The organism is Butyricimonas muris (assembly GCF_046365375.1).
In the GTDB taxonomy this organism is placed as follows: Bacteria; Bacteroidota; Bacteroidia; order Bacteroidales; family Marinifilaceae; genus Butyricimonas; species Butyricimonas muris.
In genome coordinates this window covers 1-461,373 of the sequence record NZ_JBKEIT010000002.1, presented here as the reverse complement: position 1 = coordinate 461,373, position 461,373 = coordinate 1, and the positions used below count along the sequence as shown (strand labels likewise).

Annotated in this window: 363 protein-coding genes, 8 tRNA genes, 1 rRNA gene, 1 other RNA gene and 2 pseudogenes (1 of these 375 only partly in view); 135 read left to right on the top strand and 240 right to left on the bottom strand. The window is 43.0% G+C overall.

Annotation, left to right across the window (positions count from 1 at the left end; translation table 11 throughout):
- From ACK8P8_RS04880 to ACK8P8_RS04860, 5 genes are all read right to left on the bottom strand, one after another.
- Positions 1 to 47: the 5' end (the start) of a hypothetical protein gene (locus tag ACK8P8_RS04880; RefSeq protein WP_369859259.1), read on the bottom strand. The gene continues 478 nt to the left of window position 1, outside the view; the window shows 47 of its 525 coding nt (coding positions 1-47); the start codon lies at positions 45 to 47; the stop codon falls past the left edge of the window.
- A gap of 22 nt (positions 48 to 69) precedes the next feature.
- Positions 70 to 804 (bottom strand): hypothetical protein, encoded by a 735-nt coding sequence (locus tag ACK8P8_RS04875; protein ID WP_292270808.1) that lies wholly within the window; start codon positions 802 to 804, stop codon positions 70 to 72.
- A 395-nt stretch (positions 805 to 1,199) separates the two neighbouring features.
- Positions 1,200 to 2,255 (bottom strand): DUF3871 family protein, encoded by a 1,056-nt coding sequence (locus ACK8P8_RS04870; protein WP_292270805.1) that lies wholly within the window; start codon positions 2,253 to 2,255, stop codon positions 1,200 to 1,202.
- Positions 2,256 to 2,506: 251 nt separating this feature from the next.
- Positions 2,507 to 2,959, bottom strand: coding sequence for a JAB domain-containing protein (locus tag ACK8P8_RS04865; protein WP_369859260.1), 453 nt, complete (start codon positions 2,957 to 2,959; stop codon positions 2,507 to 2,509).
- A gap of 257 nt (positions 2,960 to 3,216) precedes the next feature.
- Positions 3,217 to 3,687 (bottom strand): hypothetical protein, encoded by a 471-nt coding sequence (locus tag ACK8P8_RS04860; protein ID WP_369859261.1) that lies wholly within the window; start codon positions 3,685 to 3,687, stop codon positions 3,217 to 3,219.
- Between the two features lie 220 nt (positions 3,688 to 3,907).
- On the opposite strand from ACK8P8_RS04860, the gene ACK8P8_RS04855 reads away from it, so the two are divergent.
- From ACK8P8_RS04855 to ACK8P8_RS04840, 4 genes are all read left to right on the top strand, one after another.
- Positions 3,908 to 4,084, top strand: coding sequence for a hypothetical protein (locus ACK8P8_RS04855; RefSeq protein ID WP_157237428.1), 177 nt, complete (start codon positions 3,908 to 3,910; stop codon positions 4,082 to 4,084).
- A complete protein-coding gene (locus ACK8P8_RS04850) occupies positions 4,081 to 4,563 on the top strand; it encodes a DUF6036 family nucleotidyltransferase (protein ID WP_292270797.1) in 483 nt (160 codons plus the stop codon). The genes ACK8P8_RS04855 and ACK8P8_RS04850 overlap by 4 nt, the downstream gene beginning before the upstream one ends.
- A gap of 201 nt (positions 4,564 to 4,764) precedes the next feature.
- Positions 4,765 to 5,526 carry a Fic family protein gene (locus ACK8P8_RS04845; protein WP_292270794.1) on the top strand — a complete coding sequence of 254 codons (762 nt, stop codon included), beginning with the start codon at positions 4,765 to 4,767 and terminating at the stop codon, positions 5,524 to 5,526.
- Positions 5,527 to 5,781: 255 nt separating this feature from the next.
- The gene (locus ACK8P8_RS04840) at positions 5,782 to 5,961 is read left to right on the top strand and encodes a hypothetical protein (protein ID WP_292270792.1); all 180 of its coding nucleotides are present in this window, start codon (positions 5,782 to 5,784) and stop codon (positions 5,959 to 5,961) included.
- Positions 5,962 to 6,063: 102 nt separating this feature from the next.
- Here ACK8P8_RS04840 and ACK8P8_RS04835 read toward each other — a convergent pair whose 3' ends face one another.
- The 7 genes from ACK8P8_RS04835 to ACK8P8_RS04805 all read right to left on the bottom strand — a co-directional run bounded on the left by ACK8P8_RS04835 (position 6,064) and on the right by ACK8P8_RS04805 (position 13,882).
- Positions 6,064 to 6,354 (bottom strand): hypothetical protein, encoded by a 291-nt coding sequence (locus ACK8P8_RS04835; RefSeq protein WP_292270790.1) that lies wholly within the window; start codon positions 6,352 to 6,354, stop codon positions 6,064 to 6,066.
- Positions 6,355 to 6,512: 158 nt separating this feature from the next.
- Complete coding sequence (locus tag ACK8P8_RS04830) at positions 6,513 to 8,441, bottom strand: hypothetical protein (protein WP_369859262.1); 1,929 nt, start codon at positions 8,439 to 8,441, stop codon at positions 6,513 to 6,515.
- A 515-nt stretch (positions 8,442 to 8,956) separates the two neighbouring features.
- Positions 8,957 to 9,955 carry a hypothetical protein gene (locus tag ACK8P8_RS04825; RefSeq protein WP_369859263.1) on the bottom strand — a complete coding sequence of 333 codons (999 nt, stop codon included), beginning with the start codon at positions 9,953 to 9,955 and terminating at the stop codon, positions 8,957 to 8,959.
- Positions 9,956 to 10,074: 119 nt separating this feature from the next.
- Positions 10,075 to 11,277 (bottom strand): phage integrase SAM-like domain-containing protein, encoded by a 1,203-nt coding sequence (locus ACK8P8_RS04820; protein ID WP_369859264.1) that lies wholly within the window; start codon positions 11,275 to 11,277, stop codon positions 10,075 to 10,077.
- 115 nt (positions 11,278 to 11,392) lie between these two features.
- A tRNA-Ser gene (locus ACK8P8_RS04815) sits at positions 11,393 to 11,480 on the bottom strand.
- A gap of 464 nt (positions 11,481 to 11,944) precedes the next feature.
- The gene (locus ACK8P8_RS04810; protein WP_369859265.1) at positions 11,945 to 12,226 is read right to left on the bottom strand and encodes a hypothetical protein; all 282 of its coding nucleotides are present in this window, start codon (positions 12,224 to 12,226) and stop codon (positions 11,945 to 11,947) included.
- Positions 12,227 to 12,649: 423 nt separating this feature from the next.
- Positions 12,650 to 13,882, bottom strand: a complete 1,233-nt coding sequence (locus ACK8P8_RS04805) for a tyrosine-type recombinase/integrase (RefSeq protein ID WP_369859266.1) — start codon at positions 13,880 to 13,882, stop codon at positions 12,650 to 12,652.
- A gap of 485 nt (positions 13,883 to 14,367) precedes the next feature.
- On the opposite strand from ACK8P8_RS04805, the gene ACK8P8_RS04800 reads away from it, so the two are divergent.
- Together ACK8P8_RS04800 and ACK8P8_RS04795 are read left to right on the top strand one after the other, a co-directional pair.
- Entirely contained in the window at positions 14,368 to 14,904 is a 537-nt protein-coding gene (locus tag ACK8P8_RS04800) for a DUF5063 domain-containing protein (protein ID WP_227217333.1), read from the top strand.
- A gap of 17 nt (positions 14,905 to 14,921) precedes the next feature.
- On the top strand, positions 14,922 to 15,521 hold the full coding sequence (locus ACK8P8_RS04795) for a 3'-5' exonuclease (RefSeq protein WP_099290503.1): 600 nt from the start codon (positions 14,922 to 14,924) through the stop codon (positions 15,519 to 15,521).
- On the opposite strand, the gene ACK8P8_RS04790 is transcribed toward ACK8P8_RS04795, so the two are convergent.
- A complete protein-coding gene (locus tag ACK8P8_RS04790; protein WP_303180380.1) occupies positions 15,518 to 16,648 on the bottom strand; it encodes a hybrid sensor histidine kinase/response regulator in 1,131 nt (376 codons plus the stop codon). The two genes, ACK8P8_RS04795 and ACK8P8_RS04790, sit on opposite strands and share 4 nt — an antisense overlap.
- The gene (locus ACK8P8_RS04785; protein WP_227217331.1) at positions 16,632 to 17,720 is read right to left on the bottom strand and encodes a PAS domain-containing protein; all 1,089 of its coding nucleotides are present in this window, start codon (positions 17,718 to 17,720) and stop codon (positions 16,632 to 16,634) included. Before ACK8P8_RS04785 ends, ACK8P8_RS04790 begins: the two co-directional genes overlap by 17 nt.
- Before the next feature lie 228 nt (positions 17,721 to 17,948).
- Here ACK8P8_RS04785 and ffs point away from each other — a divergent pair.
- From ffs to ACK8P8_RS04770, 3 genes are all read left to right on the top strand, one after another.
- An RNA gene (gene ffs / locus ACK8P8_RS04780) (signal recognition particle sRNA small type) lies at positions 17,949 to 18,048 on the top strand.
- A gap of 8 nt (positions 18,049 to 18,056) precedes the next feature.
- Positions 18,057 to 18,130, top strand: a tRNA-Thr gene (locus ACK8P8_RS04775).
- A gap of 24 nt (positions 18,131 to 18,154) precedes the next feature.
- Positions 18,155 to 18,226, top strand: a tRNA-Thr gene (locus ACK8P8_RS04770).
- Between the two features lie 113 nt (positions 18,227 to 18,339).
- On the opposite strand, the gene ACK8P8_RS04765 is transcribed toward ACK8P8_RS04770, so the two are convergent.
- Positions 18,340 to 18,564 carry a transposase gene (locus ACK8P8_RS04765; RefSeq protein WP_369859267.1) on the bottom strand — a complete coding sequence of 75 codons (225 nt, stop codon included), beginning with the start codon at positions 18,562 to 18,564 and terminating at the stop codon, positions 18,340 to 18,342.
- Here ACK8P8_RS04765 and ACK8P8_RS04760 point away from each other — a divergent pair.
- From ACK8P8_RS04760 to ACK8P8_RS04750, 3 genes are read left to right on the top strand one after another with little or no spacing between them, the layout of a single operon-like run.
- Positions 18,524 to 18,820, top strand: a complete 297-nt coding sequence (locus ACK8P8_RS04760; protein WP_369859268.1) for a nucleotidyltransferase family protein — start codon at positions 18,524 to 18,526, stop codon at positions 18,818 to 18,820. The two genes, ACK8P8_RS04765 and ACK8P8_RS04760, sit on opposite strands and share 41 nt — an antisense overlap.
- The gene (locus ACK8P8_RS04755) at positions 18,804 to 18,983 is read left to right on the top strand and encodes a ribonuclease HepT family protein (RefSeq protein WP_369859269.1); all 180 of its coding nucleotides are present in this window, start codon (positions 18,804 to 18,806) and stop codon (positions 18,981 to 18,983) included. The genes ACK8P8_RS04760 and ACK8P8_RS04755 overlap by 17 nt, the downstream gene beginning before the upstream one ends.
- Positions 18,952 to 19,152, top strand: coding sequence for a HepT-like ribonuclease domain-containing protein (locus tag ACK8P8_RS04750; protein WP_410025593.1), 201 nt, complete (start codon positions 18,952 to 18,954; stop codon positions 19,150 to 19,152). Before ACK8P8_RS04755 ends, ACK8P8_RS04750 begins: the two co-directional genes overlap by 32 nt.
- Before the next feature lie 135 nt (positions 19,153 to 19,287).
- On the opposite strand, the gene ACK8P8_RS04745 is transcribed toward ACK8P8_RS04750, so the two are convergent.
- The 34 genes from ACK8P8_RS04745 to ACK8P8_RS04580 form a co-directional block, all read right to left on the bottom strand.
- Positions 19,288 to 19,494 carry a hypothetical protein gene (locus ACK8P8_RS04745; protein WP_369859270.1) on the bottom strand — a complete coding sequence of 69 codons (207 nt, stop codon included), beginning with the start codon at positions 19,492 to 19,494 and terminating at the stop codon, positions 19,288 to 19,290.
- Between the two features lie 208 nt (positions 19,495 to 19,702).
- A complete protein-coding gene (locus ACK8P8_RS04740) occupies positions 19,703 to 20,974 on the bottom strand; it encodes a thioredoxin domain-containing protein (RefSeq protein WP_369859271.1) in 1,272 nt (423 codons plus the stop codon).
- A 25-nt stretch (positions 20,975 to 20,999) separates the two neighbouring features.
- Entirely contained in the window at positions 21,000 to 22,169 is a 1,170-nt protein-coding gene (locus ACK8P8_RS04735; RefSeq protein ID WP_227216078.1) for a PDZ domain-containing protein, read from the bottom strand.
- A 6-nt stretch (positions 22,170 to 22,175) separates the two neighbouring features.
- Positions 22,176 to 23,876: a S8 family serine peptidase gene (locus tag ACK8P8_RS04730; protein WP_369859475.1), complete on the bottom strand. Its 1,701-nt coding sequence runs from the start codon at positions 23,874 to 23,876 to the stop codon at positions 22,176 to 22,178.
- A gap of 110 nt (positions 23,877 to 23,986) precedes the next feature.
- Positions 23,987 to 24,988 carry a TlpA family protein disulfide reductase gene (locus ACK8P8_RS04725; RefSeq protein WP_369859272.1) on the bottom strand — a complete coding sequence of 334 codons (1,002 nt, stop codon included), beginning with the start codon at positions 24,986 to 24,988 and terminating at the stop codon, positions 23,987 to 23,989.
- A 95-nt stretch (positions 24,989 to 25,083) separates the two neighbouring features.
- Positions 25,084 to 26,052: a hypothetical protein gene (locus tag ACK8P8_RS04720; protein ID WP_410025575.1), complete on the bottom strand. Its 969-nt coding sequence runs from the start codon at positions 26,050 to 26,052 to the stop codon at positions 25,084 to 25,086.
- 12 nt (positions 26,053 to 26,064) lie between these two features.
- Positions 26,065 to 27,573 (bottom strand): RagB/SusD family nutrient uptake outer membrane protein, encoded by a 1,509-nt coding sequence (locus ACK8P8_RS04715; protein ID WP_369859273.1) that lies wholly within the window; start codon positions 27,571 to 27,573, stop codon positions 26,065 to 26,067.
- An 8-nt stretch (positions 27,574 to 27,581) separates the two neighbouring features.
- Positions 27,582 to 31,121, bottom strand: a complete 3,540-nt coding sequence (locus tag ACK8P8_RS04710; protein ID WP_369859274.1) for a SusC/RagA family TonB-linked outer membrane protein — start codon at positions 31,119 to 31,121, stop codon at positions 27,582 to 27,584.
- Between the two features lie 145 nt (positions 31,122 to 31,266).
- On the bottom strand, positions 31,267 to 32,442 hold the full coding sequence (locus tag ACK8P8_RS04705; RefSeq protein WP_369859275.1) for a FecR family protein: 1,176 nt from the start codon (positions 32,440 to 32,442) through the stop codon (positions 31,267 to 31,269).
- A 195-nt stretch (positions 32,443 to 32,637) separates the two neighbouring features.
- Entirely contained in the window at positions 32,638 to 33,174 is a 537-nt protein-coding gene (locus ACK8P8_RS04700) for an RNA polymerase sigma-70 factor (RefSeq protein WP_227216089.1), read from the bottom strand.
- Positions 33,175 to 33,571: 397 nt separating this feature from the next.
- Positions 33,572 to 34,663, bottom strand: a complete 1,092-nt coding sequence (locus ACK8P8_RS04695; protein WP_369859276.1) for a redoxin family protein — start codon at positions 34,661 to 34,663, stop codon at positions 33,572 to 33,574.
- 7 nt (positions 34,664 to 34,670) lie between these two features.
- Complete coding sequence (locus tag ACK8P8_RS04690; RefSeq protein ID WP_369859277.1) at positions 34,671 to 37,316, bottom strand: zinc-dependent metalloprotease; 2,646 nt, start codon at positions 37,314 to 37,316, stop codon at positions 34,671 to 34,673.
- Between the two features lie 143 nt (positions 37,317 to 37,459).
- Positions 37,460 to 38,335 carry a hypothetical protein gene (locus ACK8P8_RS04685; protein WP_410025574.1) on the bottom strand — a complete coding sequence of 292 codons (876 nt, stop codon included), beginning with the start codon at positions 38,333 to 38,335 and terminating at the stop codon, positions 37,460 to 37,462.
- Between the two features lie 20 nt (positions 38,336 to 38,355).
- Positions 38,356 to 39,864 carry a RagB/SusD family nutrient uptake outer membrane protein gene (locus tag ACK8P8_RS04680; RefSeq protein ID WP_099290510.1) on the bottom strand — a complete coding sequence of 503 codons (1,509 nt, stop codon included), beginning with the start codon at positions 39,862 to 39,864 and terminating at the stop codon, positions 38,356 to 38,358.
- Complete coding sequence (locus tag ACK8P8_RS04675; RefSeq protein ID WP_176554914.1) at positions 39,861 to 43,427, bottom strand: SusC/RagA family TonB-linked outer membrane protein; 3,567 nt, start codon at positions 43,425 to 43,427, stop codon at positions 39,861 to 39,863. Before ACK8P8_RS04675 ends, ACK8P8_RS04680 begins: the two co-directional genes overlap by 4 nt.
- A 145-nt stretch (positions 43,428 to 43,572) precedes the next feature.
- On the bottom strand, positions 43,573 to 44,739 hold the full coding sequence (locus tag ACK8P8_RS04670) for a FecR family protein (RefSeq protein ID WP_369859279.1): 1,167 nt from the start codon (positions 44,737 to 44,739) through the stop codon (positions 43,573 to 43,575).
- Positions 44,740 to 44,844: 105 nt separating this feature from the next.
- On the bottom strand, positions 44,845 to 45,396 hold the full coding sequence (locus tag ACK8P8_RS04665) for a sigma-70 family RNA polymerase sigma factor (RefSeq protein ID WP_099290513.1): 552 nt from the start codon (positions 45,394 to 45,396) through the stop codon (positions 44,845 to 44,847).
- An 884-nt stretch (positions 45,397 to 46,280) separates the two neighbouring features.
- On the bottom strand, positions 46,281 to 47,423 hold the full coding sequence (locus ACK8P8_RS04660) for a redoxin domain-containing protein (protein ID WP_369859280.1): 1,143 nt from the start codon (positions 47,421 to 47,423) through the stop codon (positions 46,281 to 46,283).
- Between the two features lie 15 nt (positions 47,424 to 47,438).
- Positions 47,439 to 48,569, bottom strand: a complete 1,131-nt coding sequence (locus tag ACK8P8_RS04655; protein ID WP_410025573.1) for a TlpA family protein disulfide reductase — start codon at positions 48,567 to 48,569, stop codon at positions 47,439 to 47,441.
- Between the two features lie 17 nt (positions 48,570 to 48,586).
- Complete coding sequence (locus ACK8P8_RS04650) at positions 48,587 to 49,525, bottom strand: hypothetical protein (protein ID WP_369859281.1); 939 nt, start codon at positions 49,523 to 49,525, stop codon at positions 48,587 to 48,589.
- A gap of 27 nt (positions 49,526 to 49,552) precedes the next feature.
- Positions 49,553 to 51,118 (bottom strand): RagB/SusD family nutrient uptake outer membrane protein, encoded by a 1,566-nt coding sequence (locus ACK8P8_RS04645; protein WP_227216103.1) that lies wholly within the window; start codon positions 51,116 to 51,118, stop codon positions 49,553 to 49,555.
- Between the two features lie 12 nt (positions 51,119 to 51,130).
- Positions 51,131 to 54,640 carry a SusC/RagA family TonB-linked outer membrane protein gene (locus ACK8P8_RS04640; RefSeq protein ID WP_369859282.1) on the bottom strand — a complete coding sequence of 1,170 codons (3,510 nt, stop codon included), beginning with the start codon at positions 54,638 to 54,640 and terminating at the stop codon, positions 51,131 to 51,133.
- Positions 54,641 to 54,778: 138 nt separating this feature from the next.
- Positions 54,779 to 55,927, bottom strand: a complete 1,149-nt coding sequence (locus tag ACK8P8_RS04635; protein WP_369859283.1) for a FecR domain-containing protein — start codon at positions 55,925 to 55,927, stop codon at positions 54,779 to 54,781.
- Between the two features lie 85 nt (positions 55,928 to 56,012).
- Positions 56,013 to 56,576, bottom strand: a complete 564-nt coding sequence (locus tag ACK8P8_RS04630; protein ID WP_227216107.1) for an RNA polymerase sigma factor — start codon at positions 56,574 to 56,576, stop codon at positions 56,013 to 56,015.
- Positions 56,577 to 56,971: 395 nt separating this feature from the next.
- Positions 56,972 to 58,243: a thioredoxin domain-containing protein gene (locus ACK8P8_RS04625; RefSeq protein WP_369859284.1), complete on the bottom strand. Its 1,272-nt coding sequence runs from the start codon at positions 58,241 to 58,243 to the stop codon at positions 56,972 to 56,974.
- Positions 58,244 to 58,248: 5 nt separating this feature from the next.
- Complete coding sequence (locus tag ACK8P8_RS04620; RefSeq protein WP_369859285.1) at positions 58,249 to 59,418, bottom strand: aspartyl protease family protein; 1,170 nt, start codon at positions 59,416 to 59,418, stop codon at positions 58,249 to 58,251.
- A 3-nt stretch (positions 59,419 to 59,421) separates the two neighbouring features.
- On the bottom strand, positions 59,422 to 60,561 hold the full coding sequence (locus ACK8P8_RS04615) for an aspartyl protease family protein (protein ID WP_369859286.1): 1,140 nt from the start codon (positions 60,559 to 60,561) through the stop codon (positions 59,422 to 59,424).
- A 14-nt stretch (positions 60,562 to 60,575) separates the two neighbouring features.
- Complete coding sequence (locus ACK8P8_RS04610; protein ID WP_227216352.1) at positions 60,576 to 62,276, bottom strand: S8 family serine peptidase; 1,701 nt, start codon at positions 62,274 to 62,276, stop codon at positions 60,576 to 60,578.
- A 98-nt stretch (positions 62,277 to 62,374) separates the two neighbouring features.
- Positions 62,375 to 63,373, bottom strand: a complete 999-nt coding sequence (locus ACK8P8_RS04605; protein WP_227216112.1) for a TlpA family protein disulfide reductase — start codon at positions 63,371 to 63,373, stop codon at positions 62,375 to 62,377.
- A 56-nt stretch (positions 63,374 to 63,429) separates the two neighbouring features.
- Entirely contained in the window at positions 63,430 to 64,338 is a 909-nt protein-coding gene (locus tag ACK8P8_RS04600) for a hypothetical protein (RefSeq protein WP_369859287.1), read from the bottom strand.
- A gap of 26 nt (positions 64,339 to 64,364) precedes the next feature.
- Positions 64,365 to 65,849, bottom strand: coding sequence for a RagB/SusD family nutrient uptake outer membrane protein (locus ACK8P8_RS04595; protein ID WP_227216116.1), 1,485 nt, complete (start codon positions 65,847 to 65,849; stop codon positions 64,365 to 64,367).
- Between the two features lie 16 nt (positions 65,850 to 65,865).
- Positions 65,866 to 69,441, bottom strand: a complete 3,576-nt coding sequence (locus tag ACK8P8_RS04590) for a SusC/RagA family TonB-linked outer membrane protein (protein ID WP_369859288.1) — start codon at positions 69,439 to 69,441, stop codon at positions 65,866 to 65,868.
- A gap of 105 nt (positions 69,442 to 69,546) precedes the next feature.
- A complete protein-coding gene (locus tag ACK8P8_RS04585; RefSeq protein WP_227216120.1) occupies positions 69,547 to 70,710 on the bottom strand; it encodes a FecR domain-containing protein in 1,164 nt (387 codons plus the stop codon).
- Positions 70,711 to 70,789: 79 nt separating this feature from the next.
- Entirely contained in the window at positions 70,790 to 71,335 is a 546-nt protein-coding gene (locus ACK8P8_RS04580) for an RNA polymerase sigma-70 factor (protein ID WP_227216121.1), read from the bottom strand.
- Between the two features lie 120 nt (positions 71,336 to 71,455).
- Here ACK8P8_RS04580 and ACK8P8_RS04575 point away from each other — a divergent pair, with 120 nt between their 5' ends.
- Positions 71,456 to 72,538 carry a linear amide C-N hydrolase gene (locus ACK8P8_RS04575; protein ID WP_369859289.1) on the top strand — a complete coding sequence of 361 codons (1,083 nt, stop codon included), beginning with the start codon at positions 71,456 to 71,458 and terminating at the stop codon, positions 72,536 to 72,538.
- Between the two features lie 37 nt (positions 72,539 to 72,575).
- Here ACK8P8_RS04575 and ACK8P8_RS04570 read toward each other — a convergent pair whose 3' ends face one another.
- The 11 genes from ACK8P8_RS04570 to ACK8P8_RS04520 form a co-directional block, all read right to left on the bottom strand.
- Complete coding sequence (locus ACK8P8_RS04570; protein ID WP_410025571.1) at positions 72,576 to 73,634, bottom strand: thioredoxin family protein; 1,059 nt, start codon at positions 73,632 to 73,634, stop codon at positions 72,576 to 72,578.
- 28 nt (positions 73,635 to 73,662) lie between these two features.
- The gene (locus tag ACK8P8_RS04565; protein ID WP_369859291.1) at positions 73,663 to 75,195 is read right to left on the bottom strand and encodes a hypothetical protein; all 1,533 of its coding nucleotides are present in this window, start codon (positions 75,193 to 75,195) and stop codon (positions 73,663 to 73,665) included.
- 4 nt (positions 75,196 to 75,199) lie between these two features.
- Positions 75,200 to 75,730 (bottom strand): TlpA family protein disulfide reductase, encoded by a 531-nt coding sequence (locus ACK8P8_RS04560; RefSeq protein ID WP_369859292.1) that lies wholly within the window; start codon positions 75,728 to 75,730, stop codon positions 75,200 to 75,202.
- A 6-nt stretch (positions 75,731 to 75,736) separates the two neighbouring features.
- Positions 75,737 to 77,272 (bottom strand): PKD domain-containing protein, encoded by a 1,536-nt coding sequence (locus tag ACK8P8_RS04555; RefSeq protein ID WP_410025570.1) that lies wholly within the window; start codon positions 77,270 to 77,272, stop codon positions 75,737 to 75,739.
- Positions 77,273 to 77,288: 16 nt separating this feature from the next.
- A complete protein-coding gene (locus ACK8P8_RS04550; protein ID WP_410025569.1) occupies positions 77,289 to 78,077 on the bottom strand; it encodes a DUF4843 domain-containing protein in 789 nt (262 codons plus the stop codon).
- A 12-nt stretch (positions 78,078 to 78,089) separates the two neighbouring features.
- A complete protein-coding gene (locus ACK8P8_RS04545) occupies positions 78,090 to 79,511 on the bottom strand; it encodes a RagB/SusD family nutrient uptake outer membrane protein (protein WP_186976702.1) in 1,422 nt (473 codons plus the stop codon).
- Between the two features lie 14 nt (positions 79,512 to 79,525).
- Complete coding sequence (locus ACK8P8_RS04540) at positions 79,526 to 82,759, bottom strand: SusC/RagA family TonB-linked outer membrane protein (RefSeq protein ID WP_410025567.1); 3,234 nt, start codon at positions 82,757 to 82,759, stop codon at positions 79,526 to 79,528.
- A 144-nt stretch (positions 82,760 to 82,903) separates the two neighbouring features.
- A complete protein-coding gene (locus tag ACK8P8_RS04535; RefSeq protein WP_369859295.1) occupies positions 82,904 to 84,094 on the bottom strand; it encodes a FecR family protein in 1,191 nt (396 codons plus the stop codon).
- A gap of 342 nt (positions 84,095 to 84,436) precedes the next feature.
- Positions 84,437 to 84,982, bottom strand: coding sequence for an RNA polymerase sigma factor (locus ACK8P8_RS04530; RefSeq protein ID WP_369859296.1), 546 nt, complete (start codon positions 84,980 to 84,982; stop codon positions 84,437 to 84,439).
- Between the two features lie 111 nt (positions 84,983 to 85,093).
- The gene (locus ACK8P8_RS04525) at positions 85,094 to 87,703 is read right to left on the bottom strand and encodes a hypothetical protein (RefSeq protein ID WP_369859297.1); all 2,610 of its coding nucleotides are present in this window, start codon (positions 87,701 to 87,703) and stop codon (positions 85,094 to 85,096) included.
- Positions 87,704 to 87,720: 17 nt separating this feature from the next.
- The gene (locus ACK8P8_RS04520; protein WP_369859298.1) at positions 87,721 to 89,874 is read right to left on the bottom strand and encodes a cation:proton antiporter domain-containing protein; all 2,154 of its coding nucleotides are present in this window, start codon (positions 89,872 to 89,874) and stop codon (positions 87,721 to 87,723) included.
- A gap of 115 nt (positions 89,875 to 89,989) precedes the next feature.
- Here ACK8P8_RS04520 and ACK8P8_RS04515 point away from each other — a divergent pair, with 115 nt between their 5' ends.
- Positions 89,990 to 92,353, top strand: coding sequence for a GH92 family glycosyl hydrolase (locus ACK8P8_RS04515; RefSeq protein ID WP_369859299.1), 2,364 nt, complete (start codon positions 89,990 to 89,992; stop codon positions 92,351 to 92,353).
- Between the two features lie 51 nt (positions 92,354 to 92,404).
- Here the strand turns inward: ACK8P8_RS04515 and ACK8P8_RS04510 are convergent, their stop codons facing one another.
- Entirely contained in the window at positions 92,405 to 93,421 is a 1,017-nt protein-coding gene (locus ACK8P8_RS04510) for a 2-oxoacid:ferredoxin oxidoreductase subunit beta (RefSeq protein ID WP_099290538.1), read from the bottom strand.
- Positions 93,422 to 93,423: 2 nt separating this feature from the next.
- Complete coding sequence (locus tag ACK8P8_RS04505; RefSeq protein WP_369859300.1) at positions 93,424 to 95,268, bottom strand: 2-oxoacid:acceptor oxidoreductase subunit alpha; 1,845 nt, start codon at positions 95,266 to 95,268, stop codon at positions 93,424 to 93,426.
- 393 nt (positions 95,269 to 95,661) lie between these two features.
- Here ACK8P8_RS04505 and ACK8P8_RS04500 point away from each other — a divergent pair, with 393 nt between their 5' ends.
- Both ACK8P8_RS04500 and corA read left to right on the top strand, forming a co-directional pair.
- Positions 95,662 to 97,212: a mechanosensitive ion channel family protein gene (locus tag ACK8P8_RS04500; RefSeq protein ID WP_222621185.1), complete on the top strand. Its 1,551-nt coding sequence runs from the start codon at positions 95,662 to 95,664 to the stop codon at positions 97,210 to 97,212.
- 20 nt (positions 97,213 to 97,232) lie between these two features.
- Positions 97,233 to 98,294, top strand: coding sequence for a magnesium/cobalt transporter CorA (gene corA, locus ACK8P8_RS04495; RefSeq protein ID WP_186976727.1), 1,062 nt, complete (start codon positions 97,233 to 97,235; stop codon positions 98,292 to 98,294).
- A gap of 124 nt (positions 98,295 to 98,418) precedes the next feature.
- Here corA and ACK8P8_RS04490 read toward each other — a convergent pair whose 3' ends face one another.
- From ACK8P8_RS04490 to ACK8P8_RS04415, 16 genes are all read right to left on the bottom strand, one after another.
- The gene (locus ACK8P8_RS04490; RefSeq protein WP_099290541.1) at positions 98,419 to 98,736 is read right to left on the bottom strand and encodes a DUF3467 domain-containing protein; all 318 of its coding nucleotides are present in this window, start codon (positions 98,734 to 98,736) and stop codon (positions 98,419 to 98,421) included.
- Positions 98,737 to 98,795: 59 nt separating this feature from the next.
- On the bottom strand, positions 98,796 to 103,040 hold the full coding sequence (gene rpoC, locus ACK8P8_RS04485) for a DNA-directed RNA polymerase subunit beta' (protein ID WP_369859301.1): 4,245 nt from the start codon (positions 103,038 to 103,040) through the stop codon (positions 98,796 to 98,798).
- A gap of 91 nt (positions 103,041 to 103,131) precedes the next feature.
- Positions 103,132 to 106,944, bottom strand: a complete 3,813-nt coding sequence (gene rpoB, locus ACK8P8_RS04480) for a DNA-directed RNA polymerase subunit beta (RefSeq protein ID WP_186976731.1) — start codon at positions 106,942 to 106,944, stop codon at positions 103,132 to 103,134.
- Between the two features lie 93 nt (positions 106,945 to 107,037).
- Entirely contained in the window at positions 107,038 to 107,412 is a 375-nt protein-coding gene (gene rplL, locus ACK8P8_RS04475; RefSeq protein WP_186976733.1) for a 50S ribosomal protein L7/L12, read from the bottom strand.
- Positions 107,413 to 107,454: 42 nt separating this feature from the next.
- Positions 107,455 to 107,973, bottom strand: a complete 519-nt coding sequence (rplJ, locus tag ACK8P8_RS04470; protein ID WP_186976735.1) for a 50S ribosomal protein L10 — start codon at positions 107,971 to 107,973, stop codon at positions 107,455 to 107,457.
- Between the two features lie 29 nt (positions 107,974 to 108,002).
- Positions 108,003 to 108,698, bottom strand: a complete 696-nt coding sequence (gene rplA / locus ACK8P8_RS04465) for a 50S ribosomal protein L1 (protein ID WP_186976737.1) — start codon at positions 108,696 to 108,698, stop codon at positions 108,003 to 108,005.
- Between the two features lie 24 nt (positions 108,699 to 108,722).
- A complete protein-coding gene (gene rplK / locus ACK8P8_RS04460) occupies positions 108,723 to 109,160 on the bottom strand; it encodes a 50S ribosomal protein L11 (RefSeq protein ID WP_099290547.1) in 438 nt (145 codons plus the stop codon).
- Between the two features lie 23 nt (positions 109,161 to 109,183).
- Positions 109,184 to 109,732: a transcription termination/antitermination protein NusG gene (gene nusG, locus ACK8P8_RS04455; protein ID WP_186976739.1), complete on the bottom strand. Its 549-nt coding sequence runs from the start codon at positions 109,730 to 109,732 to the stop codon at positions 109,184 to 109,186.
- Positions 109,733 to 109,750: 18 nt separating this feature from the next.
- A complete protein-coding gene (gene secE, locus ACK8P8_RS04450) occupies positions 109,751 to 109,942 on the bottom strand; it encodes a preprotein translocase subunit SecE (RefSeq protein WP_099290549.1) in 192 nt (63 codons plus the stop codon).
- Positions 109,943 to 109,961: 19 nt separating this feature from the next.
- Positions 109,962 to 110,034: transfer RNA gene (locus ACK8P8_RS04445), tRNA-Trp, on the bottom strand.
- A gap of 97 nt (positions 110,035 to 110,131) precedes the next feature.
- Complete coding sequence (tuf, locus tag ACK8P8_RS04440; protein WP_186976741.1) at positions 110,132 to 111,319, bottom strand: elongation factor Tu; 1,188 nt, start codon at positions 111,317 to 111,319, stop codon at positions 110,132 to 110,134.
- A gap of 171 nt (positions 111,320 to 111,490) precedes the next feature.
- A complete protein-coding gene (gene hpf, locus ACK8P8_RS04435; RefSeq protein WP_186976743.1) occupies positions 111,491 to 111,787 on the bottom strand; it encodes a ribosome hibernation-promoting factor, HPF/YfiA family in 297 nt (98 codons plus the stop codon).
- Between the two features lie 18 nt (positions 111,788 to 111,805).
- Positions 111,806 to 112,717, bottom strand: a complete 912-nt coding sequence (locus tag ACK8P8_RS04430) for a tyrosine-type recombinase/integrase (protein WP_303182348.1) — start codon at positions 112,715 to 112,717, stop codon at positions 111,806 to 111,808.
- A gap of 70 nt (positions 112,718 to 112,787) precedes the next feature.
- Positions 112,788 to 112,979 carry a 30S ribosomal protein S21 gene (gene rpsU / locus ACK8P8_RS04425; protein ID WP_018339628.1) on the bottom strand — a complete coding sequence of 64 codons (192 nt, stop codon included), beginning with the start codon at positions 112,977 to 112,979 and terminating at the stop codon, positions 112,788 to 112,790.
- A gap of 545 nt (positions 112,980 to 113,524) precedes the next feature.
- Positions 113,525 to 113,803, bottom strand: a complete 279-nt coding sequence (locus ACK8P8_RS04420) for a tetratricopeptide repeat protein (protein ID WP_099290554.1) — start codon at positions 113,801 to 113,803, stop codon at positions 113,525 to 113,527.
- Positions 113,804 to 113,881: 78 nt separating this feature from the next.
- Positions 113,882 to 115,555, bottom strand: a complete 1,674-nt coding sequence (locus ACK8P8_RS04415; protein WP_369859303.1) for a M23 family metallopeptidase — start codon at positions 115,553 to 115,555, stop codon at positions 113,882 to 113,884.
- An 88-nt stretch (positions 115,556 to 115,643) separates the two neighbouring features.
- Here ACK8P8_RS04415 and ACK8P8_RS04410 point away from each other — a divergent pair, with 88 nt between their 5' ends.
- The 3 genes from ACK8P8_RS04410 (at position 115,644) to rny (ending at position 118,036) form a co-directional block, all read left to right on the top strand.
- Positions 115,644 to 115,934 carry a coiled-coil domain-containing protein gene (locus tag ACK8P8_RS04410; RefSeq protein WP_099290556.1) on the top strand — a complete coding sequence of 97 codons (291 nt, stop codon included), beginning with the start codon at positions 115,644 to 115,646 and terminating at the stop codon, positions 115,932 to 115,934.
- A 2-nt stretch (positions 115,935 to 115,936) separates the two neighbouring features.
- Positions 115,937 to 116,224: a cell division protein ZapA gene (locus tag ACK8P8_RS04405; protein ID WP_099290557.1), complete on the top strand. Its 288-nt coding sequence runs from the start codon at positions 115,937 to 115,939 to the stop codon at positions 116,222 to 116,224.
- A gap of 276 nt (positions 116,225 to 116,500) precedes the next feature.
- The gene (gene rny / locus ACK8P8_RS04400) at positions 116,501 to 118,036 is read left to right on the top strand and encodes a ribonuclease Y (RefSeq protein WP_099290558.1); all 1,536 of its coding nucleotides are present in this window, start codon (positions 116,501 to 116,503) and stop codon (positions 118,034 to 118,036) included.
- A 90-nt stretch (positions 118,037 to 118,126) separates the two neighbouring features.
- Here rny and ACK8P8_RS04395 read toward each other — a convergent pair whose 3' ends face one another.
- Positions 118,127 to 118,675 carry a hypothetical protein gene (locus ACK8P8_RS04395; protein WP_369859304.1) on the bottom strand — a complete coding sequence of 183 codons (549 nt, stop codon included), beginning with the start codon at positions 118,673 to 118,675 and terminating at the stop codon, positions 118,127 to 118,129.
- 19 nt (positions 118,676 to 118,694) lie between these two features.
- Entirely contained in the window at positions 118,695 to 120,134 is a 1,440-nt protein-coding gene (locus ACK8P8_RS04390) for a hypothetical protein (RefSeq protein WP_369859305.1), read from the bottom strand.
- Positions 120,135 to 120,620: 486 nt separating this feature from the next.
- On the opposite strand from ACK8P8_RS04390, the gene ACK8P8_RS04385 reads away from it, so the two are divergent.
- The 12 genes from ACK8P8_RS04385 (at position 120,621) to ACK8P8_RS04330 (ending at position 133,291) form a co-directional block, all read left to right on the top strand.
- Positions 120,621 to 121,205: a type II toxin-antitoxin system antitoxin SocA domain-containing protein gene (locus ACK8P8_RS04385; protein WP_292268482.1), complete on the top strand. Its 585-nt coding sequence runs from the start codon at positions 120,621 to 120,623 to the stop codon at positions 121,203 to 121,205.
- Positions 121,205 to 121,645 carry a hypothetical protein gene (locus ACK8P8_RS04380; protein WP_369859306.1) on the top strand — a complete coding sequence of 147 codons (441 nt, stop codon included), beginning with the start codon at positions 121,205 to 121,207 and terminating at the stop codon, positions 121,643 to 121,645. Before ACK8P8_RS04385 ends, ACK8P8_RS04380 begins: the two co-directional genes overlap by 1 nt.
- A gap of 331 nt (positions 121,646 to 121,976) precedes the next feature.
- Positions 121,977 to 122,429 (top strand): hypothetical protein, encoded by a 453-nt coding sequence (locus tag ACK8P8_RS04375; RefSeq protein ID WP_369859307.1) that lies wholly within the window; start codon positions 121,977 to 121,979, stop codon positions 122,427 to 122,429.
- A 10-nt stretch (positions 122,430 to 122,439) separates the two neighbouring features.
- Entirely contained in the window at positions 122,440 to 123,069 is a 630-nt protein-coding gene (locus ACK8P8_RS04370; RefSeq protein ID WP_369859308.1) for a hypothetical protein, read from the top strand.
- Positions 123,070 to 123,157: 88 nt separating this feature from the next.
- Positions 123,158 to 123,487, top strand: a complete 330-nt coding sequence (locus ACK8P8_RS04365; RefSeq protein WP_410025565.1) for a hypothetical protein — start codon at positions 123,158 to 123,160, stop codon at positions 123,485 to 123,487.
- Between the two features lie 134 nt (positions 123,488 to 123,621).
- Positions 123,622 to 124,500 (top strand): nucleoside phosphorylase, encoded by an 879-nt coding sequence (locus ACK8P8_RS04360; RefSeq protein ID WP_369859310.1) that lies wholly within the window; start codon positions 123,622 to 123,624, stop codon positions 124,498 to 124,500.
- A gap of 15 nt (positions 124,501 to 124,515) precedes the next feature.
- Positions 124,516 to 124,977: a DUF4293 domain-containing protein gene (locus ACK8P8_RS04355; protein WP_099290560.1), complete on the top strand. Its 462-nt coding sequence runs from the start codon at positions 124,516 to 124,518 to the stop codon at positions 124,975 to 124,977.
- 36 nt (positions 124,978 to 125,013) lie between these two features.
- Positions 125,014 to 126,711 carry a dipeptidase gene (locus ACK8P8_RS04350; RefSeq protein ID WP_099290561.1) on the top strand — a complete coding sequence of 566 codons (1,698 nt, stop codon included), beginning with the start codon at positions 125,014 to 125,016 and terminating at the stop codon, positions 126,709 to 126,711.
- 240 nt (positions 126,712 to 126,951) lie between these two features.
- The gene (rplS, locus tag ACK8P8_RS04345) at positions 126,952 to 127,305 is read left to right on the top strand and encodes a 50S ribosomal protein L19 (RefSeq protein ID WP_099290562.1); all 354 of its coding nucleotides are present in this window, start codon (positions 126,952 to 126,954) and stop codon (positions 127,303 to 127,305) included.
- A gap of 153 nt (positions 127,306 to 127,458) precedes the next feature.
- Positions 127,459 to 129,201 carry a phospho-sugar mutase gene (locus tag ACK8P8_RS04340; protein ID WP_186976770.1) on the top strand — a complete coding sequence of 581 codons (1,743 nt, stop codon included), beginning with the start codon at positions 127,459 to 127,461 and terminating at the stop codon, positions 129,199 to 129,201.
- 249 nt (positions 129,202 to 129,450) lie between these two features.
- Positions 129,451 to 129,837 (top strand): fibronectin type III domain-containing protein, encoded by a 387-nt coding sequence (locus ACK8P8_RS04335; RefSeq protein WP_369859311.1) that lies wholly within the window; start codon positions 129,451 to 129,453, stop codon positions 129,835 to 129,837.
- Positions 129,838 to 130,036: 199 nt separating this feature from the next.
- Positions 130,037 to 133,291, top strand: coding sequence for a hypothetical protein (locus ACK8P8_RS04330; protein ID WP_369859312.1), 3,255 nt, complete (start codon positions 130,037 to 130,039; stop codon positions 133,289 to 133,291).
- A 62-nt stretch (positions 133,292 to 133,353) separates the two neighbouring features.
- On the opposite strand, the gene ACK8P8_RS04325 is transcribed toward ACK8P8_RS04330, so the two are convergent.
- Entirely contained in the window at positions 133,354 to 134,781 is a 1,428-nt protein-coding gene (locus ACK8P8_RS04325) for an ATP-dependent DNA helicase (RefSeq protein ID WP_292268466.1), read from the bottom strand.
- 181 nt (positions 134,782 to 134,962) lie between these two features.
- Here ACK8P8_RS04325 and ACK8P8_RS04320 point away from each other — a divergent pair, with 181 nt between their 5' ends.
- The 14 genes from ACK8P8_RS04320 to ACK8P8_RS04255 all read left to right on the top strand — a co-directional run bounded on the left by ACK8P8_RS04320 (position 134,963) and on the right by ACK8P8_RS04255 (position 146,479).
- Positions 134,963 to 135,613: a hypothetical protein gene (locus tag ACK8P8_RS04320; RefSeq protein ID WP_099290566.1), complete on the top strand. Its 651-nt coding sequence runs from the start codon at positions 134,963 to 134,965 to the stop codon at positions 135,611 to 135,613.
- 26 nt (positions 135,614 to 135,639) lie between these two features.
- Positions 135,640 to 136,482 carry a DUF3822 family protein gene (locus tag ACK8P8_RS04315; protein WP_227216169.1) on the top strand — a complete coding sequence of 281 codons (843 nt, stop codon included), beginning with the start codon at positions 135,640 to 135,642 and terminating at the stop codon, positions 136,480 to 136,482.
- Complete coding sequence (locus ACK8P8_RS04310; RefSeq protein WP_227216177.1) at positions 136,470 to 137,006, top strand: RsmD family RNA methyltransferase; 537 nt, start codon at positions 136,470 to 136,472, stop codon at positions 137,004 to 137,006. The genes ACK8P8_RS04315 and ACK8P8_RS04310 overlap by 13 nt, the downstream gene beginning before the upstream one ends.
- Before the next feature lie 115 nt (positions 137,007 to 137,121).
- Positions 137,122 to 138,102, top strand: a complete 981-nt coding sequence (locus tag ACK8P8_RS04305; protein ID WP_227216179.1) for a porin family protein — start codon at positions 137,122 to 137,124, stop codon at positions 138,100 to 138,102.
- Positions 138,103 to 138,201: 99 nt separating this feature from the next.
- Positions 138,202 to 139,260, top strand: coding sequence for a phosphate ABC transporter substrate-binding protein PstS (pstS, locus tag ACK8P8_RS04300; RefSeq protein ID WP_099290806.1), 1,059 nt, complete (start codon positions 138,202 to 138,204; stop codon positions 139,258 to 139,260).
- Between the two features lie 108 nt (positions 139,261 to 139,368).
- Positions 139,369 to 140,220, top strand: a complete 852-nt coding sequence (pstC, locus tag ACK8P8_RS04295) for a phosphate ABC transporter permease subunit PstC (protein WP_227216183.1) — start codon at positions 139,369 to 139,371, stop codon at positions 140,218 to 140,220.
- Positions 140,221 to 140,227: 7 nt separating this feature from the next.
- Positions 140,228 to 141,091, top strand: a complete 864-nt coding sequence (gene pstA / locus ACK8P8_RS04290; protein WP_186976786.1) for a phosphate ABC transporter permease PstA — start codon at positions 140,228 to 140,230, stop codon at positions 141,089 to 141,091.
- A gap of 68 nt (positions 141,092 to 141,159) precedes the next feature.
- A complete protein-coding gene (pstB, locus tag ACK8P8_RS04285) occupies positions 141,160 to 141,927 on the top strand; it encodes a phosphate ABC transporter ATP-binding protein PstB (RefSeq protein ID WP_227216186.1) in 768 nt (255 codons plus the stop codon).
- 118 nt (positions 141,928 to 142,045) lie between these two features.
- Positions 142,046 to 142,723 carry a phosphate signaling complex PhoU family protein gene (locus ACK8P8_RS04280; protein WP_099290573.1) on the top strand — a complete coding sequence of 226 codons (678 nt, stop codon included), beginning with the start codon at positions 142,046 to 142,048 and terminating at the stop codon, positions 142,721 to 142,723.
- A 10-nt stretch (positions 142,724 to 142,733) separates the two neighbouring features.
- Complete coding sequence (gene phoB, locus ACK8P8_RS04275; RefSeq protein WP_099290574.1) at positions 142,734 to 143,411, top strand: two-component system response regulator PhoB; 678 nt, start codon at positions 142,734 to 142,736, stop codon at positions 143,409 to 143,411.
- Between the two features lie 12 nt (positions 143,412 to 143,423).
- Positions 143,424 to 145,187 carry a sensor histidine kinase gene (gene phoR, locus ACK8P8_RS04270; protein ID WP_369859313.1) on the top strand — a complete coding sequence of 588 codons (1,764 nt, stop codon included), beginning with the start codon at positions 143,424 to 143,426 and terminating at the stop codon, positions 145,185 to 145,187.
- A 279-nt stretch (positions 145,188 to 145,466) separates the two neighbouring features.
- Positions 145,467 to 146,150 carry a NigD1/NigD2 family lipoprotein gene (locus tag ACK8P8_RS04265; RefSeq protein ID WP_099290576.1) on the top strand — a complete coding sequence of 228 codons (684 nt, stop codon included), beginning with the start codon at positions 145,467 to 145,469 and terminating at the stop codon, positions 146,148 to 146,150.
- Between the two features lie 169 nt (positions 146,151 to 146,319).
- A tRNA-Tyr gene (locus ACK8P8_RS04260) sits at positions 146,320 to 146,401 on the top strand.
- Positions 146,402 to 146,406: 5 nt separating this feature from the next.
- Positions 146,407 to 146,479 (top strand) — tRNA-Gly (locus ACK8P8_RS04255).
- Positions 146,480 to 146,599: 120 nt separating this feature from the next.
- Here the strand turns inward: ACK8P8_RS04255 and ACK8P8_RS04250 are convergent.
- Positions 146,600 to 147,334, bottom strand: coding sequence for a hypothetical protein (locus tag ACK8P8_RS04250; RefSeq protein WP_369859314.1), 735 nt, complete (start codon positions 147,332 to 147,334; stop codon positions 146,600 to 146,602).
- 134 nt (positions 147,335 to 147,468) lie between these two features.
- Between ACK8P8_RS04250 and ACK8P8_RS04245 the strand changes: the two genes are divergently transcribed.
- From ACK8P8_RS04245 to ACK8P8_RS04205, 9 genes are all read left to right on the top strand, one after another.
- Entirely contained in the window at positions 147,469 to 148,071 is a 603-nt protein-coding gene (locus tag ACK8P8_RS04245) for an RNA polymerase sigma factor (RefSeq protein ID WP_227216195.1), read from the top strand.
- A 122-nt stretch (positions 148,072 to 148,193) separates the two neighbouring features.
- The gene (locus ACK8P8_RS04240) at positions 148,194 to 149,336 is read left to right on the top strand and encodes a FecR family protein (RefSeq protein ID WP_227216197.1); all 1,143 of its coding nucleotides are present in this window, start codon (positions 148,194 to 148,196) and stop codon (positions 149,334 to 149,336) included.
- A 163-nt stretch (positions 149,337 to 149,499) separates the two neighbouring features.
- Entirely contained in the window at positions 149,500 to 153,111 is a 3,612-nt protein-coding gene (locus tag ACK8P8_RS04235; RefSeq protein WP_369859315.1) for a SusC/RagA family TonB-linked outer membrane protein, read from the top strand.
- A 12-nt stretch (positions 153,112 to 153,123) separates the two neighbouring features.
- Complete coding sequence (locus ACK8P8_RS04230; RefSeq protein ID WP_369859316.1) at positions 153,124 to 154,713, top strand: RagB/SusD family nutrient uptake outer membrane protein; 1,590 nt, start codon at positions 153,124 to 153,126, stop codon at positions 154,711 to 154,713.
- A 21-nt stretch (positions 154,714 to 154,734) separates the two neighbouring features.
- On the top strand, positions 154,735 to 155,652 hold the full coding sequence (locus ACK8P8_RS04225; RefSeq protein ID WP_227216213.1) for a hypothetical protein: 918 nt from the start codon (positions 154,735 to 154,737) through the stop codon (positions 155,650 to 155,652).
- 2 nt (positions 155,653 to 155,654) lie between these two features.
- Entirely contained in the window at positions 155,655 to 156,377 is a 723-nt protein-coding gene (locus ACK8P8_RS04220) for a fibrobacter succinogenes major paralogous domain-containing protein (RefSeq protein WP_369859317.1), read from the top strand.
- A gap of 22 nt (positions 156,378 to 156,399) precedes the next feature.
- Entirely contained in the window at positions 156,400 to 157,593 is a 1,194-nt protein-coding gene (locus ACK8P8_RS04215; RefSeq protein WP_369859318.1) for a thioredoxin-like domain-containing protein, read from the top strand.
- A gap of 37 nt (positions 157,594 to 157,630) precedes the next feature.
- Entirely contained in the window at positions 157,631 to 158,800 is a 1,170-nt protein-coding gene (locus ACK8P8_RS04210) for a thioredoxin-like domain-containing protein (protein ID WP_369859319.1), read from the top strand.
- 128 nt (positions 158,801 to 158,928) lie between these two features.
- Complete coding sequence (locus ACK8P8_RS04205) at positions 158,929 to 159,501, top strand: tetratricopeptide repeat protein (RefSeq protein WP_369859320.1); 573 nt, start codon at positions 158,929 to 158,931, stop codon at positions 159,499 to 159,501.
- Positions 159,502 to 159,711: 210 nt separating this feature from the next.
- Here the strand turns inward: ACK8P8_RS04205 and ACK8P8_RS04200 are convergent, their stop codons facing one another.
- The 21 genes from ACK8P8_RS04200 to ACK8P8_RS04100 form a co-directional block, all read right to left on the bottom strand.
- Complete coding sequence (locus tag ACK8P8_RS04200) at positions 159,712 to 162,492, bottom strand: M16 family metallopeptidase (RefSeq protein WP_369859321.1); 2,781 nt, start codon at positions 162,490 to 162,492, stop codon at positions 159,712 to 159,714.
- Positions 162,489 to 163,766, bottom strand: coding sequence for a thioredoxin family protein (locus ACK8P8_RS04195; RefSeq protein WP_255469541.1), 1,278 nt, complete (start codon positions 163,764 to 163,766; stop codon positions 162,489 to 162,491). Before ACK8P8_RS04195 ends, ACK8P8_RS04200 begins: the two co-directional genes overlap by 4 nt.
- Positions 163,767 to 163,786: 20 nt before the next feature.
- Positions 163,787 to 164,590: a hypothetical protein gene (locus ACK8P8_RS04190; protein ID WP_186976796.1), complete on the bottom strand. Its 804-nt coding sequence runs from the start codon at positions 164,588 to 164,590 to the stop codon at positions 163,787 to 163,789.
- A 10-nt stretch (positions 164,591 to 164,600) separates the two neighbouring features.
- Entirely contained in the window at positions 164,601 to 165,242 is a 642-nt protein-coding gene (locus tag ACK8P8_RS04185) for a hypothetical protein (protein ID WP_369859323.1), read from the bottom strand.
- Complete coding sequence (locus ACK8P8_RS04180; protein WP_410025564.1) at positions 165,230 to 166,777, bottom strand: RagB/SusD family nutrient uptake outer membrane protein; 1,548 nt, start codon at positions 166,775 to 166,777, stop codon at positions 165,230 to 165,232. The genes ACK8P8_RS04185 and ACK8P8_RS04180 overlap by 13 nt, the downstream gene beginning before the upstream one ends.
- A gap of 10 nt (positions 166,778 to 166,787) precedes the next feature.
- A complete protein-coding gene (locus ACK8P8_RS04175; RefSeq protein WP_410025563.1) occupies positions 166,788 to 170,285 on the bottom strand; it encodes a SusC/RagA family TonB-linked outer membrane protein in 3,498 nt (1,165 codons plus the stop codon).
- Positions 170,286 to 170,420: 135 nt separating this feature from the next.
- Positions 170,421 to 171,608 (bottom strand): FecR family protein, encoded by a 1,188-nt coding sequence (locus tag ACK8P8_RS04170; RefSeq protein WP_369859326.1) that lies wholly within the window; start codon positions 171,606 to 171,608, stop codon positions 170,421 to 170,423.
- Between the two features lie 81 nt (positions 171,609 to 171,689).
- Entirely contained in the window at positions 171,690 to 172,250 is a 561-nt protein-coding gene (locus tag ACK8P8_RS04165) for an RNA polymerase sigma-70 factor (protein WP_369859327.1), read from the bottom strand.
- 562 nt (positions 172,251 to 172,812) lie between these two features.
- A complete protein-coding gene (locus tag ACK8P8_RS04160) occupies positions 172,813 to 173,787 on the bottom strand; it encodes a phosphatidylinositol-specific phospholipase C (RefSeq protein ID WP_186976804.1) in 975 nt (324 codons plus the stop codon).
- Positions 173,788 to 173,856: 69 nt separating this feature from the next.
- Entirely contained in the window at positions 173,857 to 175,467 is a 1,611-nt protein-coding gene (locus ACK8P8_RS04155) for an ABC-F family ATP-binding cassette domain-containing protein (protein WP_410025562.1), read from the bottom strand.
- A 256-nt stretch (positions 175,468 to 175,723) separates the two neighbouring features.
- On the bottom strand, positions 175,724 to 176,500 hold the full coding sequence (locus ACK8P8_RS04150; protein WP_369859329.1) for a Cof-type HAD-IIB family hydrolase: 777 nt from the start codon (positions 176,498 to 176,500) through the stop codon (positions 175,724 to 175,726).
- Positions 176,501 to 176,602: 102 nt separating this feature from the next.
- The gene (locus ACK8P8_RS04145) at positions 176,603 to 177,019 is read right to left on the bottom strand and encodes a DUF2721 domain-containing protein (protein WP_186976810.1); all 417 of its coding nucleotides are present in this window, start codon (positions 177,017 to 177,019) and stop codon (positions 176,603 to 176,605) included.
- Between the two features lie 4 nt (positions 177,020 to 177,023).
- Positions 177,024 to 177,866 (bottom strand): patatin-like phospholipase family protein, encoded by an 843-nt coding sequence (locus ACK8P8_RS04140; protein ID WP_099290588.1) that lies wholly within the window; start codon positions 177,864 to 177,866, stop codon positions 177,024 to 177,026.
- The gene (gene zwf / locus ACK8P8_RS04135) at positions 177,863 to 179,365 is read right to left on the bottom strand and encodes a glucose-6-phosphate dehydrogenase (RefSeq protein WP_369859330.1); all 1,503 of its coding nucleotides are present in this window, start codon (positions 179,363 to 179,365) and stop codon (positions 177,863 to 177,865) included. Before zwf ends, ACK8P8_RS04140 begins: the two co-directional genes overlap by 4 nt.
- Positions 179,366 to 179,371: 6 nt before the next feature.
- Positions 179,372 to 180,847, bottom strand: coding sequence for a decarboxylating NADP(+)-dependent phosphogluconate dehydrogenase (gene gnd, locus ACK8P8_RS04130; RefSeq protein ID WP_369859331.1), 1,476 nt, complete (start codon positions 180,845 to 180,847; stop codon positions 179,372 to 179,374).
- A 366-nt stretch (positions 180,848 to 181,213) separates the two neighbouring features.
- Entirely contained in the window at positions 181,214 to 182,122 is a 909-nt protein-coding gene (locus ACK8P8_RS04125; RefSeq protein WP_227216243.1) for a PLP-dependent cysteine synthase family protein, read from the bottom strand.
- 377 nt (positions 182,123 to 182,499) lie between these two features.
- A complete protein-coding gene (locus ACK8P8_RS04120) occupies positions 182,500 to 183,408 on the bottom strand; it encodes a fimbrillin family protein (RefSeq protein ID WP_227216245.1) in 909 nt (302 codons plus the stop codon).
- A gap of 66 nt (positions 183,409 to 183,474) precedes the next feature.
- Positions 183,475 to 184,284, bottom strand: a complete 810-nt coding sequence (locus ACK8P8_RS04115; RefSeq protein ID WP_227216247.1) for a KilA-N domain-containing protein — start codon at positions 184,282 to 184,284, stop codon at positions 183,475 to 183,477.
- A 224-nt stretch (positions 184,285 to 184,508) separates the two neighbouring features.
- Positions 184,509 to 186,269 carry a leucine-rich repeat protein gene (locus ACK8P8_RS04110; RefSeq protein ID WP_369859332.1) on the bottom strand — a complete coding sequence of 587 codons (1,761 nt, stop codon included), beginning with the start codon at positions 186,267 to 186,269 and terminating at the stop codon, positions 184,509 to 184,511.
- Between the two features lie 118 nt (positions 186,270 to 186,387).
- Positions 186,388 to 187,500: a helix-turn-helix domain-containing protein gene (locus ACK8P8_RS04105; protein WP_369859333.1), complete on the bottom strand. Its 1,113-nt coding sequence runs from the start codon at positions 187,498 to 187,500 to the stop codon at positions 186,388 to 186,390.
- Between the two features lie 118 nt (positions 187,501 to 187,618).
- A complete protein-coding gene (locus ACK8P8_RS04100) occupies positions 187,619 to 188,665 on the bottom strand; it encodes a PDDEXK nuclease domain-containing protein (RefSeq protein ID WP_227216252.1) in 1,047 nt (348 codons plus the stop codon).
- A 144-nt stretch (positions 188,666 to 188,809) separates the two neighbouring features.
- Between ACK8P8_RS04100 and ACK8P8_RS04095 the strand changes: the two genes are divergently transcribed.
- Positions 188,810 to 190,447, top strand: a complete 1,638-nt coding sequence (locus ACK8P8_RS04095) for an ABC-F family ATP-binding cassette domain-containing protein (protein WP_227216254.1) — start codon at positions 188,810 to 188,812, stop codon at positions 190,445 to 190,447.
- 61 nt (positions 190,448 to 190,508) lie between these two features.
- Here ACK8P8_RS04095 and ACK8P8_RS04090 read toward each other — a convergent pair whose 3' ends face one another.
- From ACK8P8_RS04090 to ACK8P8_RS04035, 12 genes are all read right to left on the bottom strand, one after another.
- On the bottom strand, positions 190,509 to 192,212 hold the full coding sequence (locus ACK8P8_RS04090) for a thioredoxin family protein (protein ID WP_369859334.1): 1,704 nt from the start codon (positions 192,210 to 192,212) through the stop codon (positions 190,509 to 190,511).
- Between the two features lie 95 nt (positions 192,213 to 192,307).
- Complete coding sequence (locus tag ACK8P8_RS04085; RefSeq protein ID WP_410025559.1) at positions 192,308 to 193,723, bottom strand: BACON domain-containing protein; 1,416 nt, start codon at positions 193,721 to 193,723, stop codon at positions 192,308 to 192,310.
- A 55-nt stretch (positions 193,724 to 193,778) separates the two neighbouring features.
- The gene (locus ACK8P8_RS04080; RefSeq protein WP_227216258.1) at positions 193,779 to 194,885 is read right to left on the bottom strand and encodes a hypothetical protein; all 1,107 of its coding nucleotides are present in this window, start codon (positions 194,883 to 194,885) and stop codon (positions 193,779 to 193,781) included.
- A gap of 11 nt (positions 194,886 to 194,896) precedes the next feature.
- Positions 194,897 to 196,477 carry a hypothetical protein gene (locus ACK8P8_RS04075; protein ID WP_410025557.1) on the bottom strand — a complete coding sequence of 527 codons (1,581 nt, stop codon included), beginning with the start codon at positions 196,475 to 196,477 and terminating at the stop codon, positions 194,897 to 194,899.
- A 12-nt stretch (positions 196,478 to 196,489) separates the two neighbouring features.
- Entirely contained in the window at positions 196,490 to 197,245 is a 756-nt protein-coding gene (locus ACK8P8_RS04070) for a DUF4843 domain-containing protein (protein WP_227216261.1), read from the bottom strand.
- Between the two features lie 21 nt (positions 197,246 to 197,266).
- Entirely contained in the window at positions 197,267 to 198,763 is a 1,497-nt protein-coding gene (locus ACK8P8_RS04065; RefSeq protein WP_227216263.1) for a RagB/SusD family nutrient uptake outer membrane protein, read from the bottom strand.
- Between the two features lie 12 nt (positions 198,764 to 198,775).
- Positions 198,776 to 202,072 carry a SusC/RagA family TonB-linked outer membrane protein gene (locus ACK8P8_RS04060; RefSeq protein WP_410025556.1) on the bottom strand — a complete coding sequence of 1,099 codons (3,297 nt, stop codon included), beginning with the start codon at positions 202,070 to 202,072 and terminating at the stop codon, positions 198,776 to 198,778.
- A gap of 144 nt (positions 202,073 to 202,216) precedes the next feature.
- Complete coding sequence (locus tag ACK8P8_RS04055; protein WP_369859338.1) at positions 202,217 to 203,350, bottom strand: FecR family protein; 1,134 nt, start codon at positions 203,348 to 203,350, stop codon at positions 202,217 to 202,219.
- Between the two features lie 53 nt (positions 203,351 to 203,403).
- The gene (locus tag ACK8P8_RS04050) at positions 203,404 to 203,907 is read right to left on the bottom strand and encodes a sigma-70 family RNA polymerase sigma factor (protein ID WP_369859339.1); all 504 of its coding nucleotides are present in this window, start codon (positions 203,905 to 203,907) and stop codon (positions 203,404 to 203,406) included.
- Positions 203,908 to 204,091: 184 nt separating this feature from the next.
- Positions 204,092 to 206,020, bottom strand: a complete 1,929-nt coding sequence (nagB, locus tag ACK8P8_RS04045) for a glucosamine-6-phosphate deaminase (RefSeq protein WP_227216267.1) — start codon at positions 206,018 to 206,020, stop codon at positions 204,092 to 204,094.
- Between the two features lie 24 nt (positions 206,021 to 206,044).
- Positions 206,045 to 207,229, bottom strand: coding sequence for an ROK family transcriptional regulator (locus ACK8P8_RS04040; RefSeq protein ID WP_369859340.1), 1,185 nt, complete (start codon positions 207,227 to 207,229; stop codon positions 206,045 to 206,047).
- Positions 207,230 to 207,366: 137 nt separating this feature from the next.
- Entirely contained in the window at positions 207,367 to 208,287 is a 921-nt protein-coding gene (locus ACK8P8_RS04035) for a cation diffusion facilitator family transporter (RefSeq protein ID WP_369859341.1), read from the bottom strand.
- Between the two features lie 237 nt (positions 208,288 to 208,524).
- Between ACK8P8_RS04035 and metK the strand changes: the two genes are divergently transcribed.
- Complete coding sequence (gene metK, locus ACK8P8_RS04030; RefSeq protein ID WP_227216269.1) at positions 208,525 to 209,811, top strand: methionine adenosyltransferase; 1,287 nt, start codon at positions 208,525 to 208,527, stop codon at positions 209,809 to 209,811.
- A 138-nt stretch (positions 209,812 to 209,949) separates the two neighbouring features.
- On the opposite strand, the gene ACK8P8_RS04025 is transcribed toward metK, so the two are convergent.
- Positions 209,950 to 210,630 carry a zinc metallopeptidase gene (locus tag ACK8P8_RS04025; protein ID WP_099290811.1) on the bottom strand — a complete coding sequence of 227 codons (681 nt, stop codon included), beginning with the start codon at positions 210,628 to 210,630 and terminating at the stop codon, positions 209,950 to 209,952.
- 186 nt (positions 210,631 to 210,816) lie between these two features.
- On the opposite strand from ACK8P8_RS04025, the gene fusA2 reads away from it, so the two are divergent.
- The 3 genes and pseudogenes from fusA2 to ACK8P8_RS04010 all read left to right on the top strand — a co-directional run bounded on the left by fusA2 (position 210,817) and on the right by ACK8P8_RS04010 (position 216,586).
- Positions 210,817 to 212,976: an elongation factor G2 gene (gene fusA2 / locus ACK8P8_RS04020; protein ID WP_369859342.1), complete on the top strand. Its 2,160-nt coding sequence runs from the start codon at positions 210,817 to 210,819 to the stop codon at positions 212,974 to 212,976.
- Between the two features lie 238 nt (positions 212,977 to 213,214).
- Positions 213,215 to 213,799, top strand: a pseudogene (locus ACK8P8_RS04015) (ABC transporter permease); the annotation flags it as partial.
- A gap of 1,077 nt (positions 213,800 to 214,876) precedes the next feature.
- Positions 214,877 to 216,586, top strand: a complete 1,710-nt coding sequence (locus ACK8P8_RS04010) for a golvesin C-terminal-like domain-containing protein (protein WP_303180451.1) — start codon at positions 214,877 to 214,879, stop codon at positions 216,584 to 216,586.
- Between the two features lie 84 nt (positions 216,587 to 216,670).
- Here ACK8P8_RS04010 and ACK8P8_RS04005 read toward each other — a convergent pair whose 3' ends face one another.
- On the bottom strand, positions 216,671 to 217,135 hold the full coding sequence (locus ACK8P8_RS04005; protein WP_369859343.1) for a hypothetical protein: 465 nt from the start codon (positions 217,133 to 217,135) through the stop codon (positions 216,671 to 216,673).
- Between the two features lie 213 nt (positions 217,136 to 217,348).
- On the opposite strand from ACK8P8_RS04005, the gene ACK8P8_RS04000 reads away from it, so the two are divergent.
- The 4 genes from ACK8P8_RS04000 to folK all read left to right on the top strand — a co-directional run bounded on the left by ACK8P8_RS04000 (position 217,349) and on the right by folK (position 222,092).
- Positions 217,349 to 218,068, top strand: coding sequence for a 16S rRNA (uracil(1498)-N(3))-methyltransferase (locus tag ACK8P8_RS04000; RefSeq protein ID WP_369859344.1), 720 nt, complete (start codon positions 217,349 to 217,351; stop codon positions 218,066 to 218,068).
- A 428-nt stretch (positions 218,069 to 218,496) separates the two neighbouring features.
- Positions 218,497 to 220,767: an ATP-dependent helicase gene (locus ACK8P8_RS03995; protein ID WP_369859345.1), complete on the top strand. Its 2,271-nt coding sequence runs from the start codon at positions 218,497 to 218,499 to the stop codon at positions 220,765 to 220,767.
- 145 nt (positions 220,768 to 220,912) lie between these two features.
- The gene (locus ACK8P8_RS03990) at positions 220,913 to 221,545 is read left to right on the top strand and encodes a DUF4290 domain-containing protein (protein WP_099290613.1); all 633 of its coding nucleotides are present in this window, start codon (positions 220,913 to 220,915) and stop codon (positions 221,543 to 221,545) included.
- Between the two features lie 67 nt (positions 221,546 to 221,612).
- Complete coding sequence (gene folK, locus ACK8P8_RS03985) at positions 221,613 to 222,092, top strand: 2-amino-4-hydroxy-6-hydroxymethyldihydropteridine diphosphokinase (RefSeq protein ID WP_369859346.1); 480 nt, start codon at positions 221,613 to 221,615, stop codon at positions 222,090 to 222,092.
- A gap of 26 nt (positions 222,093 to 222,118) precedes the next feature.
- Here the strand turns inward: folK and ACK8P8_RS03980 are convergent, their stop codons facing one another.
- The 3 genes from ACK8P8_RS03980 to murA form a co-directional block, all read right to left on the bottom strand.
- The gene (locus ACK8P8_RS03980; RefSeq protein WP_369859347.1) at positions 222,119 to 223,120 is read right to left on the bottom strand and encodes a Kelch repeat-containing protein; all 1,002 of its coding nucleotides are present in this window, start codon (positions 223,118 to 223,120) and stop codon (positions 222,119 to 222,121) included.
- 110 nt (positions 223,121 to 223,230) lie between these two features.
- The gene (locus ACK8P8_RS03975; protein WP_369859348.1) at positions 223,231 to 223,989 is read right to left on the bottom strand and encodes a virulence RhuM family protein; all 759 of its coding nucleotides are present in this window, start codon (positions 223,987 to 223,989) and stop codon (positions 223,231 to 223,233) included.
- 24 nt (positions 223,990 to 224,013) lie between these two features.
- Positions 224,014 to 225,321 carry a UDP-N-acetylglucosamine 1-carboxyvinyltransferase gene (gene murA / locus ACK8P8_RS03970; protein ID WP_369859349.1) on the bottom strand — a complete coding sequence of 436 codons (1,308 nt, stop codon included), beginning with the start codon at positions 225,319 to 225,321 and terminating at the stop codon, positions 224,014 to 224,016.
- Between the two features lie 200 nt (positions 225,322 to 225,521).
- On the opposite strand from murA, the gene sppA reads away from it, so the two are divergent.
- The 3 genes from sppA to ACK8P8_RS03955 are packed head-to-tail and all read left to right on the top strand — an operon-like array spanning position 225,522 to position 229,181.
- Positions 225,522 to 227,327, top strand: coding sequence for a signal peptide peptidase SppA (gene sppA / locus ACK8P8_RS03965; RefSeq protein WP_369859350.1), 1,806 nt, complete (start codon positions 225,522 to 225,524; stop codon positions 227,325 to 227,327).
- Between the two features lie 14 nt (positions 227,328 to 227,341).
- Positions 227,342 to 228,394: a tetraacyldisaccharide 4'-kinase gene (gene lpxK, locus ACK8P8_RS03960; protein WP_369859351.1), complete on the top strand. Its 1,053-nt coding sequence runs from the start codon at positions 227,342 to 227,344 to the stop codon at positions 228,392 to 228,394.
- Positions 228,369 to 229,181 (top strand): purine-nucleoside phosphorylase, encoded by an 813-nt coding sequence (locus tag ACK8P8_RS03955; RefSeq protein WP_369859352.1) that lies wholly within the window; start codon positions 228,369 to 228,371, stop codon positions 229,179 to 229,181. The genes lpxK and ACK8P8_RS03955 overlap by 26 nt, the downstream gene beginning before the upstream one ends.
- Here ACK8P8_RS03955 and ACK8P8_RS03950 read toward each other — a convergent pair.
- Positions 229,176 to 229,673 carry a 3'-5' exonuclease gene (locus ACK8P8_RS03950; RefSeq protein WP_099290620.1) on the bottom strand — a complete coding sequence of 166 codons (498 nt, stop codon included), beginning with the start codon at positions 229,671 to 229,673 and terminating at the stop codon, positions 229,176 to 229,178. The two genes, ACK8P8_RS03955 and ACK8P8_RS03950, sit on opposite strands and share 6 nt — an antisense overlap.
- Positions 229,674 to 229,848: 175 nt before the next feature.
- Between ACK8P8_RS03950 and ACK8P8_RS03945 the strand changes: the two genes are divergently transcribed.
- Entirely contained in the window at positions 229,849 to 230,604 is a 756-nt protein-coding gene (locus ACK8P8_RS03945; protein WP_099290621.1) for a Fic family protein, read from the top strand.
- Positions 230,605 to 230,822: 218 nt separating this feature from the next.
- Entirely contained in the window at positions 230,823 to 231,086 is a 264-nt protein-coding gene (locus tag ACK8P8_RS03940) for a type B 50S ribosomal protein L31 (protein ID WP_099290812.1), read from the top strand.
- Positions 231,087 to 231,140: 54 nt separating this feature from the next.
- Here the strand turns inward: ACK8P8_RS03940 and ACK8P8_RS03935 are convergent, their stop codons facing one another.
- The gene (locus ACK8P8_RS03935) at positions 231,141 to 232,316 is read right to left on the bottom strand and encodes a GlmU family protein (protein ID WP_369859353.1); all 1,176 of its coding nucleotides are present in this window, start codon (positions 232,314 to 232,316) and stop codon (positions 231,141 to 231,143) included.
- Between the two features lie 219 nt (positions 232,317 to 232,535).
- On the opposite strand from ACK8P8_RS03935, the gene lon reads away from it, so the two are divergent.
- Positions 232,536 to 234,950: an endopeptidase La gene (gene lon, locus ACK8P8_RS03930; RefSeq protein WP_099290623.1), complete on the top strand. Its 2,415-nt coding sequence runs from the start codon at positions 232,536 to 232,538 to the stop codon at positions 234,948 to 234,950.
- A gap of 158 nt (positions 234,951 to 235,108) precedes the next feature.
- On the opposite strand, the gene ACK8P8_RS03925 is transcribed toward lon, so the two are convergent.
- Positions 235,109 to 235,777, bottom strand: coding sequence for a hypothetical protein (locus ACK8P8_RS03925; RefSeq protein ID WP_099290624.1), 669 nt, complete (start codon positions 235,775 to 235,777; stop codon positions 235,109 to 235,111).
- A gap of 676 nt (positions 235,778 to 236,453) precedes the next feature.
- On the opposite strand from ACK8P8_RS03925, the gene ahpC reads away from it, so the two are divergent.
- Both ahpC and ahpF read left to right on the top strand, forming a co-directional pair.
- Positions 236,454 to 237,020, top strand: coding sequence for an alkyl hydroperoxide reductase subunit C (gene ahpC, locus ACK8P8_RS03920; protein ID WP_099290625.1), 567 nt, complete (start codon positions 236,454 to 236,456; stop codon positions 237,018 to 237,020).
- 58 nt (positions 237,021 to 237,078) lie between these two features.
- Positions 237,079 to 238,632, top strand: coding sequence for an alkyl hydroperoxide reductase subunit F (ahpF, locus tag ACK8P8_RS03915; protein WP_369859354.1), 1,554 nt, complete (start codon positions 237,079 to 237,081; stop codon positions 238,630 to 238,632).
- A gap of 125 nt (positions 238,633 to 238,757) precedes the next feature.
- Here ahpF and ACK8P8_RS03910 read toward each other — a convergent pair whose 3' ends face one another.
- Positions 238,758 to 239,861, bottom strand: coding sequence for an AI-2E family transporter (locus ACK8P8_RS03910; protein WP_186976885.1), 1,104 nt, complete (start codon positions 239,859 to 239,861; stop codon positions 238,758 to 238,760).
- Between the two features lie 177 nt (positions 239,862 to 240,038).
- Between ACK8P8_RS03910 and ACK8P8_RS03905 the strand changes: the two genes are divergently transcribed.
- The 13 genes from ACK8P8_RS03905 (at position 240,039) to ACK8P8_RS03845 (ending at position 254,127) form a co-directional block, all read left to right on the top strand.
- Positions 240,039 to 240,248 carry a DUF4492 domain-containing protein gene (locus tag ACK8P8_RS03905; protein ID WP_099290628.1) on the top strand — a complete coding sequence of 70 codons (210 nt, stop codon included), beginning with the start codon at positions 240,039 to 240,041 and terminating at the stop codon, positions 240,246 to 240,248.
- Between the two features lie 4 nt (positions 240,249 to 240,252).
- Positions 240,253 to 241,809, top strand: coding sequence for a cytochrome ubiquinol oxidase subunit I (locus tag ACK8P8_RS03900; protein WP_099290629.1), 1,557 nt, complete (start codon positions 240,253 to 240,255; stop codon positions 241,807 to 241,809).
- Between the two features lie 153 nt (positions 241,810 to 241,962).
- Positions 241,963 to 243,081, top strand: coding sequence for a cytochrome d ubiquinol oxidase subunit II (cydB, locus tag ACK8P8_RS03895; protein WP_410025554.1), 1,119 nt, complete (start codon positions 241,963 to 241,965; stop codon positions 243,079 to 243,081).
- A 347-nt stretch (positions 243,082 to 243,428) separates the two neighbouring features.
- The gene (locus ACK8P8_RS03890; protein ID WP_227216304.1) at positions 243,429 to 244,031 is read left to right on the top strand and encodes an RNA polymerase sigma-70 factor; all 603 of its coding nucleotides are present in this window, start codon (positions 243,429 to 243,431) and stop codon (positions 244,029 to 244,031) included.
- 288 nt (positions 244,032 to 244,319) lie between these two features.
- Positions 244,320 to 245,381 carry a FecR family protein gene (locus tag ACK8P8_RS03885; RefSeq protein ID WP_369859357.1) on the top strand — a complete coding sequence of 354 codons (1,062 nt, stop codon included), beginning with the start codon at positions 244,320 to 244,322 and terminating at the stop codon, positions 245,379 to 245,381.
- Between the two features lie 69 nt (positions 245,382 to 245,450).
- Positions 245,451 to 248,999 (top strand): SusC/RagA family TonB-linked outer membrane protein, encoded by a 3,549-nt coding sequence (locus tag ACK8P8_RS03880; RefSeq protein ID WP_369859358.1) that lies wholly within the window; start codon positions 245,451 to 245,453, stop codon positions 248,997 to 248,999.
- A gap of 12 nt (positions 249,000 to 249,011) precedes the next feature.
- The gene (locus ACK8P8_RS03875; protein WP_369859359.1) at positions 249,012 to 250,547 is read left to right on the top strand and encodes a RagB/SusD family nutrient uptake outer membrane protein; all 1,536 of its coding nucleotides are present in this window, start codon (positions 249,012 to 249,014) and stop codon (positions 250,545 to 250,547) included.
- Between the two features lie 2 nt (positions 250,548 to 250,549).
- Complete coding sequence (locus ACK8P8_RS03870) at positions 250,550 to 251,458, top strand: hypothetical protein (protein WP_369859360.1); 909 nt, start codon at positions 250,550 to 250,552, stop codon at positions 251,456 to 251,458.
- 25 nt (positions 251,459 to 251,483) lie between these two features.
- Positions 251,484 to 252,191 carry a fibrobacter succinogenes major paralogous domain-containing protein gene (locus ACK8P8_RS03865; protein ID WP_369859361.1) on the top strand — a complete coding sequence of 236 codons (708 nt, stop codon included), beginning with the start codon at positions 251,484 to 251,486 and terminating at the stop codon, positions 252,189 to 252,191.
- A gap of 23 nt (positions 252,192 to 252,214) precedes the next feature.
- On the top strand, positions 252,215 to 252,727 hold the full coding sequence (locus ACK8P8_RS03860; RefSeq protein ID WP_227216314.1) for a redoxin domain-containing protein: 513 nt from the start codon (positions 252,215 to 252,217) through the stop codon (positions 252,725 to 252,727).
- Positions 252,724 to 253,269 carry a TlpA family protein disulfide reductase gene (locus ACK8P8_RS03855; protein WP_227216316.1) on the top strand — a complete coding sequence of 182 codons (546 nt, stop codon included), beginning with the start codon at positions 252,724 to 252,726 and terminating at the stop codon, positions 253,267 to 253,269. The genes ACK8P8_RS03860 and ACK8P8_RS03855 overlap by 4 nt, the downstream gene beginning before the upstream one ends.
- A 24-nt stretch (positions 253,270 to 253,293) precedes the next feature.
- On the top strand, positions 253,294 to 253,845 hold the full coding sequence (locus ACK8P8_RS03850; protein ID WP_369859362.1) for a TlpA family protein disulfide reductase: 552 nt from the start codon (positions 253,294 to 253,296) through the stop codon (positions 253,843 to 253,845).
- Positions 253,846 to 254,127 (top strand): hypothetical protein, encoded by a 282-nt coding sequence (locus ACK8P8_RS03845; RefSeq protein WP_227216319.1) that lies wholly within the window; start codon positions 253,846 to 253,848, stop codon positions 254,125 to 254,127. It begins immediately after the preceding gene.
- Between the two features lie 206 nt (positions 254,128 to 254,333).
- Here the strand turns inward: ACK8P8_RS03845 and ACK8P8_RS03840 are convergent, their stop codons facing one another.
- The 3 genes from ACK8P8_RS03840 to ACK8P8_RS03830 form a co-directional block, all read right to left on the bottom strand.
- Positions 254,334 to 255,749, bottom strand: a complete 1,416-nt coding sequence (locus ACK8P8_RS03840) for an amidophosphoribosyltransferase (RefSeq protein WP_227216321.1) — start codon at positions 255,747 to 255,749, stop codon at positions 254,334 to 254,336.
- An 11-nt stretch (positions 255,750 to 255,760) separates the two neighbouring features.
- On the bottom strand, positions 255,761 to 257,413 hold the full coding sequence (locus tag ACK8P8_RS03835; RefSeq protein ID WP_227216323.1) for a SulP family inorganic anion transporter: 1,653 nt from the start codon (positions 257,411 to 257,413) through the stop codon (positions 255,761 to 255,763).
- A gap of 152 nt (positions 257,414 to 257,565) precedes the next feature.
- Complete coding sequence (locus ACK8P8_RS03830) at positions 257,566 to 257,919, bottom strand: thioredoxin family protein (protein ID WP_227216325.1); 354 nt, start codon at positions 257,917 to 257,919, stop codon at positions 257,566 to 257,568.
- Between the two features lie 209 nt (positions 257,920 to 258,128).
- Between ACK8P8_RS03830 and ACK8P8_RS03825 the strand changes: the two genes are divergently transcribed.
- Positions 258,129 to 258,497 (top strand): YccF domain-containing protein, encoded by a 369-nt coding sequence (locus tag ACK8P8_RS03825; protein ID WP_099290644.1) that lies wholly within the window; start codon positions 258,129 to 258,131, stop codon positions 258,495 to 258,497.
- 163 nt (positions 258,498 to 258,660) lie between these two features.
- Here ACK8P8_RS03825 and ACK8P8_RS03820 read toward each other — a convergent pair whose 3' ends face one another.
- The 3 genes from ACK8P8_RS03820 to ACK8P8_RS03810 form a co-directional block, all read right to left on the bottom strand.
- Entirely contained in the window at positions 258,661 to 259,167 is a 507-nt protein-coding gene (locus ACK8P8_RS03820; protein WP_369859363.1) for a TlpA family protein disulfide reductase, read from the bottom strand.
- 95 nt (positions 259,168 to 259,262) lie between these two features.
- Positions 259,263 to 261,377 carry a type IA DNA topoisomerase gene (locus tag ACK8P8_RS03815; RefSeq protein WP_369859364.1) on the bottom strand — a complete coding sequence of 705 codons (2,115 nt, stop codon included), beginning with the start codon at positions 261,375 to 261,377 and terminating at the stop codon, positions 259,263 to 259,265.
- Positions 261,378 to 261,490: 113 nt separating this feature from the next.
- Positions 261,491 to 262,627 (bottom strand): OprO/OprP family phosphate-selective porin, encoded by a 1,137-nt coding sequence (locus tag ACK8P8_RS03810; protein WP_227216328.1) that lies wholly within the window; start codon positions 262,625 to 262,627, stop codon positions 261,491 to 261,493.
- A gap of 189 nt (positions 262,628 to 262,816) precedes the next feature.
- Here ACK8P8_RS03810 and ACK8P8_RS03805 point away from each other — a divergent pair, with 189 nt between their 5' ends.
- A complete protein-coding gene (locus ACK8P8_RS03805) occupies positions 262,817 to 263,452 on the top strand; it encodes a lactate utilization protein (RefSeq protein ID WP_369859365.1) in 636 nt (211 codons plus the stop codon).
- A gap of 2 nt (positions 263,453 to 263,454) precedes the next feature.
- On the top strand, positions 263,455 to 263,871 hold the full coding sequence (locus ACK8P8_RS03800) for an acyl-CoA thioesterase (RefSeq protein WP_186976917.1): 417 nt from the start codon (positions 263,455 to 263,457) through the stop codon (positions 263,869 to 263,871).
- 54 nt (positions 263,872 to 263,925) lie between these two features.
- Here the strand turns inward: ACK8P8_RS03800 and ACK8P8_RS03795 are convergent, their stop codons facing one another.
- Positions 263,926 to 264,864, bottom strand: coding sequence for a DUF4595 domain-containing protein (locus tag ACK8P8_RS03795; RefSeq protein ID WP_369859366.1), 939 nt, complete (start codon positions 264,862 to 264,864; stop codon positions 263,926 to 263,928).
- 518 nt (positions 264,865 to 265,382) lie between these two features.
- On the opposite strand from ACK8P8_RS03795, the gene ACK8P8_RS03790 reads away from it, so the two are divergent.
- Positions 265,383 to 265,457: transfer RNA gene (locus ACK8P8_RS03790), tRNA-Val, on the top strand.
- A gap of 213 nt (positions 265,458 to 265,670) precedes the next feature.
- Positions 265,671 to 266,975, top strand: coding sequence for a tyrosine-type recombinase/integrase (locus ACK8P8_RS03785; protein ID WP_410025553.1), 1,305 nt, complete (start codon positions 265,671 to 265,673; stop codon positions 266,973 to 266,975).
- Between the two features lie 325 nt (positions 266,976 to 267,300).
- On the opposite strand, the gene ACK8P8_RS03780 is transcribed toward ACK8P8_RS03785, so the two are convergent.
- Positions 267,301 to 268,182 (bottom strand): helix-turn-helix domain-containing protein, encoded by an 882-nt coding sequence (locus ACK8P8_RS03780; RefSeq protein WP_369859367.1) that lies wholly within the window; start codon positions 268,180 to 268,182, stop codon positions 267,301 to 267,303.
- A 461-nt stretch (positions 268,183 to 268,643) separates the two neighbouring features.
- Here ACK8P8_RS03780 and ACK8P8_RS03775 point away from each other — a divergent pair, with 461 nt between their 5' ends.
- The 7 genes from ACK8P8_RS03775 (at position 268,644) to ACK8P8_RS03745 (ending at position 276,685) form a co-directional block, all read left to right on the top strand.
- Positions 268,644 to 269,726 (top strand): FimB/Mfa2 family fimbrial subunit, encoded by a 1,083-nt coding sequence (locus ACK8P8_RS03775; RefSeq protein WP_369859368.1) that lies wholly within the window; start codon positions 268,644 to 268,646, stop codon positions 269,724 to 269,726.
- A 32-nt stretch (positions 269,727 to 269,758) separates the two neighbouring features.
- Positions 269,759 to 270,334 carry a DUF3575 domain-containing protein gene (locus ACK8P8_RS03770; protein ID WP_227216337.1) on the top strand — a complete coding sequence of 192 codons (576 nt, stop codon included), beginning with the start codon at positions 269,759 to 269,761 and terminating at the stop codon, positions 270,332 to 270,334.
- 9 nt (positions 270,335 to 270,343) lie between these two features.
- Positions 270,344 to 271,861, top strand: a complete 1,518-nt coding sequence (locus ACK8P8_RS03765) for a DUF3868 domain-containing protein (RefSeq protein WP_369859476.1) — start codon at positions 270,344 to 270,346, stop codon at positions 271,859 to 271,861.
- 18 nt (positions 271,862 to 271,879) lie between these two features.
- Positions 271,880 to 273,577 (top strand): Mfa1 family fimbria major subunit, encoded by a 1,698-nt coding sequence (locus ACK8P8_RS03760; RefSeq protein WP_369859369.1) that lies wholly within the window; start codon positions 271,880 to 271,882, stop codon positions 273,575 to 273,577.
- A gap of 88 nt (positions 273,578 to 273,665) precedes the next feature.
- A complete protein-coding gene (locus tag ACK8P8_RS03755) occupies positions 273,666 to 274,622 on the top strand; it encodes a FimB/Mfa2 family fimbrial subunit (protein WP_369859370.1) in 957 nt (318 codons plus the stop codon).
- A 235-nt stretch (positions 274,623 to 274,857) separates the two neighbouring features.
- Positions 274,858 to 275,607, top strand: a complete 750-nt coding sequence (locus ACK8P8_RS03750; RefSeq protein ID WP_369859371.1) for a DUF5131 family protein — start codon at positions 274,858 to 274,860, stop codon at positions 275,605 to 275,607.
- Between the two features lie 133 nt (positions 275,608 to 275,740).
- Positions 275,741 to 276,685 (top strand): Rpn family recombination-promoting nuclease/putative transposase, encoded by a 945-nt coding sequence (locus ACK8P8_RS03745; protein ID WP_369859372.1) that lies wholly within the window; start codon positions 275,741 to 275,743, stop codon positions 276,683 to 276,685.
- Between the two features lie 118 nt (positions 276,686 to 276,803).
- Here the strand turns inward: ACK8P8_RS03745 and ACK8P8_RS03740 are convergent, their stop codons facing one another.
- Positions 276,804 to 276,935 carry a hypothetical protein gene (locus tag ACK8P8_RS03740; protein WP_255301864.1) on the bottom strand — a complete coding sequence of 44 codons (132 nt, stop codon included), beginning with the start codon at positions 276,933 to 276,935 and terminating at the stop codon, positions 276,804 to 276,806.
- 555 nt (positions 276,936 to 277,490) lie between these two features.
- Between ACK8P8_RS03740 and ACK8P8_RS03735 the strand changes: the two genes are divergently transcribed.
- Together ACK8P8_RS03735 and ACK8P8_RS03730 are read left to right on the top strand one after the other, a co-directional pair.
- Positions 277,491 to 278,135, top strand: coding sequence for a hypothetical protein (locus ACK8P8_RS03735; RefSeq protein WP_369859373.1), 645 nt, complete (start codon positions 277,491 to 277,493; stop codon positions 278,133 to 278,135).
- 108 nt (positions 278,136 to 278,243) lie between these two features.
- Positions 278,244 to 278,885, top strand: coding sequence for a hypothetical protein (locus ACK8P8_RS03730; RefSeq protein WP_369859374.1), 642 nt, complete (start codon positions 278,244 to 278,246; stop codon positions 278,883 to 278,885).
- A 133-nt stretch (positions 278,886 to 279,018) separates the two neighbouring features.
- On the opposite strand, the gene ACK8P8_RS03725 is transcribed toward ACK8P8_RS03730, so the two are convergent.
- The 11 genes from ACK8P8_RS03725 to ACK8P8_RS03675 all read right to left on the bottom strand — a co-directional run bounded on the left by ACK8P8_RS03725 (position 279,019) and on the right by ACK8P8_RS03675 (position 295,376).
- Positions 279,019 to 280,272 (bottom strand): amidohydrolase family protein, encoded by a 1,254-nt coding sequence (locus ACK8P8_RS03725; RefSeq protein ID WP_369859375.1) that lies wholly within the window; start codon positions 280,270 to 280,272, stop codon positions 279,019 to 279,021.
- Entirely contained in the window at positions 280,269 to 281,357 is a 1,089-nt protein-coding gene (locus ACK8P8_RS03720; protein WP_369859376.1) for a peroxiredoxin family protein, read from the bottom strand. Before ACK8P8_RS03720 ends, ACK8P8_RS03725 begins: the two co-directional genes overlap by 4 nt.
- Before the next feature lie 108 nt (positions 281,358 to 281,465).
- Complete coding sequence (locus tag ACK8P8_RS03715) at positions 281,466 to 283,532, bottom strand: leucine-rich repeat domain-containing protein (protein WP_369859377.1); 2,067 nt, start codon at positions 283,530 to 283,532, stop codon at positions 281,466 to 281,468.
- A gap of 22 nt (positions 283,533 to 283,554) precedes the next feature.
- Positions 283,555 to 285,060, bottom strand: a complete 1,506-nt coding sequence (locus tag ACK8P8_RS03710) for a hypothetical protein (protein ID WP_369859378.1) — start codon at positions 285,058 to 285,060, stop codon at positions 283,555 to 283,557.
- 17 nt (positions 285,061 to 285,077) lie between these two features.
- Positions 285,078 to 285,833 (bottom strand): DUF4843 domain-containing protein, encoded by a 756-nt coding sequence (locus tag ACK8P8_RS03705; protein ID WP_176554931.1) that lies wholly within the window; start codon positions 285,831 to 285,833, stop codon positions 285,078 to 285,080.
- A gap of 10 nt (positions 285,834 to 285,843) precedes the next feature.
- Positions 285,844 to 287,280: a RagB/SusD family nutrient uptake outer membrane protein gene (locus ACK8P8_RS03700; protein ID WP_176554932.1), complete on the bottom strand. Its 1,437-nt coding sequence runs from the start codon at positions 287,278 to 287,280 to the stop codon at positions 285,844 to 285,846.
- Positions 287,281 to 287,291: 11 nt separating this feature from the next.
- Positions 287,292 to 290,579 (bottom strand): SusC/RagA family TonB-linked outer membrane protein, encoded by a 3,288-nt coding sequence (locus ACK8P8_RS03695; RefSeq protein WP_176554933.1) that lies wholly within the window; start codon positions 290,577 to 290,579, stop codon positions 287,292 to 287,294.
- 91 nt (positions 290,580 to 290,670) lie between these two features.
- Positions 290,671 to 291,831 carry a FecR family protein gene (locus ACK8P8_RS03690; protein WP_369859379.1) on the bottom strand — a complete coding sequence of 387 codons (1,161 nt, stop codon included), beginning with the start codon at positions 291,829 to 291,831 and terminating at the stop codon, positions 290,671 to 290,673.
- Between the two features lie 54 nt (positions 291,832 to 291,885).
- Positions 291,886 to 292,467 (bottom strand): RNA polymerase sigma-70 factor, encoded by a 582-nt coding sequence (locus ACK8P8_RS03685; protein ID WP_099290673.1) that lies wholly within the window; start codon positions 292,465 to 292,467, stop codon positions 291,886 to 291,888.
- A 222-nt stretch (positions 292,468 to 292,689) separates the two neighbouring features.
- Positions 292,690 to 293,118: an MmcQ/YjbR family DNA-binding protein gene (locus ACK8P8_RS03680; protein WP_369859380.1), complete on the bottom strand. Its 429-nt coding sequence runs from the start codon at positions 293,116 to 293,118 to the stop codon at positions 292,690 to 292,692.
- A 68-nt stretch (positions 293,119 to 293,186) separates the two neighbouring features.
- A complete protein-coding gene (locus ACK8P8_RS03675; protein ID WP_369859381.1) occupies positions 293,187 to 295,376 on the bottom strand; it encodes a M18 family aminopeptidase in 2,190 nt (729 codons plus the stop codon).
- 424 nt (positions 295,377 to 295,800) lie between these two features.
- On the opposite strand from ACK8P8_RS03675, the gene folB reads away from it, so the two are divergent.
- Both folB and ACK8P8_RS03665 read left to right on the top strand, forming a co-directional pair.
- On the top strand, positions 295,801 to 296,154 hold the full coding sequence (gene folB / locus ACK8P8_RS03670; protein ID WP_369859382.1) for a dihydroneopterin aldolase: 354 nt from the start codon (positions 295,801 to 295,803) through the stop codon (positions 296,152 to 296,154).
- A 64-nt stretch (positions 296,155 to 296,218) separates the two neighbouring features.
- Positions 296,219 to 296,289, top strand: a tRNA-Cys gene (locus ACK8P8_RS03665).
- A gap of 1,027 nt (positions 296,290 to 297,316) precedes the next feature.
- Here ACK8P8_RS03665 and ACK8P8_RS03660 read toward each other — a convergent pair.
- The 3 genes and pseudogenes from ACK8P8_RS03660 to ACK8P8_RS03650 form a co-directional block, all read right to left on the bottom strand.
- On the bottom strand, positions 297,317 to 297,841 hold the full coding sequence (locus ACK8P8_RS03660; RefSeq protein WP_369859383.1) for a hypothetical protein: 525 nt from the start codon (positions 297,839 to 297,841) through the stop codon (positions 297,317 to 297,319).
- A gap of 11 nt (positions 297,842 to 297,852) precedes the next feature.
- A complete protein-coding gene (gene yidD, locus ACK8P8_RS03655; RefSeq protein WP_369859384.1) occupies positions 297,853 to 299,001 on the bottom strand; it encodes a membrane protein insertion efficiency factor YidD in 1,149 nt (382 codons plus the stop codon).
- Positions 299,002 to 299,405: 404 nt separating this feature from the next.
- Positions 299,406 to 299,905 (bottom strand): annotated as a pseudogene (locus ACK8P8_RS03650) (DUF3871 family protein).
- 221 nt (positions 299,906 to 300,126) lie between these two features.
- Here ACK8P8_RS03650 and ACK8P8_RS03645 point away from each other — a divergent pair.
- On the top strand, positions 300,127 to 300,903 hold the full coding sequence (locus tag ACK8P8_RS03645) for an HNH endonuclease (RefSeq protein ID WP_369859385.1): 777 nt from the start codon (positions 300,127 to 300,129) through the stop codon (positions 300,901 to 300,903).
- A gap of 244 nt (positions 300,904 to 301,147) precedes the next feature.
- Here the strand turns inward: ACK8P8_RS03645 and ACK8P8_RS03640 are convergent, their stop codons facing one another.
- A complete protein-coding gene (locus ACK8P8_RS03640) occupies positions 301,148 to 302,428 on the bottom strand; it encodes a type II restriction enzyme (protein ID WP_369859386.1) in 1,281 nt (426 codons plus the stop codon).
- 473 nt (positions 302,429 to 302,901) lie between these two features.
- Between ACK8P8_RS03640 and ACK8P8_RS03635 the strand changes: the two genes are divergently transcribed.
- A complete protein-coding gene (locus ACK8P8_RS03635) occupies positions 302,902 to 303,840 on the top strand; it encodes a DNA adenine methylase (RefSeq protein ID WP_369859387.1) in 939 nt (312 codons plus the stop codon).
- On the opposite strand, the gene ACK8P8_RS03630 is transcribed toward ACK8P8_RS03635, so the two are convergent.
- The gene (locus tag ACK8P8_RS03630) at positions 303,808 to 304,293 is read right to left on the bottom strand and encodes a DUF7004 family protein (RefSeq protein WP_369859388.1); all 486 of its coding nucleotides are present in this window, start codon (positions 304,291 to 304,293) and stop codon (positions 303,808 to 303,810) included. The two genes, ACK8P8_RS03635 and ACK8P8_RS03630, sit on opposite strands and share 33 nt — an antisense overlap.
- A 235-nt stretch (positions 304,294 to 304,528) precedes the next feature.
- Here ACK8P8_RS03630 and ACK8P8_RS03625 point away from each other — a divergent pair, with 235 nt between their 5' ends.
- Positions 304,529 to 304,678 carry a hypothetical protein gene (locus tag ACK8P8_RS03625; RefSeq protein ID WP_369859389.1) on the top strand — a complete coding sequence of 50 codons (150 nt, stop codon included), beginning with the start codon at positions 304,529 to 304,531 and terminating at the stop codon, positions 304,676 to 304,678.
- Positions 304,679 to 304,702: 24 nt separating this feature from the next.
- Here ACK8P8_RS03625 and ACK8P8_RS03620 read toward each other — a convergent pair whose 3' ends face one another.
- A complete protein-coding gene (locus ACK8P8_RS03620; RefSeq protein WP_099290683.1) occupies positions 304,703 to 305,140 on the bottom strand; it encodes a DoxX family protein in 438 nt (145 codons plus the stop codon).
- Positions 305,141 to 305,275: 135 nt separating this feature from the next.
- On the opposite strand from ACK8P8_RS03620, the gene ACK8P8_RS03615 reads away from it, so the two are divergent.
- The 13 genes from ACK8P8_RS03615 to ACK8P8_RS03555 all read left to right on the top strand — a co-directional run bounded on the left by ACK8P8_RS03615 (position 305,276) and on the right by ACK8P8_RS03555 (position 323,315).
- Positions 305,276 to 305,545 carry a LysO family transporter gene (locus ACK8P8_RS03615; protein WP_369859390.1) on the top strand — a complete coding sequence of 90 codons (270 nt, stop codon included), beginning with the start codon at positions 305,276 to 305,278 and terminating at the stop codon, positions 305,543 to 305,545.
- Between the two features lie 9 nt (positions 305,546 to 305,554).
- Positions 305,555 to 306,157, top strand: a complete 603-nt coding sequence (locus ACK8P8_RS03610) for a LysO family transporter (protein WP_369859391.1) — start codon at positions 305,555 to 305,557, stop codon at positions 306,155 to 306,157.
- 278 nt (positions 306,158 to 306,435) lie between these two features.
- Entirely contained in the window at positions 306,436 to 307,089 is a 654-nt protein-coding gene (locus tag ACK8P8_RS03605; RefSeq protein WP_369859392.1) for a hypothetical protein, read from the top strand.
- A 203-nt stretch (positions 307,090 to 307,292) separates the two neighbouring features.
- On the top strand, positions 307,293 to 307,847 hold the full coding sequence (locus ACK8P8_RS03600; RefSeq protein ID WP_369859393.1) for an RNA polymerase sigma factor: 555 nt from the start codon (positions 307,293 to 307,295) through the stop codon (positions 307,845 to 307,847).
- Positions 307,848 to 307,957: 110 nt separating this feature from the next.
- The gene (locus ACK8P8_RS03595; protein WP_369859394.1) at positions 307,958 to 308,890 is read left to right on the top strand and encodes an ABC transporter ATP-binding protein; all 933 of its coding nucleotides are present in this window, start codon (positions 307,958 to 307,960) and stop codon (positions 308,888 to 308,890) included.
- A gap of 17 nt (positions 308,891 to 308,907) precedes the next feature.
- Complete coding sequence (locus ACK8P8_RS03590; protein WP_369859395.1) at positions 308,908 to 311,205, top strand: Gldg family protein; 2,298 nt, start codon at positions 308,908 to 308,910, stop codon at positions 311,203 to 311,205.
- 17 nt (positions 311,206 to 311,222) lie between these two features.
- Positions 311,223 to 312,155 (top strand): ABC transporter ATP-binding protein, encoded by a 933-nt coding sequence (locus ACK8P8_RS03585; RefSeq protein ID WP_369859396.1) that lies wholly within the window; start codon positions 311,223 to 311,225, stop codon positions 312,153 to 312,155.
- A 15-nt stretch (positions 312,156 to 312,170) separates the two neighbouring features.
- Entirely contained in the window at positions 312,171 to 314,471 is a 2,301-nt protein-coding gene (locus tag ACK8P8_RS03580) for a Gldg family protein (protein ID WP_369859397.1), read from the top strand.
- A gap of 264 nt (positions 314,472 to 314,735) precedes the next feature.
- A complete protein-coding gene (locus ACK8P8_RS03575; RefSeq protein WP_369859398.1) occupies positions 314,736 to 315,923 on the top strand; it encodes a FecR domain-containing protein in 1,188 nt (395 codons plus the stop codon).
- A gap of 92 nt (positions 315,924 to 316,015) precedes the next feature.
- Positions 316,016 to 319,441: a SusC/RagA family TonB-linked outer membrane protein gene (locus ACK8P8_RS03570; protein WP_369859399.1), complete on the top strand. Its 3,426-nt coding sequence runs from the start codon at positions 316,016 to 316,018 to the stop codon at positions 319,439 to 319,441.
- 11 nt (positions 319,442 to 319,452) lie between these two features.
- Positions 319,453 to 320,943 carry a RagB/SusD family nutrient uptake outer membrane protein gene (locus tag ACK8P8_RS03565; protein ID WP_369859400.1) on the top strand — a complete coding sequence of 497 codons (1,491 nt, stop codon included), beginning with the start codon at positions 319,453 to 319,455 and terminating at the stop codon, positions 320,941 to 320,943.
- Between the two features lie 16 nt (positions 320,944 to 320,959).
- Complete coding sequence (locus tag ACK8P8_RS03560; RefSeq protein ID WP_369859401.1) at positions 320,960 to 321,652, top strand: DUF4843 domain-containing protein; 693 nt, start codon at positions 320,960 to 320,962, stop codon at positions 321,650 to 321,652.
- 16 nt (positions 321,653 to 321,668) lie between these two features.
- Complete coding sequence (locus ACK8P8_RS03555; protein ID WP_369859402.1) at positions 321,669 to 323,315, top strand: PKD-like family lipoprotein; 1,647 nt, start codon at positions 321,669 to 321,671, stop codon at positions 323,313 to 323,315.
- Between the two features lie 155 nt (positions 323,316 to 323,470).
- Here the strand turns inward: ACK8P8_RS03555 and ACK8P8_RS03550 are convergent, their stop codons facing one another.
- From ACK8P8_RS03550 to ACK8P8_RS03460, 19 genes are all read right to left on the bottom strand, one after another.
- Positions 323,471 to 326,149: a zinc-dependent metalloprotease gene (locus ACK8P8_RS03550; protein WP_369859403.1), complete on the bottom strand. Its 2,679-nt coding sequence runs from the start codon at positions 326,147 to 326,149 to the stop codon at positions 323,471 to 323,473.
- Positions 326,150 to 326,174: 25 nt separating this feature from the next.
- Positions 326,175 to 328,733 carry a zinc-dependent metalloprotease gene (locus ACK8P8_RS03545; protein ID WP_369859404.1) on the bottom strand — a complete coding sequence of 853 codons (2,559 nt, stop codon included), beginning with the start codon at positions 328,731 to 328,733 and terminating at the stop codon, positions 326,175 to 326,177.
- A gap of 42 nt (positions 328,734 to 328,775) precedes the next feature.
- Positions 328,776 to 331,460, bottom strand: coding sequence for a zinc-dependent metalloprotease (locus tag ACK8P8_RS03540; protein ID WP_369859405.1), 2,685 nt, complete (start codon positions 331,458 to 331,460; stop codon positions 328,776 to 328,778).
- 134 nt (positions 331,461 to 331,594) lie between these two features.
- Positions 331,595 to 333,199 carry a PKD-like family lipoprotein gene (locus ACK8P8_RS03535; RefSeq protein WP_186976997.1) on the bottom strand — a complete coding sequence of 535 codons (1,605 nt, stop codon included), beginning with the start codon at positions 333,197 to 333,199 and terminating at the stop codon, positions 331,595 to 331,597.
- A 17-nt stretch (positions 333,200 to 333,216) separates the two neighbouring features.
- Entirely contained in the window at positions 333,217 to 333,915 is a 699-nt protein-coding gene (locus tag ACK8P8_RS03530) for a DUF4843 domain-containing protein (protein ID WP_292268996.1), read from the bottom strand.
- Between the two features lie 14 nt (positions 333,916 to 333,929).
- Positions 333,930 to 335,375: a RagB/SusD family nutrient uptake outer membrane protein gene (locus ACK8P8_RS03525; RefSeq protein WP_410025550.1), complete on the bottom strand. Its 1,446-nt coding sequence runs from the start codon at positions 335,373 to 335,375 to the stop codon at positions 333,930 to 333,932.
- 10 nt (positions 335,376 to 335,385) lie between these two features.
- Positions 335,386 to 338,802, bottom strand: coding sequence for a SusC/RagA family TonB-linked outer membrane protein (locus ACK8P8_RS03520; protein WP_227217513.1), 3,417 nt, complete (start codon positions 338,800 to 338,802; stop codon positions 335,386 to 335,388).
- A gap of 107 nt (positions 338,803 to 338,909) precedes the next feature.
- Entirely contained in the window at positions 338,910 to 340,094 is a 1,185-nt protein-coding gene (locus tag ACK8P8_RS03515) for a FecR domain-containing protein (protein WP_369859406.1), read from the bottom strand.
- An 86-nt stretch (positions 340,095 to 340,180) separates the two neighbouring features.
- Complete coding sequence (locus tag ACK8P8_RS03510; protein WP_186977003.1) at positions 340,181 to 340,753, bottom strand: RNA polymerase sigma-70 factor; 573 nt, start codon at positions 340,751 to 340,753, stop codon at positions 340,181 to 340,183.
- A gap of 169 nt (positions 340,754 to 340,922) precedes the next feature.
- Positions 340,923 to 343,631 (bottom strand): S9 family peptidase, encoded by a 2,709-nt coding sequence (locus ACK8P8_RS03505; RefSeq protein WP_410025549.1) that lies wholly within the window; start codon positions 343,629 to 343,631, stop codon positions 340,923 to 340,925.
- A 12-nt stretch (positions 343,632 to 343,643) separates the two neighbouring features.
- A complete protein-coding gene (locus tag ACK8P8_RS03500) occupies positions 343,644 to 345,968 on the bottom strand; it encodes a S9 family peptidase (RefSeq protein WP_410025592.1) in 2,325 nt (774 codons plus the stop codon).
- Between the two features lies 1 nt (position 345,969).
- Positions 345,970 to 348,309, bottom strand: coding sequence for a S9 family peptidase (locus ACK8P8_RS03495; RefSeq protein ID WP_410025548.1), 2,340 nt, complete (start codon positions 348,307 to 348,309; stop codon positions 345,970 to 345,972).
- A 16-nt stretch (positions 348,310 to 348,325) separates the two neighbouring features.
- Positions 348,326 to 350,665, bottom strand: coding sequence for a S9 family peptidase (locus ACK8P8_RS03490; RefSeq protein ID WP_292269005.1), 2,340 nt, complete (start codon positions 350,663 to 350,665; stop codon positions 348,326 to 348,328).
- A gap of 87 nt (positions 350,666 to 350,752) precedes the next feature.
- Positions 350,753 to 352,420, bottom strand: coding sequence for a PKD-like family lipoprotein (locus ACK8P8_RS03485; RefSeq protein WP_099290716.1), 1,668 nt, complete (start codon positions 352,418 to 352,420; stop codon positions 350,753 to 350,755).
- A 12-nt stretch (positions 352,421 to 352,432) separates the two neighbouring features.
- A complete protein-coding gene (locus tag ACK8P8_RS03480; RefSeq protein WP_099290717.1) occupies positions 352,433 to 353,182 on the bottom strand; it encodes a DUF4843 domain-containing protein in 750 nt (249 codons plus the stop codon).
- A gap of 10 nt (positions 353,183 to 353,192) precedes the next feature.
- Positions 353,193 to 354,710, bottom strand: coding sequence for a RagB/SusD family nutrient uptake outer membrane protein (locus ACK8P8_RS03475; RefSeq protein WP_099290718.1), 1,518 nt, complete (start codon positions 354,708 to 354,710; stop codon positions 353,193 to 353,195).
- 12 nt (positions 354,711 to 354,722) lie between these two features.
- Positions 354,723 to 358,151 (bottom strand): SusC/RagA family TonB-linked outer membrane protein, encoded by a 3,429-nt coding sequence (locus ACK8P8_RS03470; protein ID WP_369859410.1) that lies wholly within the window; start codon positions 358,149 to 358,151, stop codon positions 354,723 to 354,725.
- 258 nt (positions 358,152 to 358,409) lie between these two features.
- Positions 358,410 to 359,588: a FecR family protein gene (locus tag ACK8P8_RS03465; protein ID WP_369859411.1), complete on the bottom strand. Its 1,179-nt coding sequence runs from the start codon at positions 359,586 to 359,588 to the stop codon at positions 358,410 to 358,412.
- Between the two features lie 531 nt (positions 359,589 to 360,119).
- Entirely contained in the window at positions 360,120 to 361,046 is a 927-nt protein-coding gene (locus tag ACK8P8_RS03460) for a tyrosine-type recombinase/integrase (RefSeq protein WP_186977013.1), read from the bottom strand.
- 156 nt (positions 361,047 to 361,202) lie between these two features.
- Here ACK8P8_RS03460 and ACK8P8_RS03455 point away from each other — a divergent pair, with 156 nt between their 5' ends.
- Positions 361,203 to 362,282: a restriction endonuclease subunit S gene (locus ACK8P8_RS03455; RefSeq protein WP_410025545.1), complete on the top strand. Its 1,080-nt coding sequence runs from the start codon at positions 361,203 to 361,205 to the stop codon at positions 362,280 to 362,282.
- A 75-nt stretch (positions 362,283 to 362,357) separates the two neighbouring features.
- On the opposite strand, the gene ACK8P8_RS03450 is transcribed toward ACK8P8_RS03455, so the two are convergent.
- From ACK8P8_RS03450 to ACK8P8_RS03425, 6 genes are all read right to left on the bottom strand, one after another.
- Positions 362,358 to 363,515: a restriction endonuclease subunit S gene (locus ACK8P8_RS03450; protein ID WP_410025544.1), complete on the bottom strand. Its 1,158-nt coding sequence runs from the start codon at positions 363,513 to 363,515 to the stop codon at positions 362,358 to 362,360.
- Between the two features lies 1 nt (position 363,516).
- The gene (dinD, locus tag ACK8P8_RS03445; protein ID WP_186977017.1) at positions 363,517 to 364,350 is read right to left on the bottom strand and encodes a DNA damage-inducible protein D; all 834 of its coding nucleotides are present in this window, start codon (positions 364,348 to 364,350) and stop codon (positions 363,517 to 363,519) included.
- Between the two features lie 13 nt (positions 364,351 to 364,363).
- Positions 364,364 to 365,989 (bottom strand): type I restriction-modification system subunit M, encoded by a 1,626-nt coding sequence (locus ACK8P8_RS03440; RefSeq protein ID WP_369859478.1) that lies wholly within the window; start codon positions 365,987 to 365,989, stop codon positions 364,364 to 364,366.
- Position 365,990: 1 nt separating this feature from the next.
- Positions 365,991 to 367,280, bottom strand: a complete 1,290-nt coding sequence (locus ACK8P8_RS03435; RefSeq protein ID WP_186977019.1) for an AAA family ATPase — start codon at positions 367,278 to 367,280, stop codon at positions 365,991 to 365,993.
- Positions 367,273 to 370,233, bottom strand: coding sequence for a type I restriction endonuclease subunit R (locus ACK8P8_RS03430; protein WP_186977021.1), 2,961 nt, complete (start codon positions 370,231 to 370,233; stop codon positions 367,273 to 367,275). The genes ACK8P8_RS03435 and ACK8P8_RS03430 overlap by 8 nt, the downstream gene beginning before the upstream one ends.
- A gap of 105 nt (positions 370,234 to 370,338) precedes the next feature.
- Positions 370,339 to 370,851 carry a GNAT family N-acetyltransferase gene (locus tag ACK8P8_RS03425; protein WP_186977023.1) on the bottom strand — a complete coding sequence of 171 codons (513 nt, stop codon included), beginning with the start codon at positions 370,849 to 370,851 and terminating at the stop codon, positions 370,339 to 370,341.
- A gap of 376 nt (positions 370,852 to 371,227) precedes the next feature.
- Here ACK8P8_RS03425 and ACK8P8_RS03420 point away from each other — a divergent pair, with 376 nt between their 5' ends.
- Positions 371,228 to 372,406 carry an OmpA family protein gene (locus ACK8P8_RS03420; protein ID WP_369859414.1) on the top strand — a complete coding sequence of 393 codons (1,179 nt, stop codon included), beginning with the start codon at positions 371,228 to 371,230 and terminating at the stop codon, positions 372,404 to 372,406.
- Between the two features lie 54 nt (positions 372,407 to 372,460).
- On the opposite strand, the gene ACK8P8_RS03415 is transcribed toward ACK8P8_RS03420, so the two are convergent.
- Positions 372,461 to 373,012, bottom strand: a complete 552-nt coding sequence (locus ACK8P8_RS03415) for an RNA polymerase sigma-70 factor (RefSeq protein ID WP_099290721.1) — start codon at positions 373,010 to 373,012, stop codon at positions 372,461 to 372,463.
- A gap of 441 nt (positions 373,013 to 373,453) precedes the next feature.
- On the opposite strand from ACK8P8_RS03415, the gene ACK8P8_RS03410 reads away from it, so the two are divergent.
- The 4 genes from ACK8P8_RS03410 to ACK8P8_RS03395 all read left to right on the top strand — a co-directional run bounded on the left by ACK8P8_RS03410 (position 373,454) and on the right by ACK8P8_RS03395 (position 377,052).
- Positions 373,454 to 374,146, top strand: coding sequence for an iron-sulfur cluster assembly scaffold protein (locus ACK8P8_RS03410; protein ID WP_099290722.1), 693 nt, complete (start codon positions 373,454 to 373,456; stop codon positions 374,144 to 374,146).
- Between the two features lie 88 nt (positions 374,147 to 374,234).
- Positions 374,235 to 375,233, top strand: coding sequence for a GGGtGRT protein (locus ACK8P8_RS03405; RefSeq protein WP_099290723.1), 999 nt, complete (start codon positions 374,235 to 374,237; stop codon positions 375,231 to 375,233).
- A gap of 347 nt (positions 375,234 to 375,580) precedes the next feature.
- Positions 375,581 to 376,234, top strand: coding sequence for a hypothetical protein (locus ACK8P8_RS03400; RefSeq protein ID WP_369859415.1), 654 nt, complete (start codon positions 375,581 to 375,583; stop codon positions 376,232 to 376,234).
- 179 nt (positions 376,235 to 376,413) lie between these two features.
- The gene (locus ACK8P8_RS03395) at positions 376,414 to 377,052 is read left to right on the top strand and encodes a hypothetical protein (protein ID WP_369859416.1); all 639 of its coding nucleotides are present in this window, start codon (positions 376,414 to 376,416) and stop codon (positions 377,050 to 377,052) included.
- Between the two features lie 20 nt (positions 377,053 to 377,072).
- Here the strand turns inward: ACK8P8_RS03395 and ACK8P8_RS03390 are convergent, their stop codons facing one another.
- The gene (locus ACK8P8_RS03390) at positions 377,073 to 379,532 is read right to left on the bottom strand and encodes an outer membrane beta-barrel protein (protein ID WP_369859417.1); all 2,460 of its coding nucleotides are present in this window, start codon (positions 379,530 to 379,532) and stop codon (positions 377,073 to 377,075) included.
- A 144-nt stretch (positions 379,533 to 379,676) separates the two neighbouring features.
- On the opposite strand from ACK8P8_RS03390, the gene ACK8P8_RS03385 reads away from it, so the two are divergent.
- Entirely contained in the window at positions 379,677 to 380,378 is a 702-nt protein-coding gene (locus tag ACK8P8_RS03385; RefSeq protein ID WP_369859418.1) for a response regulator transcription factor, read from the top strand.
- 6 nt (positions 380,379 to 380,384) lie between these two features.
- The gene (locus ACK8P8_RS03380; protein WP_369859419.1) at positions 380,385 to 381,752 is read left to right on the top strand and encodes a sensor histidine kinase; all 1,368 of its coding nucleotides are present in this window, start codon (positions 380,385 to 380,387) and stop codon (positions 381,750 to 381,752) included.
- On the opposite strand, the gene ACK8P8_RS03375 is transcribed toward ACK8P8_RS03380, so the two are convergent.
- The 8 genes from ACK8P8_RS03375 to ACK8P8_RS03340 all read right to left on the bottom strand — a co-directional run bounded on the left by ACK8P8_RS03375 (position 381,749) and on the right by ACK8P8_RS03340 (position 396,395).
- Positions 381,749 to 382,645 (bottom strand): lysophospholipid acyltransferase family protein, encoded by an 897-nt coding sequence (locus tag ACK8P8_RS03375; protein ID WP_369859420.1) that lies wholly within the window; start codon positions 382,643 to 382,645, stop codon positions 381,749 to 381,751. The two genes, ACK8P8_RS03380 and ACK8P8_RS03375, sit on opposite strands and share 4 nt — an antisense overlap.
- 238 nt (positions 382,646 to 382,883) lie before the next feature.
- On the bottom strand, positions 382,884 to 385,274 hold the full coding sequence (locus ACK8P8_RS03370; protein ID WP_369859421.1) for a zinc-dependent metalloprotease: 2,391 nt from the start codon (positions 385,272 to 385,274) through the stop codon (positions 382,884 to 382,886).
- Between the two features lie 10 nt (positions 385,275 to 385,284).
- Positions 385,285 to 387,768 (bottom strand): zinc-dependent metalloprotease, encoded by a 2,484-nt coding sequence (locus ACK8P8_RS03365; RefSeq protein ID WP_369859422.1) that lies wholly within the window; start codon positions 387,766 to 387,768, stop codon positions 385,285 to 385,287.
- 15 nt (positions 387,769 to 387,783) lie between these two features.
- Entirely contained in the window at positions 387,784 to 388,755 is a 972-nt protein-coding gene (locus ACK8P8_RS03360) for a hypothetical protein (RefSeq protein WP_369859423.1), read from the bottom strand.
- A gap of 7 nt (positions 388,756 to 388,762) precedes the next feature.
- Positions 388,763 to 390,310: a RagB/SusD family nutrient uptake outer membrane protein gene (locus tag ACK8P8_RS03355; RefSeq protein WP_369859424.1), complete on the bottom strand. Its 1,548-nt coding sequence runs from the start codon at positions 390,308 to 390,310 to the stop codon at positions 388,763 to 388,765.
- Between the two features lie 12 nt (positions 390,311 to 390,322).
- Complete coding sequence (locus ACK8P8_RS03350; protein WP_369859425.1) at positions 390,323 to 393,973, bottom strand: SusC/RagA family TonB-linked outer membrane protein; 3,651 nt, start codon at positions 393,971 to 393,973, stop codon at positions 390,323 to 390,325.
- Positions 393,974 to 394,082: 109 nt separating this feature from the next.
- Positions 394,083 to 395,237, bottom strand: coding sequence for a FecR domain-containing protein (locus ACK8P8_RS03345; RefSeq protein WP_369859426.1), 1,155 nt, complete (start codon positions 395,235 to 395,237; stop codon positions 394,083 to 394,085).
- Positions 395,238 to 395,765: 528 nt separating this feature from the next.
- On the bottom strand, positions 395,766 to 396,395 hold the full coding sequence (locus tag ACK8P8_RS03340) for a nitroreductase family protein (protein ID WP_369859427.1): 630 nt from the start codon (positions 396,393 to 396,395) through the stop codon (positions 395,766 to 395,768).
- A gap of 129 nt (positions 396,396 to 396,524) precedes the next feature.
- Between ACK8P8_RS03340 and ACK8P8_RS03335 the strand changes: the two genes are divergently transcribed.
- Positions 396,525 to 397,391 carry an AraC family transcriptional regulator gene (locus ACK8P8_RS03335; protein WP_369859428.1) on the top strand — a complete coding sequence of 289 codons (867 nt, stop codon included), beginning with the start codon at positions 396,525 to 396,527 and terminating at the stop codon, positions 397,389 to 397,391.
- Between the two features lie 216 nt (positions 397,392 to 397,607).
- Here ACK8P8_RS03335 and ACK8P8_RS03330 read toward each other — a convergent pair whose 3' ends face one another.
- The 48 genes from ACK8P8_RS03330 to ACK8P8_RS03095 form a co-directional block, all read right to left on the bottom strand.
- Positions 397,608 to 398,192: a sigma-70 family RNA polymerase sigma factor gene (locus ACK8P8_RS03330; RefSeq protein ID WP_227217663.1), complete on the bottom strand. Its 585-nt coding sequence runs from the start codon at positions 398,190 to 398,192 to the stop codon at positions 397,608 to 397,610.
- A gap of 57 nt (positions 398,193 to 398,249) precedes the next feature.
- Positions 398,250 to 398,852, bottom strand: coding sequence for a rhomboid family intramembrane serine protease (locus tag ACK8P8_RS03325; protein ID WP_369859429.1), 603 nt, complete (start codon positions 398,850 to 398,852; stop codon positions 398,250 to 398,252).
- A gap of 9 nt (positions 398,853 to 398,861) precedes the next feature.
- A complete protein-coding gene (locus ACK8P8_RS03320; protein ID WP_369859479.1) occupies positions 398,862 to 399,500 on the bottom strand; it encodes a murein L,D-transpeptidase catalytic domain family protein in 639 nt (212 codons plus the stop codon).
- Between the two features lie 59 nt (positions 399,501 to 399,559).
- Positions 399,560 to 400,480 (bottom strand): L,D-transpeptidase, encoded by a 921-nt coding sequence (locus tag ACK8P8_RS03315; protein ID WP_369859430.1) that lies wholly within the window; start codon positions 400,478 to 400,480, stop codon positions 399,560 to 399,562.
- 123 nt (positions 400,481 to 400,603) lie between these two features.
- A complete protein-coding gene (locus ACK8P8_RS03310) occupies positions 400,604 to 401,059 on the bottom strand; it encodes an ATP synthase subunit C-like protein (RefSeq protein WP_065218712.1) in 456 nt (151 codons plus the stop codon).
- Positions 401,060 to 401,101: 42 nt separating this feature from the next.
- Entirely contained in the window at positions 401,102 to 402,937 is a 1,836-nt protein-coding gene (locus ACK8P8_RS03305; RefSeq protein ID WP_369859431.1) for a V-type ATP synthase subunit I, read from the bottom strand.
- Positions 402,938 to 402,952: 15 nt separating this feature from the next.
- Complete coding sequence (locus ACK8P8_RS03300) at positions 402,953 to 403,543, bottom strand: V-type ATP synthase subunit D (protein WP_099290740.1); 591 nt, start codon at positions 403,541 to 403,543, stop codon at positions 402,953 to 402,955.
- Positions 403,544 to 403,582: 39 nt separating this feature from the next.
- Complete coding sequence (locus ACK8P8_RS03295; RefSeq protein WP_369859432.1) at positions 403,583 to 403,957, bottom strand: four helix bundle protein; 375 nt, start codon at positions 403,955 to 403,957, stop codon at positions 403,583 to 403,585.
- Between the two features lie 47 nt (positions 403,958 to 404,004).
- Positions 404,005 to 405,327, bottom strand: coding sequence for a V-type ATP synthase subunit B (locus tag ACK8P8_RS03290; protein ID WP_186977061.1), 1,323 nt, complete (start codon positions 405,325 to 405,327; stop codon positions 404,005 to 404,007).
- A gap of 80 nt (positions 405,328 to 405,407) precedes the next feature.
- Positions 405,408 to 407,168, bottom strand: coding sequence for a V-type ATP synthase subunit A (locus ACK8P8_RS03285; RefSeq protein WP_369859433.1), 1,761 nt, complete (start codon positions 407,166 to 407,168; stop codon positions 405,408 to 405,410).
- Positions 407,169 to 407,189: 21 nt separating this feature from the next.
- Positions 407,190 to 408,017 (bottom strand): DUF2764 family protein, encoded by an 828-nt coding sequence (locus ACK8P8_RS03280; protein WP_303181983.1) that lies wholly within the window; start codon positions 408,015 to 408,017, stop codon positions 407,190 to 407,192.
- A 34-nt stretch (positions 408,018 to 408,051) separates the two neighbouring features.
- Positions 408,052 to 408,666 carry a V-type ATP synthase subunit E family protein gene (locus tag ACK8P8_RS03275; RefSeq protein ID WP_227217675.1) on the bottom strand — a complete coding sequence of 205 codons (615 nt, stop codon included), beginning with the start codon at positions 408,664 to 408,666 and terminating at the stop codon, positions 408,052 to 408,054.
- Positions 408,667 to 409,129: 463 nt separating this feature from the next.
- Complete coding sequence (locus tag ACK8P8_RS03270) at positions 409,130 to 409,303, bottom strand: hypothetical protein (protein WP_176554941.1); 174 nt, start codon at positions 409,301 to 409,303, stop codon at positions 409,130 to 409,132.
- A 6-nt stretch (positions 409,304 to 409,309) separates the two neighbouring features.
- On the bottom strand, positions 409,310 to 409,942 hold the full coding sequence (locus ACK8P8_RS03265) for a DUF6266 family protein (protein ID WP_186977066.1): 633 nt from the start codon (positions 409,940 to 409,942) through the stop codon (positions 409,310 to 409,312).
- Positions 409,943 to 410,078: 136 nt separating this feature from the next.
- A complete protein-coding gene (locus tag ACK8P8_RS03260; protein ID WP_186977068.1) occupies positions 410,079 to 410,660 on the bottom strand; it encodes an N-acetylmuramoyl-L-alanine amidase in 582 nt (193 codons plus the stop codon).
- Positions 410,661 to 410,718: 58 nt separating this feature from the next.
- Complete coding sequence (locus ACK8P8_RS03255; protein WP_255469558.1) at positions 410,719 to 411,069, bottom strand: 3TM-type holin; 351 nt, start codon at positions 411,067 to 411,069, stop codon at positions 410,719 to 410,721.
- 14 nt (positions 411,070 to 411,083) lie between these two features.
- Positions 411,084 to 411,719 (bottom strand): hypothetical protein, encoded by a 636-nt coding sequence (locus ACK8P8_RS03250; RefSeq protein WP_410025543.1) that lies wholly within the window; start codon positions 411,717 to 411,719, stop codon positions 411,084 to 411,086.
- Between the two features lie 185 nt (positions 411,720 to 411,904).
- Positions 411,905 to 412,291: a hypothetical protein gene (locus ACK8P8_RS03245; RefSeq protein ID WP_141560889.1), complete on the bottom strand. Its 387-nt coding sequence runs from the start codon at positions 412,289 to 412,291 to the stop codon at positions 411,905 to 411,907.
- A complete protein-coding gene (locus ACK8P8_RS03240) occupies positions 412,188 to 412,526 on the bottom strand; it encodes a hypothetical protein (RefSeq protein ID WP_292270558.1) in 339 nt (112 codons plus the stop codon). Before ACK8P8_RS03240 ends, ACK8P8_RS03245 begins: the two co-directional genes overlap by 104 nt.
- Before the next feature lie 156 nt (positions 412,527 to 412,682).
- Positions 412,683 to 413,390 carry a tyrosine-protein phosphatase gene (locus tag ACK8P8_RS03235; RefSeq protein ID WP_369859435.1) on the bottom strand — a complete coding sequence of 236 codons (708 nt, stop codon included), beginning with the start codon at positions 413,388 to 413,390 and terminating at the stop codon, positions 412,683 to 412,685.
- Positions 413,390 to 415,750 carry a GumC family protein gene (locus ACK8P8_RS03230; RefSeq protein ID WP_369859436.1) on the bottom strand — a complete coding sequence of 787 codons (2,361 nt, stop codon included), beginning with the start codon at positions 415,748 to 415,750 and terminating at the stop codon, positions 413,390 to 413,392. Before ACK8P8_RS03230 ends, ACK8P8_RS03235 begins: the two co-directional genes overlap by 1 nt.
- A gap of 18 nt (positions 415,751 to 415,768) precedes the next feature.
- The gene (locus ACK8P8_RS03225) at positions 415,769 to 416,539 is read right to left on the bottom strand and encodes a polysaccharide biosynthesis/export family protein (RefSeq protein ID WP_099290749.1); all 771 of its coding nucleotides are present in this window, start codon (positions 416,537 to 416,539) and stop codon (positions 415,769 to 415,771) included.
- Between the two features lie 9 nt (positions 416,540 to 416,548).
- Entirely contained in the window at positions 416,549 to 417,739 is a 1,191-nt protein-coding gene (locus tag ACK8P8_RS03220) for a DegT/DnrJ/EryC1/StrS family aminotransferase (protein WP_369859437.1), read from the bottom strand.
- Between the two features lie 107 nt (positions 417,740 to 417,846).
- Positions 417,847 to 418,437, bottom strand: a complete 591-nt coding sequence (locus ACK8P8_RS03215) for an MBL fold metallo-hydrolase (RefSeq protein WP_369859438.1) — start codon at positions 418,435 to 418,437, stop codon at positions 417,847 to 417,849.
- A gap of 55 nt (positions 418,438 to 418,492) precedes the next feature.
- The gene (locus ACK8P8_RS03210; RefSeq protein WP_227217713.1) at positions 418,493 to 419,104 is read right to left on the bottom strand and encodes a sugar transferase; all 612 of its coding nucleotides are present in this window, start codon (positions 419,102 to 419,104) and stop codon (positions 418,493 to 418,495) included.
- Between the two features lie 2 nt (positions 419,105 to 419,106).
- Positions 419,107 to 419,784, bottom strand: coding sequence for a PIG-L deacetylase family protein (locus ACK8P8_RS03205; RefSeq protein WP_369859439.1), 678 nt, complete (start codon positions 419,782 to 419,784; stop codon positions 419,107 to 419,109).
- Between the two features lie 2 nt (positions 419,785 to 419,786).
- Positions 419,787 to 420,737 (bottom strand): GNAT family N-acetyltransferase, encoded by a 951-nt coding sequence (locus tag ACK8P8_RS03200; RefSeq protein WP_369859440.1) that lies wholly within the window; start codon positions 420,735 to 420,737, stop codon positions 419,787 to 419,789.
- Between the two features lie 45 nt (positions 420,738 to 420,782).
- Positions 420,783 to 421,010, bottom strand: a complete 228-nt coding sequence (locus ACK8P8_RS03195) for a DapH/DapD/GlmU-related protein (protein ID WP_410025591.1) — start codon at positions 421,008 to 421,010, stop codon at positions 420,783 to 420,785.
- Positions 421,011 to 421,236: 226 nt separating this feature from the next.
- Positions 421,237 to 422,298 carry a ketoacyl-ACP synthase III gene (locus tag ACK8P8_RS03190; protein WP_369859441.1) on the bottom strand — a complete coding sequence of 354 codons (1,062 nt, stop codon included), beginning with the start codon at positions 422,296 to 422,298 and terminating at the stop codon, positions 421,237 to 421,239.
- Positions 422,299 to 422,312: 14 nt separating this feature from the next.
- Positions 422,313 to 422,546: an acyl carrier protein gene (locus ACK8P8_RS03185; RefSeq protein ID WP_227217691.1), complete on the bottom strand. Its 234-nt coding sequence runs from the start codon at positions 422,544 to 422,546 to the stop codon at positions 422,313 to 422,315.
- A gap of 8 nt (positions 422,547 to 422,554) precedes the next feature.
- On the bottom strand, positions 422,555 to 423,955 hold the full coding sequence (locus tag ACK8P8_RS03180) for an AMP-binding protein (protein ID WP_369859442.1): 1,401 nt from the start codon (positions 423,953 to 423,955) through the stop codon (positions 422,555 to 422,557).
- A gap of 5 nt (positions 423,956 to 423,960) precedes the next feature.
- Complete coding sequence (locus tag ACK8P8_RS03175) at positions 423,961 to 424,719, bottom strand: SDR family NAD(P)-dependent oxidoreductase (RefSeq protein WP_227217693.1); 759 nt, start codon at positions 424,717 to 424,719, stop codon at positions 423,961 to 423,963.
- A 2-nt stretch (positions 424,720 to 424,721) separates the two neighbouring features.
- The gene (locus tag ACK8P8_RS03170; RefSeq protein WP_369859443.1) at positions 424,722 to 425,483 is read right to left on the bottom strand and encodes an SDR family NAD(P)-dependent oxidoreductase; all 762 of its coding nucleotides are present in this window, start codon (positions 425,481 to 425,483) and stop codon (positions 424,722 to 424,724) included.
- A complete protein-coding gene (locus tag ACK8P8_RS03165; RefSeq protein ID WP_369859444.1) occupies positions 425,483 to 425,713 on the bottom strand; it encodes an acyl carrier protein in 231 nt (76 codons plus the stop codon). The genes ACK8P8_RS03170 and ACK8P8_RS03165 overlap by 1 nt, the downstream gene beginning before the upstream one ends.
- 29 nt (positions 425,714 to 425,742) lie before the next feature.
- Positions 425,743 to 426,375 carry an acetyltransferase gene (locus ACK8P8_RS03160; RefSeq protein WP_369859445.1) on the bottom strand — a complete coding sequence of 211 codons (633 nt, stop codon included), beginning with the start codon at positions 426,373 to 426,375 and terminating at the stop codon, positions 425,743 to 425,745.
- Positions 426,372 to 427,373 (bottom strand): sugar-transfer associated ATP-grasp domain-containing protein, encoded by a 1,002-nt coding sequence (locus ACK8P8_RS03155; RefSeq protein WP_369859446.1) that lies wholly within the window; start codon positions 427,371 to 427,373, stop codon positions 426,372 to 426,374. Before ACK8P8_RS03155 ends, ACK8P8_RS03160 begins: the two co-directional genes overlap by 4 nt.
- Before the next feature lie 22 nt (positions 427,374 to 427,395).
- Complete coding sequence (locus ACK8P8_RS03150) at positions 427,396 to 428,406, bottom strand: hypothetical protein (protein ID WP_369859447.1); 1,011 nt, start codon at positions 428,404 to 428,406, stop codon at positions 427,396 to 427,398.
- 10 nt (positions 428,407 to 428,416) lie between these two features.
- The gene (locus ACK8P8_RS03145) at positions 428,417 to 429,577 is read right to left on the bottom strand and encodes an EpsG family protein (RefSeq protein ID WP_369859448.1); all 1,161 of its coding nucleotides are present in this window, start codon (positions 429,575 to 429,577) and stop codon (positions 428,417 to 428,419) included.
- A 226-nt stretch (positions 429,578 to 429,803) separates the two neighbouring features.
- A complete protein-coding gene (locus ACK8P8_RS03140; RefSeq protein WP_410025541.1) occupies positions 429,804 to 430,862 on the bottom strand; it encodes a sugar-transfer associated ATP-grasp domain-containing protein in 1,059 nt (352 codons plus the stop codon).
- A 32-nt stretch (positions 430,863 to 430,894) separates the two neighbouring features.
- On the bottom strand, positions 430,895 to 432,133 hold the full coding sequence (locus ACK8P8_RS03135) for a sugar-transfer associated ATP-grasp domain-containing protein (RefSeq protein WP_369859450.1): 1,239 nt from the start codon (positions 432,131 to 432,133) through the stop codon (positions 430,895 to 430,897).
- A gap of 28 nt (positions 432,134 to 432,161) precedes the next feature.
- Complete coding sequence (locus ACK8P8_RS03130) at positions 432,162 to 433,175, bottom strand: NAD-dependent epimerase/dehydratase family protein (RefSeq protein ID WP_369859451.1); 1,014 nt, start codon at positions 433,173 to 433,175, stop codon at positions 432,162 to 432,164.
- Positions 433,172 to 434,131, bottom strand: coding sequence for a hypothetical protein (locus ACK8P8_RS03125; RefSeq protein WP_369859452.1), 960 nt, complete (start codon positions 434,129 to 434,131; stop codon positions 433,172 to 433,174). Before ACK8P8_RS03125 ends, ACK8P8_RS03130 begins: the two co-directional genes overlap by 4 nt.
- Positions 434,128 to 435,336 carry an ATP-grasp domain-containing protein gene (locus tag ACK8P8_RS03120; protein ID WP_369859453.1) on the bottom strand — a complete coding sequence of 403 codons (1,209 nt, stop codon included), beginning with the start codon at positions 435,334 to 435,336 and terminating at the stop codon, positions 434,128 to 434,130. The genes ACK8P8_RS03125 and ACK8P8_RS03120 overlap by 4 nt, the downstream gene beginning before the upstream one ends.
- A 29-nt stretch (positions 435,337 to 435,365) precedes the next feature.
- On the bottom strand, positions 435,366 to 436,475 hold the full coding sequence (locus tag ACK8P8_RS03115) for a DegT/DnrJ/EryC1/StrS family aminotransferase (RefSeq protein ID WP_369859454.1): 1,110 nt from the start codon (positions 436,473 to 436,475) through the stop codon (positions 435,366 to 435,368).
- On the bottom strand, positions 436,465 to 437,922 hold the full coding sequence (locus ACK8P8_RS03110; RefSeq protein ID WP_369859455.1) for a lipopolysaccharide biosynthesis protein: 1,458 nt from the start codon (positions 437,920 to 437,922) through the stop codon (positions 436,465 to 436,467). The genes ACK8P8_RS03115 and ACK8P8_RS03110 overlap by 11 nt, the downstream gene beginning before the upstream one ends.
- A 39-nt stretch (positions 437,923 to 437,961) precedes the next feature.
- Positions 437,962 to 438,840 (bottom strand): glucose-1-phosphate thymidylyltransferase RfbA, encoded by an 879-nt coding sequence (gene rfbA / locus ACK8P8_RS03105; protein WP_369859456.1) that lies wholly within the window; start codon positions 438,838 to 438,840, stop codon positions 437,962 to 437,964.
- Positions 438,841 to 438,929: 89 nt separating this feature from the next.
- Complete coding sequence (locus ACK8P8_RS03100; RefSeq protein WP_369859457.1) at positions 438,930 to 439,694, bottom strand: hypothetical protein; 765 nt, start codon at positions 439,692 to 439,694, stop codon at positions 438,930 to 438,932.
- Between the two features lie 108 nt (positions 439,695 to 439,802).
- The gene (locus ACK8P8_RS03095; RefSeq protein WP_369859458.1) at positions 439,803 to 440,324 is read right to left on the bottom strand and encodes a UpxY family transcription antiterminator; all 522 of its coding nucleotides are present in this window, start codon (positions 440,322 to 440,324) and stop codon (positions 439,803 to 439,805) included.
- A gap of 758 nt (positions 440,325 to 441,082) precedes the next feature.
- On the opposite strand from ACK8P8_RS03095, the gene ACK8P8_RS03090 reads away from it, so the two are divergent.
- Entirely contained in the window at positions 441,083 to 441,973 is an 891-nt protein-coding gene (locus ACK8P8_RS03090) for a LysR family transcriptional regulator (RefSeq protein ID WP_369859459.1), read from the top strand.
- A gap of 31 nt (positions 441,974 to 442,004) precedes the next feature.
- On the opposite strand, the gene ACK8P8_RS03085 is transcribed toward ACK8P8_RS03090, so the two are convergent.
- Positions 442,005 to 443,180, bottom strand: a complete 1,176-nt coding sequence (locus ACK8P8_RS03085; protein ID WP_369859460.1) for a multidrug effflux MFS transporter — start codon at positions 443,178 to 443,180, stop codon at positions 442,005 to 442,007.
- A gap of 163 nt (positions 443,181 to 443,343) precedes the next feature.
- On the opposite strand from ACK8P8_RS03085, the gene ACK8P8_RS03080 reads away from it, so the two are divergent.
- The 9 genes from ACK8P8_RS03080 (at position 443,344) to ACK8P8_RS03040 (ending at position 450,963) form a co-directional block, all read left to right on the top strand.
- The gene (locus tag ACK8P8_RS03080) at positions 443,344 to 444,210 is read left to right on the top strand and encodes a helix-turn-helix domain-containing protein (protein WP_186977106.1); all 867 of its coding nucleotides are present in this window, start codon (positions 443,344 to 443,346) and stop codon (positions 444,208 to 444,210) included.
- Positions 444,211 to 444,277: 67 nt separating this feature from the next.
- Entirely contained in the window at positions 444,278 to 445,219 is a 942-nt protein-coding gene (locus tag ACK8P8_RS03075; protein WP_186977108.1) for a YeiH family protein, read from the top strand.
- A gap of 193 nt (positions 445,220 to 445,412) precedes the next feature.
- Entirely contained in the window at positions 445,413 to 446,558 is a 1,146-nt protein-coding gene (locus ACK8P8_RS03070) for a COG1470 family protein (RefSeq protein WP_186977161.1), read from the top strand.
- Positions 446,559 to 446,561: 3 nt separating this feature from the next.
- Positions 446,562 to 447,302: an ABC transporter ATP-binding protein gene (locus ACK8P8_RS03065; RefSeq protein WP_186977110.1), complete on the top strand. Its 741-nt coding sequence runs from the start codon at positions 446,562 to 446,564 to the stop codon at positions 447,300 to 447,302.
- Positions 447,295 to 448,251: an ABC transporter permease gene (locus ACK8P8_RS03060; protein WP_099290784.1), complete on the top strand. Its 957-nt coding sequence runs from the start codon at positions 447,295 to 447,297 to the stop codon at positions 448,249 to 448,251. The genes ACK8P8_RS03065 and ACK8P8_RS03060 overlap by 8 nt, the downstream gene beginning before the upstream one ends.
- Positions 448,252 to 448,387: 136 nt before the next feature.
- Entirely contained in the window at positions 448,388 to 449,053 is a 666-nt protein-coding gene (locus ACK8P8_RS03055) for a MotA/TolQ/ExbB proton channel family protein (protein ID WP_186977112.1), read from the top strand.
- A gap of 30 nt (positions 449,054 to 449,083) precedes the next feature.
- Positions 449,084 to 449,476, top strand: coding sequence for an ExbD/TolR family protein (locus ACK8P8_RS03050; RefSeq protein WP_099290786.1), 393 nt, complete (start codon positions 449,084 to 449,086; stop codon positions 449,474 to 449,476).
- A 174-nt stretch (positions 449,477 to 449,650) separates the two neighbouring features.
- On the top strand, positions 449,651 to 450,316 hold the full coding sequence (locus ACK8P8_RS03045) for a DUF4136 domain-containing protein (protein WP_099290787.1): 666 nt from the start codon (positions 449,651 to 449,653) through the stop codon (positions 450,314 to 450,316).
- Positions 450,317 to 450,354: 38 nt separating this feature from the next.
- Positions 450,355 to 450,963, top strand: a complete 609-nt coding sequence (locus tag ACK8P8_RS03040) for an outer membrane beta-barrel protein (protein ID WP_227217709.1) — start codon at positions 450,355 to 450,357, stop codon at positions 450,961 to 450,963.
- Between the two features lie 72 nt (positions 450,964 to 451,035).
- Here the strand turns inward: ACK8P8_RS03040 and ACK8P8_RS03035 are convergent, their stop codons facing one another.
- The 6 genes from ACK8P8_RS03035 to rrf form a co-directional block, all read right to left on the bottom strand.
- A complete protein-coding gene (locus tag ACK8P8_RS03035) occupies positions 451,036 to 451,770 on the bottom strand; it encodes a LytR/AlgR family response regulator transcription factor (RefSeq protein ID WP_186977114.1) in 735 nt (244 codons plus the stop codon).
- A 172-nt stretch (positions 451,771 to 451,942) separates the two neighbouring features.
- Positions 451,943 to 453,286, bottom strand: coding sequence for a RagB/SusD family nutrient uptake outer membrane protein (locus tag ACK8P8_RS03030; protein WP_186977116.1), 1,344 nt, complete (start codon positions 453,284 to 453,286; stop codon positions 451,943 to 451,945).
- A gap of 11 nt (positions 453,287 to 453,297) precedes the next feature.
- The gene (locus ACK8P8_RS03025) at positions 453,298 to 456,615 is read right to left on the bottom strand and encodes a SusC/RagA family TonB-linked outer membrane protein (RefSeq protein WP_186977119.1); all 3,318 of its coding nucleotides are present in this window, start codon (positions 456,613 to 456,615) and stop codon (positions 453,298 to 453,300) included.
- Positions 456,616 to 456,652: 37 nt separating this feature from the next.
- Positions 456,653 to 459,226, bottom strand: coding sequence for a zinc-dependent metalloprotease (locus ACK8P8_RS03020; protein WP_186977122.1), 2,574 nt, complete (start codon positions 459,224 to 459,226; stop codon positions 456,653 to 456,655).
- A 124-nt stretch (positions 459,227 to 459,350) separates the two neighbouring features.
- Positions 459,351 to 460,826: a histidine kinase gene (locus ACK8P8_RS03015; protein WP_176554946.1), complete on the bottom strand. Its 1,476-nt coding sequence runs from the start codon at positions 460,824 to 460,826 to the stop codon at positions 459,351 to 459,353.
- Between the two features lie 139 nt (positions 460,827 to 460,965).
- Positions 460,966 to 461,076 (bottom strand): 5S ribosomal RNA (rrf, locus tag ACK8P8_RS03010).
- Positions 461,077 to 461,373 lie beyond the last annotated feature (297 nt).

Below are 461,373 nucleotides of genomic sequence, written 5' to 3'. Positions count from 1 at the left end.
ACAAAAATAGAAGTACATAACATGATTAATAACAATATGTTTTTCATTTGATATAGTTTTTAAATATGATTATTCTTTATATGTAATAGTTTGTGTTTCACCACTTTTTATTTCACTGATTTGAGTTACATATCCGTCTTTGTCAAATGTATACTCGTATTGACATAGTCGGGTATGCCATTGAGATTTAGTCGTTAAGAGTAATTTCTTATTTCTATTACCAAAGTATCCACTTCTAAAAAGAATATCATTAAATTCAGCATCTTCTGTAAAGTTAATAGAGGTGATGTCAATATTACTCTTATTTTCGTATTCAGTATAGGTAAATGACATATCATCGCCTATTTTCAGAAGATTTCCGTTACTCCATGTAAGAATTTCTGAATAACCTTCTTTCTCAGCTTTCACCAAGTACTTGTCACTATTGTATAAGAATTTAACGGGTTTTCCATTATAATCATCAGAACTTTCAACGATTACACCGTTTTCTAACGTGTAGGTTATTGTATTGTACAATTCATCATCTTCATAGTCTTTCATTGTGATTGTCTTATCTCCATATGCATATTCTTGCATACAACTATAAGCCTCATCAATATTGTAATATCTGTATTTTGTAACTCTTTTCTGAGAATCATACTCGAATGTTTCTTCGATTTCCTTTATTCCTTTAGAATTTGAAGTAACAATTTTACTAACTAACTTTTGTTTTGTGGTTGGTTTGTCCTTTTCGTCATCGTCATCATCAGAACAAGCTACAAACACAGTAGCGAATAACGCTAATAATAAAAAAATCTTTTTCATTTTGAATTGCAATTAAAATTTACTCCCAACCACCCAAGAAGTAATTAATATAAACAAGAAAGCGTGGTAGTTGTTAGCTTATCTTACAAGAGGGAACGACCAAGAACCCGACTGAAAATAAACAGCAACCCCACGCTAAACCATGTATATAGTAGGTATATATACGGCAAGCATGAACGTTTGTATCTGCTTATCCCTTCAGTCTAAAATTGGTCGTTTTTCTTGTAAAGGATAAAACTAAACGCTTCCATTAATTCAATATGTCTGCCATCCAGTAAACCGAATGACACCACAAAAGTAAATAAATTTCAGCATCTAACAAACGCAATTTAGGGTTGCTGTGTGACAAAATTAGGCTAATCAATGGAATAAAAAGAATTTATTTCCAACGGTTTTCATTCAATAAACCATTTATAGGTATTATCTCCATGTAACGCCCTATCTATTCCTTCCGTTAATTGCGTGGCGTTTAATGACCTATCGAGGAAATTATCTATGTAAGAAGATTTGTTCGCACCTGTAAGCATATTATAGAATTTCCATAAATTAATCTCGTTCTCTCCATGCTCCCTCTTGAAATTGTCATCGTTGTAATATGCCTTCGCCACCATGTTAATCTGGCTATCCGTCAATTCCATGTATGGTAAATGTTTCTTCTCTCTGGCAGGTAAGCATTGATACAACCTACTTTTACCCAAGAATTGTGCGAATTGATGTTGCGTGAGGTAAGAACTAGTGAAACTCTTCATCAACCTTAAATGCTTGTCCGCATCATACTGTTGGAATAACTTCATCACACCTCTAAATAAATCATGGTAACTCATCGCTCTTAAATCAGTCTGGAAACCATCAGTAAATGTACACAAGTTACAACACACCTTGTTCTTGAATCCAATAGCAACACTGAACCTTTCTGATGTCTTCTTTGAATAGAGGTTCTCCCTGTTATACGCCCTAACGCCAGTAATACATAGATTAATCCTGTTACCGTTTATAGATTCATAAATAGTAGGTATTTCAAAAGCGAACGCCATTCTTTCATAATAGATGGTCTTGTCACTTTCCAGTAATTCAGATACTGGTTTATGTATGGCTTCTGGAATCCTACCTTTTATAACGTGGCTAACCATTATATCAGGTTCATCCATGCTTTCCCCTCTAAACAATTCACTCGCCACCTTGTACACCGTTTCAATAAATGCTGGATGGGATATTGTCATCTCGTTATCCTTGCTGAACACTGGCACGATACAATCATTCTTTAAATGTAGCATATCTACTGGTGAAGTGTTAGCTTCAATGAAATGTTTTCTCCTTTTATCTTTTTTAATTGGTTCATTTACCACTTCACAAGGAGTGTAGGTAGGTTCTTCTCGCTTGACGTTATCACTGCCAAATAAAACTGGCAACAATCCTTCATTCTGGCTTGGAATTAATATTGCTGTACTCATAATCTAGTCTATTTAACGGTGGTGGAAATATTTGAAATTTCAGTTTATATATACAATTCAGAAATTCTCCACCAACCTTGATTTATAAAGTTCATTATCACTTTTACTTGTTTTATTTATTCTCTAGCGTTATGCCAGTAAAAAAATAACAATGGAAATATATTTATAGTTTAATTGCCAATGGTGGTGAGAATTATTGTCCTTATTGACTATATATACCAATCCAGACAAAAATTCACCAACTCCAATTTCTAAAGTTTACCGTTAGCTGAATAACTGTAATAACCCTCTTCATAGTAAAGAACGTAATCCAGTAACTCTACATCTATGTATGAAAGTGCAATCTTTACCTGTTGTACCAGTTCATCATCCTGTTTAGTTGGTTCAATATCACCAGAAGGCTGATTTATACAAACTATTAAGCTTTTACAATTAGAGAGTGCAGCCAGTTGTACTATAAACCTTATATCCGTGATGTTGTAAGATAACGCACCTTCACTAATTGTGGATACACCCAGTACTTGATTCCTCCCATTTAACAGGATAACTCTGGTAGAGATATGGTGTTCGATGGTGTCTTTAAATGGAGAAACCAGTAACTCGTGGACATCTTTAGCGGTTACTATTTTATACCTTTTAGAAGGTTTGGTATTGTTCCTGTACACCAGTTCCACTACTGGTACTTTCATTAATTCTTCATTCATGATATTGTATTACTTGATTTTTAATTTGAATACGTTAATGGTAATGAAATTTAGAGTGTCGTAAGTTTATCAGGTTTGGCAATGGAGAGGAAAGATTTTTGTTTATACTACTTGCTAAGAAAGGTGATACTTCCTTCACTTTGGTATAACAATATCTTCCCCCTTCCCACTGCTCTCTCTGTCCCTGTTCCTTCTCCACTAAAGGATTATTTTAGTAGAATAATGCTTTTACAAAAAAAAGAAGTAGAGATTACTCTCTACTCTTCATCAAACAGTATGGCGAATTTCCATACAGTTAGCGTGTACTCGTTCCCGTTGTAACTGGCTGGTGTTTCCATGCTACCACAGCAAATAATAGTTTGCCCGTCTAGGATAGAAAACAAATCCTCGTAACTGGTATTCACTGCCAAGGGGTAAATGTATTGTAGCCTGTCTTTATACTGTTCCTCTATAACTGGATCACACGGGACATCATCGGGTGTTATCCCTGTTTGCTTGGAACCTTTCACCATGTTACGGATTCTAATATCTACCCTTTCATCCCCTTTCATGCAGGAGAGGGAAATACTTGTTGGGTCTTCACCCTTGAACCCGATAACTTTTAGAATATCACCCACTTTTGGAGGTGCTGGTAACGTGACCAGTTTGCCCGCCAGTTTAGATTTACTAATGTCTGAAAAACATTTGGGCATGGTAACCTTGTTCACTTCAAAATCTTTTTTTAACATGATAATTTGATTTCAATTAATTGATTTTTTTCCAGAGATGGGTGGGGGATGTAAATGGTACACTACTCTAGCGTGTAACACTCTTCAATATATAATGCCAACCTGAAATTAAAGGGGGAGGGGTATTTTATAGAGGATTCTCTATTTTAACCACTCTAATTCTCCCTGTATTTAGAATATATTCTTAACTTTGTATAGTTATATCAATCAAAGGAGAAGCATGGAGATACGTTTTGAAACTAAAGCGGAAAGTCAAGCCAGACGAGAGAGGGAGGCTCTGGAAAGAACCCCCAACGAGAGATTTATATTCTTTTTGCGTCTGGTCGCCGAAATCGGCAAGTTTCAAACTTTGAAGGAGAGAACAAGTAACAACTTTATTCTTGAACGGAAAAGATGAGCCTTAATTTCGAAGAAGATGTATGGATGTTTATATCCTTGGCACAAAAGTATCAGGTCAGGATGTTAATGGTAGGTGGTGGCGCTGTCAATTTTTACGGCTACCAGCGTCACTCTGCCGATGTCGATTTCTGGATTGATACCACCCCCTCTAACTTGCTAGCTTTAAGAAATGCCTTGAATGAACTTGGTTACGAGTTCGATGATTTTCCAGAAGACGTGAAAAACGGTCAACAAAATATATCCATAAAGATAAGTCCCGTTATAGACATAGAATTAATCACCTCCTTTAATCCAGGCAGGAGTTTTGATGAATGTTTCGAGCAAAGATACTCTGCCACGAACACTGTAAACGGTCAAACTTTCTCTTATGACGTGATAGCCTTTAACGATTTAATTAATAGCAAAATAAAGGCTGGACGTCCTAAAGATTTATATGACGTGATAGAACTCAGGAAGATTCAAGAGAAGAGTAAGTAACTATTTATATACATGCAGCACAGGCAACTCCACTTTTTTTTGATTGGGCAACTCTCTCCTGTAGGCTTTGATGTTTATCAATGAAGTAAGGGTTGGTGGAAAATTTTTAAAATGTATATACCGACCAGAATTTTATATTTTTCCACCAGATATAAACAGTGATAATTTCTTACCTTTGTAATCAACTAAAAATATGGCAACATGAATAGTAAGTTGGTTGATTTATTAAGAGAGGTAGATTCATTGAAAGTGCGGTTATCCTCTTTGCGTCCTTTACCTATCGAGGCATTAAAGAAAATTCAGGATGCTTTAGATATCGAGTACACTTACGAGAGTAACCGTATAGAAGGGAACACGCTTACCCTGCAGGAAACGGCACTTGTTGTCAACGAGGGAATCACTATTTCTGGTAAATCCATGCGTGAACACTTGGAGGCAATCAATCATGCGGAAGCTATTGACTATATAAAGGAGGTTGCCAAACAGGATATTGAAATAAGTCAAAGAACTATCAAGGAGATTCATGCACTCGTGTTACACGGCATAGATAGGGAGAACGCTGGAAGTTACAGAACCGTACCCGTGATGATTTCGGGTAGCACTCATGTACCGCCTCAACCTTATTTGTTGGAGAAGCTAATGGAAGATTTCATGCTGACATTTCAACGCATGGAAAAAGAAAACGTTCATCCTGTTATTATTGCCGCTTACTTGCATGATGAACTGGTGAGGATTCATCCGTTTATAGATGGTAACGGGCGCACTTCTCGACTTCTGATGAACCTCTACCTGTTGCAAAAAGGTTATACCATTGTTACCCTGAAAAGTGATAACGACATGAAGTTACGTTATTATAAAGCTTTGGAGTCTTCTCACACGGAACAACAACATGATGATTTCTACTTGTTGGTTGCCGAAGCTGAAAAAGCATCTCTAGAGAGGTATATTTCTATTCTAGGATAAAAGTAATTTTATGAACCTATAAATGGTGAATTGGAATAGAAAGTTTAGAGATATTCGTGAGTTCAATTTCCTTGTGTGGTAAAGCTGGAAATAGAATGTCAAATCAATATGTTCTCATTGATATAAATATTTGATATTCTGATATATTTACTTTGTCATACCCAATTCAATAAGTATTTTTGCATATGTAAATGATTGGCCTGATGTTCTTTCCTGAACTAGATACTCTTTTGTTTGTTAGAAAAATTTATTCCTATGAAATTACGTAAAAAAGGAAAAACCACCAATTCAGAATGGTTTGGTGTAGAACACTATCACATTCTCCATGAAATGGATTTATTCAGGCATGTAAACATGGAGAGATTAAAAATGTTATATCCTGATATTTTTGGAAGTTCCAAACCGAAGCTTCTCAAGAAAAGACAGCACAACTAAATGATTGAAGCCAGTACCTCATATGTCCTTAGGGTGCTGGCTTTTTTATGTTACTATTCTTTACTTTCAGCTTCCCAGATTGTATTTAAAACCTGTTGAAAGTTAGCAAGTGGATATCTCTATTGATAAAGATTGTCCCGCACTAGTATCCTTTACATGATAGCAGGGGCTATTTTGCTGGTAAGGATTAAACATATCACCGCTGAAATTTATTTCCGTTAGCTCGTACTTGTCGAATCGTATCGAGTTCACTGGGTCGAGTTTATCGTTAAAGAATCCCAACGTGACCGACCTAGTGTTCATGTAAGTAAAGTTCTGCCATTTATACATTCCAACTAGAATGAAGTAGGACACGTCTGTCATGTCCCACGTGGTAAGGTTTGATCTTACCACGCATTTTTTTAGGTCTTTACTTATATAAATACAATAACATAGAGGGAGAAATGAATCACTAATTGTCATTTTTAACTCTCTAACGGTTTGAAAAAATTCAGCATACTTCATAATCATGTATTGTTTAAAATTTATACTTGGTGATAAATTTGAAAATTTCATTCTCTTGTACCTTTTGCAATTTTTTCCACCAACTCTGGTTTCATGGCGACAAGTTTATACGCCCCTCCATTGGCGTTGGAAACCTTGAACTCGGGGTAATAATCTTCTATCGTTTTATCGGTTAAAGTGAAATACACCTTCTCTAGTCCAGCCTTTACCCCGTACTCTTTAAAAGGAATACCGTGAGCCATGAATATCACTCTTAGCCTCTCTCGAATGGTTTTACTCGGTATATAATCACCATTATTCATTTCTTGCTCGAACGCCTTGAATATATCATGCACTACATCAGGAGAGAATCGCCGCTCTTTAGCCATTTGTTCATGGAACGCTTTCATCATTTTATCTATTTCTCCTTTCTTGTAGTCGGCTTGTTCTATGGCAGCTTTGCCGATAGTATCATAGGCGTTCATTATATACTCGGCATCCTTGAACTCTTTCAACATCTCAACGTCGGGTGTGATATCGTGGTCGGGATTTTGTAATACCATTTGTCGTAACCTGTCGAGGTGATTGACAACCTTTTTCCAGAGTTGTTTCTTGTTAGTCTTTCTCATGGCTATTTTATCATCTTCTCCAATTCTCTTGGTGTCATCGATGAAATTAATATTGAAATGTCCCGTTCCCTCGTACGCCTCGTGCAAGCTTCGGGCGGAGGTGTAATATCCCTTCACTCTTTCCTCGTTGTAAAGGTTATCAACGGAGAAGTAGTTTATCTCTCCTTCCTTGTCCAGTAATTCTTTATACTTGATTTTTTCCAAATCTTCAAGTATGGCGGTTCTATCCGCCTTGGTGGTGGCTTCCTCCAAACGTTGGTTTAGATTCTGGTACGTGGTTTCAAATTGTCGTGTCATGGCGGTAACCTCTTCCTCTGTCATCACTTCCATTTCTTCATCAATGTTACTGATAATAGTAAGAGAATTGTATGTATTTCCATCGGCATACTTGTTCCTGAACCTTCCTTGTGCCTGTATCACCTCTGTGTACGGGTCAACAATAGAGTGTGGGATACTACAATCTGACAATATTAAAATATCAGGCTTCTTGATGGTATAAATATCAACGGCAGAAAAGAACCGACAAGTGAAGAAATTTATCTTGGCTAGCGGTAAATCCAGATTCTCGTGGCTGTTCTTGAAATTGCACTCTCTCAACTTCTTCACGCTCTCGTTAGAACAAAACACTTTATAATCTTCCTCTTTTATCAAGTTATTATTTAAAAGGTAGGTTATCACTTTATTTATTCCCGTGGTGGAATTGAAGAAGACGCATAAACATGGGCTGTTCTGGACTAACTCTCTTAACTGTCCCGTCATGGTGCGGTTGAAACTTCTCGTTACTATTAATGTCATGTTCTTCCTGTAATCGAAATTTGGAGCCACTTTCCAAATCTTGAAATCCTGTCTTTCCAGTTCGGGGTGACGCATTTCTAGTGGAGTGGCAGACACCATCGCTTTCCTCTCGAACTTGAAGAAGTCATTTATCGGTTGTGATATTCTGGGACGGTAATCAACGTCTTGAGTTATCTTCTCGCACTCGTCAAACAGGCAGAAGAACTCTTTATAGATGTCTATTCCCAGTTCCCGTGCCGCTAGCCTGATTTTCTCGAATCCCTCTGGTGTGGTTAATAGCTTTTTGTTGGTGATAGACTTGTTCTTTAAAAAATTCTTTACCAGTGTTTTATTGCATAAAGCGTACACCGCTAAAGAGTTGTCAACCTTTTCAGCTTTACCGATAATAACAGGCACGTTGGGTTCTATAATAATAGAGGGACGTTTAGCCAAGTGTAATTCCCAGTAGGTTGCCCCGATACCTGTTATAGTTTTGTCAAGTATAACGTTACTCCCTATCTCGTGAATACCTTTATTTTTGAACGCTTCTACTAGAGTTTCGTTACTTTCAAGTGTGAAATACTCTGTTCTCATGATATTATCTGTTTACAAGTTACAGGAATCCCGTCTGGTGGTAATTTTGAAAATTTCATGTTGTATATGGTTTTCAAAAATTTTCCACCAACCATGAAAAGGGGACTAGAGCGTTATCTCCAGTTACTTTCCAGATTCCAACCTTTGCCTTCAACACTGCTGAAGACTTGCAGACAATCTAATGAGGTGCGCACCGTTAAGATTGATTTGTCACAAAAGTAGAGTTCAGGGAGAAGGTGTGCCATAAAGAATAATAGCCATTTCGAACGCTATTCTTTAGACTTTCCATTTCCTTCAAGAACTCTATTTTCACGTGGCAAACTAACTTCAAATCGAGAGGTTAAACCATAAAGAATGGAGGTCATTTAGAGGTCTATTCTTTAGATGTTCTCTCTTTATCAATTCGTTCGCCAAGACAAAAATGCGGCAAAAAAGGGAGGTAGGTTATAAAGAAATATAGCCAGTTCAAGGGGTATTCTTTAGCTGGCTATTAATCAGGTATGTACGTGGTAATACTACCAGAAATAAAGTTTGGAAGGATTGTTAGGGGAGGTTCTATAATTACCTTGTGAGGCTGGTATCCATTCTGGTTTGTAACCATGCTTGTCCAGATAAGCTATTTTAGAGTTTATATAGTTCTCGTCGATTTGTTTATCTTCATCCTTTACCAGTCCTATCAATTCCATGTAATCGAGGATAAATTTATATATATCACTTTTTCTCTCCATGCCAGAACGGTTTACCAGTAAACGGTATATCCCTACCATCACGAGATTCTGTGCTGGATTATCCGCCTTACGCCCTTTCCTCGGTGAATAGACTTCTTTCAATTCTTCTTCCGCTTCTTCAATGGAATTTACTCCCAAGTATACATGAAGGTAAGAATCTAGGAGATTGGTAAACCAGCTCTCCATGGCGTTGTTAATGGTAATCTTTTCTTGATTATTACTTAAAGTGATTGATTTATCTTTCTTCCTTTTATCTCTTTCAAGGAACAGGTAGAGTTGTAACATTTCAGGTCTTACTTGCTGGAAATAGGTATCCATGTTATACGTTTCTTCCAGTAATTCAGGGTCGAGGATAGGCTTGAACGCTTCATGCTTCTTGTAGATAATGGCTAGCATCCAGAGAGTGTGAAATATGGCATCCCTATTTTTATCTGGCAATTTACTTGTCAACTCCTCTATTTTCTTTTTCAATCCATCATCTTCCAAAAGGATACCTTTTATGTTGTCTGTCATGTAAGCCAAGGTATCAACCACTTTTATCATCTTTTGCTCTCTAGGAGCGTAACGTTGCCAATCAAACGGGTTATCACTTGTTGCCAGTTCATCTAGCGTATCAGGCACTTCTATCATGTATTTATCCTCTACCTTACCCATGAATCCCCACGTGGCTAGATACATTCTTTCTATTTCTGGATATAACATTGTCCTGTTATAGGCGAAATACTCTACTAGAAATGGTTCTACTTGTAGTAAGGTTGCGACTGGATAGATAATATTGTTTGCCATGGTATGTATACTTTAAACAGGTATAAAGGTAAAAAAAATACCACCTCCCCAGAAAGAGGAAGTGGTATAAAATTTCAAAGTTTTAATCTCTATATGGAAGTGAAAATATTTCCACCAAATCAAAGTAAATTGCTCATTGCTTCATCTATCTGGTCATTCTCGAAACTATCCAGATATATTTGAGTTGTTTTCAAATCGGTATGTCCCAAGGATTCAGAGATTATTCCTACATTTACACCAGAGCGTCGTAATACCGTGGCAAATGAATGACGGGCGACATAGGTTGTAATATCAACATTAAGATTTATTAATTGGGCAATTTCTTTTAACCTTTGATTTGTCTTCTCTAACACATAGTGAATTCTCGTTTGCTTTTTCTTCTTTGTTGGATAAGCTTCATCATTTAGTATCGGAAATAGGTAATCATTAGACCGTTTATACTTGTTTATTATATCCAATGCTTCTGGCAGTATTTTCAATTTAATTTGTTTTCCAGTTTTTTGACGAAGATATATCAATTGCTCTTCAACTATATTACTGTCTTTTAAATGAGCAATATCAACGAAATTAATGCCTCCGCACAAATAGCTAAATACAAATATATCTCTAGCAAAATTCAATTCATTTCCTTTCAAAGCAATATTCATGATTTTCTGAATATCTTTTTTGGATATAGCACGTTTATTTGTTGAGGTATCAAATTTACTGACCTTATATTTCTTAAAAGGGTAATAGCTTTCATTTACAATTCCTTCGTCTATTGCTTTATTATAGGCAGCACGTAACGTTCTAAATTGAATGCTCAAAGTTGTATCTTTATTCTCTCTCTTCCTTAACCATTTCTCGTAATTATTTAACCAAGTAACATCTATATCGGAAAAATAAATATCTAACTTCTTTTTTGTAAACTTCAACAAAGAATTGTATGAACTCACGTATATACGCCAATTTCCTAATTGTTCATCATTTTCCATACTTGTAAGCAATTGTTCATAAAATTCTTTTACAGTCTTTTTTGTAACTTGTCTATGATTAAAAGTTATCAGAGATTGGGCAGAGTAATCTTTATCCTCCACTTGAAAAGTTAGTATTTGTTGTTGATATTTCTTGAGATGCGTTGAAATAACATTTTCTATCTTTTCTCGTTCAGGACAATTACGCTTGGGACGCCCTTTTTCAAAATCCCAATATTTAGGGTTGACGGATATGCCAATACTTATATATTTCTTTTTACCGTCTTTACATACTCTAAGCATTAGGGGATGCTCTCCATTGGCTAGCGTTTTAGATTTGTAACACAACACATTAACCGTTGCATTCATGTCAATTTTCGGTTTAACTCTTGGTTTAACTTTCCATCCAAAAACCACCTAAAATTGTTCTTGTAAGCAAAAAGAAAAGGAGCTACATTTTATCTTGTAACTCCTTGATTTCTTGCGGAAAGAGGGGGATTCGAACCCCCGAAACCCTTTAGAGGTTTACACGCTTTCCAGGCGTGCCAGTTCAGCCACTCCTGCACCTTTCCGGATGCGGGGACAAATATAGAAATTATTTTTGTATCATCACGTATATTCTTATCTATTTTTAACTGGAAATCGAACCGAGGAAGTAATCTATTGAGGAATAACAAATTATAAGAACTCTTTTCTTGTTTGTACAGAAATCATACAAAATACCGCTGGTTAAACGTTATTTTGTCAATACAAAAATAAGAAGAAAACCGAGAATAAAAGCATATAGAGCAAAAAAACATACAAGCAATATGTACAAAAATAAGAAGGTGCCCTCCCGTACGAGTACGGATACTATATATATATTTTGACCATATTTACAAATCTGGTTTAGAGAAAAAGAGACAATAGAATAAATAATCAAAGTGATGCTTTTATATACAATCTAACATCATCTCATTGTGGCGAAAATAAAAGCCGCCAGCATATTCTACTGACGGCTAACCCACTATTTCAGTGGTGACAAAACAACGCTTTTTTAACTGATTATTTTGATATGAAAAGCGCAATATATATCGTCCCTTGGATCACAAGATAAAACGATTTGTTTCCATCCTAAACGTTTAATCAGTTCTAATATCAACTGTTTAGCTTTCCAACGTGACTCATCAATATAAGTCTCGTAAGGAATCGTTATATCCCAACTCCCCAAAGGTACGTACAAATTAAGAAGATCAACGCAATGATCATCGCAATAACTTTTTATCTCGTCAAATGTTTCTAAGGCATCAAGTTCATAAGATTGTAATTCATTTCGCATAACGATTATTTTTTAGTGATAAATTAATTTGATAATGTAACAAACGTACAAGTTAGCAGCACTCTGGCGCAGTATGGCTGCGACAGAGCCACAAAGGGGTATAAGTATTACTATACAAACAGTAATAAATACTCCTTTCCATGAAGAAATAAGTCTCCAGAGTGGTTGCTGCCACGTGCGCTTTCCGATAACAAAGTGTGCAAAATATCGGCAGGGTGCATAGCGTCGTTTTCACTATGTTGAAGTGTGAATCGCAGAATCAGACGTCTACTGTATAGAATAGGGGAAAAACGGAAGCAAATGTTTATTTTACCTAATTGCGAAAGGTCTGGAAGAGAGAATAATCTCCTCCAGTATTCACAAAAACATCCACCTATCTGACTGTAAAACATATACATCGTTGATATTTATTTAACATCAATATCATGATACTCCTAGATGCTGGAAAGTTTCCCGTAGGTTATACCCATCCAGATTTAAATAATTAGAAGTCATCGCTAGGGATGAATGTCCTAACGCTTTTGATATCATTGCTAAACTCACCTCTTTTCTTAATAGCTGCGTAGCATACGAGTGTCTTGCAACATACGTGGTTAAAGGAATTGGTAATTTCAATTGTTTCCCGATCACCTTAAGATTATAATTCAGATTCTGTAATTTATTCCGGATGTGATCATACAATTCTACATATCCCAAATTTTCCATCTCCTTAGGTATAACTGGAAAAATATATTTACTCCCAGTATTACGTCGTTTATATTTTTCTATAATCTGGATGGCACGCTCCACTAAAGGTATAAAAATAGGTCGATTAGTTTTGCGTCTTACATAAGATAAGTTTCCATCAATAATATTCTCTTCGGTCAAATAAGCTAAATCTTTAAAGTTTATACCTGCGGTACAATACGTGAATAAAAACATATCCATGGCAAACTCTTGGTTACACTTCGTAGGCTTATAATTCAACAACTGATGAAGTTCAGCCTCTGATAATCCCCGTTTAGCCGTTACAATTGGTGCTGTTTTAAATGATATATCCCTAGCAACCTTTATACCCTGCTTTCCGGCACGTTCCACTAATGCTTTAAGCTTAGCTATCTTAGCCTTAATAGAAGCTTTTTTATTACCTTTCCGGGTACACCAATCACAATATTTATTAATAAAATCTTGATTAACATTCCGAATTGACAAGTCCTTACCTTCAATAAATCGATGCAGGTCTGCTTTAAGCGTTTCATAGGTTTTAAAATTACCCGTTCCTTTCAGTTTCTCTGATCTTATTATACGGTCAAAGAAAGCCATTAAAGAGCCTTTCGCTTGTTCTTTGCAGGATGATTCCTTGTCATAGTTGATGAGGTCTTGAGCCGTGAAAGAACGTTTTTGCAACTCCCACTCTAAACCGACTTGATCGTAAACATTTATCGTACTTTTGATAAGTTGATTCAATTCGTCAACATGTACACACCCTTTTTTAACGATTCCTCTGTCTTGATCCCAGTGTTGCAATTCCAGTTTCCCTTTAATCTTGTAGCTTTTAAAAGATGTCTTTCCATTCTTGTAAACAGCTAAATTCAATTCAATCAATGTTGTATCTAGTGCGCTCTCTTTCTTTAAACGAGAGTATTCACGGCACACGGTACGTATGGTAAATGCCATATCTATTAGAATTGTGCGGCAAAGTTGTACAAAATTCGTACAAAAAACTAGGGAAAAAGCCTTTATTTTTAGCATTTGCTTTGAATTATTTACTTTTGTTTCACAAAATTACATTCATCAAAACACTATATTTCAACAACTTACCCCCAAATAGGTATTACACTATTTTTTTGTCGATTTTTAACTGGAAATCTAAAACGATTTTTCTCACGGGGCGTATCAATAGTACAATTTCACCGGAGGGAACGTGAGATGAAACGGTGAAACTAAAGAGATTGCTAGCATTAGGAGAGAGGGAATTCCCGGTGTCACAACTAGGAAAAAGTGAATGTAGATTGTTGCTAGTCTCGGTGCGGTTACTTCGCTAATGGACGTAACCGCACTTTCTTTACATGGAAAATTTACCATAATTACCAAAAACTTGTCTGCTTTTTACGTATAGTCTAAGATATTTGGTAATTTCGCGGTAGAAAATAAAAAACGTTATGGACGATTTACAACACGTGGGATACAGCAAGGAGGTCATTGAATTTGTGGCCGTGGCAAAGGAATTTTGCGGGTATTTAGAATCCGCGCAAGAGGAAGAAAGAAATGATTTTCTCTCCAAAGTGCAGAAATTTATCCCGTTAATCTATTTGAAGGGGAGTTTGTTGCCGAATTGCGAGAGTGACGAAATGGGTATGCTAGATGAAGCGGTAACGGAAGAGGATTATAATATGCTGCTCGCATCCCTGCACGGGATACTCGGGGAACATGACGAGTATCTTGAAGTTTTTGACGATAATATGCAATACAGCGAAACTCCCGTCGTGAACTCGATATCGGAGAAGCTCTGTGATATATACCAAGATCTAAAGAATTTTATTTCCTCTTATCGCAGCGGCATGGTCGACGTGATAGCGGAAGCCCTGTGGCAGTTAAATAACAGTTTTGAATTATACTGGGGTAAATCCTGTGCCAGCGTGTTAAGAGCGATTCATCTGGCGATTTTCAAAGTGACCGACACGAGCGAACCCCAATAAAATCCAAGATACTAAACATGGAATACCAGACAAAGATAAGTGAGGAGGAGATAGAGGAGTTACCGCTCTTCACGTTTGACGGAGAAATCGTCGTGATAGATCACGAGAATAAGGTTCAAGCGGCCGTGGAAGATTTGCTCTCGTATCCCTACATCGGTTTCGACACGGAGACGAAACCGGCATTCAAAAAAGGAGTGACGCACCAAGTCGGCTTGCTCCAGTTGGCAACAGATAAGCGGGTGTATCTATTCCGCTTGAACAAGTGCGGATTCCCAAAAGAATTGCAAGCACTTCTGGCAAACGAGGAGGTCACGAAAGTAGGCGTGGGCATACGGGACGACATCCGTGGGTTGAGAAAATTGGGGAACTTTACTCCTGCCAGTTTTCTGGACTTACAGATTTTCGCCAAAGCGTTCAAGATCGAGGAAATGTCTTTCTCGAAACTCATGTCTATCATATTTCATGTAAAGATTTCAAAACGACAACGCACGTCCAACTGGGAAGCCCCGAAACTTACACCCGCCCAAGTTCATTACGCCGCGACAGACGCGTGGGGTGCGCTCAAAATGTATAAAGCGTTGAAATCCGGGAAGAGTCAACTTCAACAAGTGTCCTAATTCGGGACTTTATCGGACACGGGAATGGAAAAATAAAATGTTGTTCCTTTACCCTCCTTCGAGTTAAACCATATCTTCCCGTGGTTCATTTTCACGAAATCCTTGCAAAGTTGCAGTCCTAACCCGCTACCCTTCTCTTTTTGAGTCCCGTAAGAAATGAAATGCAAGCCGTCCGCGAACAGATCCCGTTGATGCTCTTCACTTATTCCTTGCCCTTTATCTCGCACGGACACGATCAGATACCCGTCCTTTTCCTCCCCGTCAATGTTTATTTCCCCGCCCGTGTAACTGAATTTTATCGCGTTTGACAGTAAATTGCGCAACACGGTTTTCATCATGTTTAGATCGGCATGAACCGGAAAAGCTTTATCCAAGTGATTGTATACTTTGATCCCTTTGGCCTCGGCGATATTTTCCTGCAATATCACGACATCTTTGGCTGCCTCGGAAAAAGAGAACGTCTGCAAAACAGGTTTCAATACCCCGTTCCGGCTATTGCTCCACAGCAACAGGTTTTCCAGCAACAAATACGCCTCGTCCGTTGTTTCCTGCAACATCTTGATCAGATGCTTGATATTGGAATCCGGAATTTTCTCTTTCTGGTGATCTATCGCCTCAAGAATCATTTTCAACGTCCCGATCGGGGCGCGCAAATCATGCGCGATAACCGAATACAATTTCTCTTTGGAACGTACCACATTTTGAATTTTCTCGTTCTGACAAGCAATAATTCGTTGAGATTCCAGTAAAAGCAACTGATTGTTTATACGCAGCATCAACTCTTTTTTACTCAGCGGACGGGAAATAAATTCCACTTCCTCGTAATCCGCCACTTTTCGAAAATCCTCGTGCCGGTTGGGAAGCGTCATGTAAAGTATCGGGATATGCTTGGTTAAAGTACTCTCTTTCAATTGACGCACGACAACAATACCTTTGCCGTCTTCCAACCCGAGGCGGACAATGATCAAGTCCGGCATCCTCAATTTAGCGAGTAAAAATACCTCGTCCGCCTCCAGAGTGGTTATCAACTTGAAATTCTCCCCGGCAAGCAGACTCTTCATTTTCTCCAGATTCGAGATGGAATCATCCGCCAAAAGTATCGTGTATTCGCTATGATCTATATGCATGCGCCGCAAATTTATAACCAATTTTTGACAAAAGCTCCTTGTAGAGCCGATTAAATGTCTCCGCCTTACCCGTCAACTCATCCTTTTCATCCGCGTTGGACGTAATCCCCTCATGGATAGATTTCCACATGGGAAACATGGATTCGGAAAAAGTTTGCAACTCCGTCTTCAATAAATTCAACTCGTTCTCCGCCTCCCTGTATTTGGTCACGTTATGCCCGATCAAATGAATCTCGATGTGCTCCCGTCCCAATCGCACGGGATAAGCGTACCACTCGATAAACACCACCTCGTCACGTCGCGCCAATTGGGCATGGAAGGTCAACAAGGTATCGGTATGTTTTGTCACCGCCTCCAACTGCTTGGAAGAGATATCCATTTCCGTCATCAAATCCCCTATCCTGCACCCGATAACATCGTCCGGGCTGTCACCGAATAACGAGTAAAAGGTCTTGTTGGAAAAACTGATATGCAGATGCCTGTTAAGCCTCAAAATGTAGTCCACCCGGTTCTCGATAAAATCCTGATAAAGAGCGTGATGTTTCACCAGCTTGCGCAATATCAACTCTTTCTCCAACGCACCCGACAGTACAGATGCCACCTGAATCAAAAAATCAATCTCCTCCTTTATCCACGGCTCCTCGTCATGGCAGCGGCTCAAGCATAAAAACGAGAAAAGATGACTCGATATATATAACGGTAAAAATATCGCGCACCGTACCTGCATGGCATGCATGATATTCTTTAACCCCTCGTTTGTCACCTCGTTTACATCCCGTATATATATATAATTATCCCTTTCCAACTCCCGCTCGAGTTTCCGGTCATAGTAGAAACTTCTCTTTTCGTCCGTTTCCGGGAACACGGATTCACCGTTTTTCGTCCACTCCTCCGATATCGTGAAAGTCATATCATGGTTAATACTCACGATATACACCTGATCGGCTCTCTCGTGTTCACCCAATCTCCTTAAAGCTTGTTTCACGTTTTTGTTTAATCCCACGTTAGTGGATAATAATACATTCAAATCCGAGAGAAACTCCGCCCCTGTCATGTTATTTTCTGTTTGCATACGTTCGTTTGGATCGTTTAGTCCTTAATAAATGCTTTCAATTGTCACTATTTATACCCGAATTTCACACTTTAGGTTACATAAATCCCTATTTTTATATAACAACAATAAAATACATCTCCAAATAATCAACTATTAGCCAATATATTAAATTCTCCTTCATATTTTCCTGTACAAAAAAGGTAGAAAACATTTGGTAACTGAGAAGATTTTTGTACTTTTGTGCCCGGGTAAGTCCTATGCGACCAGCTCCTGTCGAACTCCCCCAGGGTCGGAAGGCAGCAAGGGTAGATGGTTGTAGCGGTGCGACATAGTCAGCTTACCCTTTTTGGAGACGCCTCTTTAGCTCAGCTGGCCAGAGCACGTGATTTGTAATCTCGGGGTCGTTGGTTCGAATCCGACAAGAGGCTCAAGAAAGTAAAGTTCTTTCAGTTGCTGTTGTAGCTCAGGGGTAGAGCACTTCCTTGGTAAGGAAGAGGTCTCGGGTTCAAATCCCGATAACAGCTCAGGGATAGCAGTCAATTTCTTGGCTGCTTTTTTGTTTTATAGAATTATTGTTCAAATAAGATGCAACATAATGGTTTTCTCGGAACAACTGGAAAATCTGTTTTTTTTCATGTTAAGCGTAAATTTTGCACAGTCGAAACAAGAAAAATTTAATATCTCTAATACCCCTGAATACCCTCCTGAACTCTTTAATTTTGGCATTAAACGATTCGGCGGCCGCGTTTGTACTCCTGTTGTCAAAATAATTCAAAATAGTTTTCTCCTCAACATTCACTATTTTTGCAAAAAGAGCATATATGAAACAAGCTATTGTCAATAAATTAAGAGAATTTTTCATGCTACAACCTGTGGAAAAAGCATGGGAGTTTGGTTCTTACTCGCGTGGAGAAGAATCAAGGGAAAGTGATATTGATATACTTGTACGCTTTGATAAAAATGCAAATGTTACTCTTTTCAAGTATATTAGTATAGTGAACACTTTACAATCTCTTTTGCACAAGAAAATTGATTTGGTGGAAGAGGGACAGTTGAAAGATTTCGCCAAAGAATCAGCAGAACAAGATAAAATATTGATTTATGAGAGAGAAGCCTAAAGATATTAACCGCTTATCCCATATAGTAGAGGCTATTGATAACTTGTTTGAATTTACCCAAGGTATCAATTTTGAAGAGTACAAGGGTAACAAAATATTACGTTTTGCCATTATCAAGAATTTAGAGATAAATTGGAGAGGCAGCATATTTACTAACGAATGAATTTAAAGAAAAGCATCCGGAAGTTGAATGGAAAGTTATAATTGGTATGCGTCATGTTTTGGTACATGGTTATTATCAAATCAGTGATGAAATGGTATGGGCTACCATTCAAACAGAACTACTACCATTAAGGGAGAAGGTTGAACAATACAAACAAGAACTAGAATAAAACACCAGCATGAATAAAATTTACAGGCAATGGACTATCTCCGTTGCTTTTACTGATTATATTTGCAATAATCTAAAGACACCTTTTATATAAAGTTCAAATTCAACCACACACAACAAAAAGATATTAGATAATTTATATACCAATAAAGAAGCATTTAACTATCATTGCAGTACCGCTCATTTCCAAACCTTCGTAGAAAATGTAAAACCATTGCTTGCCGCAGAGATTGATATTCAAGTCTTTTAGAATAAAGAGGGACTGCCGTTTCCGGTCAGTCCCGCGCAGTAATGCGTGCATGTTATTCGTGTAGAGTAACACGCTTTTTACTATCTTAGGCAAGATGTAAAATCCTTTATTATTTCAACGAGCAATTATTATCTACCGTGATTCAAAAGCCGAAAAATGGGGGTACAGTAGTATCACACCTCGCGTTAACCTGCCCTTAACCTGCCCATAAGTTGGTCTTAAGTTGGTCTTAACCCGACAGGGCTATTTAATTACACCCGCTTACCCGTTAGCGTGCCACCTTTAGGCAGGTTTTACACGATTAGTTTTTCAATAACCGCTCTTGGATAATCTTCTCGTATCTCTCCGGTAAAGCACCTGTTTCTACAATCGGTTTACCCCCGACAGGGATAAAAAACAAGGTAGGAAGGGCTACCACGTTAAACTTACCGCACAATTCTTTTTCCTTGTCGGCGTTGACCTTCAAGAAAATGACTTGATCCTTGTATTTCTCCGCCATCTTTTCCAGCTCGGGAATCAGACGCATACAGGGACCACACCATGTCGCCCAGAAATCAATCACGACGGGCTTATCCCCCTTGAAGACAAATTCTTTGTCTTTCCGGTAGTCGTAGACCTGTTCGAGAAAATAATCCCGGGTGATCGGGGTCAGTTTCCCCGCTTCCACGGTAACAGTCGTTCCCTCCCGTGCGTCGTCCTTCACTTCCGCAAGGTCAAAAGATTGGAAATACACTTTCCGTTTCTGGTAATCGATGGAGATAATCCCTTCCCGCAAAATGCCCGTTCCCACCACGGAACGGGGTAATTCATTGTTAAGCACCACGGCAATAATGGAAAAACTGTTTTTCACGAAATCACACTTACCCGCGGTTTTCACGTCTGCTGTCATCACGGGTTTCCCGTAGCCGTTGTACAATGAAGTTTCAGTGCCGACCGAACCGCTCAATTTATCGAAATCCGAGGGAGTCAATGTCACCATACCCCCGTTCCAAGTATCGAAGACCAGAGAAAACGCCGTACCGTCGAGCGTCACGGGCAAAGCGACCGCCGAGCCGGGCAACACGTTCATATCCGCACGATGATCCAACTTCATGTATGACGGGCGGTAAGGCACGGTGGTGGTAATCTTCCGGCGGCGACTGTCGATAGTCAGTACCACGTCACGGAACAATGCGCCGCCAACAATACCGGCAACTCCCAGTTCACGCAAATAAGGCTCGTCTTCCAACACGAAAGCGGCAACCTCGTTACCGAACACGTTGTTCCCGAACGCCATCGTACTGACGGAAACACTACCGGACACGGGCACTTTTTTGTACTGGAACGTATCGTAACGGAAATCCCCCTCGCTCGCGGGATCAATATTAAGCTTCTCCACGTATTCGGGGAGAATGGCGGTATGCCCCGCCAAATCCAGCACGAAGTCGGCAGTCACGCCGTTTACTATCATCTCGATGATCATCTTCCCGTCCGTTTCCCGGTAATCTTTTACTTCCGTCGCCGTGTTCTTTACTTGAGCCGACGTCAATAGCGGCAACAGCAGGACGTATGCCAATAGATATAATTTGTTCATTTCCTTCACGTGTTTAATCTTTAAATCACCATTTATTAATCTCTACCCTCTTTTCCTTCCCGTCTTTCAGAATCACGATATACGCGGTATCCCCCTCGATCGCATCCATCATCGCGTCTATTTCCAACTGGCTTTGCTTCACGCCCGAAAGGTCGTTCCCGTTGATATTGACCACCCGGTCACCCAATTCCAATTTACCTTTCGCGCTATCCCACAGGGTGGTTATCTCGAAATGCCCTTTCACGGGCAATATCCCGACCTCCCATATCCGCGGAGCCCCGCCCATGTCCCGGACGGTATCGTCATAAGGGAAGAAATAAAAACGGTCGCGCATATAGTCGATAATCACCTTGCCGTGTTGCAACATATCCACCCCGATGATGGACGTTCCCATGTTGATCGTGACGCTCCCGATACCCGTGAACTTCTTGCCGAGAAAATCCATCTCGCCGATACTTACCTTGTCGAGTTCTATCGGCTTGTCAAGATTCAGCCCCCCGATCCCAACGCTGCCGACACCAAAAGCGTGTCCCGCTTTCTCGTTTTTCACCCGGTCTTTCAGATCGGCATAATCCCCGGAAGAGAGCAAAAGGAAACCGGAAGCCCCCGTGTCGAACAACACCCGTTTGGTCACGCCCCCGAAATCGACATCAACAATAGAATGGTGTGCCTGTCCCGGGTATATGGCTGTTCCTTCCGTGATTTTCAACCCCAAGGGTCGATAGGGATAATTGATTATCATGATCCGGGCACGGGCATCAAAAGTGATTACCGATTCGGCGAAGGCGTCACCCCCGAGGATTCCCGCCACCCCTAAATCGGCAAAGAACCCGTTCGCCGGGAAGATCATGGTTTCCAGTTTTGCCAGCTTGTAATTCGGGCTCAACTCGATGTCACGCAATATCCCGGTTTCAAACGTCTGCCCCAAGCTATTGACATCGGACACGCTTCTCGCCGCACCGGTACTTGTCGCCCCCATGCCTACCGCTACATTCCGCACGGTTCCGGTCTGCCCGCCCGTGTCAATGATATATTTCACTCGGACACCGTTAACGGTCACCGGGATAATGATCTTGTCATGCACAAATTCGTAAGGGATCGTGTCACAAACACGGCGGGTTGCCTGTTGCGCCCGAACACCGGGTAAGGTAAACAAAACGACAAGAAATGCCCCTACTGATTTTATCTTCCACATACGTTATTATTTTCCTGCCTGTTCGGCTGCCACAATCGCTTGATAAGCATTCAGTATTCCCCCAGACAAGCATAGATCATCGAAAAGGAATAAATCCTGTGTTTGTTTTCCTCCCACCAGAATACCTTTTTCGACTTCAACTCCTTTCCGGGAAGTGACGTTATCCAATAAAATTTCCCGTATTTGCGCTCCTGTCAGATTCGGGTAATAGGCTTTTATCAAAGCCGCCACCCCGGCAACGGAAGCCGTTGCCAGCCCCACGCCGGAACCGGTCTGGTAAGTATCGCCCGTGTACGCGGCATACACGTTGATGCCGGGAGCGTACAAATCCAGCTCTTCCGCCCCGTAATTCGAATTCATGGACGGGTTACCATTTTTATCGGAAGCACTCACGACGATCAAATTCGTCAATTCTTTCGCGCCATCCATCCAACGATTCGGGTAAAATGTCACTTTTGCCAAATCATACGACAATTCCCACGCTGGAACGATGACCAGCACCCCTTTACTCTCGGCATAGCGTAAAGCCTCGCTCATCCATTTCTTTTGAGCCTCCGGGTACAAAGAGTTCTGTTGCGGCAGCACGATGATATCCGCTTTATGCTCCACGGCATACCGGATAGCTAACGCCATATCTTTCAAGTAAGGTTCACCGCCGCTTCCTGCCACGCGCAAAGTCATGATCTCCGCCTCGTCCATAATGCCGTCACCTCCCAAGCCGTTTCCCCGCTTGGCACCGATCACCCCTGCCTGCATCGTCGCGAATGCCGCATCGGAAGTCAGTAGCACGTTATTACCGTATTTGTTGTCTTTTATATTCAAGTAATCGTCACCCGTGATTTCTTCACGCTTGTCGTGACCGTTCTTTTTCAATTCCTGTTCATATTTTTCTTTTCCACTCTCCGTGACGCTCTCCACGAAATTCTTGTATATCACATCGTAATCATCGACCTTATATATTTGAAAACCAAGAGCTATCATCGTGAAAGCGACATCTCTCAAAGAATCTTGAGGGGCTTTCGGGTCATAACACGTTTGAAATTCTTTCAAGGTTATCTTCTGACCGGGGAATTTCGCGTCCAGTTCTTTTTTAAACAAATCCCCGTATTCCCGAATAACATACCCGATCTGCCAACCGCCGTATGCCTTGGCAATTGAAGATTCCGACAACACGCTATTCTTGTAATAGGAGTATTCCGACAGATTCGCCAGTGCGGACACTTTCGTCCGCTTGCCATCTATAATTTTGAAGAATTCGCCGTTACTCGTGATATAATCCGCGTATTTGTCTTTCAATCTCAAAAATTCCCGATTTCCCTCGCTCGTGATGTTTTCCACGACCTTACCATCTTTACCGCCAAGGAAGTTCCAGCCGTTAATATCGTCAATCAACCCGTTTTTGTCGTTATCTTTCCCGTCCGCTTTTTCTCTCGGGTTTATCCAGATCGCCCGCTTCAAATCTTCATGCTCGACGTCGATTCCCGTCCCGACGAGAGCCACGACCGGTCGTTTCATTAATTTCTTTCCTTTCAGAAATTCATAAGCCTTGTTCACTTCCGCCCCGTACACCCCGTCCTCGCTGAAAGAACAATTATACCAATCCAAATCCGATTGTTGTTTCCGGGTTTGACTATCCTGCTTGATCAACTGTGCATTCGCCACGCTCACGCACGCGCTTAACACGAGTAATAATAAATACTTTTTCATCATTTACAGTTATAATATTATACAATACGAAACCTTATTATCCAGTGATTGCCGATTCAATGATTCCGTGATTATATAATCATGAAATCACAGAATTTATAAATCCAGAATTATTCCCGTCTGGCTTTTAAGATCGCCTTTTTCACCTGCTCTCCCCGCAAGCCTCGTTCCACGATACGCCCCTCCTTATCAATTAACACGATAAAAGGAATACTGTAAAAACCATAGGCTTGCTGTATCGTGTTCGGCTTATCGCCCGCCGTGAATCCTTCCTTGTTCCAAAGCATGACCCAAGGCAGATTTTCTTCTTCCAACATTTTCCGCCAATCCTTTTCCCGCTTATCCAACGACACGCTGATGAACTCCAAATCATCCCCTTTCAATTCATTATAAATCGGCAGTAAACTTTTCATCTCTTGCCTGCAAGGTCCACACCAAGACGCCCAAAAATCAACCAGCACGAGTTTCCCCCTGAAATCGCTCAAGCTAACCTCCTTCCCGTCAGAATCAACATAAGTGAAATTATACGCCTCGGCACCAATCGCCCATTTTTTCAAACTATCCACACGTTGCCGCAACCATTGACCGGAATAAGACGCTTTCGCGTCTTCGGGCATACACTCCCACAATATTTTATTCGGTTCATAAACTTGAATATTTGCCAGATAAGCCAACGCGCTGTACATCGAACCGTTCAGTTTCTCTTTTATGCCCGGGAATGTTGCGCCCGCCTTATCGCTTTTCTCTTTGGGCAACCAATTCAGAATCTCGTAATATTCATCAATACCAGCGAAATCAATGGAACTGTTTGAAATATTCTTACTGTCATAGAATCCCTTCACGGTAATCTCCCTGTTGGTTAAATAAACCGGTTGCGTTGTTTTTCCCAAACGTAAAATATACACGTCCGGGGTAATTTCCTTGGGACCCATTGAAAACACTTGATCTTTATTGATTTCCGCGCTCAGGATTACTTTTCCCGTTATCGTTTCTATTTTTATCGTCGTCGGTTCCAACACCCTCAATTTCCCGGATACTTTCAGTCCGGATTGGGCAAAAGCCGACACGTTCGTTACTAATAGTAACAAAACAGTCCATTTCAATTTCAACATGGTGTCTTTATTAAATTAATCCCGGAAAAGGAGTTGCCCGAAAAGCCTCTTCGCCCGATATGACACGTCAAGACTTTTCGAACAACCCATTTTATTTATTGCGCTACTTCCGGTCCCTCGGCAATAGCTTCAAGGTCAACATTGTAATTCTCTTTCACGTAGTCCACAACTTGTTGACGGGTTTCCGCCAGCACGGGGAACTTCGCAGCAAATTGAGTATCAAACTGTTCCTTCGTGTAAAATAAACACATATGGATATAGCATATAAAACACTCCCGCGGATTCATGTCATTAATACTCGTCAAAGCACTTAAACGAAAACCGATAAATCCCATCTTTCCGGGAAAACCTCTCTTCATGTAATAATTCGGATCGTCTTCATTGACAGAACCTGTCACAACGGGAGTCTTATAGTCAAAGTTTCTCCCGAAACCGTTAGGCATCACTATATTACCTCTCTCGACAGCATTCCGAAGAATGATCTGCATAAATTCACCCCTGTACAATCTGAATCTATCGGCAGTCGAAGGCGGTGCAACCTCTCCCACGGGGTTTCCCATTACTTCCTGCACGTACCCCCAGCCAAATGCCCAGTAGTCCAACCCGGAAACACTTAAATTCGGGGTTGACTTCGTGACATATCCCGGCATCAACTCCATGCGAAGAGCCAGATCATACGCCATATACAAGTATGGCGGCATAGCCTGCTGGATGACATCCCGGTTGAGGTAAGCGAATATATGGTTTTTCACGAAATCGACAGCGGCAGCTTCTTGCCCTTCCTGCACATCCTGTCCTTCATAATGTGCCTGCGCACCCCCGCCTCCACCTGTCCATGAACGATCGAAATCATCCACGGTGAAATTTTTATAAATCACGTAAATCCCGAAATCGTCATATATCTTCTGAATATCTTTATCCCAACTCTCGTCTCCCTGCGGGAATTCAAAACGGGATTCAATAACCCGGTCACCGGGAGTCAGGCTGTCTTCATCGTAACATGAAGATAATAGTGCCACTCCCATTATTCCGTATAGTAATTTCTTTAGAATCATAGTATTCATCTTTATTATAAATTATCTAGGATTTGCCAATTTGTTCTGCTCCAATTTCCGGTTTTGCTCGATCACCGCTTGCGGGACCGGTAAGGTGTACGAGGGATCATTCTTCTCCAAGGTGTACTGTTTCACGAGTACCCCGTTATCCCACCATTCGCGAGAGAAAGAAGGCATCCCGTAACGACGCAGGTCAAACCAGCGATGTCCCTCGAAACACAACTCCAAACGACGCTCCCGACGAATCTGCTCGACTAGCTCGTCCCCCGTCAGTCTACTTTCGTCCTGATAGTTAGCGATACGGTTGCGTCTTAACTCGTTCAATGCGGACAAGGCTGTCGCCTCATCGTTGTCCATAGCGGCAGCTTCCGCCAGATTCAGATAAGCCTCCGCCACCCGGAATGCCATACCGAAGACGTTTTCACCGATAGGCTCATGCATATAGTTGAACTTCATCTTACCATACGGCAAGTAACGGCTCTGATCCGCGTATTCCTTCACGATATAACGGTCTTTTCTCAAATCACCTTGCCCGAAACCGTTCAACAGACCTCCGGAGGCATTGAATTTCTTTCTTGTTATAACTTCCGTACCATTCGTCTGACTTATATAAACAGAGGTGTATGTCAGAATATCATTCGTACTGCCAAAGTTCCAAATCACCTCGGGCGAATCCATCGTGAGGAAATTATAATAGGGCTCCTGAGCAGTCGGGGCTTTCAAGGTGTTCAAATTCAACAACCCGAAATTCCAATCATTAATTACCTTACCTGCGTAAGTAGCGGCATCTTTCCAGTTTTCCATGTACAGGTAAACCCGCGATTTCAATAATTGCACCATAGGCAGACTCGTTCTGTAATCCCGTCTGAAACGCACTTCTTCCGGCAAAGCCTCGTAAAAAGCCTCCGCCTTATCCAAATCATCAAGAATCAAATTATAAACTTCTTCCACCGTGTTTCGGGGTAACTCCATGGCCTCCATGGCACTGGTCGTTTTCAGAGGAACGCCCAAAGCTTTTTTATTGTAGTTATACGGCTCTCCCCAAAGGTTCACCAACTGGAAATAGTAGAAAGCACGCAAAGCATGCGCTTGAGCCCGAACAACAGCCTTTTCGTCAGCGGAACCGGTCACGTCGTCCAAGTAGTCCAAGGCGGCATTCGCCCCGCGTATCCGAATATATAATCCCTTCCATGAATTATTATTGTAAAAAACTCCCATGTTATCCATCGTGACGAACATGTCCGGTTGCCACGAATACAACGCGTGATAAGCGGTAAAACTCATCGCACTGTTCGCGTTGGCAGTTCCGGCAAAATCGGAACAAGTGAGATCGTCATCAAACAGCGGCAACATGGCAAATACAGCCTGACCGTCTACCGATCTCGGGTAAGCCTCTCCCAGCAACATCTCGTTCAACGATGTCGCAGTTTTCGGTACAAACTCCGTTTGTGAACTCGGCTCAAGGAAACTGCTGCAAGACGAGCTTCCTAATAAAACCAGCATAAAGAATATAATATTTTTTCTCATCATCTTATCTATTAAAATCCGACATTAATTCCAAATGAATACATCTTCGGCATGACACTATCACCCAACTCGGGATCAAACCCGTTGAAGCGTTTGCTCGCAATCACGAAGAGATTGTTCACGCTCGCATCCAATGACAAACTCTTCAAACCGATACGTTGGCACATTGCCGGAGTCATATTCCAACTCAACGATAACTGACGGCAACGGAAGAATGAAGCATCCACCACCCGCGCGTCGGATTGATTCCATGCCTCGATCCAAGTCGGATTCGTGCCGTCCGGTGTTTGCAGGGTATTAATGGCAGAAGTCACCAATGCCGGAATATTCGTGTGTTTCTCGTCGCCCGGTTTTTTCCAGCGTTTCAGCAAGTCACGGCTCAGGTTTATATCCGGCTCCGGGATTCTGACAGAATAAGGGAAATTCGCGTAAGGCGAGAGTAAACGTTTCTTCCCTCCCACCAGCAAGGCGAAACTGGAAGACAAGTTAAACGATTTATAGCGCAAACCCAAGTTGATACCACCCGTGAACGTCGGTTCACTTGTACCGGAATACACGAGGAACGACGTCGGATCAATGTCCGGATCCGCCCCACCCTCTGGGATGTCCAACAAGTTAAACAAAGGACGTCCGTTCTCCTCGCTCAACCCGGCAAACGAATACGACCAGAAACCGCCCAACGGGTAACCTTTTTTCAATATCTGAGTTCCCGAACCGCCCAAGAACTGACCTAACTTGGCTTGAATTTCTGACTTCCCGGTTTCGTTCCAGTTCTTCGACGAGTTCAACGAAACACTCAATGCCCAATCATCCGTCCTTACCGGGGTAAAACGAACGGTAAATTCCAATCCGCGGTTATGCACGATACCACCATTCAGATTCGTGGTTGAAGTTCCGTATTCAAAAGGCAACTCGTTAGAAACAATCGCATTTGTCCGCTTCGTGTAATAATCAATCTCGAAACTGACCATCCTGAACAGTTCAAAATCGACACCGATATCCCAAGTTTTGGTACGTTCCCATGAAAGATTCGGGTTCGGGATAGAAGATATGGTCGAGTAATATTGATTATATATACTAGCCACACCCATCTGTTTCAACAACAAATCCGGGCTTAAATTGGTCAAGGCATTCCCTTGAATACCATAAGTCACGTCGATATTCAACGTTGAAAGCCAAGGCAAATATTCCTTCATGAAATTCTCCTCGGCGGCGTGCCACGACAAACCGAACGAATAAGTAGGATCGAAACGGTTGTTTTTATCCTGCGCAAAACGGTTGGAAGCATCATTACGAACCGTCACGTTAGCGACATAGCGATTCCTGAACGTGTAGGCGAACGTCCCGAAGAAAGACACGAAATTATCCGTTTTCAACTCTTTTTTCCACCTTCCCTTGTAGATATTATCCAAGATACCCCAACCGGTAGAGGCACCGGAAATAGGCTCAAGGTCTTCTATCGGGGTAGGCTGCACGAGGGCGCCCCCGCGATCCGGGGAATAACCATACACGGTATTGGAATTATTCGATGTCCGGGTGGAACGGATTTCCATCGCGAGCATCACGTTCAGACGATTGTCCGGGTTGAAGCCCTTCGATACGATCAACTTGTTTTGTATATTGTATCCGCTTTGCAAAGCGTCCGAGGTAAATAACTCACCCCCGAAAGGCAATATCGCGGCTTTAAATTCCCGGCTATCCGGATCCACGGAGTTAAAGTCATATCCCCGGTAATCGGAAGCGATCCCGAAAGTTCTCTCCGTGCGGTAAGATTCGTTGTTCTTGTTATCCCGCGTGTATCCTCCCGTAAATTGATATTTCAACCAATCCGTGATATCCCAGCTAAAGTCCAATGCTGCGTTAAAACGGCTGGTTTCTACCGAGGAACCGCTATTATCACGCTCGTTGATAAAGTTATATCCCAAATCCGTCAAGGTATTGTTAAGCGAATAGGAAGCACTTTTCCGGTAGAATAGCAAATCCCCGTTTTCGTCATAAGCCGGCAAGGCTCTTGAAGTCGTGGTAGCGTAAGACATCGGATTTACATCTCGTCCGAAACCTTTCGTTTTGGAAGTCACCGCATTGAACGTGGTGTACAATCGGACATTCTCGCGAAGCCGCATATCTACCGCCACACGACCGGTTAATTTCTCGTCCGAGTTCCCGATTTCCTGCCCTTCGGCGTTACTGTAACCCGCGGAAACATTGTATGTTACTTTCTCCGTTCCTCCCGACACGCTCACGTTGTGATTGTGGCTCACGGCAGAGTGTGTCAATAATTTGAACCAATCGGTATTCATCGTTTCCAATTGCCCTTTACGGTCAAAATACTCGTCTTGCGACAGTTCGCCCGCGAGGTACATTTTCATGATACCCTCGTAGGTATGATACTGCTTGATAGGCTCCTTCAAATATATCGCCTTGTTCGCAAAAGCATCTTCCGAGAACTGCACTCTTTCCTTGGAATTCATCAAGTTGAACATCCCGTAATTCGGCCTCGTATTCACGGTCATGTTGCCTGAATAATTAATCGTCATACGATCTGTTTTACCTTTTTTCGTCGTCACCACGATAACACCGTTAGATGCCCTCGAACCGTAAACAGCCGTGGCGGAAGCATCTTTCAACACGGTAATAGTTTCGATATCCCGCGGGTTCAACCATGAAATCTGACTACCGAGGATATTGGACAAATCCTGCGTCATATACGTGGTAGCGTTCATCTTGATAGGATCTTCTTGGATGATACCATCCACCACCCATAACGGGTCTTGGTTACCCAGAATAGTCGATGTACCCCGTATCTTGATCTTGGGACTTGCCCCGACGCGGGAACTTGTGTTAATCACCATCAATCCGGCCACTTGTCCCTGCAACATCTGGTCTATCGAAGAATAGGCAGGCATCATGATATCCGAAGCCTTCACCGTGGTGTACGACCCCACCATATCTCTCCGGTTGATAGACTGGTAACCCGTCACGACCACCTCGTCCATCTCTTGGGCATCTTCTTCCAATACCACGTTCAACTCTTTCTGCCCGTTCCATTTCACGTCTTTCGTCTTCATCCCGATAAAAGAGAATACAAGCGTCAGACTATCTTTTTGTACCGTCGTGAAGGTAAACTCCCCGTTTATCCCGGTTGCCACGCCCGTGCTAGTACCTTTCTCGATAATGGTCACGCCGGGTAACAGTTCTCCTTTCGAATCTCTTACCGTTCCCTTGATGATGACCATCTTCTTCTTATCTTCATCCTCACGCTTGATAATCACGGCGTTTCCCGAAATCTCGTAAACCAGCCCCGTGCCGCTCAAACATTGATTCAATATCTCGTTTACCGTTTTGTCAGTCACGTCAATGGTCAACTTGTTCACCTTCGCGATGTCCCGAGTCCCGTACATGAACACGAAATCGGTCTGCTTCTGAATCTCCCAGATCACTTGTTCCAGTGATACATCTTCCATTTTCAGCGTCAAGCCGTTACCCTGCGAGTACACCGCAGCGGATAACTGGAAACTGCTGATTAAAATCAATACAAGTTTCAATTTCATTACAAATAAAATTTTTTTCCATTTTCTTCGTCCGAAGAAAACGGTTTCTTGTTTTTTTTTCATAATTTTGAATGATTAAAAGTGTAACAAACTTTAATTTAACAAGATGCGTTTCGTGTATCCAGCACAGAACGCATCTTTTCTTCTATTCCGTACTTGATATATACAACATATCGTCTACTTGTGTAATATTTACTAATCCTGTTTTCCGCAACATCTCGATGATAGGATTCATGTTATCGTACCGTTCCAGCCGCGCACCAATCCGTACCTGCTTCGCCCGGTCGTCAACAAACCGATACTTGAACCCGTACCAGCGGGATAAATAAGACAGCATCTCATCCAACGTCTCGTTCTTGAAAATAAATTTCCCGGTATGCCACGCCGTGTAGAGAGAAACATCCACGTCCTTGATCTCCATCTTTCCCGTTTCCTTGATGTATACTGCCTGTTCACCGGGTTTTATCTCCTTGCTTTCCTTTCCGTCCGACACGGCGACTTTGCCCGATACCAGAGTCGTCGCTATATTATTCTCGCCACTGTAAGAGCGCACGTTAAAGGATGTACCCAGAACCGCAATCTCCACGGTTCCCGTCTTCACGATAAAGGGATGAGCCTCGTCCTTTTTCACCTCGAAATAAGCCTCCCCATCCAACTCCACCGCTCGCTGTTTATCCGTGAACCGTGTCGGGAATCTCAATTTCGTTTCCGCGTTCAGGAACACTCTCGTTCCGTCCGACAACGTCAACATATATTCCATTCCCGTGAGTGTCTGTACCGTGTTTATCACCTCTCGCGCGTTTTCAGTCACTTTAGCCGAATAATCTATTCCCGCGGAATCCGTCACGATTCTTGTTCCGTCCACTTCCTGCAACTCCATCGTCCGGTCTTTCATCACATCCACGGTACTCCCGTCAGCCAGAGTCAGTCTGGCGCCCGTCGTTCCTGCCGCGATCCGGTACATGGCAGGCATTTTCTGTTGTTCTTTCTCCCCCGTGCCATTCCACCAGAAATAGGTACCGACAGCAAGCACCACCGCTGCCGCAGCACTTGCCATCCATCTCCGGAGAGCAATCTTTCTCGCTTTTGCCCCTAATTTTTTATCTATTTTATTCCACGCCTCCTCCACTTGGAATTTCGACAGCGCCTCCCGGTTCCCCTCGAATCTCTCCACGTCCAACAACCGATCGGCAAAAGCCTTGCGCCTATCATTCCCCTCTACCCACGCCTCGAAATCCCGTTCATCCTGTTCGTCTCGCGAACCGGTAAACAGAGCGGCTAATGTCTCGGCTATTTTAAAATGTTTCTTTGTTAATCCCATAGTTACTTTTTATCTCTTTCACGTTAGTATAACAATCTCGTTTCAAAACAGGGGTAGTCCGGGAATTGAAAATTGAGAATTAAAAATTGAAAACTATCATTACATCTCTATATTTCAATGTGTTATTGCAGTATTTTTTCTAAACTTTTTTTCTCGATATCGTTATCCGGCGTAACATGGAATACGATCCATGTATCATACCAACAGTAAAAGATAAAAATGCTCTTTCAACTGTTCCCGCAATTTACGGTAAGCGGTTTTCTTCAGCGCGTGCACCGTACCTTCGGCGATACCCATCTCGACGGCTATCCGGGGATTCTTCATTCCTTCCATCGCGTATTTAATAATCGTACGCATTTGTTGGGGCAGAGCATCAACTGCCTCCTGTACCAACCTGTAAGTTTCCTGTTCTATTACTTCCTCGTGAAAATACTCCTCCGATTCCAAGTTAGCCTCATTCACGTATGCCCGGTTTACTTGTTCCCGTTTCAAGTAATTCAGACACCGGTTACGAGCCACCATATAAAGAAAACCTTTCACTTTATATATATCCTCGAAATCTTTCCGTTTTTCCCAATAACTCAGCAAGGCTTCCTGCGCGATGTCTTTGCATTGCTCGTCGTCCTTCACGTATTTGGATGCAAACACGCATAAGATAGGGTAATAGTCCTCGAAGAACTCTTTGAAAGAGTTCTTGTTACCTCCTCTTATATCTGCTACAATATCCTGCATATTACACTTGCTCTAGACCTTATCCAATTCCATGCGACTCGCGTTGAGTTGTTTTATCCAATAGACAAAAATACGTAATATATTTCAGATACAAAATAAACATTTTCTTTTACGCCTTCCTATTTTCGACATATTTACCTCTCGCCATCTTTATTATAACACTAATATACAATATATTATCAATCACACAACGACATTTTCCTCTCCTAGGGATTACCCCGACCTTTTCGAAATTATAAAAACAATAAGCCGGAAAAGACCGTCCAAAGAGGCAAGTACGCACATCTGTTTCAGTAATCGAAAATATTTGGATTATTCCGGGAAGTAGAAACATAAAACAAGATTGAGGCTGCTGAACAACCTCAATCCCATAAAACTATCACTCCAAACCTTTTCTTCACAACAACGTTTCAATTTTATCACGTAGCATATTCCGACGAAGCCCTTTTGCCACAATTTTGCCCTCTTTATCAATAACCACAATAAACGGGATGGCACGAATCCCCAACATCTTCACGAGTCCTGTCTTTTTAAATCCTTGTGGATTATGCAAACTAATCCAAGGAATCTGCTCTTCCTGACAGGCTTTTTGCCAAGCATCAAGTGAATTATCCAAGGAGATACTGACAATTTCAACCCCTTTATCCCTCCAATCCGGGTAAAATCTTTTCAAACTTGCCATCTCTTCCCGACACGGGGCACACCAAGATGCCCAAAAATCAATAACGGTCACCCGACCCGTCCAAGAAGAGATAACAACAGTATCACCAGCTTCATTTATCCCTGTCACCCGGGGAAAGGATTTACCGACCGCCGATTCCGAAATATCCTCCAACGCTTTTCTCATTCGTTGCCCTTGCGCCGTTTCCTGCATCATCGGGGATAAAGCCCTGTACATTTCTATTCCGATTTCATAATGAAATTTTCGTTCTTTATCAGCTAAATACACAGAATAAACATTATCGGGATGTTTTTGGATAAAACGTAATGCCAGTTTCAGGCGTAACGAATCGTGTTTCATACTTTCTGTCATCATTTCATCCAATAATACTTGATCTTTGGCTTCCATGATCTTGAAATAATTATATTTCTCGTACACTTCCATCAACTTGGATTCATATTCTTCATATAAAATCCGTTCAAATTCCAGACGTAATTCATTTGCAGGAGAGCCTGTCAAACTATCCGCGGAAAGATGTTCGTAATCCGAAACCAACTCCATTTTCTTACCATCCAACAACAAGAATAATTTCTTATCCCCTATCTGCAAGCAAAAGTTACCCGGTTCCGCAGCCTCTCCTTTCAACTTGAATTTTCCCTGTTTCAATTCGCCTGTCGCACTCGTTGTCATTTCCGGTGTAAATAACACCACTTGCCCTGTATCTTTCCCCGCGATATTACCGGAAAGGTAAAAACGGTACCCCTCGGGAGGGGTACACTTCAAAAATAAAACAATAAATATAATCCATATCAAAATTCGTACTTGCATCACGCTATCACTTTAATAATCGGTTCAACGTAAACAAAAGAGACTGGTAATGACGTTTCGCATCACCTGTTGAAGAAGGTAATGTTTCCTCCAATAATTGTTTTACTCTCAACGCCATATCATAAATATAGACCTTTGAATTATCTATTACCTGCCAATTCACTTCATGCTGCCAGCCATAACCATTCCCGAAGCTGTTTAAAGATAACTCCTTCTTTAAATTCAAATCTACAGATTCCGTTTCCAATCTCTCGAACTTTCCGATATACTTTTCAATCATTTCGTTTTCGTCCAATCCATAAGCAATCAGATCATCCGGTGAAGGAGCATAAGCATTTTGACTTGAAGCCAAACTGAAAAGTCCTTTCTCTTTCTTCTCCTGCAAAGTTTCACTTAACAAATCAAGCGCCGTCGTTTGTAAAATCTTATCACCTTCCGTCAAAGCCCTGCCTGTAAGAATATTTTCAAACACTCCTTTATAATAATCATCAAAGAACTCTTCCACCGTATAAGGCTCTTCTTTAGCAACATGAGCGGACAGAATCACACCTTCATAACTCTTTTTTAAAACTTCCGCTATCCGTTTACGAACAACAATACTGGAATTGACTTTCAACGGAAGTTTCTTTTTCAACGTTTCGTTATCCAGCCAATCACAAGTACGGAATTGATTCATCACCCAAGCCAACGAAGCCTTTTGCACCTCCCGGGGTACAGATTGGTAAATATTTCCCGGTGTCCCCTCTTTCACTGAAGTCAAGTAAATACCTCCGATATTATAAAGTACATTACGGATATAACGATAATATTGTCCCGTCAACTCCGAATACAAATCAGCTTTCTGTTTCCCGTTCTCGTCATCCACGATCCATTCATCCATATTCTTCAAGATATACTGCAAATTCTTAACGCCATAATCACCTGCTTTTACAGGATCGTCCCCCAAATCTTCCTCGAGGGCACTCGGGTCATAACGACTGTATATTTGCTGCCGCCCGTAACGATACCTAGGATCTCCGGCTTTCTCGTCCACCCATTTTTCTAAAATCTTACTTTCCTCCTCGGCGTCTTTCGCTTTTGGAAAATACTGGTAAGCCCACTTGATTAAAAATTCATCATATACCCCCAAATCCGGCGGAGTCAACTTCACCCCTTTATCTCCCGGTTGGGCAACATAATTAAATCGGGCATAATCCATGATGGAAGGCGTCGTCCCATACTTTTTCGTGAAAGAAGCCGAACGTAACGAATCCACCGGATAAGCGGCGGATGCCGCCATATTGTGCATAAATCCCAGTGAATGACCTACCTCATGAGCCACCACATAAGCTATCGACTCGGCAATAATCTTATCCGGCATCTTCTTGGTTCGCACGCTAGGATCGAGTTGTGCGGTCTGAACAAAACGCCAACCATTGATAACCTTCACTACATCATTATAGATCAATACGGTAGCAGCTATAATCTCACCCGTGGAAGGATCCATAAAAGAAAGCCCCATCGCATTTTCCGTGGAAGACGGGATATAGCGGATACAAGAATATTTCAAATTATCAGGATCGAACGACGCATCATTCTTCGGGTAATCCTTCACTTGAATAACATTTTTAAAACCGATTTTTTCAAAAGCCTTATTCCAACGTAAAGTCCCTTCTTTTATCGGTTTTTTCCATGCTTCCGGGAATGCATCATCCAAATAAAACACGATAGGTTTCACAGGCTCTACCAATTGACCTTTCGCGTATGCTTTCACGTCTTTCGGTTCTACCCTCCAGCGATGAGCCACGGAATAACTTTGTAATTGATCTTCCTCGGTCGATACATTCAATTTATTGTACAAGAATATTCCCACCCGGGAATCGCTAAATCGGGGGCGCATCTTTTCTTCCGGCAAGAGCATTAACGAGCGGGCAGCGACAACCGTAACATCATTCCGATAAACAGTAAACATGAAATATTTTAATAAAACGGAAAAAGACATCGTCGTCCTAATCGTCAAATTATCGTCAAAAGACTTCATTTCAGACACAAATGGTTCACTATTTCCCATTCTGGAAGAAACGGAATATTGTCCGACCTGTTCTGGCAGAATCGGCAACATTTCATTTTCCTTCAAAAACATACCGGAAACATCAAAAACTACGGCAGTACTATCCGGGTTATAAGCCAATATCTTGTAGGATGCAACTATCGGATCCAGATTATTCCGGGCTACAGCTTTTTTCATCGCTTCCTCCCGTTGCGTGCAGGTCGTTGTAGAATTAACTTTCCGCAAGCAAATCAATGTATCATCTTTCGTGAATTTAACATGATTCGTACTTTTCACCCCGATTTCACACACGAAATTATTGCTCGCGGCAGCCGGTGATGAAGCAAGTAACATTTCTCTCTTTAAATATTTCAACGGAAATTCAAAATAAACTTTGTCCTCTATTTTGTGAATCGTGATAAACGTACTTTTCACGCTCTTACAAGACTTATCTTGAAACAATTTCTCGTAAGCCGTCGGCTTTTTCACTTCATCCTTTTTTTCCTTTACCGTATCCGCTTTGACAACGGTTTCAACCTTTTTACTTTGCAGCGCGGCTTGTACTTCCCGATAAAAAGGAAATACCAACAATAATACCGCACTTACCATTTTCCACTTTTTCATAACATACTTTTATTTATTACATACAAAACCTACTCCCTCCACTTCCCCCTTAAGGAAAGCACAGGATACAAGGAACAATTTTCCGGACTCTACTTCCGTTTATATCAAGGAAGAAGCAGAAGGAGTAGTATATTCAGACATCACTATTTCAATTTCAAACCGGAAAGAGCTTCCAGATCGATACCGTAAATACGCTTCATCTCGTCGACTAGGATTCCGCATTTTTTCTTAATCATACCTTTGGAATCAACACCCCAATCATCCGGACTCGCGAACCAGAAATAATCAAACATAAACTGGTCTTCCGTGAAAATCAACTCGATGAAACCCAACATATCCTCCTTGGCTCCAATACCGGAACTCCATTTCACGATACCCCAGTCCTCGGCATTCTTGGACGTCACTTTAGAGTAATCCACTTCCGCGTAAAAAGCTTCCGGCACGTCCATCTTCTGATAATCGATACAATATGAAATATAAGCAAAATTCAACATCGCCTTGTATTTCTTCTTCCGGGATGAACTCGTAATCAAGTTAATACTCTCGTTCACGTTCCCGATACAAATATTATCAACCGTGTACGTGTAATCGACCAAAGCACCTTCATCCGTCAGACTTTTCTTCCGCAAAACAGTATCCGCCAGTAAAATCTTTTTCGGCAAAGTTGCTTTTAATGTCTCGGGGGAGTACAACCCCAGCCATTCGGAAAATAGCAAACTAACCGCCTTTTCCAGATACTCCTCTTTCGGGAGAGTCACTTTCAACGGGTACGCATTATTGGGATACAAACTTGTCACGTTCCAAACAGCATCAATCAGATCGTAACGATACAACAAAAAAGTACCCGTCGACTGATAAAAATCCACAATCTGGTCATCAAACTCATGTTCGCCTTGCGGCACACTGTATTTTTCCTCGAGTCCCTCCGCGTCAATCTTATCGTCCTCATAACTACACCCGCACAACAAAAAACACAAGGACAAGATTCCTAATCCGATAATTATAGTTATTCTATTCATATCTTTCATTTTAATTCGATTTATAACGGCATTCTTTGAGGTTCCGAGGCTCCCGGATTCTGTTCCAATTTTCCGTTCCGGTCAATGGCTTCGGAAGGAATAGAAAGTACATACATCGGATCACCCTCTCTCAACACGTAAGTTTCATTCTGTTGTTCATTCAACTGCCAGATTTTCTTTATTTCAGGCATACCGAAACGTCGCAAGTCAAACCAACGCTGTCCCTCGAAGCAAAGTTCGCGTTGACGCTCTTCACGATAAATTTTCAACAAATCATCAGCTTCCTGCATCGGAATTTCATCCAGAACTTCACCGTCTCCCGGAAATATTCGCTTAGCCCGCAAGGCATTCAATAAATCCAATCCCTCTTGCCCGGCTTGTGCATCCCCAGTTTTCTTGTATTTCTGCAGTAAAGCCTCACACCCGTTCAGCCAAGCCTCGGCAACCCGGAATGCCTGACCGAAAGTGACGGACTTAGCCGCCCACTTATCCACCTTCTGACCAACCACCTCGCCTGTTATCCAATCCGTAATATCCGAAAAATAATATTCCAAACGGCAATCTTTTGCCGGAGCCGTTTGTTCAAATAACTTCATCAACTCGTTGGAAGGACAGTAGCTATCCGTAGCAGAACCACCCACATTATACCAGTTCTGTTTAGCCCCGTACATCCAGATAATCTCTTTATTTCCATTCTCCAGAACCTTCAATGTTGGTAACTCACCCGTTAAGTCTACCAAATCCTTACGCTCCATCACGTAACGGGAATGCATCAAAGCTGCATCCCAATTTTCCATGTACAAATAAACACGGGAAGCAAGCAAATGAGCGGACAACGCGTTCAAACGGTAAACAGCAGATTCCCTTCCTCTCATTTCCAACAAACGGATACCTTCATTCAAGTCCGACAAAATTTGCCTGTACACTTCGGATACCGTATTCCTCGGCGAACCGGTTTCTACAATATCCGGACTCAAGACAATCGGTACTCCCGGATTCGTCAACGAATCTTTATTGCTGTAAGGCAGTGCGTAATAATTCACCAACTGGAAATAATAGAAAGCCCTTAACACAAGAGCTTCACCTTTTAAACGCTCCTTGTCCTCGTCCGTCCCGATTGAGCCATCCGCGTATTTCAAAGCAATATTACATCCCAGTACCCGTTTATAATAATTCTCCCAACAATTCATCCCGCCAGTCATGCCATATCCGCCTTGTTCTTCCGCATCCAAAGCAATTTCATAAGCCAACGGTTGCCAAGTGTAAAAATTCTGGTATAGCAAAGCCTCATCCGATCTGCCGGAAGAATACAAACTGGTATACTCATCACTCAAATAGGAACAAACCACATCCATGGCTCTTCCCTCTGCCGGATACCCTTCCCCCCACAACAATTCATTGAAAGAGGTCGTCGTTTCCGGAATCATTTCATCCTGAGGTGTCTTCTCCAAAAAACTATCACAAGCAGAGAAACACCCCGCACATAAAATCAATATATATAATTGCTTCATCGTTCTCATAATCATCATAAGCTAATATTAATAGTAAAATTATAAGAAGGTTGTCTCGGTACGGCCGAACTCGATGTTTCCGGATCTTGGTTGCGCAACCGTTTGTTAGCTATCACGAATAAATCATTTCCCGAAAGCTCCATTGTCAACCCGTTTAATCCCAAACGAGAAGCGACACTTTTCGGGAACGAATAATTCAATCCGATACTGCGGCAACGCAAGAAATCTCCACTCACCACCCGGTGATTTCCCTCGTCCCACATCGTGTACATACTTTCCGTGCCCGCCGGGTGCACGTACATATAGGTACGTCCCGGTTTCAAGAACCCCGGGTTATCGGTAAATTCCTCGTCCCCCGGCTTACGCCAATGTGTCACGAATTCCGCCGGAACATTCTCGTAGTGGCTTGGAGCATCCAGCGCCATACGGGAATCATACACGGGACGCAACCGGATTTTAGCTCCCAGATTATAAGCAAAAGAAGCCCTCAACGTGAAATTATAAAAAACGAAACGAGTGGAAAGCCCTCCGGTCACGACCGGGTTACGACGCCCCGAGTATTCAAGAAATTTCGTCGGGTCCTCTTTCATCTCCGTGTTCGTGTACCCGTTTCCACTATCATACTCGAAAACAGGAAAGCCATCCTCATGTGTCAATCCCTTGTATTTCCATGACCAAAACGAACTCACCGCATAATCATTCAACACAACTGTCCCCGACAAATACTCGCCATAAGACCTGTTCTCCGTTTTACGACGAATCTTATCTCTGTTCCATGAAAGCACGGGAGAAAGCGTCCACCTAAAATTCTGTGTTTTCAACGGTACAAAAGTTAAAGAAACATCTATCCCCTCGTTCCGGATATTCGCCCCGTTCTGGTAAGCCGCATCCACACCTTGTTCAACGGGCACGTTCAACGTGTACAATAATTCTTTGCCCCTCTTCTGGTAATATTCCACGGAACCGCTGAAACGACTATCGAACATAGAGAATTCGAGTCCCAAATTGACAGTTTGAGTCTTCTCCCACCGCAGATCGGGATAAGGCAAACTTTTTAAATTCAGAACATATTCACCGATATACTCGTCTATGGGCTTCAAGGGATATTTCGCTATTAAATCCGGTCCCACTGTTGAAATCACATTTCCCTGCAAACCGTAAGATACTTTAAGTGACAAATCGTTAAACCATTTCTGCTTTTCCATCCATCTCTCCGAAACCACGTTCCAACGAGCGGCAATACTCCAGATCGGCAAAAAACGATTGTTCGTCTTCTTACCGAAACGACTGGATGCATCCACCCGGAAATTCGTATTTAAAATATAACGATTCTTATAGCTATAAGCCAAGGTCGCCAACAAAGACATTTTATTATTAATCTGGTCGGTCAAGGACACAGGATGCTTGCTGGCGGAAGTACCGTAGAAATCGTACAAATTCCCGGCATCTGCCTGATTATATTCATAATAAATCACTTTACCTCTATCGGGGAAGTAACCGTATTCCGCCGTTTCAAACCCCGTTTGTTTATGTGAAGTCATCTCTCCCCCGACCATCACGTTCAATGAATGCACGTCATCCCACGTCTTCATATAATTCAACCGGGCATTCACCATCCACAAATCACTATTCTCCTCGTCCCGCTCGTACCTGCCCCCGTAAGGATACATTGACAATTTCTCGTTGATACTTCCCGGCTCCACGCTCCCGTAATCATAACCTCTCAAATTAGCCATATAATAAGAACGGTCGGTAGCCCACTTTTCCGTTAACCCGCGAGTGGCAGAATAAGAAACCAACACATCACCTTTCAATCCTGCCAGAATATTCGCCCTTAAAGAAAGTGCTGTCGAGAATGATTGGTTTTCTCCCTCGGAACCTGATTCCCTTAACTCATCCAGCACGTTATAAGTCAAATCATACGTGAATTTATGCACTCCTTGATACTGTCCCTCTTTAATCTCCTGCGACACGTAATTCGTCGATCTCACGTATCTCTCGTCTGCTGCTAAGGTACGGGCAGTTCTCAACGCGTAATTCATCGGATTCACGTCGTAAAAAGAAGAGACCTGCCGATTGGAATATTCCATTTTAAAATCGGCATCCAACCATTTGAACACGGGTAATTCCACTCTGGAATTCAACGTATAACGCTTCACATCATCCCCGTTCGCCGTTCCTTTGTCACTGGCAAAACTTGCCGAGATATAATAAGATATTCTATCCTTTCCCCCCGAAATAGAAAGCGAGTGGGAATGGGAGAAGGCATTAGAAAACAGCACGTCAAACCAATCCGTGTTCATAACCTCCCGTCTTGAATACTCTTGTTCTACATCGCTAAAAGGTATCCTATTCTCCAAATAATCAAGCATCGCTTTCTCATAACCGTAACGAGGCGTGGATGCCAGTATCAACCCATCCTCGAAAAACTCTTTCGATAATTTCATTCTCTCTTGGGAATTCATCACATCAGCCGATTTCCGGTAAGAAGGACGCTGTTTCACGGTATAAGTTCCCGAATAATTCACTGCCGTCCTCCCCGAACGCCCCTTCTTCGTCGTCACGACAATCACACCGTTTGCCGCCCTTGTCCCGTAAATCGCAGTGGCGGAAGCATCCTTCAAAAAAGTGATACTTTCTATATCCATCGGGTTTAAACCCGATATAGCGTTACCAAACATTAAATAATTCGGGTTCGTCATTTCCATCGCGGCAGCAACGTCTTCATTAGCGATATTCACAGGATCTTCCCGGATTACTCCATCAATCACCCAAACGGGAGCCGCATTTCCCAATAATGTTGCCGTTCCCCTCATTCGTATCTTCGGAAGAGCTGAAGGACTCCCCGAGGTATTCACAATCATCAATCCCGGGATTTCGCCCTGCAACATATCATCGATCGAATTCATTCCCGATTTCATAATATCGGCGGCTTTCACCGTGTAAGTGGAACTGGCAGACAATCGCTTGTCAATCCTTTGATACCCGGTCACCACCACTTCTTCCATTTCCTGAGCGTCTTCTTCCATCACGATCACCCAAGGATTCATCTCTTTAAAGCGCAAGCAGGACAATGTCTGTGTTTTCATCCCAATAAAGGACACAACAATTGTCGCCTTTGATAAATCGGGAACCATCAAAACAAATTTCCCGTTCTTATCCGTCGAGACACCGACAGTTGTCCCCTTCAACAACACGGAAACCCCGGGTAACGGCAAACCTCCCTCATCCTTCACGTACCCTGTCACCCGCGCATTCGTTAAAGAATCGGTCTTCGATTCTATCAAACGTTTTACGACCACAACCTTATCATTCATCTGATAATAAAGCCCCGTACCTTCCAGTACCTTACCTAAAATTTCCTCTAAAGACGTATCTTTAAAAACTGCATCCAGCCCTTTGATTCCGGCAACATCTGCCACGTTATAAAAAAAGGTAATCTCACTTTTCTTCTCCAACGTCCAAATAATCTCTTCCAAGGTAGCCCCCCTCATCTCTATACTCACCTTCATCTGTTGAGCCCGCACACTGGCAGACAGGGACATAACAGAACAAAATAACACACACATACATAATTTCATAATCCTAAAAATTTTTCCATACTTCCCTTTACAGGGGAAATACTCTTTCCACTTTTTTTTCATAACTTTGTTTTTCAAAATTTTTAAAACACTTATCTCATGAAAGTGAGATATTGACAGGCGATGTTCGCAGCATCGCTTGTTTTTATTTCACTCCTAAAACAATACGTTTCCCATTCACTTCTACTGTCAACTTATCCGTGGCACGCAGTACATTCAATATCGGCGTGATATCCTCGCTCCTGTCCAATTTCCCGGCAAAAGCCATATCTTTTATAGATTCATCAAGATAAACGACTTCCACGTCATACCAGCGTGCCAACGTCCGCATGATATCTTCCAACCTGTCCTGCCGGAAAATAAACTGCCCGTTTCGCCATGCCGTAAATAAAGCCGGATCGACCTCACGCACTTCCAACGCCGCTTTCTTCCGGTTCCATTGCGCTTGTTGGGCGGGTATGATTCCCACCTCCTCTTTTTTCCCGAATCCCGTGAAAACAGACACGTTCCCCTTCAACAATGTGGTTTGCACATTCAACTCGTCGGGATACGCCTTCACGTTGAACTCCGTCCCGGTCACCAACACATCCATATCTTTCGTCTTCACGATAAACGGGTGTTTCTTGGATGCCGCCACTTGAAAATACGCCTCTCCTTCCAACGTGACCACCCTCTCCTTGCCCGAAAATTTCACGGGAAACTCTATTTTACTCTCGGCATTCAAATAAACCGTTGTCCCGTCACTCAATATCAGATTATACTCTCCCCCGGTCGGAACAATAACTTTATTCGTCAATCCCGTTCCCTGTTCTCCCACCTCCCGGTTATAGTTAATTCCCGCGGAATCGTTCATGATGATCTTCCCGTCTTTCTCGACGATTTCATTCATACTTCGAGTATCCAGCTCGACCTGCCTCCCGTCGTCCAACACCAACACCGCCTTCGCTTGCCCCGGCACGATCGCGGCATCCGCCAAACACGGCTCCCCCGCATCCTTTACCGTCAACACCCAAAACACGATTCCGACAGCGACCAATGCCGCAACTGCCGCCGCATACGCGCACCATTTCCCGATCCTTCTGTCGTGCTTCATATCTATTTCCTTCCCGAAGGCATTCGCGTATTTCTCCACGTCAATAGAAGCCCATTTCTGGATTCTCGACCTCACGTGGCTTTTCTCCGTCATCTTCTCGTAGAGAATCCGGTTCTCCGGCTCCTTTAGCCACTCCTCCAATTCCCGCCTCTCTTTTTCGTCCACCCCTTCCAAAAGTTGTTTGGCTATCAATTGGTGTATTCTTTTGTCTTGTATCATCGCTTTCGACTGTTTTATCGCATTGTATATTCATATAACAACTGAAAAAAAGAAATCGATGAATCCCTTTTCAAAAAAACAATGTTAAATATTGAAAATACAATATCAAGGCAAGCGAGTCCAGTCCACCAAGAAAAGAAGATAAAAATAGTCTTTCAATAAGCCCCGCAGTTTCTTGTAAGCATTCTGTTTCAACGTCCTAACCGAATTGATTGAAATATTCAATTGCTCGGCGATCTCCCCGTTCGAGAGTTCCTGAAGTGACATTAGTATCACTTTGCGGGACTGTGGTGCCAATTCGTCGATAGCCTTGTAAACCAAAGCGTATACTTCCTCCTCGATTATATTATCCCGCGTATATTCTTCGGATTCCAGCATTCCTTTCTGCACGTAACGGGTAACAATCGCACCGTGTTTCAATTCGTTCAAGGCAAGATTTCTCGCCGTGGTGTACAAAAATCCCTTGATCTTATCCTCCGACTCGAAAGTTAAATCCTCACGCCATAATCGGATAAAACATTCTTGCGCAATATCGGCCGCAATCTCCATATCATCAATATATTTATTGGCAAACATTACCACAGACGAGAAGTTCTTCTCGAAAAAGACCTTGAAAATCCGACGATCCTTGTTATTTATTCCGATAACCGTATCCATAATACACCACTGTTACAGAACAAATATAGGCAATAATCGAAATTTCGCACAAAAAACGACTAAATATTTTCCGTTCTTACCAACAAGGCACGTTCCACATCCCACACTTTCCTCCTGCCAACTACCCCGGCAAATAGTATCAATCAACATGTCAAAGAACTTTTCCTATACAAATATACTTCCCGCTTTACCCTTTTCCTACCATTTTTCATAAAGAGCCCACGTGTTTTCACGAACACCCCTATTTAAGACATGAACACGTCTTTAAGCAACCGATATCCCGTGCCAAATCCGCTCGAATCAGTGTACACGACTGCATCACTTTTAAATCACTCCCGTATCAAAAACGCACCCAAGCGCCTTTGATACGGGAGTGATTCGAAGGTAATACGTGTTTGACTCAGGACTTCAACGGGTTCTCTTCAAATTCTGTCCGAATTCTGATAAAAAGAAGAATCCCAAACATAAAGGTCATCTTTCTCTTAAAGTAAGCACCTTCACCCAGTGTTCTATCGTTATTGCTCCGTTGTAGATATACCCCGAAGCGTTTCTACTCTGTATCTATAACAAACGTACGACCACATTACTCCTCAAGTATTGCCCGTTCGAATACTTAAAACAGGGGAAAACGGGACTCAATTAAAAAAGAGGGCGTGTCTAAACATGCCCTCTTGTCCATAAGATCTGAAAATCCATAATGTCGTAAGGTCAAATGTACAGGTTGTTAGCATATTATAACACTGAACATCATTGCGTTTTAAAACACTGACTTTATAAACTTTAGGAGCCGAAGGCTCGACTTTATGAACTTTATAAACTAGAGGTGTGTTTTGACACACCTCCAATCCATCCAAAATTCACACGCACAAAGCTAGCGCGAACAACTATTTTTGTCCGGCGAAAAGTTCTTCCATCTTTTGGGCTAATGCCTCTCCCCGCAAATCCTGCGCGACGATTTTCCCTTCCTTGTCGATAATGTACATCCGCGGGATTCCGGTTACACGGAAGCGTTGCGCTATGGGACAATCGAATTTATTCAAGGTTGACAGGTGTTTCCAATTCAACTCGTTCTTCTCGATGGCAGCAACCCAAGGTTCTTTTTTCGAATCCAGAGAAACTCCCAGTATTTCCAATCCCCGGTCGTGATACTTTTTGTAAATCTCTTTCACGTTAGGCATTTCAGCCATACACGGACCACACCACGAAGCCCAGAAATCGAGCAACACGACGTGTCCCCGCAAACTGTACAGGGAGAGTTCCTGCCCGTCAGGAGTCGCAGCCCTAAAGTTCGGGGCTATTCCCCCGACACTTACCATACCCATTTCATCGATATTCTGCCTTAATTTCACGCCCGGTGCCGATTGTTTCACCCGATCGGTCAGATGATTATAAAAATCCTGCACTTCCTCGAACGTGTAGTTATCCATCAAGTAACTCTCGAAAAAATAAGTCGAAGCGTAAGCATCACGGGTTGAATCCATGTAATTCCGAATCGAAGCGGTAAGCGCACTATCCAGAACGTGGAACATGTGCTTGAGGGAATCGACGGCAGCTTGATCGCTGTAATCCACTTTACCGGCAGCCATCATCTTTCCCAGTTGCATGAACGACACTGTCGTTTTAAGACTGCTCCCTTTTTCAAGCAGTTCCTGCTCTTTATTGCCTTCACACGTGACCGTTATCGAGGTCGTCTGTTTGCCCTTCCATTCTTTGGTAGTTTCCTTGAAGGTGATCGTCATCGGTTCGCCGTCCACTATGATTTCTTTCTTTTTGTCTTTGCCATAGGTCAATACCATTTTCTGTACCTCATCTACATTTCCTTTTAAAGAAAAGGTGAAATCAGGAGCCACACTGACCGAATCTATCACCCGTTGATTTTTGCCATCAACGATTCCATTCAAGTACAATTTGTTACCTGCCCCGTTTTCCCACGTGCCGGTAATCCGGTAGGCGACACCTCGTGAACAGGAGAACGCGAACACAGCACACGCGAGGATTATTACCCCGTTTGTCAATATCTTTATCATATACAGTTTATTATTTTATTCTTGAAAAAGTTCATCCATTTTATCGCGCAATTCTTCGCCGCGCAAATCTTTGGCAATAATTTTCCCGTCTTTCCCTATGATATACAGTTTCGGGATAGCTACCACTTGGTATAATTTCGCTATCGGGCATCGGTTCATTCCCTTCAGGGATGAAACGTGATGCCACGTCAATCCGGCTCTCCCGATTGCCTTTTCCCAATTCGCTTTGTTATTATCCATAGATACACCCACTATCTCCAGTCCGCAGTCGCGGTATTTCTCGTACAAGGCTTTCACGTTAGGCATCTCGTCCATGCAAGGACCGCACCATGATGCCCAAAAATCAATCAGTACGATACGCCCCCGCAAATCTTTCAGAGCGAGTTTTTTCCCGTCGGGAGTCGTCAATTCAAATTCCGGGGCAGGACTCCCGGGAGCCAGTTTTTTCAATTGGGCGATACGTTCCCCCATTTCTTTTCCTTTACCCGTTTGCTTGACACGCTCGGACAGACGGTTGTAAAAAGAAGCGATATCATCGAGTGACATCATTCTCAACATATTCATCTCGATAAAGAAAGGAGCGACGTCGCTATCATTGTAATGTTGAAGAAAGTGTTCTATCTGATCGTGTTGCTGTTTTTTGACTTCGGCTATCTGTATGGCGACAGAATCCCGTTTCGCTTTTGTTTCAGCCCGCTTCAAAGTCAGTCCCAAACCACCGAGAGAAAAATTACGGACGTAGTCATCTCCCCAAAATCGTACCATATCTTGTGCTGCCGCATGTTCCCGCGTCTCTTTCTCCAGCACGAAGGCTGCCGACGGGTCTTTGTACGAGTACTCCACGTCCTTGATTTCCAACTTGACGGGGGTCCCGTCCAGAAAAACGGCACGATAGCCCTGTTTCACGCACGCGATCATGGCACATTGTTTCCGGTCGAGCTCCCCCCGCAGCGCAAAGGTTCCGTCGCTAGCCACAACCACGGAATCCACGAACACGCCCTCGATGTTCCCGTTTTCCAAACTACGCAGGCTGAGCGTTTTCCCGGCACCGCTTTTCCAAACGCCCGTGATGTCATAGGCGACTTGGGAATATGCTGCCTCACACGCGAGGCAACATACTATAAAACTCAAAAATCTTTTGAACATTATCTTTTGTTTTTACTTTAATCAAAATAACCGACAGGAAGAGGATCGTTAGGACAGAACGAGTTCTGCAACGCTATCGGGTCCATCTCCATCTGTTTCACGATAAATTTGGCAATCAGGAAGGCTCTCTGTTTCACGATATCGAAACGGGCGAAAATGCGATCCATTTCCGTCTTGGGGGTCGACATGAGAAACGACAGGTAGTCCCCCAGATCGGCACCATCCTTGTGCGGCATGAAATACCCGTAATCCGGATAATGATCGGAACCAACCAGCCCGTGTGAATAGAGCACATAGTGGTAGGCATCAAATTCTCCTTCCGGGTCGGCGTCCTCTTCCTCATCATACTGGTAAATAAACTGGTATGAAACCAACGAGAAAAATTCGGCGGGCACATCCATCGAGTCGTAGATTGTCCCCATGATACCCGTAACGATGCCGGAACGGACTTTTTCCCAGTCGCTGTCACCGAATTGATCCATACCGCTCCCGACGTGCGAAACCGCCATGCCGTGGTTGTTCAAGTTCAGCGTGGTGACCAGATTAGACCGATTGTAAGTGGAAGAGTTGCAAACGGAATCGACCAGATAGATTTTCTTCGGCAGGAACTTGGCAATAAACGCTTCCGGGTAACTGGCGAAGACATCTTCCAGCATGAAGGTGACCATTTGCCCGACGTAGTTTTTATTCGCTTCTTTCACGGGAGCGTACCAGTAGACAGTCCTACTGTTCCATGTCGTGTAGAACTCAGTCCGGTCGAAATCATAAAGCACGAACGAGCCGTATTTCTCGTAAACGGAATAAATTTGTTCTTCCACGGAACCTGCCTCTCCACGCGGCAGTTCAAAAGGCGGATTACCCAATTCCGGCAGCGGTTTAAGCGAATCTTCTGAAGTACAGGCAAACACGAGCGGTACAAACAGAATCACAAGGCTATATATTAATTTTTTCATCATACTCGTTTTGAATTATTGTTCATGTTCTTACTGTCCCACGACGGTCACCCGCGGATTGTCGGTTACCCCGTCGTTGTATTCTGTCTCGGAAAGCGGGATGGGCAACAGGTAGTTCGGGCTGCCCGCCTCTAACACGAATGTTTTGTAAGTATTCATCGAGGAATAGAATTTATGCTCGATTCGCGGCATCCCTTGCCTGCGCATGTCCCAGAAGCGCATCGCCTCTTCGAAACAAAGTTCCCGACGGCGTTCTTTCCAGATGAACCGGATTAACTCGTCCCGCGAGGCGAAGTCTGAAACGGTTTTCGGGGTATAGGACGCGGCTAGAAATTTCTTTTCCCTCAACTCGTTCAACAGGTCTATTGCCTTTTGGCTGATGTTATTATCTTTACGGGCATAGGCTTCTGCCATATTCAGGTACACTTCCGGGCTTCTCCAACATTCGCGCGCCTGCCCCACTCTTGAAAACCGATCGGCTTTCAACGGGTAAGCCTGTCCCGCGAAGTATTCCGGTCTTAATCTCGTACCGCCTAACTTGAACAATCGGGCGAAATAGACTTCCTCACGCAGGTCGCCTTCCTCGTAAAGGTTCAGCAATGCGTTGTCACCCGTCCACGAGGTATGGAATCCCCAACCGTAATATGTATAATAACTGGCGGGTGACATAAATTTGTATTCCTTGTCATCTTTACTAAAAAGGAATACCGTTTCGCTATTACCTACTTGATTAATAAAGAAGTAGTCGCTACCGGACAACCCGCAGGAATCCCGGTTAACGTTATTCAGGTCATAAAGCGGATTTCCTTCCAACGCCATAAACTCTTCGGAAGCCCGGATGACCTCATTCCAGTCCTCCCGGAACAAAGCCACGCGAGAGGCAAGGAAATAGACCGCCGCCGGGGTAATTTCCCACTTGGAATAATCGGAACTCGCGTCCGGCAGGTATTCCTGTGCTTTGGTCAAGTCCCCGTTAATGAGCGTGTAGATATCTTCTACCGATGCCCGTTCGACCGCATCCACGTCGACCACGGGAGAGGTTCGTTTGATTACACCCAATTTACTTTTGTTTTCCTCCGACCAAGGGGCGGCATAGGTATTAACAAGGCAGAAGTAATGATACGCGCGCAGCGTGTAAGCCTGTGCCGCCAGTTTACAATAAGTTCCCCGCTCGTTCTCGGCATATTTCATATCGGGTAAAGCGTCGATAACGAGATTGCACGCCAGTATATTCTTGTAACGGCTGTCCCAGAACTTGTCCGTGATGTATTGCGAATAATCTTCCCACCATGTATAAAGTACCTCGCCGTCACCCGCATCCCGATCGACAGCATCTATCATGTCCACTTTGCTGTTGTTGTACATGGATTCGTCGTAATAGAGCGGTCCCATTTCCACGTCATCGGTCATCAAGGCTGTCCACCCGATTAGAGAGGCAAATTGATCGGGATAGGCTTCCCCCAACAACAGCGGGACAAAGTCATTCACGTCCGTCGGAATCAAAAGATCGGCGGAATCTCCCTTTAAATAATCATTACAAGCCATTGCCAGCCACGGAATGAATAACAAGAGAATGTATTTATTTATCGTTTTCATAACAGTCTGTTTTTAGAAAGATACATTAACACCAAAACTATACGTGGGCAGAGAAGGGATATTCGCCCCGTTGGTTTCAGGGTCTAATCCTTTCCATTTTTTATCGGCTATCGTGAACAGGTTCGTGACTTGGAAGCGCAACACCATGTTGGAAATATGCAAATAATCGAGTACTTCCCGGGGCATATTATAGCTGAGTGCCACCATTTTCAATTTCAAGAAATCGGCTTTCGCCACCCTTATGTCACTGTAATTGTACAAGACGTAAGGGTCGGGACTTCCCGTGAGTCCGGTTGAAATATCATACGCTGCCCCGGCTTCCGTTGCCAGATAATTTCTGAAATCCGTGTAATTGTAGGGCGCCGGGTAAATGGTGTTGTCCCCTGCCTGCTTCCAGCATTTCAGCCATTCGTCGGAAAGATTGGTCAACGGGTCTATGGTGGACGAATCGTAGAATTTCGGCAAGCGGGATACACTTCCCACGCTATACGAGAAGTTCATGGATAAAGAGAATGACTTCATGAATGTAACCTGCGTGTCGAATCCCCCGGTAAGTTTCGGAAATATAGAACCTCGATGGACTAATTCCAGATCCTGCCGCAATGCTTTATGCACGATTTCCCCGCTCTTTGCATAAAACAAGGGATAGCCATTATCTTGATTCAACCCCGCAAAACGGTAAGCGTACATGGAGCCAATCGGTTTTCCCTCTATCGCAAGGGTTCCCGCCAACATCTGATCGACAACGCTCGCGTCGCTCAAGTCATTCCGGTTCGCCAGAGTGATCTCGTTTACATTGCGCCCGAAATTGAACCCGAAACGCCAGTCCCAATCACGAGTTTCCACCAATCCCACGTTGAGGAATCCCTCGAAACCTTTGTTTATCATTTTACCGGCATTGTAATACAGGATATTTTGTCCCGTCGATGCCGCCACTTGTTTCGACATGATTAGATCAGAGGTGTTTTTGCGATAAATATCAAAACCGCCTTTCACTCTTCCGTTAAACAAGGCGAAGTCAACCGCCGCGTTCCATGATTTCGTTTTCTCCCAACGCAGGTCGGGATTGGGCAGTTTGCTTATCTTTGAAACCGGCAGTCCGGTAATGTCATGCCGGTCACCGACTTTAACAATCAAATAAGGCGTGGCATCCTCGTGGATATTCCCCTGTATCCCGTAAGACCCGCGTACGGCAAGATTGCTGATCCATTTCACGTCTTTCAGGAATTTCTCGTTGGATACATTCCATTTCAACGCGAATGAATAAGTGGGCAACCAACGATATTTCGGATCGCTACCGAATTTGTTGGAACCGTCGGAACGAATATTGGCATTGAACACGTAGCGATTGTCGTAACAATAGCTGACGATACCAAAGAACGACGCCACTTGAGTAAAGGAATTCGTGTTTGTCGGTTTATTGTCCGAGTAGTTAGCCACGTAACTGTCGGTTTGAACCGGGCTGAACATTTCCCCGAATTCGGGCACCCAACCGTAACCGGTTTGTGACACCCCTTTGTATTCATTCCGGCGAGCCTCTGTTCCGGCGGAAGCGGAAATATCATGTACATCAACCCGATAAGAGTAGGACAACATATTCCGTATCGTGTAGCCGCTTTTTCTTGTATATCCTTGGGTAAGCATACCCCCGTAAGGTAGTTTTGATTCAGAAAACTCCGGGTCGTATTCCGTGTAAGCGCCGTACTCGTATCCGCGGATATCGGTTACCTTGTAGGATTGAGCGGTAGCCCAATCGCGGGTAGAGGTATTTCCCGTGTGCCACGAGAATGTACCCTCGTATTTTAATCCCTCCCACAAATTCAATCTTATGGCGAGCAAAGCGTTGAAGTCATCCATTTGGGAAGATTTTCCCGTGTTCTCCAACTCTTTGAGGATGTTATACCCGATATATTCCCTGCCGCTTACCCCTTTTCCCCGGTAACTCATGTAGTAGGAACCGTCCTCGTTGTAAGCCGGCATGGTGCGGGTGGTAGAATACGCATAATCAAAAGGGTTTACCACGGCCGAATATCCCTCGTTCGAGGTGGATGCAAAGTCTATTTTAGCCGTGAAACCCAAGTATTTATTGTAATTGACGTCCACCTTTGCCAAGGCACTGTATTTCTCGGAATTAGAACCGCGGGCAGCCCCCTCGATATTGGAATAACCTGCCGACACGTAATATTTCACGTCTTCGGAACCACCGCTCACGTTCAACGCATGAGTATGAGTCACGTCCGAACGAAACAGAAGGTCAAACCAATCCGTGTTTCTCGTTTGCAATTTATCCACTTTCTGTTCAAATTCCGTTTGAGAAATTTTCTTGCTCATTAATTCCTCGTAAGCCGCCTCGTAGGTTTCGCCGACAGGGATACGACCGAAATTCATATTCGACTCGACCAGTTGCCGCGAAAACAATACGCGTTCCCGCGAGTTCATACGGTGATAGTTGTTGTAGGAAGGACGGGTGTTGATCGTTACGTTTCCGCTGTAACTAATCCTCGGGCTACCTATCTCGCCTTTTTTAGTGGTAATGACAATCACCCCGTTCGCCGCCTTTACCCCATAAATGGCTGTCGCCGAAGCATCTTTCAGAACGGTGATGGTTTCAATATCTTGCGGGTTCAACCCGGCAATAGCATTACCAATTAGATATTCGGCGTCTTCACTATTAATATCCGATGCGGTGAAAGGTACATCCTGTTCAAGAATTACCCCGTCGACAACCCACACCGGGGATTTATTCCCGTTAATGGTCGCATTACCCCGAATCCTGATTTTCGGCGTGGCACTCGGCTCCCCGGAAGTATTCAATACCATCATGCCCGGAATACGCCCTTGCAACATCTGGTCGATAGACCCGACTCCCTGTACCATGATATCTTTTGCTTTGATGGTCGAAACGGCACTTGCCGATTCGCGTCGGCTGACGGTCTGATATCCCGTGATAACGACCTCGTCTATATCCTGCGTGTCTTCTTCCAAAACGATATTCAACGTTTTTTGTCCCGTCCATCTTACCTCTTTTGTTTTCATCCCTATAAATGAAAACAGAAGCGTCAACGAATCCTGCTTCACTGTCTCCAATGTAAACTCTCCCTTGGCGTCCGTGGCTACGCCGACACTCGTTCCCTTTATCAAAACGGTTACGCCGGGCAGCACGTGTCCTCTCTCGTCTTTCACTATACCTTTTACCGTGAGCTTTTCCGGTTTTTCGTCTTTCTGCATCTTCTGCAAGATGATTACTCCCGCATCATACAAGCATGTTATGCCTTTGTCGGCAAAGATTTCATTCAGCAGATCCATGACTTCCCGTTTCTTTACCTGCACGTCAAAACGAGGGATAGCCTGCACGTATTCACTCTTGTACATGAAGCGGATTCCCGTCTGATTTTTCACCTCCCGCAGGAATTCTTCCACGTTGCAATTTTTCAAATCTATGCTGACCAGCTGATTCTGGGCAACCACGTCCCCCCGAACCTGCATCAGCAACACGAACATTAGAAAACACATCATTTTCATGACTCTAAAAACTTTTTGAGTCGAGCGTAAATTTCCTTTACATTCTCCACTTTTTTCCATACTTTTGTTACCTTAAATTATTACTTGCCAGGTTTCTGGCGCTCTCTATGACGGAAGGATCTGCCAATCCTTCCGTTTTTATTTTGCACTCACAAAAATTGCCTTTCCCCGCACTTCGAATTTAGCTCCCGTACTTATCTCCAAGAATCTCAAAAATTCCTCCACCTGCCCGTAACGTTTCATGTCACCGGACAGACGCACTTCTTTCAACTTGGCATCCAGATAGAATACCTCACAATCATACCACAAGGAGAGTTTGTCCATCACGTCTTCCAACCGATCGTCACTAAAGATAAAATCTCCGCTTTTCCAGTCGATGTATTTTCGTACATCCACGTCTTTTACCTCAATCTGACCGGATTCAGCGTCATAAATCGCCAATTGATTCGGTCTCAACATTGCCCGTGTCTGACCTTTCCGTATATTTATTTTCCCCTCCACCAATACCGATTCGACTTTATTTTTTTTCCGGGTATTCACATTAAACTCCGTGCCGACGGCTGTTACTTCTACTCCGTTTACCTCCACCGCAAAAGGGCGTTCCGCATCTGCACGCACCTTGAAGTAAGCCTCTCCTTGAAGTTTCACTACCCGTTTTTTCCCGACAAAACGAATCGGGTATACCAGTTCCGAAGCTGAATTTACCCAGACTTCCGAACTATCGGACAACACGATCTTGTACTCACCTCCCTTGTTCACTGCCAGACGGTTATAGGCAACAGTAGACATTGCGCCAGAAGCTGAGGTATCTTGATAAGCGATAATTCCTCCCGTGTTGACTTTTATGGATACATCCTGTTGCTCGAAAATATCCATGTTCTCCCGTTCAAGTTCGACAGTCTTTCCCGTGGATAAATATAATTTCGCTTTTGCCGATCCGGCTTTAATCTCTCCTTTCGCAATAACGGGAACAGGTTCCGGTTGAGGACGGGAACCATAATATCCCACACCTAACGCAAGCAGCACGGAAGCGGCAAAAGTGGTAATCACCCGGATCATCTTTCTCTTTTTTGCCATTTTCCGGTATCGTCTTTCGTCTTTCCTTCCGATCAGACGCTCCCGCATCGCCCAACGCTGCCGCAGGTAATCCCGTTTCAACATTTCGTAATATTGACGGTGTTCCTCACTTTCCTCCAACCATAGCAGGACTTCCGCCTTCTCCTCCTTCGAAAGTGTTTCCCCTTGCCAATAGTCAAGTAATTGTATATCTAATTTCTCCTTATCCATGATTTATATCTTGTTTCTACTTATAGTAGACAAGAACGTCAAAAACGGTTGACAAGAAAAACAGTTTTTTTTAAACTTTTCGAATTTAAATGTCTTTCCCCCTGCAAATCAAGACATACACGAGGAATGCCGAACCGGAAACAGATTCTCTTAGCGTCTTCAAACTCCGCACTAAAAGAGTCTTCACGGTCGCAACTGAAAGTCCCAGATATGCCGCAGCTTCAGCATATTTCATGTTTTTCAAATGCACACATTCAAGCACTTCACGACTTCTCGGCGGTAATTTATCCAACTCTTGCAATACTCGGTTCACTATTTCTTCACGAGAAAAATCCGTATCCTCCCAAATCCTTTCCGCCTCAATCACGTCCGACAACGGCGTCATTCGCTTTTGTTCCTTCAGTCTTCTGACCGCCATATTCCGGACAGACACGTATAAATAAGACCGAAGTCCCTCTTCTTTCAAGTTTTCGTTCAATTTTTTCTCCCACAAACGCACAAAGAAATCCTGCACGAGATCTTCAGCCTCATCCATATTATTCAATATGGAATCAGCCCATAATACCAACTCGTTGTAGTAATGATCATAAAGATCATCCACGGTAAACGTTTGATTTTGCGCATTATCCCTTTGCTTCTCTCTCTTCACGGTGATGAAAACTTCAATTAATAATCTTCAAAAATAAACAATTTTCAATCACCTGCTAGCGAAGTATTTTATTTTTATGCCAAAGTCTCTTTTTTTGTAAAAAAATAAGAGGCTGTCAAAAATCATTTTAAACTCCCTCCCCCCTTCGGGTATTGAGCCCGAAACGGTCTCGAATCGGCTCTCGCTCGATAGACAACGAGCAAGTTCTCTGTCTGTTCTCGCTTACTCGCCGATTTCCCTCTATAAACAGAGGGAGAGCTTAGTTACTCACCGTCTTTGGCGAGAGTCACCAGCTCCTCCTCTGTTTATAGAGAAGGTGGATGCGAAGCAGACGGAGGAGTTTTTAGAAGAAAATGACTTTTGACCCTCCTTATTCTCTTTCACAATGAAATCACCTACTTCAATAACTGTTCTTGAATAATCTTTTCGTATTTTTCCGGTAAAGCGCCTGTTTCTATAATCGGTTTACCCCCGACAGGAATAAAAAACAAAGTCGGCAGTGCCACCACGTTGAATATACTGCACAATTCCTTCTCTTGATCGGCGTTCACTTTCAAGAATATAACTTTATCCTTGTATTTCTCCGCCATCTTTTCCAATTCGGGAATCAATCGCATACAAGGCCCACACCACGTCGCCCAGAAATCAATCACGACAGGTTTGTCGCCCTTGAAAACGAACTCTTTACCTGCACGGTAATCATACACGTGTTCGAGAAAATAATCACGGGTAATCGGGTTCAGTTTACCCGCTTCTACCGTTACTTCCACCCCGGATTGCACCTCATCCTTCACTTCTGCCAAATCAAAAGATTGGAAATATACTTTCTGTTTTTGAAAATCAATAGAAATAATTCCCTCGTTCAATATCCCGGTCCCCAGCACGGAACAGGGTAAATCCTTATTTTCCGACACGAGTACATCGGACAAATCATTTTTCACGAAAGTACATTTCCCCGCCAACTTCGTGTCATTCGTGGTCACGGCTTCCGCATAACCGTTGAACAATTCGGTAGAACTTCCGGTCGTACCGTTTATTTTGGTATAATCGGCGGGAGTCAACGTGAACATTCCGTTGTTCCAAGTATCAAATACTAACGACAAAGCAGTACTGTCAAGAGTTACGGGGAATATAGCCACACTTCCCGGCAGCGTGTTCATATCCGCCCGATGATCCAATTTCATGTACGAGGGACGATAAGGTACGGAGGTCGTGATCTTCTTCCGCTTGCTGTCGATTGTCAGCACGACATTTTGGAACAACGCACCCCCGATTATTCCCGCCACTCCAAGTTTCCGCAAATAAGGTTGCTCTTCCAACACGAAAGCCGATACATTGTTCCCGAACACGTTGTTCCCGAAAGCCATCGTGCCGATGGAAACGCTTCCGGCAGTGGGGACTTTTTTGTACAAAAATGTATCGTAACGGAAATCACCTTTCGAGGCGGTATCTATATGGAATTTTTCGGCATATTCCGGTAAGATGGCATTATGACCGGACAAGTCCAGCACAAAATCCGCCCGCTCACCGTTGACGACCATTTCGATAATGATTTTACCGTCCGTTTCCCGATAATCCCTTACCTCAGTTGCGGTATTTTTGGATTGGGCAAACGTCAATAACGGGAGTAACACGATTGCCAACGACATAAATATTTTACTTTTCATAGGTCTTAGAATTTTCTAATTTCAACTTTCTTTTCTTTACCGTCCTTCAAGATTACAATTTCGGTTCTGTCCCCTTCAATAGCATCGAGCAAAGCATCTATTTCAAACTGACTTTGTTTCAACCCGGACAAATCTTTCCCGTCTACCCGAATAACATGATCTCCCAACGCAACCTGTTCCCGCACGCTGTTCCATACCGTCGTAATCTCGAAATGGCCTCCCACGGGCAATATCCCCACGTTCCAAGTTTTTAACCTGCCGGACAAATCTTCGATCGTATCTTCATAAGGGAAAAAGTAAAAACGGTCACGGGCATAATCTATCACCACTTTGCCATATTGCAACATCTCCACTCCCAACAAAGACATTCCCATTTTGATCGTGACGCTCTCCATGTTCGTGAATTTCTTTCCCGTAAAGTTGACCTCGTTGATTCTGACCTTACTCATTTCCGCGGTATTCTTCAAGTCAAAGCCGCCTATACCGACGTTTTTTATCCCGTTAGCCGTTCCCAACAAACAGTTGCCCGCACTGTCTTTTAACCCGGTGTAATCATCGGCGGAAAGCGATAACAATCCGCTGGCACCGGTATCGAATAACACACGGCGGGTGATTCCCCCGAAATCAACATCCACGATCGGGTGATTGGCACCACCCGGGTAAAACGGCACACCGTCCGTAATCTTCAACCCCGCGGGACGGTATGGGTAGTTGATGATCATTATCTTGTTCCGGGCATCAAAGGTGACAACCGCTTGCGCGAAAGCGTCGCTCCCGAGTATGCCAGCAACCCCGAGTTCACGAAAGAAACCGTTCGGCGGGAAAATGATACTCTTCATCTGAGCCAATTTATAATTCGGGCTTAACTGCACGTCCTTTAAAACGGCTTCCTCGTAAGAAAGGCTCATCCCGTTCACGTCTGAAACCCCGCGGACACCCATCCCTTGCATCGCTTTCATTTCCGCAGCGTACTCTCTCACCGTGCCTGTCTGCCCGCCCGTGTCCACGATATATTTCACGGTCACCCCGTTTACCGTCACGGGAATAATGATTTTCTCGCGGATGAACTCGTAATGAATCGTGTCACATACCCGTTTCGTATTTTGCTGCGCGTTCCCATTTAAATATAAACACGCGATGCTGAGAAACACAAGTAATATTTTAATATTCCGCATACGCTATTCCTTTTGATAAACGATTATTCTCTCCCCTTGTCGGGTCTGTATCGCCAGCTTGGTTTTCTTTTTCGTTTTTAACTCGGGAATCCCGTTAATAATACTCTCGCAGAAATCGTATTTCCCCACGGGCTTCCCGTTGATCTTCGCGACTTTGTCACCGACCTCGACCACGCCTTTCATATCGCCCCACACGACAGACACGATCAACTCGCCCTCTTTTACCCGCAACGCCACGTTATAATGTTTGCTCTCCAGATCGTTTTCCGGCTCATAAGCTTCAAAATAAAAGCGGGCACGCGGATAATCGAGCGTGACGTTACCGTAATCCAACAATTTAATACCTAACAAAGTAAAGGGCGGCGTAGATGTTTCGGCACTCACGTTTCTAAATTTCGTACCTCCCACGGACAACAGAGGAAAACATACACGACGGGATACATTAGCGGCAGCCATTCCGGCAACCCCGATGGAACCTTCCCCGTATCCTTCCGCCAGAATATCAAACGCAGCAGCGGATTGCAATGCCTCGAAATCCGTGTCTTTCAACGAAAAAAAGCCGGGACATCCGGTATCAAACAAACAGACGATGTTATTTCCCGCACCTGCCTGCAACGCTATAACCGGTATACCCGACCGCGTGAAAGGAATCATTTTCCGCAATGATATCGCAGAAGCCCGCTCGGCAGAAGTGAGCGTGACCGTTTTCGCCTTCCCGTCAATCTCGACAATCATACGCCCGAGCAAATCGCTACCGATTAACCCGTCGGCACGGAAACACTCGAAGGGCGAGGGTTCCGGCAATTTCATCGCCGGCACGTTTCTGAAATTGATTTTCTCGTCGGAAGTGAGCAAACTTTCGATTGCCACAATCGGATAGGCTGCCACGTTACTGTTCACGTCCGTTACCTGTAAAGAATCTACCACGACCAATCCCAATTCCTCGCATATCTCTCCGGTCAAAGCCGTACGCCCGCCCGTATCAAAAATAAAAGAGCGAGGCGTTCCGTTCATTACCATATCCACGATCATTTTACCCCCGATTACCCGGTAGGGCAGCACAGCCTTATATTGCTGTGCCGCCACCGGATATATGATCATAAAAAACAGCCATGAAAAGATTATCTTATTTCTTATCCTCATATTGAAATCATAAATTATTTACCCCATTTATCGGCAGCCACAAGGGCACGGTAAGCGTTCAGTACTCCGCCCGACAAGCACAAATCATCGAAAAGGAATAAATCCTGTGCCTGTTTCCCACCGACTTGAATCCCTTTCTCTACCTCTGCCCCCTTTCTGGATGTTACGTTTTGTAACAATATATCACGTACTTGAGAGCCCGACAATTCCGGGTAATAAGCCTTAATCAAAGCTGCCACCCCCGCCACGGACGCTGACGCCAGACCGCCACCGCTTCCCGTTTGGTATGTATCACCTGTATAGGTAGAGTATATATTGATACCCGGGGCAAATAAATCCAGTTCCTTTGCCCCGTAGTTCGCGTTCAACGACGGGTTCCCCTCCTTGTCCGAGGAGCTGACGATCATGAGGTTTGTCAATTCCTTGTCGCCGGTCATCCGACGGTTCGGGTAAAACATCTGTTTTGCCAGATCCTGAGATAATTCCCACGCGGGTACAATCACTAATACCCCCTTGCTTTCGGCATAACGCAAAGCCTCGCTCATCCACTCCTTCTGCCCGTCGGGATACAACGTGTTTTGTTGAGGCAACACGACCACGTCAGCACCGTGATCCACCGCATAACGGATGGCTAACACCATATCTTTGATGTACGGCTCTCCGCCAGAAGCCAATACGCGCAATGTCATGATTTCCGCCTCATCCATGATACCGTCACCGCCTAAGCCATTACCTCTCTTTCCCCCGATAATCCCAGCCTGCATCGTTCCCAACCCCGCATCGGATGTCAACAACACGCTGTTGCCGTATTTATTGTCATTTATATTCAAATAATCGTCACCGACAATATCCTCCCGGCCATCATAACCGTATTGTTTCAACACCTCCTCGTAGGCCTCTTTACCGCGGGCAACACTGGTTTCCACGAAAGTTTTGTACACGAAGTCCATGTCATCGGTTTTATATAACTGGAAACTCATCGCGATAAACGAGAATACCACCTCACTCAAAGTATCTTGAGGGGCATTCAGGTCGTAACAAGTCTGAAATTCCTGCAACGTGATCTTCTGTCCGGGAAATCTCGCGTTCAATTCCTCCTTAAACTTTTGTCCGTATTCCTCAATAACATAAGCCAAATTCCACCCGCCATAGATTCGAGCAAGCTGGGATTCGGGCATAACCACATTCTTGTAATAAGAATACTCGGACAAGTTCTCCGGTGCCTGCACCTTAACCCTTTTCCCGTCTATTATCTTGAAAAATTCCCCGTTGCTCGTGATATAATCAGCGTATTTATCTTTCAGACGCAGAAATTCCCGATCGCCCTCCCGCATCAGCCATTCCATAACCTGTCCCTCCTTACCGCCCAAAAAGTTCCAACCGTTAATATCATCCACCAAACCGTTCTTGTCGTTATCCTTACCGTCCGCCTTTTCTTTCGGGTTTACCCAGATAGCCTGCCGCAAGTCCTCATGCTCCACATCCAACCCGCTTCCGATCAATGCGACAATCGGTCTTTTCTTTATTTTCTTTCCTTTCAGAAATTCATAAGCCTTATTTATCTCTGCCCCATACACCCCGTCTTCCTCGAAAGAACAATTGTACCAATCCAGATCCGCTTGTTTCTTTTGGGACTGGCTTTCCTGTTTAATCAATTGTGCACTCGCCACGCAAGCATACAACCCGATCACAAGTAATAAAAAATACTTTTTCATCATCTACAGAATTTATCATGTTATACAATACGAAAAAACTAAAAATATAAAGTTACTCGTGCGGCTGGAATCAAAAATCTAAAATCATAAATCTAAAATTATTCCCGTCTGGCTTTTAAAATCGCCTCTCTCACTTGCTCTCCCCGTAAGCCGCGTTCAAGGATTTTACCCTCTTCGTCTACCAGAAGGATAAAAGGTATACCGTAGAAGCCATAGGCTTTTTGAATCTCGTTCGGGGTATCGCCGATCGTGAATCCCTCTTTATTCCAAAGCATTACCCAAGGCAAATTCTCCGTTTCCAACATTTTCCGCCAATCTTTTTCCCGTTTATCGAGCGAGATACTGATAAATACCAGATCATCCCCTTTCAAATCGTTATAGATCGGCAAAAGGCTTTTCATCTCATGCCTGCAAGGACCGCACCATGAAGCCCAAAAATCAATTAACACCAGTTTCCCCCGGAAGTCACTTAAACGAACCATATTACCTTCCGGATCTACATAATTGAAATTAAAAGCCTGTGTCCCTACCGCGAATCGAGCCAGACTATCCACCCGATTAGCCAACCATTGCACGGTCAAAGCATCCCGTTCTTCTTCCGCAATTTGTTCCAGCAACATTTTGTTCGGTTCATACGCCTCGATTTCAGACAGATATGCCAATGCACTGTACATCGTTCCCCGTAAACGCCCTTTCACCCCCGGATCGATCGTTTTCTTTTTTTGACTTTGCTCCGCGGGCATCCATTTTAACAATTCCAAGAAATCGTCAATCCCGGAAAAACTCAAAGAACTGTTCTCCGGTTTCACCTCATCGTAATACCCTTTAATGGTAACTTCGGTATTCGTCAGGTACACCGCCTGTCGCGTAGTCCCGATCCATAGGATATACAAATCCGGCTCGATTTCCCTGCTCCCGGAGGAAAACGTTCCCCCGCTAGGGACTTGAACCGATAACAAGGATTCTCCGTTTATGGTTTCCACGCGAATCTCCGTGGGATTCAACACGCGCAATTTACCCGACAATTTGAATCCAGTTTGAGCAAAAACGGATACTGTACTTCCCAAAAACAGAAGCATGATTCCAAATCTTAACATACGTCAGTTTTATTATTTGCAGGTTGTCCGAAGTATCGGACAGCCTGCAATTAAATTCAATTGATAGCGGTATCGCCTATCCTCTGCAAATCAATTCCATAGCTCTTGAAATGATTTATGATTGCCGTGTATTTCTTTTTGATTAATCCATACGTGTCCTTACGGTCATTCAGTATACCGTGGAAGGAATCGTCGTCCTCGTCCACTTCACGCGTCAAATCATCGTATGACGTGGAAAGTATCGCTTCCAGATAATGTTGCCAGTCCGTGTTCGTTTTATCATTATTATCATACATGACAAAACCGCGTTCATAATAGTTATAGCGCGACATATCCGAGCCATAATCACTGTAACTATAAAACTCCGTGGATAGCGGTATTTTAGCGTTACTATTCAACCTTGCCAAAAAGGTCAAATTTATATCTAACCTTATTTCAGTCTTCTCCTCCGGCGACAAAGACAGTATTCGCTCCGAACCCCAGTTAAACGCCAAAAGATCAAAGCTACTGAATATATTTACATCCCAACGTTCCCCGGCACGGTCTACTTGCTCTAACTCTTTGCACAACAACATCTTTAAAGGCAAACACCGTTGCAAGGTGGAATCCGGATAGAAGGACAAGAATAATTTCTCTATCAAATCCAACTGCTGCCCCACGTACTCCTCGTCCGCCTGTTCCCCGTAATATCCGGCAACCCATGGATAAGCATTCGCATCGGTATCCTCTTGCGCCTCATTCCACTTCGTCGGTGACCAATACAAATCTCTCGGACTCCACTTATACAAAGCGAAAATGTTGTAACGATTCTTCCAGTCAACAATCTTGTCATCATAGTCATGTTCACCCTGCGGTACGAAATACCCATATATATCCCCCTCGGAAGGGCTCAACTTATGCTCGTCATTACAAGCGAGCATACTTATAGTAAAACTTAAAAGTAAATATCCTATTATTTTATTCATAACACGCTCTGTTTAAAATTCGACAATTAACGAGGATTTTGTTGCAAATAAGGATTACGGTCGCTTGCCTCCTTCGGTATAGGTAATACATACCACGGGGAATTAGCTTCCAGCACGAAAACCTGAGCATCATTTTCAGAATCGACGAAGAACTTATGTTCGATACGAGGCATTCCCATCCGGCGCAAATCGAACCAGCGATGATCCTCGAAATCCAACTCCCGACGTCTTTCTTCCTGATAAAATTTATACAAACTTTCCGGTGTTGAAACATCTATATCCGCCCGCTCTTCAATATTGACATACACCTCTTCCAAAATGTTATAGCGACTCGCTCGCAAAGTATTCAAATCGGCTAAAGCTACCGTACGGTAACTGTTGTCCCGCGTTTCCATGTACTTCTGAATATTTGCTTCCGCCCGATTCAAATACACTTCACCCGTGCGGATCCCTTTCGAACCCTTACCCGTAGCTGTACCCTTGTAACCGAAACAATAGTAAGTCTGATAAGTCGTGAAATCCATTCCTCTTTCATGACCGGAAATTAGCCTCAGATCATCCTCCTCAAACGAATCAATCAAATCATCCGACATACTGAAAACCGGACGATGATCATAACCACCGTAAGAGAAGAAAGCATTAACAGTTTCCCGACTCTCGTAAATCCACAATACCTCGGTACTAACATCCAAGTCGTACAATCGCGTAAAAGTATAATAATCCCAATCCGCCCCTTGCGCCAAAACGGTAAGCACGGGTTTCTCGTTCAGAACTTCCGTCGCGTATGCGGCCGCTTCATCCCATTTCCCCATGTACAAATACACGCGGGATAAAAGAGCTTTTGCCATTAACGGGGAAGCCTTATATAAAGTCACGTTCAGCCGGTTCTCATCCATCAGTTTAATTCCCGTCAACAAATCATTTTCAATCTGTTCGTACACATCGAACACGGAAGCACGGGTAAAATAACTGTCATCTACTCCCATGTTCAACTTCAAGGGAACTCCCGGATTTTCTCTAGGATCACCCACCGTGTAAGGCAAGCCATGAAGATTTACCAGAAAGAAATAACTCCATGCCCTCATCGTCAACGCCTGTCCCCGCACATTCTCTTTCGTTGCCTGCTCTCCCTTTACGCGTTCCAGATATTCCAACACGGTATTACAACCCATGATTCTCGTGTAGAATTTCGCCCACGAGTTCATCCCTTGCAGACCGATCAGATCTTCATACATTCTCTCATCCCATGAAAATATCAAACGACCGTTTTCCAACATACTCCTGTATTGCTCCTGATTCTGTAGCCCGTTGCATTTGGCGTTATCCGTCAATAACTCCAAGTAAGGACATTCATACGAATTCATCGGGTAAACCTCGCCTGCCATCAATTGGATCAAATCATCCACCGTTGTCGGACGAACCTCGTCCTGACTTGTTTCTTCCAAGAAATCGCTACAAGCGCTTAAACCAAACACGAGTAGCACACCCCATATAATTATTTTATACTTCATACTCTCTTTTCATTTATTAAAAACTCATTCTTACACTAAACGTATAGTTCTGACTTATAGGCTGTGAACCCGTGGCTACTTCCGGGTCTTTTCCCTTGAAATCCTTGCTCACAATAATGAACGGATTGGAAACGGAAAAAGACAAACCTACATTCTGGGCAAACTTCGAAACCAGCGATGAGGGGAGATTGTAATCCAGCGAAATATTATTACATCTCAGGAAAGAAGCCTTGGCAACCCGGATATCCGAGAAATTGTACATCCGATAAAGTAAATCCGAACCGGAAGGTAATTCTATCGAGGCTCTTCTATACTCCGGCAATGAAGGAATATTCGTGTTTTTCTCGTCACCCGGCTTTCTCCACCTCTTCACGAGGTCTTTCGGCAGGTTATTATATTCATTCGGCGTCGTGTTGGTCATATCCGAATCAAACATCGGCGCTAAAAATTTCTTCCCTCCCAACTGTACGTTAAACGATGCAGACAACGTCAACGTTTTGTAACGGAAAGAGGTCGATAATCCTGCCGTTAAATCCGGATCCAGTTTACCCATATATTTCATGTATTGCGTCGCATCCGTTTCTGCCAGAATATTGTTTTCCATTCCACTCAGGTTAAATTTGGGATTCCCGTTCTCCGCCGAAAGTCCGGCAAATTCAAAAGCCCAAAAGCCGGAAACCGGATACCCTTTCTTATGCAACGTCCCGGACTTTGCCACCTGCCAACTTTCGTTTGAAGCCAACTCGCTCGTCAACTTATTGTAGTTCTTCGACGTGTTGAAACTCACTGACCACACGAAATCCTTCGTCCGCACGGGTGCGAAACTCAAGCTAATTTCCCAACCGGAATTTTTCATCGTTCCCCCGTTCATCGGCATGTTAGCAACTCCATTTTCCAACGGAACTTCCTTCATCACGATAATATCTTCTCCTCTTTTCCAGTAATACTCGAAAGAACCGGAAATCTTATTCTTCCAGAACACGAAATCCACCCCTAAATCCGTCGTTTTATTCTTCTCCCACTTCAATTTCGGGTTCGGCAAACTCTTGATTTTAAGCAAATATTCACCCGTCGCATCACTGATTCCTTGTGAACCGTCCGGGATATAAGCTATCAAATCCGGTCCCGCACCTTCACTCACGTTTCCTTGGAAACCATAAGAAGCACGGATGCTGAACTCGTTGAGTATATCCTGTCCTTCTAGGAAACGCTCGCGTCCCATATTCCATCTCAAACCAACAGACCATACCGGTTGATAACGGGCACTTTTATCCTGCCCGAAACGATTGGACGCATCCGTACGGATACTGGCATTCAACACGTAACGTTCATCATACGTGTACGTGAAAGCGCTATAAAAAGAAAGCGTGTTTATTTTGCTATCCGAGATTTTCGTGGATATTTGGTTGTAAAGTGTATTCTCCCGTAAATCTCCCATAGTATTCTGTGTCGTCAGAGGAGGATTGACCACAATCTTACCGCGTCCCGGTATATAGCCGTAAAGTGTTTGCGACAAACCGTCGTATTTTGCGCTCGTCACCTCTTGACCAGCCATAGCGGTAATTAAATGAGTACCAAAATTCTTCACGTATGAAAACTGATTCCTCCACGTGTAGTTTGACTTTCTATTCTCTGTAATAGACAATTCACCGCCATGAGGCAAACTCGACATCTTATAACCCAGATCCGAAGACAAGTATTCGCCGAACTCGTACCCACGGATATTAGCGATATAATTCGAGTATTCGGTAGCGTGCGCCTCCCCGTAAGAAGACGAATAACTGTACCCGAAGGTAGACTCGAACTTCAATCCTTTCAAGATTTCTAACGTCATTTGCAAATTCGCGTTAATGGAATTTGTCGTGTTTTCATTCCCGGTATTTTCCAACTCGTTCAGTACATTATATTTGCCACCGTTACGAGCCGTGTAGTAAAAATATTCACCCTCATCATCATAAGCCGCGATCACCCGGCTCGTGGTCGACGCGTAATTGTAAGGCGACACCTTATTGAAACCGGTTGTTTTAGAAACATTTCCCGCCATTCCGGCATTTATTTGAAGTTTATCCCACAACATCGTGTTCAAACTCACGTTTCCGGAATAACTTTCGGAATCATTTCCCTTGGCGGTTCCGTTATTTTTCGTGATACCGAAAGAAGCGTAATACGAGGTATTTTCACTTCCCCCCGAAATACTCAGGTTATGCTTATGGCTAAACGGGTTCTCGAATAAAAGATCGAACCAATCCGTATTTGTAACCTCTAATTTTTTTACCCCCTCGTTAAACTGGGCATAAGTGATTTTCTCCTGCAAATAAAGCTGCATAAGCCCCTCGAATCCCACGGGTGTCAATGCTTGACTTCCCACCAAACCTCTTTCGAAAATTTCTTTCGACACGTCCATACGCTCCTTGGAATTCATCAGATTCATCTTATCATAGGTTACTTTGGAGCCGACTGAAAAATTTCCGCTATAACTGAGCGACAATCGTCCTTTCTGCCCTTTCTTCGTGGTAATCACGATTACCCCGTTCGCCGCTTTCACGCCATAAATAGCCGTTGCCGAAGCATCTTTCAACACGGTTATATCCTGAATATCGGACGGGTTCAACCAAGCAATGGCACTCCCCACGAAATTACGGATCACATCAATATTATCCTGATTATTCCCGAACAAAGTAAACTCCTCTGTCTTGAACGGAAGCGGGTCTTGTTGAATAATTCCGTCAACCACCCAAACCGGTTCCTGACTTCCCAATAAAGTGGAAGTACCGCGAACACGCACTTTCTGGCGGGTTCCCACCAAACCGTCTTGATTGGTGATTACCAATCCCGGTAGCTTTCCCTGTAATGCCTGTTCCAATGACTGTGTTCCGTTCAATACCAATTCGTCCGCACTAATCGTACTCACGGAACCTGCCATATTGGATTTCTTGACAGTTTGGTAACCAGTTACCACGACTTCGTCCATTTCACGGGCATCCTCTTCCAACACCACGTTCAACTCTTTCTGCCCGTGCCATACCACTTGTTCCGTTTTCATTCCCACGAACGAGAATAAAAGAGTGACGCTATCTCTTCTTACCGTCGTGAAAGTAAATTCTCCCTTCACGTTGGAAGCCACCCCGACACTCGTTCCCTTTTCGATAATTGTCACGCCGGGTAAGGGCTCTCCGTTTTTATCTTTCACGCTACCCTTAATGACTAACATTTTATCTTCCGGCTCCTCGTCCTTCGCCCGAATCACGATCAGACGTCCGTTAATCTCGTAAGTCAATTTCGTTTTAGCCAGACAGATATCCAACACTTCTCTCAAATCTGCTTGCTTCACGTTAATATCAATAGCTGAAATATGATCCACATCCTCGATAGAGTACAGAAAAGTAAATTCCCCCTTCTGTTCTATCATTTTGAATACACTCTCCAACTTTCCCCCCGTCACGGAAATATCATATTTCGCTGTCTGGGAATACGCTCCTGCCATACTTTGCAGAACGCTCATCAAAAGTAATAACACTGTCACTCTCATTTTCAAAAAAGTAATTTGCATTTTTCTCCTGCCGAGAAAACTCGATTCTCGCTTTTTTTTCATAGTTTTGTACTAATTATTAAGGTTAAACCCGATTGCAAGCTTGTTGGCGCAAGCAAACAATCATGAAACTTTAAGCAAGGACGTGTTGGCGCACGTCTTTGTTTTTTATCTAATTCTCACAATAATTTTCTGTTCATCCACTGTAAATGATACTTTACCTGTTTTTTCCAACATCCTCAAAGTTTCCGCGATATCGGAATATCTTTCCATTGTACCGGAGAACAAAATATCCTTCGTCCGGCTCTGCTCGTAGAACACAGTCACGTTATACCACCGCGCGACATCGTCCAGAATAGACTCCAAACGCTCGCGACGGAAGACAAACTGTCCTTTCGTCCATGCCCGATACGCCTCGGCATCCACTTCCCGTACTTCCAGTTTATTCTCCCCGACAATCAAATCCGCCTGTTGGTTCGGTTCAAGTATCACGCTCTCCGATAGTGTTTTTACCTCCACCTTTCCACTAAGCAAGGTAGCGGTCGTCCGCTCGTCGGAAGGGAACGATTTCAAGTTAAAGGAAGTACCCAACACCGTTACCTGCATCCCGTTTACTTCTACACGGAAGGGTTTCGTGTCATCTTTTTTTACTTCAAAATACCCCTCACCCCAAAGTATTACCTGCCGTTCATTCCCCACGAAAGCAACCGGATAAGTCAACTTCGACCCGGCATTCAGCCACACCCTCGTTCCATCAGCCAAGGTCACGTTAAACTCTCCCCCTTTCGGGACTTCCAGCACATTCAACCTTTCCGCCTGCACATCGGTTTCCGCTTGATAAACCAAAGTATTGTCTATTTGCTCTATTTTCCCGGATAGGCTATCGTTCACAATCACACCGCTATTTTTTCCCAAGACAACTTGTTTGCCCGTCTCCAGATGCAAAATAGCTTTCCGCTCTCCCGGTACTATCGCCACCACCTTCTTCACCTCCTTTTGCTCATCTACCCGTCCCGTCATCATAACGGCGAACCATCCCGCCGCAACCAGCACAATCACGGAAGCCGCGTAACCGATCCATCGCCACGACAAGTTCCGGCGACGGGGCGCAATTTGTTGCTCCAGCCGACGCCACACCTCTTCCCGGTGAATCGCACGATACTCGTCATAACTCCTGCTCAACGCACTTCCCTCGGACAACTCGTCAAATAGCTGACGATTAAAATCAGACTCATCCACCCAAGCGAACAACTCCCGTTTTTCCTCATCGGTAGCAATCCCTATTTTTACTTTGTAGATTAAATCCGCTATCTGAATATATCTTTTTGTCATATATTTATTGCATTTACATTACTAAAACAACCGAGAAGAAAAAACGGGTAGTGAAAATGAGAAAAAAATTTGGAACGTCTTAAATAAAAAACAGAAGGTAGAAGTTATCCCTTAATTTCTCACGCAACAATTTATAAGCATTCTTTTTATGAAATTTCACCGTGTTCAACGAGATCTTCAGTTCCTCGGCAATCTCCTGATTATCCATTCCCTCCATATACAACAAACATACTTTCCTGCTGTGTTCGGGCAAAGAATCAATCGCCGTGAATATCAACCGTCGGGTTTCCTCCTCTATCACCGACTTCATGTAATAAAGTTCGGAGTCCTCCTCCCGTAGCATATCATTCACGTATTCCCGCTCCACTTTACGATGCTTCAACACATTCAACGCCTTGTTGCGCACCGTGGTATAAAGATAAGCCTTCACCGAAACCTCATCCGGAAATTCCCGTCTATTCTCCCACAAAGCCAGAAAAGTATCCTGCACCAATGACTCACATTCTTCTCTCTCTCCCAAATAACGATCAGCAAAAAGAACTAACGTATTGAAATATTGATTGAACACGTTCTTGAAATCAAGACGTGTACCGTTACCCAATATAATACTGTAATTCCTATTCATAACTGCATCTTTACTCACCTCAGAGCGTAGCAAATATGCGAATAAATTTTGAGTATCCATCCGTTTGAAACAGAAATTCATTTTTCCCGTATTATAAAAAAATACAAATCATTTACAATTATGAAACATAAACTACAAATCTTACTGGCACTCTTTATCGCCATAAACTTGCAACCGCGATACCTAAAAGCCTGCACCGGAATATCTTTTACCGCTAAAGACGGTTCCCGTGTCGTGGCTCGTACCATCGAATGGGGCGGCAGCAACCTCAACAGCCAATACGTTATCGTACCGCGAGGCTTCAAACAACAATCTTACACGCCCGACGGGATTGACGGAATGCCATTCACCGCCCGGTACGGCTACGTCGGTCTAGCCGTAGAACAAAAAGAGTTTGTAGCAGAAGGTCTTAACGAAGCCGGGCTTTCTGCCGGGTTATTCTACTTCCCGCATTACGGGAAATACGAAGCGTTCGAGCCGAACCAAAAAGCGACAAGTATCTCCGACCTACAACTCGTTTCCTGGATACTAGGCAGTTGCAAAAACATCGACGAAGTAAAAGAGGCCATTAAAAAAGTACATGTTATTGGCATCGTCCCGCAAGCCTCCACCGTACACTGGCGTTTTGCCGATCCTTCCGGACACCAAGTAGTTCTCGAAATCATTAACGAGAAACCTACCTTTTACGAGAATAAATTAGGAGTACTAACCAACGCTCCGGGATTCGAATGGCAAATAACCAATCTTAATAATTACGTCAATCTCTTCCCCGGTATGGCTTCTCCACAACAACTGAACGATATAAAACTTTCCTCCTTCGGCAACGGTAGCGGATTTTTAGGAATACCGGGAGATATCACTCCCCCCTCCCGTTTCGTGCGTGCCGCTTTTTACCAAGCCACCGCACCCCAACAAGAGTCAGGCTTAAAAACCGTTCTTCAATGTTTCCAGATTCTAAATAATTTTGACATTCCTATCGGGATTGAATATTCTCCGAACACAAACCCCATCGACATACCTAGCGCAACGCAATGGACTTCGGCAACCGACATGACACACCGGGTAATCTACTACCGCACGATGCACGACAGTGCAATCCGTAGTATCGATTTAAACAAGATCAATTTTGCCCGTGTCAAATACAGAGCCATTCCTCTTGACACAGTACAACAACAACCTATTATCCAGATAGATATTAAATAATTAAAACGAGGAGGAGTGTTAAACACTCCTCCTCGTTTTAATTATTTTTCTTCAATTGAATAATCTTCTCCCACCGAGCCTTTTGAGCGGGAGTAGCCGAAGCTAAAGGGCAACCTTGATATTGCAAAAATGGACCAGCTAAACGAAAAAGCACCCAAAGTGCTAATTGAGAGTCACCTTGTAAAATAGGTATCTCTTTTTCACACACATCCAACAATTCGTCAATATCACCACCCTCCACCACCTTAGCAATTTCCAAAGAAGCTAATAAACTTTTCTCGTTCACCAATTTCATTTTTTTGAGCTCTTTCTCTATCGCCTTCAAACGCTTACTTCCGACATTCACCATCTCCCCTCCCATTATAGCCAAAATTTCATTACAAAGATCTTCTCCCAATCGTTTATCCACCTCTTCACGACCAATCGCTACGTAAAATCTTTCTCGTTTATCTCTTAAAAATTTAAAAGCTTTGGAATCGGAAGGACTCAATTGCGAATTACCAAAAATAAACCAATAATCTTTGGATACCTTTTCTTCATCACTTGCCACTTTCAACAACTCATCTACCACCACCACCGCTTTTGACCATTCATTAAACTTGTTCAATTTCTGAAGATATTGAAACAAAAATGCCTTATCTCGATCTCCGGTACGAAATTTCTCCTCCCAATTTCCTAATGATTCTGTACCCTCTATGCCTTCTTTTACCAATCGGATAAATTCATCTGCCTCGTATGCGCCAGAAATCTTATGTTGTATAGAACCATCAGGCAAGATAAGGAAAAACGTGGGATAGGCCGCAACATTATATTTTTGACCGAATTTCTTCCCCTCTTCTTTTTCCATATCAAACTTCACGGCAACAAACCTCGGATTTAAAAACTCGCCCACTTTTGCATCAGGAAATACCTTTTCAGACATCAACTTACAAGGTCCGCACCAAGTCGTATAACAATCCACGAAAAGCAATTTATTCTCCGCTTTCGCTTTCGTTAAAGCCTCCTCAAAAGTAAGAGTTTCAAAATTCACCCCCCCCTGCCCCCGAACTGCGATACAAGCCGCAAAAAAAACAATAAATAGTATAAACCTTCTCATCACGAATAACTCTAAAATATTAATTTTTTTAATCCACCAACAAGACCAATTTATACGTCTTTCCCGGCTCGAACCAAGTATCATACACCAACAACATATCATCAGACAATGCCACTCGCCAATCCTGCTCGGGTGCTAAACGAGGATTTTTCAAACGCTCCGGAAAAATAACAGCAAACGGTATTTTACCAACCGTGGCAGGCTCTCCCGGTATTTGGTTATCAAACATTCTCATATAAATTCCATCCAATCGATCCACAGAAAAATTTTCTTTCGTTTTCAATGTAATCACATACTTTTTACCCTTACGAACCGTCTTCACGGTATAAGTTTCTTCCTCCGGTCGGAATCGCACATCCCATTTCGGATCCCCGAAATAAGCCAATAAATCCCGCTCCTGCCAAAAACCAAGAATATCCCCAACAGCTTCTTTACCCATCACCTTCGCCATCCGCTCATATATACCGGATATATCATTCATAACATCCCAATTGAAATCAAAACTTGCTTCCAACAAACTCGGAGAAAAATTTTGTAACGTATATAATATATGCTGCTGTCCTAAAAAATAAGCCTCTGCCATCGTGTAACGCCCGGGCGTTACATGCCAGAATTTCAAACCACCCCACACGGCTTGCCCCAACATCACTTGGTTTACCGGGTATCCCACCATTGAAGTTACATTCGGACGTCCCATCCATGCCAACGCACAACTCTTTTCGGGCTTATCCACATCACAACCGTAAGATCCCGCGGCAATATATACTTTCCGCTCACCCGCCCAATTCATCTCGTTATCCGACGTGTCTTGACGAGATATCTGATTATCTTCAATTTTAACCTCCTGCATCACGTGATGAAAAATACCATCCCGGGCATAAATTCTCTCGTGTACGCTGAAGTTATCAGGCATGGACAAATGGTAATTAGGAGCATAAGACTCACTCAACACGAAATCAGGCTTCACTCTTCGATAAAGATCATTAAATTTTTCAACCTGTTTCACGGCTGGCCAATATTCCATTGCCAACGTATCTCCTCGTTCCATTTTCATCCCTGATTTTCCCCAACTCACATACCCAAACCGCTCCCAGTCCGCCTCAGTCAATTCCACTCTATTCTGTGATATCAACCCGTTGCGAATCTCGAGTGGCTCTTTAGCATTATTCACCATCTTCATCGCCATATCCGCATCAAGCCCCGTGATAATTCCCCACATGAAATCGGCATATATCGAAGAAGTTACTTTACGCGACAAAATATGCATCCCAATAATATAATCCCGGGTAATCTGCTCCGGTTTCTCTACCACCGCAACATAACGAGGGCGCATACGTCGCAATGCCTCCAATGTCTCAGCAGGCTTCTCCGCGTAATATACCACCTCCGCACCGTGTAATCTCTGTAAAGCCTCTACAACCCCATTCCAAGCTTTATCCTGTTCTACCGATCTACTAGCCAACACAACATATTCGCATCCATCCACTTTCATTGACCGACGATTACTGGCAAATACACTACCAACAATCAACAAAAACAACACAACAATACTTTTTCTCATCTCCTTAAATTCCTTTCAATTCTAATAATCGTTTCAACGTTTCTGGATCAGAAGGACGCGTCATATCAGCATCCACAATTTTCCCTTTCTTATCTAACAAAATAAAACGAGGTATTCCATTTATGTGATAGGCTTTCATAAACTCCTCTTTCCCCTCTGCATTTAATTGTACGCCCCCCATCTTGTTATCTTTCACGTATTTCAACCATGCCTTCCGACTCTCGTCCACTGACATACTCACGAAAACGATCTTTTTACCACGCATCTTCCGCTCCAATTCTTTCAAATGGGGAATCTCAGCACAACAAGGTCCGCACCACATCGCCCACACATCAATATACACGTATTTTCCCCTCAAACTTTTTAATGTCACGATTTTACCGTTCACATCCCGGTAACGAAAATCCGGTGACGCCATCCCGGCTTTCAGCGTATCCGCCACATTCTTCTCCACGCACCCCGAGGTAGAGGCAATGGCTTGTCCCCCGGAGAAACCGAGGAGGACAAGCACGAAAAACATATAAATCTTTGTCATTTGTTTTTATTTTGTATCCTTATAAAATAATTTCAACGGTTTATCAGCCACACCGACAAAACTGTTCACCAATTGCAGGTTTTCCGTTTTATAAATATAAACGCTTCCCTTCAATCCGGTTGCCGCAGGGTCGTAAGTTCCAACGTACAAATACTCTTCATCAGGACTTTGCGCCATACAGGTGATTTCTCCGGGCACGGTGGTAACCAACTCCACCTCAGAAATATCGGAGCCATGCCTCCAACGATATATGGAGTTACCGCTATTGTAGAATATGCTATTACTATACTTCGTGTTATACAACATATCGGATTCCTCGGTCAAAGTCAACGGAGCAGAAAGTTCGTAAGACTTATCACTCCATTTCTCTTCCCCACTTTCATGCCCGAAAATTACCTCCATATTCCACAATGCCTCAATCCCCGAAACATAATTCGTTACCCACACCTTCCCGGGGTCATTTTTCGATTGGCTTACCACGAGCAAACTCTTTTTCAAATTTGTATTCCCCACTATCAAAAAATTGACAATCCGACGTCCTTCAAAATCAGTGCCGGAGTCAAGTGATGCCTTTCCCAAAAGATTTGTATAGCATACCAATTTTTCATCTTCCGCTACTACAGGCATCGATTGCGTCACTTCATCATAGTCATTCCAAATCACCGCCTGATACATCTTCGTTCCTTTCATCTTTGCCCCCCAAGCATCGCTCATCAATCCGTTCGACGTCAATTGAGATCCTACCACGATACCATTCTCGGACAGCACCACCAATTCATCTCTACACGGAGACAATGCCACCGGTTGTATATTCAATTCCGACACCAAAAGAGTCAAATCTATCTTGCGCAACACGAGTAGCGTATTGGGCTCCAATTCATACACACACCGATTGAACTTGGAAATCACAAACACGGAGTTTTTATACTTCCCAAAATCCATTAAACTCATGTCCAAAGCATCCACTAACTCATAGTCTGGATTTATTCTGCTCCACACCTCCCAGTCAAAGTCTTCTTTCTTTGCCTTCAACAATTCATTCGCATCTTCCAGCACAGAACAGAAAGACAACCGACCTTTCCCCGCATCATCAGAACTTAACACCAGCAATCCCCTTTCCATTCCAGCCTTGATTTCCACCATCATGTAGTAGAAAGCACTACTAAACCCATCAGACACCCGCAAACGTACCAAGAACTCCCCTACTCGATTAAAAGAATGTTCCAACACCGGTTTCTCCGAAACCAAATACAACGAATCCATCACCGGCTTTCCGTCTTTCCATTCGTTTACGTATCCCACCTTCCACTCATACACCACCTCATTTTCGGAATGATTCACCTCCGCTTCAAAATGCACTGGCATCATAAATTCTGCGTACGCCTTCTTTCCCTCTTCGTTGACGCCCTCTCCCTTCACTTTGACAATCGAAAGCTCGGGGATTTCGTTCACAAATCCGGTTGTGTCGTCATGAATACAGGAAACCATTCCCGCAGACACTACAAACAACCACAACAACAATCGTATATATATCTTTTTCATATTATGTTTTATTTAATTAAAGATAAGGATCAGGCATGCTTGTATAGTCTCCGTCTTCCGGATGCTCTTTCAAATAATCATACAAAGGACGGGCCACATATTTCCGAAGCAAGGTCCCATAAGGCTCATACCATGTCTTACGAAACCACCCATAATAATGCGTTCCAGACCAAACCTTTTCACAATCCTTACCCAACTCCGGTTCAAAATACGACGTCCACACATAAGGTTCTTTCTGTTCCACCGCATGATAGAACCGCATAAACAACTCGTGCAAGCGAGGTGTCCACGGCGCCCCAAACATATTACTGTTTGCAGACCACCAATCGGGTTCTGTCAGTTTATTCGGAAGCAAAAGGAAACACTCCTGCGAAACCATCACGGGACGGAAGTTGTCATTTTCCACAATTCTCAACCCAAGCGAAAAAGTGTCCGTTTCGGAATAGGCATAAGAAAAATTCAAAAAACCGAAAGTTTCGCCAGCCGTGATATTACACGTGTCCTTGAAAGAGAAACAGTCGGCAGGTATCGTGGTCAAGGAATCGACCACCTCCACCTTGAAACGCCGGTCGACATCCCGGGTAAATCCGAGGATATCCACCCTCTCACCGTACACTATCCATTTTTCTCCTCCCGATGCCCTTGTAACCACATAAACAGTATCTTTCCCTCCCAGAAAATACACCCCGTCCTTTGCCTCGGCGTCGTACCACAAATATTCTCGTTCGCAGCCCCCAAAAGCGAAAACCGCCAAAAGGGAGCAACAAAGTCCCAAAAATCGATTCAATATCGTATTTACTTTCATATTCTGCTCTATTTACATAGTGAAATCTTCTCTAAACTCAAACTCATCGTCCGGAATAAGCAATTGCCACATCTCTTCGGTCATGGTGATGACGTTCCTATCCACCGCTTCCACGGTTTCCGGGTGACGATGTTTCATCCTGAACCACACCTGCCCCTCCTGTGCCAACTCTCTCCGCCACTCCTTATCAATGTTCTCCAACGTCACCTCACCCTCAAACCGTTCCAAACCGCGCGAAGAGACTAAATCCTCCAAATATTTCCGTGCTGTTTCCGGGTGACTCTCCAACGCCGCCTCCGCTGCTATCAAATACATTTCCGTCACGCGGATCTGATTCACCCCTTCCACGCCCGCTGGCATCAAGGAAGAAATACCCGCCTCCACAGGATCGATTATTTTGACCCATCGGGTAGAACCTCCGGTACCTGGAGGTGCGATAAGCCACTCCTTACGCCAATCGTTTCCCGCCTTAGATTCGTAGAGACTCATATCACTATCGGAAGGTTTATACGCACTGTAATCGGAAGTCGTCAGAAAACACTCTGCCATCGGATCGTACAAATTCTTGTTGGATAGCCCCCAAACGGCTTCCGTTTCAGCCACCACTCCCGCCACGACAAAACGGGCATCTTTCGGATCACTGATCAAAGGAAACTTCTCGGAATCAATGACCGCCCGAGCATATTCCCCCGCCTTTTCCAAATCACCCGGTTCCCCGCGCATGTAATAAACCCGTGCCAGAGTAGCCTGCACGGCATACCAATTAAAATGCACCTCACGATTTCGGCAGATCACAAACTCATGCGAACGCACCCGCGGCAACATCAAGAGCGTGTCGTCCTGCCGCAACAGTTTCTCAGCTTCCAACAAATCGTCGATGATCAAATTGTAACACTCCTTTACTGTCGAGAACGAGGTCACCGAAGAACCAAACCGGGTAATATAAGGAATGCCCCGCTCTCCCAATTTTACCGGAGCATACATCCGGAGCAAATCAAAATGCAGGTAAGCCCGCAATCCCAACGCTTCTCCCCGGTAAAGATCTCCGAACATGAGGCTCTCTCCCTCGTAAGCATCCAAATTCGCCAAAAAACTATTGATGTCGCTAATCGAACGGTACATCGTTTTCCAAATCGAATTGCACACCTCCCTTCCCGCCGGTTTCAAAAAATCATAATGCAGCACATCATACAACGCAGTATTTCCAGGTTTGTAAAACTGTGCTAACAAATCCATCCGGCAAGGCACATAAAAACCGTATAATTCCGGTTTTGCCAATCCGCTATATATCCCATACAGCGCATCTTCCACACCTTCTCGGTCTGCAAACAACGTCTTTTCCAACACTTGCGTATTATCTCGCGAAGTCAGAAAATCATCGCACCCTCCCCACAAGAGAGCCACGAAAACCCATAATATCGTTAATCTTTTCATCGTATCGTCAATTTTTAGAATGTCGGACTAATGGTAAAATTGTATCCTCTCATATAGGGATAACCGGTACCCCGTTCATACTTCACCGTACTCAACCGGGCAATGTCGCTGAAACCGATCCCCAACCCTAACCGCCTCAATCCGATTTTTTTCAACCAATCACCTTCCAAATTATAAGAAATGTTGATGGAGGAAAGATACAATTCGTTATTGCGCTCCACGAAACGTTCCGTGTGACCGGTTGACGGCTCTTTTACATTCGGATACATCACGTAATCGTTCACGCTCTTCCAACGTTCGGTGAACGCCCGACGGTCCACGTTGTTTTCGATGGTGATATTCTCAATTTTTCCTGCCCGCGTGGTATTATAGATATCTCCTCCGAACGTATAGGTCAAGCCGGCAAACAGCGTGAGGTTTTTCCACCGGACACCGGTCGAAATTCCCCCCTGCATAATAGGGATTTTGTTCCCGACCGCCACCTTGTCCTTCGGATCATAAATAAAAGTGTAAGTACCATCCTTTTTGATAAAAATCTCTTTTCCCGTTGCCGGGTCTATACCGGCGGAACGCACGGCATAAATTGCGGTGGAGGATTCCCCCTCCTCCAACTGGATTCTCGGTGAAGAGGTGTTTTCGTCCCGATTTTCCGAATTTATATTTTTCAGTGAATTACTGATCTTTTTGATTTTGTTCTCCGTGTGGCTCGTCGTGAAATTCAATGTCCAGCTCCAATCCTGCGTACGAATAACCGTTCCAGCAATAGCAAGTTCATACCCCCAGTTGGCACTTTCGCCCAAGTTGTATTTAACCTTGTCATATCCTATGGAAGGCGGCAACGAAACATCCATCAACAAATCCTTAGAAATCTCCTTATAGAAATCCAACTTCACTCCTAAACGGTCATTGAATAAGTTGACATCCATGCCGACATCCAATTTCAACGTACGTTGCGATTTCAGTTTGTCATTTCCCATCGCCGACGGCAAAGCCCCGAGATTGTCGTCATACGCATTATCACTATAACTATATATAGTTTGTGCTAGAACTCCCCCGAAATTGTTGCTTCCCACATATCCCGCACTTCCCCGAATCCGGAAACTCTGTACCCATGCCAAATCAGCAATGAATTTCTCGTTATGCAGGTTCCACCCCAAACCAACTGACCAAAAAGGCGCCCAACGCCGGTCTTTAGAAATCGTGGCATTACCAGAAGTTCGATACGAAAAATCCACGAAATAACGGTCTTTCAATATAAAATTGACATTACCGAAATAAGCCACCGTTGCACTATAGGATTCACTCCCGGTAGGATTCCCCTCTTCAGGATAACGCTGCGCAAAGTTCAAGTTATTCAAACGATCTTTCGTAAATCCCACCCCCGAAAAAGCAAACGAACTTCTTTTGTCCTGCGATATGTCCAATCCGCCATGAAAACTCAACATAGTCCCATGCTCGTCCAAAGCAAGATTGTAATTTAACACACCTGAAAAAGCCCAAGAATAATTCTTGTCCCCGCTCAAGTTATAAGAACCTTTTTCATCTTCCTTAATGCCATCTATCAAGAAACGAGAATCCTCCGGAGAAACAAAAGCATCCGTCTGACCGTCTCCCATAGTATAATTGGCATTAGCGGTAAAATATACTCCTTTCACGATATCCCATCTCACACTTAAGTTATTGGAAAAACGCTTGCTCTCCGCTTTACTGAAACTGCTCAACGTGGCATTGTAAATCGGATTAATCTTGTCGTATGACAACACTTTTACCCATTCCCCGTTTTCATCCACAGGCGAATCATAAGGATTGATTTCCACCCACGAATTATAGCTACCATAAGGCGAATCCTTGGAATTCAATTTATTGAAATCGGAACGGAAACTCACCGTCAGTTTGTTGTTCCAAAAATAAGAGAAATAGAATCCCAAATCAAAACTGCGGCGATAGTCCCCTTTCATAACACCCCGATCATCCGAATAATGAGCGGAAATACCGTAGTCCATGCCGCTTCCCCGTCCGGTGATGCTCAAAGAATGGTTATGCGACCAGGAATTGCGCAACGGAATAGATTTCCAGTCGGTATTCACACCGGCATTCACCCGTTTCAATTTCTCGTAATAAAGTTCATCGTATTCACCTATGTTACTATCGTATTTTCCAAACAATCGTTCCAACTCCAATTTCTCCCACGGCGAACAAAGATTAAAAGAAGAAACATCAGGAAATCCAATGTTAGGCACAAAATTATAACGTACCCTCAATTTACTTTCCGTCACCTTCTTTCTCATGACCACGATAACACCGTTGGCAGCTTTTTCCCCATACATTGCCGTGGCGGAAGCATCTTTCAGAACATCCACTCGATCAATGTCAAACATATCCAAGTCATACAATTGCTGCAGGCTGATTTCCACCCCATCCATGATAATCAAAGGACGATTCAATCCTTGTTCCATCTTTTCACTATCAAGCGAATTCATACCCCGGAGGATAATTTCCGGCACCTTATTAGGATTCGAACCGTTGACATTGTCATCCACGATACGCAAACCGGGAACAACAAAAGACAACGCCTTGAGCATATTCGTCTTCGATATTTCCAACAATTGTTCACCCTTTACAGACGTCACCGCTCCCGTATAACTGTTACGGTTTTGCGTGAAATAACCGTTCACCACGACCTCGTCTATCGACTCCACCTCCTCTTTCATCACGATACTCACCTCTTTGCCCGGGGTAACCTTCACTTCAACATTCCGCATTCCCACGAAAGAAGCCACCAGAACGATGGATTCTTGCTCAGGTAACTCCAACCGGAATTTTCCATCCACATCCGTGGAAACTCCGATAGAGGTACCCTTTAACACGATCGTTACCCCCGGTAAAAGTTCCCCGGCCTCATCCTTCACGACACCATTAACAACAATCTTCTTTTTCTCCTGCTTGTCATCCTTTACACGATAGATCACAACCGTTTCCTCGTTAATCTCATACCTCAACCTCGTGTTGCGCAAGCAATAATCCAAAATCTCCTTCATCGATTTTTGCTGCATGTTCAAAGACACTTTAACATCCTTGATCTCGGTCGTCCAATACATAAACGTGAAATCGGTCTTTTTTTCCAATTCCCAAATCACTTGTTCCAGAGAAGCATTTTCCAAACGCACATCCAAAAGCTTATTCTGGGAATGCACCGCAGCTGTCACCTGAAAACAAGTAAGCATAAGCAAACACATTTTCAATGTCATAACTAGTAAAATTTTTTGCCAGATTCCTCGAAAAAAGGTCCCTGAATCTCGTTTTTTCTTCATAATTTTGAAAGATTAATAAATGAACTACTATTTATTAGTTGTCCATGCGTTTGTGTCACCAGCACAAACGCATGTTTTGTCTTATTCGCTTGATATATAAAACACACCATCCTTCCGGGATATAGAAATACTCGGATTTTTCTTCAACATCTCGATAATCGGATTCATGTTATTGTACCTATTTAACTTGGCTCCCACCCGCATATTTTTCGCATCTTCATTCATAAATTCGTAACGCACATTATACCAACGAGCCAAATACTTCATCACATCCTCCAAACGCTCGTTCCGGAACACGAACTTCCCCTCTCGCCAAGCCATGTAACGCCAGACTTCTACTTTATTAACCTCCATAGTCCTTGCAGCCTTTTCGTAAACCACTTGCTCCCCGGGAACAATATCCTTGAATTGCCGACCGTCAAAGACCTGTACTTTTCCCGCCGTTAATGTCGTCGTCACCACCTCTTCATCTTCATAAGCTCGCAGATTAAAAGAAGTCCCCAATACTTTGACCGAAATATCGCGAGTCTTTATCACGAACGGATGCGCGGCATCTTCGGCGACTTCAAAATAAGCTTCACCGGACAACTCCACCACTCTCTGCGCCCCTTTGAAACACACGGGAAAACATAATTTCGATTCCGCGTTCAAATAGACTTTCGTGCCGTCTGACAAGGTCAACGTGTACTCCATTCCCGTCAACGTACTTATCGTGTTTCGGATTTCCTCCTCATCCTTTACATCATGCGCGACATAATCTATTCCCATCGAATCCGTCACGAGCAGAGTCCCATCCGTTTCCTTCATCATGAATGTTTGGTCTTTCACGATATCCACCGTTTTCCCGTCAGCCAATATCAGACGTGCCCCGGTAGTCCCCGCTTCTATCTGGTAAGCAAAAACAGGTTGTTTCGGCTCTTCTTCCCGAGAACGATTCAACCAAAAGAATAACCCGCAAGCGATTAGTATTATCCCCACCGCCGCGTATCTGGAAACGAACTTGAACCGATTTACCCGACCACCTTGCTTCTCTCCCGAAAGCACCTTTATTTTTCGATTCTCCTCGAAAACCTGCCATCCCTCCTGACAATCAAATCGCTCCGCGACACGCACAAATTCGTCATAATTCTCTCTGTTGAAAATCTCCTTAGCCAAACGACCGTTTTCTCTTTCCCAAAGCTCATACTTTTCCCTCTCCTCCCCCGAGTGAGTATTCATGAAAATAGCTGCTAGAATTTCCGCTATCTTAAAATGTTTTTTCGACAAACTCATAATATTTACTATTGCTATTTTATACTATAACACGCAAAGTGCAAAATAGGAATAGTCGAAAACCGAAAAAAATTACAAAAAAATAATCCCAACCCACGAAATTAACCCCATCCCCCCAAGAAATCGCCCTTATTTCACTCAAATTCCACTGTAAATCCGAAGAAGAGTAACCGTAATAATACCTCACCTACCGTACTCTCTCCGTTCCCGCTCTTATGTTGCTACAAAAAAGATTATAGCAACATAAAAGCGGAAACATCCCATAAACGAACAAGGGAGATTATTACTCCGGATTTACTGCGGCTTCAAGGCGGCTTTACCACTACTCTACCAAGATTGAAATCAGCAAAACAATAACAACAAATAAAAATGTTCTTTCAATTGCTCTCTCAATTTACGATAGGCAGTTTGTTTCAGAGATTTCACGGAACCTTCACCAATCCCCATTTCTTTTGCAATCTGGGGATTTGTCAATCCGTCAAGAGAATAACGAATGATAGTCCGCATCTGCGGCGGTAACGCATTTACAGCCTTCCACACTAAAAGATAAGTTTCCTGCGCCACAACCCAATCCTCGAAAACACCCTCGGATTCCAACTCCCGCCCGTATTTCTCCAAATACCCTTGGTTTACTTTCTCGTGCCGCAAGATATTTAAACAACGGTTGCGGGTGATCGTGTAAAGATACGCTTTCACTTTATAAATATCGCCAAAACGTTCTCGTCTTTCCCAATAATCGGCTAAAGCTTCCTGAGCAACATCCTTACATTGCTCGTCATCTTTCAAGTATTTAGCGGCAAAAACACATAACATGATATAGCAATCATCAAAGAATTCCTTGAATGCCTTCAAATCCCCCAATTTTATAGCCGATATAATATCTTGCATTACCCCGATGTTATGTTTATTCAAAACACAAAAATAAATAATATTCAGATACTGAACAAATTTAAATAATCCAAACACCGGAAGGTAAATTCAACATCCCAATGCAACTTCTCATTTCAATATTAACGGTATTCGCTTCCGGCAAATAATTCCATTTGTCGTGATTCCCTCCACGGTAACGATATATTTCCCGTAAGTATCAGCGGTATAGAACGACAGCTTTGCCGGATTTTCCTTGTCTATCGTCACAACCGGCTTCCAGTAAATCGTGGAACGTTCGTCATAGCGGTTGTCCTTGCGTACGGAATCCACGTCATATTTCGGTACATAGAATTCGTCCGGTACTTGATAACCCAGTAGTTTAAACGGTAATACGTTCGGACGTCCCAAGGGTTTCGGAGTCCATCCCGGTTCCGCTGAAATAATCAACACCCCGTTCGCTCCCCGTTCGCCAAAAAAGATCTGTCCCTGCATACGGTCTAACAAAGAAATATTCCGTAACGCACCCACCGGAATCAACCGGATTTGATCCATCGGCTCCTCGAAATCATTCACCAGTACATAAAGTTTACGCCCGAACTGCTTGAAACAATCTTCCCCCTCGTCATCCTTCTCGAAAGTGACACCGGGCAACAATTGGATAATCTGGGTGATATCGAACATTCCGTTCTCGGCAATTTGGGCGGAATCCAACTGGTGGTTCGCCAGATTATCATAGAACGAGTAAGACTTCTTGATTTTCCGCCGGACGACTTGCACCTCGTCCAACACGTATATTTTCTCGCCATTCTCGTAATAGTAATTCAACCCGTGTTTCTTGTAAAATTCCTCTTCTTTCTTTTTCTCCTGCATATTATAGGGTAAGTCATAAACGGCAGGCAGAAATTCATCCTCATCCACTCTCACGGTAACCCCCCGACGCCCTTTCGCGCTCAATGCCTGCACCAGAAAACTCGTGCTGTCATGGAATGCTATTCCATCCACGACAAAATTTCCCGTTTCGTCCGTTTCCACCATACGGCAAAGCCCGTAATTGGAAATCAACACGATATTCGCTCCTTTTGACTTCTTCCCCCAGAAATTATTTACCCGTCCGGACACGATTTGTCCGATTTCCAACGGGAATTTCATTTCAGAGAACTCTCCTTTAGCAATCTTGGAAATGTCAAACCGGGTCCACCCGTGAGTCATCATCACGAGGTCAAGATGCGCAGCAACCTCCGGGGTTGTATCGTTAAAGTAATACGCGGGATGATCTATATACCCCTTTATATCGGAAGTCATCAGCAGATTGGACAAAATATTATCCTCCAGCGAATCCTGCACCACCTTATCATTGTCCGTGACAGAAATAGAAAAAGAGCCGTCCAGATATCCCTTGAAAGGTTCATCGAAATCAATTTCCATCTCCACCAATTCCCGACTGACATAAGTCGGTTTATTCGTGGTGATCTTCAATTCGGGACGTTGTTTGAGCTTCCTGAAAAACAAACGCTGGCTATACACGTTAGCATCCCCGTCCATCAACACGATATGTGAAATTCCTTCCGGAATAACACTCATATCGATACTTCCTTTCATTAATCCGTTTACCCGGTTGGACCCCAGAAGCATACCGCGGCAATGTACCAGAACATACAACTCTTTCGGTAATTTCGCATTCACTGCCTTAATTACCCGATAATGTAACATGGAGTCCTGCCCGATAAGCGAAATACCCCACCCGTCGTCAGAAACCTTGGGCAAATCAAATCGCTTTTCTACCCCTTCTTCCGTTCTCATGACGGCATAAAATTCCTTACCCGGATTCACCGGTAACTTGAAACATCCCATCCCGTCATGTACTGTTTCTATCGTGGCAATCACCACGGAATCCTGATATACTTCTCCGCAGGCATGAACGGCACGCCCATCCGCCCCGATAGCCTTGAACGCCACTTTCTGCCAATTATTGGACAACAACGAACCGCCTTCCGGGAAAAACTGCACGTCAAAATCCCGCAAATGGGCTGGTATATGAATATATCGTTTGAAAGGAAACGGACGTCCCTCCGGAAACTCCACCTCGATAGTTTTCATCGTGGTGTCAATCTTCACCTCGAATTTCCCCTCCTTATCCGTCCGGGCGTTTTTCTTGGAATACTGATCCTTTTTAATTCCGGCAATATAGGTCAGTAAAACCCTATCATAAGGCTCTCCCTCGCTGTCCAGCAACCGAATCGTCGCCGTGTAATTATTCTCCCGGTTTTTCGTGTAAGTCACATCCGTCCACACCTTGGAATCTTCCGGATTTATAACCCGTATTTTCTTCTTGAACAGGAAATTCTCCCCTTGATTCTGCATATAGTAAGTATATCCCCGCAAACAATAATCCCCTTGTTGCAAATCCTTCGGGATATTCACCTGACCGTAAAAAGAAGAATCCCGTGACACAACCTTGATACGCTGCACGATAGAATCCCGTCGGTCTACCAAATCAACATACACGAATCGACTGTACACGATAGGCTGCAAGCCCGCCGCATGAACAAGATACGCCCGAAACCAGACTTTTTCCCCCACGTTATAGACACTTTTATCCGTGTGCAGATAAAGTTTTTCCTGCTGCAATTCCCGAATCTGTGCCGTGAGGTTACTCAATAACTTTTTCTCGAACGGGGACATTTCCTTAAACGCATAAGCCAGTAAAATAATCCCTAAAATGACAACGACTTTTTTCATACACCTACCACATAAAATTATTTATTCCTTTTAAACAGACTCCTCATCACGTCCGCCAAATCATCCAGACTATCATGTGAATCCGCATGCGGTATACTCTTTAGCGCTCCAAGTTCCTGTTCACCTATACCTATTTGCATCGGGTAAATCAAAATACAACTATGCCTATTGAAATATTTGTTCAGATACGTCGGCACCAACGTCATATTTTTCACGTAAGACGGGTAATTCCGACGGCTCATCACGATCATCAAAGCATCGTTCTCCTTCACATCACGGGAAATAATCAGGAAATCATCCCAATCGGCAAATTCATTAAATTCGACTTCAACAGCATGTTTCGCATTCACTTCCTGCAAGACCGACAACACCGAGGCATCAGCATAAAATATAATTTTACTACTCGAATTTTTAGCAATATTCCATATCCGTATAACCCAATACGGAAAACCGATTTCCCGTTCGGCACGAGGGGGAACCACCACGATATATCGTTTGATTGTCGATAAGGGTTGCGACGGACGGTACACCAAAGTAGTCGTCGCACATTTCGACAAAACCCGGTCTGTCAGATTACCTAGGAAAGTATCCGATATCTCGCCCTCTTTACGGAGTCCCAACACGATATCCGTGATCTTATGTTCTTTCGTGGCATTTTTAATACCGTTCACCACGTCGTCGTCATAGCGCAAAGAAGTCACTAACTGGTTGTCCGTGGCGGCTGCCGCTTTCGTGGCTTTTTCCAATAACAGATTCGCTCTTTTTTCTGCCGTCGAATCACCCGTGTCCGCTTTAATCACGTTCAAAGCGGTCATAACCGCCTTCGCTTTCTTTGATTTTATAGTTACGGCAAGATTGACCAACTCTTCCACGTTCTCGATATTACTCAACGGGATCAATATCCGGTCTTCCGCATCCTCGTCACTTTCCATCTCTTCCTCGGCAAACTCCGCCAAGGCTACCTCTTGCGCCCCTTTCTGCGTGGCAAAGGAAGCGACAATACAAGTCACCAGAATCATCACGATCGTACCGTTCAACACGCTCTCGTTCAGCAAACGAATCGGTTCCCCGTTCGGTGTCGTCCCTAATATCACGTTATACCCGACCAACACTGCTGCCAAAGTTGCCGCGGCTTGCGCGTTACTCAACCCAAAAATCAACGTTCTCTCCGAACTCGTGAATTTAAAATTCCGTTGAGTCAACCATGCCGGAATAAACTTGGAAACCGTGGCTACCACCGTCATAACTACCGCTACCCATATCGAAGTCAGATCATTAAAAAACACGTGAAAATTAACCAGCATCCCGACTCCTATCAAAAAGAACGGGATAAAAAGAGCGTTTCCCACGAACTCGATCCGGTTCATCAAAGCGGAAGTATTCGGAATCAGACGATTCAATGCCAACCCCGCAAGGAATGCCCCGATAATTGCCTCCAACCCGGCGGCCTCCGCCAAGAAAGAAGCCAAGAAGACCAATCCCAGCACAAAAATAAATTGCCCTACCCGATCATCATAACGCTTGAGATACCAATGTCCCACGACAGGAAAAACCCACAAGACAATAAACGCGAACAATACCGTCGAAACTCCCAGTCTGATCCAAAAACCTTGAGTCAGTTCCCCCGTAGACATTCCGACAATCACCGCCAACACGAGCAGAGCGAGCAGGCAAGTAACAACAGTTCCCCCGATCGCAACATTGACCGCCCTGTTTTTCGTGATCCCGTATTTACTGACAATCGGATAAGTCACCAAAGTATGCGAAGCAAACATACTCGCCAACAATATGGAAGTCGGATAAGAAAAATCCAATAAATAGACTCCCGCAAACGTTCCCAGAATCATCGGAATAAAAAACGTGTACAAACCGAATATTAAACTTCTCTTGCTATTCTTTTTGAAATCCGCCATGTCTATTTCCAGACCGGCAACAAACATGATATACAATAATCCTACCGTCCCGAACAACACGATACTGCTATCCCGATCCATAACGTGCAGGCCGTAAGGACCTATCACGGCACCGGCTATGATCAAACCGACAATATCCGGAATCCGGAACCGATGTAACAAGAGAGGTGCAAACAGAATAATAAAAAGAATTACAGAGAATATCAACACCGGATTGGTCAAAGGTAATGTAACGCTTAGTATATTCAGATGCATCATAGGAGAAAATTTTAATTCTTTGCATTACAAATTTATTATTTTTTACCGAAGAAGAAATCTAAAAAGGATAATTTTGTCGGCAAAATCATTAAAACTTTAAAAATAATAAGCATCCATGAGAACTCTCAGTAGCCTATTCTTGTTAATATCACTACTTTACTCGTGTCAAGACACGAACGTAAAAAAGCAACCCGTTGATTGGGTAGACCCACAAATCGGTTCCGTGCATTGTCGTTGGTTCTTCTATACACCCGCGGCACTCCCCATGGGTATGGCAAAATTAGCCCCGACGACAAACGCCTATGGAAGTTACGGAAGCTGGACTCCCTGTGGATATGATGACCGTCATCATTCGCTCGAGGGCTTTGCCCATTTTCACGAGTTTCAAATCGGGGGAGTCGTGACAATCCCAACCACGGGTACATTGAAAACACTTCCCGGTTCTCTTGAAAACCCGGATGAAGGTTATCGTTCCCGCATCGACAAGAACACGGAATGCTCCACACCGGGGTATTATTCCGTGAATCTCACCGATTACAATATCAAAGCCGAACTCACGGCAACAACCCGCACGGGTTTTCACCGCTACACTTTCCCCGAATCATCGGAAGCAAGGATATTATTCGACATCGGACACAAACAAGGTGAAAGCGCAACCGTGACCGATGCGGAAGTAACCTATCATCCCGAAAGCAACGAGGTGACCGGTTGGGTGGAAAACTACCCGGTTTACGCTATTTTCTGTCAGCCGGAAGGAAAAGTAAAAATCTACTTTGCCGCCAAATTGGACAAGCAACCGGAATCCGTCGGTACATTTGTCAATGACAAGATTACCGAAAATTCTCATTCCGAACAAGGTCCCGGATGCGGATTATTCTTGAATTTCAAGACAAAAGAGCAGGAACAGATACAAATGCAGGTAGGACTATCCTACACGAGCATTGAAAACGCCCGCAACAATCGGGAAATAGAGTCAAAAGGCAAAACATTCGACAACGTGAGAAACAGCGCTCGCGAAACATGGAACGAAATGCTGGGACGCGTACAAGTCGAGGGTGGAACCGATGAAGATAAAACCAAATTCTACACCGGACTATACCATGCTCTACTCGGCAGAGGCATTGCCAACGACATAAACGGGCAATTTATTCAACATGACAAGACGATAGGTCAAATTCCTCTGGATGAACACGGGTTACCGCAATACGCCCATCACAACACGGACGGCATGTGGGGCGGCTTCTGGAACCTCACGCAAATATGGACTCTCGCCTACCCGGAAATCTATTCCAGCTACGTGAAATCCAATCTCGACTTCTACAAGAATTCCGGTTGGTTACATGACGGCGAAGCCGCAGGGGTCTACACGAATGGCGTGCAAACCAACTTTCAGGGGTTAGTGATTTGTGCCGCTTATCAGGCAGGCATCCGGGACTTCGATATCCACACGGCATGGAATGCCGTGCGTAAAAACGAATTGGAATACATCGGCAGGGACATGGGTAACGGGAAATACGATAACGAATACTTTATCAAGAGAGGCTACATACCCTTGAAAGATTACGTGTACCCGAACGAGTGGGTATGCAATTTCGGGGCATCCCACACGCTGGAATACGCGTTCAGTTGCTATGCCGCGGCACAATTGGCAAAGGCCTTGGGCAAAACAGCCGAGTATGACACGCTGCTATATTACTCGCATGCTTACAAAAACCTTTTTGACCCTGAAACAAAATACATGCGCCCGCGGGAAGAGGACGGCACATTCATGAAAGATTTCGACCCGATGAAAGGCTGGAAAGGATTCCAAGAAGGGAATGCCGCCCAATACACGTGGTACGTTCCGCATGACGTGAAAAATCTAATCTCCCTCATGGGAATAGATGTCTTCAACGAAAGATTGGAAAACACGTTCGCCGAGTCACGCAAGACTCTTTTCGGCGGCGGTAAAGAAATCGACAGTTTTTCGGGTGTCGAGAAACTATACAACCAAGGTAATCAACCTTGCCTGCACGACGCTTGGTTATTCAATTATTCCGGCAAACCTTGGCTGACACAACTATATACCCGTCTAATTTGTGACGAGTTTTACGGGCTCACCCCCGAACACGGCTATGGCTACGGGCAAGATGAAGACCAAGGACAACTGGGAGCATGGTACGTACTGGCTGCCATGGGGCTGTTCGACGTGCAAGGGGGAACAAACATCACCCCCTCCTACCAAATCGGTAGCCCGAAATTCAACAAGATTACAATCAAACTTGACCCGAAATATTATTCCGGAAAAGAATTTATCATTGAAACGGAAAATTGCTCCCCGACAAACTATTACGTTCAATCCGCCACGTTAAACGGCAAACCGTTGGACGACTGCTGGTTCTATCGTAAGGAAATTATAAACGGCGGACATTTAAAATTAAAAATGGATTCTATTCCCAATACCCAATGGGGTATCGCATCCATGCCCCACTCGAAATAAAAAATAGAGGCGTTTCATTGAAACGCCTCTATTTTTTTATTATCAAACAATTTATTTTACCTCCCAAACGTCACCGCTGTTCAATAAATCGTCAACACAATGAATCGGTGATTTTGCTTTCACGTCTTCAATCTGTCCTTCCAGTGCATCATTATAAGTAATGCCTTCCACATCACGGATAACTCCCAATGCCACGGGATATTCCGGAGCTTTCATATGCACCAGCATCCAATGTATAGAGGGATTCACACTATGAGCGTCATGTACCATGATATCGTCAAGAGTGATGCCATCTTTGCCAATCTCCACAACTTTCAACTTTCCGGCTTTCATATCGAACATGATACCTTTATCTTTGTTCTTTCCAAAAACCATCGGTTCGCCGTGCTTCAAAATCAACTGACGTTCCTCTTTCATTTCTTTATCGGTAATCGCAGCATGAGCACCATCGGCAAAAATCACGCAATTCTGAAGAATCTCCACAACTGCAGTCCCTTTATGACGCACACCCGCCTCAATCACCTCGGCAGTCAAATTAATATTCATATCCAATGAACGGGCAAAGAATTTTCCTTGTGCACCGATTACCAATTCTCCGGGATTAAACGGAGTCTCAATCGTACCGTAAGGAGAAGTTTTAGTCTTCGTACCCAATTTCGTGGTCGGAGAATACTGTCCTTTTGTCAGACCGTAAATCTCGTTATTGAACACTAAAGTGGTAATATCGATATTCCGACGGATAGCGTGAATAAAGTGATTACCCCCGATTGCCAACGCATCACCGTCACCGGAAACCTGAAGGATATTCAATTTCGGGTTAGCACTCTTTGCCCCGGATGCTATCGCGGCAGCACGCCCATGAATCGTGTGGAAACCATACGTGTTCATGTAGTAGGGGAAACGAGAAGAACACCCGATTCCGGAAATAACTGCCCACGATTCTTTCGGGTACCCCAATTCAGCCATGGCCTTTTGTACAGAGTTGATGATACCATGGTCACCGCAACCCGGACACCAACGAATCTCTTGGTTGCTCTTAAAATCTTTCGGTGTATATTGTTCTGCCATGATTATTTTCCTAATAATTCGGTTATTTTTTCTTTCAGCTCAACTACCGTGAAAGGTAATCCTGCTACTTTGTTATATTGATAATAAGTATATGCCGGGAATTTAGCTCTCAAATATTGAGCAAATTGTCCCAAGTTCAACTCGCAAACAATAATCTTTTTGAATTTCGCAAGCACTTCACCCGTGTTCTTCGGAAGCGGATTAATAAAATTAAAGTGAGCCAAACTAACATCCGCACCCTCTTCTCTCAGTTCCTTTACCACGGAATACAAGTGACCGTAAGTACCACCCCATCCGACAACAAGCACGTCGCCACCATCTTGGCTTCCGAACACTTCCTGTTCCGGGATATAATCGGCAATCTTAGCCACTTTCGCATCACGCAAGTCAGTCATCACCTGATGGTTTTCAGGAACATAACTAATCTCTCCGGTAACATTTACTTTTTCCAAACCACCGATGCGGTGTTCCAGACCTTTCGTTCCCGGCAAAGCCCACATTCTAGCCAAAGTTTCCGGATCACGAGCGTAAGGCTTGTAATCATCTCCCTCTTTAGCCACTCTCGGGGTTATCACCGGAAGATCTTTCATTGCCGGAATCCTCCACGGTTGCGCACCGTTTCCAAGATAACCGTCAGTTAACAGAACAACGGGAGTCATATGTTCAACAGCTATTTTAGCTGCCCAGAACGCGTAATCAAAACAGTTACCCGGGGTACTTGCTGCTACAACAGGCATAGGACTTTCACCGTTACGCCCGTAAAGAGCCTGCAACAAGTCGGATTGCTCCGTCTTCGTGGGAAGACCTGTTGAAGGACCACCGCGTTGAACGTCAACAATAACCAAAGGCAATTCAGCCATTACAGCCAATCCGGCAGCTTCGCTCTTCAATGCAAGACCGGGACCGGAAGTAGTAGTTATAGCCAGATTACCCACGTAACTTGCACCGATAGAAGTACAAATTCCGGCAATCTCATCCTCTGCCTGATAGGTTTTCACTCCTAAATCGCGTCTTAATGCTAATTCCTGTAAAATATCCGTTGCCGGAGTAATAGGATAAGAACCGCAGAACAAAGGTAAATTAGCCTTTTCAGCCGCTGCAAGGAATCCCCACGCAGTTGCCTTGTTTCCGGTAATCGTACGGTAGCGACCTTTTTCTATATGAGCGGGAGCCACATTGAAGTGTACAGCTAAAGCGTGTACGTTGGCAGCATAATTAAATCCGCTTTCCAAAACTTTCACGTTAGCTTTCGCGATCTCCGGTTTCTTACCGAATTTTTGGTTAATAAAATCTCTCGTGTGATCTACCGTACGGTCAAACATCCAGTATATCATACCAAGAGCAAACATATTCTTACATTTAACGATAGATTTTTGATCCAGACCGCTGTCTTTCAAAGCTTCTTCCGTCAAAGTTGTCACTTTTACCGGGACTACATTATAATCCTGCAAGACAACATCTTCCAATGGATTTGCCTTATACCCTGCTTTCTCGATGTTCTTATCATTAAATGCATCCAAATTCACGATAATCGTTGCACCCTTTTTAGCCCAACGCAAATTAGCTTTCAGAGCGGCAGGATTCATCGCCACAAGCACATCAGCAAAATCACCCGGGGTTTTCACCGGATTATCCCCAATATGTACCTGAAAACCGGAAACACCACCTACAGTTCCTTGCGGTGCGCGTATCTCCGCGGGATAATCCGGAAACGTTGATACTCCGTTTCCAAATAAAGCTGCAGCATCCGAGAACTGCGAACCCGTCAATTGCATACCGTCTCCCGAATCCCCCGAAAAACGGATTACAATATTTTTTTTGTCGATAACTTCTGTCTTTTCACTCATGACTTAGTTACTTGTTCTTTAATATTAAATTACAAAATGTATATTACAAAATCACACAATTTTTATGTTGTAAAACATGCGTAAAGGTAGCCAATACAAATATCTAAACAAGTTTGCATCATTATTTTTTTCTCTCGATATATACCATTGACAATCAAGCCTGAGCATGTTGAAAAACATGTTTTTCAACACAAATAAAATAAAACAGTTCTAAACAAGGCTCGTTTTTCCGCCTTTTTTTGTTACTTTCTTGTTACGGTTGAAAATTCCAATGAATAATTTCCCTTTCAAAATGGAACAAAAACCTACCCAAAATTGTATAGATAATAAGTTTTGTATAATTTTATCGAATATATCGTGTATAATAACATATTAAATATAAGACATATTACCATGAAACATTACTTGATTCTTCTCTGCTTGGTTATGGGGATCGCAAGTTGCGGAAAGAAATCAAAACTCTCCGATTTCATCGAAAATCCCGACGACCGAAACCCGTACACGATCAGCGCCAATCACGTGGGACCTATTCAAAGAGGCACGAATATCAACAAGTTATACTCGTTATACCCTAAAAAACAAATCAAACTGATTAAAAACAAAGAAGGATTCTTCAATCAAGAGTTTGACGACTACAACGTGTATGACCGGGAGGGGAAATTATTATTCACTGCCACCTCCGAAGTCGCGGGAGATACCAGTTCATACATCAACCGTATTATCATCCGGGATACCGTCTTCAAGACGGCAGAGGGCATCGGGCTCAACTCCACGCTGGGACAACTCCGGGATGCCTATCACAATATTCATTTCCTTCCCTCTTCGGGCGAGATCGTTGTTTCTGTTCCGAAAGTCAGCACAAACTTTCTAATTAACAAAGCTAACTTGGATGATTCTTGGTGGGATAACACGAACAATGAAGTAATCGAGAAAAACATTCCGGACAGCACACAAATAGACGGGGTTATTGTTTTCTGGAACACGAAAGAGGCCGCATCACGGGTTCCGGCTGTATTCACGGCAAACTTCTGGAATGAAATGCTGACCAAATTAATCACTTGGTGCGTGATACAACTTCCCTCCATCGCGATATTAATCGTCCTTTTCGTTTCATTACTCCGGGCATTACGCTTCACAACCAAAAAAATGAAAAAAATTGCCGTATCAAAAGCCCACAAAGCCGCAGATATTGACGACATGGAAGCGGAAAAACGGATAAACACACTCACGGGTATTATATATGGTATCGGAAGAATCTTCTTATGGGTCATCTTCCTTTTGATTCTTCTCGGCAAATTCAATATCAACATCGCCCCCATCCTTGCCAGTGCCGGTATTGTCGGTCTGGCTGTCGGCTTCGGCGCACAGGAACTCGTTCGGGACTTTATTTCCGGTTTCTTTATCCTGCTGGAAGATCAATTGCGTACCGGGGACTGGGCTGTTATCAACGGCACGGAAGGTTTGGTCGAGAAAATAGAACTACGTACCGTTACCCTACGGGACAGTTCCGGCATAGTACACATTTTCCAAAACGGAAAAATTAATACCCTCTCGAACATGACAAAAGAATGGTCTGCCATCGTCCTGCAAATCGGTATAGCGTACAAAGAAGACACGGACAATGCCGTCATGCTCATGCAGCAAGTCGGTGATGAAATGTATAACGACCCAGTTTACAAGGAACTGATGCTTGAACCGATATCCATCAGCGGCGTCAATGACTTCGCGGACAGTGCCGTTGTTATCCGTCTTGTCCTCAAAACCAAACCCATGCAACAATGGGCTGTCGGAAGAGAATATCGCAGACGTTTGAAAAAAGTATTTGACGCGAAGAACGTCGAATTTCCGTTCCCATACAGGACTCTCACGTGGGGCGATAGTTCCAATCCCATCAAACTAAAAATAGAAAACTCCGATTCGGACACTTCCGATATTCCAAAATAACTTTTAATTTATATTGCATTATGGCTAGATTTCTGAAAGATCGGACAAAATCACAAGGAGCCGCTCCCGGTTCCCTTATCTTTATCGGGAAACAGAAAATGACTAAAAATTCGATCCATGTCATACAATACACCCCGGAAGGAGTCAAAGAATCCTTTCCGGAAACAGTCGACGGTATCAGTAATATGGTATCCAACGACCACATGACATGGATCAACATATCCGGTCTTCAGAACACAGGCCTGATTGCCGAAATAGGAAAAGCATTCGATATATCTTCCCTTTTTCTGGAAGACATTTTAAACACAGACCAGCGTCCCCGGTTCAGCGATGAATCCGACCACCTGTACATTATTGCCAAATCTTTCTATTTAGGCAAAGAAGATGATGTCGTGCACATGGAACAACTCTCTTTCATCGTCGGCTCACACTACCTGATTACGGTACAGGAAACCGACGCAGATTATTTCAAGGATGTAAAGAAACGCCTTTATGACGGGAAAACCCGTATCCGCACTTATGGCACGGACTATCTTTGCTATGCGCTGCTGGATACGATTGTAGACAGCTATATCATCAACTTGGAAATACTGGGTGCCGATATTGAGTCAAGAGGAAAAACAATTCTCGAATCCGACGTGAAAACAATAGAAGGTCTTTATCATTACAAAACGGAATTATCCTACATCCGGAAAAACGTCCGTCCTTTCAAAGAAGTCACCTCCCGTTTCACGAACTGTGATTCGCCCCTAATCAATGAACGCACGTACACCTATCTGCACGACTTGGACGACTTGGTTCTACAAGCACAGGAAGCCATCGAAATATACTACTCCATGGTATCCGACCAGATCAATCTTTACCAAACCAACACTAGCAACCGGATCAACGACGTCATGAAAGTATTGACAATTTTCTCCGCCATCTTCATCCCACTCACTTTCATCGCCGGCATCTACGGAATGAACTTCCAATACATGCCCGAACTAAATCACCGCTACGCTTACTTCATCCTATGGGGTATCATGATTCTCATCACCATCATCATGCTACTCTATTTTAAACGGAAAAAATGGCTTTAGTAATTTTAGATTTACGATTTCAGATTTATGATTCCAGTCGCACAAATCTGCGCTTTTGATTGCTAAATTACAAATTGAATAAGTACGTGGGAATCTAAAATCATAAATCTGAAATCGTAAATTACTAAGCCTGTCCCTTCGTTCCCAAATCCAACGGGAACATCGGGGTTCCGGGACCACCACCTTCGGGCAAGTTAATTTTACCGAAATTCATTTCAAATTTACGGATGTTATCTTGTAACGCCAACATCAAACGTTTGGCATGTTCCGGGGTCAGTATGATACGACTCTTCACGTCAGCCTTCGGCACACCCGGCATAATACGAATAAAATCCACGATAAACTCCGACGAGGAATGGGAAATTATAGCCAGATTAGCATAAGTCCCTTGTGCCACCTCATGACTTAATTCGATATCAAGTTGTTGTTTTTTCTCTTCCATAATGGTTCGGTTATAGTTATAAAACAATAGAGGCGCCTTTCGGCGCCTCTATCTTATCGTTATTTTTCCATCCTTTCGAGATCCGCCTTAGAGCCTACGATCATACCTCTAAACTCTTTCATACCTGTTCCCACTGGTATCAAGTGACCGCAAATCACGTTCTCTTTCAATCCTTCCAGAGGATCGACCTTACCGTAAATTGCAGCTTCGTTCAACACCTTCGTGGTCTCTTGGAATGAAGCAGCAGAGATAAAGCTTGCCGTCTGCAATGCAGCGCGGGTAATACCTTGTAATACCTGTGCCGAAGTTGCGGGCACCGCATCCCTAGCCTCTATCACCTTCAAGTCACGACGTTTCAATTGAGAGTTAATATCTCTCAACATACGTACCGTGATAATTTGTCCCGGTTTCACCCGATCCGAATCTCCGGCATCCAGTACAACTTTCTTACCGTAGATTGAATCGTTTTCTTCCATGAACTCACCTTTGTCAACGATTTGGTTTTCCAAGAACCTCGTGTCTCCGGCATCTTGAATCAATACCTTACGCATCATTTGATGTACGATAATCTCGAAGTGTTTATCGTTAATCTTCACACCCTGCATACGATACACATCCTGTACCTCGTTCACGATATATTCCTGTACTTTGATCGGTCCCTCGATATTCAGAATATCGATCGGGGTAATCGCACCGTCAGACAACGGGGTTCCGGCACGTACATAGTCGTTCTCCTGAACCAATATCTGTTTTGACAGAGATACCAGATACTTCTTCACCTCTCCGGCTTTAGAAGTTACGATGATCTCGCGGTTACCGCGCTTGATCTTACCATAAGTTACCTCCCCGTCAATTTCCGATACAACCGCGGGGTTCGACGGGTTACGAGCTTCAAACAACTCGGTAACACGAGGAAGACCTCCCGTGATATCGCCTGCCTTACCAACAGCCCTCGGAATCTTCGCAATCGTACTACCTGCCGTTACCTCTGCACCTTCTTTTACAACGATGTGAGCGCCTACCGGCAAGTTGTAACTCTTGATCATATTTCCTTCCGCATCATTGATACGCAAAGCGGGAGCTTTCATCTTATCACGGAACTCGATGATAATCATCTCTCTAAATCCGGTCGTTTCGTCAGATTCTTCCTTGTAGGTTTCACCCTCAATCAAGTTCTCCAACCCGACAGTTCCGGCAAATTCAGTAATGATCAACGCATTGAACGGGTCCCATTCACAAAGCAACTCACCTTTATTTACTTCATCACCATCCTTCACGAACAATTTAGCCCCATAAGGGATAGCGTGAGAAATCAATATAATATTCGTGTTTTTATCCAGAATGCGCAACTCCGTCAAACGTCCGACAACAACGTCACAAGTCGTTCCGTTATCCAACACATGCTCGACAGAACGCAATTCCTCATACTCGATATAACCGTCATATTTCGCTTTCAACGAGTTCTCGCTGGAAATATTTCCGGCAGTACCTCCCACGTGGAAAGTTCTCAATGTCAACTGGGTACCCGGCTCACCAATAGACTGTGCCGCAATAACTCCGACAGCCTCACCTTTCTCAACCATACGGCTGGTAGCAAGGTTACGTCCATAACATTTAGCACAAACTCCTTTCTTCGCCTCACAAGTCAGTACAGAACGTACTTCAACTCGCTCGATCGGTGATTTTTCAATAATATCGGCAATCACTTCCGTGATCTCGTCACCCGATGCCACGATCAATTCACCGGTATTCGGGTGATAAATATCATGCACGGACACGCGTCCCAATATTCTCTCGGACAAAGAAGATACGATCTCCTCGTTATTCTTGATAGCCGAAATGGTAACCCCTCTCAACGTACCGCAGTCTTCCTCGGTAATCGTGATGTCATTTGCCACGTCAACCAGACGACGAGTCAGGTATCCGGCGTCTGCCGTCTTCAATGCCGTATCCGCCAAACCTTTACGAGCACCGTGGGTTGAAATGAAGTACTCCAACACCGAAAGCCCTTCCTTGAAGTTTGCCAAAATCGGGTTCTCGATAATCTGACCACCGGTAGCTCCGGATTTTTGGGGTTTCGCCATCAATCCACGCATACCACCCAACTGACGAATCTGCTCGCGAGATCCGCGGGCTCCGGAATCCAACATCATGTAGATAGAATTGAATCCCTGATCGTCAGATGCCAACTGCTTCATCAAAGTTGAAGTCAAGTTAGCGTTCACGTGTGTCCAAATATCGATAATCTGGTTATATCTTTCATTATTGGTAATGAATCCCATGTTATAGTTCATCATCACCTCTTCCACTTGATCGTATCCCTCCTGCAACAAATCTTGCTTGTTCTCCGGCACGATAACGTCACCCAAGTTGAATGACAAACCACCCTCGAACGCCTTACGGTAACCCAAGTCTTTGATATCATCCAAGAACTTGGCGGTCACATCCACCCCGCAACGTTTGAACACGTCACCGATGATGTCACGCAAAGCTTTCTTCGTGATCAAGGTATTAATATACGGATAATTCTTCGGGGTAAACTGATTCAATATCACACGACCGACAGTAGTCTTAATCATGTGGTTGATCGCGTTCCCTTCATTATCTACATCATCAATTTTCACTTCAATCTCGGCATGCAAATCCACAGCCCGCTCGTTGAAAGCGATAATCACTTCCTCGGGAGCATAGAACTTCAAACCTTCACCTTTCACGCCTTTTCTCGGTTTCGTGATATAGTACAAACCGAGTACCATATCTTGAGAAGGTACCGTGATAGGCGCACCGTTAGCCGGATTCAAGATGTTATGCGAACACAACATCAAAATCTGCGCTTCCAGAACAGCCTCGTTACCTAACGGCAAATGCACAGCCATCTGGTCACCGTCAAAGTCGGCATTAAATCCGGTACAAGCCAAAGGATGCAAACGAATAGCCTTACCCTCGATCAATTTCGGCTGGAAAGCCTGAATACCCAAGCGGTGCAAAGTCGGCGCACGGTTCAACAAAACCGGATGCCCTCTCAACACATTTTCCAGAATGTCCCAAACAATCGGGTCACGACGATCCACGATCTTTTTCGCACTCTTCACCGTCTTCACGATACCGCGCTCGATCAACTTACGGATAATAAACGGCATGTACAATTCGGCTGCCATATCCTTCGGGATACCACATTCGTGCATCTTCAAGTCCGGCCCAACGACAATTACCGAACGCGCGGAATAGTCAACACGCTTACCCAACAAGTTCTGACGGAAACGTCCTTGTTTACCTTTCAAACTGTCGGACAAAGATTTCAACGGTCTGTTATTCTCGATCTTTACGGCGTTAGACTTACGAGAGTTATCGAACAATGAATCCACGGCCTCCTGCAACATACGTTTTTCATTACGTAAGATCACATCCGGAGCCTTGATCTCGATCAATCTCTTCAAACGATTGTTACGGATGATTACCCGTCTGTACAAATCGTTCAAATCGGAAGTCGCAAAACGACCACCATCCAACGGAACCAACGGACGCAACTCGGGCGGTATCACAGACAACACCTTCACGATCATCCATTCCGGTTTATTAATCTCTTTACTCTCGCGGAAAGCCTCTACAACCTGCAAACGTTTCAAAGCTTCGTTCTTTCTCTGTTGAGAAGTCTCCGTGTTCGCTTTATTTCTCAAATCATAGGACAAATCATCCAAGTCCAGACGCTCCAACAACATGGAGATCGCCTCGGCACCCATCTTAGCAATGAATTTATTCGGATCATCATCATCCAGATATTGATTATCCGTCGGAAGCTTATCCAGAATATCCAGATATTCCTCCTCCGTCAAAAAGTCCATTGTTTTGATACCGGTATCACCCATGATACCCGGGTTCACCACCACGTATCTCTCGTAGTAAATCACGGTATCCAGTTTCTTGGAAGGCAAACCTAACAAGTAACCGATTTTATTCGGTAATGATTTGAAATACCAGATATGAGCCACCGGAACCACCAATTGAATGTGCCCCATGCGCTCACGTCTTACCTTCTTCTCCGTCACCTCGACACCACAACGGTCGCAAACGATCCCTTTATAACGAATACGTTTGTACTTACCGCAATGACATTCGTAATCCTTCACCGGTCCGAAAATACGCTCGCAGAACAAACCGTCACGTTCAGGCTTGTAAGTACGATAGTTAATCGTCTCCGGTTTTAGTACAGCGCCACTGGATCGTTCCAGAATCTCTTCCGGCGAAGCCAACCCAATCGCTATTTTAGTAAAACTCTTTACTTTATTGTCTTTTCTGAAGGCCATATTTTATTTGTTAATTGAAAATTGAAAATTGAGAATTGAAAATTAATAGACTTTCTTTCCCCATTTTCAATTTTCCATTTTCAATTTTCCATTATATTAGGTTTACGCTCAATCCTAACCCGCGAAGCTCATGCAACAACACGTTGAAAGACTCTGGAATCCCGGGATTCGGCAGAGGTTCCCCTTTCACGATATGCTCGTAAGTCTTCGTTCTTCCCATCACGTCATCCGACTTCACTGTCAGGATTTCCTGAAGGATATGTGATGCACCGAATGCCTCGAGTGCCCAAACCTCCATCTCTCCGAAACGCTGACCTCCGAACTGAGCCTTACCTCCAAGAGGTTGTTGAGTAATCAACGAGTACGGACCGATAGAACGAGCATGCATCTTATCGTCAACCATGTGCCCCAACTTCAACATGTAGATCACCCCCACGGTTGCCGGCTGGTCGAAACGTTCTCCCGTTCCCCCGTCATACAAGTACGTGGTACCGAATCTGGGTACACCGGCTTCGTCCGTGTACTTATTGATATCTTCAAGAGTTGCACCATCGAAAATAGGAGTAGCGAACTTCACTCCCAAGTTCTTACCTGCCCAACCCAATACGGTTTCGAATACCTGTCCCAAGTTCATACGGGAAGGCACACCCAACGGGTTCAAACAAATATCAACCGGAGTTCCGTCAGCCAAGAACGGCATATCTTCCACTCTTACCACGCGGGATACGATACCCTTGTTACCGTGACGTCCTGCCATCTTATCACCGATTTGCAATTTACGTTTTTTAGCCACGTAAACTTTTGCCATCTTGATGATACCCGTGGGAAGTTCGTCCCCGACAGTAGCGTTGTATTTCTTACGCTTGATCTGTCCCTCGATCTCTTTGTACTTGATGATATAGTTATGCAACAAGTCGCGGATCATATCATTCTTCTGCTTGTCTGTCGTCCACTTGTTCGGGTTAATCTGCAAGAAATCCATATTCTGCAGCATCTTGTACGAGAACTTCACGCCTTTCGGAACAATATCCTCGTTCAAATAATTCTTCACGCCTTGTGAAGTCTTACCGTTCACCAGTTCGAACAACTTATCGATCAACAGAGAAGTAAGATCACCTACTTTACGTTGGAACTGCTCGTCTAACTCTGCCAGTATATTCTTTCCGGCAGCTTTAGTCTTGCGGTCGCTGATCGTGCGTTGGAACAGCTTCTTGTCGATAATCACACCCTTCAAAGACGGGGAAGCCTTCAAAGAAGCATCTTTCACGTCACCGGCTTTGTCACCGAAGATGGCTCTCAACAACTTTTCTTCCGGACTCGGGTCAGACTCACCTTTCGGGGTAATCTTACCGATCAAGATATCTCCCGGCTGTACACGAGCTCCGACACGAATGATTCCGTTTTCATCCAGATCTTTCGTTGCCTCTTCACTCACGTTCGGGATATCGGCCGTCAACTCCTCAAGACCGCGTTTCGTTTCACGCACTTCCAAAGAATACTCGTCCACGTGAACAGAAGTGAACACGTCATTCCGAACAATATTTTCGGAGATCACGATAGCATCCTCGTAGTTGTACCCCTTCCAAGGCATGAATGCCACTTTCAGGTTACGCCCGAGAGCCAACTCACCCTTCTGGGAAGAGTAACCTTCCGTCAGAATCTGTCCTTCTTCTACACGCTCGCCTTTTCTCACGATCGGCTTCAACGTGATTGTCGTACTTTGGTTAGTACGTTGATATTTCGGCAAATAATACTCTTTCGTATCCGGCTCGAAACTTACAAAAGCCTCTTCTTCCGTGCGGTCATACTTGATCACGATCTTGCGCCCGTCCACGAAACTAACCACACCCGGACCTTCAGCAACGATCTGTGTTCTGGAATCCTTGATCAAGTTAGCTTCCAAACCGGTACCCACGATCGGGGATTCCGGAGAAATGATCGGAACTGCCTGACGCATCATGTTAGATCCCATCAACGCGCGGTTAGCATCATCATGCTCCAAGAAGGGAATCAAAGAAGCCGCGATAGAAGCAATCTGGTTCGGGGCAACATCAATCATGTCCACCTCTTCACCCGCTGCCATCGGGAAATCGGCATCCTTTCTGGCTTTTACCCATTTATTGGTAAACTTCCCTTCTTCGTTGATCGGGGAACTAGCCTGAGCGATTACCTTTTCTTCTTCTTCTTCCGCCGAATAATATTTCACTCCTTCTTCGGACAAATCCACCACTCCGTCATTTACCTTACGGTAAGGAGTCTCGATAAACCCGAGGTCATTGATCTTGGCGTACACGCAGAGAGATGAAATCAAACCGATATTCGGTCCCTCGGGCGTTTCGATCGGACACAAACGACCATAGTGAGTGTAATGCACGTCACGCACCTCGAATCCGGCGCGATCTCTCGAAAGACCACCGGGTCCCAATGCGGACATACGTCTTTTGTGGGTTATCTCAGCCAGCGGATTCGTTTGATCCATGAACTGGGACAACGCATTCGTTCCGAAGAACGAGTTAATCACCGAAGACAAAATCTTCGAATTAATCAAGTCAACCGGGGTAAACACCTCGTTGTCGCGCACGTTCATTCTCTCGCGAATCGTACGTGCCATACGGGCCAACCCTACTCCGAATTGATTATATAATTGTTCGCCAACCGTACGTACGCGGCGGTTGCTCAAGTGGTCGATATCATCCACGTCCGTCTTGGCGTTCAACAAACGGATCAAATATTTGATGATCTCGATAATATCCTCTTTCGTCAGCACACGGATATCCGGGTCTGTCGCGAGATTCAACTTCTTGTTCAACTTGTAACGTCCCACGTCACCCAAATCGTAACGTTTGTCCGAGAAGAACAACTTATCGATCACATCGCGTGCAGTAGCCTCATCTGGCGGCTCCGAACTACGCAATTGCCTGTAAATATGCAACACGGCTTCTTTCTCTGAGTTACAGGGATCCTTTTGCAGCGTGTTATATATAATAGCATAATCAGCCAAGTTTTGCATTTCCTTGTGAAGAAGGATCGTTTTCGCGCCGGATTCGACAATTGCATCAATATGCTCAGGCTCCAGTACCGTTTCACGATCAACGATAATCTCGTTACGCTCGATAGAAACGACCTCACCGGTATCTTCATCAACGAAATCTTCAATCCAAGATTTCAAAACACGAGCAGCCAAACGTCTGCCAACGACTTTCTTCAACCCCGTACGGGAAACATTGACTTCATCTGCAAGACCGAATATCTCAAGGATATCCTTATCCGTTTCAAACCCGATCGCTCTCAAAAGAGTTGTCACGGGCAATTTTTTCTTCCGGTCGATATACGCGTACATCACGTTATTGATGTCCGTGGCGAACTCGATCCATGAACCCTTGAACGGAATAATTCTCGCGGAATAAAGCTTCGTACCATTCGCGTGGATACTTTGCCCGAAGAAAACGCCGGGAGACCTGTGTAACTGAGAAACTACCACTCGCTCTGCTCCATTGATCACGAAAGTACCCTTCGGAGTCATGTAAGGAACATTCCCTAAATATACATCCTCGATAACGGTATCAAAATCTTCATGTTCCGGGTCTGTACAGTACAACTTTAACTTCGCTTTCAAGGGTGCGCCGAAAGTCAATCCCTGACTCAGACACTCCTCGATCGTGTAGCGGGGCGGATCTATAAAATAGTCCAAAAATTCCAAAACAAAGTTGTTCCGTGTATCAGTTATAGGAAAATTTTCCTTGAAAACCGTGTAAAGGCCTTCATTCTTTCTGTTCTCAGGCGTGGTACCTAATTGAAAAAAGTCCTTGAAAGACTTCAACTGCACCTCAAGAAAATCAGGGTATTCCAGCTGATTTTTTATCGATGCAAAGCTTATTCTATTGTTTGAATTATATGAAGACATCTATTATTTTTTTTGAACCTAAACAATCATAACAACAAAATGGTTTAGAGTCCGCGTAAGACTCTAAACCTAAAAACCTACCGGTTTTATACCTTATTTAAGTTCAACTTCAGCTCCTGCTTCTTCTAATTGAGCTTTCAATGAGTTAGCTTCTTCTTTAGAAACTTTTTCTTTCAATGGAGCCGGAGCCTTGTCAACTACTTCTTTAGCTTCTTTCAAACCAAGACCGGTCAATTCTTTAACCAATTTAACTACGGCTAATTTAGCTGCACCTGCTGATTTCAAAATAACATCGAATTCAGTTTGTTCAGCTTCAGCGGCAGCACCACCGGCTGCAGGAGCAGCAACAGCCACAGCAGCAGCTGCAGGTTCAATTCCGTACTCTTCTTTTAAAATGTCAGCTAATTCTTTTACGTCTTTTACGGTAAGGTTTACTAGCTCTTCTGCAAGTTTTTTCAAATCTGCCATTTCTATTCTATTTAAAATTGTTTGTTTACTAAACTATAAAAATTATTCTTTTTCAGAAAGTGTTTTAACAACACCGGCGATCGTATTTTGTCCGGATTGCAATGCTGAAATAACATTCTGCATCGGTGATTGCAACATCGCGATGATGTCCGCGATCAACTCGTCTCTGGACTTGATACTGATCAGTGACTCAAGCTGGTCTTCACCAACATAAGTACATTCCTCTACGAAAGCACCTTTGAACAGCGGTTTGTCTTTGCCCTTGCGAAACTCTTTAATCAGTTTGGCAGGACCGTTCCCGGTATCGCTCAACATGATAGCGCTATCTCCTTTTAACACGGAGAAAAGCTCCTCGTAATTGTTGTTAGCGTTTTCCAAAGCCTTTCTCAACAAGGTATTCTTTACTTGCACCAACTTGATATTAGCGTTGAAACAAGCCCGACGTAAAGCCTGTGTGTCCACAGCGTCAAGTCCTGAAATATCACTAACATACAAATGCTTGTAAGTATTCACTTGCTCGGTTAAGGTCTCTATTACGACTTTTTTATCTTCTTTTTTCATACTACTGAAGTCCTTTTTAGATTACTACATTAATCAAGTAATGTCTTTGGTTCTACTTGAATACCGGGACTCATCGTACTTGACAGATACACGCTCTTGATATAAGTACCTTTCGCTGCAGTCGGTTTCAGTTTATTGATCACGCTCAAGAATTCTCTCGCGTTCTCCATAATCTTCTCCGGCTCGAATGTTACTTTACCAATAGAAGCGTGAATAATACCGAATTTGTCAACCTTAAAGTCGATCTTACCTGCTTTAACCTCAGTAACAGCTTTCCCGATTTCCGGGGTTACCGTACCACTCTTCGGGTTAGGCATCAATCCACGAGGACCCAAAATTCTACCAAGAGCTCCTACTTTACCCATTACAGAAGGCATCGTGATGATAATATCGATGTCGGTCCAGCCGCCTTTCAATTTCTCGATATAATCGTCCAAGCCCACGTAATCGGCTCCGGCTGCTTTAGCTTCTTCTTCCTTGTCAGGAGTACACAAAACCAAAACTCTTACTTGCTTTCCGGTACCGTGAGGTAAAGTACATACACCGCGCACCATTTGATTGGCCTTACGCGGGTCTACACCCAGTCGAACGTCCATGTCAACTGACGCATCAAACTTCGTGAAAGTTACTTCTTTCACAAGCTGTGCGGCCTCGTCGATAGAGTATACCTTTCCACCTTCGATCTTCGCTAAAGCTAACTTCTTATTTTTTGTCAGTTTACTCATTACGTTTGAAGTGTTACAAGTTCATTAAAAAGGTCTGTCACCGGTTACGGTAATACCCATACTTCTGGCGGTACCAGCTACCATACTCATTGCTTTTTCAATCTCGAAAGCGTTCAAATCTTTCATCTTGTCCGTGGCAATAGCTCTCACCTGTTCCCAAGTGATAGAAGCCACTTTCTTGCGATTGGGCTCCGCGGATCCGGATTTAAGTTTAGCAACTTCCAAAAGCTGAATAGCAACAGGAGGTTGTTTTGTAATAAAATCAAACGACTTATCACCATACACCTGTATAATTACCGGGATGATTTTGCCTGCCATCTCCTGTGTTCTAGCGTTGAATTGCTTGCAGAAGTCCATGATATTGACTCCCTTAGAACCTAACGCCGGTCCTACTGGAGGGGACGGGTTTGCAGCTCCGGCTTTAATTTGCAGCTTGATAATAGCTTCAACTTGTTTTGCCATGATTGTTTTTAATCAAATAATTGTTATTCTTTTTCTACCTGCATGAAACTCAATTCAAGTGGCGTTTTCCGTCCGAAAATCTTGACTATTACTTTCAAGCGTTTCTTGTCAGAATTCACCTCCTCTATCATGCCGGTAAAACCATTAAACGGTCCGTCAGTCACTTTAACCGACTCGCCAACGAAATAAGGAATGCTTATTTCTTCTGGTTGTTCCGCAAGTTCATCCACCGTACCGAGTATCCGGTTTACCTCCGCTTGACGCATCGGCACAGGATCTCCTCCTTTGGTTTCCCCCAGGAAGCCTATCACGTTCGTGATGTCACGAAGTATGTGGGGGATTTCTCCAACGAGCGCGGCTTCAATCAACACATAACCCGGGTAAAGGTTTCGCTCACTGCTATACTTTTTCCCGTTACGTACTTGATACACCTTCTCGGCAGGCACCAAAACCTGAGAAACGTATTCCTGAAGCCCTAAACTGGCGATTTCATTTTCGATGTACTCCTTTACCTTCTTCTCTTTACCTCCAATGGTTCGAAGTACATACCATCTTTTTTGTAGTTCAGCCATGTTAGACCCCCAAGATTATTAGTAAAACAAATTATATATACCGGTCACGATATGTCTGAACGAGAAATCCATCGCGAATATGCAAAGCGCTATGATGACGGAAGCTATCATCACGATCGTCGCACTACTTTGGAGCTCAGACCACGTAGGCCAAGTTACTTTATTCACCAGCTCATTATAAACATCTGATATATAACTCTTAACTTTCATTTGTTCTTTAATTTAGTTGCACGGGAGGAGAGGTTCGAACTCCCGACCCTCGGTTTTGGAGACCGATGCTCTACCAACTGAGCCACTCCCGTGTGTGAGTCGGCACAAGGCCGACTCGATTATTTTGGATTTATGATTTAGTGATTTCAGATTAAATCATCAATCTAAAATCGTAAATCTAAAATCTTATTAGTCTAAGATCTCAGTGATCTGACCAGCACCAACGGTTCTACCACCTTCACGGATAGCGAAACGCAAACCTACAGTACAAGCTACCGGAGTAATCAACTCAACTGTGATAGTCAAGTTATCACCGGGCATTACCATCTCGCGTCCTTCCGGAAGAGTGATTTCACCGGTAACGTCCAAAGTACGGATATAGAATTGCGGTCTGTATCTGTTATGGAACGGAGTGTGACGACCACCTTCTTCTTTCTTCAAGATGTAAACCTCAGCTTTGAATTTATCGTGCGGTTTAACAGAACCCGGTTTTGCCAATACCATACCACGTTTGATCTCGTCTTTATCAATACCGCGAAGCAACAAACCAACGTTGTCACCGGCCTGACCTTCGTCAAGAATCTTACGGAACATCTCAACACCGGTACATACGGTTTTCTTACCGTCAGCTCCCAAACCGATGATTTCCATCTCATCACCTGTGTGAATGATACCGGTTTCGATACGACCAGTAGCAACAGTTCCACGACCAGTGATAGAGAACACGTCCTCAACAGGCATCAAGAAAGGTTTATCAACGGCACGTTGCGGCAACTCGATCCAGTTGTCAACAGAGTCCATCAATTCCATTACTTTCTCTTCCCATTTAGCTTCTCCGTTCAATGCTCCAAGAGCAGAACCCAAGATCACCGGGGTATTGTCACCATCATATTGATAGAATGACAACAACTCGCGAACTTCCATCTCAACCAATTCCAACATTTCCGGGTCGTCAACCATATCCACTTTGTTCAAGAACACAACGATTCTCGGAACGTTTACCTGACGAGCCAAAAGGATGTGCTCACGCGTCTGAGGCATCGGACCATCGGTAGCGGCACAAACCAAGATAGCACCATCCATCTGAGCAGCACCGGTTACCATGTTCTTTACATAGTCGGCGTGTCCCGGACAGTCAACGTGCGCGTAGTGACGATTTGCTGTTGAATACTCTACGTGAGAAGTATTAATGGTGATACCTCTTTCTTTTTCTTCCGGAGCGTTATCGATAGAATCGAATGAACGTAATTCAGAAAGACCTTTTTTTGCTAATACCGTAGTGATAGCAGCCGTCAAAGTAGTTTTACCGTGGTCAACGTGACCGATAGTACCAATATTTACGTGTGGTTTGGACCTGTCAAAATGTTCTTTAGCCATAACTCTAAAACAATTTTATTATTAAACAATTTATCACAATAACTCTATATTCATGCAAGTAACTCGCTGTTTATCTGATTCTTGATCAAACAAGGCGAGAAATCCCATTTAATTTGGCTTGCAAATGTACAAATTAAAAATCATATCTCACAATAAATGAGATCATTTTTCTCAATTTTCTCTTTTTTCTTTCGCCTTAACTAACTGTCTCTTGAGCACATCATACAACTCATCGACAGTCTCCTCGAAAGTTTTCGCGTTCTTTTTGGCAAATACTTCCTGCCCTTTTATATCTACATGTACCTCGGTCAGTTTATTCTCGAGTTGATCATCCTTTTCCAATTTCAAGGTAACGTCAACTCCCATAATACCGTCGTGGTACTTTTCCAGCTTCGAGAATTTCTTGTTTATAAACTCTTCCAACACCGGATTAACTGAAAAACCTACAGGATTAATTCTAATTTCCATATCGTTTCCTCCTATAATTTATGCTCGCGGGTGAGCTTGTTTAAAAATCTTCAACATTTTCTCTACCGAATTATGCGTGTAAACTTGAGTGGCTGCCAGACTGGAGTGCCCCAACAATTCCTTGATACCTTGGATTGACGCCCCGTGTTCCAGCAAGTGAGTGGCAAACGAATGCCTCAACACGTGCGGACTGCGCTTTGACAATGAAGTATGTTCTGCCAACGCCGCCACCACCAAACGGTAAACGAATTGCGGGTAGATCGGCTTACCTTTATCAGTCACGAAGAACATCCCGTGTTCACGTTCCACGACTTCGGCACGCCCCTTGATATAACAAGCAATATCCTCCTCCAATTCTCTCAAGATCGGGACTTCCCGCTGTTTTCCGCCCTTACCGTGGACACGTATACAATGCCGCGACAAATCAACATCAACCAGCCGTAATCCGACAATTTCAGAACGCCTCATGCCCGTGTCGTAAGCCATCAGCAAAATCAGAAAATCTCTCAACCCATGAAAGCCTTCCTCTTTCTCCGCGTCATCCAGCGTGATCTCCATATCCTGCTCGTTCACGAAAACAGGCAATCTTTTCGGCAACTTCGGTCCCGAAATATCTTCGGCCGGATTCACCTCCATCACCCCTTCTTTCACGAGGAAACGGAAAAACGCTTTAACGCTGCTTAACTTACGCTTACCGGAAGCCGGATGCAACTTTTGTTTACCTCCTTTGTTCCTCAAAGCTCCTCTCATTTCCGCCACGACCCACTCTCTCACGAGCTTGGTCGTCATTCGGGAAAAATCCTCGTCTTCCTCGTCCATTCCACAAAAGTCGTAAAACTGACGCAAATCCGTTTTGTAAGCGACCACCGTATGAGCGGAGTAACGCTTCACGTCTTCCAAGTATTTCAAAAATAGTCCGATCTGTGTCATTTTTTATAAATAATAAGCCGTAAGCAAGTTACGCCTTTTGTTTGGAAAAACAAAGGAAGAATTCGAATTTTTATTCTTCAGCCTGTTGCAAAGATTGACGATAGGCAGCCTTCATACGAGCCACTCTGTTTCTCACAGACGGTTTCGTGAAAGCTTGACGATCTCTCAGTTCTTTAATAACACCGGTTTTCTCGAATTTTCTTTTAAATTTCTTCAACGCTCTCTCGATGTTTTCACCTTCTTTTAATGGTACAATTATCATGATTTTCTAGTATTTAAAATGAATATTTTTTTATATAACACAAAATTCGACAACACTTTATCGTGCTGTTCTCCACTAAATAATATGTATTCTTTTTAATCTCTCGATAATAATTGACCACCCCCTTTCAAGCGGATTGAAGTTTATATTTAACAATTCAAAAAACTGGCTGCAAAGATATATCAATTAATTAAGATATAAAACCCTTGCAGCCTATTTTTTTCTCGTACACAAAGAAATAATCATTCCCTTTCCTTGATTACAATACCATGAACAAGGGTAAAACTCCCATTGACCAACAGCAAAGCACCTCACCTGCTTTTCAGCAACCGGCCCCCAATACGGGATAATCGATATGCCGCCCGCGTTAAAAATACTTTTTTTATGCAAAAACGTGGGCGATAAGTGGGCAAACTGCGGGCGAAGTGTAGGCGATGCCGCCCAAAAGCCGCCTATAAGCCACCCAAAAACCGGGTAAAATCATAGAACATCCCTATCTATAGCATAGCATGACCTTACCCCCAGAATATTTATCCCTCGCTAACTCAAGGATTCAGCAAATCCTTGCAATAATAATTCAAGATGCCGTTAATCATATCCAGATAGGTCTTCGCCTTCGTGTTTTCCGGGTTTATCCGCACGACTTCATTAAAATGATTCAACGCTTGAGTGGTATCCCCCTTGGCATAATACACCACCCCCAACTCCAACAATACGGTTTCACGTTCTCCCGCACCATTCTCCAACATTTGCAAAAGCATCGCGATAGCTTCATCCCGCTGTCCGTTCTTCGCTAATTGTTTTGCCTCTTCTATATTCATCATATCGAAATTTACTTATATAATATGTATAAACTTAACAGGACTTTTTTGTCCATTTCAAAGATAGTAATTTTTGTTGAACTATTTTACATACACGTCGGTTTCAAAAATCGCTTCATTTTTCACGCCATCTTTCACGTTCAACACGAGCCGGTTTTTCCCTTTCACGAAGACCGGTTCGTTAAGACTTCCCTCGAGCAAGCGATTTTTGGCATCGTAAGTGAACAGACTCCACTTCCCGTTCACCTCCACCCGGTAAGAAGCAATTCCGGACAAATCGTCGAATACCCGGAATTGCACCCTTCGCCCTTTCACCCCCGTGTACAAAATCACCGGGGCAATCGTATCCTGCCGGATAGTGTATTCTCCCAACACACGGGTAGACGCCTCCAACCCTCCGGTGCGCCACTCGGTATTTAAAGGAGATAAACGTCCTTTTTCTTCCAACAGACAAAAGACGGATTTATCCGGAAAATCCCCTTCGACGGACAACCTTGCACTCTTCAACAAAGGATATACCCGTTCTGTCAAAGAAAAAACCTCTACCACCCCCATGCTATCCTTCTCCCTCGAGCAGACACGAGGCTTACAAATAACGGGATATGCCAATGCCCCCGCTTCCAAGCACAAAGAATAATTACCGTTCCGCAAATTATATTCCCGATCACATGTCAAAACCTCCGCCCCTTCCGGTATATCCAACCCGGCAGCCTCCTGCCGTCCCACCAATTGAAACAACACCTTGGAACGATTCCCGTTTATATCCAGCAATTCGATTGCCACGTCGACAACACTATCCTTTTGCACCCCGATAAAACCGCCTTGCCTGTTGCTCGCTCCCAGCAACCGGGACTGACAATCCCCGAAAGCCAGATACACGTATCTGCCCTCCCGGTACTGGTGAAAATCTTTTATCGTGTTTACCAGCGGGGACTGATCAAAAGACAGGCGATCCATTTTCAACTCGAAAATTTTCTCCCCGTTCGCCGATACTTCCATATCATACACCCCGAGTTTATTCCATGAATCTTTCATGAAATCATCCGCTTGCACGCCGACACCGACATTACCGGCAGGCACGCTGATTTTCCCTCCCCGGTACACCCGGCTTCCCGTGTTTTTCACTTCCACCCGACGGGTTCCGGCGTTCACTCCTTCACGAGAAAAAGTGTACACGTAAACACCCCGCACGTTAGGTCCCGTTTCATCCGCCACGGAAAGATAGTTCAAAGGATTCAGCGCATGCTCGCTTTCCGTTTCCCGCACCTCGAAATGCAAATGCGGTCCCATGGAGGAACCGGAATTACCGCTATAAGCGATCGTGTCACCCGCGCGAAAGAAAAGCTGCCGCCCCACGAGGTTCTCGTCAATGGCAAACGATTCCTTATTATATTGTATCTCCCGTACCACTTTCGCCACCCGGGGCACGAAACGGCTCAAATGCCCGTACACGGTAGTGATTCCTCCCTCGTGCTCGATATACAAGGCATTCCCGTATCCCGTGGGGGACACCTTGACACGGGCGACCATCCCGTCCTTCACGCAGATCACGGGCAGCCCTTCACGTCCCCCGGTCTTAAAATCGAGCCCCGAATGCAGGTGCGTGGCACGCAATTCTCCAAAATTTCCGCTCAATAGCGGGGTCCCGTGCAACGGGTACAACAACCGCTCCGACTGGGCGCAAATATTTGATGATAAAACGAGTAGCGTGATTCCCGACAACAGAATCCTTCTCCACAATCTTTTCCTTTTCATAAAAAAACGATTAATTTCACCGCAAATTTAATAACACTCTTGATATTTAAAAGAAATATTTCTATCTTTGTCGTGTAAAGAATATGTTATGACAGCAAAAGACAATGCCGTTATTAACGAGCTAAACGAGAAAATTGAACGACTGATAAAACTATATATATCCTCGCTGGACAAAAACAGAGAGAAGGATACGGAAATTAAAGAACTCCGTGACCGGATCGAGCGGATGAAAAGCGAGAACATAAAATTACATGAAGAAATCAAAACATTGAAGGTGGCGACAGCTATTTCAACCGGAGAAGGAAGTACCGAGGCGAAAAGTAGAATAAGCCAACTTGTGCGGGAGATTGATAAATGTATTGCTCTTTTGAATAATTAAATATGAATGATAAACTTACTGTTACTCTAAATATAGCCGGTAGGCCTTGCGTTCTGACCATAGAGAGAGAGGAAGAAGAGGCGATCAGAAAAGCCGCCCAGCTGATTAATAGTAAGATTGCAAAATATAGGGAAAAGTATGCGAATGCCGATCCCGTCGACTTTCTAGCAGTTACCGCATTACAATTCACGGTAAAAATGTTGGAAGCCGAGAAACAAAACGACGTCGAGCCCGTATTAGAGGAAGTGAGGAAGATCAGCAACAGGCTGGACGGAGTTCTGAAAGAGTAGAATAAACAAGAGTTCTTTGAAAAGGAAATAGATATACCCGCATTATTTCGTATTTAACTGGAAAACTCAACACTTAACCAATTAGAGTGAAGCTTTGTTAGCCAAGGACAGGCCTCGACCCTTCGGGGTTCCTTCGGGACGGTGGAAGTCTGAATCTAACGGCAGCTCTACCCGTGTCTAACAGGGGTTTTTTAAAGAGAAATAGTGCGGGTTTTTTGTTTTGACAAAAAACACCAAAATAATTATATATAACAACTATAAATTCAAGTTACAAATATGATAACAACAATAATTACCGGTGTTGTTGCTTTGGTCGTGGGGTTCGTTATCGGTTATATCCTGATAAACATCACCCTCAAATACAGAAGCAAAAACATCATCAAAGAAGCGGAAGCCGAGGCGGAAGTGATCAAGAAGGACAAGATCCTGCAAGCAAAAGAAAAGTTCTTACAAATCAAGGCTGAACACGAAAAGCAGGTAAACGCCCGAAACAGCAAAATTCTTCTCACCGAGAACAAGCTGAAACAAAAAGAAGCCGAGTTGGCACGCAAAATGGAAGAATGCCAACGGAAAATAAAGGAAACGGAAACTCAACAAGAGACGCTGGAAGTGCAGAAGGAATTGTGGGAAAAGAAACACGCGGAACTGGATAAATTCAAAAAACAACAGATCGAGCAACTGGAAGCCATTTCCGGAATGTCGGCAGAACAAGCGAAAGAAAAACTGATCCAGTCCTTGAAAGACGAAGCGGAAACGGAAGCCATGTCTTACGTGAACGAAATCATGGAAGAGGCGAAGATGACGGCAAACATGGAAGCGAAAAAGGTCGTGGTAAAAACGATTCAACGGGTTGCCACGGAAACCGCCACGGAAAATGCCGTATCCATATTCCACATTGATTCGGATGAAATCAAAGGACGTATCATCGGCCGCGAAGGACGTAATATCCGCGCGCTCGAAGCCGCAACCGGAGTAGAAATCATCGTGGACGACACCCCGGAAGCTATCGTTCTTTCCGGATTTGACCCGGTAAGACGTGAAATCGCTCGCCTGTCCTTGCACCAGTTGGTAACGGACGGACGTATTCACCCGGCACGTATCGAGGAAGTGGTGAACAAGGTAAAAAAACAGATAGAGGAAGAAATAGTGGAAACGGGTAAACGTACCACGATTGACCTCGGCATCCACGGTCTGCACCCGGAACTAATCCGTTTGGTAGGTAAAATGAAATACCGTTCCTCATACGGACAGAACCTATTGCAACATGCCCGCGAAACCGCGAATCTTTGCGCTATCATGGCTGCCGAACTCGGTTTGAACGTGAAGAAGGCAAAACGTGCCGGACTATTGCACGATATCGGTAAAGTACCCGACGACGAGCCGGAATTACCGCACGCGATTCTCGGTATGCGTCTGGCTGAAAAATACAAGGAGAAACCGGATATTTGCAACGCTATCGGGGCCCACCACGAGGAGATCGAAATGACTACACTCATCGCTCCCATCGTTCAAGCCTGCGACGCTATTTCCGGGGCAAGACCGGGAGCAAGACGGGAAGTTGTAGAATCCTACATCAAACGTCTGAAAGAAATGGAAGACTTGGCTCTCTCATATAATGGAGTGGTGAAAACATACGCTATCCAAGCAGGCCGCGAACTCCGGGTTGTCGTGGGAAGTGAAAAGATCTCCGACACGGAAGCAGAAAAAATCTCGTACGAGATCGCCAAGAAAATTCAGGATGAAATGACTTACCCCGGACAGGTGAAAGTTACGGTAATCCGTGAAACGAGAGCTATTAATTATGCGAAATAAAGACAATATCTATAAAAGAAAAAGGATCGATTTATCTCGATCCTTTTTTCTTTTATATCCTATCCGAATTTATACATACATAAGCAAGGATTATTTCTTTTGTGGTTGCCATTCTTCCACGAAAGCTAAATATTTATCCATGTATATATTAATTGAATAAACAAAAAGAACACTCTTTCCTACTTGCACGCATCGAAACGGAGGACCATAAATAGGAATATTCATTGGATACTTTTTACGAATCTCCTTCGCTTTTTCAAATACTTCTTTCGCTTCAGATTCTGTTTTAAAACCAACTTCAACAATTCCAAATCCTTCACACCAATCACTAGACCCATCATACATATCCCCACCCAAAAGTTCCACAATAAAAACGTGATTTCTAGTAAAATCTACTCCCCCGATTTGCATCTTTTTCTTAATTTTCTCGAACACATTGCGACCTGTATACTTAGGTTTTACTCCATCGTATAGACCTTTTGATTTCAAATAATTCTCCAATTCATAAGCGTATGGCTTACATTGTTCTTTTGAAATATTAAATTTTTCTGTCACGAACTTTGCTTCTTGAGCGAACAAACATGAACTTATCGTTATCAATGCAATAAATAGCAGTAATTTAATCTTTACATTTTTCATATTTCTTATTTTTAAATTATTAATCCTTACTACGCACGAGTGGAGGCTTTGAAGCTGCTTCTACGTGTATTTTAAATTTTCCTGATGCTGCCAATGCTTGCTCCGTTTTTGCATTCGAATATAATAAAAGTTTCTGATTCAATTCCCCCATCCTACCATTACAAATTCCTACACAACCATACATATTACACCCCAGTTTCATATTTTTGGGTCCTGCGTGCAACAAATGCCCGCCAAATATCCGCCAAGCATCTCCCGCAGGGCTTTCTCCACAATATGCAGAAACGAACTCACTCACCGTATAGGTCATTTCATCCTGCAATCCTTTAACAACTGCCACATCATTTTCGTCGATTTTCACACCAAAACGTATAGCCACATAATTCTCCACAACAGTATTTCCATTATCATCTGTTGCATTCAGTACCACATTATACAAGGGAACATCATATCGTTCTCCCATCATACCTGCACGAACAACAGCCATTTCTCCAGTTGTCGTACTTTTAACCGTTAATAAGATATCTCTTATACATTCGCAAGGATCTTTGTGACAAACAGGACATTTACAGGGTCCTTGACATATAGAACAACACGTACAAGGATTTCCAGAGCATTTTCCATACGGACAATGCTGGTTATCACTCCCCCCCCCACCACCACCTGGAGCATATTCATCACGCCACTCAAACTCCCAAACCATAGCAAATTCAACATTTTCTGTATAGCCAATACTTAATATATCTGTATAGAAATTTATTACTTTCTGCTGATATAATCCATGGGCTTCCACATAAGAAATTTCATCCGCAGGAAAAATTACACAACAATGCTTATCATTACTTCTAATTTCTGCACCAGCAGATTGCATTGACTGACGAAAGACATCAGCGTATGCAATAGCACGTTCCATGGTTTCAAAATAATGCTGAGGATAAATTGTACACCATAGCACAAAACAGAACACATGTTGATGAAATGGTACCCCATCGAACCGAGATAAAGATGGATAATTTACAATTATATCCTCTTTCTCGAATTTTACAGAATATCCTTTTTCCAACCACGAGTTCAATAATTTTGAACCTAAAAGGCTTTGAATGAATTCATTATTTTTAGATTCTTCTTCAGTAATAATATTGGGTGATGTCGTTGTTAGATTTTTCCCATTTTTAATACTTACGGGATATAATGCCACACTAACAATTTCTTTATCTTTTGTTATAGGTACAATACAATAACCACCCTGTAGAAGATTATATATTAAACTTGCTTCATTGAGCTGTGGAATCCCTATTTCTTTCATTTTATCAAAATCAGTTCGCCAATTTCCATAACTTGAAATCAATTCCATGAACTGTTCTCCGGTTGAATCCAAAGACGTCATCCCTTCCAATATATCCTTTTGACATGAAAAGAATAATAATTGGATTACAATTATACAAAGAATTTTTCTCATCGTAAATCACCTCCTTTTTTATATAAAAAAACGCCATTTTCACACTAGCAATGCATTTTCCACATTATAGATAAAACCCATATATAAACAATTGCATTAAAAGAAAATATTCACATAATAAAATTCACCTCCTTTCATAATAAATCAAATCTCCCCAAATTCATACATAACAAACATAATAATAAAATCTAATAATTCAAATTATTTTTAATAAAAACACATTTTCCCAAACATACCACAACTCTTTAATCAATAGAAACAAGCAATAACGCTTGAATTAATTTTAGAATTCCCCAGCGTCACCGGCACAATCCAAAAAACCTTTTCAATTTTAAATGAAGATTCACAATAGAAGTGCAATCTTCCCTTTAAAAACGTTTCAGAAATTTGCACTTGCTTGTTGACTCTACAAAATTTACTATTGCTTTTATGTTTTTTTCTCGTATCTTTGTAGTATATTCATGACATTAATGCTAGGAGGACGAAATGATATTTTCATCATCAGAAATCGATAAATTGGGCAACACGATTATTTATTTGACGTGTAAAATACCTGATTTGAGTAAAACAAAACTATTAAAGTTGTTGTATTTACTAGAGCATTGTTCCGTGAGATTAAACAAGGTTCCTTTTATGAATTTGGAGTTTGAGGTATGGCAAGCGGGACCAGTCTCAAAAGATGTGTTTGTTGATTTGTCCAATGACGAACAATCTCTATTGAAAGATTACGTGAAAATGGAGACGAAACCGGGGATGCCGGGAACATACGTGAAACCGTTGAGAGAGTTTTGTGATGACGAATTCTCTGATAACGATATGGAGTTAATGGATTCAATCATTAAGAAATTCGGTGAGAAAACAGCAACGGAGTTAGTTTCGATATGTCATAAGGAAAATATGCCATGGTATCAAATCGCCCAAGAAAAAGGTATTTTGAATGACTTTCAGTCAGGATGTTTAACTTCTTCAGATTACAAAATTGATCTGTCAGATTTGTTAGAAGGGTGTGATAAAGATTTCTACTTGGATGTAGTAGATTTTAATAATTTTGGAAGAACATTGAAAAGATAATGCTAGAAGCGGGTAATATCTTGTACGTGTATGATTTCCAATTTAAAAATGGGAACTCGAATCGAAATAAATATTTTATCGTACTAAAGGTTGTTGACGGCGATCTTTTGGTAGCTAGCTTGCCGACGAAAGTTGACCATGTGCCGACTCAGATTCTGAAGGAACACGGGTGTTTAAATGATGATAATCTACATTTCAATTGTTATTATTTTCCCAAAGGACACGTTATTACCTGTGACACGAATTTTGGATTTCCTTTAGATACTTATGTTTATGGAGAAGAGGTAGATAATTATAGTGTTCAGAAATTCAATGACACGTATACTTATCTTGTTGATTACAAATTTATAGGCAAGATAAAGGATTCGGAATTTATGAATCTTTTGGATTGTTTAAAAAGATCAGGACAAACAAAACGCCGTATCAAACGTTTGCTTTAGAAATAAGATTGCACGAATCTATCTTTACTTATCGAAATTAAATTAAGAAAGAGTTTCAATTTGAAGCGTATCACTTAAAATTATTCCCTTTATTTCGTTAGTATTATAAAAAAAATGTTGTACATTTGTGGTGTACGTCATATACGAGGAAGTGGTGAACCTGCTTCAATTTCAGTGGCAGGCATTTTTTTGCCTGCTGCTGTTGCCGATATTCGGTTCCGCACCCCCGTGGGGAGCATTAATGTGCCCCCGGCTTCCTCGAAGTGACGTACAACGGGTCAGGCGGGACCGTTCTTTTTGGAATTCCCGGCAAAATTAATACACGATTATTATGGATGAAAATGTAAACCATGTGTCCGTGGCTGAGTTTGGTGAAGCCGGACAGGTAGAGGGACAATTGTCAATTGGAGAAAGACAAAAATTGGCAGAACATTATTCGAGCCTACTCGGAATGATGTATCCGATCGCTGCCCCGGGAATGGCAGACGAGGCAGGACTTGTGTTTCTCCAAAAGAAAACTACACATTTGATTGAGATGTTGAGCTTATTCAATCGGTCGTGGGCGAATGAAATCACTGTCATTCAAAAAGCGGTTTTTCAATATTTGGCTACAGAGGGAATTGCCAAAAAAGAACGACAACGGATTATTGACGTATGGGGAGATTGGTCAACTTTTCTGATCGATATTTCCCGGTACCGGGGATTGCTTACCCAGCACCTGCAATATTATCAGCGTCAGGTAAGCGATCTGGATAAACTATTGAAACAAGATAATTCTTTATAAGATCATTATTATGAAGAATAAAGATAAAAAATTCTCTTCGATGACAGGTGTCACGGAAAGATTTACCAGTGGCGGGTATTTACCCGATTACCTGACTGAAGACCGGTACTATCGACAGGTGTCAGAGAGCCTTAAAGCATATAATGTCAATTTGGTTTCTGACAATCCGTTGGAAACGCTCTATAATCATATCGCTCATCTTAATAACATTTTCCGTGTTCTTCGTCGCCCGTGGGGTACGGATGCAGTGGGAATCCAAAAAGCCAGCGCTTATTATCTCGCCTACGCGAAATTATCGAAGGAGGAGAGTGATGACTTTACAGACAAAATAAATGATTTTATCTCTTCCGTGTGTTATCTGTCTGAATGGTACAATTTCATCTGCCAGATGCAACATTTTTTTTGCCGGCAGGAGAAAGAACTGAAGCAGGTGCTTGAAGACCAGAAGCAAAAGCCAGTACCGCCCGATAGACCTAAAACAGCAGAAACCACTTATTGTTTGACCGTGGGTAAAAGCGAACTTTATGGCGTGACGTATAAACAGATTGAAGAACTCTACAAAATGATAAGTCTTTTCATTGAAAGGGAAAAAGCCCCTTTTGAATGCAAAACCCAGATGTACAAAGAACACCCCCATTAGTATAAGTAAAAGTATAAATTTTTATACCGATAAAGATGATTTTTTTGTCGAGTATAGTCTTTATACTTTTGAATCTCAATTGAATTGCATGTCTGCCGATCAAATGAAAAGAATAACGGAGATTATTTCGAAATTCTTGGAAAAATATGGCGAGAATGGAAAGCGGGAAGTTCATTGGGAGGTCACGGATGCTTCTTCTGATATGCCCGATGAAGAAATTTATTTCAGCATAAAAGAGGACTCCCGAAAGCATCGTTTAATGACAGATCCATATATTCGGAAACGTGTTGACAAAGAAGAGGGGCGGGAAACAGAAATTACTTACGATATTGACATTAACGAGGAAGAATCACAAGGTCTGTCGTTTCATGATTTTATATCGGTTTATCGTAAACTGGGTAAGTTTTTGAATGTATAGTGATTATTTTTTCACATGTTTGAATTGAAAAGTCGCACAGGTGAAAGAATCCCCAAACCAAATAATACCGGGCAAATGTTTGTCCGGTATTATTTGTTTTACTAAATTTGGTTGCTCAAAAAAGTAAACAGATTATGGAGCCGATAAAATCATCTGAACTAATCACGAATGAAGACGGTAGCGTCTTTCATCTTCACCTGCACCCCGGAGATTTGGCAGACCAAATCATCCTCGTGGGCGACCCGTCAAGAGTCGAAATGATCACTTCTTATTTTGATCATATTGAAATCAAAAAAAGTGACCGGGAATTCCACACGACCACCGGGCTGTACAAGGGAAGGCGAATATCCGTTATCTCCACGGGAATCGGACCTGACAATATAGATATCGTGATGAACGAACTCGATGCCCTCGTGAATATTGATTTGCAAACCAAAGAAATCAAGCCGGAGAAAAAGCGATTGAATATCGTACGCATCGGAACTTCCGGTTCCGTGCAAGCCGATGTTCCGGTTCATTCTTTCGTGATATCCGAAATGAGTTTGGGCATTGACGGGGTATTACGCTTCTACCGGGACAATGAAACGGTATGTGATACCGCTTTCGAAGACGCTTTCATCAAAGAATGTCACTGGACTCCCCTTGCCGCACGCCCTTACGTTGTAAAGGCTTCACCGGAGCTGGTAAGTAAATTGCACACGGAAGGCGTGACGGTGAAAGGCGTGACGCTCACCGCGAACGGATTTTACGGCCCGCAAGGTCGGGTGCTCCGCCTGCCGATAGAGATGCCGACGGTCAATGACGAAATTGCCCGCTTCCATTTCAACGGTCATAAAATAGTGAACTACGAGATGGAAAGCGCCGCTATTGCCGGACTCTCCGCTCTCATGGGACATCATGCTACCACGATCTGTCTGATCATAGCGAACCGGGCAAACGGGGATGCGTCCTCCAATTACAAACCTTACATGAAAAAACTTGTCGAATACACGTTAGATTCACTCGCACGTTAATTTTTAATTTTAGATATGATACAAAGAATACAAACAGTTTACCTGCTTATCATTGCCATTGTCATGGCAATACCTTTATTTGCCCCGATCGCACAAGTACTTGTACCCAACGATGCAAGTTACAATTTTTTCACTTACGGGGTGGTCATGATCGGCCAACAAACAGTACTTCAAGCAAATTACTGGGCTTTACTTATCTTGAATATTTTCATGATCGGGTTGCCCTTCGTGACGATATTCCTCTACAAGAAGCGATTCCTGCAAATCCGCTTGTGCATAGCTGAAATTATTCTTCTGTTGGGCTCCATGATATTGATGTGGTACCATATCAATCAATTCCAAAGCAAAATAGATGCAGATATCATATATAAAATAAGTTTCATACTTCCCTTGGTATGTGTGGTACTCGCGTACATGGCTATGCGGGGAATATTCAAAGACATCAAATTACTGAAGTCTTTGGACCGGATTCGATAATGAATAAATAAATCATATATAAACCAATAACTTAAAATGAGAAAAGTAAACGCCTTAATTACATTAGCATTGGTTTGTTGCACCTCTTACACGATGGCATGCACGAACTTTCTGTTCACGAAAGGATCCACGAAAGACGGATCCACGATGGTTACCTACTCCGCGGACTCTCATGTGTTGTACGGAGAACTATATCATTGGCCTGCACGGGATTGGCCAGCCGGAAGTATGCTCGACGTTTACGAGTGGGATACCGGTAAATTCATGGGCAAAATCCCTCAAGTAGCACATACATATAATGTAGTCGGTAACATGAACGAACACCAGTTGGCTATTTCCGAAACGACTTACGGCGGAAGAAAAGAACTGGAAACTCAAACCGGAGCCATTATAGATTACGGTAGTGCAATCTATATCACGTTACAACGTGCCAAAACAGCCCGCGAGGCGATCGTTGTAATGACCGACTTGATTGAAAAATACGGTTGGGCAAGTAGTGGAGAATCCATCTCTATCATCGACCCCAACGAAGTATGGATCCTTGAAATTATCGGTAAAGGAGAAGGCGAGAAAGGTGCCGTGTGGGTTGCCCGCATGGTTCCGGACGGATACGTATCGGCACATGCCAATCAAGCCCGTATCACCACGTTCCCGTTGGAAGGCAAAACTTCTATCTCTTCCGACAACATGAACAAGATCTACGACACGAACATCACCACCGTGTATGCTAAAGACGTGATCTCTTTCGCGAAAGAAAAAGGATTCTATCCCCAAGACGGTAAAAATAAAGATTTCAGTTTCTCGGATACCTACGCACCGGTAGATTTCAGCGGAGCACGTGCTTGCGAAATCCGCGTGTGGGCTTTCTTCAATGCCGTGAACCCGGATATGGGAAAATATTTCAATTACGCGAACGGGAGAGATATCAAGCGCGATGCTAAAGGATACGCCACGAACCGTATGCCGTTGTGGATCAAACCGAGCGAGAAGATAGATGTTCTTCAAGTAATGGATTTCATGCGTGACCATCTGGAAGGAACTGAATTGGATATGAGCAAGGATATGGGTGCAGGACCTTACGAATGTCCTTACAGATGGCGCCCGATGAGCTTCAAGGTCGACGGCAAGGAATATGTACACGAGAGAGCAACCGCCACTCAACAAACAGGCTTCACTTTTGTCGCTCAATGTAGAAGCTGGCTACCGGACGAGATCGGCGGTATCCTTTGGTTCGGGGTTGACGATGCGGCAAGCTCGGTATATTTCCCGATGTACTCTGCATCAACGGAAGTTCCGTTCGCGTTTGCCGAAGGTAACGGCAGCATGATGGAATTCACTAACAAGGCAGCCTTCTGGGTTTTCAATCAAGTAACGAATTTTGCTTATACCCGCTATAACTTGATTCACCCGGAAATTCGGGAGAAACAGGTCGCGCTGGAAAAACAATACGTGAATTTCGTGCAGATGATTGACGCCGGGGCAAAGGAAATGTTAGCAAAAGACAGAAAAGCAACTATCGAATTTATCACCGATTTCTCTTGCCGTACCGGAAACCAGCTCGTGGATACGTGGAGAGATTTCTACGGCTATCTGTTCTGCAAATACATGGACGGAAACGTGAAAACCGCTATCCCGGGAGAAAAGAACCCGAAAGTAGAGCAACCCGCTTTACCGGAATGGTACTTGCGTATGATTATCGAACAGACAGGCAAGAAATTGGAAGTGGTAGAATAACTACTACTTCCAATTTCGGTTGCAGGTTGCAAGTTGAGCCTACGGCTCTGCAAGTTGCAAGTTCGAGAACCTGCAACCTGTAACTTGTGAACTCGTAACAAATAAATATTCCGGCGCTATTGCACCGGAATATTTATTTTTATATCTTTGCCACTCGATTTTAAAACGTACGCAGTCTCTTACATGAAAGACAAAAGTCGTAATACTGCGTTCGATAAGTGAATTTTTAAAATAAAGACAATGGACTTAATTAAAATTGCGGAACAGGCTTTTGCACAGGAAAACAGTGTTGAAATTCCCGAATTTTCTACCGGTGACACGATCAGTGTACACTACAAGATTGTTGAAGGAAACAAAGAACGTGTCCAAATTTTCAAAGGCGTAGTTATCCAAATTAAAGGTACCGGAACCACGAAAACCTTCACGGTTCGGAAAATGTCCGGTAACGTTGGTGTAGAACGTATCATTCCTTTCAGTTCTCCTTATATTAAAGCGATCGAGGTGAACAAGAGAGGTGCTGTTCGTCAAGCCAGAATTTACTATTTCCGTAAACTTACCGGAAAGAAAGCAAAAATTAAAGAGAGAAAATTTTAATTTAAGCTTTAGCCATATAAAAAAGCCTCGTTGCAGAACGAGGCTTTTTTATTGCATTTTTCTTCTTTGAAACGTAACAATTTAATCTCAAAATCCATATTATTCATTCAGGAAAATCCTACCTTTGCAAGAAGGTAAATAAAATGATAGCTTATGGAAAACAATGACATCATAAAAGTAGCCAGAGCCAAAGCCGAAAAATGGTTGGATAAGGCTTATGACGAAGAAACACGAGTTGAAGTACAACGTCTGTTAAATAACACGGATACAACCGAACTGGTGGAATCGTTCTACAACGATCTGGAATTCGGAACCGGGGGATTGCGCGGAATCATGGGAGTCGGCACAAACCGGATGAATATTTACACGGTAGGAGCCGCCACGCAAGGTTTCTCCAACTATATCAACCAAATGTTCCCGAACGAGAAAAAAGCCGTATGTATCGGACACGACTGCCGACACAATTCCCATCTTTTCTCGGAAACCGCCGCCAATATCTTCTCGGCTAACGGAATACATGTTTACCTGTTTGAAGACCTGCGCCCCACCCCGGAAATGTCGTACGCTATCCGGGAATTAGGTTGCAAAGGGGGAGTTATTCTCACCGCCTCGCATAACCCGAAAGAATATAACGGGTACAAAGCCTACTGGGACGACGGTTCGCAACTTGTTCCCCCGCACGACAAAAACGTGATCAACGAGGTGAAAAAAGTACAAGTCACGGATATCAAATTCAAGGGTGTTCCCGAAATGATCACCATTCTCGGGAAAGACTTCGACAAGAAATACCTCGACAAAGTGAAGACATTAAGCCTTTCACCGGAGGCCATCCAAAAAGAACATGATTTAAAAATCGTCTTTACCCCGCTGCACGGCACGACCTACGAACTCGTGCCGGAATCTTTGCGCAACTGGGGATTCACGAACATCCACACCGTACCCGAACAAAGCATCCCGGACGGGGATTTCCCGACTGTGGCTTCCGCCAACCCGGAAGAACCCGCCGCATTTAAAATGGCGTTGGATCTGGCTCGCAAAATAGATGCTGACCTTACCATGGCATGTGATCCCGACGGCGACCGAATCGGTATCGCAGTCAAGGATGACAAAGAAGAATGGACTTTATTGAATGGTAATCAAACCAACATTGTATTCACGGAATACATCATCCGTAGAAAAAAAGAACTCGGATTGCTTAAAGGTGGCGAATACACCGTGAAAACGATTGTTACCACGGAATTAATCAAGGATATAGCAGAGAAAAATAATATCATTTGTTACGACGTGTACACCGGGTTCAAGTGGATTGCCGACGTGATCCGCAAAGAAGGAGGAGAGAAATTCATCGGTGGCGGCGAAGAGTCGTTCGGTTTCATGCCGGGCGCTTTCACGCGTGATAAAGACGGGGTATCAGCCACTTCACTCATGGCAGAGATTGCCGCATGGGTGAAGATGCAAAACAAAACCATCTACACGTTCTTGAAAGAAATTTACGCGAAATACGGGTTCTCGCAGGAGAGAATGATTTACATCGTGCGCAAAGGCATCACCGGGGCAGAGGAAATCAAATCCATGATGAAAGAATTCCGTCACAATACCCCGAAGAGCATTAACCATAGCGACGTTGTCCTCAAAAAGGATTACTTAACACTGGAAGCGACCGATTTGCGCACGGGTGAAAAGAAACACCTTGATTTTGAAACGACCAGCGACGTACTGCAATTCTTCCTTGCCGACGGCAGCAAGATTTCCGTACGCCCCTCCGGCACGGAACCCAAGATTAAATTCTATTTTGAAGCCCGCACCCAGATGAAAGACGTGAATGATTACGAGCGGGCACAGAAAGAGGCGAATGACCGGATTGATGACATTATCAAAGATTTAAAGATTCAGTGATTTCGTGATTCGGTGATCGCCGATTATAAGTATTAGCCGACTAATTTTTATGAATTAGTCGGCTAATATATTTTAAATAATCATTGTTCCATTTCCAATTCAATAACCAAATTTACTTTAGCCTACAAAAAATTTATTCTACAAAAGACAATTTATTCTTAAAAATCATGATAAATATTTGCCAATAGTCTAGCATTTACTTATATTTACAACGATATACTAAAAATAAAACCCTTAAAGAACAAAATTATGAAAAAAACATTTTTGAAGCCATTCGTGTTTATCTGTCTAAGTTTAGTGATTGCAACAATTGCTGTTGCTAGCGTAGTTCTTGATCCGCCTAGTCCTCCAAGAATGGTTCAAGTCAGCGACAAAACGCCTAATTCATGTATAGTAACATACCAAAAACCCGTGAACGATGGTGGAACCCCAATAATATCCTATGATATTGAATGTATGTGTTTGGATGGCGGTTCTGGCAAATGGGAAAGTAAAGGTGTTTCTACTACTCTTGAACATGAAATAAATGGTTTACAACCAGGAAGTACAATCCTAGTCCGTGTTAGCGCCTCAAATAAAGTCGGGAAAAGTGAGCCTACCATGTTAGAAAAACCTGTAGCAATTCCTCTTAAATAACAACAAGACAGTAGATGCAAAAAATTGCACCATCTAAAGTAATAGCTATTAGTATTTATTGTTAAAACTAACAATATACTAAAACGATCAAATTATTCACGGAGAGGATTCCTTTTCCTTTCCGTGTTTTTTAAATTTACTTATTTACAATACAACATCTACATTTTCACACTATCGTACTAAAAATAAACCTGCAAACATGAAAATAACAGATCTAAAAACAGTTATAACTTATGAAAGTAAGTTGACAAGAAGGAATTGGCTATTTTACCTTTTCATCCTTGGGATTGCGTATATACTAGTTACCCGTATTATCCCGCATATTTGGAGTTTGGGATGGTGGATTTCGTGGCAAGATGTTGCATTAACTTCTTCCCTGCCTCTACGCAGCATCTATTTTCTGAACCTGTTTCAATCTCTCATTGTTACTTTCCTTGTTTGTGACATTCAAAGGAAACAGAAAAAAGCAGAAACGAGGGAAGTTCTCTTGACACGACCTATCAGCAACGGGCAAACCCTTCTCGGGGAGGTTATAGGGATTCTTGGACCATTCCTCACGATAGATATCATTTTCATGTTCATATCCATGATTATCAACATATTTATCCCAAATTCTCCTGTCAGTTTATGGATAAACCTTTTCTATCTTTTCACCTATACGGTTCCCACGCTAATTTTCATCACCGGCCTATCTATACTTATCAATAAACTGATTAAACACCCCATGTTTAGTTGGTTGATTCTAATGGCTTTTCTTTATTTCGAATACAATTACGCTGCAGCAGCTTTTTACGGCATACTGGACTTTCAAGGACGCTTGCTTCCCAACTCTTTTTCCTCTTTGATAGGATTCATGGATCTATCCTGTTTCCTACTTCACCGGGGTGTATTCTTGCTATTGGGAATTAGTTTTCTTTACTTTAGCGTTTTACTCGTGAAAAGACTCCCCGGATTCGCCGAGCGGCAACACTATTTAGCTATTCCAGCCACGTTGTTTTTAACATTTTCCCTGTGCCTCGGTTTCATCTACATTGAAAAATACCAATCCCGCCAAGAAAATAGAATTACCTGCCGCGAAGCCTTTCTTAAATATATCGAAACACCCAAGGCTCGTGTAATTACACATGACATCACGTATCGCCCCAAGGGAAACACATTCTCGGCAACAAGCCGGATGCAAATACAAAACCAGAAAAAAAAGAAAATGGACCAGCTCTTGTTATTCCTTAACCCAGGACTGAAAATTAACAAAATTGAATCCAACGGACAAAACCTTCCCTTTCATAGAGAGCTCCTAGCCGTTGTCATCGAACGTTCCCTGGCACCGAATGAATATATCAAATTAGATATCACGTACGAGGGATACATTGACGAAGATATTTACCAGATAAACATACCTGACGAGATTTTTTTCTCCCTAGAAGATAATCCTTTTTCTAAAGAGAATTATGGCAAACATCCCGCTTTTGTATCAAGTAAATTCACTTTCCTCAGACCGGAAGTGATGTGGTACCCGACAACAGTTCCCTCAATAGCATTGCAAGCATCTGCAGAAATGAATTTCACGAGTTACACGCTCCACGTCAAAAAAACGGGCGAACTGACTATTTTATCCCAAGGAGTACCCACGATAGAAGGAGAGTATGTCACGTTTAATAATCTGCAAAACTTGACGGGACTAACCCTCTGTATCGGGGAATACGAGAAAAGAACCCTCACTGTCGACTCGCTTACCGTGGAACTTTATACTTACCCGGGAAATGATTGCTACATGAAATATTTCGACGAATGGGAGCTCCTCAAAGAAAACAACCCGAACCGAGAGAAAGATTTAAAAAAAATGTTTTACCTGTGCAAAGATGAGCTCGAAAAAGATAAATCCAACCCTTATCCTTTCAAATATTTCAAACTGATTGAGGTGCCTTCATCTTCTTATTTTCTACGTTCAACGTTGTTTAACGACTGCATGCAACCGGAAATCGCACTTTTCCATGAACGATTATGCCGCATTGAAAATTGCAATCCTGCTGATTATACAAACAACAGCCACCACGACAAAAGCGTACAGGAATATATTCTGGACTCTCATATCCCCTCTTTATTAAATAACGACCTAAGAATTAAACATATTTTCACTAATTACAATAGCTGCATCACGTCCGACACCTATCAAGGCATAGAACTAATATTCAAACAAATGATAAATCCGGACGTATATAGAAGCCCCAATGATATCATGAGCTTGGAATTATTAAATCGCATCGCTGAAAAAGGCTTAAAAGGAATCATCGCCGAAGAGTATAGTCAAGAACAAAACATCGCAATCCGTTCGAAAGTTTCACATCTACTTGGGTATCTTACCACAATCACGACCTGGGATTCACTGAACCAGTTTATGCAAGAATTCAACACACATATTCCTTTCCATGAAGTTAACTTCGATTCATTCATCGAGGGATTCGAACAACGTTTCGGACAAAACATCAAGGCATACATGGACGAGTGGTACACAACTCACGAAGTTCCCTTGTTATCGATAAAAGACATATACCGGAAAAAAACGGAAGATACGCAAATCCTCGATTTTAAAGTTGGCAATCCCAGCGAAACAGACGGTATTATTTCAATTATTGCAAAGGACTACTCCAGAATCAGAAATCTTCAAAGTTACTTGATTAAACCCAGAGAATACAAACAAATCGTCGTTCGTGAAAACATAGAATATAAACTACAATTAACCACAAACTTTTCAGGATGTTTTCCCCAAGACATTAAAGTCAGCCAATCTCCAGTATCAAGCTCAGTACCTAACAAAGGTATCATGTTACTTGACAGAAATCAATTCTACCCCCCGGGAGAAATCATTGTGGATAACGAAGATGCTAATTTCCACCTCATCGATTCGGCAAACAATCGAAAACGACTGACTGATATAATCAAAAAAGAGAATAATGAAAAATACATTCCCTTCTATAAAGTTAAAGGCAACACATGGGAACTTACTCTTTCACAAGAGTTTCACGGAGAACATATTCGCAGTGCTTTTGTCAAAAAAGCCGGTACAGGAAAATCCAAAGCCGAATGGAAGGCAGATATTCCGGAAGCAGGGAAATACGAAATATTTGTCCATCGGCCTCATGTCTGCGAATGCCCCAACGGCATTTTCTATGCAGTCGATTACCCCGAGACGAAAAACTACTATACCGTCTATACCCCGGAAGGCGAAAAAGAAATAGTCATTGAAACTCAAGAAGCAGACTATTATGTAGCATGTACACTTCCTTTGCCAGCAGAAGAAGCATGGGTATCATTAGGCACATTTACCTTACCGGCAGGAGAATCACGTGTCGTATTGGACGACCGAGGAATAGCCTCCTTCAAGAATGAAAAATTCGGTCAAGAATACGCCCAACTTATCGCAGCCGATGCGGTCAAATGGGTAAAGAAAAAATAATAGCGGAAATTCTGTACGATAAAGCCCCCTAAAAGTTTGGTGTTTTTAGGGGGCTTCATTATTTATAAATTCCCCGAATCCCCAAACAGCTCATCTTTGAAATTAATCAGGTACAATTTCTTGCGGGCACGTGTAAATGCCGTGTAAAGCCAACGCCAATACTCGTCGTCCATCATCTCGTCCCCCATCCATCCCGGATCGATAAAAACGGCATCCCATTGCCCGCCTTGTGCCTTATGGCAAGTCACAGCGTAAGCGAATTTGATTTGTAGGGCGTTGAAATACTCGTCCTCTTGTATTTTTTTGTACCGCTTTTGTTTGGAAGGGATATCCATGTAATCCTCTTCCACTGCCGCAAACAACTTTCGATACTCGTCATAACTCAACGCGGGTTGTTCCGAGGTCAAAGTATCGAGCATCACCCAAGCCGAAATCTCTTCCTCGTACCCGTAAATACTGAGGCGGGCATGAACGAAATGAAAGCCGTACAAATCCTTGTATTTTCCCACTTTCTCTACGGTGGCAATATCGCCGTTGGCGATAAAATCAATCTTATCATATTCGGCACCCCAGAAATAATTATTCTTTACAACCATGATCTTATCTCCACCGCCAAATGCTTCTTCCCGGTAAAGCACACGGGCACGGATACCCTCGTTAAAACGGTTCGCCCGCTTGTTGGAACGGCAGATAACCATCGTTTCGTCCATGCCGAACCTACCGTAACAATGATCCAATTCATCCAACAGTTCTCCTCCCCCGACACGTACTATATCCGGGAAGGGTGCAACTTTCAACAACAATTTGGCATAAGGAGCCGCCCCGATCATCTCCCGCACGAGAGTCGCGTTGTACAAGATACCGGATTGTTCGGATTGACGCATAATATCCGTGAGGCTTGCCTCGTAAACCTCCATACCGTAACTCACTTGCAGAAATTCGGCATCCAATGCCGGACTGACATCCACTCCAACCGGGGGAAGCTGTGCCGTATCCCCGATCAGCACCAAACGATTGTTGCGCCCGTTATACACGAATTCAAACAAATCATCCAATAGAGAACCCGTTCCGAAATTAGAATCCTGAGAACTCATCGAAATCATGGATGCCTCGTCCACGAAAAACAACACGTTGGCTCCCGCGTTAAATCCCAAGTTAAAGACGCCAATTCCTTCCTGTGCATTTTTCTGGCGATAAATCTTCTTGTGTATCGTGTACGCCGATTGCCCCGAATAACCGGAAAACACTTTTGCCGCACGTCCCGTCGGGGCTAACAGCACGACATGATACTCGAATTGCAGCAATGTATTGACGATTGCCGCCACCAGAGAGGTCTTTCCCGTTCCCGCGAATCCTTTCAACAAGAACAAACTTTCGGGGTTTCGGTCAAAGAAAAAAGTCGTGAAACATCTCATCGCCTCCTGTTGAGAGGGAGAGAAATCAAACCCAAACTTCTCTTTTACAATACGTTCAAAATGTTCATGTATCATGATTAAAATAAATAGCCAAAACTGTGGTATAAACTTTTTTTTTCTTATATTTGCCGACACTGTAATCCAACGTGGATTCGTGCGAGGTGTTGAATAAACACCGTGTAAAGATATGAAAAAAACAGCTTGAAAACAGTAGAACTAACTTGTTTAATATATAACAAATATACAGACAGAAAAAATGAAACCAGTTAAGATCATTATCCAAATCGTTTTAGCACTTGCGGCTATCTACCTGGGTTATTTGTGTTATGCAAGCGTGCAGAACCCTATTCAATTTGAAAAATTGAGAAACCAAAGATACGATAGAATTATCCAAAGGTTAAAGGATATCAGAACTGCACAAGATGCTTACAAGAGTATCCACGGGGTATACACTAGTAGTTTCGATACTTTGATTCATTTCGTGAAATACGATTCGTTGAAAACAGTGCGTTCTATCGGAGAGCTTACCGATGACCAACTGGATCAAGGTATGACGGAACAAGAGGCATTGAAGAAAGGTCTTATCATCCGTGACACGATGCGTATATCCGCACTTGAGCAACTTTTCGGGAAAAACTACCCGATCGACGATCTTCGTTATGTACCGTTCACCAAACGGAAACATGAATTCCTCATGGGAACAAACATGATCTGGACGGAATCAGGTATCGAGGTTCCTGTGTTCGAGGCTCGTGTAAACAACATGGTTATCTTCGAAGATTTATTTGAAGAATACGAAGATGCCATTCTCGAATACAACGGTGAAAGAAAAAGATTACAAAAATACCCCGGTCTGAAAGTGGGTAGCGTGGCAGAGGCAAACAATAACGTGGGTAACTGGGAGTAACATTCCGGTTCGTAAACGAGGAATACATGCAGAGTATTTATTTTGTTGACTCGGATTTCACTTACGAATTATCTACACAATCGATATTATCCATCCGTTATGCAACGGATGGATTTTCGTTTTGCGTGCATGACGCCCGTGACAAATTAATGGTATTTGTTCACGAACCTTATGCCGCGGACTCTCGTGAAGCCGTGATTGCCCGATTGAAGAATTATCTCGTGAACGACGTGATTCTGAACCTGCGATTCAAAAAGGTATATCTTATGCCCTGTTTCAGCGAGAGAACCATTATCCCCGGGGCTCTCTTTAACAAGGCGAACGTGGCAACCCTCTATTCCGTGAATCAAGAGATTACCCCCGATGATACGCTTTTGTATCATCATATCGAGAAAATAGATGCCTACCTCGTGGAAACGATCAATACCACTCTCAACAATTTCGTTCGGGAACATTTCCCGGTGCTCCAAATCGTGAACGAGGCATACCCCTTTATACAAGGAGCGTTAACAAAAGCATTGCATGGTTCGGAACAAATATTCCTGAACATACAGGCTGATTTTTTCGATATCCTATTTATAAAAGATACAAGGGTGCAATTATTCAACTCGTTTAATCACAGGACGGCAACCGACATCGTTTATTTCCTGTTGAATTGCATCAAAGAATGTGACATTCAAAAAGAGAAACTACACGTTTCGGTGTTCGGTGCAGCAACAAATGACGAGAAACTGAAAGAATTGCTCTCGACCTATTTACCCACTCCTTATTTCGCGAAAGAACCTATATTAAACGGTATCTTGCCCGGCAAGGAGATCAATTCATCCTATTTCATTCACTTGTTAAATCTTCATCGATGCGGATTATAAGCGGCACACACAAGGGGAAAGTCATATTCCCGGACAAAAATTTCAGGGCTCGCCCGACAACGGACTTTGCTAAAGAAAACTTGTTTAACGTGCTCAACAACTACATCGATATAGAGGGAGCCGTCGTGCTGGACTTATTTTCCGGCACGGGAAGTATCAGCTACGAATTTGCCTCACGCGGTGCAGAACGAATCGTATCCGTGGAATTGAACTACAATCATTACTCTTTTATAAAAAAGACGATAGTCCAACTCGGTTTCAAGAATATCAATGTATTCAAAACCGATGTGTTTATCGCTTGCAAAAAACTGAAAGGCCAGTCCTTTGATATCATCTTCGCCGACCCTCCATACGATCTGGAAAAGATTATGGATATCCCGGCCGCTATATTTGACAATGAATTATTAGCCCCGGACGGGTTGGCTATTATTGAACATCCCGGCACGGTAGACTTCTCATCTGCCCCCTTCTTCTCCGAACACCGTCAATACGGCAGCGTGAATTTTTCTATTTTCAGAAAATAGAAAATGTAACATTGTTGTAATTAAAATGTATCTTTTTAGAAATCTTTTCAATCTACTTTAGCCGTCGAAAACAAGAGGTTTTCAATTATTTATTTAACGACTAAAATTTAGACAAATGAAAAAGATTTTAATGAGTGTGGTTTTGATTATCGCCTGCATGAGCAGTTTCGGACAAGAAGAAAAAAAGAAATTCCAGATTACCGGGAAACCTATCGTTACCGTTTTCGCTAACTATCATGCCGGATTGGGGGACGCGAACAAAGAGTCCGGATTCGCGTTGGATCGCGCTTACTTGGGTTATCAATTTTCACTAACCGAGAAACTTAGCGGGAAGGTAGTATTCGACATGGGCTCCACGAAAGTAGACGGCGCAGACCTTGAAAGAGTGGCTTATATCAAAAACGCCATGTTAAGCTGGAAGACAGGAGATTTTACCTTGGATTTCGGGTTGATCGGTTTGGAACAATTCAACGTGCAAGAAAAGTTCTGGGGATACCGTTACATCATGAAATCATTCCAAGACGAGTACAAGTTCGGTTCCAGCGCAGACATGGGTATTTTGGGCAGATACAAATTTACCAAATGGCTCTCTGCCGATATCACGATCAGCAACGGCGAAGGGTACAAAAAATTGAACGGAGACAACAAATACCGATATGCCGTCGGAGCCACTTTATTCCCGGTAAAAGGTCTGACTATCCGTGCCTACTATGACCTCGCCAGCAAAAGCAGTGATGCAGACGGATTGAAAGATCAACAGAACTTGGCTTTCTTCGCCGGATATAAACACAAACTTTTCTCTCTTGGCGGTGAATACGACCAAATGTTCAACACCAAATCCAAAGAAGATAAAGACCAAAACGGTTTCTCCGTTTACTCCACGGTGAAATTAGCCGAAAAATTCGACGCTTTCGGGAGATATGACAACTTGGCTTCCAAAGACGATTGGAGCAGCGCAGACGGGCAACGGGTCTTAATCGGTATCCAATACTCCCCGATCAAACAGTTGAAGATAGCCCCAAATTTCTCGACATGGAATCCAAGAGACGGAAAATCAAGTTCTTTCGCTTATTTGAACATCGAATTCAAGTTGTAACATTAATGTAACATTCGTGCAACATTCATGTAACAAGATTCATCTAAACTTGCATTGTAAAAAATGAATCAATAGATGTTGAAATTAATACAATCAAAAATGAAAAACTTATTTATTATTCTTCTAGCTATCGCAATTGCATCTTGCGGCAACTCAAAGAAAAACAAGGGTTCCGAAGACAAGAAAATGAATATCGCTGCCGCCGGAGCTACATTTCCTCTGCCATTCTACAATCTGGCCTTCAAAACCTACCAAGAGAAGACCGGCAACACGGTAACCTACGGGGGAATCGGTAGTGGCGGCGGAATCAGAAGCTTGAAAGATAAAATTGTTGACTTCGGGGGCTCGGACGCCTATCTTTCCGACTCCGAAATGCAAGAAATGCCTTATACCGCGATACACATCCCCACTTGCATGGGTGCCGTGGTACTGGCATACAACTTGCCGGAAGTGAAAGATTTAAAGTTATCCGGAGAGGTGGTTGCCGATATTTATCTGGGTAAAATCACCAAATGGAACGATGCCAAAATCAAAGAATTGAACCCCGGCATTACCCTCCCGGACAAAGAACTTACCCCGGTATACCGCTCGGACGGTAGTGGTACGACCTTCGTGTTCAGCGACTATCTTACCAAGGTAAGCGCAAACTGGAAAGAGAACGTGGGTACCGGAAAGTCATTGAAATGGCCGGTAGGACTGGCAGCCAAAGGAAACCCGGGCGTAGCCGGAACGATCAGTCAAACACCGGGAGCAATCGGGTACATCGGCTCTGAATACGCGTTCTCGCTGAATATCCCGATGGCACAAATGAAAAACAGTTCCGGGAACTTCATCACCCCGAATACCGAAAGTATCTCTGCCGCGGCAAAAGGGGATATCCCGGCAGATACCCGTACCATGATCACCAATTCGGACGCACCGGACGCGTATCCCATCAGTTGTTTCACGTGGATTATCCTTTACAAAGAACAGGCATACGCCAACAGAACTTTGGCACAGGCTCAAGCCACTGCTAAATTACTAGACTGGATGTTAAGCCCCGAGGCACAAGCTTTAACAACAAAAGTACACTACTCCCCACTCCCAAAATCCGCGGTGGACAACGCCAAAGCACTATTAAACTCTATAAGTTTCGAGGGCAAACAAGTCCTTAAATAATAAAGTTACAGGTTACAAGTTGAGCCTACGGCTCTGCAAGTTGCAGGTTCTCCACGACACCCGACTTGAAACTTGTAACCTGCAACTTGTAACTTAAATTATTATTTAATGCGTGATATTATTTTTAAACGGTTACTTTCCATTTGTTGCATCTTGATACTTTTGATCAGTGCCGGAATGATTTACTCTCTGGTGAGTGGTTCTCTCTCCGCATTCGGTCAGTACGGATTCTTCCAGTTCATCGGTTCAACAGAATGGGATCCCCACCCGGACAGAGAAACATACGGGGCACTCTCGTTTATCGTCGGAACATTATTAACCTCTTTTCTGGCATTAATATTTTGCATCCCATTCTCCCTGCCCGTCGCTCTTTTTACCGGAGAATTCTTCAAAGGCAAAAGAATAGCCACTTTTATCAGTTCTATCATTGATTTATTGGCAGGAATCCCTTCTATCGTCTACGGTTTATGGGGATTTTATACCTTCCGCCCGCTCATTATAGAAATGGGCGTGAACGCGCAAGGATTCGGGATATTAACCTCCTCTATCATTCTGGCAATCATGATCATTCCCTATGCATCCTCTCTCAGTGGCGAATTCATATCCATGGTTCCCAACGAACTGAAAGAAGCCGCGTATAGCCTTGGAGCCACCCGTTACGAGGTCATCAGAAGCGTCACTTTCCCGGCAGCGGGCTCCGGCGTATTTGCCAGCTACATCCTTGCCTTGGGAAGGGCTTTAGGTGAAACCATGGCGGTCACCATGCTAATCGGTAATACGAACAATCTACCGACCTCACTTGCCGACACGGGTAACACGATGGCAAGTATCATAGCCAACCAGTTCGGCGAGGCGGACGGTCTGAAATTAAGTTCGCTCATCGCTATCGGGCTGCTTTTGTTCTTGATCACGGCTATCATCAACCTGATAGCGAAACTCATTATAAAGAAACTTAACTGATAGAGAAATGAGTAGTCTAAAATATAGAACGATAAAAAGCAAGGCATTCTTCTGCATCACGTGCCTTTTTGCCTCACTGACAGTAGTCCCCCTATTCGCTATTATATGGGAACTCATCAGAAAAGGCTACAAGCAAATCAACTGGAACTTTTTCACGGAAAGCGCACCCAGCACCTTGGATGCCATGTTAGCACGCAACACGGGTGACATCATTCCCGGCGGTATCGCTAACGGAATCACGGGTACATTACTTATGGTCGTGTTGGCCGCCGTTATCGCTATCCCGATCGGGATCATGGTAGGTATTCATCTGTCGGAACACCCGAAAACCAAGTTTTCCAATATCACCCGTTTTCTAACGGATTTGATACAAGGTAGTCCGTCTATCGTGATTGGTATTATCGCCTATGCATGGATCGTCAAACCAATCGGTAGCTATTCCGCTTTGGCGGGAAGCGTTGCCTTGAGTATCATGATGCTTCCCTTGATCGTCCGCTCAACGGAAGAAACATTAAAAATGTTACCGGGCAGCCTGAAAGAAGCCGGGCTCGCCCTCGGCGCCTCGTACACGAGTGTCGTACTCAAAGTATTACTGCCGGCAGCCTTCGGGGGACTGTTCACGGGAATCCTTTTAGCGATTTCCCGCGTTATGGGAGAGACAGCACCACTCATGCTCACGGCTCTGGGAAGTACCACAATCAACTGGGATATCGTGAAACCTACCAGTGCGGTACCTCTATTAATTTGGGAATTCTACAACGATCCCAACTTGATAGACATGATCTGGAGTTCATCATTATTCCTGCTGCTCTTGATTCTGACACTTAATATCACAGCAAAACAGATCGCTAAAAAATGGAGAATCCAATAATTTACGATTTTTGATTTACGATTTCAGATTCATCAATCGTAAATCAAAAATCAAAAATCATAACCAACATGGAAATCAAAGATCCTATACTACAACTGAAAAACGTATCTATTTCATATACACCCGGGAAAAATGCCGTGGAGTCAGTGAGCGCTGACATCGCCGAGAAAAAGATTACGGCAATCATGGGACCCTCGGGATGCGGGAAAAGTACTTTATTACGGGCAATCAACCGGATGCACGAGTTATACCCGGATATAAAAACCACCGGAGAAATTATATTGAACGGGAAGAATATATTGAAAACCAATCCCATGGAGGTACGCCGCATGGCAGGTATGGTATTTCAACGCCCGAACCCGTTCCCGACCATGAGCATCTACGACAACGTCATTGCCGGATATAAACTGAACGGCATCTCCCTCTCCAAACAGGAGAAAGACGAACTCGTGGAACAAAGCCTCCAGAACGTGGGTCTGTGGAATGAAGTGAAAGACGCCCTGCACAAAAAAGGAACTTTCCTCTCCGGGGGACAGCAACAACGCCTTTGCATCGCACGGGCTCTCTCGCTAAAACCGCAAGTACTACTGATGGACGAACCGACCTCCGCCCTTGACCCGATTGCCACGAACCGTATAGAAGAACTGTTACTCGATTTAAAAAAAGAGTTCACGATCTTGATTGTCACGCACAATATGTCACAAGCCGCACGTATCTCGGATTACTCCATGTTCATGTACCTCGGAAACCTCGTTGAATATGATGAAACCCGGAAGATGTTCACCAACCCGAGTGACAAACGCACGGAAGAATACTTGACGGGACAATTTGGATAACAACTTACGATTTATGATTTCAGATTTATGATTTCAGATTTCAAACAATAAATCATAAATCTACAATCATAAATCGTAAATCCCTAATCATCAATCTTAAATCATCAAATTCCACATTATGACTACAATAAGAGAAAAATACCTCGAGAAAATAAAAGAAGATTTTGAAGTACTGTCTACCGTCGTTATCCAGCAAATGGATATCGTGTTCACACTCACGGGAAGTAATAAAGACGCGGAATTACACGATAAAATAGAACACAACGAAGTAATCATCGACGGACTGGAAGTAAAAATACGGGACGAAGTGATCAACTCCATCGTACTCTATTGCCCCAGAGCGAGCGATTGCCGTAAAATCATGTCTTATCACGACATGACGGCCTATCTGGAAAGAATAGGGGACTTGCTTTTAAACATCGCGGACTTCCTGCGTGAAGTCGAGCTCCAAGGGGAATTATATACCCTCTTCCGTGAAATCATTCGCGAGCAACTGGAAATAGTGAAAAAAATGACACAAAATGCTATCTTTGCTTTCACGTGTGAAGACGAAAACTTGGCGAAAGAGATTATCCGCACGGATGATATCGTGGACAAAAACCACAAAGAAATCGTTCACGGAATACCTCTTCATTTCGTGGGTAGAACCGTCAAAGATCAAGATTTATTAGATGCCTTGTCACTGAGCAACATGTCATACAACATCGAACGAATCGGCGATAATGCCACGAATATAGCGGAAGCGGCTATCTATCTCATGGAAGGCAAGAACGCGAAACATATTCATAACAATTAAAATTGAAACGATGGACAAAAAACGCATTTTAGTGGTTGACGACGAGGCTGATTTAAGAGAAATCCTGCAATTCAATCTCGAGAGCGAGGGTTACTTCGTCGCCACGGCTCCTTCCGCGGAACAGGCATTAAAGATGCTCCCCGAGGAATATGACCTGATATTACTGGATGTCATGATGGACGGAATGTCCGGTTTCAAAATGGCAGAGAAAATGCGCAAAGACCTGCACAATGCCACCCCGGTTATATTCCTTACCGCCAAAGACACGGAAAACGATATGCTCACCGGTTTCAGCATCGGCGGGGACGATTATATTTCCAAGCCTTTCTCGATAAAAGAAGTATCGGCAAGAGTGAAAGCGGTACTGAAACGAACAGGTTCCCCGGAGAGTAAGAAAACCATCATCGACGTCGGCGAAATGCATATTGACCAAAGTATGAAATGCGTGTCCGTTAATGACCGTATTATCCCGATCACTAAAAAAGAATTCGAGATATTAAACATGTTGGCACAAGCCCCCGGAAGAATATTTTCCCGCGAAGATATTCTCAATAAAGTATGGAACGACGACAGCTACGTGCTGGAACGCACGGTAGACGTCCACATCACCCGGCTGAGAAAAAAACTCGGAGACCAAGGAAAACATATCATCAACCGCTCCGGGTATGGCTATTGTATAGAACTTTAAAAAATTATTCCCATGAAATTATCCTATAAACAGAAGTTATTCATCTACTTCTTCATTGTATTCGCGGCATTTACCATCGTGATTACCTTTTTCCAACAGAACCGGGAAAAGGAATACAAGACCGAAACCCTACGCACCACGCTGGATGACTATTCAGACATCATAGCTCGTTTTATCCATCAACATCATTTACTTGAAAAACATCGGGTTGACTCGTTAAACAGCGTATTAACGCTCATGCCTTCCAACTTGCGCCTGACGATAGTCAGCCATGACGGGAAAGTCCTGTATGACAACAATCTCGACACGGGAAAAGAGATAGAAAACCATCTACAACGCCCCGAAATACAATCCGCATCCATTCAAAAAACGGGTACAGCCATACGTCTTTCGCGAAGCACGGGAATAGAATATTATTACTACGCCAAAGACTATATCAATTACTACATCCGGGTTGCACTCCCCTACGACATCGAGGTACAAAATTTCTTGAAAACGGACAATATATTCCTCTATTTCATCACGTTGTTGTTCTTCATCACGCTGATCTCGCTGATTTACATATCCGATCGGTTCGGGAAAGCTATCTCCGGCTTGAAAGACTTCATTATCTCCGCGGAGAATCATAATATCGACTACAAAAATATTCGTTTCCCGCACACGGAATTAGGAGAAATAGGAGAGAAAATCATCCACAGCTACCGTCTACTGGAAGAAAGCAACAAGCAAATCAACGTGGAACAAGAAAAATTACTCCGCCATTTCCATTATTCCGACGAGGGTATCGCCATTTTCTCCGCCAACCAAGAAAAAATATACGCCAACACGCATTTTATCCAATACCTGAACACGATTTTGGATGAACCGACCTTTAAGGTGGAAGGACTCCTCGACCAACCGGATTTCAAAGAAGTGGCAGACTTCCTGAAACGCAACACCCCGGTCACCCCCAACACCACGAACATCCCCGTTTACCAGAATAAAATCAGCAAATCCGGCAAGCACTTCGCCATTCAACTACTGATATTCACGGATAACAGTTTTGAAATCACGCTAAACAACATCTCTGACAACGAGAAAAACCGCTTGTTGAAACAAGAGATGACTAACAATATCGCCCATGAACTGAAAACCCCCGTGAGTAGTATCCGCGGCTACATCGAAACCTTGTTGGAACAACAGAATATCGCTCCCGACAAACAACGTTTTTTCCTTGAACGCACCTATTCGCAAGTCGTGAGATTATCCGATCTGATCCGGGATATTGCCTTAATCACGAAAACAGAAGAAGCCGCGGAAATGTTTGAAAAAGAGCAAGTCAATATCCACGCCACTCTACAGGAAGCTATCACGGATTTACATGAGCCGATCGTATCTCATGGCATCACCGTCAAAAATAGCGTCGATCCGGCAATCTCTATCGAGGGAAACAAGACTCTCGTGTACGCCATATTCCGTAATCTCATCGAAAACACGATCAACTATGCCGGAGAAAACATCTCTATCGGGATCAACAATTACACGGAAGACAACGAATTCTATTATTTCTCCTATTACGACACGGGGCGAGGCATCGACGAAAACCACCTGAACCGTATCTTCGAACGTTTCTACCGGGTATGCGAGGGACGCAGCCGTCAATCCGGAGGCTCCGGCTTGGGACTCTCCATCGTGAAGAACGCCATCCTTTTCCATAAAGGAGAAATATCCGCCAAAAACAGGAAAGACGGGGGATTGGAATTTTTGTTCTCGCTAAGGAAGATCGAGAATGCGTAAGGGTTTATAAAGTTTATAAGGTTTATAAAGTCCGTAAAGTCGAAAGTCCATAAAGTCACAGGTGTCCTTCGGACAAAATCAAAACGGCAGCACAAGCTGCCGTTGGTATAGCGCCCCGCAGGGGTCCACGGACTTTCGACCTTATGAACTTTATGGACCTTATGAACTTTATAAACTTATTTTAATACTATTCAACGCAACCATTTTGTTAATCATCCATCTAATGCATAGATGCTTAATGGCAGATGTGATAACAACAAGTAATAAGAAAGGGAAAAAATGAAAAGCAAGAACACATTCACGCTAATTATTTTTTTGATCATAACTACACTCACGTTTTCCTCTTGTAACGATGACGGGTATAGCTTGGATAAATTTTGGCTAGAGTTTGGCACGATCGAGAAAACCGGAGATAACGAATACCAAATCCTTTTGGATAAAGGTCCCGTGCTATTTCCCTCCGTTTCGAACGTACCCGCCCGTTCACTGGAAAACAACGCACGAGTATTCGCAGACTTCACGATCCTGCAGGATGCCAACCCGGGCTCAGACGTGGATCATTACGTGAAAGTAAACGGTTTGCAGGAATTACTGACGAAACCGATCGTACCGTACAAAGAAGCCATCAGCGACAGTTTAGGAATGGATCCGATAGAACTACCCGAGTACTGGATCGCCAATGACTTCATCACTTTCCGTTTTTTCTACGGCGGTGGCGGAAGCATTACCCACATGGTAAACCTCACCAAGCATGAAGAAAAAACTGCCGACGGAAAGGTATTACTGGAATTCCGCCATAACGCTTACAACGATCCGGAAAACACCAGTAGAAACGGTTACGTGAGTTTCCCGCTAAAGGAAACCTTTAGCGAGGTAACGGACTCTGTCGAACTCCGAATACACTACAAAGCGTTTGATCAAAAAGAAAAAACAATTGACATTACTTATCGTCCTCGTAAATAGGTCTCTTCGTGACGGTAAGATGTAACGGGGAAGTTTCGTTCTGAACTTCCCCGTACTTTTTTACGACAAAAATATCTTTTTTCAAAATTTTCTCTCCCAATATTTGGACTTTCAATAAAACTCTCTATCTTTGTACCCGCTTAACAAAAGCAACCGTTCTTTGAACAAAGGGGAGATACCAAAGTGGCCAACTGGGGCTGACTGTAACTCAGCTGACATCGTCTTCGTAGGTTCGAATCCTGCTCTCCCCACATTCGCGGAAATAGCTCAGTCGATAGAGCACTAGCCTTCCAAGCTGGGGGTCGCGGGTTTGAGTCCCGTTTTCCGCTCTCAATATAAAGCACTTACGAAGGTAAGTGCTTTTTGCTTTTAAACAGTTTTCATGAGACTTGGATAGTTTTTGTCAACCAAAACGTCAACCACGCTTCACTTTTTTGAGAAAAATAAGATCAATTCCCTTTCATCTTCTCGATTAAACGTGTGACAGCTGCCACCAATTGATCGTCGTCTTGATAAATCGTCACCACCAATCTTCCCCCCTCCTCGATACTCCGAAATCCGATATCCCTATACCACGATAGCTTATCTGCCATCGCCTCCCCGTAATCCGATTCATCATTGATACCGAAATGCTCCCACCGAAATATCGTTCCCGTGATTTTATTACGTACCGTGAAATCGGGAAACTTTTTCTGTTTTCCGACAGCCAAAGGCGCCTCATAATACACGTCAAAAAAATCCACAGCCAACAATTGATTCAGTATATACAATTCCTGCGTCGAACGCACGAGTACTCCATTAGCCGCTTCATACTTTTTAGCACTCTTGAAAAATGTTCCCGCCCCGGGATGCGAATCCGCCACATTCCGATCTTCACAAGTGGTTTCCTTTTTAATCACTCTGGCTTTAGGAAAAAAACGCCACTGGTAATGATGATAAATAGTGGTATCCACCATGCAATTTCTAATCAATTGCTTCAAAATACCCTGATCGTGCATTTTTCTCATAAAACGACTAAAATCCACCGGAGTCGGAAAATGTTTAGCGAAATCCTCTTTACCTTTAATATAGTCATATATATCATTCAATCGAGCGATTTCCGATGCGGCAGACTCGTTTAACAATTTATCAATATATGTATTGATTTTCTTCAACAACACGTACTCTTGAGGCAATGATTCCATTGTAAATCTGATTTTTCAACCGTAAATATAGGAAATAAAACTGTTTTCATAGGTATTCTTCAATTCTATTACGAAAATTTGTTTTTTGCTCCATTTTGATTATATATTTGCAAACAGAAAACATACTCAAAAAAATGGCAAAGAATTTTATACATCGTTTACAGCAAAAAGAAAATCGTGCTTACATGGAATTGTACGATCATTATTTTGCCAGGCTACATGGATTTGCCCGGAATTTTGTATTTGATGGAGAAGTTGCTAAAGACATCGTTCAGAATGCTTTAATCAAACTATATGAAAATATTTCTCTACTTAATTCGGAAGTAAATATCGGCGCATATCTTTGCGTGACAGTACGCAATAGTTGTCTGAATTATTTACGAGATCGGGGAGTGGAGGATCGTCATAAGATTCTTTATCTTCAAGCCATCGAGCAAGCGGAAGCATTAGAATGGCTAGACGATGAAGAATTAATCAAAGATATAAAGAAAATTATTACTGGATTACCAGAAAAGTATCGGAATATCTGTGAACTCCGGTTTTACTATAATCTAAAGTATTCGGAGATTGCCGAACGCCTTGGTATCAGTGAAAATGTTGCAAAAGTCCAAATTCACAGAGCCGTACAGAAAATAAAAGAAGCATTGACCAATAGTAACGAACACATTATAGGGATATTAATGTTCATCTTCCCCATACTCTCACCAACCGTACCTTCGCCATCCAACCGGGAATAATTCAAAGTAATAACCTTTCCACAAATTTTAAATTCCACCGGAATTACAAAAAAATATGATTTTTTTTGTAACCATTCACTATTTACCGTGTTACTAGGGTAAAATCATATAAATTATACACTATGATAGATTGGTGGATTATTGAAAAAAGTTTAGATAAGAAATTAACACCTCAAGAAAAGCAATTCTTCGACGAGTGGTTAGAGGCCTCCCCTAAGCATAGGATGCTGTACGATAAAATCAAATGTGCCAACAACATGGACGACAACACCGCAGAATTTACTCGCTGGCGCCAAGCATTCCGTGAAAAACTAATTGCACGTAAACGACAGGAAAAGAAGCGCATATTTCTAAAATTGTCAGTGGCTGCTGCCGTTTTACTTTTGTTTCTAGGAAGCGGTTACTGGTGGTTAAGCATGGAAAACAAACCGCATACCATTGTAGAGCCTTTCGCACAAGAACCAAGTCGGAATGCTGTACATCTGACAACAGCCTCCGGAAAGGTATTGAACTTGTCATCTCAAACTATATCGGATACGTTGAAGATTGACGGAGCCAAACTTGTTAAAGACCAAGGAACCCTTATCTACGAGAAAAACCCCGAGGAACCACAAGTCGAACAACCTATGTATAACGAAATAGAAGTGCCGAAAGGTGCAGAATATCGTTTGGTACTGAGTGACGGCACCCGGGTATGGTTGAATTCGGATACGCGCATGAGTTACCCGACAAATTTCGAAAAAAGCATACGCGAAGTGGAATTACACGGTGAAGCCTATTTCGAAGTAAGTCACAACGCGAGCAAACCCTTTATCGTGCGTACCGGTGAATTGACTGTCACGGTGCTAGGAACAGAATTTAATGTCAATACCCGAATTCCAACCAGCATACGGACTACCTTGGTGGAAGGAAAAGTACAAGTAGCGTTCAAGGAAGGCATTCCATATACTTTAACCCCGGGAGAAATGGCAACGACGGATTTACTTTCCGGACAAACCACTGTAGAACAAGTAAATATCAAAAAATATATCGCATGGCGTCATGGACGTTTCTGTTTCGAAGAAGCGACTATAGAAGAAATTATGCAAGAATTGTCATTATGGTATGACATTCGGGTTGAATACCAAAACTCGAGAGTAAAAGAGGAAAAGTTCAGTGGATATTTGCCCCGGGGAGAATCAGTTATGTCCATTCTCCAAAAAATAGAGCAAACCTCATACGTGCATTTTAAAATGGTACAAAATAAGATTATCGTCGGGTATTGAAATAAAATCCGGAAGAAAACGGCCATTTTCTCCCGGAATGATCAAAACCTTAAACTAACATTTTGTCAAGTATTTGTAGTATTAATCAACATTCAAAAGTATGAAAAAAAATCGAACCATTCGATGGCCCGGAACAATCTATCTACAGAAAACCGGAAAAGTCATGAAATTACTAGTAATAGTCTTGTTGACGTTAAGCGGTTTAAGTGTGTCGGCACGAGCGTCAGCCCAACAACAACGTGTCACGTTAGATTTGAAAGAGTGTACGGTAATGGAACTCTTTCAAGCTATACAGCAACAGACAGATTTGTTTTTTGTCTATAATCACATGAATTTCAAACACATCGAAAAACTCAACGTTCAAGCAAAGAACGAAGAAGTGGAAACTTTACTGAAACGACTATTCAAAAATTTGGAACTCGACTTTGTTTTTAACGAACAAACGGTGATCATCAAACCTCAAAAAACAAAAAACACTATCATCCAAGGAATTGTCAGAGATAAAGATAAATTACCATTGCCGGGAGTGACCATTATTATAAAAGGGACAACCACAGGAGTAACGTCCGACAAAGACGGTCGTTTCAAACTGGTTCTAGTATCTTCCCGGGAAACTACTCTGGTATTTTCTTTCGTGGGAATGAAAACGCGGGAAGTCATTTGGAAGGGAGAACCCGAATTACATATAACGATGGAAGAGGAAACCACCCAAATGGACGAGGTTGTAATCACCGGCTACCAAACGGTAGACCGCCGGAAATCCACCAGTTCCGTGACCTCCATTAAAATGGAGGATTTAAACATCCCGGGCGTTTCCTCTATAGATCAGATGTTGCAGGGACGTATCCCGGACTTGATTTTGATGAGTAATTCCGGAGAGGTAGGCGTAGTTCCCAAACTGCGTATCCGTGGAACCTCCACGCTAATCGGCAATCGCGAACCGCTGTGGGTACTCGACGGAATCATTATGCAGGATCCCGTAAACGTGCCGGCTTCGGATTTGAATGACCCGGACTATATCAACCGTATCGGTAATGCCATCGCCGGAATCAACCCGCAAGATATCGAGCGTATAGACGTACTGAAAGATGCTGCCGCAACCGCTCTTTACGGAACTCGCGCCGCCAACGGGGTGATCGTGGTAACAACTAAAAAGGGACGCATCGGACGACCTATTGTCAATTACAACTTGACAACAACTCTTCGTCAACGCCCCTCCTACAACGACCGGGCAATTAACGTGATGAATTCCAAGGAGCGCATCCAGTTTTCCCGTGAATTGGTAGCACAACATTACCCGTTCCCGGATGATATAAACATGGTTGGTTATGAAGGTCTGTTGAATCAATTATACAATCATGAACTGACCGACGAACAATTCGAAAAAGAAGTAGGACGCCTTAGCGTTATCAACACGGATTGGTTCGACTTACTGACTAAAAATTCCGTATCACATTCACACACGATCAGTATTTCCGGAGGGTCGCCGGAAGCCACTTATTACGCCTCGATCGGTTACACGCGCGATAATGATGTGATTTGGGACAGTAACAACGAGCGTTATACTGCCACGATGAAACTGAATGCCAACCTCACACCTTGGCTAAACGCTTCTTTGAACATGAACGGGAATATTTCTTCCCGCCAATATTACCAACAGGAGTTGTCACCCATGGAGTACGCCTACAAAACAACTCGCGCATTACCCGCCTATGACGAGAACGGGGAATATTTCTATTTCTTGAAAAGAAAATGGGGAACGATGAGTCCGGAATATTACCAATACAATATTCTCAATGAATTGGAAAACAGTTCCTACAATCAACACGGTTCCGGATTAACCATCACGACAAATTTGCAATTCAGTTTGCTAGATTGGTTGAAAGCTAACGTTGTCGCATCCTACCAGACGTCGAACACGACTCAAGAAAACTGGTGGGGTGAGAAGACCAACTATGCCGCAATGTTACGGGGCACAGAATACGGTGTATTGCCGGCACCAAGAACCGAAGGAGAACCGGATCACTTGGGCAACCCTACCTATATCGGGGGAACAAGTCTATTGCCCTATGGTGGAGAACTAACACACGATCAATCGGAAAATCAGTCTTATACGGTGCGTTTACAGTTAGATGGGAACTACTTTTTCGGTAAATCAAACCAGCATAACCTCAACGGCTCCATTGGTTTTGAAATGAGTTCAACCCGCACCCGCGGCTACGTGCGTACCGAGCGCGGTTATTACAAAGACCGGGGGATGAGTTTCGTGAATAACATTGACCACGAGAAATTTCCCGATTACGCCCGATGGGTATTTCAAAATCCTGCTCGGTTGACTGATAGTAAAAGCAATACTGTATCAAGCTATGCTTCCATATCATATAGCTACTACAATTATTTTACCGTGAATACCAATGCCCGAATTGATGGTTCCAACGCATTCGGAGATCAAAGCAATAACAAATTATTGCCCATCTGGTCCGCTTCTGCCAACTGGAACATTTCGGAATTATGGGGGCTAAAAGAAGCAAACTGGTTGGATTTTCTCCGCTTGAAAGCGTCGTTTGGGTACCAAGGTAATATGCTCAGTGACCAAAGTCCGGTAATGATTATTTCCAAAAAGCCACTCGATTCCCATTTCGGGGAGAACGTGGCTTCAGTTTCACGCTATCCTAATCCAAATTTGAAATGGGAAACCACCACTTCCTATAATTTAGGAATAGAGCTCGGGTTGTTCCAGAGAAAAGTAATGATAGAAACTGAATACTGGTGGAAACACACCGAGGATGCTTTTATGGATAAAGCTATCGCGACAATGAACGGGGTGCCCAATGACGTTTACCAAGTAAATCAAGGTGACATTGACAATCACGGGTACAATGTTTCGCTGACATTCATGCCATTGCAATCCCAAGATTGGTTCTGGTCCGTATCGACTTCAATTTCCAAGTCTTTTAATAAAATGAAGAGTAAAGCGGATGTCGATCAGTATGAACTCTCGAACTTCCTTAATGGTTCGGCTCTCGTGAAAGGTCAACCTATCGGTACTTTTTACTCCTATAAATTCATCGGGCTGAGTCCTGTAAACGGCGGACCGATGTTCGATGATTATGCCGACAATCCCGAAGTATTGCGCAGTCTGAATAAATATGACACGTACACACGCGTTTTAAAGCCTTCCGGACGACGCGAACCGACAATATCAGGGAATTTGAACACGACACTACGTTGGAAAAATATCCGTCTGAGCGGAAACTTCGCGTACAGCATGGGAAATAAAATTCGTCTGTTTGCCATTTACAATGCTGCTAGCGATGCGGTAATGGATGCCCAAAATATCCGCCCCGAAAATAACGTCAGCAAATATTTCTTGAACCGCTGGCGCAAACCGGGCGATGAGCGCCACACGAATATCCCGGCGATTATAGGAAAAGGCGATGACAATTATACGCTATATGAAAGACACTGGAGCGATAAATATCAAGATATTCAACCTTTAGCAATTTCCGCATGGGAAATGTATGATTACGGTGACCACCGTGTGGTAAGCGGTAATTATTTGAAATGTTCCAACTTGAGTTTAACCTACCAGTTCACCGAAACGATACTGAAAAAACTGCGTCTGTCACAATTGGATGTATCATTTTCAGCCACTAACCTGTTCACTATTTCGGCCAAAGAGTTGAAGGGACAAGCCCCGACACAAGGAGGTTTTGCCAGCATCCAGTTGAGCGATCGACCTACATATACTTTAGGATTAACCGTTTCATTCTAAAACATCGATTACATGAAAAAAATACTTGTTCTATGTTGCATGGCGGGTTTATTTTGCGGATGTTCCCATTTTTTGGAAGAACACTCGCAGGACCTTGCTAAAGTGGAAACTTTTTCCGATCTGGATGAAGTGCTATTGGGAAAAGGTTATATGCCATCAGGCAGATTCGAGAATAATGAGTATGGAGTATCACCCGTGAATGCTTTTTTCCAAGCTACCCATCACATGGCAGATGAATTGGCTTTTAACGAACGAAGCAATTTAGGCGATCTTGCAGGAATACAACCCCCAATGTTCGGTTGGTACACGTGGCAGCAAAGCGTTGGTCTACCTTACGAGGGCAATTCCCGTACTTCGGAAAGCAGAGATTGGAAGCAGGCATATTCTTGTATCAACATTTGCAATATGGTACTGACTTCCGTCAATGACTTGTCCGTAAATAATCTAGTGGAGGAACTACAAAAAAAACGTATCAAGGGAGAAGCTCATTTCCTTCGTGCGCTTTACTATTTCACCTTAGGTAATCTATACGGACAGCCTTATTGTACACAAACGCTAGGCACTCCGGCCATACCGCTTAAATTGACGGAGTACGTGGAAGACAAAGAGTATACCGTCAACACGGTAGAGGAAGTGTACATCCAAGTACTTACCGATTTAGACGAAGCCGAAACTTATCTAAAAGATAACGAGGTGAAAAACTATCCTTACCGGGCAGATATCATTGCCGTGTATTTATTAAAAAGCAGGGTATATCTTTACATGCAAAATTGGGAAAAAGCCTTGGAATACGCTAACATGGTATTGGACAAGCGGAACGGATTATTGGACTTGAATACACATACCCCGGACACAGAAATATTAACCAAAGCCTCGCCCGAAACTATCTTCTCCATGGGAGGCTACCCGTTGGCCGGTTGCATGTATTGTTCAAGAGAAGGAGAGGAGAAGTTCCCGGCTTACGTCGTTTCCCAAGATTTGCTATCGGCTTTTACCGAAGGCGATAATGATTGGCGCACACAATATTATATCATGAAAGAATCAATAGGAGGTATGTCGACTAATTACGTCTACACGGATGCATGGGTGCTATCCAAAGTACAAGGTTGGGTATTCGGTTACAAGGAAGCTTCCGACCACTTCATGTTCCGGACAGCGGAAGCCTATTTGAATGCGGCTGAAGCGGCAGCTTACTCGGGTGACGAAACGACAGCCCGCACGATGCTCAAAACTCTGTTGAATCATCGCTTGAAAGAAAATCGTGAAGTGACAGCAAGCGGCAAGGAACTGGTAGACCTCATCCGTCGCGAACGCCAGTGCGAGCTATGCTTTGAAGGTCATCGTTGGTTCGATTTACGTCGTTACACGGTATGTGACAAATTCCCATATTCCAAAAAGATTACACACCGCTATATCAAATACGTGAAATCGGGATTCATTCCTGTCATATCGACCCCGACTGAAATCGTGGAATACGTTTTGGAGGAGAACGACGACGCTTACACGCTGATGCTCCCCAAAGAGGTTTTAGATTTTCAGAATACACTACAGACAAACCAACGTCCGGTTCGAAAAGGGAAATCGATACCTATCGGTAATTAACAGATACTTAAACGCAAAGATATGAAATCAGAAATATTAATCTTTATAATTGCTTTGGCTGGTAGTTTATATGCTTGCCAGCAAGAAGACGAGTTGGAGCCGCTTGCCGTGACCAATTCTTTTGCCATTTCGCCCGGAGCCACGGACGAGGAGTCAAAACTCAAAGAGGAGTTTTTCAATACCACCGGATGTCATCTCCTTTTCAACGATACGCTCCGACACGAATACAAAGGGACGGACGAGAATGGCAAGCCTTTCTATGAAACAGAACTCTTAGGCCTGGAATACCAGCTAACGAATACAAGCAATCTCCGCTTTAAGTTCGACTATTTGCAAACGTTAGAACAAAAGCGTCAAGTCACAACTTTCTTGCAGAACGATTTACTACCGTATATTAAAAACGTGATGCCTTATTCCCTGCTAGTGGCTAACGGTATTGATGAATACCAGCGAAATACCACGGACGTTACTTATGATTATGTCGGCTCCCCGTTGACCTATAACAATTTGCGTTGTTTGGCATTAAATGTCAGCGGATTGTGGGAATTGACTCAAGAAGAACGTAAAGCCTACGCGCAGGATATTTGCTGCGAAATCATTTTTGCCTCTTTCGGGGGAACAGCGGGCAACAAGTATACAGACGGAAAAGCTGGAGAGTTCTTCGCGGTCAACTACAACAATTATTCCACCCCCAAGTCATACTGGTGGGCTCCCACGGAGATTTTGAATCCGTTGGAGATGGGATTTCTGGAAGATCCTTATGAAAATAATTTCTCCTCCCCGAAAGAAGATGCCGTGGCTTATATCAAAGCCTGCTTGTCGCTGACAGAGGAGGAATTCTTTGAAAAATACGGGGAGAACGACATCAATGGATATACCAGAAAAAAATATGATATCATCAAACCGTTGCTCGAAGCAACCGGAATTAAATTTAATTGATTATGAGAAAGTATATAATAGCTTTATTTGTATGTTGCAGTGCTATATTCTGCTCATGCAGTGACGATGATAATTTGCCGAGAGTCAATCCCTCCACTACCAGCGAGTACACGGACGAACGTGACGGCAACACCTACGGGTGGGTTCGAATCGGCAATTTGGAATGGATGACTTCCAATCTAAAATATTATTCCGAGGCACCTTATTACGAATGCACGTACGACTTGTTTGGGGCTAACTATCCGGTCAAGATTAAGTCCCATCTCCTCGATATCGATTTTGCGGCAGATTACAAGGAATATGGGAACTTCTATACTTGGGAGGAAGCCCGCACGCTTTGTCCTGAAGGTTGGCGTTTGCCCACCGATGAGGACTGGAAGAATCTGGAAACAGCATTGGGCATGTCTGCCGGAGAAGCCGATTCGGAAGGCTGGCGGGGAAATCAGGAAGCCACCCTTCTTCGCCAAGGGTCAGAAGGAACAGGCATGGCACTCCAATTAGGAGGCGAGGTTGCAGATGCTGAAGCTTGGGGACGTTCCCCGTTCTTGTGTTTTGTCGGCGAGTACGGGTATTTTTGGTCGGCTTCAGAGGTGGAGAACAACGGTTTACAAACCACAACGGTCTGGTTCCGGAAAATATGTGCCCATTACACGACTGTCTACCGAGGAACGGTGACACTGGAAAGAATGATGCGCATACGTTGTTGCCGAGATGCAGAGAAATAATATAAACTTCTAAATAATTTCTATGAACAGAATTTTCTTTTTTATCGCGGCACTGCTATTGTGTGGTGCCTGTACTTCCCGCCCCGAGGGATTCGTGATACGGGGCAATTTTCCCGGGTTACAAGACGGGATGCTGGTCACGCTTCGCTCCATGGAAGGTGAAGCGATATTGGCAACAGATACCATTCAAGACGGCAAATTTGAATTGCAGGGCGTAACTGCTTCACCGCAATACTGCAATTTATTGATCAGCTCTAACACCTCTTCCCCCCACATGGGCAAAATGGTTAATATTTACATGTTTCTAGACAATTCCGAACTGACGGTAAACACAGCCCATTTCGACAGTCTGCAATTCATCCACCCCTTCGTCGCTGAAACTGCCGAATCGAAAGCTCGTGTAGAAGGAGGTCCACTACAGCGAGAATATTATGAATATCGTGATGCTTTAATGCCTTTGCTGTTGGCTGCCTCGGAAGTGAATATCGCTTCAGCCACGCTGAATATGCAAGAAAACCAATACACAACGGAGGAATTCAACAACCGATTTGACGAACTATATCCTAAGAAGCTGGCAGCGGAAGCAGCTATTGATGCTGCTAAAATGGAATTTATCCGCCAACATCCACAATCACCGGTATCGCTTTTCATCGCGGAAGGCTTGTTGAACACCACTTTTACGCGCACTCCCGAAGAGATAAAAGAACTGACACGCATTGCCAAACAGATCGAAGATTCAGTGCGTCGTCCCCGAGTATTAAAGATGGCAGAAATTGCAAGCATATTATACAAAGGAGCATCATACAAGGACATTGAACTGACCAATCCGACAGGCGAAACCGTGAAACTATCACAGTATATACTTCCCGACCACTACACGTTGGTAGACTTCTGGGCATCGTGGTGTGGTCCCTGCCGCTGGGCCATCCCCAAAGTGGATCAAATTTATGAACACTCCCCAAAAGACCGCCTGACCGTAATCAGCGTATCGTTCGACCAAAAGAAAACAGACTGGGAAACGGCAATGAAAGAGGAAGCCATGCCTTGGACTCAATTATGGACAGGCAATCGTGACCAAGTTACCGCTGCCCAACGTGCCTACAATATCAGCGGCATTCCGCGCCTGATGCTCATCGCACCCGATGGCAAAATCGTTTTCAGCGGTAACGATGCCAACGCATTACGAGTAACTGTTGAAGAATATTTGGAAAAATAAGATATTCCGAAGATTAAAACAAAAAAATAAGAGAACAATGAAAAAACTCTGTTTTATATTACTGCTCAGTGCTGCCGCTTGTACACGGCAGCCTGCCGACCACTTTATCCTACGGGGTACGGTTCCCGGTGCCATGGACAGCACGAAAGTTACCCTACGAACCATCACCCGATGGGACAAAGATTTAGCCAGCGCTTACGTCATTGACGGGAAATTCGAGTTGCGCGGGCAACTGGACGCTCCCTCCATGTGTAAATTTAGCGTGAGTAACACGGATTATATCCTACGCTCGAAGCAAAATCAAGAATCGGCATATTGTTACGAGCTTAATTTCTTTGTCGAAAACGGCAAACTCACCTTTACCACGCCACATATCGACAGCCTACCACAAGCGTACTGGCTTTACGACATCCGGAAAGAAAAGAACTACCGAGTGGAAGGTTCCAGCGCTCAAGAAGCGTACCACCGCTACCAACAACAAACCTTTCCGTTGCGTTACGGTATACAGGAACTCCGCAAGCAGGAGAAGCAAACCCCGGACTATAACAGCCGATTGGAAACCATGAAATCGGAACTGGACAAAGCAAGCCGGGCATTTATCCGCAACAACGATAATCTGGCAACGAACCTCTACATTGTCGGAACATTGAAGAAACCCGCTTTCACCTACAATCAGGCTTATCTCGACGAACTGGAAGAACTCTTTGCTTCCTGTCAAGACACTTGTGCCGCATTGAGGGAGTTTCGCCATTATCTCCGTGACGCCTCCCGGCTGGTTCAAGGCTCACCGTTGCAAGAAGGCGAAGTGGTCGATGATAAAGGCAAGAGCGTATCGCTGCTCGCCCAATTAAACCGAGATGGATACACGCTGATTGATTTTTGGGCATCATGGTGCATTCCCTGCCGAGCAAGCCTGATATACCTACGCGAAGTGTACAAAACTCACGGGGATTCCATCCGTTTTATCAGCGTGTCCCTCGATCAACAAGAGGCAGAGTGGCAAAAAGCCTTGAAAGAAGAAAACCTGCCGTGGGCACAATTCCGCAGCCTGCCCGAACAAACCAAAGCATTCGCGGAACAATATAATCTCATTGGTATTCCAACCTTCTTTATCATTGATAGCGAGGGACGAATCGTCTTTTCCGGCAGTTCCATCAACGAACTGGCGGAACAACTACCCAAAATAAATACAAATACTACACACTGACAACAATCCGCATACCTACCAAGCGGGTATCAAAAGCACTTACGAAAGTAGGTGCTTTCTTCGTTTTAGTGGTAATCGAGTGCATCCACCCCCGTACAAAGGCTACTTTTAGAGATAATTGAGTATTTTTGCGCCATCTAAATAAAGTGGAACGTGGTGATATCCAATCGTCCTACAACATAGCAGTGTGCCACGCGACAGGCTACGGCGTAAAACAAGACTTGGACAAAGCTTTCGAGAATTACATGATTGCCGCCGAGGCCGGGCACCCGGGCGCACAATTTCAAGTTGGCAACTTTTACTTCGAGGGAAGAGGCAACATAGCACAGGATTACGCCAAGGCCGTAGCGTGGCTCAACAAAGCGTACCAAAACATGGAAGCCGAGGATTGCTGGCAGCCTGCCGCCGAACTTGCCATCTGCTATCAAGACGGTCTTGGGACTTTTCAAGATGACGACACGGCATTTCAATTCCTTTCCGAACTTGAAGAGAATGAAATGCTCGACGACGTGTGGGAACCACTTGATGCCATGGTACTCAACGCCCTCGGCGTTGCCTATGGCTTCGGAAGAGGTACAGAACAAAACATTCCTTTGGCGATAGAATACTTTGACAGAGCCATCGAATACGACTCGGAAGAAGCAAAGAAAAACAAGGCCCGCTTCAAGAAAACCATTTTCGGCTCTTGGAAGATAAAATAAAGAGGTGTGTTAAACACACCTCTAGTCTATAAAGTTCATAAAGTCGAGCCCCCGGCTCTTAAAGTCTATAAAGTCCGTAATTTAATAGTATACTAATATTCAACTCCATAACACATACACTACCTGCATATTTGACCTTACGGACCTTATGGACATTTAGACTTTATGGACGAGAGGGGTGTGTCAAAACACACCTTCTCTTCGTGACGGCTATCGTGATTTCACCACGATATCAACGCATTGCGCATCAGCAAAAAACTTACGGGCAAAAGCCAACACGTCTTTCGCCTTAATCTTATCAACCACTTTCTCGAAAAACTCGGGAGCATCCAAACTTTTTCCCGTGCGTTGATAAAACTGGATATTTTCCGTCCAAAAAGGAATACTTCCAAAATCCGGAGCGGCATCCCGTTCTTTTTTCAATAACAGGATAAAATCCTCCACGTCTTCATCGGACATTCCCTCTTCCAAGAACTGCTCAATCTGCTCGTGCACGATAGCCCGCATACGAGGTCCTTTCTCCAAGGAACTCTCGAATTGCACGTTAAATAACTGCGAGGGGTCGGGCTGACCGGTAACATCCGTCCGCACGTGTACCCCGTACGAACCGCCCTCCGCTTCCCGGATACGCTGTTGAAACAAGTACTCGAAATGCTTCTGAAGAATCATCATGCAAAGCTTATCCGCCGGTTTCGTCTTCAACGTGTTCGTGAAAGCCATATCCACCATGTACTTTTGCTCCGGAATATCCACGGCAATATCTTTCGCCACGCTCTCTTTTTTATAGTACTCGTACTTAACGGGCTTCTCCTTGCGGTAAGTAGAAGAAAGCGAAGCGATATATCGAGCAACAAGCTCCCGGGCTACCTCCCGTTCCAAATCACCCACGATATAGAAAGAAAAGTCCGAGGCATTCCGGTAACGCTCCTTGAAAATACGAACCATCTTCTCGTAATCCATCGCCTCGTAATACCGCGCATCCCTCACCCAAAGCCGGGGCGACTTCACCATCCGCAACTCACGCAACACGTCATTGATAGTGTCGTCCGTCGTTTTACGGGAGTGAGCCAATGTCAACTTATTCACGTGCACATATTTGTCAAAAGCGGCTTTATCGAAACGAGGTTTTTCCACCACCAAATGCAAAAATTGGAAAGCGAAATCCGCGTCACGCGTCGTACTCGTGCAATTGATACTTTCGGAGTTCTCCTCCAAGGAAATATCCATGTTGATGGAATGCTCCTGCACGAGCGCGTTCAACTCTCGAGTCCCGTACTTGTACAAACCGCTCTTCAAGAATAAAGCCACCATAGCGTCGGCTGACGGCAAATCCTCTGCTGGAAGCAAAGAACGTCCTCCTCGGCTACCTATCAAAACATTAAACATACCCTTGTTGTAATCGGTGTACTTGTAATAGACCTTCGCCCCGTTACTCAACGTCCACTCTTCCGCCTCTATCGGCTTCAACGCTTTCTCCTTGACAATTTTACCCGCCGGAATCTCGAAATCGACCAAAACGCCGTTGACCGCCAACTTCTCCTGTCCCTCCCCGGCTTCAAATGTCCACTCGCGAGCCTCCTGCATCACGGTTGAAATCTGTTCTTCCGCGGGGAAAGGATAATCCGCACTATTTCCTTGCATGATATAAATCCAATTCCGGTCGTCGTCAAACCAGCGAGCAATCCACTTCCGGAAATCCTCGGCGGTCAGACTGTTAAGAATCGCTGCCGTTGTATCTATATTCTGCTCGAACTCGCTAATCGGGTACCCCAACAAGAAATTATTCTGGTACATTTGCAAGTACATACTATTCGGGAATCGCTCTTTTTGCAACTTAAACTGCTCCAACCGCTTGAGATAACCGGACGCCATGCCGTGTAACTTTTCATCGGTTATCACCGTCTGATGAACCCGCACCATCTGTTCCATCAACTGTTCCAACGCCTCGATTTCCTGCCCGGGCAAAGACGACACCACGACATTCAATCCCTCGTAACCCCGAACGATATCGAAGATACCGATACTCGCGTTAAGAAACGCCACATCGGAGTTTTCCATACACTCCGCCAAATGGTCGCGCATCATCTTGTTGTAAAACTCCCGCATCAAATCTTCCCGCAACATATCCCGTAACGAACGCACCGGATTCTTCCGGAAACGCTTCATAAGCACCATCCCGTTCGTCGGCACATCCTTGTCTATCAACTTATAATATTGAGGTTGCGGACTATCCGGGATATCGTACACGAGGCGAGGTTTCGGGTTCTCCCGCCGGGGAATGGGAGCGAACAAGCGTTTCACCTCCGCTTCCACCGCATCCACGTCTATATCCCCGAGAATAATCACGGCTTGCTGGTCCGGACGATAGAAATCCTTGTAATAATCCCTCACTTGTTCCGCCGTGAAACTCTGCAACACTTCCACGGAACCAATCACGTCATGCGTGGCGTACTTGCTCCCGTTGTAGATGAAAAAGTTCGCCTGCTTCTGCAATCGAGCGGACAAATCCATTCCCGCGCGCCGCTCCTCCTGTATCACTTGCCTCTCGATTTCCATCTCCTCGGGATACAATTTAAGAAAACCGGACCAATCCCTCAATACCAAAATACAAGAATCAACCAACAATTTCGAAGCAGTGGGAACATTATTCACGTTATACACCGTTTCGTCGTGTCCCGTGTAAGCATTAAAATTACTTATCTTGTGCCGTTTCAAAAAAGCCGGAACCCCATCCGGGAAATTATCCGTGGCATGGAAGGCCATGTGCTCGAGCACATGAGCCAAACCATTCTGCTGCTCCTCCTCCATCAACGCTCCCACGTTCTGCACGAGATAAAAATCGGCACGTCCCGGCGAACTTGTCGTACGGCGAATGTAATACGTCAACCCGTTTTCCAATCGCCCCTGCCGGAAATTCACCGATTCCTCTTGCGCTAAAATCGATTGCCCGAAGGATAAAAAAACAAAAAACAATAGTAACAAACTTCTCATAACTCCCTCAACTTCTCTTGTATCATGTTCTGCAACTGCTTCATCAACTCCACCTCTTCGATTCCGGAACTAACGACAAAAGCTTGATTCAAACTTTGTTTTGCTTTTTCCGGATTACCCGTGGCATTGAAACAATCTCCCAGCATGTACAACAAACGAGTACGCAACTGTGCCGCCATCTCATATTGCAAAGCCTTGTCCAACCACACTATCACTTTCTCGTTCGCACCCTCCGGCAAATTACCCCGGTACACGGTGTACAAATCTTCAATCGGTTGGGTATAATCGTTTACCGTCAAAGCCTTCTCCGCACCGGAAAAATATTGATTCATCTTCTCGAAAAACGTGTTTATATCCTTGCGGAAAAGACTGTAATACCCGTCCGATAACAAAGATATCGCCTCAAAAGCGGAAAGCGAACCAAATGAAATATCGCTATATACCGGCTGCAAATCTCCTTTTACCCGCTCTAAATGTTTCTTGTAATCCTGTTTACCGTTTTTACAAAAAGAGATGATATAATTATTATAAACACCCAAAATGAAATCCTGAATCTTCTCTTTCCCCACAATCTCCTCGTATTTCCGGTAATTTTTCACCAGAAAATCGAAAATCTCGTCATTACCCTTGATTTCATTGTGATACATGCTGATGATATACAAATCCTCGGCGTTAATCATATTCTCCAACTTCTTGTTCTTCACGTACTCCGGGAAAAGAGCCTCGATACGCACCATCCATTTATCCCGGTTATACCCGGTTTGGGTAGCGATAAACTCGGGAGCCCGAAACAACAACTCCTGTTGCAGGTCGGTATTCTTCTTTTCCTTCTTCGATTTCTCGTACAACTTCTCGAAAGTCAGCATATCACCCGTCACCATCTTCGCTTCATTGAGCAACGCGGCAGGGGCTTTCGCCCCCCGCACCACGCGCAACACCTCTCCTTTCACGTTCACGAATATCATCGTGGGAAAAGCCTCCACCCCGTATTTTTTCACCAGTTCAGCCTGCTCGGGAGCTTCCGCGTTCAACTTGCAACTCACGAAATGCGTGTTAAAATAGTCACCCACTTCCGGAACAGTAAACACTTTTTGCGACATCACCTTGCAAGGTCCGCACCACTCCGTGTAAAAATCGACGAAAACATCCTTTTTCTCTGCCTTCGCTTTTTTCAAAGCCTCCTCGAAAGTACCTTGAAAAAAAGTAATTTGAGCGGATAGATTTCCAACCATCCCCATCAACAGGAACACCAACACGTATTTAATCCTTCTCATAATATTTCCTTCTTTTGAATCTAATCTTTTAATATAAACTTAAACACATCCCGCAAGACAGCCGAATGCCCTTCATTCTCCACCCTCAAGGATACCCAATAATTACCTGCTGGAGAATCAACCTGCATATCCACGTAAATCCGACCGCCACCGACAACTTGCACGTAAGAGGCAAAATCCTTCGCAGCTTCCTCTCCCCGGTCACTACGAACGCTTTCCAAATAATAACGCATAGGCTCTGTCCCCAAAATCTGACCAATAGTCGACGTAGTCCACGGGGTATTTTTATCAATCTGGTTTTGCCGTTCCGTGATCAGTTCTTCCAGCATGAAAGGATCATCTTGCCCCATATCCGTGCATGTTTCAATGATTTGATCCATCAATGCATAGATTTCATCTTCCAATTCTATTTGCAGAGGGAGGTATTCATTCTCCATGATATTATTCATTTCATCAGCTTTCGCCTGCAATTCTGCTATTTTATCGAAGTCCGGATTCATCGCCCCATTCTCTATGTCCATCTCCTCCATGAGCGCATACGCTTGCTCATACATCTCTTCCATCTTAGCTTCCAGCTCCTTCAATTCGACATCCAACGACTCCATTTGGTCAAACAGCCCTGCCAACTCCTCGTTGGAATACAAGGCATCCAATGTCGTTTTCAAACCTTCCATCTCCGTGGCTAGATTAGAAAAACGCACAATCTCCAAGGAATCTTTCGAATATCCGGCATTAGCACAATCCAAATACCCGACAGTCACGTCATTACAAGCATACAAAAAGCTACATCCCAATAACACGAGTGCATATAATAATTTCTTCATCGCTTTCATTTTAATATATATCCGACACGTTAAAATCATATCCCAGTGCTTGCACTACACCATTGTTCGTCTGAATATCCGAAGAGAATATCAATGCCCGCGACACATTCGTTTCCTCCAGCTTGAAATTCAATCGCACGATACCCACTTCACTGGTATTCATATCCATATAAGGCTCTTGAGTCGTCCACAATATCGCGGTTGTGCCATCCAGCAATGTATATTCCTTGCCTCCGGTCACCTCGCCCGTTTGGCTATCCCATGTTCCGCGAGGCACGTCTGCCACCATCACCCGTTCCGTGATAATCAACTTGCTTAAAATAGCTTGACACTCATCCCAGTACATACTGTTCACCTGCTTGTATCCCATATCCAACAAATAGGTACGAATCGAATAGTTCGTCAATCCTAAGAAAGTAATTTGCTCGTATTCCCCTTTCCCCTCGAACAACTCTCTCAACCCTGCACGCTCAATCATCACAATTGTAGAATCCCAATCCCGGGATTGGGTATGCAGGTATTCCCACATGGAACAATCGTGCACCCCATTCGACACACCCCCGTCATCGTAATTCCACTTGGTACACGAAACCAATCCTACCATCACGATGCAAATCGCAATTTTCAATATATTATTCATTATTCTTGCCATTGCCAATAAGTATTTTGAGTCATTAACGTATTCTTTCTAAAAGCATTGGAATGCACTTTCGTGTAAAGAGCGCCATTCTTAACATCCTCGTCGGTCAGCGTACGATAGCCACCCAACAAATATTTCCGGAAATACCCGTTCCGCACAATATCAAAATAATACTGCCCCTCGCCGAACAACTCCCGACGTCTTTCCAAGAATACCTCTTCACGCAAAGCCTCTTTGCTCGTGCTACCGGCATATCCTGCTAATCCTGCACGTTCACGCACGCGGTCCAAATCACTAACAGCCTCCTCCGTCATATCCAACTGCACCCGACACTCGGCACGTAATAAAATCAGGTCCGCCAATCTCCAGAACACCCAATCGCAATCAGTCAAGATAGCAGGCATACCTGCGATATCTTCTTTCATTTGTCGAACCATATAACGCCACTTCGCGATATGAGCGTAAGGGGACATAACTTCCCCGTTAGACGTGGAATAAGTCAACGTTCCCAACTCATACCAAAACTCCTTTCTTCTCAAATCATCTTCCTCCGGATAGATTTGTTCTACCGTGGTCACTTTTATTCTAGTATAGCTGTTATTACTATTATTCACCACGTTGGCAATCTCACTTTTATCTTCCGTGAGATAAGGATAAGAAATCAGGAAATGCCCCGGAGCTTCTTTCTGGAACGATTCATAATTCCGATCATAATCTAATGCGTTGTTCGAAATTGCGTAAATAACCTCTTCACTATTCCGATTTTTACCAAGCACGTTCTCTATCAACCCGTTCATACTCTCCAAATCGTAAACTCCGGCTTTCCCGTCCAACACCTCGGAAGCATACCGCTCCGCATCCTCCCAGTATTTCCGCTCCCCGGTCAAACCGCCCATCCAAGCGCAAATATTAGCCAACAAAGTATTTACCGTCCCTAGGCTGGCACATTGTTTCGTGGTTATCGCGGCACCTGTCGCACCTAGCAACTTGTCATGCGTGGGCAAAACCAACGCGGCTTTAGCTTCCTTGAGCGCTTCCTGCAAAACCTCCAAAGCGGGACTTTTACCAATAGGGTCAATGGACTCCGAACTCGGCGTGATAGGAGCATCTCCCCAAATCTGAGCCACCCGGAAATAAGCCAATGCCTTGGCAAAATGTATTTGCCCCAACCAAAAATCCGCCCGTTCTTTCGACACATTCTCGAAGCGATGTTGATTCTCGATCATCACGTTTGTCAAATAAATCACGTTATAAAAAGCCGTCCAACTCTGCGTGTTTGAAGTCCCCGTGTATTTAAGCACATCCAATTTGCGATACCCGTCCACGTCGGACTGCACATCATCCGCATCTATGGAAGAATAAAAATAAGGCTGTCTGCCAAAACAAACATATTTCATCCTGCTTTGCACCATATTATACAAAGCTTCCAATTCACTCTCGCTCTTGAAATAATTCACAAAAGTAACCGAATCCTCCGGCTCAACCGTCAACCAATCATTACAAGAGAACAAGGGAATAAACAAAAAAAGTATCAATATCTTTTTCATGCTCTACATTTTAAAAATTAACAGTCAATCCGATTGTAAACTTCCGCGACAAAGGATAAGAACGCAAATTATCCGTCCCGGAAGTAATATCTATCAACTCGGGGTCAATACCGGAATAATTCGTCAACAGGAATAAATTCTCCGCCGTCATAAAAGCCCGGATTCCACTTAAACCTATTTTTTTACAAACACCTTCTCCAAAATTATATCCTAAAGTCAACTGCTTCAAACGCACGAAATGCACCGTTTCGATATCCTCGTCATACATTCCCACGTACTGGTTTCCCAAGTACATATACTTCTGTGCTTTCGGATAATCGGCTTTCGAACCGGCACCCGTCCATGGTTTCAAATCTTTAAGACTCACGAACAGCGGACCACTCTCCTCCCTCGGGGCCAAACAGTAGTCATCATAAACAGCCACTGCATGACGACCTATCGAATAGTTGAACATGATATTCAAATCAAGATTCTTCCAACGAATTTCATTTATAAAACCACCATGTCCTTTCGGGAGAGGGCTTGCGGCATAGTACCTGTCATCAAAACTAATCTTTCCATCCCCGTTCAAATCTTCGATACGGCGAGCCCCCGGGAAAAACACAGCATACGTGTTCACTCCCGACCACAAGGGTTGTTTCTCTCCTTGAGCGTTATAAATAAAAGGGACCTCATCCATGCTATCATAAAAACCGGAAGTCTTGTATGCCAAAATCTGATTCAAGGGTTTACCTATCACTTGGCTACCGTAATCATAACCGTCCGTACTCTTCTCGAAACGATTCCAGTTTCTCGAGAAATTAAATTTCATTCTCCACTTCACCGCGGTTTCACGCAAAATATCCGCCTCCAGTTCAATTTCTATACCTTGATTGGATATCGCCATAGCGTTCTGCCACTGGAAGGTATGGAAATACACATCTCCCGGCAAATCCCATTTACTCAAACGCCCGGTCGTGTACCTATAATAGTAATCGAGATTCATCTTCAAACGATAGTCCAAGAAACTCAAGTCCAAACCGACATCATACTGGTCCGTTTCCTCCCAACTCAACCTCCTGTTAATCACACCACCACTCTTATTTGGTGCCATTCCCGAGTTTCCCAAGAACATTCCGCTGGCAGAAAACACGCCTTGAGCCAGATAACGTTGCCCGAATTTCTGACCGGAAGTACCCCAACTGGCACGGATTTTACCGAAACTCAACCAGTAAAAACGTTTCATGAAATCTTCATCCGTGAAAATCCACCCCACGGCAACCGATGGGAAAGTAGCCCAACGCACCTTCTCCCCGAAAACGGAAGAACCATCCCGACGAACCGTGGCTTCAAGCATATACTTATCTCTGAAATTGTAAGTCAAACGCCCGAAATAACTACACATCCGCTCTTCCGAGAACCCGGATGAATAACTAAAGGCCGAAGCATAAGAATCCAATGTTTCGCCCGGGGCAACTTGGTTTATGCCATTCGAGCCTCCCCAACCTTCACCCACGTATTGAATTTTATCATTCGGACCATTAATACCCTCTCCTCCATTCGAATAACTCTGGTCTTTCTGGAAAGACAATCCCAACATGACATCGAAATTATGCTTCTCCAAGTAATTGAAACTATACGTCAACAAATTCTCGTTCAGTATCGACAAATCCCGGGTAATCGTCCCCTTCGAAGTTGAAAAACGATAAGCCGCATTCGTGTTCGGGTCCAACGTACTCGGTTTGAACACATTCTGGTTCTGTTGGTTATAATCGATACCCGCTGATACTTTCAAATGCAAATCACGAATCAACTCGTAATCAAGCACCATATTGTAACGCAACGAATAACTTTGGTTCTTCTCGGAAGTCTGGTTCAAATTCTTCAACATGGCTTCCCCAAAAGCCCCGCTACCGGGCAACAACGTGGGTGTCTCCGTGGGGTCGGAAGTAATTTCCTCGAACTTACCGGCTCCCGACCCGGCATTACTACCCCGGCTACGGTCACTATAGGCGAGTCCCAACTGAGAATCCAACCGTAAACGCTTCGCCGGTTGAGCGGATAAATTAGATAGAACGGTAAAGCGAGTAAAACCCGTGTTCGGCATGATACCTTCCTCGTCATAATACCCGGCACCCACCATGTAACGCGTGGTTCCCGTTCCTCCCGATGCCTGCAAGTTAGCGTTAATCACCTTTGCCGTCTGGTAATTCTGCCTATACCAATTCGTCGAGTTATTATAGAACGGGTTCAAACTATCCTGTAATATCAAGGCATTCTGAGGTCCGTTGGCACCACCCCAGAACCAATCATAAACCGGACCATGGTCATAACGATTATTATACACCTCCTCGTAAGAAGTAGGCAACTTCCACTCCCCGCTCTCCGTCTTGTAAGGAGCAACCGTGTTAACCAAAGCATTCAAGTGATACATCCGCTCGTAACGTCCGCCCACCTGCTTCGGTGCCACGGGCAACCAAGAAGCCGAATAAGAAACGTTTGCCGTGAAACGGGCTTTACCGCTCTGTCCTTTCTTCGTGGTAATCAAAATCACACCGTTGCCGGCACGCGAACCGTAAATCGCAGCAGACGCGGCGTCTTTCAACACCTCGACAGACTCAATCATCGAAGGGTCCAAATTCGACAACGCGTTGGCACCCGTCACCGGGGAAGTAAACGCCTGCATCGGAATTCCATCCACCACGTACAAAGGCGTACCGTACGAACGGTCCTGCCCCTCACCTTCAACAAACAAAGAATTGTAACCGCGGATAGCAACCACGGTACCACCGCCACCGGGAGAACCGGAAATATTATTAATCTCGACTCCCGCCATATGTCCTTGGAGCAAATTTTCCAGACTATGCGTCGGCATCTCTTGCAAATCCTCCCCTTTCACCGAAGAAATAGCACTGATAACATTCCTCTTCCGCTGTGAACCGTAGGCAATCACTTGCACCTCGTCCAAGCCCGATATATCCTCCTGCATCTTCACCATCAACGGCTTCCCGTCCGTGTAAGCCACCCGCTGTGACTTGAAACCGATGAAAGAAAAACACAAATAACCTTTCTCCTTCGGCAAAGGCAACACGAATCCCCCGGCGGTATCCGTCACCGTTCCAATCCGGGTACTATCCAGTAAAACCGTTACCCCCGGCAAAGGTTGATTCTGGTTGTCAAGCACCTTTCCCTTGATAAGATACGTCTTTTTCTTCTCCTCGTCCTTTGCCTTCTCCCTGAAAAGAATAATAGTCTTATCCAGAATCCGGTACCCGAATCCCGTACCCTTCAAACAGGCTTCCAGCACCTCCTCTATCGTGGCATCCTTCAAATCCAAAGAAATATTCGCAATCTTTTCTACCGCGACATCATCAAAGAAAAAGCTATACTCGGATTGCGCCCGAATATCATTCATCACGCTCTTCAAAGAAGCGTCGGAACACGTCACGCTCAATCTTACCGTCTGCGAATAAGTGCGAGCAGACACCTGCATCACCCCTATAAAGGCCAAGATAAAAAATATCTTCATAATTCTCCATTCTTTTCGCCATCTACCATGGTGATGGCAATTTTCAATTGTTTTTTTCATACATTTGTACTGTTGTAAAATAAAACTTAATAACAATCTCTAGACCTTTGGTGTTGGCGCACCAAGGGTCTAATTTTATCGCAATCGAATAGACACTGTCCGTTCGTTCACTTCAAATTCCACACGTTCATTATTCTCGATAATCTCGAGTATCGCCCCGAAATCCTCGCTCTTGTTCAAATCCCCCGTGAAACGAATATCCTTCGCCCCCGGATGAACGTAAAACACATGCAAATCATACCAACGGGCCAAAACATGGAACAAATCCTCCAAACGGGCATCCTCGAAAACAAAACGCCCGTCTTTCCACGCGGAATACAAATACGTATCCACCGCGTGCTTCGACAACTCCCCCGACTCCTTATCCAAAGTCCCCTGTTCCCCGGGTTCCAGACGAACTTCCTGCTTTGATTTCTGGGATACCATGATAACCGACCCGCTTTCCAACGTGGTCGTAACACCATCCTCGTCGGGATAAGCCCTGAAATTAAACGAAGTCCCGAGCACCCTCACGTCTGCCTGAGCGGCTCTCACCACGAAAGGACGCTTCTCGTCTTTCTTCACGTCAAAATAAGCTTCCCCCTCCACGTACACGACTCTTTTATCCCCCACGAACTCCACCGGATAGCGAATCTCCGTTTCCGCGTTCAACCAAACGGTAGACCCGTCAGACAAGGTCAAGAAATACTCTCCCCCTCTCGGAATCCGAAGCGTGTTAAACAACACCTTCTTCTCCCTCTTCTCCTCTCCGTCATTACGATTCGTGTAAGATATATTATTCCCCTCCACGGTCACGTGTATATCCCCTTGCATTTTCAACGCACTAAAATTACTATCAGACAAAACCACTTGCTCTCCCCCTGCCAACGTCAAGATAGCATTCTTTGAAACAGCCACCCCGGATTGGGCTACCGGACGCTCGCCCTTCTCGTGTCCCGCGCTGATATATAACCAAATCGCCACCCCGAACAACAACACGAACACGGCAGCGTACCGTGCGAACCATTGCACCCTCCGGCGTCTTTGCGACCTCGCCCGGGAAGCCATAAACTTCTTGCAATCACCTTGCCAATCCACTTGCTGATACTCCGCGCTCTTTCTTTCCAACGTCCCGGCTGTCCTAAACCCCTCGTATTTCTCCCGGTTAGCTGCCGAAACAGCCAACCACTCGTCCAACTTTCTCTGTTCATCGGCACTCAATGTCCCTTCCAACGAGCGGGCTATCACATCCGCCAACCGAAATATATCTTTTTCTTTTTTCATATCCAATTCTACATTACATAAGCAATGACCCCCATCTTTAAAAAAAGGGGGTATTAAACCGACAATTTTTTTCGGAAAAAATCAGATATAAAACAAAAAGGTCAGCCCTGCCGCGGGAACAACATGTTTCAAACGCTCGTAAAGCATCTTTTTACCCGCTTTCTTGTACGACTTCACGGTTTCCACCTGAAGCGACAGAATATCAGCAATCTCTTGATTGCTTTTATTCTCCAATACCAACAAAAACACTTTACGACACTGTTCGGGAAGCTCAGCAATCGCTTTCATCAAATGATGATACACTTCTTCCTCCAAAATACCATTCAAATAATACTCCTCGCTCCCGTGCAACACATCCTCTGCATACTTTTTCTTCACCTCTTCATGACGAAGATACTTTAAACAACGATTTCTCGTCGCTTGATATAAATAAGCTTTCAGATTATCTATCGAGGCAAATTTCTCCTTCGCCTCAATCAAAACCGTGAAAACCTCCTGCACGATATCCTTACTCGCGTCCAAATCGTCCACGTAACCTTTCCCGAACAATACAAGCGGGGTGTAATACTGTTCGAACAACAACTTGATAGCGTCATCGTCATAACGCTGCAAAGCATTTATGGACAAATCCTCTCCCTCCACGGTTACCTAATTATTTTTTGAGAAGCTAAAAATACGTTCTATCCGCAAATCTCCAAAATTTTCCACACAATTTCTATCTATCAACGCATATTTATCCTGAAAAAAATCAAAACACCCCTAGAAAACCTATAAAGAGCATCAAGAGCATTTTCGCACACGCTCTCCCCTCGAGGTCATGCGCGAAAAAGCAAGAGTATACAACGTAAACAAATGGAATACAGACATGAAACAAGTATTAAACCCATATCAATACCGTATTACTTCCGTATAAAACACAATAGATTCCCTGTAGGTTCGCTGTAGAAACGCTGTACATATACAGCGTTTCTACAGCGAACCTACAGGGAATCTACAATATTTTTTGTACTATTAAACCGGAAGTGATACACTAGTAAACATGAATTAATGTATTACCGCAGTAGTTCCTCTCCGGAACCTTGGTTATACAAAACAAAAATTGCGCGAAATAGCCATTACGGTATCCCGTAAACCTAAATCGCACAATTTTAAAAGCGAGTCACCGCGGCATCATCGCTTTCCAAAGATTCGTGAGTTCGCCCTACTATTTTGAAACTTTAAAATTACTATTTATAACAGCCTGCACCAGTTGACGCCCTTCCGTTTTCCCGGCATAATCCATCAGCACGAATCCGCATTTCCCTTTTCCTAAAGCCCCGATAGCATCCGCTACAGGTTGATTCACTTTATCGGCGAAAGCCTCCGGCGTGGCGGTAAGTCCTTTCGTGGCACTAACGAATGTTATATACCAATCCGTGTCGGCACTTGTCCGGGCTTGCCGTACATTCGCCATCACCGCATCCACCTTCTTTTGAGAATCTTTCAACGCGTAGGATTCATACTCGTCCTCCACGACACATGTTGCTATTCTATCTCCGTTTCCCCAGATTTTCGTTTCAAAGGTTGCACTATTTTTCCATCCACCGGGAGCAAACTCACCCCCGACATATCTTTCTTTCCGCAAATTATAACGATGCAGAAACAAAATTTTCCCCCGACATTCCCCAAGCGTCAGGTTTGCCTTGAAATCCTCCACGACAAAGGGACGCATAGCATCACTATTCAGTACACGCCATACCTCATCAACATAAACCTCCGTGTTTTTGCAATTTTCATCTTTCAAACTTACAACCAGTGTTTCCGTCGGGTATTTCTCGAGATACCGGCGAAACACGGGTAACACGTCATTCTCGAAAGACAAGCCGAAAGATACTATGCCATGTTGAATTTCCAATCCCTCTTTCGCGTCCTTCAACCGAATATCGAAACAGCGAACTCCCAACCCCAATTGTTCTTCCAAAGTTAAATCTTGAGCATTAGCCATTCCTAAAATAGAACCTTTCGCCCCACTGTCATGCGTCCCGGGAATGGACAACATGCTCAACAAGCACTCGTCTTCAAGACTTCCCATCCAAGTATAAGTATCCAAAGATGATTCCGGAACTTGCTCAATCTTATCATCTTTACTCCCGGAACAACACACGCACAAATACAATATCCATAAAACACATGCTCTCATTTGCCAAATCCATTTTAATATCCACTCTCTATTACCAAACAATAATCGCAAATATAGGGAAATTAACTTTTAACACAAATCTCTCGAAGATAAATCAATACAACGTTCCACCCCTATCTCCTCCATAAAACGCCGGTCGTGCGACACGACAATCACGGTACCCCGGTAATCCCGAATCGTTGAAGTCATGATTTCAATATTCCGGATATCCAGATTATTCGTGGGTTCGTCCAACACGAACACATCGGGCGTGTTATTACTTATCATCAGACAACAAAAAATCAATCTCATCCGTTCACCTCCACTCAATTGCTCGCAAGGTTTATCCCATACCTCGGTAGAGAATAAAAAGCGATTAAGTCGCGTTTTCAATTCATGCTCCGGCAGATTGTTCACGTTGTAATGTTCCGCCTGCCCGTAAACAGTAAGATTATCCCGTAGCATGGAATACTCTTGGTCAAGATAGACATACTTGAAATCAGCCCGAATCAATTTGCCACTTGTCGGTTCTAATTTTCCCAACAGCATACGCAACAAGGTAGTTTTCCCCGAACCGTTTCGTCCGCTCAAAGCGATTCGTTCCCCGCTCTTAATTTGAAAATGAAGAGGATGCGCCCACAACATTTCCGTCGAGTATCCAAAATTAATATCCCGTGCCGTGAGCAAAATCTTTCCCTCGTGCAACACGGACGGGTTAAAATCCACTTTCATCCGTCCCGGCTCAAGTAGCGCCGCACGACTTTCCGAAAGACTGTCGGCGATAGAGCCTATCTTCTCCGCGTGCACGTCCTTCAACTTGGAAGAACTACTTTCCGCCCTGTTTTTCAACGTATTCATCATGATACGGGGAGTCCCTTTCCGCGAACTCAGTTTCTCACCCCGCGCCTCTCTCTTTTGCTGACGCTCTGCTGCCTCCCGTGCTATCTTCTTTGCCAGACGCAACTCTTTCTGTTTATCTTCAATACGTTCCTGCAAAGCATGAATATCAATCTCTTTCCGCTCTTGGTAAAAATCATAATTCCCGCCATAAACAGTTACTCCTCTCCCGCTCAACTCCAACGTCTGGTGAAGCAAATTCAACAAAGTCCTGTCGTGACTCACTACCAAGACCGTGGCATTCCCCCGACAAATCGTTTCATACAATTTCTCCCTGCTCCAATGGTCTAAATGGTTCGTCGGTTCATCCAGCAACACGACAGAAGGGGTATGGATATCAAGTCCGGCAAGGAAGACACGGGTTTTCTCCCCACCGCTCAACAACGCCATACACGTGGTTAGTTCCACGTGTTGCAACTCCCAACCGTCCAGCGCTACCCGACACTTCTCCTCTATCTGCCAATCGTCATCAAGTTCGGAGAAATACTTTGCATCAACCTCACCTCTTAAAATAGCGTGCAGGGCGTTTATTTTTCTCTCCACCCGCAATGCACCCGCTACCGTCAGGGAATCATATTGTCCCAAGTGCTGCGGGATGTAATAAGGTGCGGCATCACAGACAATCTCTCCCCCCGAAGGTTGTAGTTGTCCCGCTATAATCTTCAGAAGCGTGGATTTACCAGAACCGTTATTTCCTACCAACGCCACTTTTTCTCCCGCGTCAACCGTGAAACTGATATTTTGAAACAACGGCTCTCTATCCGGGTGAATATAAGTTATTTGTTTTACTATTATATCACTCATAAATACAATGTTTAAAGGTAGTTTGCAAGGTACGCATCCTTACAAGATACTTTATGAACTTTACAAACCTTATAAACTTTATAAACTCTTATAGATTAAGGGACATGATTCTAAATTAAAAGTCGGCACTCGATGACCCCCTGAACGGTCATACCGGCACATGAAACAATTGATAAAACCCGACTTAATTATTTAGACATCTTCATTGGTGTATTTTTTTAGTTTCCAAGCACAAAAGTAAGGATTTTATTCGGATTTACAACACCCCGAAATGACGTAAAGCATTTATCACGCCATCCTCGTCCACGGAAGAGGTCACGTAATCGGCAACTTTCTTCACTTCATCCCCGGCATTTCCCATTGCCACGCCGATTCCCGCGTGCTGTAACATGGAAATATCATTCCCCCCGTCACCGAAAGCCATTGTTTCATCCAAAGCAATTCCAAAATGTTCCAGCATCTTGTCAATCCCGACACTCTTACTGCTGCCCCGGGGAATAACATCGGTAAAAAGCGGGTTCCACCGAGTGGCCTCACAGTGGGGCATAGCCTCCATGATTGCTCTTTCCTGTTCTTTCGTGAAAAATGCAACCAATTGAAACGTTTCTCCCTTACTCGCTTCCCGCAAAGGAGCGACCGGGGGTTCCGGGAAATCCAGCATTCGAAAGATTTGATGGCTCTGTTCGTTATGGTAGTTCAAATACAGTGTATGCTCGTGAACAAAGATACAAGGAAACTCATTCTCCTTCTCCATGTATTGCACGAGCGAGGCAATATCCTCTTCGGGAATACTGTGCTTGTAAATCACCCGCTCTTTCCCCGCAAGGCAATATCCCCCGTTCAAAGTAATATACCCGTCAAACACCAGTGAACCCAGATTATTTATAGTAAGCAAAGGCCTCCCGCTAGCGATAAAAACCAAAATACCTTTCTCCCGCAAGGCAAGTATCGCCCTCTCCGCGGACTCCGGTATCCGGTGAGTTTCAAAACTCACTAAAGTCCCGTCAATATCAAAAAAAATTGCTTTTACCATCTCCTTATTATTTCGCCACAAAAGTAAAGAATAAATCGCACCGGAAAAATTGCTCTATATCAAAAAACATTTCCGACGACATTCCCCGTAAACATCAGGTAATTATCGGCGTGGATGTTCCTTTTCTTCCGGCAGTACATTATCCAACCTGTATTCCAACGCCTTCACGGAAATAAGTATCTCCTTCACGGATATTCCCAAAGAGATTACCAGCAGCAACAAAGCCAGCACGAAAGTATAAACCGCCACGGTCTGCAACCCGATATAGATAAAAAGGGTACATATCACGCAAAGCAGCAAACTCATTACCCCGTATATCTGCATCGACCTTGCCATATAAAGTCGCTTTTTCAGATTATCAATCTGCAATTTAGTCATCGCGTTCGGACGACTTTCATGTTCCCCTTTCAAATTCCGTATCACTTGGGCATAAGCCAGAAAACGGTTCGTGTACGCCAACATAATCAACGAAATGGCGGAAAATAATATCGAAGGGGTTGTCAACGTCAATTCTTCCATAACATCACAAATAACTGCTTAATACCTGTTTGGCACATTCATATCCTTGATTGTACAAATCCGTCAGTTTCAACACGTCCCGTTCTATCCGGTCGACCTCAAGCGGGCGCTCCGGTCGGATGATAATCACCTGTCCTTCCTCTTCCAGTTGCTCCACGTAGTCGAGGGTTTCATTATAATGCTTATTCTTCACCCTCAGGCTCTCCCGCAAAGCCGGGTAACGGCGGTACATAAACCACGGGATAGACTTATCGGTCACCTCTTTCCGGTAACCTTTATTACGTGTCAACACAACCACGTTCCGAGAAAAACCATCGGCAATCGCTCTACGGATGGGTATCGCGTCACTAATTCCCCCGTCGAGCATAGGCACCCCGTCCACGTAAGATTTCGGGCACACGAAAGGCAAACTGCATGATGCCCGACAGATATTCAACAAACGTACCCTATCGTTCTTCTCCTCGAAATAATTCGCTTCGCCCGTCCGGCAATTACTCGTGACCATGACGAAACGCCCCGGTGAAGCAAAATAAGTGTCGTAATCGTAAGGAATAATTCGAGTCGGGAAATCATTAAAAATCAAATCGAAATCCATGATACTCCGTTTCGTGAACAAATATTTCACCCCGATGTACCGGTACTTGTCCAACAAATCGATATTACAGATTTTCGCCCTCCCCCGTTGCCGGGAAGCATACGACAAACCGTTGCACGCCCCGGCTGAAACACCTATCGTGTAAGGGAAGTACATCCCGTTATCCATCAGCCAATCCAACACCCCGGCTGTGAAGACACCTCTCATGCCACCGCCTTCCAACACCAATCCCGTACGTTCATCTATCATCATAACCAACAAACATTTTTCTCTTCTTTCGACACGGGCGGCAACACGTCCCACATTCCGGTTAAATCAGGTCCCTCGCTCCCTGCCGCATAACGCAACAAATCTTTCCTCGGATGTTCCCGCCAATAATTCTCGATAGGGTCAATAAAACGCCAGCTTGCCTCCAAAGCATCATTCCGGGTATAAAGCATGGAATCCCCCTGCATGACATCCAGTAACAAGCGCTCGTAAGCCCCCGGCAAATAATTATTGCAAAGCGACGCGTACAGGAAATCCATACCCACCTGCTGCACCTTGAATCCGCCTCCCGGCATCTTCAACCCGAATTTCAGCATCACCCCCTCGTCCGGCGTCATCCGGATAATCAACTGGTTGCAGGACGTCCCTTGACATTGCCCCTCGAACAACTTGTGCGGGGTAGATTTGAAATGGATTACCACGCCCGAACGTTTATCCTTCAAACGCTTTCCCGTGTAAATATAGAAAGGCACGTTACTCCATCGCCAATTATCAATAAATACTTTCAAGGCGACATACGTCTCCGTGTCCGAATCAGGGGCGACATCCTTCTCCTGCAAATATCCCGGCACAGTTTGCCCCTTCACTTCTCCCCCCTCGTACTGCGCCCGGATGACATTACGGGCAATATCTTCACCCGTCCACGTTCGTAACGAACGCAACACCTTCACGGTTTCGTCGCGTATCACCTCCGGTTCCATCGTCGCCGGTGACTCCATCGCCACGAATGCCAGCAACTGCATCAAATGATTCTGCACCATATCCCGCAACGCCCCCGTCGTCTCGTAATATTTCCCCCGCTTCTCGATCCCAAGAGATTCCAAAGCGTATATCTCCACGTAATCAATATAATTCCGGTTCCACATCGACTCGAATATCTGGTTAGCGAACCGCAACACCAAAATATTCTGCACCGTCTCTTTCCCCAAGAAATGATCGATTCGATAAATCTCGTTCTCGCGGAATACTTCCAGCAAAGAATCATTCAATTTTCGGGCGGTTTCCAAGTTAATCCCGAAAGGTTTCTCCACCACGATACGATGCCAACCGCCTTTTTCTTTTACTTGAAACAAACAACTCCGTCCCAGATATTTCGTTATCGCTTGTTGAGAAGTCGGCGGAGTCGCCAGATAATACACGACCTTCATGGGAATCGCGTTCTCCTCCATGAGGAACATCACCCGCTCACCCAACTCGTCCGCCCCATTCTCCGGGTCGAACGGCTGGTAATACACTTTTCGCATGAAACTATCGACCTCCTCACCCTTCAAATTATTCTCCCCTTTCAACTCCTGCAGCATCACGCGTATAGACAAGCGGAACTCATCGTCACTCATCGGGGTTCGCGACGTCCCCAAAATAACAAAACGCTCCGGCAACATTTGTCGCGCGTGGAGCTCGTATAGCGATGGCATCAGCATACGTTTAGTCAAATCGCCCGATGCCCCGAAAATTACCAATACTTGATCCTCCGGTCTGTTCATATTCTTTTACACGTTATAAGTACCTGAAACTGTTTTTCCGCCCTCCCCTGTCCAGTCCGTGTGGAAGAAGCGCCCTCTCTCCGTGTCTGTCCGCTCGTAAGTATGCGCCCCGAAATAATCCCGTTGTGCCTGAATCATATTCGCAGAAGAATCCAACGTGCGCAAATTGTCAAAATAACTCAGCGCCGCGAAGAAACAAGGAGCCGCGATCCCGTTGAACACACAATCCACGATAACTCCCCGCAAGGCAGAAAGTGCATCCTCCATCTTCTCGTGGAAAAAAGCATCAAACAAAAGATTCTCCAAAGAACTGTTTTTATGGAATGCCCGCGTGATCCGCTCGAGGAACACGGAACGAATAATACAGCCCTTACGCCATATCTTGGCTATCGTTCCCAAATCCAAGTTCCACCCGTAACGTTCGGAAGCCCTACGCATCAAGGAAAAGCCCTGCGCGTAAGAAATCAGCTTCGCCGCGTACAACGCATCCCGTACCGCTTCTATTCCCTCGTGATTCAAGGGGATATTCGTCTTCATATCACCCACTTTACCGGAAGGATATTGCTTGGAAGCCCGTTCCCGTTCCTCCACCAATGCCGACATAAAACGGGCGAACACGGCTTCGGAAACCAACGTCAGGGGATCGCCTTCATCCAGCGAGGCGATAACACTCCATTTCCCCGTTCCCTTCTGTCCGGCGACATCCAATATATGATCCAAAAGATAATCCCCGTTCTCCTCTTTATAGCGCAGGATACGAGAGGTAATCTCTATCAAAAAACTATTCAACTCTCCCCTGTTCCATTGTTCGAACACGTCACCCAACCCGTCATTATCCAACCCGGTTCTCCTCTTCAATATGGAATATGTCTCGGCAATCAACTGCATATCCCCGTATTCGATACCGTTGTGAACCATCTTCACGTAATGTCCGGCACCCCCCGCCCCTATCCATTCGCAACAAGGCGAACCGTCATCCAGTTTCGCGGCAATCGATTGAAGTATATCTTTCACGAGCGGCCAAGCCATTTCAGACCCTCCCGGCATGATAGAAGGCCCGTGTAAAGCACCTTCCTCGCCACCGGAAATCCCTGCCCCGATAAAGTAAAATCCCTTCTCTTCCAACATCTTCACCCGGCGTTCCGTGTCGTGATAATCGGAGTTTCCCCCGTCAATAATCACGTCCCCGGGAGAAAGCCACGGCACAAGCTGCCCGATCAATTCGTCCACGGGATCGCCCGCCTTAACCATTAACATGATCTTCCGGGGCAGACGCACCGATTCCACAAATTCCTCTATCGTGTAGGTCCCATGAAAGCATTTCCCTCTCCCCCGTCCCTCGATAAAACGAGTCACGACGCTCTCACGGTCAGGATGTACCCGGTTATAAACAGAAACCGTGTAACCTTTATCTTCCAAGTTTAACGCAAGATTTTCACCCATCACCGCCAAACCTATCAATCCTATATCTGATACCTGCATAATAATTTGTAATTTTATTCGTAACTACGTTTTACGATATTTCTTATCGTTTTGTTCTCGTTCACACTATTTTATTCTTAACTTTGTTAAACAAGCTAACAAAAAAGGTGCCATCCCCCACTAGGGCAAACGCGTCAAGACGCTTTTTGCCCTTTTAGTTAAAAGTTTATAAAGTCTATAAAGTTCATAAGGTTTATGGACCCTAGCGGGCGCTTTGTCCACGGCAGCATGGCTGCCGGTAAACCTTGTCCGAAGGACGCCCGTTACTTTATGAACTTTATAAACTTTAGGAGCTGAAAGCTCAACTTTATGAACCGGGCAAAAAGCGTCTTGATGCGTTTGCCCTGCACGGGTTATCCGGCAGATTTAATCATCTGCCAGATCATCGAACATCGAGGTACTCAAGTACTTTTCCGCCCTATCGGGGAATATCACCACGATATTCCCGGCATCGATCCGTTCCGCCGTTCTCAATGCCGCCAGCATAGCCGCCCCGCTACTCATGCCGGCAAAAATACCTTCCTTGGCGATAATCTCCCGTGCCATAGCAATAGCCTCCTCGCTCTCGACCATAACCTGCATATCGATATGCAACGGATCATAAATAGCGGGTACGATTGCCTCATCCATGTTTTTCAGTCCCTGTATATAATGCCCTTTCACGGGATGGGCGCTCACGACCTTTATGTTCGGCTGCATCTTTTTCAGAAAACGGGAAACGCCCATAATCGTCCCCGAAGTACCGAGAGCACTCACCAGATAATCAATCTCCCCCTCTGTCTGCTGCCATATCTCGATCGCCGTATTCTCGTAATGAGCTTGATAATTCCCGGCATTACTAAATTGATCGGGCATAAAATACTTCCCCGGGTTCTCCTCCACCAATTTATGAGCCAGCCGAATCGCCCCGTCCGTTCCCTCCGCCGCAGGAGTCAGAATCACTTTTCCCCCATACGACCGGATAATCTTCCGTCGCTCCACGGAAACCGCCTCACTCATCACGATCTCCACGTCATATCCCTTCACGATACCGATAATTGCCAACCCGATTCCCGTGTTACCGGACGTGGGTTCGATAATTGTCTTCCCGGGCACCAGCTTCCCTTCCCGTTCCGCCTGCTTGATCATCTGCATTGCAATCCGGTCTTTAATACTTCCCGTGGGATTAAATCCCTCCAACTTGGCGTAAATATTCACGCCGGATTTCACGTATAAATTATTAATACGCACCATCGGTGTATTACCGATGGTTTCAAGAATGTTCTTCTTTACCATTTGTATAATTTTTGATTTATGATCGACGATTTATGACTCCATGATTCTAAATAATCACCGAATCAAAAATCATTACATCACTGAATAAATAAGTTCCGAATTATCTACATCGACAGCAACAACAGCAGCAAGCATTCCCTTTGACAGATTCAAAGTTCAATACCCCCACTTGCGATTGTTGTAAAAGAATTGCCATCGTGTTCATGTATTAGAAGATTAATATTTGCCTTGCGGCACTTTGTTTATACCGCAAATATAAGAAAAACATTACATTTTTTACCGTTTCCCTCTCTTTTTTGAAATAAACTCCCGATAAGTTCAGTTATTTTATTGTGCCGTCCTGAAATCGGTTTACTCTATTTCAGGACGGCACAGTTTCAATTTACCCCGCTGTTGGTCAGCGCAAGGTTCACCACCTGTTCCTTTCCGCCTTGCAGCTCGGTCAGTCCGTCAGGGACGGCGTAGGTGACGGTTCGGTCGCCCACGGTGATTTCTATCCACGGGGTTCCGGGAGTAACAGACTGTGGCAGGAGGAGGACGCAGAAGCTGTTGCCGGAAGCGGATTTCAAGGGGGTGAAGTCTCCGGTATTCCCAGCCTGCGGCTCTACGCCGCCGCTAAAACTTACAACACCTTTGGTCTCCATGTTCTTTATCACGACCGTAGCGGCATCCACATCCGCCTGTGTCAATGTGCCGGGAGTGTCGGACAGGCTGAGGTTTACCGTGAGGCGGTGCATGAGGTGGCTGAACGTCAGCTGTATCGTCGGTTGGTCGGCTTTTTTCCCGGTAGCCAACGCACTGATCCAGTCGCAGGCGGCATACTTCTCCGGGGTGCTTTGATCGGTGGGATTAAAGTTCATTAGACCGTTTTCATCAAAGTCGGCCAGAGACCGTTTCGGGAAAAAGGCGGAGAAACGGACAATCCCAACCTCGCCGAATTCATCCCACGTCATGTCGGTAGTCCATGTTCCGTCCTTGTAGGTGGCGGGGTGTTCTTTTGTGACAACCGACATCGCTGTTGTATAGGCGAATCCAATAATCATCGTTTCGTCGCCGTTGGCGAAGCTGCCCGTGCCGTCCTCGTCGTTGATGGTGGCGCGTGTGCCGGAGTTATCGGCGGCATCGCTGCCCGTGAAGTCGGCAACGGCGGTGGTGAAGCGGATGGTGTTGCCGGGAGTGTCGTCGTCGCTGCACGAGGTGAGCGCAGCGGTTGCGGCTATCGCCAGCAGGACGGCAATGCAGACGCTTTGCCTGCGGCCGAAGGATAAAAATGTTTTCTTGTTCATATACGCTTAATTTTAAGTTCTTACATTTTAAGCGTTCAATATGAAAGAGGATATTGGAGGATGGGGTTATTTCAGGTATTTCTTGTTTACGTCTTCCAGAAGCTGCATTTGCTGAATGGCTATCCGGTTAAGGCGGACAAGCCTTTCGTGCTGCGGCAGGCCATCGTTGATGAAAACGGCATTCAGATTCTCCATATTCGAGAGGCAAATTAGCTCGTTGATACCGGCATAGTCGCGCACGTTTCCTTTGAGGTCGGGATGCGCATCGCGCCATTCGAGGGCGGTCATGCCAAACATGGCTACATTCAGCACATCGGCTTCGCTGGCATAAATACGCAAGGCTTGTTGCGGGGTGATTTCCCCGGGGATAAGGTTTTGCTTGATAGCATCCGTGTGAATGCGGTAGTTTATCTTCGACAGTTCACGCTTGGCACTCCAGCCTATTTGGGCTTGTTCTTGCTCTTTGAGGCGCTGGAACTCTTCAATCAAATAGATTTTAAACAACACGCTGATGGCCGATCCAAATTCAAATGCTATATCTTTGTGGGCGTATGTTCCACCATATTTTCCTTTTCTTACGATAATACCGATGGCATCTGTTTTTTCCGTCCATTCGGACACACTCATTACAAAACTTGGTAATCCGGCTTGTGATTTAAAGTGGTCAAATTCGACCACTTTAAAATTAGGATTGTGAACTATTTCCCATGTTCCGAGAAATTCAAGTGTATATCGGTTGCGCAGCCAATTCTTTATAATGTCTGCTGCCCGGCTTTCACTTTCTTTGGCGTTTGCCATATCTGTCAGTGAGATATAGTCCGAATCGTTTGCCGACACAATGGTGATTTCTTTGTTCTGTACGGTTATCTTTGCCATTTTCAGGGTTCTCCTTTCTTATAGGTTATAGTTTCGGTTGCAAAAGTACCGATTCGCTGCCGGATGACCAAGTATCCCACTCGTTTTTCCTTTCCATCTCCAATACAATCTTTCAAAGAACGCTTGTGCCCTTGCGGGGGCGAACCGCTTCCCGAAGTTGAACTTTGGCGGTGCCAATGTTGAACTTTGACCGCCTCGGAGTTCAACTTCGGGAAAGGCGCGGATTACGGCTGCTGCGCAAAGCTGATGCTCTTCCATTGCATGAGGTAGCCGCTGCCTCCCTTCCCAGCCCATTCGTTGCTGTTGTAGACTGTGGGGACGGCAGAGCCACCCTCTTGCTTGTCGGCGTTCAGCACGAGGTCGCACTTGGCGGAGTCGAATGTGTTCGCTCCGGTATGAGTGCCGGCTCTGTTCTGAAAAACGGCGGAGTGCTCTATACTGGTACCATTTTCTATGTCAACGAAATTTCCGGCTGCGGTGGCTTCTATCCGGGTGAGGCTGCTACAGCCCGTTACGATATAATCACCGAACCGGGTACACTTCGGCAGTTTGAGCGTTTTGAGGCTCGTGCATCCGAAGAAAGCACACTTGTCTATCGCTGCCACTTTATCCAGCGTGAGTTCCGCCAATGAAGTACATAGCTGAAATGCGTATTGTTCAATCCGGGTAACCTGCGGAAGATTCACCGTAGTCAGCGCAGTGCAATTGAAAAAAGCATATTCTCCGATTACCTGCACGTAATCGGGCAACACCACCTCCTGCAAAGCGGTGCAACCCGCAAAGGCGTTGCCGGGCAGTGTTGCCGGTGTTCCCCAGTCCGTCACTTCGCTGAGGTCGCATTTCGTGATTTTCGTATTATAGGAAAATGTACCCAATGCGTCGTCCACTGCGCCCAATCCTATCTTGGAAAATTCGCCCGTCAGCTTGATTTCGGTGTGGCCTGCGGCGAGGGCTGCCGTAATGGCGGCCTTTACTTCGTCGGCGTTCATGTTGGTCATGTCGATGTCGCCGGAGGTGGGGGCTCCGCTTCCGTTGATGTCGATGATGTCGTTAATCGGGGGCTGCGTGTCCCAGCCGGAGATTTCGCTGCCGGTGAGTTCCACTTCGGTGTTGCCCGTGTCGGGGTTCTTCTTCAGCGTGAGGTTGAGGGTGAGTTGCTTGCCGCTTTCGAGGCGGGTTTGGTTGCCGGGGGCGGCAGTGTTCAGGTCGGCAGGTACATGATAGTACCACACATCCTCGCCTACGGTTATCCTGAGCCATTCCGCACCCGCGGTGAGGTCTTGCGGCGCTATTTTCCAGTCGGCTTTGGCACCGCCTCCGTTGCTGAAGATTACACTGCCCGTTGCTCTGCCATAGGTCACTGCGCCGGTCAGCAGGTTCACCTCCACGTTGGCACGCATCGTAGGCGTGTGACCATCCTTTGCCACAGAGTTTATCAGGGCGGAAGACAAGTCCGCCCCCTCCATGCCATCGCCCCCCGCCAGGTTGACGACGAGCCGGTGCATCAGATGCTTGAATGTCAGTGCCACCGTCCCGCCCTTGCTTGCCGTGGCAGTGGCATGGAGCAGGTCGTCCGTGTGGTTCCACGCTTGGGGCATATACATGTATGCCGCCGGGTCGTCAATATCTGGCATGGTGCCCGTGATGCGCGGGTAATGGGCGGAGAAAGTCACCGCTTCCGTCTCGCTGAGGTCATCCCAGTGCAAGGTAGTTTCCCCGTACTTGTATTCCGTGTTGGCGTTCATGTAATCGCCTTTAGCCGTGTAAGTGTAAAGTCCCCACGTGTCGCCGGGGTCGAATGTACCTTTCCCGTCATTATCGACTGTCGCCCGCCCCGCGGATACCGTTCCGCCATCGGCAGTGCCGTCGATAGAGGCGGTGATTTGCACGACATTGTTGTCTTCTTCCGGGTTATGACCTTTGTCTTTACCGCACGAGGCAAGCAACAGCATTGCCAGTGCAAGTGAAAATAGATTATTTTTCATATGCTTGTATATTGATTGAATGATAATTCACAGGGGAGATATATCCACAAAAATACAGGATAAAAGCCGCCGAGGCAAAAAAAATGAATTATCTTTCGTTTGTTTGCACGAAAGATAATTAGCGGGCTTCCCCATGAACTCGTTCCCGGTAACATTTAGGTGTTATCCCCGTCATCTGTTTAAAGTCCCTGTTGAAATTGCTGCAATTGTTGTAACCTACTTTTTCACAGACTTCGTCTATGCCGTATTCCGCGTGTTCGTCAAACAACCGGGTTGCCTCGCGCAAACGCAGTTCCTTGCGCCACGAACGGAAATCCATCCCGTGGCACGTTTTCATGTATTGTCGGAAGAACGACAGACTCACCCCGAAAGAATCCGCCACGCGATCGGAAGAAATATCTTTCCGGCAGTATTCTTTCTCGTCTATGTATTTTTGTAATTTTTCTTTTAACAACCGTTCCTTCCCGGCAGCATCCGCCACGGCAACCTCGCCATCGGACTTTTTCACGCTTTCAGCCGCTGCCAACGGGACAATCGTGATGACAGGCATCGCGAATTTCATTCTGCGATAGTAATTGACAAACCACATCACCATGAAACTATAGTAAAGCACGTACAACGGGACGAAGTATTTGTACAAGGCGGTAAAAAACAACACGGGTATTGCCATGACGCCGACAACCAATGCGCTATAAAACCCCGTTTTTATCCACGACAGACGGTACTCCTCGTCATTGTCATAATAATCCTCCACCTCGCGCACCGTCCGGCGATACACCAACATGAATAGCCGCGTGTATATCACCAGTTGGATAATATAAGCAACAATGGCCGCGTAAAAAAGCCCCCAATAATAGTCGGCAAAACAGAACAGGGCAACAAACAAGATTATGCCCGCTACCGTGATTCCTCCTGCCTGCCGGAGCACGATTCCCCACCGGACTACATTCGGACGTATGAAAACCAACATGGACATGGTGAAGAGCAGAGCTTGAAACGAGGCGACAAAAAGCGTGCTGGCAGGTTCGACACGACGGTCATACCCCGTGAAACAGCACACCATACTGAGAAGCGCCAACACGAAATACGAAGGTACAAGGATATTACGAGCCTTACGCAACTTCTCTAACCCGTTTTCCGGCTGTATTGCCGTAGCCGCCAGCATAACCCCGAGTATCGCGATCACGAAAGCCGAGGTTCCCATCAAAAATTTATACGTTACGACATCCATCCTTTCAAATCATTACAATCGCGAAATTACTTGCTTTTCGCTGTTTATACAATATGGCATCCCCACGGTACGTTACACAATGAAGGTGTGCAAAAGTCCATTTCTTTCTAAGTTGAATTTACGACCTATCATTTAACTTCGACTCTATCTCATTAATTGATGGTATGGTTCCCTCTACTTCGGTTGGATAAAGTTGGGACAACTCGTATTCTGATATACCAATCGGTTGACGACTTGATTCCAGCGCATATTGCGCCAACAAATTGTCCTTATTCTTGCAAATAAGTAACCCTATTGTTGGATTATCTATTCCTTCTTTACGTAAAAGATGGTTTACGGCTGTCACATAAGTACCAAGCTGACCTATATCGGCAGAATCAAACTCGTCTATCTTGACTTCCACCACAACGTAGCAACGGATAGTAAGATTGTAAAACAACAAATCGATGAATTTTTCCTTTTGACCTATTTGCAACCGATATTCCCTCCCCACGTAAGCAAAGCCCGTTCCAAGTTCTACCAGAAAATTAGTGATATTCATCAACAGCGCATCCTTCAATTGTCGTTCATTATAGCCCTTACGCATGGCAAGAAAATCAAAACTATAAGGATCTTTTGTAAGTTCTTGAGCCAAATCACTTGTAACAACAGGCATCGTGTGCTGGAAATTAGTTAGAGCCTTCCCTCGCCGTTCATATAAATCGGTATCAAGGAAATTGAGCAACATTGCACGGCTCCACCCGTGTTCCAAGATTTGGCGCACATAAAACAAGGCTTTGTCGGGATTATCCGAGCACTTGTCAATGATGCGTATATGGTGTCCCCACGGTATGTTACACAATTCTTCAACAAGTTGTTGAAGATTTCGGGTACGGTCGGCATAAAGCTGAAAAAAACGCTTGGCATATCGTATATTCGATTCGGAAAGTCCTTCTACACCGGGCATTTCCCTACGCAAATCCGCACTAAGGGTAGCATAGAATTTACCCCCGTATTTATTATCCACTTCCAACGAAACGATATCGCTTCCCAATCCCCAATAAAATTCGATGAGAACACTGTTCACCTTTACCGCCGCTTTTATCTGACTCTGACGATAACGGATACTCAACTCCTTCACCCATTGCAGATAGTCCTTGTCTAATATACTAATAGATTTGCTCATATTTTTTCCTTCATTTTTCATGCCTTTTACAAAAGCAGGTTTTCTCTTTTCGCCGTTCATGCACAAATATAAACAAATTATTTTATCTTCGCACCGCCATTTGGAAATGGTGAATCCATTTTCAACTTTCAATTTTCAATTTATATGATTTCAGTAGACGGATTAACAGTAGAATTTGGAGACAGAGCACTTTTTAAAGACATATCATTCGTGATTAACGACAAAGACCGTATCGCCCTCATGGGTAAAAACGGGGCGGGCAAGTCCACCCTGTTGAAAGTCCTTGCCGGGGAAAGACAACCCAACCGAGGTAACGTTTCCTGCCCGAAAGACACGGTGATAGCCTATCTGCCCCAACATCTGATGACTCAAAACGAGCGTACCGTCTTCGATGAAACCGCACAGGCCTTCGCCCATCTTTTCGAGATGGAGAAAGAGATTGAACGTCTGAACCAACAACTGACCGAAAGAACGGATTACGATTCACCCGAGTATTACAAACTGATTGAGGACGTTTCCACCCTAAGCGAGAAATTTTACAGCATCGACTCCACGCATTACGAGGCGGATGTTGAAAAGATTCTTTTAGGCTTGGGATTCCAACGGGAAGACTTCAACCGCCCGACCTCCGACTTCAGCGGAGGATGGCGTATGCGCATCGAGTTGGCAAAAATGCTGCTTAAAAATCCCGATGTATTACTGCTCGACGAGCCTACCAACCACTTGGATATCGACTCTATCCAATGGCTGGAAGACTTCCTCGTGAACAACGGGAAAGCGGTTGTCGTGATCTCCCACGACCGGGCTTTCGTGGATAACATCACCACCCGCACGATAGAGGTTACCATGGGGCGTATCTACGACTACAAAGTTAATTACTCGCAATACCTCGTGTTGCGCCAAGAACGCCGTATCCAACAGCAAAAGGCTTATGACGAGCAACAAAAAATGATTGCCGAAACCAAGGAATTTATCGAACGCTTCAAGGGAACCTACTCCAAAACGCTGCAAGTGCAATCCCGGGTAAGAATGCTCGAGAAACTCGAAATACTGGAAGTGGATGAAGTAGATACTTCCGCCTTACGACTGAAATTCCCGCCTTCCCCCAATTCGGGTAAATATCCCGTCATCGCCGAGGAACTCACGAAGGACTATGACGGTCACGTCGTTTTCCAAAACGCCAGCTTCACGATAGAGAAAGGCGAGAAAGTAGCATTCGTCGGACGCAACGGGGAAGGAAAATCCACCCTCGTGAAATGTATCATGGGAGAAATCCCCTACACCGGAAAGCTGACTTTGGGCTACAACGTCCAGATCGGGTATTTCGCCCAGAACCAAGCCTCGCTCATGGACGAAAACCTCACCGTTTTCCAGACCATCGATGACGTAACCCCATTGGAACTAAAACACAAAATCAAGGATATGCTTGGAGCCTTCATGTTCAGCGGTGACGACGTGGACAAAAAAGTAAAAGTCCTTTCCGGGGGCGAACGTACCCGTCTGGCAATGATTAAACTATTGCTATCCCCCGTGAACCTGTTGATTCTCGACGAACCGACCAACCATTTGGACTTACGTACCAAGGACATTTTGAAAAGCGCCTTGAAAAACTTCGACGGCACCCTCATCGTCGTGTCGCACGACCGTGATTTCCTCACCGGACTGGCAGAAAAAGTCTACGAGTTCGGCAACAAGAAAGTCACCGAGCACCTCGAAGACATCCAAGGCTTCCTCCGGAAAAAGAAAATGGAGAACTTGAAAGAAATCGAGCGAAAGGGATAATAACATTAATTATTGTAGCGAATATTACAATAATATTCGCTACAATAATATCCCCCACACGTTATTGACAATCCCTCAATCGTTGCTCAACGGTTTCCAGCCCTTGTACCTCTACAAATTTTGTTCGATTCTTCAATAAAAATTTCTCCGCATCCGAACCGTTGGGACTGTATTCTTTTTCAGCAAAAATATACCAATAACGAGATGAAACTCTCTCCTCGTCACTTAGTACTCGAAATAATTCCTTCACAACCCCCGGAGCACGGGAATCCTTGACAGAGGCCAATGCTTCCGCGTACGAAGTCAACAATTTCTTATCCCGTCTTCCCATATTATAAAATTCTTCTAGACACTCCAACGCCGTATACCCATTAAACACATCTTCAAGTTTTGTGCGAAAATATTCCGCATCCCCTATTCCAGTGAATTTATGACGAACACCTCCTTTCCAATTCACCACAACAAAAGTCGGGTAAACATGTACATCAAATTTTTTGCAAACCTCCCGACCTTCTTGTTTTTTTATATCGCATTTCACGTATATAAAATTTTCGTTCATAACACGTTTGAGCTCTTCATCCCGAAATACCGTATCTGACATATATCGACAAACCGGGCTATCTGAATCATAACAATCTATAAAAACACGTCCCCGTCTTTGTTTAGCCACTTCAAATGCCTCCTCAAAAGTCATCGTGCGGGCAGCTATATTAAAATCGACAAACATCTCTTTCAAAAATTTCCTTTTTGCTTCCGACTCGTTACCGGTGATATATTGACACTCTAAAGCTGCCACATTCTTCAACTGATCTATTGACGCCCTATGCACGAGCAATTCGCTAGCTCGTTTCCCCGTATGACTCCATAATTCCACGTTCCCTCGTGAAATCAAATTTATAATCTTTTCAATATCCTCATTTGCAATAGCTTCACAAAAGTCAAGGGAAACTTCCAATTTTTCCCGTTTTTCAAAATACGATTTCTCCAATTCCTCGCGAATTTGAGTAAAACGAGTGGAAAAATCTTTCGGGCGTTCAGAAACAAGTTGATTTAAAGTCGAGCTATAATTTTGATACAAATACGACTCCACGTTTTCTCCTCCCACGTTTTTTTTGAAAATAGCGATATTATTCAATACTAAGCTAAAATCATCTGAACCATAAACACTTTTTTCAAGAATAGGCCAATATTCTTTTTTCATTTTATCCTTTTCCGTCAACACGGAGTCCAACTTCTTTCCAATCTCCTTGCTCTTCGCCCTTTCACCCGCATCTTGCAGCACGACCATGTAAGTCATCAACTGCTCTTTCGTCATTTCTCCTTTCTCGTACAGCTTGTTCAAATAAGTAAAAGAAGTTTTCTTGTCTAACCCTCGCTCTACTTTATTAATAAAAGGTTCCAACTCACCTCCCCCTACAATCATATGTTGTATGGCTCCATCCGGACGAATTATAAAAAACGTCGGGTAAGCTTTAATTTTCAACTTCTTACTCAATTCCAGCCCCTCCCCTTTCTCCATGTCAAATTTCACACAGACAAATTTAGGGTTAAAAAAATCACCGGCTTCCTTTTGCGGAAATACATTTTCTGCCATAACACGACACGGAACACACCATGCCGTATAACAATCTACAAACACGAGTTTATTTTCTTGCTTTGCTTTCGCCAAAGCTTCATTAAACGTAAGAGCTTCAAAATTTACTCCTTGTCCAAAAAGAGATAAACTCGATATCAACAAAAATAAATTGACAATAATAATTTTCATATTACAAATTAATTTCTTTAGAACACAAAAAGAGTTGCAATAAAACATCTAATAGATTCATTGCAACTCTTTTGTCAAACAAGAATCAAAAGCTTTTACTTCGCTAAATCACGTTTCCACCAGAAGCAACGAGCAATGCACATATTAGTAGAGCCTTTACTAATACATCTTCCACCCATAGTTGGATTATTTTCCAAATTCCAAGCCCATCCCCATCCATACATATCCATATGAGCATCACACCAATACCATCCCGTGGTATATTCCGGCACGTTCAACGCTTTCAATGCATTATTTACTTTCTCACAATTAGCTTTCAATTTAGGCCATTCAGATTTTAGATTACCTTCCAGTGTAACGAAATCCCCCTTTAAACGCCAAAAACTTGGCAAAACCCATCCTTCCATTCCGGTTTTCTCTTCCATTTCCGCACAATAAGCAAATGCAGGAAATGCATCTTTCCAATCATTCGGATACATCTCTTTGACTTTACTATAAATAGGCTCATACCCTCCCCCTGTTATCACTGCGCCATTAGCACAAAACATTACATTTTCTTTTTCTTCCAAGGCAATCACCAAAAGTCCTTCTTCATCATGACTAACGACAATGCCAACAGCCACTCCATTATGTTTGAAAACATCTCCGGGATTAAACACTCCACCTTCTTGCTCCACAAAAACAATCGTTTCACCCATAGTTACAGTCGCGCTCCTTGCATCTCCCCCGACATTACCGGATGCACTTACCACCAACTTACCGTCTTTCAACTCTGCCGTACACCAATCCTCGCTTGATTCCGCGGTTGTTGCCCCAGCAGGAGCATCTAAAACAATGCGATAGCCGCTGGCATTTAACACCACAGCATCAACTTGCTTCACGGTAACTTCAATTACTTTTTGATTCTCTTCATCAATCCCTGCCACCACATTAAACTTTGTTTCATTCGGTTCTCCCTCTGCATTTTCCTTCACCTCCACCGTAAACGACTTATTATCTTCAGCAAGAGTCACGCTAAACCAATCCTCCTTCTCCACATTTTCCAAGCGGATGGCAGCTTGATTACTTGTAACCGTGATAGCTTCGCTACCTCCTGCTTTATCAAATATGATTACATTTTTCGACAACTCCAAAGTAGCTTCTGCCACCGCCGATTGAAGCACAGGAATCACTTTATCCGGATTCCCTACCGACTTAATCAATAATTTACCTTCTCTCTTTTCTACAGAATTATTCACTTCGGCCACAACTTCCAACCATTGCTGATCCAACTTGGTCACAGAGAACCATTTTTTATCCCCTTCCATCTCCACATCAACGGTCCAATCCTCTGCGTTTGTCGTGACACGGATACGCTCCATCATGCCTTCAGTTGTTCCCGCTTCAAATTCCAACTTTTCCTTGTCTACCGTCAACATAAACTTTTCATCTTCCCCTTCTTCCTTGTCATCACTACACGCAAAAAAAACAGAAAACATAGCCAAACATAAATACAAAAACCAATTTTTCATAATATTTGTCTTTTGATTGTTAATAAATATAATTATGCCTATTAAAAACATATTTCTAAAATTCTACACTTTTTGATTGTAATATTTTCATCACTTTTATTCCCATGGAATCCGCACCTTCTACCGAAAACTTGATTGAATACTTCTCTCCCGCTTCAAGATGCACATTACGAATAATCATAAACGTATCATCAAACAAAAGCTCTTCTCCTTCACGCAATTCCGCCAACAAACTCGGTTCCTCCAGACGCTTCGGGAAAAAGAAGATATACTCGTCAATATCACACGCCTTCCCGTTCGATTCGAAAGTCACCGTACAAAGCAAACGTTGCTTCTTACACGTCATCTTAAAAGGAGATAATACCTCTTTCAACCTGATATTCCACTTCGGATCCCCGTAATACACCAACACATCCCGGTTTTTCAGCAACTCGATCTGTTCTCCCGTACACTCTTTTCCCAATTCTTTTTTTACCAAGATTCTTATCGCCTCATCGTCAACCACGCATCCCTCTTCATTCTCCGGCAAAACCAAACCAAGCGACTTAGGGTCCCACGCCGCCAAACGTTCCAAAATACACTGCTGCTGCAAAAACACAGCCTCGGCTACCGTGTGCTTAGCCGGAGTCTTCATTCGTTCCTTCCAGCTATCTTTCCAAGCCCCGGTACTCCAATTCACCCCATTATAACCTGATAACTTCTCCAACTCACACGCTTCCAACCATCCCATATCCACCTTTTTCGGAGTCTGTGCATCTGTCACCATCCGCATCGCATCAACAGCTTGCTCTCCGGTTATTATTCCCCAGACAAAATCCTCGTACGGGGTATCACTCATATTACGACTCATGGCATGCATCATTCTCACGAACAACGGGGTTATCTTCTCCGCTTTCTCCACGACAGTCACGTAACGGGGCTGTGCCTGTTTCAACTTATCGAAAACCTCCCCGGGATATTGATTATAATCAAACTCCACTCCCCCGTGATTCATCTTCAATGTCTCGGTCAATTTTTTCCACGCTAAATCCTCTCGCACAGCCTTGCTCACCAGAATGGCATACTCACACGTCCCTTTCTTTTTCTGTGCATATACCTGAAAAGTACAGCCCAACAACACCGCGAACAGCAATCCCACTAAATTAATAACATATCTATTCATACCTGTATAAATCAGTAATCCGTACGCAACAAATGAAGTTTATAATACATATTCATTGGCTTGTATGCCACGTGTTCCCACTTTTTGAGCAAAGACAAATCAAACGAATCCAACACGTACACGCTACCTTTACGCTCTCCCTCTGCCGTGGGGTCATACACCCCGACAAAGACATATTTATTCGTAATATCCTGTGTCATACAAGTAATCACGGCATTGGGATTCACACTGGTCACGTCAAAACAAAGCTCGGATTCTTCTGTCGGCAACTTAGGTTCCGTCGAAGCACCGGGTTTCCACATGTAAATCTTACGGTCTGTATTATACAAAATCGAACGATGTTGATACACGTTCAAAACCTGCGCTTCCGGTGTTAAAGTCAACTCTTCGCCCTCCGGTAAATCATACGTATACGAAGATACCACATTGTATAAACCAAACAGAAGATACATACTCCCCGTGTATCCGACATCGGAAACTTGCCTTATCGTTATCTTCGACGGATTCTCGATATTTTGCGTCACAATATAAAAATCATGTACACCGATATTTGCCGTTTCAAACGGTATCGCGTAAATCACTTTTTCTCCCGGATAAGCTTCCGGCCCTATCCCACTATTGGAAAGTCCATCAGCCCATATGCCATATAACTTTGAATTCTCGTCATCATGCAAAAAAAGAATATCTAGAAAAGTGCTGTTTCTCTCTATGCCCGAACGTATTTTAACCCGCTGAAAGCGATCCCAATGATGAACATCTTTGAAAACTTTCCTCTCTACTTCCATTTGCCAATTCCAAGTTTGTACCCGCATATCCCCATCATCACAGAATGCAAACAAATCAAACTTGCCCACCCCACACATTCCTAACTTTAATGGCGTTCCTGAAAACTCGAAACCGGTAATCACTCTCAATGTATTGTGATCCAAATAATATGCCTGTTTATTTTTCCGGGAAAGAATATAAGGATAACCTACCCGAGGAAACCAAATATCGCCCCCCCCGCAAACAAACGCAAAATCCACGATATCATCTTTTAGAACAGGTACATCCTCTGAAGTCCGATACCAAAAATCGGAAGCCTCTTTTTGCACGAGTTCTATTTCATCCGTCACGGTATTCTGCACGGAAAACATGGCATCACCCTCATCATTGCGACTCAACATAACCAACCCCTCGTCAAAATTACTGCTCGGCTTTACAATAAAATAACGATACGCACTGCCAAATTCATTCGAAACCCTTAAACGAGCAAAATAAGGCTCTTGCCTGTCGAAAGTGAATCTTAGCACTTTATCATTCGATAACATTTTCAATGAATCTTGTGGATGAACCATATACTCCCCTTTAGCACTAACATAAATCTTTCCATAACGCCATTGATAAGTCAGCGGACAGGACGGATCTGTTTGTGATATCCGATCAGAAGGATCAAACACGAACTCTTCCCCCAACTTAGGATATAACACGGTATCCTGATCGGATATATATATATCGGAAACCTCTATATGCGGTCCGGTCGTCTTATCTTTGACGCAACTTACCAAGCCGACAAGAAAAACCGCAAGCACCACTAATATTACCTTTTTCATACTCATCTACTTTTATTTATTATTGTACCACTCCGGAATTTCCACCTCCGGATTAGGATGTTCCGTAAAATAATCAAACAGCGGCACCAACACTCCTTGCTTAAATAAGGGTTGATAAGCCAAATATATCCCACTCCACTTTCCCTCATTCGTAAGCATCTGCAACCGATACCCAAACAGATCAAGCATTGCGCGATATTCCTCCGGTCTTGGCCATTTATACCATAATTCATTATAAATCTCAAATAACTTTCTGTAGGCAACTTCCGAAAATTTCCCTAACAAATCTTCCACCCACCATTTAGGTTGCTGGGGATGCACGACCTTCACGCCAAAAGTCACTTCCGGACTCTGCATCATCGGTATAAATTCATCATTTTCCAAAATCCTCAATCCTACCCACAATTTCATGTCCTCATACTCCTTGTAAGCCGGACGACGAGCCCACACTCGAATCGCTCCCCGCACGGCTCCTGCCGTTAAAACTGCCTCAATCTTATAATCCGTTGATGGCATATTCGTCAAACTATCAATAACTTCTACAAGAATCTCCCTATCATAATCAACCGGGACTCCAAGTATCGAATACGAGGCACCTCCCGCTGCCCAAGTCGTATCAGTATACTCTGAAAACTGTATTTCCACGACATTCCGATCTAAAGCAATACCCGTCTTTCTACTTGTATCCCATACCCACGGATCTTTTTCACACGAAGCGAAAAACATCAATAAAATAATACTCCATATCACGTAAAATTTCTTCTTCATAACTCTTCTCTCTTTAATTAATCAATATGTCGATTCATCGCGGTATTCAAACTCCTCGTCCGGTATATTCAAATTCCATTTATCCTCATCCATGATAAGTTCACCTCCAATCTGAGGAACCAATTTTAACTTATCCGGCTGTCTTTTTTTCAAACGAAACCAATATTGTCCTTCCAGTACAAACTCTTTTCTGAATTCCTCGTCAATAATTTCAATTGTCAAATCACCCTCGAAGTTTCCCATTCCTCGCGAAGCATAATATTTATTAAAGAAAATTTTTGCTTCTTCTGGAGAAGATTCAACCAAAGATTCAACCAGTATCAAATACATTTCCGGAATACGAATCATATTCGCTCCGTTGAAACCGATTCCCGCCAAATCTTTATCGCCCGGATTTATCAGCACACGATCCAACACTTTCAGATAACGATCTCCATAGATACGGATTCTATCCGCTAGCGACATATTATATATATTAGGCACCCCTATCCATTCATTACGATAATCAAACTTATCATCCCGTCTTTTATACATTTCCGGCTCCGCAGGCAACCACCCCCCGCTCTGCAAAAGAAGCTCCCCAGACCAATTATCATACATATTGGAAACATAAAGTCCGAAAATAGCTTCATCAGCGTTTACCGTCCCTCCCATACAGCGGATAAAATGCGTGGAACTAATCGTTGTTCCGTCACTCGGTAACGGAAACCTGCCGGATTCGATTACCTCACGGGCATACATTCCCGCACTATCCAAATCACCCGCCCTTCCCCTTGTCCAATAGACACGAGCTAAAGTTGCCTTCACCGCGTAAAGATTAAAATGAGATACGCGTTCACTGGTAAACAAATCATACATATTCTCCGGCAAACGAGGATAGACCAAGAGCGACTCGTCTTCTGTTAATAACTGTTCCGCTGCCTTCAAGTCTGCAATAATCTTCTCGTAACATTCTCCCGTCGTGGAAAAAGGTGTCACGTACATCCCGTATTGTGTAACATAGGGAATCCCCCTGTTTTCTTCCAAAGCCGAACCGTACATCCTCAACAAATCAAACAAGACATACGCACGAACCCCTAAAGCTTCCCCTTTGTACATCTTTTCATGTTTCAACCTCTTTCCATCCCAAATTTCCAACCTCTCCAATATTTTATTCACGTCACTTACAAACTTGTAAGAAGTCTGCCACATTTTTTTATACCTGTCTATCGCCCGTTGGTCCGTGTGATCATGCATTATAATCTTGTCATATATACCACCCGCCGAAGCATCACTACCCGCTTCTTTCCCTATAGCGAAATACTGTCCCAACAAATCAATCGTCTGTTGGAAAGTTTCTCCATACATATCCCCCTTTGCTAACGTCACGTAAAGCCCGTACATAGCCTCCTCTATCCCCTCTTGATCCGTGAACAAATCATCTTCCAAAATAGAAGACTTATCGCGTGCCGTTAAAAAATCCTCACAGGAAGAAAAAAACACTCCCAGTAAAAATACCAATACAATAACTCTATTCATAATTCATTTATATTAGAATGTAGGACTAATCATAAAATTGAAACCGCGCATAAACGGATAAGAAGTACCTCTTTCATACTTCACGGTAGATAACCGCAACACATCCGAGAATGTAACACCCACTGTCAATCGCTTCAAGCCGATTCCTCTCACCCACGTTTGAGGCAAATTATACGAGATTGACACAGATGACAAATAAACCTCGTTCTTCTTCTCCACAAACCGGGCCGATTTAACAAACCGTTGTTGCTTATACTCTCCTTTAGGATACGCCACCACATCACCCGGTTTTACCCAACGATCCGTGTACGCCCGCACATCCACGTTTTTGGTTATATCTATATTTTCCACCTTTGCAGCCCGTGTCGCATTATAAATATACCCCCCGAACGTGTAACTGAATGCCATACCCACGCTTATATCCCGCCAAGCTGCCGAGAGGGACGAACTTCCCTCGAACCAAGGTTTTGTATCCCCTAATGCGACCATATCTTCCACATTATAAGTATACGTGGGTTCTTTCGTATCTTTTTTAAGAAACACTTCCAACCCGTTAGCCGGATTAATCCCCCACGAATCCACGGCATAAATAGCATCCATTGACTCCCCTTCGCGAAGTTGCAACTTGGGTGCAACCCCCTTGTCCCGCATATTCGCCTCGTTCTGTCTGGCGAGTGCATTACTAATTTTCATCAATTTATTTTCCGTGTGATGCGTATTCACGGTCAAACGCAACAACCAATCCGTTGTCCTCACCAGCAAAGAAGAAACAGATATCTCCATTCCCCAGTTCAAACTTTCACCGAAATTGGCTTGAACCGTGGCAGCCCCGGTAGAAAGAGGAAGCCCGATCGGCAACAAGGCATCTTTCGTGCGTTGCCTGTAAAAATCAAGATTCACCTGAAACCGCCCTTCAAGAATATCCAACACGACACCACCATTCATATTCAAGGTGCGTTGTGCCTTCAAGTCGGGATTCCCTAATTGCGATGGAATTGCTCCTAATCCTAACAGATATGCGTCCCCGTAAGTATAGATTGTCTGCGCCATATTACCACCAAAATTACCACTACCGACAAAACCTATACTACCGCGGAATCGGAAAGTACTTATCCAAGAAAGTGCTTTGATAAAACTCTCCTTATGAGCGTTCCAACCTATTCCGAAAGACCAATAAGGAGCCCATTGATTATTTCCTCCCAAAACCGAACTACCGGAACTTCTATAACTTCCATCAAGGAAATATCGATTTCTAAAGATAAAATTCAAATTCGCAAATACCCCCACGCTTGCCGAATAATCGTTACTACCTCTAGGCTTTCCTCCCGAAGGATAAGTTCGGGCAAAATTAATATCATTCATTACAGGTTTAAGAAAACCTCTTCCCTCCATACCGAATGATGATGAATTACTTTGAGTTATTGTTGAACCGACATTCGTTGTCAAAATACTTCCCTTGTCATCAAAAGGCAACGAATAACTTACCGACCCGGTCATACTCCAACTTGTCCCCTCTGCCCCCGACAAAACGTATCGACCTTTGGTATTGGCAGATTCATTCCCCTCCATAGATGATGTATGCAAACTGGATATATAATCATCACTTCGATTATCACTTAAAGATAAATTCGCACTTAAATTTACAATCATACCCTTCATCACATCCCAACGAAACGTCAAATTGTTACTTATATTCTTCGACTTGCTCTTCGAGAAACTTCCCGTTGACGCATTATACATAGGATTAACTGCACCAAAAGAAAGTTTAGGTATTAATTCTCCATACTCATCGTACGGACAATCATATGGATTCAGCACCACCCATTGAGAATACGATCCGTAAGGAGAATTTTTCGAATCCGTCTTTCGAATATCCGAACGGAACGTAACCGTCAATTTATTTCTAAAAATATACGAGAAATAAAAACCGATACCATAATTCCGCCGAAAATCCCCTTTCATTACACCATGTGCATCCCCGTAACGGGCAGTCACACTATAATCCAAACCGCCTCCTCTACCGGTAACAGAAAGCGAGTGACTATGCGACCAAGCAATTCGCACGGGTATTGCAGCCCAATCGGTATAAACACCCGAGTTAACCAACTTCAATTTCCTGTTATACTCCATTTCCTTCTCTCCATTCATTCCCTCATATATTCCCCAACGTCTTTCCAATTCCAATTTCTGTCTTGGATTACACAAACTATAGGAACTCACATCAGGGAATTGGATATCAGGCACAAAATTGTAACGCATCCGCAATTTACTATCCGCAACTCGTTTACGAGTCACCACGATAACCCCGTTAGCCGCTTTATCACCGTAGATAGCCGTTGCCGAAGCATCCTTCAACACATCGACACGCTCAATATCAAACACATCCATATCATATAGTCCTTCCAAAGTCGTTTCCACTCCATCCACGATAATCAATGGAGAGTTCAAACCATACTGGTCATCGGAAGTCTTTATCGAAGTCGTACCCCGGATAATAATCTCCGGGATATAATTAGGATTCGAACCCTGCTCGTTATTATCCACGATTCTCATTCCCGGCACAAGCACGGTCAACGCCTTGAACAAATTCGTCTGAGAAACTGCAAGAATATCTTCGGAACGAACCGTGGATACCGCTCCCGTGTAACTATTCTTTGATGCCGTGTATATACCGTTTACCACCACTTCATCCACCTCGTTCACCTCCTCGCTCATCGTGACGTTAATCGTCTTCTCTTTCCCGACCTTAACCTCTTCACTCTTCATCCCGATACAAGAGAATTGCAACACCGTTTCCGACGAAGTAGGGACAACAATCTCGTACATACCATCCGCATTAGTTGCCACCCCCGTGGAAGTACCCTTGATTATCACTGTCACTCCCGGAAGAGGCTCCTTATTTTTATCAAGCACCACTCCTTTGACTGTAACGACCTTCCCGTCCAAGTTCTTCTTATCGGATTGGTATTTCACCGTAATATACTTGCCATCGGTAATTTCCGAGTAAGTGAACGGCTTCCCTTCCAACACCTTTTTCAACGCATCGAGTATCGTGACATTCTTCAATGATGCCGTCACCTTATACCCCTGCACGTGATCATACGTGAACAAAATCTTATACGGGGAAAGTTTTTCCAACTTTTTCAACACCTCCCCTAAAGCCTCCTCTTTAAAATCTACCGTAATATTCTTCCGTTCTTGAGCCTGAACAAAAGACGTTAAAAGCAAGAAACACGCGAACAATACAATCCGAGAAACCCCGAACAGCCTAATTTGCCCTCGCGTGCAAAAAATACTTTGATGTCCCATAAATTTGTCTTGTTAATTTTATAATTCATATACAAGAACACGCGTAATCAAAAATAGGGTACCCCCCTTTTAAAAAAAATTAGACAAAAAAATAACAGCCGCAAACACGGCTGTTAAACAACACAAACACAATATACTAACCTGTTAATCTACAAATATCGTATTTCCCTCACGAGTAATTTTCATATCTCCCATCATATTCAATAATTTTAAGGCATTATCCACAGGCAAATCCCTTTCCGCCAAGAAATGCAAACGCAAATGCATAAATGTTTCATCCCGGAACACGACACGCACACCATACCACCTGCACAACTCCCGCATAATCTCCGCCAAAGATTCGTTATCAAAATAAAAATACCCTTCAATCCATAAATAAAAACTATCCGTGTCAACATTTTTAATCTCGAAAGAACCATCTTCCCTTAAAAACGCATCCTCTCCCGGACGAATAACCGCTTCCGCGGCAGAAACCTTATCCGTCACCCGGACGCTCCCCTGCAACAACGTCACGTGAGTATCCTCTCTGGAATAAGCACGCACGTTAAACTCCGTTCCCAACACCTCCGTCACCAGCTCCCCGACCTTCACTTTAAAAGGACGTGCCGCATCATGTGCCACCTTAAAAAAACCTTCTCCCTGCAACTCGACAACTCTCTCTCCTTCCGGAAAAACACTAGGGTACCTTAACCTACTCTCCGCGTTCAACCACACCCGGGTTCCATCCGACAAACACAATTGATAAAAACACCCGCTGGATGTCGAAAGCGTGTGCATTTCCATCTCACGGTCCGGTTCTACAGGTTCATAAACCAACATCTTGCCGCTATCGGAAGCCACCATGATATTACCCGGCAAACTATCCGTTTTCGAATTCGAAAGAACCACCTTTCGTCCGTCACCCGTGCACAACACCGCGCTCGAGAAAGAAGTGTCCGGCAAAAATGTAACAAACTCCCGTTGAACAGAAGGCTGAAAAGCAAACCTAAAGATCCACAACAACAACAAAATACTTGCCGCCCCGCTCACGAAACCGACCAACAAACGTCTATACCTCTTCACCCGCTGTTTTCGTGCAAACTTACCCCACGCCTTATCCGAATCCGTTTCCAGCAACTCACGGACGAAATAACTTCTGCAATCTTCCAACAAACGCATATCACGTGCACAGTCCGGATCCGATAACATTCTTTCCAGCTCCTCATCCTTGATTTGGGGATCATCCAAAGCATCCAACAACCTATCTGTTTTATCCATATCTTGCTTTATATTATCCATCTTCTAATCTTTAATAAATACACCTATCATCTTGTTTAGGGTACCCCCTTCATTCATTTTTTCCCAAAAAACTCTTCTCTCAACAACTCCAAAACCCTCATCATGTGCTTCTTCACCGTATTTCTGCTAATTCCCAACAAATCCGCCGTTTCCAAATACGTCTTCCTATTAAAACAACATTCTTCCAACACTCTCCGGGTTTGAACAGGTAAAGTAGAGATCACCTTTTCCACACGCTTTATTCTATCCTCATCCTCTCCTGTCAAATCCTCCCCCTCTCTATCCGCTTTCATAAGCATTGCTGCATATTTATCGACCGCCTTGCGATGACGCAAATAATTCATGCTTCCATGTTTCACCCGCAAAACAAGAACTGCAAACAATTCATCTTTTTTGAGTTCCTTATACTTCTTCCATGCATACTCGAAAGCTTCACTCACCACATCCTCACTCGCATCCTTATCATTCAAGTAAGTATAAGCATACTGACACAAACGAGAATAGTTCTCCTTAAACATATTCTCGAACTCTCGCTCCAAATTTCGACGCCCCAACATAAATATCAAATATAAATCCTAAAGACAAATTAATACAATTTCATCGACATTTTGCAAAAACAAAACCATTTTCTTTCACCCCCCTCTCCATATGCAACCATTTAATAAGCTTCCACCGGCGAAAAAAAAGAAACGGGATCCCGTAGAATCCCGCTCCCGCAAAAAAAATATAAAACACAACATATTATTTTTCATGCTTGTAACGGACGAAGACCTCCATCGCCTCGTATTCCGCCATCCCGATCTTGTTATACAAATCGGCCGTGTTACGATTGCGATCTTCCGCCCGCTGCCAGAACTCCCGCGGATCATCTCCCGGGTATGCCGGACCGTTATTCTGGGAACCGTGCCTGTAAATGGCTTCCCGTTTGATTGTCAATTCCGACGGGCTCACCGGTACAGCCATATCGACTTTCTCCATTTCCCATTCCAACCATGCCCCGCGGTACAACCACGTGTAACAATCCCGGAACCATTCATCCCCACTCACGACATCAAACGCCCGCATGATAGCCTCCAAACAAACGGCATGTGTCCCGTGCGGGTCGGCAAGATCCCCCGCCGCGTATATCTGGTGAGGCCTGATCTCCCGCAACAATTTCACGATAATATCAATATCCCCATCTCCTAACGGCTTCTTCTTCACAGAACCCGTTTCGTAGAAAGGCATATTCAAGAAATGCACTCTCTCTTTCGGTATTCCCATAAACCGACAGGCTGACAACGCCTCTGCCGAACGCAGTGCCGCCTTGTACGGTAACAACTCCGGTGATTCGTTTTCCTCCGGTTTCCGGTTATGTATCTTGTCTTTCAAGCTTTTAAAACTCTCGTTCTCCATTCCCAAGTTACGAGAGAACATATCGGCAACATCCATCATCTGGTACAAGTAATCGTCAAACACGGCGATATTCCCCGATGTCTGGTACGCCACGTGCACCTCATGCCCCTGTTCCACCAGACGCGCCTCGGTACCTCCCATGGAAATCACGTCATCATCCGGGTGCGGGCTGAAAATCAACACGCGCTTCGGGTAAGGATTCGCCCTTTCCGGACGGGTTGAATCATCGGCGTTCGGTTTCCCTCCCGGCCAACCGGAAATCGTGTGTTGCATATCGTTGAACACCTCGATATTCACTTTATTTGCCGAACCGAACAACTCGATCAGATCACTCAGACCGTTCTCCTGATAATCTTTATCCTCGACCTTCAATATAGGCTTCTTCAATTTCTGGCATAAACGCAAAACTGCCTTACGAATCAGTTTCTTGTCCCAATCCACCTTGCTCACCAACCACGGGTAATCCGCTCTCGTCAATTCACCCGCCGCGCTCTCGTCAATCACGAACTGCACGTCCGAATGCATCTGCAAGAAAGTGGCAGGCACCGTGTCCGACACCCGTCCTTCCACGGTAGCCTTGATGATCGGGGCTTTCTTCTCTCCCCACGCGAGCAAAACAACCCGTCTTGCTTTCATGATCGTCCCCACTCCCATGGTAATCGCTTTCGTGGGTACCAGATTCCGGCTCCCGAAATCCTTAATCGCGTCTTTAATCGTCAAGTCATTCAAGTAAACCTTTCTCGTGGTAGACGTGATAAAAGACCCCGGCTCGTTGAAACCGATGTGTCCCGTCCGACCGATACCCAGTACTTGAAGATCAATTCCGCCCTCCGCGTCAATCGCTTTCTCGTAATCCTCGCAGAATTTCTCTATCTCTTCTTCCGTCTGTAAAGTACCGTCGGGTATATGAATATTTTTAGGATCAATATCTATATGATCAAATAAATGATGATGCATGAAATAATGGTAACTCTGCTCCGACTCTTTCGGCATCGGCAGATACTCGTCCAAGTTGAACGTCACCACGTTGCGGAAAGACAAGCCTTCCTCCCTGTGCATCCTCACGAGTTCTTGGTACAATTTGATCGGGGAAACTCCCGTCGCCAATCCCAGAACACACTTTTCACTGCTGGCAGCTTTGGTTCGCACCAAATCCGCAATTTCCCGGGCAACGGCTTTCACCGCCTCGTCCGCCGTTTCATAGATCTGAACGGGTATCTTCTCGAACCTGTCAGCTCCCTCTCCCTTCGCGATGTAGTTTTTTGTTATTACCATATTGTTCCTCCTTTTATATACCGGTTAATAGAGTGAATAAACACTCTCCGAATCATCATACAAATGTTCCATCACAATCATCAACGTTCCCAGTATCGCCGAATAGCCTCCCAAGTTACTCATCACCAGCTCGCAATGATTGCGCATCCGGGCCAAAGCGTATTTATTTACCGCCTGTCGCACCGGAACGATCAGCAAATCCCCCGCCTCCGTGACTTCTCCCCCGATCACGACCATATCCGGGTTAAACAGGTGTATCATCGCGGCAATCCCTTCGCCCAACTTCTCGCCCGCCTGATGCAACACCTCGATTGCCGAAATATCGTCTTTTCCGGCGGCATCTATAACGGCTTGCAACGACCTCCCCGCCACTTTCTCGATTGCCCGACCGGAAGACACAGTTTCCAAGCATCCGATTTTCCCGCAATGGCAAGGCGCATCCAGTCCCGAAATACGGATATGCCCGAACTCTCCGGCCATCCCGATTCCCCCGCGATACAACTTGGAGTTCAAAATCATTCCCAAACCGATACACTCGTTTACGCTAATACAAAGAACATTGTTTATATTTTTCGCTATCCCGAACGTGTGTTCCGCCATCGCCATCACGTTCGAGTCATTATCGATAAACACGGGCATCTCCAACATTTCTTCCAGAATATCCTTCAAACCGGGACGTTCGTACGTCAGATAAGTATAGGTATTCCCTTCCCGGTCTATCAATCCCGGAAGCGCAACCCCGCACATTTTGATCTTCGCGCGGTCAACACCCAATTTCTCGATAACCTCGTCAATTCTCTCCTTGATATATTTCAGCGTGACATCATCATCCTGTCCTTCCAATATGGACGGGTATTCCAGAATCCCCTCTATCGGCTCGTTTTGCAGGTTAAAAATAGCTATTCGCAAATACTCGCGCCCTATATCCACGCCCAGTATATAGGCAGCATCGGGATTCAATGAAAAAACATGAGGACGTTTCCCCCCGATAGAATTTCCGCATCCCCGGTCAACAACCCAACCTTCCTCCATCAACTCATCAATCATCTTACCGACCGTGGGAGTAGTCACGTTTGTCAACCGACAGATTTCAGGCTTCGACAACTCGCCCATCTTGTAAAGGAAGCCGATAATCGCCTTCTTCTGCAAGTACCGTTTCTCCTTCAAGCCCGGTAAAAAACCTTTATTTATGGTGTTCGAGTCGTTCATAATTTCATCTATCCGAAGAATTCATCATTATCACACCACAAATATATAAAATACTTTCTAAAATATTTACGAAAGTATCACTCAAAATGAAAAATATTTTTCTTACTACATAACTTTTACCCGCTATTCAAAACATGCTATTCATCAGGGCAACTGTAACAACCTTCCGATTCGTACTCTATCTCGACGGTCAAGTGGTCGATTCCCATCTCTTTCAATTTATCGACAGCCTCATGCTTTACCTTGATAACATCTTCCCGCGAGGCAACGTCCGGGACAATCAAATGAGCGGAAGCGATATTCTTCTCCCCGTCCAACGTCCACACGTGCAGGTCATGCACTTCCTTCACCCCCGGCACCCCCTCCAGAACAGGCTTCACCTTATCTTCCGGTATATGTTCCGGCGTCGCTTGCAGAAGAATCCGGAAAATAGCGTACAGGTTGCGACACACGTTTGTCAGGATAAAAATACCGATACACACGGACAGAAGCGGGTCTATGAAATACCATCCCGTGTAACGGATAACCAAGCTGCCGACCAGTACCGCCAACCACCCCAGCACATCTTCCAGTAAATGCAGCATCACGGCACGCTGGCTGATGGAATTTCCCTTCATCAGACGCAACGCCGCAAAACCGTTCACCGCCAACCCCGCGATAGCCAACCACATCATCCCCGAATAATTCACCTCGGCAGGATGAAAAAGACGGGGTATCGTCTCCATAAAGACAAAAACAGACCCGACGAGCAACACGATAGAATTAATCAAAGCTCCCAAGGTTGAAAACCGCTTGTACCCGTAAGTAAATGTCCGGGTTCTCCGTTTCTTCGAGTATCGTTCCAAGAAAAAAGACACCCCTATCGAAAAAGCATCCCCGAAATCATGGACGGCATCCGATATAATCGCTACCGAATTCGTCCACACGCCCCCGATAATCTCGATAACAGCGAAACCTAAATTCAAGAAAAAAGCGATACCCAAATTCTTCGTACTATCCCCGTGAGAATGATTGTGACCTGCATGTGAATGTCCCTCGTGCGAATGTTCGTTCTTCATGGCTACTTATTTTTTGTAAAAATACTCAATTCTTCCATGAATGGTTTCATTTCATCGAGAAAATAATTACCTTTGCACCCGATAAAAGTGGAAAGATTTGGCTGATTGCAACCACGGAAAAAAAGTGCTAAAACGCAGAATAATTCTGAATTCAACCATCCATGTACTTTCCTATAGTTTAATTTACGATTTATGATTCAATCTAAAATCTAAAATCCTTAAATCTAAAATTAATTTATGGGATACTTATTTACATCTGAATCCGTATCGGAAGGACATCCGGACAAAGTGGCAGACCAGATTTCGGATGCCGTGCTAGACAAAATCATCGCGTTCGACGCGGACGCCAAAGTTGCCTGCGAAACACTGGTAACCACGGGACAAACCGTCATCGCGGGAGAAATCAAAACGAAAACTTACGTGGACGTGCAACAAATCGCCCGTGACGTGATCAACCGCATCGGTTACACCAAAAGCGAATACATGTTCGACGGGAACAGCTGCGGAGTCCTCAGTGCCATTCACGAACAATCTCCCGACATCAACCGGGGAGTGGTACGCGAAGACCCGATGGAACAAGGAGCCGGCGACCAAGGCATGATGTTCGGTTACGCTTGCAGCGAAACGGATAACTACATGCCGCTAGCTCTCGAGTTATCACACCTGCTGTTATTCGAGCTCGCCCGAATCCGCAAGGAAGGACAAGAAATGACCTACCTGCGCCCGGACTCGAAATCACAGGTAACCATTGAATACGGCGACGACAACAAACCCGCCCGTGTTCACACGATAGTGATCTCCACCCAGCATGATGAATTTGTCCGTGCCAAAGAAACATCACCGGAAGCCCGGCTTGAAGCTGACTCCCAAATGGTGGATCAAATCCGTTGGGACATCATCAACATTCTGCTTCCGCGGGTAAAACAACAATTGCCGGAACGCGTGCAAGCCCTGTTTGACGAGAACCTGATTCTCCACGTCAACCCCACGGGCAAATTCGTAATCGGCGGTCCTCACGGGGATACCGGGCTTACCGGAAGAAAAATTATCGTTGACACTTACGGCGGCAAAGGCGCACACGGCGGCGGCGCGTTCTCCGGCAAAGACCCTTCCAAAGTAGACCGTTCAGCCGCTTACGCCGCCCGTCATATCGCTAAAAACATGGTTGCGGCAGGCATCGCCGACGAAATATTAATTCAAATCTCCTACGCCATCGGTATCGCCCGTCCCGTGGGAATATTCGTGAACACTTACGGCACGGCAAAAGTAAACCTGAGCGATTCCGCTATTGCCGGGAAAATCGAACAACTTTTCGACCTTCGCCCGAAAGCCATCGAGCAACGCTTGAAACTCCGTAACCCGATCTATCAGGAAACGGCAAGTTACGGCCACATGGGAAGAACTCCCAGAACCGTGAAAAAAGTATTCACCTCGAACTATTGGCCGACTAAAGAAGTAGAAGTCGAACTTTTCACGTGGGAAAAACTCGATTACGTCGAAAAAATCAAAGAAGCCTTTTTATAAAAAAACGAGAGGGAACACCTCTCGTTTTTTTAGTTCGTAAAGTTTATAAAGTTCATAAAGTTTATAAAGTTGAACCTTCGGTTCTCAAAGTCCTTATACCTTACGAACCTTATAAACTTTATAAACCTTATAAACTTATTAATCCCTCCGCCCCATAAAGATCATGACATAATATAATAAGGTAGCTAAAGAACCAAGCGCGGCAATCACGTACGTGTAAGCAGCCCATTTCAAGGCATCCTTAGCACTTTCTTGCGATTCGTAAGTCGTTATGCCGGAATTCCGCAACCATGCCAATGCCCGATGACTAGCATCAATTTCCACGGGTAACGTGATAAAACTAAATAAAGTCATTGCTCCAAAAAGAATAATCCCAGCCAACATTACTTGAGGGAATGCCTGTAATGTCAAGATTCCCGCCAACAGTATCCATTGTACCCACCGGGAAGCAAAACTTACCATCGGTACCAAAGCCGAACGCAATTTCAACATACCGTAAGCCTGCGCGTGTTGCAAAGCATGACCGCACTCGTGTGCTGCCACAGCCGCGGCTGCCACATTGGCACCATAATATACTTCCTGACTCAAATTAATCGTCTTGTTCGTCGGATTATAATGGTCGGTCAGTTGCCCCTGTACACTACCGATCTTCACCCCTTGTACACCATTATCCCTCAACATTTTCTCCACCACGTCTTTCCCGGTCATCCCGTTAGCGGTGGGTATTTTAGAGTACTTCTTAAAACGAACTTGTAACTGGTGGCTTACCAACCAACTCAAGATCGCAAATCCAATAAATATTATCCAAATCAAACTCATTCCTGTCATAAATCAATCAAATTAAAATTCATTTCAAATATATACAAAAAACAGACCATTCCCCCCGTTGATAAATATTTTTAGCAAGAATGACATAAACTATTGCTTTTTAATAAAATCTTCACTAATTTGTAACCCTCGAATTATTTGAACAGTTATATACGTTATTAACTAAACTGTATTATAATGAAGACCTATAAACCTAACGAAATTAAAAACATCGCGCTGGTGGGTAGTGCCGGGTCCGGCAAAACCACGTTAGCGGAATCCATGATGTACGAGGGCGGGGTCATCCCGCGCAGAGGTAGCATTAGTGCAAAAAACACTTCATCCGACTACCGTCCGGTAGAACAGGAATACGGATCATCAGTATTCCCGGCTGTACTATACACGGAGTGGAAAGAGCACAAGCTCAATTTTATTGACACCCCGGGTGCAGACGATTTTGTCGGAGGAGTTATCTCTGCGCTGAACGTTGTCGATACCGGAGTAATGGTCATTAATGCCGTTAGAGGTGTCGAGGTAGGAACCGAAATCATCGCGCGTCACGCGAAAAGACTCAACAAACCGTTGATTTTCGTTATCAACCAAGTAGATCACGAGAAAGCAAATTTCGACCACACGATGGAACAAGCGAAAGCCGCTTTCGGTTCAAAAGTCGTGCAAATACAATACCCCGTGAACCCGGGACTCGGATTCAACCGGGTAATTGACGTTTTAAAGATGGAAATGTACCAGTGGAAACCCGAGGGCGGCAAACCGGAAGTACTCCCCATCCCCAAAGAAGAAGAAGAGAAAGCACACGAACTGCATAACGCGTTGATCGAGGCTGCCGCCGAGAACGACGAGCAACTCATGGAATTATTCTTCGAGAAAGGCTCGCTAACAGAAGACGAGATGCGCGCGGGAATCCGCAAAGGACTCATCGCGCGGAATATGTTCCCCGTGTTCTGCGTGTCGGCAGAGAAAGACATGTGCGTGCGTCGTTTCATGGAATTTGTTATCAACGTGGCACCGAGTGCCGGCAGTATGCCCCCGTCCATCACGGAAGACGGTCAGGAAATTCCTTACGACGAAAAAGGCCCGACCTCCCTATACATGTTCAACACCACGGTAGAGCCTCATTTGGGAGAAGTGATTTATTTCAAAGTGGCTTCCGGCACGGTACATGAAGGTGACGATCTATATAACGCCACCAACGACAGTAAAGAACGTATCTCCACGCTATATGCGGTAGCCGGGAAAAACCGCACGAAAGTATCGGAAATGATGGCAGGAGATATCGGCGCCACCGTTAAACTGAAAAACACGAACAACGGCGACACGCTGAACGAGAAAGACGTTCATTACAAATTCGGTCAAATCCAATACCCGAATCCCCGTTTCAGAACAGCCGTACGTGCCGCCAACACGAGCGACGAGGAAAAACTCGCCGAAGTACTGCAACGTATTCATCAGGAAGACCCCACGTTCCTCGTGGAATATTCCAAGGAATTGAAACAAATGATTATCTCCGGTCAGGGAGAATTCCACCTGAACACGATGAAATGGCGCATCGAGCACAACGACAAGTTGGAAATCGAATTTTACCCGCCAAGAATACCGTATCGCGAAACCATCACCAAATACTCTTACGCCGACTACCGCCACAGGAAACAATCGGGTGGTGCCGGACAATTCGGAGAAGTACATCTCGTGATAGAACCTTATGCCGAGGGCATGCCCGCCCCGACCATGTACAAAATCAACGGTGTTGACAGCAAAATTTCAGTGAAAGACACCGAAGTCGTTGAATTGCCGTGGGGTGGGAAACTGGTATTCTACAATTGTATCGTGGGTGGTGTTATCGACGCCCGCTTCATGCCGGCAATCTTGAAGGGTATCATGGAGAAAATGGAAGAAGGCCCGCTTACCGGCTCATACGCCCGCGACATCCGTGTCAGCGTGTACGACGGCAAGATGCACCCCGTGGACTCAAACGAAATCTCGTTCAAACTTGCCGGACGCAATGCCTTCAGCGCCGCATTCAAACAAGCCGGTCCGAAAATCCTTGAACCTATCTACGACGTGGAAGTCCTCGTTCCGGACGAATACATGGGCGACGTGATGGGCGACCTCCAAACCCGTAGAGCCATCATCATGGGAATGGAAGCCGACTCCGGGTTCCAGAAACTAATGGCGAAAGTACCGTTAAAAGAAATGCAACGCTACTCCACGGCATTAAGTTCCATCACCGGTGGACGCGCCTCCTTCACGATGAACTTCTCCGGCTATGAAAAAGTACCGTCAGAAGTTCAGGATGAGCTGCTGAAAACTTACCAAGAAGAGAAGGAAGACGAAGATTAATTACAGATACATAAATTCAACTTACACGACTCCAACTATTTTGATTGTATTCAAAATAGTTGGAGTTTCTTTACTCGCGAACAAGTGGAACAATACTAATTACACGGAATAACAGCCGCTAAATTTCATTATTCCCGGAGCAATACATCAATTTTACATATTAATAATACAAAAACAAATACATTTGTATATATTTGTATCATCACATGCTCAAAACTTGCAAACAATACATTAATCTATGACACCCGAGAAACAAACAGAAGAATTGTCTAAAAACAAAATTCTTAATTTACATGTCATTCATTATAACATAAAACTCTTGCTAAGAAGCAAGTTCTTGAGCATCTATTTTCTTTTCACGTATGGGATCATTATATATGCACAAATACGAAACCAAAGTAATATTTTCTATTCTTCCAGCTTGGATGAATTAAACTTTTCCTCGTTTATTCCATACATGAATACTTTCCTCTTCTCTATTTTTCTAACACTCCCGTTAATTGTCTTCGGATCATACTTTTTGTACAAAGAACGCAAAATCGACACATTAGAAACAATATACTATCGCCCGATAAGTAACACGAAATATATACGGGGAATCTGTTTTGCATTTATTTGTGTCTTTGGTGGAGTTGCCACATTACTTCTGTTATTAACCATGTTCACGCATGTATTTACCAGTTCTGCACCTTTCAATATATTACATTATTTATTTTATCTGCTCACGCTACTTGTCCCCACCATTGTATTCATATTGGGACTCTCGTTTTTCATGGTTACTTGGATAAAAAGCCACATACTAAGTATTATTATTCTTTTGGGATACGTGTTTTTCACCGTATTTTACATTACAGATTATCAATCCGGCCTTCTTGACCCGTTCGGGATCACGCTTCCCAATACATTCTCTGACATCACGGGACACCCGAATATAACAAATTATCTTCTCCAACGCGGTTGTTGGCTTTTCCTTGGCTTAGGATTAATTCAATTGACCGTGCTTAACTTTCCCCGGCTTCCCAATCATCCCTCAAAAAAACAGAGGCTCTACATCACAGTAACTCTCATCACAATCGGACTTCTCTCCGGTATCACCTTTTTCATTTCAAACCAATGTTCACTCTCACTCCGTCATACTTATTCTGACATCTATAACAAATTTACATCCGCCCCCAAAGCAACATTATTATCGCAAAACATAAAATACGAGCAAACGCATAAAAAAATGTCAGTAAATTCCGAATTACTCGTACAAAACCTATCGGGAAAAATACTTGATGAAATTATCCTCTATCTTAATCCCGGTTTAAAAATCACTTCGCTGACTTCTAACGGAATACCCCTACCTTATGAACGCAAGCAGCAAGTCATTATTATTAAAAACCAGCTCCTTGTCAATGATTCAATAGAGTTTCAAATATCATACGAAGGACGAGTCGATGAAAATTTATGCTATTTGGATATCCCGGACAAAGCAATCACGAATACAAGTGATAAAATGTATTTAGCGAGTCGCCACGGGAAACATTACGCGTACCAAGAAAAAAACTTCACTTTACTAACCCCGGAAGTTTCATGGTATCCAACAACGGAACCTCCCGTAAATCCACATTCACCACACGAAACACCTAAAAATTTCACGAATTATACATTACAAGTATCACCCACCGGAAAAAACAAAGCAATCTCACAAGGGAAAAAATCATTTAACAGCAAATACACCGTTTTTAAAAATGAATATCCACTCACCGGTATTTCACTCTGTATCGGGGATTACATAACTCGTAGAATCACAGTTGACTCAATCACATACGAACTTAATATCTTTAACAAACACGCCCACTTATTCAAAAATTTCGGGAAACACAAAGATTTCTCTCTCGTGGACTTAATACGACAAGTGAAACATGTAGCAGAAGTTACCACAGGAAAAAACTATCCCTACAAACGATTTATCCTCACCGAAACCCCTGTCAGTTTCACCTCTTACTTTCGTAACGCGCAAGGGGGAAGTGAATTCGTTCAACCGGAACTGGTATTCTACCCGGAGCGAGGATTCGGCACACCAATTTCTCCAAGCAAAAAAACAACCGACGAACAAGGTTCAAGTATTCAAAATTTCCTATTAAAAGAAAACAACATTCAACACTCGTTTTCATGGGAAAATATTCTGGCACTATATTCAAGAAAAAAAAAGCTACTTTATCCTGATTCTTTCGAGTATTCGAAAAACCTGCATTTGATTTTCCCGCTTTTTATCAATCAAATGACATACCTGTATTCAAGCGAATACCCCTGCATCAATACCATCGTCAACATCACTTTAATTGACAACAACGCGACAAGCACAGACGGACGCAAACATATATTACCGAGAACAGAGTTTCAAGCCATAGAATATCTTTCCGGCAAGAGTCTGAAAGAAGCTTTGCAAGACGAGCACATCGAATCACCTGTTCTTGATGCCATTCTAGTATTAAAAAATCGGGAATTGGTGGATATTCTCAACACACGAGGCATACACCAAGATAGCCTCATATCATTTTTGAACACTTTTATCACCCGGTATCAATTTCAAAAAGTGAATTTCCAGCTGCTCAACGAAGAATTCAAAGCAAAACACCACATCGATTGGGAAGAAATTATCCCTATATGGTACAATTGCAATCAAATTCCAACCTATTTTATTCAAAACACCTATTACACTATTATCAAAACAACAGACGGACGCCACCGGAGTAACGTCAAATTCAGCATTTTCAACAATAGCAACGTAGACGGCATCATAAATATCGAAAGTAAAACCTTACCACCCGGTGGATTGACCGCATTGCGACAGGCTCTTGACGAAAAGAAAAGAGCACACCTCATTAAATATCAAGCGATTGAAATCAAAGCCAACACGGGAAAAGAATTCTCTTTCATGGTGGACAACTTACGCGCAATAAGTCTAAACACGAACATTTCAGGAAATATCCCGAACCGGATTCAAATTAACAGCACCCCTAATGCCTTCTCATCCGATACGACACAATATACACGTGATCTTACTAAAGAACATTTTCTAACAACACCTGACGAAACTATCGTGGATAACACCGATCCCGGATTCAAAACGACACAATACTCCGGTAAATTACGAGCTCATCTGAAAAATGACATCCATACATGGGAAAAGTACGAGAATTTCAAATCTCAATGGATAACAACTTCCCCCGATACATGGAAACAATATATCCATCAAGAAGCCTATGGTTTCCCGATTCGAAGTTACATGTACAAAAAAGTGAAATCCAGCAACAAATCTGCAGCAGAATGGAAAACCAATCTCGACAGGGAAGGAATGTTCGAGATTCTGGTCTATATACCGGAAAACTATATTCCAGCTAATAATCGTTTAAAATCCTATATACAAAAATATGGAATTTTTTTCCATGACAAGCAGGAAGAACTCTCGTACATTAATATGAATCAAAATCAAGGCTGGCACTCTTTAGGTTCATTTTATTGCACACCCGGAGAGCATAAAATATTTCTTTACGATGAAGGTGACGAGGAGCAAATTCTCATTGCGGACGCCATCAAATGGGTATATAAAAACACGAAATAACACTGACAAAACGTGATTATACATTAGATACCGTAAAAACAAATATTCCAACAATTCTAATGTATAATCATTTTTCAATCCATATCATTTACTTATTTTCACTTTTGTTTTACCCGCTGCAATTACTTTTGAGCCATCATAAAACAAAATCTCCATACTCCCCGGCAATCCGTCTATAAAAGTATAATCCGGCATAAAAAACGTAAATCGACATATCAAATCTCTTCCCATTTTTAAAGGCAATTCCGCATTTACAATATGAGCCGAATAATCATTTTCCGGCATAGGAATATTAAACGTCGCTCCTAACATTGTGATTCTTGCCTCGATTCCAAGACGATATACATCAAATGGAGCTTCCGCACAAATATACATTTCTAGCGAACTTCCCCATTTTAAAATCAAAGGGTCCCCCTCGTGTTGACCATCCACGTTCCAATATATAAAACTAGGAGTACCGGGCACTTCATCGAAAATAATAGCACGTGCGGTATAAAAAACACCACAACTTAAAACGACAATAAACGCTAACAATTTAATTTTTTTCATACTAATTTGTTTTAGATTAATAATCATATTTGCAAATATATTAAATCTCAATGAATAACTCAACATAAATATATCAAATTAGTAAAATAATTACAATGCATAATCACAACACTAAACAAGAAAAGAACGTACGCTTAAAAATATTATTATCGACTGCAATTGTGTCTTATCAAGCCTTTTTATACCTTTGCCCCGTCATTAAAACACAGAACTATGCACCTATTTTACACGCCGGACATCACGGGCAATGAATACACGCTACCGGAAGAAGAATCAAAACACTGCATCAAAGTACTTCGCCTCGAAGCGGGTGACCGAGTATCGCTAATCGACGGTAAAGGGGGATTCTACACCTGCGAGATCATCCAGCCGAATGCCAAGCGCTGTGAAGTCAGGTGCATCGAGAAAATAGAACATTACGGGCAACGGGAGTTCCGCGTACATATCGCCATTGCCCCGACCAAAAACATCGAGCGCATCGAATGGTTCCTCGAGAAATGCACGGAAATAGGAATCGACGAGATCACCCCGCTACTCTGCGAACACTCGGAGCGAAAGATCATCAAACCGGACAGACTGGAAAAAGTAATCGTTTCCGCCATGAAACAATCGCTGAAAGCCTACCTTCCCGAGCTTCACCCGATGACACCCTTCGACGATTTCGTGCAGGCACGGCGGGAAGGCGTAAAATGTATCGCCCACTGTGACGAGGACAACAAAAAACGACTGGACGAAGCCTATCTCCCCGACCAGCCGATCACCATACTAATCGGTCCCGAGGGCGACTTTTCCAGCCGGGAAATAGAACTTGCCAAAAACAACGGCTTTATCCCCCTGACACTGGGCGAAAGTCGCCTGCGCACGGAAACCGCAGGCATCGTGGCTTGCCACAGCATCAATTTCATACAGGAAACCCGAGTAAAACACGACTGACAAACGGCATCTTCCCTTACTTGGCTATAACTTTTCCTACCCGCAAATTAGGGATATACTACCCCATTAGGCGGTTAAAAGGCGACAATTGGCAGACTATTGGGCGGGATCGCCCACTCTTCGCCTACTTATAGCCCACTCTTCGCCCACGTTTTAGTAAAAAATACGCTTTTTTAACTTGGGCGAAAAATCCTCGTTCCGTAGCAATACACGACCAAAATTTTAACAAGTTTTACCCGACACCGGAGCTTAACCCTAGCATAACCGTTATGCCTCCCTCACTCAAGCCAAAGAGAGTGAGATAAATATTCCCCGCATAAATGCTCCTTCGGAACAAATTGTAAATTTTCACGCGATACACCAGTCGATATGGAAATGATTTTATATTTTTGCACGACTAATTCAAGATTCCAGAAAACTCAAAAATCGTGGACTTTATTAACGAATTGAACGAGAACCAGAGAAAGGCTGTTGTAAACACGGAAGGCCCCACGCTTGTGATTGCCGGTGCAGGATCGGGAAAGACAAGGGTATTGACATATCGCATCGCTAACTTGCTGAGCAAAGGCGTACCCGCCTACCGTATTTTGGCGCTAACCTTCACGAACAAGGCGGCACGCGAGATGCAAAAACGTATAGCCACGCTCGTCGGGCAAGGAAATGCCGCCAACTTGTGGATGGGGACATTTCACTCCATCTTCTCGAAAATCTTACGGGTGGAAGCCGAACATCTCGGGTACACGTCCAATTTCACGATATACGATTCGCAGGATTCTAAGAACCTGATCAAATCGATCGTTAAAGATTTAAGACTGGATGATAAGGTATATAAACCGAACGACGTGCTGGGACGAATCTCCATGGCTAAAAACAATCTGGTCGTAGCGCAGGCGTACGCCCAATCGGCAAAAATCGTGGCTGCCGATCAAGCGGCGAAAAAACCAATGATCACGGAAATATACAAGTATTACCAGTTACGATGCCGCCAAAGCGATGTCATGGATTTTGACGATCTGTTGTTGCAAACCAATATATTGTTCCGTGACTTCCCGGAAATACTTGAAAAATACCAGAAGAAATTCGATTACATTCTGGTCGACGAGTATCAGGATACCAATTACTCGCAATACCTTATTATCAAGAAACTCGCGGAACAACACAAGAATATATGCGTGGTCGGGGATGACGCGCAAAGTATTTATTCTTTCCGGGGCGCCCGTATCGAGAACATTCTGAATTTCCGAAACGACTACCCCGGCTACAAGCTCTGCAAACTGGAACAGAACTATCGCTCCACGACCACCATCGTGGACGCGGCGAACAGTATCATCAGCCGGAACAAGGAGCAGATACCCAAAAAGACTTTCTCGGAAAACGAGGAAGGCGACAAAATACGGGTAATGAAAGCCATGTCGGACAAAGAAGAAGGTTTCCAAGTCGCCCAAGAGATATTCCGCATTTCCCAGAACGAGCAAGCGGAATTTAATGACTTTGCCATCCTTTACCGGACAAACGCGCAATCCCGTATCATGGAAGAGGCCTTGCGCAAAAGAAATATTCCTTACAAAATATACGGGGGACTCTCTTTCTATCAAAGAAAGGAGATCAAAGACCTGTTGGCATACCTTCGTCTGACCGTCAACCAGAATGACGAGGAGGCCTTGAAGCGAATCATCAATTATCCCAAAAGAGGTATCGGCGACACGACCGTGGACAAACTCAAGGAAGTCGCCCTGAAATACAACGCGAGCATCTGGACGGTACTCTGCAACTTGAACAAAGTACCCGGCGTGGTTTCTGCCGCGACGGCTGCCAAACTGACGCATTTCAGGCAATTGATCGAGGGCTTTACCGAGTTGGCAAAAGAAGAAAACGCGTACGACACGACTTACCGTATCGCCAAAACATCCGGTATCATCGACGATCTATCCGCTGACGATACCCCGGAAGGTGTATCCCGAAAGGAAAATATACAGGAGTTGCTAAACGCGGTGAAAGACTTCAGCGAAACGGCTTACAACGAGGGACGGGATGATAAACTCCCGTCGTTCCTCGAGGGAGTTGCCTTGTTGACTGACCAAGATAGCGAAAAACCGGAAGACAACAACAAGGTGACGCTGATGACCATTCACTCGGCGAAAGGATTGGAATTCGAGAATGTCTTTATCGTGGGCATGGAAGAAGACCTCTTCCCCGCTCAACAAAGCGCTTATACCCCCGCGGCTCTGGAAGAAGAAAGACGCCTGTTTTACGTGGCACTGACCCGCGCGGAGAAAAAAGTGGTCATGACATACGCCACCACCCGCTACAAGAACGGGAACGTGGTGTACCCGCAACCGTCACGATTTATCGCGGAAATCGACCCCGTGTATCTGGAAGGTTTTTTCACCCCCACCCGCTCGCGGGAAGACCGGCAATTGCAAGTGCCGGGACGCGTGACGAGGATGGCAAAACCGACTTTATCCCCTCAGCCGAACGTGGAAATACCGGATGTGGACACCTCCAGATTGCAAGCGATCAGCGGCGACACGGTAGTACCCGGAATGATTATCTATCACCCGAATTTCGGGGCGGGAAAGGTCATCACGCTCGACGGATTGGGGGTAAACAAAAAAGCTAAAGTGCTATTTGCCAAGCACGGTCAGAAAGTACTTTTGTTAAAGTTTGCAAAACTATACGTGCAAGGGGATACAAATTAACGACTTATAAATAAAAAGTATTATATTTGCGGCATATTCTAAATATCTATAATTACATGCGAGGGAGTTTTATTCCGGTATAGCGAAATGATTTTTCCGGCGTTTCCCCATAAATAACTAATTTAAATACAAAACATATCCTGTAATGGACTATAATAGCCAAAGAAAAAAACTGATTCTTCCGGAATATGGGAGAAATATTCAAATAATGATTGACCATCTGGCAACAATAGAAGATAGAGACGAACGCACCCGTGCAGCCAGAACGATTATCAGCGTGATGGGAAACTTGTACCCGCATTTACGCGACGTGCCGGATTTCAGGCATAAACTGTGGGATCACTTGATGATCATGTCGAATTTCACGTTGGATATCGACTCCCCCTACCCGCTTCCCGATAAAGCCATTCTGGAAGAAAAGCCGGAAAGGCTGCCGTACAGCAAACACCGTATCAAATATAAACATTACGGGTTGCTCACCGAAAAACTAATCGAGAAAATCAAAGAAACAGAAGACCCTGAAATAAAGAGAGTTCTTACCGTACTGACGGCAAACCACATGAAAAAATCGTTCCTCACGTGGAACAAAGACTCCGTGGAAGACGAACAAATCTATTGTGATATAAACACGTTGTACGGTGGTAATATCGAAATGCCGGAAGGAATGACATTATCTCATTCTAAAGACTTGTTGCAGAAGACGAATAAAAAACCTTCCAACAACAATAATAATAACAGGCAACAGAAAAATAGAAAGTTCAATTACAAGAAACACTAATTTATTTTAGATTTCAGACTGAGGTTACTCAATCTAAAATCTAAAATCTAAAATCTAAAATTAGTACATGCTGGTAACTCTTATTTTCGGGGGAAATCAAGGTGACCGGAAAGCACTCATTGATGAAGCGGTAAAAGAAATGTCGGAGCTCGGGAAGATCGAAACTCGTTCTTCCCTCTACGAAACCGCCCCTTGGGGATTTGAATCGGAGAATACCTTTTACAATCAAATCGTGACCTACAACACGGAATTATCCCCGGAAGAAGTTCTCGACAAATGCCAGCAAACCGAACAAAAACTGGGAAGGGTACGCGCGGGAGTACAATTCTGTTCCCGTACCATGGATATCGACATACTGTTCTGTGACTCACGGATCATCGACACCCCCCGTCTGACAGTACCCCATCCCAGAATGGCACAACGCAATTTTGTCCTGTGCCCGTTAAATGAAATCATGCCGGACTTCATGCATCCCGTTCTCCGTAAAAAAATATCCGAACTCCTGCAAGAAAGTCCGGATACTTTAAAAGCCGAAATAATTGGGTGATTCGGAATTAAAGACACAAAGTAAATTCATTTTTCATCTCTGATTGTAAACTCACAAGCCTTGAAATTTCCCCTCTCGATACTGACCAAAAAACCCTTGTTTTCGGCAGCAAATCCGAGGTATCCTCCCATGGAATCTCCTAAACTTTTCCAAACATTTTCACGAGGGGCATATCCCCAACTCCCACTATCTCCAAAAACATAAACAAATTCTTCTCCATCTTTAGTCAAAACAAAAGATTTGACATTTGTTCCTTCACGAAGTTCTCGCGTTTCTTCATCCTCGTATTGCACGGGTAACTCTTTCCACCGAGCGGAAACCGGATCATACACTTGCACGTCCTGCTTGCTGCTAGAACTATACAAATTCCCGAAACAAACGTACCCCAGATTACCCGAAACAAACGAAATAGCCCCGTAACGAGGGTAATAAATATTAGAGATTTGTTTCCACCCCTTTTGAGGGTCAAATTCATAGAAATCTGCAAAATATTCACTATTTGTCGGTATAGATTCATCCACTCCTGTCCCGACATACGCTTTCCCTCCTAGCACGAAAGCAACGGCTCCCCAACGCGGTTTACCCGGAAACTTAAATTTCAATTCTTCCCATTCTCGCGTAAGAGTATCGTACACGAAAAAATCATCATACGCTTCATACGATGTAGTGGGAGGATCCAATTTTGAACGTCCTAAACCAATATACGCCTTTCCTCCTATCGCAAAAGTAACGGCATGAGTCCGGTGCTTCCCCGGAAAGGGTTGTTCTATCCACACCCATTCTCGATATTTAGGAGAATATTTATAAAAATGTAGATTATCTCCCAATACATTATACCAACCCAATCCCATGTATGCCGAAGTACCAACATTAAAAGTCACGGCATCATACAATCCTAAACATCCGGACATTTCGATATATTTTTTATCCAAATCCGGAATTTTTATATTTACTTTCTTGTCATCGTCATGACAAGAAAGTAAAAGAATAGTTCCTATAAATATACTACTAATCTTTTTTAACATCATATTCTTACATTTTACATCAAATATACAAAAATCTTAAATACAATTCATGATGATACTTATCATCATTTCCTTCTCCTCCGTCCGTGATTCGGCAATCATAATGGTAAGCGCTACGAGAGTATGATCGGCAATATGCTTGCTGCCATCTTCATTATAGAGAATGCCATTCTTGTCAAGAAAAAACTTTGATAAATATTACCTATACTGCCTTTGAAGGAATCGTCCTTTTCATGCCCGCACAAGTTGGAATCAGCACTAAAACGCATTTGGTCTATCAGATAGCGACATTCTTCATAATTTAGAATATATGTTGCCTGATTTCCCTTCGGGCGTTTCATACTCTGGTGATCATAATCATCAAGCAAAGTAAGGGCCGTGTTGTAGTTCTCGATCACGCCAAGCACTTGTTTGGCATCAAGTTCATTTTGGGTACGTTTCACAATGCGTATCACTTCTCCAAGCTGTTGCAGGCGTTGATCGTTGATGGCGTAGCCTTTGATAAGAAATTGTTTCAGTACAGAGGTTGCCCAAATTCTGAATTGAGTTGCGTTTTTTGAATTTACCCTATAGCTTACGGAAATAATCATATCCAAATTATAGTAAGGTATAACTCGCCTAACGATTCTTCCACCCTCTTCTTGAACCTGTGCATTTTTTGCACAAGTTGCCTCCTCATATAACTCTTTGGCATTATAAATATTTCGAATATGTCTGACTATTACCGTTCTATCTACCCCAAACAAATTAGCCATTTGAGGTTGTGTCAGCCATACCGTATCTTTTTCTAATTTTACATTCAACTGTATATTGCCATCTTCACTTTTGTAGAGTACCAAAGAGTCTTGAGTGACAACCTGCATATTATTCATTGTCTGTTTCTGTTAAATCCGAAATCATTTACTCCTCTTGATCTCCGCTCCGATAGCGTTCAGTTTCTCGTCGATATTTTCATACCCCCTGTCGATCTGGTCGATATTGTCAATCACGCTCTTTCCCGGTGCGGAGAGGGCAGCGATCAACAAGGCGATTCCGGCACGGATATCCGGAGAGGTCATTTTCGTGGGACGCAGTTGTGACTCGTGATTCTGACCGATAACCGTGGCGCGGTGCGGGTCACAAAGAATAATCTTTGCTCCCATGTCGATTAACTTATCCACGAAAAACAAACGGCTCTCGAACATCTTCTGGTGAATCAGCACGCTACCCCTAGCCTGCGTTGCCACAACCAAAAAGACACTCAACAAGTCGGGTGTCAACCCCGGCCACGGGGCATCGGCAACCGTGAGAATGGACCCGTCGATAAAATCCTCTATCATGTAATGCTCTTGACGGGGGATGTATAAATCATCGTCCCGTTCCTCGATGCGGATACCCAATTTACGGAAAGCATTCGGGATAATTCCCAACTGGGGAATGCCGCATCCCTTGATCGTGATCTCCGAACGCGTCAAAGCGGCCAACCCGATGTAACTACCGATTTCAATCATATCCGGCAAACAACGGTGACGGCAACCGTGAAGACTCTCGACACCCTCGATAGTCAACAGATTGGAAGCAATCCCCGAAATACGGGCTCCCATGGCATTCAACATCTTGCAAAGTTGTTGCACGTAAGGTTCACAAGCCGCATTATATATAGTCGTAACCCCTTCGGCGAGGACTGCCGCCATCACGATATTCGCGGTTCCGGTCACCGACGCCTCGTCCAGCAACATGTAAGCCCCCTTGAGCTTTTGTGCCGACGCCTTAAAACACCCGGACACCCCGTCATACTCGAAAGTAGCCCCCAACTTCTCGAAGCCCAAAAAATGGGTATCCAGACGACGACGCCCAATCTTGTCCCCGCCCGGCTTCGGCACCAACCCGAAACCGTGGAGCGCCAACAAAGGCCCGAGAATCATGATGGAACCGCGCAAACTGGATGCCTTATGGTAGAAATCTTCCGTTTCCAAGTACTTCAAATCGACATTGCAAGCCTTGAAGGAGTATTCCCCTTTTTGCAATCGCTCCACCTGCACACCGATACCTTTCAGCAACTCGATCAACTTGATCACGTCCAGTATCTCCGGTATATTGCTAATCACCACTTCTTCTTTCGTCAACAGGCAGGCACATATCACCTGCAACGCTTCATTCTTCGCTCCTTGAGGGACCAGTTCGCCCTTTAACCGCTTCCCTCCTATAACTTCAAACTTACTCATTCCGTATCTATTTTGTTCCGACGTAAAACTATCAAAAAATAGACGAGAAACAAAACAACACCAATTTTAAATTTGCATGACCAAAATTATTGCATACATTTGTGAAAATCATTTTTTATTGAAAAATGATTCTCACGTACCCAATATAAAAAGCTAACTCGTTTATTGTATAATAAATAATTAACGACTAAAATTACATTATGAAAAGCTTTCTAAAGTATCTATTAGCGACCGTCATCGGCGTATTTATCGTGAACATATTCATGCTCATTATCTGTATGGTAATGTTCATCAGTTCTGTCAGCCTCATCAGTTTTGCCGGCAGCAAAAGTGTTACTGTCACGGATAATTCTGTTCTGAAATTATCCTTCAGCGATCCAATACCGGACAGAGCTTCCGATAACCCGTTAGAAAATCTGAATATCATGTCTTTATCCATGAACAAACAAACCGGGTTAAATAAAATACTGAAATACATCGAACAAGCCGGGAAAGACGACCGAATTAAGGGAATCTATCTTGACTTGACGGAAATAAAATCCAACTTCGGGGCACTCGCCACGATTGATGAGATTCGGGACGCGCTATTGAAATTCAAAGAAAGCGGAAAATTTATTTATAGCTACTCGAACTTGGGATACGACCAGAAAAGTTACTATCTGGCAACCGTTGCCGACAGTATATTCGTGAACCCGGAAACCCCGTTATTACTCACGGGAATGTCCGCCAACGTATCGTTCTACAAGGATCTGTTGAAGAAAATCGGCGTAGAGCCGGAAGTTATCCGTGTGGGAAAATTCAAATCGGCAGTAGAGCCTTTCCTGCAAGATCACATGAGCGACGCCAACCGTGAACAAGTGCAAACCTACTTAAATTCTCTCTGGGGAAATATCATCAAGGGAATCTCAGTAACCCGTAATATACCGGTAGAGAAAATCACTCGACTGACAAACGAGTTTCAAGTATATCCTGCCGGGGAATTCGTGAAAGAAGGCTTCTTCGACGGTACTCTCTACGAATACGAAATGCTCCGCAAATTGAACGCGGCTTGTGGCATTCCGGACTCTACCCAATTATCCATGATCACGCTCGATAAATATCAAAGAGCCGTGCTCCCGACCATTAACCTTGCCAAAGACAAGATTGCCGTTATCTACGCGCAAGGGGATATCGGTTTCCAACAGTCAGCTACAAGCATTGGACCGGAATTAGCGCAAACCATACGCAAGGCCCGGGAAAATAAAAATATAAAGGCTATCGTACTACGTGTAAACTCACCGGGGGGAAGCGCCTTGACATCCGATATCATCTGGAAAGAAGTTCAGCTTGCCGCCCAAGAGAAACCGCTCATCGCGTCGATGGGAAATGTTGCCGCTTCCGGCGGGTATTACATCTCCTGTGCTGCCGATACGATCGTTGCCGATCCCACGACATTAACCGGTTCCATCGGGATATTCGGGTTGCTGTTTAGCGGGGAGAAATTGATAAAGGACAAATTAGGTATCAATTCCGACGTGGTAAAAACCAACGACCACAGCGATTTCGGCGGTGGTTATCCGTTACCTATTCCAATCAGCGACAGACCGATGACCGCCTACGAGAGAAACGTGATGCAAAACTACATCAACCGGGGGTATGATACATTCCTCGACCGGGTTAGCCAAGGACGCCACATGACGAAAGAGGAAGTGAACGAGATCGCTCAAGGGCGCGTATGGACCGGAGAGGACGCCTTAAAAATCGGATTGGTTGACGTGCTGGGCGGATTGAACGACGCCATTCGGATTGCCGCCGCGAAAGCCGGTCTGACGGAATACCAGATCACGGAACTCCCGACGGAGCGCAACCCGCTTGAAGATATCCTGTCCAACCTTACCGAAACGGTAAAAGCAAAGATTGTCAAAGAAGAGTTGGGCGATTTCTATGATATATACCGGAGTCAAAAAGAATTACTAAAAATAAACGGTATGGTAGCCAGAATACCTTACGATCTCACTTTTAACTAAAGCGAATGTAGAACATGGTGCTCAAATATCTTACTTTATGGCCATTAAGCGTCCTGTACGGTCTAGGTGTCAGCGTCAGAAACAGACTATTTAACCTAGGTATACTGGAGTCTCACGAATTTGATATTCCCATCATCTGCGTTGGAAATATCACCGTGGGCGGTACAGGCAAGACTCCCCACACGGAAGCCTTAATCAACGTGCTGAAAAACGACTACCGGGTAGCTTGCCTGAGCCGGGGCTATAAACGTAAAACGTCCGGTTTCGTGCTGGCAACGGAGACATCGACTGCCAGCGAAATCGGTGACGAGCCCATGCAAATAAAAAACAAATTCCCGGATATCACGGTCGCCGTTGATGCCAACCGGGTGAGAGGCATCAAGAAACTGATGCAATTGCCGGAGAAACCGGATGTTATCGTTCTGGATGATGGTTTTCAACACCGGTACGTGAAAGCGGATATCAATATTTTGTTGATCGACTACAACCGCCCGATATACGAAGACCACCTCCTGCCCTTGGGACGCCTCAGAGAGAAAGCAAGCGCCAAAGACAGGGCAAACTACGTGATCGTGACAAAATGTCCGCCTAACATTTCTCCCATCGAGAAGCGGATTATTTTGAAACACTTGAACTTGATGGCTTACCAGCAATTGCTGTTCACCACGATGAAATACGGGGACATCACCCCGCTGGATAAAACCAGCCGTTGCTCCATTACCCCGGACAGCGCTATCCTGTGTGTAACGGGAATCGCCCAACCGGCTCCTTACATCGAGTATCTTGAAAAATTAACCAAACAAATACACCAAATCGCTTTCCCCGACCACCACAATTACCGGGACGGGGATATTCACCGTATCATTCAGGAATACGACAAAATCAGCACCCCGAACAAATACATCTTCACGACAGAAAAAGATGCCGTGCGGTTAGCCTTGAGTAATATCCCGGATGAAATCAGACAACGGATATTCTATGTTCCCATCGAACCGGAATTTCTGACATCACAAGACCAACTCATTAAAAATATATACAACTATGTTAGACAAGATAAAAGAAAGTAGCCGATACTTGGCACCTTATATCAAAGGAGAACACACGATCGGGATTATCTTGGGTACCGGATTGGGAGAACTCGGGAAATCCATCGAAATAGAACACGCCATTCCTTACATGGCCATCCCTCATTTCCCCGTATCCACGGTACAGGGACACCGGGGACAATTGCTTATCGGAACATTCGGGGGCAAGAAAGTGATCGCCATGCAAGGACGTTTCCATTATTACGAGGGCTATTCCATGCAAGAAGTAACCTTCCCCGTGAGAGTCATGCACGCCTTGGGTGTAAAGAGATTGTTCGTGTCGAATGCTGCCGGGGGCGTGAACACGAGTTATCTCGCGGGCGACCTTATGATCATCCGGGATCATATCAACCTCTTTCCCGAACACCCGCTCAGGGGTAAGAATATCGACGAATTGGGTCCCCGGTTTCCAAGCATGGCGGAAGCATACAGTACCCGCCTGATCGAGCTCGCCGAGGAAGCCGGGAAAAAACTGGATATCAAATTATGGAAAGGCGTCTACGCCGGACTGCAAGGTCCCTCGTTCGAAACCCCGGCGGAGTACAATTGGATTCGCATTATAGGCGGGGATGCCGTGGGAATGTCTACCGTACCGGAAATCATCGTGGCACGCCACATGGGGATGGAATGTTTCGGCATGTCCGTCATCACGAACAGTACCGCCACTCCGGATTTACTCGACACCAATCACGCGGAAGTACAAGACGTGGGCAACCACGCCCAACCACGCATGGGAGCCATATTCAAGGAAATTATCAGCCGATTATAAACGGCCGAGTTCTATCATGATTTTAGCTGCACCACGGGCATCACTCAATGCCTCGTGGTGATTCAGTTCTATCCCGAAATGCTCGCACAACGTGTTCAGTTTATAATTAGGTAAACCTTTTACCAATTTTCGGGAGAGTCGGCACGTGCAATACGATTGGGGCATCGGGATATAGATGTCCGACCGCTCCAGACAAGCCTTCAAAACACTCATATCAAACCCGGCATTGTGAGCAACCAACGCCTCCGTGTCAAAATACCGCCCCATCTTTCCCCACAAATCGTAAAATGAAGGAGCGTCTTCCACCATCGCGGGGGTAATGCCGTGAATCCCGATAAATTTCCGGTAAAAATAAAACGGTTCCGGTTTTATCAAATGCGAAAACTCATCCGCGATAACACCGTCACGCACCACGACTATCCCGATAGAGCAAGCACTCGTCGGGTGGTGGTTAGCCGTTTCAAAATCTATTGCCGTAAAATCCTTCAACATACTTTATTCTTTAAGCAGCATACGCTTGGTGAATCATAATCAAGCATACAAAAATACGATATTATTGTCAATATCCACCCCTGTATTGTCAACAGATAATCTCATCTATCAAATAAATATAAAAACAAAACTAAACCGACAAATACCACGTACCAAATAGAAAAAATGAACGATTATGTGGCAAGAACTATGTAGAACAAGAGAAGAATATCTCGGAAGAGCCAAACTGGCAACAAAAGGTTATTCCCCAAGAAGAGTGGAAACCTTGCTTTACGAGATTGCCCGTCTGGACGGGATGGATATAAAGAAACAAGATTTTTTCAATATCTTGAATGACATCGAGATTTCACCCAAGGTAGAGCGGGAAACCGTACTACGGATAAAAGACTTGAGCAACGCTTTTCTCTTCCTCATGAAATGTGCCCAACAGCGCAAGCGGCTTTCGTCCGATTTCGTTCGGGAGGTCAGTGCCAAAGTAATGCACCATACCGGGAAAGAAGAAACGACTCCCGTGGGCAGTTACGATACCTCTTTGGGAGATTTCCGCTTAGGTGAAGAATACTACGAAGAAGGCGTCACGGCAAACTATGATCAAATACCGGACAAACTGGACAGCCTGTGTAAAGAAACAAACGAGAAACTGAATAACGTTCATGATATACTTACCGTAAAATTGGGAGCAGACTTTCATTATTATTTTTCCCATATCAAGCCTTTCGGGGCGGCAAACATCACTGTTGCTTTATTATTCATGAACTACATACAGATGATGTTCCTTGAACCCTTGATTATCATTCCGGGCGAGGACAAGGCAAAATACCTCGCGGCTCTAAAGATGCAGAAAGACAACCCGACACCGGAAGTCTTCGAGCGCTTCGTGGGGGAAGAATTGCTGAAAAACTTAAGGAAGGAAGTGGTCCCGCAAAAATGATATAATCCATTCCCCGACGCCGGAAGGTACGTGCTGACAAGCGTAAACCCCGGCGTCATTTTATTTCCAAAAATACAAACAAACGGTACTCTTCACGGAAAAATGACGTTTTAATACCTCATCTCGAAAAAAGTCCTTGAATTTCTTTGTGATTTATAATGAATCGACTATCTTTGCTGCCCGTTAATGTAGAAACAATTTTAAAAATTATATACGAGATGAAAAAGGGCATACATCCTGAAAATTACAGATTAGTAGTATTTAAAGATATGTCTAATGGCATGACTACTATCACCAAGTCTACCGCCGCAACGAGGGAGACTATCGAAATCGACGGAGTTGAATATCCATTGATAAAAATGGAAATTTCTAACTCTTCTCACCCGTTCTATACCGGTAAGATCAAATTGATCGATACTGCAGGACGTGTTGACAAGTTCATGAACCGTTACAAATCGCACATGGAAAACAGAAAGAAATAATCTTTCTGAAATAGAAATAAAAAAAGGAGATTCACAGAATCTCCTTTTTTTATTTTATCTGTCCGGATCAGCAAACACATGCTCGATAATCCGACGATCCACGTCATCGAATACTTTATTCCGACGTTTCATCACGGCTTCGGCTGTCGCGATAAACTGAGGCATCATATGTTCGGTAAATCCACAGGCACCGCCCCAAGCAAAAGAGGGAATAAAATTACGGGGAAATTCTGCCCCGTACACGTTAGCTCCCACGCCGATCACCGTTCCGGTATTAATCATTGTAGAAATACCCAACTTGGCATGGTCACCCATAATCAGACCACAAAACTGAAGTCCGGTTTTCCGGAAACGTCTCGTTTCGTAATCCCATAACTTCACCTCCACGTAGGTATTCTTCAAGTTCGAGTTGTTTGTTCCCGCCCCGATATTACACCATTCCCCCAGCACGGAATTACCCAAGAACCCATCATGAGCCTTGTTGGAGTACGCGAGCAAAACCACGTTATTTACCTCACCCCCGCACTTGCAATAAGGTCCTAAAGTCGTGGGACCGTACACTTTCGCCGCCATCGTCAATACCGCATGTTCGCACATGGCCAAAGGACCTCTCACGAGGACTCCTTCCATGATTTCCGCGTCCTTCCCGATATACACGGGACCGCCTTCCGTGTTGATCACGGCACCGCGAACAACGGCACCTTCCTCCACGAAGACAGGATACTTCCCGTATACCCGCACGCCACTATCCAACGGCGCACTCTTCCGTCCCTCGGTCAATAACTTGAAGTCAATCTCCAACTCTTGCCCGTTCAGTGAAAACACGTGATAAGGATATTCCACACGATTAAATTCACCCGTGAACTCCTTTCGTACTAAACCCGGTAACCCGGCAGGATCAAAGGCTGCGACCTCCCGTTTATCCACTCGCAAAGCGATTACACAATCGCCTTGTAATAACATTTCCCCCGGCTGCAGACCACCGATCTCACCCAACAAACGTGGGTTCGGACACACGGACGCGTTGATCAGCAAATTATCATCTTCCACAGACAACGGGTATTTTTCTTGCAGGTAGTCCTTGGTCAGGTATGCAACCTTGTCACCTAACCGTTTTTCCCACTTCTCTCGAATCGTGAGAATCCCTACCCTTAGTTCAGATACCGGACGAGTCAAAGTAAGAGGTCTCAACGTTCTCCAACTTTTATCGTCGAATAAAATTATTTTCATTTGTGTTTTATATTTATGTGCAAAAGTAACAATTGCATCTTTTTTTACCCTATTTCGACCAAAAAATCTTTGGCATAGGAATTGTCCTATTAAGTAATGGTTTATTTTTCAGGAATTTTTTGCCAAAATGGCAGTCCTCCGATTCAAGGCTAATCAAGGGACTCCCGAAAGAAACCAAATCACACGAAGAAACAACTACAAATAGATAAGGAGATTATAATGAGCAATATAGATTTAAAAGATTTTTTACAAGATAATTTATCAGAGGAAAATCAGGATTATTTATCTATACTGGGTGACGAGAAAGAGATGCTGAACGATCACAGTAATATACCTGACACTCTGCCAATTTTACCACTACGGAACACCGTGTTGTTTCCGGGGGTAATTATCCCAATCAATATCGGTAGGGAAAAATCGCTAAAACTGGTACGTTTCGCTTACAAGCAAAGCGCATTAATCGGTGTCATCGCACAAAAGGATATCCTCACGGAAAACCCGCAGCAAACCGATCTGTACACGACAGGTACGGTCGCTTCCGTGCTAAGATTGCTAGAGATGCCCGACGGAACGACCACAGCTATTATCCAAGGGAAAAGACGCTTCCATTTGGATGACATCTTGTATGACGAACCCTATCACGTGGGTAAAATCATCGTGAAAGAAGAGGAAAAAATACACACGGAAGATCAGGAATACAATGCCATTTCCGAAGCCCTAAAGGATATGGCAATGAAAATCGTGAGATTTTCCAGCAATATTCCCAACGAGGCAGGCTTCGCCTTGAAAAATATCGAGAGCATGTTATTCCTTGTCAATTTCATATCTTCAAACACAGAGATTGATTACAGGGATAAACAAGAATTGCTCGAAATCGACAGATTGAAAGAACGGGCAAACAAATTACTGGAACTACTGGGTAAACAAGTCAAAGTTCTGGAATTAAAAGAGGATATTCAACAAAAGGTCAAGGTCGACCTTGATAAACAACAAAGAGAATACCTGCTTCATCAACAGATGAAGACTATCCAGAACGAGTTGGGCGCGAATCCCGTGGATGAAGACCTGCAAGAACTGGAAGAGGCCGCATCAAAGAAAAAATGGCCGAAGAACGTGGAAGAAATATTCCGCAAGGAACTCCAAAAACTGAAACGCCAGAACCCGTCAACCCCGGACTATTCAGTGCAATTCAATTACGTGAAGGAATTGACCGAGTTGCCGTGGGAGCACTATTCGGAAGACAATTTCGATTTGAAAAAAGCATCCGAAATACTGGATGCCGACCACTACGGGCTGGATAAGGTGAAAGAGCGCATTCTGGAATACCTTGCCGTGTTAAAACTGAAAGGAGATATGAAATCCCCGATTCTCTGCCTGTACGGTCCCCCGGGTGTAGGTAAAACCTCTCTCGGCAAATCGGTTGCACGTGCCTTGAACCGGGAATTCGTTCGCATGTCATTAGGCGGCTTGCATGACGAATCCGAAATCCGGGGACACCGCCGTACATACATCGGTGCCATGCCGGGTAGGATTATACAAAGTATCAAAAAAGCAGGGACCTCGAACCCCGTGTTTATTCTGGACGAAATCGACAAGGTAGGACAGGATTTCAGAGGAGATCCGCAGTCTGCATTATTGGAAGTACTTGATCCCGAACAGAACACGGCTTTTCATGACAATTATTTGGATATCGATTATGATTTATCAAAAGTCATGTTCATCGCCACGGCGAATGACATCTCCACGATCGCTCCCCCGTTGAGAGATCGTATGGAAATGATAGAGGTCAGCGGCTATCTTATGGAAGAAAAGATCGAAATTGCCAAACGTCACCTGATCCCGAAGCAACTGGCAAATCACGGGCTAAAAGCAGAACAGATCACATTCTCGGATGATATATTGAACTATATTATCGACAAATACACCCGTGAATCCGGCGTGCGCGGTTTAGACAAAACCTTGGCTAAGATTATGCGCCAAGTGGCTAAAAACGTGGCCTTAGACCCCAGCTTCACGGTGCAACCGACAAAAGATACCGTGGAAGAATACCTCGGAACTCCTATCTTTACCAGAGAAGAATACCAAGGAAATGAACTACCGGGTGTTGTGACAGGCTTGGCTTGGACTGCCGTGGGCGGAGAAATTCTATACGTGGAATCGAGTATCAGCAAAGGCAAAGGACAATTAACCATGACCGGAAGCCTCGGTGACGTAATGAAAGAATCAGCCACGCTGGCATTGGAATATATTAAATCACACGCCGAAGAATTGGGCATCAACCCCGCGGCAATAGAGGAACATAACATTCACATTCACGTTCCGGCAGGCGCCGTACCCAAAGACGGTCCTTCGGCAGGTATCACCATGGTGACCTCCTTGGCATCATCACTGACCGGACGAAAAGTGAAAAAAGCTCTTGCCATGACCGGAGAGATCACCCTGCGCGGCAAAGTCCTTCCGGTAGGCGGCATCCGTGAAAAAATTCTCGCCGCCAAGCGAGCCGGAATCAAAGAGATTATCCTCTGCTGCGAGAACAAAAAAGACATCGACGAAATCAAAAAGGAATACGTTTCGGGTATCACCTTCCATTTCGTCAACCACATCCGGGAAGTACTGGAAATCGCATTGATTTAAAAATAACTGGGATTTACGTCTGAAATACTCAGACGTAAACCCACATGACTGACTAGTTCAAATCGCTTGATTTGAATATTGGTACTATTCTCATCAAAATTTGAAGAGAATAAAAAAATAATCCTAATAACGCACCTCTCGTGAAAAACATCGTCCAATTACACCCTATTCTTTCGGTTCCAAGGCTTCTCACTATATTCCTTCTTTATCCCTTTCGTTATCGGGTCGTATCGATTTAATTTACCAATTTGCTCAGACCAATAATCGTTTTTACGATCAACATAACGAAAATCGTAAAAACAATATTTCTTTTCTTTAAATATACTTCTATCATTACAACGTACTGCACTTTGCACACACACGTCATTATCAATATTTTCCAATTTCACAATTCTCGGAAAATTACTCTCGTTCGTGTAATTTATCAAAGCATCCATACAATCCCACGGACCAGTAACCACAGTACGTAGACCATCCTCGTCAATTCGCAGTAAAGAACGAATTAGGATACCTCCCCCACGTGATTTCTCTGTACCAGAATCCACTCTCCCCGTGAAACAAATATCCAAACCACTAGCATGCACGAAAAATGTACCCGAAACTTTGCAATTACGAGCATAAACAAAAGGACGATTACCAAACTCTAAAACATCTTTATGCTCTGGACTGAAATAATAAAACTCTACCTCGAGGAAACGATATTCCACACTACCTTGTTTGATACAAAATCCACGAAAAAGCTGTTTCGCAATATCCTCGAAAATCTCGCTAGCATTACTCTCCGTGAGGTTATGCACATTCTCCAATACATTTTGTAACGTTGTCATTTCTTGCGTTCAATTAATCAATCAACAATTCTTTGCAACAAACATACCTTCCCCTCGATACAAATCTAATAATAATTTCCGCACAGGAATTCCCAGAGCCTAGACATTGCTCACACGGGAGGTATTGTTCTATAGTGACAGTTCGGTTCGGAAACATCGAATTTGTAAAGGTCACTATAAAGCTCCGTGTATATATTCCCATTGCCGTCAGAATAAGTGGGGTCCTACTTACTCGACGGATAGCCAAAAATTTTCGTTCGAGCAAGGGGTGATGGAAGAGGAAAGCCGCCCTCATCACATATCTTCCATCGGAAACAAACGTTTTTCTATTTCATACTTGAACAACACTTTCTTCCGCATACAATCCCACGATATCAATTTTATCTTGTTCCTTACTACCCTTCCCTTGCCACCACTTCCAACGCAACGAACTCTTTTTCTCTATTATAAAATTTCATATTTGTCCTCCAATCAGTTTAATCAAACAAAATTGCCAAATTTTACAGCCGCAAAATTTACCACTGCAAAATTTCAAAGTCATAAATAATCAATACATTATTAGTTTTCCCTATACGCATATAGAATAATTCAATTAGATTTATTACACACATCAAGAAAAACTATATATCTTTGTATCGAGAAAACAAATTAATAACAATCATAAACACACTAAACAATGGAACCAATTATCAATTCACAAATTCCGGAATTCAAAGTTCAAGCTTTTCACAATGGTAATTTCAAAACTGTAAGCAGCGACGACGTAAAAGGGAAATGGGCTATTTTCTTCTTCTATCCCGCTGACTTCACTTTTGTATGCCCGACCGAACTGGTAGACGTGGCAGAGAAATACGAGCAATTCCAGAAAATGGGAGTAGAAGTTTATTCCGTGAGCACAGACTCACACTTCGTACACAAAGCATGGCACGATGCTTCTGAAAGTATTCGTAAAATCAACTACCCGATGCTTGCAGACCCGACCGGGGTATTGAGTCGCGCATTCGGCGTAATGATTGAGGAAGAGGGAATGGCATACCGCGGAACTTTCGTGGTAAACCCAGAAGGGAAAATCAAAATTGCTGAAATCCACGACAACAATATCGGACGCAACGCGGACGAATTACTACGAAAAGTGGAAGCAGCTTTATTCGTGGCAGAACACCCGAATGAAGTATGTCCCGCGAAATGGAAAAAAGGTGCGACCACGCTAAAACCAAGCATCGATTTAGTCGGTAAAATTTAACAGAATCACGCGAAAGCCGACGAAACCACATCGTCGGCTTTTTTTAACAATGAATCACATGCTAGATACGACACTAAAGAACCAGCTAAAAACTATTTTCGAGGGATTGGAAGCAACATACACGTTTGATGTCATTGTTGCACCTCAACACGAGAGTCGCCAAGAACTCTTGGAAATATTAAACGACGTTAGCGAATGCTCCGATAAAATATCGTGCAAACTCACGGAAGGAGACGGGCTAGCGTTCACGATCTTAAAGAACGAAGAAAAAACAGGTATAAAATTCCGGGGTGTTCCCAATGGACACGAGTTCACCTCTTTGTTGCTCGCCATCATGAATCTGGACGGCAAAGGCAAAAACTTCCCGGATGAAACCACCTGTAACAGGGTAAAAGCCTTGAAAGGCCCCATTCACTTGACAACCTACGTTTCACTGACTTGCACGAACTGCCCGGATGTCATTCAAGCTCTGAATGCCATGACCACGTTGAATGACCAAATCACGCACGAGATGGTGGACGGAGCAATCAATCAGGCTGAAGTAGAGGCTTTAAATATACAAGGTGTACCTTCCGTGTTTGCCGACGGGAAATTGATTCATGTCGGACGGGGAGAATTCGGGGAATTATTGAGTAAACTGGAAAACCAATACGGTAGCAACGAGGACACGATTGATACCACCGAAAAACACTATGACGTGATTGTCGTCGGCGGAGGACCCGCGGGGGCAGCCGCAGCCATTTATTCGGCACGCAAGGGGTTGAATGTAGCTATCGTGGCTGAACGCGTAGGCGGGCAGGTAAAAGAAACCGTGGGTATCGAGAACCTGATATCCGTACCCGAAACAACCGGTAGCCTATTGGCCGAAAACATTAGAACACATATTCAGCGCTACCCGATAGACCTGTTGGAACATCGCCGGATAGAGAAAGTTGAAATCGAGAAGAATCAGAAAATATTATCCACGGCAAAAGGGGAGAAATTCATTGCTCCGGCAGTCATTATTGCCACGGGAGCAAGTTGGAGAAAATTAAACGTGACGGGTGAGGCAGAATATACAGGTAGAGGCGTTGCCTTCTGCCCGCATTGCGACGGACCTTTCTATAAAGGTAAACAGGTAGCCGTTATCGGCGGGGGCAATTCGGGGATTGAAGCAGCAATTGATTTAGCGGGAATTTGTTCAAAAGTAACAGTTCTGGAATTCCTCGAGGAATTAAAAGCCGACCAAGTACTACAAGAAAAAGTAAAGAGCCTGTCGAACGTGGAAGTATTCACCAACTCGCAAACTTTGGGAATCATCGGGAATGGAGAAAAAGTAACCGGGATACAAGTGAAAGACCGCGAGACAGAAGAAAGTAGAGTAATCGCCTTGGATGGGATATTCGTTCAAATCGGATTGGTTCCGAATAGTGGAGCGTTCCGTGAAGTAGTGGATACCAACCGTCCCGGAGAAATAATGATTGACGCGCATTGCCGCACGAACATTCCGGGCATATACGCGGCAGGAGATGTATCTTCGGTACCTTACAAACAAATTATCATAGCTATGGGCGAAGGAGCGAAAGCCGCACTTTCCGCTTTTGAAGACCGTACGCGTGGGGTGCTGGATTAGTTTATAAAGTTTGTAAGGTTTATAAGGTTCATAAAGTCATAACGGCAACTTTCGTTGCCGTTAAATTCTGTCCGAAGAATACCTGTAACTTTATAAACTTTATGAACTTTATAAACCTTATGAACTCATTCCAGACTCTTCGTGAGTGACTTCACGAGTTTATATTTATTAAAAAACTCCCTCAATATTACCCTCAATACGGTATAACCCGGAATGGCAAGAATCATTCCCGGAATCCCGGCCAAGTTTCCCGCGATTAATATCACCAGAAAAATTTCCATCGGGTGAGCATGCACGCTATTCCCGTAAATCAAGGGCTGCAAAATTACATTATCAATCAATTGCGTGATAATAAACACGATACTCATATAAATCAGTAAAGGAAATACCACCGTGTAGAAATCCACGTCCACGTTCGTGGCAATTCCCACCGAAAGCCCGAAGGCCGCACCGATAAGCGGTCCGATATACGGGATTACATTTGTTATTCCGGTCATCAACCCTATCAGCACGGCATTGTTGAACGGCAACCCGATGATGGTCAGACCTATGATATTCAAACCCATGACAATCAACACCTCGAAAGTAATCCCTATAAAGTAACGAACCAGCAATTTCTGTATAGAATCAAGTGCTTTCCCCACTCCCTCGCCATAACGTGTTGGCACAACAGCCAACAACATCTTATAAAAAAGATTGCTGTCCTTCAAAAAGAAGAACGCCATAAACGTCACCGAAAAAAGGGCGATAAAAATACTGCTGATAGTCCCCGCCAAAGAGCCGAACAAATTTCTAATCTGTGTAACGTCCACCACGGATTTCAGATTCTTCACGATATACTCTTTTACATCCTGATTGGCATCTATAATCCCGAAATGCTTCAACCCCTCTTCCAAATCGGCCAAAGGGTCTTCCAGCTTGTTCACGATATTCGTGATACTGATATCGCTTAACGACTGAAATTCCTGACTAACCAACGGTATCACCGTGTAAAAGAAAAGAATACAGACAAACCATATACAAACTAAAGCAATCCCCGCCCTCAACCCGTTCGGTATGCGCTTACCTTTTATTTCAATCTTCCCCAGAAGATCGATAATCGGATGCCCGAAAAACGAGAGCACGACCGCCACCAGTATATAAGCGATAATCGAAGAAAAGTACCAACATAAAAATCCAACCGCCAACAGCGCCAATCCCCCCAAACAATATTTTCCTGCATTATTCATAATTCAATTTTACATTACCGGGTTAAAACTACCCCCACGTGTAGAAACAAAATTAGACAAATAAATTTATCCTATATACGCATAAGTATTATTTATGCAAAAAAAAATCGAACTTAGAAAAAACATTTATACCTTTGGTAACGTTCTTACATAGATAAACAATAAAAACTGCCGTGTATGTTAAAAAAGGCTTGGTATCTTTACTATGACGGATTTAAGAATATGCCCCGCTGGGGACGTACTCTTTGGCTTATCATCATTATTAAACTGAGTATCATGTTTTTGGTATTTAAACTCTGGTTGATGCCAAACTACCTCAACTCCCACTATGACAGTGCCGAGGCAAAAAGTGAGCACGTTTTCAAAGAATTAACAACAAAACCTTAACATTATGCTTCTTGATCTGACAACCACCACTCTAGTGGAGTGGTCACGATGGCAATTCGCCATGACAGCAATCTACCACTACATGTTTGTTCCCCTCACGCTGGGATTAGCCTTGATGCTCGCCGTCATGGAAACCATGTGGGTAAAGACAGGTGACGACAGTTGGCTGAAAGCCACCAAGTTCTGGATGAAATTATTCGGTATTAACTTCGCTATCGGGGTCGCCACCGGACTAATCCTCGAATTCCAGTTCGGGACGAACTGGTCGAATTACTCTTGGTTCGTGGGCGATATCTTCGGGGCACCGTTGGCCATCGAGGGTATTATCGCGTTCTTCCTCGAATCCACGTTCGTGGCAGTGATGTTCTTCGGTTGGAACAAAGTCGGCAAACGCTTCCATCTCGTATCCACGTGGATGGTATTCGTCGGCGCGAACATCTCAGCCCTATGGATTCTTGTCGCCAACGCTTGGATGCAAAACCCCGTCGGCATGGAATTCAACCCGATTACCGCCCGTAACGAAATGGACGATTTTTGGGCAATACTGTTCTCGCCCACGGCAATCAGCAAATTCACTCACACGGTAACCTCCGCGTACACGCTTTCCGCCTGTTTCGTGGTAGGTGTCAGTTCATGGTTTATTCTCAAGAAAAGACACCTCGAATTTGCCCGCAAGAGTATCATGCTCGCCTCGGTGTTCGGGTTGATCAGTATCATTTTAACCATTTACACGGGTGACAGCAGCGCACAAGACGTAACAAAGACTCAACCCATGAAATTCGCCGCCATGGAAGGCTTGAATGAAGGTGGCAGAGGTGCCGCATTCACCGTTATCGGACTCCCGGTAAACGATCCGTCCTTGCCGACAGATAGAATGAAGAAAATGGAATACGCCATCCATGTACCCAAAGTACTCTCGTTCCTCGGCTATCATGATTTTGACGCCTACATCCCGGGCATTCAGAATATTCTGGACGGCTACACGTCCCAATCCGGCGTAACCTATCCTTCTTTAGAACAACGCATGGCAAACGGTCGCACCGCGATTGATGCATTGAAGACTTACAAGCAAGCCATAAAAGAGAATAACCACACGATGGCCGACAGCACATTACAGATATTTAAAGCCAACTACTCCGATTTCGGGTATGGCTATCTTAATTCCCCCTACGATGCCATACCTCATATACCTTTGGTATTTTTCAGTTTCCGTATCATGGTAGGACTGGGAATGCTTTTTGTATTATTATTCGCCCTCTCCTTGTGGTACGCCAAGAAAAGAAAATTCGAGAAATTCAAGTTCATCCCCTACTTGGCATTATTCTGTGTCCCGATGGCATACGTCGCATCGCAATGCGGTTGGATAGTGGCTGAAGTAGGACGCCAACCGTGGGTGGTACAAGATTTAATGCCTACCAATGTTGCCGTGACAAAAATTGCATCGACTTGGGTTATGACCACATTCTGGATGTTCGCCGTACTCTTCACCGTCCTGCTCATCGCGGAACTGAAGATCATGTTCAACCAGATCAAGAAAGGACCCGAAACAATTGAAAATTGAAAATGCAAAATTGAAAATGTAAAATTGAAAGTAAACTCCTCCAGTGATTCCAGCCGAAGACGGAGAGTAACCAAGCTCTCCCTCTTTTTATAGAGGGAGTACGGCAAAGCCGGGAGGGAGTTTAAATCTAAAATCGTAAATCATAAATCGTAAATGAATATGGAATTTCTTCAACATTACTGGTGGATTTTGATATCATTACTTGGCGGATTGCTGGTTTTCTTGCTTTTCGTGCAAGGTGGACAAACCTTACTATATACCATTGCCAAGACCGAAGACGAACGGAATGTTCTTGTCAACAGCTTGGGGCGCAAATGGGAATTTACATTCACGACATTAGTCGTGTTCGGCGGGGCATTCTTTGCAAGTTTCCCCCTGTTCTATTCAACGAGCTTCGGTGGAGCTTATCTGGCGTGGATGGTCGTATTGTTCTGTTTCGTGATGCAAGCCGTTTCCTACGAGTACCGCCGAAAAGCCGGAAACTTACTCGGGGAACGTACTTATAATGTATTTCTGATTATCAATGGTGTGATTGGAACTATTTGTATCGGTGCCGTTGTCGGCTCTTTCTTCACGGGCAACCCGTTCAAATTAGGCGAGATGAACGACGTTACATGGATGAGCCAGTGGCGAGGCATAGAGGTATTATTCAATTTTGCCAACATCTGCCTGGGACTGGCTATTTTCTTTCTCGCCCGGACTTTGGCATCCCTCTATTTCATGAACAACATCAAGCATGATGCCATCTACGAGAGAAGTAAAAAGCAAGTCCTGTACAACTCGGTGCCTTTCGTCATTCTATTACTGGTATTCCTCGGCATCATACTGACCGGCAAAGGATACGCCATCATGGAAGATAAAAGCATCCAATTGGTTCAATACAAGTATTTTCACAATTTATTGGAAATGCCCTTGAATACTCTCATGTTGTTGCTCGGGGTTGTCGGAGTATTATTCGGTATCATCAAATCCATCATCACTCCTCACTGGAGAAAAGGGATATGGTTTTCCGGAATCGGTATCGTGCTTGCCGTTATCGCCCTGTTCATCGTGGCAGGATTCAACAACACGGCATTCTACCCCTCGTACACCGACCTGAACTCTTCGCTGACTATCTATAACGCCTCGTCCTCCTACTACACGTTAAAGACCATGGCATACGTTTCTTTGGTTTCTCCCATCGTGATCGCGTACATCTTCTACGCATGGAGAGCCCTTAACAAGAAACAAATAGATATTCAAGACGTGCAGGATGACCACCACGCGTACTAAAAGACTAGATAAGGAGGTGTGTTTTGACACACCTCCGGTCCATAAAGTTCATAAAGTCGAGCCTTCGGCTCTTAAAGTCCATAAAGTCCATGATTTAATAACGCGATAATATTCAGCGTAATGATGTATAAACCACCGCACTTTTGACCTTACGACCTTATGGACATTTAGACTTTATAGACTAGAGGGCGTGTTTTGACACGCCCTCTTCCCCCCACACCTTAAACAGGTTTTCAATAACAACAAGGATTTTTATCGCCTATATTTATAAATGCAATTTATAAATTTCAAGACATTATATATATTTGCATTGTAAATAGATTGATAACAAAGTCCTCAAAAGATTCATGCACGGAAATACAGACCTTGATTATACTATATTAAAAGCTATCGTAGAAGGAGATTCAAACTCTTTCGAGATACTATTTCGCAAGTATTATCAAGAATTGTGCAATTATAGTATGGGCATTTTGGGAGATGCCGAAAAAGCGGAAGATGTTGTACAGGATGCTTTTGTCTACCTGTGGGAAAATCGGCAAAGAATCAATATCACAACATCATTAAAATCTTACTTGTACCAATCCGTGCGAAACGGGGCTTTAAAAATCATACGAACACAAGTCCTAGAACAACGCCATATGCCTCGCTTGACCGAGTTTATAGAATACTTGGAAAAATCCGAATTTTCTGAAGATGAACTTGCCAAATTGCAAAAAATTGAACAAGCCATAGACGAATTACCTTCACAATGCAAAAGCGTTTTTTTAATGAGTTTCATGGATAAAAAAAGCTACAAGCAAATTGCAGAGGAATTGGAAATTTCATTGAACACGGTAAAAACACACGTCAGTAAAGCTTATCGTATCATTCGAGAAAAAACACAAAACTTCAAAAATCTCTCCTTGTTTATTTGGCTCTATTTTAGAAAGAACTGTAAAACAAGGCAATAATACACCGCGAAGGAAGTAAAACCTGTTTCTTTCAAATTCTTTCAAAAACGCTTTATAGACGCTCGGGAACGCTTGTAAAACGTCTTAACAACGAGAGTAGAACGTCTTTACTCTCTCTTTTATCACTTACTCATTATCTTATTTATTAAAAATTAAGCATTTACCTATTCTTCCCTAGCACATTAATTCCACCATCGAATATATTTTTTCATTCCAGTTTATTTTTTTTCATTTTTTCAATCACCCTTTTCGGGTAGTTGTGGACCTCGATGACATAAAAGTAAAGCCATGAAAAACGAATTAGATTATCTGATACAAAGAGTGTGCAACTCGAAGAAAAAAAAGATATATGACGAGGATGCCGGCTGGAAGAAAGTACAAGCGAGAAGTTTTCACAAGAAAAGACATTCTATCTTCCTCTTGTGGTCGGGATACGCGGCATGTGCCTCAATTGTCCTAGGTGGTATTCTACTCGTAAGCAACCTATTAGACCACCAAACCACCACATCTCTCGTGCAGAATGAATCACAACTGACTTCCCAAAAAACTAAAGTGGAATTAACCTTAGCCAACGGGAAAAGTGTTGATTTAGATGACGTAAATGATTTGCACGAAGAAGAATTAGGAATATCCATCACTCGGGATAGCGTCAATAACCAATTAACTTACCGAAGCAACGAAGTTTCAAGACCAGACTCTTTTGAAATTCGTTATAATCGTTTAGCCGTACCTAAAGGAGCTGATTTCTCGTTTGAATTGCCGGACGGTACTTTTGTCGCTGTCAATTCCGAATCCGTTTTACAATTCCCGGTACAATTTGCGGCAGACGACCGAACCGTGTACTTGGATGGAGAAGCTTATTTCGAGGTTACAAAAAACGAAAAAGCTCCATTTAAAGTCATCACCGGAAATCGACAAATCACCGTACTGGGAACGAAATTCAATATCAGTTCATATTCCGACGACCCGAATTGGAGCACCACATTGGTCGAGGGAAAAGTATCCGTATCGGATAACGGTAAATTGCATGTGTTACACCCGTCAGAACAATACATCGCGAACAATTCAACAGGTATAACCGAAATAAAACGAGTAGACGTGAAATTACACACCTCTTGGTTACACGGAAAACTTCATTTCAAAGACTGCCGCATGGAAGATATTACCCGGAAATTGGAACGATGGTACGATTTCACTTTCATATATCAAGATGAAGATTGCAAAGATTTGAAATTCAGAGGCGTCATTGACAAAGACCGTTCTCTAAAAGAAACCCTATTTCTTCTGGAAGAAACCAAAGTCATTCGCTTTGAAATAAAAGATAATGTTATCACCATCCGTAAACGGTAACCTAGTCATAAATAACCGACAAGAAAGAGTGCAATATATATATTTATTCATTTAAACAGTAATAGATTAATGAAAAAAAAGTATCTCAAAACAGCTATGGCTATAGTGGTAGTACTTCTATGCATACTCCCGCTACAAGCGAGTACGCTCTCTCCTAGCGACAAGCTAAATTTCAAAAGCCAACAAATGACTGTTGAACAAGTTTTCGATGAAATTTCAACACAATTAAAATGTGACGTATTCTATAACGAAAACCAGTTCGACGCACAGAAAATGGTACATCTGCCGCGTTTGCAAATGACGCTGGACGAAACATTGCAATTCATTTTAGCAGACAAATATTCCTACACGCTGGAAAAAAACTCAATAGTGATTGCCGCCCGTCCTTCCGTTACAAGTAAGAAAATAACCGGAACGGTAAAGGATGAAAAGGGAGAACCATTACCGGGGGTGACCATTTTAGTAAAAGGCACAACAACCGGATCCGCCACAGACGCAAATGGTAACTATTCGCTAGTAGTTCCGAAATTAGGCGTGCAACTCATTTTCTCGTTTATCGGGATGGAAACCCAAGAGATCACAGCCACCAAAGAGGTAACGAATGTCGTGATGAAAATGGATGTAAACGAGATGGATGAGGTTGTCATCACCGGTTACCAAGTAATCGACAAGAAAAAACTGACCAGCGCTATCTCGAGCGTGAAAGCCAAGGACGTGATGATTGCCGGAGCCATGTCTATCGACCAAATGCTCCAAGGACGCGTGCCGGACATGATGATGATGACAAACTCCGGAGAAGTTGGTGTCGTTCCGAAGATTCGTATCAGGGGAACCTCCACACTCGTGGGTAACCGCGAGCCGCTATGGGTGGTGGATGGAATCATCGTGCAAGACCCGGTGCCCATCGCCCCGGAAGAGTTGAACGACCCGGATTATATCAACCGCATCGGTAACGCTATCGCCGGACTGAATCCCCGGGATATCGACCGTATCGACATATTGAAAGATGCTTCCGCCACGGCTATCTACGGAGTGAAAGCAGCAAACGGGGTAATCGTGATTACCACGAAAAAAGGGCAAGTAGGACGTCCCGTGGTAAGCTACGATTTCTCTGCCACCTACCGTCGCCGTCCCCGGTACACTGACCACAATATTCATTTGATGAACTCCAAACAACGGGTAGAATTCTCTAAAGACTTGGTAGAAAAACACCATGTATATTCCACGGACGTTAATTTAATCGGATACGAGGGACTCGTGAACAATTTATACAACGGCACCATCACCCACGATCAATTCACGAGCGAGGTAGCCAAACTGGAAAACATGAATACCGACTGGTTTGATTTATTAACCGAAGATGCATTTTCCCACCAGCACACGGTCAGCATCTCCGGCGGAAGCGAGGAAATCCGTTATTACTCGTCCATCGGGTACGCCATCGACAACGATGTCATAAAAGGAAATAACAACGAACGCTACACCGCCGCTTTGAACGTGGATGCCACCATATCACCCAAAGTGACAGCCAGCCTTAACTTAAACGCGAATGTCGGAAAACGGGAATATAGCGAAGAGAGTATTAATCCCATCGACTACGCTTACACCACGAGCCGTGCTATCCCAGCCTTAGACAATCAAGGAAGGTATATCTATTACAAGCGTCAATATGCTTATCAACAATTATATAACTACAATATCCTGAACGAACTGGATAATAGCTATTCCCAACAGGATAACTCGGCCATCACGTTGACGGCAAACTTACGCTACAAAGCAACCAACTGGCTGTCATTCCAAGCCATATTCTCTTACTCTACTTCCAACACGGAACAGGAGAGTTACTTGGGTGAACAAACTTGGTACGCGGCTTCCTTGCGCAAATCGGAATACGGAGAAATTTCCAGTAAAGATCCTAATGTTATGAATCAAATGCCTTACGGGGGAGAATTAAAAAAAGCATACACGCGCAATAACTCTTACACGGGACGTTTGCAAGCAGACATTAGTAAATATTTCGGGGCTGACGACCAACACAATATCACCGCCAACTTAGGATACGAGGTCAGTTCCTCCAAATATGCAGGATTCGAGCGCACGGACAGGGGTTATTACAATGATAGAGGAAAACAATTTACAGCCATAAATTTAGACGACTTCACGCATTACAAGTCATGGCTGCAAAACAACTTGCCAAGCGTGTCAGACAATCTAACAAACATGATTTCCGGATATCTCTCCGTATCATACAGCTACAAGAATTATTTCACGTTAAATGCCAACACGCGTATTGATGGCTCCAATCAATTCGGAAGCAGAAGCAATGAAAAATTACTTCCCGTGTGGTCAGTTTCCGGTTCTTACAATATTTCAGAACACACCAATATGGACAACCCGTGGGTCAGCAACTTGGCCTTACGACTTTCTTACGGTTACCAAGGAAACATGCTGAGCGGTCAATCCCCGGAAATGATTCTAAAGAAACTGCCCTTCAACACGCATTACAATGAATTAGAATCGAACGTATCAATTTATCCCAACCCGGACTTACGTTGGGAACGCACAAGTTCTTTCAATGTCGGTTTAGACTTTGCTCTATTCAAAAATGCCGTCCAAATGAATGCTTCCTATTATTACAAGCACACGAAAGATGCCTTTTTGACCAAAAAGATTTCAAGCGTGAACGGACGCGGCGAATACGTGATTAATTCCGGTACCATTGACAACCAAGGATTCAGCATTGATGCCACGGTAAGCCCTATTTCCAACGACAATTTCCGATGGACACTCTCGGCTTCCTACTCTAAAGTGTATAATGAAATGAACACCCTGCCGGGAGATAACGAATACGAATTGGACGACTTCTTAACCGGTAATGCCTTGACGAAAGGTCATGCGGTAGGAACTTTCTGGTCATACAAATTCATCGGTTTGAACCCGCGTAACGGAGGACCTGTTTTCGATGATATGCAAGACCGTAAACAAGAACTCGTGGGCTTGAATAAATACGACACGTACACGATGGTATTGACACCTTCCGGACAACGGGACCCGAAAGTGCAAGGTAGTCTAACAAATACATTGCGCTACAAGAGTTTCCGCCTGAACTTTATCCTCAATTACAGTTTAGGCTCCAAGATCAGGTTATTCGGTTTATATCCCGAAGGTTTGAATTTCGACCCGGAAAGAAATGTGAATTATGAAATGGTAGACCGTTGGCGTACCCCGGGTGATGAAAAACACACGAATATCCCGAATATCATTAACGGTTCTGACGCGGAAAGTCGAGCATACGCGCAACATTGGTCATTAGGCCTACAAGATCAAAACATTCAGATCATTGCTGAAAATGCATGGACCATGTATGACAATTCGGATCATCGGGTAGTGAGCGGCAACTATTTAAAATGCTCGAACATGAGTTTCACCTATGATTTCCCGATAGAAAAATTAGAGAAGTGGGGAATATCCATGCTCTCCGCCTCGTTATCCACAACCAATTTGTTTGACATCAAATCAAAGAAATTGAAAGGACAAACTCCTATCCAGAGCGGATTCTCTGAAACACAATTGTCAGAACGTCCGACTTGGTCATTAAGTCTTAGTGTTTCATTTTAAAAAAAGTAGATTATGAAATATATTTATTTAACAGGTTTGCTTTGGTTACTATTCACTTCCTGTTCGGATTTTTTGAAAGAGTATTCATTAGACCAAGCTTACGTGCGAGGTTACTCGGATTTGGACGAGTTATTGATCGGGGAAACTTACATGGCAACCGAATATTATGACATGAATTTAGACAAAGTTTATTACCCGTACATCCATATGATGGCAGATGAAACCCAAGAAAATACCGAAAGCGTTAATTGGCAAACCAGTTATTCCTTGTTCCAAAAACAATTTTTCGGATACATTACTTGGCAATACCGGATCGGGTTAAACCCGGATAAATTGACGACAAAAGCAGAAGATACAGACTGGAACAAATTATATAAACATATCAACACTGCCAACATGATACTTTCCGAGATTGATAAACAATCCGCGGAAACAGACGAGGACAAACAAGCCGTGGCCCGTATTCGCGGGGAAGCCTATTTCTTACGGGCAGCTTACTATTTCACCCTCGTGAACTTGTACGGACAACCGTATCAGCCTGCCAATGCGGCTACCGCTTTAGGGGTTCCCGTGAAAACCAGTCCCGTGATTGAAGATAAAATGTTCCCCCGTGAATCATTGGAAACCGTGTACTCCTTGATCATTCAAGATTTGGAACAAGCGGCAACAAACTTGGAAGGCATTGCCCGTAAATCTATCTATCGGGCTAACTTGACAGCCGTACGCCTGTTACAAAGCCGGGTTTATCTTTATATGCAAAATTGGGCGGAAGCCGCCAAATACGCTCAATTATGTCTGGATTTACAATCGGATTTAATTGATTTGAACACATTTGACGGTTCAAAAGCTTTTGCCGAGGCAAGCTCCCCCGAAACCATCTTTTCCATGGGAGGAAATGGCATACAAGCAATAATTACGACCGCACAAAAAGGGCTTAGCGCCTCTGAAGATTTGAAAGCATGCTATAAAGAAGGTGACTTGCGTAAAGAACATTTTGTTTGCAACAATGAAGAAAATTGGAGGGACTTATATTGGTATTGTAACAAATACGTGAGAAAAGAAAACCAATACACGGCCAATGTATCGGATAATTTCTTGTTCCGAACCGCTGAAGCTTGGTTGAATTTAGCAGAAGCATACGCGTGCATGGGAGGGAACAACGAAACTGCAGCCCGCGAGGCTTTAGACCACTTGCGTGAACACCGCGTTGAAATGAATTCATTCGACGCAACAACTTTGTCCGGCGAAGACTTGATAGAAGAAATTCGTACAGAAAGACGGCGGGAATTATGCTTCGAGGGACATCGTTGGTTTGACCTTCGCCGATATACCGTGAGCGAGAAAAAACCTTTCACCGGAGCCATTCGTAACACCTACACGGAATGGGGTGACTGGAAGACTCAATCAACGATGTACACGTATGAACTCAAAGCCGGCGACCCGTCGTGGACACTACAAATTCCTTATGAGGTAATTCAGTTCGAAGAATTGACTCCTAACCCAAGAAACGAAAGAACCCATATATCCATAAACCAATTTTATCTATAATCATGAAAAAGTTACAAACATATATCCTTTACGGAATTATCTTGTTAAGCTGTTTTTCGTGCGAAAAAGAAGATAGCCTGCAACCTAACGCCCCGCTCCCGAACTTATTCGCCCCGGCAGAAGGAGCCACAGACCCCACGTCGGAATTACGTCGAAAATTTCACGAGGAAACAGGATGTTATCTATTATTCACGGACACGCTGAAACATGAATATGTCGGCACTGACGTGTATGGTAATCCATTATATAACACAGAATTAATAGACTTATCGTATGGTGTAAACAGTTCTGCAGAATGGGTATTCTCATTCACGAATCTATCGGGTTACGAAAAACAAAAAGAGGCTGTTGAATTAGTCAAAAAATATATTTTACCAGCCTTGAACAAGAACTATTATCCCTATTCCTTCTTGTTGATAGATAACCTCACCTCCTACACGTATTGGATTGAAGAAGGAGATACCGATGGCTACTGGGATTCAGGCTCAGAACAAGACTTCTATTTCGGCCCCCGAGCTTTAGCAATCTCTATATCGCTGTTACAGGAAGAACCGGAAGAATTTGCTAAAAAAATAGTCAAATCAACCCTAAACCAATATTTGACAGGAGATAAATTACAAGAATTTTATGCTCCCGGAAAAAACTATTACGGCAAAGATTTCTATGATTACCAGTATGACTTCTGGAGCGAGGAGGACTTTATTATGGCAACAGGAATTTTATCCTTTTATTATGACGGGTACGAATATTTTGAAGTGTATAGTATGGATTCTGATTTAGATATATATCTAACGGCTATTCTCGAGGGCTCCGAAGAAGACTTTAAAGCCGAGTATGGCGACTACCCCTTGGTAATTAAAAAGTATGATATGCTCAAACAACTTTTGATTGAAGGCGGTTTCAATTTTTAAATTAAACATTTATACAAAGACATATATGAAAAGACGATTTATAGCCATTGTCATCGGTTTATTAACCTTAAGCTGGGCTTGCTCGGACGATGACGATAATCAAATACCGGTAATCGAACCGGAAGCACAGGGAGTGTTCAAAGGCGTAGTCGAGTATGAAGACGAGGAATTAGAAATTGAATTCCCGTGGGTACGCTACGGCAATTTGGAGTGGATGACAACCAACTTGAATATCGACATCAGTGTAGACCGATGGTCGACGTCAAACGGATGCGAAATAAGCCATGACCCCGACAGAAATCCCATTGATATGGAAATCGAGAAAAAACAAAATTACGAAACATTCGGGTGCCTTTATACCTACGAAAAAGCATTCATCCTCTGTCCGGAAGGCTGGCGCATCCCGACGGATGAAGACTGGCAATCATTGGAAAAAGCAATGGGAATGTCAAATAGCGATTTAAACGCAACCGATTGGAGAGGAAATCCAGTCGGTACACTATTACAAGAAGAAGAAGGCTTCATGATAAACCTGCGTACCGGAGGCATGGGAGATAATGACGGTTTTTATTTCACTTATGTATATGGCTTTTACTGGACGGCAACCCCAGAAGCAGAAGAGAGCAATCTCCATTATTGCCGCCAGATAAGTTACAATTCCGGTAAAATAGCACGGTTCACTATCGATAAAGGTAAAATGCTTTCCGTACGCTTTGTACGGGATGCTAAATAACAAACAAATAAATGAATACTAGAATGATGAAAATTTGGTTATTACTTGTCGGGCTACTATTCGCAGCCCTATGCTCCGCCCAAGAACAAGAAAGTGTTGATGCTTTGCGTCCCCCAACTCTTTTGGGAAAAATGGCTCCGGAGTACCCTGTACAAAAATGGATCAACCGGGAGAGCAAAAAGAGTGACAAAAAATTAACATTACTATATTTTTGGTCTACCTCTAACCCGACAGCCGCTTACATTGACATTCCTCGTTTCAACAAATTCGCGAAAGAATTTGGGGATAAATTGAATATTATCGGTTTATCGGATGATGCACCCGAATTCATTTCAGACATCGAACCGGCATTAGAATTTCCTTACGCTTACGCCCCGGAAGCCGTGAAGAACTTCAAAATCAAAATCCCCGGTTACTGTTACATTCTCGATCCCCGGGGAAAAGTGATTTATGAAGGCTTCCCCCTGCTGAAAGGAGAAACCATCACGGAGAAATTCTTGAAAAAATTAATCAAAAAACACTATAAGAAAAAATGAAGAAAGTACTTATCGCCAGCTTATTGCTGTGTTTATTCAGATTCGGGATTCAAGCACAAGAGAAGCAACAACCTTCCTTTATAGGTAAACATTTTCCGGATTTAACCGTGAAAGAATGGATTAGCAAGCAACCGAAATTAAAAGGGAAATTCATCCTCGTTGATTTCTGGTGTATCATGGCTTATCCTGTAACACACCGCACGGTTCCCTATCAAAATCATCTGGCTAAAAAATACAAAAAACAACTTCAAGTGATCGGGTTAACCTGTGAAGAAGCAAACCTCGTCAAATTAATGGTCGATCCGTACATCCAATACTATAGCGGTATTGTCGATTTGGCCACAATTGATAATATATTTAAACTCGAAGGCTGGCCCACGAGCTACTTGATTGACCCGGAAGGAACTGTTGTATGGGAAGGCTATGTGCTCAAAGAAGGTCAAGGGGAAAAGAATGTATTCAACTTGACAGAGGAGAAGCTGGAACAATTCTTCAAAGACTACCAACAGAAGAAAAAGTCACGAAAATCCAAGAAATCATAATTCATTATTTATAAAGATTTAAACATGAAAAAATTATTACTATTTTTATCCGCTCTTTTCACCATCACCTCCTCTTTTTCCCAAGAGAAAGAGGAATTTGACTGGGACAAACCTATGTTAGGGAAAAAAGCTCCCGCATTACAAGTCAAAGAATGGTTAACCGAAAAGCCCGATACAACGGGCAAATTCATCATTCTTGACTTTTGGTCCACTGGTTGCGGTCCCTGCGTGAAGTTTACCCCCCACATGAATGAATTCGCCAAAATATTCAAAAAAGAGGCTGTTTTCATTGCCATCGCCTTACAGTCTAAAGCTAGCTTGGAAAAAGGAGTCAAACAAATTGAAAAAATAAAAAAAGAAAGGAATGAAAAATACACGCCTATAGAATTTCATCAAGCCACTGACCCCAAGTGCGAACTCTTCGGTCGGTATGGAGGTGAAAGCATACCCATGGTAATCATCATAGACCCGGAAGGAATTGTACGCTGGCAAGGCAATCCTCACGGGGAACGTGGTGAAGGAGCACTGACAGAAAAAGTGATTAAAGAAATCATCGCTAAATACAAGAAAAAATAAATGGAACTCACGGTTGAAAATTTCGAGGAAGCACGGCAAATATGCATACAAGCTGTTCTGGAAGCAATGAAAACTCTGGCATACGAAGCCTATATCGGAGGAGAAGGAAGTGAAGACGGAATATACGTTGCCGGCGTGGACGAGCACGACAGAATCCTTTATATCACTCATTTTGATTGGGAAGAAGTTTCCGAAATATTACCCGCAATCGAAGCCGGGGAAGTAAGGGAATGGCTCATCGAAATAAATAAAGAATGTTATTCCGATGGAATAATCAAATGAAAAAGAGGGTGTTTTGACACACCCTCTAGTCCATAAGGTCTGAAAGTCCATAATGTCGTAAGGTCAAATGCACAGGTGGTTTATACATCATTACGCTAAATATTATCGCATCATTAAATCATGGACTTTATGGACCTTAGGAGCCGAAGGCTCGACTTTATGGACTTTATAGACTAGAGGTGTGTTTGACACACCTCCCCTTTATCTTACATATAAGACGAATTATCCCAACAATGCGTGCAAAGCTCCTCCTTCGGTAACCCGATAGCCTTCACGATATCCTCCAAGCGTTGGAATTTCAGCGAATCCAATTGCAAATGCTGAGCCATCACCTCCAGCATCTTCTTGTACTTCTCCGAATCGGGGTCCGTGTACGGTTTTAAAATCTCTTCCGTCAAATCGGACGTACCCTCTAAATCCCGAATCACCCGACGGGTAAACAAATCAAAATTCGAACGGGAAGAAGAGAAATTCAAAAACACGCAAGGGTACACCAACGGCGGGCAAGCAATACGCATATGCACTTCCTTCACCCCGCATTCCCGCAATTTCACCACGTTATCCTTCAACTGCGTACCCCGGACAATCGAATCATCCAAGAATAAAATCTTCGCATCGCGAGTGAACGCCTCGTTCGGCAACAGTTTCATTTTCGCCACCAAATCACGCATCGCTTGATTTTGCGGCATGAAACTACGCGGCCACGTGGGCGTGTACTTCACGAAAGGTCGTTTATACGGAATATGACGGGCATTGGAATAACCGATAGCGTGTCCCACGCCCGAATCCGGAATCCCGGCAGCGTAATCCACCTCCACGTCGTCATTCGCGGCAATAGCCGCACCGCAACGGTAACGGGCATCCTCCACGTTTATCCCCTCGTAATAAGAGGACGGGTAACCGTAATACACCCACAAAAAGGAACAAATCTGTTTCTTGCACCCCGGCTCGGTAATCCGCGTAATCCCGTCGCGAGTGATATGCAAAGCCTCCCGCGGTCCCAAATCACGCACGATAGAATACCCGAGATTCGTGAACGATGAACTTTCGCTTGCCACCACGTACCCGAATTCATTTTTCCCCAACACGATGGGCGTCCTGCCATATTTATCGCGAGCGGCATAAATCCCGGTTTCCGTCAAGACCAAAAAAGAACACGACCCCTTGACCGTATTGTACACGTTCTCGATACCTTCTCTAAAAGTATTACCGGAATTAATCAACATAGCGACCGCCTCTGTCGGGTTCACCGTGGAACTGGACAACTCGGCAAAATGCTTCCGCTCTTCCAAAAAACGAGCCACTATCTCGTCCAAATTATCCAAACGCCCCACGACCACAACCGCGAAACGTCCCAAATGCGAGGTCACCGTGATTGGCTGCGACTCCATATCGCTGATAATCCCGATACCCAAAGTAGAACCCGAAAACCTGTCCAACTCCGGCTCGAACTTATTCCGGAAATAAGCACTCTCCAAACTATGGATAGAACGATTAAAATCCACCCCGTTATAAAAAGCCATACCGGCACGCTTCGTTCCCAAGTGAGAATGGTAATCCGTACCATAAAACACATCTGCCACACAATCCTTACGAGATACACAGCCAAAAAATCCGCTCATATATTATCTTTTTAATTATTCTCGACCATCTCCTTTGCCGCACTCAAAGCCATATCGAACTTCGGGTAAATATTCCCGACCCCGACAAGTTCGCCGATTCCGCCTTTCAACAAATCCTTCTTCACCGGTTCACTTACTCCCGACAACACGATTCTCGTGTTCTCCTTTGTCAACTGGAGAATAGTTTCTCTTAGATTTTTCAACCCGGTAGAATCCACGAATGGCACGTGCCGCATACGGATAATCAACACACTATAATTCACGCCCAAGTTACGAATTGTTTCGCAATAAGTCTTAGCCGAACCGAAGAAAAACGGCCCGCTAATCTCGTATATACCCAAACCTTTCGGTAAATCCTTGTAATTCTCGGAAATATCCTGATCCAGATTGGTTGCCCCGGTAATCTCTTTCGGTGCATTATCCGCCATACGCTTCATGAACAAAAGTGCCGCCAGCACAACCCCTATCTCGATAGCCACAGTCAAATCGACCAACACGGTCAAGAAGAACGTCACCAGCAAAATCACCACGTCGAACACCGAAGCCCGCAATATGGAACGGAACGACCGCCATTCACTCATGTTATAAGAAACCACGATTAAAATACCCGCCAAACAGGACATGGGAATCAAAGAAGCCCATTTCCCGAAAAACAACATAATCAACAACAAAACCACGGCATGCGTCATTCCCGCCACCGGGGTACGTCCCCCGTTCTTCACGTTAGTTGCCGTACGGGCAATAGCTCCCGTGGCAGGGATACCCCCGAACAAAGGAGAGGCTATATTGGCAATACCTTGCGCTATCAACTCCGTGTTGGAACGATGACGACCACTAATCATACCATCAGCCACCACGGCGGACAGCAACGACTCAATCGAGCCCAGTATGGCTATCGTCAGTGCCGGTTGCAGGTAATAAGACAAATTCCCCCAATCTATCGTCGGAAAAGTCGGAGCGAAATTACACTTAATCTCCCCGAACAACGACCCGATAGTCGTCACGGAATTCTCCGGCAAAAACATAGCAAGAGGAGTAATAACCAATATCGCCACGAAAGAACCCGGTACCCGTGATGTAATCTTCGGCATATACACGGTAATCAATATTGTCACGACCGTGATTCCCACGGCATACCAATTCACCGTGTTGATATTACTGAAATAAGCTCCCCATTTCCCGATAAAACTACTCGGTACCTCCGCGAGCGTCAACCCCAAGGCATTGGATATCTGCGTCGAGAAAATCACCAATGCGATTCCTGAAGTAAAACCGACAATCAAGGGATGCGGGATAAATTTCAGCAACGTACCCAACCGTAATAACCCGAATCCAATCATAATCACCCCCGCCAATATCGTGGCGATAATCATACCGTCAATCCCGTACTGTTGGATAATCCCGTAAATAATAACAATAAAAGCTCCCGTGGGACCACCGATTTGTACCCGGCTTCCCCCCAGCAACGAAATCAAAAAACCGGCAACGATAGCCGTTATAATACCTTTCTCCGGAGATACCCCGGAAGCCACGGCAAACGCAATTGCCAACGGAATCGCCACGATTCCCACTACTACTCCCGCGAGAATATCCTTAGAAAGATTCTTCTTCACGGAACCATCTTTAATTAAACCGAACAGCTTCGGACTGAACACCTTTTCCATAATGCTACCTTGTTAAAAACAAGCCGCAAAGGTAATAATATAAATGGTAAAATGAAAAAACGTGAAAATGAAAAACATCCCCGCAGGTTCTGCACAGTCAAACAACCTGTAACCTGCCAACTTACAACCGGCAACTTGCCGAAGACAAACGCTTACACGTTAAAAACTTCCTTCACGTACTTCATCAATTCTCCTTTCGACAGAGCCCCCCGTCCCAATTGCGGCTGCCCCAGCATAGGCACGAACAGTAAGGTAGGAATACTATGTACCCGAAACGCCCGTGCCAGTTCCCGTTCCACTTCACTATCCACCTTATAAATATCAATCTTCCCCTCGTACTCCCGCTTCAACTCCTCCAGAATCGGGGCAATGGTCTTACACGTACCGCTCCAGTTCGCGTAAAAATCTATCAATGCAGGACGCTCCCCCTCAAACTTATATCTCCCGCTATCTTGGTAGTCAAACACTTTCTGTTTAAAGCTATCTTTGGTCAAATGCTCGATCATATAATCAGTTTATAAAGTTCATAAAGTCCATAAAGTTTATAAAGTTTATAAAGTTCTTTCCGGAAAACATTTGTTTGGTAGCTCATCCACTTTATGAACCTTACAAACCTTATGAACCTTATAAACTCCATATTCTTACGACATTATTTTCCTTTTTGTTTTCTTTATCGTATCTTTGGTGAGGCAGTTTAAATATTAATACAATAAACATGAAAATCTTAGGAAATATTATCTGGGTAGTCTTCGGCGGACTATTCATCGCCATTGAGTACTTCGTTTCCAGCGTGGGACTATTCATCACTATTATAGGTATCCCTTTCGGGTTGCAAACCTTGAAACTCGGCGTGTTGGCACTATGGCCGTTCGGCAGCAAGGTTGTCGATATTCCACAAAGCAGCGGTTGTCTATCCTTTTTGATGAATGTCATCTGGTTCTTTATCGGCGGGATATGGATATTCCTGTCGCACATACTCTTCGGGGTAATCTTCTGCATCACCATCATCGGCATCCCCTTCGGCATGCAGCATTTTAAACTCGCCGGACTAGCCCTGACACCTTTCGGTCACGACGTGGAATAAGAAAAGCGGACCACATCCCTAAGGTCCGCTCATCTAAAAATGTCGCCAAGCGACAGAAATAAGTTTTAATTTAGAATTTAAAATTCAGAATTTAGAATGATAAACTCCGGCCCCTGCGGCTGAAATCAAAAATCTAAAATTTAAAATCTAAAATCTAAAATTATTAGATTCCTTTCAGTGCATTCAGTGTTTTTTCTGTTTCCGGATTCGAGGGGCGAGTCATTTTCGCATTCACTATCTTTCCCTTCTTATCCAAAAGTATAAAGCGAGGAATACCCGTAATAAGATAAGCCTTCATAAACTCCTGATCTCCACCATTATGCAATTGAACCCCGCCCAATTCTTTCTCTTTTACCATTTTTTCCCATGCAGCTTTATCCTTATCGCAAGAAATACTCACGAAAACAATTTTCTTGCCGTGCATCTTTTTCTCCAACTCCTTCAAATGAGGTAACTCTGCCTTACAAGGACCACACCACGTTGCCCACACGTCGATATAGACATATTTCCCTTTCAAATCATTCAAGGAAACTTCCTTGCCGTTAATATCCGTGTACTTGAAAACGGGTGACTGATCTCCGGCTTTCAACTCTCCTTTTTTCTCTTGGGCATTCACTCCCGCGAACACCAGCAAAAGCAACATACAGGACAAATAATGTTTTAATCTCATTGTTTTCTTCATTTATGTTATCGTTTCACAAATCTAAAGAATAAAAACCGATAACACATCCTTGGAAAAAGGATTTAAGATAGATTTAATACACCCTATTTCTTATCCACGACCACCTTGCAAGTGTCGTCCAAACGCAAAACACCGCTAAACGTACTGCCATCCTCGTTTTTAAAACCGGTCAACACACCCGTTTTAGACTTTAACACCAACACCTCGACTTGCTTCGGTGTTAATTTTTTCCCAAAAAATTCCATGGGAATAAGAAAATCACATGACTTCCGGTACAAACTACACCCCCAAGCAGTCCGTCCCTTGATTACGTCGCCGTTCCCGCACTTCGGGCATTTCAGCACGACAGGCTCCGCCGGCTCCTTTTTCTTCCGGGGAGTTTTCTCCTTTTTCGGTTCATCCTTTTTCACTTCCTCGGCAACCTCCACCGTGATTGCCTTCCGGGGCGAACATTTGACAACATGCACCAGCTCATTCACCATCACCTTCAACTCCTCCATAAAATCAGCAATCTGATAAGTCCCGTCCTCTATCATCCGCAACTTCTTCTCCCACTGTCCCGTCAATTCCGCCGACTTCAACAAATCATTCTGTATCGTGTCAATCAACTCCACTCCCGTTGACGTCGCCACCAGTCGCTTCTTATCCTTGCGAATATATCCCCGCTTTAACAACGTCTCGATAATACCCGCCCGCGTAGATGGTCGACCAATCCCGTTCTCTTTCATCAAGTCCCGCAATTCCTCGTCCTCCACCTGTTTCCCAGCAGTTTCCATGGCACGCAACAAATCCGCCTCTGTGTAATACTTTGGCGGCTGCGTTTCTTTCTCCTGCAACTCCGGCGTATGTGGTCCTTTCTCCCCCACCTCGTACACGGGCAACACGTTCTCGTCACTCTGTTTGTTGGATGCCGCCGGAAACACCACCCGCCATGCAGGATTAATAATCTGTTTCCCGGTCGCCTTAAATTCATGTTCACCCACTTGCGCCATCACCGTTGTATTGGCAATCTCACAATCCGGGTAGAACACCGCGATAAAACGTCGGGCTACCAAATCATACACCCGCTTCTCGTCGGGCGTCATGTCATAACTGAACACCCCGGTAGGAATGATAGCGTGGTGGTCCGTGATTTTCTTATCGTTGAATACCTTCGCCGATTTTCGCAGCTTTTCCCCGTTCAATACAGGATCGACCAATGTTGCGTAAGGTTTTAACCCTTTCAGTATTCCCGAGGCCTTCGGGTATATATCATTCGGTAAAAAATTCGTGTCCACGCGGGGATAAGTCGTCAATTTTTTCTCGTAAAGCGACTGTATCACCTTCAACGTCGTGTCTGCCGAGAAAGCAAACTTCCGGTTACACTCCACCTGCAACAATGTCAAGTCGAACAATTTCGGGGGATGCTCCATTGCCTTTTTGCGTTCCGAGCTCTTGATTTCCAACTCCAAAGGCGTAATCTCCCGCATGAAGCCTTCCGCCTCCTCTTTCACCGTGAAACGTCCTTTCGTGTAAGAAAACCAACCTCCCCGGTAATCCGTCCGCACCTCCCAGTAAGTTTCGGGTTTGAACTGCTCTATCGCCTTTTGCCTATCCACGATCAACGCCAACGTGGGCGTCTGTACCCGCCCGATTGACAACACGTTTTTCCCGTTACCGTAACGCAACGTGTAGGCCCGCGTGGCATTCATTCCCAACAACCAATCGCCGATAGCCCTTGCCGAACCCGCCGCATACAACGTGTCAAAATCCTTCGCGTCCATCAACTTATCAAACCCCTCCTTGATTGCCTCTTCCGTCAACGACGAAATCCACAACCGTTTCACCGGAGCCTTGCACTTCGCCTTTGTCATCACCCACCGCTGTATCAACTCTCCCTCCTGTCCGGCATCACCGCAATTTATCACCATCTCCGCCCGATTGAACAACTCCTCGATAACAGCAAACTGCCGTTTAATCCCCTCGTCATCAATCAACTTGATTCGAAACGAGGACGGAATCATCGGCAGTACCGACAAATTCCAGAACTTCCACTTTTCCGTGTACTCGTGCGGTTCCTGTAACGAACAAAGATGCCCGAATGTCCACGTCACGCAATAGTCATTCCCCTCGAAATAACCATTCCGACGCACTTTGGCTCCCAACACCTCCGCAATCTCTTTCGCCACACTCGGCTTTTCCGCTATACAAACACGCATCGAATAATTTTAGATTTTAAATTTTAGATTTTAGATTTCACCCCACATTCCAACACTACTCCCCTTGCCGCCCGAAGCAATCCCTTCATTTTCAATTTTCAACTTTCAATTGTTTAGAAGCTCAACTGGATTCTCCCTTGAATCATACTAAACGTCTGTTTCCCTCCCTCTTGAGCATGTTTATCCAAACTCACCAGACTATAACTCATCTTTGCCGAAACGTATTTATTAAAATAATAAATACCACCGACAGACAAGTCATTTTGCTTGCCCCCCATGATTCCGGCATCTTTATCGTTCATATTCGTGATATTATAACGACACAAAAGCTCCAAGCACTTTTCTCCCGGGGCAACCGCCATACCACTCTCTTTATTATAAGCGTAACGCCCGTTCAACAAAGCATAACCGACCTGCGCATACCAACCGTCGCCATTATAATTCTCCACTGCCGCCCGACGATTCACGTGAGCCAACAAGTATTCGCTCTGCACGTACCATTTATCAAGCACCATGACAACCTCCGCACCGAACCGCCATTCATTGATAGCATCCGTCACGTCGGCACGCAAAAACTTCTCCGGAATCAAATTGGAAGGAGCCCCGGCAGAATACACCACCTTACTCTCCTCCGCATCCCCCAACGCGCTAAACCGGGAAGAAAACCCGATATGCATCACGTCTTCGCCATTCAGATAAGGACGATACAGCACCCGCCCCGACAAAGCATATCCCTCGTCACCTTTCTCCGTGTTATCCACATCTTTATCGCTAAATACCCCGGCAGAAATATTCAAGAGGTCAACATTGTACGTATAACTCGCTCCCAACTTACGACGGTCACCGAAAGCGATTCCGGTCACTGCCGCCCCGTTGAACTTCATATCCGAACTCCCGATGCGGTACTCCAACGAGTAAGGTTCAAAAAAATGTCCCACCCGGAACAGATTCTTCCCGTCACGGTATTCTATAAAAATATCTTTCATGGATACTTTGCTCTTGGCAAATCCCACTTCAATCTTCCCCGTCCAACGCTCAAGGAAACGCACCACCGTCCCCAGCCTCAAATCATACACCTCCGCGGCATTTCCCAACGAGGTCTTATCACTAAAAAACACTCCCCCGTCAAACAATGCCCGACCAATCAAACGTGCCTCAAAATCCCCTTTCTCAGACTTCAACGCCAACTGCGCGAAAACTCCCGTGTAACAAGCCACCAAAAGTAAAAGCAAAAACACTTTCCTCATCATCAAGGTTTTAATTGATTAATAATTCATTTCAGAACAGAATATCTCTCGCGAAAATACAAAAAAATCAACGATTCACTATCTTTGTTACTTCAAACACAATAACGTGTCCGGCATACAAAAAGTTGCATTACATCTTGTAACATCTTGAGTAAAAAGCTCTACGGGCGAAAACAATAAAAAAACGACTCTATGGAAAAAGAAATCATAACCCGCACGATAAAAGCCTTGGAAAGCAACCATTTCGAGGTTTATTACGCCGAAAACAAGGAAGAAGCAAAAGAAATTTTCTTCAAGGAGATTTTCGAGAAAATAAAACCCGCCACCGTGTCGTGGGGAGATTCCATGACCATGAAAGCCACTGGCGTTTTGGACGAGATCGCCAATAATCCCGAATGCATCCTCATCCGCACCTTTCAAGAAGGATATAGCCGGGCACAAAAAACTTACTGGCGTCGCCAAGCCCTCCACGCCGACCTGTTCCTCACGGGCACGAACGCCCTCACGCAACAAGGACAACTTGTCAATATCGACATGGTAGGCAACCGGGTAGCGGGACTCACTTTCGGTCCCGAGCACGTCGCTCTTTTTATCGGTACCAACAAAATTGTCGAGAACATCGAGCAAGCCATGGAACGCATCCGCACCGTGGCAGCACCATTGAATGCCATCCGTCACACGAACCTGCATACTCCTTGCCAGAAAACCAAAACCTGCATGAATTGCCAGAGTACCGACCGGATATGCAACACGTGGACCATTACAGAGAAATCATTCCCGCGGAAACGGGTAAAAATCATTCTTATCAACGAATCGTTAGGCTTATAATCATGAGAGAATTTGAATTTGAAATAGAAATGAAAGTACGGGACTACGAGTGCGACCTGCAAGGCGTGGTAAATAATTCCAACTACCAGCACTACATGGAGCATGCCCGTCATGAATTTTTGGAAACCACCGGAACCAGCTTTTCCGCCCTGCACGACCAAGGCATCGACGTCATGGTCGCCCGTATAGACATCTCCTACAAACACCCGCTTCGGGGCAGTGACCGTTTTGTCGTGAAAGTCGCCTACGAAAGGGAAGGAGTCAAACTGATATTCTTTGAAGACATCTACAAGCTCCCGGAACAAACGCTGTGTGCGAGAGGGCGAATTGAAGCCATTTGCCTTCAAAACGGCAAACTCACCCGCGGCGAACTTTTCGACACGATATTTATCGACAAAGTAAAAAAGAAACAAGAATAAAAAAACGAGTATCCACGTTCAAAAATGGATACTCGTTTCCAAAATTTCTAAAAACTACTTTCTACCACGGTGACGCATAAAGAATGAACGGAAGTTCAAACTCTTGGCATCAGAATTATCCTCGAACACTAAAGACCGTCCTAAAGAATCATCTTCATCATAGGTGATATAAGAATAATTATATGATGTTCCATTGACATACTCCGTTGCAATGGTCCCATCTGAATTGAAAGAGTATGTCATATTACTGTCATCCGTCCCCTCGTTTTCGTATCCATCCGAATCTTTCTCGTACCACTCCTCCGTGTATGAAACCGGGAAATAAGACGATGCCTTTCCCAGCATACCGACATGCGCGAAAATATCCGCATCCTCCATGTCAAGAACGTCTGCTAATCCCACAGAGTATTGCCCCAGTTCATTTTTCTGGTCGCCATACTCAATCGTGCAAGTGGAACCGGCTTCCGACTTCTCACCATCCTCCGTATCCGTCTCCTTGGTCACGACCTTAACCAAGTTTCCGTTTTTCCACGTGTAGGTTGCGTTATAAGTCCCCTTATAAGAATAACTTTCCCCGTCTTCCTTACCACTCTCGCTAGAAGATTCCGAATAAGACGTTAGCTGACCATCTCCGTTATAAGAAAAAGAAATCTCTCCACTTCCTTTATAACTACCATCTTCATCCTTATAATCCCACGATGCTTTAATACTTTTGATATATCCCTTACCGGTAAACGACACTTTAGCCTCCTCGTCATCAGAGATTAAAATTCCCTTGTCATAATCAATCTCTCCCAACACATAAGAACCGCTTTTAACTTGAATACAGCGACCGTTGTCATCATACACGAAAGAGTAATTCCCGACTTTGGAAGGTAATTTCCCGGCGTATGTCATCGTCGGCCCTTGCGGAGTTTTGTCATCATCATCATCACTACAAGCTGCAAATAAGCACATTACCATGGCTATTATTGCCCATAACAAATTTTTCATCTTTCTTTTCGTTTAAGAATTATAAAATAATCAGTTCGCAAAATTAAGCAAGCTCACAAAAAAAATCAAGTCCTCAAATTCGTTTTTTAATATATCAATTCATATTTTTAAATTATCGGACAATTCTCATATTTCTGCCACTTTATGCTCCAAATAGTATATTCATACCCTATTCCTAAAGTTCTACTACCTCTACACGGTCACAGGTAGCTTATCTCCCGCTTACATCACCGTTACCGATAGGTGATGCAAGTAAGATATAACCGTCCGGTAAGTTTCATGAGATATTATTACGGTAGGATAACCTTGGGATATTCGGAAGAATCTGATATAACTGATACCTCCACTCGACAAATATTCAACACATTACATCGCTTCTTACACATAAAAGTTCACTCTTTTCTCAATTCCTCTGTTCCTAAAAAATTATCTTTATCTATTTTTCTTGGAAAAAATATTTCGAATCTTTTGCAGTATTCAAAAAATGCACTACATTTGCATCCGCAATCAAGCAACACGGGCGCTTAGCTCAGCTGGTTCAGAGCATCTGGTTTACACCCAGAGGGTCGGGGGTTCGAATCCCTCAGCGCCCACAAAGAGGTTCATAATGAACCTCTTTTTTATTTCCCCCATTTTCTCACATACAGATTCACCCTCCGGTATCCCTCGCCAATCTGTTTACAAAAAACGACAAAATGTTTGCAATTTGTGCATCTTCATCAAAAAGAGAGGGTACTGCCGCTCGGGTATCTCGTTTTTTGTTGTTCGGTAAAGTAATTTTGTGCTAAATTAAAAAATGAAGAAACATGGCAAGTATAAATTTAGTATACCGAACCTCGACAAAAGAGGGATATCATCCGGGAAACCTAGCTCTGCGCCTAATTCACGACAGGCAAGTCAAAACGATAACATTGAAAGGATGTCGACTTTACCCGGATGAATGGGACAAAGCATCACAAACCGTTGTATTCCCGAAAGACAATCCCGGACGAGTGACATACCTAGAAAAAGTAGAAACAAGGATAAATAACGAAACCAACCTCATCTACGGTTTCATTCTGGCTCTCGAGGATAAGGGGCGTTACACTCTTGATGACCTGCTGAAAATATACTACCGGAAAAATAGAAAATATACATTGCTCGGGTATGTTAAAAGCTTGGTCAAGGTCATGGAAAACCGCGGGCAGAAACGAACAGCACGGGCTTACCTCACCGTTACCCGCGGACTGATTCGTTTCAGTGGAGATGAAAACATGTCACTCGACAAGATCAATTCCCGCTTAATCAAGGATTTTGAAACTCACCTTAGAGAAAAAGAGAGACTACCCAATACTATCTCGTATTACACGCGGAACCTTCGGGCAATATTTAATAAAGCCGTGGCCGATAAATTGATCGTTTCACGGAAAAACGAGCATCCTTTCGCCATGGTTTTTACCGGCGTGGTAAAAACCATGAAACGAACGCTCTCGCTTGATGAAACCCGGAAGCTGCTTGATTTGGATCTTGATGGACTAGCAAAAAAGAAGGGGATGGGTAGTAGCCAGCAAGCTTACTTGAAACGGTTGTCCACGAGCCTTCGTTATTTCAGTTTCTGTCTCCACGCAAGGGGCATGTGCTTCGTGGACATGGTATACTTGAAAAAAACGAACATCGAGAGCGGTTTTATTCGCTACACCCGTAAGAAAACCGGGCAACAAATTGAAGTCCGCATCACACCTTGGATGCAAACTATTATCGACAGCTTTAAAGAAGAAACTGTCGGTTCTCCTTACGTCTTCCCGGTTATTCGAGACACGAGAAAATCAGCTTTCTTGCAATATGAAAGCGCCACGAGGGCACAAAACAACAGGCTGAAAAAACTGGCTGCACTGGCCGGGATTCACAAAAAAATCAGTACCCACTGGGCACGCCATACATGGGCTAACGTGGGGAAATCGATACATTTGCCAACTACCGTCATCGGGGAAGGACTGGGGCACACATCAGAAAACACCACGCTTATCTATCTGGCAGGACTGAACAATTCCGTGCTTGACGAGGCAAATGACCTTATCGCACTGGCGATAAACAGTCACCGGATCAATGCGCCCTCGATGACGCGGGTATAGCGGAAAACAAGGCTCATCACATGTTAAAAACTATCGTCCCTGCCGGGAATACCGACGGGCGGGAAGAGTGTTGCTAAAAAAAAATTACCGGAAAGAACCGGATGAGAAATATTCATATTCAAGCGATTCCGAATATTAAATTAACCGAGTAGGATAAAAAAAACAAAAAAAATACCTACATTTGTCTCATGAAAAGTATTGACATGCCACTTCTGACACTTTGCAAGTGTCAGAAGAATTGAAGCAAAGTATATCATAATCCGACTGCAAATATAAACTTAAAATTTCATTTAATAGTTATCAAAAAATACATATTTGTTTACAATTATTGCCCATCAGTATGATTTGTCGCCCTTATACCCGTCGGGGTATTGCCAATTTCCGTTTTGCAGAACCTCGTTAACTGTGACACGTTGTTGAACCCGTTTTCAAAAGCGATCTGTTTCACGAGTTTCCTCGTCGACAGCAATTGCTGCCGGACAATATTGGCTCGTTCCTCTTTCACCCACTTGTAAGGGGTCTGCCCGAACACGGACTTGAATCTCGACATGAACTGCCGGGGCGTCAAGTGCATTGCCAACGCCATTTCTTCCACGCTCCGGCACCCGTGACAGTGTAACCGAACCTGTTCTGAAAAAATCGTGTCCTTACTAAGCACGAGATAGAAAAAATCGTGTATCTCCTCTCGCGAGTAATATACCCTAAGCAGCAGGAAAAACTCCTTGATTTTCAAATCAAAATACCCCCGACACTTGATCCCGTCCGACAGGCTGTCCCGAACCCTGTCCAGTAAATGCGACACGCGGGCGTTTATCTCCAAAACGCTATAATCGCGCGTCGCCCGTTTACGATTACCCTTGACTTTCCTCTCGGTCGCGTATAGTTTTTCCAGCGAGAAATTATCACACAAACGAGCCGGGACAAGCACCCGGAATATTATCACTTCCGCGGGTTGTAACGCCCGGAACGAGTAGCGTCTACCCGCGGGCAGAAACAACATTTGTCCTTTCATTCCCTCGAAAGGAAGGTTACCGGAAACGAACCGCACCCGTCCTTCCATGAAAAAGACGATTTCGTTACTCGATACACGCCAGTCTCCTTCATCCTCTTTCGCGATTTTCACCAGTTCTATGACCGGTTTTCCAGCCTTGTCCGGCTTGTCAAAGTAACGGCACCGCTCGTGTTCATGTCTATTCACTATCTCCATAATCATTTAATAAACAGGTGTTTTACTAATGTTTCATTTTTTCAGGTACTGGAACGCGGTGATGACTTGTTGTAAATCCTCATCTCCTCGTGCCCGGTAAAAGATTTTACCCGCCTGTTTACCGGGAAGACACCGTGTCCTGTTTTACCAAAAATGGACTTCCGCCGTTTTCGTTAAATATAAAAACGTGTAACCAATTTAAAACAAGCAATAACCTCCAGTCCCATATCGCCGTCTGACATTTGCAAAGTGTCAGAAGAATTGAAGTCAAGGAAATGGTAAAATAAAATACATAACAAGTATGAAGATTATTTCAGGTAACTATCAGGCTAATTTGAATCTCTTGGGAAAACGTAGCCGAAGTCTTGGAACAACAAGTGATATCTTACAATATAAAGATAGGATAAAACATTTATTATAAATGGATTAATTGGGGCATCAAATCAATTTACACGGAGCGAATGAATAAAAAAACATCCATCCTTTTTATCAGTATATTATGCTTGTTTGCTTCATGCATAGGCGAACGCTTGAACCCGGAAGAGACGGATGAAGCGACGGCATATCTACTCGTACGAGGAGGTGATTCGCGAGACACAGATCCGTTGGACAACGAAATAAAGACTCTTCGAATACTTGCTTTCCGTGTAAACGGACAATGCGCGAGTAATGTATTATATAATACGACTTTGGATGAACCGATTCAACATCCCATAAATGACGGTATATATAATTTCGTGTTTTTAGCTAACGAACCGACATTAAAGGATGTTCAGAATGCATTGAAGCAGGTACACACTTATACCGATTTGGACAACATCACGTATCCGGAATCGGTTTTTCATTCGGACGTTCCGATTCCGATGCTTCAAGAAATAAAAAATATTGAAATCCTCGCCGAGCGGGGTAAGGCGAAGGTCGACGAACATCTTGAACAAAACTCATTATCACTTAAACTCAAGAGGCTTGCTTCACGGGTGGATATCGTGTTGGAAGCAGAGGAAGACATGACAAATTATTTTACCGGAATTACTTTTTCCGGTATTCCGGACGGAATCAAATTGATGTCGGACGATAACGGGACTATCAATAGAACTAAAACCCGTAAATATACATTGAACGATAACTCAGATGCAATAACCGAAGAACAAAAAGAGCGTGGAATCGCGTGGGTAAAGAAAATCACCCGCTTTATCCTTCCTTTCAACAATTTTACCCCGGTAGACGACGCTACCAAGGCTTTTGAATTGACGATAGACATGAATGGCCGCAATAGCCTTTCCTGTAAACTGAAGAGCGAAACAGAAAGCGTGAATGGTGATACGAAGAACAACTACACGCTACCTTTAAATTCACGCCTCTCGCTTACAGGTGTAATTAAGGTTATCAATAAATCGGATATCGCACACGAGGAGGAAGAGCGGATCTCGCGGAACGGGGATAACGATTCGGATACCGTGAGAAATGCATACGTCTCAACCCAAGAAGGAAAAACTCAAAAAATAAAGTTTCATATAACGCGGGCAGCGATAAGACACGAATAGATTGGATATAGATTAATGATAAATGAAGAATAATGAAGAAAGTACAACTGATACTTATTGTTTTGCTAACCTGTTGCGTGCTACCGAAGGTGCAAGCCCAGAAAATCGGTATAAAAAGTAACTTGCTATATGATGCGACCACAACGTTTAATCTTGGGTTGGAGTATGGTTTTGCCCGGAAATGGACATTGGATATTCCGGTGAACTATAACCCGTGGAAATTCAGTGACGGTACACGTTTGCGGCATTGGGGCATTCAACCGGAGATTCGTTACTGGTTCTGCGAACGCTTCCGGCGCACGTTTGTCGGGCTACACGGGCATTACGCGGACTTTAATGCAGGAGGTTTCCCCGATTGGTCTTTTATCAGCAAGAATATGCGACAGAACCGTTACGAGGGGCATCTTTACGGGGCCGGAGTTTCAGTGGGACACGCGTGGATTCTAAAAAAACGCTGGGGACTCGAGGCTACCGTCGGGTTGGGATACGCTCGTGTCGTTTACGACAAATATCCTTGCGCGGAATGTGGTTCAATGATTAAGTCAGGTAACAAAAACTATTGGGGTCCCACGAAAGTTGGCATTTCATTAATCTACTTAATAAAATAAAGCATGAGAATGATTACACGATATATAACCTTCGCGGCAGTAGTTTTCCTGTCTGGAACTTTAACTACCGTTGCCCAGTCAAAACCCTCCTATAACGGGACGATAAAAGTTGCCCCGGTACGAGTGTTACAGTCCGGAGAAACGCTACACGTGGAAATGGAGTTTATCCTCAACCATGTTAAAGTTCGGTCGGCGGGAGCCGTGGATTTGATCCCGCGACTGGTGTCGTCCACCGATACGCTGGAACTACCGCGTGTTTCTCTCAAAGGACGTAACGAGTATTCGAATTACGAGCGTGTACGATCTCTGATGAGTAAAGCCGAACAGGCCGCTTATCTCGTTCCTTACCGGGTAGAAAAAAGTGTTAAGGTTGAAAACCGTACAATTCAATACAGATACACGTTACCTTACGAGTCATGGATGGCCGGAGCCCGTCTGGTGGTTCAACGCGATGAATGCGGGTGTGGCGAGATCGCCTTGATGGATATAGTGGACGTGGATACGGTAACTTTGGAAGTGATACCCGTACCTTATCAAGTGACTCCCTATATGGTGTACGTCCAACCGGTTCCGGAACCGGTCAAGCACCGCGAAAAACAGGCAGAAACGTTCCTCGATTTTGTGGTGAATCAAATCGTGATTCGTCCGGATTACATGAACAATCCCAAGGAACTGGCAAAGATTCATGCCTTGATCGATGAACTACGTGTTGATACGAATATCACGATCAACCGCTTGGATATCATCGGCTACGCTTCACCGGAGGGATCTCTCGCCAATAATAAACGTTTATCCGAGGGACGGGCATTGGCATTAAAAAATTATCTGGCAAGTCGTTACACGTTCCCGACTTCCCTTTACCATATTGTTTTCGGTGGTGAAAACTGGGATGGGTTAAGAAAAGCGTTAGCGGGCCTGCACGTGGAATACAAGAGTGAAGTAGAAACCGTTATCAATTTCTATGACGGGCAGGAAAGAAAGAACCGTTTGAAGAGTTTGCACGGCGGAGAACCTTATCGTTATTTGCTCCGGAATATTTACCCTTCTTTGCGTGTGGCGATTTGTAAAGTGGAATATCATGTCAAGAATTTCAATGCTGAAGAGGCCCGGGAAGTGATCAAGGTACGCCCGCAGAACTTGAGTCTGAATGAAATGTATCTGGTGGCGAACACCTACCCGAACGGGTCTCAAGAATTTATAGATGTGTTCGAAACGGCCGTGCGATTATTCCCGGAGGACGATATAGCCCGCCTGAACGCGGCAGCCGCTGCCCTTTCTCGCGGAGACACGATAACAGCGGGGCGTCACATGGAACAGGTGAAACAAAAAGAATTGCCGGAGTACGCTAACGCGGCGGGAGTACTGGCGCTTCTCAAAGGGGATTATGTTACAGCCGCACAATACCTTCAGACAGCCATGAATGCCGGACTTGAAGTCGCTGGTAAGAATATGAAAGAACTTGAAAAGAAAAGAATGAATGCTATTGAAATAAATTCAAGAGTGAATCACAAACAAACCAATCAGTAATAATTAAATTTTGTAACGATGAAGAAAATGTATTTTTGGGCAGCAGCACTAATATTGTTGTTTGCCGCGTGTAGTAAAGATCAGGTTAACGTGGATGATGACGATGGCATCGTGACGAGTCTGACCGGTGATGCTTGGGTGTCTGTAAGCATCGCGAGCAAATCGCAGGGAAGAGCGTTGCATGACCCGAATCAGCAAACGGGTACCAAGGCTGAAACCAACGTGGAAGAAGTCCGGGCGATATTCTTTGATGAAGATGAAAAAGTGACAGAGGATAAAATACTGTCTACCGAAGAAGCCGGAAAACCCGGACAAACGCAAGGCAATTCCGGAAAAGCATTTAAAGTCCCCGCGAAATCCAAAAGAATTTTAATCATTGCCAATCCGGCTGACAATTTGCCTGCAAAAGGGAGTTTTACAGATTTCGCAACCTTTAACGAGGCTCTTAACGAACTTAATGTCAACAATGTATCTACCACAGATAAGTTTATGATGACGAATGCCAAAGGTGGTTTGGAGCCTTCATACGAGTATGGAAGTGATAAAGACTTAGTCCTTTACAATTCGGCTGAAAAAGCCCAAGCACGACCTTTATCGATTCGTGTAGACCGGGTTGTGTCAAAAGTAAGGGTACGCTTGGAAGCAGAAATGATACCGACCCGTGCTCATGACCCCAACACGACTTCACCTAATGTTAGTGATTATGCTGAAATCTATCAGCCGGAATGGGTTTTGAACGTGACGAATAAATGGTATTTCCCCGTGTCACAACGAACCCCAACATGGGCTGAAGATAATAATAACTTATACGAATCTCCTTACGATCAATACGAACTCGGTTCTTACAGGAAAGATCCCAATTATGATACACAGGCTGATCCGACCGTAAATAAGTCCGACTATGATAAACAGTATCATTATTATTATAACGCAGCCGAGGTGGCTAATACTATTCCTTGGAAATCGGCAAACGTAGGGAACGAGGAGTGCGAATATTGTTTGGAAAACACCCAGACGAAAACACATAACATGTGGGCTTACACGACACAAGTATTATTTAAAGTTGTTTTCTCTCCGCATGGTATGGAATTGCCCAACGGTGAAGGTTTGTATACAGAAACGGACGATGAAGGAGGAGGTTATATTGTTGACGATGGTGCTTTAAGACGTGGAGAAGATTGGATCATGTACGACGGAGGTTTCTATACATGGGGATTATTGATGCTGTATATCGAGAAAGAGATGGAAAGTAAATATCTCGATGAAAATGCAGATATGATTAATACGCCTATCGCCAACGCGTTGAACGCTTATTTGAAAGCCATCGGGTTGACCGAAGTAGATATCCCTGCCAGCGATGGAAACGAGTGGACTCAAATTAATCAAGTTGTTGACGCTTTCAAAGCTCATAAAGATGCTGTAAAGACTCACGGTGCAGCCCGTCACGGGAGTATAACTTACTATAAAGGCGGTGTGAGTTATTACCCGATCATGATCAAACATGATGACACGGAAGACGCGGATAATGAACTCGGAGAATTCGGCGTCGTTCGTAACTCTGTTTATGATATAAGAATAACCAAAGTAAATAACCCGGGCTACCCGACGATACCAGACCCGAATCCCGGTATCCCGGACGAAAGCGAAGCAGTAAACTTGTCTGTCAAGATTGATATTAATCCTTGGACTTGGTATAGCCAATCGTTAGAATTATAATTAAATCTGATGACCTGTCATTCGTGGGGAGCGCTCCCCACGAATTTACTCCTTTTGAAATAGAGAAAATATATTAAAAAAGAAAGATATGAAGCTCGGAAGTCATATAAACTTATTTATTCTCGGAATCCTGATGATTAGTTCCGGGATACTCATGTCCTGCGATGCCTTTAATGAAAGCTTACCGGAATGTCGTTTGTTCGTCAAGTTCAAGTATGACTACAATATGCAATCTGTTTGCTCTTTCCACAAGCAAGTAGATAAAGTGGAGCTTTATGTTTTTGACAAAGATGGTAAATTCCTTTTCCAACAAGCAGAAGAAGGGGAACCATTGACAACGGGGAACTACCTGATGAACGTGGAACTACCTGTCGGAGAATACAAACTGATGGCTTGGGCCGGTGTTCACGATTCATACGACCTTCCCGAGTTAGCTCCGGGAGCGTTAATCTCGACATTGGAGTTAAAATTAAAACGGGAAGCTTCTCTCGTGATAGACAAAGAATTGGAACCGCTTTGGTACGGGGAAATCATGGATGTTCATTTCACGGGAGAAACAAACCAAGTGGAAACAATTAACTTGATAAAAAACACGAATAAAATATCGTTTATCTTCCAGTTCCTCTCGAACGACGATCCGTTGAACTTGAACGACTACGAGTACGAAATCATAGAATCGAACGGGTATATGAATCATCTGAATCAATTGAAGGAGGACGACGTGCTTAGCTATCATCCTTATTACAAGGAGCAAATGAGCACTTCTGCCGTGAGATTGGGATTGAATACCATGCGATTGATGAAAGAACGGCAAAACCGCCTTGTCGTGACAGAGAAAGCGACTGGCGAGAAGGTGTTTAATGTCAGTCTTTCCGATTATTTCGCCAAGACACAGGAGCCCGGAAACACATGGGATACACAGGAATACTTTGACCGTCAAGACGCGTGGCATATCGTTTTCTACCTCAACGCTTCATGGGTAGCAGTAAAAATCAACATCAATGGCTGGACTTGGTATTCTCAAGAAGAAATTGATGAACTCTAAGGGTATACTTCCGCCAAAAAAACCAAAAGGCAAGGAATATCTCCCTCCTACTTTTCAAGATACTCCATCAATCTTAAACCCGCGTATATTCCAAGAGTTCAATTTAGATTTACACACCTTCGAAGACACAATCTTCCGTTTTTAATGATTACTTTTGCATCATGTATCAGCTTGTACAACAATAAAAACATATAATGGCTCAGCATGACGGCAAGAATACATAAAAATCGGACAAATGACAAAGAACGCTATCGAATCGAAATCAAAAATGTGGAACCCGTGGCATGGCTGTCATAAACTGAGCGCGGGATGCAAGCATTGCTATGTTTACCGGGGCGACTCGAAACGAGGTATAGACAGCAGCATCGTCACCAAAACCAAGAGCTTTGACTTACCCACCTTGAAAAAACGAAACGGAGAGTATAAAATTCCCCCGGGAACGCTGGTTTACACTTGTTTCACGTCGGATTTCTTCCTCGAAGATGCCGACGAATGGCGTGCCGAAGCGTGGGAAATGATACGAACCCGGGGTGATTTAAACTTTATGATCATAACCAAACGCATCGACCGTTTGCAAGCATCCCTGCCCGATGATTGGGGCGACGGATACGATCATGTAACCATCTGTTGCACTGTCGAAAATCAGGACAGGGCGGATTACCGTTTACCAATCTACAAAACCGCCCCGATAAAACACAAAATCATTATCTGTGAACCACTCTTGGAACGAATCGACCTGACACCATACAATATCGGCTCATGGATCGAGCAGGTTGTAGCGGGTGGGGAATCCGGCAACGAAGCCCGTCCCTGCGATTTCGATTGGATAATGGCACTACACGATATATGCGCGGAGCAAAATGTTTCGTTCTGGTTCAAACAAACCGGAGCCAAATTCATGAAAGACGGGAAATTATACTCCATCAACTACCGCCAACAACATTCCCAAGCCCGAAAAGCGGGAATAAACTTCAGTGCGGAATAGGGACACGAGCCAGTGCGGGAACTAACTTCAGAAAAACAAAAAAAGACAACGTGATAAATAAGTTACCCACTCCCAATCTATATTTTTCAAAAAGAAAACCTTAACTTTGTAAAACATCAAATGCATTAACGCCATGGGCAACAAAGACAGGTATATCCGTTTCGACTGGGCAATCAAGCGATTGCTGCGCAACAAGGCAAATTTCGGGGTGCTGGAAGGTTTTCTGACCGTGTTACTCAACAAGGAGATACACATTCTCGATATTTTGGAGAGCGAGGGAAACCAGCAGAACGAAGACGACAAGTTCAACCGTGTAGACATCAAGGCTCGGGATCGGGACGACGATATTATCATCATCGAAGTACAAATCACACGGGAACTGTATTACTTGGAACGAATCCTGTACGGTGTGGCAAAAGCCATCACCGAACACATAGAACTTGGACACATCTACTCGGAAGTAAAAAAGGTATACTCGGTCAGCATACTTTATTTCGACATCGGGAAAGGAGATGACTACCTGTATCACGGGCAAAACATCTTCACCGGGGTACACACGGGGGATTTCTTACAAGTAACGTCAAAAGAAAAAAATGCCTTGGTGCGAAGACTTCCGGCAGAAATCTTCCCCGAGTATTTTTTAATTCGGGTAAATGAATTTGATAAAGTTGCAGTAACCCCCTTGGAAGAGTGGATCGATTACCTCAAGAGCGGATACATCCGCCCGGACACGAAAGCCCCGGGATTGGAAGAAGCCCGCCGAAAACTAGTCTACTACAACATGGATGCAGCCGAACGGGAGGCTTACGATCGTCATATCGATGCCATTATGATCCAAAACGATGTATTGAATACAGCTAAACTGGAAGGACTCACAGAGGGATTTACCGAGGGACGGGCGAAAGGATTAGCGGAAGGACGCACGGAAGGATTAGCAGAAGGACGCACGGAAGGATTAGCAGAAGGAGAAATGAGAGAACGGATCAAAATGGCAGGACAAGCCATGAAAATGGGTATGTCGGTCGAGGATATTGCAAAACTCACGGGACTCACGAGAGAAGAAATTGAAAAATTGTAATCAAAAAATGATTTACATATTTGATTCGTTTTTGGAGACGGGTAATGCAATCAAGATTATTTTTATACTATACACTCGACGAGAGAGCTTCACGAATTAACTTATCAACATTAGCCACTTAAAGAAAGGGGGGAAGTGTCCACCTTCCCCCCGCCGCCGTCTTGAATTGAATTGGTTGCATTTGGCGGTCGCTGTCTTGCTTGTACAACACCACTCGTACATCACAGACAATCAGATCAAAAACTATCATTACTAAATATTTTGAGCATAAAAAAAACGCACCCAATCTTAGCATACACCTCCCACCGCTGGAAACGAAAGAGGATGTAAAACTAAGACGGGTGCGTAAATTTTTATATATACGCACTCCGTCCCCAAAAGATCACCTTTTCGTTTCCAGCGGTGGAGATGATTTTTGGTCTTAGTACATTTAAAAGTTCTAAACTCTATCGAGCGAAATCTCCATCGCTCGTGTGACAAAGATATAAATAAATTCATAAAAAGTACAACACACCTCTAAATACTTTAAATATCGAATATTTTCAGGTATTTACTCCCCTTATTTCCCCGACAAACCGGGGTTTTCCTATACTGTTAAGCGATTAAAAGGCGACAGTTGGCTGACAAATAGGCGACGTCGCCCACTATTCACCTACTCCTCGCCCACTCTTCGCCCACGTTTTAACAAACATTAATCTTATTTGGCTTGACAAAGGCTCCCGTCGGCAGTACCTTTGATTTACTTGCGAAAAAGCAAGCGGGACAGAACGGTAGGGTATTAGGTTACATTTAAAATTTAACAACCATGGTAGAAATTAAATCAGGAGCACTTCTCGGCGCCCACGGGCGTTACCAAGGGATGGTGATATTCCAAAAAGGCAAAAAAACGTACGGGAGAGCATTGCCCTCGTACGACGGAAACGCGGACTCTCCCTCGCGGAAAGTCCAAAACGCACGACTCGCGGCAGCCGTCACTCATTACCAAACGATAAAGGAAACATTTCTTTATCACGCGTGGCGCATGGAAGCTACCCGCCGAGAGGTGATCTCGGGGTACAACCTATTCCTCAAGGAAAACATCAAAGCGTACAACACGGATTACACCGTGGGAGATTTCAGACTGCTGACGCTGGTACCGGGAGCCCTTCAGGTTCCTTTCCGGATGCAGCAACAGGAAGCCCCGGCAGGCGTGCTTTCCATCACGTGGGAAGCCTCCCCGTGGGTCAGCCGCCAGAGAAACAAGGACACGTTCATGCTCGCCGTGATCTATGACGACGAACCCTTTCGCGTGGAAATTATCGAGAACACGGGCATCACCCGCCTCGACGGAACTGCAACCATTCCGCTCGCCAAAGCGGGCGCCGGAAAAGCCTACGTCTACGCCTTCTTCACGAACGAGGCAAGAGACGCCTTCACGAACAACGTGTATTTCAACGTGAAACTGGAATAACCCGTTCCCGACGAAACACGACAAAGACTCAATCATCCGGCAGTCCGCTTGCAGGACGGACTGCCGGATGACAATCACACCTTTTTTTCAAACTTAAAACATAATCTTATGGCAATATTTGATTCACATCTTTTCGATAACGCCTCGGGTTCGGTAGGTAACGTCACCATGTGCCGCTTCAGGAACCGGAACGTGGTAAAAGCTAAAATCAGCTTCAAAAGCAAGAAGCAAAGCACCGCGCAACGAGTGCAACAGGCTCGCTTCAGCATCTTGTCCGCACTGGCACGCTATTTTTGCCCGGCAGTTCAGGCCGGCTTCCCGGGAAAATCATATTCCGAAGCCCGCACCCTCTTCATCGGGATGAACCAGAAAAGCGTGGAAATCGACGAGGAAACGCTCGCCGCCACGGTACACCGGGAACGCCTCACTTTCTCCAAAGGGAACCTGACACCTCCCGCGGTGGAAGTAACCATACATCACGAGCACCGGGAAGTTCACGTGAAATGGCAACGGCAAACCCTTTCGCCCGTGGCAAAAGACGCGGATGACATCACCCTCGTTCTCTTCGACACGGCAACACAAAAATCCCGTGTTTACCCCCTAGGCAAACGGGGAACGCCCGGAGAAACGGCATTCCCGCTGCACAAGAAATTTACCCCCGGGAACACGCTCGCCTATGCTTTCGCCCACTCCTCCGTCAACGACAGGGCTTCCCGGAGTATTTTCATCGAGGTGAGGCACAAATCATAGACGCAAGACGTGGGATTTAATGCCTCCTCTCCCCCTTCCCGACGTATATCCTCGTGATAACAGGCACAGGAGGCAAGATATAAAGAACAAAGCGACAAAATAACTTTCCTCATCATTTCATGTTTTGTAACTTTCACTCTCCGAGAATTTTTCCCCGCTTCATCACCATCTGAATATTCCGCAACTCCTTGATATTATCATACGGGTTGCCGTTCAGCACGAGTAAATCCGCTTGCATTCCGGTTTCCACCGCTCCCGCTTTATCGGCGATGCCCAGCACTTCCGCGGCGACTCTCGTGACAGAAAAAATTGCTTCCATGGGATAGAAATCACATTTCTCCACGTAAAGATCAAGTTCGTCGAACAGAAAAGGAAAGGGGCGGTTCAAATCGTTGATATAGTCTGTTCCGGCGCAAATCTTCACGCCGATTTGGCGTGCCCTCTTTACAAAACGTACCGACCAATCCATACCGTTCTCCATGCACAGGAAAAGAGTCGGGTCGAAAACCAATCCTTTCGCTTTCACCGTCTGCAAGAAACGCTCCACGGACATATTCTCGTGGTCGATCTTATCGTAATATTTCTCGTAATTCTCGAATATTTTATCGCTCAACCCTTCCGAAACGCCTTCCCATTCCAACATATACGCGTGAGAGATCACCTGCACCCCGGCATCTGCCACATCCCACGGTTTAGCGGGAAACAACGTGGCGTGTCCCCATACTTGCAACCCGTGTTCCTTGGCTTTCCGCACTATCGGCAACAAAGCCTCCCGGTCGAATCCACCGTAAATCTTCACTCCCGTGCACCCCCACTCTTTTGCTTCCCGCATGACTTTATCCAAATCGTCACCGGGACGGAGGCATTGCATCCACGGGGCGAAGGGCTCTGCCCATCCTTCCACCATACTTTTCTCCCGATCGTTACCCTCGAAATAGGCGGGACCCGCCATGAAGGCTGCATAATAAATGTCCGGTCCTATATATTTCCCTTGCTCCACGCCTTCCTTTAAATCTTTTAACACACGGGCATCCCCGGCAGCATCCCGGATAGAAGTTATACCGTGACGCAAAAAATATTCCAGATGTTTTGCCCGGTCTGCCTGTGTTTCCTTGGGATCATTGGCAATATGCACGTGAGCATCTATCAATCCCGGCATCACGTACTTTCCTGTCATATCCTTCACTTTCCCGTCAATCCCGTTCCCCGCGTTCTTCCCGACAGCTTGAATATACCCGCCTTTCACCACGACATCAACACCCTCACGGATATTTCCCTCCACAACATCGACAACATTCGTGTTTTTCAAAATAATCGCTTTCTCTTGAGCCGTCCCGTTCAGCCACAACACAAACAGTACGGCAAACAAGCCACATATCTTTCTCATGATTTTTTCTCTTTTATGATTTTTCGGATTTGTTCCAAATCGGGATTCTTCAACACGATATTCCCCTCCGGATCTATCAGGTAAACCGTCGGAACCTGCTCTACCTTATAAGCGTCACGCACCCGACTATTCTCGAAACCGTCACTATCTATCAGCTGTACCCACGATACCCCATCTTCTTTCAAAGCCTGCAACCAAAGCTCTTTCTTGCTATCCAACGACACTGAAATTACCTCTAGCCCGACTTCCCGTAATTCCGGGTATTGCTTATTCAATTCTTTATTCTTTTTTCTACATGGCGCACACCACGAAGCCCAGAAGTCCAACAACACGTATTTTCCCCGGAAAGCCGCCAATCGTATTTTCTGCCCTTCCGCGTCGGGCAATTCAAATTCAGGTGCTTTCCCTGTCAACTGCTTCGCTTTCATTTTCTCGTACAACTCAAAAATACGTTCCCGCATATCACTTTCCGGTCCGCCATTCCCCAATGCCTCTACCGCCCGGGTAAAAAACTCGAAATCCACCTCACAATAAAAAAGAATGTCATGTACCAGATTTTGGGCAATCTCTGTTCCCGCGAATCTCCGTACTCCTTCCAGCAATACATTATTTTTGTACTTGAACTTTTTATCCAGCATTTCCGAGAGCATTGCTTTCCGGTGAATATCGGTAATCGTATCGTATCCTTGGCATGAATTCTCGTAATCCCGATTCAACTCATCCAGTTTCTTTTGCAATTCCACGTATTCGTTCTGCAAGGATGCCCCTTCCGAAAGCGCGTAATACCGCTCGTTCGATTCGACCAGCACGTAACGTATCTCTTCCGTGTACAACGGTATCCGAAGATAATCCTTCGGGAAGTTTATCAACACGACCTTTTTCAACGGAATATTCCCCGCTAACGAGAACGTTCCGTCCTCCCGAATGGGAGCCACGATCAAATATTCTCCCCGTCGGGCATCGGGCATCGTGATTTCAACACTATCACTTCTCCATTGTTTCTCGATCTCACCCGATATCTGTACGGATTCCTGTTTACACCCCAACAAAACGAACAAGAATCCGAAATACACTAATCTCCCCATAACAAATTGATTTGATTAATTCAAAAAGGAGTGTCCATAAGGCCAGTAGCAAACTCTGACCTTACAGACTTTTGACTATCCTCCTAAATATACATATACTAAAACAATTTACGGCACATTCGTGAAGCCGTAACCATCTTGTTGCTTGTAGATGTTAGTTTCCGGGTATAACTTTTTCCACACGGCAGATGATAAAACCTCGGCGGGAATTTCTCCCGTCATCCTGTTATTTATCAATTTCAATCCGCCGTATCCCAAGTTCATCTTCGCCAATTCAACAGGAATCGTTCCGGTGATATTATTGTCATTTAACATCAAATAACTCAACGCGGTACAATCTCCCAACTCGGCGGGTAATGTTCCGGACAGCAAGTTATTGTTTATATACAAATTCCGTAACTTCGTCATAGTAGAAATACCATTCAAAGTTCCTTCCAACTGATTGTTTGCAAGATAAACATCCGTTAAAGCCGGACTGAACTCGCTCAAATTAATCTCTCCGGACAGTTGATTATTCTCCAATCTCAAAGTCTGCAATTCCGGCAAGTTCCTTAACCAAGAAAGATTACCCGAGAATGAATTATAACTTGCTTCCAGTTTCTTCAACTTCGTCAACCCGAAGAAAACATCAGCAGCTACACCTTGGATACCGGACTTTCCGGACGCTCCCGTTAGATTCAACTCCTCTAAACCGGATAAAGTAGATATCACGGCAGGCAATTGCGTCAACCCCGTATAAGGCATAGTCAGCTTTTTCAAACCTGTCATTTGTCCGATTCCGTCCGGCAAAGAAGTTAATGCCTCACAATGGCTCAAATCAATTGATGTCACCCCGGTTAAACTACCGATACTCTCCGGCAAAGCCTCCAAAGAAGTACATTCATAGAAATTCAACGACGTCAATTTAGTCAGATTGCCAAAACTTTCCGGAATCTCTTTCAATAATTTACAACCTCTTAAAGTCAAGCTACTTATCTGCAGATTCCCGAAATCACTTGACAGGCGCTCCAACCACTCGCAATTGGATAAATCCAATGTTGTCAATTTACTCAAATTACCAAAACCTTCGGGCAGCTCTTTCAATACTTTACAACCGGATAAAGTCAAACTTGTCAAATTCACCAACTTACTAAAACTTGTTCCTAAAGAAGCCAAAGATTGACACCCTCTCAAATCCAACGCGGTAAGATTCTCTGCCAATTCTCCGATATCATCCGGCAAGCTATAAATATTCGTTCCGGCAAGGCTCAACGACTTCAAACTTTTCATCTTGGAAATCCCCGTCGGTAAATCCCCGATCAAATACATCGTGGAAAGATTTAATTCTTCCAATGCCGGCAAAGTATAGAACCCGGCAAACGATTCTATCGGTACTTTCAATGCAGCAGGTTTAAACACCTTTAATGAAAGCATGGAAGACATATCATTCGGCAGGAACCATTCCGTTCCATCGGAGAAATTCACGTCCAGCGTTTCCAATTTCCGCAAATTAATCAAACTGTTCGGGCACTTGTACACTTTTCCCATTCCCCCGACTTTCAAAGACCTCAATTCTCGTAAATTCCCAATCTCGTTAGCCAGATCTCCACTCAATTTAAAATCATTCAACGATAAGCCGACTATCCGTTGTTCTCCTTCTATTTCTTCCAATATCACGCCCGTCCATTCGGTCATCGGTTTTTTCGTATTCCAAGGCTTCATCCAGTCCTCACCCTTCAGCGCTTTATACACGGCAAGCATTGCCAAGCTATCGGTTCTCCGGTTATATTTCGACTCGTAGGTAAACTGTTTCACGTACACAGTGTCAACTTTCCCGGTATTTTCTTGACGAACAATCAGTTTACAAAAACGCTCCTCCATCCCCTCGTTCACTCTCAACGTTACGCCAACAACGGCATTTCCCTCATCGCCTGATTTAGGCTCGTAATCCAACAGCCAAGGTGTTTCTTTCTCCGGCTCCACACTCCACTTTCCCCCGATAGCACGCAACTCGAATCCTTGAGCATTCCCGAAAGCGTCTATCAGAATCTCGTTATTCAACAATTTCAACCCGGGAGTCATGTCTTCCGGTACAACCGGGTCGGGAATATCCTTGAAGTTATAATCCTCACAAGATGAAAATATCCAAAGCGACATGATGCCCAATAGCATCCAACTGATAATATATCGTTTCATAATCTCCATTATTAATATTTTCTTACTTAATCTTATAAAGTAATGCCACCGGCTCATCAGAGATCCCCTCGTATTTATTTACCAAGGCTCCCGTATCCGCGTCATAGATATACAACGACCCCTTGTACTCGCCTTCCCGATCCGGATTGTAAGTGGCAATATAGAATTGTTTTTGCCGCGAATAATCTTGATATTCTGCATCACTAACGCTTCGGGAACACTGGTAATGATTCATACAACGCACTTCTTCTCCATCAGGCAAGGTGATAAAAGGATTCGCCTCCAAATCATGTTGGGTATAGAACCATTTGTATACCTTATTCCCATTGGAAACAAAAGCACAAGAGTAATAATCATTCGGTAATATCTGTGAATCTTCCGTAACTATACCTTCCCGGATCGGACGTTCAAAAAGTACCCAAAGACCTCCTCCTCCGGCAAAATTGTACATCATAGCTTTAACACCCGTGATGACAGTTTGCCCTCCCGTGCGATTGATCACGTAGACATCATTACCGTCCGTTGATTCATTCTGAAACAATTTGACTACATACCTGCCTTTAAAATAATCAAAACAGTCCTGATAAGAGAAAAAAGGATCGTACCCGTTCGCACCATTCCAACACACGGCATCCCGATCTTTACCAATAAATACTCTCGTCATGCTATTCTTCCAGCTCGGACGATCATAAGCATCCGTGTACACGGTTTCTTTCGGAAGACCGGGAAAGGGAAATATCGCCTGTTGATCCGTTTGTACCATCGCAACACCCCCATTTTTGGAAACAACTTCAAACTCTCTGCTAAAATTACCGTCATAAGCCATTAATCTCCCCGGCAGAAAATCCAAAGCGTAATATTTAAAATCATATTCATACACTTTCTTGAATGTTTTAGCATCTATCTGGAGCATTTTCTGTGACGTCCCATGCAAAATATACAAAAACTTTCCCACCTTATCCACGTCCACGGGATCCATAAACAATTCCTCCCCCTCGTTCGCGTAAGCATAAGCATTCTGCATAAACGTCGGTTGCATTCCTTGTTCTATTTCTTCAGGCGTAAGAGTTTTCATGAAAGCAATACTCCCTTTCCCGTCCGGGCGACGTCCTAGAATGGTATATCCCTCTTCAAACTGGGAATTCACAAAAACATGGTAATATTTGATCGTGCTTCCATCCTCGCTAGTTACCACTTGCCGCAGGTGATAGTGTCCCAAATCACGTACCACATAACTCAAGTCTTTTTCTTTAGAGATATTCTTGAAAACTGTCATAGACTCGCCCGTTTGCGAATCCATCGAGTAAAGTCCCATATCCCACTGGTAAGTTAACGCGTCGGTTTCACACTCTATATCTCCTTCAATTTCCAATGTATTATTGAAATAGATATTGATCGAATCTTTTGCCGTTTGATTAATTTTCACCTCGATAATCGGTTGATCCGCCAATTTTGAATTATCATCATAACATGCCTGTAAGCCGCACAAGATGACAATCATGCTCCATATATATTTTATCTTGTTCATAATATCCTATTTTTCAATCATTCATACTCTGTTGTTGCCGGATCCGGTAACTTGTAATGATCATCTCCGGATTGGATATAATACTCGTACATGGGAGTATAAACATGTTGTTTAAAGAAACCCAGATAAACATAGGTCGTCAACAGGTACTCGAATCGATCATGCGCCGTGTTATCCAGATACTCGCCCCATTTGGAAACGATATCATCATAAAGCACGGGGAGTGATTCTTTCGTGGCATGGAAATATTTGATAAACAGAATCAATTTATCCTGATTATATGTTCCTAAACGATCAGGACGCCACCATTCCGGCTGCTCTAAACTGATATCCCCAAAAAACACGACACATCTCGTCCTGTTCGTCGGTATATAATCGTCATTCGCTTCCAAATTCAAGTAGAGCTTGTACTGGATGTCTTTCACTAGATTGTCTCTCTTGAAATCCAATTTAATAGCAGCCGTCACCGAATCTTTCATGAAAACTTGAATCTCGTCCATATCATAATGGACGCCCAGTTTAGCAGTCGAATTACGGATATCAGCACTTACTTTGAACTCCACGTCTTGGTCAAAATTCGCCAACCCAATCAAACTAATCGGGACTTCGAGATCGACATCTTTATCTTCTCTTGGTCCATACTGGAAAAAGAAGGAATCCCTATCGAAATAAATCTTATTTGTCAACGACGTGTTATATAATTGATAGTCATCATCCGTGCACGAAAACAATGCCCCGAATAACAATATGGCAATAATATATATCTTTTTCATAACATTCAAATTAATCTCTGTATTCATATTCACTATCAGGCACGGGGAACACGTAAATATCCTTTGAAGGTTGGAAAGTCTGGTCAGTAATCGCCTCATATATAGACATGTTATAATGTTTCAATATCTGGAACCACTGTCCCTCACAAACCAATTCTTTCCGCCTGTCATTATTGATATTCATACGAGTCACAACGACCATCCCATCCCCCTTGTTAAAACCATTCAAACCACGGGCACGCACGACCTTATCCAAATAGGTGGCAGCTGTTTCCATGTCGGACTGCAATAAATAGTATTCAGCCACGATATAGTACAATTCCGGTAAACGAATCATATTAATACCGCTCAATTTCGTCACGGGACGCGTATTCAGACGCACCTTGAAACGATCGACCACTTTCATACACCGCAACCCCTCGGCACCATGATCGGACAAGGTCTGAAACCATTTATCCAAGCGATAATCGAATCCGTCCTGATCTATCTCATAAATATCACGATAATCCGGTTTGGGATCATAAGAAAGATTTCCTCCGCTAGAGTAAAGAACATCACGGGTAAAATTCGGAAATTCTTCTGAATACAATCCCCAGATTGTTTCCTTATCGGAAATCACTCCATTCATAATATCCTCGACATCAGTCTTCGCCTCCATAGAGAAATAGGGAGCTTCTATTACCTTCATGGCATAATTTTTAGCCGTTTCCAGATCTCCTTTCTCCCAATACACTCGTGCCAAGAGAGCTTGCACCGCATACAGATTCATATGAATCACCCGGTCTTTCACGAATCCTCCGGCATTCTCATCCGTTCGGTCAAAATATTCGCCATGTTCCGCTAATAATCTCTCCGCCTCCTTAAAGTCCCGGATAATCTTATTGTACGATTCACTGATCGGGTCAAACGGGGTAACCTGATAAGAATATTTCTCCCGGTACGGAATACCCGTCGCGTTCGGGTTCTGGATAATACTCTCCGAGAACAAGCGCAACAATTCGAAATGCATGAAAGCTCTCAATCCCAAGCCTTCAGCCTTATACACGTTATACAAGGCAAATTCGGAAGGATCACGTTCCGCCAAATTCTCCAGCATGTTATTCACGTAAGAAATCCCCCTGTACATTGATATCCATATCGTATCAATTTCAGGACGCACCTCCATGTGTTTATAATTATACAATCGTAACTCGTTTGACCAGTGTTTATCCCATCTGCCGGAAAAATACTGCCCCACGACATCCACCAACCCGTAAGTCATATTCTTCCCGTACAACGGCTCTCTCGCCAGAAAAGAATAAACACCGTAAATAGCTTCCTCGAAACCTTCGGCGGTTTCAAACAGTTTGTTATTCACAATCTCTCCCGTCGGCTTTACATCCAAGAAATCATCACAGGAAAAGCAAGCGATCAACAGGATAAACAATATATATTTCAATCTTTTCATAACCATATTTATTAGAAAGTCGGACTAATTGAAAAAGTAAATCCGCGACTGAACGGATATGATGTCCCCCGCTCGAATTTAACTGTCGACATACGGAAAGGATCTTTCATCCCGGCGCTCAATCTCAATCGCTTGAAACCTATCTTTTTCAACAAGTTTTGATTAAATTCATAAGAAAGTTCTATACTTCTGCATATTACGTTGTTATCATCCTCCACAAACCGACTGGTATGATAACTGGTGCGCGAATCAGCATTTGCAATGTCCAGATAAGGCGGAACATCGTTCACATTTTTCCAACGTTCTTCAAATGCCCGTCGGTCTACATTATGCCGGGGATTCACGTTCTCTACATTATCGGCACGGGTAGTGTTGTAAATCTGCCCCCCGAAATTGTACTCGAAAGAAAGATTAATCTGCCATCCCCGGTAAGACAACATAGGGAAAAAGGCCCCTTTCAACCATGCATTCTCGTCACCCACGACCACCTTATCATTCGGATCATATTCCAATGTCCATGCCCCATTCCGTTTGATAAATACTTCTTCTCCGGTAGCCGGATTAATTCCCGCGGAACGAACGGCATAAATAGCGGTAGTGGATTCACCTTCTTTATACAATACCTTCGGTGATGAAGAACCATCCGCGTTTGCCTCCTCGTTGTACTTGGCCAAACTATTACTGATACCCAAAATCTCGTTCTTGTTATGGTCTCCGTTTACTTTTATACTAAAACGCCAATCTTTGGTCGAGAGTAACAAGGCCGTCACGTCAAACTCGAATCCGACATTGCGCATCTGCCCGAGGTTATTCCGCACGGTACTCTCTCCCACGGAAGGCGGTACAGACATATCTATCAGCACATCATCCGTCGTCTTCCTGTAATAATCAAAAGTTAAATTAATACGTCCATCCCAAAAATCGGCAGTCAACCCGATATTGTGCGCTTTCGTCAAATCCCATTTCAAATCCCTATTACCCATCGTTTTGGGTATAGCACCAATACCGTGCAGATAAAAATTATCCCCATTATAAAAATAAGTTGTCACGGCTTGATAAGGTGCAAAACTCACGTTTCCGGTTACACCGTAAGAATAACGTAAACGGAAAGTATTCACCCATCCGAAACGAGTTGCAAATTCCTCGTTATGAATGTTCCAACCTGCCCCCACTGACCAGAAAGGAGCAAATCTATTCTCATCTCCAAACTTCGAAGAACCGGAACGACGGAATGAACCATCCACGAAATAACGATTCTTGAGAATAAAGTTAGCATTCACGAACGGACCTATTTTAGTACTGACATCTTCGGAACCATCAGGTCTAGTCCCCGTACCGAATCCGGCTGCAAAATTAGGAGCATGCAAGGACGATTTATAAAAACCATAAGCCGTGTACCCGTCTCTTGTAGTTGTTTCTTTCATAATATCAGCCCCCGCATGAAGCGTCAGAAGTAAATCTTCCCCGAAATTTTGGGCGTAATTCGCGATAATCTTCCCCTCGTATTTCAAATACCTTTCATTCACAATTTCCAATGTTCCCTGCTCCGAACGGTTAGAAACACCGTTAAACACGTTTGACTCCGGAGAATAGAACACTTCCGTCCGATCCTTGGAAGTCACGATAGACCCGCTTCCATTGATAAAAAGACCGGGCAAGACATCCCAACGGAAAGATAAAGTATTCGTGAACGAACGACTATTTCCCTCGTCATAATTCCCGCATTCAGCCTCATACAACGGATTCGCCATTTCCCATGAACCTGTTTTATTCAAACGCCCGTATTCATCGTACGGCGCATCATAAGGATTCATTCTCACGTAATCCGAGAATTTCCCGTAAGGACTTTCTTTCCATTTCAAATCGGAGAAACTGGATTGGAAAGATACCGTCAATTTATTGTCCACGTGGTAAGAGAGGAACATTGTCAAGCCGATCGTGTTACGGTAGTCTTTCTTCATGACACCCTTCACGTTTCTCACGTTCGCGTTTACCCGGTACGTCATACCATTACCCCGACCGCTCACGCCGATAGAATTGTTTATCGTGAAACCGGAACGCAAAGGCTTGGACATCCAATCCGTATCCAATCCCTTGGATATTAATATCTTCTTCCGGTTATATTCTTCAAAATCATTCAACAACTCGAAATTATACAATCCGGCCAAACGCTCGAATTCCAATTTATCCTTGGCATCCAGATAATCGTAAGATTTCAAATCGGGTACCTCCAGCGCCCCGTCCAAATTATAAGACAAACGCAACCGGTCATTCAACACTCTCTTCCTCTCGATCACGATAACTCCATTGGAGGCTTTCTCTCCATAAAGAGCGGTGGCAGAAGCATCCTTCAACACGTCGACACGTTCGATATCATTGATATCAAGGTCATACAAATCACGCATCGTGATTTCCACTCCATCCAGAATAATTACCGGCTGATTGGCACTCTGGTCAGCTTCCGTGGATAAAGACGAAGTACCCCGGATAACAATCTCCGGCATCCGGTTCGGGTTCGACCCGAAAGCATTGTTTTCCACCATTCGCATACCCGGGGTCAACATCGAAATCGCGCTCACGAGATTCGTGTTCGACACAGCCTTGAGTTCTTCCACCGTCATCGTCTTCACGGAACCCGTGAAACTATCCTTCTTTTTCGTAAAAAATCCGGTCACGACAACATCCTCCAATGCCTTACTGTCGGACTTCATAACAACATTGTATTCCGTTTTCTTCTTCGAGATGTTCAACTCGTAGGTCTGCATCCCCACGTACGAGAATACCAGTTTCGTGGTATCGGATTCGGGAACCTCCAAGGCGAATTTTCCATCGACATCGGTAGCCGTACCGATAGTTGTCCACTTGATTACCACGGTAACACCGGGTAGCGTCAATCCCTCCTCGTCCGTCACGGTTCCTTTAATCTTAATCCCCTTCGGCTTCTCGTCCTTAACGGGAATCGCAGCATAATAAATCACCACGTGATCACTCGTGATGTCATAACGCAAGGGCTTACCTGCAAGGGCGATATCTAATATCTCCTCCACAGACTTGTCATGTACTTTTCCATTTACAGTGTACTTCTGGACATCTTCATGATTAAACACGAACTTTAAATTAGTCTTCTTCTGAAGCTGTTCAAAAAACTGAACCATGTTCATGTTCTCGAACACAAAATCAATTCGCTCCTGTTGCGACCAAACTTTCGCATTCAAACTGGAGAAGCCCAAAATCAACACTAGGAATACCAGCTTGATTTTAATCATAATCCAGATTAGGTTTCTACATAAAAATTTCATAACTTTGTTTTTCAAGTTTAACATTAAAATTCCTTTGGCGAGGAGTTTTATATACATGAGGCATACGGCAAATATGCCTCATGTTTTATTTTTAATTTCTACTATTGTCTTTTACGGTAAGCATTCTTCCTTTTAAATTCAAACTTATCTTTTTCGTTTTTTCAAGAATAGCGATGACTTCGCTTATCGAGGAACTCCGCTTAAACCACGCGGAGAAATGGTAATCTTTCACTTGCTGATTCATGTAGAACACATCGACATCATACCAGCGGGCAAGCTCATCCAAAATATTTTCCAAACGGCATTGCGAGAACGAGAAGTTCCCGTCCCTCCACGCTATCTGGCTCTCCACATCCACTTTCCGCACCTCCACTTGCCCGTCTTTTAATATGGCTTGTTGTCCCGGAACCAACTTGTTCACTGTCTTACCTCTTTCAATTTGCACGCTACCTTCCACCAAAGTCGTGGCTGTCCCTTCGTTGGAATAACTCCGGGCGTTAAATTGAGTCCCCGTCACCCGGATATTATACTCCCTCATCCTCACGACAAAAGGCTTCCCGCCATCTTTCGCGACCTCGAAATATGCCTCCCCCCGCAACTCAACCTGACGCATATCACCGAAAAACCTCACCGGATAACGGATATAGCTATCGGAATTCAACCAGACAATGGTTCCGTCCGACAGAGCTAATTTATACTCTCCGCCCCGGGGAACCGTTACCGCGTTATAAACGACGCCCGCCGAAACAGAATCCTGCACTTGATTATATACCAACGCCTTTTCCTCCGAATGGGAAATAACGGTACCTTTTTCTTTCAGTTGAGGCAACGTGTCCGTCAACACGATTTGTTCTCCCGTGGACAACGTTAAGGTCGCCATTTTCTTCCCGGGCAGTACCACGGAATGAGTGTAAGTTATTTTTTCATCTTGCTTTTCACGTGAAAGAAGCGCCAAAGCCACCCCCAGAACCGACACGAACATTGCCGCGTATCCCGCCACACGATAAACCAAAGTTCTTCTTCTAGCGGGACGCACCTTACGCCATGCTTTCTCCTTGTTTACCTTTTTCGCCACCAATGAAGCTAAAATCCCGGAGCGAATCTTACGCAAGTCTTCAAAATACTCCTGATGTTCCTCATCCTGACACCACGCTTCAAAGCACGCCCCCTCTTCTTGGGACAAACTCTCTCCCGAGAGCTTTTTCATGATTATATCTTCTATTTCTTCCTGCATTGTTATGGTTATTTTCATACTAAAGACAGGTAAGAATTTAAAACGAGTGGTTCAAAAATGAAAAAAAATCACCTATTCCTTATTTTTTTCTTTTTGCCGATATAACGCGATAAAAAGAACAGAGTAGGAAATACTCTTCCGTGCCTCTTCCCTCAGAAAAGAATATGCCTTTTTTATATGATCCTTCACCGTGTTCAACGATATCCCCAACTCCCCCGCTATTTCCGCGTAAGACTTGGAATCGAGCACACTCATCTCCAGCACCCTTCGTCTTTTTTCCGGTAACTTCTCCAACAAACGACTCACCTCCTCGATCAGAACTTCCGGACTTTCATCCGTTTCCGACATCTCCGACATCAAACAATGTTGCCTGTATTTATCCACAACCTGCTGGTGTTCCAAATGATTCAGACATCTATTCTTTACACTGAATGACAAATATCCCTGAATATTCTCAATCCCCCTCAGTTCCTCACGCTTCTCCCACAACCGCACGAAAACCTCCTGCACGACATCTTCCGCCACGTCCGGATCATTCGTATAATAAACGGCTTGTTGCACCATTCCCACGTACGAAGAATCGAACAGACATTTGAATATCTTCTCGTCACCATCTATCAAGCGACCCATATCGATCGGAACAGCCTGCATCATAGATCCATTTTTTACACGTTTTAATTCCCCACATCTTTTATATCCCAAGACGACATAAAATACTCTCCGAATGCACAAATATAAAGAATAATCTTTAAAGCCAAACAATCACACAAATTATCGTAATGACAAAAATACACCAAAGGAGGAAGCCAAGCGACCTCCTCCTTTGTCCTAAAAACTATATAAATATTTCATTCTAAGTTGGAAATATCAAAACCATCACATTGCTTCATTGCTTCCTGCAATATCCGGTATTTCTTTTTCATCAAGGGATATTTTCTCCAACAGCATCTCCCGCTCCTTTTTTGTCAAACTTTGAACAACAATACGATAAGATTCAGCGACCAATTCCCTTATCTTGTCATCCGGTACATCCTGATTAAAATAAACACTGTTCCAATATTTCTTATTCATGTGCCATCCCGGCTTTATCCCCATATATTGAGCCCTCAACTCACCCGCCTCCCCGGGATCACATTTAATACAACAAAAATCAAACACCTCAATATTCACGAAACAGAACCATTTATCCAGCACGTAGAAGCATAAAACATCACGACTATACCGATCAGCTACATTAGGAAACGGCATTTTTTCATGAACGCCCTTAAATGACAGGCAATATTCTCTAAATTCCTCAATATTCATTGCATCCGGATATAAAGAAGAAAGGGCTGCCGATTACAGACAACCCTTCCCAATTAATAACAACAATCTTAAATATTATAAAACGTAGTGAAAGCTTTTATCACGTAAGCATTATCCTTCACGCCGCCCGTCTCGCGAACGGAGTGCATAGCCCACATCGGATTACCAATATCCACACCGCGCATTTCCATTTGGGAAAGCAAAATATTTCCCAACGTGGAACCTCCTGCCATATCCGAGTGATTGACAAACTCTTGACACGGCACTCCGGCCATTTTACAAATCGTCTTGAACACGGCAGCGGAATCACCATCGGTAATATACTTCTGGTTAGCGTTAATCTTTATCACCGGACCGCCATTCAACACCGGATGATTCGTCGGGTCATGTTTCTCCACGTAATTCGGGTGAAGAGCGTGAGCCATATCGGCTGAAATCATGAAGGAATTATGAATAGCCCGGTACAAATCTTCCGGCTTACCACCCAACCCGAACACGATACGCTCCACGATAGTACGCAGAATCGGGGAACCGGCACCCTGTTTCGTCCCGCTTCCCACCTCTTCGTTATCGAAAATAGCGAGCACTTTCGTCTTCCGGCATTTCTCCGAATTTACGAATGCCTTCAATCCCGCAAATGCCATCGCCAGATCATCCAACTTCCCGGTAGAAATAAACTCTTCGTTCACACCGAACAGACATCCTTTCTCGAATTCATACAACGTCAAATCAAAATCAAGAATATCCTCCTTGTTTACCCCCATCTCCTCGGCAATCAACTTTACCAGATAATTATCCTTCTCGAACGTTTCATTAATCATGGCGATCACCGGCAACATATCTTTTTGCTTGCTTAACGGGTTACCCTGATCATTCACGGCACGATTGAAATGAATAGCAATATGCGGGATCACCATCAACGGACGGTTGAAATTCACGAATTGCGTCGCGGGCTTCAACGGGTTCAGGCTCTTCAGCATCACGCGCCCCGCCATCGACAACGGACGGTCAAACCACGTGTACATGATAGGTCCCCCGTAAACCTCGGTATTCAACTTCAAGTATTGTCCGGCAACAGGCATCTCCGCGTTCGGCTTGATCCGGAAAGTGGGAGAATCACTGTGGGCACAAATAATCTTGAACCCGTCACTGGCAATCTCGCCGCTTCCGATCTCGAAAGCGAAAAGGGACGAGTGATTCTTCGTCACGAAATACTTACCCCCTTTTTCTATTTGCCACGCTTCCCCGGAAAACAGTTGTTTGAAACCATGATCCAGCAACTCTTTTTTGGCATTCGCCACTGCATGAAAGTTTGTCGGACTTTCATGTATAAACTCAATCAGTTCTTTTGCTAATTGTTTCTCCATTATATCTTGATTTATTATTTCATTTCTTTGTGCCCCAAGATAATCATTTTTTACCTCAACCTCCGCGTCAGGAGTCAAAAAAATACGATTACCCCGTTTAATTTCTTCATGTATCCGCTTGCTGAACATGATAAAAGGCGAACTCAGAATATTTTCTTTATTATACAACACCTCTCCCCCCGTCTCTGCGTTCACGACAAGCCCCCCGGTAGCCGCCACCAACACCTGTCCCGCCGCGACATCCCATTCCGAGCATTTCCCGAATTTAGGGCATATATCCACTTTTCCCTCTGCCACCATACACTGTTTGGAAGAAGCCCCCAAGGGCATTAATTCCACGTCATACCCCGCCGCCTTCAACCCATCGATATACTGCATCTCTCTCTCCGTCAGATGAAAACGACTCACCGCCACTCTCAAACGGGACGGCACTTCCATGGAAGCCTCCAACACGCTTTCCTCCCCATCTCGTGTTATCCCGCGCTCACCATCCGCGAAAGCCCACAATATTTCCTTATCGCAAATATTATTAATCATCCCGAACACCGGATGCCCGTCTTCCACCAGAGCGATATTGATACAAAAACGTCCGTTCCGAAAAATAAACTCCTTCGTGCCGTCCAGCGGGTCAACCACCCACACGTACTTCCACTTTTTCCGTTCATCATAAGAAGGCAACGACGCCTCTTCACTAATCACGGGAATATCCGGATAGAGCTTTTTTAGCGCCTGCACGATAAACTCACTCGACGCCTTATCCGCCTCCGTGACCGGAGTCATGTCACCTTTCGTCTCTACATGAAAATTCCTTTTTTTATATATATCCGATACCAAAAATCCCGCACCACGAATAATCTCCTGTATATCTGATACTTTAACCCAATCTATCATATTACTTTTTATACTAAAATCTGTTTGATAAACATACGAATAATATTCGACCTATGCACTATCCACTAATAACTAATTAACAATTAATGAATAGTATTCACACGTCCCAAAAACACATCAAACTATCATTCAACACATTAAACTCAAATCTATTTCACAACACGCCATTCAGAGCCTGTTTTTATCAAATTCATTAACCTACATTAACCCTAAAAACAGCTTTTATTAACACTAATCTTTCGCCGGATTCAAGAACAACCTCTATCTTTGCACCGTCTTTAAGAGATTGAAGATTTTTCATAAGTTTGTATGGTTTAGGTTAGTAGTTAGTAATGTAATCTTAAGAGTCGACATCCCCTGTCGGCTCTTTTGTATTTAAAGCCGCAAGATAAGAATAAAACATGAAACACAAAAATTAACAATCATGGAAGGAATCATAGAAATCGAAGGAATGGAATTTTTCGCCTACCACGGGTGCTACGAAACAGAACGAATCGTGGGAAACAAATTCATGGTATACGCCCGCATCCAAACCGATTGCAGCGAAGCCGCCCAAAGCGATGACATCAACGACGCCCTCAGTTACCTGACCGCCTATGAAATTATTGCCCGTGAAATGATGATCAAATCCCACCTGCTGGAGCACGTGGCACAAAGAATGATCGATGCCCTCTACCGGACATTCCCCCAAATCACGCACGTAACTATTAAAGTATCAAAGCTCAATCCCCCCTTGGGTGGTAAAATCGCGGCAACAAGTGTTACTTTATCGAAATAAATTGCAGTAAGGTATTGTAGAATCCAAAATTTCACCTTATCTTTGCACTGCAAAATCGCAACAGGGTCGGTTGGCCGAGCGGTTAGGCAGCGGTCTGCAAAACCGTGTACAGCAGTTCAAATCTGCTACCGACCTCAAGAAATCAGTCACTTACAAGGTGGCTGATTTTTGTTTATAAGGTGTTTAGAGCCGGAAATGACACAAAACCTTGACCATTTTAATAGCTTCTTTCATCTACAATCATTCATGATGTATACAGCAATAAATATATATAACTCGAATAAATAATCAATTACAGATGTGACAACATCTCTCAATTTTATATTCTTCAACACTCCAACTATCCCTATTTATACCTCATCTTTACTAGAACACTCTAATCCAACTATACAGCTTACCAATCAACTAATTCTATCATATCATCTTTCCTTACCAAGACCTCTAACCATTCCACATAATTTCTGCTAATCCTCCTGTAATTGTCCCTATGGTATCTATATCATCCCCCAAATGCACTATCCAGCAATTTAAGTAGGTGATTTTTCTCCTGAATTGGCACATAATACCTAAAATGAAGATAATTACTCACTAACTAAAATCTGTTATGAGGAATATCTAAAATGCAACATTCTTTATCTTCCGAGCTATCAATATAACAATAAATCAATACGTTATTACATATATAAATATTTGATATTCTAGTATATTTACTTGGTGCTATCCTGTTCAATAAATACTTTTGCATATGTAAATGATTGGTCTGATGTTCTTTCCTGAACTAGATACTCTTTTGTTTGTTAGAAAAATTTATTCCTATGAAATTACGTGAGAAAGGAAAAACCACCAATTCAGAATGGTTTGGGATAGAACATTATCGAATTTTCCATGAAATGAATTTATTCAGGTATGTAAACATGAAAGATTAAAAATGTTATATCCTGATATTTTTGAAAATCCCAAACCGAAACTAGTCAAGAAAAGACAGCACAAATAAGCCAGTACCTCAAAAGTGCTGGCTTTTTTGTTTATATATAAAAAGGGATGACAAACCGAAGTCTATCACCCCCTCACACCCAAGTTGACACACAGAATCAACGTAAAATCATATTAATAAAACATGATTATGAACAGACATTTTAAAATAATAATCAACCCTTTTGCATTACAATTTAATATAAGTATCTGTTGCCACTGTTGCAGAAATAGATGTTCCAGCGGGAATTACAGCCTGTTTGCCTTTCAATAATAAAAATAGAGGACAAACAAATATGGCAAGGACGATAGAAAGAGCTAATTTGTCATTTCCTTCTTCTGACATACTTCCACCTGTCAACATGATTTCTGTTCCATCCTTGGCTGTTACACTTTTAATTTGAATTTGCATAGAAGCCCCTTTACCCAAGCCTTTACGTTTCTCGAATCTTGTAACCTGCCCTTTAGCGATTGCGCCAAAAGGAATAACAACATTCCTATTAACACTAATCTCTCTTGTTACTTTAAAATCTATTATTTGTCCTGTTGTGATATTTTTAGTATTAATTTCACTTAGAACCTCTAATGGGATCAAGGTTCCTGCTTTTAAGACGACCTCGTTATCCGTAAGGGTAAAAGAAAGATTCATAAAAGCCAATATCATGATTGCAACGATTGGCTTAACAACAAACGATTTACTCAATAATGTTCTCATAATTCAAAAATTTAATTAATGGATTTATTATTCTGATATAGGGTTGATTGTATTTTTTGTAGTTTACATTGATTGTATTGTGAAGCACTTCTTTTAGAGCCAGATATATTACCGATATAGAAACTCAAATTGAAAACACCTAATAAAGCTGCTGTTCCATAATTTTTTTGTTTGATACTTGTAAACACAGCATATCCAAGTAATGAATTCATAACAAAAGAGGTTAATGCACTTTTGGGGCGTTGAGTATAAACATATCCAAGACCAGGAATTAATGATAATGATGAAGCTACCCAAGGCTTTTTCCTTTTAAAAGTAACCGCTTCTTGAATAAGTTGAAAATTCTCTTTATCTCTCTTGAGTTTTGTATCAGAGCTAACCAATAAATTGAAATATTTACTTGCTTCATCCCAATTTTCTTGATATGCACTAAAAATTCCTTGCCAAGCATATTTTTGGGATATTATCGGATGGATATTGTTATCAGAAATTTCTGAAAGAAGTTTGTATGCCATATCGTAATTCTCTACCGTCAAAAGAATATCTAACATTTCAAATTTTATTTTTGGAGAGTTTTTTATGAATTCAGGAAAATGAACCTCGTAATCGAATATGGCATTTTCTACTTGTCCCAAACCTTTATAGCAAATTAATTTGTTTGTGAATAATTGTGTCGTTAATAATCGCTTTTGAAATTGTGTTTTTTCGATTTCAATTAAAGCCTCTTGATACATTTGTTTATTTATTAGATGATTAATAAATAATAATGTGCTATCAGGTTGCGCATCCCAGTCTGTATAAGAGTAATATTGTTTGTTATTATGAATGTAAGTTCTGGGAATTTCTGCATATGGGGGAAAATCAAGTAGAAGTAATTGTCCTTTATTTAAAGTCAAATCATAACAATCGAAATCATGCCCGCATCTAATAAGGCGATCTGCCATATACACCATCGCTTTAGGAAAATAACAATCTTCAAAAACAATTAATCCATATTGGGAACAAGAAGGATACATTGCACAAGTACCGCTCCCTTCATCCCTATGTAAATACTTCTTGTAAATATTCACGTAATCAGATAAAGCTGACATTTCTGTTTGTGCATAAAGAAATTGTGAACTTGTAACACAAACAATAATGATTAAAACATTCTTCAACAAGTGCATAATATTGCAATCTATGTAACCTTGAAGATTCCCAGAAAGGTCGATTTTATAAATACAAGAAAGCGTGGGAACTAAATTGCTTATCTTGTAGAAGGCATCGCCAAACGCCTATGCAGAAATAAACAATCAGCCCACGCTAAACCATGTATATAGTATATATATACGGCAAGCATAGACGTTTGTGCTGTTTATCCCTCTGCATTAAAAATTGGCGATTTTTCTACAAAGGATGAAACAAAAACGCTTTCATTAATTCAATATGTCTGCCATGAGAAAATGATTTTTCACATGACGCTACAAATGTAAATAAATTTCAGCATCCAACAAACGTCAGGACTGATTGTGATGGCAAAATTAGGCTAATCAGTGGAATAAAAAGAATTAATTCCCAACGGTTTTCACTCTATAAACCATTTATAGGTGTTGTCTCCATGTAACGCCCTATCTATTCCTTCTGTTAATTGCGTGGCGTTTAATGACCTATCAAGGAAATTATCTATGCAAGAAGATTTATTCGCACCCGTAAGCATATTATAGAATTTCCATAAATTAATTTCATTCTCTCCATGTTCCTTTTTAAAGTTATCATCATGGTAATACGCCTTGCGATGATGTTCACCTGTGAATCCATTAATTCCATGCTAGGGAGTAACTTTTTCTCTCTGGCTGGTAAGCATTGATACAACCTACTTTTACTCAAGAATTGTGCGAATTGATGTTCCGTGAGGTAAGAACCCGTGAAACTCTTCATCAATCTTAAATGCTTTTCCGTATCATACTGTTGGAATAACTTCATCACACCTCTAAACAAGTCATGATAACTCATGGCTCCTAAATCAGTTTGGGGACAATCCGTGAAAGTACACAGGTTACAACATACTTTGTTCTGGAATCCAATAGCAACACTGAATCTTTCTGATGTCTTCTTTGGAATGTAAATGGTACACTACCCTAGCATAGAAGACTCTTCAATATATAATGCCAATCTGAAATTAGAGGGGAGGGGGGGGGTATAGAGGGAGGTATATGCTTGGCGTGTCGCCCACAAATGAATAATAAAGAAATATATGTTACTATTTGCATTATTTTTTAGATTTGTACTAATTTTAATTTCTTATTATGGAAGCAATAGAAACAGATAAAGATATATATGAAAATATAGCCCAAGTTGAGAGATATTTAGCTTGTGAAGAGGGGAAAAAATTACAAGTAGAAATGATAGGGCTCATACAACGTGGACGTAATTTTGTATCGTATAAAACTGGAAATGGATGGCATTTCGTTCCTAGTAAATATATTGGATATAAAAAGAATAACCTGAAAATACATAAAATTAATATAGAAAAAAAAGAAATTACTGGACGCGAAACAGGTGGTTTCATATCTAAAGTATTAAAGGTAAAACAACAACCAGATACTGAATTAGAATGCGAGTACCAGTCTTTTTGTCTACAATTAGGTATTCCTGTTACTGAAATATACAAACGCCCTCGAAAATTCTGGAGATTAGAAGATGTTCCAGAAAAATATTTAAAGTCAATAACAGCGTGTAGGGATGAATATATAGAAGGAAAGATTAAGAAAATTTATCATAAACGTAGAGAAAGAAATTCTAAATTAGTTCAAGATGCAAAGACAGAGTTTAAAGCAAAGCATAATAAAAAGCTTTTTTGTGAAATATGTGGATTTGATTTTAGTGAGAGATATGGTGATGCGGGATATGATTTTATTGAAGCACATCACACAAAACCAATATCAGAAATGGACGAGGAGGGAGAAATAACTGATATTAACGATTTAATAATGGTGTGTTCTAATTGTCATAGCATAATTCATCGCAGAAATCCGTTTTATACGATAGAAGAGATAAAAAATATTATAAACTTAAATTCTTAATATATACATTTTTTTATCGCAAAAGGGAGTGTCCAGAATTTTGTGTAAATGCAAACTCAGGTTCGGGGTTTCGTCGAGTGCTAAATCCCGATTCTATTTTCAAAGATAGTTAAAAATTGGTTCATCACCAAGCCCTAATTCCGAATAGGCATTGTCCACTTTTTACGAGAGCTTGCAATTAACCCCATCTCATTCTACAGGTAAATCATTGTACCATGAAGCATAACGACATTTTTACATTTAATTATTGTTCTATTAATCCTAAAATCCAATTTATCCAAGAAATCACAGTTGATGCTCTCCGTTTATATGTTTGCCCAGAAGTCATATTATATAGTTTAGCATTTCTCATTATTTCAACCACTTCATCTTTTGTTGGAACATTTCCTTTATCAAAATATAGCTTCAAAGTGTTTTGAAATACAACATGTGCCAATATAAACTTAACAAACTCCAGTTGCCGTTCCACGATAGGCAAGTTAAATACGCGAAAGCCATCTTGAGTTAAGGTACACCCAACCTGCCGGTTTATATGAACAATATCTATTAGTCCTAAATACCTTGCCGCATTTGAATAGTAGTCCGTCTGCCTATAATCAAAGTCATAATTTTGAGTAATATCATCTTTACTGATAAACCCTCTTTGCTTCAATAATTCACAAAGATTAATCACACGTTCAAAACTATCCGCTTGTGGGAATGGCAATTCAGGTTCTTTAACAACTTGAATATTATCCAGAATGTTTTGTATGTTCTCTATATTAATTGCACCTTCTTGAAGTGCATATTTTTTATACTGTAATAAGCGAATGGAATTATATAATTCAGGTGTAGTAAATTCATATTCCCTCAAATGAAAAATTCCATTTGAATATGTAAGAAATATCGGACGAACACGTTTTGTAATTTTATTACTCCATAGCCTATACGGGTAATATAATTGCCTGATCAAAAAATCATCAGAAATATAATTTTTTGCTTCAATCAAATTTAGAGAATTATCACCTTCGTACCCTCCATCTATTTCTATTTGTGAGTTTTCTACATTTATTTTAAAACTGTTTTGCCCTGAACTAATTATAAAATCAAACAAAGAAGAACTCATCCGTCCACAAACCGTAGGTAGTAAATTTTCTTCGCCCGTAAAGTCATGTAACATCCTAGATACAAAAGCACAGTTTATCGCGATTGATTCACTTGTAATATCTTTGTAGTCCAAGCTTTCCAAAAAAGTTGGGAAACCAATAGAGGTTATCTCTACATCCTCTTTATTAAAATCACAAAAAGTCTCAAACGTACCAATCTCATATGTACCTCTGGAAGTCGGCAAAATTGACAGATTATGCTCAACAAATAATTTAGGAAGCTGGGAACGGTGATCAAACTTTGTCATTAAACGAGCTTCCCGAAACTGATTAATCTCCACTGAAGATATTGATACTCGCTCGTTATTTGCAAGTTTGTCTAAAATAGAATACTTCTCAAAAAAATTTTCCCACGCTATATCATTTTTAGATTTACTCATTGTTATTAATTAGGAACTCATTTACTTGCCTATTTTTTAATTTCTGAAATAAGTTGTCTTTCCTCAAAAGCCATTTTCTACAAATTCACCATACGGCATTTCAAAATTACTATTTTTAGTTGGATTATAGGCTATAAAAGAACAACAATTTGATTAATTTTAGGGATTCGTTATCAAAAAAGAAAACCTCATACACCCTTTTCCCTTTCACGTTCGTTCTGCAAAGTGCACTCGCATGTCTAAGTCTTGCAACTACTTTTCGCCGTGGCGCTCGTCATCAATGACAGGAGAGCGAACCGCCCCCTTAGGTCACGTATTTATTACGTGACCTAATCTTTTAAACCAGAAAACAGCAGATAAATACTTTTTCTCTATCTTTGTACTCGAAATTAGATTAATCTCTGTATCCCGGAGGCACTAACATATCTTACATTTAAAAGAAGCCAGGAGATAAAAAACACTATTTTTGCGACATGAATCAATCAATAAAAAAGCAAATTACAGGGCACCCGTTCTTAAAATGGGCTGGAGGTAAAGGACAACTTATCCAGCAGATTAACAACTATCTCCCGGATAATATTTCAGCGATTGACACCTATATAGAACCCTTTATAGGTAGTGGTGCTATCATGTTTTGGCTGCTGTCAGCATACGACAATATAAAACATGTCGTTATAAATGATATTAATTCTGATCTGATAAATATTTATAGAGTTATCAAAAAAGAACCTTTAGATTTAATTTCAGAATTAGAACGCATAGATACAAACTACAAAAATCTAACTTCATACGATAACCAGAAAGAACTTTATTTAGCCCTTAGGGAAGAGTATAACGAGCGAAATTCGTCATCGCGGTCTGTAAGAAATGCAGCACTATTCATCTTTCTAAATCGTACATGCTTCAATGGCTTATATCGTGTCAACTCTAAAAACAAATTCAATGTGCCATTTGGCAAATACAAAAACCCTAAAATTTGTGACAGGGAAACGATACTGCGGGATAGCGAATTATTACAAAAAGTTGAAATTCTCTGTGGCGATTACACCGCCACCAAAGAGTACGTAAGCGAAAAAACTTTCTTCTACTTTGACCCGCCATATAAGCCAATCAGTGAAACTTCAAATTTTAACTCATATACTAAATTTGATTTTGACGACAACGAACAAAACCGACTGAAACAGTTTTGTGACGAAATATCAGCAACGGGAGCCAAATTCATGCTAAGCAACTCCGATCCGCGTAGCATCAATCCTGACAATAAATTCTTTGATGAATTATATCAGGAATACAACATTACGCGTGTAGATGCCAAAAGAAATATAAATTCTAAATCAGATAAAAGGGGAACTATTAAAGAACTTCTTATAACAAACTATTTAAAATCCTCTGCCACGACAAATAGCATCTAACTCTCTCCATTTCTTCCCGCGGCTAAAATTTGCAGCTTCATCCGGTGACAGCTCATCATAGAGGGTCTGATACACTCCAAGCCTTTTAACTCTTTTGCCTAATATCGCGTTCTCTTTGTTTTCTTCGGCAATCATCCCCATATAGATAATGGTAAAATCAATGGCTATATTAAGGGCATCCGCCCCATACTTAGAAGTCATATCCTTTATGTATTGAATGGTAGAATCATCCAAGTCTTTGGTCGTCTTATTATAAATAGACACAAAATCTTGATAAATTGCATCTTTACCATATTTAGAAGCGTAATTAACAAGACGCTGAAAATATTGATAATCTCGCGGTGCATATCTCGCGGTATTCGGACGAGATAAATAAACACACCATTCATCAAAGCTTCCCCGAGCGTACTCCAAGTAACTGCCATCAGAAAAATCTGTAACCCGTGTAGCCATAAAGTTAGTTTCTTTGTTAAATTATTTGACAAACATCAAAGCTCCAAGCGCCGCAATCAATACAAATATAGTAAAACAAAATGAATAATTAACATTTATATTTAATACCTATCAAAAGAATTAATCAAGGAACAAATAAAAAACTTACGTACTTATCTTGAATTTTTCACAAAAACAGAACCTCTCCCTGCCATTTCCCGTTTATGTTCATACAAACAATCTAACAAAAAGAATCATGAAAAAAAGAAAAAACAACGTGTGGACAATCGTGGGAATCATCATTGCCATCGTGTTGCTAATCTATTGGCTATTGGCAGCTACCGTACTGGAAGAAGATGAAAACGTAGTCCCGATACTGAACGGAACAGAACAGGTGATTCCCTAGGAACCACCTGCCTCAATTCATTCTTTATTTAGGTATACTCGTGTCTATCTTTTTCAGAAGAATCGAATCCAAAGAGATCTTTCCCGGTCCTGCGAAGAACAGGAAAATGTAAATTCCCAAGTATATCAAAGGCAACTCTTTCACTTGAAAAGGATCATTACCATGCACGATAAGGATTACCACCAACATGGAAAAAATTAACGGGATCGTCGCCAGACGAGTGAATGCCCCCACGATAAGAAATATGGAACACCCCACTTCGGCGCAGATAATCAAGATCAACGAAAGCGTACTTCCCAACCCGATCGGATCGAAAAACGTCGAGGACAATTCCGAGAACGAAGTCAATTTAGCAAGTCCATGAGTCAACATGGTTATTCCCACGAGCACACGCAATATAAGCAATCCCAAGCTCAGGAACTTCTGGCTAGGTGATATAACCGACGAAATCACTTTTTTCATAACAACATTTTTAAAAATTAAAACTGTATTAGTAACGAACATTCTTTCATGAATGTTTCAATTTGTACACGTCTCTTGTAAAGATAGTGTTTTTAAAAATAAATCGTAGCTTCGCGACAAAATAATTGTCAAACTATGGGTATTGTTATCGGGTTAATGGTCACGGGGATCGTTCTGGGATACCTCTTCCGGGAGAGGAATTTGAAGATCGTGCATAAATTGATCAACTACGCTATTTTTTTATTACTTTTTCTACTGGGGATAACGGTCGGTGCCAACGGGGACATCATGAACAATTTGGCTACTATCGGTTACGACGCCCTGTTAATCACCCTCGCCGCCGTGGCGGGAAGTGTCCTTTGCGCATGGGGCATCTATCGTTTTTTCTTTGTTCCGTCTAAATAAAACCGACTCATGAAAGGCAGCATCACGATTGTTTCATTTTTTATCGCCGGAGTATTGCTAGGACGCTTCATTGATATTCCCGCCATATTAACCGCGGAAGCCCCTACCCTATACGCCTTGTACGCTTTGATGTTCCTTGTCGGCATCAGTATCGGGAGTGACAAGAAAGCCCTGCAAGCCTTAAAACAACAAAACCTAAAAATCATACTTGTCCCCTTGGCAACCATCATCGGCACCCTCATCGGGTCTGCCCTTATCAGCTTTGCCCTAAGCGGCAGAAGCATCACGAATTGCCTTGCCGTGGGCTCGGGCTTCGGTTATTACTCCCTCTCCTCCATATTCATCACCCAATACAAAGGAGCCGAACTGGGCACCATCGCCCTCGTTTCGAATATCACGCGTGAATTGATTGCTTTATTAGCAGCTCCTCTGTTAGTCCGCTATTTCGGAAAACTAGCCCCCATCTCCGCGGGAGGCGCCACCACTGCCGACACCACACTACCTATTATCACCAAGTTCTGCGGCAAAGAGTTCGTGATCATCTCCATCGTCCACGGGATAACCGTCGACCTGAGTGTACCTTTTCTCGTCACCTTTTTCTGCACGATATAAAAATATATCTATTTCCCCCTGAATAAACAATATACATGGAAGTATAGTACGTGTATATATTATACACAAAACAAGCTCATTATATGTATTAATTCAACTTCATTTCCGGAGCAATTCCACATAAATTCCGTGTAAAACCCTATTAAAACCCTATTAAAGCGCTATTAAAACCCTATACAGTAATAGCGTTTTAATAGCTTATTAATTGGATTTATAAAATATTTTAAATACTATTGTACCGGAATTGATACGGAATTAATACTTAAATCATATTGGTTATGGATAAGACTTCACCTTTACTTCTAGCCCTACTTGCTAACGGTCCCGTCAGGATGGACGGGGTTACTTATTACTTGCACGGGAATAGCATACGGATTTGCAAATCCAAACGAGGTGCTAAAAAATCGAGGTCGGAAGGTGAAGAGAAATCTTCCAATCAATTTACCGAAGCCCGAAAAATGTGGCGGGTATACCGCCGTGCCACGGGAGGGTTACCGATATGGAAGATTTGGGCAAAAGAAACCCATGCCTCCAAAAGCGACTCGGTGTTTCATTCCGTGAACAGCGGATGTTTCCGACCGGGCGAGGGCGTGTGGGCATTCCCGATATTCCGTTTCTCTATGGGTTCCCTGGATGCCCCGGTGATTACCGATATCGCACGGGATAGCTGGACGGTAACTCTCCGGTGGGAAAATGATGTTGACCGTCCGAAAGCGAATGCCTCAGATCAAGTGTACTTGGGGTATTTCTATGGAACACAACCCCGCTCCCCGCAAATGATTACCTGCCTTAACGCTCATCGGGGTGACGGAAAGGTTACCGTGGAAATTCCCAAAGTCGGTCAACCGGACGGAACACCACTGCATCTTTATCTTTTCTTCGGCAACGAGAATTCAGATCGATTTTCCCCAAGCGAGTACGCAGAGGCTTAATTCTAATGATAAAAAAAAAGAATAATCTATAATTAAGCATCTATCATTAAACCTTCGTTTATTGAGACCAAAAATAGTAAAAAAACAGCTTCTCTTCAAGCCAAGGAGATGTTTTTTTCTCTCTGAAAATTAGATATTTCCGTGAAAAACTCTCATTTTCAAAGGAAAGGCAGCATTATATCAATAAACGAACGTTTTATGCTATGGGTGTTGTAGTAACGTATGAGGATATTAAAAATGGGGATACTAAGGCCTTTGCATCTCTTTTTCAGGAGTTTTACCCCTCCATGTGCATTGTTGCCATGAAATTTATCGCGGATCAAAGTGCTGCAGAAGACATTGCACAAGAAGCATTTATTAAACTTTGGGAAAAACGGAAGGCATACAAGGAAATTCCTAGCCTAAAGACATTTTTATACGTGTCTGTCAAGAACTTATGCTTTAATTATATCCGGGATAAAAAAGTAACCGTTGATTATACATCGTCCGAAGTGGAGAATCAGGAAGCCATTTTTAAAGACCTTTTAATAGAGGAAGAAGCATACAGAATTATTGATGATGCCGTAAATGCCCTTCCCCCGCAAAGTGCTCGAATAGTTAAAATGTATTTAGACGGAAAACAAAACAAGGAAATCTCCGAAATCCTAGGCATTTCCGTAAACTCGGTCAAAACACTAAAATACAACGCCTTAAATTCTCTGAAAATTTTATTAAAAGACTATTTCTACATTTTATTACTATTTCTGGCAGAAAAGTAATTCTAAAAGAAATGTCAAAATAAAGTGAAAAACATACCCCCTATTCATCCTTTTCAAATTTTGCCGTGTTCTGCAATTAGAAATGCAAATACAGTAACACAATAAAATTTATGGAAGAATCAATAGTAAAAGTCGAACATCTCTCGCACCGTTATAGCGTGCAATGGGCGATTAGCGACATCAACTTTGAAATCAAACGACAAGGAACTCTCGGGTTACTCGGCTCTAACGGAGCAGGTAAATCCACCACGATGAATATTATTTGTGGTGTTCTCAATCAAACGGAGGGAGAAGTATATCTTAATGGCGTCAGTCTCCGGGAACATCCGGTTGAAGCTAAAAAACATATCGGTTTTCTTCCACAGAAACCGCCTTTATATCCAGACTTGACCGTTGACGAATATCTGACACACTGTGCCTTGATGCGTCAGATGGATAAAAAGCAAGTGAAAAAGGCGGTAGAAGAGGCAAAAGCCCGTTGCGGGATCGCACATTTCAGCAAACGATTGATCAAGAATTTATCCGGGGGATACCAACAACGGGTTGGTATAGCCCAAGCGATCGTACATAACCCGAGATTCGTGATTCTTGACGAACCGACGAATGGTTTGGACCCCAATCAAATCTTGGAAATTCGCCATCTGATCAAGGAAATTGCCGAAGATCACTCCGTGATGCTTTCCACGCATATATTATCCGAGGTTCAAGCCACCTGTGACGAAATTATCATGATAGAGAAAGGACATATCGTTTTCTCCGGAACAATCGGGGATCTCAACAACTACACGGAGCCCAATACGTTTATCGTTTCCATGACAACACCTCCTTCCATCACGACTCTATCCGGTATTCCCGGGATCACGCACGTGGAACACATTACAGATACCCGTTTCCGCATGTGGTTCTCTTCCGGTCAAGAGATCACTAAAAAGATTATAGAGTTGAGCGTTGCAAACGAATGGCATCTTCACGAGATCATTCTGGAGAGAGATTCTTTAGACTCGGCTTTCGCGCAATTATCCGGAAAAAATATTCAAAAATAAAAAGATAATTATCTAACATGAAAACAATATTCAGATTAGCGAAGACAGAACTTCGCATCTTATTCTGTTCGCCTGTATCCTGGCTAATCCTTGTCATCTTTGCCTTTCAGGCGGGAATAAATTTCAGTGATACCTTCGGGGGATTGCTGAAACGCCAAGCACTGGAGTACGGTTTAGGATGGCTCACAGAAAACACGTATGCCGGGTATTCCGGACTACTCGTTTCCATGCTCAAGAGCCTGTACCTTTATATTCCTCTTATCACCATGGGCGTGATGAGCCGGGAATTAAGCAGCGGTTCCATAAAATTCCTATATTCGTCCCCGATAACCACGACTCAGATTATTCTAGGGAAATACCTTTCCTTGCTGATTTACGCCGGCATGTTAATGTGTATCCTGCTTATTTATGTCCTCTTCGGTGCATTCACAATCGAAAATATGGATTTAGCTTCCGTCCTCACCGGTTTACTCGGGCTTTATTTGCTTACTTGCGCTTACGCGGCAATCGGGCTTTTCATGTCAAGCATCACGTCTTATCAGGTTGTTGCAGCCATGGGAACTCTCGCTATCCTAGCCGTACTGAATTATATCGGCGATGTAGGTCAGGATATTGCTTTTGTGCGTGATATTACGTATTGGTTGTCAATATCGGGCCGGGCTTACCAATTCTTAGAAGGCATGATATGCAGCGAGGATGTGCTATACTTTTTTATCGTGATCTCTCTATTTATCCTGCTTTCCATAATGCGTTTACAAGAAGCCCGTAAAAAACGTGGGACTATAGTTACCGCGGCACGCTATTTTGCCGTTGTCGGGGGAGCTTTATTTATAGGTTATCTAACGTCATTACCCGTGAGTAAATTCTATTATGATGCCACGATTTTAAAAAAGAACACGCTAACTCCCGGAAGCCAAGAAGTTGTTAAAAACTTGGATGGAGCACTAACGATCACTACCTACATGAATATCTTAGATGAAAATTATGGTAGCGCCCTGCCCAGTGAATTGAAAAGCGATTTTCAACGCTTCGAACAATACGTGCGTTTCAAGCCGGATATAAAGATGAAGTATGTGTATTACTACGCACCTTCGGTAGAACCGTCTTTCAACGGTCGATTCATGGAATTGCAAGGAAAAGAAAGAGCGGAACGTATTTGCAAAATTATGCACCTTGATTTTGATATGTTCCTATCCCCCGACGAGATAAATCAGATTATTGACCTAAAACCGGAAGGATATAGATTTGTTCGTGTGCTAGAACGGGAAAACGGACAAAAAGCTACTCTTCGTTTATATCATGATATGATGAAACATCCTTCTGAAACAGAAATCACGACAGCCTTAAAACGTTTTCTTGTGCCGGCTCCCAAGGTCGCGTTTCTTACCGGACATGGAGAACGTAACGTGAATAGTGCCGGCGACCGTTATTATTACACGTTTGCCCGGAGTATCTATTTCCGTCAATCTTTGATTAATCAAGGATTTGATGCGACCGAACTATCCATCTCCGACCAAGATATCCCAGAAGACGTAGATATTCTTGTTATCGCTGATATGCGCAGTCCCCTTGCCGACGATGAAATGCGAAAACTGGAATGCTATATCGAGAGAGGAGGCAATCTTTTCATTCTCGGAGAACCCAACAGACAAGAGGCGATGAATCCAATCCTAACCAAATTCGGGGTGGAACTTATGCCCGGAACCCTAGTACAACGCAATAAAGATTATCTACCCACGGTTATCACGGCAAAACTGACAGAGAATGCAGCAGCACAATGTTTCCGGTACAAACAATTAAAAGGTTGGGGAGCCTCACTCGTTATGCCTGACGCATCCCCCTTACGCTACACGACAGATAACGGTTATGATATAAAACCTATCGCGGTAACACTTTCCAAGGACAGCTGGAATGAATTGGAAACAACGGACTTCCTTGACGGGGAATTATCTATCAACGCATCCATCGGGGAAAAAGAACAATCTTATCCCGTCGTCATATCATTAACCCGCCCGAGAGGCGATAAAGAACAACGCATAGTGATAGCGGGTGATGCCGATTGCATCAGTAATACGGAATTAGCCAATGATCGTAATGGTATACTTGCGGCAAACTTCAATTTTATCTCGGAAACGTTCAAGTGGTTATCATACGGAGAATTCCCTATCGACACTTCTCGTCCCGAGTCAATTGACAACACGATATACCTAACCCGGAATGCAAATCTCTGGATTCAAATTTTTGCATTGGGTGTCATACCATTTTTACTTGCTTTTGCCGGATTCATGGCATGGTACAAGAGAAAGAGATTCTAAATTTTAAATTGCAACACATGAAAGATTCAATTGTAAAGGTCGAGCATTTATCTCATCGTTATAATATACAATGGGCCATACAAGATATCAATTTCGAGATCAAAGAGAAAGGTGTTCTAGGTTTACTTGGTTCCAACGGAGCGGGAAAATCCACCACGATGAATATTATATGCGGTGTGCTGAACCAAACCGAAGGAGAAGTTTATCTTAACGGCTATAGTCTCAGGGAAAAGCCGATTGAAGCGAAACGTCATATCGGGTTTCTTCCCCAGAAGCCCCCTCTCTACCCGGATATTACCGTTGAAGAGTATTTGACCTATTGCGCCCACCTGCGGCTCATGCAAACAAAAGATATACCCGCCGCGGTGGAACGTGTCATGAAACGTTGTGACATCACGCATTTCCGCAACCGAATTATCAATAACCTCTCCGGAGGATACCAACAACGAGTAGGTATCGCCCAAGCCATCGTCCACAATCCGAGTTTCGTGATCTTTGATGAACCGACCAACGGGTTAGACCCGAATCAAATTATCGAAATCCGCCATCTAATCAAAGAAATCGCAACTGACCACGCGGTACTACTTTCTACACATATTTTGTCAGAAGTGCAGGCAACGTGTAACAATATCAAGATGATTGAACAAGGGAAACTCGTGTTTTCCGGTACAATGGACGAGTTCAATAATTATGTTGCTCCCTCGACTCTTCTCGTGACATTTGATACCCCTCCTTCCGTTAGCACGCTTGCCGCAATCGAGCATGTTTCAAAGGTAGAAAATGTCGTTCCCGGTCATTACCGTATTCAATTCGATGCGGCACATGATATTAGCGAACACATTGTACAACTCAGTGTTGCTAACGATTGGCAATTATCAGAGATTCAACTGGAAAGATTATCTCTCAATGCTATTTTCGCCCAACTATCAGGTAAAAAAATACAATTGTAAATGTAATTCCAATATATGAAAACAATATTAAAAATAACCAAGAATGAATTAAGTTCCTTGTTCTATTCTCCCATAGCATGGCTTATCCTCATTATCTTCACTTTCCAGTCTGGAATGGCTTTTACTGAAGCTTGGGATAAGATCCTACGCTCGTTAGCTCTCGGTTACAACGTACATAATGTTACAGAACGCCTACTTCTTGGTTGGTCCGGAGCTATCGCCGGTATGCAGAGCAATTTATATCTTTATATCCCACTTTTGACTATGGGACTTATGAGTCAGGAATATAACAGAGGTTCTATCAAATTATTGTATTCTTCCCCGGTTACCAATCGACAAATTATTTTCGGGAAATATCTTTCGATTGTCGTTTACGCATTAATGCTTGTCGCCATACTTTTTATCTATTACACGTTTGCAGCTTTCGCGATCAAAAATATCGACTCGCCGTACGTGTTGACAGCCATGTTAGGCATATTCTTGATGATTTGCGCTTACGCCGCCATAGGGTTATTCATGTCAACCTTAACTTCCTACCAAGTAGTAGCCGCAGTAGGAACCCTTGCAGTGTTAGCCACCCTTAATTATATCGGTAATGTCGGTCAAGATATCCCTTTTATTCGCGATATCACCTATTGGCTCTCGATATCCGGACGCGCAAATACTTTTTTCAAAGGATTGATTTGTAGTGAAGATTTACTTTATTTTATTATCGTAATCATACTTTTTATCACACTCTCCATTCTTCGATTGCAAACCGAACGCACCAAACGTTCCACAACACAAAATGTATTACGTTACGGGGGTGTTATCATCATGGCTCTTTTTATCGGCTACATGAGTTCTCGTCCAATGTTACGCGGATATTATGATGCCACGGAAATGAAAAAGAACACCTTGACTCAAAATAGCCTTGATGTGATGGAGCAAATGGATGGCCCCTTAACGATCACAACATACGTTAATATGTTGGATGAAAATTATTACGAGTTCATGCCCCGTTACTATAATGAAGATTTCAAACGCTTTGATAAATATATCCGCTTCAAACCGGAAATAAAATTACAATACGTTTATTACTACGATAAAACATCAAATCCAAGTCTTGACCGTCGTTATCCCGGTCTGACAGATGAACAACGCCTTCAAAAAATATGCGAAGCCGAAGATTGGAATCCCAAGAATATTCTCTCGCCGGAAGAAATTCGCAAAATGGAAGATCTTTCCGGAGAATACAATAAAATTGTCCGAGTTTTGGAACGAGGCAACGGGCAAAAAGCATTTCTCAGGATATATGATGATAACATGCGCCATCCTTCTGAAACCGAAATCACCGCGGTACTAAAACGCATGGTGGTAAAATCCCCCATGGTAGCTTTTCTCTCCGGACACGGGGAACGGAATATCGATGGTGCCGGAGAGCGTGATTATTATGCTTTCTCCCAGTATAAAACCTTCCGAAATTCACTCGTAAATCAAGGTTTTGATAATATGACTCTTTCCCTTGAAAATTTGGATGCAATTCCTGATAATGTCGACATTCTCGTTATATCCGATGTGCGTACTCCGTTATCCGATAAAGAACAAAAAATCATTGAAGATTATATCGCCCAAGGAGGTAACCTCCTTATCGCGGGAGAACCCCGACGACAACAACAAATGAATCCCCTGCTCGCACCTCTCGGACTGGCATTCATGCCCGGAATACTGGTACAAGCACACAAAGACTTCAATGCCGATCTTATTCTTGCCTCTTTCACACGAGCCGCGGGAGAGTTAACCAGTCTTTTTTACCGAGAATATCGTTACGGTGATAAGGTAACCATGCCAACCGCAACGGGAATTATGCAAGTGGAAGACAAAGGGTTCACGATAATCCCGTTATTGACAACAGACTCGTTGGGTTCATGGAACGAATTGGAAACCACTAATTTCGTGGAAGATACGGCACGCATTAACCCTCAAATCGGGGAAGTAGAAGGAGCCAACGCAACCATGGTATATCTTACCCGCAAAATCAATAACAAAGAACAACGTATTATTGTACTGGGTGATGCCGACTGTATCGGTAACGGAGAACTAACTAAACAACGTAACGGTGTGGCTGCCTCGAACTTCACAGTTGTAACCGAATCTTTCCGTTTGCTTTCAAACGGAGAATTCCCCGTTAATACTAGTCGTGAATTTTCATCGGATAATGGCGTGTACCTAGGTCAAAAAGCAGGTATATATATCAAGGTTCTTTTCATGGGAATAATTCCCGGTATCCTTATACTATTATACCTCGGTTTATGGTGGAAGCGCAGGCGAAAATAAATTACCTGTTTTAAGCCTCCCGGTGAGCTACTCTTTTTGCTTATTATTTTCATTGGATGATAAATAAAAGGAGTAGCCAAGCCCGGAGAGGAGTCAGAAGGGAGAAATAAAATAAATCACACGAAAATACACACTAAATATCACGCAATCAATATATTATAATGATATATGATATTTATTGAAAAAAAATCAAGCGAGCATTCATCCTTTTGACTCAATCACGTGTTCTGTAAACAGATAATGGTATTAAAACATCAAAAACTTATGCCAGAGTATACTAATGAATATCGGATTGCCCAACTTCTAGCCAAAAAGATCACAGGAGATCTCTCGCCGGAAGAGGAGCAGGAACTGCAAAAATGGGAAAGAGAACATCTTACCGCAACCTTACTGCATTCCAAGATAGCAGATCCGGTCAACAGACATGAACGTGACGAGCTTATCAACAAACTGAATACCAATTTTTCATGGCAAAAAGTGGAACAACGTATCACCCGAAAAAACACAACAACAACTTCGCACAAGTTAATATGGTGGTCAAGTTCCGTTGCTGCTGTTATTTTATTGGCTATTACAATTTTCCTGTATACACCTCCTAAAGAAGCCAGAGAAAAAGCGATGCCTATTGCTGAGGTGCAAACAGGAAGTTCTAAAGCTATATTTATCACCCCTGACGGGAAACAGTTTAATCTTTCTCTTCAAGATTCAAGTCGTACTCTTGAGTTGGGTGCAGGTATACGAGCTGTTACCAGAGGACGTTCTATCGAATATGTCGGTAACACGTATTCGACCGTTGACGCGGGAAAACCCAATATCATTCAAGTTCCGCGAGGAGGAGAATACGAACTGATATTACCCGACGGCACTCATGTCTGGATTAACTCGGATTCCAAATTATCTTTTCCCGTTCATTTTACCAGCGAAAAACGTGAAGTACTGCTCTCGGGAGAAGCTTATTTTGATGTTGCCAAGATGAAAGATTGCCCGTTTATCGTGAAAACCCAGAACCTAGCAATTAAAGTATTGGGAACCGAGTTCAACGTACGGGCTTACCCGGATGCCGAGGTTACAGAAACGACCTTGTGCCGGGGTTCCGTGAATGTATCCGACGGTAAATCCGACATAACCTTACAACCTTCCCAACAAGCGGTATATGTAAAAGCGAACAAAGATTTATCTACCCGAAGAGTTGATGTCCGGTTATACACGACATGGAAAAATGGGATATTTATGTTTGAGAACAAACCCCTCGAAGAAATCATGACTACACTTTCCCGTTGGTATAATATCAACGTATTCTACGCGAATCCAGCGGTGAAAACATATCATTTCACGGGAGACCTAGAACGGTATAGTAATTTCCAAAAGACACTCAATATGATAGAAAAAGCGACATCAATTAAATTTATTATTAATGGCAATACTGTTACAGTTAAAGAAGTAAAAGAATAAAAGAGGGATACTGACATATCCCCCTTTTCATAACAATATCAAATACAACCAATTTAAAAATTGATTATTTAAACCATTAAGTTTTCAAAGTTATGGAAAAAAATCGAAAGAATACCTTTGATTTTCATCAAAGGTGGGAGAAAATTCTACTTATTTTACGAACGGCACTCTTCTTTCTGATCATTTCGGCTTTCACCATGAAAGCCGAGGCATCGGCACAAGTGATCAAAATCACTATGAAAATGGAAAATGCCACTATTGACGAATTGATTAAAAACGTCAGAACAGAAACTAATTACAGATTCCTTTACCGTATTGAAGAAGTGAATAAATACGGCAAACGTAATGTTAATCTTCAAGACGCATCTATCGAAGAGTTCCTCAAAACCATCTTAACAGGAACGAAATTATCATACGAGATTGAAAATGATGTTATTATCATTCGTCCCTCCAAAGATGATGATAAAAAAACAAAAGCCCCACGGAATATCAAAGGAATTGTCTACGATAATCTGGGAGCCACATTACCGGGGGCAACGATCATGATCAAAGGGACCACTCTGGGAGTTGTGACGGATATCGATGGAAAGTTCGAATTGGAGATTCCCCAAATGGACAGTATAACTTTAGTAATTTCATTCGTGGGATTCCAAACCTTGAATCTTCCGATTAGCAACGATCCTAAAAATGACAACAAAGAGTTAGTCATCAAGTTGAAAGAAGACATTACAGAGATGGATGAAGTCGTGATAACCGGATACGGCAAAGTCCGTAAAGAGAGTTTTACGGGAAGTAGTGTCAGTGTATCAAAAGAACAATTAATGAAAGTTTCCAAGACGAATGTGTTGAAGGCATTACAAGCCTTCGATCCTTCTTTTCGCATCCAAACCAACAATCAATGGGGGTCAGACCCGAATGCCTTGCCGGAAATGTATATTCGCGGACGCTCGGGTGTCGGCGTAAAACAATTGGACGCCAATTATACCAATAAAGGAAATTTAAAGAACAATCCGAACCTGCCTACTTTCATCATGGATGGATTCGAGATCAGTGTCCAAAAACTTTACGACATGGACCCTTCCCGTATCGCCAACATCACGATTCTAAAAGATGCTGCCGCAACAGCCCTTTACGGTTCACGTGCCGCCAACGGCGTGGTTATTATTACCACAGTTGCCCCGAAACCGGGAAAAATGAATATACAGTACGGGTTAACAGGAGAAATTACAATGCCCGACTTGTCGGCGTATAACTTAATGAATGCAAAGGAAAAACTGGAAACCGAGAGATTAGCCGGAGCTTTTGAACCTTATTCTTCTGATCCCAGCGAATCTCTTGAATTGAAAGAAATATATTACGGGAAACAGAACAACATCGTGAAAGGAGTAGATACATATTGGTTATCTTTACCTTTGCAAACAGCTTTTAACCATAAACATAGTTTATTCGTTGAAGGTGGATCTGAAAATTTACGTTTCGGTGTTGACTTGTCCTACTATAACGAAGACGGAGTCATGAAAGGATCTTTCCGGGATCGTTTGGGTGCCGGTGTTACAATAGATTACCACCTTACAAATCTCCAAGTGAGAAACCAAACTACTTATAATATCACTAAATCGAAAGAAACTCCTTATGGTTCTTTCAGTAATTTTGCTAATGCTTTACCATACAACACCTATAAGGACGAGGCAGGACGCTATTTGGAAGAACTAGAAGATTGGGGTGAAAATGGAACTTTTCCAAACCCAATGTATGAAGCCTCATTAAGTAATTTTGATAAGTCGCAAACAGAAGAATTTATAAATAATCTATCTGTAAATTGGAACGTAGGGCAATACTGGTTACTGAAAGGCCAATTCAGTCTCACAAGACAAATAAACAAGAGCCGTCGTTTTCTTGATCCCCAATCCAAGCAAAATACGAACCCTCTTTCAAGTTTTAATTCTACTTCCGGCGAATTGCACACGACGGATGGAAATAGTTTTAGCTGGGATATGCAAGCCACCCTTTCATACAACAGGACTATTGATAAACACAATCTGAATTTCCTGCTTGGGATGAATCAACGAGCATCAAAAACGGAAAGTATTTCTGCCGAATACAGAGGTTTTCCTTCCGGCGCATTGAATTCTCCCAATTACGCAGAAGAAATTTATCAGAAACCGACTTCTTCTGAAAACAGCACCCGCTTAGTCGGTTTTTTAGGAACATTAAATTATAGCTACAACAATATTTATTTATTGGATGCTTCCGTACGTTTGGACGGTTCCTCTGAATTCGGGTCTGACCGACGTTTTGCCCCTTTCGGTTCATTCGGAGTCGGTATCAACATTCATAATTATGAATTCATGAAGAATTGGGGAAAACTAGATCTCTTAAAAATCAGGGGAACTTACGGAGAAACCGGTAAAGTAAATTTTCCTGCCTATGTCGCCCGTACCACATTCAAAATTCTCTCGGATGAATGGTACAAAACCGGCTTCGGAGCAACCTTAATGGCTTTTGGGAATAAGAAACTAACTTGGGAAACGACAAAAGAATACAATCTTGGTATAGAAATCGGCTTATTACAAGATTTAGTTTACATTGATGCCACTTACTACCGGAAAAAAACAGTAGATCTAATTAATGATGTAACCATCCCTAGCTCGACCGGATTTACAACCTACACGGACAATATCGGAGAAGTCGAAAACAAAGGATTTGAATTGAATTTAAGAACCAATGTTATACGCCAAAAAGATCTACTTGTCGCTTTATTCGCTAATTTAGCACACAATAAAAACAAGATTTTAAAAATTTCCGAAAGTTTAAAAGCATATAATGATTCCGTTGACCAATATTTTAAAGATAATCGTAAGAACTCTAAACCTTTTATGAAATATGTTGAAGGCGGATCACTAACTTCTATATTCGGGATGCGTTCTTTAGGGATTGACCCCGCAACAGGTGAAGAAATTTTCCTTACCCGCGATGGAGAACAAACTACAACATGGTCTTCCAACGAACAAGTTATACTAGGGAACACAGAACCGGATGCACAGGGAACTTTCGGGGTAAACGTAACTTGGAAAAACTGGAGCCTTTACGCCACTTTCATGTATGAATTCGGGGGACAAGAGTACAACCAGACTTTGGTTGATAAGGTAGAAAATGCAAACATTTATTTAAATAACGTAGACAAACGGATATTAACGGATCGTTGGCAGAAACCGGGAGATATAAAAAAATACCAGAAATTAGCAATAAAAGAACGAGCTGGTTCGGTTACAGTTCCTATAACACGCCCCACAGAACGTTTTGTACAAAAAAATAATAATTTATCACTTAACTCCATTACGTTAGGATATAGTCTACAAGCAGAATCCTATCGTTGGCTGAAAACAACCGGAATAAGTATGTTGCGTTTTGAAATCGGAGCAAACGAATTATTCTACTGGTCAAGTATCAAGGCAGAGAGAGGCTTGAGCTATCCTTTCGCCAGAACGATGAATTTTTCTTTAAATCTAACTTTCTAAATTGAATTGTTATGAAAGTCATTAGTATTATTTCAACAATATTTATTTTAGCCTTAACTTCATGTAATTCATGGCTAGATATTACCCCCAAAGATACCGTGGATGAAGATAAATTATTCACCACGGGAGACGGGTATCGCAATGTATTAAACGGAGTATACAGCCAAATGGCATCCACCTCCATGTATGGACAAGAATTAAGTTGGGGAATGTTGGATGTCCTTGCACAATTATACCAATCCCGTGGTTTTACTTCCGGTTCGACTTATTATAAATTCAGTACTTACAATTATAGCGACAAAAACACAAAGTCTATAATTGAAACGATCTGGTCTCAAGCATACAATTCTATCGCAAATTGCAATAGTCTGTTAAGTAAAATTGACAAAACAGACTCCACGCTGTTTAGAGCCTTAAACCATGAAAAGTTATTAATTAAAGGGGAAGCATTGGCTTTAAGAGCTTTTCTGCATTTCGATATGCTCAGGTTATTCGCTCCCGCACCGGATGTACAGGACACCAAAAACTATATCCCCTATTTTACAGTTTATCCGTCAACCTTTGAACCGGATCGCTCTGTAAAAGAAGTTTTGGAATATGCCATCAAAGATTTGGAAGAAGCTAAAAATCTTGTTGCCCCTCATGACACTATTGATTGGCGATATATGTTAACCGACAATCTTAGAATATATTACAATGGAACAGATTCCGATGCCAACCAAGATTTATTCTTTAAAAACAGGGGATTCCGCATGAATTATCTTGCAGTCTGTGCTTTATTAGCAAGAGTATATAATTACATGGGGGAATTTGACGCAACATACTACCAGAAATCATATGATATTGCTGAACATGTACTTACATTTAATCTGACTCCGGATAAGTCCAAGAGTAATCTCTTGTTCACACCTTATAACGATACAGACGTGAATAAAAAAAGATATGAAGAAGTTATTTTCTGTCTTTCCAATCAAAAATTATTGGAAAATTATGAATACCTAACCACAACTACCAGTCGGGATAAAATAAACTTCTACTTGCAAGCCACCAGTACTCTATTTGATGATAACGCAGATGTTCGTCGGACAAACACGACAGAAGCAATCGGCAGAAATCAAATCTGCACTAAAAATATTGCCCCGACAGGTGCTATTGGTAAATATGTCTACTGCCAAGACATGCTACCGATGATTCGGATAAGTGAACTTTATTACATTCAAGCGGAATATCTTATCAGACAAAACGATCTCTCCGGAGCCATCGAAAAAATAGATGCAGTGAGAAAAGCCCGAAATTGCCAAATCGGTAGTATGGGAGTAATGGCTAAAAATATAAATGACCTTGAAAGTTTCAAAAAAGAAGTAGCTAAAGAAGCTTTACGCGATTTTATGCAAGAAGGACAAGCATTCTTCTATTACAAACGTTTCAAATTACTACCCAAGAGCGGCATGAAAGAGTCTGATATGGTATTACCCAAACCGGATAATGAAACAATTCACTAAACAAAAAAATAAACATATGAAAAAACATATCATTTATATATGCTTAATTATTGCGGGAATATATTCCTGCAATACCGAAGAGGTTGAGGTTTATTCCTCTCCGAGATACTTGTTTTTCCCGGACTCATCGAAAGGATTGGACTCTGTTGAATTCTCGTTCTCCCATTTCCCGGGAACAACAACACACGATGCCTCTTTCTATATCGCCCTTACCGGAATACCCGCAAACGAAGCCCTCGAATACAAACTGGAAGTCGTAGACTCCCTCACGACGGCAGAACCAGCAGATTACAACATACCAGAGGGACTATTATTCCCGGCAAACAAGACATTAGACACGCTCAAAATTCGTTGCAATAACACCCGAGAAGCCTTAAAAACACAAAAAGTCTGTGTCACCTTCCAAATTGTAGCTAATGACAACTTCGCACCCGGACTGGCTGGAAAACATATGATCCGTGTAATCTTTGACAACATTGCTAGTCCACCTCTCTGGTGGAAGGGTGATTTGGAGGAATTTATCCTAGGAAAATACTCCCCCAAGAAATTTGAACATTTTGTTATCGCAACAGGAGTCAATGACCTCTCAAATGCAAGTCTTTCTGAAGCACGCGAATTAGCCATGAAATTCAAGGTTTACTTGATTAAAAACAATATCATGGAAGAAGATAATAAAACTCCCATGGTAGACGGCATCCCTGTTTATTAATAAAAAAACATTGATTATGAAACTTATAAGTATAATATTATTGCTTTTTGCCATATTCAACATCATCGGTTGCTACGACAATAAAGGGAACTACGATTACAAAAAAATTAATGATATCGAAATCGAATTTTACCCGGAAGTATCTACTACCCAAATCATTGGAGATACATTAAGGGTGTTTCCTAAATTCAAATACACTTTCAATGACACTTCTGATTTAAGGTTAAAATATGAATGGAGTTATGCAGGGAAAACAATTGGTCAAGAAAGAGAACTTTCTTGGATCATTGATACAACAGTTAGAGATTATCTGGTTTTACGAGTAATTAATATTGATAACAACTCTACCTATATACAGTCAACAGATATAACTCCAACTAGTATTTACACAACAAATTCCAGCTACCTCGTGTTATCCGAGAAAAATGGAAAATCTTTACTTACTTATATCCGGAATAAATACAAACAAGACGAAGACGGGAACTACATTAAAGATGAATTCGGACGAAATATTCTGGACAATCAAGTAATTGAAGATGTCTATTATAAAGAAAACAAACAAGAATTAGGCACTCATCCCCTTTTCCTTCAAGAACACATCTCTAGAGTATATCCTTCTGCCGGCCATGTCATTGTTTTCCAAGAAGGGGGGCAAGGTTCTGTTGATTTGGACGGGACTTATATGACAAAAGATATTTTGCTTGTCGAATCTTTTTCAGGAGGAACATATCCTGAAGATTTTCATCCGGTGAACGCCGAAATGATGGTTTACGCACACATGATAGAAAACTATGACGGTAAGATTTATTCAAAAATAAAAGATACTTACGAATTATTCCAAAGTGGTTTCTACATACACACGCCTTTGTTCTTTGAGGATAAAGAAGTCCGAGGCAGCCTTATTAACTCCCAACGGGAACAAAATAAAGATTTCACCTTACTTCTTTCAAGAGGTACCCGGGAAGAGCCGGAAAACCGTCTTTTATTAATTCATGATTTCCAATATTCTTCAAAAGATATTAAAATATCCGGAAAAGTAGTAAGCTTACCGACTCCCAAGGAAGGGTGGCCCGAGAATTTCATTCCATTAACCGATTTGGGAGATTCTAAGGCATTACACGTGGGATATGTTGCAATAGGAGACAGCAATGAAGCAGGGTACACTATGTTCATAAAGAAATCAGATGGAACATATCAATACCAATATTTTGAAATAGAACGAGAATATAGTGGAGAAGGTTTATTCTATTCTACCGGAAGAATCCCGGGTGCTGATAATAATTCGGAAATGTTATTCTCCTCCCCGGTAGCTTCCCCCGTTCCATTAGAAGAATGCGTGTTCTGCACATTGGCTTCCAAACAAAATAAATATGTCTTTATTGCTCATGGGAATGAGATTTATTTTATGGACAGAGATAATCCTCAAAACGGTATCAGACATTATTATACCTGCAAAGCAAACGTCGTTGATATGAACGGACGGACTTATCGCGGGGATCAATTGATTATCGGGTTAGATAACGGAAGTATTTTATTATTAAACACGGATCAAGCCAAACAAATTGAATCCGATGCAGAAAAGTTCCTTTGGGAAACCGATTCAAAAATCAATTTGGGTAAAATTGTGGACGTAACTCTTAAAGTAGGAACTAGTGTTTCCTAATAAACTAACTTTCTTTGGATAGACTTCTGGAAAAGAAAATCATTAACGTATAGTTCAAAAACAGAAATACTCAAATATAAAACATCAAGCAAGAGCCCGTCTAACAAAAAGAAAAGTTAGACGGGCTTCTTGTATTTTATGCAGCAAATACTACTTTACCACTTAGGTGCTTTCTTTAAAGAGCGATTAATCAAATATAATAAATAATCGTAATGTGCTTGGGTTTCAACATTTCCCGTGCCTTTGCGCTGGTTTATTAATCTGATAGCCTTCCCGTAAAGGGCATTCCACAAATGATTTGTATTATCTACTGCGACATTCTGTACCAACCAACGACTGCCAAACCCTGCTGTCGAATTGGTTTTCAAGGCATTATCCACAAGACGCATCTCTGTCGGGATTTCAACATTGCGCATTTGTTTGATTTGGCGTAATATCTCTTCTTCACTTGGTATTTTGGGTGTTGTTGCATATACTTGTCCGAACGGGTCTTTCTTACCGTTAAAATCGACAAGATCACGAGTCCGACGGATAAATTCGTTTTGCATAATACGCTCTGCCTCTGTAACATTTTTGCCTTTTATCGTGGAGTCCCAGATGTGGGCGTAAAGATCTTCAAGGTATTCTTGAGGGGTATAGTTGTCTTTATCCCTATATGCCACGAGGGACAATCGCTTGGTGATGAACAATTCGGTTGTTACGTTTTGCATGCTAATCAAATAAGTTTGTAGTATGCGGCGAGCTTGCGAACCGTCGAATGCCAAATTCTTCGTTACGCTGTAATTGTCAATCCAATCCATGTTTTTCAACTCATTCATGACAAAAGCCAAAGAACGTTTTTGTAAATCCTTGCTTAAAGGTATAAACGAAGGCATAGCGTCACCCACGAAATGTTCGTTCAATTTGAATCCCCCGATATTTATATACACGTTGAACAAGTATTGTTCAAAATGATATACCAAATACCTGTAAAGCATATTCCGGTATTCGTAATCAATATCTTGATTATCCAACCAATCGTTCATGTTCTCAAGAATGTATTTCAAATTCTTGATACCGTAAGTACTGGCTTTAAGCGCATCATCGCCCAAATCGTTCGGGAGGGCAGTCGGATCGAACGTGGTCAACAAGCGTTGCCTTTTGCCATAGCGGAAAATAGGATCTCCGGCTTTTTCAGCAATCCATTTTTTGACAATTTCATAATCCGCTTCTCGTGTCGTGGCTTCGGGATTCGGTTGATAAGCTACTTGCACGGTGTAGTAATCGGCAGGTCCGATTTTACTCTGAACGAGTACCACGTTCTTATCTTCCGGTTGTGCCACGTAATTATATCCCAATTCATCCATAATCGACGGACTGATTCCGTATTGTTGGGTGAAAGAAGCCGAACGCAAGGAGTCGGTCGGGTAAGCATTGGAAGCGGCAGCGTTGCATAGGAAACCCAGCATTGTTCCCGTATTGTTGGCAACCATGGCTTTTAATCCTTCACCGAAAACTTCCAAGGGTAATTTCATATTACGAGCCCGGGCGTCATTGGATGCCGTTTGAATGAAACGTCCATAATTGATTTGACTTAACACGTCATGGAAGATAAAGAGGGAAGCCGTCATAATTTCACCGGAACGAGGATCAGCCCATAGGGGACCCGGCACAGTACTGTATATGCTGGTCGGGGCATAACGAATACAATTGAACGCGATATTATCCGGGTCAAAATTCGGATCATCTTTTGGGAAAGGCTTTACTTGAATGGCATTTTTGAAACCGATAGCTTCAAATGCTTTATTCCATTCAAGGACACCTGCCGTGATATATTCGCTCCAGCCTTGCGGGAAAAGATTGTCAATATAGAACACGATCGGCTTTACCGGTTCCACGAGTTCGCCCCGTTTATAGGCTTCCATGTCCTTCGGTTGCAAATTCCAACGAGTCATATAGTGTGTCATCGTGGCACGATCTACCTTCGTGTTCATATTCATTCGGGCTATCGTGTTGATATTAACACGAGGATCTGCCAACCGAGGACACATGATATCTTTCTCTTCCGGGAGAATCATAAGGGTGCGGTTAAGTTTTGCCGTCACGGGCTCATCTTTGGCAACAAGATATTGCCCGCCCACGATAATATCCTGGTCGTAATTTAAAGTCGTGACAACAGACACGTTATTTTCAAAAGCTTTTATCGTGTCGATTTTTGAAAGTTCCTTTTTGAATTTAACGGCACGACCTGCCCAACCGTATTCTACGGTACGTTTACTCGGTCCCCAAAATGGATTCATTTCATCCCGATGTTCCGTGAAGAACGCTGTCATATCGACAACAACCGCACTGCTATCCGGGGTGTAAGTTTCTACTTTGAATGTATTAATTATAGCCGGGGCGCTACTTTTCCGGATAGCTTCGCGTGTGTTTTCGTCTTTTGAATCCGTATAAATTGGTGTCTGTCCGTTCGCGAGCAATTCCACTATACACATTTGCAAAGTCGAATCCCGTAGAGTAAAGGTCACGTGCATTGGTTCATAAGGCATTTGCCCCACCAGACCGTTACCGTTATCGCTGATTTCCACGATGGTTGAGCCTAAAAGGAATTCCCGGTTTAATAATGTTTTCGGAAATTCAAAATAAACTTTTCCATTCACTTGGCGGAGCGTGAACAATCCTTCTGCCGTTGTTACTTTTTTATCCTTGAAAAGTTTTTCGTATTTCGTCAGCTCCGGACTTTCAACTTTTTCCGTTTTTTTCTTTTTCCGTTCGCTCTTTGCCATGACATTCACCGTGTTTGTCAAACAGAAAGCCACGAGCAATAAAATGGATATAACTATATTTCTATTCATTACTTTAGTTTTTAATTTTAAGCATTTATTCCTTCCTATTTCTGAAATCTTCGATCATTTCCAACAGATAAGCGTGGTGCGCCCGTGTGTTGAAATTACCGGTTGCCCGTTTACTTTTTACCGTTTTTTCAATGCGGTCAAGTAGTGAAAAATACAGGTATTTCGTGTTATCGTGAGCAACGTTGTAGACCGGGTATTGGAACCCGAATCCCGATGCCATGTGTTCTCCGCAACTGCAAGTACGGCGCAACATGGGTTTCTCCGCGATAGGAGGTCCTTTTACAGTCCAGTTAACAGGTAATAATGAATTTAATAGAGAAGACAATATCGTTTTCTGCAAAAGCATGTCGATAGCAGAAAGGTTTTGCCCCTTGAGTGTCGGTTCCCACACGAGAGCATGCAGGTCATTCAGGTATTCTTTGGATGAGTAGGAGTTCGGATCCCGGTACTCGCCTAAGGATATTTTTTTCGTGTTGACAAGTAAAGCTGCTGCAAAATTCTTCACGAGCCTTTCCGAACGAGGGGTGCTTACTCTTAGGTTTTCTGTTGCTTGGGGGTTATCCAACCATTCCAGTTGTTGTAAATTTTTAATCAAGAACCTGAGCGATTGTTTTTGCTTCTCCTTGGGAACAACCGTGAACGAGGGGCGAGGATCGTTTACCTCGTGTTCATTCAAATAAAAACCACCTATATTCATCAGTGCATTGTAGAGATAACCGAAACATTGATTGACGATTTCTCCATAAATATTTATCCGGTAATCAAAATTCGGATCTTCCTTGTCCATCCACTCGTTCATGTGTTCGAGAATGTATTTCAAGTTTTTGATACCGTACTCTCCTGCCTTCACGGCGTCATCCCCCAAATCTTCCATCAGTGCGCTAGGGTCATACACGGCTTGGAGTTGTTGTTTCCCGTAACGGAACATCGGGTTGCCGGCTTTCTCGGCAATCCAGCCTCGTACGATAGCGTTCTCTTCTTCCGCTGTTTTTGCCTCGGGGATGGGTTGGTAACCTATTTTTATGGCATAAAAGTCATAAACCCCGATATTGGGAGGCGTCAACCGCAAACCTTTATCACCGGGTTGGGCGATGTAATTATTACGGGCATAGTCCATAATGGAAGGAGTTGTACCGTATTTTTGCGTGAATGAAGCGGAACGCAGCGAATCTACCGGATAGGATGAAGAGGCTCCCATGTTATGCATCAACCCCAAGCAGTGTCCCACCTCGTGAGCGATAACATAGTTAAGGCTTTCATCTAATATGTCTTGTGGCAACTTTTTCGTGCGCACTCTTTCATTTACTTGTGCTGTTTGCACGAAACGCATATCGTTCACGAGCTTGATGACATCGTGGTAAATGTACACGGAAGCATTGATAATCTCCCCGGTACGAGGGTCTGTCCACGAGGGCCCCATCCCATTAGCCACATCGATAGGCGCATAACGGATGCACGAATATTTCAGGTTGTCCGGGTCAAATTCCGGGTCATCCATCGGGAAATCTTTTGCCTGCATCACGTTTTTAAAACCGATTTTCTCGAAAGCGGCATTCCATTCCAAGACTCCCGCGTGGATTGCTTTTTTCCATTCAGCCGGAAATGTATTGTCGATGTAGAACACGATGGGTTTCACCGGCTCGACCAATTCACCCCGCTTGTATGCCTCCATATCCTTCGGCTGCACGTTCCAGCGATTCATGAAATAAACGTATTTTGAGCCATCCCGCTTTACACTGATATTCTGTTTCACTGTAGTAAAAAATCCGATCCGGGGATCCGAAATCCTGCTCCTCATCATATGCTCCTCATCCGGTAACAGAATGATAGAGCGATTAACTTTTATCGTTACAGGCAACTTAACCTCTTTATTCTCTTGGCTTGCAATCGTGTAATTCAAAGAGGAGATGATCGACACATTATCCTCGAACGCTTTAATGTCATCGATAAACGACAACTCCTGCTGGTATTCCGGTGATAATTTAACTCTCCCGTATTCGGCTTTTATCCCGTACGGGTCAAAAGGCGAAACGCGCTCGTCATCACTCAAAAATAGATCTGTCATGTCAATAACCACGGCTGTACTGTCGTTATTGAATGCTTTTATCTCGTACGTTTTGATAATCGGCGAGATAGAGCTTTTCCGGATGGATTGTTTCAGTTCATCTTCCCGGCTATCCGAATACTTCGGAATCACTCCCCACGGTTGCGTGATTTGAAGCAATTGGATAGAGGAATCCCTGCGGGCAAAAGCCAAATGCAAAGGTTCTTGGGGCTTTTGCCCCACGAGCGAATAACCGTTGTCGCTTGTTTCCCTGATCGTGGAACCAAGCAAAAATTCTCGATTTAGAAGCGTCAGCGGGATTTCAAAATAGAGCTTTTTATCTGTTTTATGGAGGGTAAATACCCCTTTACGGGTTACAAATTTTTCCTCCTTGAACAATTTATCATATTTGCTTTCCCGGGTTGCCTCTTCTGTCTTGTCTTTATTCTTTCTTTTCCTGTTCCCGCCGAAACTATCATCGGGTAATGCCGTCACGAGTAGGAAAAGAGAAGAGATGAATATAATGAACCCTTTCGTCATAATACTGATTTATTTTTTATTTATGCTGTCACTTGTAATTTGTTACTTATCTCTGAGAAAATCCTCGATTAATGATAACAAATAGTTATAATGAGCTTTGGATTCGTAGGTTCCCGTATTTTTATTCGCTTTTAGCGTGTTATGAATCCGGCTTACCATCCGATGCAATAAATGTTTTTGGTTGTCATTGGATATATTCTCCACGTACATGATGTAATTAAAACCGAATGTTTCATTTAATGCTTGCCTGAAATCATTGTCACGTTTGAAATTCAAGAAATTCTTTTCAGTCGTGTTCGCGTGTAATGCCGAGTTCTGGCTCAAAGAATTCATCATTTGCATGGCTTCATAAACAGGCATCTTTGTTTTGGCAAATGTTGGAATCTCCGGTACGGGATTACTCCTAAGCAAAAAATAGTCCGATTGAAACATTTTTTCGGTTAGTGGATCAGCTTCTTTAAGCAAGGTTTCAAGGAAAACTGTTTGCAACAGCATTTCCGACGCCGTGGGGGTTCTTCCTTTGATAGCGGATTCCCACACGTGGCTATACAAATCGTCAAGATATTCTCTCGGCGTGTAGGCAACGTCCGGTTCACGGTAGGCTGCCAGTGATATGCGTTTCGTGTTTAACAATGTTCCGCTGAATTCTTTCAACATGAGTCTTGCCGTTGAACCGTCAAATTCAAGGTTTTTAACCACGTTGATATCATCAATCCATTCTAGGTTCTTCAGTTCTTTCATGATGAATGCCAGCGAACGCTTTTGGATTTCCTTGGGAACAACCTTACTCGTAGCGTAAGGATCTCCCACGTAATGTTCGTTGATATAAAATCCCCCGATATTCGTTTGAGCGTTTGTCAAGTAACGGGTGTATTGAGTCACCATATCATTGTAAATACTTTGGCGGTAGGTGTAATCATGATCTTTATCGTCCAACCATTCATTCATATGTGCCAAAATATATTTCAAGTTCTTGATACCGTACTCTCCGGCTTTTACCGGATCATCACTCAAGTCCTCTGTCATGGATGAAGGGTCGAATACACCGTAATACACTTGTTGTTTCCCGTAGCGGTACTTCGGGTCCCCGGCTTTGTCGCTGACGAATTTTCTTAATACCGGAATTTCTTCCGCGGTAGTATTTGCTTCAAGAATCGGTTTATACCCGTATTCGATAGCGTAATAGTCATACACGCCCAAGTCGGGAGGGGTTAATTTAACACCTTTATCTCCGGGTTGTGCGATATAATTGTAGCGCGCGTAGTCCATGATAGACATCGTCGTCCCGTATTTTGCCATAAATTCCGCATCCCGGTACTTCTCCACCGGAATAGCGGCAGAGGCTGCCATATTATGCATCAGACCCAACGTGTGCCCGATCTCGTGGGCAACAATGTAACGCATACTTTCTTTCACCACATCCTCCGGTAATTTGGGTGTTCTCACGCGTTCATCCAATTGTGCCGTTTGCACGAAACGCATACTGTTTACCAATTGGATCACGTCATGGTAAACCAACACGCTAGCGTTAATAATCTCGTTGTTTCTCGGATCTACCCATGAAGGGCCTTGTGCGTTAGCCATCCCGATCGGGCAGTAACGGACGCAATTATATTTAATATTATCCGGGTCGAATTCCGGGTCGTTTGTCGGGAAATCTTTGGCTACCATCACGTTTTTGAAACCGATTTTTTCAAAAGCCTTGTTCCATTCCAAAATACCTTGGCGAATCGGTTCTTTCCACTCCTCGGGGAAAGCGTTATCCACGTAGAACACGATCGGTTTCACGGGTTCCACCAATTCTCCCCTCTTGTAGGCTTCCACGTCCTTCGGTTGCACGTCCCATCGGTTGATAAAGTATATATCTTTTATACCGTCTTGCGTGGTGCTGACATTACTTTTGTAACCGAAGAAATACCCCACCCGCGGGTCGGCTATTCTCGGGCGCATACTTGGCTCTTCGGGGAGCAAAACCAGAGAACAGTTTACTTTTGCCGTCACCGGTTCGTTGTGGGCAAACATTACTATTCCCATGTAAATAATATCTTGCAAATAAGACAGACTGGAAGTGATGGATATGTTGTCCTCGAAAGCTTTGATTTCATCAACGTAGGAAAGGTCTTTTTGGTATTTTATAAATCTAGCCGCCATCCCGTAATAAGTTCTTTGGCTATACGGGTCAAAAGGTTGCAGCCAACTGTTATTGCCCACGAAAAACTTAGTGACATCAAACACGACGGCAGTACTATCCGGGGAATAAGCTTCTATTTTGTAAGCATCCATCACTGGGGCAAAATTTCCTTTCGCCATAGCAGCTTTCACGTTTGGATCTTTTGTGTCCGAGATCATTTGTGTCTTGCGTTCATTGCTCACCTCTTTCATTTGAACAGTACTATCTGCTAATGAAAATTTGATGTGTACCAAAGGATTGTTTTTCTGTCCCACCAGCGCATTGGAGTTGTCACTGATTTCAGACACGGTTGCTCCCAGAAGCATTTCTCTCTCCATCAAGGATAATGGAAATTCCATGTATACTTTTTGATCCATCTTGTGAAGAGTAATCATTCCTTTCACTGTTGTACACTGCTTTCCCTTGAATAATTTTTCGTACTTGCTTTCTGTCTTCTCTTCGACTTTTGCATCTTTTTTCTTGGACTTTTTCCTTGCCTCCGAAGTGAACGGCACGCAAAGTAAAGCCACCAGAATAATTAAAACTCTGATTTTCATAAATACTTTTGATTTAAAACATACAATAATATACCCGATCTATTTTCAATAGATATCTTCTGACATTTCGAGTATCGCGAAGAATCCCCTTACTTGGAGATTCTTCGCTTCACTCCGAATAATGACGGTTTTATTTAATTCCACCCCCAATTATCTCCACTTCCAACTTTGAATCGTACATCGACAATTTTACCCAAATTCATTGCATTTTCAGGAGTTTGCCATATTAATTTTTCTTCATCTGTTTGCAAGTTTTTCCCATCTCTCATGTTAAGAATGACAAACTGTCCGTTATCCAAACCAATTCCGGCACGTCTGTGGTACCATACCTCGGCATTTATTGCCGTGACATTACCTGTACAGGTATAAAATAATTTAATTCCATCTTTGGGTGATTGCCTGCAATACAGATAGAGCTCTTTATCTTTGGATATGAGTACATAATCTGATGCATCTTCAAAAGGCAATGTGTATATCACACTATTGGAATTTATATATGGAGCCAAATCTATTTCATTGCGTCTACAATCGCTTAGGTATAAATTTGAAGAAGCCCAATCCCGATTTACAATAAAATCTTGAGTCCAGTATTTTCCGTCTTTGTCTTTTAAAATCATAAAGAAACCAACGGGTTGTGAAACTCCTAACGAAGGATTATAATATCCAAGATGAATCAATTCATTATCTCCCAAATTGTCTAAAGGAACCCAACCTGTCGGGATATCTTCCGAAGGTTTGCCCGGCATTACTTGTGGTTTGCTTAGATTCGTGGAACTGTAAATATCCGTTTGATCCAAAATTACAACCAGACGATTGTTTTCAAAGTCATGGAGTGTTGCAAAACCATTTTCCTTGAATGTCGAGAGATAGATGTGAGCGTGTAATTCTTCTCCGTCCAATGTCACAGGTGTTTGCAAATAACTGCTGGAATGATACAAGTCATCACTGACTTTAACCCTAGAGAATATTTTCCCGTCATAATTTTCTATCAAATCGACTCTTTTCATAGACATGGTATTGACAGGTTTGAAATCAACCGGTAATGTATGGTTTGCAAAGGCCTCGTCGATCGTGATCACTTTTTGGAAGGTAAGACCGTCCAGATCGACCATACCTTGTCCTCCTTGTTGTACCACCATGATATTAGCGGCAAGATCATGATTATTACGTGTATTGCAAAAATGTTCATGCAGTTTGACTGGCAAAGTCCCTAACTCGCTATGGCTTTTCAGCTTATAGACGTCTTCGTATACAATATTAGCCCAAACGTCTTCACCTTTCTCATTTTCTTTCGTGTGTTCTTTCACGAACGTCAGGTAAGATTTCTGGTCTTTATCTCCCAGGACAATCCACCCGTCAACATTAAACTCGCTGCTTATAGTATATGACTGGCTTTGAATATAAGTAACTCCCGTGTTAGGATCAGTTATACGCAAAACAAGATAACCACTGGATAGCGTGTCCGTGATCCAATAAAAGTCTTTTTTATTCCACCCCGGACGTGTTTTGCCACACCATTCCCATGTATACTTCAACCCTTCTGTTTCAACTCCTCTGCTGAATGTTAATTCCGGCTTTATATCTATGGTATCACCAACTGCAAGAGAAGTACTTCCTGTAAATTTCCCAATTTCTATGGTGTTGATATCGTGATAAGAGTAATTCCCTTTATCATCATAGCAATTCGTGAAAAATAAAACTATAATGATGAGTGAAAATATATTATATTTCATATTCATAGTTTTTTCATTTTAAATTAATAGCAAGGGATTATCATTGGAGCACCTCCGGCTTCCGTGATGTCATTTTTGGGATCGTTATCGGCAAGCGAAGCCGCAATTGCATCTTTGAGTTGTAATGACAATATTCGCATTTCCCATGGTTCTTTGCCTTCAAAGGAGATTTCTCCGGTCACACGTATAAAGGCATCATATTTTTCCGGGGAAAATATCCCTAAATACATCTCAATAACCGTGTTATCCCACCATAGAGGTTTGCTGGTAATATTGTCATAACGAAGCTGTGCCGTTTGTTGGTAATAATAACCCGGTTCAAAGTTTTCATTCTCCGCCAACATGATTTTAAGGAGATATGATTTTGCCTCCAAATTCTTCTTTGAAACCTCTATCCACAACGTATCTGTTGTGCGATTCGCTCTGAAGACTGGAGGTTGGGGTAATGTGTAATCTCCCGCGATAGCTGTCGTTAAGGAATCGATAACTTGAATTTTGTATTCAAGGTCCACCCCGGCAGGTTCTCCGATCAGTGAAACAATGAAAGGAACCTTTAATGTATTTTCCCCGGGATAATGCGAGAAAGAAACATAGGCCGTGTCTATTCTTCCCTTTGTAGAAATAAATAATTGGCGATGTGCAGTATTATATAAATCCGTTTCTTGTTCCGAACAAGCAAAGAGGACGGATAATAATCCTAATATGATAATATATTTTTTCATATCTTTTGACGTGATTAATTAATAGTTTCACTTTCGGGTAAAGGAAGGATAAACGCTTCATCCGGCATGGATCTCTTGGGTTTGATGTTGAGTTTCTTGTAGTAGAACCACAACTGACCTTCTCCGACAAACTCTCTTTTGGCTTCATTAATTAACTCCGAGTTAAATTCGGTCATCGACGTGATATCCAAACGACCAACAGTACAATTCCGTCCCCGACGTACAATATCCAATTCGTTAGTCGCCTCTTTAAACATATTCGAGTGTGCGTAATATTCTGCCCGGATATAATACATCTCACTTAAACGGAGCATAGGTATCATAATTTCATTCGTCTGCGGATCGCTTGTGGCATTAAGAGAATATTTTAAAGATTGATACCACCAGTCATTAACTTCTGCGACCAATTTTTTTCCACGATAGTCTGCGGGATCATCAAACATATCCTCTTTATCATAAATGTCCAAATATAATATTACCTCCGGCGTATTATAATATGATAAATAATTATCCAGAAGTTTTTCATTTGACAATGCAAAAATCAGATCGTCATGTAATTTGGGTTTCGCACTAATGCTTTCTTCGGGAGTAAACCGGAATAGGTTCGCCGAATTATCTTTAGCATCAATAATGATTTGTGTTGTATTGAATGCTTCTTGATATTTACCAACGTAAGCGTATGCGCGAGCTAAAACAGCATTAATAGCGTAATAATTCATCCGGAAGCCTCTATAAGCCTCAAAAATATCCGTAATTCCTAAGATCGCCGTGTTCGAAGACGAACTTGAAAAGCAGTAATAATAACTCATTCTGTCTTCCCGTGTGCCTAACGTGTCATACGGGGCCACCAGATCTTTTGCCGCATTAAGATCCCGGATCACTTTTTCCATCACGTCGTTGATCGTTGCTCTGGACTCGTAAGTCGAGGGGTATTTCTCGAAATAAGGGATATAAGTTTGACCGTCATCTTTGGAAGGAGCAAACAAGCGCACCATTTCAAAGTGAAGGAAAGCCCGGAGGGCTAAGGCTTCTCCTTTAATTACATTTTTTTCAAGTTCTTCTCCCGCAAATTTTAGCGGATCCTCTCCGTCGATTCTTGACAACAGATTATTGGCATTTGCTATCGAATTATAAGTTTTCGACCAGATATTGTCAATTAATGGTTTTACATTTTTATCCTTGTAATTATAATCGGCGATTGTACTCCAATTTTTGGGTAAATAACTTACATCATAATACCGTGCTAATACATCGAGAGCACCCCATGTCATTTCCCGACCATACATACTACCGGCTGCCATATTTTGGTATATGCCGTTTAGTGCGTTTCTATATCCAAGTCCGGTTTCAAATAATTGATCTTCATCAACTTGATTTTTCGGGCTTATTGTCAACCAATCATTACATGAAGTTAATGCAGTCAACAAAGTTATAGCGATAATAAATTTCGATATTTTCATGTTTTTTCTTTTAGAAGCTAGCTTTTAATGAAAAATTTATTGTTCTGGCAAAAGGATAACTTAGGCCTCTTTCTTCTTTTACCGAAGACCATCTCACGAGATCCTCCGCCCCAATCTCAAAACGCAACATACTTAATCTGGCTTTTTTTACCCAAGGTTGGGTGAAATCATAACCAAGAGAGATAGAACTTAAAGATACCATATTATAATCTTGAACAAACCGGGAGGTAGGATTAGTTGTTTCAATTCCACCGGTTCTACCGCTTTCCAGTTTTTTAAATTTTGCCTTATCGCCGGCTTTTTGCCACCTGTCTGTTAATACTCGTTTATCAACATTCTCGTTGTAAATATCAGCATTCTCAACCCGGTCAACCAATGTCTGGTTATAACGTTGTCCTCCGAATTCATACATGAAATTGGTGAACAGGGAGAAGTTCTTATAGGTCAAGTTAAAACCGAATGAACCTTGAGCATCCGGATCGGTGCATCCGATAGCCACTTGGTCTGAAGTATTCCACACGTCGGTTAAAGTCCCGTCCGGTCGAATAAAAACTTCATTCCCATTAGACGGGTCGATACCCATGGAGCGTACCCCCCAAATTGTGTTCATGGATATTCCTTCCACGTATTTATTAAAAGGCTTACTCGTTGAACCGTCAAAACGACTGTTCGTTTTGAAATACTCGTCGACTTGCGTGTTATAGTCTCTCAAACTTTGAGCAATTTTCATCAGTCTATTTTGATTATGCGACAGATTGCCGAAAAGAGCCAAGTACAGGTCTTGCTTCCTGATAATATTCATCCTCAAATCAATCTCGTATCCCCTGTTCCTAACCTCTCCGATATTATCCTTGTACGTGTTGAAACCCGTGGAACTCGGAACTGTTACACTATTGATACAATCGGTTGTTTTCTTGTTATAATAAGATGCTTTGATATAGAAAAGGCGATTTAATATACTCAATTCAACCCCGACATCTAAAGTATTTGTCGTTTCCCAAGTGAGGTCTTTGTTACCTAAAGCCGTTAATGTAGCCCCGGCTCCTGTCTGATACCATTGTTCATCATTTATCGAATAAATCGTTTTAGCTTCATAATCCGAGAAATTGACATTCCCGGTTTGCCCGTAACTACCTCTAATCTTCAATTCATCAATATACTTGTAGTTATCCATGAAAGCGTAATTGTGAATATTGATACCGAAACCGGTTGACCAGAACGGGGCATATTTACGGTCGCTACCGAACTTAGACGATCCGTCAATACGCCCGGAAAAATCAAACAGGTAAATATCCCGGAAACTATAATTTACTGTGGCTATTGCCCCGAATAATCTGCTTTTCCCTTCCGACTGGGTTGGTTTCTCGTAAATTTCTTTCGCGTAATTGGGTGAATTCAGTGAACCTGATGGGAAGCCTTTATAGAAAGCGGACCCACTTTCACTATAATCTTCTTTTGTATTTATACCTACAGTAAAATTCACGTTATGTTTATCGAAAGTACGATTATAAGCTAATAACAAGTTCATATCCCAATTGAAGGATTCCCCGTTTGATTTCCTCAATTCTCCGGAATAAAGATGGGTCATGCTCAACGGTTCCGCATTCTGCTTGGAAAGCGGATCGAGAAATCTATCTCCATGTTCGACAGTTCTGGTAATGCTAAAGGTCCCCTTCAATAATAAATGTTGGGTTATATACCAATTAGCACTAAGATTGTTGATAAATTCTTCTATTTTAGATTTATCATAATTCATCAATGTCGATTCGTAAAGGGGATTTTCCCGATAGTCTGTATCCGTGCTTGTCTTATCATAGTCTTGCAAGCGCTCAAGGTATTTCCCGTTTTCATCTTTGTAAGTATCATAAGGTTGAGCATAAGCGTATTTTGAAAAATCGCCGTATGGTGATTCTGCCGATTTAGTCAAGTTATAGCTTACTTGATTTTTTACTTGCAATTTCCCTATCCGGTAATCTACGTATAGGGCTACCCCGATATTATCCCTGTAAGAACCGATCATAACACCCTTGTTCGTATTATAGCTGAGATCGAGTCCGAACCGAACGTTTTCCGAACCTCCTTCTATAAATAGACTGTGTTTATGATTGAATACGGTTTCAAGAGGTTTTGCCAACCAATAAGTATCAATACCTTTCTCTATATTAGCAAGTTTCTTGTTATACTCTTGATCTCTGGCAATTTGGAAATCTTCATCGACATAGCAGCCGGCTAACTTCTCGACTTCCAACTTTTCTCTCGCATTGAGAAGATCATAATCCGACAGGTCGGGAGCCACAACGGAACCGGTAAAGCTATACGAAACATTCAATTTGCCGGGTTTCGGGGCTACCGTTGTGATAACCACAACACCATTGGCGGCGCGTGAACCGTATAGGGCGGTTGCCGCAGCATCTTTTAATATCGTGATGCTCTCGATTCTATTGATGTCGAAGTCGTACAATTTTTGCACACTAATCTCGAATCCGTCCATGATAAACGTCGGAAGATTCGGGTTGTTCTGCAAATTACCTTTGGTCGTGTAATTCGGATCCAGTTGCTTTATTCCGATACCGGATTCACCGCGAATATACATTTCCGGTAAGGCATTCGGGTCTGAGCCCCATTGGTTGTTTTCTTTGATGCGGAAAGAGGGATCGAATGCTTGCAGCGCTTTAATTACATTCGTTTTGGATGCCTTTAAAAGTTCCTCTTTTTTTACAGAAACCGTGTTTCCAGTGAAACTTTCTTTTCTGATGTTGGCGTATCCCGTCACGACAACCTCATCCATCTCCTCCACGTCTTCTTTCATCGTAATAACCAATTCTTTTTCATCATTTTTCCGTTCATCGCTCAAACGGTAATGGATGGTTTCCATCCCAATAAACGAGAACACCAAAATTGTACTATCCATTTTGGGTATCTCAATTTTAAACTTACCATCCGCATCCGTTACCACACCCAGTTTAGTTCCCTCTATAAGAATCGTAACTCCGGGCAACGGTACACTTTTCTCGTCTACCACCTTACCCTTGATTTGCCGGGGTTTCTCCTGTGCTTTTTCATCTTTAGCCGGAGTGATGATGACTACATCATTTTGAATAACATAAGACAAAGGCGTGTCCTTCAATAACTCGTTCAACACCTCTTCCAAAGTAGCATCCTTCACACTCAGATTCCGTTTCCCATACTTTATGACCTCTTCCATCTGGTACAAAAAACGATAACCTGTTTTTTGACTCACATTCGTGATAGCTTGGTCGATGGTAACGTCTTCCAAATTCATTGTCAATCTTACAACCTGAGATTTTGCACCTACCTGCAAGAAGAAGAGGGACATGAATAGAAGAAGAAGGCTGCGTTTAAAAATAAATCGCATCTTTTTAAATCTTTGCATCCCGCTAAAGACTTCAATTCCGTTTTTTTTCATACTTTTACATGCTTAATGATTAATGATTGACTTTTTAATCGTTATTAAAACTCACTTAGGAGCAGAAAATAGGACCAATATTTTCTGCTCTTTATATATAACAACATTTATTTGAACATCTTTTTCACGAATACAGTTCTATCTTTCACCTCGAACTGCACCCGAGTAGCTTTCTCCAACATATCCAATATCTCCGTGAAATCCTCATACCGGGCTAACTCTCCGGAGAAGTGATATTCCTTCAGTTCCGGGTTTACCCAAAATATATCAATATTATACCAACGTCCCAAGCACATCATGATGTCCTCCAACGTATTATTCAACAACACAAAACGTCCGTCCTTCCACGCAGAATAAAGGCTCGCATCTACCCGACGAATAAAAAGTTCTCCATCTTTATATACAACTTGTTGATCAGGCTGAATCTTCACGCTTTGCTTTCCATCATATACCCGTACCAATCCTTCATTCAACGTGGTTTCCACAATTTTCTTATCCGGATAAGCCTGCAAATTAAATTGAGTTCCCAAGACCTCGACAGAAACTTTGTCATCCGCATTCACTACAAACGGGCGTGAAGCATCTTTTCTAACACTAAAGAAAGCCTCTCCCCGTAAAAATACATCCCGTTCGTTTTTCCCGAATTTAACAGGAAATCGAATCTCTGAATCCGAATTCAAAAATACCTCCGTACTATCGGACAAAAACAACTTGTACTCTCCGCCGCGAGGCACCCGAATGGTATTATACACTAGAACATCTCTTCCACTTTCTCCCGCAATCTCTTCATAAGAAACTTGACGACCATCATTTTTGGCTATCATGCCGCTTCCCAAAGCGATTAATTGTTTCGTACTATCCTGCAATACAATTTCGTCACCGGAAGAAGTAATCAGAACAGCCTTGGAACCACCCGTTTCGATACGAGCTATCGGTTGCGCAATCTCTCGTTCCATCGGCTTTCTAAAAAGTCCCCAATACAATCCTACCCCGACAAGTAAAATCATTGAAGCCGCAATACCTATCCACCAAGGAGATATACTTCTTCGTTTGTCTCGTAAGTCTAACTGTTTTTTCACCGTCTCCCACGAATCATCCACCTCCAAACGCCCGGCATATAAATCTCTGCTCGAAAGATTTTTTCCTTCAAGGATATGTTGAAATAGTTCTCTATTCCGAACATCCTCCTTCAACCACGCTTCCAATTTCTCTTCTTCAGCAGGCAAAAGTGTACCGATCACCTTTTTAGCGATCAAACGAGATATTTTATAATCTTTCGGATAGTCCACCATAAAACGTCCTAATTTAAATTTATAATTCTATCTACAGAACGACAGAATTTCAAAAAAGGATGAGTGGACTTGTCGTTTTTTTTCAATTATATTTTTGGCAACAGGAACAAAAGTAAATAGTAATAATCCTTCAACGCCACACGAAGAATGTCCATTGCTTTATATTTCAAAGACTTAACAGTATTAACAGAGATGCCTAATTCTTCTGAAATTTCTTTATTTTGTTTACCTTCCAAACTCAATTTTATAATTCTGCGACTTTGAACGGGTAAAGCATCGATTGCCTCATTAACAATTCGATATGTTTCCTCTTCAATTACAATGTCGCGAAAAAAGTATTCACGCTCAGCAGCCCCCAAACTATTTTGAACAGGCATTTTCTTTTGCTTCTTCAAATAATCAAAGCATTTGTTTTTGACAGCTACATATAAAAATATATCCGGCGTTGTTTCAAAATTATAAGATTCCCTTTTTTCCCACAAATGAATAAATACTTCCTGCGCAATGTCTTTCGCTATATCTTCATCCCCGACAAGACGGCAAGCAACAATACACATAGACAAGTAATATTTTTTAAATAAGACCTCATAAGCCTCAATATTGCCGGTACGAATGGAGTCAAATAAAAAGTCCTCTGTATTTTGATCACGTTTAGACATAATTCTATGATTTACACCAAAAGAACACTCTTAAGAATACAAAAGTAGAGAAAAAAATGAAAATAACAATTTCACGAATAATTACTACTCATTCGCAACACAAATTATTTTGCAATAAAAAACTCGTTTTACATCTGTAAAACGAGTTCTTCACGTTAAATTATCTCACTCAATCATACTTCTGGTCTATCCCCCTCTCGTCTATATTTATCCCCTCTTTCATCCACCGGGGCATGGGTGTGTCTTTCAAGTAATGGTCAAAAAATTGTTGTAAACGAATCGTCCAATCCATTTCTGCCGCCTTGTTATACAAGAAATGTTTATCCCCCTTGTAATTCAGTAACCAAGCCGGTTTCTGCAAACGCCGCATGGCAAGAAATAAATTCAAACCCTCCGAATAAGGTACCGCCTCATCTTTATCACAATGGAATATTAATAGAGGCGTCTGTATCTTATCGGCATAGAATATCGGGGAATTTTTAATATACATTTCGGGGTCGTCCCAAAGTGTTTTTCCCATGCGGCTTTGAGTTTCCTCGTACATGAACATACGGGGCATGCCGCTTCCCTCCCGGATTCCGGTATAGGCGGAAACCATGCTTGAAACAGCCGCACCGGGACTGGCACACCGGAACATATTCGTGCGAGTCACCAGATAAGCCACCTGATACCCGGACCAACTATGCCCCTGTATACCGATACGGTCTTTGTCGGCAATGCCCCGGTCTATCAACATCCGGGTTCCGCTCACCACGGCATTGTAGCTACTCTCACCCGGGGCTCCTATCGTGAAATGCACATCCGGCATGAAAACCACGTAACCGTTGCTCACGTACGTTACCACGTTAATCATGGCACTACTCAAAGCCGGCACGGGATTCACGTGTATATCCCCGGTATGGGTTTCATAGAAATTCACGATAACGGGGTAACGTTTCGACGGGTCGTAATCATCCGGCAGGTACAACAATCCCCGGTTGCGTTTTCCCTCGAAATTCGTCCACTCGACCAGTTGCACCGAACCCCAGCGGTAATCCTTCTGCTGCGGGTTCGTGTCCGTTATCTTCACGGGACGGACGAAATCGGTTTTACTCCACCAGATATCACGGAATTCATGGTAATTCTGACGAATGTACATGCAATATTTCCCGTCATTGGTCACTTGATTAAAATTCAAGGCATAAGGCCCTTCCATCAATTTACGGATTTTGCGGGCGGGAGTCAGCACGTAAACCCCTTGGTCGAGAGTTTCGGTATTCCATGTTTTCAACAAAACATTCTGTTTCGTGTCAATCCACTTGGAATCGTAATTCGCTTTCAACAAACGCAAAGAGGTATTATTTTTCCGTCCCCAGCCGTTCGTGAGGGAATACACTGCATTTTTACCCGTCAGATCTATCACCCACATATCATACCTGTCATACAAAACCACTTTATTTCCCCCGTCAAGCCATCCGGCGATACCATATGAATCGGCAGGTTTCGGCTTATCGTGCTCTTCGTCGTACACGGGATGACCAATCGCGGAAGATATATCCGTCAATTCTCCCGTGGTTGGTTCCAATTTATACCATGTTTTCTTTTCCCCGTGATAAAATAAAGCATATTTCCCGTTCGGGCTCCATACCGGACGTTGACGAAAATCCGAGAATATCAATTTCCGCTCTCCCGTTTCTAAATTCACCAAGTATAAATCTGATGACTCACCATCCCTCCAGTCCGTCAGTCCGCGGTAAGGCGCCTCATTCGAAATAATCACGTAATTATATTCGTCACAGGTAGGATGAAACACTTGATCAAACTCCGCCGGCGAAACAAGTACACATTCCTTCGTGTCTACATGATAGACGTACTTCGGGGTATTGCGCCGATAACCTCTCCCGTTCCTTTGGCGACTTTGAGAAAGTTCATCATCCCATTTCCACAATTCAAGTTCGAAACTCTTGTCCGGTTCCACTTTCGGGCGACGAGGCGTTGACACCTTAGGCACACCGTCAACAAAAATATACCGACCGTTATTAAACGGCATATTCAACCCGCCACGAACTTTATACGCGGTATCGGGAAGCACCACCTCTTTCGTGTCCATGATCAACTTGTAAGTACCGTCTTTCATGTTAAAAGCATACAACAAGTCGGGATCTTTCAAGAAAGAAGTGTCCGACGCTATCGTGAAAACCCCCTTCATATTCTCTCTACCCAACGTGAAATTCGTCAACCGGGCATCCGGATTACCATAAATCAACTTCTGCTTCCCCTTCACCGGACCGGCATAAAGAGATTTGTAACCATCACGCTCTTTCGTGTAGATGATCGTCTTGTTATTATCGAGCAATATATGGTAATCCAAACTATCCATGACAGTCGAATCTCCCGTTTCATAGTTCCAAATTACCAATCGTTTGATATCTTTGTCTTTCTCGTTTTTCCCGATAGGATAGGAATAAGTCATAACCGGAGAATCGGATGATTCGTTACAGTCATACGGTCTGTCCCATAACTGCTTTTTCATGTTCCTCAGAGTCAACAGGAAAACGGAATCCTTTACCAGCCCCGAAGTATCCCGCGGAGAAGGGGAAACCACGTATTTCAAGCATTTCCCGTTATTGAAGAAATGAGCTTGCCGCACATTTTCCAGCTCGTAAGTCTTACCCGACTCGTTATGGTGCAAATAAGTGACGGGGGAATCTTTCTCGTGCCCTTCACCGTCAATATACACGAAACGGTAGGTAATCCATTTCCCGTCATCCGACATATGCTGCCCTTCTACCCTTCGCCATAATTTATAAGCCTCCATATCGAGGGGCTTTTTCTGTGCCATACCATCCGTCAACCAAGCGAATAACAAACAACACAGCAAAATATATCGTCTTTTCATACCTATATCTTTTTATCTTTCCAAAAAGTAATCCAAATCCCCTTGATAATCCGCTGAGGCATCCCCTAACAGATATTTAGCGAAATGGAACCATAACTTGCGTTCAAAAAACTCATCGGCAGCCCCGGAGAACCCGTGAGAATTACCGGGCAACACGAGCATATCGAAGTTCTTCCCCTCTTTAATCAAAGCATCGACCACTCGCAGGGTATGTGACGGATGCACCGTACGATCCATATCCCCGGTCACGATCAACAAGCCTCCCTTATAATTCTTCGCCAATTCCTGATTCGTCTTACTTCGGGTTTCAAAGGAGATTTCTTCCCGCTCGTTTCCGGCACTATCTTTTACTACCTGCTTTTTCTCCTTCACGCCGTAATGGATTTCGACAAAGCCTTTATTATAAATATTATTATCGTGATTCCCTGCCGAAGATACCGCCGCACTGTAAAAATCCGGATAGGTCAACAGTGCCGCCGTGGACATAAACCCGCCACCGGAGTGACCGAATATACCCACCTTTTTCACGTTAATAAAGGGGTAACGTTGTGCCAATTGCTCGATCGCGTATTTATCGTCAGCCAAAGGATAATCCCGCTGGTTGCCGTACCCGTAAGTATGGTAATATTTCCCCCGCATAGGCGTTCCACCCCGGTGTCCCATGGATACCACGATAAAGCCCACTTGAGCCAAACGGGTATTCATGTCATCATTCACAGTGAAACGGGTTTGCACGTACTCGAAGAAAGGTCCCGGGTAAACCGACGAAATAATCGGATAGGTTTTCGTGGAATCGAAATCCGCCGGTTTCCACATCACACCGTAAATATCCGTTACCCCGTCTGCCGCCTTCACCTTAAACCGTTCGGGTTTCTTCCAACCGAATGTATAAAGGTTCTCCAAGTCCGGTTTCTCCAACTCCAAAATCACTTTGCCTTTCCGATCGCGTACCACGTTGACAGGTTCCATATCCACCCGGGAATAGCTATCCACGAAATACTTGCTCGACGGAGAGATATCCACGTTATGCGAGGCATTTTCCGGGGTTAACAATGTTATCGCATCGGTCTTATCCAGATCGGCTCGATAAAGAACATAATAGTAAGGGTCAATCTCTTTCTCCTTGCCTAAACCTATAAAATAAATCTGTCGGCTCGCCGTGTCAATCTTCATGATCGGTCCGGCAACCCATGCCCCGGAAGTAACTTGATTCTTCAAGTTACCATCCTTATCATACAAATAATAGTGTCCCCACCCGCTACGCTCGGAGCGGAAAAGGATCTCGTTCCCATCGTTCAAGAAATGAACGGCTCGCATCTGGTAATCCAGATAAGGTTTGTCTACCTCGTGTATCAACACTTTTACCTCTCCCGTTTCCGTGTCGACAACACAAATCTCGCACTCGTCCCAAGTTCTTTTATAACGTTGAAAATAAAGACGTTTTGCATCCTTACTAGCATACAGGATATCGATATATTGATCTTTCCAACGATCGATATTAACCTTTTTCACCTCCCGGGTATTCGCATCCCCGATCAACAACTCGAACTGAATCACATGTTCATCACCCGCCAATTCTGCCTTGTAAGTTTTCAGACGGGGACGGGGATTTGCCAAAGCATCAATCAACCACAAATCTTCGACTTGACGGGAATCGTCCCGAATAGCATAAAACTTGTGTCCGGTTGGGAACCATTTCGCGGAGCATCCCATGCGTTCGTCCAACTCGCCTTCATCTTCCCGGTTAAAGGTATAATAACGTTCCCCGTCGCTTGTCAATTGTACTTCTGTCGTGTCCTTACCCTTAGCCGCATTTCCCACGATATAGAGATTATGCCGCTTGGCAAACAACATATAGGAACTGTCCCGTGAATAGTATTTCCAATAAGGATCATAATTCATCTGCCCTTTCTGTTTTTCGGCTAATTTCAGTTCTTTCGTGTTAATATTGTACGTGAAATCATTCCGGTCAAACCAGAAACGGATTGTTTCCCCGTCCTCGTCAAAAGTGAAATCCAATTCCAAATCCTTGTGGTTATATCCCTTCCTAGTAATCTCACTAATTTTCATCAATAACTCCGCGTTGTCGAAAATCAAGCGTTTTTGTCTTTTAGCCGGATCAACCAAATAATAGTTTTTTCCCTCGCTCGTGCGGAAAGAATACCAGAAACGATCGGTATTATTTATATAACGAGGATGTACTTCCAAACTATTCTTTGTCAACGGCACTTGTGTTACGCGCCGGAAGCGCTCGGCAAGCTCGTAATTCGCTTTTTGCTGCCCGAACGCCCCGACCGAAACAAGTAAAAACAGACCAATAATAAATTTCTTTATCATCCTATCTATCCCCATTCTTGTATTGTTCAACTTCATAATAGTAATCCCCGGTATCATCTCCTAGCAGAATACGGGCAAAGTGGAACCACATCTTACGCTCGTAAAATGTATTCTCGGCTCCCCCGAAACCGTGGTTCGACCTCGGTAAAATGATCATATCAAAATTCTTGTCCGCCTTGATCAACGCATCGACCATCCGCAACGTGTGAGCCGGATGCACGTTATCATCCATCCAACCGTGAATCAACAACAGACCGCCTTTATATCGCTTTGCCAGCTCCATATTCGTACCCACCTTAAATTTAAAAGTCGATTCCGTCCGGTCACCGTTCACGCTATCCTTAATCACCTTCTTTTCTTCTTTCACACCGTTGTGAGTTTCGCCCCACCAATGATTATAGATTGTATTATCATGATTTCCCGCGGAAGATACAGCCGCCTTGTAGAAATCCGGGTAAGTACAGATGGCCGCGGTAGACATAAATCCACCCCCGGAATGACCGTAGATACCCACTTTTGTCGCGTCGATAAAAGAATAACGGTCTGCCAGTTGCTCTATCGCGTATTTATCATCTGCTAACGGGTAATCCCGCAACCTTCCATGACTGTAAGTGTGATAAAATTTTCCCCGCATAGGCGTTCCACCCCGGTGTCCCACGGCAATCACGATAAAACCCAATTGAGCCAAACGGGTATTGTCGTCATGAATCAACCGGAATTGCGTCGGCACGTACTCGTAGAAAGGACCGGGATACACGGAAGAAATAATCGGGTAGACTTTCGTCGAATCGAAATCAAACGGTTTCCACATCACCCCGTAGAGGTCGGTCACTCCATCGGCAGCCTTCACCTTAAAACGCTCCGGAGCCTTCCACCCTATCTCCAAAGCCCGGCGAATATCAGGCTTTTCCAATTCCATAATCTCTTTCCCTTTCCGGTTTTTCAACACGATACGGGGAACCATATCCACCCGCTCGTGAATATCCACGAAATACTTGAATGATTTCGAGAAATATACCTGATGATTCGTGTTATCAAAAGTCAATTGCGTCAAACTCTCCGGCTTATCGATATTCACCTTGCACGGGATATAATAATACGGGTCTATATTTTCATCCTTTCCTAAAGCATAGAAATAAAGCGTACGTCCCACGGTATCGATATCCGAGCAAGGCCCTGCCACCCATTCCCCGGAAGTAATGGCATGCTTAAAGTTTCCCTCGTTATCGTAAAGATAATAATGCCCCCATCCCGTGCGCTCGGAACGATAAATAATATCCTTCCCGTCATTCAGGAACATGATATTCGCCATTTTGTAATCCATGAAAGGTTTGTCAATCTCGTGAATCAACACTTTCACCTCTCCCGTCGTGAGATCGGCAACACAAACCTCCTGTTCGTCAAAAGCCCGGGTTTTCCGTTCAAAATAGATCTTATTACCATCCTTCGAGGTATAAAGTACATCCACGTACTGGTCTTGCCAGCGATCGACATCTATCGTTTTCATCTCCTTCGTTTCCACATCGATAACCGTCAACACGGTTTTCTCCAATTTCTGGTCGCCTGCCATAGAATACTTGTACGTTTTCACCTTGGGACGGGGAGTTGCCATCACGTCCACCAAAAACAATTCATCCACGTGGCGGGTATCTTCCCTCACGGCATACACCTTTTTAGAATCTTTCATCCACACGGCAACCGGAGTTGCTGGAAATGTATCCGTACCAACCTCTTCTTCTTCCTTGAAATAAGAGAAATATCTCTCGCCATCCGTCGTCAATTGTATGACAGTCGTGTCTTTCCCTTTATCCTTATTCCCCATGATATAAAGATTATGACGTTGAGCAAACATGATATAGGTACTATCCGGAGAATACTTTTTCCAAGAATCCCCGAAACCTTTATTAATCACGGTATCCAACTTCGTCACCTCCTCCGTCTTCATATCATAACGGTATTTGTGTTTCTCGAAATCAAAAGTGAAAGAAGTTCCTTTTTTATCAAACTCCAATCCTTGGAACGTGAAATCCTTCGCGTCACACACCTCGTGCGTTTCCTGATTCAAGAACCCGAACAGTTTTTCCGAGTTGAACAGCAAGCGCTTCTCTCTCTTCTCCGGATTCACGTAATAATAACGCTTTCCTTCTTCCGTCGTGAACGAGTACCAAAAACACTCTCCGTCATTAATATACATGGGGTATATACTCATGCTGTTTCTATCTGCCGACCGGAAATTCCGACTCGTGAAACGATCGGCAAGCTTGAAATTCGCCTTTTGTTGTGCGCGTACAGAACTTCCTGTCAACAACAACAAAAGCATTATGATATATTTTGTTCTCATTTTCAATTCTCCATTTTCAATTTTCGATTCCCTTGTATTCCTCTATATTACCGTAATGATCGGCAGTGGTATCCCCTAACAAGTATTTCGCAAAATGATACCACAACTTCCGTTCAAAAAATCTATCCGCGCTCCCGTAACCATGAGTCTTACCGGGTAATATCAGCATATCGAAATTCTTCCCGGCTTCAATCAAGGCATCCACCATCCGCAAAGTATGAGCGGGATGCACGTTCTTGTCCATATCCCCCGTCACGAGCAAAAGATGTCCTTTCAAGTTTTTAGCCAACTCCATGTTCGTGGGTACCTTCACGCTGAACTTTGACACTTCACGATCCCCGTTCACACTATCTTTTACCGTTTCCTTGGCTTCTCTCACTCCATGATGAATCTCCACCCAACCATTATTATAAATATTATTATCATGATTACCGGAAGAAGACACCGCGGCAGTGTAAAAATCAGGATAAGTACACAAAGCCGCCGTCGACATGAAACCACCCCCGGAATGACCGAAAATACCGACTTTCGTGATATCTATATAAGAATAACGATCCGCCAACTGCTCGATAGCGTATTTATCATCGGCCAAAGGGTAATCCCTCAAATTTCCATACCCGTAACGATGGTAGAACTTGCCCCGCATAGGGCTTCCTCCCCGGTGTCCCATGGAAACCACGATAAACCCGAGCTGAGCCAGCTTCATATTATAACTATCATCCAAAGTAAACGACGTACTCACGTATTCAAAGAAAGGTCCCGGGTAAACGGACGAAATAATCGGGTATTTCTTGTTCGGATCAAAATCTGCCGGCTTCCACATAATACCATGCAGGTCTGTCAACCCGTCGGCAGCCTTCACCACGAAACGTTCCGGCGCACGCCATCCCATCTCGTAAGCCCTCCGCACATCCACTTTTGCCAAATCTTTAATAATCACCCGCCCGTTATTATCCTTCAACGTGAATCTCGGCTCCATATCTACCCGCGAATAACTATCCACGAAATACTTCCGGGATTTAGAAAACTCCGCCTTGTGTTGTCCGTCTTCCGGGCTCAACAACTTCACTCCTTCACGATCAAGATGAGCCTTCACCACTTGGTAATAATAAGGATTCATCTTTTTGTCATACCCGTGCGCGTACAAATAGATCGTTCTGCCCACCGTATCGATAGCAGCAATCTGCCCTGCCACCCAATCGCCTGAAGTAATCGTGTTTTTCAAAACCCCGTTACCATCATAATGATAATAATGCGCCCATCCGGTACGTTCTGAACGATAAAGAATATCATTTCCCTCGTTCAAAAAAACGATATTACGCATATGATAATCAATATAAGGTTTATCCACCTCATGTATCAACACCTTCACCTCTCCCGTTTCCGTGTTCCCCACGCACAACTCCACTTCATCCCGTACCCGGTTATAGCGTTCAAAGAAAATCTTATCTCCCTTGTCCGTCACGTACCGAACCTCGGCATCCTGATCCTGCCAACGCTCGATATTAAAATCCGTCACTTTACGCTTGTCCACATCAATCACCGAAAGCACCCACTTCGACAAGTTCTTATCTCCCGCCATATCATATTTGTAGCGTTCCAGTACAGGTTTAGGCTTCGCCAATACATTAATCACCGCCATCTCGTCAGAGTTCCGGTTATCTTGACGCAAGACATAAACCTTATTCACTTTCGGGAACCAACGCCCTGCCATCGCTTCTTCATCAGATACCGTATCCTGACCATTCCGGGCATAGGAAAAATAACGTTCCCCGTTCGTGGTCAACTGAATCTCTGTCGTATCCTGTCCTTTATATTTATTTCCTCTCATGTAGAGGTTATGATTCTTCGCGTATACTATATAATTCGTGTCCGGAGAAAAAGACATCCACGAGTATATCACCATGTCCTCCTCCTTCTTCTCTTTTTTTGGCAACTCCTTTACCTTCTTCGTCTTCATATTATACTCGAAATCTCCCCCTCCCAACGAAAAAGTCATCTTCGACATATCTTTTGAAAAATCTATATTTGATAGTTGTAGATCCTTCTCGTTATACGCCTTCCGGGTAATACTACTCACCCCTTGCGCTATATCCGTATTCTCGAAAAGCAATCGTTTTTCCGCTTTCACCGGATCAACCAGATAATACATCGTCCCCTCGTCCGTCCTAAAATCAAACCAAAACTTCTCCCCATTATGAATATAACGAGGAACTACCCGCATACTATTCCGAGCGGCAATCCCCGACAACCCCATCTGGGTAAACTTTTCTGCCAACTTATAATTCGCTCTCTGTTGGGCATCCCCTCCCAAGTAGGCGACAAGTAACAATAAAGATAATACAATTTTTTGCATACAGATTCATTTACATTTCAATCTATTAAAAATAACTCGAAAGGGAATTTCACCCTTTCGAGTATTTAAAACTATATATTCAAAACTTTAATATGGATTATAAGCACCAGGATTTGCACCTGATCCAAATTTACATATCAAATCAACAATTTCACCAAACCCTTCCTTATGATACAATTCTACCAATTGGGCTTGTTTCATTTCAACATCGTATGCAACCTCATACACATACACCTCTCCGGATTTCAACGCTATAGCGATATGTGCATTATGAATATCTCTCACATAGTCTCTTACCGCCATATGTACAATTTCCGAATTAAAAGTAGGAGCATTCACAAACTGCACATTCCCTTTATTCGCAGAATAATAATCAAATCCATATAACTTATTACCGGAAGCAACCACGAGTAAATTTTTCCAAGGCAATAAAGTCGCACATTGGTAATCTGCCATCACTCCTGCATCCAATAAACCAAATTGATGTTCCTCCAGTTCTATCTTTTGCCCCGGCCTATAATTACTATTCTCTGCATTAATAGAATAGTAACTCCAATAATAATTCCCGCTTCGATTTAAGATTGAAAGATAAACAAGAGGATCATAACGAGTAGCTTGTCCTGCCCAAGCATGGAATATATATTCTCCATCTATATTTTTAAAGAACGAAAAATCTCCTCCATCGGGTACCCGATCATTTAATTCCACGAGGCTACCAATATAATTATCCGCATTAATAGAAAAATTTCCATTATAATACCCACCGGGATTACCATCATCACGAACACCAAAGAATGTATTATCCTCTCCTATTCCCAAAAAGAAATTAGCACAATCATACCGGGCTCCACTTCCTTTCATATAAGGCAACAACTCCTTTACTTTCTTCTTATTAAACGCCGGTTCACTTAAATAACGACCGGAATGCAAATCAGTCGCAACCGACATCACAGCGGAATAAACATAGTTATCAGAATTTAACAACCATTTCCCACACCAACTAAGCACAGCATCTTGCGGATCAAAATTTGCCGGAAGGCCATCCAAAAACTCCTCTTCAACCGAACCTACCGGCTGTAATAAATTCCCATCCAGTTCAATACATCCTCCATCATATAGAAGCATTACTTCATCCTCTACTTCTAAATCCGTATAAGATGAAAAATGAAAATTCTCCACCAATTTACGCGGTCCCCGCCCTAAATTGGGAGTAACGTTCATATCCGTTCCTACATAAACAACTGTATCCACACTCTGTTCTTTCCCGTCTTCTCCTACAACAATTTTCGTCTTTTTTTTCGACAAGATTATTGATAATTCAGACTCTCCCGAAGCAGACTTTGATAACACTAGCCATCCGTTTTTCCATGCGGGAACAACAGTTACCACGATATTCTTACTAAACGTAATTCCCGTTTTATTATCCGTGGCTGTAAAAACTAAATTACATGCTCCCACCTTATCCGCCGTGTAAGTATAATCTTTCGTATCTGAAAGTTTTAACATTTCCTTCGTTTCACCCAAATACCATGCGCAAGTAGCATCAGGATTTAAAGTATCTATCGAAAAATGTACTCTCGGCTCAAACAATTGCGACTCACCTAGATAAAGTGTATACTCATTCTGAATATTAGAAACACCTTTACTATTCCAATTTTCAAAATCATTTATATCTCTATAATCATAATTACTCTTATCATCTAAACAGCCAACTGCCGATAAAAGTATACATATCCATAAAAATTTTCTCTTCATAATATTTCTTTTTTAACCGACAACAGGAATTACAATCGGATCACCATTCTCATCACACAAAGGCTTACCGGCATTTTCCGGAGCATCATTGTATTCTTGAACACGATATTTCAATCTCAGAGAATATTTTTTTAATATTGCCGTATCTTCTCCATCAAATACGACATTATCCTTCGCCAATTCTTCTAAAAACATAGTATATTTTACCTCGGAATAACTCCCCAAATAATAGGTTTCCGCAATATTGAAAATATTGGCATACCCGTATCCACCATTTAATTCTGTCCACCATTTAGGACGTTCTAATTTATCAGACACCTGAAATATTGCCCGACGGAAATTCAATTCCCCCTCCTTTACTTCATCATTGGCGTCAACTTTCAATACCAAGCGATATGCCTTCTCTGCCAATATGGGACCATTGTAAAGAATTATTTCTATCGTATCTTGATCTTGACCGGCAGGAAAAACACATTTCTCCGGTAACTTATAAAGCTCCACTGGCAAAGTAGTCATTTCCTTATCAACAGATATCGTGTATTCACGTTCTCCTCGCTCCCATACTCCCACGGCTTTTACCGGAATCTCCCAAGTCACTTCCCCTGCCGGATAAGACTTAAAAGACAGCACCACACTATCTTTTGTCGCATCGGCGACAAAAGAAACATATAAAGAATCATCGGAATACTCCATAATTTCCTTCTCTTCACAAGAAGTCAATATCCCGATAAATATAAATACCAAAATAAAATATCTTTTCATAGCCGTTCAATTATAAATTAGTTTCACCATCAGGAAGAGGTACAACAAATATCTTTTCACTTGCAAGAATAGAAGACTTATAACGGTCTGCAGGTATATTTTTATTCAGACGTTTATAAATATAAAATGTTTGTCCTTCACCCATCCAATCCCGGCGCATATCATTTATCAAAACATCCATAAAAGCATCCGTTGACAAAGCATTATCTACCGCCAGTACAGAATTATCCGAAGTTCTCAAACCACGTCCTTGCTTTACAAATTTCAAATGCGTTTTCGCTTCCGTCAAACCTTCTTCTGTTCCCTGTTTTGCAAGTACTTCTGCTGCGATATAATACATTTCACTCATACGAACCATCGGCACCATCGTATTAGCTATATCCATGTAAGAGCCTGATTTTGAATCATCATATTTTTTGAATCGATAGTAATAATGATAATTATTCATATCTTCAATCCAATAGGTAAATCGCTTATCATTACTTGTCATCACATCATTCCGAGCACTCAAATCTTCTCCAAAATAATTATTTTCAGCCTCGCATATACTCAAATAGATAGGACTATTTCCCTCAAGTCGAGTCATTCCACCATATAGTTTTGACAAATCAATCACGTGTAATCCCCAGATCACATCTGAAGTAAATTTCATATCACCGTTATATGTATTATCCCTAAACCGAAATGCACTCTTCTCCTTTGCGAACTTAATTACTTCATTTGCCTGTTCCAATGCAGCATTCTCTTGTTGCGCATATAAATACACTCGAGCCAACAGTGCTGTTGCCGCCCAATAATTTAAACGATATCCTCTTCTATTTAAAAAAGTGTTTTCTCCAATTCCCGGAATATCAAATACTCCTTGCGCAAAAGAATTAGCAGAATCCACTTCCCATAATAACTTTTTAGCCTCTTTCAAATCCCCGATGATAGCAGTCAAACATTCCTCAACGGTTTTCAATTGAGATACATAGGTTGGATATACATCCACATAAGGAATAAATTTTCGACCTCCGGGAGATGTAACAGGTGCCGGCGCAAACAACCGCAACATATCAAATTGCAAAAACGCACGCAACGCCAATGCTTCACCCCAAATTGCTGATTTTTCCCGATTCTTTAAATAAAACATATCCGAGTCTGCATCCTTTATCTGTTGTATCAAATTATTACAATTCGCTACAACGTTATAAGTTTCCTTCCACATAGATGAAATTACAGGCTTCAGTCGGGAATTATCCCATGCATATGTTGCAGCACCGTATTCCATCACATCAGCAGCCGCGTAAGAATAATCATACACCTGTCCCAATGCATCCACCACTCCCCAACTAAGATGCATACCATACATATTTTGAGATTCCATAGAATAATAAATCCCGTTCAAAGCGTGCCGGAAACCATTACCGGAAGTAAATACATCTTCCTCCGCAATTTCATCTTCCGGTCTCACGTCCAACCATCCATCACAAGAAGAAAGAAAAACTGGCAGGACAAAACCCAACAATAATAATTTATATCTTTTCATATTGATTATTTTCTAGAAAGTTGCACGTAATGAAAAATTTACACTCCGGGCAAATGGATAACTCGTACCACGTTCCTGTTTTACCGTAGATAACCGGAATAAATCACTTGCCTGCACTTCAAAACGAAGAGTCTTCAAAAACATCTTTTTCAACCATTCCGTATTAAAATCATAACTTACTGTCAAAGCAGACAAAGAAAGAACATCTTCATTTTGCACGAAACGAGAAGAAGGCAATGTCGTATCATCCTTGCTCTTAATATCCTTAAACCGAGCTATATCTCCCGGTTTTTCCCAACGTTGGGTCAACACCCGCTTATCAACATTAGCATATTGAATATCGGCATTTTCCACTTGATTCACGAGAGTTTCATTGTAAATCTGCTTTCCCCAATCATACGCAAAAGATGCAAAAATTGAAAAGTTTTTATACATTATATTAAAACCAAATGAACCACTGGCATCAGGTTCCGTATCCCCGAGAGGAATTTCTTGTGAAGCCTTCCAAACACTACTTACTTCTCCCGTCCGATAACGAAATAATTCTTTTCCCGTGGTCGGATCTATTCCTAGAGAACGTACTCCATATATAGAAGTTAAAGAAGCTCCTTCTTCATATTTCATAATTGGTTTTGCTAATTCTTCCGGAGTTTTATCCCAACTTGCATTCAAAGACAAACTCTCTTCCGCATCGGCGTAATAATCATCTACTTGAGAATTATATGCCTTCAATGCATCTGATACTTTTAAAATCTTATTTACATTATGATTCAAATTTCCCCATAAAGCGACATTCCACGTTTTCGATCTAACTATATCATAACGAAAATTAATATCAAATCCCTTGTTCAAGGTTTCTCCCAAATTACTCTTGTACGATGAGAAACCGGCAGAGAAAGGCAATGTCACATCCGTAATCAAATCTACAGTTTTATTGTAATAATAATCAAAATTCAGTGTAACCCGATTGTTCAAAAAGCTTAGATCTGTACCGACATTCAATTTATTCGTTGTTTCCCATTTAAGATCTTTATTTCCTAAAGCCTTCAAGGCGATACCAAATCCGGAAACATACCAACGATCAAAAGTCTTATAAATAGTCGAAGCACTATAAGAAGGGAAATTCACCTTACCGGTTTGTCCGTATGAAACACGTAACTTCAATTGATTGATATACTCATTATTTTTCAAAAAAGAATAGTTATGAATATTTACACCAAGTCCTCCTGACCAGAAAGGAGCCCACTTCTGATTAGAACCGAATTCGGAAGAACCGTCAAAACGAACCGCCAAATCTGCCAGATAAACATCATTCCAACTATAATTGGCAAGTAACACGAATCCCATAAGTCTCTTCATACTTTGAGTCTTAGAAGGCTTTACGAATATCTCTGCCGCATAATTAGGAGAATGATACTCCCCGGAAGGAAATCCCCTATAATGAGCTGAAGTACTTTCCGACTTTCTGGAAGTAGCATTCATAACAAGCGAGGTATTAAGCGCATGCAACCCAAAAGCCTTTGTAAAATAAACACCAACCTGAGTATCCCATTTTGTAGAATTTCCACTCGTCGTGTAGAGATCACCATATAAAGAAGATTGATCGCTATTATCTTTTGCAGTTGCGTTAGCAGAAAGCGGATCAATAAAACGTTCGCTTCTAGTTAATTCTTTCGTGACCGCAAATTGCCCTTTCAAATGTAATGCATCCGTTAAAAACCAATTCGCCATGATACGATCCGTGAAAACGTCTGTCTTATCCCACTTGTAATTATTCAATAAAGCCTCATATAACGGGTTATTCAATTCTCTACCCCTTGAGTTTTGGGAAAACTCTAATGCACCAGAAACCAACACACCATCTTTATCATAAGGACGATCATAAGGCTGCAAATGCGAATAGTCACTAAAATCTCCATAAGGAGAATCCGGCGCATCGGTATATTCATATTCTATATAATTCACTACCTGTAAATTCTTTACACGGTAATCAACATGAAAACCAAAATTAAGCACATCCCGATAAGAATCTTTCATAACTCCGTTATTAGTCGCATAACTCAAATCAAGACCGTAACGCAAATCTTTATTTCCTCCTTCTACCGAGAAACTATGGTTCTGATCAAAAGTATTTCGCAAAGGCAACGACAACCAATCGGTCGTTACTCCCTCTTCTACTCGAACTTTACGCTTATTGTACTCATTTAACGCTTGCGCCCAATTATAAAAATTAGAATTTCCCGGCACATATAAATTCGCCCGTTTCTCTATTTCCAATTTCTCTCTCGCATTTGCCAAATTATAATCAGACAAGTCAGGCATATTCACTTTCCCAGTAAATCGATACGAAATAGTCACTTCTCCCGGTTTAGGAGCAACTGTTGTTATAACAATTACGCCATTGGCTGCCCGAGAACCATACATTGCAGTTGCCGCAGCATCCTTCAAAATTTGAATATTCTCAACTCTCATCGGGTCCATATCATACACCTTCTGCACATCAACCTCAAATCCGTCCATGATAAACACCGGAAGATTTGGATTATTCTTTAAATTAGATTTCGACAAAGCATCTGACTCTAATTCTTTCACTCCAATACCGGATCGACCGCGAATATAAATCTCTGGAATTGCATTCGGATCTGAACCCCACCTATTACTTTGCTGAATACGAAAAGAAGGATCAAAAGTAGACAACGCTTGAATAACATTTGTAGAAGAAGCTTTTAATAATTCTTCTCGTTTAACTGAAACCGCACTACCTGTAAAACTTTCTTTTCTAATATTTCCATATCCGGTCACCACCACCTCATCCAAGTTTTCCGTGTCTGGTTCCATCCGAATAGAAATTTCTTTACTCAAATCTTTCACCTTACCCACGTTCAACTCGTGTGATTTCATCCCCACGAAAGTGAAAACCAAAATCATCGTATCTCGCTTGGGTAATTCAATTTTAAATTTTCCGTCAATATCCGTCACCACTCCGACAGTTGTACCTTTCAACAAAACCGTCACACCCGGAAGAACTTCTCCCCTTTCATCTATGACCTTTCCTTTGACTGTCACTTTTTTAATCTCATCTTTTTTGTCGTCCGGAGTAATCACGATCAGATTATCGACAATCTTGAAACTATACTTCGTGCCTGCCAGACAAGCCGTCAAAACTTCTTGCACAGAAGCATTCGTGAATGAACGGGTAATTCCCGTAATCCCCTTGATTTCCTCGTCGTTGTACAGGAACTCGTAATTTGTTTTTTGCTTTAACACACGCAAGACTTCACTCAAAGACTGTTGCTCAAACTGAACTGTAATGTTCTGTTGACCAAAAGCATTTTCACTAGAAAATGCAAAATGTGTGAGTAGCAGCATCACCATCATCAGCTTGCAGACCAATGATCGTTTACCGCAACTGAACACGCAGTTTTTAATTTTTCTTTTCATTGATAATTTATTTAGGTCATTTTTAGTATCCGATTACTTGAAACAAGGGGCAAAACACGAAAGAATCGCCCCTTTTCAAGCAACTGATGTTTATTAAAAAATACTACACACTCTCGTAATGAAATTTATTCACTACATGGGACCCTCCAAACTTGGTTTTTTAAAGAAAATAGCGTATATTTGTGGAATCCCTTTTGGGTTTATTTTTAGTACACATTTTATAAGGCCGGAGTTGCAGCTTCGGCTTTATTCTTTACACTACTTTTCCATCACTGTCACTGTTTTTCCTTTCAATTCAAATTTAATTTTTGTCGTTAAACTCAATAATTCCAGTACATCCGCGATATTAGCGTAACGAGGCAAATACCCTGTGAAATGATAATTCTTCACTGTTTCTCCCATGTAAATCACATCTATATTATACCATCTCGCCAATTTCTTCAATATCTCTTCCATGGTTTCGCTCTGGAACCGGAAATTCTCCTTCATCCACGTGGTATACACTTCCACATCCACTTCCTTCACATCCACTCGTCCGGCTTTAATCACAGCTTGTTGCCCCGGTTTCAACACCGTCTGGCGACCGTTCATATCAATCTCTATCTTCCCGGAAGCCAACGTAGTTTTGGAATCTTTCTCGTCCTCATAATCATTCACGTTAAACGAGGTTCCCAACACTTTCACATCATAATCTCTACAACGCACGATAAAAGGCTTCGCCGCATCTTTAGCGACTTCAAAATAAGCTTCCCCGGAAAGATATACCTCCCGTCGATCGCTATTCGCAAAACTTTCCGGAAACCGGAGTTCTGTCTGGGCATTCAAATATACATGCGTCCCGTCGCCCAATGTTATTTTATACTCTCCCCCTCTGGGTATTTCTATTTTATTATATCGTACCTCCTTCAAGGAATCCGGACGTTGAAGGTCTGTAAAAACAACTTCCTTACCATCATTCGCGGCAAAAGCCGAAGCCAATTCCACGTTATCCAACGAATCCAGATGATAGACAGCGCCAGAGGCAATTGTCAACGTTGCCATCGGACGCCCGGGAACAATCTTGACCACCTCTGCCACCTCAACAACTTTATTCTCGGACTTTTTATCCCGACTCATCCACAATGCTAGCGAAACACCCAACACCACAACAACAGAAGCTGCGATACGATACATCGCACCCAATTTTTTCCTGTGTCGACGAGCAACCTTCCGGGTTACTTCCGTCCACGCCTTATCCGCATCATACGACACAATCTTACGAATATCTTTAATTTGCAACTCTTCATCTTGTACACGGGCGAAAAGAACCTTGTGGGAATCGGACTCATCTAGCCATGCTTCGAGTTTCGACCGCCCCTCGTCATCAATTTCATTCCGCAAATACGCCAGTATTAAAGCGGCAATGTCATACTGATATATATTACTTTTCTCTTTCATACACTATTAATACACGACCCCTCGAAAAAAGGATTAAACGGGATTCTTTTTTTTTACGAAAAAAAATCGGAATTAAATACAACGGGAAACAAATCGCCATCTAATAACAACAATATCAATACTTTAAAGACAACAAAAAAGCAGACTCAATCCAAAAGTTAAGTTATAATTTAGTAACGAAACGACGCATCTGTATATTCTTTTCTTAAACAGATATTTATCTTGTCCACAATTCAAAATAAGCGATAAAACGACTCTACTAATTCACTCTATTTTAAGCAGTTTAAAGCAAATACAATACTTTTCCCATATCAGTTAAATCACATCTATTTCACAGAGAATAGCCGTAACTACTAAAGAAAAATTTATCCTGCGAAAACCGACTAACAGATTAATTCCTATGATTTTCGATGTTAACAACAAAGAACAAATAGATCATTGTTGACTGTAATCCATAAAAAATAGGACTTCGTGCATCCTTTAAGACAACACGAAGCCTCTACTTGAGAAAGAAATTTAAATACGAGATTATCATCTCAATAATTTAAACATCTGATCTATACATTTTTTTTTCTGCTCCATATTAGGATGAACGTATAAGTTTAGCGTAGTACTAATATTGGAATGTCCCAAAATTACGCTCACAGTTTTGTAATCGCAGTTACTTTCTATACATCGAGTAGCAAAACTATGGCGAAGTCCGTGAAATTTCAGTTTTGGGATATCTAATTCTCTCATTAGTTTCTTATAGTAATTTCGGTATGTTCGAGGCTCCGTTGGTTTCGCTTCATTGGTTAAAACGTAAAAAGACTCATTTACCACTTTTTTGATGGGTTTTAGTATCTTCAGCAAATCTCGATTCATCGGAATATCTCGGATAGAATTTTTTGTTTTAGCCGTATCAAGTACTAATTCTGTATGCCTATTGTCCTCCTCAACAATATATATACGTTGGATTGTCTTTCGGATTGAAATAACTCCGGTATCGGTATCAATATCTCCCCAAGTTAATGCACAAATTTCTCCAATTCGGATTCCAGCACTTAGGCAAATATAAATTCCTAAATTTTTAAATGTGAAATGCTCTCGAATGTAGTTCATGATTTTCTTTTGGTTAGCCTTGCTCAATACTTCAATCTCTGGATTTTCTCTTTCCGTAGGAAATTGCACTTCAAACTGCTGATATTCCAAGAGTTTATTTTTAACACCAAATTTTAAAATCATCTTTAGGACAATCAGAATATCTTTAATGGTTTTCTGACTTAAACCTTCGTCCAATTTCTTTAATACAAACTCTTGTACTTCAGACTCCTCTACACTAACTTGTTCTCCAAAAAATGGTAACAAATGATTCTCAATCAAAAGCAAGTACGCCGAAAAACTGGATTTCTTCACATACTGCTTTTTGTCTTCTTTCCATAGGCCAATAACCCTACTGATTTTTACCTTCTCTGTCATATCATTTTGATTTTAATGTTATTAATCAAATATATACATAAAAGAATTTGAATACCAAATTTCGTCAATGTTCCAAATTTGAGATTCCCGGGGTTCGAGGGGGAGTGGAAAAGGTATAAAATCTGTGATGTATTAGATTTCTTTCCAACAAACTCTTTGTCATGGGAACAGTTGGAATATACTAATGGAGATAATTTATTTAATCTTCATTATGGTTTAATTCATAAAGAACTTCCGATTCAAACAGATTTAAAAGTTTGTAATCTTCCCAGTATAAAAAAAAGATTTACGCCAAAGAGTTATACGGTATGCGAAGATGGTGATATCGCTTTTGCTGACGCCTCCGAAGACACTAATGATATTGGAAAGGTTGTTGAGTTTCTAAATTGTGCTGGCAAAAAGATTGTATGTGGTCTGCATACTATTCATGGTCGAGACAAGAAAAAAATGACAGTAACTGGCTTCAAAGGATATGCATTTTCTTCAATAGCTTTTCGCAATCAAATAAAGAGGTTAGCACAAGGAACCAAGATATTTTCACTCAGCACAAAAAACTTCAATGAAAGTTTTATTTCAATTCCATCAAAAGAGGAACAAGCTAAAATTGCAGACTTGCTTTATCTTATCGATCAGCGCATCACAACTCAAAGCAAAATAATAGAGAAATATGAATCCTTAATTAAAGGGATTGTAGATTTGCTTCTACACTGTGAAAATTATCCGTTTAAAAGAATTAATTTAGGTTCGCTATGCAGTATAAAAAAAGGGGAACAAATCAATACTTCTAAATTACTTGATAAAGGAATATATTATGTTATGAATGGAGGAATAACGCCTTCTGGATATCATACTGAATATAATACAGAATCTGGTACTATTTCGATTAGCGAAGGGGGCAATTCTTGTGGATACGTACAATTTAACTTCTCAAAGTTTTGGAGCGGAGGACACTGCTATACCCTCAATGAAATAAGTTCTCAAATTTTAAATGAATATCTTTATTTCTATTTGAAATCCCAAGAGAAAAGCATAATGGCACTTCGAGTTGGTTCAGGACTACCCAATATCCAAAAACGAGATTTAGAAATGATAGAGGTACAATATCCTGATTATATAAGACAAAAAGAGGTTGTGAAAACACTGTCGTTGCTTTCAGATAAAATCAAAATAGAAAACAGTTTATTATCTGTACTTCTGAAACAAAAACAATATCTACTCAATCAAATGTTTATATAAAAAGATTGTTACAGAAGTGTTTGTGTTGCAAAATCTTAATTTGCAAAAAAACGTTTTCTATTCTTTTTGTAGACACTATATAAAAATATGATTTAACAAATATTGTTTTTGTAATAACAATAGATTGTGATAATTAGACTCTGACTCTATCTTTTTGTCCACTGCAGAGAACAAGTTGGCAAATATATTCTGCATATAAAGTTTTGGAACAGAAATTGGCATAGACTCTACTTCTGATATATAATGCCGTTTATGGTTGCTTGAGACGAGATTAAGAAAAGACAGGTATTCAAAAATATATTTGAGACTCACCTTTGGCCTTGGTGTCAATATCTTTATAGCAGATGATTTAACTTTAAAAGGGAAGTCAACATACTTCAAATCCATAGTAAAATCATCAAATATAATGCAATTCCCTTTATTATAAATTCCATCCTTGTCAGAGGTATAACCTAAGATAAACGCTTTGTTTGCTGTTAATACAGGAATTAAGATCGGGTCATTCTGATAATTAGTATTGCTAATGATGTAATTTGTCGGTTGTTCATAATTAAGCACATCTTTTATAAGTTTTATTTCAACATTAGAGTTGTCTAAGTCAGTAAATATATTATGTCTTAGCGTACTCTTTAGCAACTTTAAATCCTCAATTATTTTGCTTTGAGTTGAAATACGTTTATCGAGAAAAGAAAAGAATTTGGCTATTTTTTTTTGTTCTTTATTAGCAGGCAAATATAGTATTGTGTTTCTTATAGATTTTAGGGATAAATTTTTAATTGTAGAGCCAGTAAGTTCTGAAATAAAATAATTGTTGATCCTATTTGCACTCAATTGATAGAATATAAATAATCTATTTTGAGTTTTTGGGGGATTTATATAACAGGCGCTTTTCCCTAACATAACGGATTCTCCATTATACAATGCTAGACTTCCTATTGTACCATTTATAGAAAGTAGTATAGTATTTTCTGTTAAAGTATGTGCATTGTGTTTTTCTGCCTCTGCTTTAGTTACCCTCTTTGTTGACTCTGAAATTACAATTTTACCTTCTACAAAATTATTCCCATTAATGAAGGAGTAATCTCCAAAATCGTTATATTTTGGCGTAGAATGAATTCCATCTCCAATCTTATCACATAAGTCACCTAAGTGTACAATATCCCACTCCCCCTCGAACCCCGGGAATCTCAAATTTGGAACATTAGGGCTTTTTTTATCCATTTTTTTTGCCATTCTATTTGCTCTTTCCTTTTTTCAAAAGTTTCTTTTCTTCATTACTTAGCTTACGTTGCAATTTTTTAATGTCTTCAGCAGGAGGAAGATTTTCTGGTGTAATACCTCTTTTGGTGAGCATCTCTCGAACAGCCTCATTATTATCAATATGCTCTTTTTCAATTTTAGTCTGACCTTTCAAATCTTTACTCTGCACATTTAAGCCTGTCATCTCTGCAGCTAAATCTTTTGCTTTAATACTGATCGTTGGCAGAAAATCAGCAACCGGACGATTGTCAGGAACTCCCATTTTTCTTTTTAGCATTTGAGTGTTAAGCCTAAATAATGCCTGATCTCCTTTGCTTCTTATAATTGCAAAACCTTGACTATCTACACCTCTTTCGTAAAAAATACCGGAAAGTTGTTTTTCAGTTTGACTCAGTTTCTCGCGTGCTTTTACTCGTTCATATTCCAATAGTCTTTGCTCGACTAATTCCGCTCTTCGGGTTTGTACGGCAAAATAATTTTGGGCAAAAGCAATTTCTTGTTTACGACTATCCCCATTTTGTGCTATTAAATAGCAAGCATAACGGGTCAGTAGCATATCATCTATTTCTTTCTCAGCACCTTTGGGCATAGGGATCGTTTTCCTGACGTCAGGAAAATGATAAAACACCTCTTCTCCGGCATTTTCGCACGCATCTTTTGCTTTCTGAATTACTTTTTCAAAATTTTCCCATTTGCTATAACCAAGCAAGGTTTGCAACTCTCTTGCACTCCAGCACTCTACCCCCTCCAATTCAGAAGCTGCTTTTTCAAACTGTTCAAATAATTGTCTTATTTCTTCTGATTTCATAAACTGCTATCTTTTAATTTACCAGCCCTAACTCTTTCAAGTAAACTTCTATCTGCTTATCCAAATCTGCCCGTTTTGCTTCAAGTTCTTTGATTTCAGCCATTACGGCATGTATATCTATAGGTTCTTCTTCCTGAAAAGTACTTACATAACGGGAGATATTGAGGTTATAGCCATTTTGTTCAATTTCATCCAAGGAAACCCGGCGAGAGTATCGCTCTTCTTCTTTTCGGAATTGATATGTATCTATTATTCTTTGAATATCATTCGGCTTACCCTCTTCTCCTTCGCGTAATCGATTTTGTCTTTTCCCTTTTTCAAAATGCTCACTGGCATTTATGAAAAGAACATCGTCAAATTTCTTACATTTTTTCAAGACTAAAATGCAAACCGGTATCCCAGTAGAAAAAAACAGATTAGCCGGTAAACCTATCACAGTATCAATATTATTATCTTTTAGAAGTTTAGTACGAATACGTTCTTCAGCACCGCTACGAAAAAGAACCCCATGCGGAAGTATAATCGCCATTGTACCTTCACCGGAGAGAAAATGGAAACCGTGCAACAGGAATGCAAAATCAGCGGCAGACTTAGGTGCAATTCCATAGCTTTTAAAACGGAAATCTTCCGCAAGCGTATCCGTCGGCTCCCAACGTAAACTAAAAGGGGGATTTGCAACGATAGCATCAAATCCCATTTTTTTCGCTGGATTCATTTCGTTCAGAATATCCCAGTCATTTAATAAAGTATCACCATGATGAATTTCAAATTCAGTATCCTTTAATCCATGCAACAACATGTTCATACGAGCAAGATTGTAGGTCGTGATATTTTTTTCCTGCCCGTATATTTTACCAATACTTCCATGACTTTCTTTTATCTGACGACGTACATTTAACAACAATGAACCTGACCCACAGGCGAAATCCAACACTTTATCTAATTTTTTCTTTTCCCCTAAAGCTGGATCCTGACTGTCCAATATCACGATTTTAGACAAAATAGTCGATAGTTGTTGAGGAGTATAAAATTCTCCGGCTTTTTTCCCCGATCCAGCAGCAAACTGACCTATAAGATACTCATAAGCATCTCCCAGAATATCCGTATCAGTCGAAAACTTAGCAATTCCCTCGGCTATTTTTTGAATAATGACACAAAGTTTTTTATTCCTTTCAGAAGCTGTTCTTCCAAGTTTTTCCGAATTCAGATTTATTTCCGAAAACAAACCTTGAAAAGTGCTTTCAAATGATTCATTCTCTATATACCTGAACCCTTCTTCAAGCGTTTTCAGTAATTCGTCATTTTGTGTTCGAGCCATTTCCACAATATTACTCCACAAAAATTGTGGTTTAATAACATAATGGACTTTTCGACGCATTTGCTTCTCGAACTCGATTATATCTGTTTTGTTATTTTTATACCATATTGTCAAAGCGATATTTTTATCACCTTCTTTTAGTTGAGGATAATCTCTCCCTAGTTCCTTTTTGGCAGATTCTTCGTAATTATCAGATAAATATCGAAGAAAAAGGAACGAAAGCATATAATCACGAAAATCATCCGGATCCATTGCTCCTCTTAGATGATCTGCTATATCCCAGAGAGTTTTGCCTAATTGTTTTTGATCTTGTAGTGTCATATTAATTATTCCTCCTTGTATTCTTCTTTTTCTTAGATTTTTCAAATTGAGAAGGGTCTATTCTTTCCAATTTTTCAGATGAAATTCGTTGTTCGATTTCTTTTTCCTCAAATTCTGACTCCTTCTCTATAATTGTTTTTTCCACATCCCCATTTGAGTTAATCGATACCTTCTTTTCTTCGACAAGAAGTATAGGTAATTCAAATTGATATTTATTTAGAAATGCCCGCAAGATATTCTTAAAAAGCTTCTTGTTATCTTCCCCCATTTCAACCGGTTCGTAAATAGAATACTTCCCATGGCTCAATAGGTTTAGTGCACGCGAATAAAGCACCTCATCCTCTATTCCATGAATACATTTAGAAAAATCATCATAACCAAAAAAAGTAGATGTTTTTTCCAAAACACTACGCAATATATTGAAATGGTAAGTGCTTATTTCTCCGGAATTCATCACTCGCTGAAGTTCGCTCAATAATGCGACATGATGGAAAAAAGGTGTTTCATCTGTCGCTTGCAAAGTATACCCTTCATTTCCGTTTCTATGTAGAAAATAACGTTTACACGCATGTTTTTTTAATTCATTGCAGACTACATTAAAAAATAAACTGTGGTGAGAAGAAATTATAAATTTTGCCCTATCCTTCCCTTTTTTCAATAATTGCGATAAATCACTGGCAACAGCAATGGCATTATTGTCATCTAAAGAAGAAATAGGATCGTCTATATAAATATATTTAACCCAATTGTATGATTCTGCCCCATCAATAACTAATTCACAAATCGCAAGGAAAATACACCAAATAAATATATTTTCTTCTCCGCGGGAAATTTTAATATTGTCTTGAATAATATACTCTGGTTTTTCAGTATCAAGTTTATATTCTGGATTGGGAATCTTTTTGCTGAAAATAACATTCCAACTTTCATAATCGAATTTAAAATCAAATTCAGCATAACGTTCTAAATATGCAAAAATCTTCTCCTCTAATGACAACTCCTTAAAACCGTTAAAAAATTTTGAGTCAACATTCATTTTAAGAGTTCGTTCTAAATCATTTTCCAAATCATTGTCCCAATGAAACAGGTCTTCTGTAAATGCATTAAAATAAAGGGTGTCTCCCATCTTTTCATTTTTCCCTTTATTTTTAAATTCTATGGATAAACGAGTCTTCCCTGTGCCATTATATGCATAGATTAAAACAAAAAGATAAATATTCAAGTCATCACGCAATCTTGTGACAAGATTTGATAATGTTTTGTAAGGGTATATTTTAGATTGATTATTCATAAGCTCCTAATCCAGATATTTCACGCCCTTGGGCTTGTTTTTTCAAGAGAGGTACCAAATCTTCCATTAAAGCAAGTTCCTTCATCCTGCGTTCTTTCCAAGTTAATTCCAAGGGTTCGAGAAGATCGGTTAATTTTTCTCCGTCAAAAATCATTCGATTCATAATTTCATCTATGAATTTTTTTAACGTTATTGTTGACAAACCATGTTTACTAGCAACACCTGCCAATTCTTTCACGCTTTTCTCTACCTTAAAGTACTCATAACCTTCACGCAAGGCATTTGCATCTTGCCCCTTATTCCAGTCTAAACTATTAATATATTCAGTTAAATCTTCCTGTTCGTCCATTAAATTGGAAGTCGAACCAAGTAAATTAATAACCTGATTTTTAGTCATTCTCTGTTTAGTCGATTTCTTTTGGGTACTATCTGCAATCAACTCCATAATATAATCATAATCAATCAAAGCAGAAGCAAAAAGCACGAATTCAAAATCAAGCTGTTGCACTTCGGGCGGAGCCTGATTCCCTTCTTTCTGCTGTATTTCCCGGAATTTCTTGGCTGTTTCTATATAAGAACTTCTAAACGAACGTAAAATATTTTCGGGTAATATGGTTTCAATTTGAGTTTGTTGTTCTTCATCCAAATCGGTATATTGGTCAAGCTGAGTTTTTAACCGTTGTACTTCTTTGAAATTTTTTATAAACGCTATCCGCGCAGCATCACCTTTTAGACCATACACAGCTTCCGGCTCGCAAAGCAAATCGTTTTTCAACATAAAATCGCCTAACTTTTCTACCGCCTCTTTATATTTTTCAATCACGACCGGGGCAGGATCAACCAACCAGATTTCTCGTGATTTTCCGGTGTCTTCTCCAGAAAATAAGGCAATAGCAGTATCCACCGCTTCTTGTTGATGGCGAAAATCTAAAATATTACCATACGGCTTCATCTCGTTCAGCACCCGGTTCGTGCGAGAAAAAGCCTGTATTAATCCATGATACTTCAGATTTTTATCCACATACAAGGTATTAAGATATTTAGAATCGAATCCCGTCAATAGCATATCAACCACAATCACAATATCAATTTTGTTTTTGTGTGGATAATCGGCATCGCTATATTGATAGTCTTTGATACGTTTCTGCACATCTTGGTAATACAAGTCAAACTCATTGATACTATGATTTGTCCCATATTGTTTATTATAATCCTTGATAATAGCTTTTAATGCCACTTTCTTTTCATCAGGATTTTGTTTATTATCTTCTTTTTCCTGCTCCAAATCCTCTTGAATTTGTTGTATATCTTTATTCCCCTCGGCGGGAGGAGAAAAAACACATCCGACATTGAGCGGAATAAAATTCTTGTTTATCTTTTTCCTTTGTTTTTGAATTTCTTTAAAAAGCTGATAATACTCTATGGCATCATTAATAGAAGCTGTTGCCAAAATAGCATTGAAACGTCTTGCCCCGGTAGCCGCATCATGTTTATCAATAATCGCCTCCACTATAGCCCGCTGTGCAAGGACTTCTCCGGGCTTGGACTGAGTATTCCCTTTAAAATAATCGACATGAAAACGTAGTACATTTTCATCTTCTATAGCATGGGTTATTGTATAAGCATGTAACAACTTCTCAAAAATATCTTCGGTTGTTTTGTAAGAAGCCCGCCCTTTTTCCCTGATATTATATGTTGCATTATCATCAAAAATAGGTGTTCCTGTGAATCCAAAAAGCTGAGCATTAGGAAAGAACTCTTTAATCGCCTTGTGGTTATCGCCAAATTGTGACCGATGACATTCGTCAAAAATAAAAACTACACGCTTTTTGCTTAATGGTTCCAAACGTTCTTTGTAGTTTTTCTTATTATTTCCATCTAAAGCTAGACCTAACTTTTGAATGGTCGTTACAATTACTTTGTCCGCATAATCCGTAGAAAGCAATCGCTTTACCAATGTTTCCGTATTAGTGTTTTCCTCTACACTTCCTTCTTGAAATTTATTAAACTCCTCACGGGTTTGTCTGTCCAGATCTTTGCGGTCAACAACAAAGAGGCACTTTTCGATATCCGGATTGTCCTTTAATAATGTAGAGGCTTTAAATGAGGTCAGGGTCTTACCGCTTCCGGTGGTATGCCATATATAGCCATTACCACGGTTTTGATGGATACAATCTACAATTGCTCTCACCGCATAAATCTGATACGGACGCATTACCAATAATTTCTGTTCACACTCAACCAAAACCATATACTTGCTTATCATTTCACCCAAAGTACACTTGGGAAGAAACTTTTCGGTAAAGGTGTACAGATTTCTAACTGGATTATTATTTTCATCAGCATATTTATATACCGGCAAAAATCGTTCATCAGCATTAAACTGAAAATGTTGTTTTTTATTATTCGCAAAATAATACGTATTATTACTATTACTAACTATAAACAACTGTATAAAACATAACAACGAATTGGTATAGCCATTGCCCGGATCATTTTTATAGTCTACAATCTGCTGCATTGCTTTACGCGGAGATATTTCTAGTGCTTTTAGTTCTATTTGAACAACCGGAATGCCATTGATAAGAATAATCACATCATAACGATGATGACTGTTACTCGTGTTGACACGTAATTGATTGATTACCTCATATTCATTCTTGCACCAATCTTTAATATTAACCAAAGTATAATACAATGGCGTACCGTCTTCACGCTGGAAGTAATTTCTGTCACGCAATAATTTTGAAGCTACGAATACATCAGGGTTTATGATTTCAGTTTTCAGGCGTTCAAATTCTCTATCAGTTAACCTTACCCTATTAAGTATCTCAAATTTTTCTCGAAAATTTCTCTCAAGACTATTCTTATCGTGAATATCTTCCCGATAGGTATATTTAAGTTCTTCTAACTTTTTAATAAACGAACTTTCTATTTGAGCTTCTCTTGTCATAGATACAATATCTAATATGAATTAAATTAGAACTTCAAAGATAATGATAAATTTTCAGCATTCTCTACAACGCATAACTTTACTTTTCTGGAAACTATCTTACATTTACCCTCTATGTACGCCATAAACCAAATGCAACATATCAACACCCCGAAAATGTTTAACAAAAGCCGCCACTTTTTTCATCCCGTTCCGCGATGCCACGTTTTGAGAAGCGACATTCGTATCCCGTATTATCGAGTACACTTCATCAAAACCCAACTTTTCAAAAGCATACTCCTTGCAAGCAATAGCCGCTTCCGTGGCATACCCTTTATGCCAAAACTCCTTTCTCAACAGATAACCGACCTCCGGAACCCGCTTCCCGTCACAATCTTGCCACGTGACACCACATTGTCCTATTAACTCCCCACTCTCTTTCTCCACAACTCCCCACAACCCGAAACCATCATTCGCGTATCTCCGGAATTGCCGTTCTAACCATTCCTGCACCTCCTGATTATTATAAGCCCCCTCGTAAGCATACATCACCACGGGATCTTGTAATAACTTACACACTTCATCAAAATCTTCTTGAACAAGTTCTCTTAAAATCAATCTTTCCGTTTCCAGTATCATATTTTCACCTTTTTTATTCTGCAACAAATTTAACGCTTCCGAAAAACAATTCAATCCAACATGAATATTTAATTCATACTCATCATTATCGCGAAAATAAAATAAACACAAATTCACTATTTATGCTACTACATAGCCGCAATTTTGACACAATTGATATATGTGTTTCTTTCAATAAAATTGTATTTTATTTGTATTATACAAATGACGAAAAAACACAATTACATCCACAAAAATGACGCAATTCGAAAAAATATAAAATATAAATGTATTATAAATGAAAATAATGTATATTTGCGCCATGAAAAACAATCGTTTTTGAATTAGAAGGGATGTGATTTTGTTCATTATCCTATAACAAATTAACTAATATTGTATGAAAAGAGTATTTATTTTGTTATGCATCGCTGCATTGCCTCTTTTGGCTAGTGCCCAAAACGAGAGCAACAACCTTGAAACTGAAAAAGGCAAAGCTTGGAGTGGCTTCGTCACTAACGGTTTCTGGGATAACTGGTTTACATCTTTCAATTTCGGGGGACAAATCTACTTCGGAGAATATGATAGCAAAGCCAGCTTCGGGAAACGCTTAACTCCGGCCTTTGACCTATCCGTTGGGAAATGGGTATTACCGACAATCGGAGCACGGGTTCAAGCAGGCGGTTTCACGTTAAGAGGTGCCACGGCTGACGCCGGAAACATCTACGCTAAAGGCGCTCTTAAAAACGGATACTACAAACAAAAATGGCAACAATTCAATGTACACGTGGACGGATTGCTCAACTTATCAAATTGGATTGGGGGATACCGTACCGATCGTTTTTACGAGGCTGTACCGTTTGCCGGTTTCGGAATGATCCATGGTTGTTCTTCCGTGGATAACACCAAATTCATGTTCGCGGCGGGATTGATCAACAAAATGCGTTTAACTGACGCCCTCGATGTGAACGTGGAAATCAAAGGTAGTTTAGTACCGCAAGCATTTGACGGAGAAGTAGGCGGATGCAAGGGAGAAGGCATACTGGGAGTTTCCGTGGGTGTTACCTACAAATTCAAACAACGCAATTTCAGAAGAGAGAAAAAAGCTGAAACAATATATACCGGTGTTTCCCCGGAAATGTTGAGCGCTGCAGAAGCAAAATTAGCAGAACAAATCCGTCGTGCTGACCGTCTGCAAGACGAGTTGGATCAAACTCGTAAAGCTTTGGATGCAGAAAAAAACAAAGCAAAGACTATCAAGAACGCTCCATTGGCTATTTTCTTCAAAATAAACAAAGCCAACCTCACCAGAAAAGAACTGATCAACTTGGAATACTACGCTAACCTCATCAAGAGCAACCCGGGACAAGTTTACAAGGTAATCGGTTACGCGGACAAAGCTACCGGTAGCGCCGAATTCAACCAGAAATTAAGTGAAAAACGCGCACAAAACGTGGCTGACGCTTTAATCAAGAAATACGGCGTAGATGCCAAACAATTGGAAGTAATCGGTAAAGGCGGAGTTGAAAATCTTTACAAAGGAGATGTAGAATTAAACCGCGTTGTAATCATAGAATAAACGCGTATCCGTCTTTAGGCAAAAAAGGGACTGTTCGACAGTCCCTTTTTTTGATTACCCCATAAAAAAGAAGAAGAAAAACGGCATAAGATCTTTCAAACTCTCTTTCAATATCTTTTTCCCGCGAGCCTTTTGGGCCTTAATCGTGTTAACGCTCAATCCTAACTCATTGGCCGCACTCTCATTATCCAATCCTTGGAAATAACAGAGTTCAAATACTTTGCGGCACTCTTCCGGCAACTTATTCACGGCATCGGCCAATTCCCGGTAGATTTCCGTCAAGATAATATTCTCCTCGAATGACTCCGCCCGCTCATCATAAGCTAATGAGGCGATATATCTATCGCGGGAACGCAAATTGCGCATATGGTTCAAACAACCGTTACGAACGGAAAGGTACAAAAAATTCTTCAAATGAATCACGGACTGGAATTGTGTCTTTTTTTCCAACAGAGTAATAAAGATATCCTGCACGACATCTTCAATCACTTCCTCGTCTTGTAAATACTTGGAAGCAAAATAACAAAGCGAACCATAATATTCCTTAAATACCGACTCGATATCATTCACATCACCATCAAGCCCTTGCATTTTACTTCTTACCATCTTACTTACTCTTTTCCATGCCACTAAAAATAAATAAAGAAATCAAATTCAGCTAAAAAAGTCTAATCAATTAATCGTAACAAAACAGAAAAAACATTAATCACAACTTAACACCCCGCCGATTCAACCGTAATCTTCGAGATACCCGTGTTATCCAACCGCCTGTCAATACTCATTCCTAACTCGGCTACAGGCAATAATTTCTTCATACACGCGTTGTTTAACTTACCAAAATTAGGTATAAACAAGCAAAATGCCAAATTTACCCCGAACTTTTCGTCACGAACAACAAATAATTATATATCAACATATTGAAACGCAAACGTATGCACAATTATATGTTTTATAAGATGTTTTTTATCCGGAACAAATGTGTTAATTTTGTCCGCGTTTAGGATTACGACAAGGTATTTAACAATATATCAATCAAAAACAAAGACAATGATTTACTCGCATGAAGTACAACACATGTGTGTTGTGAAAAAAGGACCTAATCACGGTCCGGCACCCATCCCGGAAGAGGGAAAATGGGTTCGTTCCAAAGAAATCAAGGACATTTCGGGTCTGACCCACGGTATCGGCTGGTGTGCACCGCAACAAGGGGCATGCAAACTGACCTTGAACATCAAGGACGGCATCATCGAGGAAGCCCTCGTGGAAACCATCGGTTGCTCCGGGATGACCCATTCCGCCGCCATGGCGTCTGAAATCCTTCCCGGCAAAACCCTGTTGGAAGCGTTGAACACGGACTTGGTTTGCGACGCCATCAACACCGCCATGCGCGAACTGTTCCTGCAAATCGTGTACGGGCGCAGCCAAAGCGCCTTCTCCGAGGGTGGTCTTCCCATCGGTGCCAGCCTTGAAGACTTGGGCAAAGGAATGCGCAGCCAAGTGGGCACCATGTTCGGGACACGCGCCAAAGGAACCCGCTATCTCGAAATGGCAGAGGGATACGTTACCCGCATGGGATTGGACGAGGACGGTGAAGTCATCGGCTACGAGTTCATCCACCTCGGCAAATTCACCGACATGCTGAAAAAAGGTATCGACCCGAAAGAAGCGGTTGACAAGGCCAAAGGCAGCTACGGTCGCTTCGCGGAAGCCGTTAAATACATCGACCCGCGGCAAGAATAAATCAATTCACTAATTTTAAATTTTAGATTTTAAATTCAAAATGCCATTTTTCAATCTAAAATCTAAAATCATTAAATCTAAAATTATTATGGCTTTATTTGAAAGTTACGACCGCCGGATAAATCAAATCAACGCGGTATTAAATACACACGGGATCAAGGACATCGACGAGGCAAAGGCTATCTGTGACGCGAAAGGAATCGACCCGTACAAAATGTGTAAAGAAATTCAGCCCATCGCCTTCGAAAACGCGGCATGGGCTTACGTTGTAGGTGCGGCTATCGCCATTAAAAAAGGATGCAAGAAAGCAGCCGAGGCAGCCGAGGCTATCGGCGAGGGCTTGCAGTCCTTCTGCATACCGGGTTCCGTTGCCGCCGACCGCAAGGTAGGATTGGGACACGGCAATCTTGCCGCCATGTTGCTTCGCGAGGAAACGAAATGCTTCGCGTTCCTTGCCGGGCACGAGTCTTTCGCCGCGGCAGAAGGCGCTATCGGTATCGCCAAATCCGCCAACAAGGTACGCCAGCAACCCTTGCAGGTAATCCTCAACGGGTTGGGTAAAGACGCCGCCATGATTATTTCCCGTATCAACGGTTTCACTTACGTGCAGACCGAATTTGATTACTACACGGGAGAATTGAAAATCGTGCGGGAGAAAGCCTATTCCAAGGGAGAACGCGCGCAAGTGAGATGCTACGGCGCCGACGACGTTCGGGAAGGTGTTGCCATCATGCGCCACGAGGGCGTGGATGTATCCATCACCGGAAACTCCACGAACCCGACCCGTTTCCAACATCCCGTTGCCGGCACTTACAAGAAAGAGTGCATGGAAACCGGGAAGAAATACTTCTCCGTGGCTTCCGGTGGTGGTACCGGACGTACCCTGCACCCGGACAACATGGCAGCGGGTCCCGCCAGCTACGGTTTCACCGACACGCTGGGACGCATGCACGGTGACGCGCAATTCGCCGGCTCCTCGTCCGTCCCCGCTCACGTGGAGATGATGGGATTCCTCGGCATGGGAAACAACCCGATGGTGGGTGCCACTGTTGCTGTTGCCGTTTCCATCGAGGAAGCAATGAAATAAAAACCTCGTTTTCAATAAATTTTTCATTCGGGAAGGGTGTGTTTCGACATACCCTTCTCTCTTATCCCGCAAAATCCGGATTTCATCCTCACCCGCTAACACCCGAAATCAACCCATTCCCGTGTCCTATCTTACCCCCGGGGGTGGATTTTACCAAACTTTCAGGCAGTTGACTAAAGGCTTCGCCTGTTATTCGCCTGATGTTCGCCCACACCTAGCCCACGTTTTAATGAAAAATATATAAATTTAACTTGACAAACCATCCTTCCGGTAGTATCTTTAAAGTGCCTATGAAAAGGCAAAGTAGATGGAACGAGGGGTATTAGGTAATAATTAAAAGTAACATTATGGTAGAAATTAAATCAGGAGCACTAAAAGACGCCAAGGGGAAATACAAGGGAATGGTTATTTTCCAAAAAGGCAAGAAAACATTCGGCAGGGCATTGCCCTCGTATGACGGTAACGCAGGATCACCCACCCGGGCAGCACAAAACGCACGTCTGGCAGCGGTAGTCACGTTGTATCAATCAATAAAGGAGACATACCTGTGCCACGCATGGCGCATGGAAGCTACCCGAAAAGAAATCTCGTCGGGATACAACTTATTCATTAGCACCAATCTCCAAGCATACAGCACGGACTGCACGGTAGGAGATTTCCAACTACTACACCTCACACGGGGCGTATTACAGACACCGTTCCAATTGCGCCGACAGGAAGCACCCGCGGGTACGCTTTCACTGACTTGGGAACCCGCCCCGTGGAGTAACTACCGCCGCAACAGGGACGAGTTGGCGCTGGCAGTGATCTATGACCACGAGCCGTTCCGGGTGGAGATTATCGACCACACGGGAATTACCCGAGAGGATGGCACGGCGGCAATCACGCTGGAGCAACCCCTCGCGAGGGAAGCGCACGTGTACGCGTTTTTCGTGAACACGACACGGGATGGATTCTCGAACAGCACTTATTTCAACGTGCCACTAAGAGGTGTGTATTGACACACCTCCGGTCTATAAAGTTCATAAAGCTGGGCCTCCGGCTCCTAAAGTTTATAAAGTTCATGATTTATACAAGTCATGATTACAGGTCACGTGACCCGGTGAACCTTACAAACTTTACGAACCGCCATCACTTTATGAACCTTACAAACTTTATAAACCTTATAAACCTATTTATCATGGCAATATTTCAATCCAATCTATTCGATAAAGCATCGGGCTCCGTGGGCAACGTAACCATGTGCCAGTACAAGGGAAAAAACGTGGCCAAGGGCAAGATTTTCAGCAAAAAAAAGAAACAATCTCCCGCACAACGGGTGCAACAGGTACGATTCGCCACGCTATCCAAGCTATCCTTCCGCTTTTGCAACACGTTGCAAGCGAGCTTCCGGGGACAATCGTGGTCAACGGCTCGCGCCGCCTTCATCGGGACAAACCAGAACGCCGTGGAGGTAGACGAGGAAACGCTCGCCGTGACGATTCACCCGGAGCGTATCACCTGCTCGACGGGCAACCTGCTCCCGCCCACGGTGGCGGTCACCTGCAACGACGGGGAAAGACGCATCCACGCCGAATGGTTCCGACAACCGCTTTCTCCCGTGGCAAAAGACAAGGATGACTTATTTCTTGCTATTTTCGACCAAAAAGCGAAAAAAGATATCGTCTATCCGCTGGGCAAACGAGGAGAACCCGGCAAAGCGGATTTCCCGCTCCACAAGAAGTTTCAGCCGGAAAGCATCATCGCTTACGTCTTCGCGGTATCGCCTCTCAACACGCGGGCTTCCCGAACGGCATACACGGAGGTGAAACACGAGTAAAAGAGAAACGGGGATGCATCCTATTTTGCGGATGCGTCCTCCCGCTTCACGTCGTCGTTCACGATTCCCCGTTTTACCTTTTTCACGGTTGCCCGCAGGTTGCCGATGCGGTAGGACAGGCTGAAATTAAAACTCCGGTATTGCAGCACGTTCTCGTGATGCTGGATATATCCCGGGGCGGACACCACTCCTTTCAAACGGCGCAGGCCGTCGGCGAAATTGTTGCCACTGCAAGAGAAAGTGAGCCTGTCTTTCAGAAAACTCTTGTTCAACGTGAGCGCGTAGTAGTAGTAACCGTCGGAATCGTATTGAAGGCGGACACGGGAACCGAAATATCCCCCGTAAGCGCTGCACCGGATGCCCCACCACAAGTTTTGCTGCACGACCGCGGTCGCCGAGTATTGCCAGCCATGCGCGACGGAACGGATTTCGCGACTGTCGAGGTCGATGTAACCGACATTCCCGTTTACCCGCAAACTCGTCTTGCCGCCCAAGTTAGCGTTCATGAAAAGATTGAGCGTCACGCTGTTCTCTTGCCCGATATTCCCGAAGGTATTCACTTTCCGACCGTTCTCCATGAAGGTGTAGGCACGGATGGAATTACCCGAGTAACGATACTCGACGCTGGTATTTATCATCCACGCGGGAGTAAAGGTACTGAATCCCAAACTCACGATATGAAAACGTTCCGATTTCAAACGGCTGTTCCCGTATGATACCACGCTGGCGTTGGTTTCCGAGCGATAAGGATTGAGGTGCTGTATCCCCGGACGCATGACACGCGTGTTGTAGCCGACTTTCCAGACACGTGTCGGGGTTACCTGCAACGAAAACGTCACGGAAGGAATCACGTCCGTGAAACCGGCGTCAAAATCCGGCTCCGTTCGCGAGTGTAAGGCGACATCAAACGCGGCACGTTCGAGGCGTACCCCGGCTTTCAGCCCGAATTTACGATATTTCAAGGCATACGTCAGGTAAGCGGCGTAAATATTCTGCACGTGCAGGAATCTCTCTTCCCTTGCCGGAAGCGATTCCCAAGCTTCTCCCGGGTCTTCCCGACGTTTATAGATTCCCTTGCTGGAAGCGGTGCGACGAATGTATTTCAACCCGCATTCCAAGGTCTGTAAGGTATCGAACGGATGAACGTAATCCGCCTGAACGGTATGCTCGTCCGACCGTGCCTTGTTCTCATCCCGGATATCGTAAGGCGAGAAGGTGACTTGCGCGTTATCTTTCCAAAAGTCGAACATATACCGGTGATTGTACCCTCCCGATGGAATATAGTTGTACATGTAAGAAAGCGTGAAGAGTTGTTCCGGTTTCCGGAAAGTCCGTTGGTAATTGAAGGTCGCTTCCGTTCCCCCGTTATTTGTTTTCGACTTTTCGGTCGCGCGATAACGGTACACGGGGGAGGCATCTTCCCGCTGCATCTCGTCCCGCTCCGCGGCTTCACGGATAATCTCGTACCGACGGGATGACAAGGTGAAAGTCAAGAGATTCAGAGAGTCCGCCTCGTAGCTTATCTCCGCGTTAATGTACGATGCCGGTTCACGAACCTTACCGCGCACTCCCGAATAGAGGTTGTGCGATTCCGTGTCATTCAGGTTTGTCAACACGGAATTATATCTCGCGTCACGAAGATAATTGGGATAATGGGAGAAAAAGCCGGACGCCGATAACTTGTCGTACTTGAGCATCCCGCTCAAAGCGACACCCCATTTCCCGATATCGTCCATGTTACCCTGCACGAAAACAGAATACCCCTCCAACCCGCCTCGCACCATCTCAATATTGATAATTCCACCCGTCCCCGAGGCGTCGTACTTCGCCCCGGGACTCGTGATGACCTCAATTTTTCTGACCGCCGTTGCCGGGATTCCTTTCAACGCCTTCCCCGGTTTCTGTTTCATCAAGCCGGAAGGGCGCCCGTTTATATATATGGTACACCCGCTCCCGTTCAGTTCGATATTATCGTCCCCGTCAACCGTCACGAGAGGTACTTTGCGCAACATATCGAGCGTGCTCGTCACGCGGGCATCGGGATCAGACTCGACATCATACGTTATCTTGTCTATCTCGAATTTTATCGGGAGCCTCTGAGCCGTGACGTTCACGTCCCCGAGCCTCTCTGCCGTTTCCCGCGTGTACAGGATGCCCAGCTCTGTCCCGTCCTGCCTCGTGCCGAGCGAAAACTCACGGGACACCGCCCGAAATCCCACGTGCGAGAGAGTCACCGTGTATTTCCCCGGCTGAAGTGCCGCCACCCGAAAATACCCGTTCGTGTCGGTCACGGTCAGTTTCACGGGAGCGGACGGGCGTTCCGCTCTCGCGACTCGTACCGTGGCATAAGCGACGGGCAACAAGGTAACACTATCTTTCAACCAACCGGACACGCTGCCCCCTTTCTCCTTCGGTTGCGCGTAAACCGCCAAAGTCACGCAAAGTAATAAAATCAAGCTCAAATATTTTCTTCGATCCATCCGTTTCGTTTTTGAACAAAAATACACGAGTTTCCTTGCAGGCAGTTTACGCTATCCTTACATTTACCTTACATTTTACCGCCGGCGCACGATATCCCGTTTATTTTCCTTAAATTTGTAGAAACATCAGGATACAGCGTGGTTATGGACAAAGAATTCAATTTCATCAAAAGAAAGAATATTCTGGTTGTCGACGACGAACGGCAATTACTGGAACTCATCGAGAGTATTCTCCGCGGGGACGGTTTCACCTCCATCACGACCGCAGGCACGGCAAGCGAGGCGCTGAAGTCCTGCAAGTATTCCTTCCCGGATATCGCCGTGCTGGACGTGAACCTGCCCGACGGTGACGGTTTCTCGCTGATGAAGGAAATCCGGCAAATGAAGGACATCCCCATTCTTTTCCTCACGGCACGGGATAAACCGGAAGATATGTTCATGGGACTGGACGCCGGGGGTGACGATTACATGACCAAGCCTTTTCTCCCTAAAGAGCTTCTCTCGCGGTTGACGGCAATCCTGCGCCGCTCGTACAAAAATGAAAAGACCGTGGTGGAACTGGCAGATTGTACCGTTGATTTCGACAAGGCAGAGGTGAACAGGCAAGGCAGGATATTCCCGCTGACGGCACGGGAACACGCTATACTGGGCGTACTGTACAAATCGGCGAACCGAGTGGTGACGATCGATACGCTCTGCGAAGAGGCATGGGGCGACAACCTGTACGGGTACGAGAACTCGCTCATGGCGCACATCAGGCGTATCCGGGAGAAAATAGAAGACAACCCGTCCGCCCCGGTTTCCCTCATCACGATCAAAGGGCTAGGTTATAAACTCTTAATATAGCGCACCATGAACGACCTGCAACATTCCATTAAACGAATCGGGAAACGGGTGCTGATCGGTGCCTTCCTGCTAATCACGATAAACGTGATCGTGTATTCACTCGTCGTTCACTATTACCTCAAGGCAGGCAGCTCGCAACCACCCGCGCAATTCATACGGAAGATAGCGGACAGGCTGCAAATAAACGACAACAATTTCCAACTCGATTCCTTACTTCTGGTGCAGATAAAAGAGCAACAGATGTGGGTGATGCTGCTGGACGACAAGAAGGGGAATATCCGCTGGGCAGTTGACCTCCCGAAAGAGATTCCCAACACGTACACCCTGAGCGATATTTCCTCTATGGCAAAATTCTACTTGAAAGACTATCCCGTGGTGACGTGGAAAAAGGATGACGGGCTTCTCGTGGCGGGTTACCCGAAAGACAGTTACGCGCGATATAATAGTATGCAGCGGATAGCGGAAGTGAAATTTTTTCCCGTCCTCTATATCATGCTTATTTTCGGGAATATATTCGTGTTGATACTTGTCTACGTGTTTATCGACCACCGGATGTCGCGTTCGCTGAAAGGGGTACTCGGGGGCATACAAAAGTTGTCTAACGGGGAATCTGTTCAAGTAAAGGAGAAAGGGATGTTTGCCGACGTGGCATCCTGCCTGAACCGCACTTCGGGTATATTGCACAAGCGTTCCGTGTACCGGGAGAACTGGATAGCGGGTGTGTCGCATGACGTGCGTACTCCCTTGTCCGTGATTCTCGCACGGGCGGGACAACTGGAAGAGGGGAATTACTCCCCGGAAGAAACCCGGGAACAGGCACTTTATATCCGGAATCAAGCTCTTCAGCTACGGGAACTGATTGATGATCTGAATTTATTTTCCCAACTGGAAAACGGAACCCGGACACCGCGGAAAGAAACGTTCCACCCGGTAACTTTTTTCAGGCAGACCATCGCCGCTTTTCTCAACAATGAACCCCGGACGCAACGTTACCAAGTGGAGACAATCATCGCTCCCGGTATGGAATCCACCGTCCTGCACGGGGATGCGCGTCTACTCGCGCGGGCAATCAATAACCTGCTTTACAATAGCATCCGACATACCCCGGAAGGGACGACATTGACATTGAGCTTGAAACATAAAAAGGGACGGTTCTGTTTTACCGTGGCGGATAACGGGGACGGGGTTTCTCCCGAATACTTACGGGAACTACAAACTTTGGCGCAAGGCAGTCTGCCGGATGTACTTCCGGGACAGGAACACGGGTTGGGGTTAAGTATAGTGTGCCAGATCGTGAAGATGCACAAGGGAGAAATATTCTTTCGCGATTTACAACCTCACGGGTTCTCGACAGAGATCAGGTTACCGGACTAACGTTGTTCCGCGGGGCGTTTGTGTTTCCAGCGCCGATGCGACCAAAGCCAGTATTCGGGATTTTCACGGATAAACTTTTCCAGCATGCGGGTATGCATACGGGTAAGTTCTCCCGGTTCCAAGTTTTGCGGATCGGAACACAGGTCATAAAACTCGGCGTGATAATAACCGCGTTTCACTTTTCTCATGTTGAGATACACTACCGGTTGGTTCAATTTGCGGGCAATTTTCTCCGTTCCCTCCATCACGGGCGTATCTTGATTCAAGAAAGTAGTCCAGAAATTCAACGAATGTTTATTCGGGGTTTGATCGCCGATAAACCCGGTCATGCATATTTTCCCCTCTTTCTGGTTACGCAACATCACCCGTAACGTGTCGGCTTTCGCGAGAGGCGTTGCCCCGAAGCGACTTCTGATCAAATAGGTCATCCGGTCGAATACCTTGTTGTGTATGGGTTTATAGATCGGGATTAACTCGATGCCTTTTTCCCACAGTTTATAAGAATACATCATCTCCCAGTTGCCGTAATGACCGGCAAAGACTATCACGCTACGTCCTTGCTCGAAATAATGATGGGGTACGTCCAAGTTCATCATCACGCAGCGCCGCTTGATTTCAGCCTCCGATATGTGCCACAATTTGTAGAACTCGGCAAACGTGTCACACAAGTGCCGATAGTAACGCCGGGCAATACGCTTTCGTTCTTCCTCGCTCTTCTCCGGGAAAGCGTTCCGCAGGTTCATGTCAACCACCCCGCGACGATACCTGATGCCATAATATAAAACAAGAAACAATATGTCCGTCACCCAATACATCATGGACAACGGGAAGAAGCTTGCAATCCACAGGAATCCATATCCCGCGTAAGAGCATAAACAGATTAATAATTTCATTCGAACGCTATAAGTTTCACACGCATTTTGACTTGTTTTCCTACCACAAGTCAATCAAAGGTAGCAAAATTGTCGGCATTTTGAAATATATCAATTTCTATTTACGCTTTTTCCATGTAATTTATTATTTATATATACAAGGCAGGAACAGGCTATTCGCCTGAAGGCAGTGAGTAATCAAATAGATGTGTCAAATACGGTTCCCAACCGGTAAAACCGGAAGGGAACCGGAATCCGCTTACTTCGTTATCGAAGCAATCAATTTCATATCCTGTTCAATACGGTACATCATGGCACGGTAATGATCACGCATACGGCTGTCGGCATGTTGTTCGGACAATGCCTTTGCCTGATCGTGAATGTCATTCACCCAAGCGATCAGATTCGTCCCGTAGGTCGACAATTTGTTGCTATTGGTAAGAACGGCATTTTTCACCAACAAGTCCATGAAGCACATGATAAATATATTTTCCGTGTGACACTCGAAGCCGGACAGTACCGTGTTCTTGTCAAAATCCTTGAATAACAAACGACGTATATCCCGCCAGTATTCAATCAGGTTGTACGCTTTTTCGCCCTCGACACGAGAAGCCAACTCGATATTCCCGACCACCTTGGGGTTTAACAAGTACGTGAACACAATCTCCTGCAAACCGAAACGCACGGCTTCCGGGCCTACCCCGAATTCTTTGGCAAGTACCTCATCATACATCCAAGATTGAGGTGCGGCAAATACATACTCGGCAAGGAACGCCAGCGTATTTTGTTGCAACTCTTTAGAAGAGAAGGCTTCCCCTTTTTCCAGAGCCATGCGGCAACCGATGTTTTCCATCACTTTGTATATCAAATTCTGGTACAACGAACCTAAAGCAGCCGCTCCCCCTTGCGCGTACACCATCCAATCGTCTTTCTTCTTGTCGGCAGAGGCAGAAAGCTTGTTCAGATTCTTGATAAAACGCTCCATGTTACGGACTCCCAAACGTGCAGCCTCTATTTTATCCGAAGATAAATCCGAAGGCAGAGCCCGAAAATCGTAACTCGTGTTCTTCATGTAAAGAAGTGCCTTATCTTTCAAACGACGGTCCGTGAGGTCTTTCAATAATTTCCTGTCAGTATTGATATCCTTGCTGTTCGGGAACAACCGGTAGCCCCACTCGATAGCCCAACGGTCATAAGCACCGACTTTACAGCCGACTAATTCATCCGTGGTCATCCTGTCCTCGGGCTGTGCCGCGAAGTTGTAGGAACAATCATCCAACACGGAAGCCGAGAATCCGTTCTTTTTCACGAAATTACGGTCACGAATCTGCGCGGGAGTGTAAGCGTAACTACCCGCGTAGTTGGGAAGTAATCCCAAGGCGAGTCCCACTTGTTTTGCCACGAACATACGAACGATAGCACCCGCCACCCGCGGATCAAAGTAATTCTTTTCCAAACGGGGGTCTACCCCGGCACAGCGGGCGAAATAGGTTTCCAAGTAGCCCCCCAGAGTAACGTGATTCAAATTCACGTTGCAAGCCAGTATCTCCCCGGTACGAATATCCCGATCGAAAGAAGTGGAATTGCTACCCGCATTGATACTGTACGAGATTACGGCACGGGCGGAAGTCATCTCGTCCTCGTCCTTCGCCACTCGCACTTGAATGGCGTTTTTAAATCCCGCTTTCTCGAAAGCGGATTGCCATTGCAAAACCCCTTCTTTGGCATATTTGATCAATTCTTTCGGGAAATACGCGTCCAGATAGAACACGATCGGTTCTTTCGGCTCGGTCAGAATACCCTTGGCGTAAGCGTTCATGTCCTTAGGTTCGAGGTTCCATTTGGTAACGATAGTTCTTTTCTTCACCCCGTAAGGATTCGTGCCGAAATCGTAGTAATTCAAGGTTTCGTACCCCACACGCTCGTCGGCATAGCGTACCCGCATACGCCTTTCGGGCAACAGATCCACGTGACACTCGATACCCGCCACGTTCTGGTCAACAATCCACGTCAACTTGAATTTCACCCCGTTCCGTTTCTTCAACACCTCGTTCACGAAAATCATCTCGCCTCCCCCGGATTGCTTGTTACCCTTGAGGGCGGCACTCGTGCCCTCGTCCGAGAGTTTATACCAATCGGCAACACCCTTGATCTGGTTCGTGATCTCGATAATCACCCCGGCGGAGTCCTTCCCCCAAGCCACGATCGGGTAAACCGCTTCCACGGGCAAAAGAGTTTCCTCTGCCAGTATGCGCTCCAACTCGGGTTGCTTCCCCGAAGCCACCATGCCATTGTACTCGCTGTACATGTACAGTTTATCTTTCGGTCCTTTCTTGAAACACACCACCCCGGCAGATTCCTGCCCCGAAGCTCTCACCCCGATACCTTTCAACATCTGACCGGAGATAAAAATATCTCTCCCGAGGTATTCGTCAGCGATCTCCATGTAATACTTATCGTCCGCCTCGTACACGGGGAAAATAGCGTCCACCCGTTTCATCCCTTCCTTGAAGAATTTGTCAAACGCCATGGGACCTTTTTTTGTTTCCGCGGCAGGCTTCTTCTCTTCCGGGGCTTTCTTCTCCTGCCCGATACCCGGTAAGGACACCAGCAGGCACAATGCAATGAACAATATATAACTTCTCATCATAACCTCACTTTTAATATATAGCATTCTTCTCTCCCTTCAACCACCCCCTTATCGTTTTCACGATCGCGTCAGCGTGCATCCGGGCTGACTCGTCTTGCGTCTTAACGGCATAAGCCTCTGCCGCCTTTGCCACGCTTTCCATTTGCAGGGTGAATAACGTCAACAGGTTGGTCGTTTTTCTCACCTCAGAGTAATTCGTGATCACCATTACCTGACGGATGTATTCCATTTGAAGGTCCCTACGAGAGGAAGGTATTTCATCCCCGTTTTTCAACTCGGAGAATATACCGTCTTCCATATCCCGGAAGAACTCCTCGGGAGTGTAATTCCCTTCACGCCCGTACAACTCCACGCAAGTGGTAAGGAATGCAGATTTCGGCAACAAGTTTTGGATCACGAAACGCTGGATACTGCTCCATGTTTTCAACCCGTCGACTTCAGCCAATCCCGTGATACGTTTGTCAAATAACCAGTCGGGTCTGTTGAACACGTGTTTCGCGAGGAAGTCCATAGCCTCCTTTTGCCGTTCGAGTTCCACCATGCTGGAACCCGTCCCGGGCTCCGACCGCAAGGGAGTTTCACTGTAACGACCTGCCACGTTTTTCAGCACGTGCGAAACGAAATACATGTATTGGTTCAATACCCCGCTATATATCATTTTCAGGTAGGTAGCCTCATCGTCATCGCCTTTCGTCCACGCTTCCAGATTATTCATGATCAATTTCAAATTCTTGATACCGTACTCGCTTGCCTTCATGCTATTGTCACCCAAGTCCTCGGACTGCCAGCGGGGATCGGACATATCCAATTCCGTTCCGAACCTGTATTTCGGGTCTTCCTTGTATTTCTCCCCCACCCATTTTCTTAAATAAGCGGTTTCCTCGTTCAGCTTCATCCCGGGGAAATAGCGATATCCCCACTCTATGGCAAATTCATCATAGATTCCGATACCGGGAATCAAATCTTTCGTGTCAATCTTGTCTTCCGGCTGGGCGATATAGTTCATACGCGCATAGTCCATGATGGAAGCGGTATGCCCGTGTTTCTTCACAAATTCCCTATCTCTCAACTTCTCCACGGGATAAGTACTGCTTGCCCCGAAATTGTGGCGCAGTCCCAAGGTATGCCCTACCTCGTGAGCCACAACAAAACGCATCACGTCGCCGATTACCTCTTCCGGCATCGGGTATTGACGCACCCGGGGATCGGAAGCGGCAGCTTGGCAGAAATACCATTGTTGTACCATAGCCATCACGTTGTGGAAGATTCCGATATGAGAACAAAGTATCTCACCGGAACGGGGGTCTGCCATGTGAGGCCCGTAAGCGTTCGCTACCAATGACGCCTTGTAAGAGATCACGGAATAACGAATGTCCTCGATAGAAAAGTCCGGGTCTTCTTCCAGCGTGGGAGCCATCTTGCCGATAATGGCGTTCTTGAAACCGATCTTCTCGAAAACAGGCTGCCACAAGTTCACCGCCTCAACAAAGTAAGGTTGCAGGAATTTCGGGGTATTGCAATCGATATAGAACACGATCGGTTTTACCGGCTCCACCAATTCCCCGCGTTTGTATTTCTCCATATCTTCCGGTTTCGGTTCCAAACGCCAGCGGCTAACCATGCTGATACGTTCCGATTTGTAAGGATTCGCCCCGAAATCAACTTTCCCGTACGCAAAATATCCTACCCGACTATCCTCGAAACGCGGACGCATCGGTACTTCCGGTAACAAGGCAATGGATACCCCGATTTCCCAACGCGTGGGAGGAGTCGGCTCACTTCCGCCTTTCGGGTACGCCGGACTGGGCGGCAAGGCTCTCGAACCCGCGGAATAACTCTTCACGGAACGAAAGATGATGTTATTCTTAAAAGTGCTGATTTTGGTCATATAAGAACGATCCGCTTGAAAAGAACCCAATCCCATCTTTTTGGCAGACGCTTTCAACGAGAACAAGTCATTATCCCCCGTCACGGCAGTCGTCACATCTAACAACAAGGAGTTTTCGCCCTTCGCCTTCACGTCGAACACGTACAACACGGGAATCAGACTCGCATTCTTTACCGTGTTGTATATTCCCATCGTCGTGTCCGTCACGGCATAGCCGTAAGTGGGCTTCTTCACGAACACCTTGTCCTTGGGTCCCCGCTCGAAACTAATAATCGTGTGGGTCAAGGCATCTCCCGGGTAACCGTACATTTGAGTAGGGGTCGGCTTCGGATTCTCCGACCCCTTGATGATTGAAATCATGGATACAAATTCCCTCTCCATCATATCATCGGGAATTTCCATGTAATACTTGTCATCCTGCACGTATACATTGAACATCCCTTCATGTACCTCCGCTTCAGATTTTATAAACTCCGAAATAGCAGGCAATCCCTTCCGTTTCGTCGAATCCGCCTCTACTTTTTCTTTCTCTTGGGCAGAAAGTACAGGCACACACATTCCTAAATAGCATATAGTGAATGCTATTAATCTACATACAATTTTCATACAGATACTTATTTGTTAATTGTTTCCTAGTTTTTCAGCTCGCATTTTTTCAATGATACTTTTCACAATACCGTACTTTTTAAAAACGTGCGGATAATCCTCCTCGTATAATTCCCGTACTTGTTCCTCCGTGAAACCTAAATACAGGGCTACATAGTCATTCACATCTTGATCTCTCGAAGGGAAATAATACAATTCTCCCTCTATAATCGGTCTATTGGGAGCAGGTTTCAAGAAACCGTATTCCTCACAAGGTGCATAGGAAGGATTATATTTACTTGGAGCAGTATTAATATCCACCTTATTTCCATAACCATAATATTCATTAACATCCTTAGTCAACACTTTGTAAAAAGGATCCAAATCCGTTTTGTTGTAAGTATTGTAAATATAAGTTCCAACTTGAGCGGTTAATATTTCTCCCGCAAGCATTCTTTTTTCTTTTTCATCCATATTTTTGATGTCCGGTAATTTACCGACAGCAACAGTCGTTAATCCGGAAAAAGCTGAACCAATATAAGGAAGATAATTTTTATCATTCAACCCCATATGCAATGTATCCACCAATAAATAACTACGAGGAACATCTATAAAATCCGGGAAATTCGCTAATACATAGTCTCGTAGCAATTTAACTCCTTCCATTATATCTTCTTCATTAGAAGACAGTACATAAGCATTAGGAACTTCTCCATAGATATTACCCGTGATCGTGTAATTCAACTTAATCACCTCGTAATAAATATTAGGACGTCCGAAGGCATCGGTTCCCCGATCTTGAGAACCAATGGTATCATTGTAAAAAATAGGTACACCATACAGTTCATAGACTTGATATATCGTATGATCCAGTACACTATTCGGATTGTCTTTATTTACCCACCAGTTTTCATCTTGATAACTGGGCATTACATCATCTTCTTTATCATTACAAGAAATTAAAAACGATGTACAAATAATGGCTGCTATATAAAATATCTTTTTCATAGACTACTTAATTATTAATCTTACGTTCCTCTCTTATTGCATTCTGAACTAAAGAACCATTGTTATAACTTATGGCATAATCCGGTATAGGCAGTACATAAGCTGTCTCTTCATTATACTTCTTCAAGCGGAAATTCCCCTCGAAAGAGTACTGTGACGCGGAAGGTCTTGAATAATGCGGATGGAGAATTTCTTTCGTGAAAGGATATGTCGAAGATACTGCATACCGACGTAAATCGAACCAACGATGTCCCTCGAAACACAATTCCCGGCGACGTTCGTTTCTAATAAAGTCAATAAAATTCTCATCCCTATTGGCAATCATTTCCTCCTCAATAGCAGGCATTTGCCCTTGGACAAAACGATTTTCCCGTAATATATTCAACGTAGCCTTCGCTCCGGTTTCATCACCGGACATGGCTTGTGCCTCTGCTTTATTTAAATAGACCTCAGCCATTCGCAACAAAAACACATCCGAAACATAACCGTCCACATCCTGATCTCTCAATTTGATACAACGATAAAGTCCCGGGGTTTTATAACTCTCCAGCATGAAAGCTTGCCACCGCAAATCATTCTCATCATAACTATCCTGCAAATCATCCGAAACGACAGGACAAGGAAGGATAGCAGTATACCATTCACTATAATATTGTTCGCGCATCACCAAATCCATTGAATAAGACCCTTGAGAAAAAATGGTTTCGGGAGAACCGGAACGAGTAAAACTGGTTCCCATTGTAAATGAACGTAAATCTTCCAAAGAATAAGTCGCCATCTTCAACACTGAATCGCATTGAGCGATAACATCCTCCCATTTTTCCATATACAGATATACCCGACTCAAGAATAAACGGGCCGCAGCTTCGTTTGCCTGATACACCGTAGTTTGCTCAACACCTTTCAACAACGGAATTGCTTGTTGCAAATCTTCGACGATAGCGTCATACACTTCTGCAACGGTATTACGAGAAAAATATTTATCCTCTATATACTCTGTTAGTTTCAACGGAACACCTAATTCCGTGTCCGCAGTCGTCTTAGAATACGGTAATGCGTAGAAATTAACCAAGAAATAATAAAAACTTGCCCTCAAAAACAAAGCTTCCCCTTTGATCCGGTTACGCTCCTCCATAGGATCCTCTGTCATATCATCCACTTTCGGAATAACGACATTGGCGATAGCAATCCGCGAGTAAAGATCACTCCATGTTTCATCTTTATACGGAGTTCCGTTCTGATTGAACGGATTCTTATCCCAATGATAAAAACCTTCGATAGGCATAAATCCCCCGTATGCATCCGTCGCACTATTACGTTCCACGCAATCGTCATCCATTACATGTAACCACGGGAAAGTATGTTTCTCGCTTCCCGCTATTGATAACGATGTTTTTTTTGCGGTCCTTTTGATATAACAATTCCCGATCAATAATTCCTCCAAATCCGAGGTCGAAGCGGCATAAGCCAAATCTTGAGAATAATCCTCCAGAAAATCACTACAAGAAGTGAAGACCAACAAGCAAATAACCCAATATAATATTCTATTTTTCATAACTTCTCAACATTAGAATGTAATATTTAAACGGCAAGAATACGTCGGACGAATACTCATATTAATAGTCGGGGAGCTTCCCGATTGAGTTGCCGGGTCTTGTCCTTTCAATTTTTTATTACATAAGGTAAATAAATTCGTCCCCGTGAACTCGATGGAAGCAGATCTCAAATGCATTTTTTTGCACAGGTTTTCAGTAAACAAATACCGTAACGTCATGGATGACAAACGCAAATAATTACCACTTACGACACGAATATTTGAATTATCATACATTTCCCAAATATTACTACCAAAAGCGAAAGAATAATCTCTCCACCAAGGAGATAATGAATTCGTAAATTCGGTACCACCAACTATACCCGGAATATCTGTATACATTTCATCACCAGCCTTTTGCCAACGTTTCAAATATTCCCGACGTACATTCTGATGAGGCTGCGGGGCTAGAGTCCCATACGAACCACTCAAATTAGGATACAATTTCATTAAACGGATTTTAGAACCCAAACTGTAAGTAAAGTTAAATCCTAACACCAAACGTTTATAAGAAAGTTTATTATTGATACTTCCTTGAAGTACCGGGACACGACAACCGGAGTATTTCATGACAGTTTTGTACACTTCTTCTTTATCATCCATCGCAAGATATTTTTCTTTCACCTCGTCTAACTCTATATCATAAAACATCGGACGACCGTCATTCGGGTCTAACCCCTTGAATTTATAAGAATAGAAAGAATTCAACGAACGTCCGGGAATCTCCACGTTACCACTCAAATAATCGGCATAAGTAATCTCATCTCGGGTAACCTTGTCTTTATTATTTATTGCCCGATTCAGCAATTTATTCAATACCTGACCGATCTGAGGATCAATGCTCCAGCGAAAACCATCCGTTCCCCCTTGAGGATTGAAAGGTATGAAATTCAAAGACATTTCCCACCCTTGATTCTCTATCGTTCCGGAATTTACCGTGTAATTGGTTATACCATTGATCTCGGAAATCGTCTTACTCAAGAATGCATCCGTTGTTTTCTTGTAATAATAGGAAACCGTACCTTTAATCGCCGTATTCAAGAACGAGAAATCCAAGCCGACATTCAAAGAAGAAGTCTTTTCCCATTTCAAGTTCGGATTCGGAAAAGAATTAACCGTTGATTCATATTTATTCCCGAATTGATTATTCGGATCCCCTTTCTTGATAATCAGCTCCGGGGTTTGCGAATCCAACATATTTCCTTGGTAGCCGAAAGAAACACGCAAAGACAACAAATCCACCCAATTTACCGTTTTCAACACATCCTCTTTTGTATTCCAACGCCCGGCAATCGCCCAAATCGGTAAAAATTTGCTATTACTTTTGCTACCGAATTTATTGGAAGCATCACTTCTCGTGTTAAAAGTCAAAACATAACGATCACGATAGCTATAAGACAAAGTAAAATATCCCGACATCATATTTGTCAAAGAATTTGTCCGCTTTCCCCGGGCAAGTTCATCCGTGGCTAACCAAGTTCCATAAAGCGGATATTCATTAATATCCACAGGTGCAAAAATTTCTCCACGTCCCGGGATATAACAACGACGGGTTTGACGTAACCCTCTGTACCGGGTTGAAGAAAGCTCTCCTCCTATGGAAGCTGTAATCAAGTGTATATTCTCTGCATCAAGGAATTTATTGAAATCAGTTTGCAGTCTTACGGTATAAGACTTATTACGCGAAGTCAACTGATTCAACTCTCCTCCAAAAGGCATATAATTAGACTTTCCGCTTTCTTCAACCCGATCTCTTAACTCATTAGCATAGAATGTTTCCTCCCCCCTGTAAGTTTCTTCATTTGTATTACTATTCGAATAGGAGATTGTCAATCCCGCATTCAAGTAACTAGTAAACTTGTAATTTATAGAAGTATTAAACGTAAACCCGCTGGTTTCAATATCCCGAGAACTATTTCTCACCTCATTCAATATATTGAAAGGATAACGGAATGATCCATCTTCCTCTCCAATACGATCATAATAATACAAGGAACCATCCTCATTATAAGCCGGAATAGTACGGGCAGTATTGAAAGCATAACTCAAAACATCGATCTCTTCAGGCGTGTAACTTTTCTCATTTACATTAGCCTGCAAGGCAAAACGGGCTGAAAATTTATTATAGTTAGCAGTCACATTCAAATTCGTGGAATAACGTTTATTCTGTTCTCCCTTAAGCACCCCTTTTTCATCATTATATCCCAAAGAAGCATAATAACGTATATTATCGGTTCCTCCCGATAAACTCAAGGTATGATTATGCGAGAATGCATCACGACACAGTAACTTAAACCAATCGGTATTCGCCGTTTCATAACGACTTACCAAAGATTGGAACTCGTCAAAATCCATTTTACCATTCCAATAATCGGAAATTGCAGCCTCATAACCAACCCAAGCATTTAACCTAGTAAACATGACTCCTTTTTCAATCAGTTCGCGAGAAAAAGCCATTCGTTCTTCGGAATTCATCATATTTACTTCTCGGTCTCCATACCGAGGACGCAAAGACAAACTTCCGGTCATCGAATAAGAAACTGTCGGTGGTCCTATCTTACCCTTCTTCGTGGTAATCACGATCACACCATTAGCGGCACGCGTACCATACAATGCAGTGGCAGAAGCGTCCTTTAACACGTCTATTTGCTCGATATCATCCGGATTTAACCCGGAAATAGCATTACCTAACAAATTCACGAAATCCAGATCATTAATCTGCGAGGGGTCAACATTCACCGGATCATGCAAAATGATACCATCCAATACCCAAAGCGGTTCACGAGATCCCAACACGGTGGAAGAACCCCGGATACGTAATTTCGGAGCTGCACCTACCTGACCGGAATTTTGCATGAAAATCATGCCCGGCACATGCCCTTCCAGCATTTTATCAATGGTTGATATACCGGCAACATTAATATCATCAGCCTTCAGCGTGGTCACGGCACTCGTCAGATGACGCTTATCAATTCTCTGGTAACCCGTGATAACAACTTCTTCCATTTCTTCCACGTCCTCATCCATCACGATATCCAACTTCTTGCCCGGGGTATATTTCACCTCCTGCCTTTTCATTCCCACGAAAGAGAATATAAAAGTCACCGTATCCCGTGGAATGGCGATTTTAAACTTACCCTCTATGTCAGACACGACTCCGACACTTGTTCCCTTGACCAACACGGTTACACCCGGAAGCGGTTCGCCTCTCCTGTCTTTCACCGTACCGGTTACCGTTTTACTCTCCTTTTTCTTGTTATCATCATCTTTATTCGTGATGTAGATGATGTCCTGTTCGAAAAAATACCGTAAAGAAGTATTTCGGAATACCTCATCCAATACCTCACGAACCGTCTTTCCGCTAGCCTTCACGTTGAAAGCTTTCAAGTCCTTTACATGTTCTTCATTGTAAATGAACCGCAACCCTGTTTGTTTCCATATTTCCTGACACAGCGTGTTCACGTCACATTTATGCAAGTCGAGAGAAACAACCTGCTCTTGCGAATAGCTATTCGCCATCGCCCCGGAAATAAAAAAGAAACAAAAAATCATCAACAGTCGCATAATTTTCAAAGTCTTTGATTTTTTCACGCTAAAAACAGCGTATTTCCAAATAGATTTCATAAATTTGTAGTTAAAGATTACACATAGTGAATAGGGATCCGCTTGCCAATGGACCTATTCATTTAACTTTTAAAAGGTGAAGATGGGGAAACATCTTCATCTTTTTTTATTACAACTTACTTATAAATACTGTATTTCCTTTCACTTTAAAGCGAGCGTCCGATATCTTCTCGAAAGAACGGAACAACTCCTGTACATCCTTATATCGTTTCAAATTACCGGATAAATGCACATCACGCAAACCTCCGTTTTGATAGAACACATCCAAACCGTACCATCTACTCAACTTATCCATAATCGAACCCAAAGATTCGTTCCGGAAGATAAAATCTCCGTCTTTCCATGCCACGTACGGCAGTACATCGACATCTTCGACCTTTATCCCATCTTTTGACTTATCAAATATACCTTTTTGATTTGGTTTTAACAACACCTCTTTTCCACCTTGATTCATACTCACGGAACCTGTCACAAGAACAGTCTCCACCCCATCATAGGTATTCACGTTAAATTCCGTACCATAGACTCTGACTGCCACATCATCTTCCATCTGTACGATAAAAGGCATCTCCTTATTCTTTGCCACATCGAAATATGCCTCTCCTTTCAAATAAACCACCCGCTGCTTTCCATTAAACCGTACCGGGTAAAGCAATTCCGTTTCGGCATTCAACCACACCCGCGTTCCGTCTGACAATGTCAAATTAAACTCTCCCCCCCGTGGAATCAACAAACGATTCATCACTTTCTCCGCATCTTTTTCCAAAGTTTCATCCTCTCGAACAGCTTGATAAGAAATACTACCCGTTTCATTTACTCGCACTGAAGTTCCATCCCGTTCCTCCAATTGTCGGGTTTCCATTCCCATCTCTACCTTTTCACCCGAGGATAATACCAGTATTGCTTGAGGCTTTCCCGGTTGAATCGATATTTCCTGTGCCATTTGCACCGGAACTTCCGCCGTGCGCCAGAAAAGAACGCCTCCCATACTCAACGCTAAAACCAATACAGCCGCCACGCTATACCAAACACGTATATTCAAATTCTTTTTCAATTTCCGGCGGAAAGTATTGAAATCCGGTTGTACCTCACGAGCATATACGCTCCACTCCAAAGCCAAGTGAACTCGCTGGAACTCCCTAAAATACTCCCGGTTACGCTCACTCTCGGCTAACCATATCTCCACGTCTTCACGAACGATTTCATCCGCTTCGTCCAAGAGATACAAGAGTAATTTTTCATCTATTTCGTTTTGCTCCATCATAGTCGTGATATTTTTCAACTATAATACAGTTCAAGAACAAAAATCATTGACTCGAAAATAAACTTTTTTCAAAGAAAAATAATTCACACAAGAATACGCACTCGAAATCAACACATTACAAAAATCATTTTTCTCAAATATTTTCTTCTATTTCCTCCTCGACCGACAGAAATCGCCTTCCACAAATAAAGAGATAAGCAAGTAATTATCTATTTATCCCTTTTTACATTCTTAATATTTTCCTTTCAAAGACCTTCGGGAAGGTCTTTGAAAGGAGTTTGAAAGGAGTTTAAAAGGACTTTGTTCCCTATCTTCACCGGCACAACTCCCTGTTCTCTCCGGAAATTCATCATGCCCACCAAACTTTTGCATCGTATTTCTATTCTCATCATTTTCTATTTTCAAATTAACGATACAAAAATATCCTCCTCTCCTCTTGTCATCAACCAAATGACACAGACAGCCAAATAACTTTATGAACACCCCAAAATTTGACACTAACCTCATCTTATTCATAACGAATACTTACTACCAAACATTGCGATGTATTCTATCCTCGACGTTGATTTCCTTTTGCTTGCAAATATGTGCATTTTCAGCGGGATAACCGATGGCGAGGAAGCAGGTAAACTCGTATCCTTCGGGAGCATTGACAAGTCGCTTCACGTGCTCCGGTTCATTACCGATAGGAATACGGAACGCACACGCCAGTCCTTCTGCCGTTGCCGCCAGCAAAATATTTTCAACGGCAGCCCAAGCGGAGGCAAAATAATTGAGCGAACTTTGGTCTGCCGGCTTACATAGAGGGTAATCCTTCTGCCGGAAAAACGGCAGGACGAGGCAATCACTTTGTATAAGCATTCGTTGCTGTTTGGGTAGGGCATCGACAAACATCGCGTGCTCATCCTCATCCATTACGTTTGCCGCCGCTTCCAATCCCGTCTGCTGAATACGTTGGGTATTTTCCACCACCGGCGACACGAGCCGAGCAATATTTTCTGGTCCTCTTACAACGACGAACTCGAACTGGCGCAAATGGTCGTTAGTAGGAGCCTTGAAAGCTGCCGACAAAATCTTTTCCAACACTTCATTCGAAACTTCCTTATCAGAAAAATCTCGGATAGTTCTTCTTCTTTCTAATACCTGATAAAAATCCATAACGATATGTTTTAAGTTACATTTATTGTTTTTCAATGGCAAAATTACACCGCTTTATTGTTGCATATTTGTCATATTATCTCGTATATTTGTTGAATATTTGCAATAAAAAAAATTAAACCTTCTTTTATGGAAGATTCCGTCATTCCTTACGAATTACCCGATGTGGAGAATCACTCGTTTTTCTTCATAGACCAACGAGTCGAAATAAATATCGAAGCAAAACTACATCAGCACGATGCATGGGAATTGTACTACGTCGTTCACGGGCAAGGCAACCGGACGGCAGGCGATACGCTACAGCCCTTTGCGGCGGGCGACGTGGCATTAATCCCCCCGTCTATGCTTCACCATTGGGAATACGCGCCAAATTCAGCGGACGATGACGGGTGTATACGCTATCTGATGGTAGCTTTCAGCCATTCGCTAGTGGAGCGTTGCATAGAAGTATTCCCGGAATTACGGAATCGACTGGCAGGCATCACGTTTCCGACCGATGCTCTAAAATTCGGTCCTGAAAGCTCCCGCATCATACGCAAAATATTATCTGAAATGAACGACATGGACGAGTTGGGACGCTTAAGCGAGATGATGCGCTTGTTACCCATCATTTTTACCACATCTGACCACACGTTCGCGGGCAAACCAATGCGCATCGAGCGGGACGTGCGGCGGATGCAACAAATCTGCACCTACGTGATGGCACACTATGTCCATGCTATTTCTTTGGATGACATTGCCACGGAAGTGGGGATGAACCGTTCGGCATTTTGTTCCTACTTCAAACGATGCAAAGGGATGACTTTTTCGCAATTCGTTACTCAATACCGTTTAAATACCGCCTGCGAACTACTGAAGCACTCGCGAAAGCAAGTATCGGAAATATGCTACACCGTAGGATTTAACGATGTCCCGCATTTTAATCGTATCTTCAAGAAAATAAAGCACATATCTCCGAAAGAGTATAGGAATAATCATTCAGACCAAATAATTTAGAAGATTTATTTATAAACACTATCCGTTGTAATCCCATGCATATCCCGTGGAGAATAGGGATTATTCTCGCTTCAAAGCCGATACAAAGCCGGTGTAAAGCCGCTCGGGAGCATCTTTATACCGGCTAAACACCTTGTATAATAAGACATTAACACGGAAATTCAATAAGATATCCACGTGTCTTCCATGCTATTACCTACTATTAAGATATGGAACTCACGTGATTTCCAATAATCTTTTTTCAAGAAAAAATAAATACACCGCAATATCGCCCTCTTTTTCAGTTGTTTGCCTGAGTTTTTTTAACGCTTTTACCAGAAGAGAATTTACTGTCGAAACCGAAATTCCCAATTCATCCGCCACCTCTTTATATTTCATTCCCTTCAAATACACGCTTCGAATAATCTCTTGTGTTCTGGGCGGCAACTTCCCGATTTCCGTTTCCACCCGCCGGAAAACCTCGTCCTCGAAACTATCATATTCTTCCCAAGGACTCTCGTAACGTGCCACGTCACAAGCCCGCCTTAACGGATCTATTCTATCGAGCTGGTTCAAAGCCAAGTTACGCACGGAAGTAAACAAATATGATTTCAGTGTATCAGGCTGTAACTTATCCACAAACGACTTCTCCCACAATTTAACGAAAAAATCCTGTACCACATCCTCCGAACGCTGAGTATCGTGCAAAAAAGTAGCTGCCCAAACCACTAGCGGCTTGTAGTATTCTTTAAAGAGAAGCTCCATTCCACCTATCTTCCGCTCTTTCAGCAACTCGCAAATCTCTTGGTCACTCACTCGCATATCCCATTTTTTGCACTTGAGTTACAAATATAGAGAATTTTATTCTCTAAAAACGGATTAGTGCCTTAAAAGTTGCTGTATAAATATCTGCAATAACCCGGGTTCCAGTAATATCGGGAAAATAAAACCATACACCGCCCCGTAGAAATGGGCATTGTGATTGATATTATCCCCGCCCCGCTTCGCCATGTACTGGCAATACCATAAATAAACGAAACCGAACACGATACCGGGAATAGGAATCGCGGCGAATAAATAAATCTTATCCCAAGGATTCAAGAATATGGCGGTAAACAACACTGCCGATACCGCCCCCGAAGCCCCGATAGAAGTATAATATCGATTATCCCGGTATTTCCACAAATCATATAGAGAAGCCGCTATCATTCCACCGAAGTACAGGAGTAAAAAACTCCCCCCGCTAAAGCCCAAATACCCGAAAGCACTCTCCACGTACTGACCGAAAGAAAGAAACGTGAACATATTCACGAACAAATGCACCCAATCCGCGTGTACAAACCCGTGAGAAATAATACGGTACCACTCCTTAGAGTGTATCATACGGTAAGGCGAATATGACAGCTTGTTAAATAACGAATCATTGCTAAAACAAGCTATTGATACCACCATCGTGACAATAAGTATAGCGTAAGTTATCATATCCAATATTTAAAAAATTTTCCTATCCGCATCCCCGGCAAAAGCGGTTCGCTCGGCATAAGTCTTGTCATCCCCATGAATATATAAAAGAGTTCCACCCTTTATCGTGTCAATAATCTTTTTACACACCGTCAGCGGTAAAGCCGGACATCCCAAGCTGCGTCCCAATCGACCGCACGACCGAATAGTGGACGGATCTGCATAGGCAGCCCCATGCATCACGATAGCCCGTTCTTTCGCATTATCATTTATTCCTTTTTCCAATCCGTCAAGAATCAAGGAATACCCGTTCTTCCCGTAATAAGTATTTTCCGTCCGATAGAAACCCAACGAACTCTTGTAAGAACCCTCTTTATTGGAAAATGAAGTAGCGTACTTTTCCCCGCTGTTTCTCCCGTGCGACACGTATGACACGTAGAGTAACTTCTTCAATCTCAAATTAACCACGTACAAACGCTTCTCGGTAGAAGGTTTCGAGAAATCAATCAAGGTGAGAATATCCTTCGCCAATGAATCGGTTTGATTATACCCGGCAATCGCTCGTTCAAAAAGAGCATAATCCACGATACCCTCCAAACCGATCTCGTGATAAAGCGTTTTGCTATTCACGGGCAAATGCCTTTCTGCCGCAACACACGGTTGCGCCATCCAACAAATAATCCCGACAAAAAAAAGCGTCAAAAATACACGCATAACTATCATTTACATTAATCAAACACGATCACCAATGTCTTCTCCACCTCTGCCCAATCATACATGAACTTGGCATGTGACGTGGCATTTCTCACGCACATGTGCGACCTTGGCGTTGTCCCGAGCGACCAACTGAACTCTATCAACTCGTTGTGCGGGTAATTCACCGGTACCCCGTGTAAATAAGCTCCCCCTGTAAACCGGATAGCGTATGGTGCAAACCCTCCTTCTTCCGCCGACCCGTCCTTCAAGAATAACATCTCCGACAATTTCTTTTGAATGAAATAAATTCCCGGGGGTGTCGGCTGTTGATAAGGCGGTCTGTTAGCTCCCGTTGTAATCGGATTCATACTCCGCACCAACCACGTGGTTCCATCCTGTTCCAAAGTTGCTATGTTCTGGTTCGTTCGGTCAACAAATATAACTTTTTTAATTGAAAGAGGACCTATCAGCTTCATGTATTTTTTAGGCACGTGCCACACGCCACCAAAAGTAGCCGGGATAATCTGGAAATAACCGGCACTATCGCTGATCACGGAAACGTAAGCCCCGTCCCGACCGTAACGGAATGGAACTTTCACGTTACCTAAGCTGTACAAAGGAATCCCTTGATAACGATTTACCCCGAACGTATCCCGGATCTGCTTGTATTTATTGGTTATATATTTTTCTGTCAAAGGGACTTCACCATTCTGATTTTTATAATTCCTTAACACGCCATACCCGTCATTCCGCTCTTGAAACGTCACGAGTGAATCCAAAAATGCCGAAATCTTATCCCACTGGAAACGTCGCTCCTGCTTCCCGTATTTATACGTGTCCGACAAAGTATGCCGGTCATACAACAACTTCTTCTTTATCTCGACGGCATGCGTTTCCACTCCCAACCACATGAAAAGTAGAATCAAGCCGTAACGTTTTATCCGAATCATCATTATTCAACATTTATATTTCAATAATGATGATACGTTAAAAAATCACATTTTGTTATCATGAAATAATAAAACGGGGACTTCGAGTGTAAGTCCCCGTTTTTCAGATATAATTAAAATCTATACTTATGCAGGAATCAACCCCGTGATCAAGATCAACACCAACAATCCCAAGATAGCGTACAACTCCGGGAACACGGCCAACACCATAGTAGTACCGAATACATTGTAACCGCTACCGATAGCCACGATACCGTTGGCACATACTTGAGCCTGACGGATAGCAGAGAAGAATGCCACCAAACCAAGACCTAACCCGGCACCGAAAATAGCTGAAGCAGGTCCCCAACCCATATCCACGTTCGTCAAGAAGCTACTCAACAGGAAGTATCCCACGAATCCGTACAAACCTTGTGAAGAAGGTAAGGCGGACAAACCGATATACTGACCGGAAGCGGTCGGATTTTTCTTCAACGCCCCCACGGCTGCATTACCGCAAATAGTAACCCCGTAAGCACTACCGATACCTGATAATGCCACCATCAACGCAATACCTAAATAAGCTAATAAAATTGGTTCCATAATTCTAATCTATTTAATTTGTTATTTTTATAATCTTTGTTTTTAATCATTTACTTTTTTTCTGAACGGCTCGTATTGCTTACCGCCACCTTCAAATCCGGCATTCTTGTAGAACTCCACGAAAGTCAAACGCATCGGGTGCACGAACGAACTGATCATACACAAACCGAAGTTAATCGAGTGACCAATAATCAAGATCAGAAATACCGCAATAAATTTTACAACGACAGGAAGACCGTCCGTGAGCTGGAATGCCAACGTGTTGAACACACCTCCCAAAATACTACCTGTCAACCCGATAGCGAAAAGACGGATATAGGAAAGCGTGTCCCCCAGCAATCCGGTAGCCATATTGTACGTTCCCCACAACCCGGAGCCGAAATTCGTGAAAACTCCCTTTCCCGGAGAGTTGTAGAAGTAGATCGTGAGCGCACAGAGTCCCAAAAGCACGTACAACACGTACTTCAAAACCTCCGGAATCACCACCTTCAACATCGGCAACCCGATCAACACTCCCAACAAGATAATTGCACCGACCCAACCTAACGTGGAAACCGCGTACTTAAACCCGAATTGTTTCGTCAACCGAGCGGCATTCAAACACATTCCGTAAAGAATCTGAATAATACCCACAACAACAGCGATAATCATCATCGGATTATAACCTCCCAAATATTTACCATAGTTCGCTTCTGTCAGGAACAACGATTTCACGCCGGCAAGCCAAGGCCATTCCACGCTATCCAGAGCGATACCGAAGAACGAACCCGTTAATAACCCGACAACAACCGTCATGAGTCCCAGATACTGCCCCAACACGAGGTATCCTTTTATCGCGGGAGAAGCCTTTCGCCCGATGATAAAGCACACCAACCAGATAATCAACCCGTATCCGCCATCTCCCATACACATTCCGAAGAACAGCATAAAAAACGGAGCAAGGAAGGGGGTCAAATCCAATTCCTTGTATTGCGGCAAAGCAAACATCTTCGTTACCGGCTCAAATAATCTTGAATAGGCGCTATTCTTCAACTGCACGGGAACATCATCCTCAGGTGTAGGTCTGGTAAACTCGAAATACACATCCTTCGTTTCGAGGAAACTTCTCATCTCTGCTTCCTTCTCGACGGGAATCCATCCTTCCAATGCAATCACCTTTTCGTCCACGAACGTCTGCACGGCATCCTCCACTTTCAATTTATCCGCCATCTCCGTGATCTGTAAACGATACTTCTTCAAGCGTGCAATTGCGTCTTGGGAAATCGCATCCAACTCTTCGCCGATCTTTACCGATTCCTCCCGTAGCCCTTTGATCTGTTTTTTTAACTCATCTTGGGTTGCTTGAGGGAATATATAGGGATCCGCTTCCAATTCCACCTTCATTCCGGCGGGAGTAACCGTGACAAAATACTTTTGCCCCATCATCTCGCTAATGACAACAGCATCATACGTCGCTTCCCATTCCGGTTGAAACTTCTGTTCCGCCACGGAAAAGAAATGAAATTCCCACCCAGCGGCTTCCAACTTCTGAATCTTCTCCCGGGAGAACTGTCCCCACGGACGATAAGCGGCATAGTCTTTCTCCAACCCGACCAATTGCTGGTCGATTTGTTCCTGTCTGTTATACAAACCTTCCAGATATTCCAGCAAATGCTCGTCGTCAGCCTTTACCTTCTCGATCTGCTCCACATCGTTCCGACTCTGCATATGCGTGATCATCTCTCCGGCACGTTTAATCAACATCAACTTAGCCTGAAGATCCGTATCTTCTGCCGATCGTTCCGTATTCTCGTGAATATGAACCATTCCCTTTTCCCGGAGCTCCCCGAGAAACGTCTGATATTCCTTGTAAAATATCAACAGGGATAATTTCATCATAGGTACTATCATAGACTATTCCTCCATCAATTTACGGGTTTTCACGATCTTCTGCGACGACTTGGACAGATTTTCCTCGTCCTCAAGGAAACGCTTAATCTTACGAATAGCTTCCTGATAACCCGGTATCTGCACCTTCTCGTACAAGTTCACCTTTTGGGTGGTCTTCTTTCTCGCCTTATCGAGCAACTCCATTTTTCTCGCGAAAAACTCTCTCTCCAAAGCGATACTCACCACTTTCTTGATGTATTCAACTCCGTCAAGGAGCCATCCCGGTTGGTTGAACAAGCTGAAATCCTTCACCTCGTAGTCCACCCCGTCCAGAACGGGCGTCTTCACCCCGGCAATCTTCTTCACCGACATCCTTACATCCTTCACGACGAGAATATCTTCCTTGTACTCGTCATAAAGCTGTAGCATATCGTTGAGCGAATTCAGCGTCTCCTCCAACTTCACACTAAACTCATCCGCCACCTGTTTCGCTTTCTTCACCTCCGACCGCAAAGCCGACTCCTTGTTTTTGATGGTAGGCAATGCCCGTACTCTCATCTTCAACTGCTTATCCAGCCCCTGAAGCGAAGTTTTATTATATTGAAACTTTATCACCTTACCAGTTTTTTAATTTTAGATTTTAAATTTTAGATTTTAAATTTCAGACTGCTTAGATTTTAAATTTTTACTTACAGTATTAATCGAAGCTACTATCATAGCCAAGATTTCCCTTGCTTCTTTTCTCAAAGGAGCGATCGGTTCCACTTTAGCCAAGCCAGATTCCTCAATAATTTCCAACCAATAAATTGTTTCATCACATTCCTCTTCAACAATTTTCATTTTATGGATAAAATCCTTACCCGATTTCGCTCGACATACTGCCCGATAATTAGCACCAACCGACAAAGCGCAACGAAGAATCTGATTTATAATCACTCGTGAAGCATTATTCTGTGGAAGTACTTCCACGAAACGAATTACCCCTAAACCTAACTTCTTCGTCTTATTTTGAAACTCAGCGCTATTCATCACTCAATTTAAAATCTAAAATCTAAAATTTAAAATCAAGAAAATTTTCATTCTGAAAATTTTCCGAATTGTTCGATAATCTCCGCCTTAATTCCCAATTCCGCCTTGTTAAAGTATTTCCGGAACAGCTCCCACGCTGTATCCAGCATCTGCTCGACACTGATGTTTACGTCAATGGCAAGTAGGTTGTTCGAATACTCTTTCGCGAAATCAAGGGTACGGCGGTCGTAGTCCGTCAGGTCAAAACCGTTCTCCATCTTCGTGCGGGCATTGGCTGCATCGGCATACAGACGGATGGCGGCATTCATCACTTGCGGGTGATCCTTACGGGTTTTCTTACCGATCACGAGCTGTTTCAAACGAGACAAACTTCGGAACGGGTCAACGATAACCTTACCGATCTCCGAATCCTTACGCAAGAATAACTGTCCCTCGGTAATGTACCCCGTGTTATCCGGAATAGCGTGTGTAATATCACCACCGGACAACGTGGTCACGGCAATAATCGTGATAGAACCTCCGGCAGGGAACTGCACCGCTTTCTCGTAAATCTTCGCCAAGTCCGAGTACAGAGAACCCGGCATGGAATCCTTCGACGGGATTTGATCCATACGGTTAGACACGATACTCAAAGCATCGGCGTACAACGTCATATCCGTCAACAATACCAATACCTTCTCGTTCTTCTCCACGGCGAAATACTCGGCAGCCGTCAATGCCATATCCGGAACCAACAAACGCTCCACCGGGGGAGCCTCCGTCGTATTCACGAAACTGACAATACGGTCAAGCACTCCGGCATTATCGAACAGATTCTTGAAATACAGATAGTCGTCATTCGTCAATCCCATACCTCCCAAGATAATACGATCCGTCTGGGCTCTCAATGCCACGTTCGCCATTACTTGGTTATACGGTTGATCCGGATCGGCAAAGAACGGAATTTTCTGTCCGGACACCAACGTGTTGTTCAAATCGATACCCGCGATACCCGTTGCAATCAATTCCGACGGTTGTTTACGTCGAACCGGGTTCACGGAAGGACCTCCAATCTCTCGTTCCTCCCCGTCAACTGCCGGTCCCCCGTCAATCGGGTCGCCGAAAGCATTGAAGAAACGTCCGCACAAATCATCTCCAACCCTTAAAGTCGGAGCCTTCCCCAAGAATGTCACTTCTGCATTCGTCGGGATACCCTCCGTTCCGGAGAACACCTGAAGGGTTATATCATTACCCCAAATCTTCACGACCTGTGCCAACCGCCCGTCTACAATAGCCAATTCGTCATTTCCGACGCCTTGAGCATTCAACGTACACGTTGCCTTCGTGATCTGGGTAATCTTTGTATAAACTTTTTGAAAAGCAGTCGTCATACAATTTTAGATTTTAGATTTTAAATTTTAGATTGCTCTTCTTTCAATTTACAATTTAAAATTTAAAATTTACAATTATCTCATTTCTTTTTTCTCTCGTCAATAATCCCCTTCACCTCAGCCTCATACTTCTTGAAGGCATCGGATTGGAATTCGGAATAGTTCATCTGCTTGAATCCATTAATGATCCGTTTAAAGTAAGGATTAACCTCCTCGAACGTGTCAAAATTAAACTCGGAGCGAACCACGCCCAACACCATTTCCAACATATACTTCTGGCGTTCCATTGAAGTAGAGCCGTCAATGTTGTCAAAAGCATCCTGCTGCAAGATCACGAAGTCAATCAACTCGGATTTCCAGTATACCACGTGATATTCCAATGGCACACCGTCATCTCCCAAAATGTCGATCTGTTCGGCTGTCTCTCGTCCCCGTACCAATATATTACGGGCCTCATTCACTCCGTCGATCCACGTGTCGGAAATATTCTTCTTGGCAAACTCCACGAATTCCGGGTACTCCAGATACTTGGAATAAGACTCCAACGTATCGATAGCCGGGTAACGTTTAGCATCGGCACGAGCCTGCGACAGAGCATAGAAACAACGAGCCACCTTCTTCGTGGACTCCGTCACCGGCTCTTTCAAGTTACCCCCGGCAGGCGACACCGTACCGATAAAGGTCACGGAACCCGTCTTACCGTTATTCAAGTACACCATCCCGGCACGAGCGTAGAAGTTAGAAATAATTGCAGACAAGTCCATCGGGAAAGCATCCTGTCCCGGCAACTCCTCCATACGGTTGGACATCTCACGCAAAGCCTGAGCCCAACGGGAAGTAGAGTCGGCAAGCAACAACACCTTCATACCCATGGAACGGTAATACTCCCCAATCGTCATTGCCGTGTAAACAGAAGCCTCACGGGCAGCAACGGGCATATTCGAGGTATTAGCGATAATTGTCGTTCTCTCGTACAACTTACGACCGGAACGGGGGTCTTCCAGTTCGGGGAACTCCGTGAAGATTTCCACCACCTCGTTCGCGCGCTCGCCACAGGCAGCCATGATAATAATATCGGCATCAGCAAAACGCGAAAGAGCATGCTGTAACACGGTCTTTCCCGTACCGAACGGACCGGGAATAAATCCGGTACCACCCTCCAGAATCGGGTTCATCGTGTCGATAACACGTACTCCCGTTTCCATCTGACGTGACGGACGCGGCTTGTCCACGTAATTACGGATAGCCACCTTCACCGGCCATTTTTGTATCATACTCACGGGCACCTCTTTACCAGCCTCGTCTTTCAACACAGCTATCGTGTCCATGATCGTGTACTCCCCGGCACCCACGATAGATGCCACGGTAAACTCGCCCTTCAGTTTGAAAGGCACCATTATCTTGTGATCCAACCAGTTCTCTTTCACGTTACCCAACCAGTCGGCAGCCTTCACCTTATCACCGACTTTTGCCAGTGGGGTAAAACTCCATTTCTTATCCTCCTCCAACGGGTTCGTGTACTCACCACGTTTCAAGAATACCCCGGTCATCTTGTCCAAATCGTTCTGAAGACCGTCAAAATTCTTGGATAGCAAGCCCGGTCCCAATGTTACCTCCAACATGTGATCCTCGAACTCCACTAAAGAACCGGGCTTCAATCCCCGGGTACTTTCAAAAACCTGCACATAAGCAATATCCCCAACCACCTTGATGACCTCCGCCATTAACCGCTCGTCCCCGAGCCGGATAAAACAGATCTCGTTCTGGGATACCGGTCCCTCGGTGCGCACAAGTACAAGATTGGAAATAATACTATGAACTTTTCCTTGTGTTTTATTCATCTCTCAATTTTAAATTTTAAATCACTTAAATTCTTCCGCGAACTCAAAACTCCGTCTAAACTTATCGACTACCTCCATGAACACCTTTCGTCCCGACTCGGAGCTCATCTTGCTCCACCTCTCGACGATCATCAGCTCAAGCATAAAACTCAAAACCTTTTCCATGGAAAAATACTCGTACACCACGGCTTCCTCGATGTAATCCCAATGAAGCAAATCCAATCCCCGTTCCCGTTCCACGAGATTAGGGTTATTCATCAGCGACATCACCTTCTCCGCATAAGGATATTCCATACCCAAACCGAAATCTTTCGAGTTCGAAGTCCTCAGCGCCTTGGAAATCGCATTATTACCAATAATCTCCGGGGCAACTTCCTTACCGTATTTCCGACAAGTAAAAGCGACTACCAAATTCTTAATATTCATCGAGAATTCCGCATACTTTCTGACAAACTTGTTTCCACAATTCATCATATAATCGTAATACATCCAACTCAACACATTCTCGGGCGAAGTCTCGTATTTAAGATGTTCCCCTTTGAAATCGGCAATAAATTGATTCAGGTAAGCAGGTAAAGAATTTTTGGGTTCGGCTATTTCGTCTTCCAACTGTTGCAACGGGTATACTGTTTCAAGGGCGGTATCGGGTTCCATCTTATTCAGCAAACGAAGGACTTGCTTGTTATCGGCAGGAAGGAAGAAAAGATTCATCAACTTCACGTCCTCCTTCTTCAAAGCCCCTTGCGCCAACTCCCGGAACCCATTCACGGACAACGACAATTTCCGATCGTCCAGAAAAACCTCCGGTAAACCCGCGATTAAACAGTAGTAATTATTCTTTAATATCATCCTTTTCAAATTTTAGATACTAAAAATCCAATATCTATTTATTTTCTTCAAAAAGGAGCTTCTTCGTAAAGCCTTTGATATATTGGTTAAAGAAAGCCTCGAACAATTTCTCCGAGAACGCTATCTGGAACCCTCCGTCTTTTGGTTGGATCACGAATCCTTCGTCCAAGTTACCCACGTTCACCGTGAGCCCTTTATCCAGCAAATCCTTATATTTTGCCGTTACAAATGACTCGAATTTATCTTTCTCGTCAGCAGAAAGAAGTACTTCCATATCCAAATTCCCCCCGGCAACATCCCACTTCTTCACGATTGTCATAACCAACTCTTGAATGAAAGCCTTTTCCTCAAATCCGACCTTGGCAACCTCTCCCGCTACTTCTCCGGCAACAAGATTAGTAATTGCCTGTTTCAATGCAGTGATCGCTTGACGGGCACTCAACGTCATTTCAGACTCCGCCTTCTTCTTCAAGTTTGCTACATCGGTTTCGGCATCGGCATTCATCTGATCTGCCTTTGCCTTTGCCTCGGCAACGATCTTTTCGGCCTCTTGCTTCGCTTGGTTGATGATATTCTCCGCCTCCCGGCGAGCCTTATCAACCCCCTCATCATAAAGCTTCTTGGTCAAAATATCTAATTTATTCTCCATAGTAAAAAAACGTATTATATATATTAATTTATTCTTCTTTTATCCAGATAATCAGAACTCAATAAACGTGCCAGTGTTCCAGAAAAACGGCGTCAAGATATTAAAAAACCTTCACAAAAACAAATATTTTCTCATATTCCCAGGGCGAACGCATCAAAAGGCTTTTCGCCCGGTTCATAAAGTTGAGCTTTCAGCTCATAAAGTTTATAAAGTTCATAAAGTAACGGGCGTCCTTCGGACAAGGTTTACCGGCAGCTATGCTGCCGTGGACAAAGCGCCCGCTAGGGTCCATAAACCTTATGAACTTTATAGACTTTATAAACTTTTAACTAAAAGGGCGAAAAGCGTTTTGACGCATTCGCCCTGCTCGTATTCCAACAGCCTGCCAAAAGTACACGAGAAAAACTTATAAAACGAAAAGCCGCACCATTTAGATGCGACTCTTCACTTGTTTAACTTTTCGCTATTTCTCTCGTCGATGCTTACTCCACCGATATTTGCACCAAGCCACCACGACTGAACTGATCACTCCTCCCACGATACTCAATATCCCCGCCACTAAATCATTCGCCAACTGTGAGAAAAAGGCATTCAAACTCAACGTGAAGAATATTCCGGTAAAAAAATAAATACTCATCACGGATCACTCGATAATCAAATATTCACTATCCGATACTTGACTACCATTCTTTGACGTGGCAAAACAATAGGCCACAACCTTCGAGTTATCCCAACCTTTCGGAAGCGCGAAACTGGTACTGCCACTCTCGCCTCTATTCCTCAACGTGACAATCTTCAGGCGTTTCAATGCAGTCTCGAACAATACGGCATATACCCTATCATCCACTAACGAGTTAGCGTACTCGTCCTCGTTTGCCTCTTGCTCGAATTGATATTTACTTGTATCCGCACTATACGTCACCGAAATCTCCGGTACCTCAAGCCATCCTTCTGCCACCTTCATCCGCTCGAACTCCATCGTGGCAACGTGTCCTTCAGTCACGCTCACGGCTCCCATGTTTGCTTTCACGAAAGCGTTCGAAGTCGTTCCTCCTCCCACTCCCTTGAATCCTTTCCGGATAACCGCTAACAAACGACGGGCCAACTGTATCAACACTTTCATCCGTGCCCGCTGATCCAGAATCTCCGGCGTCGGATTATCTTTCCTCTTGAATACTTTCGCTTTCGCGACATTCTTCTTATTCGTGTAACACATCGTCACGTTCCCGACGGACTTCGTTACCTTTCCCAACAAATTTGAATCAAATATTGCCATAACAACAAAATTTAAATAATTAATAAATAAAAAACTCACTCTCCCGATTGAAGCGTGCGCACCACCCCAATCAAAAATTAAAAATCACTCTATCGTAATTCGTAAATCACTAAATCATAATTCGTAAATCATAAATCTAAAATTGTAACGCCGGTCCCGGATCCACCTTCCTCGCCGTTACATCCGAATGCCCTACCACGTACTTTATCGGGTAACGCTTCTTCAACAACCGGCACACCTCCCGCAACACGTCCATCTGTACCCTCGTGTACTTGTGCCAGTAAGTAAGTTCTCTCCCGGAATCATCCGTGTATACCTCCTTGAAAGGCACCTCCCGTCCACATTCCGCCACAAACTTTCCCCCTTCCATCCGTAATTGTCCCAAGTTATCCAACTCGATCCCGATAGAATAATGATTCAACTCCTCTCGTCCGGCATACCAACTTCTCCCGGCATGCCAAGCCTCGATATTAAACGGCACCAACTGAACCACTTCCCCCGCTCTCCCGATTACCAGATGAGCCGAAGCCGCCACATCCGGTCGAGTCAGATAATGAGCCGATGACATACAATTACTCCCTGCCGTGTAATGTAAAATAATCATGTCCGGCCCGACAATAGCTCGTGTATTCTTCACGCAATCCAGATAAATCACCCCGTGACCTACCAACCGATCGTTCACAATTGAAAATTGAGAATTGAAAATTGAAAATGTCATAACAAAAATCTTTAAATTAATACTCGTAACTCATAAATCGTAAATCTAAAATTTAAAATCAGCGCCGCTTTCGTGCGATAGCCCCCAACATTTTCTCCCCGCTCCGCCCGATCACGTACCCACCCAATCCGATTTCCAACAAATCCCAAAACCGGGAAGAATCCGCCAAGATTGGCAAACTCGTGAAAGTCCCCACCAGAATGATCACCGCGAATGTCAGCATCACCAACGGTCTCCACGACCTCTGCAACCAATTCCCTGTCGCTTCCGCTTGAATCACGTTTGCTTGGACCTCCGCGATCTCACATTCATATTCGTACATCAACTTCATGATCTCTGCTTCCAATTCCTTTTTCTCCCTCGCCGGGAGTGTCAACCGACCGACTAACTCTCCGATCGCGTTCACCATATTCACTACCGGCTTCATTCTTCCTCTTGCAAACAGATATACTGGCTCGGCGACAACACTTTTCCGTTAGGGGAAATAAAATAACAATACACGTGTACTTTTTTCCCTTTCTTGCGGAACACCCTAAAATGAGCTTCCCGTTCCTTTCGACAAACCGTCAATTCATCAATTACCTCCGGGGAAAATGCCCTATCCTCGCGCAACACCATTACCCCCAACCGCTCTTTCCCTTCCGTCAACGTCCCGATCAAACTATTCACCCATTTCAACGTCACCTGTCCTTCCTTATCCACCCATCCTTCCAAGTTAAACACCTTCTGTCGTTTCCCGGCAGCAAACTGCAATTGTGAATAATCCTTGATCCTCCCGTCCGGACCAAACGCCTTCAAATTCTCCTTCATGAAAAAAGCATAACCGCTAACACAGATCCCTTGGGCTGCAATATCCAGCACCTCATCCAAAGGCGTTTCCTTCAATTTCTGGTAAAACCGGACTGCCGTCCGAAACCTTGCCCGCACCGCCCGTTGTTCCTCCGTATTGGAGTCATTCTGCTTTGCCCGTTTTCTCAGAAACGTTTTACCCCCTAACCGGTAGAGAACAAAATCACCCACTCGTCCTCTGATTCCCAAACAATTTTTTACTTCTGCCATAAGCTCTCGTTTTAATAAATACCAACGTTTACATCTCTCTCGTTTTTCTGAATGCAAAAGTACATCCCCTGCCAAACTCCATCACTACACGCGTGCCCCGCGTGTAGTGATTTTATTTTCAATGCATTGATTATCAATAGCGATTTTTTTTGAAAAATCCACAAACTAACTCTACCCCACATCATTTAATGCCTCCGGGCATCCTTCTCATCTTTGGCCTGCTCTATCAAAAACACCAACTGTTTCGAAAACACCGCTACATCCTTCAGTCTTCCAAAAATATCCCGCTTCAGATCCCGGTAATTCGGAAGTTTCATCCCGAAAACCCGCTCCACCAGCTTGATAATCTCGTCATAACCCATCAACTTTCCCCTCGGCGACCACAACACCTTCGCTAGACAAATCCCCAATGCCAATTCCGCCATTTCCATTTTCGGATTTTCCGACTTCCAAATTGCCAGCGGTCCGTCATCCAGATGCCCGGCAAACCATTCCGGTTTTTCCAATCGCTCCCGTACCAACCGGATCTCGTGCTCCACCCGCATCAATACGGCATGAAGACACAAACTCACCGTGATCTTTTTTTCCAGTCCCGTCACAAATTTGATACACCTCGTCCCAAACCTGCAACCGGATACGGATACCTTCCAAACCGCGAGCCACCTCACTATAATCCCGCACCTCCTCACTCCATTTCACCAAATCGTTCACGAACTCCTGAACAATCACCTCTATTTGTTCACCCGACATCTCTTGAGCACCTTCTTTTAACCAAGAGAACAACCTCCCTTTCAATAAATGTTCCATAATCACATTTTTTAATTTATAAAAAAAGCCCCGGGAACTCTTCTCCCGAGGCATATCTTCAATCACCGCATCGTCTAACCGGCAATCCCTTTACCCATAAATCCTTTCATCAATCGTAAATCATGGAACGAACAAGAAATTCCTTCAATCTAAAATTTAAAATCGTAAATTAGTCAGGTTTTTCGCCTCTCCCGATCTCAAAAACTTCTCCAAAAGCTCCACTTGCTTGATCGAATGAATATCTCCCGAAACATGATCGATCAAACCTGCCGCTGCCAGAGCCTTCGCCCCGTGTTGAGCCTCCTTTCCGTAAAATCCGACAAACGATAACAGATTCACCTGCATCCGACATCCCCTGTGCTTCAAATCCTCAGCACGTTCTTCCAAATGCCCCGCGTAAAACGGGTAACGTTCCGGGTGTGCCAATACCGGCGTGTAGCCCTTGTCCTGCAATCGAAAAACCACCTCCTCGAAAGAAGGCGATGCAGCCACGAAACTATGCTCCACCAGCACTTTTCCCCCGTCAAACGAGGCAATATCCCCCTGCTTGATCAAATCTATCATGTACTCCCCGACTTTGTACTCCGCTCCCGCGTCAGCGTCTATATCAATCCCCTCCTTTGCCAAACACGTTCTCAATGCCTCCAACTTCTCTAAAATCCCACCTCGCATGTTCAAAGGCGACGGGAAAGATATATGAGGGGTAAAAGAAAACCTCTTCACCCCCAGTGCCAACATTTTCTTCACGATCACCACCGAATCCTCCATCTTCCTCACCCCGTCATCCAATCCCGGCAAGATATGAGAATGCACGTCATGCTCGTAAAAGAAGTATTGTTTATTCTCCCTTCGAAACCAACTCATCACTTTGTCGATTTACGTTTTTTCCCCTTTTTCTCACCGGCATCCTGCCCGTAGCCATAACCATAACCATAACCATAACCATAACCGTACCCGTAACCACCGGAACGACTCATCTTTATACCGTTCACCACGATTCCTAAATTCTCCATACGTTTCCCTTTCTCCAGATCGGTAATCACCCGCAATCCCTTCTTGTCAAGCACATTTGCCCGAACCACGTAAACACAGGCATCCGCGTACCCGCTCAAGGAAAATCCATCCGCCAGTATCCCCAACGGCGGTGTATCAAGAATAATAACAGAAAAATCTTTTTTCAAGCATTCCAACAATTCGCCCATCCGGGGACTCGCTATCAACTGTGTCGGGTTCGGCGGTACAGTACCCCCGAATATCACGTGAAGGTTATCATCCACCTTCTCGATAATCGAACCCGGGTCATCCACCATCCCTGCCAAATACGCGGACAGCCCTTTCTTGTTCTCTCTCTTGAAATACTCGTTCAATTTCGGGTTTCGCAAGTCACAACCGATCACGATCACTTTCTTACCTGCCTTGGCATAAGCGTTAGCCAGATGTGCGGCAACCAGCGATTTTCCCTCTCTTGGTATAGTGGAAGAAACCATGATCACCGGCACTCCCTTTTGCTTGATCAAGTAATTCAAATTTTCCCGAATCAAATGCATCGATTCCGACATCAGGAAATCTTCTTGGGAAACAGACGTTTTATCCTCGGGTAATTGCGGCAAAGTTCCCAGCAAAGGTGAACTCACAACCTTTTCTACCTCGGAAGCATCTCTCACCTTCGTGTCCCACATATCTGCCACAAACATGATCCCCACGGGCAAAACGACACCGATAAACATTCCGAATAATAAAATAAGCATTTTTCTGGGGGCTACCGGATGCTCCCCCGGGTCCGGGTTCTCGATAATTTTGGCCATCGGCACGTACATCAGCTTGGCGATCTCCGCCTCCTCCCGTTTCTGCATCAGGAACAAGAAAAGATTCTCCTTTAATTCCTGTTCGCGGGCAATGGAACGGTATTGTTTTTCTTGCGTGGGAACGGATATCAATTTCTCTTCCACCAGTTGACTCTCACGCTCCAGACTCTTAATCTTAATATCCAACCCCTTCTCCACATTCGCAATTGCCGAGCGGATACTACTTTTCAATTCCCGGAGCTGCATTTCCAACCCCGTGATAATCGGGTTACTCTCGCGGGCAGACTGTAATAACTTTCCCCTTCGCAACACCATCTCGTTATACTTACTGATCCCGCTGTTTAATGTCTCGTCCGTAAGCCCGAGCCGTTCCGGCAAAATCCTGAACTCCTCACCTTGCCTATCCTCAAGGTAAGAGCGCACGCTCTTTACCACGTCCATTTCCGTCGCCAACTTCAACAACTCCGCATCGGTCACCTTCTTCTGCTCCATCACCAAAGCCGCATCCGAAGTCAAGTTCGTCAACTGGTTCCTTTTCTTGAACGATTCTGCATCATTCTCTATATCACCCAACTCTTGGTTGATCACCCGCAAACGCTCATTGATAAACTCCACTGTCTTTTCCGACACGAGTTGTTTATCATCAATCCCGTTTTCATTGTAACGCCGGATCATCGTGTAAAGAAAATCCATGCCTTTTATCGGGTTCGTTTCTTTCAACGAAACCCCCACCGCACTCGTGTTCTTCTCCAGTAAATTTATTTCCAGCCGCTTGTGGAAATCCGTGGCGGCTTTCCCGTAAGATAACAGATCCACGCGTATTTCATCTCCAGCCCGTAACGACGAATCACTTCTCTCCACCGTCATCCGATAATCACCCATCGGGATCGCCCGGGAAAACTCCCCCTCGAACATGATATTCCTGTCCGCATCAAGTACCTCAATCCGGTTCATCTCTCTTGCTATCACGTAAAGCGTCGTATCTTTAATATTCTCCGGCAAATCTACCAAAACCCGCACGGGAGAGTCCTTATACAACTTCTCGTCCCTCAATACTTTCTCCCGCGTATAATCCACGTTCAATTCCAGTTCCTTTACCACATCCAGAATCAAATTCTTGGATTTCAATTCCACGATCTCGTTCTCCACCATCATGTTCCCCTGAAACAAACCCAACTCTTTCAACATCGGGTTCACCCCGACTTCCCCCTTCTTCGAGTCACTAATCATCACCTTCGCCCCCACTTTATACACCGGCGTCGAACTAAAACAAACGTACAAAGCTATGCCTGCACACAACGGAATACTGATGGCAAACCACCACCAACGAGCCAAAATTTTAAAGAAAAAAGCTCTCAGGTCAAAATACTCTTCTTCTTCTGCCTGAATCAAATTACTATCTTGGTTGGTCATCTTCATAAATTAATTCTTCCGAAACTATTTAGTCAAGGTTATAAGTGCCACGATCGTCGATAAACTCGACAATATATAAGGCAAGAAAGTACTCACGCTTCCCCCGGCTATACGCCCCTTGTTTGGCTCCACGTAAACCACATCATTCTGTTGCAGGTAGAAAAAGGGGGAATCTATAAAATCACTCGATGTTAAATCTATCCGTGCGAAGATTTTCTCGCCGCCCTGTTCTCGCATCACCAGCACGTTCTTCCGTTTCCCGTTAATCTGCAAATCTCCCGCCATACCCAAGGCATCCAACAAAGACACTCGCTCGCTGACCACTTTATAACTACCGGGACTTTTCACCTCTCCCAATATCGTCACCTTGAAATTCTGGAATTGTATCGTCACGATCGGATTCTTCAAGTAAACAGATAATTTTTCTTTCAACATCTCTGCCAAGTCATTTCGCGAGATTCCCTCCACTTTCAATTTCCCGAGTACCGGGAAATCTATTTCTCCGTTCTTGTCCACGAGGTATCCCCTTGGAATCTGTTGTGTCGAAGTCGTGCTTACCTCCCGCCCCAACCCAATCATCGGCGTGTTAAAGGGTAACGCAGATTCCAGATCATCACACGACACGATGATGGATAACAGATCATCCGTGTGGATCACAGTCTTGTACTCACTCTCCGCTTTTATCCGTTTATTAACATCCACATCCTGCAAATACACCACTTTCTTGCTCGAGGCACAGGAGGCCAACAATCCCCCGGTCAACAACAACACGATCACGTTTTTTATCAAACACATAGATTTAGATTATTTCTTGATACAATTTTTTATCTCTCTCGTGATATACGCCACATCCTCATCCGTCACGCGAGGACCGGCAGGGATACACAAACCCCTCTCGAATAACTTTTCCGAAGTACCATCCACGTAACAAGGATTCCCCGCGAAAACCGGCTGCAGGTGCATAGGCTTCCACAACGGTCGGGTTTCAATTCCTTTAGCGTCCAAAGCCACACGCACCTCCTCGTGATCTACCCCTGTCACCGCTTTGTCGATCAAAAGCGTACACAACCAGTAATTCGCATTAAACCGGTTATCGGGATTCGACATCAACTCTATTCCATCCACATCGGCGAATGCCCGCTCGTATAATTCATGCACGTGGCGGTGATGAGCCACATGCTCGTCCAATACTGTCATCTGTCCCAAACCGATCCCGGCACAGATATTACTCATCCGGTAATTGTAACCGATCTTCTCGTGCTGGTAATAAGGATACGGTTCCCGTGCCTGCGTGGCGTAGAACATCACCTTCTTCTTTGACTCCTCGTCCGGACAAACCAATGCTCCTCCTCCCGAGGTTGTTATCATCTTGTTTCCGTTAAAACTCAACGCCCCGTACAACCCGAAAGTCCCGCACTTTTGTCCCTTATATTCCGAACCCAATGCCTCGGCAGCATCTTCCAGTACCGGAATGTCATATTTCCCGGCCACCGCACAAATCTCGTCCATCTTCGCCGGCATCCCGTACAGGTGCACCGGAATAATTGCTTTCGGCTTCCGTCCCGTTTTAGCGATCCGGTCTTGTATAGCTCTCTCCAACAACACGGGACTCATGTTCCACGTCTCTTCCTCCGAGTCTACGAAAACAGCCGTCGCCCCTTGATATGTCACCGGGTTGGCAGAAGCGCAAAAAGTGAAACTCTGGCATATCACCTCGTCACCCGCCTGTACCCCCAACAATATCAACCCCAAGTGCAAGGCCGCCGTCCCCGCACTCAATGCCACCACCTGCTTCCCTTCATTTTCAACTCTCAACTTTCCATTTTCAATTGCTTGTTCTCCACTTCCAATCAAAAAATCCCGCAGTGATTTTTCAAAAGCGTTCACGTTTGGTCCCAAGGGCACTACCCAATTCGTGTCAAACGCTTCTTTAATAAAATCCTGTTCCTTGCCGCTCATGTGCGCCAAACAAAGATAAATTCGTTCCCTTTTCATGTAAAAATCTCTTGAACACACCCTTCCGGTCAAGACATAACAACCACGCCTTCACTCCCGCGAGTGCCCTATTGATAAATAAAACTTATGATTATACTACGAAATATTCAATTCCCCAACAAGACCTCTCCGTGACCGGGATATAAATCCCGCCCCTCCGCGACTTTCAAAATCGCCTCCACGGATCGGGCTGCATCTTGTTTGTTGCTACGTGGGAAAGTAGTTATTACCTTCACTTCCGGTATAAAAGAATCGCCCGTGAATATCTCTCCCCTCGTGTAATAAGTCAAGCAACTCTTGTCATGCCCGGGCGTCTCCAGTACTTTCAAAAATTCCCCGGGAAACAACTCAATTTCATCTCGGTCATGTAAAATTTGAACATTGTCACCCGTGAACACGACGGGGTCATCATGATACCTCGAGAAGTTCAACTTGTCCGAGTATAAACCCTCTTTCCCCGCCTCTGACGTGTAAACTACACATTCCGGGTAAAGTCCCACGAGCCGATTAATCCCGTACAAGTGATCATAATGCGTATGCGTGAGAAATATTCCTAGAACCGCCATCCCCGCAGAAATAACCTCCAACATGGGTTCCACGTCCCCTATGTCTACCAACCAACACCAAGCCATCCCTTTCTCTTGCAACACGTACGCGTTAGAACTAAAAATAGAATTAACAATCCGAACAATATTCATATTTGACAAATATCCTTCTAATAACGAACACTTTCATTCTTTTACTCTCGACCTCTCAATTCGTCCCGTCAAAAGGAACTGTTGTAGCTTCTCCCTCCTTCGAAACTCCATCACGACAAATTATTGTTTTAATTGCAAGAAAAAATATTTTTAAATCAAGCATGAATGACACGTGATCCACGTACCACACATCCATCTCAAATTTTTTCAACCACGTGTTATTATTTCTCCCGTTGACACCAGCCCAACCAACAATTCCAGGTCTCACTTCGTGTCGTCTTGCTTGTTCCGATGTATAAAATGCCAAATATTTAGCCGGAAGAGGACGGGGACCTATTAACGCCATATCTCCTTTCAACACATTTACCAACTGGGGTAACTCATCTATTGATAATTCTCTCACAATCCGTCCCACGGGTGTTAACCTATCTGCATCAGGAAGTAATACTCCGCTTTCATCCGTTCTATCACTCATTGTTTTGAATTTCAAAATCTTAAACAACTTCCCCCTATATCCCGAACGTGTCTGCACAAAAAATATCCCATTCAAATTCTTGTGTGCTAGTAGTAATAAAATAGCGATAATACATAAAAATGGGATTAAAACACATAAGGCTATCAAGGCTATCACGAAATCCATCACCCTTTTAACAAAAGACACGTACACACTCATCTTATATCACGTATTAACATGAATGCTTCAACTCTAGGATAAGAAACCGTTGCACCTCTATATTTTGCCAACGCTTCTATCGCCTCAATTGAACGAGAGGACGGAAATTCTCGTATTTGGGATTTGAAAAACCTCATCGCAACACATTTTGCATTGAACTCTTCCTCTGTCAACTCCACAAATACATTAGGTATAAATGCCTCTGATTGATACGGAACTCCCCACTCGGTTTCCGACAAAGTTTCATAAGCGTAAACTCTTTTCACAGAACAGTTATTCACGGGACGACAAGCAACAAGTGTCGCATCAAAAACCGCCTTATGATCTTTATGTATATCACCACGATGTGGAACAAAAACAGTATCAAATTGATACTTCTGAATAAGTTCTGACAATGCAGTCGCTATTTTGTAAGAAGGAAACGTATCTAACCTTGGCGCAGGAAAATCCATAAAAAAAGTATCTTCCACACCCAAGGCTCGATGTGCTGCTAATGCTTCATTCCTCACGTTTTGTATCCCTTCCAAAAGATATCTTTCCGGATCTCCCACGTGAGCGTTAGTCACAATCAAAACATATGTTTCGCTCCCATTATTTACCATCTTTTTCATTACTCCACCACAGCCCAAGACTTCATCATCCGGATGCGGAGCTACTACTAACACTTTTTTCATACTTAATATATATCTGAATCCCCGTAAGAATAATACCAATTTTTAAATTCAGTCAACACGTCACTTAAAGACTCATCAAACACTCTCACTCCTAAGAAGGTTTGTTTACCACCCAATACAAAACCATTTTTCTCGTAATAAATATGTCGCCGATCAAAAAGAGAAAGCCACGTGTGTACACTTGATATTTTTAAATCAAAAGAAGCAATAATGTGTGAAAGAAACTCGGGTAGCAAAGAGATGTTCTCCATAGCGATTCCATTTTCAACAATAAACGCCCCATACGAGCCATCCGCCATCGGGTACAATTTAACGACTAAAAAACCTGACAAGACAGAATCTCGATGTTCAAAAATATAATATTTATTAAAAGGGTTTTCTTTATACCTCCAATTCAAATAATCCACTGATTGATTCAAGGAAACACGGAAAGCAGAAGTTATTTGTTTTAATAAATCCGAATGAGATTGATCAAAAGTTTCCATCCTCGTTATCATGGGTGATAAGCAAGGTTTTATACTAGATGTCTCCAACACCAAATGATGAATAACGGCCAAATCTCTCCAACTCAAATTCTTGATAAAACCATAGTGAGAATTCTTATTGGGAAATCCCATAACGCATTTCGTATCGTATTTTTGGGCGATAAACGAGTACAACTCTTCCGCCAAAGTCTTGAATATCCCTTTCCCGCTGTAGTCAGGATGAGTCATTGTTGTCATAGAAAGAGATGCTTGCGTTATCTCATTATCTACCACAAATTGAAAAGGACTCACGGCATAATGTCCAATCAACAACTCTTTTTCCCACATTAATTTTATATAGTACTTCCCCACTGGATTCCGTTCGAAGCGCCACCGCCAATATTGTTCCCGCATTGGTTTCCCGAAAGTCAATTCAAACAAATGCAATATAGCCTTTTCATCCCCAATTTGGTAATCTCTTATTTCCATTGATACTTCAATTATTTTATGTCAACATAATTTCGCAATCATGTTTTACTTTACTAATTTACCCTTATTAATAATTTGAGTTTTATCACTTATTTCTATACCCGTACGAACTACTCTAGCCGGATTCCCCGCTATCAAACAATGACTAGGAAAACTTTTAGTAACAACACTTCCTGCCCCCACAAACACATGATCTCCAAGGGAAACTCCAGGAAGAATTATTGCCCTTTCCCCTATTACGCAATGTTTACCAATATACGTATCACACCACATTTTTTCCTTTCCTCTAGAATAATCATGAGCTATAATCATCACCCCCAAAGCTACTCGAGTTCCGTCACCAATGTGTACACCCTTAGGATGTGCGCGATCAATAAGAGCTCTCCAAGATATTTAACAATTTTTTCCAATATCAACACCTCTTATTTTCCGCAAATACACTCCATATGAATGATTTATCACTCGACTAATTTTTTGTCTAAAAGATAACTTAGCCATATTATTTTACTTTTATCAAATCCGAAACAACCATCGGTTGTGTTTTCATCCACATCGTTCCCCAAGTCAACCCTAATCCAAAAGATGACATCAACAAACTCTTCTCTGCTGTCATCAATTGCTCCCGCAAACGTGTTACCATCAAAGAAGGAATAGAAGCTCCACCCAAGTTTCCAAATTCTTCCAAATTATATGGTACTTTTTCCAAGGGCAATTTCAATTTCTTCACGATTCTGTCTACGATCATCTTGTTCGCCTGATGAATCAAAAAATAATCCACATCATTATCCCTGTTTATCTTGTAATCCGCCATAAAAGCCTCTATCGACTTGGGAGGTTTGGAAATTGCAAACGAGAACACGTTCATACCGTTTATCAACGTGTGTATGGGAGCTCGAACAATCCCGTTCCCGAAATCTTCATACTCGAAAGACTCTTTCGTGACCGGGTGACGAAATCCCCCGTGTGGAGTCATCAACGCCTCGTACCCTTCCCCGTACGTGTGAAAGTCGACCACGATATCATTCGCTGTCGGATCATATTCCAAAGCCATCGCCGTTCCACAATCCCCGAATAACGGAACTCTACTCTTATCCTTCATGGAACCCATCCGCAAAGCCGTATCCCCGACAAGTAACAACGCCCGCTTCACGTTACCGGAAGACAACAAATTTCCACCTGTTGTGATTGCATACATGCAACCGCAACATCCCATCGGGATATCCATCGAAAAACAATTCTCCGAAAATCCCAATCGTTCTTGCAACAAACAAGAAGTTGGAGGAGTTTTATAATCACCCGTTACTGATTCGAATATCAAAACATCAACGCTCTCCCGCTCCCAATTAAGGTCTGCCAATAGTTGTTCCGCCGCGGCAAAACACAAATCAGACGCACAAACATCATCGGGGGCAATATGCCTCTGTTTGATACCGACAGTATTATTAAACACCTCAGCATCTTCCGGGGTAAAAAACTCGAAATCCGTCGTGTGAACCACGTTCCGGGGAACAGCAGCAGCCACTCCCGCCACCTTCACGTTTTTAATTTCCCACCTTGCCATAAGTTCTAACGTGTTTAAATTTCAACCCCGTATTTGCACAATATCTCTTTACCCGCCTTGTAAGACGTGAATCCCATGATATCTTCCGGCTCGAACATGACATCAAACGATTCTTCCAATAAAGCGACTATATTTAACTGATGAACCGAATCCCACTCTTTCACATTGTCTTTTGAAAAATCATCATTTAAAACACTTTCTGTCACGCCAAACACTTCCACAAACACCTTGTTATATTTTTGCTCCATTTTTTTACTTATTGGTTATTCAATTGACTATATAAAACTTTCCCCACTCTATTTCGGGGTATCTCAGATATAATTCGCACTTCAAAAGCTGATGCCACAATACCAGTTTTTTCAACCAACTCCCCTTTCACCAGCCCAGCTAACTGCACATTTGTGATATAAACTATCATCTTTGCATCCGTTCCTACGCATGCACATTCAACCGGAAATGCAGCTCTTACGATTTGCTCACATTCATCAAGCCCAACCCGCATCCCATAAAGTTTTAAGAATCGTCCCGTACGCCCCACGATATAATAAAACCCATCATCATCCCGATAGGCCAAATCTCCCGTCTTCAAACATCCCTTTCGTTCATCACCCAACGCCAAATCCGCCTTGCACAAGGCATACCCCAAAGTTACATTCCTCCCCCGATAGCACAGCTCCCCTTCTCTGTGACTTTCCTTAACTAATTGTCCTTCCGAATCTATCAAAAATAACTCCCCGTTAGGTACCGCTTTCCCGATACTCCCACATTTCGACAAGGCATATTCCGGTGGCAAATAAGCCATCCTAGCCGTCCCTTCCGTTTGCCCGTAAGTAGCAATCCATCGTTTTCCCGTTTGTTGTGCGTATTCCACGAATTGGAGATTCAATTCCCTCGACAACTTACCTCCCCCTTGCGTCAACAACTCCAAATCAGGTAAATCCATTTTGAAAAAACGCATCATTCGCAAAATCTCGAAACTATAAGGCACTCCGGTGAAACTCGTCGCTTTTCGCTCTTTCAAAAAAGTCCAAAACTCTCTTTGTGTCATACTCAAATCCGTCGCAAGAACCGTCGCCCCCACGTATAGATGACTGAATACAACCGACAAGCCCATGGTATAATACAGGGGCAAAACAAGCACGGGGCGATCCTCGCTCTTCAGTTCAAAAAAAGTCGAAATATTTAAAGCCGAGGCTTCCACGTTTTCATAACTGTGACGCACGAGTTTCGGGCTACCCGTGGATCCTGATGTGGGAAGAAGATGTGATAATTGCTCATAAAGAGGGTAATTCTTTTTACCTGTTTCCAACAGGGAATACCCCCAACGACACAATTTCCGTTCAACACCACCCCCTCCTAAATCCCCATTTGAAAGACATATATACCCAGGCTGATAAATATCCTCTAATTTTTGTAATAGATCCTTGTCTATCTTCGGACTTAACAACAAAGGAATAATCCCCGCCCCAATCAATCCAACGCTCCAAGCTATTCCCCCCACGTCATTACCTGCAAGAACGAACACGAGAGAACGATTTCGTACTAGTTCTTTTAACTCATTGACAAATTCCGTCAATTCACCATATTTCAACATGTCTCCGGCTGAATCTATTACAGCCAAAGAATCTCTTTCATGCTTATCAATATTCAGTACCATAACTTCTAAATCGAAGCACAACCGTCAACTCCCAATATCTGTCCTGAAATATATGAAGCTCTCTCGGAAGCTAAAAAGGAACATGCATTAGCTACATCTTCGGGAGTCCCCAACCTGCCCAAAGCAATCCGGTTTATCCTCTCGTCTATTTTATCCCCGGAAGATTTATACAACTCTGCAAAACGCTCTGTTTCCACTATTCCCGGAGCCACCGCATTCACGCGTATTCCTTGCGGAGCAAGTTCTTTCGCTGCCGATTTGGTCAATGAAATTATCGCCCCTTTCGTGGCAGAGTAGGCAACCTGTCCCGAGGAACCCAATACGGCTGTAACGGACGCAATATTCACAATCGTCCCACGTTTATTTCTAGCCATAAAACGAGCCACCAACTGCATTAATTCCAATACGGCAATCACATTCACACGAAACATCAACTCCGTTTCCTCTCGTATGATCATCCCTATCTTCCGATTAAAAACAACTCCGGCATTATTCACCAGTACATCTATTTTTCCCTCTTGCTTGTGTATCGACATTAAAACATTTTTCACTCCAGTACTATCTGTTATATCGCAACAAACGGGAATTATTCTCACATCATAACGTTCTGAACAATCCTTCGCCCATTGCTCCATTACTCCCGTTTGCCGGTCAAAAGCATAGACAATACCTCCATCTGCGGCAAAACGCTCCACGATTGCCTTCCCAATTCCTTGAGCGGCTCCCGTAACAATACAAACCTTGCCATGTAATAATTTTTCCATCTTTAATACAAAGTTTTCCCCCCATCAATAATTAACGTGTGTCCGGTAACAAACGAGGAAGCATCCGATAACAAGTAAACAATCCCCAATGCGACCTCTCGAGGTTCCCCGTATCGCTTCATCGGATAGGTTTTCATATCCCGCTCCCTATCATCTTTCGAATACTGTTTACCTGCCACTAAATTAGTATCCACCATCCCCGGATTTACACTATTACACCGAATCCCTGTAGAAGCTAACTCTAAAGCTGCATTTTTCATGAATACGTGTAAAGCACCCTTGGAAACACCATACATCGCATTACCCGGAGCCACTGTATAAACTCCGCCGATTGAAACAGTGAAAACAAGAGATGCCCCTTTCTTCAACTTCTTCTTTTTCAATAATTTTTGTGTTAAATATATCGGAGCAAGTGCATTCACCGAAAGTATTTTTTCAATATCTCCACGATTTATAAATTTCACCGGCAATGGTTTCGTGATCCCCGCATTATTTACCATCCCGTCCAACATGGGAAGAAGCGACACCATTCTTTCCAAATCAGCATCTTCCGTTAAATCACAAGTGATCATTCGATGCTCTCTATTCTCTCCACACAATAAATGCAAGGTTTCCGTCAATCCGTTTTCACGGATATCCGTGATAATTACTGAAGCTCCCATTTTAGAACACTCTATCGCAGTAACTCTCCCGATACCGGACGCCGCCCCTGTAACCAAAATAATTTTACCGGAAAGCGAAAACGGATTATATAACATCTCCATTACCGCTTAGCTTTCACGTTATCGAAAAGATCTGCTATTGTATTGGCATTTCGAATATCCTCTCCTTGAATAGTTATCCCATATTCTTCATCCACCATCGCAATAACAGAAAGAGCCATCAAAGAAGACCATTCCTCCAACTTTTTAAATTCAGTCTCTTTGGTAAACACGTTTACATCCGTCTCGTCAAACAACTCTGCAAAAAACTCGATAAACTTAGAAATCTCCATAACTAAATATTTTATATAACTAACTTACTTTAAATTTCAACCCTTCTAGCAGGATTTCCCATCACGGTCGTTCCCGCTTTCACTCTTTTAATCACAAAACTACACGCCCCAACCTTTGCCCCTGTTTCAACGACCACCTTATGATTAATAACCACAGAGGTATGAATCATCGTTTCGTTCTCAATTTTTATTCCCCCCACGCAAGTCACATGTGTATCTATTCGGTTCCAATTCCCGATAACAGCATCATGCCCGACAACACTATAACTCTGGATCAGATTATGATCCCCGACTTTAACATCTGCCCCCAATGCCACGTAAGCCCCAATTACATTTCCTATACCTAATTTCACATTCGTCCCGACACGAGCTGTAGAATGAATAATATTAATAAATTTCCCACCCTTGTATAAAATTCTCTCACAACACACCTTCTTAACATATCCTCCCATAGAACAAGTAAAAACATCGTCTTCTTCCGGACAATATTCTTCAATAGAACCTAACATCGGCGGATACCCCTCAAATTCCTCTAATGCATTAACATTGTCGTCAATAAAACCTTTTATCACGAACTCCTCTCCATACCCCATGCTTTCTCTCACCCAATCATAAAAAGTTCGTCCCATTCCCCCGGCACCAATGATTATTAAGTTTTTCATAAGTCTCGCTTAAGTTGCTTTAATATTTTTTTATAGTCTTTCCACAGCCCTCTATAATGTAATTGTTGAAAATCATGATCCGCATTATCATTTCCTTCAACCAATAAAAATTTACCTCCTTCTAACAAAACTATATCCCACCCCACATATCTAACCGTTGGAATATGACGAGCAGCCTTCATAACAAACTCTTTACATTCTTGCCAATATGGAATTTTAAAACCAATAATTTGTTTTCCGGTTATTGGATGATTAAAAAAAAATTCATTACGCACATTGTATCCCACAGAATCAATTATCCCTGTTTCTATATCAACATTAGCACCAATCCCTTCATAATGAAAATTATCGACAACATTTTGTTTATTACCCATCCTCAATCGAGCACTCATAAAATAAACTATATCCTTAATATTATCATATAATGTAACAATTCTAATCGTATTTATCGACCATGGGTGAAATTCTGCTAAAGTTTCAGCTTGAACTATTTTTTCTTCTAATATATAATGACTATTTTTCTCAGATTTAAGATTCGCATACAATTGTAATATGTCTATATTATCAAAAGAATACATCTTAACCCCTTTCCCTCTATATGAAGAAATTTCCTTTACGAATACTTCCCGATTTTTTTCAAAGAAAGATTTAAACTCTTCAAAAGAAGAATTATTCACATCCATACTTTTTCTTCCCAAAAAATCAAAAAAATATTTATTAAATTTCATCTTATTCATACATAAATCTCTATCTTCTTTTTTATTACATATATTTTGAATTTTACAAAACCGACGATAAGTAATATATTCATTTCGCCCATTAACTCGCTTCTTGTAAAACCCATAACCGAAATAATCACTTATCGATGCTCCTTGAATCAAAAAAGCAAATAGCCAATCTAAAAAATACAAATACTTCATATACAAACAAACATCATTTCCAACGTATATCTGCAACATATCATGAAAACGCTTTCTTATATATCTAATTTTATTCATCTTTCATTATTTTACATTACAATCAAGTTCTACTTCTATTTGAACGTTGGCGATATTTTTTTAACAAACTATTCTGAAAAATGCTATTCTGAAAAGAAATCCCAAAGAACCTAAACATTAAATATTCTATTTCACATAAACGCCTAATTCCCCACGTTCCTCCATACAACTTATCATGGATCATAGTTATTGATTTATATGGTTTAATTTTAAAATCGTCAAAATCAAATGAAATAGATTCATCTATTTTTTGCTTTGCATATATTGGATTCTCGATACAATTCAAACCTTTACCATCAAAACCATAATTTCTAACCTTCGATATATGCGGAAAAATACAATAAACATTGTTAAGGACACAATAAGAATGCCACATTAAATCACCATAAGCCATTTTATATCTAAAGAGTAATCTATGAACTGTAATATGTAACTTTTGATTAAACAATTTGTATACTAACCGCCAAGAATGAACAATATTATAAGCAGCTTTCTGGTTTATTTGCGGCCGAATCTTATTATATTTTTCAAACCAATAACCAGTTCCCCAAGCACAAAAACTCTTCATTGGATAAGCATTATATGGATATCCCTCTATTTTTTCACAGTAATCAAACGGATAAGAATAACCACAAATTGCAACTACATTAGGATTATCTTTATATAATTCTAAACCTTTATTTATATATTCTAAAAAATTTGGAGAAAATTCATTATCATCTTCTGTTAAAATGTAGCGATCAAATCTTTTAGCCACTTCTTCTTTTAAATTCAATCCATTTTTAAAAGCACCATAATTCACGTCTCGACGAAAAATATGCACTTTCTTAAAACCAACAATTGTTTCTACGTATTCACTTATTTCTTTATATCCTTTCCAATGTGACTCATTGACAGGATAATCTAAACCAATAAAAAGTTCTGTATCTTTTGCACCCGCACATCGAGCTAAAGATTCTACACATCTCTTAAAATGCACGTGTCGACACAATGTTGGTATAATTATTGGTGCATAAATTTTAATTTGTATCATAATAATATTTTTATTGTTCCCAAAAAAATCTATACATTGAAGTATTTATTTCACCATTTGACAACATGTTAACAAATAATGCCACATGAATCAATATAAAACCAACTATTAATAATTGTGGAATAACTCTTTTAGAATTAACACAATAATAAATAAAATATGCCAGCATTATAATTTTAATATTTGTAAAATATACAAATGGACGATTCAGTATAATAGAGTCTCCAATTACAAAATCTGCTAAAATTCGAATAAACCACATACTATAAATCATTAAAAAAAAATTATTCTTATAGTAATTTTTCAGTCTATTACTAAATAAAATAATTATCACGGAGATAAAAACATTAATATAAAAACCATAACCAGTATTATTCCCAAATTGCGCCATAGAATTCAATTGTTCATTTCTCAAAATCCCAATTAAATAAACATCATATCCAAAAAGTCTTGCAAAATCAGAAAAGATTCCAGAAATTAAATTTATTACAAAATCATAATTGAATGACAAATAAAGTGCTATGAGATAGAAAATAATCTGTATCTTAATATTGGGAAACCAATCTTTTCTCCATTGAAATAGTGGGTATAAAATAATTACTAGCCAAGCTGATTTGTGAAATAATGAAGCAAAAAATATACACAAGAAATACTTTACAAACTTTTTATTATCAATATATTGAATCGAATAAAGAAAAATACACGCAGCAACTTGCTGCCTAATTATATTCATCATTGATAGATAATAAGAACCAAAAATCAAAAAAAAGGCCATAAATGGGAACAAAAAACGCTGATGCCGTAAAGTATAAAAAAGCAAAAACACCTGAATAAATGCCCACAAGCCAAAATAACACGCATAATGAATATTCAAATCAGACATGCTATCAGTAACCCATAAAAACAAGGGTTCCATTTCCCTATCTCCCCCCCAAATATACATCTTCAAATATGCAGGATAATCCACTCCAACGTTATACCTACAACCAAAAATAAAGGCAAAAACAATAAGAGGAAAAATCGTTTCCCAATGTAAAAAAGACAATTTATAATTGTAATTATTACAATTTGTCCATCTATGATAATATAGATGTTCTCTTTGAGCTGCAACAATCCCACACAAAACCATCACTATAGTTAGCAATCCATAAACAACTATACTTTCAAACATCAATCAACCCAAATTATAAATAAAATTCTACTTTGAAAAAAAGTAACTATTTTCACTTTCGGCATTCTTATCAATTTATTTTATCTTTCACAAATCACCTTTCTTCATTCCTTGCCGATCCGATATAACACAGTCTTTTTTTAGTCTTATTTGATTGTAAAAAGCATCTCACCATTCCCCATAGACAACTCATAACTAGCAATTTTTAACTTTGCATCAGAAGAAATTATTTAAATAAATCATCAAATTGCTGTTTAATCCCACCACAACAAACTTGAACAAAACCTAACTCCCAATTATCATTCGCCTCAATAAACAATGGACCATCATCCGTTATTGCCACATCCCAACCTATCGAATGTATCTTATCAAGTTTCGAATGGAAATTCTTACATCTCGTTATTGCTTCTTCATAATATGGAACCTCGAAACCCTCAAACTTGAATTTTGTATCAGGGTGTTCTTCTGTTTTTGTACCATAACCTGGCTTGTAAAAACCATATTTCATCAACCTACCATCTGAATTTATTCCCACAACGAGCCCTCCTTTTGCCCAGTTATCTATAACAGAATCATTTGCTCCGATCCTTAACAAGGTCCCCAAAACAACTATATCAATGGGGTTATCTGAATATTTGGGATTTACAGTAACTATTCGCAATGTATTTATTGACTTTGAATAAATACAATTTATATCCCGATGATTCTTCAAAAGTTTTTGAACGATCAACGAGGTTTGCAATAATAATCTTCCTACCCGCTGCGATAATTCCTCGTAAGAACAAAGACTATCGTCTATCTTGTATTCCCCTCTTACCAAAGCTACAGACAGTGTACCGTTTCCACACATGCTATCTATAGGTTTCAAGAACAAATTATCATATTTTTTCAACAAGACATTCAACTCTTCAACACAATGAATTTGAGCCAAATTTGACACAACAGGCATATCGAAGTATTTACCTATTATCGTAAATAATAATTTATCACGAAGTAAACAAATATAACTGTATGGTGCTGGAGAATTTAATTCATCTCTTTTTAGCATAAAAGGCTTGTAAGCTAAGTAATCGTCATTATTTTGTTTCACGTCAAAACCATAAACAAAATAATACAAGTTAGGCCAATTATACTTGAGCACCTCTCTTATTTGCTCAAAATATATTTTAAACCTAGACTTCATTTTATATTCTGGATAATAAGTTTGCGCATACACAAATTTATTTCTATACTTAAACAACCTCCCTAATTCGAAAATTTTAACTCTAATAGACTTCAACGACATGTTGTCTTTCTTTAAAATTAAAGACTAGAGAACTAATTAAATAACTTATTTACAAGATTAGTTAACTCATCCCTGACACCTACCTTTAATGGGGATTGCATCACGTCGAAATCAGGTCCATAATTCCCCTCAACGATCTCTATTTCATTATCAGGTAACAATGCAATATCCCACCCCGCAATATGAATTCCGGAATATTGCCTGCACGCCCTCTCACAACATACTTTTATTTGTTTCCATAACGGGATTTTAAATCCTTTGAATCGGATTCCAGTATCAGGGTGTACAGGGTACATGTTACCATTAGTATCTATTCCATCGCTTTCTATTAACCCGGTTTCCACGTTAATCTGTGCGAAAATCCCACCAGCATGAGCGTTATCAATTACGTTACCATGAACTCCAACACGTATAAATGATCCAAATATCACAACTTTATCGTTATTTGATAATGTCACTACGCGTATCGTGTTCAACGACTGGGGGTGAAAAGCTTCTATAACAGCCGAATTATGAATACACTCTTCCAGTAGGTAGTTTTCCGATTTCAATCGAGTGTACAAGTTTTTCAATTCCAATTCTGGAGTTATCGAATACACCTTAAATATCCCAACCCCACACGATGAAGCTAGCGGCTTCGCGATACAATCATGAAGACGAACAAAGGTTGTAAACTCTTCATAGGAATGATCGTTTACAAGCATATATTCTCTGTGAACAAAGTTCTTAAATTCATTCAGGAAACGAATTTTATTCGTAAACAAGTCCTTTATATCCGGTAAAACAAGTCTACGATAAAGCTGTAATGCCGAGAAACGAGATATAAAACTTTGACGTTCTATATCTGATCGTTCCCAAAAATTATATTGCCACATGTACTCTGAGAATGATACTACGTACGATTCTAAAGCGCATTTATAATCTTCAAAAGAACCATGTAGGAACTCGTTACTTGCAAATTTACTTTCAGCTTCTTTTAATAAAAATCGCTTTTGTCGCTTTTCGACTAATGATAACTTTTCAGCATGACTCTTTTTATAAAACGAATCCTCAAACCATTCATTTAACCTGATCCCATAAATGCAGTAATCGTAAATACTTGTATAAAAGATATCATATACATCTTCACTCGTTTTGCTAATTCCATTAATTTTTATGGTATCAAACATCCAATTCTTCAAAGGTAAAGTGTAAATAAATTGATTTTCCTCGTACAAGACCTTACCGATACTTACAATTTCATCTACATCATCTGTAATTGGTATTATCATTTTTGATCGTATTAAAACCCTATTTGAACTACTGGTATCTCAAATCCGAACGTAACTCAAGAAAGCGATTTGAAGCCATCTCTTCTTTGAATTGCTCGAGCAATTTACGAATATCATATACAGGCTCGTAACCTAATTCCTTCTTAGCATTATCTACATTCATCAAACACCCACCTCCACTAACTTTCTCTGGTGCGTAACTAATCGGGGAAGGATTATCCTCGGGTGAGAACACGTCTACAATTGTACGAACTTGCTGTTCGAGTGTTACAGGTACACCCGTACCTACATTATAAAAACCTTTATCCCGGTCTACAAGAACACATTTACAAAGCATTTGCGCAAAATCGTACACGTGAACCATATCTTTTGAATAATTCGGATCCCCCCAAATTGACAACGGCTCGCTATTAATTGCTCTATTTATCATCACGTAAAGCGGGCGCATGACCTTCTCTCCATTATCGTTATACATGTATGGATACGCGTTGTAGGCATATATCGTGGGAAGCCTGAAAACGAATTTCTTCAAACCATACTTTTCATGATAATGCTCCATCAACTCTATTGTTGCATTTTTACATATCACGTATAGTGAGTGAAAATCAGAATAACTAAATCTTGGTTGCGCGTACGGCTCAAGAGGCTTATTCTCGCCAAAATAACCAGCTAGATCAAACACCGTTTGGCAAAATAATAACCGATCCGCTTTTACTTCTCGACAATACTCTAACACGTTAAACGTTCCTACAAGATTCACGTCAAATTGTTTTCTCGGCTCCTGACCATCTGATTTTGTCGGGAGTTGAGCTGATAATAATATCACGGCGTGAACATCATTCTTTGGTAATTTTGCAAAATCTTCTTTATTGGACAAATTCACTGAATAATATGGAACATTCATCTGTTCAAAGAAATTCGTTTGTCTTCTTCCTGATGCTATAACTTCATAATCTTTACCCGCAAAAAATTTAATAGCATAATCTAACACGTAAGTACCCACCTTTCCTGTTGCTCCAAAAATTATCACCTTCTTACTCATGATTCTCTTCTTGTATTTATAATTTCAACAATGTTTTCCATCATACTATGATCACACCTCTGATCTACAGGCAAAGCCACAAGCGTATTCACATAATCGCTCTCGATATTGTTTTTACCTACCCATTCCAACACGTTAGGCCAATACGTGGCAACATATATTTTATTATCTATAAGCCTGTTTCTTAAGTTTTTCTCTTCACAGTAAAAAGGATATACCATAGGGACGGCTCCTTCATCTTCCAAAAAACGCACGCGATTAATTCTATCAAGCCTGTTTTTTAGATATTTATAATTCTCCACACGTTTTTTTCTTACAATATCATAATCGATCGAACATAGTAACGCATCTGTAAATCGAGACATTTTCTTTATCGGCTGACCTATCAACGAATCATCATTTCGTCGAAAATTTGCATAACCTCGTGAAGCGGACTCGTCTATCCGTCTAAGCAGGTGTACGCTACGTTGATACGAGACATCCCGCTCCAATGCAATATCGAGCAATTTATCCGTGTACAAGTAAGCCCCGTCTGGCACCCCGAAGAATTTTCTTGCAGAATAAAATGTATCTATTCCCTCCACGGGAGGAGCATAAAAAGCCTGAGCGTTATCCACTATCAATCGAGACCCGTAAATTGATGCCAGATACTCAACGCAAGCTTGTTTTAACCCAAAATAATTTGTATACAAAAACGCCTCTCCAACCTTCAATACAATCTTTTCGAGTGGTTCCAACAAGGCGTCAATAGAGTAAAACTCAAATTCTAAGCCATACTTCTTTAGCGGTTCCAACATCACTTCACAAGTATAGTATGGAATATAAACTTTCGTGTATTTTCTTGCACGAAGTATATACTCGAAACAATTACGTGCAGTATTCAAACGCAATGCTTGGGAATGATAGTGTTCCCCTTCTCTTAATTCCAGTTCGAAATAGCCTCCAATTTCTTTCATGCAATAATAACTTTCAACCAAACTGCCTGATTTCGCATGCATTTATTCAATTCATTAGCAGAATCAAACTTGACAACTAATGTTCCTATCGCATCATTAGCTCCATTAAATGTAGAAACTTTATCACCCTTCTCCACCCATAAATCAATCTCCACGACATATTTCTCTCTAAAATTTTCCTCAATTTCTAATCCTTCAAAACACCCTGCTTTATCAGCATGTAAGATTATTTCTGCCCAAAAACCTTGATAAGGACGTTGCTCCACGGCTATCACCTCGTCTCCAACTGCTGCTCTCACTGCATTAGTTATCAAATCCACGCCCGTCGCATACCTTAACATTTCCGCCAAGCGATTTCCTCCTCCCCGCGGCGAAACTTCCATGAGGTAAGCTTGCCCGTTTTTCCCGATACGAGTTTCTACATTATAAATAGAAGTGCGCATATGCAAAAGAGACAACAAACGCTGCAATTCAAATGTCAATTTAGCTTCCTGCTCTTTCGTGAATGTTGATGGCCAACTATATGTAGAAGGTGTATATGGATTAGCCGCATCTTCGTCGAAACGCTGAGCAGAAAAAGAAATAAACTTCAATTCCCCATCCACTGAAAAACAATCTGTATCAGAAGAACAACCTTGTTTTTCAATAAATTCCTCCACAATCACACGTTTGGAGTGAGAATGAGCAAATGCCTCTCGCAAGGCTATTTCCAAATCAGTAAAGCTATCTACACGCGTTACACCTTTACTTCCCGCTGAATCTGTCGGTTTTACTATCACGGGAAAAACATACCAAGATTTATCCGATAAAGCCTCTTGCATCGAAGAAAAACTTCTTGAATCGGGTACCGTAAAACCATGTTCTCTCAAAAATTTTCGGAATAAATCTTTATTTTGCAAAATTAAAACTGATTCATAAGGATTCCCAGGAAGACCCAACCGTTCTTGAACATAAGCAGCAGTAATAACACCTGGATCTACTGCAAATGACATTATTCCATCTATTTGCAATTCTTGCGCCAAGGCTAACACGGCTTCTTTATCTATAATGCTAACATTATGATATTCATCAGAATATTTATGTGCAATATTATTTGGAATATAATCGCAAGTAATAACATAATACCCCAAATCATGAGCAGCCTTAATTACCGGAAGTAAATAACGCAACCCTCCCAGCAATAGTATTTTTTTTTGTTTAAACATCAATCTTATAATATACCAAAGATTATAATCTATTCTAAAATCACCTCTAATACTCTGTTTATGTCATCCTCGCCCAACGCGTGATGCATCGGCAAACAAATCACTTCATCTGCCATTTTAGTGGCTATTGGCAAATGTCTCGGGTTTGAGGATTCCAAGCCACGATAAGTAGAAAAAGTACTAATCAATGGATAGAAATAGCGACGCCCCAGCACTTTATTTTCTTTCATTTTGAAATACAACTCATCACGAGTTATCCCATATTTCTCAGCATCAATGAAGATCGGGAAATACGAATAATTATGCCGAACACCCGGAATATCATCAAAAAAAGTAACTCCTTCCACCTCTCGCAAGACCTCTCGATATCTATCCGCGACTCTATGACGCGAACTTATAGCTTGATCAACTTGCTTTAAGTTTAATAAGCCATAAGCAGCCCGAACTTCATCCATTTTGCTATTAATTCCCGGAGCAACAACCGTGGTTTCCCCCGCAAAACCAAAGTTTTTCAAATAATCAATCCGTTTTTTCGTTTGCTCGTCACCCATAACCAATGCCCCACCTTCGATCGTATTGTAAACTTTTGTCGCATGAAAACTTAATGTACTCATATCACCTGCTTTCAAAATAGATTCACTGTCAACCTCTACTCCAAAAGCATGGGCTGCATCATAAATGACTTTTAAACCATATTTATCAGCAATAGATTGTATCGCCTTCGTATCACAAGGTTTACCGTAACAATGTACCGGCATAATAGCCGTCGTCTTGGGGGTAATAGCAACCTCTATCTTTTCCGGATCAAGATTACAAGTCCTTGGATCTATGTCTACAAATACAGGTTTAATTCCATTCCACCACAAAGCATGTGTCGTTGCCACGAAACTATAAGGTGTCGTGATCACCTCACCCGTGATACGTAACGCCTGCAAGGCTGTGATTAATGGCAATGTACCGTTCGTAAACAAGCTAATATAAGGTACTTTCAAGTACTCGCACAACGCCTTCTCTAATTCTTGATGGAAATGACCGTTATTCGTGATCCATTTACTATCCCAAATTTCTTGAAGGAACTTATTAAATTCTTTCAGACCTGGTAACAAAGGTGAAGTTACAGTAATTTGCTTATTTTCCATACTTGATTCTATCTAATACATTTAATAGTATCATTTTAATTTCTAGATATTCATCTCTTTTCAATAACTCGGATAATACAATCACAAGTAAAACACCTGTAATAATTTGTAACGGGAATAATACAAAAGGTGAAATTCGCAAATATGACATGAGATACACAAACAAGGCCATAATCAAAGCAATCATAAATGAAGGGAAAATATCTTTAACCTGTTCAGATATACCATAATTAACATCTTTTCCAGAATAATAACCATTTAAATAGTACGCAAAGAAACCTATAATCACACTCCCCCATAACATCCAATAAATCCCCACAAATATTCCCAATAATAAAGGACCTATTGCTATTAGTTTTTTGATTATTTCCAAAATTAAAAAAACATCTGAACGTCCTTTTACTTTCAACATATTCAAATTAAGAGCATGCAACGGATACATCATCCCCGAAAAACATATAATCTGTAAAAAAGGAACACAAGGTAACCATTGTTCTCCGACTAGAACTAAAATCATTGATTTCGCAGAAGCTGCTAATCCCAAAATACAAGTAAAAGTGACAAACATCGTCATCTTTATAATTTTTTTATACGCCAATTTCAATTGCTTTTGGTCATTTTGAATCTCACTTAAAACAGGATAACTCACACGTTGCACAACAAAAGTTAAATTACTGGAGAATATCTTATTAAACTGATTTGCTTGAGTATATTGTCCCAAAATATCAGTTGAATACCATTTACCAATTATCACTTGATAGATTTCCTTCCATATAGTATCTATTAAACCCGATATCAATAATTTCCAACCAAAATTGAATAACATTCTAAATCTGTAGAAAGAAAACAGGAACTGGGGGCGCCATCTAGTATAAACACATAAAAAAAAAGAATTTAGAAATTGTCTAGATATCTGTTGTCCAACAAGACTCCATACTCCCAATCCTCCAACAGCCATCCCGATACCAATTCCTCCACTTGACAAAGAAGCTATAAGAGAAATTTTTGTTTGAGTTTTAAAATCAACTTGTTTAATTAAAATTGTTCTTTGAATAAGAGCTATAGCATTTATAACCACCACCACTCCCATCACTCTCATCACGGAAATTAAAATTGGTTGCGAAAAAAAATTAGCTATAGCAGGAGAGGACACATAAAGTACAATATACAGTAGTATACTCAAAATTAAATTAAAAATAAACGTTGTATTATAATCTAATTTATCCGCATTATTTTTCCTTATTAAAGCGTTTGAAAAACCGCTATCTACGATACAATCAAAAACAGCAATAAAAATTACGACAATTCCTATTATGCCATATTCTTCTGGAGAAAGCAATCGAGCCAATACCAATCCGACCAAAAAAGTTATTCCTTGATTAGCGCTATTATCTATAAAACTCCAAGTTACCCCTCGAACTGCTTTATGCTTTAAAGATGCAGCCATTACTATAAATTAATCATGAATGACGGTTATCACACTTCATTATTTTTCTCTCAATAACTTCAACAAATATTGGCCATATTGATTCTTCTCCATAATCTCAGCCACCTCTCGTAATTTAACCTCACTTATCCATCCTTTTCGATAAGCAATAGCCTCCAGGCAAGCGACCTTCAAACCTTGACGCTTTTCAATCACCTCGACAAAAATTGAAGCGTCAGACAGGGAATCATGCGTCCCCGTGTCCAACCAGGCAAAGCCCCTCCCGAGTAACTTCACTTTCAACTTGCGAGCAGCAAGAAATTCTTGGTTTACCGTTGTAATCTCCAACTCTCCCCGGGCTGATGGCTTTATATTCTTGGCTACGTTCACCACCTTATTGGGGTAAAAGTACAAACCGACCACAGCGTAATTAGATCGCGGGTTTTCCGGTTTCTCCTCTATACTCAATACATTTCCCTCCTTATCAAATTCTGCTACCCCATAACGTTCCGGATCTTCCACGTGATAACCAAAAACTGTTGCCTTACCTTCGATTTCGGCCAACCTAACAGCTTCTTCTAACATCGGACGAAAACCTTGACCATAGAAAATATTATCTCCCAACACAAGGCAAACACTATCACCCCCTATAAATTTCTCTCCGATAATAAAAGCCTGTGCCAACCCATCCGGACTCGGCTGCTCTTTATACTCAAAACGTACTCCATAATCAGAACCATCCCCTAATAATCGTCGAAATCCAGGTAAATCCTGCGGCGTGGAAATAATCAAAATCTCCCGAATCCCCGCCAACATTAACACTGATATAGGATAATAGATCATTGGTTTATCATACACCGGCAACAATTGCTTACTTACCCCTTTAGTAATAGGATACAATCGAGTTCCAGACCCTCCGGCCAATACAATCCCTTTCATAAAAATATTATTTATATTTATCAAAAGAAGCGTCCCCTCCGGTATTAATAGCTTGATCCGGCTTAGAAGTACCGTCGAGGGAGACGCTGTTACCGGGGGTTGCGTAACCCGGCATATCTCTCGTTGTAAGCGGCGAACTCCCGCTTTGCAAGTATATTAAACACTTTTATTGTAACATCAAAACCATTCTCCCGCGATTGCAGGAATCGTTTGACAATCTCCTCCTCCTCTTGCCTCACGGTGATAACCAAACGCACACGCTCTTCCCCCAGACGCGCATGTTCTTCCAACGGCAACATCATCGCCCCGACCGCGTCATCATACAGGCAAATGGCATCCCACCAAGACAACAACATTTCACGATCACCGCCACGAATATATCCTAACGCCTCCGTCACCAAACGACCGGCAAGTTCCCCGCACTCCTCGTCTCCGGCAAAATAGTAACAGTTGCACAACAAACGGCAAATATTCGGCGTGCGACAAGGCAACGCGATCTTGCCGTTCCCCCGTGCCGAGAGAATCCGATACGCCGCATCCAAACCGTTTTTCAAGTAACTCAAGTCCGAGTACACCTGGTAGACATCCATCTTGTCCGCTGCATAACCCGCCCGGGTATCCACAGAAATATCATCGTTTTGCAACTGCCCGGGATACAAGTGAACGATCGATTTCGCTCGCTCGTGAATGATACCGGGAGTTCCAAAATCACGCTCCAGCCACGGGTACACCCGTACCATAGAGTACACCGTCAGGTAACCGTGTAACAAGCCCGACAATCGTGCCGGGGGATACGACCGGAGATCAAGGTTGTCCAATTGCTTGTACAAATCGTGAAATAAACCTTTTTCCATTTGTATTTTTTGATTTACGATTTTAGATTTATGATTTCAATTGTACTTGTTGACACTTTTTTTTAATCGCAAATCGTGATTCATAAATCTTAAATTAATCCATTTGTTTTACTCTATTTTTTCCAAGAATGAACCCGGGATATAAGACGTGGCGATCGATGCCACTCCTTCCAAGCGGATTACCACCCGCTTGTGCCCTCTCAAACGCACCAATTCGCCTTCCAGCCCCAGCAACGGGCCTTTAATCACCCGAACCCGGTCTCCTCGCTTGAGGTCTTTATTCAATATCTCGATGCCGGCAGGCGAGAAATCCAGCAGGAACATGAAATCTTCCATTTGCTTATCAGGAACGATCAAAGAACAATGCCCTTCTATATCTTTCAAGTAAACGATATTCAGTGAACACTCGTTGATCAGGGAGAAACTCGTCACCTTGTCCGTGTGGATAAAAATCAACCCATGAATCAAAAGCACGCGGATCATCTTGCGACCCAACGGGGTTTCCCGCACTTGTTCTTCCAGCGGGAGGAAATTCTCTATTCCCAGTTCGTCCAGTTTCTTCTTGATCAATAATTCCTGGTTCACTCGCGTGTAAGCGACATACCAGTGTAGTTGTTTCTCCTTGATCATGTAATTATTTATTCACCTTCTTTACAAACGTTTTTTTGATACTTCGGCAATTCCGCGGGATGAGCCGACCGGACGCGCTTCGCGCACTAACCCTCTCACCGGTTTTGATTTATTGCCATGTGTTTCACGCACCCCACTTAAACAGTGCTATGTATTATAGACGCACGAAAGCTGTTTCGCAAAACGATATTTTATATCAGAAAACGATCATTTAATGATATTAACAATATTAATATTCACTTTTATGTACACACAAGTGTAAACACCTAATTACGAGAGTCAAAAAAAAATCTAATAAAAGTATTGCGATACTCAAAATTGATGTATATTTGCACCGCATCAAACGATCGTTTAAAAATATCACATAACAATCTTATACTCAACTCCAAAACTCCACCACATCACTGTTTTGCCCCATTGACGATTAATACTACTCTTTTTAACATCATCCCGTTTTCTCTTCCACCAATACCTATAGAAGACCCATTGTAATTATACCCAAATAATACCGTAATCATACCCCTCCTTCGTTCTTCCTCCGTTTATCCTCTGAACATCCTATAATCTTTCATATAGAAACACTGGAGCAGAACTACTCGAACATCAGCCCTATGAACTTATTACCTTGGGTTCTCGGTAGGATTGCATTGGGTCTTCTATGGGTGCAAATATGAAATATCAACTAAAATTAATACCTTCGCCGGGAATATAACTTTCGAGGGAACACCGAATTCTCTCGGAACTAAAACAAAAAAAGAATGCTGGATCACAAACTCACTATATTCTACCACACGGCAAAACATTTGAACACCACGAAAGCGGCTGAAATTTTACGGATTTCCCAACCGGCAGTGTCCAAAAGTATCAAAGAAATGGAACGGGAAATGGGACTAACCCTTTTTGAACGGGAAAAAGGAAGATTGGCACTTACCCCTGCCGGGAAATACCTGCTGGAACAAAGCGAAGACCTTATCGAACGGGAGCGTGCGATCACGTTCAACCTGCAACACATGAAAGAAGAGTTTTCCGGCACGCTCCATATCGGGGCAAGCACCACGCTCTCGCAATACATCCTACCCGAACTTCTGGCCCAGTTTCGAGAACGTTACCCCCAGATAAAAATCAACTTGATTAGCGGCAACACGGATCAGATCGAACAGGAACTCCTCAACCGGAATATTCAACTCGCGTTCATCGAGGGAACACCTTCACAACCGGATATTCATTACATACCTTTCCTGAAAGATGAAATCGTACTGGTAACCTCATCCAAAAACACAACGTGGGATTCAATTACCAAGGCAGAATTGCAAGAACTGAAATTCGTGGTGCGCGAGAAAGGTTCGGGTACTTACAACATCATCCAAAGACACCTCTCCGACGCTGGAATTGCAATCAATGACCTCAACCAACAAATGGTAATCGGAAGCACGGAAGGCATCAAACAATACTTGAAATACTCGGATTGCTATGCCTTGGTTTCTATTTTCTCCATTCGAGATGAATTAGCTTGCGGGATGCTCAAGATCGTCGACATGGACGACCTCGAGATCACCCGAACCCTTTACGCCATCCACAAACAGGGACAAATAGACTCTTATGCCGAATTGCTGCTGAGATTCTGCGAACAACGCAAGAAAATCTTATGATTCAGTGATTGAAGAATCACCCCATCGGCAATCACTGGCTCCTTGAATCTTTGAATTGTTTCGGGCAGAAAAGATAGACCAGAAAACTACACACGAGTATAATGATCCCCGTGGTCACGAACAAATTCCCTATTCCGACCAGCGGGGACACAAGGCTCCCGAACAAAAATTGGAAGAAACCGAGTATTGCCGAGGCACATCCCGAGTTCGTTCTCTCCAAATCCAGAGCAAGCGAAGTTGTCGGTGGCATAATCGTCCCGAAACACAAGGCAAGCAACACGAACATCCCTTCCACCACGATAAAAGATAATTCCATAATCAACGCCGCTGCCGTGAAAACACTAAGTAACAGAAAAACTTTCGTCATCATCGACAATACCTTCTGTTCATTCCGAAAGAAAGAAACCAGTACACTCCCGATCATAATACAAAAAGCATTCGCCCCGAAACACAGGCTATATTGAGCGGGAGATAACCGGTAATGCGATTGAAAAATAAAAGGGGAAGCCGCTATATACGCGAAAAACACACCAAAAGCCAAAGCCTGCGTGAGCACGTAACGCATAAACCTCCGGTTTTTCAAAATCGGGACAAAACCTTTCAACGCTGAAAACGTGCTGCCTTGAACGCGTTTCTCACGGGAGTGCGACTCCCGGAAGACAAAAGTCATAAAAAACAAAATCATCCCGAAAGCGAACAGTATACCGAATATTCCCCGCCAATCCGTCACGTTCATCATCACACCTCCCAGTACCGGTGCGGCAATAGGGGCGATCCCCTGTATTCCCGCAAGCAGGGAAAAGAACACCGACAATTCCCGTCCGGAATACAAGTCGACAATGATCGAACGGGCAATCACGACACACCCCGCCCCGAATATACCCTGCACGAGACGAAAAAACAGGAAATGGTAAATCGTGGGAGAAAAAATACAAGCGACTGTTGCCAAAGAAAATACACCCAAAGAAAACGCCAAAGGACGTACACGCCCGTACTTGTCACTGACCGGACCAAGGAACAGCTGCCCGAGGGCAAGTCCCAGCATCCCGAACGTCAGGCTCAACTGCACGAGTGAAACCGATGTCCCGAAATATTGCTGCATCTGGGGAAAGGCAGGTAAGTACACATCAGTCATAATGGGTCCGAAAGCTGTCAGCGAACCCGTGAAAAGAAGTAAGAATACTTTTGAATTTTTATTTTTTACCATAATACAAATTATTTCATGTTATATATTATCCTTTTTCGGGGGCAAAGATACCGAGATGTCCTCAACCGACTATTTCCATTATCCGCTCGTCGTTGTCCATTTTGAGAACAAATAATTCGATAAATGACCTTTTTCCATTACTTTTGTACAAAAACAGGAATACATGAAGCCATTTTACACCACCACCGAAGAACCACTCGTGACCGGGACATCCGACTTGAATATGATTTTTGACCGTCCATACCGGCTGGATAGCGGATTAATACTATTCTGTCGGGAAGGGACGGCAGAAATCGAGATCGATTTAAAAAAATATCCTGTTGTACCCAACGCCGAAGTTGTGATTCTACCGGCAACCACCCTATCGCTCAATAGTTCATCACCGGAATTTCGGGTCGATTACATCGCTTTTTCCAAAGCACTCATGGACGAAGTTTCTTTTCGTCTGGAAGCCCCGTTTTTCGGCTTTTTGAAAGAGCATCCCGTGTGCTCCCACGCGGAAGGAATAAGAATCGATATCATAAACGAACTTATAAAAATGGTCACTCTCGTGTATCACGACCGACAAAACACATTCCGTAACCCGATCATTAAGAACCTGCTGCAATGCTTTTTTCTGAACATGTACGACAAGACACAAAAGTTTTTTGCCAGTGAAAAAAAAGGACACGACCGGGCAGAAGAGATTTTTCACGGTTTTATTTCCCTCGTGCAGAAACATTACCTTCAACAAAAGGAAGTCACTTTTTACGCCGATGAATTATGCATCTCGCCCCGCTACTTGACGGCCATCACGCGAAAAGTCACCGACGAATCGGCAAAAGAGATTATCGACAAACATGTCATACTTGAAATAAAAGTATTGCTGCAATCGACGGAAATGACCATTCAAGAAATCTCCAACCATCTGAACTTCCCCAACCAATCCTATCTGTCCCGTTACTTCAAAAGGCACACGGGTAAGAATCCGGTTGATTACCGGGATAAAAAGAGTGATCCCTCTACTATATCTTTAAGTAATACCCTCTGAATATTTTTTATTTCCAAAATTCATAGATTTAGAAGAATTTTGCACCGAACAAAATATTAAATAGATCATGAGCAAAATTCAACTGAACAAAAATCAAAAAGAAGTACTCTTCATCGTAGCGATGTTTCTTGTACCATTTCTTGATCCGGGCTTTGCCCTCTTATTAGGTCTGATTTTATCATTGACGATCGGACACCCGTTCCTGTCCATTAATAGTCGTGTCACCCATATACTTTTACAAATATCCGTTGTCGGCCTCGGTTTCGGCATGAATGTAGGTCAAGCTATTGAAGCCGGAAAAACAGGAATCCTTTTCACGATCGTTTCCATCGTGGTCACCATCGGTCTGGGACTTTTCTTTACCCGTAAACTACGGGTGGCAAGGGATACCGGCTTTTTGGTTTCCGGGGGTACCGCCATTTGCGGGGGAAGCGCCATCGCGGCTCTGGCTCCCGTTATCAATGCAAAAGACAAAGATATCACGGTCGCCATGGGAACAATCTTCATGTTAAACGCCGTGGCTCTATTCATATTCCCGCCTCTCGGACGTTGGTTGGAAATGAACGACCATCAATTCGGCTACTGGTGTGCTATCGCCATTCACGACACAAGCTCGGTAGTCGGTGCTGCCAAAACATACAGCAACGAGGCATTGGTTATCGCTACCACAACCAAACTGATCCGGGCATTGTGGATCATACCCGTATCGCTCATTGCCGCATTCTTTTACAACAAAGGAACAAACAAAAAATCAAAAATTTCGATTCCTTATTTCATCTTCTTGTATGTCATTGCCATGATTGTTGCAACCTACACCCCACAATGGAATCATCTCTACACGGAAATCGTCAGCTTTGCCAAAGTGGGAATGTTGTTTACCCTGTTCTTGATCGGTGCCGGACTTTCTAAAGATACGATCAAACAAGTCGGCTTCAAACCCATCTTGTTGGGTATCATACTATGGATTTGTATCAGCATCTTGTCTGCTAGCGTAATTCTACTTCTCTGATTATTACGTTCATTCTTTCATTATACATAAAAAGGCTGCCTAAAAAGTAAATAGACAGCCTTTTTTATATTATCATGACCTCTCTATAAACTTTTTTCTAATCTTTTAAAATTATATAATACACATAGTAATTAAATTTGTCAGCAATGTATTGAGAATCATATCAAAATATCTAACGAAATTTTTTATGACAATGCGTGCAAATTATTTAAATCTATTACTCGTCCTGCTCGCGGGATTTCTTCCCCTCAGTATGCAGGCAGCAGAACCCGAAAAAAAGGTGATTCTGTACACTCCCTACACGAAAATAGCCGTGCCGCCGGGAGAATCTGTAAACTACAACATTGACGTCATCAACAACGGTGACGAAGTGAAAAACGCCGACATTACCATCAAGGGAATGCCCCGGGGATGGAAGTACGAGATCAAAGCCGGAACATGGACTGTGAACCAACTTTCCGTCCTCCCGAAAGAGAAGAAAAACTTCTCCTTGAAAGTGGATATTCCGTTAAAGGTAAACAAAGGCACTTACCGTTTTTCCGTCATGGCGGAAGGATTAGGCGAACTCCCTTTGAGTATCACGGTCTCGAAACAGGGTACTTACCAAACGGATTTCACCACGAACCAACCCAACATGCAAGGAAATTCGAAGTCGACATTCACGTTTAATGCCACGCTGAAAAACCAAACGGCGGACCAGCAACTTTACGCCCTTATGGCACAAGCCCCCCGGGGATGGAATGTGGTCTTCAAGGCAAATTACAAACAAGCAACTTCCGCTCAAGTGGAACCGAATGCTACCCAAAACATCACGATCGATATCAATCCGCCTGCCAATGTTGAAGCAGGGACATACAAAATTCCCGTTCGCGCGGCAACCAGCACGACTTCCGCGGACATGGAACTCGAGGTCGTGATCACGGGGACTTACCAAATGGAACTGACTACTCCCCGCGGGTTACTCAGCACGGAAATCACGGCGGGGGACACGAAACGAATCGACTTGGTAATCAAAAACACGGGATCGGCAGAATTGAAAGACATTCAACTCTCTGCCAATAAACCGGTAGATTGGGAAGTCACGTTCGAGCCGACAAAAATAGACCGCCTGAAAGCCGGGGAAACGGCTAATGCTGTCGCTGTCGTGAAAGCATCCAAAAAAGCTTTACCGGGAGATTACGTCACCAAAATATCTGCCAAAACACCGGAAGTCAATTCAACGGCAGATTTCCGTATTGCAGTAAGAACACCTATGATCTGGGGCTGGATGGGTGTATTAGTCATCCTGATCGCGTTGGGATGCGTGTACTTCCTATTCCGCAAATATGGAAGGAGGTAAATCATGGACGAACCCATTATCGAACTTCATGATTTAACGAAACAATACGGGAAATTCACGGCAGTGGATCATATCAACCTCACCGTGCACAAGGGAGAGATCTTCGGAATACTGGGACCGAACGGAGCCGGAAAATCCACGACAATATTGATGATGCTCGGGTTGACCGACCCTACATCCGGAGACGTGAAAGTATGCGGCATCAACTCCACCCGCAACCCCATACAAGTACGGGAGAAGGTTGGCTATCTCCCCGAAGACGTGGGTTTCTACGATGACATGACCGGTATCGAAAACCTGCTCTACACGGCTCGCCTCAATCGTATCGACGAGAAAGAAGCCCGAACAAAAGCACAAGAATTACTTGAACGGGTAGGATTACCCCTCGACACGAAAAAAAAGGCAGGGAAATACTCCCGCGGTATGCGCCAACGTCTTGGCTTAGCCGATGTACTGATCAAGAAACCGGAAGTCATCATTCTCGATGAACCCACGTCCGGTATCGATCCTGCCGGAGTTCAAGAATTTATGGATCTCATCCGGCAACTGAGGGATGAGCACGGGCTGACCGTACTTTTCTCGTCCCACCATCTGGATCAAGTACAACAAATTTGCGACCGGGTAGGGTTGTTCGGGGCGGGAAAACTTCTGGCAGAAGTGAACATCGCCGAATTGCAAACCGAGGAACACGGGTTGGAAAACATGTATAACCGTTATTTCGGAGGAGGAAAAAGCCATGAGTAGAATACAACGTCCATTCTGGGTTATCGTCCGTAAAGAAGTGGCCGACCATGTCAGAAGTTGGCGTTTCATCATATTGATAGCCATCATCGCCCTGACTTGCATGGGTTCGCTCTACACGGCACTGACCAATATAGGGGCAGCGATAAAACCCAACGATCCCGACGGTTCGTTTCTTTTCTTGAAACTATTCACCGTGTCTGACGGGACATTACCCTCTTTCGTGATTTTTATCAGTTTTTTGGGACCACTACTCGGGATAGCACTGGGTTTTGACGCCATCAATTCCGAGCAAAACAAGGGAACACTGAGTCGGGTTTTATCCCAACCGATACATCGGGATTACTTGATTAACGCCAAATTCACGGGAGCCTTGATCGTTATCGGGGTCATGCTGTTCGCACTGGCATTCATGGTGATGGGATTCGGGTTGATCGCCATCGGGATTCCCCCGACAGCAGAAGAATTCCTACGTATTATATGTTTCATCGGGGTAAGTATCGTGTACGTGGCATTTTGGTTGAACCTGTCGATTTTCTTCTCGATTAAATTCAAACAAGCTGCCACTTCCGCCTTGGCATGCATCGCGGTATGGTTATTTTTCAGCGTTTTCTATAACATGATCGTCAATCTGGTCGGAAAAGCCATTAGCCCCTCGGCAATGGCAAGCACGTACCAAGTCATCAGTTACCAGAGATTCATGCTCAACCTGTTGCGTTTTGCCCCAAGTATGCTTTTCAACGAGGCAACCACCACGTTATTGATGCCCTCGGTAAGAAGCTTGGGACCGCTAACCATGGAACAAGTACACGGCGCTATCCCCAGCCCGCTACCACTCGGGCAGAGCTTGATGGTCGTCTGGCCACAACTCACGGGACTGATCGCCGCTACCGTGATCTGCTTCGCGTTATCATACGCCTCATTCATGAGAAAAGAAATCAGATCGAGATAAAAATTAGGGAGAGTCGAAAAGACTCTCCTCTAGTTCATAAAGTTTATAAGGTTCATAAAGTTTATAACCTTATAAACTCATTTTCTTGCAGGTTCACAAAAACAACATTATCTTCGCACGACAAAATAAAGAATACATGGTGTACACAACATTTATAATCCTTGCAGCCCCGGCAACGAACACGGACATGAGCCTGTGGGGGATGGTCGTAAAAGGCGGTTGGCTGATGATCCCGATTTTCATTCTATCCATCATAGCCATTTACATCGCGTGTGAACGTTATTGGTTATTCCGCAAGACGGGTATAAACGATGTCGCGTTCATGCAAAAAATCAAGGAATATATCCAAAACGATAACATGAAAGCTGTGCTTGCCGAATGTGAAGCGGAAGCAAGCCCTTTATCAAAGACAATAGCCAAAGGTATCGTCATGCAGGGAGAAGCCCCGAGTGAAATACGCCAAGCCATGGAAGAAACGGCCAACTATGAAGTAGCCCTTTTGGAAAAAGGCTTACCCACACTGGCAACTTGTGCCGGAGTCGCACCCATGATCGGGTTCCTCGGAACCGTAGTCGGTATGGTGCAAGCCTTCTATGACATGTCAATGGCAGGAAGTAACATCGATATCACCCTCCTGTCCCGCGGTATTTACACGGCAATGATCACCACCGTGGCAGGACTTATCGTTGGTATCATCGGACAATTAGCTTATAATTTCTTGGTTGCAAGAGTCGATAAAATCGTTCTCCGTATAGAACACCACTCCTCCGAGTTTATCAATCTTTGCCTCCGAAAGAAATAATTCTCAATTATAAATTCTCAATTATAAATCGTGGCAATCAAACGCAAAAGTAAAATCAACCCGAACTTCAACATGTCGTCCATGACCGACATCGTATTTTTACTGCTGATCTTTTTCATGGTTTCGTCCACGTTGATCAACCCCAACGCCCTAAGGTTGCTATTACCTCAAAGTACAAACCAAACTTCCGACAGACCGATTGTTGTCGTTTCTATTGATAAAAATTATACTTTTTACCTGAACGAAAAGGTCATCCCGTTCTCCATGCTCGAACGCCGATTAGTGGAAGAACTAAAAGAACAGGAAGATCCCTGTATCTCTCTGCAAGCCGACAAATCAGTGCCTCTAGAACAAATCGTGAAAGTAATGAACATCGCGAAAGACCATAAATACCGCTTGATCTTAGCTACTACCCCTGAATAGATTATCTTTAAAATCAACGTAAAAAAATAATTGGCGAAGCTGAAACCTATCGCCCGCGTCGGCGTATACAACCTCACACAAGCGCTCAAGAACTTGATACTTGTCGCTTGTAATGATTATCTCGTTGTAGATAAAATATATTAGCAACAATTGTTAAACTAAAACTAACACAGTATGAAACGTTTACTTTTTTTATCATGCATCGGACTGTTCGCACAGTTTCTGGTCTCATGTTACCCGGGAGGCGCAGACACAGTGAAGGAGATGGATGTTGCCATAACCAATTATGACAAGAGCGCAGACTTCACCAAGTACACTACATTCTCACTTCCCGATACGATCGTTTATTTCGTGGCTCAAGGAGAAACACCGAATCACACTTACGATCCGCAAATCTTACAACTGGTAAAAGACAATTTCACTCAGCTAGGTTACACCTACATCGACCCGCAAAGCGAAAGCGATGAACAACCGAGTTTCATTGTCACCGTATCAGCTTTCTCTAACGTGAATTATTATTACGGGAACGACTACTGGTACAACTACTGGGGTTGGTATCCGGGTTGGGACTGGATTTGGGGTCCGACTTGGGGACCGGGTTGGGGACCTTCTTACCCGTGGTATCCTGTTGCCGTGTACTCTTACAGAAGTGGTTCTATCGTGATCGATATGATCGCCGCGGACCAAACCGCCCCGACAAGTGCGAACAAGAAAATTCCGGTACTCTGGAGTGGTGTTGCCGACGGCTTGTTACAAGGCTCTGCCCAATCTATTCTTGACAGGATGGAATCAACCATCGACCAATGCTTCGTTCAATCACCGTATTTGAAAAAGCAATAGAGTAGATCACTAATTGTCAATTTAAAATTCAAACGATTATGAGAAAGTTATTAATTATATCGCTTATACTATTCGGGTTAAGCCCATTGGTAAAAGGACAGATGCTGAACTTGAACTACCAGATGTCTGCCCCGTTTGGCAAAATGCACGATTTTGCGAGTAAAATGAGTTTCAGAGGTATGGACCTCGAGTACCATCAATTCTTGGGAGAAAGATTCTCTGTCGGAGGTATGATCGGCTGGAACACCTACTACAAAGATAAAGGAAAAATGAGTGGTAACTTCAAATTCAAAGGTAGCAGCGACATTCACACCATCACCGGTTATCAATACCGCTACGTCAATACAGTGCCCATCATGGCTATCGGGCGTTACTGGTTCACGGATCAAAACAGTACATTCAGACCTTATTTCGGTTTAGGTGTCGGAACAAGCTGGACGGAAATGAAACTGGACGTGGGACAATTCAGCTCCACGAACTCCAAATGGCAATTCGCCTTCGCTCCTGAAATAGGTACTATCATCCCCGTAAACGATCAGTTTGCGTTCAACATAGGGGCGAAATACACCTACGGCACGAAAGCCGGAAAAGTAGAAGCCATGCAAAACTTCACGATTAGCGTGGGTATCGTATTCATGGGAAATTAAAACAAATAAAAACAACTGGGTAATCAATAGGGACGAGGCTGTGTTCACGATGAACACAGCCTTTTTTCGTTATTATTGGTTCAACCATTGCTTGAACTCCTGTATCCGTTCGGAACTCACGATTGCCTCTATTCCGCTCGGCGGCAAGGGTGACAAAATAATTTTTATCCTACTATTGGAATACTTCACCATCTCCTTGATAGCATCATAGCTGATGATAAACTTCCGGTTAATCTTGAAAAACCGCGTGGGATTCAACTTCGACTCGATCCCGCTGATCGTCTGGTCAAGGATAAAATTCTGTCCGTCCCGGGTAAAAAGTACCAGATACTTCCCGTCCGCCATAAAATAAGCCACGTCACCTATCGCCACGGACTTCATCTTCGTTCCCACGGTGACTAAAAAGCGTTCTTGATACACCGTCAACGAAGCAGCCGGGAAAGGCGCATTCGTGGCGGAAAGCGAATCCAGTTTACTCAACGCATTCATCAACTCATCCTTGTCAAACGGCTTCAAAATATAATCTATCCCTTGATATTTAAACGCCTTCAACGCATACTCGTCATACGCCGTGATAAAAATCACCGGAACCGTGATCTCCACCTGTTCAAAAATATCAAAACTCTGCCCGTCCCCCAGATGAATATCCATAAAAATCACATCCACCTTATTCTTCCTCAACCATTTCACACTCTCGCTCACCGAATCCAACTTCGCCAAAATAGCAACATCCGGAGCCACCTCCCCCAACAACCTCTCCAATTCCGATGCCGCAAGATACTCGTCTTCAATGATAACTGCATTCATAAGCTATTTTTGATAAATACCCATCAGGTTATATCCCCGATTCCATATCCACAAAAATAGAGAAAAAATTTATAAAATACACATTTCTATTTACCAACAAAATCCCACACGGTCATATTACATAACCATGCGGGATTTCCAACTACTAACCTAAACCTAATTGCTACTCGGATTAATTTCTCAAATCCGGGTTATTCTCTGTGGCTTCTTGCGGTAATGAAATCGTATAACGAGGATCATCTTTCATCAATGTAGCTGACTGCACTGTCTCCTTGTCATCCGTGTAAACTTTTACTATTTCAGGACGATTTGTACGCCGCAAATCAAACCAACGATGTCCTCCTTCTAGTGCCAACTCTCTAGCACGTTCATTCATAATCTCGACAAGTAATTCCTCGCTTGACATACGATCTATCGTTTCAGCCCGCTCTAAATAATAATCCTTTTTCAAGCGTGTCTTCAACAATTCTTTCAAACGTGTTTTCGCTTGTTCCAATTTTCCTTCCACGTGAACTGCTGCTTCTGCCGCAATCAAATAAATTTCTGCAGAACGAATGGATACTTTATAATTTGAATTTTCGCCTCCCTTTGTAGGCTCATATTTTCCACCATCTCCGAGAGTAAAATTCATATCAAAACGATAATCATTTTCTGCATTATATTTCTCTTGCAATGTAGGAAGAAGTTGTGAATATCTTGATATATCCCTACTTCCCCATTCTTCTAGACACAGGATCGCTTCATGCGATTTAATATTATAAGGTTCCATTGCAGCCCCACTTGTCATATCTTCTAATGGACAAGTAGGCAGCAATTCCTCTGCCAAATTCATGGCATTTTCCCACTCTTGATGGTAAAGCCTTACACGAGCCTCGAATGCTTTAGCCGATTTCTTGGAAAAACGGTATAAAATTGAAGATTCTTGTTCATCAACTGTTAATAATCTCTGCCCTTCTGCAATATCCGCAAATATTTGCTCATATACCTTCTCAACCGTCGCCCGAGTATAAGATTGCTCTATATCTATCTTCAAGGCAAGCGGAATACCTTTATCCGTCGCAGCCGTAGCTATATTATAGGGAATTCCATAAAGATTCAATAAATCAAAATGCATGTATGCCCGCAACAAATAAGCCTCTCCCAATATCTGCTCCCGAGAATCATCTTGCGTATCAACTTCTGCATCCATCACATCCGCAATAACACTATTCGCATAAAAAATAGCTTTATACGGAGTACTCCACGGGTAGGAAGCCATCATGTTCACCGAATTATCATTCCAAATTGCAAAATCGATCAACTGTGCATAAGCATCTTCCGTTCCAATTGGAATAACTTCATCTGAACGAAAAGCTAATAAATATTTATAACTAGATACTGTATTGTAACCAGAGGTTAGCAATGCACGAAATTCAGTAACCTTCTCTGGTATCACCTTACCAACAGGTTTCACGTCCAAATAATCGCAAGACGCAAAAAGGGTAAATAAACTGATTATATATATTATTTTTTTCATGATTATCTATCTTAAAATGATACATCTAAACCTACGGAGAATGTCTTGGCAAGAGGCTGCGTATATATATTTCCCCAAGTTTCGGGATCAAAATACCCTTTGTAGCTTGATGCAACCACGAAAGGATTCCGAGCCTCAAAACTAATTCGAGCTGAACTGATTCTCAATTTATCGGTAAGTTCACGCGGGAAAGTATATCCCAAACGGATACTACTTATTCTCCAGTAACTCATATCTTTGTACCAATAATCATAGTTTTTAAACGAGTTACCAGAATCCACTCCGTTTACCCATTGATAGTAATTCACGTAACGCATATTATCATACATCGCATAACTTACCAATGCCGGATATTTCCCGGTGGTATTGGAAGAAGACCAAATCTCTGATACACGTTTCGAGTAATTCTGCCCCGGAGATGTTTCGCTCGGAGAATAAAAAGGTGTTTCCTGCATAGTCTGGTCAATCACAAAACTTGAACTCACAGTGAGGTCAAAATTTTTATAATAGAAACGATTAATCCAACCTCCCGTGAATTTAGGCTCACTCGTTCCCGCATATTCAAAAAGATCTCTATACTCCGCATTCGTCAATCCCATCGTGGGTAAACCGATTCCCCATTCATCCGTTAAACTGAAAAGAGTTTCAAAATTCACTTTATCCCCACTTTTCGTGTAAAACATCGGAAGACCGTCTTCATCCAAACCGGCTGTTCTCAACTTAAAAAGAGCGCCGACAGAATGTCCCTCAAGAGAAGGAGTCCATGAATTATCGGCTACTTGAATCTTATCGACATTACTCTTATTACTTGCGATATTAAAATCCATCACCCAACGGAAATCCTGTGTCTTGATGTTCACTGTTGATATTGCGAACTCAAACCCCTTGTTCGTCAACTCAGCCCAGTTCATAGTAGAAGTGGCAAACCCATTTTCATAAGGTAAAGACCTCATTCCTATTAAATCGACACTCTTTCGATGATAAATATCAACATTAAAAGAAACACGATTATTAAAAACAGCCATATCCAAACCAAGATTCCAGTTTTTCGTTTTTTCCCAACGCAAATTTTGATTAGGAGGAGTAGATACTGTAATCGAAGATTCTGAATTTCCTGGTAACACAGTTGAAGTCGTCCAATCACCCACTACATAAGGCGATGTATTTTTATCAATATTCCCTTGTAGACCATAAGATACACGCAACTTCAAATCATTCAACCACTCGGCATCTTTCATGAACTCCTCTCTATTTATATTCCATGCAGCTGAAGCAGACCAAAGTGGTAAATATTTATATTTTCGAGCCACACCAAATAAATTGGAACCATCAAAACGCATACTTCCAAAAAAAGTATAACGATTATCGTAAGTATACGAACCTGTCAAATAATAAGATAAATAACGATCTTGGGTCTCGGTTTTCAAGTATTGCTGATATTTAGAAGAATTTATCGTAGAAGTACTCAATCCATTCGGAAAAACAATAGGTTGCGTTGTCAATGCCCGAGAATCAAAACCAAATCCTTTCGTGTGCACACTTGTATTCTTATTTCCACGCATTTCAAACCCAGCCATAAAATTCACGGCATGACGTTCTGCGAAAACATGGCTAAACTCACCTTGTATCTTCCACTGGTATTGTGACATATCAGCTGCCCAATTCTGAATGATTCCACCTTTAGGTAAAAAAGACTCCGAATTATACATCGCATCTTGTCTATATTTCCGCGTGAAATAAGTATTTTCATCAGCAAATTTTTCGGTCTTGGAATCCTCCAATTGCATATAAAATTGCGTGGTTAAAGAAAGGAAACTCCAAGGTTTGTAATTCAGCGTTATCATCGGTTTGAAAGCTAAATTCTTCAACCAATAATCTGTATTTTCCCGTTCTTCAATTAAATTGAACTCTAGATAAGCATCATCCAACCCTTTAATATCTTGATCATAGACATAATTTCCATTTTCATCTCGAACATTCAAATAAGGATTCACGCTCCGCGTATAATAGGAAGGATTCGTGAAAGAATCTGAATCTGTAATATAACTTTTCCGCTTACTATGAGACATAAATAAAGAAAGCCCTAATTTCAAATTATCTCTCAAATCAAAATCTGTCTTCATTGTCCCCGTAAAGCGTTCGAATCCCGTACCTATCGTAGTTCCTTCTTCATTATAATAACCAACAGAAGCATAATAACGTGCATTCTCTGCTCCTCCAGATACACTCAGATTATATTGTTGGTTCACTGCATTTTGATACACCAAATCTCCCCAATCAGAACCACTCGTACGCAATGCATTAATTTCAGATTGTGAATCAGTGGACAAAGCACTAAAACCACCTTCTTGAAAAGCAGATAGCTCTCCCTTGCTAGAAAGAATACGAGCAACACTACCATAATTGCTACGATACACTAAATTTGGATCACTTGCCATTCTCAATTCAAAATCAACCTTCTCCGAAGCATTCATTAAATTCAACTTCCCAAGATCCGGTTTAGTCGTCACGAACATCGCCGCCGAAGCATTTACACGCATCTTTCCAGCTTTTCCTTTTTTCGTTGTAACTACAATTACTCCGTTTGCAGCACGAGCACCATAAATCGCAGTAGCGGCAGCATCCTTCAAAATAGTAATATCTTCAATATCCGCCGGATTCACTCCTGCAATAGAAGTATTATACAGATTATCAATATTATCTTTGTCACCAAAGTTTGTTGGGATATCATTCCCTTCCAGAATCATACCGTCCAATACCCACAACGGATCAGTACTACCACTCAAAGAAACCGTACTACGAATACGCATCTTATTCGGAGCTCCGGGGGCTCCGTTTGTCGGAATGGATGTCATACCGGCAATTTGCCCCTCCAACAACTGATCTATACTTGCGACACCGATTCGTTTGATATCATCCATCTTCACTGTCTGGATAGAAGAAGTAACTTTCCGTTTCTCTATCTGCTGATACCCGGTCACCACCACTTCTTCCAATTGCTCCTGATCCGGTTGCAAAAGCACTTTAAACTCCGTTTTCTTGGAGATATCCAGTTTCAAGGGTTTATAGCCGATGAAACTAATTACCACGTAATTTACGGCTTTAGGCACTTTCAATTCAAAATTCCCATCAATATCCGTGATTGTTCCTTTAGGCCCTAAATTCTTGGATTCGGGGGCATCCGGATCAATAACCACTGTCGCGCCAATCAAAGTCTCGTTCGTAACGGAGTCCATTACCACGCCCTTAATTGTTCGGTAATCTCCCTCGTTTTGAGCGAGCAACCAAAGCGGACAGAATAACGCCATTAATAATAAAATCTTTCTCATGTTCATTTGTTTACTTCGTATGTTAAAGGTATAATAATTATCTCATGTTCAAAGCTTCCTTGATACGGATGATCAAATCTTCATAATGATTTCTCGTCTCAACGTCGCCCGTGTTTCGCTTACTTTCCGCCAATTTCAAGACTTTCAACAACTCACCTCTCTTCACGGATACCGCCTCGGAAACCCGTCCCATAGAAGTGAAATGTAAAACTCTCAATTGAGCGTCTTCTCTAGGTTCTATTTTAAATGCCGCTTCTTTTGACGCGAAGCAACATGTATTAGAATTATTGTGCAAAGCCTTTTTCGTTGTTTTCTCCACGGCTTTATTGGAGCTTACAATGATGGCATCGATAAAATTCTTCTGTGTCATTCTTTCATAAAGGGACAGATTCTTTCCCGCATTAGAACTAGCAAATATAACATTGTGAATATCCGCGAACATCTCCTCGGGCGTGTAACACTTGGCGCGACCCAACGTGGCCTCAGCATCAAACATACGCATCAGACGTTCATCTTTCAACAAATTATAAAACGTAGCGTACTGCATTTCCCGGGCTACCGTGTAAGGAGAATACTCTACCCCCATTTGTATCGGGTAACTCTTCTTCCATACATCTGCCCCGAACAACCAATCCGGCACGATAAAGACTTCATCAATCAAGTATTTCACGCTCTCCTTCTGTCTTTCCCTCGGAACGGGGACATAACGATCCTCGGCACTTCCCATCACCGGATTGTTTATATATATTCCTCCCACGTTTGCCGTCACGTGTCCGGCATACATCTTCCATTGATTAATCACCGCCATCAACAACCTGCCGGCTTGTGTAAAGCCTTCACCTTCCTCTTCCGTCCATGCCACGATATTCGGCACGATACGTTTCAAGTTCATAATCCCGTAACGATTCGCTTTCACGACATCATCCCCAAGGTCTTCATCCTGTGACCGCGGATCAATCGGGTCTTTCGGGTCTTGTTGCTCCCCGTACCAGTACATCGGGTCACCCTCGTGTTCGCGAATCCAACCGTTCAATACAGGCAATTCCTCTTGCGGAGTCTTCGTGTCCAACCAACGATAAGCCCAATTAATGGCAAACTTATCATACACCCCGATCTTCGGCGTTATATCCACCACCCCGTCTCCCGGTTGTGCCACGTAATTAAAACGGGCGTAGTCCATGATAGAACTTGCCGTCCCCCCCATCTTGGAAGTAAAACTCGGGGATCTTAGAGAATCCGTGGGGAATGACCATGAAGCACCCATGTTGTGTTTCAACCCGAAAGTATGCCCTACCTCGTGGGAAGACACGAAACGAATAGCACTTGCCATATGCTCGTCGCTCAATTTATTCCCCCGTGCTCTCGGGTCTATCGGTCCCGTTTGCACCTGTATCCATGAATGGAGCAACGACATCACGTTATGCCACCATACCACGTCAGCCTCGATAATCTCGCCGGAACGAGGATCGACCACAGAGGGCCCCATGGCGTTCGCTTGCTCAGACGCCGCGTAGGTAATGACAGAATAACGAACATCATCAATGTCGAAATCTTCATCACCTTCCGGGACATCCTTCGCGATAACAGCGTTTTTGAAACCGGCTGCCTCGAATGCGGCCTGCCAATCCAATACTCCTGCTTTAATCTCCTCCCTCCATTGTTTGGGGGTCGAGGGATCGATATAAAACACGATAGGTTTAACAGGCTCTACCACCTCTCCTCTACTATATTTCTCTACATCTTCCGGTTTCGGTTCCAACCGCCAGCGGTGAACGAACTCCCGTTTCTCTACTTTTTGCTGAACATCATTAAAATAAGCATGTTCCGTCGTGAAAAAACCTACACGGTTATCAGCGAAACGCGGCTTCATCGGTTTCTCCGGCAATAATACCAGATTAGTCGTCGTCTCCACTGTCAAAGGGACAGCCACGCCACCATCCACCACAGATGTCGTCATCAGCGATTTCACCACCACGTTAGACGGGAACACTTTCACACTCAATATCTTTGATAAATCTTTCTTTATAGTTCCCCCTAAAGAAATACTATTATATACATCATTAAAACTCTTCTCGCTTCCGTCAAAAATCTTGTTTACTTTGATTACCACGGACGTGGAATCTTTCCCGTAAGCCTCTATCGGGAAATACTCGATCACCGACTCCCGGTAATTCGCCTTTACCGACTCCGCTATCGCATCACCTTCCGAGGCACTCACTCTGGGGTTGTACGTCGTCACCCAAACCTTATTCAATTGCTCGTCTTTGTAAAAACGTACCAGTTTATCGTCATATTCCATTCCCCTGTTCAACCCCGCATCATTCAACTCGTAAGGCACTCCCGACACTTTATTCACGATCAAAAGATCACGTCCCATTAATGAATCGGCGATCTCAAAATAGTAATCATTCTCGACCGTCAGAATCTTGATCATTCCTTCGGCCACCTTTGCCTTTTTTACTAAATCACCATAAGTATCCTTCTTGGCGACTTCCGTTTTTTCTTTAGACTCATTCTTCTTTTGTCTTTCACGGGAATATCCCGTCATGGAAAGCAACAATAACGCGATGATTACTGTCACACCTAAGATTAATGTCTTTGTTTTTGCCATACTTTATTTATTCGTTAAATCTGTCTAACTCTTTGATGCTATACAATATTAAGACAGATTTCGCTGAATAAAAATAAAAGTGGAGTGAACCCCCGAAAAAACGGAGTGAAGATTCGATTTTTAGTTATAAACCATTTTTCAAAAGAGGTAATCGACACACGTAATAACCATTTTGACAACCACATACGAATTTTTCCGGGGAATAGAACTCGTAAATGGTACGAATCCGCTCGAAACCTACGCCCATAGAGGCCTCGCTGGATTCCCCTCTTGGCTGGTAATTGTTTTCCACGATCAACCAATCACCTTCATCGTGTATATTAATATGTAACGGATTCTGAATCGTGACCAGATTATGCTTTATCGCATTTTCCACGAGCATTTGTAAACTCATGGAAGGTATTTTTGCCTCCAGAGAGAGGGGCGATACTTGAATCGTCAAATCCAGTTGTTCCCCGAACCGTATTTTTTGCAGGAAATAATATTGCCGTGTAAAGTCAATCTCTTCCTTTACCGTTGATAAACTCTCGTTTCTCGTTTCCAATAAATAACGATACACCTTGGATAATTTCAACACGAACTCTTTCGCCAAAGTCGAATCCGTTCCGATCAAAACGCTCAACGAGTTCAAAGAATTAAACAAGAAATGAGGGTTAATCTGATTCTTCAACTGTTGCAAATGCAATTCCATGGATTCCCGCTCTATTTTACGCCTTAGGCGATACTCCTTCCGCCATTTATGCTGGGCAAAGAAAAGCAACACGGCAAATATTATAATCGTCATCAAAGCGATCATTAACGTGTATCTATGGAACTCGTCCAAAATCTCTTTATTCCCGTACTGGGGCACGTTCACGGCAATCACCCATTTCTCTTCCCCTATCGTCAACGGGTAATAAATGCGGAGCACCTGAGAAGATAGAAAGACAGAATGCACCATCATTTCCAACTCGTGCTTCGTTTTCAACACCTCTCTCAGCGTATCCAATTCTTCCCGTGGAAAAGGAGATGTACCTAACAATCTCTCGTCAGGATGAGAAAGCAATATCCCTTGTTCATTCACGATAAACACGTAACTGGAAACTTTTCCGCTCGCCTCGGCAAAGTAAGAATGTAAATCCGTCAACAGAATATCAAAACCGAAAAGAGCCCTCCGGGATGCCGTCGGTTCTATCGCCTCTATCGTCGACCAGTAAATCTTACCTTCTTCCGTGTACGTCCCGCTATAATGATGCCCTTTCATTGTATCCAACAAGGTATACATATATTTTAATTCCACTCCCGAGAGTTTCAACCGATGAAACTCATAGCTATTGCGTTCCAATACACGCAAGGAATCTTTTGTACCTCTGAAAAACCACGTTCGACTTATTTTCGGATCCAACTGCAACATGGTCTGCATGAGAGAAACTAAATCAACCTCATTATATGACTCCGTTCGCCCGAAAAATTCTCTTGCCAAACGCTGTAATTCTTCTGTTTTCCGGAATTCATAAGCCACGGACTCCGCCCGATAACGGGATGCTTCCCGAACGTTCGCGTTATTCATATCATTACCGACATCACTGATCTTCTTACCGATCAAGTATATCGCTACCATAAATAACGCTAACAGGATTAAACCTATCGATATTATATTCGTCCGTATTCTCATCACGACAAAGATAGATAAACAATTGAAATACTATCCCTAGCACCATAAAAAAAGAGCGACTCTTTTCAGAATCGCTCTTCTCTAAATCTGGCATCGACCTACTCTCCCACCTCTCGGCAGTACCATCGGCGCTAACGGGCTTAACTTCTCTGTTCGGGATGGGAAGAGGTGGATCACCGTCGCTATAGACACCGTTTAATAAAATTGAAAGTTGAAAATGGAAAATTGAAAATTATTCCCAATCATCACTATCTCCAAGCTTCCGTCACTTCATCGGGCGCTCCCGCCACAGTGACAATATCTTTTTAAAGTTCATCATTTTTATCACGCATCGAAAATCTAACGTCGGTTCTTCAAAAATGGTGACATTTCATCATTTTCAATTCTCGACTTTCAATTTTCAATTGCCATTGTCATCTTGACAATGGCACGGAACGTTAAACGTATCATCTAACCCGCCGAACGTCAACTCTCGGGTGATTAGTACCACTCG

Bases quoted from the DNA above. Each gene is read 5' to 3' on its own strand.
- ACK8P8_RS04685 (WP_410025574.1), bottom strand. From the start codon at position 38,335: ATGAATAGAATAACTATAATTATCGGATTAGGAATCTTGTCCTTGTGT.
- ACK8P8_RS03115 (WP_369859454.1), bottom strand. From the start codon at position 436,475: ATGGAAAATAAGCAAATTACTGTAACTTCACCTTTGTTACCAGGTCTG.
- ACK8P8_RS03545 (WP_369859404.1), bottom strand. From the start codon at position 328,733: ATGACGAAAGGGTTCATTATATTCATCTCTTCTCTTTTCCTACTCGTG.
- ACK8P8_RS04320 (WP_099290566.1), top strand. From the start codon at position 134,963: ATGAAACCAGTTAAGATCATTATCCAAATCGTTTTAGCACTTGCGGCT.
- ACK8P8_RS03430 (WP_186977021.1), bottom strand. From the start codon at position 370,233: ATGACAAGAGAAGCTCAAATAGAAAGTTCGTTTATTAAAAAGTTAGAA.
- ACK8P8_RS03950 (WP_099290620.1), bottom strand. From the start codon at position 229,673: ATGTTGAAGGATTTTACGGCAATAGATTTTGAAACGGCTAACCACCAC.
- ACK8P8_RS04080 (WP_227216258.1), bottom strand. From the start codon at position 194,885: ATGAATAGATATGTTATTAATTTAGTGGGATTGCTGTTCGCGGTGTTG.
- ACK8P8_RS03090 (WP_369859459.1), top strand. From the start codon at position 441,083: ATGCTGGATCACAAACTCACTATATTCTACCACACGGCAAAACATTTG.
- ACK8P8_RS04760 (WP_369859268.1), top strand. From the start codon at position 18,524: ATGAAACAAGCTATTGTCAATAAATTAAGAGAATTTTTCATGCTACAA.
- folK (WP_369859346.1), top strand. From the start codon at position 221,613: ATGCTGGTAACTCTTATTTTCGGGGGAAATCAAGGTGACCGGAAAGCA.
- ACK8P8_RS04665 (WP_099290513.1), bottom strand. From the start codon at position 45,396: ATGGATACGGTTATCGGAATAAATAACAAGGATCGTCGGATTTTCAAG.
- rplS (WP_099290562.1), top strand. From the start codon at position 126,952: ATGGACTTAATTAAAATTGCGGAACAGGCTTTTGCACAGGAAAACAGT.
- ACK8P8_RS03755 (WP_369859370.1), top strand. From the start codon at position 273,666: ATGAAGCTCGGAAGTCATATAAACTTATTTATTCTCGGAATCCTGATG.
- ACK8P8_RS03540 (WP_369859405.1), bottom strand. From the start codon at position 331,460: ATGAAAATCAGAGTTTTAATTATTCTGGTGGCTTTACTTTGCGTGCCG.
- ACK8P8_RS04825 (WP_369859263.1), bottom strand. From the start codon at position 9,955: ATGGCAAACAATATTATCTATCCAGTCGCAACCTTACTACAAGTAGAA.
- ACK8P8_RS03820 (WP_369859363.1), bottom strand. From the start codon at position 259,167: ATGAGATTAAAACATTATTTGTCCTGTATGTTGCTTTTGCTGGTGTTC.
- ACK8P8_RS03990 (WP_099290613.1), top strand. From the start codon at position 220,913: ATGGACTATAATAGCCAAAGAAAAAAACTGATTCTTCCGGAATATGGG.
- ACK8P8_RS04830 (WP_369859262.1), bottom strand. From the start codon at position 8,441: ATGAGAACAGAGTATTTCACACTTGAAAGTAACGAAACTCTAGTAGAA.
- ACK8P8_RS03205 (WP_369859439.1), bottom strand. From the start codon at position 419,784: ATGAAAAAAGTGTTAGTAGTAGCTCCGCATCCGGATGATGAAGTCTTG.
- ACK8P8_RS03975 (WP_369859348.1), bottom strand. From the start codon at position 223,989: ATGAATAATATGCAGGTTGTCACTCAAGACTCTTTGGTACTCTACAAA.
- ACK8P8_RS04230 (WP_369859316.1), top strand. From the start codon at position 153,124: ATGAAAAAAATACTTGTTCTATGTTGCATGGCGGGTTTATTTTGCGGA.
- ACK8P8_RS03870 (WP_369859360.1), top strand. From the start codon at position 250,550: ATGAAAAAGTTACAAACATATATCCTTTACGGAATTATCTTGTTAAGC.
- ACK8P8_RS03380 (WP_369859419.1), top strand. From the start codon at position 380,385: ATGAACGACCTGCAACATTCCATTAAACGAATCGGGAAACGGGTGCTG.
- ahpF (WP_369859354.1), top strand. From the start codon at position 237,079: ATGCTAGATACGACACTAAAGAACCAGCTAAAAACTATTTTCGAGGGA.
- ACK8P8_RS04185 (WP_369859323.1), bottom strand. From the start codon at position 165,242: ATGGCAAGAATAATGAATAATATATTGAAAATTGCGATTTGCATCGTG.
- ACK8P8_RS04380 (WP_369859306.1), top strand. From the start codon at position 121,205: ATGCTAGAAGCGGGTAATATCTTGTACGTGTATGATTTCCAATTTAAA.
- ACK8P8_RS04385 (WP_292268482.1), top strand. From the start codon at position 120,621: ATGATATTTTCATCATCAGAAATCGATAAATTGGGCAACACGATTATT.
- ACK8P8_RS03290 (WP_186977061.1), bottom strand. From the start codon at position 405,327: ATGACGACTGCTTTTCAAAAAGTTTATACAAAGATTACCCAGATCACG.
- ACK8P8_RS03400 (WP_369859415.1), top strand. From the start codon at position 375,581: ATGGTAGAAATTAAATCAGGAGCACTAAAAGACGCCAAGGGGAAATAC.
- ACK8P8_RS03585 (WP_369859396.1), top strand. From the start codon at position 311,223: ATGAAAGATTCAATTGTAAAGGTCGAGCATTTATCTCATCGTTATAAT.
- ACK8P8_RS03725 (WP_369859375.1), bottom strand. From the start codon at position 280,272: ATGAGAAAGATATGTGGCTTGTTTGCCGTACTGTTTGTGTTGTGGCTG.
- ACK8P8_RS03015 (WP_176554946.1), bottom strand. From the start codon at position 460,826: ATGGTAGCGATATACTTGATCGGTAAGAAGATCAGTGATGTCGGTAAT.
- ACK8P8_RS03150 (WP_369859447.1), bottom strand. From the start codon at position 428,406: ATGATACAAATTAAAATTTATGCACCAATAATTATACCAACATTGTGT.
- ACK8P8_RS03110 (WP_369859455.1), bottom strand. From the start codon at position 437,922: ATGGCTGCATCTTTAAAGCATAAAGCAGTTCGAGGGGTAACTTGGAGT.
- ACK8P8_RS03250 (WP_410025543.1), bottom strand. From the start codon at position 411,719: ATGGCAGAAGTAAAAAATTGTTTGGGAATCAGAGGACGAGTGGGTGAT.
- ACK8P8_RS04350 (WP_099290561.1), top strand. From the start codon at position 125,014: ATGAGAAAAGTAAACGCCTTAATTACATTAGCATTGGTTTGTTGCACC.
- ACK8P8_RS03905 (WP_099290628.1), top strand. From the start codon at position 240,039: ATGTTAAAAAAGGCTTGGTATCTTTACTATGACGGATTTAAGAATATG.
- ACK8P8_RS03045 (WP_099290787.1), top strand. From the start codon at position 449,651: ATGAAACGTTTACTTTTTTTATCATGCATCGGACTGTTCGCACAGTTT.
- ACK8P8_RS03815 (WP_369859364.1), bottom strand. From the start codon at position 261,377: ATGCGTGTTTGTATAGCGGAAAAGCCGAGTGTGGCGAAAGAGATTGCG.
- ACK8P8_RS04075 (WP_410025557.1), bottom strand. From the start codon at position 196,477: ATGAAAAAGGTAATATTAGTGGTGCTTGCGGTTTTTCTTGTCGGCTTG.
- rplA (WP_186976737.1), bottom strand. From the start codon at position 108,698: ATGAGTAAACTGACAAAAAATAAGAAGTTAGCTTTAGCGAAGATCGAA.
- ACK8P8_RS03415 (WP_099290721.1), bottom strand. From the start codon at position 373,012: ATGGTAAGAAGTAAAATGCAAGGGCTTGATGGTGATGTGAATGATATC.
- ACK8P8_RS04525 (WP_369859297.1), bottom strand. From the start codon at position 87,703: ATGAAAAAAGTCGTTGTCATTTTAGGGATTATTTTACTGGCTTATGCG.
- ACK8P8_RS04000 (WP_369859344.1), top strand. From the start codon at position 217,349: ATGCACCTATTTTACACGCCGGACATCACGGGCAATGAATACACGCTA.
- ACK8P8_RS03350 (WP_369859425.1), bottom strand. From the start codon at position 393,973: ATGAAATCTATTTGGAAATACGCTGTTTTTAGCGTGAAAAAATCAAAG.
- hpf (WP_186976743.1), bottom strand. From the start codon at position 111,787: ATGGAAATTAGAATTAATCCTGTAGGTTTTTCAGTTAATCCGGTGTTG.
- ACK8P8_RS03060 (WP_099290784.1), top strand. From the start codon at position 447,295: ATGAGTAGAATACAACGTCCATTCTGGGTTATCGTCCGTAAAGAAGTG.
- ACK8P8_RS03505 (WP_410025549.1), bottom strand. From the start codon at position 343,631: ATGAAAAGACGATATATTTTGCTGTGTTGTTTGTTATTCGCTTGGTTG.
- ACK8P8_RS04195 (WP_255469541.1), bottom strand. From the start codon at position 163,766: ATGAGAAGGATTAAATACGTGTTGGTGTTCCTGTTGATGGGGATGGTT.
- ACK8P8_RS04845 (WP_292270794.1), top strand. From the start codon at position 4,765: ATGAATAGTAAGTTGGTTGATTTATTAAGAGAGGTAGATTCATTGAAA.
- ACK8P8_RS04585 (WP_227216120.1), bottom strand. From the start codon at position 70,710: ATGACAAAAAGATATATTCAGATAGCGGATTTAATCTACAAAGTAAAA.
- ACK8P8_RS04140 (WP_099290588.1), bottom strand. From the start codon at position 177,866: ATGATGATAGATGAACGTACGGGATTGGTGTTGGAAGGCGGTGGCATG.
- ACK8P8_RS03730 (WP_369859374.1), top strand. From the start codon at position 278,244: ATGGCAATATTTGATTCACATCTTTTCGATAACGCCTCGGGTTCGGTA.
- ACK8P8_RS03825 (WP_099290644.1), top strand. From the start codon at position 258,129: ATGAAAATCTTAGGAAATATTATCTGGGTAGTCTTCGGCGGACTATTC.
- ACK8P8_RS03100 (WP_369859457.1), bottom strand. From the start codon at position 439,694: ATGGAAAAAGGTTTATTTCACGATTTGTACAAGCAATTGGACAACCTT.
- ACK8P8_RS03500 (WP_410025592.1), bottom strand. From the start codon at position 345,968: ATGATAAAGAAATTTATTATTGGTCTGTTTTTACTTGTTTCGGTCGGG.
- ACK8P8_RS03495 (WP_410025548.1), bottom strand. From the start codon at position 348,309: ATGAGAACAAAATATATCATAATGCTTTTGTTGTTGTTGACAGGAAGT.
- ACK8P8_RS03875 (WP_369859359.1), top strand. From the start codon at position 249,012: ATGAAATATATTTATTTAACAGGTTTGCTTTGGTTACTATTCACTTCC.
- ACK8P8_RS03035 (WP_186977114.1), bottom strand. From the start codon at position 451,770: ATGAATGCAGTTATCATTGAAGACGAGTATCTTGCGGCATCGGAATTG.
- gnd (WP_369859331.1), bottom strand. From the start codon at position 180,847: ATGCAGGTATCAGATATAGGATTGATAGGTTTGGCGGTGATGGGTGAA.
- ACK8P8_RS03885 (WP_369859357.1), top strand. From the start codon at position 244,320: ATGAAAAACGAATTAGATTATCTGATACAAAGAGTGTGCAACTCGAAG.
- ACK8P8_RS03625 (WP_369859389.1), top strand. From the start codon at position 304,529: ATGAAAAAAAGAAAAAACAACGTGTGGACAATCGTGGGAATCATCATT.
- ACK8P8_RS03860 (WP_227216314.1), top strand. From the start codon at position 252,215: ATGATGAAAATTTGGTTATTACTTGTCGGGCTACTATTCGCAGCCCTA.
- ACK8P8_RS04105 (WP_369859333.1), bottom strand. From the start codon at position 187,500: ATGGATGTCGTAACGTATAAATTTTTGATGGGAACCTCGGCTTTCGTG.
- ACK8P8_RS03280 (WP_303181983.1), bottom strand. From the start codon at position 408,017: ATGATATTAAAGAATAATTACTACTGTTTAATCGCGGGTTTACCGGAG.
- ACK8P8_RS04280 (WP_099290573.1), top strand. From the start codon at position 142,046: ATGACTACAATAAGAGAAAAATACCTCGAGAAAATAAAAGAAGATTTT.
- ACK8P8_RS04390 (WP_369859305.1), bottom strand. From the start codon at position 120,134: ATGAGAAAAATTCTTTGTATAATTGTAATCCAATTATTATTCTTTTCA.
- ACK8P8_RS04610 (WP_227216352.1), bottom strand. From the start codon at position 62,276: ATGAAAAAGTATTTTTTATTACTTGTGATCGGGTTGTATGCTTGCGTG.
- ACK8P8_RS03335 (WP_369859428.1), top strand. From the start codon at position 396,525: ATGGAAGATTCCGTCATTCCTTACGAATTACCCGATGTGGAGAATCAC.
- lpxK (WP_369859351.1), top strand. From the start codon at position 227,342: ATGGTGCTCAAATATCTTACTTTATGGCCATTAAGCGTCCTGTACGGT.
- ACK8P8_RS04865 (WP_369859260.1), bottom strand. From the start codon at position 2,959: ATGAATGAAGAATTAATGAAAGTACCAGTAGTGGAACTGGTGTACAGG.
- ACK8P8_RS04675 (WP_176554914.1), bottom strand. From the start codon at position 43,427: ATGAAATTATGTATGTGTGTGTTATTTTGTTCTGTTATGTCCCTGTCT.
- ACK8P8_RS04520 (WP_369859298.1), bottom strand. From the start codon at position 89,874: ATGATGCATCTGAATATACTAAGCGTTACATTACCTTTGACCAATCCG.
- rfbA (WP_369859456.1), bottom strand. From the start codon at position 438,840: ATGAAAGGGATTGTATTGGCCGGAGGGTCTGGAACTCGATTGTATCCT.
- ACK8P8_RS03260 (WP_186977068.1), bottom strand. From the start codon at position 410,660: ATGACATTTTCAATTTTCAATTCTCAATTTTCAATTGTGAACGATCGG.
- ACK8P8_RS04765 (WP_369859267.1), bottom strand. From the start codon at position 18,564: ATGAAAAATTCTCTTAATTTATTGACAATAGCTTGTTTCATATATGCT.
- rpoC (WP_369859301.1), bottom strand. From the start codon at position 103,040: ATGGCCTTCAGAAAAGACAATAAAGTAAAGAGTTTTACTAAAATAGCG.
- nagB (WP_227216267.1), bottom strand. From the start codon at position 206,020: ATGGTAATAACAAAAAACTACATCGCGAAGGGAGAGGGAGCTGACAGG.
- ACK8P8_RS03600 (WP_369859393.1), top strand. From the start codon at position 307,293: ATGGGTGTTGTAGTAACGTATGAGGATATTAAAAATGGGGATACTAAG.
- ACK8P8_RS04035 (WP_369859341.1), bottom strand. From the start codon at position 208,287: ATGAAGAACGAACATTCGCACGAGGGACATTCACATGCAGGTCACAAT.
- ACK8P8_RS03220 (WP_369859437.1), bottom strand. From the start codon at position 417,739: ATGAAAAGGGAACGAATTTATCTTTGTTTGGCGCACATGAGCGGCAAG.
- ACK8P8_RS04840 (WP_292270792.1), top strand. From the start codon at position 5,782: ATGAAATTACGTAAAAAAGGAAAAACCACCAATTCAGAATGGTTTGGT.
- ACK8P8_RS04220 (WP_369859317.1), top strand. From the start codon at position 155,655: ATGAGAAAGTATATAATAGCTTTATTTGTATGTTGCAGTGCTATATTC.
- ACK8P8_RS03925 (WP_099290624.1), bottom strand. From the start codon at position 235,777: ATGACAACGTTACAAAATGTATTGGAGAATGTGCATAACCTCACGGAG.
- ACK8P8_RS03160 (WP_369859445.1), bottom strand. From the start codon at position 426,375: ATGAAAAACTTAATAATCATTGGTGCCGGGGGAATGGGACGAACTTTT.
- ACK8P8_RS04555 (WP_410025570.1), bottom strand. From the start codon at position 77,272: ATGAAAAAGATATATATACGATTGTTGTTGTGGTTGTTTGTAGTGTCT.
- ACK8P8_RS03275 (WP_227217675.1), bottom strand. From the start codon at position 408,666: ATGGAGAATAAATTAGATATTTTGACCAAGAAGCTTTATGATGAGGGG.
- ACK8P8_RS03850 (WP_369859362.1), top strand. From the start codon at position 253,294: ATGAAAAAATTATTACTATTTTTATCCGCTCTTTTCACCATCACCTCC.
- ACK8P8_RS04305 (WP_227216179.1), top strand. From the start codon at position 137,122: ATGAAAAAGATTTTAATGAGTGTGGTTTTGATTATCGCCTGCATGAGC.
- ACK8P8_RS03945 (WP_099290621.1), top strand. From the start codon at position 229,849: ATGTGGCAAGAACTATGTAGAACAAGAGAAGAATATCTCGGAAGAGCC.
- ACK8P8_RS04600 (WP_369859287.1), bottom strand. From the start codon at position 64,338: ATGAATAAAATAATAGGATATTTACTTTTAAGTTTTACTATAAGTATG.
- ACK8P8_RS03170 (WP_369859443.1), bottom strand. From the start codon at position 425,483: ATGGAGATGTTATATAATCCGTTTTCGCTTTCCGGTAAAATTATTTTG.
- ACK8P8_RS04795 (WP_099290503.1), top strand. From the start codon at position 14,922: ATGGAATACCAGACAAAGATAAGTGAGGAGGAGATAGAGGAGTTACCG.
- ACK8P8_RS03395 (WP_369859416.1), top strand. From the start codon at position 376,414: ATGGCAATATTTCAATCCAATCTATTCGATAAAGCATCGGGCTCCGTG.
- ACK8P8_RS03490 (WP_292269005.1), bottom strand. From the start codon at position 350,665: ATGCAAAAAATTGTATTATCTTTATTGTTACTTGTCGCCTACTTGGGA.
- ACK8P8_RS03770 (WP_227216337.1), top strand. From the start codon at position 269,759: ATGAAGAAAGTACAACTGATACTTATTGTTTTGCTAACCTGTTGCGTG.
- ACK8P8_RS04805 (WP_369859266.1), bottom strand. From the start codon at position 13,882: ATGGCATTTACCATACGTACCGTGTGCCGTGAATACTCTCGTTTAAAG.
- ACK8P8_RS04360 (WP_369859310.1), top strand. From the start codon at position 123,622: ATGGAGCCGATAAAATCATCTGAACTAATCACGAATGAAGACGGTAGC.
- ACK8P8_RS03025 (WP_186977119.1), bottom strand. From the start codon at position 456,615: ATGAGAAAGATTTTATTATTAATGGCGTTATTCTGTCCGCTTTGGTTG.
- ACK8P8_RS04515 (WP_369859299.1), top strand. From the start codon at position 89,990: ATGAGAACTCTCAGTAGCCTATTCTTGTTAATATCACTACTTTACTCG.
- ACK8P8_RS03935 (WP_369859353.1), bottom strand. From the start codon at position 232,316: ATGAAAATAATTTTATTCGACGATAAAAGTTGGAGAACGTTGAGACCT.
- ACK8P8_RS03605 (WP_369859392.1), top strand. From the start codon at position 306,436: ATGGATAAGACTTCACCTTTACTTCTAGCCCTACTTGCTAACGGTCCC.
- ACK8P8_RS04565 (WP_369859291.1), bottom strand. From the start codon at position 75,195: ATGAGAAAAAGTATTGTTGTGTTGTTTTTGTTGATTGTTGGTAGTGTA.
- ACK8P8_RS04670 (WP_369859279.1), bottom strand. From the start codon at position 44,739: ATGATACAAGACAAAAGAATACACCAATTGATAGCCAAACAACTTTTG.
- ACK8P8_RS04790 (WP_303180380.1), bottom strand. From the start codon at position 16,648: ATGCATATAGATCATAGCGAATACACGATACTTTTGGCGGATGATTCC.
- ACK8P8_RS04550 (WP_410025569.1), bottom strand. From the start codon at position 78,077: ATGAAAGTAAATACGATATTGAATCGATTTTTGGGACTTTGTTGCTCC.
- ACK8P8_RS04370 (WP_369859308.1), top strand. From the start codon at position 122,440: ATGAAGAATAAAGATAAAAAATTCTCTTCGATGACAGGTGTCACGGAA.
- ACK8P8_RS04500 (WP_222621185.1), top strand. From the start codon at position 95,662: ATGAAACATTACTTGATTCTTCTCTGCTTGGTTATGGGGATCGCAAGT.
- ACK8P8_RS04040 (WP_369859340.1), bottom strand. From the start codon at position 207,229: ATGAACGACTCGAACACCATAAATAAAGGTTTTTTACCGGGCTTGAAG.
- ACK8P8_RS03345 (WP_369859426.1), bottom strand. From the start codon at position 395,237: ATGATGGAGCAAAACGAAATAGATGAAAAATTACTCTTGTATCTCTTG.
- ACK8P8_RS04730 (WP_369859475.1), bottom strand. From the start codon at position 23,876: ATGAAAAAGTATTTATTATTACTCGTGTTAAGCGCGTGCGTGAGCGTG.
- rplJ (WP_186976735.1), bottom strand. From the start codon at position 107,973: ATGAAAAAAGAAGATAAAAAAGTCGTAATAGAGACCTTAACCGAGCAA.
- fusA2 (WP_369859342.1), top strand. From the start codon at position 210,817: ATGAAGACCTATAAACCTAACGAAATTAAAAACATCGCGCTGGTGGGT.
- ACK8P8_RS03175 (WP_227217693.1), bottom strand. From the start codon at position 424,719: ATGGAAAAATTATTACATGGCAAGGTTTGTATTGTTACGGGAGCCGCT.
- ACK8P8_RS03735 (WP_369859373.1), top strand. From the start codon at position 277,491: ATGGTAGAAATTAAATCAGGAGCACTTCTCGGCGCCCACGGGCGTTAC.
- ACK8P8_RS03330 (WP_227217663.1), bottom strand. From the start codon at position 398,192: ATGCGAGTGAGTGACCAAGAGATTTGCGAGTTGCTGAAAGAGCGGAAG.
- ACK8P8_RS03615 (WP_369859390.1), top strand. From the start codon at position 305,276: ATGGGTATTGTTATCGGGTTAATGGTCACGGGGATCGTTCTGGGATAC.
- nusG (WP_186976739.1), bottom strand. From the start codon at position 109,732: ATGGCTGAACTACAAAAAAGATGGTATGTACTTCGAACCATTGGAGGT.
- ACK8P8_RS04375 (WP_369859307.1), top strand. From the start codon at position 121,977: ATGGATGAAAATGTAAACCATGTGTCCGTGGCTGAGTTTGGTGAAGCC.
- phoB (WP_099290574.1), top strand. From the start codon at position 142,734: ATGGACAAAAAACGCATTTTAGTGGTTGACGACGAGGCTGATTTAAGA.
- ACK8P8_RS03080 (WP_186977106.1), top strand. From the start codon at position 443,344: ATGAAGCCATTTTACACCACCACCGAAGAACCACTCGTGACCGGGACA.
- ACK8P8_RS03570 (WP_369859399.1), top strand. From the start codon at position 316,016: ATGGAAAAAAATCGAAAGAATACCTTTGATTTTCATCAAAGGTGGGAG.
- ACK8P8_RS04540 (WP_410025567.1), bottom strand. From the start codon at position 82,759: ATGACATTGAAAATGTGTTTGCTTATGCTTACTTGTTTTCAGGTGACA.
- ACK8P8_RS03405 (WP_099290723.1), top strand. From the start codon at position 374,235: ATGGCTTTATTTGAAAGTTACGACCGCCGGATAAATCAAATCAACGCG.
- ACK8P8_RS04875 (WP_292270808.1), bottom strand. From the start codon at position 804: ATGAAAAAGATTTTTTTATTATTAGCGTTATTCGCTACTGTGTTTGTA.
- ACK8P8_RS04110 (WP_369859332.1), bottom strand. From the start codon at position 186,269: ATGAAAAATAATCTATTTTCACTTGCACTGGCAATGCTGTTGCTTGCC.
- ACK8P8_RS03800 (WP_186976917.1), top strand. From the start codon at position 263,455: ATGAGAGAATTTGAATTTGAAATAGAAATGAAAGTACGGGACTACGAG.
- ACK8P8_RS03095 (WP_369859458.1), bottom strand. From the start codon at position 440,324: ATGATCAAGGAGAAACAACTACACTGGTATGTCGCTTACACGCGAGTG.
- ACK8P8_RS03675 (WP_369859381.1), bottom strand. From the start codon at position 295,376: ATGATAGATTGGGTTAAAGTATCAGATATACAGGAGATTATTCGTGGT.
- ACK8P8_RS04120 (WP_227216245.1), bottom strand. From the start codon at position 183,408: ATGAACAAGAAAACATTTTTATCCTTCGGCCGCAGGCAAAGCGTCTGC.
- ACK8P8_RS04050 (WP_369859339.1), bottom strand. From the start codon at position 203,907: ATGTTGGGGCGTCGAAATTTGGAGCGAGAGTTCGAGAATATGTTTAAG.
- ACK8P8_RS03285 (WP_369859433.1), bottom strand. From the start codon at position 407,168: ATGAATAAAACACAAGGAAAAGTTCATAGTATTATTTCCAATCTTGTA.
- rplL (WP_186976733.1), bottom strand. From the start codon at position 107,412: ATGGCAGATTTGAAAAAACTTGCAGAAGAGCTAGTAAACCTTACCGTA.
- ACK8P8_RS04655 (WP_410025573.1), bottom strand. From the start codon at position 48,569: ATGTTCAAAAGATTTTTGAGTTTTATAGTATGTTGCCTCGCGTGTGAG.
- ACK8P8_RS03855 (WP_227216316.1), top strand. From the start codon at position 252,724: ATGAAGAAAGTACTTATCGCCAGCTTATTGCTGTGTTTATTCAGATTC.
- ACK8P8_RS04310 (WP_227216177.1), top strand. From the start codon at position 136,470: ATGCGGATTATAAGCGGCACACACAAGGGGAAAGTCATATTCCCGGAC.
- ACK8P8_RS04005 (WP_369859343.1), bottom strand. From the start codon at position 217,135: ATGAAAAAAATTAAATTGTTAGCGTTTATTGTCGTTTTAAGTTGTGGT.
- ACK8P8_RS03215 (WP_369859438.1), bottom strand. From the start codon at position 418,437: ATGAATATTGTTCGGATTGTTAATTCTATTTTTAGTTCTAACGCGTAC.
- folB (WP_369859382.1), top strand. From the start codon at position 295,801: ATGGAAGGAATCATAGAAATCGAAGGAATGGAATTTTTCGCCTACCAC.
- ACK8P8_RS03385 (WP_369859418.1), top strand. From the start codon at position 379,677: ATGGACAAAGAATTCAATTTCATCAAAAGAAAGAATATTCTGGTTGTC.
- ACK8P8_RS04590 (WP_369859288.1), bottom strand. From the start codon at position 69,441: ATGAAAAAAAAGCGAGAATCGAGTTTTCTCGGCAGGAGAAAAATGCAA.
- ACK8P8_RS03295 (WP_369859432.1), bottom strand. From the start codon at position 403,957: ATGAATAGCGCTGAGTTTCAAAATAAGACGAAGAAGTTAGGTTTAGGG.
- ACK8P8_RS03340 (WP_369859427.1), bottom strand. From the start codon at position 396,395: ATGGATTTTTATCAGGTATTAGAAAGAAGAAGAACTATCCGAGATTTT.
- ACK8P8_RS03745 (WP_369859372.1), top strand. From the start codon at position 275,741: ATGGGCAACAAAGACAGGTATATCCGTTTCGACTGGGCAATCAAGCGA.
- ACK8P8_RS03255 (WP_255469558.1), bottom strand. From the start codon at position 411,069: ATGGTGAACGCGATCGGAGAGTTAGTCGGTCGGTTGACACTCCCGGCG.
- ACK8P8_RS04855 (WP_157237428.1), top strand. From the start codon at position 3,908: ATGGAGATACGTTTTGAAACTAAAGCGGAAAGTCAAGCCAGACGAGAG.
- ACK8P8_RS03475 (WP_099290718.1), bottom strand. From the start codon at position 354,710: ATGAAAAGATATAAATTATTATTGTTGGGTTTTGTCCTGCCAGTTTTT.
- ACK8P8_RS04735 (WP_227216078.1), bottom strand. From the start codon at position 22,169: ATGTGGAAGATAAAATCAGTAGGGGCATTTCTTGTCGTTTTGTTTACC.
- ACK8P8_RS04615 (WP_369859286.1), bottom strand. From the start codon at position 60,561: ATGAGGATAAGAAATAAGATAATCTTTTCATGGCTGTTTTTTATGATC.
- metK (WP_227216269.1), top strand. From the start codon at position 208,525: ATGGGATACTTATTTACATCTGAATCCGTATCGGAAGGACATCCGGAC.
- ACK8P8_RS03355 (WP_369859424.1), bottom strand. From the start codon at position 390,310: ATGAAAAATAGAATATTATATTGGGTTATTTGCTTGTTGGTCTTCACT.
- ACK8P8_RS03810 (WP_227216328.1), bottom strand. From the start codon at position 262,627: ATGATGAGGAAAGTGTTTTTGCTTTTACTTTTGGTGGCTTGTTACACG.
- ACK8P8_RS03900 (WP_099290629.1), top strand. From the start codon at position 240,253: ATGCTTCTTGATCTGACAACCACCACTCTAGTGGAGTGGTCACGATGG.
- ACK8P8_RS04575 (WP_369859289.1), top strand. From the start codon at position 71,456: ATGAAACATAAACTACAAATCTTACTGGCACTCTTTATCGCCATAAAC.
- ACK8P8_RS03740 (WP_255301864.1), bottom strand. From the start codon at position 276,935: ATGATAGTTTTTGATCTGATTGTCTGTGATGTACGAGTGGTGTTGTAC.
- ACK8P8_RS03390 (WP_369859417.1), bottom strand. From the start codon at position 379,532: ATGGATCGAAGAAAATATTTGAGCTTGATTTTATTACTTTGCGTGACT.
- ACK8P8_RS04720 (WP_410025575.1), bottom strand. From the start codon at position 26,052: ATGAATACTATGATTCTAAAGAAATTACTATACGGAATAATGGGAGTG.
- ACK8P8_RS04740 (WP_369859271.1), bottom strand. From the start codon at position 20,974: ATGAACAAATTATATCTATTGGCATACGTCCTGCTGTTGCCGCTATTG.
- ACK8P8_RS04820 (WP_369859264.1), bottom strand. From the start codon at position 11,277: ATGAATGCAACGGTTAATGTGTTGTGTTACAAATCTAAAACGCTAGCC.
- ACK8P8_RS04125 (WP_227216243.1), bottom strand. From the start codon at position 182,122: ATGGTAAAGAAGAACATTCTTGAAACCATCGGTAATACACCGATGGTG.
- sppA (WP_369859350.1), top strand. From the start codon at position 225,522: ATGAAAAGCTTTCTAAAGTATCTATTAGCGACCGTCATCGGCGTATTT.
- ACK8P8_RS03835 (WP_227216323.1), bottom strand. From the start codon at position 257,413: ATGGAAAAGGTGTTCAGTCCGAAGCTGTTCGGTTTAATTAAAGATGGT.
- ACK8P8_RS04060 (WP_410025556.1), bottom strand. From the start codon at position 202,072: ATGGGACATCAAAGTATTTTTTGCACGCGAGGGCAAATTAGGCTGTTC.
- ACK8P8_RS03435 (WP_186977019.1), bottom strand. From the start codon at position 367,280: ATGAATAATCAATCTAAAATATACCCTTACAAAACATTATCAAATCTT.
- ACK8P8_RS03200 (WP_369859440.1), bottom strand. From the start codon at position 420,737: ATGGAAATAAGAGATTACCAAATTGGGGATGAAAAGGCTATATTGCAT.
- ACK8P8_RS04690 (WP_369859277.1), bottom strand. From the start codon at position 37,316: ATGAAAAAGTGGAAAATGGTAAGTGCGGTATTATTGTTGGTATTTCCT.
- ACK8P8_RS03070 (WP_186977161.1), top strand. From the start codon at position 445,413: ATGCGTGCAAATTATTTAAATCTATTACTCGTCCTGCTCGCGGGATTT.
- ACK8P8_RS03700 (WP_176554932.1), bottom strand. From the start codon at position 287,280: ATGAAAAGATTGAAATATATATTGTTTATCCTGTTGATCGCTTGCTTT.
- ACK8P8_RS03685 (WP_099290673.1), bottom strand. From the start codon at position 292,467: ATGATGCAGGCTGTTCCGATCGATATGGGTCGCTTGATAGATGGTGAC.
- ACK8P8_RS04090 (WP_369859334.1), bottom strand. From the start codon at position 192,212: ATGAAAATTATTATTGTCAATTTATTTTTGTTGATATCGAGTTTATCT.
- rpsU (WP_018339628.1), bottom strand. From the start codon at position 112,979: ATGATAATTGTACCATTAAAAGAAGGTGAAAACATCGAGAGAGCGTTG.
- ACK8P8_RS04200 (WP_369859321.1), bottom strand. From the start codon at position 162,492: ATGAGAAGTTTGTTACTATTGTTTTTTGTTTTTTTATCCTTCGGGCAA.
- ACK8P8_RS03450 (WP_410025544.1), bottom strand. From the start codon at position 363,515: ATGGCAAAAAAAATGGATAAAAAAAGCCCTAATGTTCCAAATTTGAGA.
- ACK8P8_RS04620 (WP_369859285.1), bottom strand. From the start codon at position 59,418: ATGCGGAATATTAAAATATTACTTGTGTTTCTCAGCATCGCGTGTTTA.
- ACK8P8_RS04645 (WP_227216103.1), bottom strand. From the start codon at position 51,118: ATGAAAACGATAAATAAATACATTCTCTTGTTATTCATTCCGTGGCTG.
- ACK8P8_RS04695 (WP_369859276.1), bottom strand. From the start codon at position 34,663: ATGCAAGTACGAATTTTGATATGGATTATATTTATTGTTTTATTTTTG.
- ACK8P8_RS03635 (WP_369859387.1), top strand. From the start codon at position 302,902: ATGAATCAATCAATAAAAAAGCAAATTACAGGGCACCCGTTCTTAAAA.
- ACK8P8_RS04650 (WP_369859281.1), bottom strand. From the start codon at position 49,525: ATGATGAAAAAATTAATATATAGCCTTGTGATTCTGTTTGTACCGCTC.
- ACK8P8_RS03240 (WP_292270558.1), bottom strand. From the start codon at position 412,526: ATGGAACATTTATTGAAAGGGAGGTTGTTCTCTTGGTTAAAAGAAGGT.
- ACK8P8_RS04860 (WP_369859261.1), bottom strand. From the start codon at position 3,687: ATGTTAAAAAAAGATTTTGAAGTGAACAAGGTTACCATGCCCAAATGT.
- ACK8P8_RS03805 (WP_369859365.1), top strand. From the start codon at position 262,817: ATGGAAAAAGAAATCATAACCCGCACGATAAAAGCCTTGGAAAGCAAC.
- ACK8P8_RS03515 (WP_369859406.1), bottom strand. From the start codon at position 340,094: ATGGTGGACTATCCGAAAGATTATAAAATATCTCGTTTGATCGCTAAA.
- ACK8P8_RS04605 (WP_227216112.1), bottom strand. From the start codon at position 63,373: ATGTTAAGATTTGGAATCATGCTTCTGTTTTTGGGAAGTACAGTATCC.
- ACK8P8_RS03365 (WP_369859422.1), bottom strand. From the start codon at position 387,768: ATGAAAATTGTATGTAGATTAATAGCATTCACTATATGCTATTTAGGA.
- ACK8P8_RS03040 (WP_227217709.1), top strand. From the start codon at position 450,355: ATGAGAAAGTTATTAATTATATCGCTTATACTATTCGGGTTAAGCCCA.
- ACK8P8_RS03125 (WP_369859452.1), bottom strand. From the start codon at position 434,131: ATGAAAGAAATTGGAGGCTATTTCGAACTGGAATTAAGAGAAGGGGAA.
- ACK8P8_RS04225 (WP_227216213.1), top strand. From the start codon at position 154,735: ATGAAATCAGAAATATTAATCTTTATAATTGCTTTGGCTGGTAGTTTA.
- ACK8P8_RS03550 (WP_369859403.1), bottom strand. From the start codon at position 326,149: ATGAATAGAAATATAGTTATATCCATTTTATTGCTCGTGGCTTTCTGT.
- corA (WP_186976727.1), top strand. From the start codon at position 97,233: ATGGCTAGATTTCTGAAAGATCGGACAAAATCACAAGGAGCCGCTCCC.
- ACK8P8_RS04145 (WP_186976810.1), bottom strand. From the start codon at position 177,019: ATGGAAGAATTGACGTTGACAACCCCTTCGATATTATTTTCCGCCATT.
- ACK8P8_RS03075 (WP_186977108.1), top strand. From the start codon at position 444,278: ATGAGCAAAATTCAACTGAACAAAAATCAAAAAGAAGTACTCTTCATC.
- ACK8P8_RS04065 (WP_227216263.1), bottom strand. From the start codon at position 198,763: ATGAATAGAGTTATTGTATTGGTATTTTTACTGGGAGTGTTTTTTTCT.
- ACK8P8_RS03235 (WP_369859435.1), bottom strand. From the start codon at position 413,390: ATGAGTTGGTTTCGAAGGGAGAATAAACAATACTTCTTTTACGAGCAT.
- ACK8P8_RS04810 (WP_369859265.1), bottom strand. From the start codon at position 12,226: ATGCGAAATGAATTACAATCTTATGAACTTGATGCCTTAGAAACATTT.
- ACK8P8_RS03325 (WP_369859429.1), bottom strand. From the start codon at position 398,852: ATGATAACTTACGCTATACTTATTGTCACGATGGTGGTATCAATAGCT.
- rplK (WP_099290547.1), bottom strand. From the start codon at position 109,160: ATGGCAAAACAAGTTGAAGCTATTATCAAGCTGCAAATTAAAGCCGGA.
- ACK8P8_RS03315 (WP_369859430.1), bottom strand. From the start codon at position 400,480: ATGATGATTCGGATAAAACGTTACGGCTTGATTCTACTTTTCATGTGG.
- ACK8P8_RS03485 (WP_099290716.1), bottom strand. From the start codon at position 352,420: ATGAAGAGAAAATTTTTATGGATATGTATACTTTTATCGGCAGTTGGC.
- ACK8P8_RS03375 (WP_369859420.1), bottom strand. From the start codon at position 382,645: ATGAAATTATTAATCTGTTTATGCTCTTACGCGGGATATGGATTCCTG.
- ACK8P8_RS03420 (WP_369859414.1), top strand. From the start codon at position 371,228: ATGAAAAGAGTATTTATTTTGTTATGCATCGCTGCATTGCCTCTTTTG.
- ACK8P8_RS03890 (WP_227216304.1), top strand. From the start codon at position 243,429: ATGCACGGAAATACAGACCTTGATTATACTATATTAAAAGCTATCGTA.
- ACK8P8_RS03470 (WP_369859410.1), bottom strand. From the start codon at position 358,151: ATGAAAAGAAAAATTAAAAACTGCGTGTTCAGTTGCGGTAAACGATCA.
- dinD (WP_186977017.1), bottom strand. From the start codon at position 364,350: ATGAAATCAGAAGAAATAAGACAATTATTTGAACAGTTTGAAAAAGCA.
- zwf (WP_369859330.1), bottom strand. From the start codon at position 179,365: ATGAACAGACCGGAGGATCAAGTATTGGTAATTTTCGGGGCATCGGGC.
- ACK8P8_RS03720 (WP_369859376.1), bottom strand. From the start codon at position 281,357: ATGGGGAGATTAGTGTATTTCGGATTCTTGTTCGTTTTGTTGGGGTGT.
- ACK8P8_RS03085 (WP_369859460.1), bottom strand. From the start codon at position 443,180: ATGGTAAAAAATAAAAATTCAAAAGTATTCTTACTTCTTTTCACGGGT.
- ACK8P8_RS03135 (WP_369859450.1), bottom strand. From the start codon at position 432,133: ATGATAATACCAATTACAGATGATGTAGATGAAATTGTAAGTATCGGT.
- ACK8P8_RS04410 (WP_099290556.1), top strand. From the start codon at position 115,644: ATGACAGCAAAAGACAATGCCGTTATTAACGAGCTAAACGAGAAAATT.
- ACK8P8_RS03030 (WP_186977116.1), bottom strand. From the start codon at position 453,286: ATGAAAAAAATAATATATATAATCAGTTTATTTACCCTTTTTGCGTCT.
- ACK8P8_RS03185 (WP_227217691.1), bottom strand. From the start codon at position 422,546: ATGGAGCAAAAATATAACAAGGTGTTTGTGGAAGTGTTTGGCGTGACA.
- ACK8P8_RS04245 (WP_227216195.1), top strand. From the start codon at position 147,469: ATGGCAAAGAATTTTATACATCGTTTACAGCAAAAAGAAAATCGTGCT.
- ACK8P8_RS03645 (WP_369859385.1), top strand. From the start codon at position 300,127: ATGGAAGCAATAGAAACAGATAAAGATATATATGAAAATATAGCCCAA.
- ACK8P8_RS04235 (WP_369859315.1), top strand. From the start codon at position 149,500: ATGAAATTACTAGTAATAGTCTTGTTGACGTTAAGCGGTTTAAGTGTG.
- ACK8P8_RS04625 (WP_369859284.1), bottom strand. From the start codon at position 58,243: ATGAAAAGTAAAATATTTATGTCGTTGGCAATCGTGTTACTCCCGTTA.
- ACK8P8_RS03180 (WP_369859442.1), bottom strand. From the start codon at position 423,955: ATGGTACTGAATATTGATAAGCATGAAAGAGATTCTTTGGCTGTAATA.
- ACK8P8_RS03310 (WP_065218712.1), bottom strand. From the start codon at position 401,059: ATGGAACCAATTTTATTAGCTTATTTAGGTATTGCGTTGATGGTGGCA.
- ACK8P8_RS04355 (WP_099290560.1), top strand. From the start codon at position 124,516: ATGATACAAAGAATACAAACAGTTTACCTGCTTATCATTGCCATTGTC.
- ACK8P8_RS03865 (WP_369859361.1), top strand. From the start codon at position 251,484: ATGAAAAGACGATTTATAGCCATTGTCATCGGTTTATTAACCTTAAGC.
- ACK8P8_RS03845 (WP_227216319.1), top strand. From the start codon at position 253,846: ATGGAACTCACGGTTGAAAATTTCGAGGAAGCACGGCAAATATGCATA.
- ACK8P8_RS04160 (WP_186976804.1), bottom strand. From the start codon at position 173,787: ATGAGAGCATGTGTTTTATGGATATTGTATTTGTGCGTGTGTTGTTCC.
- ACK8P8_RS03780 (WP_369859367.1), bottom strand. From the start codon at position 268,182: ATGGAGATAGTGAATAGACATGAACACGAGCGGTGCCGTTACTTTGAC.
- ACK8P8_RS04335 (WP_369859311.1), top strand. From the start codon at position 129,451: ATGAAAAAAACATTTTTGAAGCCATTCGTGTTTATCTGTCTAAGTTTA.
- ACK8P8_RS04595 (WP_227216116.1), bottom strand. From the start codon at position 65,849: ATGAAGTATAAAATAATTATATGGGGTGTGCTACTCGTGTTTGGTTTA.
- murA (WP_369859349.1), bottom strand. From the start codon at position 225,321: ATGAGTAAGTTTGAAGTTATAGGAGGGAAGCGGTTAAAGGGCGAACTG.
- ACK8P8_RS04265 (WP_099290576.1), top strand. From the start codon at position 145,467: ATGAAAAGCAAGAACACATTCACGCTAATTATTTTTTTGATCATAACT.
- ACK8P8_RS03660 (WP_369859383.1), bottom strand. From the start codon at position 297,841: ATGAGAACATTATTGAGTAAATCGTTTGTTGTTAAGCCAATCGTTGCA.
- ACK8P8_RS03305 (WP_369859431.1), bottom strand. From the start codon at position 402,937: ATGATGAAATTATCCCTGTTGATATTTTACAAGGAATATCAGACGTTT.
- ACK8P8_RS03565 (WP_369859400.1), top strand. From the start codon at position 319,453: ATGAAAGTCATTAGTATTATTTCAACAATATTTATTTTAGCCTTAACT.
- ACK8P8_RS03630 (WP_369859388.1), bottom strand. From the start codon at position 304,293: ATGGCTACACGGGTTACAGATTTTTCTGATGGCAGTTACTTGGAGTAC.
- ACK8P8_RS04095 (WP_227216254.1), top strand. From the start codon at position 188,810: ATGATTTCAGTAGACGGATTAACAGTAGAATTTGGAGACAGAGCACTT.
- ACK8P8_RS04150 (WP_369859329.1), bottom strand. From the start codon at position 176,500: ATGGTAAAAGCAATTTTTTTTGATATTGACGGGACTTTAGTGAGTTTT.
- ACK8P8_RS03555 (WP_369859402.1), top strand. From the start codon at position 321,669: ATGAAACTTATAAGTATAATATTATTGCTTTTTGCCATATTCAACATC.
- ACK8P8_RS03055 (WP_186977112.1), top strand. From the start codon at position 448,388: ATGGTGTACACAACATTTATAATCCTTGCAGCCCCGGCAACGAACACG.
- ACK8P8_RS03525 (WP_410025550.1), bottom strand. From the start codon at position 335,375: ATGAAAATATCGAAATTTATTATCGCTATAACTTTGTTGACTGCATTA.
- ACK8P8_RS04755 (WP_369859269.1), top strand. From the start codon at position 18,804: ATGAGAGAGAAGCCTAAAGATATTAACCGCTTATCCCATATAGTAGAG.
- ACK8P8_RS04870 (WP_292270805.1), bottom strand. From the start codon at position 2,255: ATGAGTACAGCAATATTAATTCCAAGCCAGAATGAAGGATTGTTGCCA.
- ACK8P8_RS03760 (WP_369859369.1), top strand. From the start codon at position 271,880: ATGAAGAAAATGTATTTTTGGGCAGCAGCACTAATATTGTTGTTTGCC.
- ACK8P8_RS04660 (WP_369859280.1), bottom strand. From the start codon at position 47,423: ATGATAAAGATATTGACAAACGGGGTAATAATCCTCGCGTGTGCTGTG.
- ACK8P8_RS03690 (WP_369859379.1), bottom strand. From the start codon at position 291,831: ATGAAAATAACCATAACAATGCAGGAAGAAATAGAAGATATAATCATG.
- ACK8P8_RS03440 (WP_369859478.1), bottom strand. From the start codon at position 365,989: ATGACACTACAAGATCAAAAACAATTAGGCAAAACTCTCTGGGATATA.
- ACK8P8_RS03795 (WP_369859366.1), bottom strand. From the start codon at position 264,864: ATGAAAAATTTGTTATGGGCAATAATAGCCATGGTAATGTGCTTATTT.
- ACK8P8_RS04170 (WP_369859326.1), bottom strand. From the start codon at position 171,608: ATGAAAAAAGAAAAAGATATATTTCGGTTGGCGGATGTGATAGCCCGC.
- ACK8P8_RS04315 (WP_227216169.1), top strand. From the start codon at position 135,640: ATGCAGAGTATTTATTTTGTTGACTCGGATTTCACTTACGAATTATCT.
- ACK8P8_RS03880 (WP_369859358.1), top strand. From the start codon at position 245,451: ATGAAAAAAAAGTATCTCAAAACAGCTATGGCTATAGTGGTAGTACTT.
- rny (WP_099290558.1), top strand. From the start codon at position 116,501: ATGATAACAACAATAATTACCGGTGTTGTTGCTTTGGTCGTGGGGTTC.
- ACK8P8_RS03120 (WP_369859453.1), bottom strand. From the start codon at position 435,336: ATGTTTAAACAAAAAAAAATACTATTGCTGGGAGGGTTGCGTTATTTA.
- ACK8P8_RS03230 (WP_369859436.1), bottom strand. From the start codon at position 415,750: ATGAAGATGACCAACCAAGATAGTAATTTGATTCAGGCAGAAGAAGAA.
- pstS (WP_099290806.1), top strand. From the start codon at position 138,202: ATGAAAAACTTATTTATTATTCTTCTAGCTATCGCAATTGCATCTTGC.
- ACK8P8_RS04240 (WP_227216197.1), top strand. From the start codon at position 148,194: ATGATAGATTGGTGGATTATTGAAAAAAGTTTAGATAAGAAATTAACA.
- ahpC (WP_099290625.1), top strand. From the start codon at position 236,454: ATGGAACCAATTATCAATTCACAAATTCCGGAATTCAAAGTTCAAGCT.
- ACK8P8_RS03640 (WP_369859386.1), bottom strand. From the start codon at position 302,428: ATGAGTAAATCTAAAAATGATATAGCGTGGGAAAATTTTTTTGAGAAG.
- ACK8P8_RS03695 (WP_176554933.1), bottom strand. From the start codon at position 290,579: ATGAAATTTTTATGTAGAAACCTAATCTGGATTATGATTAAAATCAAG.
- ACK8P8_RS03370 (WP_369859421.1), bottom strand. From the start codon at position 385,274: ATGATGAGAAGTTATATATTGTTCATTGCATTGTGCCTGCTGGTGTCC.
- ACK8P8_RS03575 (WP_369859398.1), top strand. From the start codon at position 314,736: ATGCCAGAGTATACTAATGAATATCGGATTGCCCAACTTCTAGCCAAA.
- ACK8P8_RS04215 (WP_369859318.1), top strand. From the start codon at position 156,400: ATGAACAGAATTTTCTTTTTTATCGCGGCACTGCTATTGTGTGGTGCC.
- ACK8P8_RS04420 (WP_099290554.1), bottom strand. From the start codon at position 113,803: ATGATGAATATAGAAGAGGCAAAACAATTAGCGAAGAACGGACAGCGG.
- ACK8P8_RS04395 (WP_369859304.1), bottom strand. From the start codon at position 118,675: ATGAAAAATGTAAAGATTAAATTACTGCTATTTATTGCATTGATAACG.
- ACK8P8_RS04570 (WP_410025571.1), bottom strand. From the start codon at position 73,634: ATGAGAAGGTTTATACTATTTATTGTTTTTTTTGCGGCTTGTATCGCA.
- ACK8P8_RS04405 (WP_099290557.1), top strand. From the start codon at position 115,937: ATGAATGATAAACTTACTGTTACTCTAAATATAGCCGGTAGGCCTTGC.
- ACK8P8_RS03620 (WP_099290683.1), bottom strand. From the start codon at position 305,140: ATGAAAAAAGTGATTTCGTCGGTTATATCACCTAGCCAGAAGTTCCTG.
- ACK8P8_RS03020 (WP_186977122.1), bottom strand. From the start codon at position 459,226: ATGGCAAAAACAAAGACATTAATCTTAGGTGTGACAGTAATCATCGCG.
- ACK8P8_RS04190 (WP_186976796.1), bottom strand. From the start codon at position 164,590: ATGAAGAAATTATTATATGCACTCGTGTTATTGGGATGTAGCTTTTTG.
- ACK8P8_RS03705 (WP_176554931.1), bottom strand. From the start codon at position 285,833: ATGAAAAAGATATATATTATTGCCATATTGTTATTCGGGGCATTGTTT.
- ACK8P8_RS04155 (WP_410025562.1), bottom strand. From the start codon at position 175,467: ATGAGTGATATAATAGTAAAACAAATAACTTATATTCACCCGGATAGA.
- ACK8P8_RS03750 (WP_369859371.1), top strand. From the start codon at position 274,858: ATGACAAAGAACGCTATCGAATCGAAATCAAAAATGTGGAACCCGTGG.
- ACK8P8_RS04505 (WP_369859300.1), bottom strand. From the start codon at position 95,268: ATGAGTGAAAAGACAGAAGTTATCGACAAAAAAAATATTGTAATCCGT.
- ACK8P8_RS03955 (WP_369859352.1), top strand. From the start codon at position 228,369: ATGTTAGACAAGATAAAAGAAAGTAGCCGATACTTGGCACCTTATATC.
- ACK8P8_RS03360 (WP_369859423.1), bottom strand. From the start codon at position 388,755: ATGAAAAAGATATTTTATATAGCAGCCATTATTTGTACATCGTTTTTA.
- ACK8P8_RS04415 (WP_369859303.1), bottom strand. From the start codon at position 115,555: ATGAAAAGGAAAAGATTGTGGAGAAGGATTCTGTTGTCGGGAATCACG.
- cydB (WP_410025554.1), top strand. From the start codon at position 241,963: ATGAATATGGAATTTCTTCAACATTACTGGTGGATTTTGATATCATTA.
- ACK8P8_RS03840 (WP_227216321.1), bottom strand. From the start codon at position 255,749: ATGAGCGGATTTTTTGGCTGTGTATCTCGTAAGGATTGTGTGGCAGAT.
- ACK8P8_RS04800 (WP_227217333.1), top strand. From the start codon at position 14,368: ATGGACGATTTACAACACGTGGGATACAGCAAGGAGGTCATTGAATTT.
- ACK8P8_RS03710 (WP_369859378.1), bottom strand. From the start codon at position 285,060: ATGAACAAGATAAAATATATATGGAGCATGATTGTCATCTTGTGCGGC.
- pstC (WP_227216183.1), top strand. From the start codon at position 139,369: ATGCGTGATATTATTTTTAAACGGTTACTTTCCATTTGTTGCATCTTG.
- ACK8P8_RS03155 (WP_369859446.1), bottom strand. From the start codon at position 427,373: ATGAATAAAATTAGATATATAAGAAAGCGTTTTCATGATATGTTGCAG.
- ACK8P8_RS03530 (WP_292268996.1), bottom strand. From the start codon at position 333,915: ATGAAAAAATATATTATCATATTAGGATTATTATCCGTCCTCTTTGCT.
- ACK8P8_RS04530 (WP_369859296.1), bottom strand. From the start codon at position 84,982: ATGCAAGATATTATATCGGCTATAAAATTGGGGGATTTGAAGGCATTC.
- ACK8P8_RS04560 (WP_369859292.1), bottom strand. From the start codon at position 75,730: ATGACAAAGATTTATATGTTTTTCGTGCTTGTCCTCCTCGGTTTCTCC.
- ACK8P8_RS03785 (WP_410025553.1), top strand. From the start codon at position 265,671: ATGGCAAGTATAAATTTAGTATACCGAACCTCGACAAAAGAGGGATAT.
- ACK8P8_RS03065 (WP_186977110.1), top strand. From the start codon at position 446,562: ATGGACGAACCCATTATCGAACTTCATGATTTAACGAAACAATACGGG.
- ACK8P8_RS03265 (WP_186977066.1), bottom strand. From the start codon at position 409,942: ATGGCAATATTTGATTCAAATTTGTTGGGAAAGGTAACGAAGTCCGTC.
- ACK8P8_RS03830 (WP_227216325.1), bottom strand. From the start codon at position 257,919: ATGATCGAGCATTTGACCAAAGATAGCTTTAAACAGAAAGTGTTTGAC.
- ACK8P8_RS04055 (WP_369859338.1), bottom strand. From the start codon at position 203,350: ATGGATAATATAAAGCAAGATATGGATAAAACAGATAGGTTGTTGGAT.
- ACK8P8_RS04640 (WP_369859282.1), bottom strand. From the start codon at position 54,640: ATGAAAATGATGTGTTTTCTAATGTTCGTGTTGCTGATGCAGGTTCGG.
- pstB (WP_227216186.1), top strand. From the start codon at position 141,160: ATGGAAATCAAAGATCCTATACTACAACTGAAAAACGTATCTATTTCA.
- ACK8P8_RS04680 (WP_099290510.1), bottom strand. From the start codon at position 39,864: ATGATGATTATGAGAACGATGAAGCAATTATATATATTGATTTTATGT.
- ACK8P8_RS03535 (WP_186976997.1), bottom strand. From the start codon at position 333,199: ATGAATATGAAATATAATATATTTTCACTCATCATTATAGTTTTATTT.
- ACK8P8_RS03590 (WP_369859395.1), top strand. From the start codon at position 308,908: ATGAAAACAATATTCAGATTAGCGAAGACAGAACTTCGCATCTTATTC.
- ACK8P8_RS03165 (WP_369859444.1), bottom strand. From the start codon at position 425,713: ATGGAGATTTCTAAGTTTATCGAGTTTTTTGCAGAGTTGTTTGACGAG.
- secE (WP_099290549.1), bottom strand. From the start codon at position 109,942: ATGAAAGTTAAGAGTTATATATCAGATGTTTATAATGAGCTGGTGAAT.
- ACK8P8_RS04180 (WP_410025564.1), bottom strand. From the start codon at position 166,777: ATGAAAAAGATATTGATACTTTTTTTGTTTATTCCCTTGTTCTCTTGT.
- ACK8P8_RS04535 (WP_369859295.1), bottom strand. From the start codon at position 84,094: ATGAGTTTGTCGAAAAAACATTTTAAGATAGCGGAAATTCTAGCAGCT.
- ACK8P8_RS03140 (WP_410025541.1), bottom strand. From the start codon at position 430,862: ATGTCGTTGAAGTCTATTAGAGTTAAAATTTTCGAATTAGGGAGGTTG.
- ACK8P8_RS04725 (WP_369859272.1), bottom strand. From the start codon at position 24,988: ATGTTGAAATTGAAATGGACTGTTTTGTTACTATTAGTAACGAACGTG.
- ACK8P8_RS04635 (WP_369859283.1), bottom strand. From the start codon at position 55,927: ATGGATAAGGAGAAATTAGATATACAATTACTTGACTATTGGCAAGGG.
- ACK8P8_RS04175 (WP_410025563.1), bottom strand. From the start codon at position 170,285: ATGAAGATATTTTTTATCTTGGCCTTTATAGGGGTGATGCAGGTGTCT.
- ACK8P8_RS03465 (WP_369859411.1), bottom strand. From the start codon at position 359,588: ATGAAAGAGAAAAGTAATATATATCAGTATGACATTGCCGCTTTAATA.
- ACK8P8_RS03480 (WP_099290717.1), bottom strand. From the start codon at position 353,182: ATGAAAAGATATTTTATTTTGGTATTTATATTTATCGGGATATTGACT.
- ACK8P8_RS03510 (WP_186977003.1), bottom strand. From the start codon at position 340,753: ATGTCTAAACGTGATCAAAATACAGAGGACTTTTTATTTGACTCCATT.
- rpoB (WP_186976731.1), bottom strand. From the start codon at position 106,944: ATGTCTTCATATAATTCAAACAATAGAATAAGCTTTGCATCGATAAAA.
- ACK8P8_RS03595 (WP_369859394.1), top strand. From the start codon at position 307,958: ATGGAAGAATCAATAGTAAAAGTCGAACATCTCTCGCACCGTTATAGC.
- ACK8P8_RS04340 (WP_186976770.1), top strand. From the start codon at position 127,459: ATGGAAAACAATGACATCATAAAAGTAGCCAGAGCCAAAGCCGAAAAA.
- ACK8P8_RS03320 (WP_369859479.1), bottom strand. From the start codon at position 399,500: ATGGCGCAACCGTGTGTTGCGGCAGAAAGGCATTTGCCCGTGAATAGC.
- ACK8P8_RS04785 (WP_227217331.1), bottom strand. From the start codon at position 17,720: ATGCAAACAGAAAATAACATGACAGGGGCGGAGTTTCTCTCGGATTTG.
- ACK8P8_RS03425 (WP_186977023.1), bottom strand. From the start codon at position 370,851: ATGATACTGGAAACGGAAAGATTGATTTTAAGAGAACTTGTTCAAGAA.
- ACK8P8_RS04085 (WP_410025559.1), bottom strand. From the start codon at position 193,723: ATGAAAAATTGGTTTTTGTATTTATGTTTGGCTATGTTTTCTGTTTTT.
- ACK8P8_RS03460 (WP_186977013.1), bottom strand. From the start codon at position 361,046: ATGACAGAGAAGGTAAAAATCAGTAGGGTTATTGGCCTATGGAAAGAA.
- ACK8P8_RS04710 (WP_369859274.1), bottom strand. From the start codon at position 31,121: ATGAAATTGAAACTTGTATTGATTTTAATCAGCAGTTTCCAGTTATCC.
- ACK8P8_RS03520 (WP_227217513.1), bottom strand. From the start codon at position 338,802: ATGAAAAAAAACGGAATTGAAGTCTTTAGCGGGATGCAAAGATTTAAA.
- ACK8P8_RS03980 (WP_369859347.1), bottom strand. From the start codon at position 223,120: ATGATGTTAAAAAAGATTAGTAGTATATTTATAGGAACTATTCTTTTA.
- ACK8P8_RS03940 (WP_099290812.1), top strand. From the start codon at position 230,823: ATGAAAAAGGGCATACATCCTGAAAATTACAGATTAGTAGTATTTAAA.
- ACK8P8_RS04580 (WP_227216121.1), bottom strand. From the start codon at position 71,335: ATGAATAGGAATTACAGTATTATATTGGGTAACGGTACACGTCTTGAT.
- ACK8P8_RS03410 (WP_099290722.1), top strand. From the start codon at position 373,454: ATGATTTACTCGCATGAAGTACAACACATGTGTGTTGTGAAAAAAGGA.
- ACK8P8_RS04210 (WP_369859319.1), top strand. From the start codon at position 157,631: ATGAAAAAACTCTGTTTTATATTACTGCTCAGTGCTGCCGCTTGTACA.
- lon (WP_099290623.1), top strand. From the start codon at position 232,536: ATGAGCAATATAGATTTAAAAGATTTTTTACAAGATAATTTATCAGAG.
- ACK8P8_RS03910 (WP_186976885.1), bottom strand. From the start codon at position 239,861: ATGAATAATGCAGGAAAATATTGTTTGGGGGGATTGGCGCTGTTGGCG.
- ACK8P8_RS04490 (WP_099290541.1), bottom strand. From the start codon at position 98,736: ATGGAAGAGAAAAAACAACAACTTGATATCGAATTAAGTCATGAGGTG.
- ACK8P8_RS03775 (WP_369859368.1), top strand. From the start codon at position 268,644: ATGAATAAAAAAACATCCATCCTTTTTATCAGTATATTATGCTTGTTT.
- ACK8P8_RS04715 (WP_369859273.1), bottom strand. From the start codon at position 27,573: ATGATGAGAAAAAATATTATATTCTTTATGCTGGTTTTATTAGGAAGC.
- ACK8P8_RS04070 (WP_227216261.1), bottom strand. From the start codon at position 197,245: ATGAAGAAGAAATTTTACGTGATATGGAGTATTATTTTATTGATGTTT.
- ACK8P8_RS03270 (WP_176554941.1), bottom strand. From the start codon at position 409,303: ATGAGTATTTATTTTTTTACCGGAATATTCTTCACGTTGAGTTTGAAT.
- ACK8P8_RS03580 (WP_369859397.1), top strand. From the start codon at position 312,171: ATGAAAACAATATTAAAAATAACCAAGAATGAATTAAGTTCCTTGTTC.
- ACK8P8_RS04545 (WP_186976702.1), bottom strand. From the start codon at position 79,511: ATGAAAAGATTAACGATATTATGGGTTTTCGTGGCTCTCTTGTGGGGA.
- ACK8P8_RS04325 (WP_292268466.1), bottom strand. From the start codon at position 134,781: ATGATACATGAACATTTTGAACGTATTGTAAAAGAGAAGTTTGGGTTT.
- tuf (WP_186976741.1), bottom strand. From the start codon at position 111,319: ATGGCTAAAGAACATTTTGACAGGTCCAAACCACACGTAAATATTGGT.
- ACK8P8_RS04100 (WP_227216252.1), bottom strand. From the start codon at position 188,665: ATGAGCAAATCTATTAGTATATTAGACAAGGACTATCTGCAATGGGTG.
- pstA (WP_186976786.1), top strand. From the start codon at position 140,228: ATGAGTAGTCTAAAATATAGAACGATAAAAAGCAAGGCATTCTTCTGC.
- ACK8P8_RS04115 (WP_227216247.1), bottom strand. From the start codon at position 184,284: ATGGCAAAGATAACCGTACAGAACAAAGAAATCACCATTGTGTCGGCA.
- ACK8P8_RS04330 (WP_369859312.1), top strand. From the start codon at position 130,037: ATGAAAATAACAGATCTAAAAACAGTTATAACTTATGAAAGTAAGTTG.
- ACK8P8_RS03225 (WP_099290749.1), bottom strand. From the start codon at position 416,539: ATGTGTTTGATAAAAAACGTGATCGTGTTGTTGTTGACCGGGGGATTG.
- ACK8P8_RS03610 (WP_369859391.1), top strand. From the start codon at position 305,555: ATGAAAGGCAGCATCACGATTGTTTCATTTTTTATCGCCGGAGTATTG.
- ACK8P8_RS04705 (WP_369859275.1), bottom strand. From the start codon at position 32,442: ATGGGATTAACAAAGAAACATTTTAAAATAGCCGAGACATTAGCCGCT.
- ACK8P8_RS04700 (WP_227216089.1), bottom strand. From the start codon at position 33,174: ATGCAGGATATTGTAGCAGATATAAGAGGAGGTAACAAGAACTCTTTC.
- ACK8P8_RS04510 (WP_099290538.1), bottom strand. From the start codon at position 93,421: ATGGCAGAACAATATACACCGAAAGATTTTAAGAGCAACCAAGAGATT.
- ACK8P8_RS04430 (WP_303182348.1), bottom strand. From the start codon at position 112,717: ATGACACAGATCGGACTATTTTTGAAATACTTGGAAGACGTGAAGCGT.
- ACK8P8_RS03765 (WP_369859476.1), top strand. From the start codon at position 270,344: ATGATTACACGATATATAACCTTCGCGGCAGTAGTTTTCCTGTCTGGA.
- ACK8P8_RS03190 (WP_369859441.1), bottom strand. From the start codon at position 422,298: ATGGCAAGGTGGGAAATTAAAAACGTGAAGGTGGCGGGAGTGGCTGCT.
- ACK8P8_RS04850 (WP_292270797.1), top strand. From the start codon at position 4,081: ATGAGCCTTAATTTCGAAGAAGATGTATGGATGTTTATATCCTTGGCA.
- ACK8P8_RS04025 (WP_099290811.1), bottom strand. From the start codon at position 210,630: ATGAGTTTGATTTGGATAATATTTATTGGATTTGCGATCTTGAGTTGG.
- phoR (WP_369859313.1), top strand. From the start codon at position 143,424: ATGAAATTATCCTATAAACAGAAGTTATTCATCTACTTCTTCATTGTA.
- ACK8P8_RS03715 (WP_369859377.1), bottom strand. From the start codon at position 283,532: ATGAAACGATATATTATCAGTTGGATGCTATTGGGCATCATGTCGCTT.
- ACK8P8_RS03195 (WP_410025591.1), bottom strand. From the start codon at position 421,010: ATGTGGTGTGATACGTATATTGGTAAACATTGCGTAATAGGGGAAAGG.
- ACK8P8_RS04365 (WP_410025565.1), top strand. From the start codon at position 123,158: ATGTCTGCCGATCAAATGAAAAGAATAACGGAGATTATTTCGAAATTC.
- ACK8P8_RS03130 (WP_369859451.1), bottom strand. From the start codon at position 433,175: ATGAGTAAGAAGGTGATAATTTTTGGAGCAACAGGAAAGGTGGGTACT.
- ACK8P8_RS04250 (WP_369859314.1), bottom strand. From the start codon at position 147,334: ATGGAATCATTGCCTCAAGAGTACGTGTTGTTGAAGAAAATCAATACA.
- ACK8P8_RS03680 (WP_369859380.1), bottom strand. From the start codon at position 293,118: ATGAATATTGAGGAATTTAGAGAATATTGCCTGTCATTTAAGGGCGTT.
- ACK8P8_RS03560 (WP_369859401.1), top strand. From the start codon at position 320,960: ATGAAAAAACATATCATTTATATATGCTTAATTATTGCGGGAATATAT.
- ACK8P8_RS03145 (WP_369859448.1), bottom strand. From the start codon at position 429,577: ATGTTTGAAAGTATAGTTGTTTATGGATTGCTAACTATAGTGATGGTT.